This is a genomic window from Olegusella massiliensis (genome assembly GCF_900078545.1).
In the GTDB taxonomy this organism is placed as follows: Bacteria; Actinomycetota; Coriobacteriia; order Coriobacteriales; family Atopobiaceae; genus Olegusella; species Olegusella massiliensis.
Window position 1 is genome coordinate 230,685 of the sequence record NZ_FLLS01000002.1, and the last position, 461,373, is coordinate 692,057.

418 protein-coding genes, 2 tRNA genes, 5 pseudogenes and 1 riboswitch (2 of these 426 running past the window's edge) are annotated in these 461,373 nt (G+C 49.4%); of the genes and pseudogenes, 123 read left to right on the forward strand and 302 right to left on the reverse strand.

Features of this window, described 5'->3' with window-relative positions; all coding sequences use genetic code 11:
• From BN4314_RS01250 to BN4314_RS01265, 4 genes are all read right to left on the reverse strand, one after another.
• Positions 1–849 carry the 5' portion of a PfkB family carbohydrate kinase gene (locus tag BN4314_RS01250; RefSeq protein WP_232309697.1) on the reverse strand. 15 nt of this gene lie to the left of the window's left edge, so the window shows 849 of its 864 coding nt (coding positions 1–849); its start codon is at positions 847–849; its stop codon lies off the left edge, out of view.
• A gap of 133 nt (positions 850–982) precedes the next feature.
• Positions 983–1,822 carry a TIM barrel protein gene (locus BN4314_RS01255; protein ID WP_068539345.1) on the reverse strand — a complete coding sequence of 280 codons (840 nt, stop codon included), beginning with the start codon at positions 1,820–1,822 and terminating at the stop codon, positions 983–985.
• A 31-nt stretch (positions 1,823–1,853) separates the two neighbouring features.
• Positions 1,854–2,951, reverse strand: coding sequence for an aldose epimerase family protein (locus BN4314_RS01260; RefSeq protein WP_068539347.1), 1,098 nt, complete (start codon positions 2,949–2,951; stop codon positions 1,854–1,856).
• 64 nt (positions 2,952–3,015) lie between these two features.
• The gene (locus BN4314_RS01265; protein ID WP_068539349.1) at positions 3,016–3,978 is read right to left on the reverse strand and encodes a dihydrodipicolinate synthase family protein; all 963 of its coding nucleotides are present in this window, start codon (positions 3,976–3,978) and stop codon (positions 3,016–3,018) included.
• 372 nt (positions 3,979–4,350) lie between these two features.
• Here BN4314_RS01265 and BN4314_RS01270 point away from each other — a divergent pair, with 372 nt between their 5' ends.
• The 3 genes from BN4314_RS01270 to BN4314_RS01280 are packed head-to-tail and all read left to right on the forward strand — an operon-like array spanning position 4,351 to position 7,444.
• A complete protein-coding gene (locus BN4314_RS01270) occupies positions 4,351–5,409 on the forward strand; it encodes an SIS domain-containing protein (protein WP_148424828.1) in 1,059 nt (352 codons plus the stop codon).
• Positions 5,406–6,341: an ROK family protein gene (locus BN4314_RS01275; RefSeq protein WP_068539353.1), complete on the forward strand. Its 936-nt coding sequence runs from the start codon at positions 5,406–5,408 to the stop codon at positions 6,339–6,341. The genes BN4314_RS01270 and BN4314_RS01275 overlap by 4 nt, the downstream gene beginning before the upstream one ends.
• An 11-nt stretch (positions 6,342–6,352) precedes the next feature.
• A complete protein-coding gene (locus tag BN4314_RS01280; RefSeq protein WP_068539355.1) occupies positions 6,353–7,444 on the forward strand; it encodes an SIS domain-containing protein in 1,092 nt (363 codons plus the stop codon).
• A 13-nt stretch (positions 7,445–7,457) separates the two neighbouring features.
• Here BN4314_RS01280 and BN4314_RS01285 read toward each other — a convergent pair whose 3' ends face one another.
• From BN4314_RS01285 to BN4314_RS01310, 6 genes are all read right to left on the reverse strand, one after another.
• The gene (locus BN4314_RS01285) at positions 7,458–8,795 is read right to left on the reverse strand and encodes an ROK family protein (protein ID WP_068539357.1); all 1,338 of its coding nucleotides are present in this window, start codon (positions 8,793–8,795) and stop codon (positions 7,458–7,460) included.
• 8 nt (positions 8,796–8,803) lie between these two features.
• Positions 8,804–9,913 (reverse strand): SIS domain-containing protein, encoded by a 1,110-nt coding sequence (locus BN4314_RS01290; protein WP_068539359.1) that lies wholly within the window; start codon positions 9,911–9,913, stop codon positions 8,804–8,806.
• 73 nt (positions 9,914–9,986) lie between these two features.
• Complete coding sequence (locus BN4314_RS01295) at positions 9,987–11,519, reverse strand: amidohydrolase (protein WP_198145538.1); 1,533 nt, start codon at positions 11,517–11,519, stop codon at positions 9,987–9,989.
• A gap of 31 nt (positions 11,520–11,550) precedes the next feature.
• Positions 11,551–12,480: a ribokinase gene (locus BN4314_RS01300; RefSeq protein ID WP_068539364.1), complete on the reverse strand. Its 930-nt coding sequence runs from the start codon at positions 12,478–12,480 to the stop codon at positions 11,551–11,553.
• Between the two features lie 2 nt (positions 12,481–12,482).
• Positions 12,483–13,379 (reverse strand): 6-phosphogluconolactonase, encoded by an 897-nt coding sequence (locus BN4314_RS01305; RefSeq protein ID WP_068539366.1) that lies wholly within the window; start codon positions 13,377–13,379, stop codon positions 12,483–12,485.
• A 114-nt stretch (positions 13,380–13,493) separates the two neighbouring features.
• Positions 13,494–14,924, reverse strand: coding sequence for an amino acid permease (locus BN4314_RS01310; protein WP_068539368.1), 1,431 nt, complete (start codon positions 14,922–14,924; stop codon positions 13,494–13,496).
• A gap of 308 nt (positions 14,925–15,232) precedes the next feature.
• Here BN4314_RS01310 and BN4314_RS01315 point away from each other — a divergent pair, with 308 nt between their 5' ends.
• Positions 15,233–16,090 (forward strand): alpha/beta hydrolase, encoded by an 858-nt coding sequence (locus BN4314_RS01315; RefSeq protein ID WP_148424829.1) that lies wholly within the window; start codon positions 15,233–15,235, stop codon positions 16,088–16,090.
• A gap of 74 nt (positions 16,091–16,164) precedes the next feature.
• On the opposite strand, the gene BN4314_RS01320 is transcribed toward BN4314_RS01315, so the two are convergent.
• The 7 genes from BN4314_RS01320 to BN4314_RS01350 form a co-directional block, all read right to left on the reverse strand.
• A complete protein-coding gene (locus BN4314_RS01320) occupies positions 16,165–17,007 on the reverse strand; it encodes a sugar phosphate isomerase/epimerase family protein (protein ID WP_232309698.1) in 843 nt (280 codons plus the stop codon).
• A 68-nt stretch (positions 17,008–17,075) separates the two neighbouring features.
• Positions 17,076–18,071, reverse strand: coding sequence for an SIS domain-containing protein (locus BN4314_RS01325; protein WP_068539372.1), 996 nt, complete (start codon positions 18,069–18,071; stop codon positions 17,076–17,078).
• Positions 18,072–18,128: 57 nt separating this feature from the next.
• Complete coding sequence (locus tag BN4314_RS01330; protein ID WP_068539374.1) at positions 18,129–18,902, reverse strand: SDR family NAD(P)-dependent oxidoreductase; 774 nt, start codon at positions 18,900–18,902, stop codon at positions 18,129–18,131.
• A 167-nt stretch (positions 18,903–19,069) separates the two neighbouring features.
• Entirely contained in the window at positions 19,070–20,497 is a 1,428-nt protein-coding gene (locus BN4314_RS01335; protein ID WP_068539376.1) for an MATE family efflux transporter, read from the reverse strand.
• 315 nt (positions 20,498–20,812) lie between these two features.
• Positions 20,813–22,537 carry a phospho-sugar mutase gene (locus BN4314_RS01340; RefSeq protein WP_068539378.1) on the reverse strand — a complete coding sequence of 575 codons (1,725 nt, stop codon included), beginning with the start codon at positions 22,535–22,537 and terminating at the stop codon, positions 20,813–20,815.
• Positions 22,538–22,744: 207 nt separating this feature from the next.
• Positions 22,745–24,940, reverse strand: a complete 2,196-nt coding sequence (locus tag BN4314_RS01345; protein WP_068539380.1) for a class I SAM-dependent methyltransferase — start codon at positions 24,938–24,940, stop codon at positions 22,745–22,747.
• Positions 24,941–24,979: 39 nt separating this feature from the next.
• Positions 24,980–26,497 carry a S10 family peptidase gene (locus BN4314_RS01350; protein ID WP_021734907.1) on the reverse strand — a complete coding sequence of 506 codons (1,518 nt, stop codon included), beginning with the start codon at positions 26,495–26,497 and terminating at the stop codon, positions 24,980–24,982.
• Positions 26,498–26,736: 239 nt separating this feature from the next.
• Between BN4314_RS01350 and BN4314_RS01355 the strand changes: the two genes are divergently transcribed.
• On the forward strand, positions 26,737–29,088 hold the full coding sequence (locus tag BN4314_RS01355) for a KUP/HAK/KT family potassium transporter (protein WP_082911112.1): 2,352 nt from the start codon (positions 26,737–26,739) through the stop codon (positions 29,086–29,088).
• Positions 29,089–29,289: 201 nt separating this feature from the next.
• Here BN4314_RS01355 and BN4314_RS01360 read toward each other — a convergent pair whose 3' ends face one another.
• Both BN4314_RS01360 and BN4314_RS01365 read right to left on the reverse strand, forming a co-directional pair.
• On the reverse strand, positions 29,290–30,900 hold the full coding sequence (locus BN4314_RS01360; protein ID WP_232309699.1) for a citrate synthase: 1,611 nt from the start codon (positions 30,898–30,900) through the stop codon (positions 29,290–29,292).
• A gap of 14 nt (positions 30,901–30,914) precedes the next feature.
• On the reverse strand, positions 30,915–31,211 hold the full coding sequence (locus tag BN4314_RS01365) for an ACT domain-containing protein (RefSeq protein WP_021734971.1): 297 nt from the start codon (positions 31,209–31,211) through the stop codon (positions 30,915–30,917).
• Between the two features lie 193 nt (positions 31,212–31,404).
• Between BN4314_RS01365 and BN4314_RS01370 the strand changes: the two genes are divergently transcribed.
• The gene (locus tag BN4314_RS01370) at positions 31,405–32,595 is read left to right on the forward strand and encodes an iron-containing alcohol dehydrogenase (protein WP_021735099.1); all 1,191 of its coding nucleotides are present in this window, start codon (positions 31,405–31,407) and stop codon (positions 32,593–32,595) included.
• Positions 32,596–32,760: 165 nt separating this feature from the next.
• Here the strand turns inward: BN4314_RS01370 and BN4314_RS01375 are convergent, their stop codons facing one another.
• Together BN4314_RS01375 and BN4314_RS01380 are read right to left on the reverse strand one after the other, a co-directional pair.
• On the reverse strand, positions 32,761–33,261 hold the full coding sequence (locus tag BN4314_RS01375) for a CarD family transcriptional regulator (protein ID WP_021735042.1): 501 nt from the start codon (positions 33,259–33,261) through the stop codon (positions 32,761–32,763).
• A 120-nt stretch (positions 33,262–33,381) separates the two neighbouring features.
• Entirely contained in the window at positions 33,382–35,298 is a 1,917-nt protein-coding gene (locus BN4314_RS01380; protein WP_035097822.1) for a subtype A tannase, read from the reverse strand.
• Positions 35,299–35,438: 140 nt separating this feature from the next.
• On the opposite strand from BN4314_RS01380, the gene BN4314_RS01385 reads away from it, so the two are divergent.
• Positions 35,439–35,846: an acylphosphatase gene (locus BN4314_RS01385; RefSeq protein ID WP_021734878.1), complete on the forward strand. Its 408-nt coding sequence runs from the start codon at positions 35,439–35,441 to the stop codon at positions 35,844–35,846.
• Positions 35,847–35,882: 36 nt separating this feature from the next.
• Here the strand turns inward: BN4314_RS01385 and BN4314_RS08345 are convergent, their stop codons facing one another.
• The gene (locus BN4314_RS08345) at positions 35,883–36,656 is read right to left on the reverse strand and encodes a peptidylprolyl isomerase (protein WP_021734973.1); all 774 of its coding nucleotides are present in this window, start codon (positions 36,654–36,656) and stop codon (positions 35,883–35,885) included.
• Positions 36,657–36,827: 171 nt separating this feature from the next.
• Between BN4314_RS08345 and BN4314_RS01395 the strand changes: the two genes are divergently transcribed.
• Positions 36,828–37,742: an alpha/beta hydrolase gene (locus BN4314_RS01395; protein WP_021735081.1), complete on the forward strand. Its 915-nt coding sequence runs from the start codon at positions 36,828–36,830 to the stop codon at positions 37,740–37,742.
• A gap of 519 nt (positions 37,743–38,261) precedes the next feature.
• Here the strand turns inward: BN4314_RS01395 and BN4314_RS01400 are convergent.
• Both BN4314_RS01400 and BN4314_RS01405 read right to left on the reverse strand, forming a co-directional pair.
• A complete protein-coding gene (locus BN4314_RS01400; RefSeq protein ID WP_068539382.1) occupies positions 38,262–38,474 on the reverse strand; it encodes a hypothetical protein in 213 nt (70 codons plus the stop codon).
• Between the two features lie 209 nt (positions 38,475–38,683).
• Complete coding sequence (locus tag BN4314_RS01405) at positions 38,684–39,115, reverse strand: HD domain-containing protein (protein WP_068539384.1); 432 nt, start codon at positions 39,113–39,115, stop codon at positions 38,684–38,686.
• A 770-nt stretch (positions 39,116–39,885) separates the two neighbouring features.
• Between BN4314_RS01405 and BN4314_RS01410 the strand changes: the two genes are divergently transcribed.
• The gene (locus BN4314_RS01410; protein ID WP_068539386.1) at positions 39,886–40,065 is read left to right on the forward strand and encodes a hypothetical protein; all 180 of its coding nucleotides are present in this window, start codon (positions 39,886–39,888) and stop codon (positions 40,063–40,065) included.
• Here BN4314_RS01410 and BN4314_RS01415 read toward each other — a convergent pair.
• The 6 genes from BN4314_RS01415 to BN4314_RS01445 form a co-directional block, all read right to left on the reverse strand.
• Entirely contained in the window at positions 40,062–40,271 is a 210-nt protein-coding gene (locus BN4314_RS01415; protein ID WP_068539388.1) for a hypothetical protein, read from the reverse strand. The two genes, BN4314_RS01410 and BN4314_RS01415, sit on opposite strands and share 4 nt — an antisense overlap.
• A gap of 106 nt (positions 40,272–40,377) precedes the next feature.
• The gene (locus BN4314_RS01420) at positions 40,378–40,635 is read right to left on the reverse strand and encodes a thioredoxin domain-containing protein (RefSeq protein ID WP_148424831.1); all 258 of its coding nucleotides are present in this window, start codon (positions 40,633–40,635) and stop codon (positions 40,378–40,380) included.
• Between the two features lie 64 nt (positions 40,636–40,699).
• A complete protein-coding gene (locus BN4314_RS01425) occupies positions 40,700–40,987 on the reverse strand; it encodes a hypothetical protein (protein WP_148424832.1) in 288 nt (95 codons plus the stop codon).
• Between the two features lie 502 nt (positions 40,988–41,489).
• Positions 41,490–41,699, reverse strand: coding sequence for a hypothetical protein (locus BN4314_RS01435; protein WP_068539396.1), 210 nt, complete (start codon positions 41,697–41,699; stop codon positions 41,490–41,492).
• A gap of 23 nt (positions 41,700–41,722) precedes the next feature.
• Entirely contained in the window at positions 41,723–42,703 is a 981-nt protein-coding gene (locus BN4314_RS01440) for a minor capsid protein (RefSeq protein ID WP_068539398.1), read from the reverse strand.
• A gap of 213 nt (positions 42,704–42,916) precedes the next feature.
• Positions 42,917–43,243, reverse strand: a complete 327-nt coding sequence (locus BN4314_RS01445; RefSeq protein WP_068539400.1) for a hypothetical protein — start codon at positions 43,241–43,243, stop codon at positions 42,917–42,919.
• A 704-nt stretch (positions 43,244–43,947) separates the two neighbouring features.
• Between BN4314_RS01445 and BN4314_RS01450 the strand changes: the two genes are divergently transcribed.
• Positions 43,948–44,445 carry a site-specific integrase gene (locus BN4314_RS01450; protein ID WP_068539402.1) on the forward strand — a complete coding sequence of 166 codons (498 nt, stop codon included), beginning with the start codon at positions 43,948–43,950 and terminating at the stop codon, positions 44,443–44,445.
• A 339-nt stretch (positions 44,446–44,784) separates the two neighbouring features.
• Positions 44,785–45,924: a site-specific integrase gene (locus tag BN4314_RS01455; protein WP_068539404.1), complete on the forward strand. Its 1,140-nt coding sequence runs from the start codon at positions 44,785–44,787 to the stop codon at positions 45,922–45,924.
• 307 nt (positions 45,925–46,231) lie between these two features.
• Here the strand turns inward: BN4314_RS01455 and BN4314_RS01460 are convergent, their stop codons facing one another.
• The 23 genes from BN4314_RS01460 to BN4314_RS01570 form a co-directional block, all read right to left on the reverse strand.
• Positions 46,232–47,113, reverse strand: coding sequence for a peptidoglycan recognition protein family protein (locus BN4314_RS01460; protein WP_068539406.1), 882 nt, complete (start codon positions 47,111–47,113; stop codon positions 46,232–46,234).
• 2 nt (positions 47,114–47,115) lie between these two features.
• Positions 47,116–47,238 carry a hypothetical protein gene (locus BN4314_RS08315; protein WP_267899989.1) on the reverse strand — a complete coding sequence of 41 codons (123 nt, stop codon included), beginning with the start codon at positions 47,236–47,238 and terminating at the stop codon, positions 47,116–47,118.
• Positions 47,238–47,516 (reverse strand): phage holin, encoded by a 279-nt coding sequence (locus BN4314_RS01465; RefSeq protein ID WP_068539407.1) that lies wholly within the window; start codon positions 47,514–47,516, stop codon positions 47,238–47,240. Before BN4314_RS01465 ends, BN4314_RS08315 begins: the two co-directional genes overlap by 1 nt.
• The gene (locus BN4314_RS01470) at positions 47,510–47,872 is read right to left on the reverse strand and encodes a hypothetical protein (RefSeq protein WP_068539409.1); all 363 of its coding nucleotides are present in this window, start codon (positions 47,870–47,872) and stop codon (positions 47,510–47,512) included. The genes BN4314_RS01465 and BN4314_RS01470 overlap by 7 nt, the downstream gene beginning before the upstream one ends.
• Positions 47,873–47,978: 106 nt before the next feature.
• Positions 47,979–48,362 (reverse strand): hypothetical protein, encoded by a 384-nt coding sequence (locus BN4314_RS01475; protein WP_068539411.1) that lies wholly within the window; start codon positions 48,360–48,362, stop codon positions 47,979–47,981.
• A 43-nt stretch (positions 48,363–48,405) separates the two neighbouring features.
• Positions 48,406–49,014 carry a hypothetical protein gene (locus tag BN4314_RS01480; protein WP_187369521.1) on the reverse strand — a complete coding sequence of 203 codons (609 nt, stop codon included), beginning with the start codon at positions 49,012–49,014 and terminating at the stop codon, positions 48,406–48,408.
• Entirely contained in the window at positions 49,014–49,427 is a 414-nt protein-coding gene (locus BN4314_RS01485; protein WP_068539415.1) for a hypothetical protein, read from the reverse strand. The genes BN4314_RS01480 and BN4314_RS01485 overlap by 1 nt, the downstream gene beginning before the upstream one ends.
• Before the next feature lie 2 nt (positions 49,428–49,429).
• Entirely contained in the window at positions 49,430–50,434 is a 1,005-nt protein-coding gene (locus BN4314_RS01490; protein WP_068539417.1) for a Gp37-like protein, read from the reverse strand.
• Positions 50,425–51,288 (reverse strand): hypothetical protein, encoded by an 864-nt coding sequence (locus tag BN4314_RS01495; RefSeq protein WP_068539419.1) that lies wholly within the window; start codon positions 51,286–51,288, stop codon positions 50,425–50,427. Before BN4314_RS01495 ends, BN4314_RS01490 begins: the two co-directional genes overlap by 10 nt.
• Positions 51,285–53,642 (reverse strand): phage tail protein, encoded by a 2,358-nt coding sequence (locus BN4314_RS01500; protein WP_068539421.1) that lies wholly within the window; start codon positions 53,640–53,642, stop codon positions 51,285–51,287. Before BN4314_RS01500 ends, BN4314_RS01495 begins: the two co-directional genes overlap by 4 nt.
• Before the next feature lie 253 nt (positions 53,643–53,895).
• Positions 53,896–54,243 (reverse strand): hypothetical protein, encoded by a 348-nt coding sequence (locus BN4314_RS01510; protein WP_068539425.1) that lies wholly within the window; start codon positions 54,241–54,243, stop codon positions 53,896–53,898.
• 10 nt (positions 54,244–54,253) lie between these two features.
• Complete coding sequence (locus tag BN4314_RS01515) at positions 54,254–54,823, reverse strand: hypothetical protein (protein ID WP_068539427.1); 570 nt, start codon at positions 54,821–54,823, stop codon at positions 54,254–54,256.
• A gap of 9 nt (positions 54,824–54,832) precedes the next feature.
• A complete protein-coding gene (locus BN4314_RS01520; RefSeq protein WP_068539429.1) occupies positions 54,833–55,195 on the reverse strand; it encodes a hypothetical protein in 363 nt (120 codons plus the stop codon).
• Positions 55,188–55,538, reverse strand: coding sequence for a hypothetical protein (locus BN4314_RS01525; RefSeq protein WP_068539431.1), 351 nt, complete (start codon positions 55,536–55,538; stop codon positions 55,188–55,190). The genes BN4314_RS01520 and BN4314_RS01525 overlap by 8 nt, the downstream gene beginning before the upstream one ends.
• Positions 55,535–55,978: a hypothetical protein gene (locus BN4314_RS01530; protein WP_068539432.1), complete on the reverse strand. Its 444-nt coding sequence runs from the start codon at positions 55,976–55,978 to the stop codon at positions 55,535–55,537. Before BN4314_RS01530 ends, BN4314_RS01525 begins: the two co-directional genes overlap by 4 nt.
• Before the next feature lie 8 nt (positions 55,979–55,986).
• Positions 55,987–56,862, reverse strand: coding sequence for a P22 phage major capsid protein family protein (locus BN4314_RS01535; protein WP_068539434.1), 876 nt, complete (start codon positions 56,860–56,862; stop codon positions 55,987–55,989).
• Positions 56,863–56,870: 8 nt separating this feature from the next.
• The gene (locus BN4314_RS01540) at positions 56,871–57,443 is read right to left on the reverse strand and encodes a phage scaffolding protein (protein ID WP_068539435.1); all 573 of its coding nucleotides are present in this window, start codon (positions 57,441–57,443) and stop codon (positions 56,871–56,873) included.
• A 102-nt stretch (positions 57,444–57,545) separates the two neighbouring features.
• The gene (locus BN4314_RS01545; protein WP_068539437.1) at positions 57,546–57,965 is read right to left on the reverse strand and encodes an HK97 gp10 family phage protein; all 420 of its coding nucleotides are present in this window, start codon (positions 57,963–57,965) and stop codon (positions 57,546–57,548) included.
• A gap of 82 nt (positions 57,966–58,047) precedes the next feature.
• Positions 58,048–58,278: a hypothetical protein gene (locus BN4314_RS01550; protein ID WP_068539439.1), complete on the reverse strand. Its 231-nt coding sequence runs from the start codon at positions 58,276–58,278 to the stop codon at positions 58,048–58,050.
• A gap of 2 nt (positions 58,279–58,280) precedes the next feature.
• Positions 58,281–60,188 (reverse strand): phage minor head protein, encoded by a 1,908-nt coding sequence (locus BN4314_RS01555; protein ID WP_068539441.1) that lies wholly within the window; start codon positions 60,186–60,188, stop codon positions 58,281–58,283.
• A gap of 3 nt (positions 60,189–60,191) precedes the next feature.
• Positions 60,192–61,565 (reverse strand): phage portal protein, encoded by a 1,374-nt coding sequence (locus BN4314_RS01560; protein ID WP_068539442.1) that lies wholly within the window; start codon positions 61,563–61,565, stop codon positions 60,192–60,194.
• 11 nt (positions 61,566–61,576) lie between these two features.
• Positions 61,577–62,830, reverse strand: coding sequence for a PBSX family phage terminase large subunit (locus tag BN4314_RS01565; RefSeq protein WP_187369522.1), 1,254 nt, complete (start codon positions 62,828–62,830; stop codon positions 61,577–61,579).
• Positions 62,820–63,281: a hypothetical protein gene (locus BN4314_RS01570; protein WP_068539446.1), complete on the reverse strand. Its 462-nt coding sequence runs from the start codon at positions 63,279–63,281 to the stop codon at positions 62,820–62,822. The genes BN4314_RS01565 and BN4314_RS01570 overlap by 11 nt, the downstream gene beginning before the upstream one ends.
• A 448-nt stretch (positions 63,282–63,729) precedes the next feature.
• Here BN4314_RS01570 and BN4314_RS01575 point away from each other — a divergent pair, with 448 nt between their 5' ends.
• Both BN4314_RS01575 and BN4314_RS01580 read left to right on the forward strand, forming a co-directional pair.
• A complete protein-coding gene (locus BN4314_RS01575) occupies positions 63,730–63,924 on the forward strand; it encodes a hypothetical protein (protein ID WP_068539448.1) in 195 nt (64 codons plus the stop codon).
• Between the two features lie 149 nt (positions 63,925–64,073).
• A complete protein-coding gene (locus tag BN4314_RS01580) occupies positions 64,074–64,253 on the forward strand; it encodes a hypothetical protein (protein ID WP_068539449.1) in 180 nt (59 codons plus the stop codon).
• 104 nt (positions 64,254–64,357) lie between these two features.
• Here BN4314_RS01580 and BN4314_RS01585 read toward each other — a convergent pair whose 3' ends face one another.
• The 17 genes from BN4314_RS01585 to BN4314_RS01655 all read right to left on the reverse strand — a co-directional run bounded on the left by BN4314_RS01585 (position 64,358) and on the right by BN4314_RS01655 (position 71,657).
• Positions 64,358–65,122, reverse strand: coding sequence for an ATP-binding protein (locus tag BN4314_RS01585; RefSeq protein ID WP_068539451.1), 765 nt, complete (start codon positions 65,120–65,122; stop codon positions 64,358–64,360).
• Complete coding sequence (locus BN4314_RS01590) at positions 65,119–65,811, reverse strand: DUF6291 domain-containing protein (RefSeq protein ID WP_068539452.1); 693 nt, start codon at positions 65,809–65,811, stop codon at positions 65,119–65,121. Before BN4314_RS01590 ends, BN4314_RS01585 begins: the two co-directional genes overlap by 4 nt.
• Positions 65,812–65,821: 10 nt before the next feature.
• The gene (locus tag BN4314_RS01595; RefSeq protein WP_068539454.1) at positions 65,822–66,022 is read right to left on the reverse strand and encodes a hypothetical protein; all 201 of its coding nucleotides are present in this window, start codon (positions 66,020–66,022) and stop codon (positions 65,822–65,824) included.
• 14 nt (positions 66,023–66,036) lie between these two features.
• A complete protein-coding gene (locus tag BN4314_RS01600; RefSeq protein WP_068539456.1) occupies positions 66,037–66,489 on the reverse strand; it encodes a hypothetical protein in 453 nt (150 codons plus the stop codon).
• 17 nt (positions 66,490–66,506) lie between these two features.
• A complete protein-coding gene (locus BN4314_RS01605; protein ID WP_068539458.1) occupies positions 66,507–66,941 on the reverse strand; it encodes a hypothetical protein in 435 nt (144 codons plus the stop codon).
• 62 nt (positions 66,942–67,003) lie between these two features.
• Positions 67,004–67,420 (reverse strand): hypothetical protein, encoded by a 417-nt coding sequence (locus tag BN4314_RS01610; RefSeq protein ID WP_068539460.1) that lies wholly within the window; start codon positions 67,418–67,420, stop codon positions 67,004–67,006.
• Between the two features lie 8 nt (positions 67,421–67,428).
• On the reverse strand, positions 67,429–67,926 hold the full coding sequence (locus tag BN4314_RS01615; RefSeq protein ID WP_068539461.1) for a single-stranded DNA-binding protein: 498 nt from the start codon (positions 67,924–67,926) through the stop codon (positions 67,429–67,431).
• A complete protein-coding gene (bet, locus tag BN4314_RS01620; RefSeq protein ID WP_068539463.1) occupies positions 67,923–68,768 on the reverse strand; it encodes a phage recombination protein Bet in 846 nt (281 codons plus the stop codon). Before bet ends, BN4314_RS01615 begins: the two co-directional genes overlap by 4 nt.
• Positions 68,769–68,770: 2 nt before the next feature.
• The gene (locus BN4314_RS01625; protein WP_068539465.1) at positions 68,771–69,775 is read right to left on the reverse strand and encodes a DUF1351 domain-containing protein; all 1,005 of its coding nucleotides are present in this window, start codon (positions 69,773–69,775) and stop codon (positions 68,771–68,773) included.
• Positions 69,768–69,896 carry a hypothetical protein gene (locus tag BN4314_RS08320; protein ID WP_267899990.1) on the reverse strand — a complete coding sequence of 43 codons (129 nt, stop codon included), beginning with the start codon at positions 69,894–69,896 and terminating at the stop codon, positions 69,768–69,770. Before BN4314_RS08320 ends, BN4314_RS01625 begins: the two co-directional genes overlap by 8 nt.
• Positions 69,893–70,273, reverse strand: coding sequence for a RusA family crossover junction endodeoxyribonuclease (locus BN4314_RS01630; protein ID WP_068539466.1), 381 nt, complete (start codon positions 70,271–70,273; stop codon positions 69,893–69,895). Before BN4314_RS01630 ends, BN4314_RS08320 begins: the two co-directional genes overlap by 4 nt.
• Complete coding sequence (locus BN4314_RS01635) at positions 70,270–70,473, reverse strand: hypothetical protein (protein ID WP_068539468.1); 204 nt, start codon at positions 70,471–70,473, stop codon at positions 70,270–70,272. Before BN4314_RS01635 ends, BN4314_RS01630 begins: the two co-directional genes overlap by 4 nt.
• Positions 70,470–70,769: a hypothetical protein gene (locus BN4314_RS01640; protein WP_068539470.1), complete on the reverse strand. Its 300-nt coding sequence runs from the start codon at positions 70,767–70,769 to the stop codon at positions 70,470–70,472. Before BN4314_RS01640 ends, BN4314_RS01635 begins: the two co-directional genes overlap by 4 nt.
• Before the next feature lie 2 nt (positions 70,770–70,771).
• Complete coding sequence (locus BN4314_RS08045; RefSeq protein WP_157089938.1) at positions 70,772–70,912, reverse strand: hypothetical protein; 141 nt, start codon at positions 70,910–70,912, stop codon at positions 70,772–70,774.
• 2 nt (positions 70,913–70,914) lie between these two features.
• Positions 70,915–71,118: a helix-turn-helix domain-containing protein gene (locus tag BN4314_RS01645; protein ID WP_068539472.1), complete on the reverse strand. Its 204-nt coding sequence runs from the start codon at positions 71,116–71,118 to the stop codon at positions 70,915–70,917.
• Positions 71,119–71,222: 104 nt separating this feature from the next.
• Positions 71,223–71,435 carry a hypothetical protein gene (locus BN4314_RS01650; RefSeq protein ID WP_068539474.1) on the reverse strand — a complete coding sequence of 71 codons (213 nt, stop codon included), beginning with the start codon at positions 71,433–71,435 and terminating at the stop codon, positions 71,223–71,225.
• A gap of 27 nt (positions 71,436–71,462) precedes the next feature.
• Entirely contained in the window at positions 71,463–71,657 is a 195-nt protein-coding gene (locus BN4314_RS01655) for a helix-turn-helix domain-containing protein (protein ID WP_068539476.1), read from the reverse strand.
• Positions 71,658–71,805: 148 nt separating this feature from the next.
• Here BN4314_RS01655 and BN4314_RS01660 point away from each other — a divergent pair, with 148 nt between their 5' ends.
• A complete protein-coding gene (locus BN4314_RS01660) occupies positions 71,806–71,973 on the forward strand; it encodes a YjzC family protein (protein ID WP_068539477.1) in 168 nt (55 codons plus the stop codon).
• Between the two features lie 299 nt (positions 71,974–72,272).
• On the opposite strand, the gene BN4314_RS08365 is transcribed toward BN4314_RS01660, so the two are convergent.
• Positions 72,273–72,473, reverse strand: a complete 201-nt coding sequence (locus BN4314_RS08365; protein ID WP_408634881.1) for a helix-turn-helix domain-containing protein — start codon at positions 72,471–72,473, stop codon at positions 72,273–72,275.
• Positions 72,474–72,608: 135 nt separating this feature from the next.
• Between BN4314_RS08365 and BN4314_RS01670 the strand changes: the two genes are divergently transcribed.
• A complete protein-coding gene (locus BN4314_RS01670; protein ID WP_082911118.1) occupies positions 72,609–73,244 on the forward strand; it encodes a LexA family protein in 636 nt (211 codons plus the stop codon).
• Between the two features lie 14 nt (positions 73,245–73,258).
• Positions 73,259–73,966: a hypothetical protein gene (locus tag BN4314_RS01675; protein WP_187369523.1), complete on the forward strand. Its 708-nt coding sequence runs from the start codon at positions 73,259–73,261 to the stop codon at positions 73,964–73,966.
• An 85-nt stretch (positions 73,967–74,051) separates the two neighbouring features.
• Here BN4314_RS01675 and BN4314_RS01680 read toward each other — a convergent pair.
• From BN4314_RS01680 to BN4314_RS01745, 14 genes are all read right to left on the reverse strand, one after another.
• Positions 74,052–74,127, reverse strand: a tRNA-Phe gene (locus tag BN4314_RS01680).
• Positions 74,128–74,220: 93 nt separating this feature from the next.
• The gene (locus tag BN4314_RS01685; protein ID WP_068539485.1) at positions 74,221–74,811 is read right to left on the reverse strand and encodes an FHA domain-containing protein; all 591 of its coding nucleotides are present in this window, start codon (positions 74,809–74,811) and stop codon (positions 74,221–74,223) included.
• Positions 74,804–75,187: a DUF192 domain-containing protein gene (locus tag BN4314_RS01690; RefSeq protein WP_068539487.1), complete on the reverse strand. Its 384-nt coding sequence runs from the start codon at positions 75,185–75,187 to the stop codon at positions 74,804–74,806. The genes BN4314_RS01685 and BN4314_RS01690 overlap by 8 nt, the downstream gene beginning before the upstream one ends.
• Entirely contained in the window at positions 75,188–75,628 is a 441-nt protein-coding gene (locus tag BN4314_RS01695; protein WP_068540755.1) for a hypothetical protein, read from the reverse strand.
• 92 nt (positions 75,629–75,720) lie between these two features.
• A complete protein-coding gene (locus tag BN4314_RS01700) occupies positions 75,721–77,826 on the reverse strand; it encodes a hypothetical protein (protein WP_232309700.1) in 2,106 nt (701 codons plus the stop codon).
• A 16-nt stretch (positions 77,827–77,842) separates the two neighbouring features.
• Positions 77,843–78,436, reverse strand: coding sequence for a TadE family protein (locus tag BN4314_RS01705; RefSeq protein ID WP_408634864.1), 594 nt, complete (start codon positions 78,434–78,436; stop codon positions 77,843–77,845).
• On the reverse strand, positions 78,330–78,575 hold the full coding sequence (locus tag BN4314_RS01710; RefSeq protein WP_021734922.1) for a hypothetical protein: 246 nt from the start codon (positions 78,573–78,575) through the stop codon (positions 78,330–78,332). The genes BN4314_RS01705 and BN4314_RS01710 overlap by 107 nt, the downstream gene beginning before the upstream one ends.
• Positions 78,553–79,089: a hypothetical protein gene (locus BN4314_RS01715; RefSeq protein ID WP_068539491.1), complete on the reverse strand. Its 537-nt coding sequence runs from the start codon at positions 79,087–79,089 to the stop codon at positions 78,553–78,555. Before BN4314_RS01715 ends, BN4314_RS01710 begins: the two co-directional genes overlap by 23 nt.
• A 28-nt stretch (positions 79,090–79,117) precedes the next feature.
• Entirely contained in the window at positions 79,118–79,321 is a 204-nt protein-coding gene (locus BN4314_RS01720; protein ID WP_021735001.1) for a Flp family type IVb pilin, read from the reverse strand.
• A 48-nt stretch (positions 79,322–79,369) separates the two neighbouring features.
• Complete coding sequence (locus BN4314_RS01725; RefSeq protein ID WP_021734953.1) at positions 79,370–80,014, reverse strand: type II secretion system F family protein; 645 nt, start codon at positions 80,012–80,014, stop codon at positions 79,370–79,372.
• Between the two features lies 1 nt (position 80,015).
• On the reverse strand, positions 80,016–80,969 hold the full coding sequence (locus BN4314_RS01730) for a type II secretion system F family protein (protein WP_068539492.1): 954 nt from the start codon (positions 80,967–80,969) through the stop codon (positions 80,016–80,018).
• Complete coding sequence (locus tag BN4314_RS01735; protein ID WP_068539494.1) at positions 80,948–82,291, reverse strand: CpaF family protein; 1,344 nt, start codon at positions 82,289–82,291, stop codon at positions 80,948–80,950. The genes BN4314_RS01730 and BN4314_RS01735 overlap by 22 nt, the downstream gene beginning before the upstream one ends.
• A complete protein-coding gene (locus BN4314_RS01740; protein WP_068539496.1) occupies positions 82,288–83,679 on the reverse strand; it encodes a nucleotide-binding protein in 1,392 nt (463 codons plus the stop codon). The genes BN4314_RS01735 and BN4314_RS01740 overlap by 4 nt, the downstream gene beginning before the upstream one ends.
• Positions 83,672–84,454 carry an SAF domain-containing protein gene (locus BN4314_RS01745; RefSeq protein WP_068539497.1) on the reverse strand — a complete coding sequence of 261 codons (783 nt, stop codon included), beginning with the start codon at positions 84,452–84,454 and terminating at the stop codon, positions 83,672–83,674. Before BN4314_RS01745 ends, BN4314_RS01740 begins: the two co-directional genes overlap by 8 nt.
• A gap of 201 nt (positions 84,455–84,655) precedes the next feature.
• Between BN4314_RS01745 and BN4314_RS08050 the strand changes: the two genes are divergently transcribed.
• Entirely contained in the window at positions 84,656–85,249 is a 594-nt protein-coding gene (locus tag BN4314_RS08050) for a hypothetical protein (protein WP_148424836.1), read from the forward strand.
• A 258-nt stretch (positions 85,250–85,507) separates the two neighbouring features.
• Here the strand turns inward: BN4314_RS08050 and rsgA are convergent, their stop codons facing one another.
• The 3 genes from rsgA to BN4314_RS01765 form a co-directional block, all read right to left on the reverse strand.
• Positions 85,508–86,725, reverse strand: a complete 1,218-nt coding sequence (gene rsgA, locus BN4314_RS01755; protein WP_232309702.1) for a ribosome small subunit-dependent GTPase A — start codon at positions 86,723–86,725, stop codon at positions 85,508–85,510.
• A 1-nt stretch (position 86,726) separates the two neighbouring features.
• Entirely contained in the window at positions 86,727–89,408 is a 2,682-nt protein-coding gene (locus BN4314_RS01760; RefSeq protein ID WP_068539500.1) for a cation-translocating P-type ATPase, read from the reverse strand.
• A 142-nt stretch (positions 89,409–89,550) separates the two neighbouring features.
• Entirely contained in the window at positions 89,551–90,033 is a 483-nt protein-coding gene (locus BN4314_RS01765) for a YhcH/YjgK/YiaL family protein (RefSeq protein WP_021735066.1), read from the reverse strand.
• Between the two features lie 238 nt (positions 90,034–90,271).
• On the opposite strand from BN4314_RS01765, the gene BN4314_RS01770 reads away from it, so the two are divergent.
• Together BN4314_RS01770 and pyk are read left to right on the forward strand one after the other, a co-directional pair.
• The gene (locus BN4314_RS01770) at positions 90,272–91,276 is read left to right on the forward strand and encodes a 2-hydroxyacid dehydrogenase (RefSeq protein WP_068539502.1); all 1,005 of its coding nucleotides are present in this window, start codon (positions 90,272–90,274) and stop codon (positions 91,274–91,276) included.
• Between the two features lie 162 nt (positions 91,277–91,438).
• A complete protein-coding gene (pyk, locus tag BN4314_RS01775; protein WP_068539504.1) occupies positions 91,439–92,878 on the forward strand; it encodes a pyruvate kinase in 1,440 nt (479 codons plus the stop codon).
• Between the two features lie 409 nt (positions 92,879–93,287).
• Here pyk and BN4314_RS01780 read toward each other — a convergent pair whose 3' ends face one another.
• On the reverse strand, positions 93,288–94,664 hold the full coding sequence (locus BN4314_RS01780; protein ID WP_068539506.1) for an alpha-amylase family glycosyl hydrolase: 1,377 nt from the start codon (positions 94,662–94,664) through the stop codon (positions 93,288–93,290).
• Positions 94,665–94,704: 40 nt separating this feature from the next.
• Positions 94,705–95,460, reverse strand: a complete 756-nt coding sequence (locus BN4314_RS01785; protein ID WP_068539508.1) for a GntR family transcriptional regulator — start codon at positions 95,458–95,460, stop codon at positions 94,705–94,707.
• Between the two features lie 206 nt (positions 95,461–95,666).
• On the opposite strand from BN4314_RS01785, the gene BN4314_RS01790 reads away from it, so the two are divergent.
• Positions 95,667–97,088 (forward strand): amidophosphoribosyltransferase, encoded by a 1,422-nt coding sequence (locus BN4314_RS01790; RefSeq protein ID WP_068539509.1) that lies wholly within the window; start codon positions 95,667–95,669, stop codon positions 97,086–97,088.
• Between the two features lie 123 nt (positions 97,089–97,211).
• Here BN4314_RS01790 and BN4314_RS01795 read toward each other — a convergent pair whose 3' ends face one another.
• From BN4314_RS01795 to BN4314_RS01825, 7 genes are all read right to left on the reverse strand, one after another.
• The gene (locus BN4314_RS01795; protein WP_068539511.1) at positions 97,212–97,889 is read right to left on the reverse strand and encodes a hypothetical protein; all 678 of its coding nucleotides are present in this window, start codon (positions 97,887–97,889) and stop codon (positions 97,212–97,214) included.
• 59 nt (positions 97,890–97,948) lie between these two features.
• Positions 97,949–100,408, reverse strand: coding sequence for a phenylalanine--tRNA ligase subunit beta (gene pheT / locus BN4314_RS01800; protein ID WP_068539512.1), 2,460 nt, complete (start codon positions 100,406–100,408; stop codon positions 97,949–97,951).
• A 31-nt stretch (positions 100,409–100,439) separates the two neighbouring features.
• Positions 100,440–101,507, reverse strand: coding sequence for a phenylalanine--tRNA ligase subunit alpha (gene pheS / locus BN4314_RS01805; RefSeq protein WP_021735043.1), 1,068 nt, complete (start codon positions 101,505–101,507; stop codon positions 100,440–100,442).
• A gap of 333 nt (positions 101,508–101,840) precedes the next feature.
• Positions 101,841–102,659 (reverse strand): HAD hydrolase family protein, encoded by an 819-nt coding sequence (locus BN4314_RS01810; RefSeq protein WP_068539514.1) that lies wholly within the window; start codon positions 102,657–102,659, stop codon positions 101,841–101,843.
• 42 nt (positions 102,660–102,701) lie between these two features.
• Entirely contained in the window at positions 102,702–104,024 is a 1,323-nt protein-coding gene (gene brnQ / locus BN4314_RS01815; RefSeq protein WP_068539516.1) for a branched-chain amino acid transport system II carrier protein, read from the reverse strand.
• A 174-nt stretch (positions 104,025–104,198) separates the two neighbouring features.
• Positions 104,199–104,654 (reverse strand): PTS sugar transporter subunit IIA, encoded by a 456-nt coding sequence (locus BN4314_RS01820; protein WP_021734810.1) that lies wholly within the window; start codon positions 104,652–104,654, stop codon positions 104,199–104,201.
• Between the two features lie 139 nt (positions 104,655–104,793).
• A complete protein-coding gene (locus tag BN4314_RS01825) occupies positions 104,794–105,735 on the reverse strand; it encodes an ROK family protein (RefSeq protein ID WP_068539518.1) in 942 nt (313 codons plus the stop codon).
• Between the two features lie 263 nt (positions 105,736–105,998).
• Here BN4314_RS01825 and BN4314_RS01830 point away from each other — a divergent pair, with 263 nt between their 5' ends.
• From BN4314_RS01830 to BN4314_RS01845, 4 genes are all read left to right on the forward strand, one after another.
• Positions 105,999–107,762 (forward strand): carboxypeptidase M32, encoded by a 1,764-nt coding sequence (locus tag BN4314_RS01830; protein ID WP_232309703.1) that lies wholly within the window; start codon positions 105,999–106,001, stop codon positions 107,760–107,762.
• An 8-nt stretch (positions 107,763–107,770) separates the two neighbouring features.
• Entirely contained in the window at positions 107,771–108,238 is a 468-nt protein-coding gene (gene dtd, locus BN4314_RS01835) for a D-aminoacyl-tRNA deacylase (protein WP_068539520.1), read from the forward strand.
• Between the two features lie 47 nt (positions 108,239–108,285).
• Complete coding sequence (gene mscL / locus BN4314_RS01840; protein WP_068539521.1) at positions 108,286–108,705, forward strand: large conductance mechanosensitive channel protein MscL; 420 nt, start codon at positions 108,286–108,288, stop codon at positions 108,703–108,705.
• A 98-nt stretch (positions 108,706–108,803) separates the two neighbouring features.
• A complete protein-coding gene (locus BN4314_RS01845) occupies positions 108,804–109,616 on the forward strand; it encodes a spermidine synthase (protein WP_148424837.1) in 813 nt (270 codons plus the stop codon).
• A 15-nt stretch (positions 109,617–109,631) separates the two neighbouring features.
• Here BN4314_RS01845 and hisS read toward each other — a convergent pair whose 3' ends face one another.
• The 4 genes from hisS to BN4314_RS01865 form a co-directional block, all read right to left on the reverse strand.
• A complete protein-coding gene (gene hisS / locus BN4314_RS01850) occupies positions 109,632–110,945 on the reverse strand; it encodes a histidine--tRNA ligase (RefSeq protein WP_068539525.1) in 1,314 nt (437 codons plus the stop codon).
• A gap of 152 nt (positions 110,946–111,097) precedes the next feature.
• Positions 111,098–111,718, reverse strand: coding sequence for a DUF47 domain-containing protein (locus tag BN4314_RS01855; RefSeq protein ID WP_021735060.1), 621 nt, complete (start codon positions 111,716–111,718; stop codon positions 111,098–111,100).
• Positions 111,719–111,769: 51 nt separating this feature from the next.
• The gene (locus BN4314_RS01860; protein WP_068539527.1) at positions 111,770–112,822 is read right to left on the reverse strand and encodes an inorganic phosphate transporter; all 1,053 of its coding nucleotides are present in this window, start codon (positions 112,820–112,822) and stop codon (positions 111,770–111,772) included.
• A 128-nt stretch (positions 112,823–112,950) separates the two neighbouring features.
• Complete coding sequence (locus tag BN4314_RS01865; RefSeq protein ID WP_068539529.1) at positions 112,951–113,985, reverse strand: branched-chain amino acid aminotransferase; 1,035 nt, start codon at positions 113,983–113,985, stop codon at positions 112,951–112,953.
• Positions 113,986–114,181: 196 nt separating this feature from the next.
• On the opposite strand from BN4314_RS01865, the gene BN4314_RS01870 reads away from it, so the two are divergent.
• Positions 114,182–114,682, forward strand: coding sequence for an HD domain-containing protein (locus BN4314_RS01870; protein WP_232309704.1), 501 nt, complete (start codon positions 114,182–114,184; stop codon positions 114,680–114,682).
• Between the two features lie 5 nt (positions 114,683–114,687).
• Here the strand turns inward: BN4314_RS01870 and BN4314_RS01875 are convergent, their stop codons facing one another.
• A complete protein-coding gene (locus BN4314_RS01875) occupies positions 114,688–115,488 on the reverse strand; it encodes a radical SAM protein (protein WP_232309705.1) in 801 nt (266 codons plus the stop codon).
• Between the two features lie 104 nt (positions 115,489–115,592).
• Between BN4314_RS01875 and BN4314_RS01880 the strand changes: the two genes are divergently transcribed.
• Positions 115,593–115,668: transfer RNA gene (locus BN4314_RS01880), tRNA-Thr, on the forward strand.
• A gap of 213 nt (positions 115,669–115,881) precedes the next feature.
• Here BN4314_RS01880 and BN4314_RS01885 read toward each other — a convergent pair.
• From BN4314_RS01885 to BN4314_RS01900, 4 genes are all read right to left on the reverse strand, one after another.
• The gene (locus BN4314_RS01885; protein ID WP_068539530.1) at positions 115,882–116,088 is read right to left on the reverse strand and encodes a hypothetical protein; all 207 of its coding nucleotides are present in this window, start codon (positions 116,086–116,088) and stop codon (positions 115,882–115,884) included.
• Positions 116,075–117,409: a Y-family DNA polymerase gene (locus tag BN4314_RS01890; RefSeq protein WP_068539531.1), complete on the reverse strand. Its 1,335-nt coding sequence runs from the start codon at positions 117,407–117,409 to the stop codon at positions 116,075–116,077. Before BN4314_RS01890 ends, BN4314_RS01885 begins: the two co-directional genes overlap by 14 nt.
• A 15-nt stretch (positions 117,410–117,424) precedes the next feature.
• Entirely contained in the window at positions 117,425–118,039 is a 615-nt protein-coding gene (locus BN4314_RS01895; RefSeq protein WP_068539532.1) for a DJ-1 family glyoxalase III, read from the reverse strand.
• A gap of 64 nt (positions 118,040–118,103) precedes the next feature.
• A complete protein-coding gene (locus BN4314_RS01900) occupies positions 118,104–118,724 on the reverse strand; it encodes a hypothetical protein (protein WP_068539533.1) in 621 nt (206 codons plus the stop codon).
• 215 nt (positions 118,725–118,939) lie between these two features.
• On the opposite strand from BN4314_RS01900, the gene BN4314_RS01905 reads away from it, so the two are divergent.
• Positions 118,940–120,481 (forward strand): L-lactate permease, encoded by a 1,542-nt coding sequence (locus tag BN4314_RS01905; RefSeq protein WP_068539534.1) that lies wholly within the window; start codon positions 118,940–118,942, stop codon positions 120,479–120,481.
• An 87-nt stretch (positions 120,482–120,568) separates the two neighbouring features.
• On the opposite strand, the gene BN4314_RS01910 is transcribed toward BN4314_RS01905, so the two are convergent.
• The 11 genes from BN4314_RS01910 to BN4314_RS01960 form a co-directional block, all read right to left on the reverse strand.
• On the reverse strand, positions 120,569–123,700 hold the full coding sequence (locus BN4314_RS01910; RefSeq protein ID WP_068539535.1) for an RICIN domain-containing protein: 3,132 nt from the start codon (positions 123,698–123,700) through the stop codon (positions 120,569–120,571).
• A 5-nt stretch (positions 123,701–123,705) separates the two neighbouring features.
• Positions 123,706–124,095 carry a hypothetical protein gene (locus BN4314_RS01915; RefSeq protein ID WP_148424838.1) on the reverse strand — a complete coding sequence of 130 codons (390 nt, stop codon included), beginning with the start codon at positions 124,093–124,095 and terminating at the stop codon, positions 123,706–123,708.
• 43 nt (positions 124,096–124,138) lie between these two features.
• Positions 124,139–125,056: a hypothetical protein gene (locus tag BN4314_RS01920; RefSeq protein WP_068539537.1), complete on the reverse strand. Its 918-nt coding sequence runs from the start codon at positions 125,054–125,056 to the stop codon at positions 124,139–124,141.
• Positions 125,057–125,152: 96 nt separating this feature from the next.
• Positions 125,153–125,689 (reverse strand): hypothetical protein, encoded by a 537-nt coding sequence (locus tag BN4314_RS01925; protein WP_068539538.1) that lies wholly within the window; start codon positions 125,687–125,689, stop codon positions 125,153–125,155.
• Positions 125,686–126,450, reverse strand: a complete 765-nt coding sequence (locus tag BN4314_RS01930; protein WP_187369524.1) for a class B sortase — start codon at positions 126,448–126,450, stop codon at positions 125,686–125,688. The genes BN4314_RS01925 and BN4314_RS01930 overlap by 4 nt, the downstream gene beginning before the upstream one ends.
• A 238-nt stretch (positions 126,451–126,688) precedes the next feature.
• Positions 126,689–127,009: a VOC family protein gene (locus tag BN4314_RS01935; protein WP_068539540.1), complete on the reverse strand. Its 321-nt coding sequence runs from the start codon at positions 127,007–127,009 to the stop codon at positions 126,689–126,691.
• 30 nt (positions 127,010–127,039) lie between these two features.
• On the reverse strand, positions 127,040–127,555 hold the full coding sequence (locus BN4314_RS01940) for a C40 family peptidase (protein ID WP_068539541.1): 516 nt from the start codon (positions 127,553–127,555) through the stop codon (positions 127,040–127,042).
• Between the two features lie 123 nt (positions 127,556–127,678).
• Entirely contained in the window at positions 127,679–129,472 is a 1,794-nt protein-coding gene (locus tag BN4314_RS01945) for a DUF6020 family protein (RefSeq protein WP_068539542.1), read from the reverse strand.
• Between the two features lie 421 nt (positions 129,473–129,893).
• The gene (locus tag BN4314_RS01950; RefSeq protein WP_068539540.1) at positions 129,894–130,214 is read right to left on the reverse strand and encodes a VOC family protein; all 321 of its coding nucleotides are present in this window, start codon (positions 130,212–130,214) and stop codon (positions 129,894–129,896) included.
• Positions 130,215–130,244: 30 nt separating this feature from the next.
• The gene (locus tag BN4314_RS01955; RefSeq protein ID WP_068539543.1) at positions 130,245–132,860 is read right to left on the reverse strand and encodes an RICIN domain-containing protein; all 2,616 of its coding nucleotides are present in this window, start codon (positions 132,858–132,860) and stop codon (positions 130,245–130,247) included.
• A gap of 34 nt (positions 132,861–132,894) precedes the next feature.
• Positions 132,895–135,483 carry an RICIN domain-containing protein gene (locus BN4314_RS01960; RefSeq protein ID WP_068539544.1) on the reverse strand — a complete coding sequence of 863 codons (2,589 nt, stop codon included), beginning with the start codon at positions 135,481–135,483 and terminating at the stop codon, positions 132,895–132,897.
• Positions 135,484–135,657: 174 nt separating this feature from the next.
• Between BN4314_RS01960 and BN4314_RS01965 the strand changes: the two genes are divergently transcribed.
• Positions 135,658–138,954 (forward strand): RICIN domain-containing protein, encoded by a 3,297-nt coding sequence (locus tag BN4314_RS01965; RefSeq protein WP_068539545.1) that lies wholly within the window; start codon positions 135,658–135,660, stop codon positions 138,952–138,954.
• An 86-nt stretch (positions 138,955–139,040) separates the two neighbouring features.
• On the opposite strand, the gene BN4314_RS01970 is transcribed toward BN4314_RS01965, so the two are convergent.
• Positions 139,041–140,021, reverse strand: coding sequence for a glycosyltransferase (locus BN4314_RS01970; protein WP_068539546.1), 981 nt, complete (start codon positions 140,019–140,021; stop codon positions 139,041–139,043).
• A 145-nt stretch (positions 140,022–140,166) separates the two neighbouring features.
• Between BN4314_RS01970 and BN4314_RS01975 the strand changes: the two genes are divergently transcribed.
• From BN4314_RS01975 to BN4314_RS01985, 3 genes are read left to right on the forward strand one after another with little or no spacing between them, the layout of a single operon-like run.
• Positions 140,167–140,847 carry a glycosyltransferase family 2 protein gene (locus BN4314_RS01975; protein ID WP_068539547.1) on the forward strand — a complete coding sequence of 227 codons (681 nt, stop codon included), beginning with the start codon at positions 140,167–140,169 and terminating at the stop codon, positions 140,845–140,847.
• 13 nt (positions 140,848–140,860) lie between these two features.
• Entirely contained in the window at positions 140,861–141,205 is a 345-nt protein-coding gene (locus tag BN4314_RS01980) for a DUF2304 domain-containing protein (RefSeq protein ID WP_068539548.1), read from the forward strand.
• Positions 141,205–142,248, forward strand: a complete 1,044-nt coding sequence (locus BN4314_RS01985) for a glycosyltransferase family 2 protein (RefSeq protein ID WP_068539549.1) — start codon at positions 141,205–141,207, stop codon at positions 142,246–142,248. The genes BN4314_RS01980 and BN4314_RS01985 overlap by 1 nt, the downstream gene beginning before the upstream one ends.
• Before the next feature lie 16 nt (positions 142,249–142,264).
• Here BN4314_RS01985 and BN4314_RS01990 read toward each other — a convergent pair whose 3' ends face one another.
• Positions 142,265–144,208: a glycosyltransferase gene (locus tag BN4314_RS01990; protein ID WP_068539550.1), complete on the reverse strand. Its 1,944-nt coding sequence runs from the start codon at positions 144,206–144,208 to the stop codon at positions 142,265–142,267.
• A gap of 51 nt (positions 144,209–144,259) precedes the next feature.
• On the opposite strand from BN4314_RS01990, the gene BN4314_RS01995 reads away from it, so the two are divergent.
• On the forward strand, positions 144,260–146,764 hold the full coding sequence (locus BN4314_RS01995; protein ID WP_187369525.1) for a YfhO family protein: 2,505 nt from the start codon (positions 144,260–144,262) through the stop codon (positions 146,762–146,764).
• 34 nt (positions 146,765–146,798) lie between these two features.
• Here BN4314_RS01995 and BN4314_RS02000 read toward each other — a convergent pair whose 3' ends face one another.
• Genes BN4314_RS02000 through BN4314_RS02025 form a run of 6 tightly spaced genes read right to left on the reverse strand, consistent with a single transcriptional unit; the run spans position 146,799 to position 152,668 of the window.
• A complete protein-coding gene (locus tag BN4314_RS02000) occupies positions 146,799–148,580 on the reverse strand; it encodes a DUF6020 family protein (RefSeq protein WP_148424839.1) in 1,782 nt (593 codons plus the stop codon).
• A gap of 42 nt (positions 148,581–148,622) precedes the next feature.
• The gene (locus BN4314_RS02005; RefSeq protein WP_068539553.1) at positions 148,623–149,591 is read right to left on the reverse strand and encodes a glycosyltransferase family 2 protein; all 969 of its coding nucleotides are present in this window, start codon (positions 149,589–149,591) and stop codon (positions 148,623–148,625) included.
• 42 nt (positions 149,592–149,633) lie between these two features.
• A complete protein-coding gene (gene rffA, locus BN4314_RS02010) occupies positions 149,634–150,770 on the reverse strand; it encodes a dTDP-4-amino-4,6-dideoxygalactose transaminase (protein ID WP_068539554.1) in 1,137 nt (378 codons plus the stop codon).
• The gene (locus BN4314_RS02015; RefSeq protein WP_068539555.1) at positions 150,770–151,126 is read right to left on the reverse strand and encodes a DMT family transporter; all 357 of its coding nucleotides are present in this window, start codon (positions 151,124–151,126) and stop codon (positions 150,770–150,772) included. Before BN4314_RS02015 ends, rffA begins: the two co-directional genes overlap by 1 nt.
• 2 nt (positions 151,127–151,128) lie before the next feature.
• Positions 151,129–151,509, reverse strand: a complete 381-nt coding sequence (locus tag BN4314_RS02020; protein WP_068539556.1) for a transporter — start codon at positions 151,507–151,509, stop codon at positions 151,129–151,131.
• Between the two features lie 4 nt (positions 151,510–151,513).
• Complete coding sequence (locus BN4314_RS02025) at positions 151,514–152,668, reverse strand: ATP-grasp domain-containing protein (RefSeq protein WP_068539557.1); 1,155 nt, start codon at positions 152,666–152,668, stop codon at positions 151,514–151,516.
• A 255-nt stretch (positions 152,669–152,923) separates the two neighbouring features.
• Between BN4314_RS02025 and BN4314_RS02030 the strand changes: the two genes are divergently transcribed.
• From BN4314_RS02030 to BN4314_RS02040, 3 genes are read left to right on the forward strand one after another with little or no spacing between them, the layout of a single operon-like run.
• Positions 152,924–153,862 carry a glycosyltransferase domain-containing protein gene (locus BN4314_RS02030; RefSeq protein ID WP_068539558.1) on the forward strand — a complete coding sequence of 313 codons (939 nt, stop codon included), beginning with the start codon at positions 152,924–152,926 and terminating at the stop codon, positions 153,860–153,862.
• A gap of 29 nt (positions 153,863–153,891) precedes the next feature.
• Entirely contained in the window at positions 153,892–154,986 is a 1,095-nt protein-coding gene (locus tag BN4314_RS02035; RefSeq protein ID WP_068539559.1) for a glycosyltransferase, read from the forward strand.
• 49 nt (positions 154,987–155,035) lie between these two features.
• Entirely contained in the window at positions 155,036–156,565 is a 1,530-nt protein-coding gene (locus tag BN4314_RS02040) for a lipopolysaccharide biosynthesis protein (RefSeq protein ID WP_068539560.1), read from the forward strand.
• Positions 156,566–156,569: 4 nt separating this feature from the next.
• Here BN4314_RS02040 and BN4314_RS02045 read toward each other — a convergent pair whose 3' ends face one another.
• Positions 156,570–157,487 carry an ATP-grasp fold amidoligase family protein gene (locus BN4314_RS02045; protein WP_068539561.1) on the reverse strand — a complete coding sequence of 306 codons (918 nt, stop codon included), beginning with the start codon at positions 157,485–157,487 and terminating at the stop codon, positions 156,570–156,572.
• A 40-nt stretch (positions 157,488–157,527) separates the two neighbouring features.
• Positions 157,528–158,607, reverse strand: coding sequence for an NAD-dependent epimerase/dehydratase family protein (locus tag BN4314_RS02050; protein WP_068539562.1), 1,080 nt, complete (start codon positions 158,605–158,607; stop codon positions 157,528–157,530).
• Positions 158,608–158,740: 133 nt separating this feature from the next.
• On the opposite strand from BN4314_RS02050, the gene BN4314_RS02055 reads away from it, so the two are divergent.
• Positions 158,741–159,895, forward strand: coding sequence for a CapA family protein (locus BN4314_RS02055; RefSeq protein WP_068539563.1), 1,155 nt, complete (start codon positions 158,741–158,743; stop codon positions 159,893–159,895).
• Complete coding sequence (locus tag BN4314_RS02060; RefSeq protein ID WP_082911124.1) at positions 159,880–161,103, forward strand: Coenzyme F420 hydrogenase/dehydrogenase, beta subunit C-terminal domain; 1,224 nt, start codon at positions 159,880–159,882, stop codon at positions 161,101–161,103. Before BN4314_RS02055 ends, BN4314_RS02060 begins: the two co-directional genes overlap by 16 nt.
• Here the strand turns inward: BN4314_RS02060 and BN4314_RS02065 are convergent, their stop codons facing one another.
• The 4 genes from BN4314_RS02065 to tagD all read right to left on the reverse strand — a co-directional run bounded on the left by BN4314_RS02065 (position 161,104) and on the right by tagD (position 168,597).
• Positions 161,104–163,164 carry a DUF6541 family protein gene (locus tag BN4314_RS02065; protein ID WP_068539565.1) on the reverse strand — a complete coding sequence of 687 codons (2,061 nt, stop codon included), beginning with the start codon at positions 163,162–163,164 and terminating at the stop codon, positions 161,104–161,106. It lies immediately after the preceding gene.
• 82 nt (positions 163,165–163,246) lie between these two features.
• Positions 163,247–165,892 carry an RICIN domain-containing protein gene (locus BN4314_RS02070; RefSeq protein ID WP_068539566.1) on the reverse strand — a complete coding sequence of 882 codons (2,646 nt, stop codon included), beginning with the start codon at positions 165,890–165,892 and terminating at the stop codon, positions 163,247–163,249.
• 118 nt (positions 165,893–166,010) lie between these two features.
• Positions 166,011–168,161 carry a CDP-glycerol glycerophosphotransferase family protein gene (locus BN4314_RS02075; protein WP_187369526.1) on the reverse strand — a complete coding sequence of 717 codons (2,151 nt, stop codon included), beginning with the start codon at positions 168,159–168,161 and terminating at the stop codon, positions 166,011–166,013.
• A 7-nt stretch (positions 168,162–168,168) separates the two neighbouring features.
• Positions 168,169–168,597, reverse strand: a complete 429-nt coding sequence (tagD, locus tag BN4314_RS02080) for a glycerol-3-phosphate cytidylyltransferase (RefSeq protein WP_068539568.1) — start codon at positions 168,595–168,597, stop codon at positions 168,169–168,171.
• Between the two features lie 124 nt (positions 168,598–168,721).
• On the opposite strand from tagD, the gene BN4314_RS02085 reads away from it, so the two are divergent.
• The 3 genes from BN4314_RS02085 to BN4314_RS02095 are packed head-to-tail and all read left to right on the forward strand — an operon-like array spanning position 168,722 to position 173,413.
• Positions 168,722–170,038, forward strand: coding sequence for a CDP-glycerol glycerophosphotransferase family protein (locus tag BN4314_RS02085; protein ID WP_068539569.1), 1,317 nt, complete (start codon positions 168,722–168,724; stop codon positions 170,036–170,038).
• Positions 170,039–170,046: 8 nt separating this feature from the next.
• Positions 170,047–171,207 carry a CDP-glycerol glycerophosphotransferase family protein gene (locus tag BN4314_RS02090; protein WP_068539570.1) on the forward strand — a complete coding sequence of 387 codons (1,161 nt, stop codon included), beginning with the start codon at positions 170,047–170,049 and terminating at the stop codon, positions 171,205–171,207.
• Positions 171,208–171,262: 55 nt separating this feature from the next.
• Positions 171,263–173,413 (forward strand): glycosyltransferase, encoded by a 2,151-nt coding sequence (locus tag BN4314_RS02095; RefSeq protein ID WP_068539571.1) that lies wholly within the window; start codon positions 171,263–171,265, stop codon positions 173,411–173,413.
• A gap of 6 nt (positions 173,414–173,419) precedes the next feature.
• Here the strand turns inward: BN4314_RS02095 and BN4314_RS02100 are convergent, their stop codons facing one another.
• Positions 173,420–175,681: a glycosyltransferase gene (locus BN4314_RS02100; protein ID WP_068539572.1), complete on the reverse strand. Its 2,262-nt coding sequence runs from the start codon at positions 175,679–175,681 to the stop codon at positions 173,420–173,422.
• A 294-nt stretch (positions 175,682–175,975) separates the two neighbouring features.
• Between BN4314_RS02100 and BN4314_RS02105 the strand changes: the two genes are divergently transcribed.
• Positions 175,976–180,076, forward strand: coding sequence for a glycosyltransferase (locus BN4314_RS02105; RefSeq protein WP_068539573.1), 4,101 nt, complete (start codon positions 175,976–175,978; stop codon positions 180,074–180,076).
• Between the two features lie 185 nt (positions 180,077–180,261).
• On the opposite strand, the gene BN4314_RS02110 is transcribed toward BN4314_RS02105, so the two are convergent.
• The gene (locus tag BN4314_RS02110; protein ID WP_068539574.1) at positions 180,262–182,946 is read right to left on the reverse strand and encodes a YfhO family protein; all 2,685 of its coding nucleotides are present in this window, start codon (positions 182,944–182,946) and stop codon (positions 180,262–180,264) included.
• A 711-nt stretch (positions 182,947–183,657) separates the two neighbouring features.
• Between BN4314_RS02110 and BN4314_RS02115 the strand changes: the two genes are divergently transcribed.
• The gene (locus tag BN4314_RS02115) at positions 183,658–185,586 is read left to right on the forward strand and encodes a DUF6020 family protein (RefSeq protein ID WP_068539575.1); all 1,929 of its coding nucleotides are present in this window, start codon (positions 183,658–183,660) and stop codon (positions 185,584–185,586) included.
• Positions 185,587–185,624: 38 nt separating this feature from the next.
• Here the strand turns inward: BN4314_RS02115 and BN4314_RS02120 are convergent, their stop codons facing one another.
• Positions 185,625–186,641 (reverse strand): glycosyltransferase, encoded by a 1,017-nt coding sequence (locus BN4314_RS02120; protein ID WP_068539576.1) that lies wholly within the window; start codon positions 186,639–186,641, stop codon positions 185,625–185,627.
• 590 nt (positions 186,642–187,231) lie between these two features.
• A complete protein-coding gene (locus BN4314_RS02125; protein WP_068539577.1) occupies positions 187,232–189,085 on the reverse strand; it encodes a DUF6020 family protein in 1,854 nt (617 codons plus the stop codon).
• Positions 189,086–189,239: 154 nt separating this feature from the next.
• Here BN4314_RS02125 and BN4314_RS02130 point away from each other — a divergent pair, with 154 nt between their 5' ends.
• From BN4314_RS02130 to BN4314_RS02140, 3 genes are all read left to right on the forward strand, one after another.
• Complete coding sequence (locus tag BN4314_RS02130; protein ID WP_068539578.1) at positions 189,240–190,460, forward strand: nucleotide sugar dehydrogenase; 1,221 nt, start codon at positions 189,240–189,242, stop codon at positions 190,458–190,460.
• A 71-nt stretch (positions 190,461–190,531) separates the two neighbouring features.
• On the forward strand, positions 190,532–193,657 hold the full coding sequence (locus BN4314_RS02135) for a glycosyltransferase family 2 protein (RefSeq protein WP_068539579.1): 3,126 nt from the start codon (positions 190,532–190,534) through the stop codon (positions 193,655–193,657).
• Positions 193,658–193,763: 106 nt separating this feature from the next.
• Complete coding sequence (locus BN4314_RS02140; RefSeq protein WP_068539580.1) at positions 193,764–195,590, forward strand: hypothetical protein; 1,827 nt, start codon at positions 193,764–193,766, stop codon at positions 195,588–195,590.
• A 444-nt stretch (positions 195,591–196,034) separates the two neighbouring features.
• Here BN4314_RS02140 and BN4314_RS02145 read toward each other — a convergent pair whose 3' ends face one another.
• The 16 genes from BN4314_RS02145 to BN4314_RS02220 all read right to left on the reverse strand — a co-directional run bounded on the left by BN4314_RS02145 (position 196,035) and on the right by BN4314_RS02220 (position 218,940).
• Positions 196,035–196,412 carry a hypothetical protein gene (locus tag BN4314_RS02145; RefSeq protein WP_068539581.1) on the reverse strand — a complete coding sequence of 126 codons (378 nt, stop codon included), beginning with the start codon at positions 196,410–196,412 and terminating at the stop codon, positions 196,035–196,037.
• Between the two features lie 203 nt (positions 196,413–196,615).
• Entirely contained in the window at positions 196,616–197,578 is a 963-nt protein-coding gene (locus BN4314_RS02150) for a glycosyltransferase family 2 protein (RefSeq protein ID WP_068539582.1), read from the reverse strand.
• 250 nt (positions 197,579–197,828) lie between these two features.
• Positions 197,829–198,674, reverse strand: coding sequence for a DegV family protein (locus BN4314_RS02155; RefSeq protein ID WP_068539583.1), 846 nt, complete (start codon positions 198,672–198,674; stop codon positions 197,829–197,831).
• A gap of 182 nt (positions 198,675–198,856) precedes the next feature.
• Positions 198,857–199,711: an ABC transporter ATP-binding protein gene (locus BN4314_RS02160; RefSeq protein ID WP_198145540.1), complete on the reverse strand. Its 855-nt coding sequence runs from the start codon at positions 199,709–199,711 to the stop codon at positions 198,857–198,859.
• The gene (locus tag BN4314_RS02165) at positions 199,701–200,519 is read right to left on the reverse strand and encodes an ABC transporter permease (protein WP_198145542.1); all 819 of its coding nucleotides are present in this window, start codon (positions 200,517–200,519) and stop codon (positions 199,701–199,703) included. Before BN4314_RS02165 ends, BN4314_RS02160 begins: the two co-directional genes overlap by 11 nt.
• A gap of 120 nt (positions 200,520–200,639) precedes the next feature.
• The gene (locus BN4314_RS02170; RefSeq protein ID WP_068539584.1) at positions 200,640–201,797 is read right to left on the reverse strand and encodes an acyltransferase family protein; all 1,158 of its coding nucleotides are present in this window, start codon (positions 201,795–201,797) and stop codon (positions 200,640–200,642) included.
• A gap of 89 nt (positions 201,798–201,886) precedes the next feature.
• Positions 201,887–202,294 (reverse strand): hypothetical protein, encoded by a 408-nt coding sequence (locus BN4314_RS02175; protein WP_068539585.1) that lies wholly within the window; start codon positions 202,292–202,294, stop codon positions 201,887–201,889.
• A 78-nt stretch (positions 202,295–202,372) separates the two neighbouring features.
• Positions 202,373–203,461 (reverse strand): Holliday junction branch migration DNA helicase RuvB, encoded by a 1,089-nt coding sequence (gene ruvB, locus BN4314_RS02180; RefSeq protein WP_068539586.1) that lies wholly within the window; start codon positions 203,459–203,461, stop codon positions 202,373–202,375.
• Positions 203,462–203,464: 3 nt separating this feature from the next.
• Positions 203,465–204,097, reverse strand: a complete 633-nt coding sequence (gene ruvA / locus BN4314_RS02185; RefSeq protein ID WP_068539587.1) for a Holliday junction branch migration protein RuvA — start codon at positions 204,095–204,097, stop codon at positions 203,465–203,467.
• Positions 204,094–204,768, reverse strand: coding sequence for a crossover junction endodeoxyribonuclease RuvC (gene ruvC, locus BN4314_RS02190; protein WP_068539588.1), 675 nt, complete (start codon positions 204,766–204,768; stop codon positions 204,094–204,096). Before ruvC ends, ruvA begins: the two co-directional genes overlap by 4 nt.
• Before the next feature lie 198 nt (positions 204,769–204,966).
• Positions 204,967–207,039 (reverse strand): NAD(+) synthetase, encoded by a 2,073-nt coding sequence (locus BN4314_RS02195; protein WP_068539589.1) that lies wholly within the window; start codon positions 207,037–207,039, stop codon positions 204,967–204,969.
• Between the two features lie 19 nt (positions 207,040–207,058).
• The gene (locus tag BN4314_RS02200) at positions 207,059–207,451 is read right to left on the reverse strand and encodes a desulfoferrodoxin family protein (protein WP_068539590.1); all 393 of its coding nucleotides are present in this window, start codon (positions 207,449–207,451) and stop codon (positions 207,059–207,061) included.
• Positions 207,452–207,649: 198 nt separating this feature from the next.
• Positions 207,650–211,543: a DNA polymerase III subunit alpha gene (gene dnaE / locus BN4314_RS02205; RefSeq protein WP_068539591.1), complete on the reverse strand. Its 3,894-nt coding sequence runs from the start codon at positions 211,541–211,543 to the stop codon at positions 207,650–207,652.
• A 167-nt stretch (positions 211,544–211,710) separates the two neighbouring features.
• A complete protein-coding gene (locus BN4314_RS02210) occupies positions 211,711–215,319 on the reverse strand; it encodes a UvrD-helicase domain-containing protein (RefSeq protein ID WP_082911128.1) in 3,609 nt (1,202 codons plus the stop codon).
• Positions 215,319–218,528 carry a PD-(D/E)XK nuclease family protein gene (locus BN4314_RS02215; protein ID WP_187369527.1) on the reverse strand — a complete coding sequence of 1,070 codons (3,210 nt, stop codon included), beginning with the start codon at positions 218,526–218,528 and terminating at the stop codon, positions 215,319–215,321. Before BN4314_RS02215 ends, BN4314_RS02210 begins: the two co-directional genes overlap by 1 nt.
• A gap of 106 nt (positions 218,529–218,634) precedes the next feature.
• Positions 218,635–218,940, reverse strand: a complete 306-nt coding sequence (locus BN4314_RS02220) for a YerC/YecD family TrpR-related protein (protein WP_021735840.1) — start codon at positions 218,938–218,940, stop codon at positions 218,635–218,637.
• Between the two features lie 173 nt (positions 218,941–219,113).
• Between BN4314_RS02220 and BN4314_RS02225 the strand changes: the two genes are divergently transcribed.
• Positions 219,114–219,473, forward strand: coding sequence for a phage holin family protein (locus BN4314_RS02225; RefSeq protein WP_021735923.1), 360 nt, complete (start codon positions 219,114–219,116; stop codon positions 219,471–219,473).
• Positions 219,474–219,585: 112 nt separating this feature from the next.
• On the opposite strand, the gene BN4314_RS02230 is transcribed toward BN4314_RS02225, so the two are convergent.
• The 13 genes from BN4314_RS02230 to BN4314_RS02290 all read right to left on the reverse strand — a co-directional run bounded on the left by BN4314_RS02230 (position 219,586) and on the right by BN4314_RS02290 (position 231,265).
• Complete coding sequence (locus BN4314_RS02230; protein ID WP_021735871.1) at positions 219,586–219,858, reverse strand: hypothetical protein; 273 nt, start codon at positions 219,856–219,858, stop codon at positions 219,586–219,588.
• Between the two features lie 330 nt (positions 219,859–220,188).
• Positions 220,189–220,656, reverse strand: coding sequence for a hypothetical protein (locus BN4314_RS02235; RefSeq protein WP_035098659.1), 468 nt, complete (start codon positions 220,654–220,656; stop codon positions 220,189–220,191).
• A 230-nt stretch (positions 220,657–220,886) separates the two neighbouring features.
• The gene (locus BN4314_RS02240; protein WP_187369528.1) at positions 220,887–222,335 is read right to left on the reverse strand and encodes a sensor histidine kinase; all 1,449 of its coding nucleotides are present in this window, start codon (positions 222,333–222,335) and stop codon (positions 220,887–220,889) included.
• 8 nt (positions 222,336–222,343) lie between these two features.
• Positions 222,344–223,039, reverse strand: coding sequence for a response regulator transcription factor (locus BN4314_RS02245; protein ID WP_021735859.1), 696 nt, complete (start codon positions 223,037–223,039; stop codon positions 222,344–222,346).
• Between the two features lie 87 nt (positions 223,040–223,126).
• A complete protein-coding gene (locus BN4314_RS02250; RefSeq protein WP_068539594.1) occupies positions 223,127–223,846 on the reverse strand; it encodes a phosphate signaling complex PhoU family protein in 720 nt (239 codons plus the stop codon).
• Positions 223,846–224,628, reverse strand: coding sequence for a phosphate ABC transporter ATP-binding protein PstB (pstB, locus tag BN4314_RS02255; protein WP_021735876.1), 783 nt, complete (start codon positions 224,626–224,628; stop codon positions 223,846–223,848). Before pstB ends, BN4314_RS02250 begins: the two co-directional genes overlap by 1 nt.
• The gene (locus BN4314_RS02260; protein ID WP_035098660.1) at positions 224,628–225,419 is read right to left on the reverse strand and encodes a phosphate ABC transporter ATP-binding protein; all 792 of its coding nucleotides are present in this window, start codon (positions 225,417–225,419) and stop codon (positions 224,628–224,630) included. The genes pstB and BN4314_RS02260 overlap by 1 nt, the downstream gene beginning before the upstream one ends.
• Positions 225,416–226,369 (reverse strand): phosphate ABC transporter permease PstA, encoded by a 954-nt coding sequence (pstA, locus tag BN4314_RS02265; RefSeq protein ID WP_021735844.1) that lies wholly within the window; start codon positions 226,367–226,369, stop codon positions 225,416–225,418. The genes BN4314_RS02260 and pstA overlap by 4 nt, the downstream gene beginning before the upstream one ends.
• Positions 226,362–227,360 (reverse strand): phosphate ABC transporter permease subunit PstC, encoded by a 999-nt coding sequence (pstC, locus tag BN4314_RS02270; protein ID WP_021735914.1) that lies wholly within the window; start codon positions 227,358–227,360, stop codon positions 226,362–226,364. Before pstC ends, pstA begins: the two co-directional genes overlap by 8 nt.
• Positions 227,344–228,297, reverse strand: a complete 954-nt coding sequence (locus BN4314_RS02275) for a phosphate ABC transporter substrate-binding protein (RefSeq protein WP_021735851.1) — start codon at positions 228,295–228,297, stop codon at positions 227,344–227,346. The genes pstC and BN4314_RS02275 overlap by 17 nt, the downstream gene beginning before the upstream one ends.
• 336 nt (positions 228,298–228,633) lie before the next feature.
• Positions 228,634–228,834: a type II toxin-antitoxin system RelB/DinJ family antitoxin gene (locus tag BN4314_RS02280; RefSeq protein ID WP_021735825.1), complete on the reverse strand. Its 201-nt coding sequence runs from the start codon at positions 228,832–228,834 to the stop codon at positions 228,634–228,636.
• 319 nt (positions 228,835–229,153) lie between these two features.
• The gene (locus BN4314_RS02285) at positions 229,154–230,233 is read right to left on the reverse strand and encodes a 6-phosphofructokinase (RefSeq protein ID WP_021735918.1); all 1,080 of its coding nucleotides are present in this window, start codon (positions 230,231–230,233) and stop codon (positions 229,154–229,156) included.
• Positions 230,234–230,347: 114 nt separating this feature from the next.
• Positions 230,348–231,265, reverse strand: coding sequence for an undecaprenyl-diphosphate phosphatase (locus BN4314_RS02290; RefSeq protein WP_021735946.1), 918 nt, complete (start codon positions 231,263–231,265; stop codon positions 230,348–230,350).
• 285 nt (positions 231,266–231,550) lie between these two features.
• On the opposite strand from BN4314_RS02290, the gene BN4314_RS02295 reads away from it, so the two are divergent.
• Entirely contained in the window at positions 231,551–232,003 is a 453-nt protein-coding gene (locus tag BN4314_RS02295; protein WP_021735828.1) for a universal stress protein, read from the forward strand.
• Positions 232,004–232,075: 72 nt separating this feature from the next.
• On the opposite strand, the gene BN4314_RS02300 is transcribed toward BN4314_RS02295, so the two are convergent.
• Positions 232,076–233,017, reverse strand: a complete 942-nt coding sequence (locus BN4314_RS02300; RefSeq protein WP_187369529.1) for a DMT family transporter — start codon at positions 233,015–233,017, stop codon at positions 232,076–232,078.
• Positions 233,018–233,098: 81 nt separating this feature from the next.
• Here BN4314_RS02300 and BN4314_RS02305 point away from each other — a divergent pair, with 81 nt between their 5' ends.
• From BN4314_RS02305 to BN4314_RS02315, 3 genes are all read left to right on the forward strand, one after another.
• Positions 233,099–236,065 (forward strand): insulinase family protein, encoded by a 2,967-nt coding sequence (locus BN4314_RS02305; RefSeq protein WP_082911130.1) that lies wholly within the window; start codon positions 233,099–233,101, stop codon positions 236,063–236,065.
• Positions 236,066–236,342: 277 nt separating this feature from the next.
• On the forward strand, positions 236,343–237,035 hold the full coding sequence (locus BN4314_RS02310; protein ID WP_021735873.1) for an iron-sulfur cluster assembly scaffold protein: 693 nt from the start codon (positions 236,343–236,345) through the stop codon (positions 237,033–237,035).
• Positions 237,036–237,063: 28 nt separating this feature from the next.
• Complete coding sequence (locus BN4314_RS02315) at positions 237,064–238,065, forward strand: GGGtGRT protein (protein WP_021735949.1); 1,002 nt, start codon at positions 237,064–237,066, stop codon at positions 238,063–238,065.
• A 169-nt stretch (positions 238,066–238,234) separates the two neighbouring features.
• Here BN4314_RS02315 and BN4314_RS02320 read toward each other — a convergent pair whose 3' ends face one another.
• Both BN4314_RS02320 and BN4314_RS02325 read right to left on the reverse strand, forming a co-directional pair.
• Complete coding sequence (locus BN4314_RS02320) at positions 238,235–238,453, reverse strand: NADH-ubiquinone oxidoreductase-F iron-sulfur binding region domain-containing protein (RefSeq protein ID WP_068539596.1); 219 nt, start codon at positions 238,451–238,453, stop codon at positions 238,235–238,237.
• Positions 238,454–238,476: 23 nt separating this feature from the next.
• Positions 238,477–240,006 (reverse strand): DUF262 domain-containing protein, encoded by a 1,530-nt coding sequence (locus tag BN4314_RS02325; protein WP_068539597.1) that lies wholly within the window; start codon positions 240,004–240,006, stop codon positions 238,477–238,479.
• Between the two features lie 527 nt (positions 240,007–240,533).
• Between BN4314_RS02325 and nrdD the strand changes: the two genes are divergently transcribed.
• Complete coding sequence (gene nrdD / locus BN4314_RS02330) at positions 240,534–242,762, forward strand: anaerobic ribonucleoside-triphosphate reductase (RefSeq protein WP_021735951.1); 2,229 nt, start codon at positions 240,534–240,536, stop codon at positions 242,760–242,762.
• A gap of 165 nt (positions 242,763–242,927) precedes the next feature.
• Here the strand turns inward: nrdD and BN4314_RS02335 are convergent, their stop codons facing one another.
• The 3 genes from BN4314_RS02335 to BN4314_RS02345 all read right to left on the reverse strand — a co-directional run bounded on the left by BN4314_RS02335 (position 242,928) and on the right by BN4314_RS02345 (position 245,994).
• Entirely contained in the window at positions 242,928–244,304 is a 1,377-nt protein-coding gene (locus BN4314_RS02335) for a sensor histidine kinase (RefSeq protein WP_068539598.1), read from the reverse strand.
• Entirely contained in the window at positions 244,301–245,020 is a 720-nt protein-coding gene (locus BN4314_RS02340; RefSeq protein ID WP_068539599.1) for a response regulator transcription factor, read from the reverse strand. The genes BN4314_RS02335 and BN4314_RS02340 overlap by 4 nt, the downstream gene beginning before the upstream one ends.
• Before the next feature lie 122 nt (positions 245,021–245,142).
• The gene (locus tag BN4314_RS02345; RefSeq protein WP_082911131.1) at positions 245,143–245,994 is read right to left on the reverse strand and encodes a C39 family peptidase; all 852 of its coding nucleotides are present in this window, start codon (positions 245,992–245,994) and stop codon (positions 245,143–245,145) included.
• A gap of 282 nt (positions 245,995–246,276) precedes the next feature.
• Between BN4314_RS02345 and nrdG the strand changes: the two genes are divergently transcribed.
• Complete coding sequence (nrdG, locus tag BN4314_RS02350; RefSeq protein ID WP_068539600.1) at positions 246,277–246,873, forward strand: anaerobic ribonucleoside-triphosphate reductase activating protein; 597 nt, start codon at positions 246,277–246,279, stop codon at positions 246,871–246,873.
• Positions 246,874–246,993: 120 nt separating this feature from the next.
• On the opposite strand, the gene BN4314_RS02355 is transcribed toward nrdG, so the two are convergent.
• The 12 genes from BN4314_RS02355 to murI form a co-directional block, all read right to left on the reverse strand.
• Positions 246,994–248,139 carry a DUF4179 domain-containing protein gene (locus tag BN4314_RS02355; RefSeq protein WP_068539601.1) on the reverse strand — a complete coding sequence of 382 codons (1,146 nt, stop codon included), beginning with the start codon at positions 248,137–248,139 and terminating at the stop codon, positions 246,994–246,996.
• Positions 248,136–248,666, reverse strand: a complete 531-nt coding sequence (locus BN4314_RS02360; protein ID WP_198145543.1) for a sigma-70 family RNA polymerase sigma factor — start codon at positions 248,664–248,666, stop codon at positions 248,136–248,138. Before BN4314_RS02360 ends, BN4314_RS02355 begins: the two co-directional genes overlap by 4 nt.
• A 173-nt stretch (positions 248,667–248,839) precedes the next feature.
• Positions 248,840–249,862 carry a sensor histidine kinase gene (locus BN4314_RS02365; RefSeq protein WP_068539602.1) on the reverse strand — a complete coding sequence of 341 codons (1,023 nt, stop codon included), beginning with the start codon at positions 249,860–249,862 and terminating at the stop codon, positions 248,840–248,842.
• On the reverse strand, positions 249,855–250,538 hold the full coding sequence (locus tag BN4314_RS02370) for a response regulator transcription factor (RefSeq protein WP_068539603.1): 684 nt from the start codon (positions 250,536–250,538) through the stop codon (positions 249,855–249,857). The genes BN4314_RS02365 and BN4314_RS02370 overlap by 8 nt, the downstream gene beginning before the upstream one ends.
• 17 nt (positions 250,539–250,555) lie before the next feature.
• On the reverse strand, positions 250,556–252,607 hold the full coding sequence (locus BN4314_RS02375; RefSeq protein ID WP_068539604.1) for an FtsX-like permease family protein: 2,052 nt from the start codon (positions 252,605–252,607) through the stop codon (positions 250,556–250,558).
• Positions 252,597–253,367 carry an ABC transporter ATP-binding protein gene (locus tag BN4314_RS02380; protein ID WP_035437801.1) on the reverse strand — a complete coding sequence of 257 codons (771 nt, stop codon included), beginning with the start codon at positions 253,365–253,367 and terminating at the stop codon, positions 252,597–252,599. The genes BN4314_RS02375 and BN4314_RS02380 overlap by 11 nt, the downstream gene beginning before the upstream one ends.
• Before the next feature lie 361 nt (positions 253,368–253,728).
• A complete protein-coding gene (locus BN4314_RS02385) occupies positions 253,729–254,610 on the reverse strand; it encodes a DegV family protein (RefSeq protein WP_068539605.1) in 882 nt (293 codons plus the stop codon).
• Positions 254,611–254,745: 135 nt separating this feature from the next.
• Entirely contained in the window at positions 254,746–255,675 is a 930-nt protein-coding gene (gene nudC / locus BN4314_RS02390) for an NAD(+) diphosphatase (RefSeq protein WP_021735821.1), read from the reverse strand.
• Between the two features lie 9 nt (positions 255,676–255,684).
• The gene (locus BN4314_RS02395; protein ID WP_021735868.1) at positions 255,685–256,404 is read right to left on the reverse strand and encodes a DUF554 domain-containing protein; all 720 of its coding nucleotides are present in this window, start codon (positions 256,402–256,404) and stop codon (positions 255,685–255,687) included.
• Entirely contained in the window at positions 256,401–257,444 is a 1,044-nt protein-coding gene (locus BN4314_RS02400) for a L,D-transpeptidase (RefSeq protein ID WP_021735925.1), read from the reverse strand. The genes BN4314_RS02395 and BN4314_RS02400 overlap by 4 nt, the downstream gene beginning before the upstream one ends.
• Positions 257,445–257,482: 38 nt before the next feature.
• Positions 257,483–260,776, reverse strand: a complete 3,294-nt coding sequence (locus BN4314_RS02405) for a DEAD/DEAH box helicase (protein ID WP_068539606.1) — start codon at positions 260,774–260,776, stop codon at positions 257,483–257,485.
• Positions 260,777–260,963: 187 nt separating this feature from the next.
• Complete coding sequence (gene murI, locus BN4314_RS02410) at positions 260,964–261,734, reverse strand: glutamate racemase (RefSeq protein ID WP_068539607.1); 771 nt, start codon at positions 261,732–261,734, stop codon at positions 260,964–260,966.
• 164 nt (positions 261,735–261,898) lie between these two features.
• On the opposite strand from murI, the gene BN4314_RS02415 reads away from it, so the two are divergent.
• Both BN4314_RS02415 and pth2 read left to right on the forward strand, forming a co-directional pair.
• Complete coding sequence (locus tag BN4314_RS02415; RefSeq protein ID WP_021735922.1) at positions 261,899–262,327, forward strand: FKBP-type peptidyl-prolyl cis-trans isomerase; 429 nt, start codon at positions 261,899–261,901, stop codon at positions 262,325–262,327.
• On the forward strand, positions 262,327–262,788 hold the full coding sequence (gene pth2, locus BN4314_RS02420) for an aminoacyl-tRNA hydrolase (protein WP_068539608.1): 462 nt from the start codon (positions 262,327–262,329) through the stop codon (positions 262,786–262,788). Before BN4314_RS02415 ends, pth2 begins: the two co-directional genes overlap by 1 nt.
• Positions 262,789–262,898: 110 nt before the next feature.
• Here the strand turns inward: pth2 and BN4314_RS02425 are convergent, their stop codons facing one another.
• From BN4314_RS02425 to BN4314_RS02465, 9 genes are all read right to left on the reverse strand, one after another.
• Positions 262,899–264,413, reverse strand: a complete 1,515-nt coding sequence (locus BN4314_RS02425; protein ID WP_068539609.1) for a PSP1 domain-containing protein — start codon at positions 264,411–264,413, stop codon at positions 262,899–262,901.
• Complete coding sequence (locus BN4314_RS02430; RefSeq protein WP_068539610.1) at positions 264,392–265,567, reverse strand: DNA polymerase III subunit; 1,176 nt, start codon at positions 265,565–265,567, stop codon at positions 264,392–264,394. The genes BN4314_RS02425 and BN4314_RS02430 overlap by 22 nt, the downstream gene beginning before the upstream one ends.
• Entirely contained in the window at positions 265,560–266,201 is a 642-nt protein-coding gene (gene tmk / locus BN4314_RS02435; protein WP_068539611.1) for a dTMP kinase, read from the reverse strand. The genes BN4314_RS02430 and tmk overlap by 8 nt, the downstream gene beginning before the upstream one ends.
• 11 nt (positions 266,202–266,212) lie before the next feature.
• Positions 266,213–268,786, reverse strand: a complete 2,574-nt coding sequence (locus BN4314_RS02440; protein WP_068539612.1) for a DNA topoisomerase I — start codon at positions 268,784–268,786, stop codon at positions 266,213–266,215.
• A 42-nt stretch (positions 268,787–268,828) separates the two neighbouring features.
• Entirely contained in the window at positions 268,829–269,683 is an 855-nt protein-coding gene (tatC, locus tag BN4314_RS02445; RefSeq protein WP_068539613.1) for a twin-arginine translocase subunit TatC, read from the reverse strand.
• A 15-nt stretch (positions 269,684–269,698) separates the two neighbouring features.
• Complete coding sequence (locus BN4314_RS02450) at positions 269,699–270,241, reverse strand: Sec-independent protein translocase subunit TatA/TatB (protein WP_068539614.1); 543 nt, start codon at positions 270,239–270,241, stop codon at positions 269,699–269,701.
• 39 nt (positions 270,242–270,280) lie between these two features.
• A complete protein-coding gene (locus tag BN4314_RS02455; protein WP_068539615.1) occupies positions 270,281–270,598 on the reverse strand; it encodes an STAS domain-containing protein in 318 nt (105 codons plus the stop codon).
• Between the two features lie 51 nt (positions 270,599–270,649).
• The gene (locus BN4314_RS02460; protein ID WP_068539616.1) at positions 270,650–271,510 is read right to left on the reverse strand and encodes a tetratricopeptide repeat protein; all 861 of its coding nucleotides are present in this window, start codon (positions 271,508–271,510) and stop codon (positions 270,650–270,652) included.
• Positions 271,511–271,708: 198 nt separating this feature from the next.
• A complete protein-coding gene (locus BN4314_RS02465) occupies positions 271,709–272,992 on the reverse strand; it encodes a PLP-dependent aminotransferase family protein (protein ID WP_068539617.1) in 1,284 nt (427 codons plus the stop codon).
• 138 nt (positions 272,993–273,130) lie between these two features.
• Here BN4314_RS02465 and BN4314_RS02470 point away from each other — a divergent pair, with 138 nt between their 5' ends.
• Positions 273,131–273,412: a hypothetical protein gene (locus tag BN4314_RS02470; protein WP_021735829.1), complete on the forward strand. Its 282-nt coding sequence runs from the start codon at positions 273,131–273,133 to the stop codon at positions 273,410–273,412.
• Between the two features lie 9 nt (positions 273,413–273,421).
• Here BN4314_RS02470 and nhaA read toward each other — a convergent pair whose 3' ends face one another.
• Positions 273,422–274,837, reverse strand: coding sequence for a Na+/H+ antiporter NhaA (nhaA, locus tag BN4314_RS02475; protein WP_082911133.1), 1,416 nt, complete (start codon positions 274,835–274,837; stop codon positions 273,422–273,424).
• A gap of 152 nt (positions 274,838–274,989) precedes the next feature.
• On the opposite strand from nhaA, the gene BN4314_RS02480 reads away from it, so the two are divergent.
• From BN4314_RS02480 to BN4314_RS02505, 6 genes are all read left to right on the forward strand, one after another.
• Positions 274,990–275,847 carry a hypothetical protein gene (locus tag BN4314_RS02480; RefSeq protein ID WP_068539618.1) on the forward strand — a complete coding sequence of 286 codons (858 nt, stop codon included), beginning with the start codon at positions 274,990–274,992 and terminating at the stop codon, positions 275,845–275,847.
• A 202-nt stretch (positions 275,848–276,049) separates the two neighbouring features.
• Positions 276,050–277,486, forward strand: a complete 1,437-nt coding sequence (locus BN4314_RS02485; RefSeq protein ID WP_068539619.1) for a hypothetical protein — start codon at positions 276,050–276,052, stop codon at positions 277,484–277,486.
• Positions 277,487–277,643: 157 nt separating this feature from the next.
• Entirely contained in the window at positions 277,644–278,891 is a 1,248-nt protein-coding gene (locus tag BN4314_RS02490; RefSeq protein WP_068539620.1) for an SPFH domain-containing protein, read from the forward strand.
• Between the two features lie 214 nt (positions 278,892–279,105).
• Positions 279,106–279,239: riboswitch (FMN riboswitch) on the forward strand.
• A gap of 4 nt (positions 279,240–279,243) precedes the next feature.
• Complete coding sequence (locus BN4314_RS02495; RefSeq protein ID WP_068539621.1) at positions 279,244–279,837, forward strand: ECF transporter S component; 594 nt, start codon at positions 279,244–279,246, stop codon at positions 279,835–279,837.
• Positions 279,838–279,846: 9 nt separating this feature from the next.
• Positions 279,847–281,685 carry an ABC transporter ATP-binding protein gene (locus tag BN4314_RS02500; protein WP_068539622.1) on the forward strand — a complete coding sequence of 613 codons (1,839 nt, stop codon included), beginning with the start codon at positions 279,847–279,849 and terminating at the stop codon, positions 281,683–281,685.
• Positions 281,669–282,463, forward strand: a complete 795-nt coding sequence (locus tag BN4314_RS02505) for an energy-coupling factor transporter transmembrane component T family protein (RefSeq protein ID WP_068539623.1) — start codon at positions 281,669–281,671, stop codon at positions 282,461–282,463. Before BN4314_RS02500 ends, BN4314_RS02505 begins: the two co-directional genes overlap by 17 nt.
• Positions 282,464–282,729: 266 nt before the next feature.
• On the opposite strand, the gene BN4314_RS02510 is transcribed toward BN4314_RS02505, so the two are convergent.
• From BN4314_RS02510 to BN4314_RS02520, 3 genes are all read right to left on the reverse strand, one after another.
• Positions 282,730–287,460, reverse strand: a complete 4,731-nt coding sequence (locus tag BN4314_RS02510; protein ID WP_068539624.1) for a 2-hydroxyacyl-CoA dehydratase — start codon at positions 287,458–287,460, stop codon at positions 282,730–282,732.
• Positions 287,461–287,469: 9 nt separating this feature from the next.
• Entirely contained in the window at positions 287,470–288,192 is a 723-nt protein-coding gene (locus tag BN4314_RS02515) for a TetR/AcrR family transcriptional regulator (protein WP_021735864.1), read from the reverse strand.
• Positions 288,193–288,398: 206 nt separating this feature from the next.
• Positions 288,399–289,661, reverse strand: a complete 1,263-nt coding sequence (locus BN4314_RS02520) for a CapA family protein (protein ID WP_068539625.1) — start codon at positions 289,659–289,661, stop codon at positions 288,399–288,401.
• Between the two features lie 237 nt (positions 289,662–289,898).
• Here BN4314_RS02520 and BN4314_RS02525 point away from each other — a divergent pair, with 237 nt between their 5' ends.
• Complete coding sequence (locus BN4314_RS02525; RefSeq protein ID WP_068539626.1) at positions 289,899–291,263, forward strand: PFL family protein; 1,365 nt, start codon at positions 289,899–289,901, stop codon at positions 291,261–291,263.
• A 53-nt stretch (positions 291,264–291,316) separates the two neighbouring features.
• Complete coding sequence (locus tag BN4314_RS02530; protein ID WP_068539627.1) at positions 291,317–292,378, forward strand: serine hydrolase; 1,062 nt, start codon at positions 291,317–291,319, stop codon at positions 292,376–292,378.
• 88 nt (positions 292,379–292,466) lie between these two features.
• On the opposite strand, the gene murB is transcribed toward BN4314_RS02530, so the two are convergent.
• The 5 genes from murB to BN4314_RS02555 are packed head-to-tail and all read right to left on the reverse strand — an operon-like array spanning position 292,467 to position 296,082.
• Positions 292,467–293,390, reverse strand: a complete 924-nt coding sequence (murB, locus tag BN4314_RS02535) for a UDP-N-acetylmuramate dehydrogenase (protein ID WP_021735904.1) — start codon at positions 293,388–293,390, stop codon at positions 292,467–292,469.
• Between the two features lie 58 nt (positions 293,391–293,448).
• Entirely contained in the window at positions 293,449–293,778 is a 330-nt protein-coding gene (locus BN4314_RS02540) for an AzlD domain-containing protein (RefSeq protein WP_021735927.1), read from the reverse strand.
• Entirely contained in the window at positions 293,775–294,425 is a 651-nt protein-coding gene (locus tag BN4314_RS02545) for an AzlC family ABC transporter permease (protein WP_222859677.1), read from the reverse strand. The genes BN4314_RS02540 and BN4314_RS02545 overlap by 4 nt, the downstream gene beginning before the upstream one ends.
• A 58-nt stretch (positions 294,426–294,483) precedes the next feature.
• Positions 294,484–295,176: a class I SAM-dependent methyltransferase gene (locus BN4314_RS02550; RefSeq protein ID WP_068539628.1), complete on the reverse strand. Its 693-nt coding sequence runs from the start codon at positions 295,174–295,176 to the stop codon at positions 294,484–294,486.
• A gap of 24 nt (positions 295,177–295,200) precedes the next feature.
• Positions 295,201–296,082 carry a DegV family protein gene (locus tag BN4314_RS02555; protein WP_068539629.1) on the reverse strand — a complete coding sequence of 294 codons (882 nt, stop codon included), beginning with the start codon at positions 296,080–296,082 and terminating at the stop codon, positions 295,201–295,203.
• A gap of 172 nt (positions 296,083–296,254) precedes the next feature.
• Here BN4314_RS02555 and BN4314_RS02560 point away from each other — a divergent pair, with 172 nt between their 5' ends.
• The 8 genes from BN4314_RS02560 (at position 296,255) to BN4314_RS02595 (ending at position 305,863) form a co-directional block, all read left to right on the forward strand.
• Positions 296,255–297,964, forward strand: coding sequence for an OPT/YSL family transporter (locus tag BN4314_RS02560; RefSeq protein WP_082911136.1), 1,710 nt, complete (start codon positions 296,255–296,257; stop codon positions 297,962–297,964).
• A 164-nt stretch (positions 297,965–298,128) separates the two neighbouring features.
• Entirely contained in the window at positions 298,129–299,328 is a 1,200-nt protein-coding gene (locus BN4314_RS02565; RefSeq protein ID WP_068539630.1) for a DUF975 family protein, read from the forward strand.
• A gap of 115 nt (positions 299,329–299,443) precedes the next feature.
• Positions 299,444–300,211, forward strand: coding sequence for a response regulator transcription factor (locus tag BN4314_RS02570; protein ID WP_068539631.1), 768 nt, complete (start codon positions 299,444–299,446; stop codon positions 300,209–300,211).
• A 3-nt stretch (positions 300,212–300,214) separates the two neighbouring features.
• A complete protein-coding gene (locus BN4314_RS02575; protein ID WP_082911137.1) occupies positions 300,215–301,249 on the forward strand; it encodes a sensor histidine kinase in 1,035 nt (344 codons plus the stop codon).
• Between the two features lie 194 nt (positions 301,250–301,443).
• Positions 301,444–302,955, forward strand: coding sequence for an amino acid adenylation domain-containing protein (locus tag BN4314_RS02580; RefSeq protein WP_068539632.1), 1,512 nt, complete (start codon positions 301,444–301,446; stop codon positions 302,953–302,955).
• Between the two features lie 66 nt (positions 302,956–303,021).
• Entirely contained in the window at positions 303,022–303,261 is a 240-nt protein-coding gene (locus BN4314_RS02585; protein WP_021735888.1) for an acyl carrier protein, read from the forward strand.
• An 8-nt stretch (positions 303,262–303,269) separates the two neighbouring features.
• The gene (locus BN4314_RS02590) at positions 303,270–304,865 is read left to right on the forward strand and encodes an MBOAT family O-acyltransferase (RefSeq protein ID WP_068539633.1); all 1,596 of its coding nucleotides are present in this window, start codon (positions 303,270–303,272) and stop codon (positions 304,863–304,865) included.
• A gap of 8 nt (positions 304,866–304,873) precedes the next feature.
• Positions 304,874–305,863 carry an SGNH/GDSL hydrolase family protein gene (locus tag BN4314_RS02595; RefSeq protein WP_068539634.1) on the forward strand — a complete coding sequence of 330 codons (990 nt, stop codon included), beginning with the start codon at positions 304,874–304,876 and terminating at the stop codon, positions 305,861–305,863.
• 306 nt (positions 305,864–306,169) lie between these two features.
• Here BN4314_RS02595 and yaaA read toward each other — a convergent pair whose 3' ends face one another.
• The 4 genes from yaaA to BN4314_RS08370 form a co-directional block, all read right to left on the reverse strand.
• Complete coding sequence (yaaA, locus tag BN4314_RS02600; protein WP_068539635.1) at positions 306,170–306,928, reverse strand: peroxide stress protein YaaA; 759 nt, start codon at positions 306,926–306,928, stop codon at positions 306,170–306,172.
• 15 nt (positions 306,929–306,943) lie between these two features.
• Complete coding sequence (gene bcp / locus BN4314_RS02605) at positions 306,944–307,402, reverse strand: thioredoxin-dependent thiol peroxidase (RefSeq protein WP_068539636.1); 459 nt, start codon at positions 307,400–307,402, stop codon at positions 306,944–306,946.
• Between the two features lie 117 nt (positions 307,403–307,519).
• Complete coding sequence (locus BN4314_RS02610) at positions 307,520–308,458, reverse strand: 3-hydroxyacyl-CoA dehydrogenase (protein WP_068539637.1); 939 nt, start codon at positions 308,456–308,458, stop codon at positions 307,520–307,522.
• A 341-nt stretch (positions 308,459–308,799) separates the two neighbouring features.
• Positions 308,800–309,063 (reverse strand): alpha/beta hydrolase-fold protein, encoded by a 264-nt coding sequence (locus BN4314_RS08370; RefSeq protein ID WP_408634882.1) that lies wholly within the window; start codon positions 309,061–309,063, stop codon positions 308,800–308,802.
• Positions 309,064–309,739: 676 nt separating this feature from the next.
• On the opposite strand from BN4314_RS08370, the gene BN4314_RS02625 reads away from it, so the two are divergent.
• The 7 genes from BN4314_RS02625 to pflB all read left to right on the forward strand — a co-directional run bounded on the left by BN4314_RS02625 (position 309,740) and on the right by pflB (position 316,733).
• Entirely contained in the window at positions 309,740–310,189 is a 450-nt protein-coding gene (locus BN4314_RS02625) for a LytTR family DNA-binding domain-containing protein (protein ID WP_068539640.1), read from the forward strand.
• A gap of 34 nt (positions 310,190–310,223) precedes the next feature.
• Positions 310,224–310,715 carry a hypothetical protein gene (locus BN4314_RS02630; protein WP_021735861.1) on the forward strand — a complete coding sequence of 164 codons (492 nt, stop codon included), beginning with the start codon at positions 310,224–310,226 and terminating at the stop codon, positions 310,713–310,715.
• A gap of 217 nt (positions 310,716–310,932) precedes the next feature.
• Positions 310,933–312,009, forward strand: coding sequence for a YdcF family protein (locus tag BN4314_RS02635; protein ID WP_021735892.1), 1,077 nt, complete (start codon positions 310,933–310,935; stop codon positions 312,007–312,009).
• Between the two features lie 56 nt (positions 312,010–312,065).
• Positions 312,066–312,671 (forward strand): methylated-DNA--[protein]-cysteine S-methyltransferase, encoded by a 606-nt coding sequence (locus tag BN4314_RS02640; RefSeq protein ID WP_021735831.1) that lies wholly within the window; start codon positions 312,066–312,068, stop codon positions 312,669–312,671.
• Positions 312,668–313,447, forward strand: coding sequence for a Crp/Fnr family transcriptional regulator (locus BN4314_RS02645; RefSeq protein ID WP_021735839.1), 780 nt, complete (start codon positions 312,668–312,670; stop codon positions 313,445–313,447). Before BN4314_RS02640 ends, BN4314_RS02645 begins: the two co-directional genes overlap by 4 nt.
• Positions 313,448–313,697: 250 nt before the next feature.
• A complete protein-coding gene (pflA, locus tag BN4314_RS02650) occupies positions 313,698–314,450 on the forward strand; it encodes a pyruvate formate-lyase-activating protein (protein WP_021735906.1) in 753 nt (250 codons plus the stop codon).
• A gap of 12 nt (positions 314,451–314,462) precedes the next feature.
• Positions 314,463–316,733, forward strand: a complete 2,271-nt coding sequence (pflB, locus tag BN4314_RS02655; protein ID WP_068539641.1) for a formate C-acetyltransferase — start codon at positions 314,463–314,465, stop codon at positions 316,731–316,733.
• Between the two features lie 294 nt (positions 316,734–317,027).
• On the opposite strand, the gene BN4314_RS02660 is transcribed toward pflB, so the two are convergent.
• The 3 genes from BN4314_RS02660 to BN4314_RS02670 all read right to left on the reverse strand — a co-directional run bounded on the left by BN4314_RS02660 (position 317,028) and on the right by BN4314_RS02670 (position 320,297).
• Positions 317,028–317,642 carry a response regulator transcription factor gene (locus tag BN4314_RS02660; protein WP_187369531.1) on the reverse strand — a complete coding sequence of 205 codons (615 nt, stop codon included), beginning with the start codon at positions 317,640–317,642 and terminating at the stop codon, positions 317,028–317,030.
• A gap of 1 nt (position 317,643) precedes the next feature.
• Complete coding sequence (locus BN4314_RS02665; RefSeq protein WP_148424846.1) at positions 317,644–318,531, reverse strand: hypothetical protein; 888 nt, start codon at positions 318,529–318,531, stop codon at positions 317,644–317,646.
• A gap of 125 nt (positions 318,532–318,656) precedes the next feature.
• Positions 318,657–320,297 (reverse strand): histidine kinase N-terminal 7TM domain-containing protein, encoded by a 1,641-nt coding sequence (locus BN4314_RS02670; protein WP_068539644.1) that lies wholly within the window; start codon positions 320,295–320,297, stop codon positions 318,657–318,659.
• Between the two features lie 122 nt (positions 320,298–320,419).
• Here BN4314_RS02670 and BN4314_RS02675 point away from each other — a divergent pair, with 122 nt between their 5' ends.
• The 3 genes from BN4314_RS02675 to BN4314_RS08450 all read left to right on the forward strand — a co-directional run bounded on the left by BN4314_RS02675 (position 320,420) and on the right by BN4314_RS08450 (position 322,382).
• The gene (locus BN4314_RS02675) at positions 320,420–321,166 is read left to right on the forward strand and encodes a DUF4428 domain-containing protein (RefSeq protein ID WP_082911140.1); all 747 of its coding nucleotides are present in this window, start codon (positions 320,420–320,422) and stop codon (positions 321,164–321,166) included.
• Positions 321,167–321,247: 81 nt separating this feature from the next.
• On the forward strand, positions 321,248–321,418 hold the full coding sequence (locus tag BN4314_RS08145) for a hypothetical protein (protein WP_187369533.1): 171 nt from the start codon (positions 321,248–321,250) through the stop codon (positions 321,416–321,418).
• A gap of 76 nt (positions 321,419–321,494) precedes the next feature.
• The gene (locus tag BN4314_RS08450; protein WP_068539646.1) at positions 321,495–322,382 is read left to right on the forward strand and encodes an EamA family transporter; all 888 of its coding nucleotides are present in this window, start codon (positions 321,495–321,497) and stop codon (positions 322,380–322,382) included.
• 50 nt (positions 322,383–322,432) lie between these two features.
• Here the strand turns inward: BN4314_RS08450 and BN4314_RS02685 are convergent, their stop codons facing one another.
• The 3 genes from BN4314_RS02685 to BN4314_RS02695 all read right to left on the reverse strand — a co-directional run bounded on the left by BN4314_RS02685 (position 322,433) and on the right by BN4314_RS02695 (position 326,176).
• Positions 322,433–323,164: a MerR family transcriptional regulator gene (locus BN4314_RS02685; protein ID WP_068539647.1), complete on the reverse strand. Its 732-nt coding sequence runs from the start codon at positions 323,162–323,164 to the stop codon at positions 322,433–322,435.
• 175 nt (positions 323,165–323,339) lie between these two features.
• A complete protein-coding gene (locus BN4314_RS02690; protein ID WP_068539648.1) occupies positions 323,340–325,073 on the reverse strand; it encodes an FAD-dependent oxidoreductase in 1,734 nt (577 codons plus the stop codon).
• Positions 325,074–325,123: 50 nt separating this feature from the next.
• Positions 325,124–326,176: a helix-turn-helix domain-containing protein gene (locus tag BN4314_RS02695; protein ID WP_068539649.1), complete on the reverse strand. Its 1,053-nt coding sequence runs from the start codon at positions 326,174–326,176 to the stop codon at positions 325,124–325,126.
• A 408-nt stretch (positions 326,177–326,584) separates the two neighbouring features.
• On the opposite strand from BN4314_RS02695, the gene BN4314_RS02700 reads away from it, so the two are divergent.
• Complete coding sequence (locus BN4314_RS02700) at positions 326,585–327,214, forward strand: class I SAM-dependent methyltransferase (protein ID WP_068539650.1); 630 nt, start codon at positions 326,585–326,587, stop codon at positions 327,212–327,214.
• A 71-nt stretch (positions 327,215–327,285) separates the two neighbouring features.
• On the opposite strand, the gene BN4314_RS02705 is transcribed toward BN4314_RS02700, so the two are convergent.
• From BN4314_RS02705 to BN4314_RS02735, 7 genes are all read right to left on the reverse strand, one after another.
• Positions 327,286–329,397: a heavy metal translocating P-type ATPase gene (locus tag BN4314_RS02705; RefSeq protein WP_068539651.1), complete on the reverse strand. Its 2,112-nt coding sequence runs from the start codon at positions 329,395–329,397 to the stop codon at positions 327,286–327,288.
• Between the two features lie 2 nt (positions 329,398–329,399).
• The gene (locus tag BN4314_RS02710) at positions 329,400–329,714 is read right to left on the reverse strand and encodes a hypothetical protein (RefSeq protein ID WP_021734366.1); all 315 of its coding nucleotides are present in this window, start codon (positions 329,712–329,714) and stop codon (positions 329,400–329,402) included.
• Positions 329,715–330,106: 392 nt separating this feature from the next.
• Complete coding sequence (locus BN4314_RS02715; protein ID WP_187369534.1) at positions 330,107–330,631, reverse strand: VanZ family protein; 525 nt, start codon at positions 330,629–330,631, stop codon at positions 330,107–330,109.
• The gene (locus BN4314_RS02720; RefSeq protein ID WP_068539653.1) at positions 330,631–330,858 is read right to left on the reverse strand and encodes a helix-turn-helix domain-containing protein; all 228 of its coding nucleotides are present in this window, start codon (positions 330,856–330,858) and stop codon (positions 330,631–330,633) included. The genes BN4314_RS02715 and BN4314_RS02720 overlap by 1 nt, the downstream gene beginning before the upstream one ends.
• A gap of 9 nt (positions 330,859–330,867) precedes the next feature.
• Entirely contained in the window at positions 330,868–331,374 is a 507-nt protein-coding gene (locus BN4314_RS02725; RefSeq protein WP_068539654.1) for a hypothetical protein, read from the reverse strand.
• Between the two features lie 260 nt (positions 331,375–331,634).
• Positions 331,635–332,684 (reverse strand): hypothetical protein, encoded by a 1,050-nt coding sequence (locus BN4314_RS02730; protein WP_148424847.1) that lies wholly within the window; start codon positions 332,682–332,684, stop codon positions 331,635–331,637.
• Between the two features lie 238 nt (positions 332,685–332,922).
• The gene (locus tag BN4314_RS02735) at positions 332,923–338,079 is read right to left on the reverse strand and encodes a SpaA isopeptide-forming pilin-related protein (RefSeq protein ID WP_068539655.1); all 5,157 of its coding nucleotides are present in this window, start codon (positions 338,077–338,079) and stop codon (positions 332,923–332,925) included.
• Between the two features lie 299 nt (positions 338,080–338,378).
• Between BN4314_RS02735 and BN4314_RS02740 the strand changes: the two genes are divergently transcribed.
• The 3 genes from BN4314_RS02740 to BN4314_RS02755 all read left to right on the forward strand — a co-directional run bounded on the left by BN4314_RS02740 (position 338,379) and on the right by BN4314_RS02755 (position 340,764).
• Positions 338,379–339,281: a diacylglycerol/lipid kinase family protein gene (locus tag BN4314_RS02740; protein ID WP_068539656.1), complete on the forward strand. Its 903-nt coding sequence runs from the start codon at positions 338,379–338,381 to the stop codon at positions 339,279–339,281.
• A gap of 239 nt (positions 339,282–339,520) precedes the next feature.
• Positions 339,521–340,009 carry an NADPH-dependent FMN reductase family protein gene (locus BN4314_RS07975; protein WP_187369535.1) on the forward strand — a complete coding sequence of 163 codons (489 nt, stop codon included), beginning with the start codon at positions 339,521–339,523 and terminating at the stop codon, positions 340,007–340,009.
• The gene (locus tag BN4314_RS02755; RefSeq protein WP_068539659.1) at positions 340,006–340,764 is read left to right on the forward strand and encodes an NADPH-dependent FMN reductase family protein; all 759 of its coding nucleotides are present in this window, start codon (positions 340,006–340,008) and stop codon (positions 340,762–340,764) included. Before BN4314_RS07975 ends, BN4314_RS02755 begins: the two co-directional genes overlap by 4 nt.
• A gap of 115 nt (positions 340,765–340,879) precedes the next feature.
• Here the strand turns inward: BN4314_RS02755 and BN4314_RS02760 are convergent, their stop codons facing one another.
• From BN4314_RS02760 to BN4314_RS08385, 3 genes are read right to left on the reverse strand one after another with little or no spacing between them, the layout of a single operon-like run.
• Positions 340,880–341,851 carry a TlpA family protein disulfide reductase gene (locus BN4314_RS02760; protein WP_068539660.1) on the reverse strand — a complete coding sequence of 324 codons (972 nt, stop codon included), beginning with the start codon at positions 341,849–341,851 and terminating at the stop codon, positions 340,880–340,882.
• 24 nt (positions 341,852–341,875) lie between these two features.
• A complete protein-coding gene (locus BN4314_RS02765) occupies positions 341,876–342,766 on the reverse strand; it encodes a 4Fe-4S binding protein (protein WP_232309706.1) in 891 nt (296 codons plus the stop codon).
• A gap of 25 nt (positions 342,767–342,791) precedes the next feature.
• Positions 342,792–342,968, reverse strand: a complete 177-nt coding sequence (locus tag BN4314_RS08385) for a CD1871A family CXXC motif-containing protein (RefSeq protein WP_021734626.1) — start codon at positions 342,966–342,968, stop codon at positions 342,792–342,794.
• 61 nt (positions 342,969–343,029) lie between these two features.
• Between BN4314_RS08385 and BN4314_RS02775 the strand changes: the two genes are divergently transcribed.
• Entirely contained in the window at positions 343,030–343,701 is a 672-nt protein-coding gene (locus BN4314_RS02775) for a response regulator transcription factor (RefSeq protein ID WP_068539662.1), read from the forward strand.
• On the forward strand, positions 343,702–344,832 hold the full coding sequence (locus tag BN4314_RS02780) for a sensor histidine kinase (protein ID WP_068539663.1): 1,131 nt from the start codon (positions 343,702–343,704) through the stop codon (positions 344,830–344,832).
• Between the two features lie 309 nt (positions 344,833–345,141).
• Here the strand turns inward: BN4314_RS02780 and BN4314_RS02785 are convergent, their stop codons facing one another.
• Entirely contained in the window at positions 345,142–350,700 is a 5,559-nt protein-coding gene (locus tag BN4314_RS02785) for a Cna B-type domain-containing protein (protein ID WP_068539664.1), read from the reverse strand.
• A gap of 243 nt (positions 350,701–350,943) precedes the next feature.
• Here BN4314_RS02785 and BN4314_RS02790 point away from each other — a divergent pair, with 243 nt between their 5' ends.
• The 9 genes from BN4314_RS02790 (at position 350,944) to BN4314_RS08355 (ending at position 362,238) form a co-directional block, all read left to right on the forward strand.
• A complete protein-coding gene (locus BN4314_RS02790) occupies positions 350,944–351,156 on the forward strand; it encodes a YlcI/YnfO family protein (RefSeq protein ID WP_021734653.1) in 213 nt (70 codons plus the stop codon).
• Between the two features lie 704 nt (positions 351,157–351,860).
• On the forward strand, positions 351,861–352,562 hold the full coding sequence (locus tag BN4314_RS02795; protein WP_068539665.1) for a hypothetical protein: 702 nt from the start codon (positions 351,861–351,863) through the stop codon (positions 352,560–352,562).
• A gap of 610 nt (positions 352,563–353,172) precedes the next feature.
• Positions 353,173–357,318 carry a Cna B-type domain-containing protein gene (locus tag BN4314_RS02805; protein ID WP_068539666.1) on the forward strand — a complete coding sequence of 1,382 codons (4,146 nt, stop codon included), beginning with the start codon at positions 353,173–353,175 and terminating at the stop codon, positions 357,316–357,318.
• Between the two features lie 79 nt (positions 357,319–357,397).
• Entirely contained in the window at positions 357,398–357,730 is a 333-nt protein-coding gene (locus BN4314_RS08055; protein WP_187369536.1) for an ImmA/IrrE family metallo-endopeptidase, read from the forward strand.
• A 3-nt stretch (positions 357,731–357,733) separates the two neighbouring features.
• Positions 357,734–358,054, forward strand: coding sequence for a hypothetical protein (locus BN4314_RS07985; protein WP_082911147.1), 321 nt, complete (start codon positions 357,734–357,736; stop codon positions 358,052–358,054).
• Positions 358,055–358,312: 258 nt separating this feature from the next.
• Positions 358,313–360,163, forward strand: a complete 1,851-nt coding sequence (locus tag BN4314_RS02815) for a bacterial Ig-like domain-containing protein (protein WP_068539668.1) — start codon at positions 358,313–358,315, stop codon at positions 360,161–360,163.
• A gap of 247 nt (positions 360,164–360,410) precedes the next feature.
• On the forward strand, positions 360,411–360,518 hold the full coding sequence (locus BN4314_RS08210) for an Nmad4 family putative nucleotide modification protein (protein ID WP_222859678.1): 108 nt from the start codon (positions 360,411–360,413) through the stop codon (positions 360,516–360,518).
• Positions 360,499–360,930, forward strand: a complete 432-nt coding sequence (locus BN4314_RS08455; RefSeq protein WP_325062668.1) for a terminase large subunit domain-containing protein — start codon at positions 360,499–360,501, stop codon at positions 360,928–360,930. The genes BN4314_RS08210 and BN4314_RS08455 overlap by 20 nt, the downstream gene beginning before the upstream one ends.
• Positions 360,931–360,933: 3 nt before the next feature.
• The gene (locus BN4314_RS08355) at positions 360,934–362,238 is read left to right on the forward strand and encodes a terminase TerL endonuclease subunit (protein ID WP_325062664.1); all 1,305 of its coding nucleotides are present in this window, start codon (positions 360,934–360,936) and stop codon (positions 362,236–362,238) included.
• A 392-nt stretch (positions 362,239–362,630) separates the two neighbouring features.
• Here the strand turns inward: BN4314_RS08355 and BN4314_RS08390 are convergent.
• Both BN4314_RS08390 and BN4314_RS08460 read right to left on the reverse strand, forming a co-directional pair.
• Positions 362,631–362,861 (reverse strand): annotated as a pseudogene (locus BN4314_RS08390) (transposase); the annotation flags it as partial.
• A gap of 227 nt (positions 362,862–363,088) precedes the next feature.
• Positions 363,089–363,334, reverse strand: a pseudogene (locus tag BN4314_RS08460) (AAA family ATPase); the annotation flags it as partial.
• On the opposite strand from BN4314_RS08460, the gene BN4314_RS08235 reads away from it, so the two are divergent.
• Positions 363,320–363,685, forward strand: coding sequence for a hypothetical protein (locus BN4314_RS08235; protein ID WP_068539670.1), 366 nt, complete (start codon positions 363,320–363,322; stop codon positions 363,683–363,685). The pseudogene BN4314_RS08460 and the gene BN4314_RS08235 overlap by 15 nt on opposite strands.
• Positions 363,686–364,128: 443 nt before the next feature.
• Here the strand turns inward: BN4314_RS08235 and BN4314_RS02835 are convergent, their stop codons facing one another.
• Positions 364,129–364,713 (reverse strand): DUF4230 domain-containing protein, encoded by a 585-nt coding sequence (locus tag BN4314_RS02835; protein WP_068539671.1) that lies wholly within the window; start codon positions 364,711–364,713, stop codon positions 364,129–364,131.
• Positions 364,706–365,434 carry a DUF4230 domain-containing protein gene (locus BN4314_RS02840; RefSeq protein WP_068539672.1) on the reverse strand — a complete coding sequence of 243 codons (729 nt, stop codon included), beginning with the start codon at positions 365,432–365,434 and terminating at the stop codon, positions 364,706–364,708. Before BN4314_RS02840 ends, BN4314_RS02835 begins: the two co-directional genes overlap by 8 nt.
• Positions 365,435–365,741: 307 nt before the next feature.
• On the opposite strand from BN4314_RS02840, the gene BN4314_RS02845 reads away from it, so the two are divergent.
• From BN4314_RS02845 to BN4314_RS02855, 3 genes are all read left to right on the forward strand, one after another.
• Positions 365,742–366,176, forward strand: coding sequence for a hypothetical protein (locus BN4314_RS02845; RefSeq protein WP_068539673.1), 435 nt, complete (start codon positions 365,742–365,744; stop codon positions 366,174–366,176).
• A gap of 322 nt (positions 366,177–366,498) precedes the next feature.
• Entirely contained in the window at positions 366,499–367,779 is a 1,281-nt protein-coding gene (locus tag BN4314_RS02850) for a hypothetical protein (RefSeq protein ID WP_148424851.1), read from the forward strand.
• Positions 367,780–367,781: 2 nt separating this feature from the next.
• Entirely contained in the window at positions 367,782–369,233 is a 1,452-nt protein-coding gene (locus tag BN4314_RS02855) for a hypothetical protein (RefSeq protein ID WP_068539674.1), read from the forward strand.
• A gap of 11 nt (positions 369,234–369,244) precedes the next feature.
• On the opposite strand, the gene BN4314_RS08240 is transcribed toward BN4314_RS02855, so the two are convergent.
• Genes BN4314_RS08240 through BN4314_RS02865 form a run of 3 tightly spaced genes read right to left on the reverse strand, consistent with a single transcriptional unit; the run spans position 369,245 to position 369,911 of the window.
• Positions 369,245–369,460, reverse strand: coding sequence for an N-terminal phage integrase SAM-like domain-containing protein (locus BN4314_RS08240; protein ID WP_267899995.1), 216 nt, complete (start codon positions 369,458–369,460; stop codon positions 369,245–369,247).
• Positions 369,461–369,475: 15 nt separating this feature from the next.
• On the reverse strand, positions 369,476–369,709 hold the full coding sequence (locus BN4314_RS08245; RefSeq protein WP_068539675.1) for an Arm DNA-binding domain-containing protein: 234 nt from the start codon (positions 369,707–369,709) through the stop codon (positions 369,476–369,478).
• Entirely contained in the window at positions 369,696–369,911 is a 216-nt protein-coding gene (locus BN4314_RS02865; protein WP_068539676.1) for a hypothetical protein, read from the reverse strand. The genes BN4314_RS08245 and BN4314_RS02865 overlap by 14 nt, the downstream gene beginning before the upstream one ends.
• 139 nt (positions 369,912–370,050) lie before the next feature.
• Here BN4314_RS02865 and BN4314_RS02870 point away from each other — a divergent pair, with 139 nt between their 5' ends.
• Positions 370,051–370,464: a helix-turn-helix domain-containing protein gene (locus BN4314_RS02870; protein ID WP_068539677.1), complete on the forward strand. Its 414-nt coding sequence runs from the start codon at positions 370,051–370,053 to the stop codon at positions 370,462–370,464.
• Between the two features lie 229 nt (positions 370,465–370,693).
• Here the strand turns inward: BN4314_RS02870 and BN4314_RS02875 are convergent, their stop codons facing one another.
• The 3 genes from BN4314_RS02875 to BN4314_RS02885 form a co-directional block, all read right to left on the reverse strand.
• Positions 370,694–371,236, reverse strand: coding sequence for a hypothetical protein (locus BN4314_RS02875; protein WP_068539678.1), 543 nt, complete (start codon positions 371,234–371,236; stop codon positions 370,694–370,696).
• Positions 371,237–372,112: 876 nt separating this feature from the next.
• Positions 372,113–374,617, reverse strand: coding sequence for a S8 family peptidase (locus BN4314_RS02880; protein ID WP_068539680.1), 2,505 nt, complete (start codon positions 374,615–374,617; stop codon positions 372,113–372,115).
• Between the two features lie 5 nt (positions 374,618–374,622).
• A complete protein-coding gene (locus tag BN4314_RS02885; protein ID WP_068539682.1) occupies positions 374,623–375,588 on the reverse strand; it encodes an AAA family ATPase in 966 nt (321 codons plus the stop codon).
• A 376-nt stretch (positions 375,589–375,964) separates the two neighbouring features.
• On the opposite strand from BN4314_RS02885, the pseudogene BN4314_RS08400 reads away from it, so the two are divergent.
• The 5 genes and pseudogenes from BN4314_RS08400 to BN4314_RS02905 form a co-directional block, all read left to right on the forward strand.
• Positions 375,965–376,099 (forward strand): annotated as a pseudogene (locus tag BN4314_RS08400) (hypothetical protein); the annotation flags it as partial.
• The gene (locus BN4314_RS08155) at positions 376,048–376,461 is read left to right on the forward strand and encodes an RNA polymerase sigma factor (protein ID WP_408634885.1); all 414 of its coding nucleotides are present in this window, start codon (positions 376,048–376,050) and stop codon (positions 376,459–376,461) included. The pseudogene BN4314_RS08400 and the gene BN4314_RS08155, both read left to right, overlap by 52 nt.
• Entirely contained in the window at positions 376,454–377,254 is an 801-nt protein-coding gene (locus tag BN4314_RS02895; protein WP_082911149.1) for a hypothetical protein, read from the forward strand. The genes BN4314_RS08155 and BN4314_RS02895 overlap by 8 nt, the downstream gene beginning before the upstream one ends.
• A 14-nt stretch (positions 377,255–377,268) precedes the next feature.
• Complete coding sequence (locus BN4314_RS02900; RefSeq protein WP_068539686.1) at positions 377,269–378,144, forward strand: ABC transporter ATP-binding protein; 876 nt, start codon at positions 377,269–377,271, stop codon at positions 378,142–378,144.
• 9 nt (positions 378,145–378,153) lie between these two features.
• Entirely contained in the window at positions 378,154–379,377 is a 1,224-nt protein-coding gene (locus BN4314_RS02905) for an ABC transporter permease family protein (protein ID WP_068539688.1), read from the forward strand.
• 230 nt (positions 379,378–379,607) lie between these two features.
• On the opposite strand, the gene BN4314_RS02910 is transcribed toward BN4314_RS02905, so the two are convergent.
• On the reverse strand, positions 379,608–380,318 hold the full coding sequence (locus BN4314_RS02910) for an ABC-2 transporter permease (protein WP_068539690.1): 711 nt from the start codon (positions 380,316–380,318) through the stop codon (positions 379,608–379,610).
• Positions 380,319–380,589: 271 nt separating this feature from the next.
• Positions 380,590–380,862, reverse strand: coding sequence for a hypothetical protein (locus tag BN4314_RS08160; RefSeq protein WP_068539694.1), 273 nt, complete (start codon positions 380,860–380,862; stop codon positions 380,590–380,592).
• Between the two features lie 193 nt (positions 380,863–381,055).
• Between BN4314_RS08160 and BN4314_RS02925 the strand changes: the two genes are divergently transcribed.
• Positions 381,056–381,256 (forward strand): helix-turn-helix transcriptional regulator, encoded by a 201-nt coding sequence (locus BN4314_RS02925; protein WP_231294252.1) that lies wholly within the window; start codon positions 381,056–381,058, stop codon positions 381,254–381,256.
• A gap of 14 nt (positions 381,257–381,270) precedes the next feature.
• Positions 381,271–381,792, forward strand: a complete 522-nt coding sequence (locus BN4314_RS02930; RefSeq protein ID WP_068539699.1) for a hypothetical protein — start codon at positions 381,271–381,273, stop codon at positions 381,790–381,792.
• Between the two features lie 1,057 nt (positions 381,793–382,849).
• Here BN4314_RS02930 and BN4314_RS02935 read toward each other — a convergent pair.
• From BN4314_RS02935 to BN4314_RS02950, 4 genes are all read right to left on the reverse strand, one after another.
• Entirely contained in the window at positions 382,850–383,815 is a 966-nt protein-coding gene (locus BN4314_RS02935) for a CPBP family intramembrane glutamic endopeptidase (protein WP_068539701.1), read from the reverse strand.
• Positions 383,808–384,920: a helix-turn-helix domain-containing protein gene (locus BN4314_RS02940; RefSeq protein WP_068539703.1), complete on the reverse strand. Its 1,113-nt coding sequence runs from the start codon at positions 384,918–384,920 to the stop codon at positions 383,808–383,810. Before BN4314_RS02940 ends, BN4314_RS02935 begins: the two co-directional genes overlap by 8 nt.
• Positions 384,921–385,968: 1,048 nt before the next feature.
• On the reverse strand, positions 385,969–386,745 hold the full coding sequence (locus tag BN4314_RS02945; protein ID WP_068539705.1) for an alpha/beta fold hydrolase: 777 nt from the start codon (positions 386,743–386,745) through the stop codon (positions 385,969–385,971).
• 370 nt (positions 386,746–387,115) lie between these two features.
• A complete protein-coding gene (locus tag BN4314_RS02950) occupies positions 387,116–388,603 on the reverse strand; it encodes an ATP-binding cassette domain-containing protein (RefSeq protein ID WP_068540782.1) in 1,488 nt (495 codons plus the stop codon).
• 425 nt (positions 388,604–389,028) lie between these two features.
• On the opposite strand from BN4314_RS02950, the gene BN4314_RS08165 reads away from it, so the two are divergent.
• A complete protein-coding gene (locus tag BN4314_RS08165) occupies positions 389,029–389,586 on the forward strand; it encodes a prealbumin-like fold domain-containing protein (protein ID WP_068539707.1) in 558 nt (185 codons plus the stop codon).
• 465 nt (positions 389,587–390,051) lie between these two features.
• On the opposite strand, the gene BN4314_RS08065 is transcribed toward BN4314_RS08165, so the two are convergent.
• On the reverse strand, positions 390,052–390,219 hold the full coding sequence (locus BN4314_RS08065) for a hypothetical protein (protein ID WP_157089939.1): 168 nt from the start codon (positions 390,217–390,219) through the stop codon (positions 390,052–390,054).
• An 84-nt stretch (positions 390,220–390,303) separates the two neighbouring features.
• Positions 390,304–390,630, reverse strand: a complete 327-nt coding sequence (locus BN4314_RS08405; RefSeq protein ID WP_068539709.1) for a CPBP family intramembrane glutamic endopeptidase — start codon at positions 390,628–390,630, stop codon at positions 390,304–390,306.
• A 742-nt stretch (positions 390,631–391,372) separates the two neighbouring features.
• Between BN4314_RS08405 and BN4314_RS02965 the strand changes: the two genes are divergently transcribed.
• The 5 genes from BN4314_RS02965 to BN4314_RS02985 all read left to right on the forward strand — a co-directional run bounded on the left by BN4314_RS02965 (position 391,373) and on the right by BN4314_RS02985 (position 395,052).
• Positions 391,373–391,747 (forward strand): GntR family transcriptional regulator, encoded by a 375-nt coding sequence (locus BN4314_RS02965; protein WP_068539711.1) that lies wholly within the window; start codon positions 391,373–391,375, stop codon positions 391,745–391,747.
• A 2-nt stretch (positions 391,748–391,749) separates the two neighbouring features.
• On the forward strand, positions 391,750–392,604 hold the full coding sequence (locus BN4314_RS02970) for an ABC transporter ATP-binding protein (RefSeq protein WP_068539713.1): 855 nt from the start codon (positions 391,750–391,752) through the stop codon (positions 392,602–392,604).
• Positions 392,601–393,230, forward strand: coding sequence for an ABC-2 transporter permease (locus tag BN4314_RS02975; protein ID WP_068539715.1), 630 nt, complete (start codon positions 392,601–392,603; stop codon positions 393,228–393,230). The genes BN4314_RS02970 and BN4314_RS02975 overlap by 4 nt, the downstream gene beginning before the upstream one ends.
• Positions 393,231–393,436: 206 nt before the next feature.
• Complete coding sequence (locus BN4314_RS02980; RefSeq protein ID WP_068539716.1) at positions 393,437–393,913, forward strand: hypothetical protein; 477 nt, start codon at positions 393,437–393,439, stop codon at positions 393,911–393,913.
• Complete coding sequence (locus tag BN4314_RS02985) at positions 393,910–395,052, forward strand: DEAD/DEAH box helicase (protein WP_068539718.1); 1,143 nt, start codon at positions 393,910–393,912, stop codon at positions 395,050–395,052. The genes BN4314_RS02980 and BN4314_RS02985 overlap by 4 nt, the downstream gene beginning before the upstream one ends.
• Positions 395,053–395,091: 39 nt before the next feature.
• Here BN4314_RS02985 and BN4314_RS02990 read toward each other — a convergent pair whose 3' ends face one another.
• The 4 genes from BN4314_RS02990 to BN4314_RS08070 form a co-directional block, all read right to left on the reverse strand.
• Positions 395,092–395,442, reverse strand: a complete 351-nt coding sequence (locus BN4314_RS02990) for a YraN family protein (RefSeq protein ID WP_068539720.1) — start codon at positions 395,440–395,442, stop codon at positions 395,092–395,094.
• A gap of 365 nt (positions 395,443–395,807) precedes the next feature.
• Positions 395,808–396,176 (reverse strand): plasmid mobilization protein, encoded by a 369-nt coding sequence (locus BN4314_RS02995; protein ID WP_068539722.1) that lies wholly within the window; start codon positions 396,174–396,176, stop codon positions 395,808–395,810.
• Positions 396,176–396,406 (reverse strand): tyrosine-type recombinase/integrase, encoded by a 231-nt coding sequence (locus tag BN4314_RS03000; protein WP_068539724.1) that lies wholly within the window; start codon positions 396,404–396,406, stop codon positions 396,176–396,178. The genes BN4314_RS02995 and BN4314_RS03000 overlap by 1 nt, the downstream gene beginning before the upstream one ends.
• A 786-nt stretch (positions 396,407–397,192) precedes the next feature.
• Complete coding sequence (locus BN4314_RS08070; RefSeq protein ID WP_157966984.1) at positions 397,193–397,360, reverse strand: hypothetical protein; 168 nt, start codon at positions 397,358–397,360, stop codon at positions 397,193–397,195.
• Between the two features lie 837 nt (positions 397,361–398,197).
• On the opposite strand from BN4314_RS08070, the gene BN4314_RS03010 reads away from it, so the two are divergent.
• Positions 398,198–399,484 carry an MFS transporter gene (locus BN4314_RS03010; RefSeq protein WP_066305042.1) on the forward strand — a complete coding sequence of 429 codons (1,287 nt, stop codon included), beginning with the start codon at positions 398,198–398,200 and terminating at the stop codon, positions 399,482–399,484.
• A gap of 37 nt (positions 399,485–399,521) precedes the next feature.
• Here the strand turns inward: BN4314_RS03010 and BN4314_RS08075 are convergent, their stop codons facing one another.
• Positions 399,522–399,698, reverse strand: a complete 177-nt coding sequence (locus tag BN4314_RS08075; RefSeq protein ID WP_156422837.1) for a hypothetical protein — start codon at positions 399,696–399,698, stop codon at positions 399,522–399,524.
• A 47-nt stretch (positions 399,699–399,745) separates the two neighbouring features.
• On the opposite strand from BN4314_RS08075, the gene abc-f reads away from it, so the two are divergent.
• Positions 399,746–401,215, forward strand: a complete 1,470-nt coding sequence (abc-f, locus tag BN4314_RS03015) for a ribosomal protection-like ABC-F family protein (RefSeq protein ID WP_005987409.1) — start codon at positions 399,746–399,748, stop codon at positions 401,213–401,215.
• Positions 401,216–401,625: 410 nt separating this feature from the next.
• Here the strand turns inward: abc-f and tet(W) are convergent, their stop codons facing one another.
• The 5 genes from tet(W) to BN4314_RS03040 all read right to left on the reverse strand — a co-directional run bounded on the left by tet(W) (position 401,626) and on the right by BN4314_RS03040 (position 407,621).
• Complete coding sequence (gene tet(W) / locus BN4314_RS03020) at positions 401,626–403,545, reverse strand: tetracycline resistance ribosomal protection protein Tet(W) (RefSeq protein ID WP_068539726.1); 1,920 nt, start codon at positions 403,543–403,545, stop codon at positions 401,626–401,628.
• A gap of 371 nt (positions 403,546–403,916) precedes the next feature.
• Positions 403,917–405,260, reverse strand: a complete 1,344-nt coding sequence (locus tag BN4314_RS03025; protein ID WP_068539728.1) for a plasmid recombination protein — start codon at positions 405,258–405,260, stop codon at positions 403,917–403,919.
• A 672-nt stretch (positions 405,261–405,932) separates the two neighbouring features.
• Positions 405,933–406,874 carry a helicase RepA family protein gene (locus BN4314_RS03030; RefSeq protein ID WP_232309709.1) on the reverse strand — a complete coding sequence of 314 codons (942 nt, stop codon included), beginning with the start codon at positions 406,872–406,874 and terminating at the stop codon, positions 405,933–405,935.
• Positions 406,875–406,881: 7 nt separating this feature from the next.
• A complete protein-coding gene (locus BN4314_RS03035; protein ID WP_052792090.1) occupies positions 406,882–407,202 on the reverse strand; it encodes a plasmid mobilization protein in 321 nt (106 codons plus the stop codon).
• A gap of 2 nt (positions 407,203–407,204) precedes the next feature.
• Entirely contained in the window at positions 407,205–407,621 is a 417-nt protein-coding gene (locus tag BN4314_RS03040) for a site-specific integrase (RefSeq protein WP_227791403.1), read from the reverse strand.
• Here BN4314_RS03040 and BN4314_RS03045 point away from each other — a divergent pair.
• A complete protein-coding gene (locus BN4314_RS03045; RefSeq protein ID WP_068539730.1) occupies positions 407,614–407,907 on the forward strand; it encodes an XRE family transcriptional regulator in 294 nt (97 codons plus the stop codon). The two genes, BN4314_RS03040 and BN4314_RS03045, sit on opposite strands and share 8 nt — an antisense overlap.
• A gap of 617 nt (positions 407,908–408,524) precedes the next feature.
• Here the strand turns inward: BN4314_RS03045 and guaA are convergent.
• On the reverse strand, positions 408,525–410,117 hold the full coding sequence (gene guaA / locus BN4314_RS03050; protein ID WP_068539732.1) for a glutamine-hydrolyzing GMP synthase: 1,593 nt from the start codon (positions 410,115–410,117) through the stop codon (positions 408,525–408,527).
• 222 nt (positions 410,118–410,339) lie between these two features.
• Here guaA and BN4314_RS03055 point away from each other — a divergent pair, with 222 nt between their 5' ends.
• On the forward strand, positions 410,340–411,437 hold the full coding sequence (locus BN4314_RS03055) for an LCP family protein (RefSeq protein ID WP_068539733.1): 1,098 nt from the start codon (positions 410,340–410,342) through the stop codon (positions 411,435–411,437).
• Between the two features lie 106 nt (positions 411,438–411,543).
• On the opposite strand, the gene ychF is transcribed toward BN4314_RS03055, so the two are convergent.
• The 10 genes from ychF to BN4314_RS03105 all read right to left on the reverse strand — a co-directional run bounded on the left by ychF (position 411,544) and on the right by BN4314_RS03105 (position 423,811).
• Complete coding sequence (gene ychF, locus BN4314_RS03060) at positions 411,544–412,608, reverse strand: redox-regulated ATPase YchF (RefSeq protein WP_068539735.1); 1,065 nt, start codon at positions 412,606–412,608, stop codon at positions 411,544–411,546.
• Positions 412,609–412,690: 82 nt separating this feature from the next.
• A complete protein-coding gene (locus tag BN4314_RS03065; RefSeq protein WP_068539737.1) occupies positions 412,691–413,965 on the reverse strand; it encodes a 4Fe-4S binding protein in 1,275 nt (424 codons plus the stop codon).
• Between the two features lie 237 nt (positions 413,966–414,202).
• Complete coding sequence (locus tag BN4314_RS03070; RefSeq protein ID WP_187369538.1) at positions 414,203–415,534, reverse strand: pyrimidine-nucleoside phosphorylase; 1,332 nt, start codon at positions 415,532–415,534, stop codon at positions 414,203–414,205.
• A complete protein-coding gene (locus BN4314_RS03075) occupies positions 415,531–415,974 on the reverse strand; it encodes a cytidine deaminase (RefSeq protein ID WP_068539742.1) in 444 nt (147 codons plus the stop codon). Before BN4314_RS03075 ends, BN4314_RS03070 begins: the two co-directional genes overlap by 4 nt.
• A gap of 207 nt (positions 415,975–416,181) precedes the next feature.
• Positions 416,182–416,904, reverse strand: a complete 723-nt coding sequence (gene deoD / locus BN4314_RS03080) for a purine-nucleoside phosphorylase (RefSeq protein ID WP_068539745.1) — start codon at positions 416,902–416,904, stop codon at positions 416,182–416,184.
• Positions 416,897–418,099, reverse strand: a complete 1,203-nt coding sequence (locus BN4314_RS03085) for a phosphopentomutase (RefSeq protein WP_068539747.1) — start codon at positions 418,097–418,099, stop codon at positions 416,897–416,899. The genes deoD and BN4314_RS03085 overlap by 8 nt, the downstream gene beginning before the upstream one ends.
• Positions 418,100–418,482: 383 nt before the next feature.
• Positions 418,483–419,121, reverse strand: coding sequence for a deoxyribose-phosphate aldolase (gene deoC, locus BN4314_RS03090; RefSeq protein WP_021734765.1), 639 nt, complete (start codon positions 419,119–419,121; stop codon positions 418,483–418,485).
• 442 nt (positions 419,122–419,563) lie between these two features.
• Positions 419,564–421,204, reverse strand: a complete 1,641-nt coding sequence (gene groL, locus BN4314_RS03095) for a chaperonin GroEL (RefSeq protein ID WP_068539748.1) — start codon at positions 421,202–421,204, stop codon at positions 419,564–419,566.
• Between the two features lie 77 nt (positions 421,205–421,281).
• A complete protein-coding gene (locus BN4314_RS03100) occupies positions 421,282–421,572 on the reverse strand; it encodes a co-chaperone GroES (protein WP_021734481.1) in 291 nt (96 codons plus the stop codon).
• A gap of 295 nt (positions 421,573–421,867) precedes the next feature.
• Entirely contained in the window at positions 421,868–423,811 is a 1,944-nt protein-coding gene (locus BN4314_RS03105) for an NAD(+) synthase (RefSeq protein WP_068539750.1), read from the reverse strand.
• Positions 423,812–424,073: 262 nt separating this feature from the next.
• Here BN4314_RS03105 and BN4314_RS08080 point away from each other — a divergent pair, with 262 nt between their 5' ends.
• Positions 424,074–425,270: a hypothetical protein gene (locus BN4314_RS08080; RefSeq protein ID WP_068539752.1), complete on the forward strand. Its 1,197-nt coding sequence runs from the start codon at positions 424,074–424,076 to the stop codon at positions 425,268–425,270.
• A 188-nt stretch (positions 425,271–425,458) separates the two neighbouring features.
• On the forward strand, positions 425,459–427,090 hold the full coding sequence (locus BN4314_RS03115) for an amidohydrolase (protein ID WP_068539754.1): 1,632 nt from the start codon (positions 425,459–425,461) through the stop codon (positions 427,088–427,090).
• Positions 427,091–427,383: 293 nt separating this feature from the next.
• Here the strand turns inward: BN4314_RS03115 and BN4314_RS03120 are convergent, their stop codons facing one another.
• The 4 genes from BN4314_RS03120 to BN4314_RS03135 form a co-directional block, all read right to left on the reverse strand.
• A complete protein-coding gene (locus BN4314_RS03120; RefSeq protein ID WP_269746740.1) occupies positions 427,384–428,175 on the reverse strand; it encodes an amino acid ABC transporter ATP-binding protein in 792 nt (263 codons plus the stop codon).
• 12 nt (positions 428,176–428,187) lie between these two features.
• Entirely contained in the window at positions 428,188–429,378 is a 1,191-nt protein-coding gene (locus BN4314_RS03125) for an amino acid ABC transporter permease (RefSeq protein ID WP_068539755.1), read from the reverse strand.
• Between the two features lie 53 nt (positions 429,379–429,431).
• Complete coding sequence (locus BN4314_RS03130; RefSeq protein ID WP_232309710.1) at positions 429,432–430,382, reverse strand: substrate-binding domain-containing protein; 951 nt, start codon at positions 430,380–430,382, stop codon at positions 429,432–429,434.
• A gap of 206 nt (positions 430,383–430,588) precedes the next feature.
• On the reverse strand, positions 430,589–431,656 hold the full coding sequence (locus BN4314_RS03135) for a glycosyltransferase family 2 protein (protein ID WP_068539757.1): 1,068 nt from the start codon (positions 431,654–431,656) through the stop codon (positions 430,589–430,591).
• A 24-nt stretch (positions 431,657–431,680) separates the two neighbouring features.
• Here BN4314_RS03135 and BN4314_RS08085 point away from each other — a divergent pair, with 24 nt between their 5' ends.
• On the forward strand, positions 431,681–431,857 hold the full coding sequence (locus tag BN4314_RS08085; protein ID WP_157089940.1) for a hypothetical protein: 177 nt from the start codon (positions 431,681–431,683) through the stop codon (positions 431,855–431,857).
• Here the strand turns inward: BN4314_RS08085 and BN4314_RS03140 are convergent.
• The 33 genes and pseudogenes from BN4314_RS03140 to rplC all read right to left on the reverse strand — a co-directional run bounded on the left by BN4314_RS03140 (position 431,850) and on the right by rplC (position 455,065).
• Positions 431,850–432,614 (reverse strand): hypothetical protein, encoded by a 765-nt coding sequence (locus tag BN4314_RS03140; protein ID WP_068539760.1) that lies wholly within the window; start codon positions 432,612–432,614, stop codon positions 431,850–431,852. The genes BN4314_RS08085 and BN4314_RS03140 overlap by 8 nt on opposite strands.
• A gap of 76 nt (positions 432,615–432,690) precedes the next feature.
• Positions 432,691–433,524, reverse strand: coding sequence for a tRNA pseudouridine(38-40) synthase TruA (gene truA, locus BN4314_RS03145; protein WP_068539762.1), 834 nt, complete (start codon positions 433,522–433,524; stop codon positions 432,691–432,693).
• A gap of 98 nt (positions 433,525–433,622) precedes the next feature.
• Positions 433,623–434,087, reverse strand: a complete 465-nt coding sequence (rplQ, locus tag BN4314_RS03150; protein WP_068539764.1) for a 50S ribosomal protein L17 — start codon at positions 434,085–434,087, stop codon at positions 433,623–433,625.
• Positions 434,088–434,119: 32 nt separating this feature from the next.
• Positions 434,120–435,061 (reverse strand): DNA-directed RNA polymerase subunit alpha, encoded by a 942-nt coding sequence (locus tag BN4314_RS03155; RefSeq protein ID WP_021734675.1) that lies wholly within the window; start codon positions 435,059–435,061, stop codon positions 434,120–434,122.
• Between the two features lie 23 nt (positions 435,062–435,084).
• Positions 435,085–435,690: a 30S ribosomal protein S4 gene (gene rpsD / locus BN4314_RS03160; RefSeq protein WP_021734780.1), complete on the reverse strand. Its 606-nt coding sequence runs from the start codon at positions 435,688–435,690 to the stop codon at positions 435,085–435,087.
• Between the two features lie 18 nt (positions 435,691–435,708).
• Entirely contained in the window at positions 435,709–436,110 is a 402-nt protein-coding gene (rpsK, locus tag BN4314_RS03165) for a 30S ribosomal protein S11 (RefSeq protein WP_021626865.1), read from the reverse strand.
• A 3-nt stretch (positions 436,111–436,113) separates the two neighbouring features.
• A complete protein-coding gene (gene rpsM, locus BN4314_RS03170; protein WP_021734627.1) occupies positions 436,114–436,485 on the reverse strand; it encodes a 30S ribosomal protein S13 in 372 nt (123 codons plus the stop codon).
• A 12-nt stretch (positions 436,486–436,497) separates the two neighbouring features.
• Positions 436,498–436,611, reverse strand: a complete 114-nt coding sequence (rpmJ, locus tag BN4314_RS03175) for a 50S ribosomal protein L36 (protein ID WP_021626867.1) — start codon at positions 436,609–436,611, stop codon at positions 436,498–436,500.
• Positions 436,612–436,742: 131 nt separating this feature from the next.
• Positions 436,743–436,961, reverse strand: coding sequence for a translation initiation factor IF-1 (infA, locus tag BN4314_RS03180; RefSeq protein WP_021734522.1), 219 nt, complete (start codon positions 436,959–436,961; stop codon positions 436,743–436,745).
• 566 nt (positions 436,962–437,527) lie between these two features.
• Positions 437,528–438,307, reverse strand: a pseudogene (gene map, locus BN4314_RS03185) (type I methionyl aminopeptidase); the annotation flags it as partial.
• Entirely contained in the window at positions 438,304–438,930 is a 627-nt protein-coding gene (locus BN4314_RS03190) for an adenylate kinase (RefSeq protein WP_068539766.1), read from the reverse strand. The pseudogene map and the gene BN4314_RS03190, both read right to left, overlap by 4 nt.
• 257 nt (positions 438,931–439,187) lie before the next feature.
• On the reverse strand, positions 439,188–440,471 hold the full coding sequence (gene secY, locus BN4314_RS03195; protein ID WP_068539768.1) for a preprotein translocase subunit SecY: 1,284 nt from the start codon (positions 440,469–440,471) through the stop codon (positions 439,188–439,190).
• The gene (gene rplO, locus BN4314_RS03200; RefSeq protein WP_021734646.1) at positions 440,465–440,914 is read right to left on the reverse strand and encodes a 50S ribosomal protein L15; all 450 of its coding nucleotides are present in this window, start codon (positions 440,912–440,914) and stop codon (positions 440,465–440,467) included. Before rplO ends, secY begins: the two co-directional genes overlap by 7 nt.
• A 10-nt stretch (positions 440,915–440,924) precedes the next feature.
• Positions 440,925–441,113 (reverse strand): 50S ribosomal protein L30, encoded by a 189-nt coding sequence (rpmD, locus tag BN4314_RS03205; RefSeq protein WP_021734718.1) that lies wholly within the window; start codon positions 441,111–441,113, stop codon positions 440,925–440,927.
• Positions 441,114–441,116: 3 nt separating this feature from the next.
• Complete coding sequence (rpsE, locus tag BN4314_RS03210) at positions 441,117–441,638, reverse strand: 30S ribosomal protein S5 (protein WP_068539769.1); 522 nt, start codon at positions 441,636–441,638, stop codon at positions 441,117–441,119.
• Positions 441,639–441,648: 10 nt separating this feature from the next.
• A complete protein-coding gene (rplR, locus tag BN4314_RS03215; RefSeq protein ID WP_021734472.1) occupies positions 441,649–442,017 on the reverse strand; it encodes a 50S ribosomal protein L18 in 369 nt (122 codons plus the stop codon).
• A gap of 61 nt (positions 442,018–442,078) precedes the next feature.
• Positions 442,079–442,633, reverse strand: coding sequence for a 50S ribosomal protein L6 (gene rplF / locus BN4314_RS03220; RefSeq protein ID WP_021734754.1), 555 nt, complete (start codon positions 442,631–442,633; stop codon positions 442,079–442,081).
• 26 nt (positions 442,634–442,659) lie between these two features.
• On the reverse strand, positions 442,660–443,058 hold the full coding sequence (gene rpsH / locus BN4314_RS03225; RefSeq protein WP_021734584.1) for a 30S ribosomal protein S8: 399 nt from the start codon (positions 443,056–443,058) through the stop codon (positions 442,660–442,662).
• Between the two features lie 88 nt (positions 443,059–443,146).
• Positions 443,147–443,332 carry a type Z 30S ribosomal protein S14 gene (locus BN4314_RS03230; RefSeq protein ID WP_021734502.1) on the reverse strand — a complete coding sequence of 62 codons (186 nt, stop codon included), beginning with the start codon at positions 443,330–443,332 and terminating at the stop codon, positions 443,147–443,149.
• A 67-nt stretch (positions 443,333–443,399) separates the two neighbouring features.
• A complete protein-coding gene (gene rplE / locus BN4314_RS03235) occupies positions 443,400–443,987 on the reverse strand; it encodes a 50S ribosomal protein L5 (protein ID WP_021734755.1) in 588 nt (195 codons plus the stop codon).
• Between the two features lie 330 nt (positions 443,988–444,317).
• Positions 444,318–449,039, reverse strand: a complete 4,722-nt coding sequence (locus BN4314_RS03240; protein ID WP_068539771.1) for an InlB B-repeat-containing protein — start codon at positions 449,037–449,039, stop codon at positions 444,318–444,320.
• 378 nt (positions 449,040–449,417) lie between these two features.
• Positions 449,418–449,735, reverse strand: a complete 318-nt coding sequence (gene rplX / locus BN4314_RS03245; protein WP_068539773.1) for a 50S ribosomal protein L24 — start codon at positions 449,733–449,735, stop codon at positions 449,418–449,420.
• Between the two features lie 15 nt (positions 449,736–449,750).
• Positions 449,751–450,119 (reverse strand): 50S ribosomal protein L14, encoded by a 369-nt coding sequence (rplN, locus tag BN4314_RS03250; protein ID WP_021734479.1) that lies wholly within the window; start codon positions 450,117–450,119, stop codon positions 449,751–449,753.
• Positions 450,120–450,181: 62 nt separating this feature from the next.
• Entirely contained in the window at positions 450,182–450,448 is a 267-nt protein-coding gene (gene rpsQ, locus BN4314_RS03255) for a 30S ribosomal protein S17 (protein ID WP_021626886.1), read from the reverse strand.
• 13 nt (positions 450,449–450,461) lie between these two features.
• Complete coding sequence (rpmC, locus tag BN4314_RS03260) at positions 450,462–450,674, reverse strand: 50S ribosomal protein L29 (RefSeq protein ID WP_021734744.1); 213 nt, start codon at positions 450,672–450,674, stop codon at positions 450,462–450,464.
• A 5-nt stretch (positions 450,675–450,679) separates the two neighbouring features.
• Complete coding sequence (rplP, locus tag BN4314_RS03265; RefSeq protein WP_021734659.1) at positions 450,680–451,105, reverse strand: 50S ribosomal protein L16; 426 nt, start codon at positions 451,103–451,105, stop codon at positions 450,680–450,682.
• Positions 451,105–451,815: a 30S ribosomal protein S3 gene (gene rpsC, locus BN4314_RS03270; protein ID WP_021626889.1), complete on the reverse strand. Its 711-nt coding sequence runs from the start codon at positions 451,813–451,815 to the stop codon at positions 451,105–451,107. Before rpsC ends, rplP begins: the two co-directional genes overlap by 1 nt.
• A gap of 3 nt (positions 451,816–451,818) precedes the next feature.
• Complete coding sequence (gene rplV, locus BN4314_RS03275) at positions 451,819–452,184, reverse strand: 50S ribosomal protein L22 (protein WP_021626890.1); 366 nt, start codon at positions 452,182–452,184, stop codon at positions 451,819–451,821.
• 17 nt (positions 452,185–452,201) lie between these two features.
• Positions 452,202–452,462, reverse strand: a complete 261-nt coding sequence (gene rpsS / locus BN4314_RS03280; RefSeq protein WP_021626891.1) for a 30S ribosomal protein S19 — start codon at positions 452,460–452,462, stop codon at positions 452,202–452,204.
• Between the two features lie 21 nt (positions 452,463–452,483).
• Entirely contained in the window at positions 452,484–453,320 is an 837-nt protein-coding gene (gene rplB / locus BN4314_RS03285; protein WP_021734696.1) for a 50S ribosomal protein L2, read from the reverse strand.
• Positions 453,321–453,505: 185 nt separating this feature from the next.
• Positions 453,506–453,811, reverse strand: a complete 306-nt coding sequence (rplW, locus tag BN4314_RS03290) for a 50S ribosomal protein L23 (protein ID WP_021626893.1) — start codon at positions 453,809–453,811, stop codon at positions 453,506–453,508.
• Entirely contained in the window at positions 453,811–454,434 is a 624-nt protein-coding gene (gene rplD / locus BN4314_RS03295; protein WP_021734729.1) for a 50S ribosomal protein L4, read from the reverse strand. Before rplD ends, rplW begins: the two co-directional genes overlap by 1 nt.
• Positions 454,435–454,444: 10 nt before the next feature.
• A complete protein-coding gene (rplC, locus tag BN4314_RS03300) occupies positions 454,445–455,065 on the reverse strand; it encodes a 50S ribosomal protein L3 (RefSeq protein ID WP_021734656.1) in 621 nt (206 codons plus the stop codon).
• A gap of 477 nt (positions 455,066–455,542) precedes the next feature.
• Here rplC and msrA point away from each other — a divergent pair, with 477 nt between their 5' ends.
• The gene (gene msrA, locus BN4314_RS08465; RefSeq protein WP_068539774.1) at positions 455,543–456,544 is read left to right on the forward strand and encodes a peptide-methionine (S)-S-oxide reductase MsrA; all 1,002 of its coding nucleotides are present in this window, start codon (positions 455,543–455,545) and stop codon (positions 456,542–456,544) included.
• Positions 456,545–456,854: 310 nt separating this feature from the next.
• Positions 456,855–457,175, forward strand: a complete 321-nt coding sequence (locus BN4314_RS03310; protein ID WP_068539776.1) for a YbjQ family protein — start codon at positions 456,855–456,857, stop codon at positions 457,173–457,175.
• Positions 457,176–457,250: 75 nt separating this feature from the next.
• Here the strand turns inward: BN4314_RS03310 and glpK are convergent, their stop codons facing one another.
• The 5 genes and pseudogenes from glpK to BN4314_RS08260 all read right to left on the reverse strand — a co-directional run.
• Entirely contained in the window at positions 457,251–458,750 is a 1,500-nt protein-coding gene (gene glpK / locus BN4314_RS03315; RefSeq protein WP_068539778.1) for a glycerol kinase GlpK, read from the reverse strand.
• Between the two features lie 78 nt (positions 458,751–458,828).
• A complete protein-coding gene (locus BN4314_RS03320) occupies positions 458,829–459,173 on the reverse strand; it encodes a DUF1667 domain-containing protein (protein ID WP_068539780.1) in 345 nt (114 codons plus the stop codon).
• Positions 459,174–459,175: 2 nt separating this feature from the next.
• Positions 459,176–460,531, reverse strand: a complete 1,356-nt coding sequence (locus BN4314_RS03325; protein ID WP_068539783.1) for an NAD(P)/FAD-dependent oxidoreductase — start codon at positions 460,529–460,531, stop codon at positions 459,176–459,178.
• Between the two features lie 5 nt (positions 460,532–460,536).
• The gene (locus BN4314_RS08255) at positions 460,537–460,938 is read right to left on the reverse strand and encodes a (2Fe-2S)-binding protein (RefSeq protein ID WP_267899996.1); all 402 of its coding nucleotides are present in this window, start codon (positions 460,936–460,938) and stop codon (positions 460,537–460,539) included.
• Positions 460,927–461,373 (reverse strand): annotated as a pseudogene (locus tag BN4314_RS08260) (NAD(P)/FAD-dependent oxidoreductase) (its annotated part continues 609 nt past the right edge of the window); the annotation flags it as partial. The pseudogene BN4314_RS08260 and the gene BN4314_RS08255, both read right to left, overlap by 12 nt.

Consider the following 461,373-nt stretch of genomic DNA (forward strand, 5'->3'; position numbering starts at 1 on the left):
TATCCAAGCCTCCACCTCTGCAAGCTTTGGATAACCCTCCCCTTCACGAGTTGTCATCGTACCTGGACGAGTAACTTTGTAGGCTGCATATTTGCTTGCCCACTCGCTTGCCTCTTTGAGACTCTTGCCATTTGCTAATCCGGCAGCTGTTGCGGCTAAATAGCCATCGCCTGCACCAATGGTGTAGACCGCTTCTACCTTTGTTCCCTTAACGAAGAAATACTCATCGCCATCAAGAATTGCCGAGCCTTCTGGCCCGCAAGTCATAATTACTCCCTGGCAACCCTGAGTCTCTGCAATCTTACGAAGCAACTCTTCATGAGCAATCTCTGCATCCTCTGAAAGGTTGCAGAGCACCTTTGCTTCGATATCGTTCACAACTAGGTAGTCGATATAAGATAGGTCACCCATTGACTCAGAAGGGAGTGGCGAGGCATTGCAGAAAGTCGTCATGCCAAACTCTTCTTTAGCAATACGAGCTCCAAGCAAAGACTTTTTAAAGGGCATGCCGAAGCCAGTGATAAAAATTTTTGCAGACTTCATCGCACAAATCGCGTCGCGAATCTCATCCTCGGTTAAAGCTTTGCAAGCAGAGTCACCATCGACAATGGTATTGAGGTTGTCATCGTCAACCATTATCAAGCCGGTACCCGTCGATACGCTATGGTCACGATACATGAAGGTAGTATCAACTCCTGCAGCGCTCATCCATGCATCGCCCATGTCACCCCAGGGATCATAGCCAACTTTACCGATATATCCAGTTGGCACTCCTAGGCGTCCCAATGCAACCGAAACAGTAGCACCCTTACCGCCGTCTTCCTCAACGTGCCAATCCCATGCTTCCATAGTCTCTCCCCTACGGGGCAAGCGATGAATTCTGCACACCTGTCCTACTCCGTGAGAATTCATTACAATAACTTTTACGCTGTGCTCTTTAGACATACCATTTCCTCCAAAGTAGAAATCGAATTACCCTAAACTATTCAGCTTCCAACAGTCCTCTAATAACCTCAATTCCTCGTTCAGCAGAGAAATCGGGCTCGTTCCCATACCTACTGAAGAGTTCGAGTGCAAGATATCCGTCATAGTTAACCTGTTTTAGATAAGAGACAATGCGAGGCCAATCCATAGCTCCATCGCCAGGGATAAGGTGATCTTCGCAGTCCGGCTCAGCATCGATGAAATGCATTTCTTTTACAGCTCCGGGCATTTTCTCCCAGTACTCACTCATCGGCTCACCACAGGTAAGTGGACAGGCAAGGTCCAAAACTACCTTGAGAGCCTCATTGTCCACCTGGTCTAAATAGTACTTAACGTCGTCAGACGTGCAGCAAAGACGACCTTCAAAAGGAGTCACTGGCTCAAGAATAACAGTCTCCTCAAGGCTAGCCGCATGGTCCGCCAAGACCTTTAGATCCTCAACTACCTGGCTCTTCAAAGCTTCACGGTCCATTCCGAACCCAGGCATATTAATTGCAAACATAACCATCGGAGCTTCTATAGCTTTTGCCGCATCAATCGTTGACAGGAAGTACTTCATCGAAATCTCGTTGAGCTCTTTTTCCCTATATACGAAGCTATGAGGTGATCCGGTATTTTCCGGAACATAGCTCACGATGGGCATCTGATACTTCTGAACCATATCAAGAATGGCTTTTGAGCCTCCGTTTACTCCACCGAGGATATCTGGCGCATAAGCATGCGGCCTAAATCCACCAATGTCTATCCCGTCATAGCCACAACGTGCTGCTGCTGCAAAGCAACGCTCCAGCGGCCAACTTGAAAAACCTGTTGAAAAAAGTGACACTTTCATGCTCATATAGCATCAATCTCCCTGACAAGTTCAAGAATTAGTTGTTGAGAATCTTCGCTATCTTTTCCTCTACCTTTTGAAGCTCTGTTCCTTCAACTTTCCCGAAGCGCCAGCAAATCAAATCGCTCTCGCCACTTTCTAGCGTGTTGAAGTGACCATGAGACCTCTGGTATGCAGAACTTCTATTTGTTCCAGTAGAAGGTAGAGCGATACCTACACCGTCTTCGTCACCAGTTCTGCAGAACCAACGCAGGGCATAGGGAGCATAGGTCATATCCCAGCTCACATAGAAGCCATCGCCATCAGGCCTTTCCATAAGTGCGTGAGCCCAACCGTCAGAGTCGGCTTCGTATTTATAGTTGATGCACATCTCAGGGTCGAAAACCTGATTTTCAGAATCAAGTACGTCCGCGATCGTTGGGTCAGCAACCAGCTTTTTCCCGTATTCAAAAATCTTCTGGGCACGAGGAGATCCGTCTCCTTCGTCTGGCGCAGAGACCTGTATGTGCTCGCTATCAGTAGGACATGAATAGACAAAGCGGGAACCATCGCACCCAAGCCAATTCATATGGCAAAGCCATAGATATTCAAGAGGGCTATGACGGCGATTCTCGATGCGAGCTGACATTTCTACCATCGTAGATGATTCATACAGCTTAAGCTCGGGGTTATAAGCCCAGTGTAATTCCTGACTATTGCGGAACACATAGCTGCCGCCTACAGACAAATATTTGCCAGCTTCATCAGTTCCAATGCCAATATATACATCATCAAATACCGCAAACGGCAAGACATCATGCATGGGATAATCTGCTTCGCCGGCTTCTGGACCATTGATATTATTTAGGCCGCAGTGGTAAAGGAAGCCTCCGTAGTTATCCCCAAACTTTGTAGTAGCGAGCGGCTCTTCAAACATGGACTTTTGTGAGACGTCTTTGCCATCAAAGCAAAGTTGCCAAATCTGCATTCCCATATAGGGCAATACAACCATGCTTGAACGTGAATTCGAAATCTTCAGTCCATCAACTCCTGATTTGAAGCGAATTGCGGAGACAGAAAGTTCTCCATCTCGAAGCACTTCAAAGGGAAGATCGCCAAACATTTTTGGATTTATATTGACTTTCGTAAAAGACATTATCCCTCCCAGATAATCTATACAAAGCAGCCGTCCCAAGAGTTGAGACGGCTGCTTTAGTTTTCTATCGGAAGTCAGCTTTTCCTGCCATTTGGGCATCAATCTCAGTTGGTTGAATCGCATCGCCAAGGCTCTTGTAGCCAAATTCAACCATCAGCTCATCCATCTCTTGCTTCACTTCAAATGGGACCCAATCTTGCTTGGCGCCCATACGGGAAACGGTAGGTTTCCCAAAGCCATACTGCATAGCCCAATTCCAACCTGCATTAAATGGCGTCTTTTTAACGACGTTGCGAATCCGGAGCACCTTTTGCTGTGCCTCAATGCAGCCCTTCCAATCACCTGCGCGACCCTTCTCAACAATTTCAATCATTTCACGTGGGAAAGGTACTGCCATAAAGGAAACGCAGCCAACAGCACCCAGCAAAACCATGATACCGTCGAACCCGTCGCAGCCACCTAGGAAGTCAAAGCTTTCCGGGTCAATGCGCAAAACACACTGCTGGAAATTCACAACATTGGTTGAAGCATCTTTGAATCCGCGCAGATTCTTATGCTCATTAGCCAATTTTGCAAGTGTGTCAGGGGCAAACAAAACAGCTTGCTCAACACAGTTATAGATGTAAACGGGACGCTTTGCATAGTCAATCAGCTCTGCAGACCAATCATAAAGAGCCTCTTGAGAGAATTTAAAGAAAGGAGGAGCGGTAATGCAATAGCAGTCAGCCAGGCCTGTCTCTTCATATGCATCAATGAGGCGCTTGTTGGCACGTACGTCGTTCTCAAAGGAGCAGGCCATAATTTTTGCTTTGCCCTGTGCAGCCTCATGGACGGCTTTTAGGACCTCAATTTTTTCGTCAAAGCTCAGTTCGTGAGACTCGCCCGCATAGCCATTAACAAAGAAGGCCTTGATTCCGCATTCAACCTGCCATGCAATCATATCGTGCAAATAAGGAAAATCTATTTCTCCCTCAGTTGTGAATGGTGTACAAATTTCCGTTAATACACCCTCTATAAAATGACCCATTACTACCTCCCTGTTGCCCGTTAACTCACTTGGTAAGAGTTTTACATACAACTTATTCCTTACTCTATACCAATAAGCACTACGATAACATTGCATGCAACCCTAAATTTATTTTTCACGGCGGAAGGTAGTTAGTACAAGGTAGATGGTAATGAACAGGAATTCTCTAAGTTTTGTATACAATTCCTTTCAAGAGAATCATGAACTGTATTTAGAGTCTCCTCCATAATTGAGCAGCCTTTGAGGAAGCAAAATATAGTCATTCCTATAAAAAATTGATAACTTAATCGAATAATCAAACAGATATGTTGCTATAAATATTAGACTTCTAAGTATTACTTAAAGCTGTTTGGCCTATTTTGGGGGATATATATGGAGGACATGAATCCAATTCTTCGCAATATCTACGAGCAACCCGATGAGCTCACAAAGGTTCTAGATAATGTGAGTGGTCCACAACTAGATACGGCTCTTAAGATTTCAAAGCTTATTCAAGTTTCGCATGAAGTCATACTTACTTCCATGGGAAGCGCCTTATATTCCCTCATGCCAATGTACGAAGCTCTAATCGCAAAGGGCATACGTAATGTTCGTCTCGTAGAAACTGCAGAACTGCTTCATCACCCAGAGCGAGCACCAAAAGATGCATTCTACTTACTCATGAGCAGGTCTGGAGAAAGTCGCGAGGTTGCAGACTTTTCGGTTTGGCTCCATGACAATGGATATCTTTCAGCGTGTATAACAATGACTCCCGATTCGACCATGGCAAAGAACTGCGCCATTTCCCTACGGGATATAGCCAGCTACGACCAAATCGTCTGCATAAAGGCTTATAGCTCTATGGCCCTATGCGGTCTTGTACTTGTTGAGCTGCTTGAAAATGCTAGCTTTGATAAAAAGAAGGCAGAGACCCTCCATGCCGCCTTTGCCTGGATGCAAGCTCATAAAGAGGAAATTCTCAGCCAATTCGAATCCATTGATTTCTTGGCACGCGCAGATAGTTTTTACCTCATCTCTCGCGATGAGGGTATTAACATGATGAGGAGTGCGTCGCTTTGGATTGAAGAAACTGCAAAGATACCTGCAAATGTTATGTCGATAGACAACCTTTACCATGGACCCATGGAGCTCATCAGAGCACAAAAAATAACAAAATCAAAAACTGTACCCATACTTCTAGATATATTTCCTGATAGTCGCTCCGAGATGATTTGGAATTATATTCAGGAGGCAACCTCAGATTCGATATATGTTGGAACAAATTCAAATGCTAAATCTGGCTTCTCTTTCATTTTGCCTGATCTTAAGCTCGATGGACCATGGATGATGCTCGTTGAGGCAATGTATTTCCAGATTCTTAGTTACCAATTAGCGCTAGTTAATGGCATCGAACCCGGCATGTTCTTTGAAGATGGGTGGATTGTACTGTGAGCACGCTACAAAAACATACACAAAAATTAGTAGCAGGCATTGATATCGGTGGGACGAGAACTAAATGCGGATTGATTAATTCTTCTGATGGCTCTCTTCTCGATATGAAGGTTTTTCCTACTGAGCATGTTTCTGAACAGCGCTTTTTTGACGATATCGCCACTGTACTCTCCTCATTCAATAGAAGTACGAGAGACGTCCGGGCAGCGGGCGTTTCAATCGGATCGTACGTCTTTTCAGATGGAAGCATCGATGGACTTTCCTCAATGGTTCCATTCCTGACTCATGGCTATCCTCTAAAAACTAAATTTGAGGAAGCTCTTGGTATGCCAGTTCAAATAGATAACGATGCGAGACTCATTGGACTAGCTGAAGCTCTCTATGGGGAGGGCAAGGGCTTTTCACGCGTGCTCACAATTACTATCGGAACTGGAATCGGCATTGGTCTTTGTGAAGACGGAAAGCCCTATGGAAAAGAGTCTCACATCCATCTAGCTGGTCATATTCGCGTTAGAGAAGGTGGGGAGTATCCCTGGCTAGACAGTACTCCATGTTATTGCAATATGACTGGCTGCCTGGAGTCTACTTGCTCTGGAACTGCTCTACTTGCTCACATACATCATGAGATTAGTGAGGAACTCACAGTAGAGGATATGTTCACTCTCGCGAGGCAAGGAAATAATCGGGCTCTCTCGCTTGTTAATTGGTATCTTAAGCTTCTAGCAAGAGCGCTGAATCAATATGTTTATCTCTATTGTCCTGATGTAATCGTACTCGGAGGTGGAGTTGCTCAAGGTTTAAGGCCTTATCTTGACTCGCTTCGCTCACAACTCGTTGCTTCCGTTTACGAGGGCCAAAAAACAGAACTGCGTATAACAAAATTAAAGGAAAGTTCCGGGGTTATTGGCGCCGCTTCCCTTGTAAAAATTTAAGGAGAGAGACTATGGCAAAACCAACAATGTTCGATTACGTAAAGGAAACTCCCGAAATTCTACGTTCGCTCATCAATGGAAAACCTGACATGCCTCTCGCTCAACAGTTTGCGGAGAAAAAATATTCTCACATTCGAATTGTTGCCTGTGGATCGTCCCGAAACGCAGCTGAGATAGCTCGTCCTTTCCTTCGCCATGTCCTCAGAGTTGAAGTAAGCGTAACTGAGCCATACAGTTTTTGCGCCTATGAGCACGAACTTCCTGAGAATGAATTTTGCTTCGTAGTCTCGCAAAGCGGATATTCAACCAATGCGCTTGCAGCTCTTGATCTCATTCGCTCTTCGAATAAAAAAGCCATTGGTGTAACCGGCGATATTCATTCTGATTTTTCAGCTGCTTCCGACGTCCTCATTGACTATGGAGTTGGAGAAGAACAGGTTGGTTATGTAACAAAAGGCGTCACATCCTTGGCAGTCTTCCTTATGTTATTCGCGCTTGACGCAGCTGTTTTAAAGAATGGAATTTCTCAAAAAGAAGTCTCGGAATACGAACAGCTTATTGAGCAAACCATCCATAGTTTTGAACAGGTTATCGATAGCACTGCTAATGTAATTTCTAAACGTTATAAAGAGCTCTCGAGCATGGACCGTGTTTTTCTTATCGGAGCTGGGGCAAATTACGGCATAGCGCGCGAGGGAGCTTTGAAGTTTGGCGAATGTCTTCAATTCCCTGCTATAGCCTATGAACTCGATGAGTATTTACATGGTCCAAATCTGCAACTTGATCCAAACTACACGATTTTTGTCAATGTAGTTGGAGAAATCGATCACAAGCGTGCAGAGCAAATCATTCAGGCAACTCGTCTTGTCACCGATAAAGTTTTTGTACTTTCCGATAAAGATCTTGACGGTATGACCGACATTCTGATTGATAGCAAGCTGGACTCACTCTGCGGACCAGTTGCACTCTTGCCGTTTTACCAAATCAGCGCTTGGAAACTAACTGAAGATAAACATCTCTGGCACAAGCATCCGCTGGTTGCACAGTTTGATCATGCATTAAGCGGCAAGAGTGAGAACTACGTCGATAAAGAGGTCCTATAGGACTCGCGACCTTTTAGTGTTGCTCATCCCACAAAATAAAATTGTTTCGCTGAGCTCGTGAGATAAAAAAGTTGTCCCAAAAGCAATCAGCCATCAGGCCTTTTGCTAATGGGTCAGCTTGAGTAAGCTCATCATGCAAAACGATACAGGCAGGGTCAAGCAAGGTGCTTGCAGTAGCAAGCAGTTTTCCAAGATTGGCGTAGTAATTCTTAGGCGAGCTCTTAGCAAGGCTATCAAGACAATCGCCTTGCGGGTCTAAACCTGAGTCTATGGAAATCTGCCCAATATATCCCGCACCCGTAGGAAGCAATTGCTCACTGCTGGCACTACGCAGGGATATTTGCGTTTTCCCTTTTAAGCGAGAAACATGGAGCTTAATTTTTTCTTGAGTATTTATGCATTTCTCAGCTTCGTGTAGTTGAATCCCTCGACGCGCGCATGCTGCAGCGCCTAAAAATGCGCTTTCATATCCCAAAGGAGTTGAAACAACATCTGGATGCGCCAAATAGACAGGTATCTTTTGCATCTCGGATTCAAGAGGAGCTCTATAGTAGTCGTAAAGCAGAGCAACGCCACCGCCGAGCACAATACGCTGAGGGCCGAGAATAATAGCAGCTTGCGCCAATGCCTTTCCAAGGTATATTCCCTCGCGGCGAAATGTCTCATGAGCAGCACAGTCTCCTGCGTCAGCCCTTTGAGAAATTTCTAGCGCTCCAAAGTCTCCAGAAGGAACTATTCCCCCGAGCTCCTCATAAGTCCTAACCATTCCTTTTGTTGAGCAATACGCCTCTAGGCGCCCGTATGCATTACCTGAGATATCTGGTCTCGCTACTGAGCTTATAGCGGAAAGACCAATTTCCCCGGAAAGTAGGTGGGAGCCATAGTACAAATTATTTTTTATAAATGTGCCGCCCCCTATGCCAGAACTGATTGTGACGTAGAAGAAATCTTTCAAATTTTTTCCTGCACCAAACATTGACTCAGCAAGTGCACAGGCATTGCAGTCATTATCACCAAAAAAAGGAATATTTAGCGCTTGGGACAGCTCCGCACAAACATCTAAATTCCTTACGACAGGATTATCAGAATCAATCCAAAGACCCGAGGTAGGATTAGTAAAACCCGGGATTGTAATTCCGCCTGCAATGATGTCGTGAACAATTTCTGGATGCCTCTGTAGGTCATCTCTAACTGATAACACAAGCTGGGGAACTATATCTTGTTGCTTAGTACTTTTCCATTCATGCCTAGTAGAAAAGAGTTTCGCTCCATCTTGAGTGCAGACACCCGTAATATATTTTGAACCGCCAACATCAATTGCAACAATAAGAGATGATGCATCAGTATGCATAGACTCCCCTAGTCCTCATATGCAGGATTCAATAAATCATCGAGTTCTGAAACCTTCGGTATTGTCACATCTATTCCGACTTGTTGAGCTATAAGCGCTGATAACACCTGAAGTGGAATCAGATATTCAAGCGCGCAAATATCTTCGATATCACAAGAAGCTATCGGCAAGGACAGCAAATCCGTTTGCTGCTGGACAGAATGTATAACCACGATATGATCGCAATATTTTTGAATTCCTCGAGCGAGAATATCCATCCTATCTCGCTCTTCTCCAGGCTCTGCAGAAAGCAAGAAGACTACGTCATTTTTATGCACAGCCCTGAGCGGACCATGAAGGGTTTCTTCTAACTCAATTGCACAGGTTGGGCGCTCATGAGTTTCAATAAATTTAAGAGTTCCTTCCAGGCAGGTACCTAAATTCGCCCCATACCCCACAAGATAATATGCAGGAGCACTCATAACAATTTCCTGATTCTGTGCGAACCAAGCAATAGTATTATCAATCGATTTTTGGATAGAATCGGGCATATTGCAAAGAGCGTTTATTGATAGCTCATAATCGTTTTCTTTTAAATTCCCGAGGGCATATCCAGCCTCAACAAGACAGGTCATTACCAAAAATAAAGCCATGGTTTGGTGCTTTGTTGCGGCGACCGAGCGCTCGCCTAATCCCAGCTTGCTGAGAACAACATCACATTCGCGAGCCAAGACTCCTTTTGGATTTAGTGTCGTGCAAACAACAGGAATATGCTCACTTCGAGCACGACGCGCTGCATCAACTTGACCTTTTGAGTGACCCGTTTCTGCAGGGCAAATGAGCAGTATCTGCGAAGAATTTAAATCTCCCGTCGGATCAAAATTTTCGTGGTGGGCAAATACTGCCGCGGGAACAACGTCAACTGCCGCACGTAAGCATCGTTCGGTAAGAAACCTTAGAGTTTCCCCTGCGTAATATGGTGATCCATTCCCCACAAAGAGAACTCGCTTGAATTTGTGCTGCATACATAATTCTACAAATGGGGCTGTCCAATCTTTATGCGAACTCCAAAGCTCACGCAGAAGGAAAGGTTGTTCCTCTATCTCTTCAAGCATCGCGCTTTGTTTTTCAGCACTCATAGGGTTCCTTTCAAAAACCCCGCCTGTAAAACTCCAGACGGGGCATCTCTACACAATAAAGGCGAGCTTGTGCCTATAACGTTGAGTAAACTATGCGACCGTCAACCATAGTCAGACAGCACGAACAACTCCGAGCATCTTCTGGCTTAAGATCCAAAATATTCTTATCAAAGACCGCTATATCTGCTAGCTTTCCTTCTTCAAGCGTACCCGTAGAATCTTCTTGCTCCAGGTCATATGAGCTCCCCGCAGTCCATGCGTGCAACAACTCTGCAGAACTAATCATATTGTTTGGATTGAAGGGCTCTCCACCCTCTGGGAAGAAGCCTCCACACGCACTGTAGACTCCAACTCCTAGATCATCTTTAGTCATAGGAAGGTCAGTTCCACAGGAAACCGTTATGCCAGCGTCTAGCATGGCTCGACGATTCCAATAATGAGTGCCTCTTTCAGCCCCTATCTTTGTTGATATCATCTCAAGCTTGCTTTTTCTATCTGCAATAGACTGAATAAGCGGATACACCTCTGCCACAATTCCAAGCTTTGCCATGCGCTCATAATCTTTTGGATCTGCGCACTCGAGGTCGGTCATAGCTTGGCGGAGAACAAGGTGGCCATTCTCATCACGAGAGCATTTTTCAAAGATATCTATTGCATGAGAAACTGCACCATCTCCCTGGGTATGTAGGGAGAAACGAAGACCAGCCGCATCGGCTTTCAGTACCTCGTCTTCATGATGCTTCCAATCAATATCAAGAGCGCAGCAAGTATCACTATCGAGATAAGGTTCTTTCATTTCTCCTTCGGTCTGACTAATTGAGCCATCCGTCATTTGGTTGAACCCAGAAAAAGAAATAAAGGGATCCTTCTCAAACTTATTTTTTAGAGCTACTCCATAGGAGATATTTGCATCTTCTCCTACTGGCTGGCTCATCAGATTGACCCGAAGACTGAGCTCACCTGCATCCTCAAGCTTCTTTACCTCATCGATAAACCAGTAGTCGTCATATCCCATTTCTTTTGTAGAGGTGACGCCATATGAGTTCATCATCTTCTGGTAATCCCGATAAAGCGGGAGTGAAAGCTCAGTGTCCTCAATAACAGCTTTGAGAAGTAGATAGGCTTTTTCAGACCAGCATGCTGCAGGCGTAAATCCGAAGATTTTTTCTGCAGCCGTATTCATTACCATGGCTTCTGCGCCTTCAGAAACGAGCACTGCTGGAACATCGCCAAAAGCGTCATCCATCTTTTTTTCTTGAGAGACAGCAAGCGACATAGGCAAATCATGGCCAATAAAAAGATTGGGGCGAGGCTGTGCTTTAACGAGTTCAATAGCCTCATCTAGGCTTGTAACCTGAGAAAGGTCTGCGCCAGCATGCTGTAAAAGCCACCCATTAAAAAAGCAATGTACGTCCACGAGACCTGGTGTTATCAGCTTATCGCCCAGCTCGAGAACCTTGGTGGATGGTCCACAATGCTGAGATCCATTCCCTTCTCCTACCGCAATAATTTGGTTTCCCTCAACTGCAACAAAACCAGCAAAACAAGCATTCGATACAGAATCAAAAATTGCGGAAGATTTTAAGATATATGAAGCATTTGACAAGGAAATCATCTCCTTAAATAACTGCTACGAATTAGTGTTCTTCAATAAATTGTTCAACTTCTTCAAGGAATCGATAAGCAGGAATTGTTCCGTCAATGGTGACGCAAAGAGCCGAATAATAGCTTGCCCACTTGAGCGATTCTTCAAGACTCTTTCCCCAGTGCAAGCATGCTACAGTCGCTGCCATGAAACCGTCACCAGCGCCTGCTGTATTTACGACCTTATCAACATGAATAGCGGGCACTTCATAAAACGCGTTATCGCTATCAATCGCACAAGATCCCTTGTCGCCAAGGGTGAGCACGACATTTGCAGCACCCATCTTTTCCTTTATTTTCACTACCAAATCGTGAGGATTAGAGTCACGGGACAGTCCAGTAAGCTGTTCGCCCTCAACTTCATTCACGAAAAGATAATCAACATAAGGCAATGCCTCAAGTGCTTCATCTGGTAAGGGAGATGGATTCAAAGCTGTAATCATGCCTTTGTCATGAGCATAGCGCAAACCAGAAAGTGCAACCTTATAAGGAACCTCAAAACCAGCTATAAAAAACCGTGCCCCTTGAAGATTATCAATAGCGTCAGTAACTTCTTTAACGGTAAGGTAAGCGCTCGAGCTATCACCATCAATGATTGAATTTCTGCCATCGGGGCTTACGAGTATTAGCCCCGTTCCGGTAGCAATATTGGGATCCTTATAAAGGTAAGTCGTATCTGCCCCAGCTTCGTGCATCCACTTTTCGCCTAGATCACCCCAGGGGTCACAACCTACTTTTCCGATATAAGCAGTAGGTACACCGAGACGTCCCAGTGCAACCGTTACATTCGACCCTTTCCCTCCGTCTTCGGCTACATGCCAGCCTTTTACAGAAAGAGTTTCTCCCCATTTTGGCATACGATCACAGTATGCATATTGGCCAACGCCATGGCTATTCAGTACTATTACATCATTTTTTTGCATCTTTACCATCCTTTTTGCTCATGAGACATAGGGTGATCAATGGTGTATTCATCAGTAAAGAGCGTGATGTCAGGCACATACTGAGGAAGTATTGTTACCGGATATTCTGTTGTTGGTTCACTAAAGAGAAGAATACGGCAAGCGGTCTTCTTCCAGTCACCCGTGGCAACCATATAAATAGCGCGTTTTGCTGAGCAGATAACGTGGAACCCAATGGTAACGCCTTTGGGAGGAACGCGATCCAGGCATGTTCCAAATGAACGCTCCGCCATAGCAACCATCGTGTCTGAATTGATGTCAACTATTCTGGTTTTAGAGTTTGCATATTCATCAACGCTGATGTGCTGCCAATAATTCCTTGGCTCCTCATCAAATGCCACCAAACCCGTAGCACCAATACCAGCCCAAACTGTGTCTATTCCCCCAAGCTTGTCGCACATTTCATCGGGATAATCTAAATCATTGATACGCGGCCAAATCCTGTGATCCTCCGCAGGACGCAAGTCCTCGTCAATACGATTGTAAAAGCACGCAAGCATGGTCCCTTCTAGGCTCTCATAGGTATCAGCAACTGGATAGGGACGGCATTCCCAGTCAAGAAATTCATCCATATGGAAAACCCAGAGATTCTTACAATCAATACGCTCTTCATTGACGCGGCTAACAAACGTGTCATATTCATCGCAAGGACCCGCTGGAAGCACCCATTTTGTTGGAAGACCCTGAGCATTATGCTCTTTAACCTCGTCAGCCATCAGGTTGCCGATTTCCTGCATCATCTCTTTGCGATTTTTGCGTATAGCTAGCTTTGTTTTTAGATCATCGCGTTTAAGAAGATCTTGCCAGGGGATTTCACACCAAGAAAAAATTTCATCTTTCGTAAGCCTATTTGTAAGCATAAATTATCACTCTCCGCATAACAAAAGCCACCCGATTTTGCAAATTGAGCAGGTCAATCGGGTGGCCATAAATTAACGCCTTCTTGTTCGGTCTACTACAAAACCCAACTATTACTAGCCGTTATTTTCTGCGATTGCAGCGTTACGACGCTCCTCAGCTTGCTCGATAATGTCAGCATTGACCTTCCTCCAGTGCAGGAAGAACGGAACTGCGGAGACAACAATCAGGATACCAGCACTGATTGGGTTGAAGCTGAACAGGGGAACCTCACCAGAGATAATACCACCGAGCTCACCAAACATGAGGATGAGCGAAGGAACAATAGCAAGGATTGCCATGACGGGTCCACCAGGAGCCTTGAACGTTGGGTGATAGTTCGGCTTTTTGCGAAGGGGGAACCAAGCGCAGAAGAGCAGAGCATTACGAAGCAAGCAAATGAAGGTGAAGATTGCAACAAGATCCTGAATAGCAGTTGCCCAAACAAGCACTAGCGCAAAGCCGGACTGCCAAAGCATGGAGATAACAGGGGAATCATACTTAGGATCAATCTTTCCCCAGGAGCGCCACCAATAACCTTCCTGAGCTGCCTTCATCTCGCCACGAGCCTGGAACATGATAAGCGAGGAAAGGGAGCCAGTAACAACTACGACAGCAAGGATAGCAGCAACTGTACCAGCCTGCGTACCGATACCAGGAATCATAGAGAATGCTTCTGCGACTGGTGCATCAGAAGCAGCCAGAGTATTGATGTCTACAAGACCAACAGCAGAAACTGAAAGTAGGACATAAAGCAGGGTTACAACAAAGACCGTCCCAATAAGGGCGATAGGCATATTTTTCTTAGGATCTTTAACCTCGCCGCCCATAGTTACGCAGGTCTGCATACCATCATAGGACCAAGTGGTTGCGGCAATGCCAGCAATAAGGGCAGCAAAAATGCCACCATGGCTTGCAGCGGAGCTAGAAACTGCAGCCGCCTCAAAGTTGCCACCATTGATGAAGAAGAGACCAGCTACAACAAGAAGCAGGAAGGGGACAACCTTAAATGCAGTAATGAAGTTCTGCCAGATAGCGCCCTGATGCTTGTGGCACATGTGAAGCCAAGTGAAGAAAATGATGAGAACGCATGCAATAATGGAGACAGTCGTCGAAGACCAGCCAGTGAAGAAGGCAAGGTAGTTAGCAACGGTCAAAGCCATAATTGCAATACCGACGGGGTCAGAACCCCACCAGCAAGACCAAATAAAAAACATTGCCATGAACGGCCAGCCAGCCTCACGGAAGTATACAAACTGTCCGCCGTCCTCTGAATATGCCGTTGAGTACTCTGCGTAGATTAGATTCTGAGGAATCATAATCAAACCACCGAGAAGGAACGCAAGAATGGTAAACAAAGGCGTTCCAGCTGCGCCAGCAACGGCACCCACCGATGTAAAGATTCCTGAACCAATCGTGGTGCCAACGCCCAATGCGATAGCGGTACTCAAGCCTAGGTGACGGACCATTCCCTCTCCACCTGTGGCTTTGCCTGAAGTTTCAGACATACCTTCTCCTTTCTGCTTCGTCTTGTAGACAACTTGCTTCCAAAACAAATGTCCATAACGCCTGAATCGGAACAAATCCGTTTCACATATGAAGAGGATTACACAATTGGTTATAATTTTCTAGTAACTTATCTAATTGTCGGCAAGCGGTTGAAATACGGCGTCAAAAGTATTTCTTGAATTTTTGATTAGTTTTCATACGTAACGCGGTAGAATAGTTTTTACCTACCTATATTTTTAGTATCAGTCATTATATTTACCCTTAAAGGCTGATCAATTCGCTTAAAAACGTCGTAATATTCTCTTTATTGGTACAAGAGTTAAATTTACACATCTATTCTTATCGATATTGCTACGGTAAACTTATTTTCGTGAAAGGCTTAACAATGGGTTGTCTCAGTGGAAGCTTTTATTCTCATTCTCTTCTCATTACGACAGAGGTCAATGTCATCGTTCCCGACAAATCTGAGGACTTTTGGACAGAAATAGATGATGAGGTCAGGGTCTTATATCTCTTGCATGGGCTGGGATCCAATGCCGATGAATGGATGCGATTCTCTCAGATAGAAGCTTTCAGTAAGATATACAACTTGGCAGTTATCATGCCTAACGGCAATAGAAGTTTTTATCACAATCTCACAACAGGACCTCGCTATTTTGACTGGATAACGCACGAGCTTCCTAGTCTTATTGAGCAATGGTTTAATTTTCCTCGTGATAGAGAGCACACGTTCATTGCTGGAGAAAGTATGGGGGGCTATGGAGCCTTACAAGCCGCTTTCGCTCGTCCAGACTACTTCTTTGCCTGCGCTGCCCTATCACCTGTTACAAGCCCTTCAGAGCTCTGCAAGTCCCAGCCAAACTTATGGTGGGGCAAGGAGGAACAAACCACCATCTTTGGTCAGGAAGGCGCATCTCAAAAAGATGATGTCCTATTTGCTGCTCAAAAGTCAGTCGCTGAACACGGCGCTAAGAAGATGCCAAAGATTCTTCAAATGGTTGGTTCAAATGACCCACTCATACCTCAAGCGGCCCAACTTGATACGAAATTAAAAGAAATGGGACTTGAAACAAGCTTTGATTCCTGGGAGGGTCGGCACGATTTTATTTTTTGGAATGTGGCAATTGAAAAAGCCATCCGCTCTTTTTGCGGTCTGGCTTCTTAAAACCTGCTTTATAAACAGAAAAAGGAGCCACCACTTTAAAAGCAGTGGCTCCTTTCATCCAAGTTCGACGTCGCTTAATCCTTCAAGCCAAGCTCATTGCGCAAATACTCGCAGGTTTTAGCATGTGCTGTATGCGGATCTTCCCAGTAGATTGAGTCATTTACTTCAAGGTCAATACCGTTTTCAAAGTCATGCTCCTCAAGTGTGGTAATAAATCCGGCAAGTTTTTCTTTACCATATTCTCCGCTACCGACAATTTCATGATGGCTATCCGAATAATGAATCCATTCAATCTTATCGTTGAAGGTATCAAAATACTGCTCGAGTGTCTCGCTCTGTACCTCCATGGCAGTCAGGTCAACACAGACCCTTAAATTAGGTGAGCCGACCTCGTTGAGCATGCGTTCCACGTCAGCTATGGTCGTAACAAGATTTGACTCATAGGGCTGCAGCTGCTCAAGTGGAACAATGATATCTTCCTTTTCTGCTATATCCATAACTGTGCGAAGCCGCTCAACACAACGTTTAAATGACTCCTCGCGGGGGATATTGCGCAAGCCACAGCCGCTATTTACAAAAACGCGGGGACAGTTAAGCACATGTGCATCTTCGAAAGCCCACTTAAAATATTCGATAGTTCTTTGGGTGATTGACTCATAGGGATCTGAGAAATTATAGGGATACCCCAGTGTCTCTGGTGTATAGATAGTCACCTTTTGATCTCGAGCCTCAAGCTCTGCACAAATCTTCTTGAGATGCTTTTCTGCCTCGCTGCTTGTCTGATAATCAAGACGACAGTAGAGAGGCTCAGCACCCCACAGGTCAATACCATGAATACCGAGTTCATACATTGAATCCAGGAAATACTCAAGCGTGTAATGGACGTATGAGGTGCCCATTACCGATACATCTTTCATGCCGATAGTAGACAAGCGAAACACTTCCCTTCTCCAAGTAAAAAGTGAGCCTTAACAAGCAAGCATTATTAATATTGCAGCTGACGATAGTAACGACGGATCTCCATTGGGTGACAATTCAAGCGCTCAATATGAATATCAATTCGGTTGGTAACCTGATGAGTAACCAAATGGCTCAAATAACCACGATATTTCTCTGAGATTCCCTCGAGCTCATAGTCTTTTGAATCAACGAAGGTGTAACGAGAGCAAACCTTTGGAAGGAACTTTGCAACGCGCTCAGAAAGGGGGCGCTCCGCATCCTCGCCCAAAAATACCGTCACATTTGTGTCACGGTCAACTATCTCAAACATGCCATGGAAGAACTCAGCGGCATGAATGGACTTCGTGCGAATCCAGTGCTGCTCTTCCCAGTAGCACATTGCATATGAATACGTTGAACCATACTGCTCACCTGCACCAACAAAATAATGTAGCTTGTCATCGTGATGCTCTTCGGCAAAACGCTGTGCAAATTCATCAGATGCCTTTGCAACAGAAACAAGATCTTCGGCGAGATGTGCGTCAAGCTGAGAATAATACTCATTATACTGAGGGAACTGTCCAACATTCTTCATGAGGCGATCGGCGACCATAAAGAACTTGAGCTGCTCATTCTCGGGGTAGGTAATACAATAGCTAACCTGCTTTGCCAATGTTGAATCAGCAACATCAATAAAACCAATACTTGTTGCTCCAATTTTGTTGAGCTTATCCATAACGGTAACCATCTCAGCTGTGTTACCAGAAACGGAAGAAATAACAATCAGGCTCTTATCAGTGATGCGCTTGTTGCCCAGCGTGTTATAGCGTGCAGCATTCTCGACAAGGATTGGCAGATCACTTAGCTCTTTAATGTGAGATTCTGTTTGAAGTGCAGAAGCATAGGTTCCACCAATACCCATATAGCAGATAAGGTCATAGCCTTTTTCGCAGACCTCGTCTACAACTTTTTCGACTTCACCGCGGATTGCAAGAGCTCCTTTAACACTTTCGAGCTCATGTTGTTCATCGTACTTAAGCATTCAAACCTCCAAATTGGAACAATATTTATATCTACCTATATGGTCGATATTTACTGCTTACTGCTTTCCTAGATATTTTCCGCCGTCTGCGTGAATGTCAGCACCATTGATAATGAATGCATCGTCAGAGGCTAGGAAAGCGAAGATGCCTGCAAGCTCAGAAGGCTCCTCAGCACGACCGAGAGGCCCATAGTCAACCAAGTCAGACTCATTCTTATAGTCCATGTTGCCGAAATCATCAGCAGTTGAATCCATCATTGGGGTCTTTACCCATCCAGGAGAGACGCAATTGACGCGAATCTTATTGCCATTCTCATTGGCGAGACATTGAGTCAAATGAATGACTGCAGCCTTGCTCATTGCATAGGGTGCCTCATATGCAAAGCATGCTGTTCCATCAACGGATGCGGTGTTAAGAATAACACCCTCTCCCTGCTCTTTCATGATAGGAAGAACGTGATGGATCATGGCATAAGTTCCGAGAAGATTTACTTCAATTACTTTGCGAGCTTCAGCAACAGATTGATTCTCAACTGCACCAATAGTTCCACCGATACCTGCAATATTGCACAGAACGTCGATTTTTCCGAACTTATTCTTAATATCTGCAATTGCTGCAGCAACTGCTTCATCATCGGTAACGTTGACAGTATGGATGTAGTAACTTCCCTCGGGAAGTTGCAAATCTGCTGCGGACTTTTTGATAGCCTCCTCATTGAGGTCAAGCATCGCCACAGTAGCACCCTCATCTACAAAACGCTTTGTCGTTGCTTTGCCGATTCCGCTCGCGGCACCCGTCACGATTACGAACTTGCCTTTGATTCCGTTCATGCTCTCCTCCTAGACTCTAGACTTAAGTACAACTCGTCTAAAAACTTTAATGGTATAGTTTACATACTTACTTATTTATTATATATAAAGCTTTAAATACGGAAATACAACTAGTAAAAAGCCGTAAGTATCATTTTTTCAGGGTGACAGGTATTTTGACTTAATTCTTAGTGCGCAGCTGCCAGTGAAGCACGGTCAAGCCATTTTCCGCGCAGAAGACGGAATAAAAGAATTGCGCCTCGGATGTTAAGTTCTATGCACATAGCCGTCCACATACCTACAAGGCCCATAAGAGGCACCATTACGATAGCAAGAGTAATCCTTACGATCCACATCGACCCAAGGTTTACGAGACTTGGAGCCAAGGTATCACCTGCTCCTCGCAATGCTCCTGAGGCAACCATTGAAACGCCGTAAAGGGGTTCTGCAAAAGCTTCTATTCTCAGAACACGGGTTGCTAGCAGCTGAACTGTGACATCAACTGTAAGCGCTTGCATAATTATCGGTGCAAAAAACCAAAGCAATACACCGGCCAATCCCATAAAGATTGCTCCCAGAAACGTTGAATAATTAGCAAAGCGCTGCGATAGTTCTTTCTTGCCTGATCCAAATGCTTGTCCAACAAGAATGGTTGCCGCCTGAGCAATACCAAATCCAGGCATGTAACAAGCACTTTCCGCAATAACAGCCAACGAGTTGGCTGCAACATTTACGGTACCCAGAGGAGCAATTACGATAGTCTGCGCAATGTATGCGCCATTCATCACAATTCTCTCGAGAAAGAGTGGAGCACTGATCTTTCCTGCAATTTTGACAACAGCAGGATTAAGAGTCCAATTAACACCCTTCTTTAATGAAAGACGGCCGTTCCCAAACAAAGCCACCCACGACATAATCGTTGCAGTAATAAACGTGGCAACCCCTGTACCTATGGCTGCCCCCGGAGCTCCCCAACCCAAACCGGGAAGTACAATCTCATATGTAAAAATCTGGAGATACAAACCTTTTGTAATAAAGATGGCATTAAACAGGACATCCAAAAAGCAAGCAAGAATATTGAGAACACTGGGTGTTACCATGTCGCCAGTACATTGCAAAAAGAGCGCAGATAGTCGTTGGACCATAAAGGCTGGAATAAAAGCTATAATCCAAAAAAAATAAGTACTTGAGTCTGCAAGCATGGGTCCTGTACCACCGAGAAGAGCAGGAAGCGGACCTGAAAAGGCTATACCAATTGCTGTCATAACCAAGGAAAACAGCCCACAGCAAATAAGGGACTGGCCCACAATATTTCGCGCTTCCTCATCCTGATTTGCACCCAAATACTGCGCTATCTGAATTGAAAATCCGTTTGCAGCGCAAGCACAGCAACCAAAGAACAGCCAAGAGGTTGACTGAACAAGCCCAACGGAAGCGGTAACCTGTGCTCCCAAGCTTCCAACCATTGCTGCATCAATATATTGCATAACGGTCGTGCTGACTTCAGAGAGTATTGCTGGGAGGCTCATGGCCAATACGAGAGATACCATCTCGGCAAAGCTAGGATTTGCTTCATCATTCAATAATTTTGTCAGCCGAGTTCCCGCATCAGCCATATACAAGCCCCCCCTCAATAAACCTAGGAAGAATTGGTAATTTCTGATTCTATCCCACCAAATTTACAATATGTATTTTTCTCATAGTATTGCCTCTTTTGACATTTTTTGTCACATAACAGCCGACTCAACATAGACAGACAAAATTATAAATAGCCAGATAACTATCCTAAGTTCTACTTAGTCCTAAAAGCCTACAACAAAAGAGGCGTTGAGCTACGCCAACACCTCTTAACTAGACATACAGGCATTCTATAAAGCCCACAATCAGTGGTGTGGGCTTTATAAATTCGATTGCATTGACAAAGCGCCGTGCTACGAGAGGATCTTCTCGCACGCAGCGCGAAGTTTTGCCTCAACCTCTTCGGCCTCGGCGCGTGTTGCACCCTTAGCAAAGAGGTATGCCTTGACTTTGGGCTCGGTGCCAGAAGGACGGAAGATAACCTTGTTTTCGTCTTCCAAGCGATACTCGATAACGTTTGCCTTGGGCAAGGTCTGCTTGGGCTCCTTCTGAAGGCCGCTCACAATAGCCATTTGAGCACCCGTAGCAAAGTCAGTAATACCGATAACCTTGTAGCCAGCAATCTCGGTCAGAGGCTTCTCGCGCAAACCAGCCATAATCTCTGCCATGCGCGCAGCACCTGCAGCACCTGGGAAGGAGGCATTGACTGTGCCATTGAGATAGTAACCGTACTTCTGATATAGGGCATCCATGGCCTCATAAAGATCCATGCCCTTAGCTGCGTAATAGGCACTCATCTCTACGGCAAGCATCGTGGCCACGATTGCATCCTTGTCACGAGCATGCGTACCTACGAGGTAACCATAGCTCTCCTCATAGCCCATGAGGTAGCGGTCTTCTTCACCCGCATCTTTAAGCAGGTCAATTTGGCCACCAATATACTTAAAGCCCGTCAGCACGCGACGCAACTCAAAGCCATAATCACGGGCCACAGCATCAGCCATGACAGAAGAAACGATGGTAGAAACAGCGACCTTACGGGTAACATCCTCGCCATTTTCCTTGACCATGGTTGCCAGCCAGTCCATCAGCAATACGCCCATCTCATTGCCAGAAAGCAGCACATAGCCACCATCGTGAGGGATGGCGCAGCCCATACGGTCGGCATCAGGATCGGTCGCCACCATGAAGTTCGGCTTGACCTTATCGCACAAATCTAGGCCCAACTGCAGCGCCTCGCGAAACTCGGGGTTGGGATACTGGCAAGTTGGGAAGTGTCCGTCAGGCTCTGCTTGCTCAGGAACAACGGCAACGTCCTCAACACCAATCTCCTTGAGGATGCGTGTGACGCACTCCATACCGGTACCATTAAGCGGTGTATAGACTACCTTGAAACCCTCGGGAGCCTTAAAACCAGGAACAGAGACCTTTTTGACAGCCTCGATAAAATTGTCGAGCACTTCCTCAGGCGTCCACTCAACCAAACCTTGAGCCAAGGCTTCGTCAAAGTCCATCATCTTGACTGCGCCAAACATGGGCGTGCGCGCGATAGAAGCGGAAATCTCATCGGCGGCTTCATTGGCAATCTGGCAGCCGCTGTCATCATAGACTTTGTAACCGTTGTACTGGGCGGGATTGTGAGAAGCAGTCAGCACGATACCAGCAGAAGTATGCAGGTAGCGCACGGCAAATGACAGCGTCGGTACAGGCTCGATACGAGGATAAACATACACATGAATGCCATTTGCAGCCAAAACTCCTGCTGCGACCTTTTGAAAATCTTCACCCTTAAGACGAGAGTCACGAGCAAGTGCCAGCGATGGGTTTTCGTAGTGAGCATTCAAATAATCTGCAACGCCTTGCGTAGCTTGAGCTACAACATGCACATTCATACGATTGGTACCAACGCCAATCGTGCCGCGCAAACCTGCCGTGCCAAACTCCAGGTCACGATAAAACGCATCGTTGAGTTTTTCCTCATTTCCAGGGGCCATCAGGTTTTCGAGCTCAGATTTGAGATCAGTTTCTGTGATATTCTCAGCCCAAAGCTGTACTTTGTCCTGAATCTCTTTGTCCATAGTGAGCCTTTCTGTCGAGCCGCGACACTTGTTCACGGCCTTCTTGCATACTTAATTTAGTTTACCCCGACAGCGTGCATGAAAACCAAGCAAGACGGCAGAAGGTGGTATTTACCGAGGCTAAAGAACAAGCTGGTCACCCGAGACGGACAAACGGCTCACATCCATTATCTTTTCTCAAGCAGAGCATGTGTATGAGCAAACGTCTTAGACCGCACTCGGCTGGCAGCGCCGCACGATATAACAATGATGAATATGCTTATTGCGCAAAAAGTCCTCGGGAATTGTTTGGTCAGTAATATCGCTCAGCTCTACTCCTGCTTTGGCAAGTTTTTCACGCTCTGGCACAAAGTCTCGTAAATTGCAGCAAAATACACAGCTACCCGCCCGCGTCAGCAGACGTGAAACATCAATCAAAAGTTCCACATGGTCTCGCTGAATATCAAACGAAGAGCTTTTCATACGTGAGGAATTGGAGAAAGTCGGAGGACCGAGATAAATCAAATCCCAGCGATTGCGTGTATGGCGTTGCTCATGTACCCAGCTCAAAACATCTGCTTGTACATATTCATGCTCGGGTCCACCAAAACCGTTGCGCCCCATATTGCGCTCGGCCCACTCCAGATAGGGACGGGAAAGGTCAACCGTTGTCGTATATTTGGCACCGCCGTCCGCGGCATAACAGCTCGCACTACCCGTATAGGCAAAAAGATTCAAAAAACGCTTCGAGCCCGCAGTTGCCTTGGCCATCTCACGAATACGCGCGCGAATATCACGGGTGTCTAGGAAAAGTCCGACGTCCAGCCCACCCGAAAAATTGAGTTCAAAAGTCAGTCCACCCTCATCTACGAGGTGTGCACCAGCAGCAAGAGCAAGCTTTCCCTTCTTTGCTGTGCTATCACGTATGACCTGACGATTTGCATATTGTGAGCCACCACGAGCACGCAAGCGCTGACGCACAAAGATATCTCCTGCAGCCACACCTAAAACAGGTGCGGTGATAGCAAGAGCATCCGAAAGTCGGGTGTGCGCTAAAGCAGGGTCAATTTCCTTGGGTGCAGCGTACTCAGACAATACCGCCCAAGGACCCCCTCCCGTTCCACCATATTTAGCTTCATCAATGAGCGCAGAAGGTTCGAAACGCTCAATTGCGACAGCATAATCCGGTAGGTCAGCATCATATACGCGATAGGCGCTTACATCCTCGCGACGTGCCCAACGGCGACGTAGCCGCCAAGTTTTTTCCAAGCGGCGGGCAAATTGCTCACTTGCGGGTAGTTCCACCATCACAGTCGAACCATTCTTGAGCGCAAGCGACATACCTTGACGCGTGTCTTCTTTTAGCTCGTAAGCAGCAAGCACTCCTCCATCTGCGCCAAGATAGATGCGTTCCTCCCGTGTGGGCTCTAAGCCCAAAGCAACACCAAGGCTTTTGTCACGCCCAAGTACGGAAAGAGTTGAACCCAATGGCAAAGCTGCTACAGCAGAACGTGCCTGTGCCAGCTCTCGCGAGGTTTCAGCAAAGTCTGCAGCTCTGCTTAGATCACAGCAAAGCAAAACATCAGCAACTCCAAGCTGCGCAGCATCAAGCCCGTCTATACCAACATCAATAAAGCTTGCTGTTGTAGTGACCTTGGCAGCCACCTCCGCGCGTTCGTCAGCCTCATCAAGCAAAGCAAACCACGCGGCTTCATCATGTTTCAGCCACGACTCAAAGCCCCAATGATGCCGTAACAAATTGGGTGCTCTGTCATCGCACTCTGCTTGTGCCTCTGCAAGCAGAACCGCTGCCCCTGCTCCTAGTACCAACAAAGTTGGTGTTTGGTGCCTACAGAGACGATACCAACCACCCGTTGCCAAAAGTGCTGCTGCATAGTCGGGACGCAAAGATTCACGCAGACTAGATTTTCTCTGCCCATCGCGATGAAAAAGTGGCTCTCCCGCTAGCTCAATACCTATCACTGCTCGCTCACGCGAAAGACGAACGATAACCGTCAAATCTGCTTGACTGGGATCTGTGGCCAATCGCACACCACACATCTCTGCCATACGGTCAGCAATAGCATCCTTGGTACGCAAGGCTGTAAAACGAGTATTGCGGAGCTCAGAATTAGTGCCATGCGCATCAACCGAGATACTTGCGGTACGCACTAATTCGTCCTCCCACGCAATTTGTGATACACCCTCGTAAAGCTCATCAGCAGTACGTGCATCTACACGCGCCAAAATTGCAACCACGCGGGAGGCAAGGCGCGACCATAAGCAGACACGATAAGCATCTGCCAGCTTGCCTTCAAAACCAACCTGCCCATGTAGGGGGCGCACACGAGGTGTGCCCAAAGCCCGCAGTTCATCAGCAAGAAGGCCCTCAAATCCTGCAGGGCAGCTGGCAAAAAACTCCATTATTTCCTCCGACGTGATTGCATAAGTCAGCACGCGTCTTTAATGCTTACGGTAAAAGGCTGCAAGGTCGGCATCCATTGCCTCAAGAGTGGGAACATCAACGTAGGCCATATGGCCACAGCCATAGCGATGGAATTCTACGCGCTGCTTGATTTCATCAGAGAGGAACTGTGCAGAGATGTCATGGACAACATTCCAATACGTAGTTGCTGCATCATAGCGACCACCAAGCACACACATCTTGATAGTGGGATCGCGGCGCAAAGCACAGGCAATATCGATGGCAACATTAGGCGCACCAACTTTTTCGCCGGTTCCCGCAGCCTCGTGCTCCCAGTCCCACTTCGTGCCAACACGCTCGTAGTTGTTGTCAAGATAGCGAGCGGGACTACGATAGCCCAAGCTATCACGTAAGAAGGCGCGGAAGGCATTGTTCCAGACCGCATTAACTGCATCGTCAGCAGCATCCTCACCGGCAATCCAGTCAGAAATTTGCTGATAGCTTGGTGCATCAGACACAAAACGCATATCTAAGCGGCCACAAACTTTGCCCTCATCCGCCAAGATATGACTACGGAAATCCTCCAGCGATACACGTAGATGGCGAGAGACGATGTAGTCTGCAGACAGACCAATAAGCTCGGACATCTGCTCGGCCACCTTGCGCTCTCGCTCCTTGCCTAGGCGGTCACCAATAAGCAAAGCGGAGGCATAGACCTCATCAGAAAAGCTCATTGCCTTGTCAAACCAGCTATCTACATCAATATCTTTGCCTGCACGGCCAAAGAACTGTGCTGTTGCAGCAAACGTTGGCAGCATACCCAAGTAATACAAATCTTCGCCAGGTAGGGTCTGTACCCAGTCCCAAATCGCAGACAGCATGGTCACACCAGTCAACTTGACGCCACGCTCGCCCAAAAGACGCATCAGTACCGCATTACGGACAGTACCATAGGACTCACCCAACAAATACAGTGGGCTCGCCCAGCGACCCTCGCGCTCGAGCCACTCAGTAAGAGCACGACAAAATGCATCAGCATCTCCATCAATGCCAAAGAGGGACTTGGGTTCTGCATCTGCAGCAACGGGCGAAAAACCCGTGCCTGGTGCATCAAAAAAGACAAGGTCGGAGTATTTCAGCAAGGTATGAGGATTGTCAGTTACGAGAGCTGATGAAGCGAGGTGGTCGGTACCTGAAGTCTCTACACGCAAAGGACCAAAACCGCCAAAGTTAATAGGCACCGATGCGCAACCAGGGCCACCGTTAAAAAGGAAGGTTACCGGACGTGTGGGGTCAGCTTTACCCTCAGCATCAACTGCAACATATGCAAGATGAAACATCTGAGCCGTCAGGCGGCCTGTATCATCACGCACATCGACATGACCTGCCGTAGCAATATAATCAATGGCCTTTTCCTCACCCTTCCAGGTAAGGCGCTGGGACGCAGCCTCAGGTACAGGCATAGACCCCGAACCCTGTGCTATCCAAAAGTCACTCTTTTTTGTAGGGGTTACGGTAGGTGTCGCCACCAGCTTTCCCTCAGTTTCTTCTGCCATGTGAGCCTCCTTAAAATTGCGCCGAAGCGCATCTCTTGTCGACAAACACTATAGAGCAGACAAGCAAAACTTGACCCGCCATCTGCATTTCTTCTCTGCATCTATAGGTCTCAACTTGCCCCATCCCTACAAAAAGATAAAATTATAGGTTCAGTGCGCGTTAACACTCGCATCACACATAGTATAAATACAGCATGTTGTTTGATGTCTGCGCAGATAGATACGTTGTTTGGAGCGTCATGAGCATAGCTAATATGCCAAGCGGGAAGCCTTCAAAGACTCCTTTGGGATCCGTCAAAGACTTTTCCCGCAAGAAAAGTGATTTACACAGAGCAGCCCGCGGAAATGCGAGTATTCCGTTTTCTATGGGTATGGTATTGGTAACCTTAGGCGTGGTCTACGGCGACATCGGCACCAGCCCCATGTATACCATGAAGGCAATTATGGAGGGCAACGGCGGACTCAAAACCATGAGTAGCGACGTGGTTTTAGGCGCTTTATCCCTACTCATTTGGACCATTACCTTAATTACAACGGTGAAATATGTTCTTATTGCCATGAAGGCAGATAACCACAATGAAGGCGGTATTTTTGCTCTCTACAGCCTCGTGAGACACTGTAGCAAGTGGCTACTCTTCCCTGCTATGGTGGGTGGAGCAGCGCTCTTGGCAGACGGCATCCTCACTCCTGCCGTCACGGTAACGACAGCTATCGAGGGCTTACGAACTATTGATGTGGTCTACAACATCATTGGTGATAATCAACATATTGTTATTGGCATCACTATTACCATTCTCTGCGCACTTTTTATGATTCAACGCGCAGGCACCTCTACCATCGGTAAAGCCTTTGGGCCCGTCATGACTTTGTGGTTTGGCTTTTTAGCAGCCATTGGTTTGATGAATATCATTACTACAGGAAATTGGGGAGTGCTGCGCGCACTCAATCCTATGCGTGGTGTTATCTTCCTTTTTTCGGATATCAATGCAGCAGGTCTCATGGTACTGGGCAATGTCTTCCTCTGCACCACTGGCGCCGAGGCATTGTATTCGGATATGGGCCACGTTGGTAAGTCAAACATCTATGCAAGTTGGCCTTTTGTAAAGCTCTGCTTGATTTTTAACTATCTTGGTCAGGGTGCCTTTATTTTGGCAAATAGGGGTAATACTGGTTTGTATGGCATTGAGCAACTCAATCCCTTCTTCGAGATGGTGCCCGAAAACCTCCGCATATTTGCCGTCATTCTTTCAACCTTAGCCGCCATTATCGCCTCTCAGGCACTCATTACTGGCTCTTTCTCCATCGTTAGCGAGGCTATCCACCTTGATCTGATGCCCCACCTTAAAATCATTTATCCTTCCAATACCAAAGGTCAGCTCTACATTCCTTTGGTCAACGCCATCATTTGGGTTGGCTGCATCTTTGTTGTGCTGCTCTTTAGGACATCCAGTCATATGGAAGCCGCATACGGTCTGGCGATTACGGCAACTATGCTCATGACCACCGTTTTGCTTTTTGTCTATCTCCATACCATCCGTCACAAGCCATTAATTGCCTATGTATTCCTTGCTTTCTTTATTGCACTTGAAGCTATGTTCTTTGTCTCTAGCCTGACAAAATTCCTACACGGCGGCTACTTCACGGTACTCATGGCGGCAACGATTTTCTTTGTCATGTATGTTTGGCGCCGCGGCACTGCTATCGAACGTACGCAGACGGTCTATTTGCCCGTCAACAAGTACATCGACCAGCTCCGTGACCTTAGTCACGACGAAAGCTATTTTCTTACAGCAGATAATCTGGTGTTCCTTACAAACGATTCCAGTCCCGATAAACTCGACCGCGATATTCTCTACTCAATTTTGAACAAGCAACCCAAACGTGCTCGCGCGTACTACTTCCTTAACGTGAAGGTTACTGACGAGCCTCGCACGCTCTCATACTCGGTCAACAATTTTGGCACCGATTTTGTCTTTAAGGTACAGCTCCGTCTGGGCTTTCGCGTTAATCAGCGTGTGAACCAGTATCTTTATCAGATTGTCTCTGATCTTGTAGGGTCTGGTCAGCTGGCTCCACAACCGCACCGCTACTCCATCTACCGTAATGCCAGCAGTATTGGTGACTTCCGTTTTTGCATGCTGCGCAAGGAAATTTCGCCTGAATCTGAAATCTCGGGTGGCAATGCTGGCATCTTGACGGCAAAGTACGCTATCCGCCGTTTCTGCGGCTCCCCCGCCCGTTGGTATGGCCTAGAAAACTCTTCCAATATCATCGAATACGTGCCACTGTTTGCCAAAACAAAGCACACACACAAGCTTACCCGCGAGCCTTACAAGCGCACCATTAAGCGTGGCAATACCGGAGCTTCTGCGCCAGTTGTCACTGTCCCTGAAGTCAAAGCTGAGGACGAAGAAAGCGATGTCTTTAGTGACGAGCTGCGCAAAGCTCGCGAGGAAGCAACACAAGCCGCAGCCACTACCCTTATCGGTGGCGATACCGCAAGCTTCCAGCCACTGGTAATTGACGAAGATGCCGAAGATGATGATCTGCTTGCCGATGGCGAACTGGGCCGCGAAGAAGACATCGACTAAACACGTACAGATATATGCGTACATCGCGTACGCGCCGTCTTGGCGCCTGCATAGCTAAGGTTAAGCAATCCTTTCATATGCAGGCGTTCAAAACGCTACCAAGTGGCTTGAGAAGCCTCAAATAAAAATTGCTGCGCGACTGCTTATTGAGCCTGATGTGGAGGGACAGCAGCGAGAACTTGAGTAAGACCGATAAGAAGGTTAACGCTCAGCAAGGGGCACATAGGCTTGATTAGTCATATAGGAGTTATAAGCAGGACGAATAATGCGAGCAGCACCATACATTTCTTCCATGCGATGTGATGCCCATCCAGCCAGACGTGCCAACGCAAAAATAGGCGTATAGAGCTCCTCGGGTACACCAAGCATCGAATAGACAAAACCTGAATACAAATCAATGTTGGCACAAATCGCCTTATCTGTACCACGAACCTCTTTCATGAGTTCAGGCCCCATACGTTCAATGGATTTGATGAGGCCCAGTCGCCCATCATCACCCTTTTTGTGAGCAAGTTTTTCAGCATAGGTACGCACCACTTCAGCACGAGGATCGGTCTTGGAATAAACCGCATGCCCCAAGCCATAAATCAAGCCGCTACCATCAAAGGCTTCCCCTTTGAGAATGCGTGTAAGATAACATGCCAGCTCGTCCTCGTCATCCCAATCATTCACGTTTTGGGCAATGTTATCAATCATGTGCGAAACCTGCGCGTTTGCACCGCCATGCTTAGGACCTTTAAGCGAACCAAGCGCACTGGCATAGGCAGAATAGGCATCTGTTGCCGACGATGACAACACGCGGCACGTAAAGGTCGAGTTGTTACCACCACCATGTTCAGCGTGTAGCATAAGCATAACGTCAAGCATGCGTGCCTCATCAACGCTAAAGCCCTCATCGCCACGAAGGATATCAAGGACCGTTTCGGCCATGGAGTAATCTTCACGTGCGGGAGGCACCAGTAGCTGGCGGTTTTCCTCAGATGCACGATACGCCTCGGCGGCAACCGCTGCCATACGCGGCCAGCGACCAAGCAGAGATACTGCCACATCAATCTCATGTTCAGGCGAGGTATCATCAGGTATGGGGTCAAAGGCATAGAGCATGAGCGTTGCACGCTGCAATACATTCATGATGGAATGGCTGTAAGTCGCCCGCGGAAAGCCGCGCAAAAAACTATCCGGTAGCTGACGCCTCATACCAATACGAGCTTTGAAATCATCCAGTTCCTCGGCGGAGGGCAGAGAACCCGAAAGTAGCAGGTAAGCAACCTCTTCATAGCCAAAACGATCTTCATTAGTTGCACCATGTACTAAATCAGCAATATCATAGCCACGCAGGGTCAGACGCCCTTCATCAGGCACTACCCAGCCGTCAACTTTGTTGTATCCATGCACATTAGAAATCGTGGTGAGACCCACTAAAACGCCTGAGCCATCAGAATTGCGCAAGCCACGTTTGACATCATAGCGCTGATAAAGCTTTGCCGGCACCTTGTTGACTTTATCCATGCCGTGATACAGCTGATCGGCAACACCTGTAGTACCCATCACTTCCGATGGCATGGGATACGGATCGCGCATATGATCAAACGCTGAGGTTCCTGTCTCCGTCAGACGATGACGCACTGACTCACCCAACGGTGTATCAAGACCACCATCCGCCTCAATGCGCTTCACACGCTTGAGGCGACGAGAAATCTCGCGCATATCTTTGTCAGCACGCTCATCAGCAGGCATACCATGGTCGCTCTGCTTGCCATGATTTTTATTGATAGCTGTGTTGTTCTTTTTTTCGACTTCATTTGCGGCCATGCTGGTCCCCTCGCCTACAGCCGATACATATAACGAAAGACATCCTCACGCTGCAGCATTATCTGCACACCGAGCTGCTCTTGGAGCTCGGCTAGACGAGACTGAAGATCGGCAAAGTCACTTTCTCCTGCGCTTAAATCCACCAACATAGTCATGGTAAAAATGCCCTGAAGAATGGTCTGGGAAATATCTAAGATATTGGCATCTGCTTGCGCTAAAACTGTAGAAACCGCCGCAACGATGCCAGGACGGTCTGAACCCAAAACGCTCACCACCGCACGGTTTGTCTGCTCGCCCATCTGTGAAGCCATAGCTCATCCTCCTCAAATATGCTGCAATATCGCATGCTCTGTGTACATCATGTTCAAGCTATCCTATTTTAGCGGCTCCCATGTTCTGCTCATATATGGCTACCTATACTGTTTCTAAAGCGAAACTCTTTTTGCTTTTATGTGGCACAAGCTGCACGTTTATAACCTGCATTGCAACAGGAGAGGAGCCGATATGAACGATTTTGAGTGGATGTCGCCCACAAAGTTTGTTTTTGGCCACAATGCTGAGAAAAAAGTTGGTGGTTGGGCAGATGGCGAAGGATACAAAAAGGCTCTTGTACTGTATGGCAAAGGTCATGTCCTACGTTCTGGCCTGCTCGATACCGTAATAACCTCACTTGATGAGGCAGGTATTGCTCATGTTGAGCTGGGCGGTGTACGCCCTAACCCTGAAGTAAATCTCGTGCGCCAAGCTGTTGAGCTTGCACGTAATGAGCAGGTCGACTTTATACTCGCCGTAGGTGGAGGCTCCGTGATTGACACGGCCAAAGCTTGCGCCATAACTGTCCCTAATGATTGGGATGTATGGGAGTTCTTTGCTCATGGCAATCCATTGCCCAAAGTTAAAGCATTAGCGGTAGCAAGTGTGCTCACCATTCCTGCTGCAGGTTCTGAAGCTTCAAACTCCTGCGTCATTTCTAACGATGAGCTGGGGCTCAAAAAAGGAATCAACGGTGACAATATTCGCTGCAAGGCAGCCTTTATGAACCCTGAGCTCACGCTTAGCCTACCTGCGTATCAAACTTTTGCAGGCGTCACCGATATGATGATTCATATCATCGAGCGTGCGTTTTCTGCATCTGGTGACGTACCAGTAACTGATGGTATCGCTTTTTCTCTACTGCGTACCATCCGTTCGGCAGCTCTTGTGGTACTACGCGATCCTAACAACTACGACGCACGCGCTAGTTTAATGTGGGCATCAACTCTGGCCCATAACGGCCTATGCGGTAATGGCCGCGTTGAAGATTGGTCATCTCATGGCCTGGAACATGTCTTATCCGCGCTAAAGACCGAAGTTACCCATGGGGCCGGCCTTGCCGTTATTGTTCCTGCTTGGCTACGTCATTGTTACCGGCAAAACCCCGCACGCGTAGCGCGTTTAGGTGCAGAGGTCTTTGGTGTTGCTCAGACGGGCTCCCTCCAAACCGATGCTCTAGCCGCAATTGATGCTCTACAGGATTTTTTCTGCACGATTGGCATGCCCCGCTATCTTGATGAGTTTGGCTTTGTTCCTGCAGATGTAGATCAGCTAGTAGAAGGTCTACGCACTCATAAAGGCGATCACGTGGGTTCGTTCAAACGAATGAATATGGATGATGTGCGTGCCATTTATAGTTCAGCTTTTGCAACTCAAGATTAGCGGGCCGTCGCGACAGTCAATCACACATTTAACTAACAAAATAGCCGCAGGTCTTCAAGACTGCGGCTATTTTTTATAAAAAGCTGTTTAGAGTAAAGACGTTAGCGCAGGGCATCAGCCTTTTTAACTCGCGTCATCTACAAAGTAAGGCAGACTGTTTAACTGTTAGTTGTCTTCTGGATTTTCTCCTTCAGAAGCCACAAAAAGCATCGTGACATCCTCTGGTGTCTTGTCCAAAGCAACTGCAAGCTCAGTCAGTGAGCGTTTGCGGGCCTTTTTTAGAATGCGCTCATAAGCTACAGGCGGTTTTTTGCCAGCTGCCTTGAGATTTTCAATACGCTGACGAAAGGTCTTAACAATACGCACGGAATCGCGGCAGTCCCCATAGCGAATCTCATCGGTAAAGTACTGTTCTTCAAGGGCATTACTGCGCTCTTTATGGGACTCAGGAGCCATCGTAGGATAATCATCAATAATCTCGACAGCCTCATCGTGGCTCAAGATAGGCCGCAAAGCATCTTCGCGCGCAATTGGAAAACTAATACGCATAGGATTTCGCTGACCAACAGGGGTCAGCATATAAGAGCTCATTGGCTCATCAACAATCCCCTTGATCTGGCAGACACCTTGACCGGGATGAACGATGAACTCTCCAACCTCAAACATGTATAAACCCCCACCTCAACTACTAATATTGCTATCAATACTAGCACGCCAAGGCAGAAAAATAATATTTTTTGCGTTTAACCCTTACAAAAAGCATCAATTTACGCTATTTTATTGCATTTACTCTTTTTCATAGATTTGAGTTACCCAAGAAACAAACTTTTCTTCAGCATTACCCTCGCATTCAGCAAGCTCAAATCCTGCCCCCCATACCGGCATAAAAGCAACCTCTTTAATGCCCTTATAGGCCTTAAGTGCCAGTGTCAAGTTGACTTCATCAGCAAAGGAAGTCATATTCGAGAAGAGACCTGCGTTGATACGCCAATAAGGTGCTGCCTTGACATTGTCATCTCTCTTGGAATTATCCGCAATGAAGTGCAGAGGGCTCATCATCTGAACGCGACTTGCCACATCCAGCTCAAAGGTATCGGTTTTGCTAAGGTCTTCTTTCCAATCAAAAGCATACTTAACATCCCAGTCTTTGAGTTTGCTATAGCTATCCTGATGGGCAGCAATTTGTTCAGCCATAATTTGGTCAAAGTGCAGCGAAGTTTCTTCACCTACACCAAAGAGCTGATTGATGATCGAGGAGCGGTCGCAAGCATCAAAGGCACCTACCGTATGCTGTGCAGGCCGACAAGCTTCAACGAAATCCCAGAGATTGGTTACATTTGCCCGTTGTGCTGTAGCACTATAAACCAACCAACGTGTTTTAGCAGTAAGGGATCCAACGTAGCTCTCGATAGAATCATAGACCGTCGACTGTACCGTTCTTACGCCACTGGAAGTGTTGGCGTTTGTATTGCTAGAGCTCGCATCGCTCGCTGCATCACTTGCAGCTGCAACACTTGCATAGTTATTCTTTGCCAAAGTTGGATCACCCGGAAAAAGCGGAGTATTTTGATCTGTCGGCGTATAGGTATAGGGAAATGCTGTGGACGAGAAGAACTTGCTTGCGGCAGCTTCTACCAAACCTAACAGGTAGTCGTAGTAAGTACCCGAGATGAGCGAACCGTCTTCAGCTGCATCCAAACTGAGCGGTTTACCTTCTTCATCAAGCAGACCTAGCTTATTGACATACTTACCATACGCGGTGGCAAGATCTGTCGAGAGCGCTTGACCAAAGCTTCCCTCTGCACGAGCGCCTTCATGTGAGAACTGACCCATCATCCATTCGTAAGATGCGTCGGCAGCATCAAGCGCTGTGATAGGACACCATGCACCAACACCTTGGATGGCATCAGAAAGAGCCTTACCCTCTTTTCCATCATGCATTGCGGCACCAATTTGTGTGAGATAAGGCTCAAACTCAGAAGAATCACCCGAGCTGCCAAGGCAAGCGGCAATGCCACCACCACCGCCAAAACCGAAGGCAAAGATTCGATTTGTGTTGCCTGGCAAAAGATCTTTGTTGTAGCGCAAATAACGTATTGCTGCTTTGAGATCGACTACAGGCCATGGGGAGCCACCTGCAATAAGCTCAGAAGTATTGCTTTGTGCTATTGCTGAACGGCCCCGGAAACCAGCATAAACATAAATAAGACCTGCCGATAGATAGCGCGTAAGACCGGTATAAGAAAAGCCTGTCGGGCATGCTTGAGCCTCAAAACGTGCAGAGTTGAGTGGCATCATAATGGGAGCGGTAGCTGCGGTAAAAGAGGCAATCTTTGCATCAGGCAGCAGTGTGCATTCGTAGCTCCCATTAAGGCGTTTCTTGCCTTCAAAATATGGACCGGGGACAAAAATCGCAAGAGACTCATAAGCTTCAGTTGCAGGATGCAAACAATAAGGCACGCCAAGCTGGTAATAGCAGTCAAATGTCGTGTCGTAGCTCCATGCACCCATATCAAGCTCAAGCGCTGCAAACTCTTTGAGATCAATTTCAGCGGCAACAGAACCTTGAGAAGTCTTTGGATTGTTTTGCTTGTCTTCATCCTTATTGATAAACCAAGAAAAATTGGGCTGGGCGCAGGCGCTAAGACCTGCCATAGTTGCAGCCGATGCCACTCCAAGGAATGTCCTCCTGCTTACACCCATTGTTGCCTCCCCAAAGCCAAAACTTATCGAATTGCGCATTTGATACCTTATAGTTTGCACAATTTTGCGTCCTAATTCGTCTATTGTAGACGGAGAATGAGTTTTCACGAGAGACCTACATGGCGTGTAAGGGGCTTCCTATGCTGAAGTGGTTCAAACGCGCAAATGGAATGCAACAAAATGAAGTCCAAGAGACTGCTGATGTAGATACTGCACGCTCAGATATACACAAACAAGCAGACCTTGGAGACGCTGACACAGCAACGCTACGACGTGTACATTTTGTTTTTCGTGGACAAGTACAAGGAGTTGGCTTTCGTTGGAACGCACGTAACTGTGCTAACGATTTGGGGCTATGTGGTTGGATACGCAACGAATGGGACGGCTCGGTCACGATGGAACTACAGGGCAACTCCGAACGCATTGCGCGCTTCCTTACCCTCTTTAACCAACAGTATCGCCATTTTCAAATCGATTATGTTATCGACGAAAAGGAAGATATCCCTCTTCGTCAGGATGAAAGCGAGTTTAAAGTAATTTTTAGCTAGAGATGACTAGATAACCAGACGCGATGCTATGCAGTCCTAATCATCAATCTCAAGCTTTTCGATAACTGGCTGATCATCTTTGGCAATAGAACCGTTGCTATCTGTAGGTTTTGCTTGTTTGCAAATCTCGTCGACAACATCCATGCCATCAGTAACATGGCCAAAGGCAGCATACTGCCCATCAAGAGACTCCTGATAGCTTTGCATAATAAAGAATTGCGATGAGGCAGAATCGTTGTCTTGGGCGCGCGCCATCGCGATAGTACCGCGCGTTAACAGGAGCTTGTTGTCAATCCCATTAGCACTAAACTCTCCTTTGATTGTGCGGTCAGCACCGCCAGTTCCGTCGCCCTTGGGGTCACCGCCTTGCATCATAAAATCCTCGATAATGCGATGGAAGGTAAGGCCGTTGTAGAAGCCATCCTTTGCCAAACGACAGAAGTTGCTAACGGTAATAGGTGCAGAATCTGCATCTAAAACAAGCTGGATTGTTCCGTAATCCTTGATGATAAGCGTGGCATGATGGGTTCCACGACCAAATTCATCATCAGGAGCAACCGCGGTAATAGTGCTTGCATTTTTGTCTTGAGCAGTACCTGCAAGAGGATCGGTTTTTATTTGGGTTGAGGTAGTGGAGCCTTGCTCAGTGTGGGCAGAGCCGCTGGATGTGACGGTTGAATCTTGAGAGGAACAGGCAGTTAATGCAGTCAAGGAAGCAAGGCTGCCTGCGGCAATACTTGCCAAAAATGTCCTTCTTGAAAGAGTGAGCAGCTCTAGGGAACTGCGTGGGGTAGTTTTATTATTCAGCATACAAAAAGCTCCTCTTATTTGAGTTAGGCCACATCAAAACTAGTTTAGCTACAGCCTACATCTAACAAATACATTCAAATCTTCTTGACTGCATTATAAGGGCATCGGAAGCATAGAGTTCCTATACTGTCGAGTGATAAGAGAATTTGAAGCTATTGGAGCTGATGTCGCATGGAATCGACACTCACTCGTTTGTGGAAGCATATAGAAGACGCTGACCAAAAGCGCATTGAAACACAGAAGCGTGTACCAGATGTCGAAACAAGCAGGCCTATTGCCTATCTCAATGACGGTAATCCCTTGCATGTATTAAGTATTTCTCGCCCTAAGAGCAACGCGGGGCAGATAACGCTGCCTGTGATTGTTGACATTCATGGTGGCGGTCATATGTATGGCGACCTGCTGGTTAATCGCAATTACTGCGAGTACCTCGCATCACAGGGTTTTGCGGTAGTCAATATATGCTATCGCTTGCTGCCTGAAGTTGATTTGGCAGGCATGATCCAAGATTTGTGGGCGGCCTTTGGGTGGCTGGCACAACATGCCTCAGAGGAGTTGTTGGATTTGCAGCACTGCTTTATTACAGGAGATTCTGCTGGGGCCCATTTGAGCATGTTGGCATTATGCATTGGGAGCAAAACAGAGTTACAGCAGATATATGGTACGACTGGGCTGCCACTCAACTTTAAGGCGCTCGCGGTAAGCTGCCCTGTGACAAATCTGGCGCCCTATTATGCACCAGGTCTATTTGGCACCCGTGCTGATGTAGAAATGCGTCAGATGTTTTTAGGCAAGCAGGGCGAGAATGCTCCTTGGGCCCCTTACATGAGCATAAGCGAGGTATTGCCAGGCGCCACGCTACCACCCGTGCTAGTAATAGGTTCAGCAGGCGACAGTCTGAAATTTCAAACACAAGCTTTGCTTGAACTGCTGAAAAACAATGGCTGCCAGTACAAGACGCTTATCTGGGATAACAAATCTGACAAGGTATTAGGACACGTCTTTAACATCGGCTTCTGGGATCAAAAAGAAAGCCTTGAGACCAATGATGCTATGCTTGACTTCTTTCTCACGAACGCTGACTAGGCCGTCTAGGACATATTTTCCTACAGACAAACTCTCGGCGTCTCCTACCCCTCCTACAGATGGCTCGAGTGTCGACGTCTCAAACGGCAGATGGTTCATCCGCCGACATCTCAAACTAAAGATGGTTTATCCGTCGGTCTTTCCATCCACAAAACCGCAGGTCACAATTTGAGGAAACTCGAACGATGAACCGTCTGTGCTTATGGGGGCCGAAAGACGAACCATCTATTTGCTTGTGATGCAATATAGGCTTGTGCCAAGTCGGCTTTCCGTCGTACGTGTCAGGAAATATCATATACCCTTGAAAGTTATATGCGCCCACACGATTGCAAAAGCAAATGGCAAGAGGTGGTATCGCGTGCCATAGCGATTACCGTACTTACTTATGCTGCTCGATGAACCACGTCCACCCAATAAGCTCCACCCTACTCTCTGTTCGGTTGCTAATAAAAAGCCGCCCAAAGGACGGCTCAGAGTTTCTCGAACTGCAAGGCACTAATTTCATAGCCTGCCCCATGTTTACACATTGATACCTATCCCCGTAGGCCATTCAAACTCTGGAGAGTCAAAATCAATCATCGGAAATAGCCCAGACACCATTTCTTTGTAATACTCAATCGCTTCTACAGGAGTTTCTTCAGTTGGCATAAAATCAGGACTAAACTGAAAATCATCGTCCGATATCCACTTTTCCCATTTTTTGTATTCCGCTTCGCCTTCTGGTGTAAACATGGCTATCCCTTCTTAAATTTGTTTTTCTTTAGACATTCGTTGAGCGCTCGACCATGTGCATTTGGCTTTCCGCGAGTCATACTTGCAAAAATCTTAGCAAAAAACTCTTTGCTACTCACCTTGCCGTATTGCGATGGACTTGTGCTGCGATCAGCATATTTACTCCTTGCATTCTTGTTTTTACAGTTCAACACAAGCAATAGGAGTACCTAAAAACTTGACAGCAAGAAATCTAACGCAGTCTCATATTTGTCAACCCGCTCTAGGTCCTTATGCGAAATCTCGGAAAGCCGTTCAAGTTTCATATTGTGTTTTAAGTCAGTGATCTTAATCATGGTTGCGAGTTTGTTAGTGGCAACTTGTTCGACATATTCAAAATATGGCACGCCTTTCTGATGAGTAAGAACCTTAACAGCATCTACCACATCTGTACAAAGGCCTGCGGCATAAAGGTCATCAGACGTGATATCAGTATCTTCAAGTGCGTCATGCAACCATGCAACTGCCTTAGCGTTATCACCACTCACATGAGCGGCCACATAAGCAGGGTGCTCAATATAGGGCTTTCCTGCTTTATCTACCTGTCCAGCGTGCGCTCTAGTTGCTATTTGCTGCGCAATTTTCTCTTGCTGCAATGCCATCTAAAGCCTCCTGCTCGGTTATTTCATCAACCCAACGCTCGCCTACCCACATATCAGCTAGATCTGTATCCTCAAGCCACTTTTTTGTAGCGAGTCGTATCTAAAGAGGCTGCCTGAAATCTCATGAATATATATAGGAGCGTCATACTCTTTATAATATCTCACAAAGCAGCCTCCTCAATTCCTGTTGGCAAGGCGACCTTATGAGAGTTCTCTACCATCTTTGCAGTCAGTTCTTGCTTTCATCTCACTCTTCTTCACATTACCGAACAAGCTCAAATTTTATACCCCATTTGTGTCCCACAAATTTTTTTGTGGGACATCGATAGCACACACAAACTCAATGATGGAAATTGCAAGCGGCTATATAGTTTCAGGCAAGCAAAGAGAGGAAATAGGACTATAGCAATTTGACAATCGCTGACAAAGAGTTAGGTAGAGAGGTATAAAAGCTTTTGTCACTTTTCTGTCACTCCGTGTCACTTGGAGAAGAAAAAAGGTCAGAGCCAAAGCCCTGACCTTGTATTATGTCCACTATACGATGAATACCCTATATAATGTAATTATAGAGTATTCCCCATATATATAACCAACAAAAGGCAATAAGGCCTTTCAAGAAGCAGAAAGGAGAACGTCATGAGCGTAAGTTTCAGAATCTGGCGGATTAGAATTACGTCCACCGTCAAGCTTAGATTCCTCTAAACGGTGACACCAAACTAGCCCCTTCGGGGCTGGAGAGGTCTCATGACTTTCTTAGACAGGAGTATATCATGGCAACAGAAGCACAGCTTAGAGCTACAGACAACTATCGGAAAAAGAGCGTGAAGACTTTTACAGTTAAGTTCTTCCCAGCAGATCATAATTTGTATGAGTACTTACAGACCCAGCCAAAGAAAGCTGAGTATTTGCGCAATCTTATCCGCGAGGATATGGAGCGCAAGAAAGATTAGACAGCCACACGTGTCCCACAAAAGTATTTGTGGGACACAAAAGCTGTTTTCTGCCACTTAGCAAATTTACGCTCAATGATTTTGTCTACATCAGCATTGGTGTACTTAAGGTCGCTCTTAGGCTCTTGTTTAGACTCCTGCTTGATCTGCTCACCTTCTGGCGTACTATCAAGCTTCTGCTCATCCTGCTTGGTTTGCTCGTCCATTGTGTATCCCTTCTAATCCAGCTGTTTAAGGTCAGCCGCTAACCTCTCCGTAGCTTTTAAAGACATCAACGCTTGGTCTAAGAAAAAAGCCGCTCTCCCGAACGGCTTAGTCTTCAAACATGTCAAGAATCGCTTGTATTGCTTCCTCGCTGGGAAGCCCCCTGCAACGAAATATTTCTTGTTCTCCATCATCAACGGTAATCGTCGGAAGGTAATCAACGCTTCTGCTCTGTGCTGCGCAAGGATGCCAATCAACATCAATGAGGTCATAAGGTATAGCCTCGTCATCCAGAAGCGGCACGAGTGTTTGTAGCGTACCCTTGCACGGGCTGCACCAACTAGCGTGCCAGATAGTGACTTTCATACGCCTTCTTTCGGCATGAAAAAAGCCACCCCGAAGAGTGGCTTATTAACTTATAGTTTGACAATTAAAAAGTCCCAATAATCTTCTCATAACCCCTTGTTAATGAGCTAATCTTTTGGTGTTTCTCGTATCCAGCAGTTTCAAGATAGAGCTTAGCAAACTCGCCTAAAGGCGCACCAAAAAAAGTAGGTTTCTTATAGCTAGTCAGCTTTGCTATTGGATTCTTTAATTCTGGAGAGAATTCTTTTTGTCCTAATGAAAATACAACAGCGGTCAAAGCATCACTCGGGTCACCTGAGCTAAGCAGCGCTAAAAGCTCCTGAAGGCTTTTTCTTTTTGTTGTGTTACCCATCGCTTTCACCACCAGACAATCTTTTAATCTCTTCAGAAAGAAACTTCTGTAAATCTAAAATAAGTTTATCATTGCCTTTTCTTTTAGCAGGATTAATCTCGACTTCGTAAGCATAAATTTCACTCTGTAGCTATCTTCAATAACACTTACTTGTCTTTGGCATAGCTGTGTGACGGGGTAGGCCAATGTTCAGTAGAGAGTTTATAAGCACGTTCGGACATGCCCATAAAGGGTTTCGATGGGTCAAGCACGGGGCCTCGGTCATCTGCGCCCCATTCGACATATCCAAAATCTAGTAATTGTTTCTGAGCCTTATCTACATCTCTGTCACTTTGAACCATCTCACCCCCCTATTCTCACCACGCAGCCACCTATAAGCCATTATTTCTACTTCATCAGACTCTGTTGTAAGATTTTTAGCCTACTGTAATAATTCTACCCATCTTGATATGAAAAAAGCCACTCTTCGGAGTGGCTTAAGCATAGTTACTTAATTACTAGCCTACGCTGTAAGACGTTTCCAGTTCTCATAGTCCTCTGGCAACAAGTACTTATCCATCGGAGCTTTACCAATCATCAATTTTATATCTTCAACTGGCTTACGACCAGAAGCAGCCGAAGCATATAGCCTTACAAAGCGCATCTTTACACTGTCATAGTCAAGCCGCCCTGGGATGCGATACTTGTCCAATATATCCGAAATTGTCTCCATGTCGCACCTCCTGAAAGTCGCACTTACTTGACATAGTAATTATACCCATATCGTTGTGCATTTCTTATAAGCCACTCATGTTGTTTGCTCTTAAACGCCTTCTCGACATCTGTCGTATCAGTGTTATACAGCGGGATTCCAAGTGGCTTACAGTTCTTCTCCCAATACTCAAAGGACATATCGTCCCATGTTTTATCGGAGAAAATCTTGTAATCATTAAGAAAGTCGTTAGAGAGCTTTTTATTAGCTTTACTTGTTCTCTCAAGAACAAAACATCTCTTTTCGCCTTGAGTCTCAGTAGCTGAGTTTGATTTAATCCCATAATCAACTAATACCGTAACATCTTCAACACTCAAGGTTCCCCCAACACGAGTTGTATGTGTGTGAGTCAATTCAAGATCACTCAAAGATGCATCTATATTTTTCTCGCGCATCAGGCGAACAAGCTCTTCTTTTTCTGGAAGTTCAACGCCTCCTACATCTCCGATGCCCTCCCATATTGCCTTGCCATTAAAATTAAATGCTGCTACTTCAGGCTTCCCGAAGCGCCGGGTATACCTACCAATCGACACTTTGTGTTCACCAGAAGATACTTTATGCCCAGAAATATTTCTTTTGGTCGTTTCCGCTCTATGTCTGTCAATCTGTTGCTTTTGCCATGCATCCCAATCAGAAACAGCAGGTGCAATCTGGCAGCGGCAGCGAGGATGCAAGGGTGGGAAGTTCTGCCCTACTACGGCATCATCAAAGCGATAAATCTCATCATAGCTATGCTTGCCAACATCTCCACAGACCTCACAGGTGCGCTCATCCCCTACAGGGTTGATGTAGTACGAATCGAAGCCCTCGCGCTTAAGCCCTGCTGCCTGTGCAGCACGTGCAACATAGGTACCTTCTGTTTGCACAAGGCGCATGATGTTTGCTTCTGAAACATCAACAAAGCGCTTGTGTAGCTCTGAGGTCATCTGCTCATAGCTCACGCCACGTGCTAAAGCCTTGGCCATATCCTGCTGTACATAAGTTGCAAGCTTATCGGTATTGCCCCAGATGGTCTCTGAATAGCTCTTACCATCAGCCCAGTGAGTACCAACGAACTGCCTTATCGCGTCTTAATTGCCAAACATCTGCTGAGCGAGCTTCTTCTTTGCAACGTCCACATCGTCAGCATCTGCGTCAAACTTGCCAGCATGAGCAATCTTTGGAGCAGCAGGCCTATGTCACTTAGACATCTCCTTAGCAAATGTGCGCATTTCATCTTCACTTTCTCCCTGGATAAAATGAGCAGGGATGCCTGTTTCAGATGCAATCTTATTAAGAAGAGCGGTTCTCTCAGCTTGAACGCGAGCAGCGGCAAGCTCACTTTCTACTTTCCCTGCGCGCTCAAAAAGTTCAGTAAACTTCGTTTGATTCTCGTCAAAAGCCTTGGCCTTCTCAGCATTTTCCTTTGCTCGGTTTTCCCACTTGCGAGCAAGAGCTTTCCAATCAGTCCTAGCTTTTTGCGCTTCATTTTCTGAGTTTTCAAGTTCAAGCTCTTCGCCAGCCATATTTGACTCCGTTTCTCCCTGTGCAGGGACTTGATGCCGATCCTCCCGTGCGGGATTTATCAGCATGAAAAAGCCCCCACCATGCGGCGAGGGCAAAATTCCAAGATTGAGCAGTTTTACGACTTACCTAGGTCGAGGAATGAAAATAATCAATTGAAATGGGGTATATTATGCATAGCGGATGCGCTGTCACGCCATTGCGAGACGGCCTCCGCTTTATTTGTGCGGCGGTTCGGGAAGAACTCTCGTTAGCTTTCCATTATGATCAAGTAGATACGCTTCGTTCTGACCATGCCTCCATATGCCAGTTCTGCCATACCACGTTTATGTTCTATTAGAATGCGGTATATTTAAAGTAGCGACGCAGCGACCCGGGCGAGAAGTCGGGGCACCGGGCGTCGCTAATGCTTTCTGTGGATTACTTCGAACGCATCAACTGTACCGCTCTTTACGAAGCCCTCACCAATTCTCATGTATTCCGATTCGTGTTGAGGTGACAGGCTTACATCAACAAGAATAGATTTCGGAGAGCCTGGGTATTCAACAAATTGTCCTGGTGCAGACTTCATTCTTTTTTACCTTTGTACTTTGCTTTTTCGGTAGCCGTCAGGGTGTCCCATCACAATGGCGACTGACTTACAAGCTTTGAAGAGCATGATGGGTTTATAGCACTGATTGATAATGACTTCTTTCGGACGATTGCCGTGCTTGGCTTGTCTCTGGGGCTTCGTAAGGATGAAATCTTTGGTCTTGATCGGGATAATATCGACTTTGAGTGCCGCCTAGTCCATGTACAGCGCACCTACGTCCGAGAGCACGATGGACACAAGCTCATGCCACCAAAAACAAAGATGAGTGACCGCTATATCCCTTTGCGCAAGAAAAGCACTGAATGGCTGCATGAGCTCTATATCAAGCGTGGGAAGCCTGCGAGAGTAGTCTGTGTCAATTACAAAGGAGATCGCGCAAACCCACGAACAGCAACGGACAGATGGTTGCCATACCTATGCAAACATGACTTGCCCTATGTTACGATGCTCAACTTACGCCACAGCTTTGCCACATCTTGCCTTATGACTGGTATGGAAATACGTAAGGTCTCACACTATCTTGGGCACACGACAATTAACACGACGGCTGCAAGATACATGCGCTACAAAGCTGAGGATGTGGTTGATGACTTTGATAAGTTCGTAGACTAGTCCTATGTGTTTGTGACCCATAATTTGACCCGACAAAATAAAACAGCTGGTAGACAGTTTGAAACAGTTTATGTAATTAAACACAAAAGAAGTGCCCCTGCTCCTGCAAATGTGCAGGTAAACAGGGGCACTTCAACAAAAATTCATGGTGGCGGGGAAGGGAATCGAACCCCTGACACGGGGATTTTCAGAGCGGTCAAGAATCATACCTTTTTACGAACATATGTTAGTTTCTGGAAGTAAATAGCCTAATATCTATTAGAACATGTGTACTATTACGAACGCCTGTGAACTATTGGAAATGGGTTTTTGTCACTAAGTGACAAGGGAGTGACACAGATGAAGATTGATAGTGAGTCTTTATTCCGCCAACATGGGAAGTGGTATGCGGCACTGCGCTGGAAAGACGACGAGAGCGGCAAATGGAAGCGTAAAACAAAGGCATGCAGAGGCAAGACCAAAGCCCTTGCAAGGATTGAGCTACAGGATTGGCGGCGTGAGGTTGAGGCGACGCAGGTCGCATCAAGCACTCAAACGCTGGGGCAGCTCGTCGAGGAATGGCTAGAGATTGAGCGTGCTGCTGGCAATATAGAGCGCTCCACAATTAGTGGATATGAGACGATCGCGCGAAGGATTGCGTGTTATGCCCTCGCTGATATACCTATGGTTGATATTAGACGCGCCGCCGCTCAAGCTTGGGTTATAGAGCTAACCGAGGCGGGATTTTCGCCATCTACGATAAAAAAGACTATAGGCGTTGCGTCTCGTGCAATTGAGCTTGCTATCGCTAATGGTGAACTGTTGGCCAACCCGTTCCGTGGACTAAGGCGGCCAAAGCTTACCACTCCCCGACCCAACTCATTAGATGCTAGTGGGCGTGCGAGGATACAGGATTGGATTACCACAGGAGAGTTAACTAGGCTGCGAATGGCGGCGACTTTGGCGCTACATGGAGGATTACGCCTTGGCGAATGCTGCGGCCTTAAATGGGACGATATAGAGCCTGACAAACGCGTGCTGTGGGTGCGTCGTGCTATCGGATATGAGGGCGGAATAGCGTATGAAAAACCACCAAAGACAGGGCATCAACGTGATGTCCCTCTAGATGATTGCTTGCTCGATTTGCTCAAGCGCTGGAAGGCAAAACAGTGCGAAGAAGTAGCACCTCTGCATGTAAAGCCGAGCGAGTATGTGCTTGGTGCGCCTGATGGCTACGCGCTGCCTAACCACATCTCACGCGGGTGGGCTGTGGTATCGCGTGAACTGAACTTAATTGGCACAGAGGGCAAGCGCGTGAACTTCCACGGGCTGCGACACACCTTCGCGACGGTGGCGGTAGCGTCTGGGGTGGATATCAAGACCGTATCGAGCATTCTTGGACATGCGAATGCGGCAATGACGCTCAATGTGTATGCGAGCGCTGACCCTGATGCGAAGCGGGCGGCAGCTGGCGTGATAGGTGATGCGCTGAGGATGTAATCTCGCTAGTTTTAGCGTTCCCAGTTGTTAGGGGCGTGTACTCCTAGCGGGCGTTTTTAAGGCCGTGGGCGGGGAATTCTAAGCCTTGGTGCCTACTCCCCATCGGGAACCCCGCTTATCCACGGTTTGCACGTGCGCACATCTATTTTAACAAGATTTGTTTCCCACGTATGGCAAACAAACGTATTTGTGTGACACAAAAGCCGTTTTCTGAAACACAAAAAAAGACCCCTCCCGCGCAATGCGAGAGGGGTATTGCGTTATTTGTCAGAGCTTGTCAGGGTTTGTCAGAGCTTGTCAGAGCTTGTCAGAGCTTGTCAGAGCTATTCAACCTGCGCTGCAAAGCACGAGCGCTTTGTGGGCCAAAGTAGCCATCAGCATCAACACCCAGCCATCTTTGCACGGCACGAGATGTACCTTTGCCCCAGATGCCATCTGCAAAGACTCCTGTCTTACGCTGCAATGCTTTAACGCAAAGCGAACCCTTTGCGCTATATGACCACTCCCAGCCCACCGTAGCGGAAGGGACATACCGCTTGTTTGGCGCGTACTGTGATGAGATAACGCCGTCTGCGGGTGTACCGAGATAGCGCTGCAAGGCCTTGATAGTAGCAGGGCCGAAGTAACCATCCACATCGAGCTTTGCAGCCTTGGCTTTGGGCGCTGGTTTGGTCTGAGGCTTAGCTGCGGGCTTTCCACCTGTAATGACCTTATGTAAAGCCTGCCACTTAGCACCAGTAGGATCTTCGCCATTTGGCGCATAGGGATAAGGGCACGCCTTGCGCGATGCATCGTAGTGGCGCACGACGCGCGATGCAGGAACCCCGAACTTGCCCATGAGCTGCTGTACCAGTGCTGTGAGGTAGCCAATTTCAGTCTGTGTGTAAGGCCCGCCGTTATTGCAGACCTCAACACCGATTGAATTTTGATTGGTGATTCCGTAGCGCCCTCGACCGTCTCCCACGTGCCACGTGGCAAACTTGGACGGGTCGGCGTACTCCCAGATACCCCCATCGTCAATAAAATAGTGGGCAGAGGCCGCACGATATCCTCTTGAGAAGTAGATGCAATTAGCCTTTGCCGAGCCTGCTTTGCTCGTGCCGCTGCCCGTGTAATGCACAACGATGTAGCGCACAGAAGTTGTGCGCGGGACGATATTGAGCGTCCCGTGATGCTTATGAATGAACATATCTAAACTCCCCAAATAGCGATGAGCACTGCGACAACCACGAGAGCAAAAACTGCGCTGCCGATAATGAGCAAGCAGCCCAGACCCGCGGCCATATCGCGCTCATCTTGGTGATACGGCCCCACTATTCCTCATCGCCTATGTGCTTAGGCTTAGGCAAGTCATAAGTCATCGCAAGAGCAGAATCTGAAAAGCCCTCTGTAGTGGGGTCATTGACCACGCCCAGAATCGCAAGCACTGCAAAAAGCGCGTTGACAATAGCAATGAGCTGGCTGTTTATCCCCTCAATTTCAAATTTGTAGCCAAAAGGTGCTGCCACGACCTGCGCGAGCAAAAGCACCGCGGGAATAAGCGTGAGCCAAAAATTTCGATTTGCAATACGAACTTTTAGATTTACTAACATGATTTACCTTCCTTTTTATCTTGAACTTTTGCCGTGTGCCAGCGCGGCAGAAGGTCGAGCTTGTCTTCCGCCGCGCTAAGTCGTCGCGCGTGGTCATCGAGCCTTTGCTCTATGCGCGCAATTTCGCGCGAATGGTCTGAGAGCTGTTTACTCATCTCGCGCACGGTATCGCGCGTCTCACGTGCCATGTCAGCGATTGTGCTTAGCTGGTCCTTGACGAGCTGCTGCTCAGCGCTGCGAGCGTGCTCACGCTCCTTGCCTGCCACGGTGTCGCGGCGAAAAGTGAGCATTACCGTAAGCACTGACAGCATGATGCCGCCTAGGGCAATCAATTGCTCATAGGTAAAGCTGTCCATAAGTCACCTCCCCTTGCTGTGCGCAAGATAAGCCACGTGTCACGCGGGCATAAAAAAGCAGCCCTTTCGAGCTGCTTTGTTGATACGTTTTAGTTCTTGTGGTGGTCTACTTTCGCCACCCAACAACACGCGTAATAGCGACGGAGTCATCTGTTGAGACATCAATATTGGCCGCGCTGCCCGTGACCCACCCTCCAGAGTCTTTGAAGGTACTAATACGATTGCCCCTAAGTACCACCGCCTTCGCTCTTGTATAAAGCTTTTTGTTTGAACCTACGATCACCGTAGACAGCGGTACGGTCTTACCGTCGGGGTTGTGCACCCTTGTACTGCTACTCAAGCCGCCAACTGTACAAAAATCAATAAGGATGTCGCTGTAATTGGCCAGGCTGTCATTTAGCGGAGTTGCATCTCTGTAAGACGCGTTAGGATTGTCAAAAAGCACGACAGGGTCTAAGTGATTGGGTGGAAAGATACGGGTGGCACTCATGCGGCACCACCCCCACGCAAGGGTAAAGACAAATTAGTCATATTTAGCCCCTCCCGTCTTCTAAGTAAATTTCTAAGCTCCCGTTTGTGCCTGATAAGACAAAGGCAATTGCACGTGACGTGATTTGCGCTGCTTGGAACTCAGCCATAGTGGCAAATACGAATGTCGGTATAGAACCCAATGGCAACAGCCATGCAGCACTGGGTGCAAGATTGTCAACATCAACCTGAATGATAGGCACATCCACCTGCTGTGATGTAGCGTTAATCTCTGGCGCTAGAGGGATATTGGGTGCAGTTGCTTCATCCTTGCTTGCCGCTGGCCCTCCCTTAATCTCTACCAATTCGGCACTTTCGATGCCGAGCGAGATATCACGCCTATAGCGCACACAAATATAATCTATGCGATACATTGCCTGTCCGCCACTCTCTATCGTGACGCTATTTGCGCCCGCAAGCTTTACATGGCGGCCGCTGAGCAGCAGCTCGGCAGGTGAAATAGTACAGGTATTAGCATCTGACATGCTAATTTTTGGCAGCGATGCACCAAGGACATATGAGCCAGCCCCCATAGCGGCTCTCAAAAGCCCAGCCACATCATCAGAAGAGACATGAGGCTGTCCTGCTCGCCCCGTTACAAGCTCAATAGACATCATGCACCACCCTCTACAGATGTGTCAGGATGCGTCTTTTTATAAGCGTCAAATTCTACTTGTAGGGCAGCATGCTTGTCACTCCACCACTTTGCGGCATCTCGGCGCTCCTCGTACTTGGCCGTCATTTCAGCAAGTGCTGCATTGGCTGCATCAAGGTCAGCCTTAGTTATGATTTGCACCTTGCCAGTCCGCTCAAATGCGGTGTACAACTCGTCACACGCTTTTACGATCTCGGTATAAACCGCCGCGTGACTCGGGCAAAGGAGCAGCTTACGCTCAACTCCTGATGCATCAATGCGGCGGCGTATCACGTAGCTGTCAGCTTCGTCTGTCTCAGGTAGCGCATAAGTGGCGCTCCTGCATGATTGCACATCGCAAGCGTAGCGGCTGTAGCCTTCTTGTATCGCCATTCTTACCCCCTTACGGTTGATGTGTATGAATAGGTCATTTGGCCTTGCTTAAAAGATGCTACTTTCTTTGTCACAACTGCTTGGGCGCTGACCTTAGAGCGTGGGTCAGTGCCTCCGATAATGTCTCCAAGGTCAAAGGGCTGTGCCGTTGTTGAATCGCTCTTAATGCTTACTTGCTGTGATTTCTTCCAGAGGTCATTGAGATGCTTGGTGCCGTTCTTGATAAGCTCTTGCCCCTCAGATGAGGACTGGCTGTACGTCTCAGCAATTTCATCAATGCCTCTAATAGTCTGTGTTTGGCTTATCTTGCCTTGAGCGTTTGCGTAGAGATGCACCACTTCACGAGCTGCGCCTTCACCCTTGCCAAGACAGATAAGGTGATTAGTGGTCTTTTGCGTGCTAATACCAACCATGGCCACGCCTACCATTTGACTTTCGTTATCGGTGTAGGCTTTGCGCTCCATAACATCAATTACTACTCGTTTAAGCTTGTCAGACCATAAAAAGCGAGCCTTGCAATTTGTCGCAAGTAATAACTGCCACATAGCAGCCCATGCACCCATATAGCGCCCCGTACCTTGCTGTTCGTCTGATTGTGAGCCTGTAAAGGTATGCGTGACGTTAATCCCGACTCGCGCGGGGTTGACGCTAAAAAGCTCTTCCATTCTGGCGCGTGTGATTAGCTGTGCGACACAATCAGTCACATCACCTTTGAGTGTGAGGTATGCCTGCCCCTTATCAGGTGAGATGACGCGCCTATTGAGGACTCCTGTCCACGTATGACCTATGATAGTAAATGCTTCTGCACCGACGTCTGATTTGTAGCCCGTGACAATGCCGCCGAGATCACTCCCCTCAGCGTAAATCATTGCTCCGACCTCGGGGACGTTATCACCTGCTACATCTATCGAAAAGTCGTTCTCGTTATTTCCCCATGCGAAATCGCCATCATAGGGTTCAATGAGCCCTATGTCGCGAAGATTTGCATCAGTAAACGTCAGTTCCATGGCAGACTCCCGCGCTCCTCAATGGTCTCAATGTCAACACCAAAGCTTTGTGGCCAAGAGACAAAAAGACTGCATGGAGGCAAGCTTTCAAAGACGTAAGAGCCACTGCCTTCAATGCCGCGCATACGGTTGTTGTAGAGGTTAGTCTTTCTGCCAGAGGCATCAATCTTGTAGACCGAACCGCCCACCGTCTTCCTGCCTAGTGGGTCAATTATCACTCGCTCACCAAAATCAACCTCAGCGTTTACGCCGTAGACATTGTTTAGCGCCCCGTCTGGTGAACTAATGCGTACATAAGGATTCGAGCAAGCACCGAAAAATGTAATACGAGCAACGCTTTTCACGCTCAGCTCTAGTGATTCCATCGCAGAAGACCTAGCAGAGCCCGCAAAATCAAACTCAAAATCAAATGGCATATCGAGGCCAGATAAAGCACCGTCGTTCTCACCTGTTGAATTAGGCACAAACGAATGCTTGATTATGCGTCTCCACGTGGGGTCTATGGTGTGAAAGGTGAAAGTCACTGACGCGATATCCGTGTCGATGCGCTTGCTTTCTGCGACGCTTGCAGTGCAAAGTAGCTCCCAGCCATCAACTATAAGCTTTCCCTGCACGCCAGCATCAGCGTCTGCCTCTAACCAGCGAGACATCTCATTGAGTGTTTTAAGGTCAAGCAGTACGGCGGCAAGCTTATACGTTCTTGCTTTGCGCGTAATGGCTCCCGTGCTGTCATCTGCTTTCCATGACCACCCAAGGAGCTCGTTTGACCATGCAACAGCCGTTTTGCCTGTTAAGTCAAACTTTGTTCCTCTAAAATCTTCACCGCTTGCAGTTATGTAGATTACTTTTCTCATGCAAGCACTCTCCTTGCTTCGCGGACGGTCATGTAAGGTGCATTAGCTTCAATAATTGCCCCTAGCCGCGTTTCAAAAAGGCGTATGAGCGTCTCTTCAAGACGTGCGGTAGCAGCGCTATATGCGCTATCCTGTGCGCCCTGAGCGTCTAGAGCTGCATCCATGGCCACGCTCATAGGTGACGGCGTGAGCGCTCCTTGGATGTGTCCTGCCATATCGGAGACATACGGCATTACATCGCTTGTAAAGCCAGCTGCAAGACCTGTATGAAGAGATTGCATGACCGCTTTACCATTAGGGATGAGCAGCTTGCGGTCATATTCAATGGGGCCTTTATGAGATGCAATCCAGCTGCCAATGCCGCCAACAAAATTCTTCACACCCTCAAATGAGGACTTAAGGCCATTCAAGAAGCCATCAATGATAGATTTGCCCGCGCTTGTAAGCAGGCTGCCCACATTGCCTAAGGCTCCTAAAATCCTGCTAGGAATACCACGGACGAACGAAATCGCGCTATTAAAGCCGTTCTGGATACCGCTTAAGAATCGCATCCCCGCGTTCATGGCGTGAGTAGCGAGGCTGCCGACAAAGCCAGACACAACGTTTATGGCACCCATGAGAAAGCCAGATATAGTACCAGGAATACGACCAATAAAACTCCCGATGTTTTGCAAGAAGCCCGAGCCAGCGTTTATCGCATTAGCAATAAACTGAGCAGCAAACCCCAATACAAATGCAATAGCAGCGCTAAGCGCTGCGTTTATGTTCGCAGGAATCTGGCTTAAGAATGCAAAGAAGCCAGCAATGCCAGCAGGAATCTCAACAGTAAAGAAGTTGATAATGTTATTGTAAAACTGCTGGACAGCTTCAACAGCACTGTTAAAAGCGTTAGGGATATCGACTGTAAAGAATGTGACCACGCTTGTAACAAAATTGGCCACGTCAGTTATAAGCTGCAATATCCAAGCGATGAGCTGGCCACCAACGTCAAGCACAAAACCCATCACAACGGCGTTAATAGCCATACCAATGCTTATTATCCCGCCAAGGACTGGCATTAAAGCAACGATAGCCGACTGTATTGCCTCAAGAGCTGGGGTTACATAAGGCGCAATTTTATTTATTGCTCCTTCAATATGAGGCATGATATAGGCTATTTCCTGTTCAGCAGCGCTAACTATTTGGCCTATTGTGCCTGTAACGGCATCTACTATTGGCTGAAACGCTGGTACAAGCGTGTTCTGGACGTAATCAACTACTTGATTAAATGCATTCATGATTTGAGACGTGTCAACGTCTGGTAAGGGGATACCAAGCCCTCTAATAGCACCTGCGGCAATATTCCAAGCTGTAACAAGTGCTTCTGACAGCGCCGGGGCAAGTATCTCGCCTGCCTTGGCAAACACAGCGGGCAATGCCCGCACCATACCCTCACCAATTTGTGCAATACGAGGTATGACATTTTCAGCCACCGCACCTAGCGCGTCCATAAGATTCTGCGTGAGCTGGCTTAAATCTGCATCTTCGTTGCCAAGGCCAGCAAGCAAGTTTTCCCATGCTGCTTTGGCCATGTTGACAGAGCCTTCGATGGTGCCTGCTGCTTCTTTTGCAGTGGTTCCTGCTATGCCTTGCGCTTCTTGTACTTGTTGAATAGCTGTCACGCAATCAGCGAAGCTGTCAATTGATAGGTTAGACGCTTCGCCATTGGCAGCGCCCCATGCATTGGCATCGTCGATAAGGCGTTGCATCTCTGCTTTTGTACCGCCGTAGCCAAGCTTGAGGTTGTCGAGCATCGTGTAGTTCTGCTTGGAAATGCCCTGGATGGCGTTCTGCACGTCTTCCGCGTTGCTGCCAAACGTATTGACGTTGTCGCTCATGGCACGCATGGCTATATCTGTCAGCTCGGCCGCTTTTTGCGTATCCCCGCCAAGCGAATTAATTAACGCAGCAGAGAAGTTTGTAGCCTGCTGCATGTATTGATTTGCAGACATACCAGCAGTTGCATAGGCCTTAGCAGCATTTTCCATGACAGTCTTTTGAGCTGCTTCGTTGCGCTCCCAAGTGCCGCGCACCTCATCGGCGGCCTTACCCGTCGCTGCTGCGTACTGCTCTAGCGTCTGGCCAGCGTTGCCATAGAGTTTGGCCACGCCACCTTGTAGCTGCTCAAAATCAGAGTATGACTTAAGGGCCAAACTACCAATTGCGCCCACGCCAGCAACAATGCCCGTCATAGCACCAGCTGCAAGCTTGGCCGCATTGCCAACCATGCCCATCACTTTGTCGCCAATGCCAACAACCTTATCGGACGCTTCATCTTTTGCGCCTATTTTTATCAGGAGATCTAGTAAGGTCATCTCTCAACCTCCAATCCCTTTTCTTTCAAGTGAGAAAGCACGCTCTCATAGGTAGCGTCGTCCGTCTGAGCCGTCGTGCCCTGGCACTCTTCCCAAAACTCTTCCCAAGGCTTTGACATTGCCTTGCCGTTGCCTATGGCTCTTATCGTCTCCGCGACATAGACATTAAGCGCATAGGCACGAGTATCTCTTCGGCTGCGTGATTTGCAGTAAGCCAAAAACGGGGCCACGCGATGCGGCCCCGAATACTCCCCTATGCTAAGTCCGAGGGTTCCGTCGCGGGCGAAGCTAAAAAACTTGCAAGCTGGTCATCTGAAAGCAACTCGACCGCATCCACAATGACACGCGCGGCGCTGCGAGCTGCAAGATATTCGTCAACCGTCTGCCCTTCGGTGGCAGCCAAAATAGCATTGAGGTCGTTTTTGTGCGACTGCGCAATAAGCCCTACAACCTTAGCAACAACAGCAGGGCTGGTCTCCCCCGCCTGCATGCCCTGAAAAGCTTTGAGCAGCGCTTCATCACCAGCAATGTTAGATAGCGGCCCTGCTACATCTGCCAAAACGTCAAAAGCGCGTTCTGCGGGAATGTCTGATAGCTTCATCCATATCTCCTTATGCGCCTGCGACCTGAGAGGCAAGATAAATCTCAAACGGAACAGTATCTTGAGCCGTCATTGATGTGTGAGCGGTGTACTCAAACGAGAACTCACCTTTGCCTTTGTCTTTGGATTTGATGGAAAGGCCACCAGTAGAAAGCGCATTGAGCAGGTGAATTGCGATAAAGCCTGATGCGCCGTAATCGCCAACCCACCAGATGTCTTTGAAATCCTCCGTCTTTAGATCCTTGCGAGGAACAATCTTGGTGCTGTCTGCCGAATCAACATCGGCGGCACCAGCAATGGATTTCAAGGATGTAGTAGTAGCTGTAAGAGCGGTACCTTTCATGGTGACTTCCCATGAATCAATGCGCTTTAGCTCCATCATGTTGGCGGGGCAATTGTCAATGTCATCGCCATAATCGGTAAAGCTTGGCGTTGCTGAAAACTCAGAGCCACCAGAGGTAGCAAACATGATGTCTGCTTCGTCTACTTTTCCTGTCTTGGTATCAAACTTGTTCAGCACAAGGCCAGCGTTAATAGCAAGCTGCTTGAACGTATCAGCAGGAATACGTGTGTACTTCATTGTTATCTCCTAATCTGTTAAATATTCAATGTCAACATTGATATAGCGACGCTCTGCTTTGTCATCTGCAACGGGCTGCGAAAATGGAGTGCCGCGCCGTAATAGCACCGCTCCACCATCACAGATGACCATCTGCCCACCGTACCCAAGAGCCCTATAAAGGCGCGTGCAAAGTGCGTCGACCTCTGCCGCGTGTCCCTTGATGTGCCATACATCAACCTCAATAGAGTTGACATCACCAAACGAGCTCGTAGGGATACGGTGAGTCGCGTAAGGTACCTTTGCCGTGGTGGGAGCGTCTCCTTCGACATAGCACGGAAGTCGTAGCGCGTCTTTGAGCCATGCATGAATCGCTTGCGTTTGACTAGGCATCTATGACCTCCTCGCACTCATAGCGGGCAAACTGAAAGCTGGCACAGGCTGGCGTGTGGCGGTCTTTTGCTTCGCTCACCACGAGCAGTAGCCGCCCATCTGAGGTTTTTACGCGCTCATGAAAGGCAAGCTTTACTGCGGGGTCACAGGTGAGCGTACATTTAGCCTGAGAATCAGGGCGCGTAGCTATTTCTAGCTTGTTTGTGGCGCCAGTAGCGCTTACTGCGGCCATAAACTCACCAGATGGCTTCCAAGACGAAATACAGCCTCCTGAGCCGTCATCTTCTTCAATGAGGGTAAGACGGGTGCACTTTTGTGCCATCTTTGCTAAAAGCCCCGTCATAGCTTCCTCCACCTGTTCAGTTGGCTACGAAAGGCGGTTTGCCACGTCACTGCGCCGCCTGTTATAGGGTCTTTAGCAAGCGAGTATGAGTAGCCGTCAAAGCTCTCAGATTGCATAGCGCCAGCAGTTTGGCTATTTTTCTCCTGCCACTGTTCAATCTCGGCAAAAAGGTCACGCAGCTCTTTAGGCACCGCGCAGGGTGTAATTGTGCCTGCAAAGACACCCTCATCAAGCAGGTCATCTACGCCCACCTCATGTAGGCCATCATTTAAGGCAGAGCCACGCACAAGATAGAACTGGCGTGGCTCAAGCTTTGGCAGGACAGTAGCGCCGCCTGGCACAGATGCAAGCTTGCTACCCTTAATTTGATACAAGCCTGCATAAGGCGTTGTTTCAAAATAGTTGTTGATGCTTCCTAGCACCTGTGCAGCTACGCTCATAACATCTCCTAAGCAGTGGTGCGCTTAATGGCCGCAATGAGATTGCCGTCAAGCACCTTGGTGCCGAAGAGCATGTCCAAAGAAATAGTGTCAGTCTTGGTCTTCATGTCGTAGCCATAGACAACACGAATGCCAAAGCCCTCATAGTTGAAGACGGTTGCGTTAGCGGCTCCCTGAGGAATTGCCAAAGGAGCGGTAACCAGAGCAACAGCATTCTTGTGGAACACCAGGCCGTCGCACTCGTTGGCCTTCACGTCGCAGTTCTGGTCACAGTAGCAATCCATACCAAACTTGCGACCAAGCGAAGCTTCACGCAGAGCGGTACCATCGTCGCCCACCTTGTCGGCATTGATGAACAACTCGGTGTTAAGCAGGTCTGCCTCAATGTCGGTACCAAAGACAAAGTAGCGGTCAGCAAGAGGTGCTTTAGCCTTTGTGATGGCAGCGCGAGCCTCAACAATGTTTGTCTGCGTGACTGCGGCAGATGCGGCGGTAATGGTCTTCTTTGCACCTGCAACCATGTCTTTCACAAGCTGGGCATCCATTGCATCAACAAACGCCTGCATGGCAGGAGTCAAAATCTCCGCAGAGAAATCCTCAATGTTCATGGTCAGCTCTTTGGACGTAACGTTGATAGAAACGTCCTTATGGCCATTCATAACAACGGGGACTTTGGTCTCAGTTACATCTTGGACTGCAATGGAGCCTGCAAAGTCTTTAGCGACAAAGGTGGCGGGCTTGCGGGCGTTGATGGTGTCGCCACGACCAGCCACAAACTCGGGCTCGAAGCTGCGATGTACGAGGTTAGGAAGTACTGCATTGCTGCGCAAAACATCAAGTGCTTCGCCTGCGATAACCTCGGTGGTAAGAATAGTGTTAGCCATGATTTCTCCTATTTGTTGTTGTGCTTGTATTTCAAATACTCGCCAGCACTCATCTTTGAAATATCGGGCTCAGAATCATTGCCGTTATTAGGCGGCGTTGCGGGGTCTGCGCCTTGAGTGCCAGTTGCAGGGATGAAAGCAGCCCAATCAGATTTGATGGCCTCAGCAAGCTTGTCCTCGTCCTTAAACTTGCCGTCTTCCATCTCCATAGAGGAGAGATCTGTCGCTCGCAATACTGCATCAAGCTGTTTTGCACCTACGCCTGTAGCTTCAAGCAACTTGCGGTAAGCTGCGGCCTTCTCACGATCGCTTTGCGCCTTCTCAACGTTTGCCTTGAAGTCCTCAAAAGCTTTGTGCTCATCCTCATACTTTGCTTTGTACTCGTCTGTGCCTGCTGCCTTGAGCTGTTCCTTTAGCTCATCGACTTCCTTTTGCAGCGCCTCGGCATTGCCAGAGCTTGCGCGAGCGTCATCAACCTGCTTCTTTAGGCTTGAGACGGTCTCGGCGTGAGCGTCGATGATTTCATCTGTCTTGTCATCATCGATACCCATAGCCTTTAGCATCTTGCGTGTTAGTGCCATGCTCTCTCCTTGCTGTTCCAGTTCCTCGGAACATCCAGGGGGCGTTTCTTTGCCCCTGTCTTATGTGCAAGGTGAGTATCTATTAGCTGTCACAAGGTGTTTCTATTCACCAAGGGCATCGCGCATGATTTGAGCGTATTCAGATGCATGGTCAGCTGCTGCGTCACGCAAGAAGTGAGCTTTACCACCGTTTGGGTGTGAAAGTTTTTCGTTAAACTCAACGTATGGTGCGTACTCAACGTTCGTGCCAATGTAGGCGTCTTTGTCATCTGTGGTATGCGTAATTGAGTTTCTAAGCCTGCCTGTATCCACTGGCACATCAGCCTTAGCATATCCTTCGGCAACAAGCCCTATAGTTTCTAGACCTTTGGCAATAGCTGATTTAATCGCATTAGCTATCTGCTCGCGATTGTCCTCACGTATCTCTATCAATCCGTCTACATCAGCACTAGTAAGGCCTCTGGTGTTGTTGGCAATCATGCCTAAATCAACGCCATGCTGATTGATTTCTCCTCTAGCCATGAAAAACACCCCCACGCATAAGGATGGAGGTGTTGTCACAAAATTAAGGCAAGCGAGCAATGATGGTGAAGCCGTTCATGGGCTAGTCATAGAAAACATTAGATGAGTAATCAGGACACACCTCACGTAGTTTATCACTGAGGTAATCATGCTTAGTGGATATACTTTTTTTCATTAACTCAAGAGCCGTCTTTGGAGAAATACCACAGCCCTCCGAACACCACTCGCAATCAGGGAACATTCCACGAAACGCACCTTCAATTTTCAAGTCTTCTCTATCTTCTGGAATCCTTATTAAACGCTCGCGCTCCATGATTACACCCCCTTAATGATTTGCTTAAATACATCATACGATTTAGGTAGATATCTTTTCAAGGTTTCAAGTGCCTCAGGATTTGCCATTGTGGTTTCGTAGAAGTGTGCGAACGTTTCTGTTGAAAGATTAGATTCACCAGAACGTTCCCAGTAATCTTTCTTGTGTATAGGTAGACCATATTCCACACGCTGTCCTCTTGTGTCCACTATGGTAAATGAACCACAACAAGATCCATTTGTTGCACCATTGATAATGTCTGATATGCCGCCCATAGCAGCAGGATTACTAATATACGTCTCAGCAATATCATAAGTCAGATGTATCTTTGCTTGTTGTACGTTCGCATAGCCATTCTCTCGTTTTATTCTATTGAGAGTGTTTCTAACTTCTTTCTTAACCGTTGTGCCTAGCTCCATGGTCTGCGATTGAAGAGCCGTACCGCCTGTCATATTAAAATCAACAAGGTGCCCAAATTCATGGAAGAATGTCTGATACGGTGCCTTGTCTTTCCTTATGCTAAATCCAGCAGCAGTACACTCCATATTGATATGTAATTTACCTGTTGCAGACTCAAAATATGCCAATTGACTGTCGGCTTCTTTAGCAATATCCAATTTGCTGGCATACTTCTTAAATAACCTTACAGCATCTTTGTTATCACATTTTTCAACAAGCCTATATACTGCCTTTGTATCTTTTCTTGATAAGCCACCGCTTACCAGTGGCTTGTACTCATTAGGAATGCCTACGGAGCGTAAGCTTGTTATTACCCTGCTAAATATGCTCGTTTGCTCACTCTTCGGCAACGTCTTGAATGCTCTTAAGTCCTTGAAGCCTTGGTTGCGTATCTCTTCACGCATGGCCTTCATGAGCTTTGATTTGCTCGTGCCAGACTTCTCTATACTCTTCTGCACGCTGGGAAGCTCTAAGAACTTCTCTAGGCTCCTGCCGCTTGCTGCTTCGGGTTGTCGCTCCTTAACGCCTGCTTTCCACTCCTCATAGGAAAGAGAGCCTACGCGCTTCTGCTCGCGGCCTGCCATAACGTTATGACCAGGAATATAGGCAACGAGCGTACAACGGCAGTTATACGTCTCGCCAGCAGGCGCATCAGGGTCACCGGGAAACCTACAGCCATTGTCAAACTTCTCATCAGGTTTGATGTGCGTGCCGTCTAGCTTCCTGTGAGAATCGCGCGTGCGACCATCAAGAGCTGCCATCCACTGCTTCTCGCACTCGATACCCATATCATTAGCGGATACGTATGAGTCAACACGAGCTCTGTTTTCTGCTCCTGTAATGGCTGTGCGGGCTATGCGGATGGAAGAGCGTGTGTTCATATCAGCAACGCCGCGCAAGCGTGCAGCCATATCTGGTATTGACTCGCCTGCCAGAAATGACTGCATAAGAGCGCTTCTTACATGAGACGCATTCCAACTCATATCTTTAGGGATATTGACGCGAGGAGCAGGGAGCAGCTGCTTGTCCTCGTCTAGGAGGTTAGCTACTGTTCCCTCGTCATACAGTGCAAATGTAGGGATTACCTTGCCTTGTTGTGCCTGATAGCTGCCATAGTTGTAATTTTCGGCATAGACACCAGGCAAAGCGCCGCGTATGTGCTCTGTGGCTCTTTGGTCTGCTTCTACAAGGTCACGCGCTAGCAGGTCTACAAGCCCTTGCGCCCGCCCAAGGTCGGCGCACCTTGCACTTTTCCAAGCCTTAAATTCTTTTTCAGTGCGCTTGCCAGACCTAACGTCTTGCTGCCACAGCTTTAGCTCGCGCTCATAAGCTACAAGCTTGCTCTCTAGGCGCTTGGCCATGTCCTTATGAGCGGCCTTAAACTCCTTGGCCATGAGACGCGCGAGGCGGCTTATCTCCTTATCTGCCGCATCATGTACGACATCAGACATGCGCTATTCCTTTGGCTCTAGCGTGGTCATGCGCGCGACATCGTCAGCATCTACCGTCTCAAGAATGGCTGAGGCTTCATCTGCTGTGAGATTAGGCAGCTTGGAAAGAATTGTTTTGCGGTCAAGCCACTGTGCTTCCGTGGCTATCATTTGAACCTGCTCCAGCTGGTTAGAAACACGCTGGCGCTTAAAGATAGGCGTGTCTTCGATGTCAATAAGTGACAAAAGACGCTGCAAAGCACCCGTAATTTGGAATTCAAAATCGCTGGCGTTCTCGTCTACTGGCTGATATGCCGCTTCAATCTCGGTAGCAGTTTTGCTTGCAGCAGAAAGCGCGGTTACATCCAGACCGCCAAAATCTCGGTAAATGCGTCGCTCTATGCCTTCAAGATAGGCTTGGCGTGCTTGATAGGGTACTTCTTGCTGGTATGGCGTGACTTTGCCGCCTTGGTCAGTATCGGCAGGAGCGATATGCAATACCTTTAGACGGTCACGGAAACGCGCTAAGTCGGCGTCAGACATGCCGCCGCAGTTCTCAACAATCCAGTAAATTTGTGACACGTCAGTAAGGTCATTTGCAAAACCAGATTGGATGAGATCGTAAGAATCAATTGCCTGCTGCATGCCAATGAGTGTTGATTGGTGAAGCCTACTGCCCCACATGGGGACAATGGGCAATTTCCCGCCCCAGTTATCTTCGCCTACCACCTCGGACGTGCCATCAGGATAGCGCGATACCGTCAGCAAATATGCTGTCTGCTTTTTGGTTTGTACAAGCTTTTTGCCCCTGCTGCCTGCTTTTTTTGCGTAGACATACTCGCTGTACCCATCAGGAGTGTAGAACGTGATTGCCATAGGGCGACTACTGTCAATTTGCCAAAAGCGGATGCCACCCATAAGCGCACCTGTGAGCTCGTCCCAAAGCGGCACGAACTCAGTTATCTCAAATGTGTAGAGCTTAGATCCTGACCAATAGCCAAACGCCACGCCATGAATAAGCGCGGCATACGCCCAGCAGCGCAAATCGTTATCAAACGATTGTCCTAGCTTATCTTTTGTGCCATCTCCTGCAAAGCTCACGCCAGCGCCAAGGCTATAGCTTAGGCGTTGCACATTGAGACGGTTGAAGAAGTTGCTTGCAATCTTTGAGTTAGATGCGGTGTAATCTGCAACGGGTGCGCCTGTAAGCGTAAATATTGTCTTTACGTACTCGTTGATGGTCGTATTGCGCTGCTTGTCGTATTTATCAGCCTTGAGAGCTGTTGTGTACAGCTCGCTTCCTTTATGAGCGCTAATTGCTGATAGCAAAAACTTTTCTGTTCCACCACGCGCCTTTGCTGCTAAAAAGTCCTGCCATGTGGTTATCTGGTCTGCCATATGTGTCCCCATCACCCAAATATGCTGTGATATGTCTGAGCACCTGCATCAAGCGCTCTTGCTATGCGCATTGTCGCAACCATGTAACGCAGCGCATCACATGCATGGTCATCGACCTTAAGCGGGCGTTCGACTCCTGTTGGCGTTTCATCCCAGACATAGCCGCCCAGCTCTTGCACAAGGTTTGTACAAGCACCCTTATCAATGCGCACAAGCCCCGCCTGCAAACATGCAGCGGTCTCGCGAATGCCGTCCATCACGTCATTGCGGGCATGGCGGATGCGAAAGCGCCCACGACGGCGCAACTCAGCCATGAACGAGGTCGCGCTAGGGTCAACGATGATTTCTACCTCGGGGGTCGGGACGTCTGCCACAAGGGCTAACATCGCGTCAGCATAATCAGGGTCAGTCATCTGGTGGCCTTGTGTGCGCCCCGAGTAGTAAAACTCTTTGATTGCGTGCCACGCTGTGCCGTCATATGCCCAAAGCAGCGCTGCAAAGGCGTTTTGTGTACCGTAATCAACAGAGACCGCCCAGCGCTTAATTTCATCTACATCAAGGCTTACATCGTCTTCTAGCGCACTCTCATATGCTGGATACACCAAGCCCTCTGCTTTAACCCACTCACCTTTGATATAGCGGTTGTAAAACACGCCCGAATACATACGCTCGTAGCGTTCAATAGTCTGCTGAGAAAGACTAGGGTTGTCGGTCATCAGAAAATGCAAGTGCAGCGCATTGCGATTATGTGCCTCGTCTATCCATTCCCGTTTAAACCAATGCGCAGGGCTATCAGGGTTGCAGTTAAACCACAATTTCGCGCCCTCAACAGAACAACGCGCAAGCGCTTGGTTAACAAAGCTTTGTGGCATGAGTGCCACCTCATCCATGAGAACACCAGCAAGCGTGCGTCCCTGGATGAGCATGTAACTTGCTTCATCTTTGCCACCGAAGACCTCAAACCAGTTCACGGTGTTGCCACGTCTAACCTCTAACACCTTGTCTTGGCCATGCCAGCGCAAGACGTAACCTTTGCGTGTGGGATAGGTCATAACGGTGTAAGGCACGATGATATTTTTCTTAGCGCTATCTATTGTCTTGCCACAAATGCCGAAGCGTTGACCTGCGAACTCTCTCATTGCCCAATCAACAAAAGCAACAGTCATAAGCGATGTTTTGCCGCTGCGCACCGCACCATCGCACACCAGCGCATCGTAGCGTGTGTAGGGAAACGCAAGAATTGATTCCTGCTTGTCACTGAGCACGGCGATCTAGCTCCTTTGCTCGCTCAATTAAGCTTGCGCTGAGCGCGTCATCGTTAATCTGCTCTGCTTGAGCGGGAATTTCAGGCGGATTGTCGCGATAGCCGGCACGGTTTTTGAGATAGAAGATTTGCGCCGACACAGAAGGCGGCAATTTGCGGCGCTTGATTTGCTTGCTACCATCGGGGTTTGTGGTCTCAATTTCCTCGTAAACATCGCCTGTAGCGCTGCGAAAAAGATAGTTTTCAATGACTTGCACAGATAGCGCTCGGCCCTGAGTGACCGCATCGGCGATAGCTGCGTATTTATCCATCCACACACCTAGCGTCTGGCGCGAGATGCTCATGTTGTGGGCTAATTCTTGATAAGTGCATCCATGAGCTGACCAGTTAATGATTCGCTCAAGGTTTGCAGGCTCTAGCCATAGCTGATATTTTGCGCGACGTTTCTTCATGCCTTGATTGTCGGCGCTTGGTCACACCACAAAAACAGCTTTTTACCTGCTCTTTTAAGATGTCAGGTTTGTAAGATTAGGCGAAAATAAAACCTAAAAATTTAGGCTAACTACTTGCAATTATATACCGCTAGTCTTATAATATTCTCATCAAGTCAAGGGGAGGTGATTGCAGTGAATGACTTGAAAGGGTTCCTAATCGCTCTAGTTGCAACCACGCTAGGGAACATCATCTCGGTAGCGATTCAGGAACGCATTAAACCCCGCCAGAAGGCCGGCAAGCATTCCAAGCGGGGCTAGTGCTAAGGGGAGCCAAAAGGCTCCCCGACCACTACTATTTTAGTCTGATTGGGGGCAACATGGAAGATTTGAAACTCTTCTTCATCTATCTGATGGCTTCTCTTATTTCTGGTCTGATTCTGGGGGCTATCAGGGATAGGAGGCGCTAATGACAGTATCAGAAGCACAAAAACGCGCATCGAGCAATTATCGAAAGCGTAACGTAAAACAAGTAGTCGTATCATTTTATCCTGCTGATAAAGACCTCTACGAATATCTACAGACCAAAAAGAGTAAACAGCGATATATCCGCGATCTCATCAGGCAGGATATGAACGAATACGACAAGGAGCAGCCCTGTTAGGGATTGCTCCTTTTCTTTCTGCTCATCCTTTGTCTAAGCATTGTGTCGCGCTTTGTCTCCAACGCGCGGCACTCTTTCTCGTCAAGATAACAGCCTTTGCAAAGTTCTAGCCGTTTTGCAGACGCACTCTCTACCCACACGGGGCGGACATGGCATCTACAGCACAGCGTATTTCTTCGATTCCAGCGCCCTTGGCGTTCTCGCATGCGCTGAATCGCTTTTGGCGTATGCCTTGGAAGGAAACCTTTGTGAAGCTCTACAGCGGTCATATCAGGGTGGCCAAGAAGTACTGCGATTTCTCTCTTCGTCCACTTTTCCCACGTATGTGAACGTTTTGTGTGATTTCGTACTTGGGGCAAATGCCCCAAGTTTTGCGGCTTTTTTACTCCCTGACTCACCCTTTTCCTCCCTTAAAAACTCATTGCTAGCTGCCCTAGCGATTGGCTACAAGCCTTCTGTCGGCTCCTGTCATGTGGATGACCTCACACGAGCCCACAAGGCGCGAAACTATCGCATCAGCGCCTTCTGTGTCTCCCCTACTACTGAGAGCTTTTGCCATGTCGCTCGGACTCTCCTGTGAGGTAACGATGGTAGGAAGCCCATAGGCAGAGCGGGCATTGATGACCTCAAACAGCTGTGTGATGGCAAGCTCGGTCGGAAGCGCTCGACCCAAATCATCGAGTACAAGAAGCGGAATCAGCGCATAATGCCCCGCAACTGCGCTTTCACGCCCTTCGCCGATTGCTGCTCTCAGCTCACGGAGCATGCCTGGGGCTGTCGCAAATGCGGCTTTTCCTGCACCAGATGAGATCCAAGAGGCAAGCACAGAGCAGGCTTTGAATGTCTTGCCAACGCCTGCATTCCCCCAGAGCCAAAGCCCGCGCCCAGCTTGCAAAGCATCGAGATAGCGGCTCACAAGCGGGACGTTGCAGTAGGCGCTTGGCACGCCAAGACGAGCCATACGCACATCAAACGGCACTTCTACAGGCATCAACTGGGCTGCTTCGGCATCGGTGATTTCCTGCATGCTTACGCTTTTGCCCTGGTGAGTGGCGAGATACGCGTCAATGCCTGCCTCATCGACGGGGAAAAACCTGCTTCCTATCAAAACGCTGCTGCCATCTGGTGAGAGATTCCATTGGAGTTTTTGAGCGCTTGAGCTGGCAATTCTCGCAAGTGCCGCTGCGATTGTGCTCATGGTGCCACCTCCCCCGAATAGGCTGCGTATTTGTCGCCTAGACTGGATGCTGTGTCACGCGCCTTCACCTGTGGTTCTCCTCGGTTTCTAGCGCGAGAATTCCAGCCTGAGCAGGCAATTTTCCAGTCAGAAAGCGCCTGCCCATTGGCCTTTTTCCAGCCCTGGCTGGCGTAGTAGGAAACGAAGGTTTCGGGGTCAACGTGGGTGAAGTTGTGCTCTGCGACGTAGGCAGCAACCTCTTCGACGGTTGGCTTGTGATTTTTTGAACAGGATTTTTCTTTCTTGGGTATTCCGTTAGGAATACCTTCTTTCTTATTACTATTACCCTTACTCTTAGTTCCCTCAATTTTCGGGGTTCTGTTCATTGCAGAATCGCTATTCTGTTCATTCGATTTCTGCGGTTCTGTTCCCTCAATTTTCGGGGTTCTGTTCATTTGGTTTTTACGGTTCTGTTCATTTGTCGTATCTGCCTTGGTCTTTCTTACCTCAGCACTCTTCAAACCTGCGACACGCTTATTACGGCTCTCGTCCAAAGAAGGACGGATAGCGGTAATTACCGCCAGAGCCGCCCCTTCTGCTTCAGGCTCAATTCCATAGGCTAGATACTCAAGAATCGCGGTGTAGTACTTCTCACGGTCTTCCCGTGTCATCGCTTGCCCCGCGTCAATGTATGAATCAAAGATATTCATGAGTCCCCGCCTAAAGATTTTCCAAGGGCTTTGCTCCGCCATAAGGAATTCGGTCTTTGCATGTAATAAATGTCGGCAACCATGGGTGTTTACCTGTGGGCTCTTCGCCCGTGAATCCATAGTGCAGAAGAGCAAGTAAGAACTCGCTCCCCTGCTTCTTGGTCATCATGGCAGCCGCTTCATACATATCATCTTGGATTATGACTGGCATAACGATGTCCTCTTTTACTCAGCTGTTGGCGCGTTTTCATGGGCTTTGTGCTCAAGAAATGCTTGAATTTCATGCCATATATCGAAAAATTCTTCGCGGGTAAGCCCGTAATCGTCGCAATAAACATCGAGATAGCAGTCCGCATGTCCTAAAACCTTGTTGATAAGTTGCGCTACCGCATCAAGATTTGGCACCCCATCAAGTACAACAACATCAGATGTAATAGACACTACTTGAGTGCCTGGTAGCTCATAAATGGTGCAGTTTTGCGCTTCCATCGTTTGATTTACTTGCTCTTCAAAGGGCAACTCTTCTTGAATCGGTTCAATGCTTAGCTCAACTGGTGTGCTCAGTAGCTGCAAGCGTGATAGCTCTCCTGCGTCTTTTGCAGACGGTACCGCTTCAAACGCAAGCTTTCCTATGCCTGCGCTGCACTCAAATTTTTTGTAGTTTGCCTTTATTTTCATGGTGGTAATCCCTTTTCTTAATCCTCGTGAGTGTTTTCAAATGAGATATCCACCTCGGTTTTATAGCTGTATCTCAGACTCCCTAGCATGCACTTGAGCAGGGCGTCACACATCGCGTCTTGTGTTCCTTCTTCTGCAAGCTTGCACTTGAGAACTTTCTTAACCTGCTCTTGCATTTCGTCTGCCGCTTCTTCAAGAGCTTTTGTAGCCGCATCTCTGACGGCTTTGTTAACAAGATATTCGAGCAGCGTTTTGTCGTGTCTGTAAGTAGATGCTCGACCGCTCGAATCTACCCTTGTGCTAAGCACCATGCTAATAAGTTGCTGTGCAAGCTCTTCTTTGCCTAGTAGGCTCTGCGAGACGCTCGCAATAACGGTTTTCTTCACTACTCCTTCTAGGTATTCGGGGTCGATACCAAGGTCAATACCAACAATCGGCTTTTTATCGTTCATTTTTATCTCCTGTGTTCTCGTCAAAAAGTTACTGTTGCTTCGGCTCTGTGCGTATAAGTCCGCTAGTCATTGCAGCTCACCACCCTTGCGCCACAGTTAGGGCAGTAAGCCCAGTCAATAGGGCTATTGATGTGATATTCATCTGCAAAAAATGTCTCTCCGCAAGATGAGCAGATAAAGTTGTCGTTTCTAAATTCGAGAGGAGACTCCCTGTTGTACCTAATCTGCTTGTTCTCGCACACAGGGTCTATGAGGTCTGCTAGGCGATTGTGCAGCTCCTCGTAATCGCACGGGTGCATCGAATCGGGTGGGAAGCATCCGAACAAAGCGTTGTGGATTTGGCTGTAATCAGCTTCATCAGAGCGGTTCGCTTCAATGACTAGTCCGTCCCTTTCCCACTCATCAAGTGCGGCATAAACATCGTCTGGAAGTGCTCTCAGTTTTCTTGCTACCTCTGTGCGTTCGTTTGAGTTGGTCATTTCAGCTCCTAGAAGGGTATATCCTCGTCATAAACGTCTGGTGCTGGTGCCTGCTGTGGCGCGTTATAAGCAGGTGCAGGGGCATAATTGGGTGTTTGTTGCTGCTGATGTGCTTGCGTCTGCTGTGCTGGGGCTGGCTTGCTCTGCGCGTATGGTTGGGCGGATGCAGGTTGGCTTTTTCGTGGCGGCAAGACAATGTTTTGGCACACAACTTCAAGCTTTGAGCGCTTATTTCCGTCTTTATCAGTCCAAGACGAATAGCGCAGCTCGCCTTCGATGGTCACTTTCATGCCTTTGGCAAGAATGCTCGATAGTGACTGTGCTCGCGCTCCAAAGATGGTGCAGTCGATAAAGTTTGGCACGTCTTCCCACTCACCATTTGCGCCTTTGACGCTGCGATTACTCGCAATGCCAAACTTGAGCACTGACGCGCCGCCATTTGTCGCCATTAGCTCAGCGTCACGGGTAAGATTGCCTGTGAGCACCACGGTGTTGATATCGCTCATGCCTTGCTCCATCCGCTTTTAGCTTGAGAGTCAGCTGCTGGTGCTACTGGTGCTCCCATGACAAAGTTGCCTACAGCCTGTAGATAGGCGTCGCTATCGGTTGGCTTGCCGCAGGCGTCGATAATCGCGTGAGCGGCTTCATTCGGCGTGATGCCGTGTGCCTGTGCGTAGTGTTCGGATGCGTCGCGCATAAACTCTCGGGTCTCTGCTGTAAGACTGCTTTGCTTTGGCTGTGGTGGCTCATAGTTTGTTGGAACAGACTCTACGGTTGCCGTCACAGGCTGGGGGCACATCTCGTCGTTGATGTACATGCCTGAGAACTCGTTTGGGTAGGCAAGACGCCATGCGGTAGCCTTGGCCACCTTGTTAATCATCACACCAGGCATCTTCGCCCAGTTGCTTTTACCAGTGGAAAAGTCGTTTAGCGACACTTCGGCGTAAGCGGGGACTTTACCATCGGTGAAGTGAACTTTTGCCCAGCCGCCGACGAGCTTTTCGCCTAGCTCGGAATAGACTGCGCTGCCTGCTCGGTGTTCGATGCCACGCTGCTCTGAAAAGATGACCACGCCATCTTCTATGCCGCCGTAGTTGTCTGCCTTATTTGCGCGGCGATTGAAGACTTGAAAGCCTGTGATAATCTGTGCGGGGCTGTTGCCGTACTTGATGAGATAGGCGTCTTTCGCACCAATTGGGTCGAGATTGTGCTTGGCGCAGTGTGCGAGGAAAAGAGCTACCTCTTTTGGTGTTGCGTCTTTGCAGACAAGGTTAATAACGTCTTGTGCTGAAAACTTTACAAGCTTTCCTGCATCGTCGGTAAATGAGACTAAATCAGTTGTTGCCATGATTAAATCCTCCTAAACATTGCGTTGATTCCTGCCGCGTTAATCCAATCGCGGAGTGCTTGTAGCTGTAGCTCGGTGACCGTGGCGCGAAACTCGACTGTGAATGCCACAGGTGCTTGAGGAATTTCTTGTGCGGTCTCTATGCGGCGCTGACGAGCTTCTTCTGCTGCTTTAATGGCTTCTGCATGCCTGAGCTCTTCTTCCTGCTGGCGCTTAGCTTCTGCTTCTGCTTGTGCTTCTAGTGCTGCCTGCTCGGCTTCCATTTGTGCGGCTTCGCGCTTGGCAATCTCTTCTTGCATGAGTTCTTGGCGCTCACGCTCTGCTTGCTCATGAGCACGCGCTGCCTCTGATGCTTCAAATTCGGCGTTTTCGGCGGCAATGGCTCCTGCCATGTCGAGCGAGAGCAGGAACTTCGCGCGGATGCGTGATTTGCGGTCGGCTGGGTAAGGCATGCCATCTAAGGTGGTCAGGCTGCCATTCACTGCTTGTATTGCATTTTGCAAGTCAGCTATAGCGGCTGCGGTGCTGGTAGAACGCAAATACCATTTGCCTGATTTTGCGTAGTGCTCCTCGATGAGGTCAAAGCTCACCATGGTCGCAAGCTCGCCTGCAAAGTCGGCATAGGCATCTTGCAGTTCTGAGCGCTTACGCTGCTGCCTGCCTTCGTCCCATGTCGTAAGTTCTTGCTTGAAAGCGCTCTCGCGCTCTGTGAGCGGCTCAAGTGTGCTTTTTGCACCATCCTTAAAAGTCTTTACAGCCTCCTCGATGGCGCGGGTCATACTCTTGCGCTCGGTTTCGATTGCATTGATACGAGCGTTGAGAGCGGTGCGGGTGCGCTTCGCCTGCTTGTAGGCGTCTTCTGATGTGATGGGGAATGGCTCAAAGTCGCCACTTGCTACCATGGCAGCGACTTTGCCAGTAGCTGCTGAGAGCCACACATCGGCATCACCTAGCACACGCGGCGTTTCGATGACTTGGGCTTCTACTTCTAAGGTGTCTTTACTCATATTCGTCTTCTTCCTCGTACTCGTCTTCATCGTCGTAATCGTCTTCGTAGTGGCTGTTCCACCATGCTTCTGCGTCTGCAAGTTCGCAGGCGTAGCAAATGCTTTCTACGTCTTGGGTCATGCGTCCTCACCTGCTTCAAGCTCGATTAAGCGGACTTCAATGCGGGGGTTATCTTTATCTGTTGCGAAGATGTGGGAAATGCCTACGACGTGTTTCTGGTCGTCATCTACAAGCACGCCTGCGGTTACGAGTCCGTCTAGGATGAACTTCGCGCCAAAGGCGATGTTGTCGAGATCGCGACGGTGGTTTTTTTCGTACCACGTGATTGAGACGCGGCAGGGGGCGGCCAAAGGCTTGAGCTTCTGAGCTTTTGCACACCACGCAACAAGGGCGGTTTCTGAGCGCTTGGCTTTGCTGCCTTTTGCCCAGTGGGCACGGTTGAGCGCCGTGTACTCATTAAGCCCCATGAGTCGCCCTGGAATAACGAGTAGGCTCACTTGGCCACCCCCTGCGATTTGAGGTAATCAATCCATGCCGCGAAAGCGTCGGCATCTTTGAAGAAAGTGCCGATGTGGCATGTAGTGGTGTGGGGCTTGCCTTTATCACCTACACCACGCTGCTCTACGCGGTCGTAGTACTCCCAGCCATCACAAATAAGCGCGTGATACCCACGGCGGCAAACGACTTCGCCTTTCATGCTGCCTTCCCTTCGTCTGTCGCTACGAAAAGCCCCTCGATGTCCCAGGGCGTAATGCCAAACTCGCGGAATTCTTGGGCTATTGCCCAGCCCGCGCCCGTCTGCCACCCATTGAGGTAATCGCGGACGTATCCTGTCTTAAAAAGCTTGCTCATCACGCGCCTCGACTCGCAAAACTCAGCCATGACGCGGCGAGCAACACGCTTGAAGTCTTCGCAGGCGAATTGCTTATGTTCGCCTACAAAGCGTTCAGAGCAGAGCTGCTCAAGCGCCTGTTCAAATGTTTCGTTGCTCATGTCTACATCGCCCCAATCAGGTGCAGAATCGTCTGTATGTGCCAGGGCATGAACGCGTGGTTAAAGCCCAAGGCAATGCCTGTGTAGATAAAGGCGGTGAGGTCGTAGAGCAACTCGAGTGCGATTGCGGCGCTGATAATCACGGCTACTGCTCGCAAAGCAAACCGTACTTCTTCAGTAACTCGCGGCTTGAGATACGCCAACGCTCGTCCCCGACCTTGGCAGCAATAAGCTGCCCGTTTGCGCACATGGCGCGGACTGCTCGTGTGCTGCATCCGATAATTCCTGCTGCTACATCTACGGAGATGAGCGGCGGCAACTCTTGAATTTCCTGTACGGCGTACTTCATGCGCTCCTCCTGCGGCTGTGAATCTGTGTTGTACAATGGTGTTGTCCATTTCTAAGTCCTTTGGACGCGCCCGTTACGAGTGCTGGCTCGTGGCGGGCATTTGCTTATGCGAGCCTGATTGCTCCTGCGGGGATACTGTCGTCGAAGAAATCGGGCAACCAGACGATGCAAAGGCGCTTTGCGGCAATCCAGAATTCGGGGTTCCCCTCGTTCTGGACTTTGAGTTCGTGACTGAACTCGCGGGCTTCGTCGAGAGAGCTGAACCACTTTCCATGCCAACTCTCGTAATCTGTCGTCCAATCAACACGCCAATCCATGATTTGCTCCTTTCTTATGTGTCTCTTTTAGTCTTCAAAAAGGTCTTTTGGCTTACAGCCGATCGCCCCAGCAACAATCTCTGCGGTGCCGATACTCATGGCGCGGATGCCTTTATCGGTTGACCATTTCCAAATGGATGTGCGACCGTAGCCAGTCTTTTCTGCAAGTTCCTTTTTGGTCACACCCGTCTCTTTAAGACGCTCATTTAGCATTGAGTGCATACAATCCACCACCTTTTGTGTAGGAACACATGTTTTTATGCAATATGTTGTGTTATGCTCACTTAGAGCGAACATCTACTATCTTTCGTCTGATTAGATGTGCTCTTTTATTGGCGACTCGGAAAACCACTGAATGGGGGTGATTTATATGGCAAAGACACTTCATAAGCCTGGCGAGGATAATCAGCGTCCAGGGCGCTATATCGAAGTGGGGCCACGCGGTGGCCAAGTCAAAGATCCGCGCGTTATCAGTATCGATAAGGGAGATAGGCTTCCGCCTACCTCCGAAGAAGGCCATCGCTGGGTAAAGCACTAAGCCTTCTTCCGTCGTTGTCCCGGACGCTAAACGGGGCATTGGTTGCTCACCTCAACCCGTTTCCTCCAGAGACACCAACATCTCCCGAAGCAATCAATTTGCACCCAGGCTTCTGCCCAGTGTTTACCGCTCTCCCAGTAGGTCGTAATGTAGTGGTGCATCTCTCCTCCCTTCTCCTTGTTCAGTCCGTTGCATCATCGCCCTCTCAGGCGATTGGTTCGGCGGGGGTTTGTACCCGCGGCAGTGTGTGCTGCCATCGACCACCTACGTATCCGCATAGGCTCGGGTGCTGGTAGTGCTTAGTGCTGGATACGGCCATCTGACAGCATTAGATACTCTGGAGAACACCCATAAAGGTGTGATAGTTTGATAATGTTCTCTGCAGAGGGTGACTGCTTTTCAAGCTCCCAATTACTAATTTGATTCGCGCTAACACCAACTAGCTGGGCAACCTCTTTAGTAGTCAATGATTTGCGGGCACGCTCAGCTCTCATATTCATCCTCACTTAGACTCACCTCCAAATACATCCTAAAGGTTGTATCGACAAATAGAAAGATACAACTCTAAAGTTGTTGTGTCAACCTTAATCGCGTGGAAAAATACAACTATAAAGTTGTTCATAAAAGGAGGGGTGATGTACAAAATCGCTGAGGCACGCAAAAGAAAGGGCCTGAGTCAACTTGACTTGGCAAATGCGATAGGCACCACTCAGCAACAAGTCGCCAAGTGGGAAAGCGGGAAAATAGACCCGCGTGTTAGTTCTTTAGAAAAAATTGCGTCTGCTCTTAACGTTACCCTGTCCTACCTTCTCGGATTGGGCGATGACCCTAACTTTATTAATGCCAACCCCGTTCCCACCGTCCGCGTACCTATCCTCGGGCGTATCGCCGCCGGCACGCCACGTGAAGCGTTTTCTTGCTCTGACGAGTGGCACGACACTCCTACAACACTTGTAGAGCACAGAAAAGGCTGCTTTTGGCTCGTAGTAGCTGGCAACTCCATGAACCGCTTGTTTCCAGAAGGCTCGCTTGTGCTCATTGACCCTGCCGCTGAGGTGCGCGATGGAGACGTTGCAGCGGTATTTGTAAATGGCGATGATGCCACCATTAAACGGGTGGAGTACGACAGTGGCGTAGTAACGCTATATCCAGAGAGCTACGACACCGAATATCGCCCTCGTGTGATAGACCAAAGCGACCCTGATGCACCATCATTCCATGCAATAGGACGCGTGGTGAGCTTTACCGCACCTGATGATTGGAGAGCGTAAGAATGAAATTCGGCATGCGGATTTTAGAAGGTATAAAGCACTTACAAGCCGAACAGCGTATAAAGAATGAAGCGGCTCGTAGAAGCGCTGAATTCATGCATAAATCAGAAGAGTCTTATCGTGCGATGAAAAAATATAAAGATAGGCCTCTTAGAAAATCAAAACTTGCAACAGGTATACCGAATTTACCATTTAGCGATGGTGAATACGCTGCAGACGATAGGTATCTCTACGACTATACAAATAAGAAAGCCTATCTATCAGAAACAGATTATTTCGTAACAACAGAAGCATTAAATGCTGTACGCAAAGATATATTCAAGCTTGAAGCAATGATTAGTCCTTCCAAACTTGGAATAAATTCCTTACCAACCTTTAAAGTAAAATTAGGCAAAGTCCCGATTTATAATGCAGGGGAAAAGCCAACTGGACATAGAGGTGTTTATCTCACTGTTACACCATTAACACCGACAGGCAAACCGCCACGATATCCAGCTGTTATCCACTTCTATAACACGCCTATGTCTGGCGAAATGTTCCACGGCGAAATTTCTTACCTTGCTAATGGAAACATGGGCAAAGCAGATATTACATATTGTCTCGATGGCGCTACATATAAAGTTGCATGGAGAAGCAAAAACGGGAAAATTCAGCCATCGAATATAAAAGCAATTGACCCAACCATGACAATGAACCCTGACGTAGTGTTATGGAGAGCGTGATGGGAATGTTTTGTCACTTTTTTGTCACTCCGTGTCACTTTGGGAAGAAAAAAGGTCAGAACCGAAGCTCTGACCTTATGTTTTCTGGTGGCGGGGAAGGGAATCGAACCCCTGACACGGGGATTTTCAGTCCCCTGCTCTACCAACTGAGCTACCCAGCCAAAACGCCTGCGCTTGCAAGCTTGTATATCTTAACAAAGGACATGCCGCTGTCAACTCTTTATTCTGATGAAACCCCAATTTTTTGAAAATAATCAGCATGCTTTTGGTTTATTGGAATAAATTTTTTGGGCAAGTAGATAATTTCCGCAAAGCGAAATCGTCTCTCCAAAAGGAATAAGCACAGTATCTTCCAAAGCTTTTCCCTGGTAAATTATGGGATTTGTAGCTCCTAAGTCTCTTACTATCATGCCTTTTTCATCAGGAAGCAACTCAGCATGTGATCGCGACACTGCCTGAGAATGCAAGACCACATCATTGTGTGGTGATCTTCCAATCCTCAGTCCTTGTTTGGGCAAGGGAATGTGAGTTTCTATCTCGGGAGTTTTTATCCAAAGACAAACTGCGCTGGTATTTTCCTCACTTGCAACAAGAGATTGACAAGTCTCTTCTTTTAGACGCTCCTCTAAAGGCAGCTGGTCGGTCATATCAGGTCCTTCTTGTTCAGAAAACTTGTACATGCATTCAAAACAGGTATCCATATCCGCAAACAAGATTTGTCTACAACGAGGACAAATTTTAGTGCTGTCAGACATTGTGGAATTGACATCGTCTTGTATGGAAAGAGGTGGGGCGGATGGGATTTTTTCTAGCTCACCTCTTCCAAAAACTCGTAGGTCAGCCATATACGGTCTCCCCTTCTCGTTTTTCTTCTTGCATTAACCAAACCCTCTGACCTTGTCGAAGCCATGTCCGCCTACTTGCAGGACGCTCTAACACAGCCCAACTACCAAATTTGCTGCGAATATCCCCCGGTTTTACGTTTTGGCAAACACGTAATACATGCCCATCGCGGTCTATAAAGGCAAGGTCAAGAGGATACTTCATGCCAAAGGTGTGAACCGAGCTACAACGCATGAGTGCGGCAGCAGGACTGTGCTTGCCTGAGCGTAATAAACCTAAAGCTTTATCACGGAAAGTCTCAAGCATTCTGACTGGTAAGCCCTCCATTTCTATTGCATCTGGATGAGGAGAGCTCAATACCTTTAGCTGAGCCATCATTTACATCACTACTCCTCCTCGATATCTATCAATCACCAATGTGCGGGTATGTTCCAAGCTAATAGGCGCACGGTAGACAACGCCAGCAATGACAAACGAGCTGGGCCAAGGCTTGTACCTAAGCGTGCAAACAAAACGAGTAAGTAAAGGAGAAACCGGAAAACCAATCCCAGCACCAATTTTTGAGTCGCCTCCATACACAGGCTCTGCATGTACTTCAACCGAACAGCTGTGCATATCCAGAGCAGCTTTTATGGTCTGCTCAACTTCATTTACTGCTGCAGCCTTTGCCTCACCTTTTGGTGAAACTCCTTGAGAAACCACGGCATCTGCTGCTATACGATCAAATGCAGAGCAAGCACTCACAAATCGCATCAGATTAAATACTGTCAGCGCAACAACAATTACTACAGGCACTAAAACAGCAAGCTCTACCGTCATTTGTCCAGAACTGCTACGAAATTTCTGCGATTTGCCAGAGATACGCCATAGCGGTAACAGGCTCCTAAAACCAAAGCGCCCCAAAACCATTGTTAGCCACCTCCAAGATATTTGGAGACATCTATTGTTAAGGGAATCTTGACACCGGTACCAGGTATTTCAATCTCAGCAAAAGTAAAGATGGGACCACCCAGCTGGCTAGCCACCTCTCTTGCGAGCACTTGCGCAGCAGCGTCTCCACTATGGGGAAGTTTTTGCACAATTTCACGTACGATACTTAACTGCTCTCGTCCATCTCCTGCTTTGTCAAGTACTTCTTGGCTATGCACCAGTACAGGCTTTCGAGCTCTCATATCGGCAGGCTCAAAACCAGCAGATTTCACTGTGTTTGAAATCATCTTTTTTATAGACTGGGCTACTTGTTCACCCATGAGCCAGCCTGCATCATCCAAAAATCCATCTACATAAGATTGCGCAGTCTCAAAAGCAGATCCGTAGTCCACCAGTAATTTTCCCCAAAGCGCCAAGGCAGACTGGGCAATACCCGCAACTCCAAAACCAGCCTGAGACTCAATACCTGCAAGTACCTGAGATAAAACAGTACTTCCTTCACTGCTGTTCTCTGGTGCCAAAGTTGCTGCTGAAATTGCAGCACCTGCGGGTAATTTTGCTCCAGGAGAGAACGCACCTGTTAGCTCTGCTGGTGTCACGCTGCCCGCATCGCGCATAACCACCGCAACACAACCCCAAGCGCCTGCTGGCACAAAATCAGGTCTTTCAACTGCGAGAATATCCATAGCCTTCTGAAAAAGGTCATCGCTTTCTTCTGATATTCCTTCAAGTTCTTTTTCTGCAGCTATCTCGTCGTTTCTAGCTCCAAGATAATCACGCGATGCATCCACGACAATACGCCAGTAGTGCTCATATCCGTTATTAATATTTGTTGATGCACTGGCAGCACTTGCCTGTGCCTGCACATTCATGCCACATATGGGACAGCAACGTAGTGCGCCTGAATCAATATCGCCCAAAGAGGCGGTACCGGAATATGCACCTGTTGCCCCAGGACAAGCAAGAGAACTATGTAGCGTATGACCCTCTTCCTCATCTGTGCAGGGCCAAATTGAATCGGTATACAAGCTAGTTGCCTGCACCATTGCCACTGTATGAGGAAGCTCGGGAAGCTGCATTTCAACGTAGTCGGGCTTATCTATACATTTTGCTTTTTCCATCTCGCGGGCAGCAAAACGATAAAACTGCTTCCGCGCAGCGCTACGAGTCAGCTCCTCTACCGAAGACCCATGAGGATGCTCCGAGGTAGTTCGCGTGCGATAGTAATTGAGGGAGCGAATCCTCGCGTAATCAAAACGCCACTCTTTAAAACTTGCATAATTTGGATTAAATGCACCAGACAACCCCGCAAGCGTCTGAGCTCGGCTTCTCATGCAATGTGGGTTATCTACACAGTCCGCTCGCCACGCTTTTTCCTTTGCAGCATCGGCTCGCTCCATTGCATCTTTTTTACGTTCAGAAGCATCTTGGAGTTTCTTAGCGTTGTCCTCTAATTCTTTTCCCAAAAGACCATTATCAAGAAAGGAATAATCCGTCTCTGAAGTGAGGGGAAATGGAATTGCGCTACCCACATACTTTAGCTGCTGCGTGCTGTTTGCCGAGGTACATGATGCCGCATTTGCCATCACAAGAGCTGGCAAAGCCTTTTCAAGTTTCTGTAAACCTGTCGCAGCGCTTCTTGCAAAATTTCGTCTTAGGTCAAGGATAGAACGACCGACATTGATAGTCTCAATAGCAGCTGCATGCGTGATGGGAAGAGCGGACAGTATGAGACCCGTCCCCATAGTTGCCAAACCTGCTAGCCCCATGGAAAGCACAATGGCATCACTTACCTGAGCTACTGTCGTAAAGGCAGACACTGCATTTGCACCAGCAAGGGCGGTGGCATCTGCCACTTCTTGAACTTCTGACGCACGTGAGGTTGACCAAGCAACTGAAGCAGCACCGAATACTAACACCAAACTTACAAGTAAGGCGACCGCCATTGCCACAGTAGTGTAACCACCCTCATCAGAAATAAAGATCGACAGCGGTGAACAGTTCGTGGGAGATGGAGCACGCACTAGAGCGTTTTGCTTGGGATTCTTATTGCTGCTGATATCACCTGAATGCATGCCTATACTCATTGGCACTTTCTTGTCTTTATTTCCAAACACTAACCCAATCCGCATACGCACCTCCTAACCATTCTGGTCGCATCCGTTCGGTCATATCCACCTGCAGTACCAAGCCCGTACCATCGCGCTCATAAAACGCTGAGGCAAAACTTCCAAATAAGGGAAGGGGACGAGCATGACCCGTTATAGAAACACGAACACATCCCCCTTCCCCATCGCTTGTTTTAACTTGCCAATCTCCCTGTCCACCCACATGAAAGAAAGATACTTCTGGCACTGCAGCCAATCTTCTTAGGCTAAAGTCCTTGCAAGCAGAAAGGTCCGAGTCATTCCGGGCAGTCAAGACAGCGCGAGCTGTTTCTGCAGCGGCACCTCGCATCAGCATCTGCGTATAGAGCAAGCAAGCAGGTTGCACAAGCAGGGCAATCAATACCATGACACTCGGTATCAACACAGCTGCTTCTATGGTGGATTGACCCAAACTCGCCCTATAGCTGCATGTATGCAAGCTATTAGAAAAGGACAAGGTCATTGACCTCATTAAGGGTATTTCCTGCACCAAAGAGATGCGATGCTGCCGCCGTCGCCAGCTTGAGCAAATGCCCATCCCTGCCCGCATGCCACACTGCAGCAAGACCCACCACCAAGGACAAAAAAGCAAACAGTACCAAGGCATACTCAAGAGTCGATTGACCTTGGCACATACGAGCTGCTTTGTGCTGTTCGAGATTCCCACTACTCCTCCTTCCCTGACACATCTGTCATCTCCTCCTTCCAGGCATCATGATCCATCCGCGTTATCTTCAATTTGCTGTGCTCTCCCTCAGCGGATACTATGCAAACGTCAACCCAACGGTCTCCTTGCACCACACAACCCCAAACGCGACCAAACAAATCAAGATAGTCAGCCGTCACAAGCACACAGTCATTTCTTTTTTTATATGCCTGCATCAACAACTGAGCCTCCTGTGCCATAGAAAACTCAGAGCTTTGCTGCATACAAGCAGAGCTGTGTGTTCGTGGAGCAGTTGCAAGTGATACCAGCAGCTGATCAAGTTCTTCTTCCAAACCTGCTGTATCAGTACGAAAGCTTGGTGCGGCCTGCTGAGAGGACTCGCCAGACTTGGTTTCTCGACGCTTGTTTACATCCATAGGGTGTCGAGCGCTCTGTGCTTGTGGTTCACTGTCCTGCTTGTCCCCTATTTTTGGAGCAGGAAATGCAAGCAAATCCACGATGAGAAAAAAGGTTATCGCTGCAAGTGCAAGAACCACATGCCTCGCTCTGCTTGTTTGTCTTTTTCTACAAACCATTAATACCATCGGCAATGGCTGACCATAGCTCCTGTACCTTGCCACGGAAGGCAATAATGGCAAGAATTGCAATAACTACCAGCACGCCAACCAAAATCGCGTACTCAGTAGTACCCTGACCTTTCTCATTTGCTAAAGTTTTTGTAACCCAACAACGTAAAGCGTTTATCTGTGCATAAATCCAGTCGTCCATAAGCGGTCCTTTCATCCGTATTCTCACATCCTTCATGGATGTAAATAGCTATCCCAGAGCTATAGCCGATCCAAGCAAAGGTCCCAATATTGCCAATAACATGGCAGGCACAATGAGTGTTCCTAAAGGGATCAGCATTTTTACCGGCACTTTTTCAATTTGTTCTTCTACTTGAGAACGTTGCTCATCACGAATTGCCTGTGATTGCTGCTCAAGCACCGCTGCAAGTGGGGAACCAAAAGCAAGCGCTTGAGAAACTGCATCTGAAAAGCGTTTTAAAGCAGCAAGCTCCAACTCAGTCGCCAATTCACTCAACGCTTCATCACGAGTTGCGATACCCATACGCCATGAATCCATCGCATGACGAAAGGCAATTGAAAGCTCCGTTGTACTCCGATTGCAATACAGTTCAAGAGAAGCATCAAACGAAAGTCCTGCAGAAAGCCCCAAAGTCAAAATATCCAGCATTTCAGGCAGGCTCCGCAAACCTTCTGAGCGCCGCGCTGCCAAACGCGATTGGCGGCGCACTTCCATAATGAATGGCAAACGCCTTTCCACACTCTGGCTCAGCCGATTAAAAAAACGATGAGACGACAGTTCCCTTGCATCCTTTTGGGGTAAGCCCAATACCCATACTCCCGCAAAATTGCTTATGCCCGTTGCACCAATAAGCGCAAGTATTGTTATATCCATATCAAATCACCCCTTTCATCAAGCGCCGTACAATAAAGAGCGCCAATCCGTCCATAAGCAATGCAACAATCACGCTTCCTGCTCCTGCTGGGGTGCTAAGTCCTACTTGAAAATCTGGAGAGAGTAAAGAGAGCAAGGCCACCATAGTGAGTGGAAGGAGACAAACAATCCTCACTGAAAGTCGAACTTGTGCTGTTTTAACTGCCAAAAGACGTTCAAGTTCACCTTGCTTTTCTGCAAGCTCTGCAGAGGTTTGCAAAAGACTGCGCAAGGGACTGCCTGTGCGTTGGGATACGAGCAAAGCAGTAATCACGAGACCCATACGAGGAACTACGAGCTCGTCTTCTAGCAGGCAAAGTGCTTCTTGTACTGAATCACCACAGCGCAGACGCATGGCAACGCGCGAAAAAGCTTCGGCTGTGGGGCCTTGTCCATGAGAACCCACGTAATCAATTGCCTGCGAAAGCGTCTCGCCAGATGATAAGGCCAACGCGAGAGCTCGCAAGGCATCAGGCATTTCTTTAGCAAGTTGTATCTCACGCTTGCGTCTGCAGGCAGCATTCCAAATTGGTAGCGCTGCTGCTAGAGCAAATACCGGGACACTCATACCAACAAGTGAGCGAGAAAAGAGCAGACATGTAAAAGCTGCAGCGCAATCTGCCAACAACAGTGCAGTGCAGGCTTGCTCTCTACTAAGTAAGGGCTTTAGCTGTGAGAGCCGGCATGCAAGCACATCAGAAACCGCTCGCCATGCTTGTAACTTTAGGAGTACAGGTACAAGTCCTGCTTGAGAACACATGTCACAGACATGAACAAAGAGGCGCCAAACAACTCGCAAGCGAATGCTTGCAGGAGCAAGGAGCTGCGCATTGCCACGATCTATGAGTACAAAGCTAGCAGCCCAGGTAAGAATGCCGCAGCTTGCGCAAAGAGCTAAGCCAGCATATGCCGCCATCGTGTTACCTCCTCTATGTCAATCACACCCTCTTCCATACCTTGTGCAATAAAGTCTGGCTCTCGCTTGAGAGTCCATGTATCAGATGCCACGTCATAGGAAACGCACTCATCCAACTGAACGCCTCCCGTAGAGCCGCGGCCAACTTCAGACATCGCCGTAATGCGGCGCTGACCTGAGGGCAAACGCCTGCCCATCACAATAAAATCGAGGGCACTGGTGATTTGTTCTTCAATGATGTCAGCAGGCAAATCCATGCCAAACCGTGCCATCAATACTAAGCGCAGTACTGCTTCCTCAGCTGTACCTGCGTGTAGCGTGGTGAGTGAACCGTCATGGCCAGTATTCATTGCCTGCAACATATCAATTGCTTCACCGCCACGGACCTCACCAACAACAATCCGATCTGGTCGCATACGCAAGGAGTTCTTGACTAAATCTCGAATGGTAATTGCACCAGAGCCTTCAATGGATGCATCACGTGCCTCCAGGCGCACTACATCTGGATGTGCCTCAAATCTCAGCTCGGCAGAGTCCTCAATAGTCACAATTCGCTCACCAATACCAATTTCACAAGAAAGCGCATTGAGTAGCGTGGTCTTGCCCGAGCCGGTACCCCCTGCCACAGCGATATCTTGTCGCAGACGTACCGCCCAACTCAGCAACTCGGCATACCATTTGGGCAATGAGCCAAGACGCACCAACTCTGCCAAAGAAGTGATGCGATTAGAAAACTTTCTAATGGTCATAGAGGGACCATCAATTGCAATAGGGGCAGCCACGGCATTAACACGATCACCATTGGCAAGTCGGGCATTAACTATGGGGCTCGCTCGATCGAGACGGCGACCTAAAGGCGCCAATATTCGATCAATTACCACCATGACCTGCTCTGCCGAATCAAAGGCCAGCTCAGATGGATAGATTTGCCCTTCTTTTTCAAAGAAAAGCGCTTTGGGGCCGTTAACCATTACTTCGGTGACGCGCTCATCATCAAGCAGACTTTGCAGGGGACCCAACCCGCAAATTTCATCAAGAACCTGCGTAATGAGTAACTCGTGTTCCTCAGCAGAAAGTCCCAGATAAAACTGACCATGTAGAAGGCTTTGACAACATACGCGCAACTCGGATCGAGCCAAAACCATGTCAGTGCCACCCACAAGCTGAGACATAGTCTCAAGCCCTAAACGATTAACCATATCCCGTTTGAGTTGCCAACGCAGTTTGCCGAGGCGTTCTCGTCGTGCCTTGTCCTCTGCCGTTTCGCCTTGCTGACAACAGGTAAGTTTTTCTTGTTCCAAAACTCTCTCAAGGACACTCATGAACACGCCTTCTTTCGAAAGAGTCTGAAAGGTCGGCGAGAAGCTTGTGGATCAAAAACAGCCTCCTGAGCTGCAGGGGTATCGGGGATTTTGCCCACCTCACTCAGTATTTGGGCAAGCAGGTGAGCAGAAGAGCGCACAAAATCAGAGTCGAGCTTTACTAGCTCCTGGGCTTTTCCTGCAGCAAGTAGCTCTGATACTTCAGGGCCGCCCTCAAGTACTCGAACAGCTCGTGCAGTTTCTAGTCCTACCTCAGCTCGGCCTGCCATTAGATCGAACTTTGTCCGGCGATCACCCCGATTGGCCACACGTACAATACGTGTGCGGGCAACGCCCAGCCGCACAGCCAATGCCGAAGTTCGTGCCAGCGAGCCAAAGCCGCCTGAATATTCATCGTGTACTAACAACAAGCGGTCACAGAGTTGGAATGCTTGAGCCACTGCATCCGTACAGGTAGATGATGTATCTACAAGTACCACGTCATAGGTAGAGGCGGCTGTTAGCAGCAATTTTTCAACCAGAGGAGAAATGCTCTCAGCCGATTCAGGGCGCGCACAAGGGCCCCAAAGGCGAATATTTTCTGTGACTTGAATGCTTGCCTCATCAAGCAAATCTCTATTACTCTTGGCGCCAATTTCAACTTCAGATTCACCACGAACATGACGACCCACACCAAACATACCTAACTTCAAGGTCTCCATAGCGGCCGCACGTGGCAAACCAAAAAAGGAAAAAAGGTTGCCACAGGCAAGATCAAGATCAAAAAGTGCAACTTTCATACCCCAAGAAGCGGCAATAAGCGCGCTCATTGCTGCAAGTGCAGTCTTTCCCACGCCCCCACGTCCAGAGCCAAATACAAAAATTGGCGCTACTTCAGCTGGATTCTCTAAGCGTTTTGCCTCCAAAGACCCCGTCTGCGATGCAACGACACAGGACTGATCTTCCTCATGTGAGTTTGTATATTTTGCGGTTGTCGTCACACCGCATGACGGCATTTGAGTGGGAAAAATATCCCTGGATTCTGGCGGTATTTCTTCCTTTGATTGCTCCGCATATATGAGCTTCTCTAGATCAATAACTTTGTCTATCTTTGCTTGCTTGGCATGCAAAAGCAAAGTCTGCGATGGATTCTTTGTCACTAAAACTACGCGCTGAGCATAGCCATCGTGTACCAATGCAGCTGCCAAATTAAGATCCGAAATCCCCTCATCACAGCCACCTACAATTGCTGAGTACTTATGCGCTTGTTCCTCACCAAACAAAGACCTCAGCCGACATGCACTAGGAACAAAGACAAGCTTTGCGTCAGCATCAACAGATTGAGCTGCAAGCTTGAGTGCATCGCGAGCTTTGAGAGCACAGTACGCAAACCAGATATTTTCACTCATGGGTATCATCCTTTTGATTGGGAGAAGCGACACTTTCGTTGCCAGGAGCTTCCGTTGCTGACGTCGAATTCCCCGCATCCTCAGCTTTTCTTTCAGGTTTTTCTTGCTCGCTCAGCTCAGGAGCTGCTGACACACTCGCCTTGCCAGCAACATCAGCAGCCGGAATAACCAAACGCAGATCCCCTGCTGCACTTGCAGCAAGAACTGCCGATACCCCCTCGGGTGGCACTGCCAGCGTCACTTGTGCTCCACTCAAACTGGCATTTGCACTCGGCTGCGAGAGCACTTGCATACCTTTTGCGATGAGCGATGTCCCGTCTTTTGACACCTGATATGCCTCAAGGCTTGCACCTTGGCTCAGATTACGAGAGATGCCAAGTTTGTCCGTAATGGGAAGTGTCAGCGCTACATGACCCGCAGGCACATCTGCCATCACTTCATTTGTACGGAAGTTTAACTTTGTGAGAGGTGCACCTTTAGAAGCAGGGACGCTAATTTCCTTACCTAAGGTCTCATCCAAGCTTTGCAACGCGCCATCGGGTGCCAAATCTGCCAACCAATCGCGCGTCGTAACGTTTGCCTGTGTCACGATATCGCCTGGCTCGAGATCTTCGCTTGTAACGACAAGCGTGACAACTTCCCCTCCATAACGAGCAATGGCATCCGAGCGAACACGTTCTGCTTCGCCACGCACATGATCCGCATAAAGAGCGCAAAGCATCATGCTCAAAACAGAACAGGCTAAAGCAAAAATAAGGCGAAAACGCTTTGACATTCTCATCCTTCCCAGTCCGCGCAAGTGCATCTGTTTTCCGTGCGTATCTATTTTTGACTGAGAAAGTAGCTGTTTAAGCTGGGTATTTCTATTTAGCTTGTCCAAAACTGCATAGCAGTTGACATTAAACTGATAAAGTTTTCTTCATCAGCAGCTTGATCATTCAAAAAATGTATTTTTGAAAATAGCAGCCAAACCACCTTGGACCAACTTCAACCCACGGCAATACTTTTGCAAAAGATGTTTCGTTTCTTCAAGCTGCGGCTTTACGAAAAAACAAAACATCGCTGTACCATTGCCCCTTCACGAATCCTCCAAAAGGCAGCAATCGACAAGTCCATGGCAAGTTGTAATCTCAAAGTACGCCGGCTACACAGAGCATCCGGTGGCTTTGGTGCAAGCAATGCAAAATTTAATGTTCGAATAAATATCAACTCGAATTGGCAATACATATTAAAGAAGCCATATCTCGTGGTAGATGCTTTATTTCATGTGCACAATACCCATACTCGAAAAAAGCGTCGAGACAGTGTCATCGAGTTCAACGGACTCTGCTGGCATGGAGGGCGCCCACAAATGAACGAAGACAATCTTCGTCGGCATGCTCTCGAGAATGCTGGATACGATGTGAGATTCATTACGGGTCGAGATTTTTACGATTTTCGTGCATGGAACATGATTGGGGAATCAATTTGTTGCGCAACTGGCATCGTTCTTCGTCCTGCTTCGCAAAAAATGATGCATAAGCGCCAACAAGTCCATCGGGATTTTTGTAACGACGGCTGCTTAAGGTAAGGGTCACATTGCCTCAGGCCCGCATTACTAAAACTTTTAGCCCCGTGGAAGCGTTTTTGGTAGGAACGCGAACAAAAATGTCTCCTCGGGGCTAAAAGTTTGAACTATCTGGGGGCGGAGGGGCTGTGTGGAATGACAGGCGTGTGGAGCGGAGGAGCATGCAGAATGGAGGGCTGTGTGGAGTAGAGGGCTATATGGGATAGAAGGCTCTGTGGGATGAACGTGTTTACAGACAAGGAGGCGTACGAAATAAAGAAATTATAGGGTGACATCGGGATCTAGGGTAGAAAGGCTGATACGCATTTCAGCGGCGAGGGCGAGATAGGCCGACAAAGCCTCCTCGCTAAATTCCCCATCGGATAAAGCCTCTTGTACAGCACAGCCAGGCTCATGGGTATGCGTACAATCCCTAAAACGACAACCCATAGCTGCCTGCGCGATTGCGGGAAAGACCAGCGCAAGACCACGTTCATGCCCCACCAAAGGCAAGGACCTCAAGCCTGGTTCGTCTACAATAACACCTCCATTAGGAAGCAAAACCATACGTCGCGCGACCGTCGTGTGGCGTCCCGCATCATCCCGCGACCGCACAGCACCCGTCTCAAGAGACTCACGCCCCAGCAAAGTATTAAGCAACGATGACTTACCGGCTCCAGATTCACCGAGCACAATAGCCACCGTACCAGCAGGCACCAATGCCCTCACTGCATCAACGCCTCGACCAGCCTTTGAAGACGTCAAAGCCAAAGGAGCATCAGCGCCTAACACTGCTTTTACCGTCTTCTCTGCCGCACTTAACTCATCTGCCTTTACACGATCAACTTTGGTGAGAATTACAGCAACCCGAGCCCCACAATCACGCGCCACAACAGCAGGGCGAGCAACACGATCAGCAGTAATCGCTCGCTCCCCCATCGCAAGAGCAATCAGCACAATGTCCACGTTAGCGGCAAGAGTTTGCTTTTCTCCGCGAGATTTACCACGCCAGCGAGCAATATCGCTTTCACGAGGCAATACCGCCTCAATCACACCCATTTCGTGCTGCGCAGGCACACGCAAAACTACCCAATCGCCCACAGCAACGCGCGTTGAAGCAGAAAGCTCTGCTCCTACATGACCTGCAAGTTTTACCGTAGCAGGTTTGCGGCTCCCTGCCTTGGAAAGTCCCACGGCAAACTCGGCACGTATCAAACCGTCTTTCCAAGCAATCGCGGGAAACCCGCGATCCAAACGTACGACACAGCCTAAATACAACTCACGCGCATCAGCTTCATCCGTTTCGCTCATAGCGGCTATAGCAGCTGCAAAAGCCTCTTGCTGCGCTACGCTCGCATGTAATGCCTCAAAATCTGGTACGTCAGCGAGAGAGGAAAGCGCTGGCAGGGCCTCCTCAACCCCACCAGCGCTCATTTCTTTTGCACGACGCTGCAAGGCGCCGACACGAGACTGAGACTTTTTTGAAAGTCGATACGTCACATTACTCCTCGCTCTTGCCAAGCTTACGCATGACAAGCTTGTAAATCTCCACGATAGGAATGATAAGCAGAGCCAAGCCCAAAGACATGAGATAGTGTGCCACATCGAGCTCAGCAAAGCCGAAGACCGCAGAAAGCGGAGTCTCGATGACCACCCACGTCAACAGCAGAGCAACAGCAAAAGCACCCCATGCCCAAGTATTTTGCGTAGGCAAACCAAAGACAGAATTGCGACGACTGCGCATGTTGAAGGAGTGGAACATCTCGACCATCGAAAGCGTTAAAAACGCCATGGTCATACCCATAACGCCATTTTTATCGCTAGCTACGGCATCAGCCAGAGGCACACCAGCGGCCTGAATACCAATGAAATATGCTGCCATGGTTAAGCAAGAAATTGCCACACCCTGGAAGATCGTATCGGCACCCATTCCATTAGCAAAGATACCATCTTGGCTTTTGCGGGGGCGACGACGCATAATATCTGGCTCAGCTGCCTCCATGCACATGGCAAGTGCAGGCAAGGAGTCAGTAATGAGGTTAATCCACAGCAGATGTGTTGGCTCAAGGATGGTAAAGCCAATCAGCGATGCAATAAAGACAACGATGACCTCAGCGAGATTAGAAGAAAGCAAAAATTGAATCGCCTTGCGGATGTTGTCATAGATACGGCGGCCTTCTTCAACAGCACCAATGATGGTGGCAAAGTTGTCATCAGCAAGTACCATATCGGCTACACCCTTAGTAACGTCAGTACCCGTGATACCCATACCAACGCCGATATCAGAACGCTTGATAGAGGGAGCATCGTTAACACCGTCGCCAGTCATGGCAACAACCATGCCCTTTTTCTTCCAGGTATCAACGATACGAGTTTTGTGTTCGGGCTGAACACGCGCGTAGACACCAATATCCTCGATGCGCTTATCAAATTCCTCGTCAGACAGACGATCGAGTTCTACGCCTGTAATAGCCTCATCGCGCCCCCTTACGATGCCGAGTTCTTTGGCAATAGCAACTGCAGTATCGATGTGGTCACCAGTAATCATCACCACGCGCATACCAGCGCCATGGGCTTCTTCAATTGCAGCTTTGACCTCAGGACGAACCGGATCAATCATGCCGCAAAGGCCAATAAAGGTCATATCGTGCTCAAGATCCGCTGCAACATAGCTCGCAGGCGCAGTCTTGCCATAATTGACACGCGCCGCCGCCATAACACGCAACGCGTCGTTGGCCATGAGCTTGTTCTGCTCCATGATGGTGGCACGCCACTCATCGGTCATCGGCACAACGCCATCTTTGGTCTGCATCTTTGTGCAGCGTGCAAGCACAACGTCGGGGCCACCCTTGGTGTGCTGGATATAATCACCATCAGGCGAAAGATTGACTACAGACATCATCTTACGGCCAGAGTCAAAGGGCGCCTCGCCCACACGGGGATTTGCATAGTCAAGGTCATCGGACAAAAATCCCAATTTGGCAGCATCTGCAACGAGGGCCGCTTCGGTGGGCTCACCAATAGCCTTTTCTGCAGCAGCATCCCATTTTGCATCCGAGGACAGCACCATGCAGCGCACAAGGCGATCAATATTTTCAGAGTAATGACGCACAACCGTCATCTTGTTTTGGGTCAGAGTGCCTGTCTTATCGGAGCAAATTACCTGCGTGCAGCCCAAGGTTTCAACAGCATTCATCTTGCGAACGATGGCATGACGACGGCTCATCTTGGTCACGCCAATGGAAAGAGCAATGGTCACAACAGCGACGAGACCCTCAGGAATAGCGGCGACTGCCAATGACACAGCAACCATAAAGGTATTCAAAACCTCAGGTACATTTGAGAAGAAGGCAAGGCCACCATGCTGGATAACACCCACCAAAAAGACCACGGCACAAATACCCACAACAAGCTTGGTAAGAATACCCGAAAGCTCGTTAAGCTTGACCTGTAGGGGCGTGAGCTCATCTTTTGCCTGTGCAATAGCATCAGCAATTTTGCCCATTTCAGTCTGCATGCCAGTCGCGACAACTACAGCACGACCACGACCATATACCACGGTCGATCCCATGTAGCACATGTTTTTACGATCGCCCAGAGGTACATCGTCGTTACCCGCAGGTAAACCGAGTACTTCAGCAATCTTGTTGGCTGGTACCGACTCACCCGTAAGAGCTGACTCTTCAATCTTGAGAGAAGCGCTCTCCAAAATACGACAGTCGGCAGGCACTGCATCGCCCGCCTCAAGCACCACAATATCGCCTGGGACCAAGTCGGCTGAGGCAACAACGATTTGCTTACCATCACGAATTACCTTGGACTGAGCAGCACTCATCTCCTGCAAAGCTGCAAGGGCATTTTCGGCCTGGTATTCCTGCACCACACCCAATATAGAATTAAGGATGACAACAAACATGATGATAAAGACATCAGCAAAGTCCGCTTCTCCCTGAGCCATGCTCGTAGCCGCGGAAATAAGAGCAGCAATAATAAGCATGATGACCATGGGGTCAGCCATCATTGAGAAGAAACGCTTCCACAGCGGATCCTTCTCTGCTTCCTTTAGCTTGTTTTGACCAACTTTTTCAAGACGGGCTGCAGCTTCAGTTGCGGCAAGGCCCAACTCTTCGGACGAAGCCTGCTTTTGCAGTACCTCGCGCGAACTCTCTAGATACTCTTTCACGTGTCCCTCCTGGCTATCTTGGCTGCACAAAGCAGCCCCCTCTCCTCGCTTGGCGCAAGGTGCCCGATAATAATTCCCCAGGAGGGGCAAGGGCTCACCTACAATTACGCCGAAGCGCTTATAACAACCTTAGTATTTTATTCTACTCATCCCAAAACTTATCGCCCAAGACCTTAAAGCAAATCTTTTTAACCGCTGCAGGTGTAGCGCCTGGTACGGTCAATGTTGGCATATGAGGTTCGCCTGCAACAAAGAGCGCAAAACGCCCATGAGCAAGCGTGCCATCAATCACATCGGCACCCTCCGCCGCATCTGCCAGCTGAAAATCGTCCTGTTCGTTAAACTCGGCTATTTGAATTACCGGACCAGGCGTGACTTTAAAGCACTCCTCGCCTTCCAAATCGACTTGCAAATCCATATAGCGACGGTGCCATTCATAGTGTGCATCCTGTGCATAACGCGTCGTTGCGCTCATCACGTTGGCAAATACACGTTTCCCATCAATTTCATTAGTTCCTAGGGGCAGTTCGCGCATATCATGCGAGTCAAGCCAGTCAATCAGCACGTCAAGACCCTTGTACAAACCGCGATAACGATTAAGTTTGCTTAGTCCATCGTAAATCATGACTCTCCTCATCTCCGCATGCCGCCTACGCTACAAACAATTATAGGAAGATAGAAAGCTGTTGATTTTAATAGTTAACCAGAGATAGAAAGTGACACTAATTTGTCGTGCAATTCCTAGGATAGACCTCCCTTGGGTTGTTCATACGCTAGAATTAAAGCAAGTCCGAGCAGGTTGTGCCAAAGTCCAGGACCGACCTGGATATGCGCGCACGTCTTTTAAGAAAGGACGCTACACCATGAGGATTCTTTTTTACGGTACTGCTAGCTACGACCAAGAGTCATTCGAGAAGGAAATTGCTGATTTCCCCGATGTCAAGATTGACTACACCGAGACCAACTTGACACCCATGACCGCAGCTCTTGCCCGCGGTTATGATGCTGTTTGCGCTTTTGTCAACGCTGACATCTCAGCTATGACCCTTGAGATTCTCAAGGGCTTTGGTATTGGTTTGGTACTCATGCGTTGTGCAGGCTTTGACGCCGTCAACGTTCCTATGGCAACCGAGCTTGGCATCAAGGTTACTCGCGTTCCTGCTTACTCCCCCGAGGCCATTGCTGAGCACGCTATGGCACTAGGCCAGGCAGCCAACCGTCGTATCCACAAGGGTTATATCCGTGTCCGCGAAAACAACTTTGCCCTTAATGGTCTGGTTGGCGAGACTCTGTATGGCAAAACCGCAGGTATTGTCGGCACTGGTCGCATTGGTGCTGCTCTTTGCCGCATCTGCAAGGGCTATGGCATGACCGTTTTGGGTTCAGATCTCTATCCCAACCAAGCACTTGTTGACGAAGAGCACGTTGTTGATGAGTATGTCGACTACGATGAGCTATATCGTCGTTCTGACTTCATCAGTCTCCACGCCTTCCTTAACAAGGATAGCTACCATCTCATCGACGATGAGGCCATCGATAAGATGAAGCCTGGCGTCATCTTTGTGAATACTGGTCGTGGTGCATTGGTAGATACCCAGGCGCTCATCCGCGGCATCATCTCTGGCAAGATTGGCGCTGCTGGTCTGGACGTTTACGAAGAAGAAAACGCCAACGTCTATCAGAACCGCTCTGGCGAGATTGTCGATTCTGTTACTGCACGTCTTTGCTCTTTCCCCAACGTTGTTATGACCTCTCACCAGGCATTCTTCACTCACGAGGCGCTCTCTCAGATTGCTCGCGTCACCCTGGAGAATGCTCAGCACTACGCTCGCGAAGAGGAGTTCATCCCCCGCAGCGTTGTCTGCTAAATAATGTATATGTGTAAGCCCTGTGCGGACGCGTGAAACATGTATTCCTTTTGCGCGTCCGCGCTCTTAGGCGGATATCATATGCCGTCGTCTTTGTGAATGAAGACAAGCGATGCTCACGTATTAAATCAGCATTGCAGTAGGTTTTATGATAGGAGTTCGATGAATAAGCGTACTAAAATTGTTTGCACCATGGGTCCTGCTACTGAAAGCGACAATGTTCTTCGTCAGCTCATTGTCAACGGCATGAACGTTGCTCGCTTTAACTTCAGCCATGGTAGCCATGAATATCACCGTAAGAATATTGAGCGTGTTCGCAATATCTCCCGCGAGCTGGGTCTGCCTGTTGCCATCATGCTTGACACCAAAGGACCCGAGGTTCGTACAGGAGAACTCGAGGGCCATCAGAAGGTCATGCTCCAAACAGGCGGAAAAGTTATCATCACTACCGACACCAGTGTTCCTGGCAATGCCGAGCGCTTTTCCCTTGACTATGAAGAACTTCCCAACGAGGTTACCAAGGGTTCTATCATTTTGGTCGATGATGGCTTAATCGGCCTTGAGGTTGACCACGTTGAAGGCAATGAAATCTTCTGCGACATCGTTAATGGCGGTGAGCTAGGCGAAAAGAAGGGCGTCAACGTTCCTAATGTCGAGATTGGTTTGCCTTCGGTCACCGCGCAGGACCGTGCCGACATTATGTTTGGTTGCGAGTTAGGTATTGACGCAATCGCTGCATCCTTTATTCGTAATGCCGAAGCAGTACGCGAGATTCGCAAGATTTGTGCCGATGCAGGTAACTTTGGTGTTCTCATTCTTCCCAAAATTGAGAGCTCCGTAGGTGTTAAGAACTTTGACGAAATTTTGGCAGTATCTGACGGCATTATGGTTGCCCGTGGCGACTTAGGTGTTGAGGTGCCTTCCGAGCAGGTTCCCCACATCCAAAAGCAGATCATCCATAAGTGCAATGCTGCCTACAAGCCTGTTATCACGGCCACTCAAATGCTTGACTCAATGATTCGTAACCCTCGCCCAACTCGCGCTGAGGTTACCGACGTTGCAAATGCAATTTACGACGGTACTGACTGCGTCATGCTCTCTGGTGAGACTGCAGCTGGTAAGTATCCGGTTCAGGCCGTCAAGACGATGGCAAATATTTGCGTTGAGACTGAGCGCTACTTACCTGAACGTCCCGACTTTAAGGAGCGCGAAGGTGTCCGTAATGTCAACTCTGCCATCGGCCACTCCTGTGTCCAAATTGCCGATCAGGTAGATGCCAAGTGCATCATCTGCCCAACTCACTCTGGTCGTACTGCTCTCCTCATTTCTACGTTCCGTCCCCACCTGCCCATCTACGCTATGTCTCCCATTGCACAGACAGCACGCCGTTGCTGCTTTATGTGGGGTGTAGAATCCTTCCGTACAACCGAGCAAGGGTCTTTATCTGCAACTCTGTACAATGCGTTGCAGGTTGCAAAGGCTCACGGCGCAGTTAATTCCGGCGATATTGTTGTTATTACCGCAGGCGATCCTCAGACTTCGCCTCGCCAAGGTGACTATACCACCTCAACCAACATGGCGATGGTGGCCCAGGTACAATAAGCCAACATCCCCACGAAAAGGGATGCAGGGCATTTTGACTTATAAGGGATAGACTTTACGGAAATAAAGTCTATCCCTTTGTCTTGAGTCCTCTCATTCCCGTAGATGGTTCGTTTCCGTAGAGTCCGCTCATTTCCAAAGATGGTCCAGGATTTCCACCGCAACCCCTTCCCTTTCCAAAGATGGTTCGTTTCTCGACTTAGAGAAAAATCTGACCTGCGGTTTTATAGTCGTTGCATCCGAAGCTTGAACCATCTTTTGGCAAGCAGCTCGAAGTTTGAACCATCTTCTTGCATGCTTTTTTGCTTAAAGAAAGCACTCTCGGCTACCCCTATCACAAGGCAGGAGTAATCGAGAGTGCTCAAAATGTTCTAAAAAACTACTACCCAAAAAAGCTGTCAAGCAAAAACTAGCGCTCGCAAAGCCAATAGTGACACGAGAAGGCCTCAACTTCACTACCGCCACCAAAATCGTGTTCCTCACCTGTAATGAGATCGGTCGCAAGCCCACAGCCCGCATCAAAATGCAAAGTTACGGGCGCATCAGAAGCGTTAATCGCCACAATGACTCTCTTGCCCTCTGCTACACGCTGGAAAACTAACTGCTGAGGCTGACAAAGCAGCTCGTGATAGTCACCCATAGTCAAAGCTACACTGCCCTCAAACTTGGTACGAGCCGCAATAAGAGAAGCAATCCAGTCAGTAAGTTCATTCCACTCAGGATGCGCATAAGCAGGGCGCAGCTCATGGTCTCCAGGCAACTGATCTGCATCATCACCCCACTCACTTGCATAATAGAGGTTGGGTACACCACACATGCCATAGAGCAGTCCATAAATTGGGCGCAGCTGGCGTTTGTCGGTAAGCTTGGCAGCGATACGAGGTACGTCGTGGTTGTCCACAAAGGTCAGTAAATGCTTACCTGTATACAAATCCCAAGGCTTGTCACCGCTCTGGCGCTCAAGAGTATAAGCAATCTCATGCATATTGGCAGAGTTAAAGCTCGACCACAGGCCCTTATAGGCCTCATAGTTATAAACAGAGTCGCAAGCACGATCATTCATCCAGCAGTTGTAGTCACCAAACATGACCTCACCAATTAGCAGGAATTTCTTGCCGCGCTTTTCGCTCAGTTCATCAGAAACTTGACGCAAATATCCCAAGAAACCCGCATCGAGACAATAGGCTACATCAAGACGTATGCCATCTATATCAAACTCACTTTCCCAACCGCGCATCACATTGGCAATATATTCGTTGAGCTCAAAATTGATATGGTTGAGTTTTACTAGGTAATTGACGCCGTTCCAGTCCTCGTAAGAAAACCCATCGTCATAGATGTTATTGCCCTGCCAATTGATGCAAAACCAATCGGCATAAGGACTATTCTGCTTGTTTTTAAGGACATCTTGGAACGCCCAAAAACCACGGCCAACATGATTGAACACGCCATCAAAAATAACCGAAATCCCTGCCTCATGAAAAGCAGCAACAATCTTTTTGAGATCAGCGTTTGTACCTAAACGCGCATCGACTTTGGTGTAATCGCGCGTATCATAGCCGTGCGCATCGCTCTCAAAGAGCGGATTGAGCATTACAGAATCACAGCCCAAACGCTGAATGTGCTCAATCCAACCATCATCAATAATATTGAGCAGCCGATGACCATCGGTGGCATGTGTACCCACCTCTACCTGACCTTCGGAGCTGCCGTCATTGCGCCAAGGAGCACCGCAAAGACCTAGCGGGTAAATCTGGTACATAGCAGATGTCTCGTACCAATTCATTGTTCTCTCCACTTCTTATCACAAGCGAGGATTGCGAAATTTACTCGCCTACTACACCGCGCACACGTCGTGTTTCGTTAGAAATGACACAACGATTAGCAGGCAACCATACACTTCCCCATTCGAAGGGTGTTTCATCTTCTAAAAAGACCAGCTGATCTAGATCAAGCACAGGCGCATGCTCATCACAATCCAGCCATCCGCCACGCGTCTTGCCAGCCGTACGGGCGCTGTAAACCATCTCGGACCTACCAACACTTTTGCCGCTTAGACGTTCTACCACGGCAAATAGTGGTTCCTTACCCAAATCGACTTTGTCGAGACCGGGACACGCAGAAAGTGACAGGTGGCTCTCAATCAACATCACTGCGCGTTTGCGTACATAGCGCACGCGTACTAGATAGAGATATTCCTCACCTGCTTCCAACTGTAAGTGCTCCGCACATGCTGCGTTTGGCTTCTCAACGCGCCGCAACACAACCTTCGTCTCGTAATCAATGCCCTGAGCACTCATTGACTCGCCAAAAGAAAGGAGACGATTAGAAGAAGGACACGCCATAATAGGCTGGGTCACAAAAGTACCTCGACCCTGCTGTTGCACCAGTAGCCCCTCATCTACCAGCTGCCGAATACCTTTTTGGACAGTCCCACGAGAAAGTTGCAGCATACTCATAAGCTCATGCTCAGAAGGAATGGGCTTATTAACGCCCCACTCCTTAGAATAAATGCGTTCGCGTATGTAGTCGGAAACTTGCACATACAAGAGCTTGCCGTCCGACCGGTCAAACTTCGGCATGCCGTTCTCGCCTCACTCAACTCTAGTTATTGCAACGCTTTACATCATATCGTGAGCAGCCCTCGCTTACTTCCACAGCTTGCTATGTTTTTATTAACTTTTGCTGTAAGAGCGTATGTAACTGAAAATTACCCATGCAACGCTCCTATAATTGACACACGTGTCATGTGCACACACGTATTCATAAGGTTAACGAAAGGACCTCTATGGGTGGCTTTTTTGGAGCGGTTTCGCACAAGGACGTTGCGCTCGACGTTTATTTTGGTGTCGATTACCACTCCCACCTTGGTACCAGGCGCGCCGGCATGGTACTGCATGACCCTAGCACGGGTTTTCAACGCAAGATGCACTCTATCGAGAACAGTCCCTTCCGCACAAAGTTCGAACGCGACTTGCAATCTCTGCAAGGTCCCTCAGGGATTGGTTGTATCTCGGACAACGACCCCCAACCGCTCATTGTTCGTTCAAGGCTAGGGACGTATGCCCTCACCACCGTAGGCTGCATCAACAATACAGATGAGCTGGTAGATGCCTATATTACACAAGGTGCTCAGCTTGCTGTCCAGAGCCCTGGTCGCGTCAATAGCACCGAACTTATTGCGGCTCTCATCAATCAAAAAGAGGATTTTGTTGAAGGTATTAAGTATGCCCAGAGCAAGATTGATGGCTCGCTTACCTTGCTAATCATGACCGAGGATGGCGCTATTATTGCCGCACGCGATAATATGGGCCGCTTACCTGTACTCATTGGCACCAACGAAGAAGGTTATGCTGTATCCTTTGAGTCTTTTGCTTACGAAAAACTGGGTTATACCAACGAGCATGAGCTGGGACCCGGTGAGATTGTCCGCGTGACTGCCGAAGGCTGGGAGACTCTCGCAGAGCCTGGAGATGAGATGCGCATTTGCGCCTTCCTCTGGGTTTACTATGGTTATCCCAACTCAAATTACGAAGGTGTCAATGTTGAGACCATGCGCTATCGCAACGGTCATATCATGGCTAAGCGCGAGAAGGAAAGCGATGGCATCCCCGATGTTGACTTTGTTGCAGGTGTGCCCGACTCAGGCCTGCCTCATGGCATCGGCTATGCAAATGAGAGCGGCAAACCTCTCGCTCGCCCCTTTGTCAAATACACGCCTACCTGGCCTCGCTCTTTTATGCCAGCAAACCAAAACGTACGCAACCGCGTAGCAAAGATGAAGCAAATTCCTGTCCAGGAGCTTATTGAGGGCAAAAAGCTTTTGCTGGTTGACGACTCCATCGTACGCGGCACCCAATTGCGTGAGACCGTTGATTTTCTCTACAACACTGGCGCCGCCGAAGTACATATGCGTTCTGCTTGCCCGCCCATTATGTATGGCTGCAAGTATCTGTCCTTCTCTCGCTCCAACACTGACCAAGAGCTTATTGCGCGTCGCACTATTCGCAAACTCGAAGGTGATGAGGCCGACCAGCACATCGCTGAGTATGCTGACCCCACCACAAAGCGTGGTAAATGTCTACTGCGCACCATCTGTGAGGAACTGGGCTTTGATTCGCTTGGTTTTCAGACTCTTGATGGCATGCTCGAAGCTATCGGCATCGATCGCAAGCTTGTCTGCACCTACTGCTGGGATGGTCGCGAATAACACCACAGCTGCGCGGATTTGCAATCGGCACCCTCTGCTGACCTGTAGTCCGCGCATAACTTTACGCTAGATACAGAAAGCTACATTCTACTTCATGCTGGATGCCAAATACCACGTAAACAGCTATAAAAGGCCTTCGGCATAGGCAAGCAGACCCGCAGAAATTGTCGCATTAACCTCGTCGAATACGCGCGCAAAAAAAGCAGCGTCAAGTAGGGAGTAGCGTGGAGTACTGCCGATATGATGTGCCTGCGTTATCTCCACCCTCTCACGAGCCACCTCAACCGCCGCACGCACATCAACTTCAGCCACCTCGTATTGGGGAAACGCTCTGCATTGCTCAATAAGCTCAGGCGTCACACGAGGCGTCATAGAGATGGAAAGAGTCCTGCCAAAGTGCTCAAAGTCACTCTGCTTTCGGATACGCAGTGGATCACCGTATTCAAGGCCCTGCTTGACGATGAGCTCGTTGACATGGTGGTTATACAGATGATCTGCCACCAAATGCGCCCAAGCACCAAGCACTACATCGGATATACGGCCCTCCCCGTCTCGGTTAGACTCGGCATAACTCTGCCAAAACTCCTGATAATCGGGTTCGGGCATATGATACGGATCAGCAAAATGAGTCGTACGATAATCAATAATTTTGCTCACACGGGGCACCATGTAGCCCACGTACACATCAGGAAGGAAGTTACCAAAAAGAAAGCAATTCACATCGCAAATTCCCAGCTCAGAGGGTATATGTTCCTCAAGTAGCTGTTCGACTTGCGCAGTATGAATATTCCAGCTTGGCATCTTCCTCCCCTCTTGAACTTTACGCGCGAGATAGCCTTTATGTGCGAGGCAGCTCGTACTTAAGAACGAACTTCGCCACCCGTAGATTTTGTTACCTTGGTCACAAGCTTACTATGTGCTTTTTCTACCTCATCTGAGGTCAACGTATGGTCATCAGCACGATAGGTCAGCGAGAACGCCATCGACTTTTTGCCTGCACCAACACGCACAGTATCGCGATAGACATCAAAGAGCTGAACTTCACGCAAAAGTTTGCCACCAGCTGAACGCAGACGTTGCATAACCTGCTCACAGGTCACAGACTCGTCAACTACCAAGGCAAGATCCACTGCAACACCAGGTAGGGTGGGCACATCTTGGTAAGGAAGTTCACGCTTGGCAAGGCGCAAGAGCGCTGCCAGTGAAAGTTCAAAAGCAACCACCGGCTCATCAATACCAAAGCGACGCAAAGCCAGCGGGTGGATATTTCCAACCCAACCCAGTAGCTCGCCACCAGCAAGAATCTCAGCAGCACGGCCAGGCTGTAGCCAACAGTACTTCTCGGGCTCTGCCACCTTATAGCGGACCTTGGTCAGACGGAGCGCCGAGGTCAACTGTTCAATGACTCCCTTGGCATCAAAGAAGTCAAGTTGAGCATATTTCGTATCCCACTCATCAAGGTTCCAACGACCGCAAAGTACGCCCGCCACCATCGATGGCTCATCGGGTGAGCTCTTCTTGGGATGACCATAAAAAACGCGACCAATTTCATATAGATGAACGTTGGGCGTGCCATGATCGAGGTTATACGCTACCGAACGCAACAGTCCTGGAATAATGCTGCGGCGCATCTCGGCCTGATCGGCCACCAGCGGATTCATGATACGTACGGGAATGCCGCGACCTTCCTCAGACATGCCCAGCTTTGCCAAATCATCCATCTCGGCAAAGCAATACGTACTCGTCTCGGATAGGCCACAACTACGCAAAGTAGCACCAATGCGACGAATACGCTGTTGATCAACGGACAGACCACCAGCATGATTGCGTGCTGCAGGCAAAGTTGGCTCAATGTCACCCTCACCCCACAGGCGGCACACCTCTTCGATAAGATCGACTTCACGGGTCAAGTCAGGACGATTGGTGGGAACGGTTACCTTGAAAGAAGCAGGGTCGCTGGTATCCACCTTGCAGCCAAGTCTCATCAGGCGAGTAATCATAAATTTATCATCCACAGGAGCGCCGCAAAGCAGGCGCACACGAGCAGGACGTAGCTCAACTACAGGCGCTACTGTAGGCACAGGATACGCATCGACTATGCCAGCGCAAACCTCAGCACCACAGCACTGCTCAAATAAGGCCGCTGCGATATCAGACACCTCAGCACAGCGAGCGGCATCCACCTGACGCTCATAACGAATAGAAGCCTCACTCATCAAATCAAGCCTGCGGCTGGTGCGTGATATATGACCATGGTCAAAGCAGGCAGACTCCAGTAGAACATCGGTTGTATTCTCATCAATTTCGGAGTTCTCACCACCCATGACACCAGCAAGACAAATAGGCGTCGTACCATCATCGGTAATAAGAGGCATATCGCTATCGAGCACACGATCTTGACCATCAAGAGTCACCAGCTGCTCACCATCGCCAGCAGCACGTACAACAATGTGCCGTTTACCATCACGTTCTGAGAGTTTGTTCAAATCAAAGGCATGCAAGGGCTGGCCCGTCAAAAACATCACGTAGTTAGTTACATCTACTACATTGTTGATGGGACGAGCGCCTGCAGCAGTCACGCGACGAGCAAGCCACTCAGGACTAGGGCCTATTTTGACATGACGAAGCACGCGTGCGGTATAACGCGAGCAAAGTGTGGGATCATCAATCTGCACATCAACTAAATCAGATGTCTGCTCCTCTGTCTCATGAGCGATGCGAGGCAGCTCGATGTGTGTATCTTCATCAAGAATTGCCGAAGTCTCTTGCGCAACGCCTGTCATCGACAAACAGTCTGGGCGATTAGGTGTCATCTCACAGTCGATAACGGTATCGGACAGGCCATACCAATCAGCAAAATCGAGACCAACCGGCGTATCCTCGGGCAAAATCCAAATGCCCGAGTGATCAGAGCCAAATCCCAACTCACGCTGAGAACAATTCATACCATGAGAGTCTATACCACGAAGTTTGCTCTTCTTAATTTTGAAGCCACCAGGCAACTCGGCACCAACCATAGCAACAACAATATGGTCGCCCTCTTCAAAATTCTGTGCACCGCAGACAATCTGCAACGGCTCGGGATTACCTTCTTTATCAACGTTTTTCTTGCCAACGGACACCTGACAGAGCCACATATGGTCTGAGTCGGGATGGGGCTGCTTTGAAATCACTTGACCTGTGACCACATCATGCAGGTCAGCACCCATTTTTTCGACAGCTTCGACTTCAGTACCAGTACGAACAAACTCAGCTACCAAATCTTTGGGATCGGCAGGCACATCGATCATCGACTTGAGCCACTCATATGAAACGCGCATTAGTATTGTCCCTTCTTGGTCGCGCGGGGTATTAGAACTGCTTGAGGAAGCGCTCGTCGCCAGTCATCAACATGCGTAGGTCAGGCAGGTCATAACGCAGGGCAGCAACGCGCTCAACACCGATACCAAAGGCAAAGCCGGTGTATTTTTCGGGATCAATGTCTACATAACGCAAAACGTTGGGATCGACCATGCCGCAGCCCAAAATCTCAAGCCAACCAGTATTTTTGCAAAAACGGCAGCCTTTACCATGGCATACGCCACAAGAGACATCAACCTCACAACTCGGCTCGGTAAAAGGGAAGAAGTGCGGACGGTAGCGTGTCGCACGATCTTTACCAAAGATTTCACGACAGAAGTAATCAAGGGTTCCTTTAAGGTCGCCAAAAGTAATACCTTCGTCAACCACCAAACCTTCCACCTGCGTAAACTGAGGTAAGTGATTGGCGTCTGCGGTATCGGGACGAAATACGGTACCTGGACAAATCATATAGATAGGCGGTTTGCGCTGCTCCATAACGTGTACTTGTACGCCCGAGGTCTGAGTACGCAGCAGCAAATCCGAGCTTGAAAGTCCCAAGTCACCCTTACCCTCAGGAGCGTTATCAACCACATAGAAGGTATCGTTTGCCGAGCGACTGGGGTGATCAACAGGAGCATTAAGCGCGGTAAAGTTGTGATAAACATCCTCGATATAAGGACCATCCTCAACGGTATAGCCCAATCCACAAAAAACGTCTTCAATCTCCTCACGAATTTGTGAGATGAGATGCTGGGTGCCAATACGAGAAGAGCGACCAGGTAGAGTCACATCCACTGCCTCAGCAGAAATTTGCTTGTCAAGAGCAGCCTGATCGAGTTCACCCCTACGTGCAGCAATCATAGCTTCGATATTAGAGCGAACCGTATTTGCCAGTTTGCCCATTGCGGGGCGCTCCTCAGGAGCGACTTTTCCCATCATACGCATGATGGCCGTGAGGCGACCCTTTTTGCCGGTTGCCGCAACGCGGACCTGCTCGAGTTCCTCGACCGTCTGAGCCTTATCAAGACCCTCCCTCACCTGTGCTTTAATGGCAGCAAGTTCGTCGGTCATTGCCATGTACTTTCCTCCTTCACGCAATAAAAAACCGTCCTTGACGCGCAACAGCGCAATCCAAGGACGGATGTCTCCGCGGTACCACCTCAGTTGAGCGGCGGATGTCTGCCCACCGTCTCCTCTTTTGTTCTGTGTCGTAGAACTTACGGCTCACTTAATGATATGCGCAATGAAACGCATATGTTCGGATTGCAGCTGTTAGAGTGAACTCTGTTTGTCAACCTCAGAGGCACCTCTCAACCGCTGAGTGCCCTCTCTGTCTGAAGCCATACGACAAGCAAACCTCTCCGTCATCGCCTGCGGGCAAGTCTAGCACACCTTGCTGCCAAAACCTCCCTAGTCTTGCGCTTCCCACCGTCCCGCCACGATAGCCTCTATTGTGGCAGCCACCGCGTCGTCTTCGCAGCGTCCAATATGGTAGCGTGCTGCTGCCAAAGCCTCAGGGGCCGCCCCTTGCACTGCTACAGAATACGGCACATGCTCAAGCATAGTTACATCGTTACCACCATCACCAAAGACTGCCACTGCATCAAGGCTGCAACCAATAGCTTGGCAAAGTAAATCGATACCCGTTGCCTTTGACCAACCACGCGGTGTAACGTTAATCCACGCAGGCTGTGGTACATCAAAACTCAAATCGTCAAATTGTTCATTGAGCAAGGCTGAAAAGCTGCGCGTATTATCAAGATCGCCCACTTGAAAAGCATTGCATTTGACCGTAGGTGTACTTGGCAGCTCATGCAATATACGGCAACTTTCAACATACTTAGGAAAACACTGCTCCATGTCCTTTATGCTTCCCGCCACCAGCTGCGGTACCCCACCATCAAAACATACCAAGCCAGCATGTGGGAGTTGTTCCAAAAACTCAGCCATACGACCAATTTGCTTATTGCTGATCTGCTCTTCGTGCAGCAGTTCGCCGTCCAAAAACACTTGCATGCCATTGGTGGCCAGCATCGTATCAGCAAGGCGTTGCTTGTTGCGCAGCATAGGAATTGCCCATTCGCGTGCGCGACCCGTAGCCACACCTACGCGAATACCTGCATCGAGCGCTGCCTCAAGAGCGGCAGTCGTACGCTCACTGACCTGATGATGGCCTGCAGGCAAAATTGTCCCGTCAATGTCGGCCAAAATGAGTTTGAACTCACTCACGCATGCTCTCCTTTTGCTGGCTCTCTTTGCAACTTATGGCAGCTACCGTTGTTGCAGAAACTCCGCCGCAAATCCCGCAACATAGCCTAGTAGCGTCGGCAGCACCCAAGCCATACCCATAGCCGCCAAAGGAAGTAAATCAAAGGGCAGCCACGTCTTAGGCATAAATCCATCACGGAAGGCAATGATTACGCTCACAACCGTACATACTGCCACAGCCACTTTCCAGGCCATGGAATGCTCAGCTGATGTGGGCAAAAGTCCCATCAACACCAGTACAATTGCCACAGGATATAGTGCCGAAAGCACGGGCACCGAATAGCCCAAAATTGTTGCCAAGCCAAAGTTTGCAAAGACGGCTGACACCGCCGCTATAAGCAGGGCCCACTGCTTATAGCTCATCTTCCCATAGGTCTGGAAAAAGTATGCACCAATCGAGCAAATAAGGCCGATACATACATTCAAGCAAGCCAGAGCAAAAATTGCAGCAACAATAGCCGTACCCGCAACACCAAAATGCAGATTTGCAGCCTCGCTAATCACATCTGCACCGTTAGAGGTGCCACCCAACACGGGACCCACCATCATGCCAACTATGCCAAAACCAAGGTAGATAACACCCATCAACGCACCTGCAACCACACCAGAACGCATGACCTGCTTGGCAACAAACTTTGGCTCATTTAGACCCAATTCACGAATGTTCATCGAGATAACAAGGCCAAAAGCAAGACCTGCCAGCATATCCATAGTCTGGTAGCCTGTCTTAAATCCAGCCAGTACAGGAGCCACATCATAAGGTGCAGTCGCAGCCGTTGGAGTCGATGCAGGTGGGTCAATCAGGGTAATGCCCACCACAACCACAATCAATGCAATGAGTGCGGGACCAGAAATTTTACCCATGAGTTCGGTCAAGCGGTTGGGATGCATGGCCAAAAGGTATGCCACCAAGAAAAAAACCAGCGCAAACCCTAACTGTGCCCAAAATAAAGCAGTGGAGTCTAGCTTTGGCATCAGCGGATCAAACATTGCAAATGAGGTTGATGCGGTACGTGGAATTGCCAGACAAGGTCCAATAGCAAGGTAAACCAAAGCCATAAAAATCTCGGCAAACTTGGGATGAATACGTCCTCCCAAATCACGCGCAGTTCCTGCCAGAGCAACAGCGGCAATCGTCAAAACTGGTAGGCCTACTGCAGAAACAAGAAAGCCTAAGAGGGCAAACGGAGTATCAGTGCCCGCCTGTACACCCAGACGAGGAGCAAGAATCAAATTACCCGCCCCAAAGAACATGGAAAAAAGCGTAACGCCGACGATGAGGCCATCACGCAAACCGAGTCTGTCGCTTCCTTGTTTTGCTTCCATATCTATCCCCCAAACAAAAAAATAGCGTTGAAACACCCTACCATCACCTGTGCAAAATGGGAATCTCAAAACCAACTATTCTTTCGCTTGTTAACTTTTCGCAATTTTTAATACAAAAAAGCCCCTGACAATCAAATAAGTGTCAGGGACTTGAGCTATGTAAGCTTATGTAGCTTAGTCATGCAAACGCTTGTTGATAGCTGCGGCGATGGTCTCTGCATCCGTAGCGTTTTCCATCTCGGTACGGAAGTTGGCGTGGGTCAGCACGCGAGCAATCTTGGAAAGCAGTTCCAGATGGACGCTTGCGCCTTCCTCGGCAGGAACAAGCAAAGCAATAGCGTAGACAACAGGAGCCTCGTCCATGGTCTTCCAGGCAGTATCACCTGAAAGCTTAAGGACAATAACAGCGGTCTCCTTAACCTCAGGAGCCATTGCGTGTGGAATGGCATAACCATCGGTCATGCCAGTAGAACCCATATCTTCGCGGGAACGTAGAGCCTTAAAGATTGCATCAGCATCTGTACCAATTCCCAGCTCAACAGCGTGGTCTGCAATCGCATGCAGGGCTTCATTCACATCCCTTGCAGGACAGTCAAGAAAAACGTGAGAGGCTTGGACGAGGTCAACCATGGATTTCTCCTTACTCGCGACCATACAGGACGAAGCGTCACCCGACACTTCGCTTATATCTGTCTTAGGATACCACGTACGAGCAAAAAGCTAACGCACATGAGGGCATTACTACGTGCTTATCGCAAGTTTTCACCTGCTAGGCACGTGTTTGCAAGGCACAATAAGCAGCTCCGTACATTCCCGCCTCATTGCCCAATGTCGCAGCGCTAATACGCATCGCCGCACAGGCAGGGAAGCACCGTTCACGGAATGCAGCGGTAATTTTGGGGCCAATAACGTTCCAAGCGCCTGCCACACCACCACCTATCAACACTAACTCAGGGTCCACAATAGCCGCAATCTGAGACAAGGCACGACCTAAGTAGGCACACATCGTATCAATTGCCTGCGCAGCGCAAACATCCCCTGCTGCAAAAGCGGTAAAAATCGAGATGGTATCAGTAGCATGCTCAATAGAAACAGGTGTTTGACCTGTAGCTTTGCAGGCTTTGAGATAGAGCTTAACCAGGCCTTTCGCCGAGGCATATTGCTCAAGGCAGCCCTTGTTACCACAGCCGCAACTCTCGATCTCATGGGGCTCCATATTGATGTGACCAATTTCTCCACCCGCACCAAAGGCGCCCGCAACCAGCTTGCCATCAATGATGACACCGCCACCCACGCCCGTGCCCAAGGTAACCATAACGCAACTCTTGATGCCTTTAGCGCCACCCTGCCACATCTCACCGAGAGCTGCCGCGTTAGCATCGTTAGCAAAGGCAAGTGCTGCTCCCGCAAAATGAGCTTTGAGCGCTGCCTCTAAGCCCTCAACATCAAGCGTGATATTGGGAAGCACGCCCACATGTCCTTGCGCATCAACAGGACCAGGTACATCGAGGCCTAGCGCCACAATGTCAGCAGGCGTCAGCTGGGAGGCTGCCAGCAACTTATCAAGGCCCGCCGTCACAATATGGAAGGCCTCCTCGTTCACCAATTCAGTCGTCTTGATTTTGGCGATATCAAGAAGCTGTCCTTCCTCATCAAAAAGGCCTGCCTTGATAGAGGTGCCGCCCACATCGATACCAAGTACATAAGCCATAGCTTGCTCCTTTTGTCTGTCAACGGATGGCTTTAAGTATCCCTCAAAGCAAGCCTTGCTGCAGGTCATTTTTTTGCTTGAGTTGTATTGGCACCTTGCCAAAGACAAACCGCAGAGAGCTTGTAGCCATTAGGCGAAAGGAATATGCAGGCGGTCTATACACAGGCAAGCATGCGCTACACTGTGCCTCGTATATCGTTTCTGGGTCCCGGGAAACGTTACTTCCATACGGCCCCAAACGCCACGACGCAACAGGGGGAACTATGAGCAATAAGCTTCCATCCTTTATGAAACAATCTCACGACGAGCAAAAAAATGCTCAGCACACGGATGAAGAAAAGCTTCAGCAGACTGCAGAGGTGCCGTCTGCTTCTCAGCAAAGCCTTGATTTAGACGAGCCAGATAGCATGGCTTGTGCTGCGGAAGAAAAACCACATCGTGAAGTACCTGCAGGAAGCATCCCCACACTTCCTGGGATACCTGGTATCCCTCCCCTCGCAGCAGATGCCGCAGTGCCCAATCCCCGCGCTGACCTTGAGGCTTTAGACAAGCTCGAGCGCCATCTTTACGCACATCGCTATGCTACAACGGGCATGAGCTGCTATGGCATGTCAATTGATCCTGAGGATGCAACTGCGGACCGTGGCGAGGCGCTCGCAATTCTTCAGGAAGAAGCTCAGGAGTTGCTTTGCTCACCTGCAACAGGCGCTTTGCTGGACCGTCTCTCAACTGCAACAGCACTCGAACTTGAAAACGATACTCAACGCGCACAAGTACGTATTCTCAAGCGAGATCGTGCGCAATTAGTTGATGTGCCTGCCGATGAGCAGGCAGCCTTCACACGACTTGTGACCGAGTCTGACGATGTATGGCACAAGGCCAAGGCAGCCAATGACTGGGGCTCGTTTGCTCCTTATCTTGACCGTATCACCGAGTCAATGCGCAGACTTGCAAACTACAAAAAACCTGGCGTTAATGCTTACGATGTTTGGCTTGACGAATTTGAGCAGGGTAGCAGCACTGCTTTTTATGACCGCCTCTTTGATCAGGTCAAAGAGATTGTCGTCCCCATGCTAGCAGAGGTATCAGCAGCTCGCCGCAAACCCAGTCATCGTCTCGTAGAAGGACATTTTGACGAACGTCGTCAGTGGGAAGTTGCCACTGACCTTGCGCGTATTGAGGGGCTTTCTTTTCAATCGCTTTTCTTGACCAAGACCGAGCATCCTTTCTCTGATGCATTGACCACCAACTACGCAATCATTGCTGCACATGTTTACGAAGATGATGTCTTTTCCAACGTGTTTACCATGCTGCACGAGGGAGGTCATGCCCTCTACGAGCAGGGCGTCAATCCCGAGTACAACTACACCTCACTCAAGGGTGGCACCTCCAGCGGCATGCACGAAGCTCAATCGCGCTTCTTCGAAAACTATGTTGGACGTTCTGAGGCTTTTTCGGGACCACTACTTGAGATTTTACGTCGCCATTTCCCCGGCCACTTCAATCGTGTGAGTGCACGTCAGCTCTATTTGGCGGCAAATGTCGTCATGCCTCAGCCCATCCGCGTTGAAGCAGATGAGCTTACCTATCCTCTGCACATATTGGTGCGCTACGAACTCGAGCAGTTGCTTATGTCAGGTGAGGCAAAGGCTGCCGATATTCCCGACCTTTGGGCTCAAAAATACCGCGAGTACCTTGGTGTTCGTGTGCCCGATGCAACTCATGGTGCGCTACAAGATACCCACTGGGCTGATGGTCTGATTGGCTACTTCCCCACTTATGCATTGGGCGGTGCCTATGGTGCTCAATTCCGTGCTGCTATGATTTCTGAAGGCATGGACTGGGAAGGCGTGATCGCCTCGGGCAATTTGGCTCCTATTCGTGAATGGTTGCGCAGCCGCATATGGCACTATGGCAGATCTCGTGACCCCAAAGACATTATCTTGGCTGCAACAGGTGAGCCATTTGTCACGCGTCACTATACCGACTATCTCACGCAAAAATTCTCCTCGATCTACGGTCTTTAGGTGAGTATATGCGAGCATTGCTACAACGGGTAAGCCAGGCAGAGTGCAGGGTGGACGGCACGCCTACTGGCAGCTGCGGCGTAGGCTATCTCATTTTATTGGGAGTGGGTCCCGCCGATGATGAGGCGACAGCAAAACTACTCTGGGAAAAGATTCGTAAGCTACGCGTCTTTGACGATGCTGCAGGCAAGATGAACTTATCACTTGAAGATGTTGGTGGCAGCGTATTGGTGGTAAGTCAGTTCACCCTTTATGCCAACTGTCGCCGTGGTAATCGCCCTTCTTTTGCCGAAGCAGCACCTCCTCCTTTGGCAGACGAGCTCTACCAATATTTTTGTCAGCTTGCAGAAGGTGATTTGGGTACTGAGCGCGTGGGCAGAGGTATTTTTGCTGCGGATATGAAGGTAACACTCACCAATGATGGGCCTGTCACTATTTGGCTAGAAACTGAGACACTCACAAAACCTCGACGGTAGCTATCATAAAGAGCCGCTAAAAACCTTGGAGAGGAAGGTTTTTCTCTATGAAAAAGTTTGTAAAGGAATTCAAAGAGTTCATCTCCCGCGGCAATGTGATGGATCTTGCCGTTGGCGTTATTATCGGTGGTGCTTTTACTGCCATTGTCACCTCGCTGACTGATAACATCATCAATCCGCTCATCTCTATGATTGGTGGCAATGCCGACGTTAAAGGCCTGACCTTTACGTTTAATGGTGCAACAATCGATTTTGGTGCATTTATTTCCTCTATCATCAACTTCTTGATTATTGCTTTTGTGGTCTTCTGTCTTGTCAAGAGCCTCAACAAAATGCAAGCTTTGGCAGATAAGCACTCAGGCAAGATCAAGGAAGAAGCAGCTCCTGCGCCTATTTGCCCCTATTGTCTAGAAGAGATTAAGCAAGGCGCAACGAGGTGTCCGCACTGCGGCGCTGACCTGCACTAATCCTCATAGCGAAAGGCGCTTGAGTGTCTTTCTTTACGTTTATACAAGCGCGTTTTTCAAGTCTGCGCTCACATTTACTCACTCTTTTAGAAAAGAAAATGTTGAGAGGTAGGCTCGAATTTTCTGGTATGACCCTCGGTGGCACCACTCAAATACGTACCATAGATTTTTCTTGCGGCAGACAGATGCGACTGCTATTAGTTGAAGACATGCAGCAGTCCGCACTGTGGATGGATGATCCCTCTGGCGATCCCCCGTTTCCCTATCTACAGCGCTTTGACCTTGCTTTTTATGAAACTAGAGCACCAGAAAAGAGCAATGCGCCAAGACAGAACAATGCCGCGAAACACCTATTGCTTATCGGAGGGGGAGGTTTTGCTTGGCCACACCATATACTTGCAAATTACCCCAGCGCAAGCCTCGATGTAGTAGAGCTGGACGAGCAAATAGTTATCCTTGCACGCAAATGGTTTTATGTAGATGAGCTCGAGAGAAAGTTTGGTCTCTCAGGCGAAAATCGTTTCCATATCTATACCGTCGAGGGGCGCTCCTACCTTGAAAGCCTACCGCCGGACAAGCGCTATGACGTAATACTTAATGACTGCTTTATCGCTCACAAGCCAGCTGGGTCACTCATGGATGCAGCTGCTGCTGAGCTTATACATGCACACCTACATACCGGCGGGATGTATATCAGCAATATCGTCTCTGCCCTTATGGGACCTCAAGCAACCATTCTCAACACTGTCATATCTGTGCTCTGCACTTACTTTGCCTTTGTTGATGTGATTCCCTGTTCGCTCGAAGAGCCTACAGAGCCAAGCAATATTGTGGTCATCGCTAGCGACCAACAAAGAAGTTTCCCCGGTACATGGATGAGTTGCACCGGGGAAACTACAAATGAGCATTGAAGAAACTAGTTCGGCCTACATCAACTTGCCCACGTACTCAACCAAATTATCGAGCTCAACTTGGGTCTGCTCATGAGTAGTCATATCGCGCACGCTTGCTTTGCCCTCTGCGAGCTCATCGGGACCCAATACAACACAAACCTTGGCATGAAAGCGATCTGCTTGTTTGAACTGACTCTTGAGTGAGCGTCCCTGATAATCCGCCTCACAACGCAGCCCTACTCCTCTTAGCGCAAGCGTTACCTTAAAGGCTTCATCGCGCAACTCGGGCTGGGTGTTTGCCACATATACACAGCTAGGATCAGCACCTGCTAAGTCTGCGCCTGCATTTTCAAGCGCCAACATAATGCGTTCAAAGCCGACAGCCCAACCAATGCCAGGGCAGGGCTTGCCGCCCTCGAGCTCAGCCAAACCATCATAGCGACCGCCGCCGCCAATAGCACCAATCGCAGCATCGCCTACATACTCAACCTCAAAGACCGTACGCGTGTAATAATCGAGACCACGAACGAGTGTTGGATCTTCAACATACACCACACCAGCCTCATCGAGGTACTTCTTAACTTGGACATAGTGTTCAGCACAGTCATCGCACAGGTGATCGCTTACTAACGGCGCATCTTTCATAAGCTCGCGACAACGGTCGTTTTTGCAATCAAAACTACGCAGCGGATTAATCTCAGCACGTTCCAGGCAATCCTCGCACATCTCATCTTTATGATTCAAGATGAAGTCACGTACCTTATTGCGATAGGCAGGACGGCATGCGGCATCACCCATGGAGTTAATAGTTAGCTTGAGGCACGAAGCGTCCAGTCCTAGACGCTTATAAAATTCCATCAGCATAATGATGACTTCGGCATCCGCTGCAGGGTCAGATGCACCCATCCACTCAATGCCTATCTGGTGGAATTGACGCAGGCGACCTTTTTGAGGACGCTCACCGCGAAACATAGGCTCGGCATACCACACCTTTGCGGGCGCTCCACCTTGAGGAACAAAATTATGTTCAACAGCCGCGCGCACTACACCTGCTGTACCCTCGGGACGCATAGCCATACGTTGTTTTGCCTTGAGCTTGCTCTCATCACCTTGCGCCAATAGTCCTTCAAGTAGCGCTCCCGAAAACACGCGGAACATCTCTTTGCGTACGACATCGGTTGACTCACCAATACCATGGGTAAAGGTTGCCACCTGCTCGAGTGCAGGTGTCTCGATTGCATCAAAGCCATATGCGTCAAAAAGCTCGCGCGCACAATCTTGCATGTGCTGCCAGCTACGCATATAAGCACCAAAAAGATCTTCTGTACCTTGGATACGTTGCGCCATGTTGCCCTCCACAATTTGTCATACGCGAGCAAGTATACCCAAGATAGGGTATGTGGGAGTTACTCAACTAAAGTTGTTACCTCGCTGCGCTTATCCAGCCTCTGTTTGGCCATGTCTCTTTACGCGCTGCTTGCCTGCGTGCTGCTGAGGCGCTAGGCGCTCTTCAAAACGACAGAACGCACAACAATGCACACGTGATCACAGCTATTAAGGACGTACTCCATGCGATCAAAGAGGCGCAGCCAAGAAGTGGCAACTTTGCCGCCCTCTTCCTCCTGAAAGAGACGACGAATAGCGTTGTGATATACACGGTCGCCTTCATCTTCAATGTGGCTGACAGCAATTGCTTTTTCCATCACCACAGCGTCGTTTTTGTAGTTGGGCAGATGATCGAACATTTCTTTCATCTCGCGTACAGCAGCAAGAGTGAGCTCACCCATCTGGGGGCCTTCCATGCGCATCTCAGTGGCACCAAAGAGATCAAGGCGCAGCACAACACCATTCATCTCATCCATAACATCATCCAAAGACATCGCAAGCTCAGAGATATCCTCACGATCAATGGGCGTGATGAACGAAGCATAGAGGTTATGCATGATCTTTTTGACTTTGTCATCACATTTATTCTCAAGCACTTTTAACTTAGGAATCTTGGCAAAGCTAGCAGGGTAGTTCTCTAAAATCTCGACGTAAATCTCGGCGGCTTCAACCAGCGTGACGGCGAAGTCCTTCAGCATCGTGTAAAAGATGTCTTCTTTTTTGAGCTTGGACATAACCTACTCCTTATTTGCAGTGAACGAAGCGAGCGTCTAAATTCCGTAAGATTAAAACCAAATCAAAAAAAGACGAGCGAGCAAATAGCCAATGAGACCGCAACCTGGGAAAGTAAAAATCCAGGTGTAGACCATTTCTTTAGCAACGCCCCAGTTGACAGAATGCACAGACTTTGCAGCACCTGCGCCAAGAATAGCAGCTGTTTTAGCATGCGTCGTAGAAACGGGCAGACCCGTCAAAGTTGCGACAAGCAATGCGATTGATGCTGAAAGCGATGCAGAAAAGCCTTGGTATTTTTCCATTTGCACCATCTCGGTACCGACCTTCTTGATGATGCGTCTACCACCAACACCTGTACCGATAGCCATAAATGCGGCGCAAAGCACCTGGATCCAAAGAGGGAATCCGGCCATATCAGCTGCGCCCTTGCCCATGGAAAGTGCCACAGCAAGCATGGCGGTAGACATAAATTTTTGACCGTCCTGAGCACCGTGCATCAAAGCTACAAAAGCGGCACCTATCACCTGCAGCCGAGCAAACGTCTTGTCTGCAATTCGCCTATCCGCATCTTTACAAACAACACGAATAATCTTGGTAAAGAGCCATCCAGCACCGTAGCCCAAAAACGAGGAGAGAAGGAGGCCCCAAATGACCTTCATCCATTCGAGACCATTAACGCCACCAAGACCGCCAGAAACAGCAATGGCGCCTCCGGTGAGACCCGCAATCAGAGCATGGCTTTCACTGGTAGGAATACCAAATATCCACGCTCCTGCACCCCAGGCGACAATACCTACGGTAGCTGCAGCAAGGGCAATCAAGGCAGCATGCGTATCCCCACCAAAATCAACCATGCCACTGACCGTATCAGCAACAGCTGTAGAGATGAAGCACATCGCAACAAGGCCAATGAAATTGCAAATCACACTCATGAGGATTGCAGCGTTAATTCCAATTGACCGCGTACCCACTGCTTCTGCAATAGCATTCGCAGCATCAGTCGCACCATTGACAAAAATCGTGCCCATTACGAGGACAATGACGATTGCCAAAAATGGGTTCGTGCCGAGCATTCCTAGGAATTGCCCAAAGTCGACGTTCATACTTTCCCCTCGACGGGTCTGATGTCAGAGTCACATTCTACCTATAAACAAAAAAAGTGCAGCATTTATTTTATACTGCACGAATACTCTCTTTAATTATTCATCTCTAACAAGCTCTGAGCTGGGGTTTAGCAAATCTTATAAATCCAGCCTTCAGGTGGCTCAAGGTCACCTTGCTGAATATCTACCAAAGTTTGACGCAATTGTGCCATCACAGGCCCCACGGTTTCAAATCCATTTTTAAAAATGATCTTCTTATCCGCTGAATCGACCTCGCTCACCGGTGAAATGACCGCTGCGGTGCCGCACATACCACACTCAACAAACTGGTCGATTTCATCAAAACGCACAGGCCGCTGTTCAACCTTCATACCCAGCATATTTTCGGCAACATAGACCAGCGAACGACGGGTAATTGAGGGCAAAATCGAGTCAGTAAAGCTCTGGGGCACCACCAACGTACCATCATGAGCAACAAAGATAATATTGGCGCCACCCGATTCCTCCACATAACTGCGAGTTTCGGGATCAAGAAACATGTTGTCCGCATAGCCCTTACTATGTGCTTCGACACTGGGATAGAGACTCATTGCATAGTTCAGGCCAGCCTTGATATTGCCCGTACCATGAGGAGCCGCACGGTCATACGAGGAAACCTGCAATTTAACAGGCTTAACACCACCTTTGTAGTAAGGACCCACAGGCGTCACAAGAATGCGGAACTGATACTGATCGGCGGGCTTAACACCAATAACGTCCCCTGTTGCAAACATAAAAGGACGCACATACAGAGTGGCACCCGACCCATAGGGCGGCACCCAAGCTGCATTTGCCTTTACCACCTGTTTGACCGCAGCTACAAAACGTTCAACAGGAAACTCTGGCATACAAATCCTACGTGCAGAGTCAGCCATACGCGAAGCATTGAGGTCAGGACGAAAACACACGATGTCACCATTGCTTTGGGTATATGCCTTGAGACCCTCAAAAACCTCCTGACAGTAGTGAAGAAGACCTGCACACTCCGATAGCTGCACCGTATGGTCGGGAGTAAGACTACCCTCATCCCACGCGCCATCAGCATAATTGCTGACATAGCTATAGTCAGTGTGTTGGTAAGCAAAACCCAAGCTACCCCAGTCGATGTTCTTCTTCTCTATCATAAGGCTCCCTTCTGCAGTATTTGCTGCTTTGCAGATGTGCAGCAGTGTACTCCCCCACTCCTAAGCTCGCTCTAAACGAAACAGTCTTGAAAATCTTTGAAGAAATGCAAGGGAAAGCAGGCATATGGCACAATAACTCCCGCAGCACAAAAATAAAGTGAGCAAAAAGTGATCTCACGCAGCATAAGGAAGCGCCATGGCAAAGCAAAACGTACAGGAAACTATGAATTTCTCTGTAAGAGAAGAAGCTCTATATGCTGAATTTTTGCTGCTCGCCCAGCCCATACTTACTTCCGCGCGAGTACCTCAGATGGCTCAGTTTATCCAGCACGGCACAACAAATACCCTAGAACACGTGGAGGCTGTGGCATGGCAAGCCTTTAAACTGGCGCGCCGCTGGCATATTTCTTGCAACGAACTTGCATTAGTACGTGGTGCCATTTTGCACGACTACTACCTCTACGATTGGCATGAACCTGGACATTCCAAACTACACGGATTTCGTCATCCAGGGCTTGCTCTTACCAATGCGCTGGAAGATTTTGAGCTAAGCGATATCGAAAAAGATTTGATTGCCCATCATATGTGGCCACTTACGCCTTGCCCGCCGCACCACCGCGAAGCATGGTTGGTATGTCTTGCTGACAAAATGGTTTCAACTCACGAGACCATCGCAGGACGCATACGACAATCATAAGCTTACTAATAGCCAACTATGCAGGGAATTCCCAAGGCTTCTACCTGTGACTTTATCCTGTCAAGCACTTCAGGCCCTATATGGACGATACCTTCCACAGGCATATCACGGGATATAGCATAAATAGTAACCGCCTGAGGTTTGATATAACGAAGAGCATCAAGCCAAGGCTCTACATATTTGGGAGTTGTATTGTCCAGATCTTGTCCTTGATAGCTTCCCTTCATAAAGGCTGTCTGTACAATTACCTGCCCATGGAAAGCTGCCAGTGCTTCAATGACGCGCTGTACGTCATAACTGGCCGCAGGGCGATTGACTAGCCTAATGTAGGACATATCTACTGTGTCAAGCTTCTGAATATTATCGTCTAGCTGCAATAAGGCATCGTGAATACGCGGAACATGTGCCAAGGTGCCATTACTCAATACGGCAAGACGTGCCTTTGGAGCAAGTTGATTGCGAAGACTCACCGCAGCATCAACCACCTGGGGAAACTCTGGATTTGCTGTTGGCTCACCGTTTCCTGCTAGTGTAATGACATCAGGCAGTAAATCTTCGACCGCCATCTCACGAAGCTTTTTTTCCAAAGCATCTGCCAACTCTGTCGCCTTGGGATAAGCAGCGCGTGTTTTGCGTTCGGCGTTCAGGCCATTTTCGCAGTATATACAGTCGAAATTGCAAATCTTGCCATCCCCTGGCATGAGATTAAGACCGAGGGAAATACCAAGCCTGCGGCTGTACACAGGACCAAATACCAGCGGTGGATTAAGATAGGTTGCCAAAATGTCCTCCAATGCAATCTGCACAAGACTAGCTCATATCCGCAAAATTAGCATGTATTAGCTCTTGCACCAAAACACTTTGCTCCGTATAGTAGGTAGCTGCTTGACGAATGCGTCAATACGAATGCGCCGGCATAGCTCAGTTGGTAGAGCACCGCTCTCGTAAAGCGGGGGTCATCAGTTCAAGTCTGATTGCCGGCTCCAGAATTTTCTAATCAGCAATCTCCGCTGATTTTTTATTTGCACTCAACATTTCCTTACATGCCCAACATGTCCTTACGCATCCAACATTTCAAAAGATGGTTCGTTTCTCGAGCTAAAGGAAAATCTGACCTGCGGTTTTACGATCACCTGCCTCGACACTTGAACCATCTATGGTTTGCATCCCTAAAACAGCTCATCTCGTAGCCCAGCACTTTATGATGAAAAATCATCGTTGGATGTTGGAGTGTGATTGTTCTCATAGAAAAAGTCTTCGGGTTCAAGCTCCACAGCACGTAAGGCCGCACTAAAGCCATCAAGCGGATCAAAAGGCATAAAAATTTTGGCTCGTCGCTCCACAGACATACGCAAGCGACCACAAGGAGGATTAGGACGGAAAGACTGACTCTTATAATCCGGCACGATGACCCCCTATCTGCATATTACGTTCGCGAGCATTAGCCTCGGGAAGCAAATCCATCGCCTTGAGCATGGCATTTTTACCATATTTTTGTTTGATGGAATTTATAGTCTTTTGCCTACAACGTTCACGCTCCTCGACAGCCCTATTAGTAAACAGAGAAAGCTGTTGTCCTGTGCTCTGCGCAGGCTCAACACCACCGAGCTCAACCCCGATACGTTTGATACGACGCTTAGCAATTGCAATCTGAGGCCAAACTTCTACTAAAGCATCGACGATGTTTCTACGTGAATCGGTAGGCGTAACAAAAGTTTTTCCCGCATGGGCCCCATACCCAATAACTGCGCCACGAGAAGTAACATGTCTCACTGCACGTCGCTCCTCATCGTTCAACTCAAAACCCACCCATACCAAAAAAGAGTGGGCAACTTCTTGGCATTCAACCAAGTCGAGTGTAAGGCGTTCGGTCATCTCCTTGGCAAGAATCAAACCTGTGCGGCCATCAACACCCTCGGCAAGTACCTGTCCATTAGACAGAGAATGCCCCTGGGGACGGTATGCTTTTATCTGAGGCATCCCCACAGTCTCAATCCCCCACGCATGATCAACCAAAATCTCAGCATCAATGCCAAACTCCTGATAAAGCGCCTCATGTTGATTTGGATCTTGGGATGCAAGGGCCAGCTCTCCCATACAGGTGATACCCATTTTTGCTAAGCGATGCGAAATACCAGACCCGATTCGCCAAAAATCAGTCAATGGGCGGTGATTCCAAAGTTCTATCTTGTAACTTTGCTCATCAAGCTCACCAAAAAAATCGGCACGATGCTTTGCCATGATATCAAGAGCAATTTTCGCCAGATAAAGATTAGTTCCCAAACCACAAGACGCAGGAATTCCCGTTTGCCTCACCACGCTTTTTCGTATGCGTTCACCAAGCTCACGTGGTGTGCACTGATACAAGCTCAGGTAGCCTGTAATATCAATAAATACCTCGTCAATGGAGTAGACATGAATGTCTTCCTTAGCCACCCACTGTAGGTAAATACCGTAAATCTGAGCAGACACATCGATATAACGCTGCATGCGAGGAGCTGCCGTGATGTAGGTCATACCTGCGGGAATCTCAAATATGCGGCAGCGATTACGCACACCCAAAGCCTTCATCGCAGGTGACACAGCAAGGCAGATTGTCTTATCTGTACGCGTGAGATCTGCCACAACAAGCTTGGTGGTCATAGGATCTAAGCCCCGATCTACACACTCAACCGAGGCATAAAACGACTTCAAATCAATTACGAGATAGTGGCGTTGCGCTGCCATGAGCTGATATAAGTTCTAATGCAATACAACAATTCCAGACTTCACACGCTCAGCAGCTTCCTTGCCGCAAAGACGACGCACCAACACCAAGCCCAAATCTACGGCCGTTCCCATACCCTGAGAAGTGATGATGTTATCGTCCTCAACAACAGGCTCATCAGCACATACTTGGGCAGCATGCTCGCTCAGTACATCCTGAAAACCAGGATTTGCAGTAGCACGCTTACCCTCAAGCAAGCCAAGCTCAGCCAAAATAGAAGGAGCAGCACAAATAGCGGCTAGCTGCTTACCAGCACTACCCTCTCCACGCCCTGCTTCGGCAAAACGGAGAAGTGCTGCGCGTAAAGGCTTGCAAGCCTTGAGCTTAAGTGTCCCTGGCATACCGCCAGGCAGGAAAAGCAAGTCATACTCATCAAAGTCAAAATCAGCATCAGTAATACTACGGTCGCAACGCACGTAAACATCGTGGCTCGATTGGACAAGCAAATCAGGACCAATCGCCACTAAATCACAAGGAACGCCCGCACGAAAAAGAATGTCCGCAGGAGCTAGGGCCTCAACTTCCTCAAGACCTTCAGCAAAAAAGATGGCAATGCGACGGTTGCAGCTTTTCTTAAACTTTGACTCCATGGCTCTCTCCTTTTTTTAAGCCCAACATCCCCCAAAAGTCAGCTCGTAAAATGAGCTGTATGCCCTACGTATCCAAGTCATAACTATGTTTGCCAGACTCCTTTATGGCTCCAAGCTCACTAAAATCAGGTACACGCCCAAGATATTCTTTTGCACGCGCAACAGCATTGTTTACTTCGTCATTTGAGCCTCGGCTTAGTTTATCAACGGTCTTTTTTGCCTTTTCAATCTCTGCATCAAGCTGGACATAAGCCTCAGTGAGGCGAAACACATCACCAGATTTAGCCTGCTGAGCAACAGGGCCAATGCCCTTCTCGGAAATATCAGAGAGTGCATCTACAAGCGTACGAACATTTTTGACATCTTCACCGATAAGAGGTAGCTGAGAGGCAATCTGCCAAAGAGGCCCGTCCACTGTTGAACGCGCCTGAGCCGCTTGTTTTTCAATTTTCGCAGCGCTTGTAGCTACACCCTCAAAATCCCCTGTTGTCATCTGCCTGCTCAGGGTCTTCATGCTAGTCAAGATATCTGCTGACTGAGATTTGACTGCATGACCTTCGCGATACAGCTCAAATCCTCCTGCACCGCAAGCCAAAATCAAAACAAGCAACACCATAAGAAGGCCTCGATGAGCCTTACCTGCACTGTTGCGCTGCGACCACATATGCGTAGTTCCAAAACCCATATATAACTCCTCACAAGCTTCCTTGTGCGGCTAAAGTATGCGTAACTGCCACTAAAGCACTCCGGGATGACTTAGCTATAAGTCTATCTCTTAGACAGGACATGACTTCCTCAATACAAATTTCCAACTCTCTTCATGAGTCTGCCTATAATCAAAGTACCTGTTAACTGTGTGTCTCGCATTTTTATAGACACACAAAAAACGAATGGAGCCTTATGGATCTCCTCATCCCCTTCTTACTTGGACTGGCCCCTATCCTTTGGCTTGTAATCGCACTCGTAGGTATCAAAATGCCTGCTCACCTTGCGGCAGCGGGTGCACTTTTGGTGGCTGCAATACTTTCGGTTGTGTGGTGGCACATGCCGCTCATCAATATGACAACTGCTGCCCTTGAAGGTATCGCGATGGCAATCTGGCCGATTGTCATTGTCATTATTGCTGCAGTTTTTACCTACAACGTTACTGTTCATACAGGTGCTATTGAGACCATTAAGGTCATGCTCACTTCGGTCAGCTCTCATCAGCGCGTACTAGCTGTACTTATCGCTTGGTGCTTTGGCGGCTTCCTTGAGGGTATGGCTGGCTTTGGCACTGCCGTTGCCATTCCTAGCTCAATGATGATTGCCTTGGGCTTTGATCCTCTCAAAGCCGTGCTGGTATGCCTTGTTGCAAACGGTACGCCAACAATGTTTGGCTCCATCGGTATCCCCACCACAACCCTTGCGGCCATTACAGGACTTGACGGCACTGCCCTTGCTCTTACTCAGGCCCTACAGGTGGCTCCTTTTGTCATTGCAACACCCTTCATCATAGTCATGATTATCGGAGACGGACCTCGTGCGCTGCGCGGACTCCTTCCCGTTACCCTCACTGCAGGTCTTTCTATGGCTATTCCCGAAATTGCAACAGCAGCTGTTATCGGTGGAGACTTGCCCATGGTTGTGGCTTCGGTTATCTCGCTCATTGCAACGTTTTTTGTCGCCCGTGCAACCAACGACAAGATTGATGTACTCTACCCGCCCCTTAAACCCAAAGAACATATCAACGTGTGGTGGGATCAAGCATTGCGTGCTTGGTGTCCTTTTATTCTTGTGTTTATCGTCCTTGTTTTTACCAGCAAGCTTGTTCCCGTAATCAACGGTCCTCTTTCTGCAATCAAGACCACCGTTAATATCTACCAAGGCGATCCCACAGCCACGCTAAGCTTCTCGTGGATTAATACGCCTGGTGTGCTCATTCTCATTTGTGGCATTCTTGGCGCCTTTGCCCAAGGCTGCGAGCCACATGAAATTTGGGGAGTACTCATTGCAACGTGCAAGCAGATGAGCAAAACCATCTTGACTATGCTTTCAGTCCTCGCCTGCGCAAAAATTATGGGTTACTCAGGCATGATTGCCAGCATCGCTGCATTCTTTGTAGGAACACTTGGTGGCTTCTATCCCCTCGTTGCACCTTTGCTCGGCGCTATGGGGACCTTTGTAACTGGCTCTGGAACTTCCAGCGAAGTACTTTTTGGCAATGTGCAAGTACAAGCGGCACATTCCATCAACGCCAATCCTATTTGGCTTGCTGCCTCTAACTCTGTTGGTGTGTCCGCAGGTAAGATGCTTAGTCCGCAAAACATTGCCATTGGGTGTGCTACGCCTGAACTTGCTGGTCGTGACGGAGAAGTACTCAGTCGCGTAGCGCCCTATGCCTTTGGCTATGCTGCACTGATGTCGATTCTCACCTTTGTGGGCGTGATGCTTGGCTGGTAAAGCAGTTCTTACAATTGCATGGCACATATAAGCCCGACACGAGAATCCAATCTCGTGTCGGGACTTTTTCTCACCAGAAAAACAGCGCTAAGGTAACACCACGTGAGGAGTTTCTCCAGCAGGACATATATCGCTTATACCATCGCCGTCTGCATCTACAACCTCAAGTTCTGTCAGAGGTCGCTTTCCTGCTGCTGTAGCGTGATATTGCACAAAACCCTTCCAACTATCAACCGTATAAACTTCCCCCATAAGACGTAGCGTGTCTTGTGCAGAACCATGTACTGCCCCATCAGCTTGAGCTTCAAAACTAAGGCCTTTACCTGTAGCGATATCACTTTTTACTGCAATATGCTCTTTTGCTCCTCCCACAGAAAGCATATCTTTTGGCGTATCGGCACTCAGCAAAACATTGTGAGCACTACCCAGCCAGCCAGCCACTTTGATGGGCAGCTCGTTATATGTCATCACTTTACCCAAACGCTGATTGGTATAGCTTAAAGCTGTGGGAATAGAGACCTTCCATACTGCAGGAACCCATTTAGCATGTACCGTTTGATCATGCCCAAGGGTCTGCCCAAATTCAAATACCTCATCAAAACTATCCGAACGATACCAGCCGCCAAATTGCCAACCACTTGCTTGAGGAGCAGGAGGCTCTTGAGTTTTATCCTCAAATCCCAGCGTCTGGACCCCAACCTGCTTGCCATGCCCATTCATATCAAAATTCAACTGCGCTGTCTTGCGCACCCAAACTGCATGTAGGTACAAATCGCTGTCTGGCATGTACACATCGCTACCTGCCTTGAGCAGAGCGGTTTTATTCAGACTGCCATTCTTTCCAAAAGCCTGTTCAAATTCCGCTTCAGAGAAGGCTTCATCTTTGGTTTTCGATTCTTCCCAAAGCTGTGCAAAAGGACTGGCAGAACTTTCCATGCGATACCAACCCCTGAAGCTATAACCTCTTCTCTGCGCCATAGGAAGCACTACCACATCATCTTTATGGAGATCAGCTCGCTCAAAATTTCCTGCTTCATTAGGATCGCCAAAATTTTCAATCACCCCTTGATGTGGCAGATAAGTCAGCTTATGCACACCAGGCGTACGACTAGACTCATAGAGACTATTAGTAGAAAACGACGTCCAGCCCGTCTGCGCACCTAAATATGACTCACTAAACGCAAAGGCTCCATCCTGCCAAATACTCACCGCACGATTGGCAAAGAAAGGATTGGCACCTTCAGGATTAATCGTATCCGTATCAGCTCCTACCTTTGCTTTATCGGGAAATCCTTGGGTGGGATAGCAGTGGATGGTGCCATTATCTAAAACCTGAATATTCATCGCATTGCCATGCGAAACCGCTTGCCCTACAGCTCTTGACCAGTCGCGATCTACCAGTTCAATCGCTTTGAGTTTGCTTGTAATCCCCTCAGCAAGTACACGAGTGCTGAAGACCCATTTAGACTCTGAAAACTCCCCTGCATTGGTATCACCTACCGCAAGTCTTGGGTAGTTGAGAGACTCTAAGGTAAGGTACGAGTTGGTAATAGGGATTGTTTCTCCGAGCACTCCGTTATCATTCCAATCTGCTGTAGGCAAGTAGTTCTGCAGCTGCTTTTTTTGGAAATACGCATCACAAGTAGCACGTATCTGCTCGTCCGTCACTTCGTGAATCACAATTGACACATCTATATCGCCGAGATTTATCGCTAAAAAACCACCACGCAACAAGTCGGCCACATCAATTAAGGGTTGACCATTGTTAAAGTTTCCAGCCTTACCGCGGGATGCATATTCATCGAGACGAGCTGCGCCTGAAATTGTCAGGGTTGCCCCTACGGGAATAAGTTTGCCATCTTTACGCGTGTAAGTACCCACAATGGGAAAATCAAAAGCCGCAGTCATGCGCTGGCCCTCACGCATATCCGCAGCCTCCAGCAGCAGACCTGACTGGCAAACATACTGATTTGCCATGTGATGAGGAACATAATTGTGGATGGTGTCATTTAAGGCATTGACCATCACTTCTTCAGTACGAGAATGTTTGTCTTGACGATAGCTTGTATAGTGAGGAGCGCCTGTTACCGACAGCAGCTGTGGACGCAAAGCACCAGGGCCTACGAGTCCATCATTTGCCAAAGCATCGGCAAGTTCAAAACTATGTGTTAGCTCTAAAGCAGTACTATCTGCCGCTCCCAAAGATCCATCGGCATAAAGATGCGCCCTATGTACCTCTCCCGAGTCAAGGTCAACGGTTCTCAGTTCAAAGCTATTACCATCTATCTGCAGTTTTGAGTCTTTTGAGATAACTTTGTCGGAGCGTTTGGGTGCAAGCATAAACTCTTTTGGAGCAGCACCTGTTGCACCAACGCGTCCTTCACCAAGCGCAAATACACGTAGTCGATACGTAAAACCAGAGCCAAGACCCGAAACTTTACAATGCGTATCACGAACCGTAGTCAGTGCAAACCAATTCGAATTATCAGCAAAAGTATCTTCCCCAGAGCTTTGCGCCCATACCTGATATTCCTTGGCATAAGGCACCGTGTCCCAACTAAGAGTTGCGATTCCCTCAGTTGTAATATCTGTCTTGACTTGATTGCTTGGAAGCTGAGAAGGCACGCGATAAAGATGCCATTTCTGAGCCACAGAGCTATTTGGCTTATAAAGCTGGATGTTCGAACCATTTGCGGCTTTACCACCCTTGAGGTCAAGCACTTTTTCTCCATCATCGGAAGTCAGCGTGCTCAAGTTCTTTGCATCGGTAGTGATAGCCCACTGAATAGGTGTGGAGGCTAGCTGAACATTTGAATCCTTTACCTTTGCAGTACCCAAAGCCTTTCCACTCAGCAAACCAACAATTTTGTAACTTTTAGTCTTTGCATCATAGTTAATCTTCCAGCATTGATTTTCACTGGATAGGGGCCACTTGCGGTCGGTGCGATGGTAAAGCTGTACATTAGTACCCACCGTCGTGTGTCCTCCAGCAGCATCCAGAACAAAAGCATCATCAGCGGCACTCGCAATGACATACACGCCATCTTGGATGCGCTGAGCAGCTTTAAGCTCGGGAGCCCAAGCAGCAAAACCCGCAAGCAACACAAAGGTGAGCATAAGCACTAGCAAAGCGCGACCAAGTCTGTACGCAAAAGCTCGTTCGTGCCTATAGAAATCTTGTACATATACACGTACGGAAGTACCTGATTCACAGGTCATTTTACTCACCTCTCTCGATTCCTCTGTGTTGTAGTTTTGCCTGCAAGTAAAGCAGCCCCACCAGCAAGGGCAAAGCCCGCAGCCGCAAGGACATATCCCATAAGATCAATGCCTGTTTTGCCATAGCTCGTCGTTTCTTCTGCAGGCTGAGAGGGCGGGTCATCCTCTACCGAAAGTGATAGATCAATTGCTCCCTTGTTAGCGCTACCCGATTCTTTAGAACCACTCCATTGGTCGCTTTGCGAGTCGTATATCTGGTCACCTATCAGCTGTCCGCTTTCTGCAGATAGAACCCCAGCACCTTGGGCAAAACATATCTCAGGACTTATAGAAAACATCAAAGCAAGGGTCAAAACCACAGCAGTAAACAGGCTTATCGCAGGAGGGCTTGGCACACTCCCTGCTTTTCTTCTTGCAATCATGCGTATCAGCCCCTACCTACTGCGTCACAATATCCTTGAATTCACTGGCGACCTTTGCAGACTGGCCAGCTTCAGCATCCTTGTTTTCGTTCCAAGCCTCACGCGCAGAGACGATACGGTAGCTGCTCTCGGGAGCCTCATCACCTTTCAGAATCGCAGCATACTCACCTGCTGCCAGAGTTTGCTCACCTACCCCATTGGGAGACTTCATCGAAGTGGTCTCTTTGATTTCAGAACCACCATCGCGAGGACCCTGCAAAATTTTGCCTGTCTCTGCCCAGACTTTTACTGCCTTACCCGCAGGTAAAGCACCCTGAACATTAATGATGTAGTCATCAGAGGTATCAACTGTACCAACACGCATACCGCTGTACTTGATGGCAGTAGGTATCGTTAAGAGATATGTACCGTTCGCATGTTCAACGCCTCCACCGTCAGGCTTATCATCGCCATCTACACTGGCACCGTCTACCCAAGCAGCATCTTTGGTGGAATACAGCAAATCAACTTTGCCGTCATTAGCACGACCTTTGTCCTTAGCAGCACTCCAGGTTTTGGTCTGAGAGTCATAAACCTGATACCCTTCAAGGGCAAAGTCTGAATCGGGTCTTATCTCACTCCCTGGTCCACTCGTACCTGGAGTCTGTCCGCCCTCATGAGGCGCTTTAGTTGCGTCATCTACCAGAGCAGAGCGATACCGCACCGTTGCAGTCCAGTCACCTGCTACATAGATATGACCATTCATCTGAATGTTATCTGTAAAGTCACAGCCATAAGTCACCGGAGCAGTCGCAGCTTTATGCACGGGCGACTCAGCATTTGCTTGCTCAGCCATTGCCACAGCTGGTGTCGAAGATAAAGCACAAGCAATACCTGCACTTATGACGGCAGTTACGCGAGCAGAGTGAAGCAAATGAGCAATATTTATTTGCATGTGGGATATCCTTTCTCAACATTTATGTCTTTGGGAACAGCGCAACAGGCTACGGTGAGCGAGCTCGCGAACAATATCGACAACTTTTTGGCATAACTAGCCCACCTTCACACGAAAGTCCATGGTCATGCCATTTGCCTGTTGTTGTGTCTTGATATGAAATGCCGAAAAAACCACCTGGCCACGGTGTTCCCCTGTAGGAACTTCACGTTCAAGATCTATCTCATCAAGATGAGTTCCTGGAGCTAGGCTCTGAGGGTTTTTATCTATATGCTTGGCATTCCATACAATTTCATTGTCAGAGAATTTGCCATCATCATCGCAATCCACGTAGACCATAGGAACCATATCAACAGGATTACCCTGGGGATTTGCAAGCAACAACCCCACTCGACTTGCACCAGATTCCCAAAACACATCGGGCACACTCTGAAAGCTGGTGTATTCCTCAATCACAGCATGCGCGTCCACATTTGACTTGCGCAGGCCCGTCCTATCACCCACATAATCCACTGCATTAACAAGGTAGTTTTGCCCTGTAAGGACAAAGGCAACTCCTACTGCTACAAGACCAATACCGCATACTCCAAGCGCAAGCTGCCAGAGAGATACTCTCTTTTTGATATGTTTCACCTAGCGTCTCCTTCGATGCAATAAATGACTGCTCTTTCGTTTGACCAGCTTGTATAACTGCAGGTAACAAGGCGTACTACATGATTTGGAGAGGACGCATTATCAAGCGTGATGTCAGCTTTTAAAAGCTCTTTTTGATACCACGCAACAAAATCTTGCTCATCTGAAAATTTAAGCTTGGGGCCCTCTGCGGCAGCGTTAACTACCCTCAGAAAAGCTGGTCGTAAACACAGTTTTCTTGTAGGGGTCTGTAGCAAAATCTGGCTATGTACTTTTGCCCATGAGGCATCAAGATACTTACTCAAGGGAGCAAACATTGCACCGTCTGGTGAATGATGTCCATATATCACTGCATTCGGCGCTAATACATTGCCCTTGCAAGCTGCATCAAGATAGGCACATCCATAAATATTTTTTCTACCTTCTAAATCATGCGTAAGATAAAAAAGTGGTTTATCCACATCAGCGGCAACAATAGGTAATGAGACTGGTGTATCAGGCACGCTGAGCCAGGCAATAACCTCTGGATGCTCGCGGTGCAGACTCTCCCAGTCCACTACAGGAAATATTGGCTCATCGGGCACATTGACCGACTGCTCTGCACTTATTTGCGACCCCGCTACGAGATAGCGCTGAGCATCATTTGCTGCAAAACGCATAAGTACAAAAGAGACAACTATGCCTACAGAAAGCCCCAGAGAGCAGATTCCTGTCGAAAGCAAAACAGTCTTATACCACAGTCGTCTTGTAGAGCGCCGCAACATAATCACCCCCATCAGCTCTGATAAAAGGCACTGTAGAGGGGACAGCTTGGATTTAACTTGTTGGTTTACTGACCGACAGCCGCAGGCAGTCTCGCAACGGCAGCTTGGATGAGCTGGTAAAGTAAAAGTCGCAACAACGCTTTAAAAAAGCAAAAGTGAAAAAGTCATAAAGAAAGGGTTGTGGATATCCACAGTCCTTTCACAAGAATGCAACCCTATAGTACTGACGCTTTGTTTACTGCCAGTTTTGCGTGTACTCAATGAGCGTATCTCTTAGGGTCACTAAACTCTCATTACTCATAAATACACGAGAGGACAGCACCCCAGAAGCAGTCCCATCCGCTGCGGGAGGCGTATCTACCAATACAAAGTCAATCATCGATTGCCCACCATTGGTACGAATCATTGCAATATCAGCATGTACGCCTCTGCGTACATCAGGCGTTGCTTCTACAGCAATGGCATTGCCCTCAAGGGATCCTTGAGCGGGATCGGGCAAGCTATCAGCAGAAATACGTGGGAGTTGATTGGTGTTATTTGCTTCGTGCTTTGCCATGCGGGACTCCTTCTCAAATACCTTATCCAACTAGTTGAACAAACGAATAATGCCACGAGGAGAATGTTTATAACGCCATATATTGCTAGTGATGACACCTTCACCAGGGGCAGCCTCAATCATGCGATCGTTACCCAAGTAAATAGCAATATGACCTTTCCAAGAGATAAGATCGCCACGCTTGCGACTACTCAACGATACGTGCTTTAGGTCTCCCCTCGTCCAAAAGGCGTTAGCGTATGCCGCATGGTATCCACCATTCAGACCTTTGTAATAGTGGTTATAGGGATTCATCGAACCAAAGTTCATGCCACATGCATAAGCGCACTGCAAGACTAGGCCTGCGCAGTCAACACCCACACCAGGCGCGCAGGCATAATCCCAAATATAGGTTGTTCCTAAATAATCCTTCGCACGCTTAATAAAGGTTTCGATGCAATCACTGCGTGAAGCGGTTCGCGAAATTCTTGAGGGGCTTGCATAGTTGAAAGGCCAGCTTTTATTACGCCAAGCACCCCACACGGTGTTTGGACTGAGCTGAACCATCCATGAGGGGTTTTGATAGCCAAGTTTTCCGTGGGAAGCAGTAATCGTCTTTCCCCACGTCTTACTGCTAACCCTACTTGCTTTTCATCTTGAAGCAAAACATTGAAACAGCAGCTTTATTCATCAAACGCTTTTCTTCTCATGAATTAAAAACTCTGGCCTCAGAATAAGAACAAAACTTATGGGAAGAGTGCAAAATGCAGCATAACTATAGCGGAACTCCGCATAAACAGGTGTAGCAACCAGCAGCGAAAGTAGTATCATTACATTTGGAATTGTCAGCATAACGCCAACTTTATCCCTGCGAATAATTGCAATATACAAACCAACAAAGAGCAGCCAATTGAAAAAACCTATACATAAGAATATCTGTAGCGTGGGTTGCTCTGAAAACTGAGTAAGATACCAATCGAGAGCAGCACAGGTATTTTTAGAATAAACCGTACGCTCTATTCCAAGATCATTGTTCTCAACCTTGTCAAACCATCGCCAGTAAGAGTACCCTGCATTCCAATATCCTCTTGTTTGATCAATCCATCCGCGCAAATACGTTAGTGGGTGTTTTATACCAAGAGAAAAATATAATTGGATATAATCTGTAGCATTTGACTGGATATAACTCTGGTTTCCCTTATCTCTTATAAGCTGCTTTATGGGGTCTGAAAGGATAGGACTATATCTTTTTGGGATTTGATTAATATCGACAACCTGTGATAGAAGTGTTTTTTGTTTATTTGTAAGATCGTTATGATCAACTATGTCTCTAGCAATTTGCTGTGTTGGAATAGAAAGAGATTCTAATAAGTCTGGTTGCGTGACACCGATTATCTTCAAAACTGGATGCTTGAGGATAAAGCTACAAACAAGCACAGCTGCCATAATAAAAATAATTCTTTTCTTTTGAAACCTCCACAGAGATAGAAAGCATAACGTAGTAAGAATAAACACAACGTAACCGTTACTTCTAAGAAGACAGATGCCAAAAGCCGATACTATTAGACCGCAGTAATTAAAAGTTCGTAGCTTCATCTGCGTTATACAACGATAGAAAAAAACTATATACAAAAGCGCCGATGCACCAAAAAAAATATCTTTCCACATCGTCATGCTGTACATAATGTGATATGGCATCAACGCAAAGAATAACTGTAAGAGAATTATTATCCGTTTCGGGATACGAAGTTCAGCAACTGTATAGATTGCAAAAGAAAATGAGGCGGCTATGAAAAGAATCGAAAATGCAGAATAAAATGCCACTGCTGCATTTATCTCGTGAAAAAGCTGAAATCCGATAGAGATAAGTATCTTTATGATTAGGGTATGGTAAAAAGGATGGTGATTAGTATAAACACCTGTAATAAGCTGATTCATCTGGTCTATGCTGTCCACGCTGAGATTGCCAGGATATTTGCATAAAAAAAGAATCGAAAGATTTAAGCAGGAAATAAATAAAAAAGTAATGAAGAAAGTCCTTAGTGGATTTACAGTTTCTACTGCTTTCCAGGTAATTCGTTGTATATTATTCGTTAACCAAAAAAGAATATTTTTAAAAGCAAAAAATGACCCCAAGAAAACAACAGCGAAAACAAGAGGGCTTGCATAACTCCTAAATAGCCAAAGTTCGTAGTTGGCCAATGTGATCATACTTGCAAAAAGGAACGAGAGCACCCCTGTTAAGCGTCTATCAAATCGTGGAGAGCAGCAAAAATCTTCCTGTAGTAATAATTCTTTGGCATTCCATCCCAAGCTTAGAAATCCCATAATAACTGTCACAAGATATGGAACGTAATAACTATCAGCCTGCAGAAGTTGCGAAAAGCCAACTGCCATAAGGACAGACTGGTAGACAATTAAAGTTTTCACTTTTTTCTTTGCTACCTTTAAAGCTTTTGTTATAGCTCCAGTCTGATGGTTCAATTTATTATCCTTCTTTATTCGTATATAGACTAACATGTAGTAAGCGCTGAGAAAAATGTCAATCTTAAGCCTCGGTGTAATACAGTAGGCATAACGATACTTCAATCTAAATAATATAGGTAGGCAAGATTAAAAAGTGTATTTTTAAGCATTCTTTTTGAGGGACAGCTAGAACATAAGAGATACAGACGCTGAACTTTGATACTACGAGTTAGCTTTTCTAGCCGACCCCATAACAGACTTAAGCTTTTCTTGATAAATAGAGTCTCTGTCAGCAAATCAAATCCACCCGCATAGCGGGTGGATTTCTTGTCTCGCGCATAAACCGCGCGAGACCGGGTTGATGGCCCACATAAAGAAAGGACTGTGGATATCCACAGTCCTTTCACAAGAATGCAAGCCTACAGTACTGACGCTTTGTTTACTGCCAGTTTTGCGTGTACTCAATGAGCGTATCTCTTAGGGTCACTAAACTCTCATTACTCATAAATACACGAGAGGACAGCACCCCAGAAGCAGTCCCATCCGCTGCGGGAGGCGTATCTACCAATACAAAGTCAATCATCGATTGCCCACCATTGGTACGAATCATTGCAATATCAGCATGTACGCCTCTGCGTACATCAGGCGTTGCTTCTACAGCAATGGCATTGCCCTCAAGGGATCCTTGAGCGGGATCGGGCAAGCTATCAGCAGAAATACGTGGGAGTTGATTGGTGTTATTTGCTTCGTGCTTTGCCATGCGGGACTCCTTCTCAAATACCTTATCCAACTAGTTGAACAAACGAATAATGCCACGAGGAGAATGTTTATAACGCCATATATTGCTAGTGATGACACCTTCACCAGGGGCAGCCTCAATCATGCGATCGTTACCCAAGTAAATAGCAATATGACCTTTCCAAGAGATAAGATCGCCACGCTTGCGACTACTCAACGATACGTGCTTTAGGTCTCCCCTCGTCCAAAAGGCGTTAGCGTATGCCGCATGGTATCCACCATTCAGACCTTTGTAATAGTGGTTATAGGGATTCATCGAACCAAAGTTCATGCCACATGCATAAGCGCACTGCAAGACTAGGCCTGCGCAGTCAACACCCACACCGGGTGCGCAAGCATAGTTCCAAATATAGGTTGTTCCTAAATAATCCTTCGCACGCTTAATAAAGGTTTCGATGCAGTCATTGCGCGAAGCAGTTCGCGAAATTCTTGAGGGGCTTGCATAGTTGAAAGGCCAGCTTTTATTACGCCAAGCACCCCACACGGTGTTTGGACTGAGCTGAACCATCCATGAGGGGTTTTGGTAGCCAAGTTTATTGGGTACCGAAGTCTTCTGAAAACGCCAGCCCTGAGCAGCACTATCATTTGAATTATAGGCATCAACATTCGTACCACTAGCTGTTTTTCCACCAGCCACATCTAGAACTGTTCCCAGCGCAGAGACAATCCGTAGACCGTACTCACCCATTTTAAAACGCCACTTCTGAGCAGCAGAGTTATTGCTGGTATATTGCTGCACGTTTGCACCAGAAGTAGAAGAACCACCCTTAATATCGAGCACTTTGAGACTATTGCAATTGACCAGGCTATACCAACCATTACCAACTGACTTGAGCCACCACATTTGGCACGCTTGATTGTTATCCGCAGCCATAACAACATTTGCAGCATTAGCACTGGAAGCACCATTTACCGCAAGTCGTAGCGTCGAAGAGACCGTAGAAGCTATTTCGTAAAAACCCTCATGAGGAGCAAAGCTCGTCTTGGTAAGCATCCAACCTTGTGCAGCAGTTAAATTACGACGGTATATTTGAATATTCGAACAATTGGCAACTTTACCACCACTTAGATCAAGTACCTTATCATCAATAGCAGAGCGGAATTCAAAGCCATACCCTAGCGTTGCACCAACAATCCATTCGCGTAGTGCACCAGTTTGATAACCCTGCTGGGCATTGTTTTGTTGCACCACAACATACTCGCCAGAATTAACATTCTGCAAAGTTACGTTACCATTAGCAAGCGTGCGAATATACCACTTTTGAGCTGCTGTTTTATTAGAACGATACAACTGAACATTGGCACCTATATTCCAAGAACCGCTTGCCACGTCGAGTACATAGCCAGAATTTTTTGCCGTAGAAATAATATAGGAGCCTTCAGCTATCCTTGGATGATATGTATCAATGCTAAAGATATTTGCATTCGGCGTACGTTGACTCACAAGCTTACCGTTCACGAAGGCGAGTGCCAAGTCATCACGTATGGCAGAAACTAACTTCCATCCTCCCTCAGCAGCCACCAGAGCCCACTGCTGAGAAAAATTACCACTAGCTTGCTGCTGACACACAGCACCACCAGGTAAAATATCATCTTGATTTAACTGCACTGCTTTGGCCGAGCCAGCATTAAGCAGTTGATAGTAGCCTGTTTTTGCATCGCGCTTCAGATAAAATGCCTGAGCAACAGTGTTATTACTCTGGTACGCCTGCAATTGTCTACCGTTGTCTTTGCTTGCACCAGGCACATCTATATTCTTATTATTCGACTTTAAAGTATAAAAATCTTCATCAATTTTTTCGTTTGCACTAGGCGCAGATCCCGCCAAGCAAGTAAAGCTAAAGCGCTGAGCTGAGGTTCCATTTGAGTCGTACAATTGCAAGTTTGTTTTTGGTGCCGTCTTGCCACCACTCAAATCTGCAACAAAGTCAGCATCCAAAGCAGAGCGAAGTAAAAAGGTGTTGTCTTCATTTTGGATAATTGCCCACAGCTGTGCCAAACTCCCGTCATAACTCTTCTGATAAATATTTACTGTATTTGCTGCTTTATTACCATCAACTGTCAAGGCTTTATTGCTACCAATATTTGTCAGCGTGCGCCACTGCTGCCCGTCGCGTTCTACCGTTGCTACACGCCAAGACTGCGCTGCTGTGTGATTGTAATCCCAAAGTCTGACGTTAGCCTTATCCGTTTTTGACCCACCTTCGACATCCAAGACGCCGCGGATACGCGAAGAAGAAATTACGTAGTCACCGTCAGCTAAACCCCGCGAAGGCTCATCGGCTCTAGTTTCAACTTCCTTAGCAGGAATGTCCACGTCCGCATCTGTCGTAGGCGCATTCATGTTCTGAACAGATTCCACGGGGACAACCGCAGTCTCTTTTTCATCGGGAAGAGTTGTGTCAACCTGTTTTTCAGTTACTGTTTCTTCATTATTACCAGCGAGCGACTGAGAGCTAACAGCAGCTGACTGCTCAAGTGAGCTTGACTGTTCTGAAACAAGCGCATCATCCGCAAGCGCCAGTTGCGGCGCAAGTATACCCAACGAAAGACTTAAAATTGTGCCTGTGACCGCAAGAATTAAATGATTTATATGCTTAAGTTGCATGTCTCATCCTCCAAACAAAGACATAAGCATAAATTTACACACGTGCTGATTGAGATGTCGGCCTAAGTACAACATCCCACCACTGATCTTTCCATCCACCCATTGAACGGTAATATGCCAAGGGACGGGTACAAATCTCATAACCAGTCTGATCGCCAGGTTTACCACCTGTAATACCACCCCACTCATTTTGATGAGCAGCAACTTCGGTGGTATTCGAAACAATTCCTGCTGTGTGATTCAAATCCGAAAGCAGAATATCTCCTACTTGAAGATTTCGCACATCACTAATGTAGAGTACTTGCCAGCCGCGACTCTTTAGATTAGAACGCATGTCTCCTGTCCAAGACGCACTACCTGTTTTGAAGCCAGCAGCTCTCAAGCTAGCAATCACCAAAGATGAGCAATCATAATCACCACGCTCACCCCAACGATAAACTTGGTCATAGCCATGTTTATTATTATTGGCAATAGCAACCATTCGCTGGGAGAACTTGTCAATAGAGGCTCCTATGCCCTTTGCGCTCGACTTACGTAAAAGCCAGCCTTGGGCTATTGTGCCATTATTTTGATACTGTTGGACATTGGTCCCTGATGACAGCTGGCCCGCTGTAATGTCCAGCACCTTACCCGAACCATTCACAAAGGTAAAACCAGCATCACCAAAAACAATCTGCCATTTTTGTCCCAGCTCATTATTTGTTGTGTATTGAGCAACGTTAGCTCCATTAGACTGAGATGAGTCCTTAACGCCGAGAGCTTTGTTTGAGCTTGCAGATACGATGCGATACTGATTGCCACCTAAAGAGCTAACACGCCATGTCTGTGCTGCACTACTATTGGCTTTATATATTTGAACATTTGCACCATCATTTCCCGAGCCACTCCTCACGTCTAAAGCTAAATCACCATTACCCGCTGTACGAATTTCGTACCAACCCTCACCATCAAAAACTTGGGTGTCTTCAAACGTCCAGAGCTGTGCATCAGATCCATTCTGCTGTTTCAAATCTATATTTGCTGAATTTTTAGCAACACCACCCGCAATATTGAGAACAGTACCCAAAGAACTTTGGAGACGAAACCCACCATGCGAGCCCAAATGGCCCAAACTAAAAGCAATCGACCAGTAGCTTGCTTTATCCGCTGTGGTCTGTATTACGTTGTTACCTTCATGTGAAAGATATAAACCAGAGCCAATATTTCTGAGCAGCCAACCAGCTGAACTTTGCTTGAGCTGCCACCGTTGCCCATATCCCCCATTCCAAGAATAAGATTGGACATTGGCACCAACTCTCGTGCTCCCACCGCATACATCAAGCACCTGAGAAGTATGATTTACGCTACTGACGCGATAAAAACCTTGGGTGATACTGGGACTCCACTTAGATAAATCCCAAAGCTGGGCAGGAGAGTTAGCGGCAACATCTGCGGTCTGTAGTACACAATCTATATCTGCAAGAGCGTGACGGGTCTTTGCATTAATAAAGTAATAGCTACCAGCACCATCAGATACTAACTCCCACAGCTGATAAAGATTATTTTTTTGATTTGTCTGCTGTGTTAACACAGTACCTGCAACAATGTCTGATGCAGAAGTACTAAGCGAAAGCCCCGATTTATCATTACGAATACGCCAGTACTTACCTTCACGAGAAAGATAAAAGCCCTGAGCCATCGTATTGTTCTTGCGATACAGTTGAACTTTTGCACCAGCCTTGTCAGACGCGCCAGTTACATCAACTGTAAGAGCACTTGAGCGAGCAGTAAATGTATATGACCCCGCTTCAGGCTGTACGTCGGCGTTTTCTACAGGATATAAAGACTCTGTTGGGTCACTCACACCAGCAAAACCTGCAAAAACATCTATCAAATTCCAAATTTGTGCATCTGTCCCATTAGATTTATAAATCTGAAGATTAGTACCGTTTGTACTATGAGAACATCTGACATCAAGTACAAAGTTACCCGCTAAAGCAGAACGTAAACGTGCTTGGCCTTTTTGTTTATTCACCCAGTCAACATACCAGCGCTGTGCTGCAGTGCCGTTTTGTACATACTGCTGGACATTGGTACCGTTCGCTGTCTTTGCGCCAGCGACATCTAACACCAAACCACTCTTCTTATTTTTAATAATATATCCGTCTTTGTCTGTATGAAAACTCCATTCCTGAGCGCCTGTACCATTTGCTTCATAAAGCTGCACATTAGCACCGTTTTTCTTGGAGCCACCCTTTACATCAACAGAGCCACGTCCAGGCACAGCAGATTCAATGACAAACGAGTGACCCTGTATGGCCATCTCATCAGGCGACCTAGTATCTACAGATCTCTCAGATACAGACTCTTGTATCTGATTTTCGTTTGCCGTAGTCGCAACTTCCTGATTGGGTGGAATCACTTCAGTAACATCATTAGATTGGAGTGAGACCAGATCTGAAGTACCGTGAGAGCCTGCGTCACCCTGCAAGCCTGCAGAAATTGCTGCCTGTGATAAAGAGGGCGATGCTGCATCATTGCTTGCATCCTCAGCAAAAGCAAGCGTTGGCGCACTGAGAGCAAGCATAGAGCCCAGTGCAAGCGTCGACAAAATCTGCTTTATCTGTAGACTATGGGTGCACATCAATTCTCCTCTGCCAGTTTTGCTAGATCATGATTACTCCGTATGATATATCCTAGCTTGTATTTATCCGCAAAACTCATGTATTAGTTACATGAGCCCGTTTTGACAAGTTATTAATACGTGCTTTGTCTAGCAAATATTTTTCTCTATCTTTACGGGAAAGGAATGCAGTCCATGGTTAATAATTCCAAGTCAAATATCAAAAACTATCTATTCCGTAAGCGTCATACCATTGCAGCTATGGCTATCGCACTTCCCCTGTTAGCTACTCCAGGCATTGCATTTGCTGTGGATGAGACACCAAGCGGCGAAGTTATTCCTACGGCAATCACCGAAGCTTCAGTGACCTCCACCTCCGATCAGACCCCCAGTCTGATGGTTGCTGCTCCCACTTCTGAAATAAACAACATCGATGCTGCCGATGTAACTCCCTCTACACAAGCTCAGACAACCGAGATCAAGCAGGACGAGGCTGCCGGTACAACCAATGGAGAGCCTGCCGTCTCGACCTCCCCAAATACCACTGCGACCTCTATAAAACCAATCACTTCTACAAATACTGTGCCAGAACATGCACCACAAAATCGAGAGGTTCATGCAATACTCTCCGATGGACTTTATGAAATAGCCACTTTTAGTAATTCTCATAAGGTTATCGATGTAACTGGTGGTTCTCGAAACAACGGCACTGCCATACAAACATATCGCTCTAATGGCTCTGGTGCTCAGATTTGGCGTGTTAAACATCTTGGTGATGGCATTTACACCTTACAAAACCTGAGGTCAGACAAATATCTTGATGTTCCATCTGCCAAAGCAGTAAAGGGCGCAAAAATACAGCAATACTCAGGAAACTCAACGCGCGCGCAACAATGGGAAATCGTCCCCGATGAAAAACGAGCAGGCTACTTTACCCTGCGTACACATCTCGAAAACAGCCTTGCCCTCGATACAGAAATGAACAATATCACACTTAAGCTTGCAGAAGGTAAAGATTCACAAGCGTTTACCTTTGAGAAGATTACCGCTGCCATAAGCAATGGTATCTATGAGATATACAACGTCAATTCTCACAAGCCCATTGAGATACCTGGTGGTAACCAAAAAGAAGACACACCCATTTCAATTTATATGCCCAACGATTCAGCAAGTCAGCGCTGGCGCATCACACTTGCCGGGAAAGATTGCTACACCATTCAAAATGTAAAAACAGGCAAATATCTTTCTGCAAACACCACCAGAGGGAAACTGAATTCTGTTATTTCACAGCGTGCTGCTAGCTATGCAAATAATCAAATGTGGAAACTCAATCCCCTTGAAGATAGTGGCATGTTTACGGTGACATCAATACTTGATAGCACCAAGGCTCTTGATGTCACTGGTGCAAAAACCGCAAATGGAACTAAGTTGCAACTTTATAAAAGTAATAACACACTTGCACAGTATTTTTCACTTTCAAAAATTGAACAATGCCTTGCTGATGGAGTCTATGAGCTCAACAATCTCAACTCTCATCTTGCAATTGGAGTAAAGTCAGGAAGCATTGCACATGGAAGCAATATTCAACAGGTAAGCGCTCAGCCAGATTCGTCTCACTATTTTTATACCCACTACAACCATGAGGACGGATACTACACCTTCACTAATGTTAAAAGCGGTAAACGTCTTGAAGTCCAAAACGGATCTAACGCAAAAGGCGGCAATATCCAGCAAGGTGAAGTAAGCAATGCGTTTGCCCAGCGCTGGTCTATTCGAACAGATAATAATACCCCTGGCCTGTATGGAATCTATTCTTCTATAGGCGGGCTTGCACTTGATGTACGTGGAGGGTCAATTACCAACGACGCAAATATACAAGTGTGGACCTCAAATAACTCGAGTGCACAACGCTGGACATTTAAGCATATTAATCAGTGGCTCAACGATGGTGCCTATACGATTGTTGCCGCAAATAACAACAATAACGTTTTGGCTGTGACAGATGGGGACCGTAACGATTCGTCAGCCATAACTACACAGTCCAGAAAGACTGGTAATACCTACCAAAAATGGTATCTAAACTGGGAAGGCAATCTTATCAAGATCGTTAATATATCCACTGGTAAAGCACTTGATATTCGTGGCGGCAAAACGACCAATGGTACTATTATCCAACAATATCAAAGCAACAACAGCAAGGCTCAGCGCTGGTTGCCTATTATGACGGACTCTGGCATTATGCTGCAATCTGCTCTTGATGCGCGAGTAGTTATAGATATCTCTGGCGGAAGTAAATCTTCTGGAGCAAAAATACAGACGTATTTCAGCAATAACTCCTTGGCGCAGAGATTCTTATTTGTAAGTTCTCACTTGTTTGATAGTGAGGTAATTTACACTATTTATGGTGCTGCTGAAAACCCTTCTGACAAACCCAATCAAGTCATAGATATTCAAGGCGGTTCCACTAAGAGTGGCGCACGTGTACAAATGTATGCTGCCAATGACTCCCCTGCTCAAAGGTTTAAGCTTATCCCAGTTGGTGAGGATAATTATCGCCTGCAAAATATAAAATCTGGGCTTTTCATCACTGCAAATCCCTCTGGGATACTCACGCAGACAGCTACAGATAACTCCAGCACAATATGGCTACCTCGTTGGGATTTTGATACCAACTCCATCGTCTTGATGTCATCTAGCCAGCTACAAGTAATGACAGCAGCCAACGGTCAACTAACCCTCACGCCCTTAGCGGCAAATAATCCAGCCCAAGGGTTCCTCTTTACCAATACCTCTCAACAAAAGCGTCTCCATGGTATAGATATTTCAGACTGGAATGCAGACATAAACATAGCACGTATACCAGCAGACTTTGTCATTGTGAAGGCAACACAGGGTACCACCTATAAAAACCCCTATTTTCGCAAGCATGCAGCAGAAACACTTGCTGCAGGTAAACTACTTGGTCTATATCATTTCGTAGACACAACAAAAGGTGCGATTAACGAAGCTCGACATTTTGTGAATATTATTAGAGGTAAAGCAGGAGAGACCAACTACATCGGTAAAGCAGCGCTGTTTCTTGATTGGGAAAACAACGATATTTCGCATCAAAACAATATCAACAAAGGACCAAATTATGCAAAGGCATTCCTTGATGAAGTAAAGCGCTTAACTGGAGGCGTAAAACCTCTTATTTATATGAGCAAAAGTGTAACTGGCAATAGCTATAACTGGCAGAGCGTTGCTGACGCTGGTTATGGTCTTTGGATGGCTCAGTACCTCTATAAATATTATGATAACGGCGTAAAAGGTCACGTAGATAACCCCACTCTCATTTACAACGATGCTGAAGATGGTCAACGCGAGTGGAGCAAACCTACCCTCTATCAATACACTTCAAAAGGACAACTACCTAACTATGATAAGTATCTCGATATGAATGTGTTCTATGGTAGTGTTTCAGACTGGAATGATTTAGCGGCATGGCATTAATAACGCTACACGCCAATATTCTGTGAGATAAAAAGAACCTCCCCGTGGAGGTTCTTTTTTTCTAGTACATCCTTCTCATTTAAAAACTAGCTCAATGGATAGCTACGTTCACGCTCATACTCTGCAGTTACCTGTAGTTCCCACGCACGACGATTGCTCTTAACAACCGTGTCTAAAATCAGACCGCAACAAAACAATAAAGCTCCTAAGCCACAAAATGCCACAGCGAGAATCGCAGTAGGGAATCGCTGAACAAGATGTGTTGCCTGGAATTCCCAAATAACAGGAACGCCTAAAAACAAACCGATGATAATAACAAGAGCTGCCAAGATTGAAAAGAACGGTAAGGGCTTATAGTCTTTAAAAAGACCAGCTATCATACCTATTACCTTGGCGCCATCTGAAAAAGTATTGAGTTTTGAGAAAGAGCCTTCTGGGCGATCTCGATAGGTAATCGGCACCTGAACAATTCGCCAACGTTTATCCACTGCATGGATGGAAAGCTCGGTTTCAATCTCAAAACCTGGTGAGATTACTGGCAAAGTTTTTGCAAAGGCACGAGAAAATGCACGATATCCCGTCATGATATCAGCATAGCGAAAACCATACAGACGATTAATTGCCCAGCGCACCATATTGTTGCCCAAACCATGAAAAGCGCGCTTGTTTTCTGTGCCATACGTACCATTACTTAGGCGGTCACCAACCACGTGATCTGCGCTTCCATCAAGAATGGGAGCGATTACCTCTCGCACTTGCTCAATTGGATAGGTGTCATCGCCGTCAACCATAACGTAACAGTCTGCATCAATATCACGAAGCATTTGCCGCACAACATTACCCTTGCCTTGTCTTGCTTCAAAGCGAACTACCGCCCCATGCTCACGCGCAATTTCCGCTGTGTGGTCTGTCGAGTTGTTGTCGTAAACATAGATAGTTGCTTCGGGCAGATATTTATGAAAATCATCTACCACTTTAGCAATCGTTAGCTCCTCGTTATAACAAGGAATTAAAGCTGCAATTACTGGATTGACAGGTATATGAGTATGCGCCCATGGCTCAGACATAAATCTCCTTCTGTTGTTGCAATTATAGAAACCTTAACATGCAATAGATATTGATGGGAATGATATTAGCATGTATCATTCATTCGCAAACTAAGATACGGTATTCTTCTATTAGTAATGAGCTGCAAATAATAGGGCGTAGCCAATGAAGATACTTGCAATAATTCCAGCATATAATGAAGAGGAATGCCTCGAGGATACCGTTAAGGAATTCGTGGCAGCTTGCCCTGAGATTGACTATTTGGTAGTCAACGATGGATCGAAAGATCACACCCCTAACATTTGTGATGAACTTAAGCTCAATCATATTGATTTGCCCATCAACACAGGCCTTGCTTCGGGATTTAGAGCAGGCATGAAATATGCTCTACGCCATCATTATGATGCTGTTGTACAGTTTGATTCTGATGGACAGCATATCCCTAGCTATATACCCATTATGGCTCAAAAACTTGAAGCTACAAATTGTGACATTGTTTTAGGCTCTCGTTATCTTGCCGGAGAAAAAGCGGTTGGGCTTCGAAATATTGGATCACGGATTATCTCTCAGATGATTCAAATGGCAACTCACAGCACTATTACAGATCCCACCTGCGGGCTACGCTTATATGGTAAGAGCATGATTCCTCTCTTTGCAAATGGGTTTGATCTTGAACCCGAACCAGATACCTTAGCTTTGCTCCTTCGAAATGGCGCAACTATTTCCGAAGTCCCCATTTCCATTCGCCAGCGTCAAGGAGGAGTCAGCTATCTTAATCCTTTTCGCGCATTAAGATATATGCTTAGGACTTGGGCATCACTTGTTTTGTTTTTATGGTTCAGGTAGGAGTCAAGAAAAAATGCCAGCATTCCAACAGTTTCTTCTTTTGACAGGCGCGATTTTTATTTTAAGCATCGTTATTCATTCCGTACACAAAAAAAAGATTCTGATAGATGATTCACTCTTTTGGATAGCCCTTGCTCTTTTTCTTGTAATTTTGGGTGTCTTCCCACAAATTGTGTACTTCTTTGCAGGGCTTTTTGGCTTTCAATCTCCAGCAAATCTCGTTTTTGCAGCTGTCACTGCTTTATTGTTGACAAAGGAATTTCGAACTTCAGCAAAAGTGTCCATATTGAAAGATCGCGTAAATCAACTAGCCCAAGAAATTGCCTTACAAAATTCGGATGACAAGGACAAGTATTAATGAACTCCAAACGCGTTAGTATTATTGTCCCTTGCTACAAAGTAGAAAAGTATCTTCCTAGGTGCTTAGATTCTCTTGTACATCAGACACTTGATGGTGTTGAGGTTGTTTGCATTAACGATGGATCTCCCGACCATTGCATCGATATACTGCGTGACTACAAGAATCACTATCCAGAGCACATTGTTATCATCGACAAACAAAACGAGGGTGTATGGCGTGGACGGTGGGACGGCATTCAAAAGGCCCGCGGAGAATATATTGGCTTCCTTGACAGTGATGACTATGCTGAACCTGATTTCGCTGAAAAACTTTATAACGCAGCCAAATCAGTTGATGCTGACCTTGCAGTCTGTGGGTTTAGCCGTATAGATATAGAGACTGGCAAAAAAATCACTCATGAAATGTGTAAAGTTCGTCCCTCTTTCACAATCACTGATGATCCTGGCAGATTAATTGAAATGAATGGAGCACCCTGGAACAAGCTTTGGCGCGCATCGATACTACGCTCTATACATGATCTCCAAGCTCCTCCAAAAGTACTTGACGACATGCTTTTTCAGATGCTAGCTTTTCTAAAAATGCATGGGACAGTCGTATTTACTCCTCATAGCCTTGTTAATTACATAATCCGTTTAGACTCCATTATCAATACAATCTCTTTGGAAAAACTGCAAACAGGCTACGATGCATTTGTGGAGGTGCGAGGACTTTATGAGGCAAATAACGCCAGTGAAAAACTGCTATATGCGTTTGACGCAGTGGCATTCGAACATTTAGGTATCTCAATGATGTTCCGTTTATCATGTGATAAGAACATCAATCTCTCCGATCAAATTAAAATCTGCACCAACTTCTTGAATCAGCATTTTCCCACGTGGAATCACAATCCATACATTAGCTTAGCTTATGCTCACAAACATGGCGGGGCATTTAAGCGTCTATGGATAGCCCAAAAAATTTATAAAACCCATTTACTTGGACCATTTCTTGCACTCTATCGCTTTGCCATCGATAAACTACATTTTGATGTGAAGTGGTAGCGAGCATCTCGTTCAATTACATAAGCCCTAATAAGAAGAGCAAGCGGACTGCCAGCTCTTCGCTGGGCTTTTGGCGCAAACGTTTTGCAAAGAAGGCTTTGCTGAGTCGTTTGCCGTCAAGCATACCATCAATGAGTGCGAGGTCATTCGAACTAAGCCTGCATGTATAGCGTTCTCTAAAATGTCTGAGCTGATTTTTAATGTCGTCTAGTTGCCCTTTAGCAAAAAAAGTTCTTACACGAAACATCAGCAAAGATAAACCACTGCTACCTGTAGGGCTAACGCTGGAGCTTAAACGACGATAGTCAAGCGAAGCAAAATTATCAAAACTAATTTCGCCTAAACCAGCAGCTACTAGTGCCATCCACCAGTCATGCGTATATACTCCCTCACTACCATTTGCCAACAATTCTTGGACGAGAGTTCGATTCATGAGAGAGGTATTGCCCGAGCACACGCTTTCTACCAACAAAGTTGGAAGTGCTACTCCAATTCGATTGAGCTGAGAGCGCTCAATGAAGTTCATCTCCTCATCGCAAAAATTGTACTCACTACAATACAGCTGAGGAATGGACTGGTTCCGACCTGCAATCACCCGCAGTGCACGACTAATTCTATCTGCATGCCATATATCATCTTGATCACAGAAGGCAACGAAGTCATAGCTATCCCCGGGCATGGCAAGCGCATCAAGAAACGAACCTACCACACCTTTATTCTCCCCTGCCTTATAGCTCAAAAGTCCTTTTGTGGCATATTCTTTCAACAGCTTAAGCGTGTTATCTTTCGATCCATCATCACGCACAAAAAGATCTACCTTTTTATCCTGAGCAAGTACAGAATCAATTTGTTCAGACAGATATTTTTCTCCGTTATAGCTAGACATCACCACGGCTACACGAGCGCTGCTTACCAAAGGATCATCAAAACTGAGCACATCTACAGGATGCGAATCACGAGTCGACTTGGCTATATCGGCCTTGCGCCCCGCCTCATATAGTGCGAGTTCCCAATCCATGCCTATACGCATCGCAGGTGTTGCATTGAGCACATCATGAGCATGACACCAGCTGAGACGTTTGAGAGGTGGCAATGTCAAAAGCTTTGACATTCCCTCACACAGCTTTTTGTCCTCGGCACTCAAGACCTCACGATAACATTGCAAAAAAGCTGCCGCCTGCTGCATGCGCGCATCAAGGCCATCAAGCTGCTGGGCACGGGGCAGCAGCTTATGCATGTAGCTTCCTAGCTTTTGAGCAATACTTGCCGCAGAAGCAGAACTCGCACCAACTGAATTATCTCCGTGTTGGCGATACAACATTGTTGCTTCTGGCACATATCCAATGTGACCGAGAGCTGCAGCGGTCAGCATAAACCACCAGTCATGCATGATAACCAGAGTACGATTTTGAGGGAGACACATTACGTTATGGTAGAGCGCACGATTAGCAAGCATGACACAACCAGGGGAGACATTTTGCGCAAGTAAATTTGCGAGTGACACACGCTCAGGATTAAGTCCAGAAAAAACTTGAAACGATGGTGCTATAACTTCAAGTGACTCATCCACAACAGCTAAATCAGAAAAGACAAGCAAGGGAACTTCTTTACCATACTGCTCCTCAAGACAACGCATTTCAGCCATCTCACGCTCAAGCTTATCGATGAGCCATACATCATCTTGATCACAAAATGCAAGGTAGGGAGCAGTCGCCCTTTCCACAAGGTCAAAAAAATTATCGCGTGCATTACCATGCGCATGAGTATTACCCACATCACAGATTCTACTATCCTGTGCTGCATAGCGAGCCACTATAGCGGTCGTTGCGTCTTGGGACAAATCATCAGATAGCAGTAACTCCCAATTGCGGTAACTCTGCGCCAAGAGTGATTCAAGCTGACGCCCTATAAAACGCTCGCCATTGAAGCTTGCCAAAAGAATCTGGATTGAAGCAGCCATGTTTCACCTTAGTCATGCATAAACAACAAAATGCCATCCTATTACATTACTATGAAGACGACGCTTGTATCTCAAGAGCTTGGAGCCCGCATGCATCTCAAAAATTACCTCTACCTGACTTGGATAGCTCTTGCTTCCTTCGTACTTTTCCTTTTCTGTTGTCGCCATTCTAGGCGACTACTAACTAAAGAAAAACAGCGAAGTAGTTTCGAGATGCTTGTTCTCCTTTCAATATTAGTTTTAGGCACAGCAACCATTCTTGGAAATCAAATCCTTGGTACAGCTAACCTTACTCTTGGCTTCAGAAGCAGCGCAAACGATACATTTGATCAATATATTCCTTACTATCTTGACATTATTCATAATGCACAAGCTGGAGCTTTGCCTTTTTGGTCTCATCATTTTGGCATGGGATCAAGCTTCCTTGCCAATCAAGAATGGTTGATGGATCCGTTTAATCTTGTTTTAATCCCTCTTTGCCTTAGCTTTGGTGAAGAATTTCTTGCTCAAGCAATCGCCATTACCTTCGCCTGTCGTGTGCTCTGTGCTGGTTTTTTCTTCTCACATTTTTTGACTCGTTTTTGTTTAACTCCTCTTGCACGTATTTTTGGTGCTTCTAGCTATGCTTTTGCCGGCTACATCTTTACTGTGGGCAAGCATTATTTCTTTGGGACCGCTTGGGTACTACTGCCGCTTATAGTGCTCGGTCTCGAAGATCTCATGAGGCGCAAATCAGCTGGATCATTCGCACTTGTGAGCGTTACTACTGCAATTTTTATTTGTTTTAGTGTCTACTTTGCGTTTATGACACTTATTTTCTCACCCATTTATGTTGCATTACGCCTTCTGGCCATAACTGAGGAAGGCAAGAAAGGGCATTATTGCCAGCGTTTCTTACTGTGTTCAGCATCGGTGCTCACTGGCGTCTTATTGAGCGGAGTCATGCTTTTTCCAACTGCCTATTATATTATCGCCGAGACAAGCCGCGTAGGTGGAACAACGGCTTCATCAAAGGGCACGGCCTTTAGTATGCTATCGAGCTTTATTTCACCTCATGGTATTGGTTTCATATTTAGCAGACTTATGGGTAGCGCACTTATAAGCGTGGGTACAAATTATCAATTTATGCCCAATAATAACGAACTAGAATTTTTTCAAGGTGGCTTAGGCTGCGGTGTATATATCTTATTAGGTCAATATCTCTATTGGATATACGGCCAGACAAGCATGAGACATCGCATTGCTACTACGCTTGGTTTGCTTTTTATTGCATTCTACTCATTTAACTTCTTTTTTCCCTCACTCATTACAATATTTCGCTACCCCACCTACCGAGCCTCTCTCACAATAGATGCGATGCTTATTTGCGCAATGGCAATAGGACTTGAGAAAGGTTTTATTGAACGTCAGCCCGCACCTGTTCCACTCGGCCTCTCTATACTTTTCTCTGCCTTTATACTCACGTGGTCCTTATATAACACTATCAATTCCCGCTTGCAGTGCATGCTTTTTATTACGGTTCTGGCACTTTCAATACTATTAATCATCCTTTTCTTTAAAAAACAAACCTGGATTGGAGTACTTACCATAGGCCTCTGTGTGCTATTTATTTCGAGTTCTCTCGTAGATTCCTTCTCAGAAATTAATCGCAATCCACGCATAGTGCAAAGCGATAAATTCCCGCCAGCTGCTAACCAAGCACTCAATAAGGACACAATAACTGCTCTATCAAAGTTACGGTCCCGTGACGATAGCTTCTATCGAGTGGAGCGCGATTTTCATAATCTGACAAAATGGAATGATGCCCTAAGTTTTAACTATGCAGGCATTTCTAGTTATAACAGTGCCGAGGATGGAGAACTGGGAGATTTCTTTAATCAGCTCTGGCCGGCAGCAATATCTCACCATACGAATAATTTTAGTTGTTATATCTTCCCTATAGACTCCACCAGCTCACGCATGATGGCTGTTACTGGCGTTCGCTATCTCATCTGCCAAACTCCACTGCCACCATACACAAGCTGGGCAAAGCAGATTGAAGAAGTTAATGGTTTGCATATCTATGAAATAAGTTTTGAGGGCAATACGGTAAGTCCACTCTATCTTAGGAGTTCCGCACTCAGCCAGTCGGACGCAAAGAAATTGAGTATTACACAGCGACAAGAAGCCCTCGATACCAGCATCATTGTAGAAGATGATCAGCTAGGCTTAGTTGATATCACTTCGAATCAACAAAAAATTGAAGCAGATGTACAGCTCAAATGTGCTAGTGATAATTCTATCAGTGGCATTATCGATACCAATAGGGGCGGAGTTGCTTGCCTTTCTATACCTCATACAAAAGGTTGGAATCTCACCCTTGATGGCAAGCCGTTAGAAATTTTCTCAGCAAATTATGGTTTTATTGGCTTTAATTGCCCAGCAGGCAGACATGTTCTCTACGCCTCCTATACCCCCGCCGGTCTCATTCCTGGAGTACTAACAAGCATTGCAGGAGCCATCTGCTCGGTCGCTTTCGTTGTTTACCTACATAAGCAAAGAGTTCGTTGTCGATGAAGACGCTCAAAATGATTACAGAACGCGCGACGCACTATGAAGTTTTTCTCGTTAGGCCAGGAAGACATACCCAGACTGGAGCAGAAAATATCAGCGGAGACATATAACGAAAGAGAACAACCGGACCAAGCATAAGGGTAATAAGTAAACCCAGACAAAGAGCGAGAGGGACAGCCATCTGTTTCTTTTGTTCGCATATTGCATGAGCGAGTACCAATAGCAATGCCCATACATAAAGTCCCGATTTACAAATCTGAGCTAAGAGTGGCGTATGAACATAGGGCATCTTCCATCGCTGCTCATCTTTTGGGAATACCTTATCTCCAAATAATTTATCAAGCATCTGCTTATATAGAGGAAACTTACTTTGTCGTTCAATGGTTATATAGTCAGAACCCGGAAGTGAAAAATTAGCATAGTCAATATAAGCATGAGCCATTTTGGCATCGTAATACTTTATATCTGGATACCATAAGCCATAAGTTAGCTCAAGGTGAGCTAGGATATAACTGCGTGGATACTTCAATCCTAAATTTGCCCAATACCCTATAAAACTCTGCGGATTCGCGCCAATCAACTCTGTGTTAAGGTGTGCTTTATATTGATCTGAAATCCTATTGTCGCGAAAATAATTATGGGACGTGAGAAAACTCTCGGGCATATACGTATAAAGCTGCTGAAGCTCCTTCTCGGAAAGAGAATCTTTCTCATAGTTCCATACGCGCGCAAGTTGTGTAGCTGGCACGCTCATCATTTCCGTAATAGTAGTATCTTTTTTTGCTCCCATTGAGCTCAATATCGGGCCGTGGAACAGCAAATAAGCTACACATGCCAGTGAAACAATAGAAAACAGCTTTAAACGCCACACTTTTGGCGATACAAAGGCAAGCATAACTAAAACAAACACTAAAGCATAAAACCCGTTGTTACGACACAGGCAGAGAAAAAGAATCCAACATACCGTTCGAGCAGGATATTGCCAGGATTGCCAAAATTTCTCTGGCTCGTTGGTTGCTATAAAGAACAGCATGATGCACATTGCAAAGGCTGCCATAAAGGGTGCATCTTGTAAAACAGAAATAGAAATGATGGCCAGACCCAAATTTAAGCAAAAGAATCCTGTACTCAATCCCAATACCCTATAGCCCATACGGGTATTTAAAAAATTAAGAATGCGCCACACTACATAGAGAACAAAAGCGAGCTGCAACAGAGTGAGTGTAGCAAATCCCAATTCATACGTGCCAGTGATACTCCAGCTTGTATGAACAAAAAGATAAAAGAGCGCCTGGTAGGGAATAGACCATTTTGACTGTAATATACCGTGACTTATTGCTCGATACCATTCAGGAGAATCGGCCTCATAGATGCCTGGCCAGAGCGCAAGCCATGTAGCAAACCACACAATACATATCAGAATAAATGCCAGGTAAACATACTTTTTACGAGCGGGGCAATCTGTGCCTCCCCATTCGCTCATTAATTCCAATATGCATAGTATTAAAGGAAAGAAACTAAATGCATAAAGAAGGATATTTTCTAACACTAGTCTTAGACAAACAGATTTATCCTGCCAGATAAACTGAGTCCCTAAAGACATGAACAGAGAAAACACGACGCTTAAAACTACCGAAGAAAAAAGATATCTCCCCGTATGTTTTGTGATAAAAATACGTTTCCACAAAAAGAAGAATGCAAAACAGAGAATAGGCAGTACCAATGAACCTTGGATGCTTTTCTGAGCGGTATAAGATGCAAGATAGCGAAGGACTCCGCAAGAGGATATCAGGGCAGAGAAAAGAATGAGAGCTGTCATCTTATGAAGTTCCACTCTATTCACTCTATAACTCTGCATTTACTAACCAACTTCTGAATGTCGAGGTTTAATCTTTTTCTCTGCAGGAAGGTTGACCGTATCATGAACTACATATTGTGGTGTTGAATTAACCGAAAGCACGATATTGCCCACGTACTCGCCAATCATCCCCAAAGAAAAAAGTATCATGCCAAAGAAGAATAGTAGTAAACAGATGATAGAGGCCCACCCCGCTGGCATATGAGGATCAGTCATTTTTTGAATGATAACGACAATTCCTGCAACAAAACCCACCACAACAAAAAACATGCCCATCCAAAAAACCATGCGGAGCGGGAGCTTCGTGTAATTAAAGTATGAAAGCCATAAGTTAATTAACTTCCTAAGGGTATAGCCAGAGCTTCCATATTCGCGCTGGTGATGTTTAACCGTCACATTACCAATTCGAGTGGTCATACGAGTGAAGAGTGCATCTACAAAGGGATTGTAATTATGAAACTTAATCATCTGGCTTTTTATTTGGGATGTACACATCCAAAAACTTGACGTCTTCATATCTGCGGGTTGATCAAGCAGAATATTTCCCGTAACCTTATTGAGCCAACTCGAAAAACGCTTAATTGGACTTAACGAGGGTCTCTCTTCAAAGACACCATATACCACATCGTACTCACCACTTTCCATTGCATCAAGCAGTAAGGGAATTTGAGATGGGTGTGTCTGCAAATCATCATCCATGCAAAGCACCAAATCTCCCTCAGCATAATTAAGCGCACACATTAAAGCACTGTGCTGACCAAAGTTACGCATGAGACAGATTCCGTGAACATTAGGATGTGCAAGTGAAAGCTCGCAAATCTTGTTATATGTCTTATCGGGGGGATTGTCATTGACTAATATGAACTCACAGTCATACGTATGAGTTTTTTCAAACTCAGTCTGTGTCAATTGAACAACATCAGCAAGACTTTTCTCCGAATGAAAACAAGGCACTATAACTGAAACGAGCACACTATCCCCCTGAACCAGTATTCGTAATCTTGGAAACACTCACTAGCGATTATGGTAAAAAGACGAGACTGCAGTAACAATTGCCCGTCTATCTTCATCAGCTAAATTGAAATACATGGGTAGACGCACCAAACGCTCACTTTCACGTGTCGTAAACTCATCTTTTCCATGAAAACGACCAAACATCCTGCCTGCCGGGGCTGAATGTAAAGGAATATAGTGAAAAGTTGCTTGAATATTTCGCTCCTTAAGGTAGGAAATTAATGCAGTTCTTTCGCTAAGGTCAGCGCATTTAATATAAAACATATGTGCATTATGAACACACTCATTTGGAATATGAGGGAGTTCGATATCTCCCTTTTTGGCAATTGGCTGCAACTTTTCCCAGTAATAATTCCAAGTATTAAGTCGATTATCATTAATTCTATCTGCAAACTGAAGCTGACCCCAGAGATACGCAGCATTGATATCACTAGGAAGATAACTCGATCCTCGGTCTACCCACGTATACTTATCAACTTGGCCGCGGAAGAAACGCTGTCGATTGGTCCCTTTTTCACGAATAATTTCTGCACGGTCATTAAAAGCAGAATCATTAATAACTAGAGCACCACCTTCACCCATAGAGTAATTTTTAGTTTCATGAAAAGAGTAACAACCAAAAGTACCGATGGTGCCCAATGCACGACCTTTATAACTACTCATGACCGCTTGCGCCGCATCTTCTACAACCAAAAGATTATATTTGCTTGCAATGTCCATAATGCTATCCATTTCGCAAGCAACGCCAGCATAATGTACTGGCACGATAACTCGCGTGCGATTGGTAATGGCGGCTTCGATTTTTGTCTCGTCGAGATTCATGGTGTCAGGACGGACATCAACAAACACTAAAGTTGCACCAACCATCTGAAAGGCGGTAGCTGTAGAAGAAAAAGTAAAACTTGGAAGTATTACTTCATCACCAGGTTGAAGATTGCACAGAATAGCAGCCATTTCAAGCGCGGTAGTACCCGAAGTGGTCAGCAGTGTTTTTTGAGCTTTAAAACGCTTTTCAAGCCACGCATGACAACGCTTAGTGAACGGACCATCACCACTAATTTTATGATTATCCTCCACAGCTTCACGCACAAAAGCCATCTCACTACCAATAAAAGGCGGTACATTAAAATTAATCATTACGCTACTCCCAGTGAATAAATGGCAATGCCGCACATGATAAGAAACAATGCTACGTACTTCCGCAGATTCATTTTCTCATGAAAGATTGTAACGCCAAAAATAGTTACATAGATATAGCTGGTAGCCTCCAATATAGGACCCATTGAAAGAGGGATACCTCTATATGCAAGAATCGACATGATAGTTGACCCCACAAAAATAGTGTATCCCCCAATTACAAGCGGATTTAGATATTCTTTTATCGTTGAGCTGTACTGCTTCATTGCAGATTTCTTGAGTAACACCTGTGCCACTGCTGCAATAAACACCCCAAAAAGCAATGCAAAGACATAGCGTAGGTCAGCCTTCTCCATAGCTATACCTTCCCCTCACCTGCAGTATCTTCGTCATAGGTATCTGCTGCTGCATAGAGAATGACACCTATAAGCACGACAAGTCCGCCAATGAGCTTCAGAATACTCATATTCTCGTGAAAAATAAGGGCTCCCCAGATAAGACCCCATACTACAGTAACCGCCCTATTTGCATATGCAGTAATAAGAGGAAGATGTTTGATAATCTGTTGCCAACCAAGAGCATAGATGCCCAAAATGCCAATAATGCCGATATAACACAACATAAAAGAAGAACTGGGAAAGGCAAGACCTGAGGCAACCTTACTCAGCACCGTGCTAAGAGAGTAAAACATCAATAGCAGTTGCAGCGAAAGATAAACCTTTATCTTAGATTTGGTCATCAGCTTAATGCCTTTCAGCAGGTAAATAGGGAATTAAATCCTCCAAATGAGAGGACTTTAAAATATAAAACCCATGTCGAGAGGCACTATCAACAATATCGATGGACATATCTCCGATGGGGCTAACAAAGTCAATTAACTCAGGATATGTTGTCTGAATAGTATTCAAGACATCAATATCGTTCGAATCAAAAATAAAGCGAATCATGGCATATGCTGCCGCATGCGAAGGAACTAAACGAGGCTTCTCTCCTAAAGCACAATCAATTACAGCTCCCACAAAATCAATACCTGTAGAAAGCGGGACTAAGTCACTCCCTATACAGTCCCCACCCATACGACTACCAATCTCAACAATCTTAATTTCACCAGAGGGCAGCAACATGAGTTCTGAGTGAGAGGCGCCGTAGCGTACTCCCAGACTTTCAAGCGCATGGGGCACGATCTGCTTAATTTTCCTATAAATCTCTTCAGAAACTGGTGCAGGCTCAAGATGACCTGTCTCTATAAAATGAGGTGCTCCAGACGTAAACTTCTTTGTCAAGGCAAGGAAATGATGCACGCCTTCCCAAGAAACATACTCAACGCTAAACTCCTCACCCGCCATGTACTCTTCGATTAAAGCTTCTTTTGCAAAGGAAGAATCTATGGCAAGCTTTACCGCAGCTTGAAGAGCAGTCGTGTCAGCAAAATCCAATTTAGTAATACTACGACTTCCAGAGCGATCTACAGGCTTAACTATAAGTGGATATGCCATTCCAAAATCTGATATCCGTTCGTCAGCGCGGATGAGCCGACTCTTAGGAGAAGGGTCTCCATGCTGTTCGAATGTTTGCCGCATGAGATGCTTGTTTGTAGATTTTTCTACTGTTGCAACAGAATTTGCCACCAATCCCAAACGCTCAGCAACTTGCGAAACGGTAATATTTCCCAAGTCAGAACCAATGGTGCAAATTCCATCTACACCAACCTTACGACAAATATCGCAAATTTCGTCAATTTCAGTAATTGAAATCGGATAGTAAAAATCAGCTGTTTTCTCACCGATTGAGCCATCACGCCAAGCAAACACATGAGTTTCTAAACCGCGCTCTTTTGCTTTAAGGATAAGGGGATTTTGGAAATCTGAAGCTCCAATAATAGCAATCCTTTTCGGCATACGAATACACGGATCCTTCCAACAAAATCTGCGAACACAGCACAGCATCTTCCATGTCCATCATATGGAGTGACACTCATAGCAAAATCATCTATACACTACCCGGGAAGAATCTCCATAATTGTCATTATGGCAAAAAAGTATAGCCCATATCTCCTTCCAAGCTGTTTACCTTATCAGAGTGGAACTATGACATCATTAGGCTGCAACAAATGTAAACTAAACTGCAATACCACTTTTGCAATGGAGGATTATATGTATCGAAGCGAAGTTATACGTATGGTTGAAACTCTCAATCTACGCGCTATCGAGCTTCGTAATTCCGATATCTACGCTGCAGGTATTCGTGCCAAAAAAATTAATCAACTAATACATCCTTTAAATCCGAGTCATATTCACGATGGCTTTCAATCTTGGCTACGCTCGCGACGTTTTGCCCATGCACCTCGTCATGAAGAACAATCAAATCTAGACCCCATCGCATGGGAAAAAAGTTTATGCCCAGGCAGTGGAACAAAAAAAGTTGTTGTCTATTCTTGTATCACTGGTGGATACGACATCCCTCTAGAGCCTTTAATGGAAGTTCCTCAGCTTGACTATGTCATGTTTCTTTCCGCTACAGACACACTTGATTCAACAAAGTGGGATATTCGTCCCATTCCCACTGCAATTCAAAAATTGGGCAATAATACTCTTATAAATCGTTATATCAAACTTCATCCTCACGAACTTTTTGAGAATGACTATGACGTTGCAATATATATCGACGGTAATGTTCAAGCAATTTCAGATTTAAGTTATTATGCGGATATCATTCATCCCCAAGCAGGCATTGCCTTACACTACCATCGCACTCGCAGTTCTATTGCTGACGAAGTGATTGCTTGTAGTGCACTGGGCAAAGGAAGTCTCCCAAAGATGCAAGCTCAAGTTAATGCATATAGAGAACGAGGTTTCCCCACAGATTATGGACTACTCGAATGCAATATCATCGCAGTTGACCTGCATAGTGACCTCAGCAAAAAACTTATAAGTGAATGGTGGAAAGAATACTGTTATTTTGATAGCGGTCGTGATCAGCTCGCTCTGCCTTATGTGTTGTGGAAAAACAACATCCCTATCGAACGTGTTGCCACGATGGGGTATAACGCTTATCGCGATTCGAAGGTTTTTATCAAAAACCACGATGTTTAGAACGGGATTATCTGGTGAAGAAAGTACTAATGGTCTCTTGTGAAGGCCTAGGTAATGGCGGAGTACAAGCAGTGATGATGGGTATTGTGCGAGAGCTCAAGCCATACTGCCACTTTGACATGCTACTTTTTACATCAGAGCGCCGTTATTATGACGATGAATTTGAGTCAATTGGCAATATATTTCGCATCCCCCACTATGAAGGATCAAATCCTCTTTGCCTTTATTCCGACTATTACCTACGAGGGCGTCAGCTATACAAGAAAGCCAAAGTGATTTTAAAAGAGCAAGGACCTTATGACGTTATTCATTGCAATAATAACTTTGAAGGAGCTTTATGTCTCAAAGCTGCTGCTGAAGTCGGTGTGCCTGTACGTGTAATCCAGGCACATGTTGAACTCTCTCTTAGAGACGAGAATATTCTTCGTAGAAGCATCGATCTCAAAAGGCAAGCGCTTATTCGCCAGTATGCAACCGCATTATTAGGTTGCTCAAAGGCTGTTTGTGATAGTTTATATGGCTCAGATGCACCTTTCTGTGTCATTCCAAATGCCTATGATGATCAACGTTTCAACAAGAAAATATATCCACCTCATGACGGTTATCTAAACCTCATTCAAATTGGTAGATTTATTGAAAATAAAAATCAATTATTCAGTGTGTCTGTTCTCAAGCATATTCATGAATACATTCCAGATGCTCGGCTTAACCTTGTAGGTTTTGGTGATGAGTCCGAATTAACTCGCTTGCGTCAGACAATTGATGAAGCAGGGCTTAAAGATTTTATTCAGCTACACCCGAGCGATGCAAATACCCCTGAATTACTTAGCAATAGCTCATCTTTACTTTTACCTTCTCAACATGAGGGTTTTGGTATTGTACTTGTGGAAGCTCAGGCAATGGGCGTCAAATGTTATGTCTCTGACACGGTACCCCAAGATGCCAACGTAGGTGGTTGTGTCTATCTATCTTTGCAAGACGGCGCTGCGGCATGGGCAAAACGCATAGTAGATGACTATAGGCATGGTCTATGTAAACATAGTAACTATGACTGCACACAATTTAAGTCATCTACGATTATGAAGAAAATCAAAGATATCTATTTTTCTCATATAAGCTGCTAAGTATATGGGTGCATGTTTTTTTAGCTAGATTACACGAAGAAGGACTTATATGGCAGACTCGTCTAGGCAAAGGGAAATCGGGGCACTTGTTTCCTATGCAGATACCTTTGTCGCAATGGTGGTTGGTCTTTTATATGTTCCTTTACTCCTGCGCACCATCGGTCAAGCTGAATATGGTCTCTATCAGCTCATTGGTTCAATTATTGCCTACCTCAATATCATCAGTTCAATGCTTGCAGCTGGTGTAACTCGCTACTACTGCAAATTTTTTGCTCTTGGCGATACGGAAGGTATGGCAAAAACACTCGGTATATCCAAGAAAATCTATAGCGTCGCAAATGTTGTCGTTGTGATTGCAGCTACTATTCTTATTTTTATGGTTCGTACTATCTATGCAGCATCTTTGTCTGCATGGGAACTTAATGAAAGCAGCGTCATTATTGGTCTGCTTGCTTTTAATCTGATGTTGACCATGAACAACACTCTCAGCATTGCAGTCATCACAGCTCACGAACATTTTGTTTTTCTTAAACTGTCAAACCTTACTTTAACTGCGCTTCAACCAATTACCGTATTGATAGTAGTTCAGGCAATGCCTTATGCAGTAGCAGTGAGTGCCGCACAGGTTGCTCTTAATGCCCTACTAAGATTTGTACAGCGAAGTTATGCTATCAAGAAGCTTGGTATGGATACCTCTATTCGTGAATATGATCGAGATCTTGAGCGTGAACTTATGCGCTTTTCAGGTAACATCGTACTCAGCACTATTGCAGACCAGATTTTTTGGAAAACCGATCAACTTATTTTGGGTTACCTTTATGGCACCTCAATTGTGGCTATTTATTCCGTTGGTATGACTATTAATACGATTTATTTATCGCTTGGTATGGCTGTATCTTCGGTTTTTATGCCACAAGTAAGCGAACTTTGGCATAAGGATAAAAACATTCATGCCATATCAGACCTTTTTATTCGCGTAGCACGTATTGCTCTTTATCCTCTACTTCTTGTTCTGCTTGGTTTTATAGTCTTTGGCAAAGAATTCATTTCGCTTTGGGCAGGTCCTAATTATGTTGAAGCTTATTTGATTGCAATTGTTGTCATGGTGCCTTTTACTGTTGATCTCATGCAAAATATTGGATTGACCATTCTTCAGGTAATTAATAAATATGGATTTAGAAGCATAATTTACCTTACTGCGGCAACGCTTAATATCATCCTCACTCTTGTTCTTGCTCAAAGCTTTGGTGGCATAGGAGCGGCCATTTCCAGCAGTATCGCCATCATCATTAGTAGTGGAATTATCCTCAACTGGTATTACCAAACAAAAATTCATTTAAATATGGGGGCTTTCTGGTCAAGTATTATTCATGAAACTGCACCTCTTATTATCTATGCAAGTATCATGTTTTTCGCTTGGTCACAATATAAAGCAACCATCCAAGACATTGGGTGGATCCCACTTATCCTTGGCATTTTACTATTCAGTTTTGGCTTTTTAGTCGTGGCCTACTTTTTCTCATTTAATAGCTCTGAGAAAAATCTTATCGCCCATCTCATCCACTTCAGTAAAAAATAATCATTTAACCAATCTCAAGCAGCTTCGCATACTCATCAGCGTACTCAGCGGGATAAAACTGGTTGTAGCCTGCACCGTGATAGAGCGTAATTTCACTAAAGTAGAACTGTTGGCCCATGTCATAAAAATCGACACGGACATACTTAAAATTCTTTGCAATCTCCGTACCAATGCGAAGCATTTCATCAAGACATTGTGGGCGCGGCTCAACGATGGGTTTGGTAATTTTTTTGTACTTTGCTTTGGAAGTGAACTGAAACGGCAGCAGCTGCCAATCAGGTGTAAAGAAAGCGCGGTAGTTATCACCCTCGCGGTCGATAACTTTATATACAAAGGCACATTTCCCATTGAAGAAATGCAGTTTAATATCGGCGGGCACCCGCCCCTCAGAATCCATAAGAAGCTTTTCGATAAGCAAGCAAGGCTGAATATTTTTGTATTGCCATTCACGCGTTTCATAGTAATGGTTGAGCGTCATCCACGCATGACAACGACCCCTCAAGCGTTTGTAATCTACTTTATTGCGATCTCGAACAATTTTCCAAGTGCCCGCACCGCTATTGCATTTAATGATCGTGGGATAGTCTGGAAAAACTTCTTTGGTGACTTCCTTCCAAGAATTGAGCTTTCTTACCAGTGGGACTAGATGCTCTTCACCAAAATGCTCAGCAATATAACTTCTCACACGATATTTATCCGCCACCATCGTACAAAAATCGCGGTGATCATGGAGCTTGAGCCAGCACATCTTTTCATTGAGTGTCTGCGGATCATCAAGATTAGGGACATACCCCAGTACCTGCGCAAAAATCTTCTCCTCAAGCTTGCGCTCGCCCATAAGCTGCAGGGGAAGCTTAAATTTCAAAGTAAAGTACAACCAACGAACGGGATAGGCCTCTTTTAGCTTATCGACAAAGTTCATATGCTTCCCTCTTTCGAATTTTTATTCAAGTTCGCAGGACCTAGTTGAGATAAAAATCGCGATACCACTCGGCAAAAGCTCGCAGACCCTCACGCAGAGTTGTCTCAGGTCTATAGCCAAACTCGCGCTCCAGCGCTTCGGTATCTGCATATGTCACGGGTACGTCTCCGGGCTGCATGGCGACGAGCTCTTTATGTGCCTCAAAATCAAAATCCTGAGGCAACACGTCTGCACGCACCAATTCTTCTTGCAGGGTGCTCACAAAATCAAGCAAACTCTCGGGACGACCACCACCAATGTTGTATATGGCATAGGGAGGCACGGGCAGTCCGTCTATACCTGTTTTGCGCTCAGGAGCGCGGACAAAAACCCGTACAATACCCTCGATAATATCGTCGATATAGGTAAAGTCACGGCTGCAATTCCCATAGTTAAAAATTTTTATAGTTTCACCCTGTAAAAGCTTATTTGTAAAACCAAAATATGCCATATCAGGACGCCCCGCCGGACCATAAACCGTAAAGAAGCGCAGTCCCGTCGAGGGAATGTCATAGAGCTTGGAATAGGCATGTGCCATCAATTCGTCAGATTTTTTGGTAGCTGCATAGAGCGAAACAGGATTATCGACATGGTCATCGGTGCTAAAGGGGACCTTGCTATTACCTCCGTACACCGATGAGGACGAAGCGTAAACCAGGTGTTCCACACCACGCGCTCCCCCATCATAACTATGTCGACAGGCCTCAAGGATGTTATAAAAACCAATAAGATTTGACTCAATATAGGAGTCGGGATTTGTAATGCTATAACGCACACCTGCCTGCGCCGCAAGATTCATCACGATGTTGGGCTGATAGCGCCCAAAAAGGGAATCAACTAAAGCTTTATCAGCAATCGAGCCTCGAATAAAGTCCCAAGAAACCTGAGGATTTGCTTTTGCATACTCACCAATCTTTGCGAGGCGCCAATCCTTAAGCGAAACATCGTAGTAGTCGTTCATATTGTCAATACCAACAACATTACAGCCCAATCCCAGCAAACGTTCTGAAAGATTCGATCCGATAAAACCTGCAGCGCCCGTTACCAGTACTGTCTTGCCTTGCAAGTTCATATCACTCATCTTTACTCCATTACTCTTAGCACCTGCTCAGTTACGTGCGTTAAACCCCATATAATCAATACCGTATACTAGCATTCACGCCCATCGAAAGGCTGTCGCTACGGCAACCTCACCACAAACGAAGGGATCTGAAATGAAACTTTTGATAGGTGGAGATTTCGCCCCTACCAAACAAAATTTTGATCTTTTTGAGCAAGGCGATGCTGAGACACTCTATAGCTCTGAGCTTTTGGATTATCTCAAAGCATTTGACTATCGTGTTTTTGACTTTGAGAGCGTATTTGAGGGCAAGGGTACTCTTATTGAAAAACATGGACCCCTTATTACCACACCGGTATCCTGTCTTCCCGGCATTAACGCTATCAATCCCAATCTCTTTGTATTGGCAAATAACCACAGTAATAACTTGGGCGCAGAAGGCATCCAGCACAGTTTTGACATTTTTGAGCAAAACAATATTGCCCACGTTGGAGCAGGTGTAAATCTAGCCCAAGCCCGCGAACCCTATATTCTCGAATATGAAGGATTAAAAATTGGTTTTTATGCCTGTGCCGAGCATGAATTTAATGCTGCGAGCGACCAAAAAGCAGGCGTCAATCCCTATGACCCCCTAGAGAGCTTCGATGATATTCGCCAGGCAAAGACCCTCTGTGACTATCTCATCGTTTTTTATCACGGTGGCATGATTGAATTCCGCTATCCCCTACCTACTCAACGTCGGGTATTCAAAAAATTTGTCGATGCTGGTGCTGATCTTGTAGTGGGACAGCATACCCACTGCATCGGCTGTGCTGAAAGCTACCAAGGAAAAACGCTTTTATATGGACAGGGTGATTTTCTCTTTGCGCGTCCTACCCTCAATGAATATCGCTACTCAGGACTCCTACTCGAAGTAACTATTGATAAAGATGGCCTGAGAGTTGATTACAATCTGCGTATCAAGCCGCAAAACACCATTCGCTTGGCTAGCGATACAGAAAAAACTGAAATTCTTGGGGCATTTCAGCAGCGCGGACAAGAAATCCAAGACCCGGCGCGTTATGCAGAGATTTATCGCACGCGTCTTGAGGCGCGCAAGGGCTTCTACCTTGATAGACTTCTTGGTAAATTTGGGCGTTCCCTTATCTATGCTGGCCTTAACAAGCTTACAAGTGGGCGCTATCGCACATGGAAGATGCGCCGACGCTTTGACAAAACCGACTGGCTTATTTTAGATAACTGGGTAAGCTGTGAGACACATCGGGAGCTCTTCCGTGACATGATTCAAAGTGAATGGCGAGATCGATAATGAAAGAAGTCATACCCCCTTCTAAATGTACCGGGTGCGGGGCATGTTCCATTGCCTGTCCTGTTTGCACTATCACGATGGATAGCGCTATCACGATGCAAAACACTCCTGATGGGTTTTTGTATTCGGTTATAGATCAGGAAGCCTGCATTGACTGCAAACGCTGCCGTAAGGTTTGTCCCGTCCTCAATCCGCCTGAAAAAATGCTCCCAAAGACCGTTTTTGCAGCACAGTCTCCAAGTACTACTGTGCTCCAGCATTCTGCCTCAGGTGGTGCCTTTTTTGAGCTCGCAACAGCATTTTTAGCTGAGGGGGGCAGCGTCTATGGCGCCGCCATGAAGATTGAAAATTCGCAGGCGGATATTTTCCATCTTGCTATTACCGAACAAGAAGATTTGACTCAATTGCAGGGATCAAAATATGCACAGGGACGGTCATATCCCAGCTTTAAGGAAATTCGTGCAAAGTTGATTCAGGGTGAGCAGGTGCTCTTCTCTGGCTTGCCTTGTCAGGTTGCAGGGCTTTATGGCTATCTCGAAAAAAAATATGACACACTTACCACGGTAGATATTTTTTGCCACGGAAATACGTCACTACAGCACCTTAATTGCTATCTCTCGCATCTCAAAGAAATCTATCATGACGATATCGATGAATATATCTTCCGTGATAAAGAACGCGGCACTGGCTACAAACCAAAGGTCACACTCAAATCCGGAAAAACCATCCGCCAGACGACATTCCAGGAAGCCTACTGGTATCTCTTCCAAAATTCCAAATTCTATCGTGAATCGTGCTACAGCTGTTCTTATGCCAATCCCAAGCGTATCTCGGATATCTCTATTGGTGATTTTTGGGGCATCGAACAAGTTCGCCCCGAACTTTTATCCAGCCAGGGCGGCAGACTCAACGATCACTATGGCATCTCAGCAGTGCTTGCAAACACCGAAAAAGGTAAAGCACTCATACAAGCAACACGTCTTGTTTTAGAAGACTCTGCTATTGACGAGGTCGCATCTCACGGTGCTGCCATTCGTGAGCCCCAATCAGCTCCAGAGGACCGTGCCCAGGTACTGGAAATGTTTCGTGAGAAAGACTTTGCCCAAGCTAAAGCCTATGCAAAGCGTCAACTTGGCGTGTACTATTATCTTGACCTACTTTCTGACACGCAGCTCGTTAAACTCGCAAAAAAGATTCTCCGAACTTAGTTAATCTGTTAGTGCATCAATTTTGTACAATCTCATATCACCTTCGTCGAGAACTACTTTAAACCCCGGTGTTTCATTAGTAAGCGATACAAAACCTTGCCAATCTCTACTATGAAACTTATCAAAGAGACTTGATTTAGCATACTTGGCATCAAAATTTTTATCTAAAAGCAGAAGGTACTGTGCACCTGTTGTTTTTACTGCGTTTTGCACTTCACGATTACTCGCATACTCATTAATCTTGTTTGAAATAAGTTCACTCTCAGGAGTATTTCCTCCTCCAAATTGACGATAATAGGTATTGATATCACTCAAGGGATAAGCGAAGGCACTACCATCACCAGGTACATTCAGTACAAGATTATCCCCGGTAATACTTTTAACCTTAACAAGAAAATCACGCTCATCTTGATCCAAAATTGAGTAGGAAATAGCATTAAATGTATATGCTCGGTTTCTTGTATATCCAAATGCAGTCGAAAGAGTGACATCCTCATACGGGATTGTGATATTGGGATAAAAAATCATTACAAACGAAACCACTAAAAATATACAAGGTATTAGGAAGCATTTAAAATGGCCTTGCACATCATGAACAGCGAGCTGCCCAAACAAATACTGAGCTACTCGCACCATTGACTCCATACCAAGTGCTGCAAGAGGCATCGCCAAAATACAAGCAATAGACGCAAGACGATTCCAGTCGGTATACCAAAATCCCGTCATATACTGCTTGAAGGAACCATCAAGAGAAGCTGAAATAATAAAGAGCGTGCAAAAAAGAAAGAAGCTTCCACTTATCCAAAGATACTTTCTACGGTAAAAACTATACAGGACTCCAAGCCATACAAACAAAGCAAGTACAGGCTGGGCAGGCACATCTTTGAAGCCCAAAAATAAAGCTTCTATGGCCGTAGCGCGAACGGGAGCATAGGCATAATGTATATACTGGGCTACAGAATTAACTAAGGGAATTTCGTAGCAAACTTGCCATGCTACCATGACGAAAAATAGGAATACCCCAACTGCTACAAATGCACCAAGCCAAGAATTGTGTCTCATATTATTTGTGCATCCACGCCATATTACCCATATGAGATAAGGAATAAGGGCAACTCCTAAAGTAAAAGCCATGCTTGGATGCGCAAAAACAAGAGCGAGCAATCCAATGACAAATATAGTAATCTTTCCAAACTCATATTTTTTTTGAAGGGCATCCTCAAACACCATAATGCATACTGCAAGAAATGCTGGAAGCAAAACCATGCCAAAGAAAAACGCATTCTTCGCCTGAGGGATAAGGATGTGCCACGGAAACACTCCAAAGGCAAGTGGAAGAAGAGCTCCTAAGCGCAAGGCAAGTGTCTTTTCCTTAAGTGTAGTACGCAAAAATAAATATATTCCTGCAGTAAAACAAGGTACAAGCAAAATGGTATTTATGACATTGGCACCAAAAGCTGCATTTTGTTTTGTGAAACCCGTAATCATTGCCGCGAGCACATGCCATGCCGCTGGATAATAAGGCTTTCCCATAATGGATGCATGGGATACATCCTCAAATAAAGAGGAACTAAAAATTGACCACTCCCCTGACTTCACATAACGCCATACCAGATTTAGGTGCACGGAATTGTCTGTCTTCCAAGTAAAAGATGCCGGCCCATCCAAAGGTCGTATGTAGTAAAACACGCACACAACAAGCGCAATTACAAGGTAGGGAGCAAAGATTTTGAGCTCTTCTATAAAGCCGATCGACACAGAGCGACTTGCGGCATGATGAGAAACGCTTATCGATTTCTGTTGTGTATGTCGCAGGTATACACCACCTATATAAATAAGTAGAGAAACGATAATGGAGGGAAGAGCAACGCTTGCCCATGAGGCAAATACACCGAGCCTGACAAAAATGATGCCCAGCAAGGTATATATCGTTGTTGTAATAAGGGGTGCAAATGCAAAACAAAAGAAGGGGTCATAATTACATGCCCTTGCAAAAAGGTAACCTGGTAAGCAAACAAATATAAAGCATACCGGCAACGCAAGTAAAAACTGAAGCCACATATGCACGCCCCCTATCACTTAATCCGATAAAAGAGGATGGCGCTTGAAAACGCCATCCTCTAAAAAGGCTATCGAATCATATCTAGTAGGACAGAGCTGTAGTCCCACGAGAAATATTATCGAATATCCACTTGGCATTTCCAATTTCAAGACGGCAGCAAGCACCAGATTGACGAGCGCCAAGCCTATTTACATAAGGGTACAGTGTATGCGTTTTCGCATAATAAAGCCGTGAATGGAAAATCAGTCCATTGGGGAAATAGGTCCAGTAGTACTCACCGGTCTCATACACAATGCCATTTGGTCCGATATCTCCGTAATAATCCTTTCTGCCTGTACTTCTAAACAGGCCTTTGGGCGTAGGAGATCCAGGCTTGCCAACAGCACATAGGAAACTCTTATGAGGCGCCCACGTACCATTCTCAAGGTGGTATACATTGACGTAAAAACGGCTCTGATCAAGAGCAATAAGGTATTTGGTACCACTCGATAGATTATTAATTCTACGATAGCTAGCGTAAGTAGTATATTGCCACCTGCTCCTCTTGCCCCGCTCATTGACATATACATAGTTGCCGTTACTCAAATCCCAGTGGCTTGTATCTTGGAACGTCCACTTCTGGGCTGCTGTATTGTTGCTTTCCCATTGATGAATATTAGCCCCATCCCTCTTGGAGGCGCCCGCAATATCCATCATTAAACCGGATCCAAGATTCCTAAAGCTAATCCAGCCACCGTCAGCAATTTCAGCTTTCCACATTTGGGCAGGAGTAGCGTTGCTTTTGTATTGGTTAACGTTGGCGCCATTAGCTCCAGAGCCGTGATATACATCGACCATCTTGTCAGAGTTGACATTCTTGAGAGTAATGCAGCCATTACCTACATTGGTAATTTGGAATTTTTGACTATCATAGTTTTTGAATCTACCAGCAGTGATATTACCACCGTTGCGATTGTCAGTACGACCAGCACCCAATACGGTACCAAGCTGAGAAACAACCTTATAGGTGCCATTGGCAATGAGCTGAGCGGCATCAAAGATAAAGTTTTGAGATGCGGATCCATTCGCAGCAGCCAAAGAGAGTGTGCTGCCATCGCCTGTCATGTTCAAAGCCTTGTTGGTATCAGCGGCATGGTAAAGCGAAAGCTGAGTACCATTCCAACCAATAACCCATTGATTGTTTCCATCAGCCACAGTAGAACTGCTGCCATTTTGAATAATACGACCACTTACAGGATCGTACGTTACCCAGCCGCCCGAAGAGGCGGTACGAATGCGATAGAGACCCTCATTTGCTTCAATGAGTTTCACCTCAAAACGCTGGGCACGGGTGCCATTAGAATTATACATTCTTACCATTGCGCCAGATTTATTTGACCCACTCTGGACATCAAGAACTTTATGAGGATTCAAGAGATTGCTAATCGTATAAATACCCTCATCAAGAAGAGATACTTTATCTAAACTAAAGTTTTGTGCAGCAGAATTATTTGCCACAAAGCCTTGAAGGTTGGTGCCACTACGTGCAAGACCGCCACTAATATCCAACACAAGACCCGTAGCCTTATTGACAAGGCAGCAACTACCATCAGTATTACCGCGTAGTGCCCACTTTTGATTGTCTTGCCCTCTCTTGGTATCTTGGTACACGTTAGATCCGGCAACCACACTGTTCTTCATAGTGAGAACCTTGCCACTACCCAACAAATTAAGATAATAGTAGCCCTCACCTGCCGTCTGGAGATATATCTTTTGAGCCTGATCACCAGATACCCGACGCGCGAGCTGAGCATTTGCTCCATTTGATTTGGAAGAGCCTTTAATGCCAACCAAACAGCTAGAATTAGCTGTAGCCTTGATAAGATATGCACCGTTCTTCTTATCAACATCGCTCGGAGCTACTTCAGGATGTGCTTTATAGAAATAAAAGCGCTGCGCCAGCGTATCATTTGATTTATAGAGCCAAATATTTGACTCATTTTCAACCTTACCACCATAGACATCAAGTACTTGCCCCTCATTAAGCTTAGAGACGATAGAATAAGCGCCATTGGCAAGTCTCTTTAAGAACCAGAGTTGAGCATCAGAATCTACCTGCTCTTGGCAAATCTCAATATTGTTTTTTTCTTGTGTGTTAACCTGTAACATCAACTTAGTACCATGTTTGGCAATGGAGTAATATCCGTCACCCTTGTAGGTCAAATCCCATTGCTGAGCTTCAGAATTATTATTCTCGTAAATCTGAACATTTGCATGGTCATGCTCTTTGTTATGCCAAACATCAATAACCTTGGAAAGGCCCTTGTAATTTCCTGAACCAATAACATAGGTGCCATTGGCAAGTGGTTGAGATTGAGGAGTCTCACGGCGCGCGGTTGCCATGTGACGTGGAGCCGTAATCTCTTCTTCGTTGGGCTCCGTTGGAGTAACTACACTAGCTTCAGGATTCTTTTGTTCCTCTACAGAAACTTCCTCTTCCTTCTTATCCTCCGAAGAGTTTTGGGCTTGGTCTTCTCCGCCCATAGGAGAATCTGCATTGAGATCTGCAGGTCCATTTGTATCAGGAGCTGCAGCCGTCATTGCTCCTTCGTTTGGAGCGCTTGCAACAATAGGCGATACCTCAGAACTGCCTTCACCATCTGCCGCAAAAGCAACAACAGGTGCAGTGGCACCCAAAGCAAAGGCAAGGCCGCAGACTACGATGGAATTCTTTAGACTTGTATGCATAGATAGTATCCTCTCGGCACAAGCGAAAACAATCACGTATCTAGAACAATATGCTCAGTAATACTATTACGAAGCATAGTTGGAACTTACTTTTTTCTAGCATTTTAACATAAGGAAATCAGTAGCCACGTGCCTTGATAAATTGATAGGTACGTGCACGATTTTCTTTATCGCGATAGGCATACCACTGTGCAGCTTTTTGCAAATCGACATCAAGGGCCACACAGTCATTTTCAAGCACGGAAGTAATTATTTCGACTGTTTCATCTACCGTTGTACCTACAGGACCGGGCAGATCACAAGCAAAATCAATATAACTTCCCACATATTCTAGAAACTCTGTCTGATCAAATTGATAAAACACAACGGGCTTATTTTGATACAGTACATCCCAACACACACTAGAGTAGTCGGTCACCAACAAAGAACACTCCATGATTAGTTCATTGAGCGGGCGTTCCCCCAAAGGTATCAATTGGACACGCGGATTATCCGTATGGAATGCCTCAATAAATTCATTAATCTTGGGATGGATAAAAAGTTGGAGCGTCGCATCATACATCTCAAGAAGCCCCGTCAACTTTTTATTGGTCAGCAACGCCTGATATGCCTTGTAATAGTCACTCTGAACAAAGACATTCATACTCTGTTCTTCAAGCCAGGGACGCCAAGTGGGCATGACAAGAATAGAGGGACGCGCTTTATTGGCGCGATTTTCCAAAGTATCCCAACGCGAAAGTCCTAAAACAGCAACTTGATGATCAGCATAACCAAAATGATCAACAATAATCTTTTTTTCTGCCTGTGATGAAGTCAAAAAATACGTGATAGAGCTGGCACTATCTGCACCAAATCCTTGGTCAACACGCTTCAAGGCGATAACGCCATGCTGCAAAAAGAGCATGTCATGTTTACGAATACACGATTGGACGATATTGGGCTTGGGGCGCCACTGATAAAGATGAGCACTAGAGTCTGAGCCCACATATAGCTTTGCAATTAGGGCGTAAAAAAGATGCTTAAAACTCATAAAGCTAATAATATGTCGACCATATTGCTTTACCTTGTCATAAGCGGGAGCATTTTTGTCGATGACATAATAAATATCCTTTTTTTCTTCTGCAGAAAGTTCTTCCATACAGTAACGAAAAAAATGATAACCATTATCCTCAGCAAGCTCACAAAACTTCTCATACACCAACCAAATGTGCCGATCTTTGTAAAAAGAACCAAACATCTGCGCACATATACGCGCTGCTATCCCATAAAGACGTGTTAGTAACGAATCATATGGTGAAGCAGGACGCACCGCAAAGGCAAGTCGATAAGCTAACAATGTGGGATAAGGGAAGAGCAACAAACCGTTATCAAGCGAAATTGAATCCCCCCATATCGCAAGTCTTTTTATGAGCGCTCTAGAACACTTCACAAATGTTTTGACCGTTTTGCCATCTTGCTCAAGGTTAATAAGCAGGTCCCAGTAAATCTCACGAAACTCAAAGGCATTCGTATCAAAGCATGTACTGAGATAAATCCAGTCCCCTTGTTCGTAAACAGTTGTATCAAGTACAAAAGAGACAGGCTCGGACACACTGCGATAGATAAGTTCAAGAGCTTTCGCTCGGTAATTACCTTTACGTAACTTGACTTTAAGAGTTACATAACCGTTACGTTTACACCGAGCGACGTCAGCAATTCCTGAGACAAAACGAGAAAGCAACTCATCAGACCAACACACCACAACGGAAAGCAATGAAGTGTTGTTGGCAACATACGCTGCAATTGTCGGGAAATTACCAGCAGTTTTTTGATGAAAAACCAGAGTATGGGGAGGTATACAATTTGCCGGCAAGGCAACAGGATCAAAATGCACAATTATTTTGTCATCTTGAATGGGATGAGATGACTGAAGCTTAAAGCTCTGATAACACACAGGAGCATCAGCTGCAGGTGAAAAAAGAGTAAACAACGCGCGTGGCACATGGTTCTCGCAAAGATGGATACCTATCTCTGCCAGGTCAACTACAAGCTGCTGATTAAGCAGCTCTTCTTGGGTAACCAATCGTGCCCACAGTATTTTTTTCTTCTGAGTAAGTACAATCCAAGAAGATGCGGAAAGTATCGCTCCTTTTGGGAGTTTAATTGTGAGAATTTTTCCCTTTTGCTCAATTGCGACAAAAATAGGTTGAGCCGTAATTCCTTCTAGGCTTTGTTCAATAAAGCGATAACCGCCTGTCGTATCCACGCCACCCATTGCTTCTTCACTCATGCTCATCTTATTTCTGAAGTCGTCCTTTTACATCAGTAGTAGAAATTCCCGGCGTACGATCAAGATATACAACATCGCAGCATTTTTTGAGATACTCAAAGCGATTAGAACCCGCCCAATCACCACCCATAACAACGGTGTCAATGTGATAGTCCTTCACATCACTCAGTTTTTGTTCCCAGTTTTTCTCAGGAATAACAAGGTCAACATAGCGGATAGCTTCAAGCATTTCTTTGCGGGTCTCGTAATCATAAAACGATGTCTTGCCCTTGCTCTGGTTGAATTCATCAGTAGAAAGGGCAACTACAAGATAATCCCCAAGTGCCGCAGCGCGACGCAAAAGACGAATGTGTCCATAGTGAAGGAGATCAAAAGTTCCATAAGTCAATACACGCTTGAGTCCGGTATATTCCCCGTTTCCTTCAAAATACGGCATGAGAGCAACTCTCCTTGTCATAGACAATCAAATCAATGCAAATATTCTACCACCCATTTCCACCTGCTTTATTTGTTCGCCTATACTTATAAGTACTATGGATATTTCTCCTAAAGGGACTGACGTGAATACACCACATATAAAGCTAAATCAGCTCATACGCACAGTAGGCAAAGCAATTCTACGTTACTTCCCCAGTACTCGTCAGTGGTCTCGTGCACGATGGTGGGCACATGAACGCCGGAGGTATGAGCGCCTTACAGCACATATCGCAACAGATTCCAAGGTGGTTGTCTTTAGCTGTTTTATGGGTCGATCTTTTGCCGACTCCCCTCGTGCTATATATGAGGCAATGTGTGCCAACAGCTACTTTGATGATTATGAGCTGTGGTGGATTTTCCGTGAGGACAAACTCGAACAATTTCAAAATGATCCGCGCCTTTCTCGTGCTCATTTTGTCGAACGTAGTACTGAGGACTACCTCCGTATTCTAGCCCGTGCTCAATACTGGATTTTTAATGCACGTTGTCCTGAGTATGTACTGCCCAAACCCGACCAAGTTTATGTACAGTGCTGGCATGGCACACCCCTAAAAAGATTAGGTTTTGATGTACAAGTAAATACAACTAATGCACTCAATACCACACTTGAACTTGCTAATCGTTTCAAAATTGATTCAGCAAAGTGGAGTTATCTTATCTCACCATCGCCCTTTACCTCTAAGCATCTCAGCGATGCTTTTGGGCTTGAACCAGAACGTCGTTCCTCTACGGTGCTTGAAGTGGGCTACCCCCGCAATGATCGCATTGCGCGTGCGTGTAAGACCCCCGATAGTCTTACGCACGCCAAAGCAGCCATTATGGATGAACTTAACATCCCTCAAAACAAGAAACTCTTACTCTATGCACCTACATGGCGAGATAACGATTACAAAGCAGGTATCGGGTATGTCCAGGATACCCTCATTGATTTTAATCTTTTGCAGCGGCAGCTCAGTGACGAGTGGTGCATCCTTTTCCGCCCACATTATTACATTGCAAATGAGTTTGATTTTGCCAAATATGACAGCTTTGTATATAACGCTGCCGCTGTTGCTGATATCAATGACCTATATATTGTGGCAGACGCACTAATGACTGATTATTCTTCGGTTTTTTTTGACTACGCTGTTACTCAACGTCCTCTCATTTTCTACTGGCCAGACTTTGAGTTTTATGATGATCACGTGCGTGGTTTTTACTTTGATCCCCACACGATTCCTGGTCCTAAATGCAGTACGGGAGAAGAGGTTATCCAGGCAATACAACAACTTGATACATGGCAGGAAAACTATGGGGAGGCATATCAGAAGTTCCGCAAATACTTTTTACCTAAAGATGATGGATATGCATCTCAACGAGCAATCGCCCATATCTTTAACATGCCTATAGAATCAAAGTAGGTCGATTTATGCTATTCGTACTCGGTATAGGTCTTCGTCTACTTTCTGTGTTTTTTAGTCTCTTTCCACTCAAGCGACGTGTAGCTTTTTTATCGCGACAAGGTAAAGTCCCTTCTGTTGATTTTTGCATGCTTGCAAGCTGTCTACAAAAAAATGATCCTGAGCTATCTATTGTTATTCGCACAAGCAAACCCGAACAGCATGGCTTGGGGCAACTGATACGTCACATGACTTCCCAGCTTTGGTATGCAAGAACATCTAAGGTGGTTGTCCTTGATGGCTATAACCCCACCGTTTGTATACCTCATAAACGAAAAGGCGTATTTGTTATACAGTTATGGCATGCCGTAGGCGCTATCAAAAAGTTTGGCTTTCAGAGCATTGACACAGCTGCGGGTCGTTCCTCCTCATACGCAAGACTTGCTCACATGCATCAAAACTATGATCTCATTATCTCCGCTGGTCCCGGAGGCAATGCTGCATATGAAGAGGCATTTTTCTATCCTAAAGATTATGTAGTAGCTCTTGGTCTCCCCCGCATTGACCGTCTTCTTACAGGGCCAAGTCAAGCTGAACTTAAAACCAAATTTGTCGCTGATTATCCCTGGCTCAATAACGGCAATATGAATGTTTTATACGCCCCCACCCTGCGCCCCTCGCACACCAAAGATGACTGGCAAGAGACTGCTATCAATAGTCTCTCTACTGCATTGGTTGAACTTCCCATTAATCTCATTGTGTCAAAGCATCCCCTGACCACACTCAACAATCCTGACAGACTTCCTGCCAACGTATTTGTATTGCCTGGTCACAGCACTGAGGAATTACTTCGTTTAGCAGACGTAGTAATAACCGATTACTCAGCTATCGCTCTGGAAGCTGGCCTTATAGGAAGTACGGTACTTTTCTTTATGCCAGATTATGAGGAGTATTCTTACTCTCCCGGTCTCAATATTGATCCTCTGCACAACCCACAACTGTTTGGCGCAATTCATGCCGAAGACATCGCCACAGCTCTGCATAACCGTGAGTATTTGGCGCGCGTTCAAAAAAATTACTCCGCTTTTACTCAATCCTACTTCGAAGGGATAACACCAGGTTCAACTGAACGTATTGCCCAGCTTATTTATGAACATATCGACGAGACATACAAGTCCAAAACAAGATAGCATTATTCGTGATGATAAAGTTTTAAGCAAAGCTCACACGGTGAAAGAAGCACAGATGACTGCAGTATCGGTAATTGTACCCACATACAATGAGGAAGAATATCTCAGGCAGGCTCTGGACTCACTCGCTCAACAAACACTCAAAAGCATCGAGATTATCTGTGTAAACGATGGGTCTACTGATAATTCTCTCGCTATCCTACAGGAATATGTCAACCGCTATCCACAATTCAGGCTTATTGACAAAGAGAATGGTGGCTATGGTTGTGCGGTTAATACAGGAATCGCTGCTTCTACTGGCGAATATATTGGTATTCTCGAGCCAGACGACTTTATCGATGCGCATATGTTTGAAGATCTGTATCGCTATGCACAGATTGATCTGCTACCCAGTCAAGACATCTTGCCATGTGCCCAGTCATATCTTGAACAACATCCTGAACAAACAAAGGCCGATATTGTACGCTCTTCGTTTTACCACTATTGGGATGCCAATGAGTATGAACCTGCAACGGTAACCACTCCTCCAAGCTATAGAGGATTGCCTTATCGCGTCACGCTTGGCACAGTGCCCGAGCTAGCTTTAACTGTGCGGGATCATCCTGCAGTCTGGGCATGCATTTATCGTCGTGAATATCTCACCCAAAACAATATTCACTTTATCGAGGCGCGTGGCGCGGGATGGGTAGATAACCCTTGGCTTTTTGACACGGCGCTGAGTGCCAAAACTTTGGTATGGGTACCCAAAGCGTACTACCATTACCGCCGCACTAATGAGAACTCTTCGATGTTTACTACTGACTACACTATCCCTTTGTCACGCATGGAAGATATGCTCGCCATCTTTGACCGTTATCCCCAGGCAGACGCACAGATTTATCGTCACTTTACTCGACGAGTACTACGCCTTACCGTTAGCATTTTTAATGGTATGCAGCTTCAAAAACCTGACCCTCAACTCTTTGAACGAGTAAGAAAAATTTTCAGTCGACTGAAGCCCAAAGCGGTGCTCGAAAATCCTGAAATAGAAGAAACACGCAAAATTTTTTATCGCGAAGTAATGGGGCTCTACGACAAAAAACTAAAAAAGCTTGAGCGCGTTAAAAGCCCTGAGCTTACTCTACTGGTAAATGCGCATAATAACTATGCGTTTATCTCAGGTATTTTACGTCTACTCAATACCCAAAACAGCTCTGCACCCATCGATATCATTGCATGGGATGAAGGGGGAAGCTGGGATTATTCTGCTATATTTTCCCAGCATGTTGCCAGCTTTGACAAGCGTATCAGCTATCTCAATGGTAATGCTCACGAAGTCTTTGCTTATATACGTACTGACAAAGTATATGTAGTAGCGAGCAATGCCACCCTGCAAAAGAATAGTGCAGAACAGTTAATTGCCGTTACCCGTCAAAGCTCAGCAGATATTTTGCTTGTGGATTCACTCAATACACTTGAATGCCCTATTGGGATGAGCACGATTGAGACAATCTACCCTCAACTCTTTGAACTCATGCCTACAAACTTTGGAAACTTTTGCATCAAAACAACCTTACTTTCACAGGTCTTTGACCATCTGGAAAAATACCCCTTTGACTATGACCCCTCAGAGCTCATGTTGCGTACACTACTAACAGCTCATACTCTCGAATGTAGCTCACTAAAATGTATACGCACTCTTAAGCGCGATCGTGCGATGGGCGCGGTGCGTATCGCTCGTGAGCAAATCAAAGCTGAAAATCTTCGCATGGATGCTCTTGTCCGCATGAAGACTCTTCTCATAGAACAGGGTGCATATGAGGCAGCAGAAAAATCTTTTGAACATTTTGCTGCTGGTGTCATCATCGAAGATCTCCGAGATGATGACTTTGTCTCATTCAAGTTTAAAGCGCGCTACATTAAAGACGGCTATATCGCAGCTCTTCTTCCTCATCTTGAAGACCAACATGAGTTTATAGCGCGCAGTCCCGAGGAGCTACTCTACCTCCTAAAACACAATGAGCCACTCTACCATAAGCAGATGGGCCTAGAGCGCTATGTCACCATACGTAATCAGCGCAACGATTATCGAGAACGTTATTACGCAGAGCGTATGCAAAACACAAAAATTTGGCAAGGGATCAAACAAAAGGGGTTGCAGGGCTTTAGTAGATTCATACTCAAAACGCCGCTTGGTCCAATACTGCGCAACTTACTCAAGCACTAATCAAGCCTACTGATTGCTACTATTTTTTCTTGGCTTAAGCGCTTCACGTATCTTCTTTGCAGGCTTCACAAGGGCTGACCCTATGCGATACGATTTGGAGGAAAGTAGGCGCCTGTTTTTCTCAAGGGCGTCTCTCAGTGCTGACTCAGCTTTCCTGTGCGCTTGCATCTCTTTCTTAAGAGCCGCAGCGGCAGAGGATGCGGCATGCTTGTGCGTACGTGCCATCGCCTCCGCAGCACGTTTTGCCACGAGCGCTCTCTCTCTTGATGCTTCAGCATCTTCCATACGTGTGCGGAAGGTGTCTGGCTCACGTACCAACACCTCAAAATTCCTCTGATCAATCGAGTTTAACGCCCAAAATGCATATTTTTCTGCAAAAGAAAGCTTGTGATAATCACTGCGCGCATTACGCAGCAATTGTGTTGCTATCATATTTGCGGTTCGCATCTGCTGAGTTACTTCAGACGGATAACGCCACAATTCCGTAAGAACTTCTTGATAGGCAAGAAAATAACCATGTGCATGTTTGAATTGTTTGGCAGACGTCATGAGAGAATCACTGCGAACACGCCGACGATAGAATGCCTGTGGTATATATCCAACTCGCTTAGCATGCCAGAGTGCCTGAAAGGTAAATATATTATCTTCATGTGCAGCTGATTGGTTAAAGCGTAGATGAGACGCATCAAAATAGGATTTATTAAAAAAGTGTAAGGCAACATTTACGCGATATTCCTCAGCCGCATGGAAGGCGCATAGGAGTTCCTTTCCCCCCCATATGCCAGGGTATTCATGGTAGCGATGATAATAGCTTGAAAATTTATAAAACTCTTGCTCTGTTTGCTTACACGGCACTTCTGTATCATCAATGAATGCTGCGCCATCAAAAATAACTTCATCTAGCTGATCTTTTTCCGCTCTCACCCAAAGGGTCTGAAGCGCATTTGGCTCAATCCAGTCATCAGCATCCAGAAAATAGAGATAATCGCCCCATTGGTGATCCCAATTCAACGCCGCATTTCTTGAACTGGCACAGGAATGACCCGGTTTATGCTGCGACATCACCGTTATACGTGTATCACGTTGGGCATAGTTCAATACCACATCGAGAGTGGTATCTGTAGACCCATCATCAACAATAATTATTTCTATCTCTTGTAAAGTTTGACGAAGTATACTATCAAGGCATTGTCCAATCCATGGAGCCACGTTATAGGCAGGAATAACAATAGACACCTTTGGCGGAAGAATGGTCGAAGCACGATCCTTGAGGATATAGGGTTCCGTAGAACCTTGTTTTAGATTTTTTATCCTAGAGTAATACCTATACGCTGAATCACATCCACAAACACAATCATAATCTCCGCAGCTCTCATAGCTTTCTCGTTTAAAAGCTAATACCTTCGTTTGTATCAGTTCAGAGTGTGCAATATGACTGCAAAGCACAAAGCGCTCCTGAGCATCGGACATTCCATGTAAACATTGCGCGAGTGTTCTAACAGCAAAATTTGCAAACGAAAATTCTAGTTCTTCATAACGCTCTCGATTGCACAGTTCAGCATACAATTGTGTTACCGCAGTAAGAACATCTGTTGGTGAGTGTTTGATATGTCGAAGATTCCCTTTCTTCGTACGATGATGTACTAACTTTTCATTGAGGCTCACGAATTGACTTGCCTCACATAAAGCAAGTGCAATAAAAACAATTTCCGTAGTCTTATTAAATGGTGAAAAGCTTAATTTTTTCTCTTTCAGAAAGCTCAAGCTAAACAGCTTATTCCAAATATCAGCTGAAGAGATTGTCATAATATGCTGAGGAGCATCCTTGTAGGAGAAGACTGTTTTATTACTATAAAACTGAGGCCGCATTTGAGTTGTTGGAACTATTGCATTGGTATGGGAGTCAAACGTTTCTGCATCAAAAAGCACTACATCTGCCTGACAGGTATTTAGCTGATGTTGTAGGCGTTCTATAAAGATGCTTTCAACATAATCGCCTGCATCACAAAAAAAGATGTATTCTCCTGTTGCACATTGAATTGCGGAATTATATATCTCCTCTTGGACGCTATCAGACCCATTAATAATTGCTATACGTTCATCTCGTTGAGCATATTCAGCAAGAATGACCTGTGATGCATCATTGCTACCCCAATCAATGCAGATAAGTTGAAAGTCATCAGATGTCTGGGTAAGAAAGCTGTCAAGGCACTGATTCAAAAAAGGCGCATCATTTAACACTGATAGGACAACGGAAATGAAAGCCATTATTTATCTCCTTGGAAATATCAGCACCTAATAGACTAATCAAATCAGTATTATCACATTAAAAATTATGCAGTTCTTCACCATATGGTGGATTAACTAAGAAAGTTGAAAAAGTATTAATGGATTCAAATGCGCATGCAGATACGCATCTCCACAAGTAAAATTTGAATACCAGCACAAACGCCCTGCAATAGAATGCTCCACAACGAAACATAGAAGAAGGTTTGCTTTCTACATTTGCTATAAGAGATAATAAGGAAGCATAAAAATAAATAGAGAAGAGAGATATTCAGTATGCCAAAAGTATCCGTAATTATTCCAATATTTAATGCAGAGGAATATCTTGACGAGTGCTTGAAAAGTGTTCTATCTCAGACCCTAAGTGATATTGAGGTAATTTGTGTAGACGATGGCAGTAGTGACTCAAGTCTTACTATCCTAAACAAATATGCAAAAAATGATTCTCGCATTAAAATAATAGAACAAAAAAACGCTGGTGCAGGCGCTGCAAGAAACAGGGGAATGGAAATTGCTACTGGAGAGTACCTCAGTTTTTTGGATAGTGATGACGTCTTTGAACTGACCATGTTAGAAAAACTAGTTGCTATTTCTGATTTTGAGCAACTTGATGTTGCCATATGTAGGTGTAACAAATTCATTCACGAGACAAAAGAAACTATTGATACTCCATGGACTATTAAATCTGAGTTGATACCAGCTAATAATTACTTCCAAGCAACCGATATAAAGAAGGACTTTTTTGAAGCTTTTATTTGGTGGCCTTGGGACAAGCTATTCAGAGCTCAATTTATTAAAGATTCCTCGTTATATTTCCAGGAACAGCGCACAACAAATGACTTATTTTTTGTGGTAGGAGCCACCCTACTAGCTAATAAAATTGACTATATCAACGATATCTTGATTCATCAAAGGGTACACGAAGGCTCTCTAGCTGTTACACGAGAAAAAAGTTGGCACTGCTTTTTTGATGCTCTCATTAAGGTGAGAGATTTTCTCCAAGAAAAAAAACTTTATGATCGCTTTGAACAGGATTTCATTAACTATTGTGTCACGTTTACAAACTGGTATAAAAATAGCATTGACATCTCAACGTACCAGAAAATAGTTCCAGCGCTATCAAGAGCTTTTAAAGAATTAGGTGTAGCAGACAAACCGAGAAAATTTTTTTATGAGACAGATAGCTGGTCTGAAGTACAAAAAGTGCTAAATTGGAAAACCATCGCAATAAGCGTTATTATGCCCTCACTCAACGTGAGGCCTTATATTCGTGAATGTGTACAAAGCGTCTGCAATCAAACGCTTCGCAATATTGAAATCATTTGCGTAGATGCAGGTTCAACTGATGGCACACTAGAAATACTAAGAGAGTTCGAAAAAAATGATCCTCGCGTAACTGTCATAGTTTCAGATAAAAAAAGCTATGGCCACCAAATGAATTTGGGGCTTAAGCATGCTCAAGGCGAATATATAGGAATCGTTGAAACAGATGATTTTGCTTCCCCAACCATGTATGCCAATCTCTTTGCAGTTGCTGAGAAGAGGGATGCGGACGTTGTCAAAGCAAATTGGCATCGTTTTCAAACCAAGCCTATCCAGCATGATATTCTGTTTGAACGTTATGCTGGTATACCTTATAACAAGGTTCTTACCGTAGGCGAGAAGAAAAAGCTTTTAGATGGTGCATCAGGAATCTGGAGTGGCATTTATAGGAAAAGTTTTCTTGCAAGAAATGAAATTGATTTTCTAGAAACTCCTGGTGCTTCCTATCAAGATACAGCTTTTTTGTTAAAAGTTATTATGGCAGCTCAATCTATAATCCTACTAAAAAAGGGATGGCTGCATTACCGCATTGATAATGACAATAGCAGCGTACATTCTTCAGGCAAAGTATTTTGTGTCTGCGATGAAATGAAATCCGTCCATGCCTATATAAATGCACGACCTGCCCTTAAGAAAACTTATCAAGCCGATATCTGGTCACGCACGGCTACTGTATACGATTGGAATGATAAGCGCCTTGCTGACAGCCTGAGAATTGATTTCTTAAAAGAAGTCCAAGCTGAATTTACCCAAGGACTAGAGTCAGGGTCTTTTAAATTAGACTATCTTACTGGTAGATATCGCGGATTTATCGAGCAAGTTCTGGAGAGTCCAGAATCCTATGTTGCGCACCACAAGACAATATCTCAGAAATTTGAGTTATCAAACCCTAAGAATTCACCACTATTCACTATAGTGCTGGAAGTTCGCAATGGAGAAAAAACCCTTCGAACATGCTTAGATAGCTTACACGCTCAAACTTTTTCTAGTTTTGAAGTTCTATGCTTTGACCAAAACTCACTGGGTAACACTGGTACAATTTTGGCCAAATATGCACATGAGGATTCTCGATTCCAGGTTATCAGCGATGGTGGAGAATCGTTGCGCAATACCGCAATAAACAAATCGCAGGGTGCCTTTATCCTGTTTATCAATAACTACACATTTCTACAACCATCATGCCTTGAGCTTTTAGGAGAAATTATTGAAACACAATCTCCTGACATCCTACTCAATAAACAAACATGTTATAACTTAGATTCAAAAAAGCTGGCACAAGAGTCATTCGGATACAACGAAGCAATTTACAGCAGCATTTACCCGTTCAATTCAACTACAGCACCAAAGCAATTACTACAAGTTACCTCACCAAGTGTGTTAGGCAAAGTTTATAGAACAGACTTTTTAAAGTCTCTTTTCTATCAATTCGAGACTAATACATCATTTAGAAACGATGCTCTTCTGTGCTCAATCGCTCTGTTGCAAGCATCAAAGATTTCTGCCTGTGATACTGCAGTAATAGTCCAGGCAAGTACTTCAAAAGAACGCAAAGAAAATCATATAAATCCCTATGCATCTGAACTTGCCAAACCATGGATAGATCTTCTTGGAGCAAATGGTGTATTTGCATCTAATAAATACAATAACCCACTTGTTCTCTCGAGCGCCCGCGCGTTAGCTGCACATACTATTCGTAGCGACTTTGATTTATTGACCAGTAACGATGCGCGAAGTATCGCAGTACATGCACTTAGTTCTGGTGCTGTACGCAGCACAGGTGTTTTTGATTTGGCTTATGAATCATATGAAGAGGAAGCAGATTACAACTTCTTCCAAGGAGTACGAGCTGGATTTGAAAAAATATCCTCATCTGAGGAACGGTCAGAAATAATAGTAATTCCTCGAAAAAGCATGACTCAACCATCAATTAGCGTTGTGGTTCCCATATATAACTCCGAAAAATACCTTTCAGAATGTCTTGATTCTCTTGTAAATCAAAGTAAAAACGACATTGAAATCATTTGTGTAGACGATGGAAGCATCGACTCCTCCTCCGAATTAATCAAAAATTTTGCTGAAAACGATCCGCGAATAATACTTCTACATCAAGAAAATCAAGGTCAGAGCGTCGCTCGAAATACAGGTGTAGGCTATTCAGTAGGAAGATATATTTACTTCATTGATAGCGACGATGTGCTTGATATATATGCGCTTGAAAAACTGTATACAAAAATGGAGCTTGAAAAACTTGATGTCCTCTTTTTTGAGGGCATAAGCTTCGCACATTCTACCGATGACATTGAAACATACCAACACTTTGAAGGAAACTATCAAAGGCATTATCTACACTCAGATGTCCTTAATGGACCTACATTACTAAAAGAATTATGGAATGACGGGGACTATTGGGTTTCTCCCTGTATGCAAATGACACGTAGAGAGCATTTTATTAATAATAATCTTTGGTTTCTTCCTGGAATCATTTATGAGGATAACTTTTATACGTTCAAGTCTCTCTTACATGCAAGACGGGCAAATTGTATTCATGACTCACTCTACAAGCGCCGAGTCCGCTCAGGATCGACAATGTCAGGTAAACTTAAGTTCTTCAATTGCTACAGTTATTTTAAAATATTTCTTGCTATGAGTGACGAAATTTCAGCTCACTCTCCAGAGGATGAAGGATGGGCTGTTGCATGTGAATTGCGCGAATACATGTTGCAGCATGCTAGGGCACAATTTTCAAAGCTCTCTAGTATTGAACAAAACGAACGATGGTTCATGCCTGAACTTGAGCTCTATCTTTTTGAAAAAAATATCACAAGCTATTGTGAGCTCAAAGAAATTATCAAGGCTCAGAATGATGAGATAAATACTTTAAACAGATTGGCTGCCTCAAATCTCAGGGCTGCAAATAGATTACAGGATAGGCTCTCCCAGATAAAGAGCAATAAAATTATTAAGTTAGGTTTGAGGTTGAGGCGTTTTTTGAGAAGGGCAAGAAGGGCACTACGCAATCCAAAACTTATCCTAAGAAAGCTGGGGCTATCCTAGCTTTTCCCAACCACAATTTACTCAATAACTGGACGTTTTACCACATTTCTTCAGTATGGCGAGATAGCAAGGTCTTCTACAAATCTACTAGAAAAGGATTGTTGCATAGTATTACCAGAAACATACGAAACACAATGCTATACAAGCTGATTAAACGCTAAAATATGCATAAAGTAATCAGCCCTTTAGGGCAATAAGCTGTCTGAAGTGACAGAAGGATACTTGTCACTCATATCAACGCTTCTATAGCTATTTTTAAAATAACCTTTAGCATGCTTGCTCTTAGTCTTATCCTTTATTTTTCTTTGATACTTAAAGAAAGACAAGATAATCAGTAAGGCTAAGCTGATGCCACTAATAACTGCTCCAGCTGCTAAACCAGGGGTATGGTAAACCATTTTAATATCATGGTGTCCTGATGTAAGCGGGACACATATGAACGTCTTTCCAAATGTTTCTAACTTCGTTTTTACCCCATCAATATAGCAATTCCAGCCGACATCAACAGGAATCGAGAAAAAGAGCGTCTTTGGCTCAGTATATTCTGTGGAAACATAGACCTCATTGCCATCCACTTTAGTGCTTTCGGGAATATTATTTTTTAAGGTGAAGAACGCTTGATTATAGACACTCTCATCAATTCTATACGCATAAATTGTATGACTTTTAGTTTCATCTTTTTTATGATGTTTAATCAGAACATGAATCACATCGCCAGTTTTATATTCCCCCAAAGAAACTGCATTAATAAAGAAACGATTGCATACCGGCTGCAATAGAGTTCCATTCACATAGATTTCGCAATCGCCTTGCCGTAAATTTCTATGGACATCTCTTCCATCAACATACAAATAATAAGCTCCAGCATCCGCAGCAATATCATACGACTCATCCTCGCCTTGACCAGTTTGTGTAATTCTGGCTTTCTGGTACACCCGTGTTTTCTGTCCTAGCATGACTGAAACAATGAGGTTTTGATTTTTAAATGGGTCTTCTGTATAGGTAATATCCAGATCTGTACCGTCAATTGCGTATGCAAGGGGTAATACACGATTGTTTTCGTATACCGACCAACCACTAGGGATCTCGCTATTATTCTTTAGCTTAAGCTTTTTATAGCCATATAGGTCTCTCCAGTAAGCAACATATTTCACATCAAGAAGAGTTTCCATCAACGGAAGTGAGTCATTCCAGTATGTATCGGTCGGATTAACCTGCAAGAGCGGGTAATCAGAATAGCCAACATTTGCCATAAATTGGTCCGAAGTTGCATCATAAGTCGAACTATAGTGTTCTAAGCTGTTATATCCAAAAATAAACGATTCCCCTGTTGCAACGTTGGAAATATTCGTACCGTCTAAATATGAATAAGCTTTTTCAATGCGGTAAAACGAGCTATCTAGTCCTTTAATTTCATCCATCAAATTATTTGTTGATACATAATAATCCCTATATTTACCAACTGTTTCTGGGAAGCTTCCTGCTGGAAAGCCACCAAGTCCAAAATATGTGCCACAAGTCAATTCAAGACATAACAATGGAAAAAGGAATGTGTTACAGATATATCTATTTGCAAATATAAATAGAAGGATATATACACTTAGAAGGCCAAGATATATTTTGGCGATATAAACACTATGAAAAAGTCCTTCACTTGCAAGTAAATATGTAAATACAAAGATTACTACCGCTGAGGCAGTAAACCCAGTAGCTCGCGCTCGGCGCGGTGTATGAGAAAGAGTTTCAGCCACGTTTGCAGCTATAACCAAGAGAATAGCGCCACTCACGAAAGCAAATCTAAAATAATATGAGTAGCTTCTAACGAAAGCAGTCCAGACAAGCTCGCCTTCCTTTGTGTGATAGCTGACAAAAAGGAGAAGCAAAAGAAAAAAATTTGCAAACTTATTTTTTATTGTAATCTTGGAAAAGAATGAATAGATTACCAAAACTAGAACGACGCCACCAATATAAAGAATGGAAGCGCCCTGTTGGTTGAATGGAGCATCGAGAGCGAATCCAGCAAACACTTTAAGAATTCGCATGTTTCGCTCTGTTGTAAAAAAGTTCAGATATAAACCTGAAGCCTTGCCTCCCAGCAAGGACAAGCATGATGGGAGGAGAATAATCGCACTAATTCCACAACCTATTAGCATATATATTGTAAATCTACCAAAGCTCCTAAAATTATCTTTCGCACTATTATCAGATAGAATGAGTTCATATAACGAGTAAATGCCTGCAGCAATACAGACCATATAACCGGTATACCAATTCGAGAGAATTGCACATGCAACGAATACAGATAACAACCAATTCTTTCGATTATTGAGACAGTAATAGGTTCCCAAAAAGACCAATGGGATAAAAACCACCCCATCAAGCCACATTATATTCCGACAATTAGCAGCGTTATATTTCATTAATGCATAGCTAATAGACAGCAATATAGTAAATATATTTTCTATCGAAGGATAACGCTTCTTAATATATATAGCTGCAGTTATGCTGCAAGCCATAGTCTTTAGAAGATATACAAACGATAAAGCCTGAGGAATCTGCTCTTTTTGAATAAAAAATAAAAAAACACTTGAGATGCTCGATAAATAATAGGAAAAAATACCAATCATTCTTCCGCCGAAAGATTTCCCGAAAGAATATGAAATGGATGCATTTCCATGAAGCACATCCCATAAATAAGAAAAATAATCTTTGTATTGGAGTCTAGAATCCCAAGAAAGCAGGAGTCTATCTCCAAATGGATATAAATCACTTAATTTGAAGGCAATCCCCAAAAGAACCGCGGAGACTATCGCACTGATTAGGCATAACTCTCTCAAGTTAAAGTCAGATAATTTTTTAATCTTGATCATAACTAGTCTCCGCTGCCAGCAGTGCGCATGTGACAAGGCTTGCCATATTATATATCTAGCCCCCGATTAACTGCGGTTGATTTTCATAGTTAACCGAACAGCCAGCTTCAGTCGAGCGTTTCTCATGATAAACGCAACACTGTAAAGGTCGTCTCTGGAAGGTGTGTTGATGTTTTGCCTGCTTGAGATGAACGCCTTTGGTGTTTCGATGAGCCTGAGAACAGAGTTATCCATCCCCTCGGAGCCACTTCTCAAAGTGAGCCGAACGGGTGGGAAGAACGCTTATTACGGATATCTTTTCTACTTAGATATAGGTTTACTTCCTCTCTTGAGATGTGCTTCATTGATAAGGTGAACAGTGAGATCAAGTTCATCTATCGGAATCTCCGTAACTCCTAGGTAGTCAAGAAGATGTTTTGCAAGATCTTTGTGTGACGCTTTAAGCATTCGGATAGGACTTAAAGATCCTAAAGACGGTCTGGGTTCTGCGTTCACATGACTCATAATAAGGAGCAATCCTCAGCGGTAAGACTACCAAAGCTCATGCTTTTTATAAGTTGAATGGAATCCTCCTTAAGACTTAGTAATAAATCTAGTTGTCATCTAAACCACTGGGGATACCATTATGTTTAGTCATATATACCAAGTTATACTGACTTCTATAAGTTTTTATCTTGCACTGGAGTCTAGACTCGGAGAAGGAGCATTTTGGTGATTAGTCTCTCAAATCACGAGGCGAGAGCCTATCATGCAAGACATACTATTGCTACTGTGGAAAATAAGAACGAGCACAAAAAATGGGAACTCGTTCTCTTTTGCATGTCCGCAGTTTCTTCCTATTTCCTCGCGCGATATCTACAGTTTGGCTATGAACTAATTGTATGGGCCTGTCTTACCACAGTAGAGTTCTTTTGTGCCCGTAAGCTGTATCTACAGCACCGCATGCCTCAAAGGGGTACTTGTATAGCGATAGTTCTTTTTGCCTTGCTTTTTAATGTCTCTATAGTGCTTGGATATCACATCCACACAGGTGATCAATACTATGGCTTAATAAACGAGAACTATATTGTTCCGTATTCCTGGGCTGATTTAGTTTCTTTTTTTCTTATCCTTCCTGGCCTCATTGTGCTTATGTTGTCCCCCGCGACAGCAATAGACACTCCGAAATCGCCGGACCACTGCTTAGTTAATTTTCTTGGCAAGATTTCTTGGCATAAAGTTTTTGTGATCACATTGGTTATCTTTGCTGCCTGGATACCTTATCTTGTTACCTATTGGCCTGGGATTGTCCTTGGGGACTCTGTATCAAGCATTCGACAGGCACTCGGGCTTATAGGATACCGAAACCATCATCCGGTTGCTTATACCCTTTTTCTACAGTTTTGGATAAATATCGCCGCGCTAATGGGCAGAAGTCATGCGGCTGGCATTGGACTCTCATCTATTACACAGATGCTTATCATGTCCGGTGTTTTTGCTTATATGATTGAATGGATGGTGATTCGTTTCCGTCTTTCGAAGACTTGGTATGCCATCTTAACTGCGCCTTATGCACTGACAACCTATGTAGCAACGTATGGAGTTGCCCTATGGAAAGACCCCCTTTTTTCTGTTGCACTTGTTGTCCAAACTATCTGTATTGCTGACTTCATTTGGTCAAAGGGTAACTTTATACGTGTGCATAAGTCGTGGTGCCCTGCATATATTCTAAGCGGCACCGTACTTGTACTTTTTAGAAATAACGGGATATTTGTCTTTGTTGCAAGCGTAATCACCATTATGGTAATGGGCATCCATTGGCTCAGAAAATCTTCTATAGCGTGGCGCACTGCCTTATCTCCAGTTATTCCTGCATTAATGATCACTGCTGTCTATCTTATATTTACCGGTCCTATCTACTCATATCTCAAAGTCACTCCAACCGAAAAAGTCGAAAGCGTTGGTATCCCCCTTAATCAAATGGCTCGCGTTGCTGCACTTGATGGTGATATGAGCAAATCCGATAGAACATATTTGAATACACTCCTTCCAATTGATGAATACAAAAATTTATATCGCCCATGCTGCACCGACATGCTTAAATGGAATGAGCACTTTAATGGAGAGCCTCTTAATACGGACCTCTGGAGACATTGGTCTTCCATGCTTATAAGAAACCCACGGGTCTATTTTGAAGCATGGGAACTTCAGACATTTGGCTTTTGGGCAGTCAATGTGCAGGATAAACCTGGGATTTGGAATGGGAATATTTCATGGGGTGCGATATACAATACTGGTGAATATACTGTCCCTAAGGAGTGCCACGTTCACTTTGGATCCTACAATACAAATACGACGTTGACCCATTTATTCCCTACGGATGAGTGGTCTATCCCAATAAGTTGGATTTTATGGGTCATGCTATATCTCTGTATCCTTTTTTGTAGCAAACATAAATTTGGGTGGTTGGCAATAATAATTCCTTCGCTTGCCCTCTTAGGCACTCTTGTCATTGCCTCACCAAGATGTTATTGGCCTCGATATGGAGCGGCGGTCCAATTTCTTATTCCTGTCTACCTGCTGCTTTATTACGCGATAGCCTCAAACGAAAAAGGATTATGCAGCTATAGCAAAAACGATTCTGACTTGTTGCATTCTTAAAAGTAAGAGTGCGCTCAAATTGCTACTTCTCTACACAATTAGTGAAGTATGCGTCGTTTAATACGACGAGTTTTGTTATAAAGCCAGCTGTAAATTATTACAACGACAGGCGCATACATCAGATAAGCACGACGATATTTTGCTTTTATGCGAGACGAACGGACAATACATATTCCATTAACTCTTGAAACCATTCCACCAATTGCTTTTTTAATTTCAGGATCAGCAACATCAAAATTTTCATTAAGTAACTGTATATATGTACAGCAGCGACTGTAGTGACCTTCAAGAATACGTGGAGCGGTAATTTTTAGTCTCTGGATAATATCATCCATATCAAACCAGCGGTTATAAATAATTGCCGGATCCTTTACAACAGAAGAAGACCCTGCATTAAACTCACGATAGTAGTAAAGACATTCATCGACATAAACAATACTTGCGGCCTGTGCAAGCGTTTCAATAAACCAAGGGTTATCTGCCCAGCCTGCACCAGGTATTTCATGCATGCGAATATTTTTTTCTTCAAGAAAACTCCTACGATATACCGCAGACCAGATGCTGGGATGATGAAAAAGAAATTTTGCATTCTCCGCAAGAGTAAAACGCGTAAGAGGTTTAATTGTGCTGTGATAGTAAGCAGCAGGTTGCATATGTTCATGGGAGGTATTAGCATCAATAACACGCCAATATGCCGCTTTTACCACATCGGGAAAATTAGTCTTGCGAGCAGCAGTTATAAGCTTTTCAAACATATGTATATCTATATAATCATCTGGCTCTATGATAGAGATATACTCCCCTTTTGCATATGAAAGTCCCACATTAACTGCCTTGCCATAACCTCCATTTTGCTTATGAATTACTTCAAAGCGCGGATCTTTTCTAACAAACGAATCGATAATTTGAGAAGAAGAATCTGTCGACCCATCGTCTATACATATGATTTGAATATCATTAAAGCTTTGCTGTGCCACACTTGCGAGACACTGTTCAAGAAAGCGCTCTACATTGTATATAGGCAAAATAACGCTAAGCGTTGGTGTATCTACCACAGTTGACATCCTTAAAGGAGCTGGCTAGATTTTATGGAATGGCATCTAGTGCATGGAGTATAAAGTGTCTGGAAAGTGCTTAACCACCCGCCTTTGATTTTGCACCAAATATACAGCATGAGAAACATAGAAGAGAGAACTTAGGACAAGAGATAAGCTATACCGGAAAGCGCCATTAACTGGTGAAAGACAACACATGATAAAGACGCCTATTGGCAATGCAAATGGAGCTAGTTTAGCCACTTTAATTCTTCTTGCGGCTGCAACAAAAGCCAGCGCTATTAACCAACTATATGTCCTAGGTGAATAAAATAGCCTCAAAAAAGGGGGAGCACTCTCCATACATATGCCCATTGGATAAATCCCAGCCAAAGGGGCTTTGTACTACTAGAGTGGACGATAACTATATCATCCTGAGCATTACCAACTTTCTCATTAGGACTTTCGGTCGGAAATATAGAGTGTTTTATGCAGACAAGCAGCGCGTGTTGAATGGAGAAAAGATTTAAATGTATAGAAATTATCTTCAAAAATAATCCCAAGAATGAACCAAAGACTATTCTATTCCAGTGATTACCATTAACTCTGCCTCAATCATTATTCCTGAAACAACGACACACAGAAAAGGCAGCAATCGTAGGAGTTGCGGCCATAAGTGGTAATGCATAGCGCAGTAGGCCATTTATAGGACTAACTACACAAAGCGCCACATTAAGTGCTGCACCCAAGAAAAGCCAAACGGAGTGCCCACGCCCCGTATACAACATAAAACCAGTAAAAAATAAAAGAAGCCAAGTATAGCCTGCTGGATTAACAAAAAGCGAGAGAATGGGATAAACCTTCCAAATATCAGTATAGGTCCTTATGATATCTTGCCCTACCCGTGAAAACTCATAATGGAAGTCAAACTCACCCGTTGCAAGAGGTGCTCCCTTAATATAAAAAGGGTAAGATGAGAGTACTTCATGTGCTTCAAAGGGATAAAAATAGCCATAGGTATTAGCTAAAGTTGCATCAATATAAATCCTCGGATGACGGAACCCCATCGCAAACCAAACTTTAAAGTACTCTATTAAATCCTTTTTAGAACTTTCCGCCTTAAACCTATCCTTGATATAATCCGCATTATCAGGATGATATCTACGTCCTAGTTGAGAGGCTGGAAGCACTTGATTGATAGTTTCAAACTCCTCTTTGCTCACTTCGTCTGAACGAAGTTTCATGAAACGCGCAGTCTGCTGAAATGGGACTGAAAGAACTTCTCTAACAGATCCTGGTACAACACCAAAGACACTCATAAGAGGTCCGGTAACAAGTTTAAAAATTACAAGCATGATGATTGCAGAACTACAGAGATACAAACGTAGGTGCAAAGTCTTTTTTCCAGCTAGCAAAATAAGAACAATTAGTTGTGGGATACAAAAATAAATCCCATTATTGCGAGAAAAGCTTACAATCAGGCCTAAAAGAAGAAGTATTAAAGTATAAAAAAGAGGCGATTTCCTAAATGTATTCTCAAAGCTAGCGTTTTTATTCTCCACATAGAGTTGAATACTTAGCGTAAAGAAGAGAGCCCATGAGGCACAAAATGGTCCATCTTTCATGACGGCTTGGGCATATCCACCCCAGACGGGTAATACTGAAAAAAAGATCAAAGTTGCAATACCAGCACGTGATGACCATCTCTGGATGATTCGACAGACTATTGAATAGCAGAGTGCTTCCACAATCGTAAAAAACAGAACACAGGTAAAAATTCCAACATTATTGCTAATATGATTACCCAGTGAAACTAATACTCCGATTAACAAGGTCATGAGATACGGATGATGGTTAGACAGTGGGCTAATTCCAAAAGCTTGGTTTATTTCGTTATAACCATCGTATGGCACCGACCCTGGGAAAAAAGCGATCAAGAACGGTGACCATGCAAGAATTAAAACAAAAAAGAAGAAAACTAAAGAGTGGTTTGAAGGATGCCTGTTCTTATCAGTACCATGCTTAATTTCAACAAAACTATGTTCTAGCCGATTAAAGAGAAAACAAATAGAAGCATCAAATATATAGAAATATCCCAGCGCCATAAATGCTGAAATAAAAAGTTGTTTTGAATTTTGGAGTATAAATGAGCTATTACCCATATGTGAAAAGCTTATACCTATAAGTGTGCATAGAGAAAAAAGTAACGCCAGCACATGAGTACTAGGCTTGCTGTAGTGCTGAACGATATAAAATAACTTTCGATGTGAAATGATTACTACTATCGATAACATTGCTATAGGTAGTGCAATTCCATTAACTGAATTCACAATAATACGAGTAAAAGAGACCTGCTTAGTGGTAATGCCTGTAGCTGCAAGAGCAATAATAGATGTAGCTGCTAAAAATAGGCTTAAAATATCTGAGCTTAGAGGCTTACGCATATAGCTTAAATCTTGAATCACTACCCCACTCCTTAACAACCTAACACTATCTAAGCAGTCATCTGCTCATTGGACTCACTAATATATCTATCTTATGAATACCGTTATTGAAGATTCATGCCTACAATAGAGTAGGCATGAATTACTATATTTTCAAATATCTGGAGGCAGGAGCATGAACATTGCAGTTGGTGGCACTGGATATGTTGGACTTTCTTTAGCAGTACTTCTTGCTCAACATAACAGAGTAACGGCAGTTGATGTTGTTCCTGAAAAAGTTGACCAGCTCAATATGTGGCGGAGTCCTATTGCAGATACTGAGATTGAACGTTTTTTAAAAGAAGCTTCTGAAGGTAAACGCCAACTCAATCTTACTGCCACTACTGATGGTGCTAAAGCATACGCTGAAGCTGATCTAGTCGTTATCGCAACACCCACCAACTATGACACACACAAAAACTTCTTTGATACCCACTTTGTCGAACAGGTCATCGAACTTGTTCTTAAGGTAAACCCCACAGCCACGATGGTGATAAAGTCCACCGTGCCCGTAGGCTATACCGAGTCTATATGTGTGCAATATCCTCAGGGTCACTTTCTCTTTAGCCCTGAATTTTTACGCGAAGGTCATGCCCTCTACGATAATTTACACCCTAGCCGTATCATTGTCGGCATGCCTTCAGAGAAGATGCGCTCAGAAGCAGAGCGTTTCGCTACCCTCCTAGCAGAAGGTGCCGAAGATAAGGACGTTCCTACTCTTGTCATGCATGCTACCGAAGCTGAGGCAGTTAAACTTTTTGCAAATACCTATCTTGCGCTTCGCGTAGCTTACTTCAACGAGCTCGATACTTACTGCGAGGTACGAGAGCTTGATACTGCCTCAGTTGTGCGCGGCGTCTGCCTTGAGCCTCGTGTTGGTGACTTTTATAACAATCCCAGCTTTGGCTATGGGGGCTACTGTCTACCCAAGGATACCAAGCAGCTCTTGGCGAATTATCAAGATGTTCCTCAGGATCTCATAGGTGCCATTGTCCAATCAAACCGTACCCGCAAGGACTTTGTTGCTGACGAGATTATTGATCGTTGTCGTCTGCTTAAAGAGCAAGGTATCAAACACCCTCTCGTAGGTATTTATCGCCTTACTATGAAATCTGGCTCAGACAATTTCCGTGCCTCTAGCATCCAGGGCATCATGAAGCGTGTTAAGGCAAAGGGCTTCCAGTGTCTTGTCTATGAGCCCTCACTCAATGCTCCAGACTTCTTTGAAAGCGAAGTCACCCATGATCTCGTCTCTTTCAAAAAGCATGCTGATATTATTGTTGCCAATCGTTGGAATGATGATCTTAGTGATGTCTCATGCAAGATATACACGAGGGATCTTTTCCGTCGTGACTAAGATATCGTTGTAATGTAACCCTATCAATACATAGTTGAACGGAAGTTTCATGTCTCTTGAACGGAAGTTTCATGTCACCCAAAATCTCAATTATTGTTCCTATTAGCCATTGCTCTCAACATCTTGACCAAACCCTTTCCAGCGTATGCAAGCAATCGCTCAAGGACATTGAGATTATTTGTGTCAATGGAATTGAAGATGGGCAGACAGAGCTTTGGATCAACAACATCATAGGCCATGATTCTCGCGTTAAACGTATTGATCTTATACACAAAGAAGAGTTCGAGCTTTACAACGCGGGGCTTGAGGCTGCAACAGGTGAATACCTCCATTTTTTGTTACCTAATGACCGCATCCTTGATTTTGCATATGAAGCTCTCTACAACAAAACTCAGCGATACAACCTTGATTACCTACATTTCACCACTGCGCCTTATGACCGCAAAACAAAACAAGTACTAGATATTCCACAGTTTAATCTACAAAATTTAGGAGCAGGTGACTTTAACCGCATACTCAACCTTGATGCCACAAGTCCTTTATATACGCTGGATAGTTCGGCTTGGACTGGTCTATATCGCAGATCATTTCTACAAAAATATGCCATCAATTTTGGTACACATCCCGTACAATTTGAGCTGTTCTTTTTCTGGAGTATCATTACGCATGAACTTCGAGCCGCAATTTCTCGCGATTGCCTGATACTCCATGACTTTAGCGAGCCAAAACTACCTGAAGGGAAAAAAGCTTTTGACCTCTTTAAAAAACATCTTGAGGCACTCGATATCCTGCGCGCCAGCCTGTCAGAACGCGATGTCCCAGAAGACCTTGTCACTATTGCATTAAGTCAGTCCATTCGCCCTTGTATTGATGCAAGCTGGCATGCCGCTCTTAACGAGGTCGATGCTCCAGAGGTTAGTCACAAGATTGAGGCTTGTATTAGAACTCTGCCTGGGCCATTGTGGAACGATGCATTCAAGTGGCTCAAAACAGCACAAAATGCCGTAGCAGCTAATCACCTACCTAGGCCAAAAGCTTACGAAACACTCCCCTTTTTCCATGAGAAGTCTACGCACCCTGCAGTATCTATCGTAATCCCTACCTATAACCAAGAAGAATATCTCAACCAAGCCCTGTATAGCTTAACAACTCAAACACTTGAAGACTTAGAGTTTATTTGCATCAATGATGGTTCAACTGACCATTCCTTAGCGATTTACCACGAATATGCTACCATTGATAAGCGCTTTCATCTCATTGATAAGCCAAATACTGGCTATGGCAACTCCATGAATCGTGGTATCGACATTGCTCGTGGTAAGTATCTCGGCATTCTCGAACCAGCTGACTATGTGTTACCAGAAATGTATGAAAGGCTTTATTCCATTGCAAATCGGAAATCCCTCGACTTCATCAAAGGTGATTTTTACAAATTCGGCACAGATGCCAACGGTATTGAAGATTTGCGTCTTAACTGTCTTAGTCGTGACAACTCCTATTATGGTCAAATCATAAATCCCAGTTCAAATATAAAAACATTTACTTTTATTATGAATACCTGGTCAGGTATTTACTCAATGAACTTCCTCAACAAGTGGCATATTCGCCACAACGAGACACCTGGTGCCTCTTTCCAGGACAATGGTTTTTGGTTCCAAACCTTTGCACGCGCTACACGCGCCCAGTTTATCAAGACGCCTTTTTATATGAACCGTCGTGACAACGCTGCATCCTTAGTAGCAAGTTCAGACAAGATGTACGCAATGACCAAAGAATACGAATATATTCATGACTGGTTATGCTCTGAGCCTGGTCTACTTGAGCGTTATGAGTCCATCTATTGGCGCAAAAAACTTGATAATGCATTCTTTACCTATCACCGCATGCCCCTTGCAGCAAAGGCAGAGTATGCCGAGCATATGCGTAGTGAGTTCACTGAGCCTCTTGCTCAAGGCAAAATTAACCGTGAATTAAGCGATGAGGTCCATTGGAAGTTGTTAGCAGAAATTATTGCAGATCCTAAGGCATTTGCCGAAAAAATACGTGTTTCGGTCATTATGCCTGTCTATAATGCTGAGCGCTATATTCGCGAGACTCTTGATTGTTTGGTATATCAACAGGACTATACGGTGGAATTCATTTGTGTTGATGACGGATCAACTGATTCAACAAGTGAAATCCTTGATGAATATGCTAAAAAATTTGATCATATAAAAGTAATCAGGCAGCAAAATGCAGGAGCGGGTACTGCACGTAATGTCGGTATGGAACATGCACAGGGTGAATACCTTATGTTCCTTGACTGTGATGACATCTATGAACCTACCCTTCTACGCACTGCCTATGAAAAGGCATATCTTCAGAACAGCGATATTGTGGTATTCCGCAGCGATGACTACTTCGAAGATGCGGGAACATATCGTAAGGCTCTAGGCAGTATATGCACCAACCTCTTACCTGCAATGCGACCTTTTGCAGGAGAAGATATCTATTTTGATATCTTCCGTGCCTTTATCGGTTGGCCTTGGGATAAGCTATTCCGTGCTGATTTCGTACGCAAATATGACCTAAAATTCCAAGAACAGCGCACAACCAACGATATGCTCTTTGTGTTCTCCGCTATCGTACGCGCTAAGCGTATTTCCACAATTGATACAGTCCTCGCTCACCACCGCCGTGCAAGTGGTTCACTCTCAGTGACACGTGAGAAAAGTTGGCGTTGCTTCTATGATGCACTTGTTGCATTAAGAAGCCGGCTTCATCAGTGGGGTCTTTGGGAACGCTATGAGCGTGACTTCATCAATTATGCGTTAAATTTCGCACTCTGGAATCTCAATACTCTTCGTGGAGAAACTTATGAAATGCTTTTTGACCAACTCAAACATGAGTGGTTTGAGGATTTAGGTATTGTTGGAAAACCTGCTTCGTACTTCTATCACCAAGACGACTATGAGAGCTATATCTTTATCTGTGACAATGAAGCGAGTTTATATATCTCTCGTCGTATTAGTTTGCTCGTTGAAAAGAATCGTAAGCAGGCTGATCGCCTAACTGATATACGAAGCGATTACCGGAATCTTAATAAGCAATTTAAAGCTAATACCTCACAACTTGAAAAAATTCGCTCTACTTCCGCCTTCAAAGTGGGAACAAAACTACTCGCTCTTGGTTATAGCCTACAATTAATCAAAAAGTAGCTAATAGCATAAATTTAAGGCTTTAGAGAGCGTGCATTATGCCCAATCGCCTTATGGAGATTGTAGGAGAATTGAGAATACGTAGAGTGAAAAGGAGTAAAAAAATATGAGTTCGAGTTCAAATAAATGGTCAATATGTCTTGGCTTCAGCTCCACTCAAATTCTATTTTTATTAATCATATTTAGTCTACTGGCTAGCATACCCCTTTTTACCTTTGGCTCCTCTTTACCTGCAGGGCATGATCTCAGGTTTCACCTTGTAAGAATTCTTGGAATTGCGCAAGGTTTATCAGCTGGACAAATACCTGTACGAATACAAGGGGTTCAAATTGCAGGATATGGCTACCCTATTTCTATATACTACGGAGATATTCTCCTCTATCCTTTTGCACTTCTTCACATCGCGGGTATATCTCTAAAAAATTGTTATCAATTGTTGGTAATTTGTATCAATATTACATGCACATATATTAGCTTTTATTCATTCTCAAAAGTGTTTTCTTCAAAAAGAATTGGCTTAATTGCTGCCATTATTTGGACCTTTTCTCCATATCGTCTAGAATGCGTTTATTTAAGAGCGGCTCTCGGTGAATCAATTTCTTTAAGCCTTTATCCTGCTCTTTTTTATGGAATATATTCTCTCTTTTTCTTTCAAGAAAAAGAGGCAAGTAAGTTTGGATGGGCGTGGTGTGGTGTCACATTTTCGCTCATTATTTCCACTCATATACTTAGTACCTTTATTTGTTTAATCGTTATAGTTCCTATAGTGCTCATATTACTGATCAATCATCACAAAAAAGAAGTGTTATATGGATTATTTAAGGCTGCAGGCATTTGTATTGGACTTTCTTTATGGTTTGTTATTCCTTTTTTAGATTATTTCTGTCAAAGAGGTAGCGAGGTAATTTCTCAAGCGGAAAATACCTTAGCTAAAGCAACCAGACATCCCATTCATCTTAGGCAATTTTTCTATTTTTTTAGCACAATAGGGGGATGGAGCGAAGCTATAGGAAACAAGCTCGATGTAATAAATGAGATGCCTTTTACCATGGGAATTACATTAACAAGTATGCTGATACTTTGGCCTATTAGTTTCTTCTTAGAAAGAATCAAATATCCACAAAAAGTAGAAAAAAACACCTCCAATTCTTTTGCCTGGATATTCTTCTTTGCTACAATGGCACTTCTCTTTATAGCAAGCACCCTTTATCCATGGGGGGCATCCAATTCATTTGCAAGATTGATTAACACTACACTCTCATCTGTACAATTCCCTTGGAGATTTTTGGGACCCGCAAGTTTTTTTGCTCTCATTCTAGTTGCATTCGTTTTTAAAAAACTTCAAAAAGCAAATAATATTCATCTTAAATTTAGTTTTCTACTACTTATCTTATTAAGTTTCTCAGAGGGAATATTTGGTCTCGGAACATATCAAGCGTTTGCTCAAAGAAATTCGTTCTTTACAATTCCTGACTTTTCTGCACGCTCACTTTGTTCGAGTACTTATTATGGCATTTTTGACGATAAATATATCCCAGTCGGTTCTTCTGGAAAAGACTTTGGAAAAAATGTAATAATGGAACCTGTTATTCTTTCTGGCTCAGGAAGAATAATTAACTGGGAAAAAAATGATACCCAACTCAAATTGCACATTTCAAAAAATAAGAATATGACAGAAATAAGATTGCCTATGTTTTGGTATCCATACTACAGCGCAAAAGATGTACTCACCGGCAAAAAACTTACTTTACGAAATGGTCAAGACAATGCAATGATTCTGCTTGTCCCGAATAATGGTTCTGGCAATTATATTATTAATTTTACTGAGCCTATTCATTGGCGTATTTCTGAAGTCATCTCAATCATTTGCCTATGTATTATCATTTGGAAGTATCTAAATAAAGCAGATAAGCAATTGATTGAAATAGCCTAAACATTCCTACAAGCATGATATTCAATATGTAAACACTTTCTACCCAACATTAAATCGGGCTACTGCATCATAACCGCCTACAAGATTACAATGGAAAAGGAAAAAGGAGTCGTTGGGCTGGATGATCCCAATACAGGTTAGAAGGAGCTTAGGCCTAGCTGCCTAGATGCAGAAAATGTCCACAGCCCCTCAAAGACCAGCACCTGTTATTAACTAGCGTTCGCGATGGTTATTGCACTGATTTCCTCTCTTATATGTTTCATCTACCAGCGTCTACAATCTCATTAACGAGGGATTCAGCCATAATTCTAAAGACTCAGAAAGGTTAGGTCGCGTGCCGAATGTAGGATCTCAATTCATAGAAAAACGCCCAAGATAACAACCTCAGGCGTTCGGTGAATAGCAAAAATATTAAACATGGTTCTACATGTAATTGAGTTTGAATCAACCGAACTTTACTGTAAGCAGTCCATTCTTATTTGTTGATTTCTTAACAGCAGATTGTTTACGGTAAACATATAGAATAACAATTGCAATAACCGCTAATAACGAGACCAGCTCGGATACCCTCCAGATAAGTGGCTCAACAAAATTGATAACTATTCGAGACTTTCCCTGTCCTTGCAACCTTACAGAAAGTAATCCATTTTCACCTCTAAAACAGTGAGCAGTTATACCGTCTGAACTCGTGGAAACTACTTGGTAGCCAGTATAGTAGAGCTGAGGTAAAGTTAGCGTTCCGCTATCGTCAACAACTAAATCTACTGTACTTTCGGTCCCCTTTTTATCAAAACTAAGAATCTGAATGTTTTTGTTTGCCATGGATTGCTGCGATTACACGTGTCTTTACAGCCTCGACTATCTCTGGGGTAAACGACTCAGAGAACACTGCTTTGAGGATGGCTGTAGCCTCTTTTCTATGAACCAGAAAGTATATGCACAGAAAGGCTGAGTGACAGATGGACCATACGTAAGGAGCTGAGTCTAATGATTTCAACAAACTACAGATAACGTTTGTGTGATAGTTAGCACTCTTCTTTGACGATGTACACCGGACGATCCTTAGCCTCGATATAGATTTTTGATACATAGAGACTGAGAATTCCCATGCAGAAAAGCTGAAGTCCAGACAACAATGTAATGATACACACAAGAGACGGCCAACCTGCAACAGGATCGCCATACAGCGCTGCCCTGAAGATTACAAACAGTAAAGATAAAATGGAAAGAAAAAACACCGTCAGCCCCACAAACGAGATGGCCACAAGCGGGGCATTAGAAAACGCAATGATGCCGTTGAGGGCATACTTAGAGAGCGACAGGATATTCCAGTGTGTCTCACCTGCGATGCGTTCGATGTTTTGGTAGCCAATCCACTCGGTATCATAGCCAACCCACATGAAGATGCCCTTCGAGAAGCGCTCACGCTCGCCCAACGACGTTATCGACTCGACCACGTCTTTTGTCATGAGCCTGAAGTCACGCGCACCATCGCGCATCTCGACGTCCGAAACCTTGTTCATTATGTCGTAGAAGCGATGAGCAAACCAGCTTCTAATAGGCGGTTCACCCGCGCGCGTCTCTCGGTAGGTCGCGACAATCTGACAGTTTGTCTGTACCATCCTGTCAAACATCTGAGGCAGTAGCTCAGGAGGATCCTGCAGGTCAACATCCATGACGGCGATATGCGAATCGCCCAAAGTGAGCGCCTTCTTAAGGCCAGCTAGCAGACCAGCCTCCTTACCAAAGTTACGGGAGAATGAAACAAAATGAAGTGTCGGGCACTCCTCATTGAACTTTCGGAGAATCCCAAGGGTTCCATCTTTTGATCCGTCATCAATAAAGACAACGTCAATTGGCCGCGACAGATAACCAAGCAGGTCCTTCTCGACCTTCTCAATTGCAGCGCGGAAAGGTCTTAGTGTGGCCTCCTCGTTATAACAGGGAACCACAACGCATAGGCTGTTTTCACCCCTAAATCCAGTCATATTGCTCCTTTCTATACCCATCTCTTCCTAAAAGGCCACCTTGTTCTTTCGTAAAGGCCAACAACTTGCCGAACACATCGTTTAGGACAGTCACAGTAAACCACATACGACACTTGCCAATACATGGCCTAGGATTTCCAGCGCAGACCCTTCCTGGCAGTAGCAATCATCGTAACTATGGAGTAGCTCGAGAAAAGTGACACTCTTTAATTCCCGTCCCGGTAGAATGCCTGATACTTTATAACTCTTGTTATTTATTCTCAAAGAAACCTACGGCTATAGCGCCCGGACCAGCATGCGTACCGATAGTGCTTCCCATAGAGTGATATATGAGATTATCCACTTTGCCTTCCCATAAATGAGAATTGTCCTCGATATATTTCTTGAGCATGCTGCTCTCAAGTCCTGTATAACCAACCGCAACAGGCATATCAAAATCAATGCCACCGCATTTTGCAATCATTTTGGTAAGGAGGTTGTTTGCAGCTTTTGAGCCACGAGCCTTCCCTATGAGACGGACTACGCCATTTTCAGCTGTAATTACTGGTTTGATAGAAAGTAAATTGCCCAAAACTGCAGCTGCCGCCGGAAGACGACCGCCACGACGCACATACTCAAGCGTATCCAGAAGTGCAAGCACCCGAACCCGCTTCACGCGTACCCGCAGATCTTCAACGAGTTGCTCAAACTCAACTCCCTGGTCAACACCACGCAGGGCATATTCAACAAGCACACGCGTACCAAGCGATGCACTCAGACTGTCAATAACACGAATATCACTGCCGTAGGGTTGAGCAGCGCTTTCAGCACTTGCATACGTACCCGATAGACGAGATGAAATAGTAATTGCAATTACCTTCTCACCTCTTTGCGTAGCGCCTAAAAACTCCTGATCAAAAGCATAAGGAGTCACCTGGCCAGTGGTTGGCATGATGTCTGTTTCAAGCAGCATCTCATAAAAACGTTGATTACTCAGGTCAACATTATCAAGATATGTGTCATTGCCAAAGGCAACTGAGAGAGGTAGGACGGTCAGCTGCTCATGATGAAGATCTGAAACGTCGGCCGCAGAATCGCAAATAATACGTATTGTCATTGAACTCTCCTCAGTTTGTTTATGCATCCTGCGCACCACATAACGCCTACAGAGCTGAAACTAGAGTGCGGTCTACACCAATAGAACGTACACTATCTGCTACAACTATCCCTTGAGGATGTTTGCCAAGACACACCAGTAGCAGTTTACCAACAATTCTGGAAAGCCAAACGAAAGCGTAGCTAGTGCTCGTCGTAGTACTGGCAAGCGCCCTCGATGTCACCTTCAAAAACCGAGGATCCATGCTGCAACACAATGCCGCGTGTGCAGAACTGCAACGCCTGCTCAGGAGAGTGGGTTACAAAAAGAACCGTCAGATTATCCTTTGCCATGATATCTTTAACACGCTCCTCGCACTTCTTGCGGAAGCGCTTGTCTCCCACCGAGAGCGCCTCGTCAATTACGAGAATATCGGGGTTAATTGAGGAAGCAAAAGCAAAGCCTAAGCGCGCCTTCATACCACTGGAGTAAGTACGAATAGGCTGTTCCATATAATCGCCGAGCTCAGAGAACTCATGCATCTGCGGGATAAGTGCTTCTGTCTCATCGCGGGTAATACCCCACAGTTGACAACGCATTTCTAGGTTCTCGCGACCCGTAAGATTACCATCAAAACCAGCTGATAACTCAAGTAAGGCGGAGATGCGACCATGAACCTCAATAGTGCCACGGGTGGGATAGCACACCCCCGTAATCATCTTAAGCGCAGTGGATTTACCTGCACCATTTAAACCAAGCAGAGCAAGAGAATCCCCGCGATTGATAGTAAACGAAAGGTTGTCAGTAGCATTGATGACCTTATGCTCAATCTTATTGCTAAAAGTACCCAACAAACGCTGTTTATCATTTTTGTACAGATAGTACGTCTTGTATACGTTGCTAAAGCGAACGGCAATAGGATTATTCTTATCACTATCCCGGATAACTTTTGCTTCGCCCTCACCTGCCCAACTTACCCGCTCATTTTCTGTAGTAGCAGCTCGCATAGCACGCGCTCTGACAGAAAGTTTTGCCGGATTCTTTTTTTTAGAGGACATCGGGGACCTCCTTGTGCAGACGAGCATAGCTATGCATTGCAAGTATGGTAACCACTACACAAACAACGAGATAGCAAATAAATTCATGATGACTATGCCATATCCATTTATGGAAAATAAAACAATCCCTCATGGCCATGCAACCCCACGCAACTGGATTGAAGTACATGATGATACGACCAATGTGCGGAAGTGCTTTGAGGTCAAAAAGAATCCCAGACAACCAGAAGAACGGTGTGCCTAAAGTACCAATCAACTTAGAAAAGTCACGTGAGATAGCCGAAAGTGGCGAAAGCCAGATAGACCACATAGTCCAAAAATACATCATGAGTGCAAATATCAGCGGAAGCTGAATAAGATGAATAGTCAATTTAATGTTGAGAATGAGGCACAGCACGATGGTAAAAAGCATTGTACCTACAAGAACAATCATTTTTGAAAGCGTAAAGAACGTGGAAATGACTGAGAGCGGAAAGCGGATGCGGTTGACCAAAAACGCATAGCGGTGATACACATCACTTCCTCCCCCACCAATCATATCGCCCATAAAAAACCAAGGAAAGATACCTACCGCCATCCATAAAAGAAAAGGCATGTGATTAATAGGTGCTGCTGTGCGCATACCTACTGCAAACGTAAAGTAATACACGCCAATATAGACAGCAGGCTTTACAAATAGCCAAACCCAGCCAAGAGCAGCACCGCGGTAAGTCTTGACCAAATCAATCTTTGCAAGCTCCCAGGTCTGTTTGCGCCAAGCCCAGTTGTCATGGCACATCTGCAAAAATGTCTTTATGAGAACGAGCACGCCCGCCTCCTCTTCAAGACGACAATATCAGCGGTCTATCATATAACAGTCATGCACAGCAAATACTTCATTAGTACCCATCTGCATTGTATTGCCAGACCAAATACAGCACTGAAGACGCTACTTAGCTGACTTGTGACCTGCAAAGAGCATGTTGACACGACGCACAACAACTTGACCTACGCAGGCATCAAACAAAATGATAGCCAAATAAAAGAGCAAACTAAACAAACTGCCTACCAGAATGAACGATACAAGGCCAAAACCTAATGCCCACATGAGTATTGTATCGGCAGTAGCATGCCAGCCAACCGAAAAGAAGGCTTGTAATACATAAAAGCCCAAAGTTCCTGCACTCAAAAAAGCAAGAATACGAGCAAGGCGTGGATGCTGAGCGGCACTATCGACTGGTTGTGCGAGCGCACAGAGCAATGCCGATACCGCCATGACAAAGGCAAAGGATGAGGTAGAGCGATAAGACAGTGAATTTACAGAGTCTATACCGCCTAGACTCCCTGCAATAAATTCAGCAACTACCATCCCAGTCAATGCAAGCACAAAGACAGGACGGCCATAGCGAAAAGTGCCAGGGCGTACATGTTGGGCAATCCACCCACCCACCAAAAAACTCATTCCATAGCTCACCGCACTCATTAGCTTGCGCCAATCAAGCACCCCCAGATCACCTGTACCCTGAGAAAAAAAGGCAATGTAGAGGTTCAGCGCATAAACCGCAATAAGCAAACTAATCAGCAGTTGGTTTTGTTTATGGAGGCGCCACCAAAACCAAGCAATAAAAGGACACAACACCACCAATGCCAGATACACCCAAATAAATTGGATACCAAAACTAATCCAATACCAATCGTTAAGCTCTGCATTGGTAATTTCGGGTACAAAATGATGTGCAAGCAGTGCGACAAGCCCATACAGGACAACCGTAGTTAAAATGATGGCAACTCTTCGAGCGGTAATGCGCGCTTGCAGATGCCAATACCCTGGCAATACCGAGGTCTCCGCAGCTCGCGGAAGCAAAAAGAAACCCGAGATCATTATAAAGATGTGATTGCCCCAGGCCCCCAATTGATTGATGCTGCCCATAAGCACAAGTGCCTGTATGGACGCGCGACCATTGGGCGCAAGGGCGGTACCCGCCAAAAAGCCATCCCAATTCACCATGGACTCAAACCAAGGTAAAAAACTATGAAAGATGGCAATACAGAGAATAGCTATCACACGGAGAGCCTCAATAGACAAAAGGCGTGTATTGGCACGCATTGTTAGTGTACGCGCTGCTTCTCCCAAAAAATGAGTGGACAGCTGAGTTCTATTCTGCTGGGAATGGACTCTTATGGAAGCTCGACTGCTCACTGATCAAGCTCCGCTACCAAAGTCGTAAACTCCTTGGGCACCACGTTGATGTCAGCACCAAAGCTCTCAGCAACAGCGCAAGCCTGCGCACGGCGAAATTCAGCCGTATCTCTATCCCCAGTACGCTCATAAATATCAGCTACCCGCATCAGTGCAAAGCTAACATACTCAGCCAAAGACTCGCCCAAACCAGAAAGTACCATCATGGTCACAAGAGAATCAGGGCTGAGATTCATGGCGACCGCAGGATCCATATCCAAAAGACTTGCAACGTCCTGCTCGACTGAGGCTGCAGCATCGAGGGCACTATGCGGCTCTTTGAGAGACTGGGCCGTCCTCAACGCCTTTGAGATGGACTCAACAAACTGCGAAATAAGTTCCAGCAGATAATCTCTCTGCAACATGAATACTCCTCGCAACAACTCATCAGTAGCTTATCGAAAACAGTTTGGACTCAACGAGCGTAGCTAAACAGCACTATTCTAGCCTTGCGAAGGCAAGGCCGCTCCGAGGTGCTCAAAGGCAACAACCGTAGCCTGACGTCCCTGAGGTGTACGGATGATTAAGCCTCTCTGCAACAGATAAGGTTCGTAGACATCCTCAAGTGTGGAAGGATCTTCGCCCACTGCCGACGCAATAGTGGTAAGTCCCACGGGACGCCCTCGGAATGTCTTTGTAAGAGCCTCAAGAATCTTGGTATCCATCCAATCAAGACCCAGTTCGTCTATCTCAAAGAAGGATAGAGCCTCCGCGGCGACTTTCCAGTCTATATCTCCTCCAGCGCGTACCTGAGCATAGTCACGTACGCGTTTAAGTAGGCGATTCGCGAGACGGGGCGTCCCACGGCTGCGACTTGCAATCTCACGAGCGCCTTGCTCGTCAATCTCAACTCCCAAGATATGTGCCGAACGCGAGACAATCGAAGCGAGTTCATCAACGTTGTAATAATCGAGGCGATAACTAATACCAAAGCGGTCACGCAAAGGCCCTGTCAAAAGGCCAGTACGCGTAGTAGCACCAATGAGCGTAAATTTGGGCAGGTCAAGGCGAATCGAACGAGCAGCAGGCCCTTTGCCAATCACAATATCGAGGCAAAAGTCCTCCATCGCAGGATAGAGCACTTCTTCTACCTGACGGTTTAAACGATGAATCTCATCAACAAAGAGCACATCTCCAGGTTCGAGATTAGTAAGAATCGCCGCAAGATCACCGGTACGCGCAATAGCAGGACCAGAGGTGGTACGAAGTTTTGCACCCATCTCATTTGCGACAACACCAGCAAGAGTTGTCTTACCCAAGCCTGGAGGGCCCGAAAAAATCACGTGATCAAGCGGTTCGTTGCGATCACGCGCTGCTTGGATAAGGACGCGAAGGTTGGTACGCACACGCTCCTGACCAAGATAATCTTCTAGAGTCTGAGGACGCAGGCTATGTTCCACATCAAGATCTTCAGCGGTAAGCTCAGTACTCACGCTTCGTGAAGAACTCATGCTTTCCATACCAAAAGGAGCGGCGTTGCCGTGGGCATCGTCCGCAAAGAGATCATCAGCATCTGCTTCCCATACTGCCATGGTCTACACTCCCCTCCCCAAACGCTTGAGGGCATATTCAAGCGCTGCTTCTACCGAAGAGGTGGCACTGTCGCAGCCATCAAGGGCGAGTTCGGCCTCCTGAGGCGTAAAGCCCATGGAAAGCAACGCTTCACTTGCTTCGGTTTTGACATCGCGTATGGCCGAAGGAGACGATAGTTGATTATTTGTTGTTGCAGATTCAAGACCTACCAAGCTACGAAGCTCCGCATCTTTGGCAAAAACATCCTGCAACTCTACAAGTAATCTTTGAGCCTTCTTTTTGCCTACGCCAGGCACCGTAGCTGCACGATTGGCATCCTGAGTTGCAACAACCGTTGCAAGGGTCGCAGGAGTAAAGGTTGAAAGCACTGAAAGAGCGAGTTTGGGGCCCACACCCGAAATCGCCACCAAGCGATCAAAAAGCGAACGCTCCTGGCGATTGGCAAAACCATAGAGCTCCATCGCATCCTCACGTACCACCATGCGTGTCAACAGCGTAACGCCAGCTTCGCCTACCGCAGGAAGTGTGGCGGCAGTATGCGCCGAAATGCCCAGCTCATAGCCGACACCCGCCACATCAAGAATTGCATGCGTTGGCAAAACCTCTATGAGGGTACCCGTGAGCTGAACAATCATGAGCGAGCCTTCCTCGATGTGTGTACGCTATCTCGAGTGGAAATACGACTTGTTCTGCTGCTGGGCAGCTGCCCTGCCTGAGCACGAGAAGCGGTTGCCGCCGCAGTAACCTCACGCGCCTCTGCTGCTGCCTGATCTCGACTGGCAATTTCTGCTTCGCGAAGAGCATCAGCTGCTGCCATGCGACGTGTTGCACGCTGGGTACGTACCAACAGGGCATGACAAACTGCCGCAGCAAGCGCATCTGCTGCATGGTCGGGATGCGGATCATGATCTAGTGCCAAAATATTGCGCACCATAAAAATAACCTGATACTTGTCAGCACTTCCTGTGCCTACCACAGCTTGCTTTATCTGCATGGGAGTGTACTCGCCAACTTCAAGTCCTGCTCGAGAACAAGCAACGATTGCTGCTCCTCGGGCTTGAGCTGTAGCAATAGCAGAACGCTCGTTTTCACCAAAGAAAATCTTCTCAATGGCAAGCTGACTGGGGTGATACTGATTAATCACATCGCTTATCTCGTTAAATATGCTACCCAGACGATGATCAATGGACTCTGTAGGACGCGTCGTCACACATCCATAGGCTCTCGCGCGACAAGTATTGCCACGAGCCTCAATCACACCCCAACCAGTATGGGCAAGACCTGGGTCAATGCCAAGTACAATCATGTTTTGTACCGCCTCTTTGCTCGCCTGCCCACACAAATAAGAACACTCGTTCTATCATATCCCAAATGAGGACATACGCAAGACCGAGTCATTCTCACCGAGCTAGCAAGTACGCCTTGCCCCTTAGGTGCATCTGAACATGCGTGCAGCCAAACCAAACTGAGCAATAACGCAACTTAAAGGTTGGCTGGTGGACCTTTAGTTTTCGGAAAAGGGGCTAAAACCGTTTCCTGCAAAGCCGCCAAAACCCATATGGCCCTCAGCATCGGCAACAATATGTCCATCGGCGTTGTCGGGATTTACCAAGCCAAAGCCTTTCATGTAATCCATGAGATTGGCCATATTCTGCCGACTATTTTCAGGCTTTTTTGAAATATCGAGCGATCCAAAACTGAAATCAGCGTTTTGCTCTGCTTGTTTTTCTGGGTCAAATACCGAAATCTGTGCACCATTCAGCAAATCTGAGAGTGCATCTACAAAGGGATTGTTTGCCTCGACATCCTGCAGACCCGCCTCAAACGAAGCAAGCAACTCCTGTGCCAAAACAGAGAGCTCTTTGCTACCCGGCAATAGCTTTTTACGATCTGTCCTATCGTACCAAGCCAGGTCAAAGGGTCTTCGAGCATCTGTAAGACTACGTGTACTCGCGCGCAACACCACTCCTGCATTGCTTCTTGCCAAAGCATGCGCATGAAAAGCAGCCACTGCCGCTTCGATGAGCGCAGACATCCCTTGTGAGCGCTGAATATCAGACGGGGTACGTTCCCACTCGATATACATGCTTAAGATTAAATCAAGCTGCCGCACTTGATCCTCAAAATCAATGGGTACATCGTTGAATATATCGCTCTCAAGCAGTTCAGGTAGATCACAACGAGCAAGCGATACATCTGAGAAGACCGGTGAGCTTGCATTGCGTGTGCGCGCCATCTCTAGCACGTCTGTGCGATAAAGATCACCCAAAGGAAGGATATCTGCCGCAGCGCTCAAACCATCTGCCTCAAGGGCAAGCCACGTTTTATCACAAGAAGACAACAGGAGAGCATGAAGCTGACGCGCAAGCTGACGAGCTTCTGCGGCAATCACATCGCGCTCGGCAGCAAGGGCACCAAGACGCTCGTCAACTCCTGCAGAATCCTGCAGCGAAACCGCGCTTGCTTGGACAAGACGAGGATTACGCTCATGCAGATTGATATGCAAATTTGCGGCGAGTTGGCGCATAGCCAGTACTCTTTGTGCGGCCGAACGCGGACGAGCGAGCGATTCTCCCCTGCCACCACTACGCAAGGCAGGCGTGCCTTCCAACGGTGTCGCCAACAGAGCATGCACGTGCATGGGACCCAACGCATCGCTCGCAAGGGTAGCCAAAACGGCAGAGCTCAGCGTGCCATCAAGAGTAAGCACCACATCTTGCATACCTTGAGCTACGACAAAATCTTTCAAAGTAAGCGAAAGCGCCTGCCAACAAAAAGCGCTTCGGTCATAGGGAACAGGCTTGGGAACATCTTGCTTGGGACCTTCAGACTGTGGACCAATCTCAGCTACTAACAGCGCTTCTTCAAATGAAGGAGCTATTGCCACCGCTTGGCCATCAGGAGCTAATACAAAACTACCACCCGTACAAACGGCATCATCTGAGCCACCAAGCGAACCTAATGCGATAAGCCAAGATTTCGTATCTCGCACATCTTGGGTATAGCGATTGTCAGGCAATCCTGCTGCCAACACCGAATTGCTATCATTCGCCGCATATGTCTGAGAGGAAAAATAGATAATAGCGTTGATGTCATAATCCAAGCTTGCCAACTCATCGAGCTTGTCAGGAGTCATTACCAGTGCAAATTTGATACCTTCCATATCAAAGGTAGGAATACTGGTTTCACCACTCAAAAGCTCTACGCCATTGGCCATAGCTGCCATGACATCACCGCCCATAGAGCGTGTCAAATTTGTCAGGCGCAGAGGCATGACCTCGCCATTTGCAATTAAGAAGATCTCTTCTACAGACTCATAAGCCGAAAGCGATGCCAAAGGCAAGAGGCAGGGGCAGGCTAGCTTATCGACAAGACTTGACAACATATCTGACAAATCGATAAGCAGACCCTCTTGGTCTACGTAGGGTACAGGACACATACCCACAAGCGTAGACAAGGGGAAGATGAGCAGTTCTACACCCTGTCGGGCGGCCTGTTCGCTATATGCAATAATGCGCTCGCCCGTGCGAGAGAAATCTCCCGCACGGGCGCTAAGTTGCGCGATACCAATCTTCACGCGTAACACCTAACTGAGCTTAGAGCTCAACTTCAGCTTTCCACAGACCATGAAGGTTGCAATAAGCATAAACGGTAGCACCCTTAGCGCAGCACTTGCCAAACTGAGCCTCAGGCTTGTCACCAGGCTTGAGATAGCGCACAAAGAGTTTATCCTCAGCAGCAAGGGCAATCCACTCGATGTAATGCTCCTCAAGGGAAGGATGCTCAACAGCACCAACCTTTACAAGGATATGCTTGCCATCTTCGGCCTCAACAACCACAGGAACGTGCTTCTCAGCAGCAGCGTCAACAGAACCAGCTACAAGGCTCTCCATGGGCTCGCCACAGCAAGAAGGATCACAGCCGCCCTTCTTGAGCAAAGCAACCATAGTGCCACAGGTATTGCAGCGATAGAAAGTAGGCTCGGCCATAACTTTTCCTCTCTCCTTACGACGCCTCATCGCGTCGTATATCCATTGTGGCACATCCCCAATAAATAACACAGACATTCGCAAATTAACGCAAGTCCAACGGGTTACACACGTCCAACAACATGCGACGCTTTGATATGCACCGCACAAGAGGGGCGTGCAGGTTTACTTCGATACGGTACGTAGTGCACGGCGCTCCTAGGCAAAAACAATGCTTCCTTCGGGATCAACGAGATCCTTGAGCTCTGCCATCAGCATCATGCTGCGCGCATCCACCGTTGTAGGCAACTCCATGCGCAACGTATTGCCTGAACTTTCCTGGACAAGCAACTCCACGCGATCAAGGCCCGCATAGCGCGACAGAATGTCATGCAATCTCTGCATACGGTCGTAACTCAGAACACTCGGTGTCATGTGCAGCTCAATGACCTTGGGGCGGTTTGATGACGTGGTGAGCTCTAGTCCCTCAATAGAACTGCAGATAATTTGATCACCACGATCTGAGCGCTCAAGCTTACCCGAGATTTTGACAAAGATATCGTTTGCGGAGCTACCCATCTCAGCATCAACTTCACCTGCAAGGATGGCAGCCGATTTCTTATACAGCTTGGGGAAGACGACCAACGTAATTTCGCCTTCCATATCTTCTAAGGTCACAATCGCCATGGGATCACCGTTTTTGGTGGTCTTCTTTTGCACAGAGGTCACCATACCGGCAAGGCGAATTTGCTTATCCTCTGCCACTTTGTGACGCTCAATCATGCCACCTGTCATGGGATCAGGTACTTCTTCGGTCTCATTGAGCTCGCCGATGGTGTAGTCGCGTACTTTGGAGAGTGCATACTCATACGGACGCAGGGGATGATCCGAAACATAAAGCCCTAGCACTTCATGCTCGTTATGAAGCTTGTCGCTACGTTCCCACTCCACCCCATCGGGTTGGGGTGCTTCATCGACAAAACCAGAGTCTTCTACATCGCCAAACATATCAAAAAGACTGCTCTGACCTGCAGCTCGATCCTTTTGACGACGCGCGGCAACATCAAGGATATTTTCTGGATTGTTTTTGTCGACCATAATCATCAACTGACGACGCGGATATCCCGTAGAGTCAAAGGCACCGCTTTTGATAAGCGCTTCAACAACACGACGATTTGCCGAGGAACCATCAACACGGTCAACAAAATCGTTGAGATGCTTGAAAGGTCCACCCTTCTCACGCTCGGCCATGATAAGCTCAGCTACACCTTCGCCAACGCCGCGGATACCGGCAAAGCCAAAGCGAACACCTGCAGGAGTTGCCGTAAAGTCACGACCTGATTCATTGATATCAGGCGGCAAAATCTGAATACCCTCGTGGCGACAGGCGGTAACGTAGTGGACAATCTTGTCTGTCTTGCCCATGTAGCTGGTGAGCACCGATGCCATAAATTCACGCGGGAAATATGCTTTGAGCCAAGCTGTCTGCATAACAAGAATGGCATAGCCTGCAGAGTGAGATTTATTGAACGCATAGGAAGCAAATTCAAGAACGTCGTCCCAAATACGCTGAGCGGTCGCACGCTCGTAACCATTTTCGACGGCGCCGTTCATCCAATGGTCGTAGGTAGTCTCATCTTTACCATTATCCCAATGGAATTCGGTACTGGTGAGCAACTTAATTTTCTTTTTTGCCACAGGTTTGCGGATGCGGGAGTCAGACTCACCAGCGGAAAAGCCCGACATCTTGACCGAAATCTGCATGACCTGTTCTTGATACACGATTGTGCCGTAAGTCTCGTCCAAAATTTCCGAAAGACGATCGTCATAAAAGACGATGGGCTCGCGTCCATTCATGCGGTTGATATAGCTGGTAACCATACCAGCACCTAAGGGACCCGGACGATACAGGGCAATCAATGCAACAATTTGCTTGTATTCTTTGGGCTGCATATTTTTAATGGTGGCTGTCATACCTGCAGACTCTACTTGGAACACTCCCGCTGTGGCACCCGAGCCTAGCAACTCATAGATCTTGGGGTCGGTAAAAGGAATCTTGTCCACATCAATATCCACGCAGGTAGCACCAGGCTTAATGCATCCACGCACAAGTTCGGGCATACGTTCGATATCAGAGGCATGAGGGTAGCTCGCGCGAATATTCGCGAGGGTTTTTGAAATAACGGTCAAGGTACGCAGACCCAAAAAGTCCATCTTGAGCAGACCCATATCGGCAACCGAGTGACCCTCGTACTGGGTAATCTCAACGCCACCTTTGGTATCAAGTTTGGTCGGCACATGATCGTTAACGGGTGTCGGTGCAATCAAAACAGCACACGCATGCACCCCTTCACCTCGGGTGAGACCCTCAATAGAAAGCGCTGCATCAATAATGCGATGCGCGTCGGCATCCTTCTCGTACGCCTCGGAAAAGTCGGGTGAAAACTGATCTGGTTTATTTTCATTTTTTTCAAGCGCATTTTGCAAGGCAAGCTTAGGGTCGTTGGAAAGCATCTTGGACAGGCGCTGACCCTGCCACACAGGAAATCCCAGCACACGCGCAGCATCGTTGATTGCTTGCTTGGCCTTGATGGTTGAGTAGGTAATAACGTGGCAGACACGCTCGGATCCATAAAGTTCTCGGACGTGCTGAATGACTTCTAGGCGCCGCTCATCGTCGAAGTCCATATCAATATCGGGCATTTCGGAGCGCTGAGGTGACAAAAATCTCTCGAACATCAGGCCATTTTCTAGGGGATCAAAAGCGGTGATGTTCATTGCATATGCAACAATAGCGCCAGCTGCACTGCCTCGACCAGGGCCTACACCAATACCATTGGTTTTGGCCCACATGACATATTCCTGCACAATAAGAAAGTAGTCAGCAAAACCCTTATCACAAATGATTTTGTACTCGTACTCAAAACGCTCTTGAATATTGATGCCATTAATCTCACGGGTACGCCAGTCGGGTCCATAGTGTTGCTCAAGACCTTTTTCGCATTCGGCGTGGAAACGTTCCTCAGAAGTCTCCCCCTCTGCCAAACCAGGAAACTTAGGCAAGTACATACTTGACCAGTCAAGTTCAAACTGACACTTTTCCGCAATCTCAAGCGTCGTATCACAGGCTTCAGGAATCCACGAGAAGAGAGCGCGCATCTCTTCTTCGCTCTTCATGTAAAACTCGCTACCTTCCATATGTAGACGACCAGAATCATCGATATGACTAGCGGTACCGATGCAGCTCATAATGTCTTGAGTCGGCGCATCCTCGCGGGTAAGGTAATGGAAGTCGTTGGTAGCAACCACCTTGATGCCGAGCTTTTGTGCCAGCGCAACGAGACGCTCATCAAGCGTACGGTCGGTCCATCCACCACGGAAATTGAGACCGTGGTCTTGAATCTCAATATAGAAGTCATCGCCAAAAATGCGTTGATATTCGCGAGCCCATCGCTCTGCTTCATCAATATTTCCATCGATAATATTTTGGGGAATGATGCCTTGTACGCAGGCAGACTGGCAGATGATGCCTTCGTGATATTTTTTGAGCATACCCAAGGTAGTACGAGGCTTGTAATACATCATCTCATTGGCAGCTTGGGACATCATCTTCATCAGATTGACGTAGCCCGTCTCGTTTTTTGCAAGTAAAATAAGGTGATAGCGCTTTTGATTGGGTTTGTGCTCAATTTGGTCGTCCGTGATGAAGTAAGCCTCGCAACCAAAGATAGGCTTGACCACAGGCGTAGGACGATTTGCTTCAACAGCGCTCAGGTCGCCACCTGTGGACTCCCAGATAGCAACATCGCTTTCCCATTGCGCATGCACACGATCGTGAGGTGCCGCATCCCCTGCATCGGGCTCAGGTTCGTCAAGCTTCCAAGATTTTTTGAAACACTCAACATCGTGTTTCCATTGCTTCATGTCCGCCGCAGCATCGTTGTACCTGCGGCATTCGAGGTCAAGGTTGGGCACGCCAAACATATACCCGTGATCGGTCAGAGACACGGCAGGCATCCCAAGGTCAACGGCACGCTTAACCATATCAGGTATGCGCGTGGCTCCATCAAGTACCGAAAAGTCAGAGTGGCTATGTAAGTGTACAAAGGCCATACGTGTACTCTCCCTTGTGCGCGGAATGGACAAGGCGCACTAAAAAACTCCGCGCGCCTACGCATGCCACAAGACACCTGTCCTATCCGCATCTCTTGCTGTCTTTGTTTTCTGCTATCAATTCTAACGTAGCAAACGGACATCACTGAGAGCTAACAATCTCTTCTCTATGCATGAAAATCGTAGCGTACAACATATGGTTGGTCTGTCTTGTCATCTCCCAAAAGCTCACCCGCATCAAGCTCAACACAGACAAAAGCGCAGGTCACCGCTGTAAAGCCTTGATTTATGAGCACGCTAGCATAGAGGCGCGCTTGGGTTTTGTGATGTTCATAAATTTCAGCAGGTGTAAGGTTTTTATCGCCTGTTTTATAGTCAACAAGCAGTGCTTCTGTGGAGCCAGGGTTGGTACAAAGCAGGTCAATGGCACCTTCAATATAGTCACCAAAACGCTCAGTACCCTTGGGTGCTGGCGCAAAAAAGGGCAACTCCGCGTGGAGAATTTTGTACTGCAATGCCTCAGCGCGAATATCTGAGTGGGTCCAGCGCTGTAAGGCTGTCTGTAGACGCAATTCAGCACGACTCGACAGATGCCAATAGATAGACATGTGCTCTAGTTGCTCATCCGAAGGGACACATCCTGTCTCAATCATAGTCTGAGCAAGCTCATGAAAAGCAGAGCCTAAATTGGTCGCACGATCGGCATCGGCGTATTCGCCTGCCTCATCTTCCTCACTGAGCTGCGGCACCCGAGGCTTTGTTGGAGCATTATCGTTATGCTGTAATGCTTCATCCTCGAGTACAGCCTTCATCGACGAAAAACTAAAAACTCCTTGACGGGGGCGCCACGTACTCAGCTGCGCTGCAATTTCAGTCTCGCGTTGATACAGTACAAAATCACTATCTGGCATGCCATTGTCCTGCATGCTCGTCTCAGCAGCACCCGTCCCAAGCACCAGCAAATCCGTAGGAACAGGAGCGATAAGTTCTGCGTCAAAGCCCGCCATACTGCCCGCAGATGACAGCTCGAGTACAACAGGATCGCCCTTGGGAACCTTCTGTTGGCAGACCTCCACTACGCGAAGCAAAGCATCAGCACTTCCCCCATAGTTAAGGCTCTGCTCGCCTATTGCAGGCATATCAGAACCAACAAGTGCCCGCATAGTCCCAGCAGCAAGCGTCGAACTTATACCTGCTTTGCTAGAAGCACAACTTATTCCTAGGACAACTGCTTCTTGTGCACGAGTCAACGCAACGTAGAGCAGGCGTGCTTTTTCTTCTTTGCTCCGCTCGTCTTCAAGCTGTTTAAGTGCTAAATAAGTCTCTACAATCGTTGCGCTCTCTGAGCCTTTCCAACTGCTGCTGTTATCCACCTGCACCTTTGCGACTAAACTTGAGCAATCTTTGGGACAAATCACGCAGGCTTGTACGTTTTGAGAAGAAGTATTTGATGACCTATCAGTGGCATTCAAACTACCTGCAAGAATGTTCGTATCGCTACGAGGGTTTGACCAACATTCGGCTACTGCCACAACGGGAAACTCAAGGCCCTTAGAGGCATGAATGGTCATTACTTGAATGGTACCTGCCTCCCCTCCTGCAAAAGATGCGGGAGGAATTTTTGCAAGATTGAGCCAGCGATTAAATTCCGCTGCAGCTCGGGCAGGCCCCAGCCCCAGCTCCTCGGTAAGATCGCGAATATAGCGCACAGCGGCTAAAACATTTGCAGCGCGTGCCATGCCTTGAGCCCCTTGGTGGGAAAGACGAGCAAGCCAACCAGAATCGCGCACCACCTGTAGACAAACATCGGCAACTGACTTGTGTGCCAAATCCGCAAGCGCTTGACTAAGCACCGCATGAGCCACCTTGAGACGCTCAGAAGTTTGCACGCTTCCAAAAAACTTCATATCCTCAAGACCACGGTCAATCTGTCGCTTTGTAGGAGCATCTAGTTTTTCTTGAGGGCGTGTGCCCAACATGCAGAAATCATCTGCATCCAGGGCAAAGACTTCACTGGAGAGCAGCGGAAATAGGCCTGACTGAGTATCTCCAGGATTTGCCAAGGTATAGAGCAGAGCGCACATAACCTGGACCTCGGAAGTCGAGTTAAAGCTAGAGCCTCCAGTCACCACACACTCAAGTCCACGGGCCCGCAGGGCATCGATGTAGTTTGCCGCATGAGAGCTTGTTCCCAAAAGCAGAGCCATATCCCCTGCACTTGTACCTGCCGCAGCGTACTGTGCTAGTCGATCTGCAATCTGAGCAGCAAGAGTTGCTGCCTGAAATTGTGTTGTTCGTCCTGATTGACCAGGGCCTGCAACTGCTTCGATAGCTACACGCGGAAGAGATTGCGCCGCATACGTATCTTCTCGCTCGGGATTAGCATCAAGATGCATATAGCCACCCAGGATGCCACCTGCAAGCGTGCCATCTATCGTGGGCACACCCCCGCAAATACGCTCTACAAGATTAAGAATATCTGCATGGCTGCGGTAGTTTGTCTGCAGTCGCACATGCGAATCTGTTGGGAGCGCAGCCCCATGTTTGAAAAACACCTCAACATCTGCTCCGCGGAAACGATAAATCGACTGCTGAGCATCACCTACCGTACAGAGGTGCTCAGCATCCTTGCCAGCAAGCATACCAATAAGTTCTAATTGAGTCTCATCGGTATCCTGAAACTCATCAACCATGACGAGGCGAAAACGCTGTGCATAGTCAGCCGCCACTTCGGGGTGCTTGCGTACTGCCTGTAAAGCCATATGGATAAGATCGTCATTGTCCAGTAGCGACTGCTCATGCTTGAGACCTGTATAGCGCTCATCTACTTGACGCGCTAGTTGCAAAATTGCACTGCCAAATCTGCCAGCCTGAACAAAGGCAAGCTCTGCGCGCGCAAGTGCCAAAGCAGACACAACATCTGGCTGAATATCAGCAATAGTTTTGCTTGAGCGTGGTACCGAAACGCTCGTTAGCACCGCTTCGATTTCGTCGCGTGTTGAACGCGTAGGGCCCTCAAGTACCAGTCCATGCAGAAGCTCAAGCGATGTCTGAACAGTCTGCGCCGCCTTTGGTGTGAGCTTACGAGACCCCAACTCTTCAAAAGCTGTGAGCAGACGTGCCACCGAGCAATATATTGTTTTGGCACCCTCTTCACCCACAAGCACAAGGTCATCAAAACCATGGAGGCAACGACGAGCAGCGGCAATCATGCTGGTAACAAGATCAAGAACCCCGCTTGCACGACCTCCGTCAAATATGCGCCCATAGCCATAAAAAGAAAAAAGTTCAGAAAACTCGCCTCGGCGATAGGCACCTCCCACAACCTCTTCGAGTGCGCTGCCTTTGAGTTCATCAGCCTGGTTTTCCGTGCATTGGCTAAAGTTTGGATCAATTCCCAAATCCAGCGCATGCTGATGCAAAATACGCGAACACATGCCATGAATGGTCGAAATCCAAGCACCATCAACGGCAAGCGCTGCTTCACGCATATGTGGATCGTAAGCTCCAGCGGCTCGTAGAGTTTTGCGCACACGCTCACGAATCTCTCGCGCAGCAGCCTCGGTAAAGGTAATGACAAGCACCTGATCGAGACTGTCTAAATATGCTTTGCCGCACGCACCAGAACCAGGACTGAGTGCCCAAGCAATGCGCTGGGTCAGGGTAAACGTCTTGCCTGAGCCTGCTCCTGCCTCAACAAAAAGCGGACGCTCAAGCGTTTGAGCAATGGTGAGTTGGTCCTTATTGAGTCCTGCAAGAAACTCCAATTCAGCCACTATGAGCGCCTCTTTTCACAATTCAGCACAGGACACCACTGGCATGAAATTTCATCAAGTGGGTTTGCCTCAATTATTCCTGCGCGAAGTTCTGCAATACGTGGTGCAATAGCTTCTTCACAAGCATCAAGCAGCCCATCAAGACCCGTATCTCCGTCCCAGTTGCTACCTGCCGCTTTTGCCTGCTCACGACGACCAAAGTCGTCAGTAGGATCCACACACACAGCAGCTGCGCGAGCCTTTGAAAGGTCTTGCCCATAGATGCGTTCTGCTTGATTGGCATCCACTGCCCCTGCCAAAGCATGGTCATCACGGGTACAGAGATACACTGCCCCAACCACATGCAACTCAGGATGAGCACGACGTACTACCTGCGCATATATCAGCGATTGCACACGCCTCAGCTCTTTGAGCGTATCGCCTAGATCGTGGGGTTTGTTGGCAAAGGCATCATATTCTTTGGTAAAACCATTTACCCCTTTGTGTTTATAGTCAATAACCACTGCCAAGCCATGCGCATCGACATCCACGCGATCAATCGTACCTACCAAACGTGCCCCAGCATACTCAATAAGCTCATCACCACGCCCAAAGCTCCACTCAAATTGCTTGGGCTCATAACCCAAAAACAAAGTTGATTCATAGTCAAGCAAGGAGTGAAGATCCTCACTGAGGCGGTCAAGTTGTGCGCGTTCACGCGGTCCATGTGGAATCAATGCCTGTTGCTCAACCGTATTGCCACCGCGCAACAGGTATTGGTGGCGATAATGCTCAGCACACACTTCGCCAAGCAATTCATGGGCACGCTGCAAGCCTCCTGTTGTATGGACGCTGACTCCTTCCTCAGAAAGCCGTCCATGTGTCAACTCAAGTACGCGATGGGCAAAAGTTCCCATTTCCGCAGGTCCAAAACCTGCATCCGCATCAGATAGACGCAACCTTCGAAGGCTAAACCACTTATAAGGACACTCAAGATAGGTTTCTATCTGCGATGCCGATAATAATGGCAGCTCATGAGAGCTCAACATCCGTCCCTCATTTGGCACAATCACAAAGGGCGTGAGTGTGGGCGAAATCTTACCCGCAGGGGTTGGAGTATCAATTGTTCTCTGATGGGGGTTTTCGCCCGACCAAGCAAGGTTTTGCTGTATCTCGGTTTCAAAACGTTCTCCTACAAACTTATTACCAAAGACTTTCTTTGCAGACTCAAGGAACTTCTCTGGCTTATCGGACCCTTCAACCCCATAACAGCTAAGCAGTTCTACCAACATTACGGCAGAATAGGCATCCTTCCCATCTGCTGTTTTTAAGCACCGCTCAAGCAGCAACTGCTTGCGTGGCAGTGCTAACAATGCAGCAAATTGTGCACGCGCGTAAGCAATAGGGTCTGGTGCTTCTTCTATATGTAGGCGTTCTGCAAGTGAGGCTGCAAGGGAGGGATCGCGCGGAATACTTGTTTCGACAGAAGTAAGACCGCAAAGTACCAAGGCATCAGTAGAAGATGCTGGAAGACAAGCAGCCGCAGTCGGAGACAAAATATGCACGAGACAAGGGGAACTTTGGTCTTGCACATCGGCGGTCTGCTCTGTTATAGCCTCCTCATTCCAACGCAAAATGACTTGATTCGACAAGAGTAGTTGTTGAAGGAGACTTCCATATTCATCCAGAGAAATTGCTGCGGGCTTAGCTTGCGCTGTTACTACACCCAGCTCTTCTAGGCACATTGCAGCTGACATCAATGCAGCTACAACGGCCTTTTGCTCGGAGATGCTTTTTTTAAAAGCGCGTTTAGGACCTGTTGTCGCTTTGCGAGTGACCTCGATACCTTCCAGCAGGTGCGCTGCAGCAACTTTAGTACGACCTCTGAGCAATTCACGAGTAGCAAGTGCTGTTGCACGCGAGCTTTTCTTTTCTGACTGCAAATCTACCAAAACCTGAGCTGGCGTTAGTAATCGATTGTTACGCCAACTGCGATCTAGACGACGAGCTGATTCTGCAGGTACCTGCGAAAGCCCTGACATCAAAAAATCAGATAGTCCACGCGGCGGCCACCAATCCATATTTCCCAACGTAACTTGGGTGCCCTCCGCTGTTTTTTCAGGCGCAGGCCAGTTTTGTGCTAGAGCGTTTAAGTGCAAAATGCTTGCAAAGTATGCGAGGAAAGCCTGACCTGCTGGCATATCTGCAAATGCGATTTTTTGCTCAGTGCGCAGGGTAAAACCACGTGCCAGTAGCTTTTGTGAAAGCTCCCGACTTGCGCGGCTGACATCCGAAGTACATACAACGATATCCTTGCAACCTGTCTGCGCAAGCTTTTTGATATGACGGGCCAGAGCCTCTGACTCAGCCAGAGGTCCTGCACAAAGCAACAATTCCACTGCACCTGTCGGCTGCAACCGCTCTGTTTCTGCAACAAATAGAGAGCGCAAAAGGACATCAAGCTCAACAGGACGCTCTTTTCCAAGAGGATGAATACTCTCTGGAGTATCTACCGTAATGAGGCGTAAAGGCGTATTGCCTGCCTGTGCTTCTTGTTGCAGCTGTGCTATCAATTGGCGTGATACATCACAAGCAGGACTTTTACTTTCGTACATGATGCAATTCACAGATGATAACTCTGCCAGATCGCAGAGCAGCTTCCGCAGAGCACGCGTCATGCTCATCATTCCTGTTACAACAAACACAGGCATGGCCACCTCATGCTGCGCCAGCAAGGTAGGAAGCGCTACCATAGCCTCAGTTTCTTCAATGAGCTTGGCCTTATGAATAAGCTCGCGATACTCCTCCACCAGCCCAACGAAGTCCTTTTCTGCTTGGGTGAGCTGGAATGTTGTCTTGTCTGGTTGGAGCCATGCGATATTTGCTGCTGCAAAGTCGGCAAGTAAATTCACCATACCTGCCAAGGGTTCACCCTCGCTATGATGCTGGAGCACACGACGCGCAAAAAACCTGCGTTTCATAGAATCAATAAGGTGACGTCCATCACCCCAAACTTCCCAGCGCTCCTCTACCCAAGCTGTGGCTGTTGTACAGTCAACACCCAAGCAAATGCCCTGCTTAGAAAGGCTTTTTTGTGCCTGGAGTGCCTGGTTAAAGCTAGGACACAACAGTACTACTCTGCCCGTATGCTCAAGTCCCTGACGCAAGATATCAAGAGTTGCGCTACTAACCAGCTGCCGCTCTTCCGTCGAAACGATGCATAGCGCCATGTTGCCTCCAAAACCAATACTGCACATATCATCCTGGCTGCATGAGCCAAACTGGATGTGAAAAATTTGCTCATATGTATGGTAGCGTGCCTGCAGGACAACAAAACTACTGCTTTGCTTCGTCAAGCCGTTCAAGTACTAAACGATATCCACCTGCCATGCCATTAAGACATTTTGATACCCGGCTCACGGTGGTAGAACTTGCGCCAGTTGTCTGCGATACTTCGATGTATGACGAGCCTGCGCGTAGCATACGCGCCACCTCAAGTCTACGTGCAAACTCTTCTATCTCACGTGGACTCAAAAGATCCGAAAGAAATGCTCGCACTTCCTGGGGCGAACTCAGCTGACAAAATGCAGAATAAAGCTGATTTTGCCACAACTGGATATCTTGCTCACGACGTCCGACCATCGGTATCGCCTCCGAAGAGTAGTGATTGGCTTTAGTATCCTAAAGTATCGCATTGTCGGTATGTTTGGTGTGTAAAATGGGGAATACTATTCTCATAACCGTTTGGGGTAACAGCAATAACTACCCCTATGTGCTATGCCTGCAGGCGTAGCACGAGTTTGAAAGGTAGCATCATGAGTTTTATTGGAACTTGGCTTGTCACAACCGTCGCAACAATGGCTGCGGTTTATTTGGTACCCGGCATCAAACCTGTAGGCGGCAACTGGGGCGCAGCTATGATGACAGCATTGGCGCTAGCATTGGTCAATGCCCTCGTTAAGCCTACGATGCAGTTCTTATCTTTCCCTATTACATTTTTAACGCTGGGACTTTTTAGCTTAGTCATCAATGCATTGATGCTAGAGTTGGCGGCTTATCTCGCTCGTGAGGTCTTTGGTACAGGAATTGCTATTTCCGGCTTTGGATCAGCTTTTATAGGCGCCATTATCATTTCAATTGTGTCATCTATCTTGGGTGCCGTCGTCGCAGGATAACGTATTACCTTTACAGGATAACGTGTTGCCTCTCCCCGCCTAGATACGATCAGGGAGAGGCAATGAGTGCCTAACTATCTCGAGACTTGCAGTGCTTACAGATACGGGACTTTTACGCCAAACAAAAATAGATGGCAAGGGCTAAAGACAGTATCATTATCACCGCCCAAATCACAAGAGCCCACTTGCGTCCCATATGACTTTCAACATATATCTGAGCCGCAGCAAAAAGCGCATCTATGATCGAACCTACAATGCACAGCGTTGTATATGGCGTGTGCAGAGGAATGCTGAGAGTAGTCCAGATAAGGCCCACAGCTATCCATATCCAAAAGAGCCTTTTGCCTATCTGAGACCAATCTTTTGTGACTTGTGCCTTATCCATAACGTCACCGACGTACCTTTTAAATAGGTTTTCTCTTTTAATCGGATATTTTATCAATGTGGAAGCATTTTTGGTCGGAACGCGAATAAATTTGGCTCGACTGGGCTAAAAGTTTTAACTATTCAGTGATTGACTCTTTCTTAAGTATCTTTTCAGTAATCCGCTGTTCCTCGAGAAAATAATCGAGAGAAGTTTTACATATCCCCCACGCCGCAGCCGCGACGACGAGTCAAACTATGCAAGCAATGCGGGCTTGCCGAATCCTTCAGATAGAAAAAGAGATTAAGCAGAGAATAGCGCAAAAATACCTATATCTACCAGCGCAAATATCTACTCTTCGTCCTCTCCCCTATCATAGTCATCATACATCACTGCCTCTTCGTATTCGCGTTCGCGCACAAAATGCATGCTGAGCAGCATGGCAAGAGCCGATGACAATACGGGCCATATCAAGGCGGCAAGATACAGAGGGTCAAAATTATTAATAATGCTTGGGCCCCAACATGCTGCCATCGCAACTGCAACAATCGCAGTACAAAATCCCACTAAACGATGTCCATAATCAGAGGTATACCACACCAATGTCTGAGCTGCGATTCCTGTGCCCAAGCCAAAAGGTACGCTATACAACGTGCTAAAAGGAATCAAGAAAAAGATGTACCACCACGCATAGGGCATGCCACCTTTTGGGAGCACATAGCCAAGAATAACCAAGCCAATCAAGACGGCGTATGCCACCCAAACTGGTTTCAGTCGCCACAGTCGCGCGCCGAGACCCTCGTATGCGTCTCCTGCCATGTGCCTTCTCCTGCTCCTTGTCGAAGTCTCCTCTATCCTAACTCAGATTTGCATAAGAAATGTGCTCACTCTGCCCAACAAATGCAGCAGTATCAAAAATCTGTCGAAGACCTACTTCATCAAGCAAAACTTCCCGTTGACCACCCTACTGAGCAAGCAATACCCCAGAGCAAGCTCGCAACTTCGCCGTGGCCATCAGTACCATGTCACTCCAGTGAGATTGTGGCACTTTAGCTTATGGCAGGAAAACTTATCGTTATCGTAGTGCCAAAGCCTACGGTAGACTCCAGAGAAATTTTGCCGTGATGGACTGCAGAAGCATGCTTTACAATCGCAAGACCTAAACCAGTACCGCCTGTTTCACGGGCACGACTCGTATCTACGCGATAGAATCGAGCAAAAATCTTTTGCGTATCCTCAGCAGGAATGCCAATACCCGTATCTGCAACCGTGATAAACGGGACGGCCTGAGCGTCGCTATTCTGATTTTCGCTTACATCAGGCTGTGCAACACCACAAGAAACTGATACAGATCCTTCCGGGCGGTTATAGCGAATCGCATTTGCTATGAGGTTATTTATCAACTCATCTAATAAGCGAGGGTACCCTTGGATAATAACGCTGGAACCCTTAAGGGAAAGGCTCACACCCTTGCTCTCGGCAGAGGCTTCTAGACGCACCAACACATCAGCAGCAATGGAATACAAATCGCAAGGTTCAGCGGTTCCGAGCAGTGACAAATCCCCTGAACGTTCGCTTTCATCAAGTCTTGACAGGGTGAGAATATCGTTTACCAGCACAAGCAAGCGATCTGCATCTCCACGAATACGATGAGCAAAACCTGGGATATCCTCAGGAGGCACCAAGCCACTTTCAACGAGCTCTGCTGCACCAGAAATCGATGCGATAGGAGTCTTGAGCTCATGTGTGACATTTGAACTGTACTGCTGCCGAATCTCTGCTGCTTCGCGTAGCTCTTGGAGCTGCTGATGAATTTCATCTTGCTGATCGCTCAGCCTTTGAGTCAAAGGCTCGAGCTCTCGATAGGGAGATCCGGCTTTCAAATCCCCCAAATCCATAGCAAGGATAGGCCTCGTAAGCCAACGTGAAAAAAGGCGAGCTGCGACAATACAAGCAACAGCAAGAACTGCAAACACTACCCCCAAAGGAACAACATCTTGAGTCAAAAATCGAGAGACATTCGCTTCGTCTTCGGCAAGACGCACAACACGCCCATCACGCATGCGTTTAGCATGATAAAGACTGACATAACCTGCGGTGTCACTTGCTCGCTCAGAACTTGCAAAACCCTGCTTTAAAGCCTGAACAACTTCTGGCCTATTAGCATGATTGGGTAAATCTGCCACATCAAATTCGTTGTCATAAAGCACGGTGCCATCAGCCGCAATGAGCGTGATGCGTGCGCCGCCCAAATCTAATCCCGAAAGCAGACGGGTTTCTTCATCAATAAACTCGGTGTTGTTTTCAGACAACGGCAATTTTTTAAGCAAATTATCTTGCTCTTCGAGAGCAGAGACTACCAATCCACACCCACGCTCAAGATCTGCGTGGCCATCATTGATGGATGACTCATAGAACACAAAGGCACTTACGGTGGCAGCCAAAACTACCGCCATCAGCGAAGTCGCAAGAAGTACCCCATATATTCTATGAAACAAACTCTTCACTAATCCAGCTTTCTTGCGGTATCACAAAGGCGGTATCCCACCCCACGCATAGTCTCGATAAGACCTGATTGCGCCCCCAGTTTTGCGCGAATCTGCTGTACGTGCACGTCTACCGTACGACTTCCCCCGTCAAAATCCCAGCCCCACACACGTCTCAACAGTTCTTCGCGCGAAAAAACAACTCCTGGATCATGCGCAAGAAAGCAGAGCAAATCAAACTCTCGCATCGTTAAATCAAGGTGCTTACCTGCAATTTGTACATCTCTTTTAGAAGGAAAAACCACCAAAGGCCCGACTTCAATTTTTTCGTCTAACTGCTCATGGGAACTACTACGGACACGCCGCAATAACGCCCGTACACGGCTTACCATCTCAAGCATCCCAAATGGCTTAGTGAGATAGTCGTCAGCGCCCATATCAAGCGCTCTGACTGTATCTAATTCTGTATCTTTTGCCGTCAGCATCATTACAGCTACATGAGACATACCTGCAGTTTGCCGAATACGATGCAAAATACTTAGTCCATCAGACCCAGGGAGCATTATGTCAAGCAAAACCACATCGGGAACGCGCTGAGCACAGGCGCGGCGAAACGAAATATCATCGAGAAAGCCTTCGGCTTCGATGCCAGATTGTTTCAGAGCATAAATAGTGAGTTCGCGGATGTTTTTGTCATCTTCAACGTAATAGACCATTATCCATAACCATTCATCCGTAAAACCCTTACCACCTATATGCTCTTAGCATCCTGCCATCTGCATACTATGACAACGTGCATCTATCTACCCGCGCAGCGTAGAATCAGCATCTTTGCCCTCATCTTCAAAAAGAATATCAGTTACTTGTCCTAAACCTCTGCGATGCCTGCCAGTTGCTCTAAATATTGCCCAAGAGGCAATGCGTTTTGCGTGGTCTCCGATACGCTCGAAGTATTTGGCAATCATCAACAGCTCGGGTAGATAGCTTGCTGATGAGGTTTTCGAACGAATGAGTTCAACGATATCGTGCTCGCACTGGGCATACAGTTCGTTGATCTGTTGATCTGAGGCGATGACTGACTCTGCAACAGCAACATCCGATGTTTGAAAGGCATCAACCGCTGATACCACCATATGCGAGGTAAGCTCTGCCATATTCTCTATAGGCTCGGCAATGCAAGCTGCAATATTACTGGGCATCTCGTGCACTAAAAATGCAATATCTCGACTCATTGAATCGACGCGTGAAATGTCGGATACTACGCGAAAACTTGCCGTGACAAAACGCAAATCATCACCAATAAGCGGCTGCTGGAGAAGCAGTACATCCAAACAGCTACTCTCGATGTCACTTCTCAGTTTTTCTCCTTTTTTCGCAGCAGCCAAAATCATTTCGCTCGCCTCGCTATCACCACAAAAGGCCTCATCAGTGAGCCTGATGTTTTTCGCCGTCAGCTTCGTATACCTAGAGAGGAGCTGCAAAATTTGATCGAGTTGCTCAGTAAGAACAGTACGAGTAATCATTAGCTAAACCTTCCTGAAAGATACTCTTGTGTACGGCGCTGCTGCGGGTTGGCAAAAATTTCGCGTGTGGTAGACATTTCTATAAGCTCACCTAGATAGAAAAAAGCCGTATTGTCAGCAACGCGGGTTGCTTGCTGCATATTGTGGGTCACTACAACGACAGTATGGTCCCCAGCCATTTTGAGCATAAGTTCCTCAATTACTGCAGTAGAAAGGGGATCAAGAGCAGACGTTGGCTCATCCATCAAAATAATGTCTGGATTGGTTGCCAGTGCTCGAGCGATGCACAAGCGCTGTTGCTGTCCACCAGACAAACCAAGGCCATTTTGATTGAGCTTATCTTTTACTTCATCCCAAAGAGCAGCTTCAGAAAGTGCTTTTTCACAGATTTCATCACCTTCCGAGCGGCTAATATGGCGAGCGCGGGCAGGGCCATATAAGACATTTTCACGAATAGAAAAAGGGAAAGGATTGGGCTTTTGAAAAACCATGCCTACCTGGGTACGCAGATACAGTGCGTCCATCGCAAAGATGTCCTGCTCCCCCATTTTCATGCTTCCCTCAATTTTGATGCCCTCAACAAAATCACTCATACGATTGAAACAGCGTAGAAGCGTTGATTTGCCACAGCCGGAAGGTCCAATAAATGCCATGATTTTGTGTTTAGGGATATCAAGGTTGATATGCTTGAGCGCTTGAAAAGCCCCCTGGTCATACCACAAATTAAAATCCCTCATCTGTATTGCACTAGACGCTGAGGAATCTGTATGTATCGCAGACATTAGCCAAACCTTCCTGTCAGATAATCCACAAGCCGCTGATCGGAAGGATCCGAGAAAATCTGTTTTGTCGTTCCGGTTTCGACCATATCGCCCAAATAAAAAAAGGCAGTACGGTCAGAAATACGCGTTGCTTGTTCCATATTGTGTGTAACAATTGCGGCGCAAATTCCCGAGTCGGCAATTTGACGAATAGATTCCTCTACAACAAACGTACTGATGGGATCGAGAGCAGAACACGGCTCATCAAACAAAATCACATCTGGTTTCATGGCAAGCGTGCGTGCAATACAAAGACGCTGCTGCTGGCCACCCGAAAGGGCATAAGCGGAGCGTCCTAACTTGTCTTTTACCTCATCCCAAAGCGCTGCTTGACGAAGACTTTTTTCTACAAGCTCATCTGCGTCACTATGGTTGGCTATCAAGCCATGACGGCGCGGGGCAAACAAGATATTGTCTCTAATTGATTTGTGAAAAGGCGTAGGCTGCTGAAAAACCATGCCAATAGAGCGACGAAGCTGGAATACATCCTCACTTGGCGTATTAATATTGCGCCCGTGATAGAAAATTTCTCCGTCAATTTTGCAACAAGGAATTTCTCGGTTCATCAGGTTGAGTGCACGTAAAAAAGTCGATTTTCCACAGCCAGATGGGCCAATAAGTGCAGTAACTTCCTGAGCAGAAAACTTGAGCGAGGTCGCATGCAAAGCCTCATGGGTCAAGTCATAGGTGACCGTAACATCACGAGTTTCTAAGAGCGCTTGAGATTGTTTTTCATTCATGGATGTCTTCATTCACCAGTGGTTTTTCGTACAAGCAAACGACCAATGAGGCGTGCTGCAATATTAAAGAAGAGAATACAAATAAGAAGAACTGCTGCTGTACCCCACGCAATTTGATCGTTACCTGGTGTAGGCTCCATGCGCAATTTGTAAATATGCACAGCAAGAGTTTCTGCTTGCCTAAATACATTCCAAGGATTGCGAAGAGAGGCCAGATTGACACTGCGGAAGTTAAGCATGGCAGGTGCCGCTCCAGAAGTAAAAATCAACGCCGCAGCCTCACCAAAAACTCGACCAGCGCTAATTACCACACCTGTCACAATCGCTGGCATTGCCGTTGGAAGCAGCACATGACAGGTAGTCTCCCAACGCGTCAGCCCCATAGCAAGGCTAGCATCACGTTGTACCGTAGGCACAGCTTCGAGAGCTTGCTGGATGACGCGAACCAAAATAGGAATGTTAAACATCGTAAGAGCAAGCGCGCCAGAAAGTATCGATACGCCCCAGCCACAATACGCAACAAAGAAAATCGAGCCAAACATGCCAACCACAATTGAGGGAAAGCTTGAAAGCGCCTCGATTGCTGTTTTTACAACAAAAGTCAGCCTGTTGTTCGGAGCATATTCGACTAAAAAGATTGCTGCACCCAAAGAGATGGGAAGCGAAATAATAAGCGTCCAAAGCAACATATAAAAAGAGTCAAAAAGCTCAAAGGAGATACCCGGATTTACCCGATCGAGTGGTGAGTTGGTAAGAAAACCAGGGCGAAGCACCACAGGGATACCCTGTACAACAATGTAGATGACAATACCGGCAAGCAACGCCAATACAAACGCAACAATTGCGGTAAGTATGACTGTCGCGAGACGATCCTGACGAACTACACGTCGAACATGTGTTGAGCTTGTAGCTGATGGCATATTTATCTGTTTTTCTGGATTGGGAAGAGAGCTGTTATCCATGCCTGACCTTGCCCTTCTTCTCAATTAAATGAATAAGCAAAATGAAGAATAGTGACATGGCTAAAAGCAGCATGCCAAGTGACCACAATGCGTGGTAAGGCACCGAGCCTGTCGTGGCATTTGCAAAACCTGACGTTAACGCTGTGGTAAGGGTTGCTGCTGGACTAAAGAGCGATGTTGGCATCGCACGCTCAACACCACCGATGACAAATTGCACAGCAAGAGTCTCGCCGAATGCACGGGTCATTCCCATAATGACTGCTGTCATAATTCCAGGAGTTGCGCTGCGCAACACAACATGACGTACTGTCTGCCAACGTGTGCACCCAAGTGCATACGAACCCTCACGATAGGAAAGCGGCACAGCTGCCAGGGCATCAATAGTCAAGGTAGTAACGGTAGGTAATATCATGACTGCCAAAACGATTGCACCAGACAAAATACCGGCGCCTGTACCTGCTAGTTTCCCAAATAACATGCGCATGCTTGAATTGACTACAGCAAGGCCCAACAAGCCATACACAACCGAGGGGATGCCTACGAGTAGCTCTACCAAGGGCTGAAATACCTTACGACCAAAGCTCGGCTGGATTTCAACGACAAAAATTGCCGAGCCAATAGCAATTGGCAGGGTAAAGAGCGTCGACAGCAACGTAACCGAAAAAGAACCCACAATAAGAGAGGCAGCACCAAAGTACCCCCTATCGATTATCCAGTGGGCGCTTGTGAGGAAGGTGCCAAAGTCAACTCCATCATGCAAGAAAGTCATAAGTCCTTGACTAAATACCATGATGATGAGAGCGAACATGACAAGGGTTACAAGAGCAACGCAAAAACTCGTTAGGCCAAGACCTATCCACTCAAGCTTACGTTTTGCGAGACGGTGGCCAGCTACAGCAGTAGGGCAGGCGCCCCTTTCTTGGGAAGAGGCGCTGCCTATATCTACTATGTTGGCGCAGTCTTTTTGTATGACTTTAGGCTGCACTGACATTGCCCTTTGCATCCTTCTTTACTTGCATAGAGGTAATAGGAATAAAGCCTTCAGACTCTACGAGGCTACTCTGAACCTCATCTGAAAGAAGGTAGTCAACAAAGGCCTGGGTCGTTGCATCAACATCAGTTGAACAATAGAGGTGTTCATAAGCCCAAATACCAAAGTCTCCTGAGCAGACATTCTCATTTGTAGGCTTGTTGCCATCAACAGCTAAAGCCTTGAATTTGCTGTCATCAAAATATGAGAAGGCAAGGTAGGAAATAGAACCCTCGGTTTGTGAGACTTTTTCAACGACGGTACCAGAGGAATCTTCTTCAGCTGCGGGTACAAAATCAGTGGGAACTGCTTGCCCCTGGAGGACTGCCGACTCAAAAGTTGCACGTGTACCAGAGCCTGCTTTGCGGTTGATTACCTGAATCGTGCCAGCACTGCCACCAACTTCAGACCAATTGGTAATTTTTCCCGTAAAAATGCCGCGTAGCTGCTCGACACTGATGTTATCAATATCGACCTTGGCGTTTACTACAGGGCCAATGCCTACCACGCACAGTTGATTATCCTTGAGCTTCTTTGCGTCTTCTGGCTCAAGCTTCTCTTCTGCAAAAACATCAGAGCGGCCAAGCTGCGCCTTACCATCCTTAACATCAGAAAGGCCCTGACCTGATCCGCCACCACCAATGGTAATGGTGACTTCTTCATTTTCCATCATAAAGTTATTTGCTGCCGCTTCAATGAGACCCTGAAAAGAAGTAGCACCCGTGCAGTTGACTGTCCCAGACAAATTAGAGGAAGCATTTGCTCCAGAACCAGCAGCAGAACCTGCTGGGGAGTTTGTTCCACATGCAGTGAGGCCAAGACCACTGGCCGCAGCAATTGCTGCAATACTGCCGAAAACTCCAAAGACCTGACGCCGAGACATATCTTGTTGTAACATGTTTCCTCCAAAGGAATCGAAAGGACACGACACATAAATACAAAAGTTCATGTCGTGCTACCGCACATCCTATGGGGAAATCCACGAACAAATGAGCTCAAAGACAGCTGTTTACGTACAGCTGAAGAAGGCTTACAGGGAGCTTATATTGCTTGCTTTACTCGCAGGATATTTGCAGGGCTTCTTATAAAGGCGCTAATGAGGCAAAACTAACGCAATTCACTCCACATGTGATGGATGCAGTAGCTTGTTTGGATACTACGCATACGTGAAGTCAAAGGGCAGGGCAGCAGTTTAGAAAGGGTGATTACAACTCTAAGTAGGCACCAACGCACACTAGCTCGCATTGCCCATTCCCCCATCTCGAGACTCCGCTGCCAAGATTTCAAACGGGAAAGTCCCAGCACGATTAAAAGCCGATATAAACATACGAATAGCGTTAGAGGGTGTAGTGCCGATACTCTCTGTGACCTCGAAAAAGCGATCCTTCTCGTCAGGCATAACCTTGGCGACGATAGGTGTCATCTTCTCTTTCACGAGGGCCTCTTTGCTACGTTTATGGTATGACTTGGTATGTTTTTGTTTTACCCACGACACAGAATAGCAGATAGTTGGATTGACGCAAGTAAATTATTTTGCTTTGGCAAACTTTGTCGATGAGAGGCATGTTAGCGAGCGTGATTGGTAGTACCTAGCAGGACAAAAACCCCGCCGGCACAAGGCCAACGGGGCTGAAGTGTTATTTAATATAATCCCGCGCACAGCATGCTTGCAGCAAAAAGTACTTGTCAACGCAATGTACCTACAGTGCCAACATGTCTGCTAACGCAACGTATTTGCCAAAGCAGTACAGTAACTACTCATCACCGAAGGAAACGCCCAGTTCACGCGCCTCGCGCACCAGATCGCTCTCGGGGTCAACATACTTGAGCTTGCCAGCAATATCGGCCAGTGGCACTTTTTTCATCTTGCCTGCCACCTGTGCAACCAGAAAACCATACTCACCTTTAACCAATGCATGTCCCGCGACCGCACCGCACTGGGAAGCAAAAATACGATCCTGCGCATCAGGCGTACCGCCACGCTGAGTATGGCCCGGAATAGCTACACGCGTCTCGCGGCCCGTACGCAACTCAATCTCGCGCGCAAGCGCATAGGCAACAGAAGGATCAGTCCTCTGGGCAAGAACCTCCTTGTATTCTTTTTTGTTGAGCATCTTTTCACCCTTGGTGATAGCACCTTCGGCCACCACAACAATGGCAAAACGCCCGCCCATTTTTTCGCGCTTCTCAATGGCCGCAACAACGTTATCCAGATCATAGGGAATCTCAGGAATCAAAATAACGTCAGCTCCGCCTGCAACACCTGCGTACAGGGGAATCCAGCCAACCTTATGGCCCATAATCTCGATAACAAAGACACGTCCATGTGAGCTTGCCGTGGTCTTGATATCATCAATTGCTTTGGTTGCAATATCGATAGCCGAGGGAAAACCAAAGGTCATATCAGTGCCCCAGGTGTCGTTATCAATCGTCTTTGGCAGACCGATAACATGCAGGCCTTCCTCATTCAGCAGGTTTGCTGTCTTGAGCGAGCCATTACCACCCAGTACGCACAGGTAATCAAGCCGCAGTTTTTTGTAAGTCTGCTTCATGGCCTCAACCTTGTTAAGACCATTTTCATCAGGTTCACGAATCAGCTTAAACGGTGTACGACTTGTGCCCAAAATGGTGCCACCCGTCGTCAGCAGACCGCTCACATCATGCCACGTGAGTTTGCGATACTGGCCATACATCAACCCACGATAGCCATCGAGAAAGCCATAAAACTCGACTGGATTTTTGCATCCGTTGCTAACCGTACGCACAATAGCGCGCATCGTAGCATTCAACGCTTGGCAATCACCACCGCTAGTAAGTATACCGACTCGAAGCATATGGTCCTCTTCCCTCTCGCAGCGCTGTTACGGTCTTTTTTGCTGGTACCGACTTATAAACTCAGAATAGCCGTAGCTCTATTGTACGCCACCGATAAGCCAGACAAGCAAAACTTAGTGCACAAGTAAGAAGTACGTTACTACAGCCGCACCCAGTATAATTCGATACCAACCAAAGGGCTTGAAATTGTGCTTTTTGACAAAGGACATCAAGAAACGAATCGCAAGCAAAGACACCACAAAAGCAACGACACAGCCAACTAACAACAGCGTTAACTCATGTAAAACAAAGCTATTGCCTTTGAGGAAAAACTTCACCAAGCGCAAGGCGCTGGCACCCACCATTACGGGCACTGCTAAAAAGAAGGTAAACTCCGCTGCAACCGTGCGCGAGCAACCCAAAAGCAGGCCGCCAATGATGGTCGAGCCCGAGCGTGAGGTACCTGGCACAATCGAAAGAATCTGGAAAATGCCAATGCCTATCGCCGTCAACCAAGGCATATGACGCACATCCGTCACACGCGCATCGGCATCAGCAAGCTCACTAGGATTGTCTGTCACAGGTACCGCCATATGACGAGCAGAACTTCCCCGAGCAACCAACTGCTGGGCACGGCTATCGCGGCGAGACTCAATCACAATAAAAGCAACACCATAGACAATAAGTGCAGCGGCAATCACAAAAGGACTGCCTAGATGAGCTTCCATCCAGTCGTCCAACGGGATACCAATTGCAGCTGCAGGAATACAAGCAACGATAATCTGTGCCCAAAGCCGCCACGTATCACGGCGTTCATCGGGGCTTTTCTTACCCGAAAAGGGATTGAGTGCATGGAAGAAAAGTACGCAAACCGCCAGGATTGCCCCCAGCTGAATGACTACCAAAAACATATCCCAAAAATCTTTAGATACATTGAGCTTGACGAATTGGTCGAGCAACAGCATATGACCCGTTGATGAAATGGGTAACCACTCAGTAATGCCTTCTACTAAACCAAAAAGTACCGCTTTGAGCAGTTCAATCATATCCATGGGTACACCCCCGCTAGTTTTAACTGCCAATACGTCTTGCTACTACAGACGGCCCGCCATGACGAACACAACCACAGATACCACGCACGCACAGACCGCAGACACTTTGCTTGCCTATCTTTGCGTACCAATGTAGGACAACACGCCCACCATCCGCCTGCCCCTCACAAACTGCTACGGAAAAACACCGACCGCCTACCGTCTAGAGCATCCACAAGCAAACTTATCATCTGACAGCTGGGTAAACTCTAGTTAGTAGATACTCTACGGAAAGCAGGGATTACGATGACAAAGACTTACTCTGACCTCGGTTATGACAAGATTTTTGTAGCACTTGATGGGAGTGATCTGCAATATAAGGTGCTCGATCGTGCAATCACAACGGCAGCAAACGACAACGCAGAACTCTACATCGGTCATGTCATTGACTCAACCGCATTAGAAACTACAGGGGTTTATCCATCGGGCCTCATTTCCGCCCTTGAAGAGGATTTCCGCAATTCTATCGCCGAGCAAATCGCCAAGGCACAAGCAGAGCCCAACATCAAAAAAGTCGCGCTTATTGTCAAAGCGGGGCGTATCCGCGAAACACTTAAAGATGAAATGCTTGATGAAATCAACCCTGATTTAGTGGTATGCGGCGCGCGCGGACTGTCGCCAATCAAATATGCTCTGCTTGGCTCGATTTCGACCTTTTTGATTAGAACCGCAAAGGTTGACACTCTTGTGGTGAAGTAGCACCTAAGCTTAACGTGCCTCAAGCCCTGCAAGCCGCGCGACCTCGTGTGCTCCTTGCAGGGCTATATACAGCTATACAGTCAGAAATACGGTAATGATAATTAAAGCAAAGCCCAGCAGCTCTGCTCCAGAAAAAGTTGCACCAAGAAAAACAACTGATGTAATGGTTGCCACCACAGGCTCGGAAGTTGCAAGCAACGAGCCTCGCACCGAGCCGACTTCTTTGACGCCTTGCAGGTAGAGGCCATAAGCACCAAAAGTACCTATGACCACGGAAAACACAACGGCCAACCAGCCAAGCCAGTCAAGTGTAGGCATATTTTCCCAGGGACGCACATAAGCCGAAAGCAGCACTCCTGCCATCAAAAAAGACAAACCATTGACCACAAAATTACCCCAGCGATGCATCATGTGTGCGGGCAAAATAGCCAAAATAGCAGCGGCAACAGCACAAATTAGACCCCAAATAAGACCTTCAGGCTGCAGATTCATCTGAGTTGGCACACCTGCGGTTGCCACCAAATACGTACCCATAAGTGCAAGAAATAGACCCAGCGCTTCACGTTTGCGCGGCTTGCGGGGTGTAACCACACACACATACACCAGCACCATGGGCATCTCTAGCGACTGCAACACCGTCGCTGTACCCGAATCAGTCCAATCAATTGCCTCGAGATAAGCTACCTGAGAAAAAATAATGCCGCCCAGCGCCACAAGCAAAATTGCCCAGAGATCACGCGGACTATGCAGGGCATCTATCAGGCGACGACGATTACGCAACAGCGCTACAGCCAAAAAAAGCCAGCACGCAGTCAGCTCACGTACACAAGCCAACCACAGGGGGTCAACGTTATAGGCATCCATTAAAAACTTGGATACAGTACCGTTTGCGCCCCACAGTGCGCCTCCAAGCAGCGTAATAAAAATACCGCGCAACAATGCGCGTCCTGTAGGATCAGGAGTCGGCGCTTCAATCTTTCCTGAAGGCGTCGATTGACGTTGAGGTTCAAGCATGGGCATCTCATCTCTGGGTATTATAAATAAGTGCACAAAACCTAAAGCACAATAGCACCAATACACTGCTTGGAGGACCTCATGCAAAAGGATAAGAAGGATTTCACTATTCCCGACCCCAAACTAGCGGTTGGCAGCAAACATTCGGGCTTTAGTGTCACCGCAATTCATCCTATCTCCGAACTCTCAGCTACTGGCTATGAGCTGCGCCATGACGCGAGCGGCGCCCGTGCGCTCTGGCTTGCCTGCAACGATGTCAACAAGTCATTTGCCATCAGTTTCAAAACGCCACCCGCTAATGACACGGGTGTTTTTCATATCCTTGAGCATTCAGTGTTGTGTGGTTCGGATCGTTTTCCTGTCAAGGAGCCGTTCGTCAATTTAATCAAGACGAGCATGCAGACCTTCCTAAACGCAATGACTTTTCCCGACAAAACCATGTATCCTGTTGCGTCCACTAACGAGCGCGATCTCGAAAATCTTATGGATGTTTATCTGGATGCCGTGCTACATCCTGCCATCTACCAGCGTCCACGCATTTTTGAGCAGGAAGGCTGGCACTACGAACTTGCCGGCGAAGGTGACGATGCTCAGCTTATGTATAACGGCGTTGTCTTTAACGAGATGAAAGGCGCCTTCTCAGATCCCGATGAAATTGTATTTGATCAGGTCAGTCGTGCACTCTTCCCCGATACTCCCTACCGTTTTGTCTCTGGCGGAGATCCACACTCTATCCCTCAGCTCAGCTACGAGCAGTTTATCGACACCCATGCGCGTCACTACAATCTCGCTAACAGCTACACCATTTTGTATGGTGATCTTGATATTGAGCGCGAACTTGCCTTCATCAACAAGCGTTTTGAGCAAGCTGTTGACCGCGGTGTTGGCAAGCCCAACGCACTGCCAATGCAAGCCCCCATCCAAGCAGGACTTTCTCAAGTCAAGATGGCAACAGCCCCTGAGAATGCCTCTGTCGCACTGGCATACGTGTTTGCCACTGCTGATGAGCGCACACGTGTGCTAGCAGCAGATGTATTACTTGACACCTTGGCGGGCTCCAATGAGGCTCCACTTAAGCGCGCTGTACTCGAAGCGGGTCTGGGTCAAGACTTTAATGCCACACTCATTGATGCCGAACTACAACCGCAGGTTATCTTCCAACTCAAGGGGGCAAAGCCAGGTGTGGCCAAGCAGTTCCGTGAGCTTGTTGAACATACCTGTGCGCGTCTCGTTGCTGATGGCATCGAGCGCGAACGCCTTGAGGCCTCGCTTGCTCAGGCAGAATTTAATCTACGCGAAGGCGATTGGGGCGTCTACGCTGACGGTGTTGCCCTGTCAATGCAAGTAATGTCGAGCTGGCTTTACAACGACGACAACCCTGTGGCATATCTTTATTACGAAGACGCGCTCGCACATCTCAAGGATGCAGTCAAAACAGGCGGCTTTGAACAGCTACTTGATGAAATGGTTGTTCATTCCCAGCATTCCTGCGCTGTAGAGTTGATACCCACCGACGAAGGTGCGGCAGATGCAGAGGCGGCAGAGCTGGCCAAGTTGCGCGCACAGATGTCTGATGATCAGTTAGCGGCCATTGCTGACGAGGTAGCAGTTCTTCGTGCTGAACAGGAAGCGCCGGATGCTCCCGAAGATATTGCACTTTTGCCACGCCTACACGTTTCGGATATCAAAGACGCACCCGAAGAAACGCCAGCTACGCTGGATGAAACAGCGCCTTTGCCCTGCTATGCCTATGATTTAGATACTCACGGCATCGATTACGTCTGGCACTACTTTGATTTACGGCGTTTTAGCTTTGATGAGCTGCCCTACGTGAGTATGCTCACGGATTTGCTTGGTAAACTCGACACCACAGAGCATGACGCTTCGGCGCTGGACATGCTTATCGAGCGCGAATTAGGCTTTTTGAGCTTTAGCGTCGAAGCCTATGGCCGAGATGAAGATTCAAGCTTTGTGCACCCGCTGCTGGTTGTGCGCGCTTCTGCCTTGGCAGACAAAACGGCGGCTCTTGCAACGCTTCCTGCTGAGGTCTGGGGCAAGACCCTCTACACCGATACGGATCGTATCTACAACTTGCTCGTGCAGCACCGTATTGCGATGGAGCAAAACTTCATTGGCGCCGGTCACCGTGCTGCAATGGCAGCACTTGCAACTCACTACTCGGCAGCTGCAAAAGCAACTGCACAAATGGGTGGTGTGGAGTACTACCTTTTCCTCAAAGATTTGCTTGCCCACTGGGACGAACGCAAAGACGCCCTCATAGACATTCTTATCGATATCGCGCAGCGTATATTTACTGCAGATGAGATGAGCGTCAGCTTTGCTGGTAGCACCGATAGCTATAAACGTTTTTGGGATTTGGGCGGCACGCTCGGTCTTAGAAAAGCTGGCAAGCAAACCGCTACGCATCAGCTAGAAATCGCACTTCCAGACCCAGACAAACCAATGCGCCAGGGCTATATCATTCCTTCCGACGTGTGTTATGTGGGTGAAGCGCAGCCGCGCTCTATGGCAGATAGCTGCAGCTTGGGCGCTTGGATGGTAGCTTCGCGGGCACTTTCGTTTGACTATCTATGGAACGAAGTCCGCGTCAAGGGAGGAGCCTATGGCACTGGGTTCCAACGTAACAGCGCAGGCGTGAGCCAGTTCTGGTCTTACCGTGACCCTGATATTGATGGCACCATTGTGCGCTACGAGGGCGCGAGTTCCTGGCTTGCTCAATGGAGCGGTGGTGAAGACGAGCTGGAAGGTTACATCGTCTCCAGTGTCGCCACCCATGACACGCCGCTCAAGCCTCGCCAGATTGCACGTCGTCAAGATTCGCAGAGATTCGCTGGCAAGCCGCACGGTTGGCGCTGTGATGTGCGCAAGCAAATGTTGGCCACCACAGCCGAAGATTTGCGTGCGATGGCAGCATCCTTACGTGAGTTGCATAATCGCCGCAGCATTGTAGTCTTTGGTGGCAAAGACAAACTCAAGGAGTCACAACTGAATCTAACCCTCACCCAGCTGATGGATGAAGCAAACTAGCCGCTGTCCTGCTTTACCGCATGGCATTGTTGCTTTGCTGCGTTTTGTGTTTGTCCTGCCGTGTTAGCGAGCTTTGGCATCGTATTTTGTACCTTTATCGAGCCTCTGTGGGTATTTCAGCAAATGCTGCCCCCACAGAGGCTCTCTCTGTCATAAAATTAACCTGTATGAGCCACCTGTAAGGGGGCATTTGGCTCAGGTCTCGACGGTTTTTAGCGAGACACAGACGGGATGTCGGGTTTTGCTCGGCATCGTCGGCGTTGGAGAGGAGTGCTATATGCAGTATTCAGCGGACGTGGAGAGGATGTGCCCTGTTGCCAAGGGTGCATACCATGGTCCTGCCCCAATTCCTGAGGAGGGAAAGTGGGTTCAGGCCAAGAAAATTGAGGATATCTCTGGCTATACGCACGGTGTTGGTTGGTGTGCACCCCAGCAGGGTGCTTGCAAGCTCTCGCTTAATGTCAAGGCGGGCGTTATTGAAGAATGTCTACTCGAGACCGTCGGCTGCTCAGGCATGACCCATTCTGCTGCTATGGCTGCCGAAATTCTTCCCAAGAAGACTATTCTTGAGGCTCTCAACACCGACCTTGTCTGCGACGCTATCAACGTTGCTATGCGCGAGCTTTTCTTGCAGATTGTCTATGGTCGTACTCAGACTGCTTTCTCCGAGGATGGTCTGCCTATCGGCGCTGGCATCGACGATCTTGGCAAAGGCCTGCGCTCCATGGTGGGTACCACTTATGGCACCGCAGCCAAGGGTCCCCGTTATCTTGAGCTGACCCAGGGTTATATCACCCACATCGCCCTCAACGAGAAGGACGAGATCATCGGCTTTGAGTTCGTCAACCTCGGCAAGTTCATGGATGACGTCAAGGCTGGCACCGATGCAAACGAGGCGCTCGAAAAGGCAAAGGGCCGCTATGGTCAGTGGGACGCGCCCGCCAAGGTCATCGACCCCCGTGCCGAGTAACTTGGGGAAAGAAAAGGAGGCACGTCTTATGGCAGTCACATTTGAAGGTTACGAGCGCCGCATCGCAAAGATTACCAAGGTGCTCGATAGTTATGGTATTTCCAGTCTCGAAGAGGCTGAAAAAATTTGTCTGGACAAGGGCATCGATGCTCGCAAAATTATCTTTGATGTTCAGTCAATCGCATTTGAAAACGCCGCATGGGCATACGTTGCAGGCTGCGCAATCGCAATCAAGAAGGGTTGCACAACCGCATCTGATGCAGCTGCCGCTATTGGTGAAGGCCTGCAGGCATTCTGCGTTCCTGGCTCTGTAGCAGAAGATCGTAAGGTTGGTTTGGGCCACGGCAACCTCGGAGCTATGCTTTTGGGCGAGGATACCGAGTGCTTTGCATTCCTCGCAGGTCATGAGTCTTTTGCTGCTGCTGAGGGCGCCATCGGCATCGCAAACAACGCCAACAAGGCCCGCAAGAAGCCGCTGCGCGTTATCCTCAACGGCCTTGGCAAGGACGCCGCACAGATTATCGCTCGCATTAACGGCTTTACCTATGTTCAGACCCAGTTTGATTACTTCACCGGTGAGCTGACCGTGGTCGAGACCACCAAGTACTCCGATGGTCCTCGCGCTGCTGTTAATTGCTACGGTGCTGACGACGTCCGTGAGGGTGTCGCTATCATGTGGCATGAAAACGTTGATATTTCGATTACCGGCAATTCCACCAATCCTACTCGCTTCCAGCACCCCGTCGCAGGCACCTATTTTAAGGAGCGCGTCCTTGCTGGCAAGAAGTACTTCTCTGTTGCATCTGGTGGCGGCACGGGTCGTACCCTGCATCCCGACAACATGGGTGCAGGTCCTGCTTCCTATGGCATGACCGACACCATGGGTCGCATGCACTCATCGGCACAATTTGCTGGCTCGAGCTCCGTACCCGCCCACGTTGACATGATGGGCCTTATCGGCATGGGCAACAATCCCATGGTTGGCGCTACCGTCGCGTGCGCTGTCGCCGTTGAGCAGGCTATGGCGTAAGCTTTGGCTCTGCGCCTAGCAACACACAGGACAGCTACGTTTACGTCCTCATACCCTCGCAGGCAAATGCCTGCGAGGGCATTTTGTACTCGCATCATCTTGGGTGCGCTTACTTTTTCGTACATCAACCATTCTCATGCGTGATTTTCACGCCTAGATAATCGTAACTTTAACCGTGGGTGTATTTTGTAGCAGCGTGGAGCATGTTGATCTCACGTAGTTCAAGTTTTCCTTCGATATAGGGTTTATACATCGCTTCAACCGAGCCAACACCCATCGAACAGCCACTACAATTTTCGCAAGAGCTATCGTCACAAAATGACAAGCCTCGCGCCACGATGGCCCTGCGCTCCTCGGGAGTCGTATCCTTAATCAGCACACTTTTCATGACAATCCCCCTTAAAACCGCAGTTAAAGACTTCGCCGATAGATTGCGCGTGTCGCCTCACTTAGCTGAGGATATACCCAGCGCACAGGCGCCTTATCCCCCGCCTGCAAAGCCAAACCGATTGCTGTTGTCGCATCCCAATCATCCGCCTTACGCAACGCAAGCGCACGGCAAAACTCATCATCAGCAGGAAAGCGCAGAGAGCTACTCTCTTCATTAAGTAGGTAGCTGGCATAAGCCACGACAAAGTCGCCACCAACCGCGCGCACACCTTCAAGACGAGCAATCAACTGCGAAAAGAATTTTTTCATACCTTCTGACGAACAATTACAGACAAGGCGCCTCATCAAATACGACTCCGTGATACGCAAAGACTTCTCAAACACTGCGGCGTCAATATCCTGCTGATCGTAGGCGTCGTGGAAAAACAGCAGCAAAGGGTTAACTTCCGCTTGATCAAGCTTGCGCAAATCCGTTAATGCAGCATCAATTTCAGGTCGCGGATCGCAGTCTTCCATTACCTGTCCTTGGGTGATGTGCACATAAGAGCGCACGGTGCGACGCAGTTGATTAATCAGAGTGATAATGGCATTGCCGCTGCTATATCCCCCGTCACGTACATAGCGTTTGAACGCGGCATAGATATCTGAGCGCTCAAATGTTTGAGGGGCACAGCTAGCAGTTAGCCAATCGTGCAAGAAGTTCTCAAAAAGTTTTGCGTCATTATCCGTATCGAGTGACTGCTCAATCGGTTGCCAAAAACTGCGATAAAGCGATTCTTGACTCTCAATCGGAGCTGACATCAAAATAAAGTTGCGCACAAGATCGGCCGATGACAAATCTTTACCCGTAGAGTTCATCGACTCAAACACCAGCTGCGGATTGTCCTGACCTTCGGTGAGTGCAATAGATGCTACCTGTAGCTGCTGAATTCCCAGCCAGATACTATTGATATCCACATGTTCTAGCTGACGCTCAAAATAAGCAAGATTTTCCAACAGATGATGGGAACCCTGAGCACTTATCGCCTTATGAGCTTCAGGAGCACTGTCACTCTCAAGAGCGTCAATTAAAGCTTGGAACAACTCACGGTCGCCTTTGGAAAGCGTCAACTTGTAGTGATCGTGACCATCACGATGTTTGTTGGTGAGATAGCCATCATCCAAGATTTCTTGAGCAGAAAAGCTTAAGGAAGCAGAGCGCTCGGGATGGCGATGCGCATAACGTGCCAGAGCCACAAACACCAGCATCAAGGTGGTGACTCGCTGCTGGCCATCAATGAGCAGCCGCGACTCGACACCCGAGGTGGAAACTGCCCCATCCTGCACCCATACAATTGAACCCGTAAAGTGGCTTGGCGACATCAGAGTGCGTCCACCATATTCACTACGAAGCCGCACGTCTTTTGCCGTGCGTCCTACGGTCACTATATCGTCCCAAAGCTGTGCACACTCGCGTAGCCCCCACGTATACGGCCGCTGATATACCGGCACAACAAAACGCAGATTAACAGGGGTAACGAGCCCGACAATAGTCGCGGTATCCGCATGCATACTTTGCTTCCTTACCTATACGAACAGCATGCTACCAAAACATATTTCAGCAGCACATTCAGTCTAGCAGTCAACATAGCCATGAAACGCGTCTATTCCTCACGCATCTTTCCTGGAGGCGACTTACAAAATAAATATTTTTGGCCTATCTACAAACACAACAAGAGGCCATTCTCTCAGTCACTTCTGATCTACAGAGACACTATTGGTTGTGGTAGGCCTGTATGCGGTCACAATATATCGGTGAGTGGGCATGCAAAAACTTTTTTTCTTACAATGCTCATGCAATATTTATATGAATCGCAGCACGAGAAAAGTTTTCGTCACGCGTCTAGCTGGGGTTCCAGAGCTTTTCAACCGCTTTTCTTCAAACTATCAACATTTGATTTCAGTATTTTGGGAATTATCCACATTATATAGTGTAGATTGTCAATCAGATACCCAATAGATTGTGTATACTAGAATCTCAGATTATTTACTCAGGCAAAAAGCGTGAATATAGCGCGCCGTTCAGCAAGGAGTGAAGCATGAAAATTATCAAGCGCAATGGTAGTGAAGTTGCCTTTGACCTCTCAAAAATTACCAATGCCATCCTTGCTGCAAACAAAGAAGTACCTGCCGATGAGCGTCTCAGCGACCGTGAGGTTCAGTTTGCTTCTCTCAACGTTGAGGAAGAATGCAAACAGCTTGCTCACACCGTCTCCGTCGAGGAGATTCAGGACTTTGTTGAGGATCAGCTGATGAAGCTTGATCGTTTCTCTGTCGCCCGTAAGTACATCATTTATCGCTATGTACAAAATCTCAAGCGTCAAAAGAACACTACCGATGACCGTATTTTGACTTTGATTGATTCCAACAATGAGGAAGCCAAGCAGGAAAACTCCAACAAGAATCCTAGTGTTGTCTCTGTTCAGCGTGACTACATGGCAGGCGAGGTTTCTCGCGACCTCACCGATCGCAAACTGTTGCCCGAAGACGTTGTCAAAGCCCACCAAGAAGGCATCATTCACTTCCACGACTCTGACTATTACGCGCAGCGCATGCACAACTGCGACCTCGTCAATCTTGACGATATGCTGCAAAACGGTACGGTGATTTCGGGCACTATGATTGAAAAGCCACATTCCTTCTCGACGGCTTGCAACATTGCAACCCAGATTATTGCCCAGGTTGCTAGTTGCCAATATGGCGGCCAGTCAATCTCGCTAGAGCACCTTGCTCCCTTTGTTGATATCTCCCGCAAAAAGATCCGTCGCTCAGTCTATGCCGAGATGGAATCTGTCGGGTTTGATGCGTCAGATGAGCAAATCGAAATTATGGTCGAAAAGCGTCTCCACGATGAGATTGCCCGCGGCGTTCAGACCATCCAATACCAGGTAGTCACCCTGATGACCACCAATGGTCAGGCCCCCTTCATCACTGTCTTTATGTATTTAGGTGAAGCGCGCGATGAGCAGACCAAAAAAGACCTTGCGCTCATCATCGAAGAGACACTGCGTCAGCGCTATCAAGGCGTCCGCAACGAAGCAGGTGTCTGGATTACGCCTGCCTTCCCTAAGCTTATCTATGTACTTGAAGAGGACAACGTTCGTGAGGGTACACCCTACTTCTATCTCACCAAACTGGCAGCCAAATGCACCGCAAAGCGTATGGTGCCCGACTACATCTCCGAAAAGAAGATGAAGGAATATAAGCTCTCCACTGGTGAGACCGAAGGCAACGGCGATTGCTATACCTGCATGGGTTGCCGTTCCTTCTTGACACCTGACCGCAGCGCTAACGGTGGCTATGACAACATCTCACGTGCAAAGAACTACGTCCCGGGAAAGCCCAAGTACTATGGACGTTTCAACCAAGGTGTTGTGACCATCAACCTTCCTGATGTCGCTCTTTCCTCTGGTGGCGACATGGACAAGTTCTGGAAGATTTTTGATGAGCGCCTAGACCTCTGCCACAAGGGTCTGCGTTGCCGTCATGATCGCCTCGTGGGCACACTTTCTGATGCAGCTCCTATTCTTTGGCAGTATGGCGCACTCGCCCGTCTTAACAAGGGTGAGGCCATCGACAAGCTGCTTTATAGTGGCTACTCCACCATCTCGCTGGGTTACGCAGGACTTTATGAGTGCGTAAAGTTCATGACTGGTCGCAGCCACACCGATCCTGAGGCAAAACCCTTTGCTCTACAGGTTATGCAACATATGAACGATCGCTGTACTGAGTGGAAGGCTGCCGAGGATATTGACTACAGTCTTTACGGTACGCCTATCGAGTCCACCACCTATAAGTTTGCTAAGTGCCTACAGCGCCGTTGGGGCATCATCCCTGGCATTACGGACAAGGGCTATATCACCAACAGCTATCACGTCCATGTAGGCGAAAAGATTGATGCTTTTACCAAGCTCCAGTTTGAAAGCGAATTCCAGCGTCTATCCCCTGGTGGTGCTATCAGCTACGTTGAGGTTCCCAATATGCAGGACAACCTTGAGGCTGTTATTGCCGTTATGCAGTTCATCTATGACAACATTATGTATGCCGAGCTTAATACCAAAAGCGATTATTGCCAGGTTTGTGGCTATGACGGAGAAATTCAGATTGTCACCGATGATGATGGCAAGCTCGTGTGGGAATGCCCCAACTGCCACAACCACAATCAGGACAAGATGAACGTGGCACGTCGTACCTGCGGCTATATTGGCACCCAGTTCTGGAACCAAGGCCGTACACAGGAGATTAAGGATCGCGTGTTGCACCTCTAAAGCATGACGCACTGTCTGTCTGCTACTACGTTCGGTTATCCACCTGCACGACTCGAAGCCAGGAAAGCTTTGCTTGCCTGGCTTTTTTCATCATCTTAGATGGAAGCGGCTTGCCGCTTCCATCTCATCAAACAGGCCAAGAGCCCATACCCGCGCTACTAAAAGCTACTCCGTACGAGATTCACTGCCGGTGGAACTAGCAGACGCCGCAGGAGAAGCAACAAGCGCATGAGAGCTGTCGCTAGTTGTGGCTGCACTGGGAAAGTGAAGTGTCACTGAAAACAGATCTGCATCTATTGCAAGTTTCAAACTTCCACCTTGGAGTTCCATCAGGCTCTGAGCAATCGACAGACCCAAGCCCGAGCCTTCAGTCGTACGTGAAGCGTCTCCCCGCACAAAGCGCTCCAGCAGTTCTTCCGCACTGATATTCAGCTGCGTTGCAGAGATGTTCTTGCAGCTAATTTCTACTCCCCCCTCAGCTGAAGGTTGAGCGCTGAAATAGGCCCTCGTTCCTGCCATGGCATACTTGGACACGTTGCTAAGGATGTTGTCAAAGATGCGGCCCATCTGCCTGCCATCGGCATTAATCATCAGTGGCTCATCAGAAGTAGTGCATATCAGCTGAATGTTCTGCTTGTTCAGGCGCTCTGTCCACTCACCACCCGCCTGTGCTACCAGCACAGAAGCATCGAGCGGCGCCAGTGCAACTGAGATATTGCCTGTTTGTGCCTTTGAAGCCTCGATCAAATCCTCAATGAGCTTCCTTAGGCGCACAGACTGGCGAGCGAGCACATCAGAGCATTCCTCAAGCTTGTCTTCATCGCGACCCTCTGGAGCAATAGCAAGCTCAGCAGAAAGCAGATCAGCATAGTTGATTACCGAAGTCAGCGGTGTCTTGAGATCATGGCTCACATTGGCAATAAGCTCAGTACGGAGACGCTCGGCGCGCACCTTATCCTGCTCGGCATCAAGGCTCAAGCGCAAAGCGTTAGCCCGCTCATCTGCAGCCACAGAGCTCACGTGCGCCAATCTGTTGATATCGCTTGCAAGCTCGCGAAGACCACCACGCATCAAACTTTCATCCACCTGCGCTGTAAAATCGCCAGCAGCCAGACACTTAATTGTTTTGCCTATATCATCAAGACGGGCTTGGCGCTCACCCAGCATCACAAAGCTTAAAGAACACAGCGCTAACACCAGCAACGCAACAAAAAGACCCGAGGATACGCAAAACAGTACTACGGCTATGACTGCTACATATCCCAGAGCCCAGCGCCAAAGGTATGACCAAGCGCTTTTAATGTCGTCAGCCATCTCCCAATGCTTTGCCACAAAGAGCATAAAGAGCACGAGTGCACAATCAAGGGTGCAAATAACGTAATAGCTCTCAGGAAAAGTGGTCATACCGTGTGTCGCATAGACAAAAAAGGCATGAACCAGAGGAACCAACAAAAAGCTGCTGATAACTGCCAAAATGCACATGAGCCAAACCCAAAGAGCGCCAGCGTGCTCATTGGGGATTTGCTGGTTGTTGCGCTTCATCGTGCGCCTCCCATCTTGTAGCCGCGGCCCCAAACCACCATGAGATAGCGAGGCTCGGCAGGGTTAATCTCTATTTTTTCTCGCAGATGACGCACGTGAACAGCAACGGTATTTTCACAGCCATACGAAGGTGCGCCCCAGACTGCCTCGTAGATTGCAGCTGGGCTGTAGACACGTCCAGGATGCTTCATGAGAAAATGGCAGATGTCATATTCTTTGGGCGTAAGCGCAACCGCTTCGCCATCTACGCTAACTTTTTTTGCAGCATCATTGAGTTCGATACCGCCAAGCACAAGTGTGCTGGCAGCCTCCTCTTCCTGAGGATTGGCGGCACCGAGCCGCTTGTATCGGCGCAGTGCACTACGTACGCGCGCCAATAACTCTGCAGGTACAAAAGGCTTGGTGACATAATCATCCGCACCCAAATCAAGACCGAGCACCTTATCTGCGTCCTCACTTTTTGCGGTGAGCATAATCACCGGAACATTGCTGAGCTTGCGGATTTGTACCAATGCCGCCGGACCATCCATCACGGGCATCATCACATCAAGCAAAACCAAATCGATGGGACGGCTGTCTTCAATCCCCTGCTCTACCGTTGCGACAGCTTGCTTGCCGTCATAGGCACAAAGCAGCTCATAGTCGGAATTTTGCAGATAAATCTTGAGTGCACCAACAATATCATGATCATCATCTACCAGAAGAATGCGATACATCTGAACTCTTTCTCACATAGACCTTTATATTTCAATGCAACGTTGCAGCAGAACAGGTGAAATACGAACAAGATTATTCTCTCATGAGGATATATGAGGTAACAGGCGAAAAGTTCTGCTTGTTAGACTTGACTTTTGCGCAGGACCCAGAGATTTTGAATCTGACCTTCAAGCTCGTCATAGGTCCAAATTTTATTGGAGCGTTCTTTGCTATTGGGATCACGCACAACGATACCATCTTCCTTAAGACCAGCGAGAACAATAAAATGACCAGTCTTGGTAAAATCACCCTGCCCCATGATGCAAATAATGGGGTTGCCTGCTTCAAGATTTGCCTTAACACGTGCCTCTTGCAGGGGAATCTCGGTCACATCTAAACCTAATTTTCGAGCGCCCTGAGACATCAACGCCCATGCACTACCCTCTCCATCGACTGCATAACCCTGAGCTGTTGCAAACTCGCCCATCGCAAGAGGCGACATCGATGTGTCCCCCGTAAGATAGATATATGCCATTGATAAACAGCTAGGACCACAACCAGAAAGCGCAAAAAACTGACCAGCATAGTTGGTATAGCCCCAGCGCTCATCCCACTGCAAGAAGAGCGGAACCATGGAACTGTGAGCGTATTCCGAAAGATCAATAGTTGGATGATCATTGTGGTGTTTATCGTAGTCCAAAACAAATTGGCGTGCTTCGGGATTGCGTTCAAAAAGACTGACAAGCTCGGCAGGAGTAGTCTTGGAAGGGCGCTGCCAGGGCAGCAGGCCCTGTTGAAAACAGATAGCCCCAAGGAACGTAAGAGTAAGGAAAAAAAGAATGATAACGCGCTTGAACCAGCCACGATGACGATGTCGGCGGTGCGCACGGCGCTGATACGACCGAAGTGTTGAGGCACTGCGGCTATAGCGAGTTACGCCACCTCTATAGACTACATCATTTTGAGATACCGACCCTTCGCAGATAGCTTCCATATGCCCTCCTTTCTTGGCTTACGGCATTTCACGACAGGGTTGTATTGCTTGAGCACATTATCTTCTGACCACCCTTTAAGGAACCAGAAGCAAAATTCGAAAGATTTCCTTAACTTCAGGCATTCAAATTGGTCTGACAAATCAAAGGACTACATTGCAAAGACATTGAGCCCTATGCCCAGGCAACGTCAAAAGAATTATTACAAAACACATCATCTAGTAGGTATAAATCAGTTTTGGGTCTATACTTTGTGGCTGGTGACGACTGAGGCAGGAGAGCATATGAATTACGCTACTATCAAATACTGCGATATTGCCAACGGTATTGGCGTAAGAACAACGCTGTTTGTATCTGGCTGCCGTCGCGCCTGTCCGTTTTGCTTTAATCCTGAGGCTTGGTCTTTTGAATATGGCAATCCATTTGATGAGGCAGTGCAGCAGCAGATTATCGATAGCCTCAAGCCAGACTATATCCAAGGCCTCACCCTCTTGGGGGGCGAGCCCTTCGAACCAGCCAATCAACGTGGTTTGGTAGGTTTTCTTGAGCGCGTGCGCCGCGAATGTCCACGCAAGACTATCTGGTCATATTCAGGCTTTACGTGGGAAGAAATTATGGGTGAAGACACGCCGCACCCTCCCTATGACAAGCTGGGGATCTCGCCGGTAACCGAGGTGACTGAGCGTTTTGTTTCTTGCTTGGATGTGCTAGTAGACGGACCATTTGTCCAAGCAAAAAAAGATATTACCCTCCGTTTTCGCGGCTCTTCTAATCAAAGACTCATTGATGTACCCGCAACTCTTGCTGCACGAAAAACTGACCCCGCTCATCCTCTTATCCTCTGGAAAGATGAACCTCTCTTTTCCACACACACGATGTAGCCTGGTGGAATTTATATAAAGCAAGAAGTGCGCTGGCAAACCGTCGGCGCACTTCTTTGTTACAAACAGTTGTGTTACGAACAACGGGCGATTATGCGTAACGTTGTGGTTTTGCTTGACCTATGCAAAGGGAATGACCGTATTGCCTACTTTGACACAAGCAACATCATTCACGTCAATGATTTGAGGAAGCCAGAGAGAAGTCTTGACCCGCTGCTTATCAGCGTTGCGATCAATCACACCACCACCATTGCTCTTAAATTTAATAACCTGTCCATCAACCATCGTCAATTCAATAGGCATCTCGAGATAGCTGGTCTGTTGAGCGCTCATCTTGTCGGGAGCTTTGCCACTAGGTACATTGCTAAAATCATCCATACGGTCATCGGTGGTGAACTCAAGACTCAACGCCACAGGAGACAAGCTACCAGAGCAAAGCTCAGCGGTATGACCGTTGTAGGTAAACTTACTTGCCTTTTTGAGATTGTGACCCGTATTCTCATAATCCATCTTGAAGTGCAAATCCCACGTACCTTTTTGCACCGTAGTCCTGTCCGCGCCTTCACCCGTGCGAGTAAGGTCTTTAAGGTGAACATCCATCGTGGCTCCAGTAAGCTTGCCGTCCGTTGCCATCTGTACGACATACTGGATGGAGTTATCGCTGGGATCTGCATCGTAGAAATAGGAAGAACCGTATTGTCCGTACACTACAGGTTCAAGCGTTACCAAACCCGTACTGAGATCCGTGTTGTCCTCCTCAAAGCCTAAAGGCAGCTGACCGTAGTTGTTAGGCTTGATGTCAAAGGCACTACCGTCATCTTTACTCAGTGAAAACACAATAGCGTAACAGCTGTCATCGCCAATAATGGAGTCAGCGGTAACGGTCATGCCATTGTTGCTCACTGAGGCACCGATAGGCCGACCAATCTTGTTGACAATCTCGGTCTTTACCTCTTTTCCAAAGAGTTGAGCTGCGGCAAGGGAGGGATTAATACGGACGATGCCTGTAGCAACAGCAACGCCAGTGCCTGCGATAAGAAGTGCAGCTACGGAAGCAGCAGCGACCGCAAGGCGTGGCAAGGCATGGGACTTTTTCTTAAAGGGAATCACGTTACTTTTCACTTTCTGCGCAAAATTCTGCTGGAAATCCAGCGACGTGCGCTGTTCAATCTGCTCTGCTTGAGCGACAAGACGCTCTGCCATCTGAGTCTTTGCAGTCTCAGAGAATTTCAACTCGTCCATAGATGTGCGGAACTGGGTACTCATCGTGCATCCCCCTCTAAAAGCTTGCGTAGGCGGCGGCGCCCACGGCTAAGACGAGCCGTAACTGCGGCTTCACCGCTTTCGGTCATCTCTGCAATCTGACGTGCAGAAAGGTTCTCGTAGTAGTACAGGTAAATTGCCATGCGCCACGCTGGTGGCAGTTGTTGAAGCTGGGCTAACACATTGCTGGAAGCGGGGCTTTGCTCGATATATTCGGGGGCTGCGATATCCCATCCTATGGATTCACGCTTGGCCTCGAGAGAATCAACGCGCGAATACCGAGCACTTTTGAGCTGATCTTTGCAGGCATTAATGGTGACCCTGATAACCCACGCACGTTCGTGTTCAGAATCCATAAATGCCTGGTCACGTCGATAACGCAACAGCAGCTTGAGCAAGACGTCCTGACAAATATCCTCCGCATCTGCTATCTGACCCAAATAACTTGCAGCAAGGCGAAGTATAAGGTCAGCATATAAATCCACCAAGCGGCGAGCCTCAATGCTAGACATTTCATACTCTTCGGGCATCTCATCCCTCCTTTCGCATCTTGTCGTTGTAGGCTGCGCATCCTCACTGCATATACGAACGTACAGCGAAAAGCTGACACCAATCTCATAAAAACAGCACCATTTAGTTCTGCTGCGCACCTGAGAAAATGAGTGAGTTGCTATATTTTCGAGTTGCTATATGTTCCTTATGACTAATCATTAATAAATAAGCTTGCGGTGAATCCCTCTTCCCACTTTGAATCTACTTCAAGCTGGATATGAATATCATCTGCAAGCTGTTTTGCTAAATAGAGCCCCATACCGGTGGATTTCTTTCGTAGCTCACCGGAATCGCCAGAAAATCCCCGTTCAAAGAGGTACGGGAGATCGCATTCTTTTACGCCCTGGCCATTATCGGAAATCCGCAGCAACACTCCGTTTTCGCGTCCTCTGGCTTCTCTTGTTGCAAGAAAAGAAAGAACAGGCAACGCTCCGGCATACTTGATTGAGTTGCTCACCAGTTGGCGGAGGATAAATTCCAGAGCTCTCGGATCCGTGAACACGCGAACGTCCAAAGTCACGGGATCATAACTCAGCTGAAACCCTTTTTCTCTCAACGATGACCCATAGTCCGCAAGGACTTCCTCAACACAGCCCAACAGAGAGATGTCTTGGAACAAGTAGTCCTTCTTCTTGCTCTTTATGCGGTGGTAAAAAAGAATTTGGGAAACATAGCGCTGTGTTTCATTGCAGATATAGTCCAGTTTGAAAAAGAGTTCCGGCGGAATAGTTCCATCGTCATTATCAAGAATCATCGTGAGCAGCGAAAGGGGTAATTTTATCTCGTGCGCCCATGTTTCTACGTAGTCCTCATAGTCTTGTTGCTCTCTCATGCTCTGCTGAATCAATTCGTTCTTCTGCTGAAAGCTATTGAAAAGCTTCTTTAGAACCTCTTCTTTTTCTGCACCATACAAGTCGTAGAGGCTATCGAGGTTCTCTGCTGAGCTTGGGTCGTCCAAATAGCGCAGCAGGACTTTTTCTTTTTGCTTTTCTTTTCTCATCAGAAGGAGACAAATGGCGATAAAAAAGACAAGGGTCGCCAAGACAATCAAGCCCATCAAAGCAGTCAAGGCTTCAATATCTGCCATCCAAAGAAGAAAGATGCAGAATCCATCGACCGCTAAAATCGTCAGTAGCCACGGAAGATAGGGCTTGATGTGCTTGAGTTCACGCATCTTGGTCATCCTTCACCAAGGTATACCCTCTGCCTTGAATATACTGGATATGCTGAGGAATTCCCAAGTCTTTTAACCTCTTTTTCAGACGCGTAATATTCACGTGGAGCGCATTTTCATCGATATACTCCGTCGTTCCCCACAGTGATTGCGATAGCTCCTTTTTGCTTAGATAAGGCGTCTCTGCCAAAAGAAAGCTTTCTAGAAGCTTTCCTTGGTTTCCTGGCAAAACCACAGACTGGTCGTTGAAATACAGCGTATACGTATGGCGATCGAGGAGGAACTGCTCGCCTTCAAGCAGGTTTTTTCTTCCCTCATAGCGCTTCAATACATTAGAAATCCTTGCAAGCAGTCTTTCTTTTCGGAAGGGCTTGGTAAGGTACTCGTCTGCACCCAAATCAAGAGCTTGCAGCTCGTCTTGCAACTGATCTCTGGAGGTAAGCACAAGAACAGGGATGGTGCTCTTTTTCTTGAGAGTCCGACAAATCTGGAAGCCATTTTCCCCAGGAAGATTTATATCAAGCAGAACTAAGTCCGGCGAAAGGCATAGCAACTGATCGGACACACCGTGAAAGTCTTGGATACATTCGACCACATAGTCTGCTGCCTGTAGCATGGTCTCAAGTTCCCTGCGAATCATAGGCTCATCTTCGACAATTGCAATGCGTTTCGCCATAGACTTCAGTCCCTCGCCTATTCCTCCCGAGCTGGCTTCATCAGTGTCCAGAGGTATTGACTACTGCTCTGCTTTACTACCCTGATATAGATTGCTTCTACAATAGCAATGAGCACAAGGATGATGGCAACAATGATAAGGAGTTTTCCGCTCTGCTCGCGATATGAATATGGAAGTATCCCTTGGAAGAGCGTTTTGGTTCCAAATGCAGCATTTAAGAGTGCCACAAAAATCGGAATCCCAAAGTAGCCATTAATCTGGGCATTTGCCGCACGACACAAGGTCTTGTAATCTGCACCCAAATGAATTAGTGACTGATACCTCCGGTGTGCCTTTTGTTGCTCCATCAAAAACTGAATGCCGATGATGGTGTTTCCAATAATCAAGAAGATTGTTGCCAAATAGAGCGTGAGATATGCCGATGAGACGATGTAGAAAATCTGCCTACCAGCATTTTGAATATAGCTTTCATAGGAAAGGCCAGTTCCTGCCAACTGAGTGTTGATGTCAGAAATCGCCATCATCAACCCTTTTTCCTCCACGAGCTTGGACTGCAGGACGCCTCCGAGATAGCTACTGTACTCCCCTGCCGTCAGCTGATCAAAAAGCTCATCTGGCACTATCCAAGCAAAGGCAATATTGATGATGCGATCTGTCACAAAATTTGTCTGCTGGACAGCGGGATCAATCGAATAGTTCACACCCGCAATCGACACCGTCGCGCCGCCTTTTAATAGTTTGCTGAAACTCTGTACGACTTTTGTATTGTCAAATAAAACGGTTCCCAGGTACAAACCAAGCTGGTGGTCCCCCAGCTCGAGCGGCTTTTTCCCCGCGGCTTTGAGCAGCTCATTATAGCCACTTTCAGATATCAGATTGTCATCACCACTCACAGAGGACATCAGGGTGACAAACTGCTGGTCATCCATCTGAGACACCAAGGCATTGAGCGCTGAAGGGTCAATGGGGGACCTGTCACCGCTGCTCTGATAGGCGCTTCCCAGCTTGATCTCCATCAGAGCCTGGAAGGACCCGTCCAACCCCTTTGAGGCAAGGGTCTGACGAATGTCCTGCACGCCCATTGTCTCATTGGGCCAGAAGGTGTAGTCCAGTACGTGGTCGTCCTCTTGAATGTACTGAGATGCTACTGCACTGCCATATCCTGCCAGGCAAAAGGCAGAAAACAGGAGAAGCGAGCAAATCGCCAGCAAGGTGGAGCGAGAAACGATTCCTTCCTGTATTTGGCGGAAATTGAAATCGTGTAGTTTCTTCTTTTTTGAGTGCTTCATCACCCATTCAATGCCAAAACGCAGTGCATAGAACAGAAGAATGGTGCCAAGCGTGCCACTAAAAAGAACAAGGAACATGAATATGAGATTTTCCCACATATGCTCAGAAAGACCCAAATAATAAGCAAGACCAAGACACCCCACTGAGGATATGAAAGCAATAAAGCATGCTTTCTGATTGATTTGTTTTTTTGCTCCGACAGGCTCAAAGAAAAGTAGCTCACCGATTTCTTTGCTTACCGCGCGCTTGCTGAGAACCAGTATTGCCAGCAATTTCACCAGGGAAAAGCCTATAACGGTAAAAAGAATCGCAGAGAAGGACAGGGTAAAACGATGTCCCACGATTCCGATGCCAATGAGCTTTACCGTTACGAGACTGATAGCTTCAGACAGAATCACCGCAATCGGAAGTCCAATGGCAAGCGCAATCAAACTGTCCCTGACATCCTCCATCAAAATCATGCGAAACAACGTTTTGCGTTTCATCCCCAGAGTCAGATACACGCCAAACTCATGACTCCTTCTTTCCATCTGTATACTGGACGCAAAATAAACCAGCATCAGCAAAATGAAAAGGGTAAAGACATAAAACAGGGGCACCATGGCCAAGAGGCGATTGACCGCATCGCTTTCCATTTTTGTCAAAAAGCTAATGACGTCCTGATGCGAGAGGGACAAGATGATATAAAAAGAGATAACCGACAAGACCATTGAACTAAAGTAGAGCGCGTTGTTCTTTCGATTCCTCTGGCTATTTCGAGCAACTAGCTTAGAAAACATACGGTTCACCTCCCAGTCCCGCCATAACCTTTAGAATCCTCTGATAAAAATCTTCCTGAGACTCTCTGGGCTTGTCTCGCCTAAGCTCGTGATAGAGCTTGCCGTCCTGGATAAAGAGGATACGGCTGCAAAAACTGGCAGAGGCGCTGTCATGAGTCACCATGAGGATGGTGGTCTGAAAATCGCTATTCATCTGGGTAAGTTTTTCCATGAGGGTGCGCGCGTTCTTTGAATCAAGTGCGCCGGTTGGCTCATCGGCAAAGACGATTTCTGGATCCAAAATCAAGGCACGCGCCGCCGCCACTCTCTGCTTTTGCCCGCCAGACATCTGTGAGGGGAACTTATCCATCACTGAGCTGATATCCAGGTACTCTGCCAGCGTCTGCAGGCGCTTCATACTCTCCTGCTCGGGGATTTCATGAAGGGAGAGCGGAAGCAGAATATTTTCTTGTGCCGTGAGATTATCCAGAAGCTCAAAATTCTGGAAGAGATAGCCTGTCTTGTTTCCTCGGTAATCAGAAAGTGCATCTGCATTGAATGTAGCGATATTCGTACCGTTGAGGGTAATGGTGCCTGCGCTCGGTTTTACGATGGTCGCTAGGCAATTAAGAAGCGTGGACTTTCCCGATCCACTACTGCCCATGATGCCCAAAAACTCTCCTGGCATAATCTCGAAGGAGACTCCATCGAGGGCCTTGGTCACCGAGGAGCCCTTTCCATAATACTTTTTTAGACTTTCAACCTGTAAAATAGCGTTCATGATATTTGCACCTCCTGGCTTCATTGTAAAAAGCTATAGGTGCAAATAGAACTTACAGCTGATGTAATGTTCACGCCTCAAGAAGGCATTCAGCGACCTTCTTGTCCCGCGCAAAAGCACACAGAACCAGGCTGGCGGCCCATAAAAACAGGCTGCCACAGAGGGTTCAAACTGCAAAGTTTCAAACTACAAATGGTTCAAACTTCGGACTGCCCGTCCACAAAAACCACCGCAGTCCCAAACATCTGGTCAGATTTTCAAAAAACTCGAAAAACGAACCATCTGTGCTCATAGGTGCCGAAAAATGAACCATCTATGGGAACTTCGCTTTTTAGCATACAGGCGACCCGCAGCGAGAAAGTTAGCGAGGCTCACCCCAGTAGAAGAGGGCTACGGTACCAGGTCCTGTGTGCACGCCAATAGTGCTGCCGATATTGCTGTACTGAACCTTGCCATTCATCTTGAGGAACACTTCCTCAATCACGTCGCCCACCATATGTGCATCCTCAAGACACTCACTGTTGGAAATAAAAACTTTATCGCTGTAGTTGAGGCCACCTAAAGCACGCTCTTTCATGATTTCAACAACGCGATTAGCTGCACGTTTTTTGGTACGAACCTTTTCGACCACAGCCAGTGAACCATCGTGTGCCACATTCATCACAGGGCAAATCTTGAGCATGCCACCCACAAGACCTGCTGCCTTAGAGATACGCCCACCACGGATAAAGAAGGTCAAATCGGTGGAGAAGAACCAATGATTGAGCTCGAGTTTGTGCTTTTCGGCCCACGCCACCAACTCATCGGCACTCATGCCCTCATCACGCAAGTCGGCTAGTTTGTCAACAAGCAGACCATAACCCGCAGAGGCCGCAAGGCTATCCACAATATAAATCTTGCGCTCGGGATATTGTTCAGCAAGCAAATCTCGCGCAGTCACCGCAGAGTTGTAGGTACCTGAAATTCCCGAGCTCAAAGTGAGGTGCACAACATCTTTTCCAGCCTCAAGCGTTGGCTTAAACAAATCAACGTAGCCACCCACACTTACCTGCGATGTATGCGCTTCGGAACCCGCCAAGATCTTGGCATACAGCTCGGCAGGGGGCAGACTCTCACCAAAGTCATCCTTGCCATCTACCCCATCTATATGGAAATTAAAATATGCATACGAAATAGTGCGCCTATCAAGATACTCGCGTGGAAGGTCGACGGTAGAGCAGCAGCTCAGCACATATGAAGCCATATTTGCACCACTTTCCTGATGGGGACGTTCTTATCCTACTACCGATTGCTCATAAACATAAAAAAATTCAGAGGGTGAAGCTAACGTAACTTATTCCAAGAGTATGACCAAACTTGTTGAGCCGCCAACAAGCGCTTATGGGGCATAAGGATTGAATCCCTGCGCAAATGCAGAAATCATCAGATTGGTAAGGCTTGAAGTATCGCGGCGCGGCATGGGAATTTCGTCTCGATGCAGCCATACGGCACTGCGTAACTCACCATGATCCACCGTCACATCATCTCTTGTGGCCTCACACCAGTAGCCCACCAAGATAGAAGATGAGAAAGGCCAAGGTTGTCCACGCCAATAACGCAGTTTGCTCACCTCAAGCCCAACCTCTTCCTTAGTCTCACGTAGCACTGTTTGCTCAAAACTTTCACCCACCTCGGTATAACCTGCAACCAATGCATAATTGTCGTAGCGATAGTGTGCGCGAGCATATTTTGTCAGCAATAAACGCTCATGACTTTGGTCAAGAATCCCCACAATAACGCCTGGATTGATGCGCGGATAAATCACATTTCCGCAGGCAGGACATACTATCTCGCGGCTTTTTGGGGCAAGCTCGGTAGGATAGCCACACGCTCCGCAAAAACGATTGTTCCGATACCAAGTTGCCAGTTGATGACCCGTAATTGCGGCAAAGGCCAACCAGCGCGGAGAAGCAAAGCGTAATTCACGAATACTTTCCCAAGAAAAGCGCGGGGAAGAAAAGCCTTCAGCAGCACCGGCTTCAGACATGAGCACCTCTGCTGCATCCGCAGCACGGGCAAGAAAAAAGTCCTGCTCATCAACTGAAAAGAGGTAGACCAAATCTAATTCGGCGGCACTACAAGAAAAATCAGAAAAGCGTGGTAGTTCCAGATTGCCTCCCAAACGAACGCCTGAGTTATCTTGGGATTTCTCGCCCGTCAGATAACAGAAAATCTCGATAGCGCGGCAACACAAAACAATGCTTTGTGCCTGAGGCTCTTTGGGTACATAACGATTGGAAAAGGCATGCTTGCCAATATCTTGAATCATGAGCTACCTCTAAACCAAGGGCAGTAAGTTCACTAAGGGAACAAGCACGATGGGCAAAAAACATGCCGGCAAAAAATCTGCCACCTTAAGCTGGGTGATACCCAGCAGATTAGTGCCAACTGCCAACAATAAGAGTGACCCCGTAACCGACATCTCGGCAATGACCGCCTGTGTGAGCAAGGGTGCAATCAAACTAGCTGTGAGGGAGAGGAGGCCTTCATACACAAATAAGGAAAGCGCCACAAAGGGCACGCCAACACCCATTGATGCTGCCATGGGAATGCAAACTACAAGGTCAATGATGCCCTTTGCAATAAGGGTACTGTGATCCAGCGATAAACCCGACGCAAGAGATCCCACAATTGCCATCGCACCTGTACAGCAAAATAAGGTCGCATTGACAAAACCTACAGAAAAGCTTCCAAGCTGGCCGTCTGTGGGCAGCACTTTGTCCAGCCGCGCCTGCACACAATCGCCCAGGCGATGTACCGCAGCGTCAATCCCTAACATCCACCCGATTACGCCACCCAATGCCACAGCCAGCGTCACTACAACGATAGTGCCGCCCTTAGCTGCCATGCCTTGCACTGCAACCAAAACTACACACAAGCCCTGACCCTTGAGCAAGAAGTCTCCCAAATCATTGGATACGTGACTCTTAAATGCCAGACCAATCAAAGCTCCTACCAGCGCTTCTATGCCATTAAGCAGCGCTCCTAGCACAATCATGCTGCGTCTCCCTCTTTGGTATAGTGCTTCAGCGCTTTTTCTGCCTCATCGGAACGGATTGCGGTACCCGTACGAAACGTCTCTTTCCAAGGATTTGCTTCGCTGGGGTCAGTAGGATCAAAACCACGGAAGGTAGCACTTGAAGGATTATCATCGTTTTCGTCAAGCGCAATCGTGCCAGGCTTGCCCATCGGGCCAGGATGATCTGCATCATCATAAAAAACTACGGGAGTTCCGAGCGGGCAGTTGTCATAAATCCATTTGGCATCGCAAACTTGCAAACGCACACAACCCAGGGAAGCTGCGCTGCCCTGCTTATTAAATTCTTGATATTCCAAGTCATTTTCATGTTCAGACAGATAAGGAACGCTGTGGAACAAAATGTCACCGTCAATACGGGTTGCATACTGACCGAATACATCCTGAAACAACGCTGCCCAGCGATAACGCTCGGGCGTATGAAAATAGCCCAGTGGCGTATAGGTACCCGTTGCACACACCATTGCCATGTAGGGCTGTGTGTAGTTATTATCAGCATCTAACGTCAGTACCGTGAGCGTATTGGCAGCGCGATTGATAGCAATCATATACGGCGCAGTTTTACCCTCAGCATCCTTTTGCGCACGATACGAAAAGCTCTCCGCATTGGAAAAATCTTCCCAAGAGGCGCAGTTATGCGCAATATGTTGCATGAGCTTTTTGCCAAGCTTTGCATAATCAAGAGGGTCGGTCAGCTGACTTGGAGCCTTACCCGTACAGTTAAGCGAGGCGCGTTTACGCACCGTCTCAATACGCTTTTCGGCAGCACTGAGTTGTTTGTCCTGAGATGCAGATGAAGCAGAGCCTACGCCCAGACGTGACGTACTCCCCTGCCTACATTCTCTTACGCAAGCAAAAGCCACGGACACCACAACTGCCAATACAGTGCAGATCACACCGCCCACAATGCGACGATGCTGCTGGCGGCGTCGTGCCGCCTCACGGTGCTGTCGGCGCAATTCGCACCGTTCGGCGTAGCTCTGTTGGCTATTTCTTGGCATACTGCCCTTCTTTATACTTGCGCGCTAACCAACCTACCCTAACCCAACAAATCAATGAGGTCTTCGCGGGCAAGCGATGCAAGACCCATGCCGCCACCCGTACCCACTATCGCATCTGCAAGGTCGGCCTTTTTGGCTTGCAAAGCAACAATACGCTCCTCAATGGTACCTTTGCATATGACCTTATAGACGGTCACATCACTGCGTTGGCCAATGCGATGAGCACGGTCAGTTGCTTGATCTTCAGCAGCAACATTCCACCAAGGATCAGCATGAATTACTACCTGGGCGCCCACCAAGTTAAGGCCTGTTCCGCCCGCACGTAAAGAAATCAAAAAAACCGGCGTATCATCACGGTTAAACTCCCCCACAAGACGTATGCGTTCATCTTTGGGAGTTGACCCCGTTAGTTCAAAAAAGCTCACCTGCTCTTTGTCAAGTTTATCTGCAATCAGACTCAAAAAGCTTGTGAACTGAGAAAACACCAATAACTTGGCCCCTGCATCAATAGAGGTGGATATCAAATCCCAAATCATATCTATCTTGCAGCTGTCGCCTCTATAATCGTCATACACCAGTCGAGGATCACAGCAGAGTTGGCGAAGACGCATGAGTTCAGTCAAAACCTGCATCTTTTTCTTGTTCCAGCCCGCATCGCTTTGCTTTTCTAACGAAAGACGAAGCGCTTGTTCATGTGCATGGTAGAGCTTGCTTTGTTCGTCTTCCATACGAGCAAAAATGGGCGTCTCAAGTTTATCAGGCAGATCAAGCAAAACCTCGCGTTTAAGACGTCGCAAGATGAAAGGCCCAACTGCTGCCTTGAGTCGAGCAGCAGTCTCTGCATCTCCTGCCACAATTGGCTGCTCATAGCGCTCACGAAAACGCTCATAACTGCCCAAGAGTCCAGGCATTAGAAAATCAAAAATGCTCCAAAGCTCAGACAGGCGGTTTTCAACAGGGGTGCCCGTCAACGCAAAACGATGGCGAGCTTTGAGCGTCTTGACCGCTCGCGCTGCCAGGGTTTGATGGTTTTTGACATACTGAGCCTCATCCAAAATCACGCATTGAAACGTCTCGTCTACGTAGTCTTCGATATCACGTCTCAGCAGGTCATAGCTGGTAATAAGGACCTCATGACCCATCTCATGACGCTGCATAAACCTCTGCTGAGCTGTGCCTGCCACTACAGCAATATCCATATCTGGTGCAAATTTTTCAAATTCTTCTTGCCAGTTATAAACCAACGAAGCAGGACAAACTACAAGACTTCTCCCCCGTCCACGGCGTGCAAGCAACAACGAAATCATCTGCACTGTTTTGCCTAGGCCCATCTCATCAGCAAGGATGCCGCCAAATCCCATATCAGAAAGGGCAGAGAGCCACTGAAATCCCCTCAGTTGATAGGGGCGCAGCGTCTGCGCCAAAGCCGCAGGCGCAACATAGGTCGCCGGATTGATATTTTCAAAATCCTCTATCCACTGCTCAAAGGATTGGTCTTTGTCCTCCTCATGCAAAATACTATTAAGGAGAAACGCCTTGTACGAAGGCAACTCCACATTACCTGTGCCCAACTGTCCAGCGGATATTCCTAGTTCATCCACCAGTGCGGCAGCTTCAGATAAATCCAAGTGAGAAATGTCCAAAAGACTCCCGTCGCACAGGCGATGGTAACTTTTGCGTTTGCGATAGCTAGCAAGCAGAGCATACAGTTCAGAGAGAGGCAGATCGTCAGCCGAAACAGAGAGACGAATCAACCCCGAATCCACCGTTGCACCCCAATGAATAACGGGGCGCGCAAAAGAGATGAGTTGATCAAAAGCAGGAGTTGTATGTAGCTCTCCTGCAACACGCATGCGCCCAAGGCCCGAAAACACCAAACGCGCCAAAGCCTCTGTATCTCGTGAGGACAAAGTCCACGCAGCATCGTGAACAACGGCGGCAACATTAGGCACAAAATAGCGCGAGGCCAACTGACGTGCCGAAGCCTCTGCAACAAGATCGCGACGCAAATCGCGATCACTATCGGGACGAGCAGGATACAACGGTACTTTTTGGTCACCATAACACGCAATAATAGCAAGCGTTACTAAACCATTGACGTGGTCAAGAAGAAATATCAACTCACAAGCGACCGGTTTAAGTGCCTCAAGCGCAGCAGGAGCTGTGGTACCGAGGTTTTTTTGAAGCTGCGGCAAGACGGTCGCCGCAAAGCGAGGAGCATCTTCAGCGGAAAGACTAAGCCTAGATTCGGAGCTGCAATACACCGTCTGGATAAAATCCTTGAGCTCAAAGATACGCGGAGAACAAATGAGGAGCTTGTCATTTTGTAAGGCATAGGCATGCTGTTCGGAAACAAAAAAGCCTAGTCCGCTATCAGAGCGTACCAGCTCATAGGTACCATCACCCGTATCTTTTACTTCTAGCTGCACATCAGGGTCGCCTTCCTCTACAAGGAAGTTACGCAATTCGCCTGCTTGAGCCCTGCTTGTCCCCGCTTCATAATCGCGTTCAATAAGCAGATCGAGTGATCTTCCTTTATGCAAAGCAATAAACTCGTCAAGCTCAGGAGCAGATAAGCGCAGCTCACGTGCGGTACTTGCACCACTTCTCGCACCCACTCCACCGTAATAGCGACCATACACACGCTCTGCCGCATAACTGCGGCGATTTTGAACGGCACGAACTAACCACTGCACTAAGTCCCAGGAATCGGGCTCAAAAGCCGTCTCATCATGAACAGCAGTCAGCTTTTTGCCATAGCTGACAACATTGGCAGCCCGTACATCATCAACAAAGTCACCGAGATTTTTGACTACATACCCTCCGCGCGACCCCGAAATATGAAAACGAACAAACATCTCGCCTGAGGTCAGAGATGTTACCAATGTAGGCTTAAGCTGCAAAGTTGCAGGAGGTTCCACTGGTCCTGCTGATACAACAGGTAAATTGCGCTGATTGCGATCAAGGAAATTTGCCACAGGCGCCGAAGTTGCCACATGCTTAGTTTCGTCATGACCCTCATAGAGATTGGGGCGTTCAATATAATCGAGACCCAAAGCAATTGCATGCTTGCAGGGACCCGAAAACCTATGAGCAGCAGGACAATCACAGCTATAGTCCAGCAGCTGATCTGCTGCTTCATCGACCAAAATTTTGGTCTCATAATAGTCAACATAACCTGAGCTACTTTCCACCAAAGCAGCAATATCAGTTGTTTTATCTCGATATCTGCAAGCACGGGCAGAGAATGTTTTAGGTGAACTCGCAATCATGCTCCCACGCTCAAACACAGCAGGTCTGACTTCTTTTTTAAGTGCTGCTTGTGTAAGCATTGCGCGTCACCCCTTCCTTAAAAAAGCATATGCCAAGTTACCTCTGCCCTCTTTATGCCTGCTCACGGCAGAACAACAGCAAAAGGCTGAACTATTAGTATATCCCCGTGATTTATATGGGATACGCCTAGTTAGGGTGAGTTATGCAAAATCTGCAGCTAAAACGTAGGAAAAGGGCGTAGGGGCACTAGTACAGAGGCGCTTCTTCAAAAAACCAACGATAAAGTTTTGCTTGTTCGGGAGTATCAAGACTGGATTTCAATTGGACATTACCTAGATGGTTTCCCTTATTAAGCAGACCGCGCATTTCAAGCAGATGTCTCGTCTGCCGCGCAGTACCTGCTGCGCCATCAAAGAAACGCACCTCCCCTAGGACATCACGAATTTGTTTTGTCACAAAGGGATAATGTGTACAGCCCAACACCACACCATCAATTTGGCCTGCCCAGCACCCAATCAACGATTCGAGCAGCGCATGCAGATCGGCATCATCAAGATGACCTTTTTCTATCCGCGTTGCCAAACCTGCACAAGGCGCCTCAATAACTTCTGCCGTACTATGGCAGTCTTTTTTAAGCTGCTGATACTTGTCCAAACGCAGAGTCACAGGCGTTGCCATCACCAAAATGCGCCCCTGAGGCAGCACCTCGCAAGCAGGCTTGAGCGCGGGCTCCACACCCACAATAGGCATATCGTATTCATTGCGCAGCGCCTTAGCAGCGGCACTCGTGGCAGTATTGCAGGCAATTACGACCGCTTTTGCCCCATTTTCCACCATCTGGGCAATGATGTGGCGTGTGAGGGTACGCACTTCTTCATCAGTTTTTTCACCATAAGGATTATGTGCGGAGTCGCCAAAGAAGCAAAAATCCTCGCAAGGCAGCTCGCGCACAAGCTTGCGCAGGATGCTAATACCACCCACGCCCGAATCAAGCACTCCAATAAAGTCCTTTGCCACCCAATCACCTCCACATATTCATAACCAACTACCGTCGTCAGTGGCAGCCATTCTGTTTGACAGTTAGAATCCATACCGCACGACAATAGCACCTAAAGCAAATCTGTAGGTCACAACTATACACGCAGACGGGCAAACGGATACAGACCCGAAGGTGGGAGACTATGAGCAACGCAGGTAAAAAGGTCAAGGTTCACTATGTGGGCACATTGGATGACGGTACAAAATTTGATTCTTCACGCGACCGCGGAGAGGCGCTCGCTTTTGTGTGCATGGCAGGTCAGATGATTAAGGGTTTTGACGCTGCCGTCAACGAAATGGAAATTGGCGAAATTCGCAATGTTCATATTCCTGCGGCTGAAGCCTACGGTCCCCGTCGTTTAGAGCTGGTACAGACCTTCCCCATTGCAGGTCTGCCGGGTGCCGAAAACCTCAAGGTTGGTATGCATCTGTCGCTAGGTTCGCAATCTGGTGTCGCCTATCCTGCCGTAGTGAGTGCTATGGATAAAGAAACCATCACCTTTGATATGAATCATGAAATGGCTGGTAAGGACCTCAATTTTGAAATCGAACTGCTTGAGATTGAGGACTAATGGCTACTGAGGAAAGTTTGTCTTCGTACAAATCCAAGCAACTCATTGTCATGCGCCGCGACCTCAAGATGCGCAAAGGCAAAATTGCAGCTCAAGCAGGTCATGCTTGCGTCGAAGCCGTGTTGATGGCACTTGCCCGCGAAAATCGTCTCCAAGATGTATACCTCAACGTAGACGAGACGGAAACGCCTTGTTGGGCAGACCTTGATGATGCAGGTGAGCCATCGGCATTAACTGACTGGTTTCGCTTTGGCGTAGCCAAGGTCTGCGTCTATGTTGATTCAGAAGAAGAGTTACTCGAGATCGCACATCAAGGCCGTGAACAGGGATTTTTGGTATCACTCATTCGCGATGCAGGACTCACAGAGTTCCACGGCGAGGCAACGTATACCTGCCTTGCCTTTGAGCCCCTTCGCGCATCCGACATAGACCCCATCACAGGCACGCTTCCCCTTTATTAAGCGCGGTACCAAAACAAAATAGCACTCTGCGACACGCAACGCACAAAAGACTCCTTGCGCCATGCGCTGCTGCTCTTTGTGAGGCACAGATGCGCGTCGCAAGCTACTACTTAATCGTTTTGGTTGGAGCTTCCGGCATCGCGATGGCGACGACGGTTTACGCGCTTGCGAGGCTGAGGAGTCTGCTGCGTATTAGAATTTCCCTTGTTGTTAGACTTGCGACCGGCACCAAAGCCGCCCTGGGGCTTGCTCGTCTGCCGATCAGCTGCTCCGCCACGATCACCCGGACGGCGCCTGAGACGACGGTTAGTTCCACTGCTCTCAGAAGTCGAATGATACTGCTTGGCATTTATCCTTGTTTGTGGCTGTGCCTCCACACCCTCAGCCTTGTGATGACGACGACGCCTGCGGGGAGCTTCTGTCTGTGACGCAATAACATTTTGCTCGCTATCTTTTTTCTTTGAAGCAAGACGTCCAGCAGTAGGGTGACCCTGAGCAGAACGCCCATTTTGAGTTTCAGCTACTTCCTGAATTCTGTGGCGACGGCGACGCGGCTGAGCTGTTTTTTTCTCCGCTGCGACAGGCTTTGCTTCAAGCTCATTTTTCTTTTCAGCAGAACGCGGGTGAGCTTTCTGTGACACAAAAATGTCACTTTCATCAAAGTCCTGCTCATCTGCGTCAGCGCCATATTGGCGATCCAGTTCGGCTAGAGCCATTTGTACATCGGGAGAACTGAGCTTTTCCAAAATATCGCGCGTTACCGTATCGGGGCGGCAAGGACAATTAAGCTCTTCGCTCTTTTTGACCGCAGCATCTGACGTGGTCATATCAGCGAGCTTGATGTGGATAGTCTTGCCATTTTCAAGACGCATCGCCAGTTCTTCTTTGGGCGTGTTGTACTCGACAATCTTTGCCTTACCCAGCGGTGTATCAATAATGGCATTACGCTTGGGTGCACGCTGCTTAAAGTCACGATATGCTTCAAACTCATAGCGCAAACAGCACATCAAGCGGCCACAGGCACCTGAAATTTTGGCAGAGTTCAGCAGCAGATCCTGCTCTTTTGCCATACGAATCGACACAGGCTCAAACTGATGCCCAAAGCGAGCACAGCATAGCTCTTGGCCACAGTGGCCATAGCCACCTACCAGCGCTGCTTCCTCGCGTACGCCAATTTGGCGCATATCGATACGACAATGCAGTTCATGGGACAGGTCACGTACAAGCTGGCGGAAATCTACGCGCTCATCAGCTGAAAAATAGCAAACTGCCTTGGTTCCGTCAAAGGTGTATTCCACTCCAACGGGCTTCATGTCTAGACCGTCTTCTTTGGCTAGACGACGAAAGATGGGTAGCGCGCGCTCGGCATCCTCGGCGAGCTCGTCTGCTCGAACAAGATCTTCCTCTGTTGCAACACGAATAACCGCCCGCAAGGGTGTATCGCCAATAATTTCGTGCAAATCGGCATCAGAATAATCCTGAGCGTCAGCTGTTGTAAGTCCAATTTCAAGTCCACGTTCAGTCTCGCAGACTACATGGTCGCCCTCGATAGCCTCGCTCTGGCGAGGATCAAAAAGCAAATCACAGCTTGCATAGCGAAACTTTACCGGGATCGCGGTGGGCATATGAGCGCCTCCTTGATGCGCAAAAGCATGGCCTCAATGGCCAGCTGAGGTGTGACATTGTGAGAAAGGTCATCCGCTGCATGATTGAGAGCGTCAAGCGCAGCAAAAACACCTTCAGTGCCACATGCGCTGGCAAGTTGCTCAACCACATCAGCTACATCGCTATTGACGATGTCCTGACCAACCCCCTCCGAACGCAGCAAAACGTCCCGAAAAACAGACGATAGAGCTGCAAGCATTTCCATAATACCTGAACGAGCTTGAGCAGTTTGTTCGCGCTTATCTGCATCGTCAAGCCGATGAATAGCCGAGGTGCTTAAATATTCTTTGCGAATAGCGATACGTTCTTTCTCTGTTTCAGTCAGCGTACTGTTCTCTTTTTTGGAAGACTTTTTGATAAGAGAAATACCTGCTGCCTCAACAAACGTCTGAGCAGCAAGCAAAATATCCCAATCGTCTAGCTGGGCTAATTGCGCCAGCGTGTGTATCGCAAGCGTACGTGCTTCCCAACGCTTGGAAGACGAAAGTAGCTCTGCCGCCTTTGAAGGCGTCTGTGCAATCGAAAGAGCAATACGTGCATCAACAGCATCAGCAGCGGTCTGTGACTGAATAAGTGCACAAGCGTCCTGCTCACTCGCCACATGAAAGAATACCTGCTGGCAGCGCGAGGCAATGGTGGGCAAAAGCTGATCGACCGAGCGCGCAATCAGAATAAAGACCACATCTGATGGTGGCTCTTCGATAGTTTTGAGCAGGGCGTTTGCTGCGACACCACCAAGTTTGCCCGCCTCATGCAAAATATAAACTTTGCGCTGGGCTCGCACGGGGGTCATCGCGGCCTGCGCCGTCAGCTCGCGCGCTTGTGACACCAAATATCCCATCGCACTTTCAGGTTTCATGACTTGTACATCAGGGTGCGTACCATGTGCCACGCGCTGACACTCCTGACACGTACCGTCTCCCCCACAAGGACAGACGACGCACTGCGCCAAGGCCAGCGCCGCTTCCGTTTTACCCGAACCCGCAGGACCCACAAACAAATACGCATGCGATACATACTCATGTGATACGGCAAAAGCAAGAAAATCTCGCACCTGGATATTCCATTGAATTTGTTGTAAAGCCGGAGGTAGTGGGGATGCAAACTCACTCATCTCTTGCCTCCGCCAACGGGGGAAGCAAATCTGCTAAAGCCCTACACACGCGGGCAAAGACCTCTTCTGGGCTGCCGGTGGCATCCACAAGTTTGACACGTTTGGGCTCTTCTTTTGCAAGCCTTACGTACGCAGAACGCACGCGCTGCTGAAACTCTAAACCTGCCGCCTCCATGCGATCAACGCCCGTTGCAGTTGCGCGGGCAAAGGATTGTTCAACGGGCATGTCTAACACCAGCGTCCTGTTGGGCTTGCGCCCAAGACTACCCAGTGTATTAGCCTGACGCACCAATGAATCCAAAAGTCCTCGACCACCCGCTTGATAAGCGTACGTCGAATCAAAAAAGCGATCACAAAGTACTAAGGTATCCGCAGCCAACGCGGGCTCAATTACCTCGTGTACCAACTGCGCACGCGAGGCTTCATAGAGCAACAATTCGCACTCAGAGCACATACCCGCATTTGCTGTATCCAACAACAACGTACGAATCTTTTCGGAAACCTTCGTCCCACCCGGTTCGCGTAGACGGCATACGCTATACCCAGCCTCAAGAAGAGCAGTGTTCAAGCGCGTGGTCTGCGTTGTCTTACCGCAGCCATCGGGACCTTCAAGCGTTATGAACAAGCCGCTCATGCGACCATCTCCTAGCTCTTGCGTGAGGCTGTCTTTTTGCTGCTTGCCTTCTTAGTGCTGGCCTTCTTACTGCTCGTCTTGCGTGTGGAGCTCGCCTTGCGCCCAGCAGAACGCCCACGAGTCGTGGGTTTCTTTTCCTTGCTCGGACAATCCATGTTGACACAAATCTTCCAAGGACCCCGCTGGGTATTGACCACCACCATCGGTGCGCCGCAGTCAGGACACGTCTCACCCGTTGCCTCAAGCTTACCGCGCTGTGGCAAGGGATAGCTCGTACCGCAGATATCATAGTTGCTGCAGCGAATAAAACGTTTGCCCGTACGCTCAGATTTATGCGCCACCAAATCACCCTGGCGACCAGCCTCCGCGCACGCCTTGCACTTTCCCACCACCAGATCGGGCTCAACATTGGTAGGACAAGCAGGATTAACGCACGTTTCAAAGACGCGTTGACGGAAGGGATGCACCTTAACGCGGGGAGCTCCACATTCTGGGCAGATGCCTGCATCACCCTCAAGCGGCTCAATGCGACCCGTTGGCACAGGATAGGTAACATCACAATCAGGCCAGCCCATGCAGCCAATAAAGCTGCCGCGAGTCTTTGCCGAGTGCTTCATCACAAGATCGCGACCACACTTAGGACAAGTACCCACCTTGGCATCAGCGGTCACGGCATCCGAAATACGGTCACCCAAATCATCTTTGTGCTCAATCAGCTCGTCCATCATGCTGGCAAGAAGCGCCCGCGAATGCATAACAACCTGATCTTGTGACTTACTGCCTTCGGCCACCTGAGTCATATCACCTTCGAGCTCAGCGGTCATATCGGGAGTTGTAATGTGTGGAGCATACTGCGACAAAGCGTCAACGACCGCCATGCCGAGCTGGCTTGGCTCTACAGGATCATTTTTGAGATAGCGCACATCATAGAGACGCTGAATAATCGATGCGCGCGTGGATTTGGTACCCAGACCGCGTTTTTCCATCTCCTGAATGAGTTTGCCTTGACTATATCGCGCAGGAGGCTCGGTTTGCTTGTGATCCTTATTCATGCTCGCAAGCGACAACACATCCCCCTCAGCAAGACTGGGTAACTGCTCGTCTTTGCGCAGACCATAAGGATAAATGGCACGAAAGCCTGGTTTTGCCAGCACCGATCCTGACGCGCGGAAAGGCTCTCCTGCAACATCAAGCTTTACCTTGGTATCTTCGATAATCGCAGCCTCAGACAGCGTTGCTAAAAAGCGCCGCGCAATAAGGTTGTAGAGCTTCCACGCGGCTGGCTGGAGCTTATGAGGATCCGCCGCCGCAGTAGGGTAAATAGGCGGATGGTCGGTAGTTTCCTGCTTTCCACGGGTGGCAGTCAGCTTTGATTTGCCAAGCAGTTCTGTGCACGTCGGACGGTAGTTAGGCACAGCCGAAAGAGTCTTTACGACATCACGCAAATCAAGCGAGCGCGGATAAACCGTATTGTCAACGCGAGGGTAGGAAATCAGGCCATCCATGTAGAGTGACTCTGCCAAACGCATAGTACGCGAAGGAGAAAGACCCTCTGATGCCGCCGCTGCCTGCAGTGAGGTTGTATTAAAAGGCGCTGGTGGACGCACGGTACGTGTCTTTTTGCTCACAGTACTAACCGTCGCTTCCTTGGCATCACAGACACGTGCAAAAATCTCAGCTGCAAGCTCCACTTCCCAAAAGCGACCTTCTTTGGTGCCCGGATGAGAAATACGAAAAGCACTCTCAACATCATCTTGCTGGCGATGCGCCATACCCCAAATGACCCAATAATCCTTGGGAACAAACGCCTGACGTTCGCGCTCACGCTCAACTACCAGCGCAAGGGTAGGTGTCTGCACGCGACCAGCCGAGCGCACATTTCCAAAGCCACCAAAGTGTGCCATCGTGAGGTAACGAGTCAACACGGCGCCCCAGATAAGATCAATATATTGGCGGCTCTCACCCGCATCTGCGAGATCGTGGTCAAGCGGTACCAAATTGGCAAAGGCGTGGTCAATCTCAGATTTGGTAAAGGCTGAATAACGTGCACGAGATACAGGAACTTCTGGGGCTACCTGCTGCATCTGCCGTAAGGCATCTGATCCAATAAGCTCACCTTCGCGGTCAAAGTCTGTGCCAATAATTATGGCATCGGACTTCTTCGCAAGATTTTTGAGCGCACGGATGATTTCTTTTTCAGCAGGCTGTTTTTCGATAGGAGCCCAAACTAAATACGGGAGACTGGGGACCTTCCAGCCTTTGATATCGATGCCATCAGCGAGGTAAGGTTTACGCTTGCTCGTGTAGGGTGGACGATCCAAGCCATCGGGCAAATCCGCAGCTAAATGCTCGCCTGAAAGAGTTTCTGCATACCAACCTTCACGCTGATTAAACCTCAATGCCGGCGGAAAATCAGGCGCCATAATATGCCCACGTAGACCAATTGTTACGCAGTCATGCCCATCATGACTAAAACGGTAGATGGGCGTGTTGTAAACCTTATCTGGCTTTGGCTTGCCAATGTCACAGAGCAATCGTGCAATCTGTTGGGCAGCATCATTTTTCTCGGTGACAATTAGTATCAAGCTTCTGAGCCTTTCTTGATAATGTCCTCTACAAAGCTGGACTTAGGACTTTTTCTTTGCAAGAGCTTTTTGTTGCTCAGCTTCCTGCCGGGCGAGTTTGCGAGCTTCGAGCTCGTCTTGATGTTCCTCGTAATCTTCGCGACTCCACTTAAGCGCTGCTTTGCCATCGCGCACCGTAATAACTTGTCGAGCAACTGCAAGAGCAATCTCGTACAAAAGTACCATGGGGAAATACATCAGCAGCATGGTCATAGGTGATGCATCAGGGGTAAAGCAGGCGGTCAATACCAACAGGCCTACATAGACATAGCGCCAGTTTTCGCGGAAAGCTTTGTAGGGAATAACATGCAAAATTGACAGGTAAAAAACGAAGAGCGGCAACTGAAAGGTCACACCGAACGCAACTTCAAGCAGCATCATCAAGTTAAGGTAGTCGGTGGCCTCTGCCACGACATTAGCGTTCATCTCGATTGCTTGCTCAACCAGCCAGCCAAACGCCGCCTGCAAAATCACCGCATAACAAAAAGCCATGCCCAAGAAGAAAAGAAAAACCATAATCATAAAGGTAGGAACTACCCAGCGACGTTCTCTTTCCTTGAGAGCCGGCAACACAAAACCAAAAATCTCCCAAACGATGATAGGCGTGCAGACAATCACGCCAAAAAAGAGTGCCACTTTAAAGCGGATAGTAAAGCCACCCAAGGCGGTAAGTACGGTGAGCTCTGTACCTTTAGGCAGAGCCTGACGGATAGCGTCCATCATCATCTCGATAAGCGTTGGGGTAGCCACATATACGACCACAGTCGTAATAAGTACCGAAACGATAATAATGGTCATTCTCCGGCGAAGCTCGCCAAGGTGATCCAACAAGGGCATACGCGCAGGACCAATAGGCATATCTATACGGGAACGCTACTCTTGCGCGTCCCCTCCCTCCTTCCTGGGGGTGAGGGCATACAGCGCAGCAGCACTCGTATCAGGCTTTACAGGAGCGGCAACAGGCACTGCAGGAGCATCACTGTCCGCATCAAGATCAGCATCCAAGTCAGCATCTTCTACCGAAGTTGTGCCCTCAGAAGAACTCTTCTGAGCTTCGGCGGCTTCTTTTGCAGCAGCTTCAGCAGCGGCACGCTCAGCCTTGAGACGCTCACGGCGCTCGGCAAAGGTCTCCTTGTGAGCAATTGCTGCCATGTCCTCATCAAGGTCCGCATCCTCTGCAGCAGCTGCAGCCATCGCATCACGCTTGGCCTTTGCCTCAGCTGGATCGTTAAGCGCATCAGAAAGCGGGTCGACCACCTCAGCCTGCACAACCTGCGTAAAACCCTCCTGTGCATCACGGAACTGACGCAGCATACGGCCAATCGTCCTGCCCATACCCGGCAATTTATCCGGGCCAAAGAGCAAAAAACCAAAGATCAAGATGATGACCATCTCTGTTGTGCCGATACCAAACACCTTGGCTCCTCTTCTTTAGAACTCAGTAATTAGGACGCCCTAGTCGCTTTCGCGCACGCCAAGCTTATCGGCCACATCAAGCAGCGTGAAAACGCGCGCAACATTGCGTTGTGGATTGGTGACATGAAATGCTATGCCAGCCTCAAACGCCTTATGCGCAAATGCTACCAGTACGCCAATACCTGTCGAATCAATATAGGGTACCTGTGCGAGATCAACCTCAATGGCACATGGCGTACTTGCAAGCTGTATATCTAACTCATCACGCAGCTCAGAAGCATTCGATACGTCTACTTCACCTATAACGCTTATGCGCACGGTATCTTCTAGGCGCATCATCTGGATATCCATTGCCATACGTCTCACCCCTCTCACATGAACTCAGTCCATGTTGTCATCTAATAATATCTACTTCTTGAGATCAGAAAGTAAATTGTCAATGCGAGAACTATTGTTACCAGTCGCACTCGAACTGTCTGTTGTTGTGGGCTGTTGTTTTTCTGCCGCCGTAAGCTGTGCAAGGCGGGTCACAGCCATGCTACGAGCACCAAATTCATCATTGGGGTCAAGCTTTTGTGCCTGCTGATAGGCCGCTTTTGCAGAGTTTGTATCACCTTTTGCCTGATAGGCAATGCCTAGATACATATAGGCATAACCGTACTCAGATCCCGCATCCTGAGGTGCGGCATCAGTGAGCTTTTTGAGTGCGGTAATGCCATTCTCGATATTGCCTTCATACAAATCGCAAAGAGCTCTGTCAACGCGAACGGTCACCGCATCCTGTAAAGCCAAATAGCGATCAAAATAGCCTTTTGCCTGATCAAAAAGGGTGACAACCTTCTTTGCATCATCATCGGTTTTTGCCACGCTTGCTGCTTTGCCGCCCGCTTCCATATAGGTCTTGCCACACTGCAGCAAATCTACCAAGCTATTTTTGTCTTTCTCCAACGCTTTTTCGTGACGGGCAATATCGGTAGAGTACAGCTTCATGATGCCATCAACTGTCGTGGTATCTGCCGCTTCAGTTTGAGAAGCAGAACCCGCCTCAGCGTTTTGCTTCTTTTTTGCCGCCTCGGTTTGGGCTTGCTTGTCAGCCTGATTAGTATGAGAAGCAAAAATCTGAGCGAGCGAAGGCAGTGTCATCGAAAGAGCCATCAACACTGCAAAGGCAATAATAATGATGCTAGTGAGCTTTTTCTTGCCATCCTTCTCTTTAGTCTCAGGAGCTCGGCGATTGGCGCGCAACTTATCTGCGTTTTGTCTTGACATAAACGTTCATGCCTTTCATCCAGCCCTAACGGGCAGAAAAATCATCCAACTGCGTACTGACAATCAATGTAGTGACGAGGCTACGTGCCCGCACATAATGACAACACTTTTGGTGCAGAGTTCATAATATTACAAAAAAGGCTTTACCCATCGTTTTTGTATAGAGCCTACAAGTGCCTAGCAAAAGCCTCTTGACACTTAACGGCTTGTCCGAGCAAGACGCGCAGCGACAAGCTTGACAACCAAAACAAAAACATCGAGAGCACAAGCAAGCTCTTCTAGGCTAGGATAAGTCGGTGCAATACGGATGTTGGTATCGTGAGGATCGATACCACCAGGCCAAGTTGCACCAGCACCAGTCATTTTGACACCAAGTTCAGCCATCAGCGCTACAACTGCGCGTGCCGATCCTTCAGGGCCATCAAAGCTGACAAAGTAACCACCACGAGGATGACTCCAATGAGCAACATGGAGTTCAGAGAGGCCCTCGCTCAGCTTGCGTTCAACTAGCTCAAAACGCGGGCGAACAATGGCCGCATGCTTTTTCATATGAGCACAGACCCCAGCCGCATCACGCAAGAAAAGCACGTGGGCGAGCTGAGTAAGTTTTTCGGGGCCAACCTGCTCGACGGCAAGAGTTCCGCGTACTTCAACCATGTCTTGGGGATCGGCTGTAATCCATGCCAAACCAGAACCAGGGAAGGTAACCTTGGAGGTTGAAGCAAACTCATAAACGAGGTTTGAGGTACCGACTTCTCTCATTGCGTCAAAAATATTAAGCAACTGGTCGGGCTCATCGTAGAGATCGTGAACAATATACGCGTTATCCCAATAGATACGAAAATCTGGTGCTGCAGGTTTGAGCGCAGCAAAACGACGCACAACCTCATCGGAATACGTTATACCGTTGGGATTGGCATACTTGGGGACACACCAGATACCCTTGACCGAACTGTCATGGTTGACCATCTGCTCAACCAAATCCATATCAGGGCCTTGAGCATTCATTGGTATGGGGATATTTTGAATACCGTAGGTTTCGGTCACGCGGAAATGACGGTCGTAGCCGGGGCTGGGACAAAGCCACTTGACCGTGTCCTGCTTGCACCAAGGCGTCTGTCCTGCCACACCACGCGTATAACCATGTACCACAAGGTCATGCATCAAATGCAGACTCGATGAGCCTGAAACCACTACGTTGGCAGGATCTACCCCAAGCAATTCAGCTGCCAGTTCGCGGGTCTTGGGTAGACCATCAGGAAAACCGTAGTTATCGGCAACTCCACCTGCAGCGGTAAAATCACTGCTTGAACTCAACAAATCCAGCATGGGACGGGACAGATTGGTCTGTTCGGGGCTGGGCTTGCCACGTGCCATATCAAGTGAAAGCTTACGAGCTCGTACCTCATCAACACGACTTTCTAAAGAAGCAATTTCTGCATCAAGAGTTGGGGTGTCCATCAAATCAAAAGCGCTCTTCATAGCTGCCTCCATTGTCTGCATCACATGACAGACTCGACAACGTGTCTCCACCTTTTCCTGCACGAAGTATAAACTACCTAGACCTCAGACCCTGTTAGCATGGTATATACACCACAGACTTATCTGTTAGGAGTTTTCATGATACGCCGAACCCAAGCTATGCCCTCAGGTAGCAAACCCGCCGCAGAATACGGAGAGTTGCAACGCCTGGTTGACGAGCTCTATGCACAAGGGCCTTCGCAGGCGGTATCACGTATGGATGCTTTGGTGCGTGCAGAAGTCGATGATCTATCCGAAGATCTCATCGAGATTATCGAGCTGCTGCCTGCAGGTTCATATCATCGCGGGAAGCTCTGCGATCAGCTCAATTCCATCATCACAGCCCATGGTTGGGCCTACGTCTACGGCACGGTAGAGTAGGCCAATTACCTACTTAGATTTTTTGCGTAAGGCGTCACTAACGTTGACATAGAGCAAGCCTAAGGTACTCGAAGCCAGTGCCGCGACTAAAATTGCGCACTTAGCAATATTGACCTCGTGCGGGCTAAAAGCAAGGCTGGCAATCAGGATAGACATTGTAAAGCCAATACCACCCATGAGACCAACAGCGGTTACCTGATGCCAGTCGACATGGTGCGGTAGCTTAAAGATACCTGTCTTGACCAATAAGAAAGTCACGCCAACAATTCCGATGGGCTTACCAAACACGGCACCCAAAAACACACCCTGTGCCACAGGATCAGCAAAGACTTGTCCAAGATCAACTCCCACAATACGTACTTGTGCATTCACAAAGGCAAACAGCGGCAAAATCAAAAAGTTCACTGGCACGGTCCAGTACTGTTCCATACGTTGCAGAGGTGGACGCACATGATGCATAACACGTTCGACATGCCACGCTGCATGCGTGAAATCATGCTGACCCAAAATATGTTCTTGACTATCGTAGTCACGATCAAGCTCAATGGCCTGCGCATCCAACCATCCTCGCAGCGCAGAAAGCTGAACATCAGAATGCGAAGGCAAGAAAAATGCCAAGATAACGCCTGCCAACGTAGCGTGAATACCTGAGTTAAACATGCAAAGCCATAATATGAGACCCACAAACACATAGGGCTTAAGCGAGTACACCTTTGCGTGATTGAGCAAAGCAAGCGTAAAAACTGCTCCTAAAGCTGCCGCTGTCCACATCACATCAATGGTTTGCCCATAAAAGAGTGCCAACACCACAATGGCCAAAATGTCATCTGCAATAGCAAGTGTCTGAAAAAAGACCTTCGCTTCAAAAGAAACCTTATCACCCAGCAGGCTCATGACCCCCAGCGCAAAAGCAATATCTGTTGCAATAGGAGTGGCCCAACCCTGGTGTGCACCATGCAGATTAAAGATGAGATACATAATCGCAGGTACGACAACGCCTCCAACAGCAGCAAGCATGGGAAGCGCAGCTTGGCGAGGGTAACGCAGCTGTCCTACAGTCATTTCATACTTGAGCTCAACGCCTACCAGCATAAAGAAAATGGCCATCAAAAAGTCATTGACAAATTGCTCGGCACTGATTTCAACGGCAGCCCGTCCCACACCTACCATTAGCGGCGCTTCAATTGCATGGCGTACTGCTTCATAAAGAGGAGAATTGGCAACCATAACGGCCAGCACTGCAGCAAAGACCATCACTGCAGCAGCTATCGTTGAGCTTGAGCTCAGCTCAGATAGGGCACTGCGCTGGCCGATGCGACGTATGACCGCATCTTCGTCGTAAATGCGCGCAGCATAGTGACGTGCCTCTTGGGCCTTGGTAAGGCTAATGAGAGACGTATATTTGCTCCTTCTTTTTTCACTCATATCTCTACTCCACGAAAATCTTTGCTGAATAAGAGTAATTCTGCTCTAGTTTCTTTTTTCTTCCTTTTCAAAAATATCCTAAAGCAGCTTTCTGCTAGATGCTAGAGCCTGCATGCTGCCGAAATGCATATGGGCACGAGAAAGGAGTCATCATGAAGCATAAAGGAATGATCAGTCTGCTTTTGGGAACCCTGTTGCTCTGCTTTGTGCTAGTCGGCTGCGGTGGGAAAAACTCCTCTGCGGACGCTGCGAGCGCCTTCATTGGTACATGGGATTTATACGAGATTACCGGCGATGATGGCACCAGCCACGAAGACATCAAAAGCATGAACGAGTTTGGTCTTGAAACCTATCTTGAAATAGAAAAAGATGGAAAAGGCACCTTTAATGTCTTTGGGGAAGAAATTTCCCTTACCTGGAAGGCAAAAAATAGCACACAAATTGAAGTCACCATGGAGTACGACGGAGAAAAGCAAACTGAGCCTCTTACCCTCAAAGATGGCAAAGTGAGTTTTTCCGTAGAAGGTGAAAAGGCCATGGTCTTTGAAAAGGGCAAAAAGCATGACAGGTCAGACAAGCCTGCTTCTGGCTCAGAAAAAGGTGGAGCAGCTGCACCTGACAGCTCGAAGGGCGATGATGATGAGAAAAATGTCAAAGAAATCAATAGCGTAGTAGCTGATGATGACACCGTAAAAATTGAAGCTATCAAGATGTATGACGATACCTTTGGCGATGCCATCATAGAGTTTAAGGTTACCAACAAAAGCGATAAAAACCTGGTGATTTCCTGCTCATATGGTAGTTGGTCAGTCGATGGAAAGATGGTTGATCCATCCATGTATGAAAACATTAAAGCAGGCACCTATACCGATGCAGCCCTTTATTTCACCAAAGATAATCTAGGCGGAGGCACCGAAAAGCTCGTCAATATCGATGGTAAGTTTGAGGTTACCGATGATGACTACAACACCGTTGGTACCTATGAGTTTAAGTACGAACAGAAGGGTTAATTAACGGGCCATTTTGCCCTATAGTTGCGCGGCGCACATCAGACTCGGTTTTTGGATGTGCGCCGCACTTTTTGTTCAGCAAGCCGCCTTTTGTTTTGCTTGACTCGCTGCCAGTTCGCCGACACGTTGCTACTCCAGCTAGCGCGAGCGCTTTGTGAAGGTCATACTAAAGAAGATTTACGAGCACGTAAAAGGAGTTTGCATGCCTAACGAGACTGTCAACTACCATTGCCCTGCATGTGGCGGGTCAATGCGCTACGACGGCGAGCTTGCCAAACTCCGTTGCGATTTTTGCGACTCAACTTTTACCGTGGCACAAATCGAAGCACTTTATGCGCAACAACAACAACGGGCAGACTCTGCTGCAGAAGCTACCAATGAACAAGCTGCAGCGGGCACACTCAGTGATTACGAAGTTGCAGGTAGGGTTGCTGGTGAAGGCAAACGCACGGTAGCCGAATCCCTTGCAGATGCGCGCGAAGTTTCGGCACACGAAGTTGACCCTATCAAGGCCTTTCTTGATCGTGCAAGCTGGAACGAGAGTGAACGAGCAGGGCTGAGAACCTATACCTGCTCATCTTGTGGTGCAGCCCTCACGGTTGATGCAAGCCAAGCTGTGGCAGAGTGCCCGTATTGCGGAAGCAGTGCGGTAGTGCCTGGAGCGCTGACCGCTGGTGCAAAACCCGAGATGGTCATTCCCTTTAGAGTGAAACATGACGATGCTCAGGCAGCTTTAGCAAGCTACTACAAGGGAAAGAAATTCTTACCTAAAGCTTTTGCTTCAAATAACCGCATCGCACATATTCAGGGTGTCTACGTTCCCTTTTGGCTGTATGACTCCCACGCTTCGGGGCGCGCAAGCTTTGAGGCTACCAATACTCACAGCTATATCTCGGGAGATTATCGCGTTACTAAAACTGATGTATACGATGTGAGACGCGCAGGTAGTCTGGCGTTTTCACGAGTACCCGCCGATAGTTCCTCAAAGATGCCAAATGCGCATATGGACGCTATCGAACCTTTTGATTACGGCGAGCTGACAGACTTCTCAACGGCATATCTCACAGGATATTTGGCCGAACGCTATGACATTGAGGCAACTGAGTGTCGGCCCCACGTAGAGCAGCGTATGAAGCACTCCATGCTCGATTCGCTGCAATCAACGGTCACAGGCTATGGCAGTGTATGTCTTAAATCTGGTGAAGCACAGGTGAGTTGGAAAGACTTGCACTACGCTCTGCTTCCCGTGTGGCTGCTCCATACACAATGGCAAGGGGATGACTACCTTTTTGCCATGAACGGCCAAACAGGGCGCTTTATCGGAAATCTACCAGTAGATAAGTTCAAAGTTGCCCTCTGGTTTGTTGGCATATTCTTGCTCGCGGCGGCAGCTATATGGGCTATCTGTATATTTTTGCTCGATATGGCTGACGACAGCCTGCTATGGCCAGCGGTTATAGGTGTTGGCGCAGCTATTGCAGCGGGAATCTGCTGGATGTTTTATGCCGAAATGAAAACCGCGCATGAGCGAAGTGAAGCTGCTGAGTATATCTCGACTCCTCTAGAGCTCAGCGAGAAGTCGGATCGCTATGTCACCACCCGTGTCACACGTACGCACATTGAACGTTCCAATAATTAGCGTATGACACAAATGGCAGTAAGCTGGGTATGCTAAAGGTGTTCCTCATACCCAAAAAACGATGGAAGGACAAGCACCAAACCGCAAGGTCGGGTACTTGGAATGTAAGGGAATCCGAAGCGCTACGGACGACGACGGATTAGCGAAAGGGGCCACAATGGGTCTAATTAAGGCAGCAGTAGGAGCAGCGGGCGGCGTCTTAGCTGACAGCTGGAAAGAAATGATTTACTGCGATTCTTTGCCCGAGAATGTACTTGCCGTCAAGGGTCAAAAACGCACGAGCGGACGTAGCTCTAATGTTCACGGTGAGGAAAACATCATCACCAATGGCTCACGTATCATCGTTAACGATGGCCAGGCAATGATTATCGTAGACCAGGGAGCTATCGTTGATTTTTGCGGCGATCCTGGCGAGTATACCTACGATCAATCCAGCGAGCCGTCCTTCTTCTCTGGTGACCTTGGTGAAAACATCACAAAGATGTTTGAGCAAATCGGCGGACGCTTTGCCTTTGGCGGCGATACTGGCCATGACCAGCGTGTGTACTATTTCAACACCAAAGAGATTATTGGCAACAAGTATGGAACCGCATCACCTGTCCCCTTCCGTGTGGTTGACAATAATATCGGTCTTGATGTTGATATTTCCGTTCGCTGCAATGGTCTGTATAGCTACAAAATTACCAACCCCCTGCTTTTTTATAAGAATGTCTGCGGCAATGTTGAGCAGCCCTATACGCGCGACCACTTAGATGCACAGCTCAAAAGCGAGCTGCTAACAGCCCTACAGCCTGCCTTTGCAAAGATTTCTGGCATGGGCATCCGCTATAGCGCAGTTCCTGCACACACCCTCGAACTTGCCGAAGCTCTCAACGAGCAATTAAGTAGCAAGTGGCGCGATTTGCGCGGTATTGAAATTGCAGAGTTTGGCGTTAATTCAATTTCTGCTTCACCTGAAGACGAGCAGATGATTAAGGATCTGCAGAAGTCTGCTACGATGCGCGATCCTAGTATGCGTGCCGCTGCCTTGGCGGGTGCTCAGGCCGATGCAATGCGTGCTGCTGCCAGCAATACAGCAGGTGCTATGACCGGCTTTATGGGTATGAATATGGCAGGGATGACTGGTATGGGTGCTCAGCAAACCTACGCTCAGGCTCCTGGTCAAACGCCAGCAAATCAGTACCAGACCGCAGCAGGCGGTGGCTTTGCGGCACCGACACCCGCACCTACAGAGGCACCCGCTGGTAGCTGGACCTGCAGCAACTGTGGTGCTAGCAACACAGGTAAATTCTGTGCTGAATGCGGCACACCCAAACCTGCAGCCTCTGGCAAGTGGACTTGCCCCAAATGCGGCGCTGCCAACACAGGTAAGTTCTGCTCTGAGTGTGGAAGCCCACGCGCGTAGTTAAGCAAAACAGCTGCGGCTTTACCGCTGTGTTCACGCATTGCTGCATATCCGCGCGATATCTCGTACTCGTAGTAACGCTCTGCATCCGCGCAGCGTTCTGTATTTATCCAATGCCCCGACCTGCGATACCTCGCTCGTCGGGGCTTTTTGTGCTCATAAATATGGCTTCGTTCACACGCACAAAAGCTGTACAAAACGGGTATAGTCAATTTGTCAGTTTCAGGGCGGGGTGAGATTCCCCACTGGCGGTGACGGGACCTATGTCCCCCAGTCCGCAAGCTGCATTGCAGCAGACCTGGTGTAAATCCGGGACCAACGGTACAGTCCGGATGGAAGAAACGGAGCCATTATGGCAACTTTTTCCTCGCAGCATTTATCTGCAAATCGTCACGATACACACTCAACAACTACCCAAGGCGGATCGTGGTCAACCAAACGCATCGCTACGTTAGCCATCCTTTGCGCAGTTGCCCTTGTAACCAGCTTCATTGAAATCCACATTTTTCCGCCCGCGCCTTGGCTGAGCTTTGACCCCTCTGGCATAGTAGTACTCGTTGCAGGCTTTGCTTTTGGACCAGGCACTGGCGTTCTTGTTGCGGTGCTATGCTGGCTTGTTCACTTGCTTTTTGCCTTTGACCCCTACGGTGTTCTCATGGCAATTATTTCGTTAGTATCGCTTGTTGCACCAGCATCGGCAATCTATTGGCACAAGCTCAATATGCGTGGCGCAATCACCGGCATGATTGTTGGCAGCATCTGCTCTATCGTTGTGTGCATTTTGGCAAACCTCGTCATCACGCCACTTTACACACCCATTGCTCTAGCTGATGTTATCGCAATGATTCTGCCTATCTTGCTGCCTTTTAATCTGCTCAAAGTAGTTTTGATTTCCGTCATTACAGCTCTTATATACAAGCCTATTTCCCAAACAATCGCGGGTTAGCGAGCTGTCGTGGTCAAAGCTTTTACCAGCAGCAACACCCCTGACAAGCAAAACGCACAAGTAGACACCCTGCTTGCTGCGCACCATGTCAGCCTCATTTATGATGACGCTCACAACAAAAGCACCTACGCTCTAGACGATATTTCAGTCGAGCTGCGAGCGGGTGAGCGCCTGTGCATTTTGGGTGCAAATGGCTCGGGCAAGTCGACTTTGGCATCAGTACTGTGTGGTTTGCTGGCGCCTGACTCAGGTGATGTATGCCTCTTGGGCGAGCAGGTCTGCCAAGACGGAAAGATTGATTTGGAAGCCTATCGCCGAGCACGCCGTGGCATTGGTCTGGTATTCCAAAATCCTGGCGATCAGATTGTAACGAGCGTTGTGGAGGAAGATGTTGCCTTTGGTCCTGAAAATCTTGGTGTACCCAGCAGCAAAATTGCCACTCGTGTAGGGCGAGAACTACATCGTGTTGCTCTTGATGCCTATGCCCATGCAGACCCGCGCCGTCTTTCGGGGGGCCAACAGCAACGCGTTGCCATTGCTGGTGCGCTTGCAATGGAACCACAAGCAATCGTCTTTGACGAACCAGGGGCGCTTTTAGATGTACGCGGGCGTCGCTCAATTTTGCATGTCATGGACCGCTTGCGCGCTGCGGGAGTTGCAGTTGCTCACATCACTCACTACATGGAAGAAGCTCTCAGCGCTGACCGTGTGATCGTACTTGACCACGGCAAAATTGCGCTGGAAGGTAGTCCTGCTGAGATTTTTTCTCAGAAAAACGATCTCTCTACACTAGGCCTTGAATGGCCTTTTGCAGCTCGTCTTGCACGCGCACTACGCGAGCGCGGGCTGCCGATTCCTTGGGTCTCTACAGACAAAGAACTGCTCGCAGAGCTTGGTAAGTTAGAAGCCATATCAGCAGCAGCTCCCGCTAAAAACAGTACAAAAGTCCCCAGCACTGCTGCCGTTCTCGCAACAGAGCGGCTGGGGTTTTCTTATACTCCAGAGCGCAAAGCGTTAGAAAATATCACTCTTTCAATTCCTGCAGGAAGTCGGGTTTCTATCGTAGGTCAAACTGGTTCAGGTAAATCCACACTGCTTCGTTTGCTTTGTGCCCTGGAACTACCTGATGAAGGCAGGGTGCTCATCGATGGACACGATAGTACACATGGAGGCCACAGTCGTCGAGGACGTGCATGGCGCGCAAAGCTCAGGTCACACGTCGGCTATGTTATGCAGCGCCCCGAGCGTCAACTGTTTGCCAATACCGTTGAAGAAGATATAGCTTTTGGCCCTTCAAACCAAGGGCTTTCCGTGCAAGAAGTACAAAAGCGGGTGGAGGAAGCAATCAAGATTTGTGGGCTACAAGACAAGCGCACTGCTTCTCCTTTTGAGCTTTCGGGAGGCCAGCAGCGTCTCTGTGCGATTGCTGGTGTACTTGCTATAAAACCCGAGGTGCTGGTGCTTGATGAACCAACGGCGGGGCTTGACCCACAGGGGCGCCAAGAGTTATACCGCCTGCTTTCACGGCTCAATGCTCAAGGAGTGACCATCGTGCAGGTCACACATTCAATGAATGACGCTGCTACCTCCCAAATTGTCTATGTACTTAATCAATCACAGCTACTTGCCACAGGTAGTCCTCAGGAGATTTTTTGTCGAGCACATCAACAAAAACTAAGGTCTTGTGGACTCGGCTTACCTTTGGCTTTGCAGTGGGCAATCAAATGCGAAGAAGTGGGATATACCCAAGCGGACGAGTTGGGTCAGCCGCTTACCATCGATGAGCTGGCAGATAGCCTCGCTTCAAAGTTTGTTGCAAAGGAGGCGCATAATGGCCGTCAAAATTAGTCTTGGACAATACATCTCGGGCGATTCTTGGCTGCATCATCTCGACCCCCGATCCAAACTTTGCTGTGGGCTTATCTTTGTAATTGCCGCCTTTACGGTATTTACTTTGGAGCAGCTGTTACTTGCACTGATAGCTACCACAACCATTCTCACAAGCAGCAAAATCTCCCCCCGAGCAATATTTCGCTCAATTCGCCCCGCACTTGCTCTGCTTGCCATCTTGGGGCTTTTTAATCTCTTTTTCATCAAAACGGGTACGGTATTATTCACGTTGGGAAGCGTTCACATCACCAGCCAAGGTCTTTGGGCAGCTATTCTCTATCCCACCCGCTTTGCTATTGCGCTGGTTGTTGGCTCGCTGACAACATGTACTACTACCCCCACCGCTATCGCAGATGCCTTTGATTCCTTGTTATCACCCCTGTCGCGCATAGGTCTTCCGGGGCACGAAATTGCGATGGTCCTTGCACTGATGCTGCGCTTTATTCCCACACTTGTTGATGATGTACAAACTATTTCCGAAGCCCAAGAATCTCGCGGAGCTGCACTTTCTTCGGGAAAGCTAGGACTGCGTATACAGGCTCTGACCGCTCTTTTAGTCGCTGTTTTTGCAAGTGCTCTTCGTCATGCCAACAATCTCTCTCGCGCACTGGATGCTCGCTGTTATGAGGGAAACGCGAAGCGCACTCATCTACACCCTCTCAGATTCCAGCATCGTGACCTCATCTGCGCAATTTTGACCTGCTCATTTGTAGTAGCCCTTATCTGCCTTGCCTAAATTGCCCAGCCTTATTTTTTGAAACCCATACCTGCCAAACTTGCCCTGCTTTTGCCGCATCAAATCTGTTGCAACCTCAGGTTGCAACACCAGCACATATAGCTGCAGAAATACTATATATACGCAGGTTGAACGCTTACACAAATAGACGTTGCAACCTGAGGTTGCAACGTCTGGAGATACTACAAAGCAAAACCTAAAAGCAAGTAGTCCTTATTGAGGCTTGAAAAGGCCAAGTAACTCCTGTCACCAACAGCTCTCATCACCTACTTCGCGCCAACCTCAACCTTAGCGCGCTCAATTTCTGCGAGCTGTTCGTCAGTCAGATGTAGTGAGAAATGACTTGTTTCCTGACCCCTATCAATATCGCAGCAACCACCCTCATTCACGATTGAGTCATCTAGCTGACCAGGGCGGCGACGTTCCTCAAAGACGGGCCAATCCTGACGCATGGTCGGATCGTCATCATTTTGCAGCTTAAAGCCACCATTTTCTTTGAAGTTTTCTTTGGCGACTGAGATCATCAGCTTAATACGATTGAGCTGATTGACCTCAGAGGCACCAGGGTCATAATCAACCGCGACGATATTGGATTCTGGATACATCTGACGCAAGCGTTTGATAACTGACTTGCCTACTACATGGTTAGGAAGACAAGCAAATGGCTGCGCACACACAATATTAGAGGTACCGTGCTCAATCAAGTCAATCATCTCAGCAGTCAACAGCCAGCCCTCGCCCATGTTGTTGCATAGCGAGACCACGCGACTGGCTTTTTTGGCCAAAGACATGATGGGCTCGTAGGGCTCAAAACGCTCGGACTTCATCAGCATCTGGTCAATAGACTTACGAATACTTTCAATGAGCTTGATACCCGTGCCATGCAGCGCACGCGTCACGGCAGACGAACCGAGCTCGCGACGACCAGTAATGGGATTTGCAAAGCCATACAGGAAGAAGTCCACCAAACCAGGCACGTTGGCTTCGCACCCTTCCCCCTCAATAACTCTGACCAATTCATTATTAGCCGTTGGATGGAACTTAACTAAAATCTCACCAACCACACCGACACGAGGTTTGCTGCGGTCGTTAACTAGAGGAAGCGTGTCAAAGGCTTCAATCGTATCGCGACACAGACGGAAGAATTCCCTACGGCTACAGTGCACCATCTGCACGCGAGCACGACTATTAAAGCTCTCATAGAGGCGCTCAGCAGCACCACGCTCGGCCTCATAGGGACGCACACGATACAGCAGTTGCATCAGAAGATCGCCATACAGCAAAATACATACCGCACGCATTAAGAACTTGGGCTTGAGCACGTCAAAGCCAGGATTATCCTCATCCAAGCCGCCTGCCATCGCCAAAGAAATAACGGGGATATTCTCATGACCAGAATCCTTGAGCGCCTTGCGAATCAACGCAATATAGTTGGTAGCACGGCATCCGCCGCCCGTCTGGCTGATGAGCAGCGCTGTACGGTCAAGGTCATATTTGCCAGAAAGAACTGCTTCCATCAGCTGGCCTACGGTCAAAATCGAGGGATAGCAAATATCATTGTTGACATACTTCAGGCCAGTTTCAACGGCACCATGATCCACAGAGGGTAGCAACACAAGATTCAAGCCAGCATCATGCAGTAAGGGCTCAAGCAAATCAAAGTGAATGGGGCTCATCTGCGGCGCCAAGATGGTATAACCCTGTTGAGCCATCTTTTTGGTAAAGCGAACCTTCTTAAAGGCAGCAGAGGCAGCCTTACGATAGATGGGACTGCGACGAGAAAGATCCGTCGGGCGTGCATGTTCTAAAGAGCCATCTGCCAAATAGACATTCTGAGGCCGCTCTTCCTGCACCAGGCCTGCAGCTGTCTGACGTTTGAGCTCGGCTTCTTGCTCGCGCAGAGCCGCCATCAATGAACGAATACGGATACGCACCGCACCAAGATTAGATACCTGGTCAATCTTTAGGTTGGTGTAAATCTTGCCCGAGCCTTCCAGAATCTCCTGTACCTCATCGGTGGTAAGAGCGTCCAGGCCACAACCAAAACTCTGCAGCTGTACAAGATCTAGATCATTGCGCGCTGCAACAAAACGAGCAGCACGATAGAGGCGGCTATGATAGGTCCACTGGTCAACAACGCGAATCGGGCGCTCAATTTCCATCTTGTGTGCAACAGAATCCTCGGTAAGCACGGCAAAACCAAAACCGGAAATCAGCTCAGGAATAGCATGGTTGATCTCTGGGTCATTGTGGTATGGACGACCTGCAACAACGATGCCATGGCGACCAGTCTGCTCAATCCAAGCGAGGGTCTCGTCACCCTTGCTGCGCATTTGCGCCTTAAACTCAAGGTCTGCGTCCCAAGCAGCATTAACCGCATCATCAATCTCCGCACGAGTGATATGCGCACCCTTAAAGCGACCCTTACCCTGCTTAGCATCGGCCTCACGCTGAATTGAAATCAACTCATACAGGCGACGTTTAAGTTCACGCTTGTTGTCATAAGGAATAAAAGGTGCCATATATTCGACCGATGGATCTGAGAGCTCATCCACATTGAGTTCGAGACTCTGCGGATAGCTCATAACAATCGGGCAATTATAGTGATTGGTCGAATGCTCATCTTCCTGACGTTCCCAACGAATGCAAGGCATCCAAATGAAATCAGGATCTTTGGCCAACAGATTCATGATATGGCCATGACTCAGTTTGGCGGGATAGCACACCGATTCAGAGGGCATCGACTCAATACCTGCCTCATAGGTGTTTTTGTTGGTTTGGTCGGAGAGCACAACCGAAAAGCCCAAATAGGTAAAGAACTCATGCCAGAAGGGGAAATTCTCATACATATTAAGCGCACGTGGAATACCCACAGTGCCACGAGGAGCCGTCTCAATAGCAAGCGACTCACGCTCAAAGAGCAGCTTGTTTTTGAAAGCAAAGAGGTTTGGTGCAGGTTTTTGCGTTTTTTCCTTTTTGACCTTGCCGGCACCACGCTCGCAGCGATTGCCCGTAATGAATTTGCGACCCTTACCAAAGCTATTAACGGTCAGCAAACAATTGTTGGCACAAAGGCCACAGTGGACATTGGTGTGCTTCACCTTCAAAGCATCAATCTCTTCACGCGGCAAAATACTCGAAACACCAGTCTGACCTGCTCGATCACGGGCAAGCAGAGCAGCGCCAAAGGCGCCCATCACACCTGCAATATCAGGACGAATAACATCGCGACCCGTCAACAACTCAAAAGCACGCAGAGTTGCATCGCTCATAAAGGTGCCGCCTTGAACGACGATATACTTGCCAACCTCGTCGTAGTCACGCAGTTTGATGACCTTAAAAAGGGCATTTTTGATGACCGAATAGGATAGTCCTGCCGCAACGTCACCAATGGTAGCTCCCTCTTTTTGGGCCTGCTTAACACGGGAGTTCATAAAGACGGTGCAGCGCGAACCCAAATCAACAGGAGCAGTACCGGAAACTGCCGCCTTGGCAAAGTCCTGTACACTCATGTTCATCGAGTCGGCAAACGTTGCAATAAAGGATCCGCAGCCCGAAGAACATGCCTCGTTGAGGCTAATGTGCTCAATAACACCATCTTTAATCTGCAAGCATTTCATGTCTTGACCACCAATATCGAGAATAAAATCGACATCGGGGACAAATGCTTTGGCACCACGCAAATGAGCAACTGTTTCGACTTCACCCGAGTCCGCACTAAGGGCTGCTTGCAAAATTCCCTCGCCATAACCTGTCGTGGTTACATGGCCGATAGTACAGCCATGGGGCAATTGGTCGTAAATCATATCCATGATTTTGCGTGCCACACCGACAACATCACCGTTGTTATTGCCATACCATGTCCAAAGCAGCTCGCCACTTTCGCCAACTACTGCGGACTTGATAGTAGTTGAACCCGCGTCGATGCCGATAAAGACACGTCCCTGATAACCCTCGAGACTGCCTTTGGGTACGACCTGCTTGTCATGACGAGCTTTGAATTCTTGATAGTCCTGCTCGAGTGCAAAAAGCGGATCAAGACGCTCGACCTCAGAACCCTGAGTATCACCTAGATTATCAATCGCGTCGATAACCTGCGCAAAGCTGACCTGCTTATGAGACTCGCCTGCCATCGCAGCGCCCGTTGCCACAAAGAGGTGAGCATTTTCGGGCAACACACGGTGTTCTTCATCAAGATGTAAGGTCTCATAAAAACGATGACGTAACTCAGAGAGATACTGCAGAGGGCCACCGAGGAAGGCAACATAGCCACGAATGGGATGTCCGCAGGCAAGACCAGAAACCGTCTGATTTGCTACAGCCTGAAAGACCGATGCCGCAATATCCTCACGAGGAGCACCTTCGTTCAGCAGGGGCTGAACGTCGGACTTGGCAAAAACACCACAACGACTCGCAATGGGATAGATATGTGTTGCGGACTTTGCTAGCTCGTTCAAACCAGGTGCGTCAGTCTCAAGGAGTGAAGCCATCTGGTCAATAAAGGCACCCGTACCACCAGCGCAGGTACCATTCATACGCTGCTCGATACCGTTATCAAAAAATATAATCTTTGCGTCCTCGCCACCAAGCTCAATAGCGCAGTCAGTCTGAGGAATCAAAGCTTCAACCGCACGCTTGGAAGCGATAACTTCCTGGACAAACTCCAAGTCAAGCCACTCGGCCAGCAACATACCGCCCGAGCCCGTAATAGCAACGCGCATGGGCACGTCACCTACGGTCTTGCGTGCGCGAGCAAACAAAGCACGAGCTGTCGCTTTAACATCAGTATGATGGCGCTCGTAGTTGGCATAAACCAAGTGGTTTTGGCTATCTACCACGGCAAGCTTGACTGTTGTTGAGCCAACGTCAATACCGAGGCGCAGGCGAGCGTGCGACAAGTCTGCTTTGCGCGGAACAAGTTCAGCATCGTGCTGCACAAGCTCAAGCGGCTCTTTTGCAGCCGCCTGGGCGCGATTGCTAGAAGTAGTGTTAGTCATGATGCTCTCCTAATACTGACCCATAAAGCTCGCGAGCAGCGAAAGCCCAAACGCTGGCGCATCAAAGTCGATAGTTTTGCCATACAGATCGCCGGGACGCAAAAACATGAGTGAAGTCATCACGCGTGCCATCAATTCAACACTTTCATGGGTGCCGGTTGTAAGCCAACGCACCAACACGCCCGTCTCCGCCGAGATGACATAGGTGAGGTAGTAGTCAAAAAAGGCACCGAAAACACTCAAGTCAAGACCTTCTTGAGCACGCTTTTCAATAGCATGGCGCGCAACAACCTTCATGCGCTTAGCAAATGCAGGATCTCCCCCATCACCAAGCAATGGCGACAGATAGCTCGCACGATCACGAAAATAGCTCAGTAAAGCTATGGCACCCGGACAAGCTTCCTGCGCTGCGAGCGCTACTTCCAGCTCATCCAAGCGTACTGCCGCAATATCTTCCATTAGTGGACGCAAATCCGAGAGAGTCTCGCCCTCAATCTGGGCAACCAAATCAAAAATGTCCCGAAAGTGAGAATAAAACGTACGACGAGTCACTCCAGCACGGTCAGCAACTGCTTTGACCGTAATCTGAGATAAGTCGCCTGTCGAAACAATTTCTGTCGCGAGGGCATCGCGCAGTGCCAAGCGCGTACGTTGCGTGCGCGGGTCGCCCGTAGCCGTGTACAAACGAGTGGCTGCTCCAGCCGCAAGTGGCATAGTCAGCGTCTGTGACATAAAACTCCTTTGACAAGAAGAAGCTATTACTCAGAGTGTGCAAATTACACAGTGTGTGAATTATTACTCAGAGTGTGTCAAAAGTCTCGCAGTTTGTCGACTGCCACAGACTCGCCATATTTTCTTGCACGTGGCACCCTGCACTGTAGTGGGCACGTCTCATCCCCTATATCCCAAAAGCAGAGCGCCGCCGCTAGAGTTTGTCGTTAGAGCTTTCCCGTAAGACTGCAGCTTTTGCGGTCATAGTGAGAGCCCAAAACACCCTCACAGTACTTATGACAGCTTTCAAGAGTGAGAGGCGTTAGGTTCTTGCTTGCCAGCTCATCGGTGTAATCGGAAAGCTTGTACACACTAAAGTCCGTACCTTCAGCACGCTGAGTTACCACAGGATCAAACTCCCAATGAGCTACCCGTGCACCATCTTTGTCTTTTACTAAGCCTACCTTGACCTGACCACCAAGCGAAGTCATCGTGCCTTCTATCTGATTGGACATAAAGTTACCCAAGGAATAAAAAATCAGCATTTTGTGACCCGATGTATTGGTCATCGTATCCACAGGCCCTATGGTATGCGGATGAGAACCAATCACGACATCTACGCCAAGCTCATTAAAGAGCTGGGCATAATGCTGCTGAAACTCATCGGGAGTTGCTTGATATTCAGTACCCCAGTGGGCCCACACTACCACCAGGTCTGCCTTCTTTTTTGCTCGGGCCACATCCGCACGAATCGTATCGTCATCAAAGAGATGTGTGGCATAGGGGTTGGATTCAGGAATGGGAATGCCGTTGGTATCGTAGGTATAATTCAAAAATGCCACACGAAAGCCCTCTTTTTCGTAGACATAAATGTTATCGTAGCTTTCCTTACTATCTGCCATGCCAATGATGGCTGTCTTAGGATGTTGTGTGTGCCAAAACGCGAGCTCTGCGCTTATGCCATCTGCACCCATATCCAACACGTGGTTAGATGCCTTAACGAGTACATCCCAGCCTGCTTTGACCTCGGAATCACCAATTTCTGTAGGTCCATTAAAGGCAGGATAGCCCGAATAGCCAAAGTCCTTGCCACCCAAAATAGTCTCTTGACTCAGCAAAGCCAGGTCAGCGGCCTTAACTTCCTTGGTCACATGCTTCCACAAATGGTCATAGTTATAGCTGCCATCAGACTTTTGGCCACTTTTGATGACGGGACCATGCACAACCACATCGCCTGAAGCCAACAAATTAATAGTAATTTGGTCTTTCTTTTTTTCAACTTGCACATCGAGATCGCCCACGATGGGCATGTGCTCGCCCTCAAAAAGCTTAGCTGCTGTACTCGCACTAAAACTCACAACGCCGCCGACAAGCTTAATTACCACGATGAGCAACAGCAAAACTCCAGCAGCAACGCTAAGCCAATTCCAAATTGGCCTACGGGCATGATGATTATTGTTCGTTGTTCTCCTGTGCGGCTTTGAACTCATCGTCTACCTCCTGCTGCACAACGTCTGTTGTCTCCTATAGTGTCTCATGCTCCACCACTTTCGTCTGCCTTTCACCGCCCAACAATTCTGTAGACGGCGAAAGCTTTGCAGACGCGTCATAATGTGAGAGTTAGCCGCAAAGTCATCCGTTACCAGATGCACGCGACAAGCAGAGAAAGATTTGGTTGTCTGCAAGCAGAACCATCCAGCTACAGACATTTTTTCGAGGAGGCACAGGTGTCGATTACCCCCGAAGAGGTCGCCGAGACCCGAAGCATGGTTGCCGAACAGCACCTTGATCTACGTACTATCACCATGGGCATCTCTCTTTTGGGCTGCGCAGATGAAGACATGAATCGCATGGCAACCAAGATATATGACCGCATCACCCAAACTGCCGAGCATTTAGTACCTGTAGCCGCCCAACTCGAACGCGAGTATGGCATTCCTATTGCCAACAAGCGCGTCTCCGTTACGCCGATTGCACAGGTAGCAGCAGCTTGTGCAGACAACGATTTTTCTCCACTCGCACAGGCAATGGATCGCGCTGCCGAAACTCTGGGCATTGATTTTATGGGTGGCTTTTCTGCTTTGGTACAAAAGGGCATGGGTGTCGCTGACCGTAAACTCATCGATTCAATCCCTGAAGCACTTGCGTCAACCACACGCGTATGTTCTTCAGTCAACGTTGCAAGCTTGCGCGCTGGCATCAACATGGATGCCGTTGCACTCCTGGCACAAAAAATGATTGATGCAGCACGCCTCACCACTGATATCAACTGCTACGGTGCGGCAAAACTGGTTGTTTTTGCCAATATGGTTGAAGACTCTCCTTTTATGGCAGGTGCTGTACATGGTAGTGGTGAAGCAGATGCTGTCGTCAATGTAGGCGTTTCTGGCCCTGGCGTCATGGCAGCAGCACTGGAGCGTCTGCCAAAGGATGCCGATCTGATGGATGTGGCTGAAGAAATCAAACGTAGTGCCTTCAAGATTACTCGCGCGGGAGAGCTGATGAGTCGCGAAGCGGCACGCCGCCTCGGTGTTGCAAAAGGCATTGTCGATTTATCGCTTGCACCTACTCCTGCTGCAGGCGATTCGGTTGCGCGCATCTTGGAGATCATCGGCGTTGGTACCTGTGGAGGCCCTGGCACTACATGCGCGCTTGCCCTGCTTAACGATTGCGTCAAAAAGGGCGGCGTGATGGCAAGCTCCAGCGTAGGCGGCCTGTCAGGCGCTTTTATCCCTGTATCTGAAGATATGGGCATGATTGCTGCTGTCGAAGCGGGAGCCTTGTCGCTCGAAAAGCTTGAAGCCATGACCTGCGTCTGCTCGGTCGGCCTCGATATGATTGCAATTCCCGGAGACACGCCAGTCGAAGCTATTGCCGGCATCATCGCAGATGAGATGGCTATCGGCGTTATCAACAACAAAACCACCGCTGTCCGTCTCATCCCCGCAATTGGTCATAAGGAAGGCGACATATTGGAATACGGTGGCCTCTTTGGTTCTGCACCAGTCATGCCTGTCAATCCGCATGCAGGCTCTGTGCTTGCGCATCGTGGCGGTCGTTTCCCCGCTCCTCTCAACTCGCTTAAAAATTAGGCGCAATGCACAAAGAGCGGGACATATCGGCGGTTCAAAGGCTCCTATATCAGGTGAGACGCCTGCGCTTGGCACTACTTGCTACTGCCCTTGCAGGGATAGGCGTGCTTGTAGTTGCCATCTTGCAAGGAACCCATATCAGAGAAAAAGCAGTACCTATAGCTTCAACTCTTTTAGATTCCACAGGCTCATCTACCTATAGCACTTCTGCCATAACGACAGAAAATGCAGCCAATGCACCTGATACAGAGGCAGGAGACGAAATCGAGCCCTTTGCAACTACTGCAAGCCTTCTGCCTCTTTTCTTTGACGAACACAATCAATCCTATCTACAAAATCCCCATGCGGCTGCACTATTAAGGAGTGAGGCTATGGGAAATCTTGCTGATGAGATTTCCTTACTTGAAAAAGACGGTTACAGCGTAGGGGTTGTTTTGCTGGATATTCAGACAGAACGACAACTAACCTATCACGCTGATGAAGTTTTTTATCCTGCAAGCAGCATCAAAGGTCCCTACATTACCAGTCTTTACCAGCAGCTTATCGAGACAGGACAGGTGAGGGAGTCTGCGCTAGCTACGACCGCAAGCAATGTATTGCGTTACTCAGACAACACAAGTTATGCTCAGCTGCGCCTTCGTTATGGGTCTGAGCCTTTCGAAGCTTGGCTTGCTGCGGCAGGTATTGATGCGGGAGCCTATGACACCCTCGCCGATTATGCCACGCCCTCCTATCCCAATACCACTCCCAGACAACTGCTGGGCATGTGGCAGCAGATTTATCACTATTTGGAGCAGGACAGTGATGCGGCCAATGCCTTGGAATATGCAATGTCACAGCGCGAAGTTTCTGCTCTCGATGATGCGCTCGAAGGTCCCGAGCTCTCTTGGGGTAAAGCTGGTTGGTATCCAGCTGATGCGGGCGACAACTATTGCGCTACCGTCGATGCAGGTATCGTATGGTCCGACCAAGGACCGTATATTGCTGTGGTAATGAGTGATGTGCCTGATAACATGGCCGCCCTTGTGCCCATCTTTACCGCCTTAGACGAAATTCACGCTACCTTTGCAACAACGACAGCGTCAGCTATCGTGCCGACTACAACAAGCGATTAATGGCGCAACAGAGGTGATTTCTCATCTGCGGCTTCCAAGCAAGGAGTGCGAGGGCTCGCACGTCCCCTATTTGAGCGACAAAAGCAGGTTAACCCAGAAAGCGGACTTCAGGCTCCATATGAACGCCAAACTGACGCTCAACTTCATCTTGGACATGCGCAATTACCGCACGCACATCAGCTGCAGTTGCGCCACCTAGATTGACAACAAAGCCAGCATGCTTGGTTGATATGCCTGCACCACCATACTGATAGCCCTTAAGTCCTGCATCGGTAATCAACTTACCCGCAAAATAACCTTCAGGACGCTTGAAAGTCGAGCCAGCGCTAGGCAATTCCAACGGCTGTTTTTCTTCTCGACGCACAGTGAAATCATCCATCTTGGCGCGGATTTTTTTGGGATCTCCACAACGGAGGGCAAAGCTTGCACTTACCACTACCAAATTGTCCGTCTTGACGCGGCTCGTACGATAACCCATGGCAAGTTCATCAATGCTCAGAGTCTGCTGCTCACCTGTTGGCAAAATCACACGAACACAAGATAAGACATCGGAAATACAACCATCATAGGCACCAGCATTCATAAAGCAGGCACCACCCACAGATCCTGGAATACCACAGGCAAACTCAAGGCCTGTCAGACCCAATTCACATGCCATCTCGGATGCCTCACGCAAAGGCACGCCCGCCTCGCAGGTCAGGAGCTCATCGTCAGCAGTAACGCCTGTCAGGCCATCCGCAAGTCCAATGATCACACCGCGATAGCCCTCATCAGCAACAAGCAAATCAGAGCCCTTGCCCAACACAAAATACGGCACTTCTCGCTCACGACAAATATCAAGAATCTCCGCGAGCTCGGCCACATCTTCAGGAATCACATACAGATCAGCGGGACCACCAATCTTGAAAGTTGTATGCTCGCTCATAGGTTCGTTGAGAAGGACATCTTCCTCTCCTACTATCGAGCGAAACTTCCACGCCAGACCCTCAAGGTCATAAGCAGACTCCGACATCGTACTCCCGTCCTCGCGGTATAAGACATCACTAGTTTGACAGATTTGAACTGCTTCGTCACACCACCCAAAACAGTGCCGCATAGGCAAGCATACCCACAACGGCGCTCCAAATGAGTGACCCTGTCTTTTTTGCAACAAAAATAACGGGTAGCGCAGCTACAAAAGGTAGTACTCCCGCTTTGGGATCTCTCATCAACAGCTCAGGCTGAATAAGGTCATTTGCCACCAACGCCGCAAAAGCAGCTACTGGTATTAATGAAAATGCCTCTTCAACGCGCTCGGGTAGAGTACGTCCTTTGAGCAGCAAAATAGGCGCCACACGACAGACAAGTATCTCAAGCAAAACACCCACATAAATAAGAAGGTAACTCGCATAGGGACTCATGATTTCACCGCCCCATACACGGTGCCTGCTATTACGCCGAGCAACGCCCCGAGAAAGACTGCCAGTCCGCCCAGCCCCACCAGCTTGCAAACAGCAACACCCAACACAGCTACTACCAACGCAAGTACGGCTTCGATACGCATTTTCTGGCCCACAAGCAGGCAAATAAAAATGGCAGTCATTGCAAAAGAAGTAATTTCTGTTGGCAAGGCAAGCAGAGGTCCCACCAGCGCACCGATGCAGTTTGCACTTGCCCACGAAAACATACTTTCAAGATTGATTGCCAATGCATCTTGAGGAGTCCAGTCCTCGCCAACGCGTGAAAGTTTGTCGAGATTGATGCCAAAGGTTTCATCAGTTACCGTAGCTGAAAAAACCACCGTGAGCAGCCGGCTTGTTTTGCGAAAAAAAGGTGCAAAGGCTGCTGAATAAAGTACTTGGCGTGTATTGACAAGAGAAATCGAAGCGATGATTGCAAGAGGACTTGCTCCTGCGAGCACCATATTGGGGAACATAAACTGGCCCGCACCTGAATAGACCGTTGCACTTACCACAAAACAAGCCCATGCGGGAACACCTACCTGAGCTGCAAGAATGCCGCTCGGAAGGCCAATGGCTAAGTAGCCCAACATGACAGGCAGTGCCACAGGAATCGTTTTTTTAAGTCTTTTGATCATGCGAAACATTCTAATAGCTTGTGAGACGTTATTGCGATAAAGTGTGCGGCGGCACAATTACATCAAAACGCACTGCTTTACCCAAAAGACTATAACTAGGGCGCGAAGAGGCAAGTGTTGGCGCCTTGAGAGGTCGCTTAACAAGCACTTTGCGCGGGTTAGCTGCAAGCGCAGCATGTAACAGCGCTCTTTCGTCAGTGCACGGCTGCTCGAGATGATGCAAGAGTTGGAATTTCTTCTTGACTGCCGCTGACTTGGTACGCCCTGGAAACATCGGGTCAAGATAGACGACATCTACCTTGTTTGCCAAGCTAGGCAGTACATCAACGCTATTGCTTTCAAAAAGCTGCATACGTCCAACGACCGGTGCTAACTGAGCTACGTTCGCCGCTCGTTGCAAGCCATCACGCAATAATGCCGCAATGACGGCGTCGCTTTCAAAAAGCAAAACCTTGCAACCTGCCGCAGCAAAGAGCAGCGAGTCCTCACCCAGACCCGCTGTCGCATCAACTACTACGGGCTGTGTAACAGCCTTAATACGCGCCGCTCGCACTACTAATTCACGTGCTAGTCTATCTTGGCGCAAGCGCGGTAGCAGAGCCGTAAAATCACAGCTCAGCTCCATCGCGCCATCAGTCAAAACCAGGCCACATGCGCCTTTGATAAGCTCAAGTCCCGCTTGTCTTGCTTCCTGCTGTGCTTGGTCTAAATCTGTATCCATCACATCGCCTGTACACAGCTGTAGTTACACGCGCTTGGCAAAGAACGACACGGCAATAGCGCCAGGACCAGTATGCGTACCAATGGTGGCACCCATGGGCCAAACGGGAGGCTTTCCCGCCGCGCTCTCCCAAAGATGAGAGCTGTCCTTGATGTATTTGTTGGCAAGATGCGCAGAGGTGCCCGCATAGCCCACATTAAGAGGCAGCTCATAGTCAATACCACCTACTGCTTCAATCTTTTGGTTGAGCAGGTTTTTGCCATTTTTGGAACCGCGCGCTTTGCCCAAAATACTTATAACGCCATCACGAAGCTCGACTACAGGCTTGATAGAAAGCAGTGCACCCATCGCAGCAGCACCTCCTGTAAGGCGGCCACCACGGCGCAGATACTCAAGGGTGTCAAGCAACACCACGACGCGCAAATCGCGCTTACGCAACTCGAGTTCCTTGACGATTTGCTCGCAGCTCATGCCCTCGTGCAACATGCGAAGTGCCCACTCTACCAGCGCACGCTGGCCCACACAGGCTGAGCCCGACTCAATGATATGCACACGCGCTGCCCACTCGGGGTCCTTCGTTTCAATTTCGGAAAGTGCGAGCTGAGCGCTTTGATACGTACCTGAAAGACCAGATGCAATGGTAATGACTACCACATCATCGTTTGCCTCACGAGCAGACAGATACGCATCGCGAAAAAGTCCGGGGGCAGGCTGGCTTGTCTTGGGCAACGTATCCGTCTCAACTAACAACTCGTAAAAACGCTGCGGAGTCAGATTAACGCCATCGGAATAGACCTTTGCGTTGGCACCTTCACCAAAGGTGATAGACAGGGGAACAATTTCAAGGCCTTGCTGAGAACCCTGAGCTATATCAGATGCAGAGTCGGTGATGATGCGGATTGACATGGTCTACCTCCACTTTACTGCCGAGCAAAAAGCACTTGTTATTAGGATAATCGAACAGCGAGAATGCCGTCTGATTCTCTGAAATGATAGTATGAACCGGCAATGTTTGCGGTAAAAGTATGAGCCACGTAACTTTTTGGCGTGGGTAAGTAGCCCGCATCAAGGTCGTAGCATGTCAAGAGTAACTGGTGAAAGGTTGGACGTGAGAACTAATATACAAACAAACTCCCCCAAAAAGTCCACATCTAGCGAGTCTTCTGGTGAGCTTACAGCTACTGGTCTCGTAATAGGCATCATTGGCTGCATCATCATCACGGCCTCATCCGTCTATACCGCGCTTAAAATGGGCGCGCTCCCCTGGCCAACGATTTTTACCTCAATTACGGCACTCACTCTGCTGCGCGCTTTTGGTCATCGCAGCCTGAACGAGGCAAATATTACACAGATCATTATGTCTGCAGGATCGATGGTTGCGGGTGGCCTCGCGTTTACTATTCCCGCAGCGTGGATGCTCGGTATGGCTGACCGCGTAAACTGGGTGGTAATGCTACTCGTTGCGCTCGGCGGTACCTTGCTGGGTCTTAGTTGGACAGCACTTTTTCGCCGTCGTTTAGTGGAGCGCTCAGGATTGGAATACCCCATCGGTATCGCTGCAGCGCAGACTCTAGAAGCAAGTACCGCTGGCGGTAGTACAGGCAAAAAACTCTTTGGCTCAATGGCGGTGGCCGGTCTTTGGAGCATAGCACGCGATGTATTAGCTCTTATGCCGCCCATCGTAGCCCAGCTTCCCATTCCTGGCATTGCGTTTGGCATCTATAACTCACCCATGATGCTTTCTGTCGGCTTTCTTGTAGGTGGGAGCGCTGTGGCATTTTGGCTTGGCGGAGCTCTGTTTGCCAACTTTGGTCTCACGGTGGGAGGCACCGCACTTGGACTCTGGGATCTTGCGACGGCAAGCCGTATCGTGCCAAGTTTAGGTATGGGTCTGATGATGGGATCTGGCGCTGGCGTTATCGTCAAAGACATCATTCCTCAGTTTGTTTTTTTCTTGCGTCAATCCAAACACCGTGATGCCATACAAAGCGATGATACCGCTGAGTCGGCTTGGCTCTCTCGTACCGATGCGGGAGCTTTGGGTTTGCTGATAGCTGCTGCGGCACTGCTCATTTGCTTTGGCTTGGGACTAGGTCCTGTAGCAATGCTCGTTATCGTGGCACTCAGTTTTGTGACCACTATCATGAGCGCACAGTCTGTTGGGCAAACAGGCATCGATCCCATGGAAATTTTTGGCCTCATTGTTTTGCTAGCCGTTGCTGCCTTGGGAGAAGCTGACGAAGTTAAGCTTTTCTTTGTCGCAGGTATCGTGGCTGTCGCTTGTGGCCTTGCGGGCGATGTGATGAGCGACTTCAAGACGGGTCAGCTCCTCGGTACCAGCCCTCGTGCCATGTGGAGGGGTCAGGCTATCGGCGCTCTGCTTGGTTGTTTAATTTCGGTGGCGGTTATGGCAGCACTGCTTGCGGCACATGGTGCAGATGCTTTTGGACCTGGCAAGGAATTTGTCTCGGCCCAGGCTTCTGTTGTTGCAACAATGGTTGCTGGTATCCCAAGTCTTTCTGCCTTTATTGCAGGTATCGTTGCAGGAGTAGTGCTTCATTGCTTTGGCCTACCTGCCATGATGCTAGGACTGGGCGTTTACCTGCCTCTTTATCTATCACTCACCGCTCCTATTGGGGCTCTTGTCAAGTTTATCTATGACCGTATACGCCCTCAGAACAAGGGCGGCGAGGACGGCATTGTCATAGCTTCTGGCCTGCTTGGTGGTGAATCTATCGTCGGCGTTGTAATCGCATTGATTGCCGTTGCTACCGGTTTGCTTGCCTAGCGCCTTGTCATGGCATGAAAATACTGCGCTCACAGACAGATAATAAATTGCTTATATTGCAGGAGAGCTTAAGAAAAACTTAGGGAATCGTATACCTCTTGGCTAGGTTTTAGCCTCATTATAGTGTCATCAGCAAACGGCGCAGATGTTCAAGGAGGGACATCATGTGGGAACGTTATGACCTAAAAGAAAAGGCCAAGAGGAGTCTGCGAGCCAACTATTGGAAAACCGTCTTGGTTGCTTTTTTGCTAACAGCAATTGCGGGCGCCAGTGTAGGTGCAAGCGCTGGGACAGCTGCTAATGCGGCATTTCAGGAAGTCACCAAGGGAGCTGGGAGCGCAGCTTACAGCTCGTCTGAGTACTACAGCAGTAGTGACCCAGAATTTATTGACAACTTTGATGAGGACTTTGAATACGGCGTGGGCGAAGACGAGGGTAGTTTTGTCATGAATAACTCAGACACGGCTTTTCCTCACCACGAATACGACGATTCATCCCTGCCTGCCATTGTGCTGCTGCCATTTGTGGCTTTAGGTATCCTGGCGATTGTTGTAGCCATAGCTGCCGCAGCCGCCTTGCAAATTCTTATCTACAATCCCTTGCGTGTCGGCATGAGCCGCTTTTTCCTACGCAATCTTAATCAACCTGCCAATGTTGCTGAGGTTGGTCGTAGCTTTGACCGCAACTTTAGCGAAAACTTCAAAACGCTCTTTTTCATGGATTTGTACATCTTTGCTTGGTCTTTGTTGCTTGTTGTCCCCGGTATCATCAAGTTCTATGAGTACCGCATGATTCCTTATCTTTTGGCAGATGACCCTACCATGACCCGCGAGCGTGCATTTGCTGAGAGTCGTCAGATGATGAATGGTAATAAGTGGCAGACCTTCGTACTAGACTTGTCCTTTATCCCTTGGCATATACTCGCTGGCTTGACCCTAGGCATTCTCGACATCTTTTATGTGGAGCCCTACATCCAAATGACTTATGCCGCTCTTTACGAGACGCTACGCTATGGCACAAATTCGTCTGCTTTACCCTTTAGTGCAGGTGAGCAAAACAGCAGCTGGAACGCTTCTGCCAACCATGGTCCTGTGCCTCCTACCGTCAGCTATCCCATGAGCACTACTTCTGTAGCTGCAGCTCCTATCGAAACTGCTCGCGATGAAGCTTTCACTCCAGAAGTGCCCGCAACAGAACAATCCACGGAAGATACCCGTGATGAGGGTGCTGCCAGTGATACGACCGCTGTTAGTGATGAGAACGCCGCTAACGATGAGGGCGCCGCTAGTGATGCGGACACCAAAAACAATGAGGACGATAGCCCTCATAGCTCAAGCGATACCGATGAAACCGCGCTTCTCTAAGTGAAATTTACCTCGCACTGAGCTTGCATTACGTTCTAGCGTTACCATTTGTCTTGAGACGCGCCGCCCAGGCATTGCGCTTGAGCGGCGCCTGTGCAGTTAAAGGGGAAATCACATGAGCAGCAGTGAACATCGTTGCATCCTGATTGCCGATGATGAAGCAGAGATTCGCGAAGTCTTGCGTCTCTACCTAGAAAATGCTGGTTATCAGGTAGTAGAAGCATCAGACGGACAAGAAGCACTCGATGTTCTTGCAGCTCAACCCATTGACTTGTGTCTCTTGGACATCATGATGCCCAAGGTGAATGGTTATGAGATTCTCCGCCAGCTGCGCGCCACAGCACCCACGCCTGTAATTTTGATTTCGGCAAAGGGCCAGGATGCTGAGCGTGTTATTGGCTTGGATTTAGGTGCCGATGACTATTTAGTCAAACCCTTTAATCCCCTAGAGGCAGTTGCGCGCTCCAATGCATTAATGCGTCGCGTTTACGCTATTGATGCGCAACCCCTTCCCTCCAAACCTGTTGCTACAGAGGCGTCAAGCTCCGCTACAGCTACCGCAGCCCCTCAAGCAGAACGTAATGAAAATCGCCAGCTGAGCGTGCGCGACCTTGTGCTTGACTTAGACGCCTGCGAGCTCACCCGCGCGGGCAACCCCATCGAGCTCACTTCGGTAGAATTTCGCGTAATGGAACTTCTGATGGAACATCCTGGACGCGTTTTTACCAAGCAACAAATTTACGAGAAGGGCTGGGGAGAGACCTACATGGCTGCCGAAAATAACGTCATGGTATGCATTAGCAAGCTTCGCGCCAAGCTCTCCGATGATGCAAATGTCTACATCCGCACTATTCGTGGTCTTGGCTACCGTTTGGAGCGCTAGAGTATGGCACAGCACACCAAGCCAAACGCACCCGCAAATAATGCCGATGAACTTAGATCTTTTAACGGGTATCTCAGCGTGAGATTTGTGCTGGTATGTAGTTTGGTGGTCTTTATCGAATGGATTATCTGGCCCTTCGCTAACAGATTTGTTTTTCGCCATTCTTTTGCACTTCTTGCCACAGCAATAAAAGGCACTACGACAGCCTGGACTCACGGTATCGCTAGCTTACTCTTTGGCATATCGCTGATATTTGCTCCCCTATTTATCGGTTCTTTGCTCTTTGCCCGCATGATTGAGCACCGCGTCAAGCAAGAACAGAAGAGGCGCGATCTTGAGCAAGCAAAGCTCTACGCTCGGCGCAATCTCATGATTACTGATATGGCCCATGACTTGCGCACACCTGTGATGAGTATCGGTGGTCTTGCCCAAGCTCTAGCAGACGGCCTTGTAAGTAATCCTGCCGACCAAGAACGTTATCTGCGCTCTATCCAAGCAAAAGCTGATCGTATGGGACGGTTAACTGACGTACTTTTTGATTTTACCAAGCTCGAAAGCGAAAATTATACCCTCAGCCGAGAGCGCTGCGACCTACCACAAATCGTACTAAGCGAAGCTGCTGCCAGCTATACTGATGCGGAAGAAGCAGGGATGACACTTGAGGTGGAGGTGCCCGAAACGCCCCTTCCTATCTATGCTGATGCGCATCAACTCGGTCGTGTCTTTGCTAACCTTATCACCAATGCCATCAGGCACAATCCCGCTGGTACCACCATCTATGTGGGACTTGTTCACCTTGCGGGAGCCGTCGCTGTCGTTATCGGCGATACAGGTATGCCCATCGCTGGAGATACCGACGCACTTTTTGAACCTTTCTCACGCGGCGACATGGCACGCAATACCAATTCAAGTGGCAGCGGGCTGGGCCTTTCCATTGCAAAAAAGATTGTCGACCTTCACGGATATCAAATACGCCTTGATCAGCCATACGGATGGCTGATCAAGGCATTTGTGGTGACATGCACTATTGAAGACTGAGGTTCGCTCAATACCCTAACCGCAGCTCATTTAAGTTATTTTTCTTATTTCTTAAGAAAGAATAGGCTTAGATGTAAGGTTGTCCTAAGATTTTCCTTCTACCATAAAAGTTATCCTTGTCACACTACTGAACGGATACGCCAGCATTTTAAACGCGACATATTGCGAGCAGCGCGCCCCATGGAAGGAAAAGTATGACTTATACAAACGTTCTTCAATGGCTTGAGGAGTCAGCCCAGCGGTATGCTGACAAGATTTCATATGCAGACGATAAAAAAGCCCTGAGCTACTCTGAACTTCTCACGCAGGTTCAAAGCGTAGGCAGCACGCTCGCTCGCTGTGGCAAAGCACAGCAGGCAATAGCCGTTCTACTCCCTCGTGGGGTCGATCAGGTTGTCGCACTCTTGGGTATCGCCGCTGCTGGTGGCCATTATGCCATCCTAGATGCTGAGTCTCCTCGCGAGCGTCTCGCGAACATCGTGACATCCTTTAAGCCAGCAGCTATTTTGGTCTGCGAACAAACTGCCCAGCTTGGAGAAGAACTGCTTCCTGGCGCTTGTATCGCTATCGATGAGGCTTCCACAGGAGATATCGATACCACCATGCTGGCCGATATTCGTTGCAAGACTCGCCCCGACGATTTACTTTACGTACTCTATACCTCAGGTTCAACCGGTATGCCCAAAGGTGTCATGGTAAGCCATGCCAATGTCATTTCCTATGTCAGCTGGTTTGCAGACTGCTTTGACATTAGCGAGGAAACCATATTTGGCAGCCAGACACCGCTGTACTTCTCCATGTCTGTCTCGGATATGTTTGCCACCATTCGTCAGGGCGCTACGATGTACCTCATCTCCAAACGCCTCTTTAGTTGGCCCGTACCTCTTGTCAACTGGCTTAATGAACGTAAGGTCAACACTATCTATTGGGTGCCCACTGCTCTTGGTATGCTCTCTCGTTGGGATGTACTATCCGTCGCTCCGCTAGAACATATCTGCAAAGTTCTCTTTGCTGGCGAGGTAATGCCTACACCCACACTCAATTACTGGATGGATAAGCTTCCCAAAGCAAAGTTTGCCAATCTCTTTGGCCCTACCGAAACTACCGATATTTGTACCTATTACAAGGTTAACAGACGCTTGTCTAACGAGGAGTCGCTGCCTATAGGTCGTGTCTGCGAGGGTATGAAAGCTCTTGTGATACGCGAGGACGGTCAAGAAGCTGGCATTGATGATGAGGGCGAACTGTATGTAGGTGGACCTTTTGTTGCCCTGGGATATTTGGGAGATGCCAAGCGAACCGCAGAAACCTTTGTTGTCAATCCGCTCGATGCACATGATTCACAACTCTATTATCGCACTGGTGATATCGTGCGACCTGCCCGTGATGGTGATCTGCGCTATGTGAGCCGCAGGGACTTCCAAATTAAACGCAACGGCTATCGCATCGAATTAGGTGAAATTGAGGCTGCTGCAGCTGCATGTGAGGGTGTCGCAAGCTGTGCGGCTATCTGGGAGCCCACGCAAGGTCATATTGTTATCTTTGCTTCAGGTAACAAACTCAACAAAGACGAGCTGCACCAACAGCTGACTCATCGCCTGCCCACCTATATGATGCCTGACAACATCAACTTGTTGGCCACACTACCTCTTAATGCCAATGGCAAAATCGATCGTCATGCTTTGCTTGATGCTTGTTGTGTGTAGCTTTACCTGCTGTTTTTTGCTTCTATATACTGTTCAACGGTAATTTTTTAAAAGAAGGGGAATGTCATGGACGAAATCAAAGAGCAAGTACGCGATATGTTGCAGGAGATTCTTCCTGATGTTGATATCGACAACACTGATGACCTCGTTGGATCGGGTGCCATCGACTCGATGACCTCAATTATGCTTGTTAGCGCTATCGAAGACGAGTTTGAAGTACGCGTATCTCCCCTGGAAATGACACCAGATAACTTTGCTTCCGTTGATTCCATCGCAGCGCTTATTGAGCGCCTCCTTGACGAATAGAGTGTAACGTGTCCCTCACAGCTTGGAAGGGTCTGGCACTCTATCTCGGAGTGTTTCTCCCTTTTGTCTATCTTGCCTATTTTATTGTTCCTAAGCGTTGGCGCTGGATTATCCTGTTGGCCGCCAGCTACGCTTTCTTCTGGAACTCCAGCAAGATCTTGGTGGTCTATCTCATTGCAGCTACCTTGGTCACTTGGATCAGCGGGCTGCTTATTGAACGGGCAAAAAATTCCATTCAAAAGCCTGAGGGACGTAAAGAAACTCGCGACGAACGCAAGCAGCGCCGCGCTATCACACAAAAGCGCATGCGTTTGGTATGCACCATCGGTAGCCTCATTTTGTTGGGTATCCTCGTGGTACTGAAATATGGTGGCTTTATTCAGGGCATCTTTGTTGATCTGTTTAACGCTGATGCCACACTTCCGTTGGCAAGAGTTGCGCTGCCGCTCGGCATCTCGTTTTACACCATGTCTGCTATGGGCTATGTCATTGACGTATACCGAGGTAAATACGCCGCCTGCCACAATCTGGGGACTATCGCGCTGTTTTTGTCCTTCTTCCCTACGCTCACCGAAGGTCCTATTGGGCGCTTTGATGAACTCGCACCACAACTACGTGCCGGAGAGATTGCCCGCGGTGAGCGGTTAGTCTATGGGCTGCAACTTATCGTATGGGGCATGATAAAAAAGATTGTCGTTGCCGATCGTGTTGCGCCGTTGGTAGGTATGATTTTTACCAACCACACCTCCTACAAGGGTGTCATGGTCATTATTGCCGCGGCGCTCTATACTCTGCAGCTCTACGCTGATTTCTCAGGCGTTGTGGATATTGCCCGCGGTAGTTCCGAACTGTGCGGCATCACGTTAGCTCAGAATTTCCGTCAGCCTTTCTTCTCAAAAAGTGTTAATGAATTTTGGCGTCGTTGGCACATGACACTTGGTGGATGGCTGCGCGACTATGTTTTTTATCCCGTATCGCTATCAGGCGCTACGCGGGCGCTTTCAACATGGGCACGCAAGTATCTAAAGGGCAACGCCGTACGCATTGTGCCAACTCTTTTGCCTTTGCTTGCCGTGTGGTCTGCTACAGGTATCTGGCATGGTGCCGCCTGGAAATACCTCGCCTATGGCCTGTACTACTTTGCACTAGTCGTGGTGGGCATGGTACTGGAGCCTTTATTTGCCGCTTTCTTTGAGCGCACGGGCATCAAGCGTGATGGTCTGCTTAATCAGGGTATCACCATGATGCGCACCATAGCTCTAGTCATTATTGGCATGATGCTGTTCCGTGCCGATACGCTCACTGACTTTGTACAGATGTTTAAGTCTCTCTTTGCTGGCCTAGGCACAGAGCCGCTTGTTGACAATCTGTGGCTCAGCTTCCGTGTCTCTGGCGCCGACCTCATCATTGCACTTATTGGCGGCGCAGTAATGCTTGCTGTCGATATTGCTCATGAGTGTGATATCGCTCTACGACCGCTGTTGCTTAGGCATGGTACGGCGCTGCGCTGGGCAGTAGGTATTGCCTTGGTCGCTTTTGTGCTGACCTTTGGAGCCTATGGACCTGGCTATGACGCCATTCCCTCAATTTACGCCAACTTCTAGGATGAACCATGGTTGAAGAAAAGAAGAGCTGCGATACGACTGCAACAAAGCAGCATGGTGCTGGGCAACAGTCTTCCGCCGAGAGAAAACACTCAGATGCGCCATCGCTTTTCCATGGCATTATGCGCTCGTTGGGATTTATGGCCGTACTCTATGCGGTTCTGCTGGTACTCTCTGCCGTGGTGACACCACACAACCCTGTGGTCACCTTAGGTTTGCACTTCCCTAATCAATTTGACTATACACTGCTTGACCGCAACAGTCTTGACCTTATCTTTGTTGGTGACTCAAGTGCACAAAGCAGTTTTGCCCCTGAGCTTATTGAACAACGTATAGGCATCCGCTCATACAATTCTGCTCGTCCGCTACAAAAGCTCGCCGAGTCTGATGAGATTGCCAACGATACCTTTAACTATCACCATACCAAGCTTGTTGTTGCCGAAACCAACAACTTCTTCCACCGTACGGGCGTTCGCATGGTTATGCAAGATGTTGGTCGCAGAATTTGTCCTTTGCTGCGCTATCACAGCAACTGGAAGCTCATTGCCACAGGGCACATGGATGACAATCCCCAAGGCATTGCTCCGCATATGGGTTATAAAAAGAAAGAACAAGTAGTCCCTTACAAGGGCGGCGATTATATGAAGGACAAGGGCAACAAGATTTCCTTGACTCCCATTGCCGAGTACTACCTCAATGACCTAAAGAAAAGCTGTGAAGAGCATGGTGCAAAATTAGTACTAGTAAGCGCTCCAAATGCTCGCGAGTTTACTTTTGCAAGACATGTTGAGCTTGAACGCTGGGCAAAAAAGAACGGTGTCACCTACTACGACATGAACGATCCCTCTTCTAAGGTTGGCATCGACTGGTCGGTCGATTCGCGCGACGGTGGCACACATCTTAATTTTGCGGGTGCTACCAAGGCCAGCAACTGGCTCGCCGATCGTCTTTACACCGACTTTGGCATTGGCCATAAGCCCACGGGAGATCAAAAGTAGCGTCCTCGAAAAATGACAGATAGTTCACGTCATACGAATCTTGCATGGCAAATAAAAGATGGTTCAAGCTTCGAGCCTTTTTTCAATAGATGGTTCGTTTGTCGAACTAGAGAAAAATCTGACCTGCGCTTTTACACTTGCTTACTTCGAAACTCGAACCATCTTTTGTTTGAGGCGCCGAAACTTGAACCATCTACGGCTCAGAGTGTATTTGCGGCAGTTGTGATAAACGCGCGCCTAGGCCAGCTGACACCAAAGCACACCTACAGCAGCGGCAGCCGCATACGCAATGTGGGCGAAGCGGGCTTAGTTGGCTTTTCTTATAAAGAAAAACTCGGTATCAGTAGAAAGCTCCTCAGCAAAGCACCAATCCGGCGAGTCAAATTGCTTGAGTTCCTCAGGCGCTTTAACCTGATGCACGGCAGCATAACGCAGCATTTCGCCACGAGCCATCTTGCAATAAACGCCTTTTTGCACCAGGCCACGCGCAGTTTCAACGACGAAATTGCAACTAACCATCCGGTCTTGTGGCATGAGATAGCGCTCCACTATGCGTGAATACTCTGTGGAAGCAAGGTTAACAACCACATGGTCAGTACCTACGCCACGCATTGCTTCTTGATAGACTGCATCGCCCCAATACTCATAAAGGCTGCGTGTGCCAGCCACCTGCGCTTTTTCCTGCATTTCTAGGCGATAGGGTACCACTGCATCAAAAGGTCGCAGTGCGCCATAAAGTCCCGACAGTATAAGCAGATGATCTTGCAAATAGGCCAGCTGCTCTTCTTCCATAACACCAGCCGCGAGGTAGTTAAAAGCAATGCCATCATATGACAAAATTGCCGATACAAGCCCGCGCTCTAGATTTGCTTGCGCAAGCGCATCATAAGCTGCCTGTGCAATAGAGTCGCTCGTCTTCCATAGGCGCTTTGCTTCCTCATAAGAAAGCGACTGCAACCATTCAAGCACTGTTTGCGCTTGTGCAAGAAAAAGCGGCTTGGTAAGCGGAGCAAGGTCATCAGCCTCACTCCGCATACGTTTTGCTGGGGAAAAAATGATTCTCATCACAGGGACAATCTTTTAGGCGTCAAGCAGATCGAGCGTATCCTGGGGGTTTTCTGCAGCCTTCACTTTGGTCTGCACGCGCGCAATGCGGCCCTTCTCATCAATAAGGTACGTACTCCGCACAATGCCCATATAGGTTCTGCCATAGTTTTTCTTTTCCTGCCACACGCCATAAGCCTCGATGACTTTATGTTCAGGGTCAGATAGCAGGGTAAAGGGCAGGTTAAACTTCTCCTGGAATTTCTTGTGTGATGCCACGGAGTCTTTGGAGACTCCTAGGACAACAGCACCTTTCTCAAGGAACTGAGGATAACGCTCAGCAAAACCACAGGCTTGCTTGGTGCAGCCAGGTGTATTGTCTTTGGGATAAAAATACAAGACAACTTTTTTGCCCTGATAATCACTGAGTTTATGCGTCACACCATCTTGATCGGGCAGCTCGAAGTCCGGTGCAATGGCTCCAATTTCTAACATATTCCTTCTCCTTTTAAAAGCAGGGCGCAACGCCCTTGCGTCACGTCCTGCTTGAATCTATCTGGTCCTACTCATTGCAAAATGACACGACTGGACCACGATGCGCCTGCGAAGCGTCTACTTATAAGAGTAAAAACCCTCGCCAGCATTGATGCCTGTCTTGCCTTCGGCAATCATGGCCTCAATCTTTTTGATAAGGATATTATGAATATCGTTGGGGTCATCAGTGGTAACCTGCATCTTAACGATGTTAAGCACCGTGGTCAAACCAACAACATCAATGATGCGGAACGGGCCATGAGCAGCACCTGTAGCAATCTCCCAGACTCGGTCGATATCCTGAGGACTCGCGACATCCTTTGCCCAGAGCATCTGCGCTGCACTCAAGAGGGGAACGAGCATGGAGTTGAGCACATAACCCGGCTGCTCCTTGTGCAGCTGGATGGGAACCATAGCGATGTCTTGGGAGTACTGTACCAGCTGCTGGTAGACATCATCGCTGGTGCCAGGATGCGGCATAATCTCAGCAGTATTGCCAATCCAAATATTATTGGCAAAGTGGTATCCCAAAAACTTTTCGGGACGCCCCGTCTTTTCGGCAAAAGTGCTGGGCAACAGAGTTGAGGAGTTGGTAACGACGATGGTCTTTTCGGGAAGGTGCTTCTGAAGCTCTTCGTAGAAGGCTATCTTCTGCTGAGGATCCTCAGCCACAGCCTCGATAACGAGGTCTGCATCACTAAAAGCCTCATCCCAGTCGGTGGTTAAGTGAAGATTGGTACGAGCAGCAACAGCAGCAGCCTTAAGCTCATCGATATGCTCATCCGTTGCCTCTTCGAGCTTGCCAAAACCAGGAGCCCACTTGCTCTTGTCGGTCTTTGCAGCTTCTAGACTCGCAACATAAATTCCCTGCAGACGATCAAGTTTGGGTTCGCAACGGGCAATAGAGGCCTCACTACGCAGCCAAATGGTAACGTTAAAACCTCTGAATGCACTTTGGTAAGCAATCTGGCTACCTAAAACACCGCCACCTGCAATGGTGACCTTTTTAATACCCATGTATTGGCTCCTTTCAAAGAGCTGTAAAAGTATAGCGAAGCAAGTCACGAGGATTTTATGAGCCTCAAGCTTCGCCAGCCATATGTCAAGTTATACCCCTTGCTGCGTGTAAATAGACCCCCGTCAAGTGACTGGCAGGATTGCTTGGGTAAATGGGGCGTATTTTTTTGCTCAGCGTCGTGGCGGACAATGATTTCATAGACTTCAGCATTCCCACGAAGGATTTTATTTTTTGTTTTGCTCTCACGGTCGCCAAGAGAAAGATAGACTGCCTTGGGCATAGCGGCTTGAGTGCGCATAGCAAATGGATGAGTAAGCGCATATTCCTTGAAATCAGGAAATTACAGCGAGCCAGAAACGCAAGCTGCTCCCTTGAAAATATCTGTCTGATAAAGTGACCAAAGAGCAAAAAGTCCTGCCAGAGAATAACCTGAAATATATGCTTCGCCGTAGTATTCGCCCAATTCATGCTGAGCAAGGGGCACCACTACGCTAAGCAACCAATCTAGGTATGCGGGCGCGTCACCCGTAAAATGATCTTGATTTCCAAGAACGCGATTTGCTTCCCAAGGGGAAAGATCCTCATTCCAATTGATACCTGAAATTGTGACTAAGTGGAAAGATGGACAGGATGGAAGTTACTAGCTAATTATGAAGACAATGGTCTCACATTCCGCATCCGCATGCGCTAATGCTACCCGTGAGGATCACGGCATACATTCCACTGACATGTTGAGCGGAATTCCAATGGAATTGCCTCAAAAAGCCAGCAACTTTGACCCCTATTCGCTCTAACGCACGATATGCGCCATTAAGCAATATCTGAGCAAGTATGTTTGTGCTGGTAGATGCACTAATTTTTGAGGCAGGTGTTTTCCCGGGTTTTGTCCTGACTTTTTGTATTCGTAAAAGCGCTGGTAGTTGGGATGACACCAAAATAAACGCATTAATAATCAAACAAAAAGACTCATGAATTGGCGCATATCGTACGTTAGAGCGAATAGGGGTATGCAAAAAACGCTTATCTAAAAAACTTAGTATCTGAAGTGCATCGATATTTTGCAGTAAAACCAAGGAATAGGCTCCCTTCGCTAGAACCATACAAACACAACGAGCAATCTACCTTTGATTTAGCGATTTGTAATCTGAATAGATAAATAGACACAACAAATTTCCCCTAAGGGGCAACTCAGCTCTCAACTTGTGCAAGTTAGCATAACCAGAAGTGCATTCCCTCCTCTCTCCCCTATGCTTTCATTACACGGAGATGTAGGAGAAATGATGGTTATACAGCATATACAGCAAGAGGGCCAACGCGACATCAAAGTAGTCGTAACAAGTGCACCAGCTGACCCGCACGCAATAAGGATTATTGATCAGCTTAAAACACTCGATGGAAAACTCATCGCATATGAACCTGGCACTGTAACGCACCGCATACTGCCCTATAACGATGTGCTGTTCATTGAAATTCATGCCCATCGGTGCTGGGTCTATTGCACCAACGGCATGAAGCTCGAAAGTCCCCAACGCCTCTACGAACTAGAAGAGTCGCTCGCACACACAGAATTCATCCGTATCTCAAAGCAGGTTATTGTCAATTTCGATAAGGTCTTACGCATCCGACCTGAATTCAACCACCGTCTTATGCTCGAATTGGAAGACGGTACGCAGATACTCGTCACGCGCAACTATGTATCCGAAATTAAGCGGCGTCTCAGCATGCTATAGGTTTATCGCCCGTACATTTTAAGAAAGGACAACCATGAAGACAGAAAAAGACACGCCTTCTACCAGTATATTTGGCGAAGCATATGAGCATAAACCCGTAACCATATTTGTGCGCGGTATATTTAGTGGCAGCTTGTTTGCAGTTGTATGGTTACTTCTTGCTTGCGCCATTTGCGCAGTAGCAGGTATGTGGAATCAAGGAATAGCCATCTGTTTTTCCCTTATCATAGCAAGCCTTTTGGGAGGATTATTACAGCAGTTTTGGTTTAGCTATGCGCTATTCGTCAAACCAAGCTACCCAATGAGAATTGCTGGCTTTGGTCTAAGTTACTTTGTCGTTCTTGCGTTTTGCGCTTCAATTGGTGCTTGGTTTCCTACAAAAAATCTTGGTGCATGGATTAGTTTTATCGTTGCCTATTTGCTCATACTTGCCATCATTACCGCTGGCTTTACCATTACATTCCGTCGACAAGGTGCCAGTTACAGCGAACGCCTCGCTGCCTACCGCAAACAACAGGGCAAGTAATCACCAATCAAAGCTCCCATAAGAAAACCTAGGTGACTCTTCACCCACCTAGGTTTTCATTGCTTTTTAACTAACCCCAATTGAACTTGATGTGATGGACCAATGCTGTTCAAGGTATTCTTTCTTGGCATTTTTCTATACTAGAGACAAACCATTTGAATGCCCGCTTTGCTTTACCGCAGCCAGCATTTCAAGTGCGCACAAAGAAAGGACCTCTGTGAATCTGCCTTGGAACCTTATTGTTTCTCTCATTGCCACCATCCCACTGACAATCTCAATCTTTCTTTTTGTCAGACAATGGCATCGTGAACGCAGGGCACTAAGGCTAGCCGCGGAATTAGGATTAATTATCCTCAGCTTGATCTTTTTTATTGGTGGCATCAGTACACAGCTGGGAAGTGAGTCGCCTTTTGTTCGTATCGGATTAGTAGTACTTGCCATCATGGCACTCGTACTTATTAGTTTTCCTTTTGTGCTTATTATGTCTGCCATTACAACAAGCATAACTCTTATTCGTCGCGAAGGACTCAAGCCAAGGAATTTACTTTCCTTAGGCGCGGGTTTGCTTGCCCTGTTTTATCCTCTGGCGTGGAAACTCTTTCAGCCTCAAACGAGCAACAGCACCCTTCTCACAATCCTTGGAATTACCTACACCCTATTCTCAACTGCGGTAACCTTTATTTCTATTCTCTTTTTACTCTACGTAGTGGCAAGCTGGCTCAATCTTATTCCTCTACATCGCAAGCACTACGATTACATTGTCGTATTGGGAGCAGGACTCAGCGGAGGTCGAAAAGTAACTCCTTTGCTGGCCAAACGTGTAGAAGCAGGTATTAAAGCGTGGCACAAAAACCCTGGTAGCATACTCATCATGTCAGGCGGGCAAGGCGCAGATGAACTTGTCCCCGAGGCACAGGCGATGTGCGAATATGCAATCGAACAAGATATTCCCAAAACAGCAATTATGGAAGAAAACCGCTCTGTCAATACACTGCAAAACATTCAGTTTTCTTTTGGCATTATCAATGCCAAAAGCATCACCAGCCCCAACGCCAAGCCAAATGTATTAATCGTGTCAGATGACTACCATGTATTTCGCGCACTGCTTCTCGCGCGCAACAATGGCTTTATATGTGATGGACGCGGTTCACGTACACGCCTGTACTTCTACATTAATGCAATGGTGCGCGAGTTTGTCGCATTTCTTGTATCTCGAAAAGCCCAACTCGCAAAACCACTGGTTATTGTTTTGGGTCTTGAGCTTTTTATCTTTATCGCACGATTGGTTTCGTAGTGTGCATACGTGCATGATTTCCCAAGAGGCAGTGCCAATAAAATGGAGGCGTAAGGATGATTGGGCTGGAGGAAAAGATGTTTCCCGTCTACTTTGCCAGCTACTCATCCCCTTTGGGCAAAATTTCCCTCGCCGCCAACGCAGAAGGACTCTGTGGAGCATGGCTTGAAAACCAAGCACATTTCGAAGAAAAGCTCGCAATGCGCCTTGGCATTTCAACGGCAGATTTGCCCCATGAAGACCTCAAAAGAAACGCTGGCATTTTGAGCTCACCGTATATCTCACGTAGCCGCGCATGGCTGGATGCGTACTTTGCAGGAGAAATACCTACTACCTTCCCTCCTTTTTCTCTTCATGGGACAGCTTTTCAGGAAGAAGTGTGGACGCAGTTAACTCAAATTCCTTATGGCAGACGTATCACTTACGGCGCACTTGCACAACAAATAGAAAACCAGCAAAATGACGGGAAGAGAGTTTCTCCTCGAGCCGTTGGCGCAGCAGTTGCACGCAACCCTATTTCAATTATTATTCCGTGCCACCGCGTTATAGGTGCAAATGGGAGCCTTACGGGTTATGCAGGCGGCGTTGAGCGCAAACAAAAACTGCTTGACTTTGAACAAAAAACTATGAAAAATTTGGTACAAAAAGGTATCAAAATATGAATAAAAGCAGGGAAAGCATGGCAGCAAACGACCACGAAAACATCTCCAGCAGTCCACAGGAAACTACTGTTAGCCCCACCGTCGGCACTAGTGTTGGCCCAAAGAATGCGGACCACATTTTTATTGGTTTTATCCCTTTGTTTGCGGGGTTATCTGATGATGCCAAGGAAAGCCTTATCTCAGGAGCAATACATAGTTTGCGTTCCAAGGGATCCATCTTGGTACATGAAGGCGACCCTATTAATTCCATTATTATTGTTCGCTCGGGACGTATCAAAACTTTTCGTACCGACAGTAACGGTCAGGAATATGTATTGGACGTTCTCCATGATGGGCAGGCTATTTGGCACGGCGTCTTCATGGAAGAGCAGACCTATCACTACTCTGTAGGCTGCCTTACTGATGTTGATCTCTATTTCATTCGCCGCTCTCATTTTGAAGCGCAGATCAAAAACAATCCTACGGTAGCCATAGGACTGATACACATGATTGGCGCAGAACTTTTTGAAGCTGAAGAAAAGATTATGATGCTCGGCATACGTGACCCTCAACGCAGGCTTGCGGAATATCTTTTGTATCGCGATGAGCGGTGCGTCGGCCCTGAAATTCGTCTTAAGTTACAAGATATTGCGAGCTCTGTTGGACTACGGCCCGAAACCGTCTCTCGCACCCTTAGTGCCTTTGAGCGCAAGGGTATGTTGCGTAGGGTAGGACAAGGGAGACTTTTGTTGCTCGATCGTTCTGCTTTACACGATGTAGCAGTCGGAAGCAACTAAGCGGAAATAGAAGACAGGCACGCGTGAGGCCATACGAGTGTATGGCGCAGTTCTTGCGTGACCCTCGTGCCACACTATTTTTATCCGACAAACCTGCGCCTTGACAAAACACGTGGTGAATAAGCAAGTCCATATCCGCGGCAATGTCATAAATTTCTTGTAACTTGATTCTAATCATAGAATGTACTCCTCTTCCCCTCTAGATTGAACGTTACACAATGCAAGAAATTGCTGCGAGGAGATGTAACGCATGCTGGGAAGAGTTCACTCAACAGAGTCGTTTGGTTCGGCTGATGGCCCTGGGGTGCGCTATCTTATTTTTCTCCAAGGCTGCTCGATGCGTTGTCGCTACTGTCACAATATTGATACCTGGGCGCTCAACCACGGTGAGCTAAAAAGTGCTGATGATCTACTAGATCAGGCCGAACGCTACCGTAACTACTGGGGAGAAGAAGGTGGCATCACGGTAAGCGGAGGCGAAGCGCTTCTGCAAATCGATTTTTTGCTTGAACTCTTTTCCAAAGCGCATATGCGTGGTATTAACACCTGCCTTGATACATCTCTTGCGACTTTTTCACGAAAGGAGCCTTATTTTGAAAAATTCCAAAACCTCATGCAGGTCACTGACCTCATTCTCGCAGACATCAAGCATATCGACCCTGTTGAGCACAAGGCCCTTACGGGCAAGAGCAACGAAAACATCCTTGATGCCCTGCGCTACCTCTCCTCTATCAACAAACCCGTCTGGATACGACATGTGCTCGTTCCCGGCATCACAGATAACGACAACTACCTCAAGCAAACACGAGCTTTTATCAAGACATTAAAGAATGTCAAGCGTATTGAGGTATTGCCTTATCACTGTCTCGGCACCTTTAAGTGGGACAAACTTGGGATCCCCTATACCTTGGGAGATACCAAGCCGCCTACTGCAGAACGCGTGGCTAACGCAGAGCGCATTCTTCTGGGCACAGATGAATGCGCTATAAAGCATACATGCTAAGGAGGCATAGAAATGCAAGTTCGTGACGAATGGAACGGCTTTACGGGAGGCCACTGGACTGAAGACATCAATGTGCGAGACTTCATCCAGAAAAACTACACCCCTTATGAGGGTGACGAGTCATTTCTCGTAGGCCCCACTGAGGCAACCGACAAGCTCTGGAGCAAGGTACAGGAGCTTCAGGCCCAGGAACGCGCAAATGGCGGCGTCCTTGATTGCGAAACCGAAATTGTCTCTAGTCTCACTGCCTATGGTCCTGGCTATATTGACCCTGATATGAAAGACTTGGAGCGCATTGTCGGCCTTCAGACTGACAAGCCTCTCAAGCGTGCTTTTATGCCTTACGGTGGCATCAAAATGGCCCAGCAGGCAGCCGAAACCTATGGCTATCACATAAACGATAAGTACGACAAGATTTTTAACGAGTATCACAAGACTCATAACCAAGCCGTCTTTGATGCATATACCCCTGAGATGCGCGCCGCACGTCACTCTCATATCGTCACTGGCTTGCCTGATACCTATGGTCGCGGTCGCATTGTTGGCGACTATCGCCGTGTTGCACTCTATGGCATCGACTTCCTCATCGCCAAAAAACAAGAAGACCTTGCCAACTGCGGTGATCGCACCATGACTGACGCTGTCATTCGCCTGCGTGAGGAAATCGCCGAGCAAATTCGTGCCCTTAAGGGTATGAAAGAGATGGCCAAGATCTACGGTTATGACATCTCTGCTCCTGCTGCTAATGCACACGAAGCCTTCCAGTGGCTTTACTTTGGCTACCTTGCTGCTATCAAGACTCAAAACGGTGCAGCCATGTCTGTTGGCCGTATTTCCACCTTCCTTGATATCTATCTTGAACGTGACCTTGCCGCAGGGACACTCAGCGAATCTGAAGCCCAGGAACTTGTGGACCACATGGTGCTCAAATTCCGTATGGTCAAGTTTGCCCGCATCCCCTCTTACAACGAGCTCTTCTCAGGTGACCCCGTATGGGCAACCCTTGAAATGGCAGGCCTTGGTATAGATGGCCGTCACATGGTAACCAAAAACGACTACCGTTTCCTGCATACGCTTGAAAATATGGGACCTGCACCCGAGCCCAACTTGACAGTTCTCTATTCACAAAATCTTCCCCAAAGCTTCCGCAAGTACGCTGCCAAGGTTTCTATCACTACCTCATCGGTTCAGTACGAAAACGATGACCTTATGCGTCCTGTCTGGGGCGATGACTACAGTATCTGCTGCTGCGTGTCTGCCACCGAAACTGGCAAAGAAATGCAGTTCTTTGGCGCTCGTGCAAACCTGGCAAAATGTTTGCTCTACGCCATTAACGGCGGTGTCGATGATAAGTTTAAGGACAAGCAGGGACACAATATGCAGGTTGGCCCTGAGTATGCTCCTATTACGTCTGAATACTTGGACTATGATGAGGTTATGCACAAGTTTGACCTCATGATGGATTGGCTTGCTGACATTTATGTCAACATCTTGAACCTCATCCAATATATGCACGATAAGTACTATTACGAGGCTTCCGAGATGGCACTCATCGATACCGACGTCCGTCGTACGTTTGCCACGGGCATTGCGGGCTTCTCACACGTTGTCGACTCGATTTCGGCAATCAAATATGCCAAGGTCAAGTGCCTTCGCGATGAAAATGGCATTGTCTATGACTTTGAGACTGAAGGTGATTTCCCCCGTTACGGCAACGACGATGACCGCGCAGACGATATCGCGGTATGGCTGCTTAAGATATTCATGACCAAAATCAAAAAGCATCACACCTATCGTGATTCTGAGCCGACTACCTCTATTCTTACCATTACCTCAAACGTGGTCTATGGCAAGGCAACAGCTGGCATGCCTGACGGTCGCAAGCCCTACACGCCCTTTGCCCCTGGTGCCAACCCTGCATACGGTGCCGAGCAGAACGGTCTGCTTGCCTCACTCAATTCTGTAGCAAAGCTCCCTTATGAGTACGCACTTGATGGCATCTCTAACACGCAAACTATTAGTCCCAGCGCACTTGGCAATGATCTTGATCAGCGTAAGGCAAACTTGGTGAGTGTGATGGATGGTTACTTTGCTGCAGGCGCGCATCATCTCAACGTGAACGTCTTTGATACCGACAAGCTCAAGGATGCAATGGAACATCCCGAGAAACCCGAGTACGCCAACTTCACCATTCGCGTCTCTGGCTATGCAGTTAAATTCATCGACCTCACACGTGAGCAGCAACTTGATGTTATTGCTCGCACCTGCCACGGTCAGATGTAGCACCACTCTAATGGAGCAAATCGTTAATTAGAAGTGCTATGGCCCGGGCTACTTGTGTCGCTTATGACGCTTGTGGCCCGGGCTATTTATGGCGCGTTTATAGCCCGGGCTACTAAATTTCAACAGATGGTTCATTTCTCGATAGCTTATTTCGACAGATGGTTCGTTTCTCGAGTTAGAGAAAAATCTGACCTGCGGTTTTATGACTTGCAACTTCGAAACTCGAACCATCTTTGCTTGGCATATGCAAGACGGGCGTGAAAAAATGGATGAGAAACATCGATACTTTGCTTTTTATACTCCGCTGATTACGGCACCAGAATCCACTGCAGCAACAGCTAGCATTGTTCGCGTAGCAAAACCCGTTTTGTTTAACATGCTTTGAATGTTGTTGCCCACGGTACGATCAGATAACCCAAGACGTGATGCGATCTTGGCATTGGTTGCACCTGTTGTCAGTTCGCGAAGGATGCGCACTTCCAACGGCGTAAAGTCGCTTACCAAAGCCTCACCCAATTGGACCTGAGGTACGGAAGCAGGAAAAACTCGCTCGCCTGACATGGTGCGCTGTATAAGCTCAACAAGCGATATGTCACCTGCAGTCTTATACCAAAATCCATCCACACCGGCGCTTTTTGCACGCGCAATAAAGTCCACCTCAGGCTGGGATGTTACTACTAAGACCTTTATGTGAGGCATGCTTCTCTTGAGCTTTGATGCGGCCTCGAGTCCGCTTGCACGACCTGCCGTCACCACGTCCATGAGAACTAAATCCACGGAATGACCTAGGCACCACGCCTCAGCAAGTGCCGCGCTGGCGAGTGTTCCCGACAGCTCACACCCCTTCGATTCCTGCACAATAAGCTCAAAGAGACGAGCAGCAATGGGATCGTCTTCTACTATCAACACCTTATACATTGTCCGCCTCGCCTTCATCTCTTTGTGGCAACAATACCAGCAACTTAAACTGAGGCCATGTCTCAATCTGCATTACTCCTCCTGCAGATTCTATTTTTTTGCGCAGTGCAGCAAGTCCACCGCCTTCAACTATAGGTCCCTTTGGCAGCTCACCGTTGTTAGTAAGCTCACAAGACCAGCCATGGCTCAGACGCTTGCCCTCAATAAAAAGCTCGTCACCACGTGCATGCCGCATGAGGTTTGTCAGTGCCTCCGCTCCCGCTGCCAACAGTAGATTGGCTGCCTCACCCTGTTGTGGCAGCTCTCCCAATGTCTGCAGCTTTATACCTACCGACTGAGCCGTATCACGTAACTGCTGCAAAAGGTCAGTTTCTTCAGGTGCTTCTCGTCCCTTTTCAGACAAGATAAGCTCAGCACTTAGCCGCCAACGGTTCCAAATGCCTTCAAGTGTTGCCGAAGTGGAATCCTCATTGCGCAGTAGTGCATGGGTCTCTGCTAGCAAACGCCCCAACTCATCATGTACCGCGGCTTTGCGATCAAGAAGCTCGCGTTCCACCATCAGGGATTCAGCCTCCTGCGCATAGGCATGAAGCTGCTGTCCACGCTTTGCAAGCAAGACGTTTTTCTTTTTGAGCTCGCGATTAAGCAGGATAAGTTCGGTGACCTTGTGCGCAGTAATTTCTATAGCTTCCTCACCGCGATAGGGAATGTAAGCGTGGTGCAGGTGCCAATACTGTCCTCGCAACTCCACAATAACATCTTCGGTATAAAGATTTGCCAGCTGAGCATCTCCAGACAATTCTCCCGCTCGCAGCATCTCCCAAAAAAGCTTTGCATTATCAAGCGGAGCACCAAAAAACTCATTGCAAAGCTTATCCATACATACATTAACCAGGATGATTAAGCCGTTTTTTTGGGCGAAGACTACACCACTGGGCATCGTATCGATGCCTTCTTTTATCGCAGTTGCGGATATCCTAATTTTTAATGGGGACAAGATCGACACTACAAACACCTCCCCAGTGGCATGGTGAGCACAACGCACCACAAGTGTCCATCAAGTTGGGTTTGTACCTTTGCACCCAGACGCTCTGCTCGCCTGCGCGTGCGCACAATACCGTCCGCAGCAAACGCATCTTCGGCACATTCCAACTGTAGATTTAACACTAAGCAATCCGCTTCTACTGCAAGATTTACCAGCAATGCTGAAAGGGTCGGATAAGCCCATTCAACGAGCTCTTCAAAAAAGTCATAAGCTAGCTCGAGTTTTTGCAAGGAAGCCTCTGCCTCACCTGAGTTCAACACCGTAGCGCGCCTGCCCGCTTCACTCAAATGGTCACATGATTCCCGCAGACACCAAAAAAGCTCACGAGTGCTTGCCTGAGAATGCTGGCCTTCGATAATGATGAGATTGCAACGACGTTTGATGTAACAACCCACCACACACAGCTGCGCAAGGAGTTCGGGACGCCTGTCTACAAGCACCTCTCCTTCGTCAACTAAATGGTGAATCAGGTTAAATTTATCCCCACAATCATGCTTAATACGGCTGAAAAGCTTTGCGCGCACATCAAGCTCTGCTCGTCTGCGTCTGATATCAACGCGGGCCTGAGCTAGTTCTGCGTCTTCCATGAGCTCAGTATTCTGCTCTTCTAATTGGCGTCGAGCTTCATATTCCAGGCTATTATCCTCGACCCAACAAAAACTGCCCTCTGACACAGGAATGCTGTGCACTGATTTACCGATAGAAGCGCTCTGCTCCCAGGTAATGGGCGCATTTTTAGAAGCAGCTAACATCTGACCTTCCTCGTCAAGCAAAGCTGCCTGGATCGAAGATGCTTCAAATAACTCTTGGTAATTGCTGTTAGTACGAATGAGCCCTGCTGACATCAAGCATTCATACTCAAACATCACCAGCAAACAATAAAAACCGGTCATATCTAGATAGTCACGCAGCTGATATAAAATCCCATAAATAATGCCCATGGCAAGCGGAATTAATAGTGCTACCAGCCAATTTCGACTGTAGGGAACATGGCTGCGACGAATGATGATAGCTATGGTAGCGACGGCACATGCAATAATAAAAGCTAGTACGATATAGCGAAGCGGACCATACGTGTAGCCGTGTCTATTCCAAGAGGCAGAATCTGAAAAACAAAACATCAGCTGATGTGCGTCATTAGAAAACACGCCAAACGAGAGTAGTACTCCAACGCCAAGCAGTACTCCATGCTGCCAGGTGGGATGCCAAGCCATAGGCTTGTTGATGGAAACCGCACAGACCACGCTTAAGGCTGGCATTAAACAAATAGGAAAATAGAAGGCATACCACAGGTAGCGAATGATTGTCGTATCTTCTACATAATGCCATTTGACTATACGTAATATCATCCAAAGCAACATCAGTGCAGCTACACCTAAGAGCAGATAACGTGTCCATCGCTGAACGATATTGTTCACGCGAAAAAAGCTCCAACCCAAAAGCACAAAAATCAAATAGACGTCATATACAAGTCCTGGTGAGGGCCCAAAGAACCATAAGTAACTGCCAAAAAATCTCCGTAGAAAAAGCCAGATAATAAATGCAGATAAAAGCAGCGCTGGTGCACTATAAGCCTGCAATTTTCTCAGCGCCGTCTGCATCGCTCCCCCATCCGTCTTTGGTATGTATTGTGCAATGAGATCCCCAGATAAAAAAGAGTAATTCTGCTCTATGCAACAAGTGGTAGCTCGAGCAAGGTGAAAGCAACAAATTACCCTCGTTGATGAAGGGAGAAACTATGGGCCTGTTTGATCGCTTCAAAAAGAGCAACTGCGCAGTCTGTGGCAAAGAGGTCGGTGCTTTGGGCAAGCGCAAGATAGACGATGGCTACATCTGCAAGGAATGTGCCAATAAACTCTCCCCCTTCTATCTGGGTCGCAAGAAGTCTTCCGTGGAAGACATCAAAGCGCAACTAGAATATCGCGAGGCAAATAAAGCCGAAGTTGCAGCATTCCAGGCAAATCGCACGCTTGGCTTGGATGAAAAGGTCATGATTGATAGCGTTAAGGGCAACTTTGTTGTGGTACGCCAAGGCCGCAATTGGAAGGAAACTAACCCAGACGTCATCCCCTTAGCGCAGGTCACAGGTGCACAGGTGGATTTTGACGAAGAGCGTGATGAAGAAACCTACACGGACAAAGACGGCAACACCAAGCGTTATGTACCTCCTCGCTACACGTATTCATATACATCAAAGGTTGTGGTAAGTGTCAATAATCCTTGGTTTGATGGCTTTACCATTGATGTATCAAGTGGAAGCACTTCAATGCCGCACTCCTTGGAATCCGAGCAGGCGCGTACAACAGCGCAGGAAATTTGTGAAGCTCTTACTACCGAGCGCGAGCGTATTTACGAATCCATCGAAGCAGATCGCGCACCAAAGACGGCAATGACCTGTCCTCACTGTGGCGCCACAACAACACCCGATGCCTCAGGCTGCTGCGAATTCTGCGGTGGTGCGATGACGTAGTTTTGGCTGCGAACTGCCAAGATAAAGAAATGCATGAGGGGCATAGTTTAATCGAAAAGCCGTATGTGTAAAAGAAAAGCTATGCCTCTCATCATGTCTGCCCAAGCAAATCTACATGGTATAAAGCCAGGTTCTCTCAAGGTACAACTCTATACACAGGGCAAACCTACCGGCAATCCAATGACTCTTAGCGCAAAGCGCTCTCTAAAGAAGAAGATGCCACAGCCCTTTCGCTCCTCACTTGAAGCGTAATATACAGAAGTGAGGTAGCTAATTAATAAGGAAGGCATTGAGACACTTTTCTTGCGGTATGTGAAAGCGTGATCTTATGTGGTTGATAGCGGCTGTTGGATCGGCGATTTTTGCAGGACTCACTTCAATACTTGCAAAATGTGGGCTAAGTGATACAGATTCTGATATTGCAACCGCACTTCGAACAATCGTCGTTTTAGTATTTGCCTGGCTTATGGCAGCTATCGTGGGGTCTGTAGAAAGCATCGTCACTATTGATGCAAAATCCCTACTATTCCTTGTACTGTCTGGACTGGCAACGGGTGCATCATGGCTTTGCTACTTCAAAGCGCTATCCCTTGGAGACGTGAATAAAGTTGCTCCTATCGATAAATCTTCTACGGTTTTATCCATACTTGGCGCTACATTTTTCTTGGGTGAGAGTGCACATCTTGCTTTAAAACTTATACTCACCACTCTTTTGGCTGCCGGAATTTTTTTAATGATTGAAGAGCACCAATCACCCGCACAACAATCGAGCTCGCTTCAGCCAGCCGCAGGTAATTCTTGGATAATCTATGCATTGCTCTCTGCCATCTTTGCTGCTGCAACGGCAATTCTTGCAAAAGTCGGCATTACACAGGTCGAATCAAATCTTGGTACTGCTATTCGTACCTGTGTGGTCCTCGTTATGGCCTGGGGCATCGTGTGTATGCGCGGCAAACAAAATCAGCTCACCTCACTCAATCACAGAGAGCTGCTCTTTATTATCCTTTCTGGACTGGCAACGGGCGCATCGTGGCTTTGCTATTACTACGCTATCCAAAACGGCATGGTAAGTATCGTTGTCCCCCTAGATAAACTCAGTATCTTGGTGACTATTGCATTTTCTGGAATTGTCTTTCATGAAAAGCTGTCACCAAGAGCTGCTTTGGGTTTGGCTCTTATGTCAGTCGCAACTCTTGCAATGGCACTATGGTTATAGGCAGAGTGCACCTATAGCTGCACAGTCTGGCATGTCATATCCGCAGTAATCTACAGGGCAATAAACGCAGCAATTGCATCGCTGGCGTATTGGGCAGTACCTTCTCCAAACTTATCAATATTCTTCTTGAATTCTGGATTGGCAGAATAACCAGCTCCAATGTAGCCAAAAACCTCACGTGAGCAGTCAAAAACATACGTATTGATATGCTCAAAAAGCTGGTTTGCAAGCTGCAAATTTTCTTCCGACGCAGCAGGAATGTCTGCTGCCAAGTTTGTCGCAAAAGCGCGAAATACCTTATTGAATGCCGCGGCGATTTCTTCTTCCCTACCTTTTTGACGATGTTGTGACTCATCAATAACTTCGTTACCGTAAAGTTTGCGAGCCTCGCTTTCATACTTGGCATTGCCCTTCCAAGAAAAACCCTGGAACTTCTCCTCAACTGACATGGTGGTCTCTCCCTTATATGCACTAATGGTCTTCTTTAATGTATTGACCAGTGTGTTTAGTTGGCTTTGCTCATGTTGAAGAAGCAAAAGCTGGCTCTCAAGCAGCCCTAGACGATCCTCTTTTGCACTTTCTAGTAATCCGCAAATCTCTTTCAATGAAAATTTAAGTTGACGATAAAACAGAATACTCTGCAATGTATCAAGGTCTTCATCGCTGTAATAGCGATACCCATTTTTTGTCCGCTTTGGCACCAACAAACCGATTTGGTCGTAGTGATGTAGTGTGCGAACGGATATGCCCGAAATCCTAGCTGCTTCTTGGATAAGATACATACACCCCTCCTCCGCAAACAGTTATACGACCTCACGTTGCGTAAGGGTCAAGCATGTTTTTAATATTTTTATTTTGGTTTCTATCCTCACGAACACAAAGCGGATTGTACCTAGATGAGAATGCAGCATAGTAGGGCTTAAAACTTAGCTACTGGTTGCGCTATCTTGCCTGCGCCTAGATACCACAAGGATAACTGCTGGCATGCATCTGCTCGTCCAGCACAACGGTGCGATAAAAACCAAAGCCTCCCGAGAAGTTATAGCAATCAATACCCTTTTGCTTGAGGATGCGTGTCGCAAGGTAACTACGCAGGCCGCTCTGACAAATAAGATACGCGGGTTTGTTCGTGTCAATTTCGCCGATACGCTCGCGCAGCTCGTCCACCGGGATATTTACAAAGCCCTCGATATGACTGCGGTCATACTCAGCTGCCGTACGCACATCAAGCAGGGTTACCCTACCATCACGTGGCAACTCGGAAGCCATATCATAATGCCACTGCTTTACCAATCCGTTCTCAAGATTCTCAATCATAAAGCCGGCCATATTGACGGGATCTTTTGCCGAAGAATAGGGTGGCGCATATGCTAGGTCGAGCTCTGCCAATTCAGTAGCTTTCATACCTGCATGAATCGCTGTAGCCAACACATCGATGCGCTTGTCTACGCCCTGCTTGCCAACAATTTGCGCACCGAGGATACGCAGACTGCCCTTTTCGTAGATAAGCTTTAGGGTCATTGCACGCGCACCTGGGTAATATGACGCATGTGACACAGGGCTGAGAACCACCTTGTCGTAGTTGAGACCCGCGCTTTTTGCGGTGGTTTCATTGATACCCGTAGATGCAACGGTGAGGTCAAAGAGCTTAATGATGGATGAGCCCTGTGAGCCTGTAAACCGCGCATCGATGCCGCATATATTGTTTGCAGCAATACGGCCTTGTTTGTTGGCGGGACCTGCGAGAGCAATCGAAGTATCAGCACCAGTCACAAAATGCTTAACCTGCACGGCATCACCAACTGCATAAATATCCGGGATGGAGGTCTGCATGTGATCATTGACCACAATGCTGCCCTTGATACCCAGCTCAAGACCTGCTTCGCGCGCCAATGCCGTATCGGGTGTCACTCCAATAGCTAAAAGCACCATATCCGAATGCAGCGCTTCTGCATCCTTAAGGAGCGTTGACACGCCTGTCTGCGCATCGCGAGCAGGCCCTTCAGATTCTTCAGGCGTGGCAGTCTGTGCATCGCGAGCAAAACCTTCAACCGTGGCATTCAGACGCAGGTCAACGCCCTGCTTGCGCAGTTCGGCATGGCAAAAAGCTGCCATATCTGCATCGAGAGGAAGCAATACCTGTGGGGTGTTCTGCACAAGGGTGACCCGCACGCCCAGCCCCACCAAGTTTTCAGCCATCTCAAGACCGATAAAGCCACCGCCTGCAACAACAGCAGTCTTGGGCTGGTGCTCGACAATCCACTCTTTAATTTTGAAGGTATCTTCCACCGTGCGTAGCGTAAAGACCCCATCAAGCTCAGTACCCACAAAGTTAGGTACCGTTGGACGAGCGCCAGGTGAGAGCAGCAAGCGGTCGTAGCTTTCCTCAAACTCCTCGCCCGACTCAAGATTACGAACAAGCACAATCTTGCGCTCAGGAATGATACGCACTACTTCATGGCGCACACGTACATCCAAACGAAAACGCTTGTTGAGACTTTCAGGAGTCTGTACCGCAAGAGCCTTCTTGTCGGTAATAATGCCTCCTATGTAATACGGAAGACCGCAGTTTGCATAAGAAACGTAAGCAGAGCGCTCAAAGATAATAATCTGGGCCTGCTCATCAAGTCGACGAATACGAGTTGCCGCACTTGCTCCGCCAGCTACGCCACCCACGATGACCACTTTCATGGCTACCTCTCAATCTTGCCTCGGTATGTCGCAATACCACTGGATGCGTATTAGTTTTGACGCCGAATCCAAGCCCTTAGAGCAGAGTATATAACCACAAACAAAACGGCTGCAACAGGCCAAATCCCCCAAGAATGAGCCCAATCCCAGGTGAAGATGGAATATGCTAGGTAAATAGCAGTCACAAGACACCAATACACTCTAGGTAACCAGTCAATACAGCGACCAATACGTTTGTTTTCTATGGTGAAATCTTCTATTTGCAGTAGTTTGAGATAACTCGAGCGGATCATCCCAAATTTAACGAGGAAAAATACTCCTGCTCCCACAAAGGCAAGAAACAAAGGAACGCTAAGATACGAAACGGGGTCATCTTCAAATATTGATCCTATAACAACCACAGGCAGCACGCCTAGAAAGATTAAAATGATGCTGAATGCAAGCGTAAGATGATAAGAGCTTTCAAACGCTTCTTTTTTACGCAGAATGGCAGCTTCCACACCATATTGCAGCTCAAGCTCCTCGCCTTCTAAGTATTCATAGCGTTTTAGCTTGCCACCGTTAACGATGAACAACGCTGTAGCAACTGCAACAGCAAGCAATAAAACTGCGAGACCAATTCCTGTAGCGGTGCCCTCACTCATCCCCATAAAATTTTTTTCGCTAAGCGCTTCCAGCACAAACAATACAATGGGAGACCATGTGCACAGGGCAACTCCAAGGGCCATAGCAGAAGAACTTTGTGCCACAAGGTTGGTATATTCACTCGCTTCCTCGAGTGAAACTTTACGAACATCAGACGATTCTGATGCCGCCAAAACATTAGTGTCAGAACGAGAATTGCTTGTATACGCCTCGCCGCTCTCTTGATTGTCCACAAGAAGCGATAAGTTCTGCTCATCATCAGCAGTATCTTTGAGTAGGTAATCAATACTCACACCAAAAAGCTCGCTCATCTGCACGACCTTGGTAATGTCAGGCATAGCATTTGTAGCTTCCCACTTTGATACAGACTGACGTGATACACCTAATTGCTGCGCAAGTTCTTCTTGGGACCAGCCGAGACGTTTGCGTAAGCTCATAATTTTTTCTGCGAGAATCATAATTAGTGCCTTTCGGATAATGATTTTCCTCTTCGTCGACGCGGTTAAAAGCTTAGGAAACATAGCTCAATTTCGCTACCAACTTTGGTTGGAACCTTGTCAACCACTGGTTGCATAGGCCCTTTAGCTGAAAATATAGCTAAGTATCTTTCTGCAAAGATACAAATTTTGCCTGCCAAACCACTAACCTATGTGCTTATCAACGTAGCCACGTGTTGCCATCGCTCTATCGCAGTCTTAAAACGTTGCAACGAATCGGGAGGGTTTTGGTTACAGATTTGTACGCAAGAGATACTAATCCCATACAACTAAGCAGCAAGTGTGGTTTGAAAAGTAATTCTCAAATAGGATAAAGCAATCAACTAGCATATTATTATAGTTAGTCATACCTAACTATAGGAGTTTAGTATGAATAAAAAGACGTGGGATCGCTTTGCGCCGATTTATAACTTGGCGCTAAGATCTGAAAGACATCTTTTCGAGACAATGTATACGCGCATTGCTCAACTGGTCGAGAACAAAGATGTATTGGAAATCGCCTGTGGTCCAGGACAGCTCGCAAAGCACATTGCACCATCAGCCCATGAGGTTGTAGCAACAGATTATTCTTCAGGCATGATTTATGAAGCACAAAAAGGTACGATACCTGCAAATCTCAGTTTTATGGTTGCAAACGCCGTGGATCTGCCATTTGAAGATAATACGTTTGATGTTGTTGTTATAGCAAATGCACTGCATATAATCCCTGCCCCCGAGAGGGTACTTGCGGAAATAGATCGTGTACTCAAAACTGGCGGCTTACTTGTAGCGCCTAACTTTGTTGCGCGTGAGGGCAAGCAGAAAGCTAAGTTGTGGACACGCATTCTCGAAATTGCTGGCGTTACATTTGAGCAGCAGTGGGCTGCAGCAGACTACATGACATTTCTTGCAGATAATGGCTGGCAGATACAGCATTTTACGACGCTGTATGCTCGGATACCTCTTCTCTATTGCGAATGCATCTCATCAAGCTCTTCTGCGAGTATGCCCCAAAGCTAAGCTTTCAGCCTCAGTCCACTCAAAAATACTTCCTCAATATATATGAGCGATTGATCTGCTGGCAAACCTTGTTAATCAGATAAACGCTTTTGCGACGGCTGAGTCCGCAGCAGCGGAGTCACATTATGAGTCGCAACCGCAAGTGTCGAGGCATTATGTAGAAAGGCAGCAGTAGTAATGGTAATAAACTGCGCCACACCAAGTGCGATGAGCGCAGAGTTGAACATGACAATAAAGTGATACTTACGGTGGATGCGTTGCATAAGTCGCTGCGAGAGTACTCGCAACTCAACAAGAGACTCAAGGGAAGAGCCGTGCACTGAGACATCCGCTACGGCACGCGCAATATCACTTGCATCAGCAAGAGCTACCGATACATTTGCCGCCGCCAGTGCAGGTGAGTCATTAATACCATCACCAACCATTACCACGACATGGCCTTCATCGCGTAGCTGCTGTACAAAATCGCTTTTATCCTCGGGAAGTACCTGAGCATAATAGTGGTCAATACCAAGTTCTGCGGCAACCGTAGCAGCACAGTACTTGGAATCCCCTGTAAGCATCACAACATCCTTGATACCTAAGAGCCGCAACTGGCGAATAACCTCAGTTGCTTCGAGGCGCAAGGGATCAGAAACACAGATGGCACCCAGCAAACGACCAGCCATTGACACATAAATGTGAGAGCTGTCTGGCTCCTCGCAAATAATCCGTTTGAGCAAATCTTCGTTGCGTGGCACTCCTTCATCTTCGAATATAAAATGGGCTGACCCAATCAATGTGTCCTGACCATCTATCGTTGTTGAGATGCCATGCGCTATCACATAACGCACCTCAGCGTGCAGTTCTCGTTCATGATGTAGCCCGCGTAGCTTTGCTTCACGCACAATAGCGCGTGCTACGCTGTGGGGGTAATGTTCCTCAACGCAAGCGGCATAGCGCAGCAGAGTATCTTCATCTACATCTGCGCATGTCAACACCCGCTTGACACGTGGTTCTGCCACGGTAAGCGTGCCTGTCTTATCAAAAACAATTACATCAGCAGCCGCAAGTGCTTCAAGGTATTTGCCACCCTTAACAATCACATTACGGTCAGCTGCCTCTTTCATCGCACTCATCACTGCGATAGGCGTGGAAATTTTTATTGCACAGGAATAGTCCACCATGAGCACAGCCATAGCCCGCAGGATATTGCGCGTGTATACAAAAACACCAAAAAAGGCAGCAAAGCTCCAGGGTACAAGTGCATCAGCAAGTCGTTCTGCACGGCTTTGACTTGCAGCTTTCAACTCTGATGAACTTTCTACCATCGAAACGAGCTGGTCGATACGCGCGCGTCCTGGGGGTGCTGTTACTTGTACCTGCAGGTCACCATCCTCAAGCGCTGTGCCAGCATAAACAGTAATACCCTTATCCTTATGTACAGGACGAGACTCGCCAGTCATGCTTGCCTCGTTAAGCTCACCTTCTCCTGCCACAATAAAGCCGTCAACAGGCAAGACCTGACCGCTACGAATATGCAAAATATGACCCTCGCGCACATCCGCAAGCGAGACTTCAACGTCAATACCATCTATAATTCGCCACACGGTCTCAGCACGGGTGAAAAGTCCATCTGCCAAAGCAATGCGAGCGCGTCTCTGTATATGTTCCTGCAGGATATCAGAGATGCCTAGTAGAAAAATAACAGTAGAAGCATCAGCAAATGCACCGCGCAAAAGCGACACAGTAATTGCTGTTGCATCAAGAACCTCAACAGTCAACTCACCTTTTACCAGTCGCCTCAGACCCTCCCAAATGCGAGGTATAGCGCGAAGAATAATCATCGCGTATCCGATGGGTCGTGGGAGAAATAGCCTACATAGTAAGCGTTGCGCAACAAGATTGCCCGTTTGCAGGGCAAAATCGTTGTCCGCCACTGCCATGGACAGCTCACCCTCGTCTGCCTTTTGAGGCAAATTGAGCGTATTGAGATTATCAACTGTCGCCAATACAGCATCACGAGCAGCAGGACTACCCGTAACCAATATCGAACCGTTGGCCGTATGAACCTCTGCCGAGTAGACCCCATCGAGCGCCATCAATGCATGCGCAACGCCACGCGCTTCTTCATCAGAGAAGAGGTACTGCCCACATCTGAGGCGTAGTCTGCCGGGAATGTCAGAGACAATGCGATAGTGCATATTTATGCTTTAGCTTCGTTCTTGATGGCCTTTGCATCAAGTTGCTGCTCGACCTCAGAACGGATGTCTTTTTCTACCTGTTCAAGGCGCTCTTTGACAGCCGCATTGATCTTTGCCTCACGACGCGCCTCAGCGTTGAGATCGGCAGCGCCATCAATCACACTCTGCGTGACGTCAGAAACTGCATCGGACACACGCATGCAAGCAGCCGCTGCACGCACAGCCCCGTTATGGACCGACTTGCTCTGTGCTGCCACGCCAGCAACGCCTGCGGCAGCAACGCCACCCGCAAAAATCCAAAAGTGCTTCCAGCTCATGGGTGTTCCTTTCTCACCATTGCTCACAAGAAATGTAATTACACTTTACATTTTATTATTTGTGGCGGTCTTACTATTTCTTATCTAGATATGATGTTCACATTGGCCCGGCAGCCGATCAAAAAGTCCGATGTCGAATACCTTGAAAAAAATATCGTCACCGCAAGACAAGCGAAAAATTAAAAGTAAGAAAACCCATTCCAAGTCTTATCGATGGCTCCAATGGCTATCGAACTGGTTAGCAAAAAATAGAACAACATAAGCTAGCATCCAAGCAATAATACGCTGGCCACAAAAACGCTTTTCCTTTGGGTGAATGATTGCCACTGCTTCTACGGAGCATGAGGAGAATAACAGGCCACTCTTCCTGCTCGTGCTGTTGGATGCCAAGCTTACTGATTTACATAGAGCAAAAACGCTACCCCAGCTACTGCCAAAATCATGAGAACCGCTGATACAAGGACTATTATTTTGTCCAACACACTTATCTTGTCCCGTACAGCGCTACTTTTTGTTATGCGCGCCAAGAGGGCATACAACGCAATTCCAAACGCAGCGCCCATCGTATTAGCAATAATATCTGTCACATCCGAGGCTCCAATGCTCAGTACAAACTGCAGAGTCTCAAACACAAGGCTGGTAAGAGCAATGATCAAGATAGTTGTTCCAACAGGGAGCTTGCGAAATGCCATGCGCATATATATGCCAAAGGGGATAAAAATCAAAACATTGTCAATAATCTCACGTACATGACCTGAGGTTTCCTCATCGTAATAAAAAGGAATCAGATTGATCTGACGCGTGGTACTGAGGTCTGCAAGCGAGAACTGCATTTTAAACAGCACTACCCAAGAAAGAAGTACCAGATAAAAAATGAATACAGCAATAATCCCTTTGCTCTGCTTGCTATTGGACATCATTCATTGCCTTCCTCATCATCAGACTCATATTCCAATATGTCGCCTGGCTGACACTGCAACTCTTCGCACAGCGCCCCCAAGGTGCTAAATCGCACCGCGCTAATATGTCCATTTTTTAACTTTGATAGGTTTACATTGGTAATTCCGACTCTTTCGGATAAATCTTTAAGCGATATCTTCCGATCTGCCATAACGCGATCAAGCCTAAGCACAATCTTTCCCATCGGTACCTCCTACAGCGTTTCATCCGACTGAAGCTGCAGTTCACAGGCATAGTCAAACATGAGGAAGAAGGCCACGAAGGTAATTGTCTCAAAAATAGCTGAGAGCAAATTTCCGGCAAGCAAAGCAAGCACTACGGCAACGATTGCCAACGCCAGCAGTTTTTTGCGAACATCCTCAGTAAATGGCGAGTAACTTTGGGCTACCTGCGCAAAGGTGCTCTGGAGCAAAGTAAAAAATGCAATAACCAGGCCTAGTGCCACCATGCCAAAAATGGTGAGTGCAAAAATACCAATACCAGACATCAGAACGTCTTGTGTTTTAACGCTAAATCCCAGCACATTCATCCTGCCTAAAAACGGAGTAGTAAAAATCTCCGCATGAAGTACTGCATACGCAAACATTCCCAGCAAGAAGAGGGCAAGCACAGCGATTGTGAAAAGCTGCAGGATTCTTGCAATGATGGCGAGGGTGTTACACATCCTCTTGAGCTGTGAGATGTTTTCAGACTCTTGCATGATGACTCGCTTTCACTTCTCTTTAGATACAAATTAGATGTTAAACACTCATTTGTTAATGTTTAACGATAATTATCCTAGAGAGTAAGTTATCGTTTGTCAATAACTTTTTTGTTCACCAAGTCAACATGGCAAGCATGACTGTGTCTTAAAGTCAGCAAAATAGCTAGTCAGCAAAATAGCTGTCTATGTTATTCGCATCGATACTGTTTTTAAGTTTTCGGAATTTATTTGATGTCTCAATCAATACGGGAGAAGTACTACTCCCCTATTGCTGTGCAATACGCCAAAGAGCCTGCATCGGCCCAATCACGTTTTCCCGAGCTGATTACCTTTTCGGTCGAGTATTCATATGCAAGCATGTCGACAATTTGGGGTTCAGCATCGCTGGCTGCGAGTTCTTCTTTATAGACAACATACAAAGCGCATTTCTCATTAGCGGATTCGCGGTCATACAGCACATAGGTAATTTGCTTTGCATCCTTGTTGAGTACCAGCTTTGGGACGCCTTTCGCGGTATAAGTAATATCTTTTTCTTCAGCTTTGCCACTCCCAAAGTGATGGGCTATGGCCACCAAACCCTTAGTAATTTGATTGTTCTGCTGCGCCAGATTATCGTCTGTGCCTTGTATGTTTTCGTCTGTACCTTGTATGTCAACACTCGAACCAACGGATGAAAACTCATAATTTTCAAGCTGCTTGCCACTATCAAAATCGATGCTTACCACACGCTGATGGGCATGGTCATAGGTACAACCAACAAATGTCACCACATCATTCTGCCAGTACACGCTATAACTTCCGCTAGAGCTAACGTCTATGGGAATACTGGCAAACTGACGCCCTATAAATAATAAATTATTACGCTCATAAAAGTTCATCGAGCCACCGAGCAAAAAAGTTGATTCTTCAGCGACCAAGGTATGCTTGCCGTTAGGTGATGAAAACTCATAATAAGAAGAACCTGCCCGCTCAAACAGCTCTGCAAACATCCCAACGAGGCTGCCTAGGATCACCATGACCCACGCAAGCACAATGGCAAACTTCGATACTTTGCGTATCGCACGTCTCCAAGCACAAATGAGCCCCCAAATTATCCAAGCAACACAAATCGCTCCCATGAGAAAGTACAGATCCGTTTGTCTGAAATATACGCCAAGCTTGATGAGCAATATCATTCCTGTCTGCCGCTCAACTACCAGCAGCAGAGCGCATATGGCTAGCCAGCAAGCACTAGCGACAAGCAGGGCACGCCTTATGCGGACAGTTTTGATATTTCGTATCTTTTCAGAATCAGTCAGCATACTCATATCTCTTTTTTGCTGTTACCCTAACAGTTCGAAAGTCCAGACCTTACTTATCATGGTTAACAACCGTGCTTTCATTATTGTAATTTTGTTGCAAGCTTGGTCGAGTGCACACTAACGTGCACTATACAACGGACAGGGCCACCCGTAATGGGTGGCCCTGTCGCCTCTTATCCGTTACACACTCACACAACGTGAGTGCCAAGGCGTGCCATTGCGAATGCAAGGCACACGTATCACACTATTCCTGATTGCTCACACGGCGCCGGCGGAAGAGAAGGCCCGCCGCGAGCGCAAGTGCGCCTGAGGCAACGAGGCTCGTCAGGCTCAAAGCAGCATCTCCCGTCTGAGGGGTCGCCGCCTTGGCCGTCGGCTTGGCGCTGTCCTTAACGGTCAGCTCCACTACCTTGCCGTCCTCACGAATCTTGACTTCCACTGGATCGGAGTTAAGTTCATAGCCCTTCGGCGCCGCCGTCTCCACAACCTCGTAGTCGCCATAGGCAAGCCCCTCAAACATGACGGTGCCGTCTTGCCCCGTCACGCCTTCAGCAATAACCTTGCCGTTTTGCTTGACCTGGAATGTCGCGCCAGCAAGGAGCTTGGAGGCGTTGGCCGCGTCCACCTTTGAAACCACGATAGACCCCTTGACCATACGGTCTTTCACGGTAAGCGCAATCGTTGCGCCATGCTCACGAATCTGAACGGGCATGGGCGTGGCATCAAGCACATAGCCCTCGGGAGCCTTGGTCTCGACGAGTGTGTAGTCGCCATAGGGGATGTCGCCGAGCGTGAACGTACCGTCCTCCCCCGTGGTGCCGCTCGCCACAGCCTTTTCTTCCTTCATGAGGGAGAACTCAGCTCCTGCCAGAAGCTTGCTCTCATCGGAGGCGTCAGCCTTCGTTACAGACAGCGAGCCCTTGATACCCTCGTTGCCCACCGTTAGCGCAACAACTTGGCCCTCAGTGGTGATGCTTGCCGCATGGGGCGTCTGGTCGAGCACGTATCCCTCAGGCGCCGCCGTCTCTACAACTTGATAGTTGCCATAGGGAACATCAGCAAACTCGACTTTTCCGTTTGCGTCCGTCACAGCCTCACGTACCACAACGTCGTCCTGCCTGAGCTGGAAGGTCACGCCCGGCAGCAGTTTGTCGCCATCGGCGGCGTCCACCTTGGTCACTTGGATGGTGCCATGAATGCGCGTATTAGTGATGGTTGCCACGAGGTGGCCATCCTTGGTCTCATACGCGTACGACGCCACGTACCCCGTGGGAACCGGTCCCTCTTCCACGGTATAGCGCGCAACCTTGCTCGTCGCAGGATTGTTCACAAGAAGATTGTCAAAGCAGCCCTTCCACGGCGTCGCTGAGTCGGGCGCAAGGCTGAGCGCCACGATGTCCTTGCCGTCGATGTCTTTGGCGGCGGCACCGTCAGCAAGGAGCTTCACGTTGATTGCATCGTGGCTCATGCCCTGCCCATCGGAGCCGTCAGCATTTTTACCCTCGACCCAGAGCTTTCTCACGTCCACCTTGGTGACGCGCGTGAGACCTACGTTAAGTGCACGCGCATTGGACGAATTGATACTCACGCCAGCAACCAAGGCAGATGTCTGGTCGCTTGCAGCCGTCATGGCCATGCTCTCGCCCACGGGCGAGAAGCGCACGAAGCGTTCTGCGGAGGTTGAGGCGGGGTCGGTCGGGTTGTATGCCTTAACGGTATAGGTATCAAGTGCGCCGCCAACGCTTGCCGCCCAGTCCCTGAGTCCCTTGAACTCGTAGTGGCCCTGGGCATCCGTGGTCGCCGTGTCAACGACCTTGCCTCGCGCATCAAGAAGCTCCATGCGCACGTCGGCAATCACGTTGGAGGCCTCCGCGGCATCCATCTTGCCGTCGTAGTCGGCATCCACCCAGGCAGTGCCTGCCAGCAAGCCTGGAAGCGGCGTCATGGCAACGGGCTGACCATAGCGATATCCCTTGCCCGAACCCAAATCACGCAGGTAGATGGGTGTATAGACATCGAGAAGGTTCTTCTCGAAGTCTTCCTTGGGAACATCGCGCAAGGTGAGGTTGAACTTGAACTGCTCGCGCTGCTTGGCCGCAAAGACGCTGTCTGCCGGAGACTCGATGCGCACAAAGTTCACGGCGTCCCAATCCTTCTGCGTCCAAGAGTCGGTATTTGCCTCCTCGGTCCAGGCAAAGCCGCCCCAGTCAAGTGCCTGGCTCGTGGGCGTAGCGTCCTTGGCATAAAAGACCTTGTAGCCCGCTGGCAGCTCGCTCTTGATGCCGCCATTCAAAAAGAGGTCAAACTGGAATGCTCCCTTGGGCTGGATGGCCTTACCCCAGTTCTGCCCCTTCTTGGGCACGGGCCAGTACACCTTGAAGCCGTTGGCATCGTTGGTGGTGGGATTGTTTGCAATCAGGCGATAGTCCACCGTGCTGTTGGCGCCAATGCCCGTCTTGGCAACGCCGTCGTAGGTGATATATTGCGTGTCGGGCTGGGTGGCCATCTTGGCAGCCGACGTCACCACCAGATCCGTGGGTGCTTTAATTATCCACTTGCCCATGGGCGCACCCAGAAGGTCGTCCGTGCTGCCGTTGCCATTGAGGTCCCACTTGTCCTTGGCAAACCCGTCTTTGCTATACACCAAGTCCTCAGTGGTGTCCGTGTCGTACTCATACCACATGAGCTGAGAATATTCGCCCGGTACATCTTTTTCGGGGTCAGACGCAAAGCTCACCTTCACTTCGACGGGGGCAGTATATGCCCAATACGTCCAGATAATAGCGTAGGGCGTGAGCTTGGACTCCTCGCGCCATGCCACCAAGGGGCCCGTTGCACGTGTGTCATAGATGTCTTGTTTGGACGTAAAGCCAGAAAAGTCAAGCTTGTACACCTTGGCGTTAGGATAGGTGGCCTTGAGGGCATCCGAGGCGGGTACCTCGTACACGTTTGGCTGCTTGGGGCTGACACGACCACGCTCATCTACGGCGCCGTCTTTGTTCCAGTCTTCCTTTGAGCCATAGACTGAGCGATACGTCATCTGAAAGCTCAAATCGTCGCCAAGGGGGCTCACGTAGTAGATGGCCTTGTAGGTTTGCTGACCTTGGGCACTGCCGTCCCACCTAGGATCAAAATAGTCGAAGGTCGAGTTGTTGATAGTGTCACCAACAGTGAAGACCATGGGATTGCCACCATGATAGGAAAACACCGGACCATGTCCCTGGATGAAGCTCTTGCCCGTGAAGGCCGTGAAGGTGTCACCGATGGTTACGTGGTCATAGGAACGACCAGGGTACTTTAGGAGCACCTCACCCTTGCCATCGTTGAAGTCCCACTTATTTTGGTTGCGATGGTGCCACGTGGGCTCCTCCTCGCCTGTGTTCTCAATGCGGATACGCGTCTTGAAGAGGGTGGGGTCATCTCCCCACTTGCCTTTCTCGCGCACCTCGTTGGTGAGCACGCGACCACGGAAGTAAAAACTAGCCTGTTCGGTCGTGCCCTCAAATCCAGTCTGGTTATTCTCGTAGCAGGTGAACTTGGTCTTAGCGGGTATGGTGTTGATCTTGTACTCGATATGCTTGATGTAGATATCCTCGGTATGTTTGCCCAACACGTCATCCACGATAAAGCGCTGCTTGGGATTATCCACCGTGCGGGTAAAGGTCTTGCCCGTCTTGCTGTTCCAGAATGTCACCGTAAAGTCGCTCACTTGGGTGGGCTGGGTACCGTCTGGCTTTGCCTTTGAGATGAAGGGCAGGGCCTGATCCGTGACGCCCGCAATCTTGGTGTCGTTGACGTCGTAGTCAATGATGATGGTCTTGGGCTTGCTGTTGCCAGTACCGCGATTGCCCAAGGTAAAGTAGCCAAGCGTGCGATTCTGCGTGTGCTCGTATCCGGGAGCACCCAGATAGACCTCGTCGTCGGCTATGTAGCCCTCCCACAGGGGCCAGTCCTTGTCATTGGCGTTCTGCTTGTACATGGTGGTGTTGACGTACACATCCTCTTTGGGCTTAGCAATCTCATAGCGCCTAGTCTTGAGCTTGGAGGCGTCATAGGGCAGGTAGGCGCTTGTGCCAGAGGGGCTGTAGAACTTGGCGCCCACGTCAATCTGGCTGATCTCGACCACGCTTCCCACTGGAAAGTCAGCCACAGGAAAGCGCCACATGGGGTTGAAGGCCGTCTCATAGCCAGAGATGGGAATGGTAGCTGCGTTCGTGCGCCGCCACACGTAGAGCTTCTTGCCAGCTGGCACGGTGTAGGTAGTGCCCGTGCTGAGCGTAAACTGCTCCCCGGGACCATACACCTTGAGGTTCTTCTCCTTTACGCCGTTGTTGCCATCAGGAGAGTAGCGACCCAGGTACTCGGCCTTCTCGGGCGCGAGCATGGCCAGGTAGTAGTCCTCGAGCATCTGTGCTTCATAGGAAGTGGTGTACTGCGGTCCAAGGCCTGCAATCCAAGCGATGTCATGGCCTGTGCCCTGGGGATCGTCAGCTCCTATCTCCACATTGCCGTTGGCGTTAAGGAGATTGCTGTAATTTTTGGCAAAGCGAATATCTCCCAGCCCAGGCAGATGTGTTACGGACAGGTCGGTACCCACCTTCTGTGTGGTGGGAGCCTCACCCGCCTTGGTGTAGGCCTGCGTGAGCGTAATGGCATCCGTGATATTTGCAAGACCTGGATTGAAGCTAAAGGCAAGGCCCATAGGAAGGTCAAAGGTGACCTCCTGCGTGGTGTCCTGAAAGCGCAAAGTGAGCGTGCCCGCAGAGCTCCTGCCATACACAACGGACGGCTTCTTGGCGGCATCGGTCTGCTGCTGCGGCTTGACAACACCGTTTGCCTGAAGCTCGCCCACCCAGCCGAGCGTCTTGTCAAAGTCAAAGTAGGTATCCCACTGCATGCCATAGGGCAGAGCAATCTCGATGGACTTGTCTGTTGCCGAGGGAAAGACGGCATGAACGCGCAGGTTGAATTTCCTGCCTTTGGGAAGGCCCAGGCTTGCCTTGGGATCAGAGAGAGCACCGTAGGTGGTCTTGCCATCCTTTGAGACGAGGGTACCCTCGATAACGGGTTGAGTCACAGGAGCGCGAAGCGGCGTATCTTTGGGTGCAGACGTCGTCGCTGGTGAGTCGGCAGCAGGCGCAGCTGCGTTGGTTGCGTCATCCTCGGATGCTGCGTTGGAGCGCCCTTTAGAGTTGTCCTGTGTGGCCTTCTCCGTGTCAGCGGACGTGTTGGCATTGCTTTCCTTACCAACGTTGCTGCCCCCCTGAGAGGAAACTTGCTCTTCAACAGGCGATGACGTCGTAGGCTGCTCACGCGCCCAAGAAGAGTCAACGAAAAGGGTAAGTTGCGCAACGAGCAAAATCGCAAGGAACGCGGCTAAAAGCCGTTTGGTGGTGGTCATCTTCTCCCTTTCACCCCATACCGTATGCGAAGCCTCGTGGTGCGGGTGACGACTCCGCATGCACATACCAAAGCCTACGACGGCAGCGCCAAGAACCGCAACGCCAAAGACAATGTTAAGGTACCTACAAATACATAGAAGTATGGTCTTTTTCCTGCTAAAAATCAAATCAAATTGCTAGGAATTTTCTTTTCGTTTGACTTCCCGTCGCCCCGATGCTCAACTGCGTCATAATAAAATCAACCAAAAAAGGAGGTCCGTATGAGTACGGCACTTCTTATAGCAAAAAGGAGGGTCTCATGAGTACGGCACTTCTTATAGCAAATCCCAGTTCGGGAAAGGCTGATGCCAAGGAAGAGGTTTCGGCCGTAAGCAAGTATCTTGAAGAGCACTTCGATAAAGTGACAACCCAGCTGAGCACCAGTGCCGAACATGCCATGAAACTGGCACGCGACGCTCGAACCAGCGGCGTTGACGCCATCTTTTCCCTTGGGGGCGACGGCACCGTGAGCTTGGTGGTCCGCGGTTTGCTTGACGGTGCCGCAGACAGCGATAAGCTTCCTGTCCTCGGCATCCTTCCTGGCGGCACGGGCAATGGATTTGCCCGCACCTTGGGCATTCCCTCCGATGTGACAGCGGCCCTCGAGGCTATGGACTTCACGTCCACGCGACCCATCGACATCGGTACCGTCAACGGAACACCTTTTACCTACACGGTAACCGGCGGATCGCTGCCCGAGGGTATTCGCGACGTTTCCTCTGAGGACAAGAGTCACTTTGGGTTTTTGGCCTATGTGACAAGCGAGCTTCAGCGCATCGGTGGCGACGATAGCTACCGTCTGCGCATCACCGTCGACGGAAAGCGCTCGGTGGAAGACGTCAACTCTTTTGTCGCCTTTTCGGTTAACACCATGATTAACATGGTCACCACCGAAGAAAGCTCCACGGAAAGCGACGGCCTCATCCACCTTGCCGTGCTCAAGGAGGCGACACTCCCCTCGCTTATGTCCCTCCTTCCGAATATCCTGACAAGAACTGCCGAGGAGAGCGACCAGGTGCTCCTGCTGAGCGGAAAGCACATCCGCATCGAGTGCCTTGACGGCAGCTTGTGCTGCGGGCGTGACGGAGATGACGGACCAGAACTGCCCATTGACCTGAGCATCCTGCCTCAGCGCGTCAAAATCTTCGCCTTAAAGGGATAGTGCGGGAAGTATTTAGACCGCATGGGGCTTTTCTAGCGAGCACGCGCTGTCCTTTTGGCGATTCTCACGTCGGCGCCATCCGCCCAATCTGACAGAACCATTACGTCAGGCACACGTTGCCCTGATAAAGAACCGCTATGCTGAGATATCAACATTGCGTCCCCACGCGTCTCGACGCGCCTCTGTCTGCGATGCTGCGAAACGCGCGGAAAACTGATGCGATTAGTTTTGGAGGGCCCTTGGACGTCATCGTGCATGACCTCGACAAGCAATACAGCGCCCTGCTCGCAAACCACTGCGACCACGTCATTGAGGCAGACGGCCGATATGCCGGATGCCAGGGCTGTTTTAACTGCTGGACCAAGCATCCTGCCGAATGCTTCATCAAAGACAAGCTCCGTACGGTCTGCCGCATCATCGGTCAGGCGGATAGAGTCACCGTCATCACGGAAAATTTCTATGGCAGCTACAGTTCCCAGGTCAAGGCGGTGCTCGACCGGAGCATCGGCAGCTCCACGCCCCTGAGCTGCTATCGCGAAGGCCAGATGCACCACTGTCTGCGCTACGGGCCTCACAACCTGTGGAAGGTCATCGTCTATGGGAACACCACTGCATGGGAGCGCGAGACCTTCCAGCTGCTTGCCCAGCGCAACGCTATCAACGACGGTTTCGAGCGCTGCGAAGTCACTTTTCTTGACGATCTCTCACAGCTGCGAGGTGCGCTATGAGGACCCTTATCGTCAGCTGTAGTCCAAAAAAGCGGCTGAGTGCCTCTGCGCTGCTCGCGCACGTCCAGCGCTTGAGCGTACGTGGCACGGTGAGGCACCTCGCGCTCAGAAGGCGCAGCGACTTTCCAGCCGTTCTGGAGCACCTCTGCCAGGCAGACGCTGTCGTCCTCAGCATGCCGCTCTACGTAGACGGCGTGCCCTCTCACGTTCTCGAGTTTCTCAAGGAGGCGGAGATCTTCTGCAAGGCTCACAACCTTCATCCCCGGCTCTACTGCATCGCAAACAACGGATTTATTGAGGGCAAGCAGAGCGAGCCCCTCATGCGGACGCTCGAAAACTTCTGCGCACGATCCGGCCTTATCTGGTGCGGAGGTGTAGGCATCGGAGGTGGCGTCATGCTCAACGTGAATGCCGTGCTCATGTGCCTTCAGCTTGTCCTGCTACCAGTGAGTTTGCTACTAAACCAGCTATTGCCAAATGGCTCCACGACGCTTGATGTCCTGGCGGACACGGCGATTAATCTGCTGGTCCTGCTTGCCCTCAGCTCGACCGTCCTATTTTTCCTCATACGTCAGGGCTGTGCTGTCAACGCGGGCGCAGATGCCGGAATCCACTACACCCGCATCCTCGTCCCGTCGTTCATTTTCATCCCCATAGCCAACGTGTTTTTTGCCATCGTGTCCCTGTTTCAGGGAGGCCTCTTTAGAGGCTGGCTGGCGCCCAAAGAGATAAGCCGGTCCAATCCTGAGGTATGAGTCCCTAGGCGCAAATGAACCGCGAATTGCATCTTTACAGACAACAGTGCGGCTGCGCGGTGGTGTACCGTGCAGCCGCAGATGCTAAGCTCCTTGCGTTGTGTGGTGTCGAACCCTACTTCGCGCTGTTCGCAATCGCCTGATCAATCAGCTTGTCCAGCGCCTCTCGCTGCGAGGCAGACGTGATTGCACCTACGATGGGCTCTCCCACGATGTTGCCTTTGCTATCAACAACGTAGGTGGTCGGGAAGGAAAAGAGCCCCGAGACAAGCTTGCCCGCTTCGCTATCCGTCTTGAACCAGACGTTTTTGTAGGTAATGCCCTTCTTTGACAGGACATCCTTAGCATCCGAGATCTCGCCCTTGTTGCCATCGAGCGTAAAGGAGTTAACGCCTACGACCTGACCGCCCTTTTCGGCAAGCTTCTTGTGAAGCGCCTCTAGCTCTCCAAGCTCTTCCACACACGGCTTGCAGCTGGTAAACCAGAAGTTCATCACAGTCACCTTGCTTTTTGAGAAAAGCTCATCACTGCTCACGTCGTTACCATCAAGATCTTTGCCCTTAAAGCTGGGGAATTTGGTGGACTTGCTTGTATCGCCTGTCATTCCTGCGCTCGATGCGTCAACACTATCGCCTGATTCAGGTGTTTTTACGCAGTCGGGGAACGCCTTCTTGAGCGCCGTAAGCTTATCTTCGATCTTTTTAATCTGCTCGGCCCCTGCCTTGAGCACGTTGAGCTCATCAGTCGAGAACTTATCCTTGGCACTTTCCACCGTAGAAAGCAGGAACTCACCGTAATTTGAGCCGTTCCCTATCATCGAGGAATCCTTGTTTGCCTCAGCAAATACCTTTTCCCACAGCTCCTTATCACTTGAGAAAATGTCGTTTTCCTTTTGCATGAGCCTGTTGTACAGATCGCTTGCTTCCTCGGCGCTCTTTGGCTCCTCTGCTATAAAGGCCTCGATGTCCGCATCGCTTCCTGCTGGCTTTCCCTTATCAGCTCCGGGCGTCGAGCAGGCCGCAAGACATAACACCAGCGCAGACATCACCAGTGCGACTGCAATCTTTGGTAGCTTCATAACACTCATAACTTTCCTCCGTTTTCTTACAACCTAAATCTTTGCTTTTACGTGCTGCTTATCCTCGCGTGGTTGAGAAGACTGTTTGTCCGGCAGGCTTAAGCCGTAGCGAAACTTAACAGCACCAACGGGACAGGCGCTTACGCACTTGCCGCAGCGAATACACTCGGCATGGTCGGGCGAGCGCGTAACATCAACGTCCATCTTGCACACCCTTGCGCACCTACCACACGAGACGCACCTGTGCTGGTCAACGCGCATTCCCAGCAGGGAAACCTTATTCATGAGCGCGTACCAGGCGCCAAGTGGGCAGATCCATTTGCAAAAAGGACGATAAAAGAGCACGCTGAGCACAACCACCGTCGCCAAGATGATGAGCTTCCAAGTAAACAGGCGACCTAACGCAGAGCGTATGCCGACGTTAACGATAGACAGCGGAATTGCGCCCTCAAGCACTCCCTGCGGGCAAACGTACTTGCAAAAGAAGGGGTCACCCATTCCCGTATCGTTTACGACCAGCACAGGAAGCAAAACTACAGCAAGCAGCAGCACAGCGTACTTCACATACCGAAGCGGCTTGAGCTTTTTTGTTGAGAGCTTCTTGCCAGGAATCTTATGCAGCAGTTCCTGCAACCAGCCAAACGGACACAAAAACCCACATACGAAGCGTCCCAGCAGCACGCCGATTAAAATCAGCGTTCCCGTCACGTAATAGGAAAAGTTGAACTTTGAGGAACCCACCACCGCCTGAAACGAGCCTATGGGACACGCGCCCGAGGCCGCCGGACACGAATAGCAGTTGAGGCCAGGTACGCAGACCGTTTTGCCCGCACCCTGATAGATGCCGCCCTTCACGAAATTGGGCAGGTGGATATTGGTGAGCAACGTCGCCGCCGCCTGCACCCACGTGCGAAAACGGCTCAAAAGATGTGAGGCGGAGTTATTTTTCTTATCCAATTCCGACACACTCCAAGCATAATCTGATAGCCTTAGCCAGCACAGCGTCTGCCTCGCCGCGCATAACACCAAAGCACACCATGCTTATCCCGATGACCAGCAAGGCAAGCTGAGCTATGGGTTTTATTGCTTTGAACAATTTGGTTGCCCCTTTCATCTCGCGTAGCATTGGACCATACCGGCCATAAAATCTTTGTTAAGCGTGAAAAGATCTGCATAAGGAGAGTGTCATGCGTATTTTGGTTGTCGAAGACGAGCGGGTGCTCTGCGATGCGATTGCGCGCAGCCTGCGAAATCTTGCCTATAGCGTTGATTGCAGCTACGACGGGAGTCAAGCCTTAGAAATGCTTGCTGTCGAAAGCTTTGACCTTGTCGTGCTCGACCTCAATCTTCCCCATGCCGACGGCATGACCGTGCTCAAGGCCCTTAGGAAGGACGACCGCGAAACCAAGGTGCTCATCTTGTCTGCCCGCTGCGAGGTTGCAAACAAGGTGGCAGGCCTAGACGCGGGGGCCAACGACTATCTAACCAAGCCATTTCATTTAGATGAGCTTGCAGCGCGGATTCGTAGCCTGACACTCAGGCGCTTTACGCAAGACGATGTTGTGCTGACCTGTGGAAATCTTTGCTTCAACACCAAATTGCGTACAGCAACCATCGGCGATGAGATCTTGGTTTTAACCCGCAAGGAAACAGGAATCCTGGAATACCTCATGCTCAACCAGGGGCGCCCCATAAGTCAGGAGGAGCTCATCGAGCATGTGTGGGACAGCAGTGTGAACAGCTTTAGCAATTCGGTGAGGGTACACATCTCGTCGCTTCGGAAAAAGCTGCGCCGCGCCCTGGGGCACGACCCCATCTGCAACCGCATTGGAGAGGGCTATGTAATGGAGGAGGCCTAAGTGAAACGACTCTCGTTGCAGTGGCGCATCACGCTGATGACGGCGCTGCTTTTGTGTCTGACCTGCGTGCTCCTCAATTGCCTGATTGGCTACTTAGGCATGCGCTCCATGGAATCGATTGGCATTGGCCTGGCGGCCCGCGATGACATCAATGGGGACCACCCCACCTCGTTTGACCCAACGAGCGAGGAGATAGACCACGATCTCACAATCGTCGTGAGCGATGCGCAGGAGTCCTTTGGCACAGCCAGCTGGTATATAACAGCAGGCATAACGCTACTCGGAGGTGTGCTGGCGTATTTCGTGAGCGGGTGTGCGCTCAAGCCGCTAAGGTCCTTTGCGGCTCAGGTCGAAAACGTACGGCCCGACAACCTGGCTGACATGAAGATTAGCGAAGACGTGCCGCTGGAGCTTGCGCGTTGCAGCGCATCGTTCAATGACATGATCGACCGCCTTGACGAAGGTTTTGCCGCGCAACGACAGTTCACGGGTAACGCTGCGCATGAGTTGCGGACGCCGCTGGCGCTGATGCAGGCCCAAATCGAGCTGTTTTGCTCCGAGCATCCCGGCGCACAGTCCGATACGGCCAGCCTGCTTGGCTTGTTGCAGGAGCAGACCGAGCGCATGTCTCAGATGACAAGGACGCTGCTGGAGATGAGCGAACTTCACAGCATCCCCTGCAACGACCTCATCGAACTTGCGCCGATGGTTGAGGAGGTTCTTGCCGACCTTGCTCCCCTTGCCGAGCAAAGAGGCATTACCCTTGCCTATGAGGGAGAGGCCCAGGTACTTGGCAGTGATACTTTGCTCTATCGGGTGCTGTTCAACCTGACCGAAAACGCCATACGATACAGCCGTCCCGATTCCGCCGTCAATATTTCTGTCTGCACAGAAAACAACCGCGCACTCGTACGTGTGAAAGACAGTGGCCCCGGGATACCCAGCCAGTACCAAAAGAGCGTCTTTCAGCCCTTCTTCCGTATCGACACATCGCGTAGCAGGGCATATGGTGGAGTTGGCCTCGGCCTTTCTCTGGTCTGGGAAATCATTGCTCTTCACGGTGGCACGATAGAGGTTGAAAAGAGCTCCGAGAGCGGGACCACCATGCTGGTGATGCTCCCGCGCACATAACTGCCGATTGCCACACAACAACTCAACACGTTGATAACTGTGCTGGCTGCGTTTTAATTCCGTTTTGTCAAAATAACGGAAGCATTCTGCTCTTTACTTCCGAAATAAAGCAGAGATTGGCAGCACATCTGCTGAAGGGACCATGTGGCCAAGCATCACGTTTCGGAGAATCGCCGCTCGCTAGCGGGACACGGGCGCCCAAGGGACATAAGCAACGCGGTGGCCGGTTTCCCGACCACCGCGTCTTTGTCTTACCTCGGTGGGTCTTAACGTTGAGCAGACCCTGCTCTGTACTAGCTGAGCTGAGTACTAGTCACACTGGTGCTCTCTGCGAGCAAGAAGAACTGCTCCTGCGATAAGACCGAGTGCTGAGACAACAAGAGAGCCTGCAGCAAAGTTGCTCGCATCTCCTGTCTTGGGAAGTGCGCGCTTGGTACGCTTTACCTTGGGCTTAGCAGGTGCTGGCTTGGTATAGCTATTGGTGATGGTAAAGCCTTCTTGGATGTTGCCCTCAATATCCTCTGTTGTATAGCCTGCAATAGGATCTTCGGTCACGCTGTAGGTAATGGGAACACCATTGGTGTATTCAGGAAGTTCTTTAAACTCATGGTGCCAGCCAGAGGCCTTATCTAGCGTGACGCTATCAATCTCTTGCCCATCAGCAAATAGATGAATCGTGACGCTTTTTGCAGCAGGGCCTACCCACTTCTTTTGAACAGGAATGGTGATGGTACCGACAAGGGTATTGGTAATTGAGGCAGTGTCGTTTTCAACCGCTACAGGCTGGGTTGCTTGATAGTGTTCGACCGCATCTTCAGTAACGGTGTAGCTAATAGCCTTGCCACTTGCGTTTACTGGCACAGAGCCAAAGCTTCCCTTCCAGTTGCCATCCTTATCAGCTGTAAGTGCTAGTGACTTGACCTTGCTGCCATTGGCAAGCAGGTTTACGGTAATAGATGAGGGACGAAGGCCCCGTCCGTTATTGTTGTCTATCCAGCTCTTGGTAACGTTGATGGTGCGCTCAGCGGGTCTATGGGTATTGGTAACCGTAAAGCCTTTGTCCTGAGAGCCGGTGATAGAACAGGTGTAGCCTTCAGGTACTGTGGGCTCTACCACGCTGTAGGAGATAGCTTTACCGTCGCCGTCGTAGGTATCAAGACCTTCAAATGAGAAGGCCCAGGAGTTTTCCTTGGTAAGGGTTGCGCTCTTGCCGGTATCTTTGCCATTAGCACGCAGGTTTACTACCACACTCTCAGGCCTGATGCCGTCTTGGTCGTCCTTATCATCCCAAACCTTAGAGCCTGTGATTTGAATCTTAGGGTTACTAAGGGTGTTAGTAACTGAGTGTCCATCTTTACCATAGGTCACCTTAAAGTCCTGAGATGCCAGGCTCAGCTTACCGTCTTTTTCTCCTTGCTCATGTACGGTATAGACATGGGCCTTACCTGCGTTGTCGTAAAGCACAAGCCCCTTAAAGGTAGCCTGCCAACCTCCTGCAGCGCTAAGTGTTTGGGTCTTACCCGTCGCCACTCCATCACGCAAAAGCTCAAGAGTGACTGAAAGGTTGGATGTACCTGCAGGAGAGATGCCTGCCCAGGTCTTGGTGACGGTCAGATCTTGCAACGGTTCGGTTTTGTGATGGGTGGTCTTGGAGACAAGCTCGACGTCCTTCCCCCTCACGGAGGTCACCTGTGCCGTGTTGTCAAAGCGCTGAGGTTTGTCGGCCTTTTGGGCGAGGCTTGTGGGCACTGTGAAGCTGATTGACTGACCTGGCTCCAGCGACGGGATGGTCCAAGCAAGAGTACGACCCTTGCGCGTGAGACTTCCCGCAATCTTGTCCATTCCCTGGGTAAGTGCGTTGCCATCTTTGTCGGTGCCGCTCACCGTAATGTTGCCCTCATCAATGTCCAGTCCCTCAGGTATAGGGTCGCTGAGCTTCACATTGGAAAGAGAGAGCACTTTATCTTTGTTGGTCACCGTAATGGTGTATACAATGGGTTCTCCCTGCTTATTCTTAATTTTTGCGGGCGCATCTTGAGTACCCGAGGCGGGGTCCGACGACTTGGTGAGCCCAAGGTTCACCGCATGCAGCTTGACCGAGCTCGCTGCATAGAGGTCGCTTTTCAGGGGGTCGTCCCCACCCAACACGTTGACGCATCTCACCCGGTGCTGGTTGACGGCAAGCTTGCCGTCCAGCTTGTCGTTTGCAGCTTCATCCTTTGTGGGAGAGTCCATATTGATATAGGCCACGAGCGCCGAGCTAGGAGCCAGGACAAAGTCATCCCCACCCTTGGTCTTGGAAACGTCAATCGCTATCGCACGTATGGCGTTCTTGGTCGTCTCGGGTAGCGAAGCACCCATCTGCGTGAGGTCGTCTGTCCCCTCGTATTTTGTCCACACCTGCCTGTTGGAGAGGTCTGTGTCTGCCTCGCTGGGGACGGTGGTAGCGTAGTAGAGCACGGGCTGAGCATGGTCCTTTGCCCCCTTCTTTCCAAAAGAGGTACGTCCAGCGATAGCCGAGAGGTCAACGCTTCTAAAGTGGCCCCGCCATACAGAGCTCTGTGCTGGCGAGCCGCCGTGTGCCTCCGCGCCGTTCTCGAGGGTGTCATAAAAGACGATCTGCGTGCCCTTGCTGGCCTTCTCCTGGTAGTAGGCCAGACGATACTGATAGCTAGAGTCTGTATAAACGTCGCCCGTATCCGTGTGGACATCATCGAAAGTCTGTTTTAGCTCAACGTTGCGAACCTGCTGTTCGGTACCCGCCTCGGTCACGCTAATCGGCTTGAAACTCACGGGTCTATTTGTCAGGCCAAAGCCGACAGTATCACCTGTCTTCGCATCGCGAAGCGCGTCTGCCAGCGAGGCAAAGTAATGGTACGTCTCGGGATTGTCCGCCTTGGAAAAGTCAATCTGCGCAGGGTCCCACTCGCCCTTCGAGGTATTCACAAAGGCAACTGTGTTGAGAACATCGGCTCCCCTGTCACGGATGTTCGCGTAGGAGTTGACCAAATCAAATCTGAGGTAAAGCCTAAACGTTGGCGCATCGTAGCCGGTGTACTTCATCTTGCCGTCGTCGTTGCGCACGCTATAGGCGCTCTCCTCAGGCGGAAGACCTTTGAGCGTTACCTTGAGCATGGTAAGGCCGCTGCCCTGGTAGTTGGGAATCGTCTCAACGTCATAGTACGAGGCATCAAAGGGAACGTACAGATGACGTGTGTTGGGATAATGCCAGCGTCCAACCTCAATGGTCGACTTGTCCAGCGTGGTGCCTGCAGGCAAAAGATCCCAAAAGACGCCAGATGAGATCGCGTATTTGCTCATCAGCTCCTCGTCCTCGCTATAGCATGCCCTGAGGTTCATGCCGTCGCCCAAGGTACCCATGTTGTTGAAGGCCATAACGGTGTAGGTGACGCGCTGCTTCGCCTTGTCAGGGATGTCCGTGACGGTACTCGCGCTCTTGGAGACGCCGCTGTTCCTGGAAATCTGATTGAGACGATAGGTTATGTACACATTGTGGTCGTCATCTGTGCTGGCAGTCACCCCGGAAAGCCTCCGCGCAGTTAGGTCGCCAGCCTGCTCGGCGGTCTTGTTCTCCATAAGCTTGTAGTCTGCTGGAGCCGTGTAGTAGGTCTCCTTACCATCCTTGATGTTTTGGTGCACATAGTCCCTAACCCTCTTCGAGGGAAGCAGGACCTCCGTGGTCACCAGAGACAGACTGCTTTCATAGTAGGTGCTCTCATGACTGACGCGCACGTCCACAACGTCATCTGGCAGCGCAACCTGTGCCTTACCCCTAACGTTAACGTCCTGGAAAAACTCAAATTTATTTTGCCCTGCATGCCTGATATAGAGGCTCACGGGCTTTTGGTTGGCATAGTCCTTGGAGGGAGATGACATGCGCTCCCACACGCCAGCCTTGGAATATACCGCGTCATACTCCTGCAGACCTATCGTTACCTTGGTGTAGCGATAGTCGTCGTCAGAAAGGTTGATGGGGTCAATCAGCTTGTCTGCGGTCCCAGGTATGCGGCCCCTGCCGTCACCGGTGGAGAGAATCTTTCCCCGCTCCGAGATAACCATGGTTCTTGGCTCACAGGAGTATGTATGGGCATCCTTGTCCCAAGTGGGCTTCACGGGGCCGCTGTCGGCAACGTGAGTGAAGGAGTCAATGCCCCAGAAGCCCCCTTGCACTTCTGCCTTCTTACCAGCGTCAAGAGCACTTTGGCCACCATAGTTAACTCGTGCGTCCGTATCGTTCAAATTATTGCCATTAGACTTTAGGTAGGTATACTTCCTGTATCCGTAGTTACCCTTGTCAAGAATCAAAATGTTGGCCGCTGTCGTCGCGCTGACCTCAAAGCGATGCGGCTCTGCAGGGTTGTTAGGATTGTCCTTGGAGCTCTGGGTAACCTTGACCGTATTGTGCACGTCGATGCCCTGCTTTTCCATGTCCACGCCATGGGCCTTGGCATCCGTGATGAGCGTGTTGGGATAGCGCATCAAGAGGACGAAGCCCTTCCAGCCGCCGGCGTTGCCGCTGGAAATTGCGTTGTTGTACGTGCCACCAAGATCGAGATACGCTTGGCTGTTCCACCGGGAGTTTGCGAGCGAGGACTGGATACCCTCGTAAACGATGGGGCTCGTCTTTGCGGCCCCGTCAGACCACAGGCGCCCCTCCCAGTCCTTGGCCAGGCCGCTGAGCGTGGTCAGGTTAAGTCCCTGATACATGTGGGCAAGATCGCTAAACGCGACCTTTTGGTCGGCGGTCCAGGCACCAACCAGCTGCCCGCCTTCACCCGCGGCGGACCCCACGTTTTCGAAGGTGTAGGTGAAGGGCTGGCTGCTGGATTCGGTTGTCGTTCCAAAGCGCCTAATCTGGGCAGAATAGACAACGTAAAAGTAATCGTCCGCATCGGCCGGCCTAGGACCCCAGCTTGGCTGCCAAGTCAGATAGGTGTCCTCGGTGGGGCTGGTGGTGGCCTGGCTCAGGCGCTTGATGGTGAGCGCAGGAGGCTTTGCCTCGGTGTGGACTTTGATCGTAAGCGTGACGGTCTGCGTGAAGTCGACATTGCCATCCAGGTCCTTGTCCACGCTCAGGGTGACGTCAAAGGTCTTCTTGTAGTTTCCCTGCGCATCCACGCTCAGGACAGTTGGGATGAAGTGATAGTTGAACAGGAAGTTATCTGCCTTGGATCCTGAGATGACCTTGGCATTTGTGGCGATGACCTTTGAACCGTCGTCACTTTTTGCATAGTTAAAACTGGTCGTGTTGGCAACAGCAGGGGCGGCGGGCACCTGCGTCTGGAACTGGCTTAGGGGACTGAGAGGGTTCTCGTGGATGTCAACGTAGGTGTTTGTATCGCCGTCCCAGGTGGAAAACAGCGAGGAGGGGGCGCTCACCGTGACCGATCCCGCCGGCAGGCTTGTGATGTTTCCCGTGTCCGTGAGATTGAAGGAGATATCTACAGAGGCAACATACGGCCTGTTGTACAGCGGGTGGGAGGCAGTGCCAAACGATAGGGTGGCGGGGTTCTCGTATTCGTAGCCCGTGGTGGTCGAATTGAAGGCATTGCCCCATTTGGCCACAAACTTGTAGTCGGGACCCGCGGGGGCTTGGGCCTTCGCAGAAGCAGAGGGCTTCGTGGCCGCAGGAGCGGAGGCAGCGTCAGCAGAGGCCCCCGTTGACGCAGAGGCTTCCTCAGTGGAGGCGGGAGCTGCAGATGTCTCAGCGGGCTTTTCCTGAGCGGCAGGCTCGGTAGCACCTAGTGCATCGGCCAAAGCCGGTACAACCAGCACTGAAAGTACCGCAAGAGGGATTAAAGCCAGAAGCAGCAGATGAATAAAGTGGCGAGTGGAAGAGTGTCTCATATCTAAACCCCAGTGTTTTGACAATAAGCCATGTAGCATTATGGCACATATCAAGCACACAAACCTAGCAAATAGGTCATTTATCTGCTTTTTTTCTCTAAGTGATAGACAGATATTTGCTCCTGTCACCGCCGCTCATGTGAGGCGAGAGCTTCAGCTGTTCCTACACTTCGCGTGTCGTGTCCTCTTGCCGCGTTATAATGCAAACGCATTTGTATTGCATTTCGAGCAACGGGAGCGCAGATGCCTCACAGCTACAAGGAGCTCATTAAGAGCAACCTCAACGAAACTGAGATCAGAAGCTTTTTGGTAGATGGCAAGCAGGTCTCCGTCACCCTGCGTATCCCCGATGCCCTGCGTGATGCAGCCAAGGAGGAAGCAGCCCTTCGCGGCATGAGTTTTTCGGCCTTCGTGCGCACCTGCATGATTGAAGAGCTCGCGAAGAAGGGAGCTTAGAGGCGTGATTTGAGTCAAGACCCTCACGATCCAGCTCATCGATGCGCAGGGCGAGTTGCCAACAATTACATATCTGCTTAGGAGACGGGCCTCTGGCTCACTTCTCATCATTTACACCATTTTATGGACGTAACTCATATCACTCCAAGCCGGGTGCCAAACGCCACGTTCTACTTCGCTTTTTTAGCCAAAAGCCACGTTCTATTTCATGCGAAAAAAATTGACCTGCGCAAACGTCAGGCCCTTTGAAACGGAATGTGACTTTTGACATTTTTTCTGAAACAGAACGTAGCATTTGGCAAACAAAACCGTGCCGATTGAAACAGAACGTGGCGTTTGGCAAGCAGGGACAGATTGATAGAGATAGACATCCTTCCCTTGGTTCACGACGACCCAGTCGTAGCGTCTTTAAACGGGAAGATTGGCAAGCTGTACGATTCCTACTACGAGTTCAACTCGCACGGTATGGCGTGTTGGTTCAACGAAGAACAGGAAAAGCTTATGAGTTGAACCGTTTTCGCAATTCGAGGCGCAATCGCGACATCTCCGTCGCCTGGGCCTAGGTTTGTTTTGACCACCGCACAATATGGCTCCCGAGGCAACGCGGTGAGATAATGCAATACGGCGTAGGCAATAACGTCTAAAAATATAGAAGCCGGAGGCACAAGTCGAACCGGCAACGGCAAATGCAAGGGAGGCTATATATGGACAGGGAGGAATTGGACGAGCTGATGTCCATCGATCTTGAGACGCGCAGGGATGCGGAGATGATCCTCTTCGCGCTTGAGCAGGCACCCGACGGTTTCAATACCACAACCTACCGCCAGCTGGAAGCACAGCTCGGCTGCGAAAGCGATATGGATATCGACTATCTGTTCGACTTGCACACCGCCATCATGTTGCTCTCCGAGACCCATGGTCTCAAGCTCGACATGAGCCGTCACGACTACAAATTCGAAGGGCTACCCTTCAACCTCGGCTACGACATCTGGCACCGCAAGGACGCCGCCGCAAACGGGATGTTCGACGACGAGGCCTCTTTGAAGAACCGCGACTGGAGCGACGAACACGACGACATGATCGCCGATGCCATCGCGGACATCCTCTTCAAGGCGCTGCCCGCCCATGTCATCCCGCCGAAGCTCGGGTTCAGCTACGAGAACGTGCTCGTGTTGGATGCCGAGATTCTCAACGTGTGCTGCCTGTTCGAGGTCGCGAGGCTCTCGTTCTTCCTAAGCTTCGAGCTCAACACCGGCAGAGGCGGCGAGTGCATTTTCCTCGAGCCGGATCCTGAGCCCTCCACGGAGGGCGTAAGCCTCACCTGTGAGGGGATAGACGACGATTTCACGGCCGTGTGGGATTCCAATGCCATCGAGTGGGACAAGCCCCTGCCACTTGACCGATAGGTGAATTCCAAAGAGCTATGTCTGCTCGCTCCGCAACAACTCCCTCAATTTCACATCGGAGCGCGTGCACTCGCTTAAGAGCTTCGCATCTTCAAGCGCCTGAAAATAGCGCCTAGGCACTTCGCGCTTGGTCTTCACGCCCCGCTTGCATTCGAGAACGGATTAGATGTTCTCAAGCGACGTGATGGCGCCAAAGTTGCTGACGATGTAGTCGCGTGCTAAGTCGCAACACCGTAAGTCATGCCCATTCGGCTTGATTACGGCAGCCGATATTTTTGGTTCCTATTCCTTTGTGCGCCGATTCTCTCCAGACTCTTACATAGCAGTATCTAACGAGGATCTTTGCTAGATTCTGCCAGGGAGCAAATTCGCCTCGCAGTTTCAACTCAGTTTCCTCACGGAGCGAATTTGGCATAAGAATCATCGTAGCCACTCCAAGGTAGGAAATAGCGTCATAGTTCGCTCGCAGCAACGGTGACGCCCAAAGCGTCTCATAGCTCCCATCATCTTTGCCCCCGCCGAATAAGTGCAGGCGCTCATCCCCAGCTCAGCGCCGAGAGATGCGATTTTTGTTACAATGCGCGTATCATCTGCCTGCAAAGGAGCTGCTATGAAGCTTAAACGTCGCATCTCAGTACTCACCATGGTGATGATGGCACTGCTCGTGAGCGCAGTGGCCATCGTACTACCAAACTACGCACGCGCTGCCGGTTCTCAAGATAGAACGGCACTTATCAGTCCCACGCTAAAGGGTGTGGTCTCGCAAAACGGTAAGCAGGTCACTGACACCGTGGACCCCGAAAAGCCCTTTGATGTGAAAGTCACCTTCCGCTTCCCCATTATCAAAGATTCTATGATTGGGTCGCCTGCGGCAGGAGGCATCAACAAAGCATCCGATCAGGTCAACGATGGTGATTATGCAGAGTTCAGCTTGGGCGAGAACTTTAAAGCGACCGAAGCGTCCGGCAACTCCGTTCCTGTCTACCTGCAGGCGCCAGGCAGCCCTGATGACGGCAAGCAGGTTGGCACCATCACACTCAGCCAAGATGGAGACGGCCCTGTCACGGCTCGCATGACCTTCCATGACCCCAACGGGCAGTTTGAGTTCGAAAGCGATGGCAGAAGGGACCTCACGGTCCACTTTACCGGCCATTACCAAGCTTCCGAACAGTCCTCACAAACGCCCGGCAGCAACAAGCGGTTCGTCAAAGTGCTCGATAAGACCTACTCCTTCCCCACCGTAGAAGAGAAGGTCCAGTACAGCCTCACTAAAGCGGGCGCCCTGGACGATGCGTCCACCAAAGAGTCCATCACCTGGATAAGCACTGTGAAAAAGACGTCCAGCGCCGGAGCCACCAACCTTGGCGGAGAGACGTTTACCGACAACCTCTCGAAGGTTGGCGAGTACGTCGCGGGAAGCTTTACCGTGAATAACCAGGCTATTGATGATGCCCTCGTCTATGACGCAGCGACCAAGACCGTGACGTACGTCTTCCCCAATGACTTCCAAGGTTCAACCGCCAAGATTAGCTTCCAAACCAAGGTGCCCAACCCTGCAACCACCGTCTCGGTGACCAACGAGGCCACGCTCAAGATTCCAAATGCCGAAGAAAAGCGGGACAAGACCACAGTTGTCGTGCATCGCCCGGTCGAACTCAAGAAAAACCTGCTGAAGATTGACGTCAACAAGGACACCGGCGAGCGCGAGCTCATCTGGACCATCATTGCCGGTAACCCATATGAGAGCTACGGACCTGCCTGGGTCGGCGACATCCTCAGTGGGTCGCTTGACGGCCAGAAGGCGCCCAAGCGCGTCGACGTCACCTATGAGCACAGTATGACCGGGAAAGACGGTAGCTGGACACAGGTCACCGATGTACAGGCGCCCGCTGACCCGACGTCATTTCCCAAGTTCCCAGCGGGGGAAGACAAGACGTGTCCGGACCTATCTGCCTACAACGCAGAACTCTATAAGCTCGGCGCCGGGTGGCATGAGCCCACCAAGCCACTACAAGCAAACGATGAGTACAAGCCCGTCGAGAACCGTTGGTTCTTCATCAAGAATCTCAGTGGCCTGTACCGCATCACCGTCAAGCAGATATATGACGCAAACACTAAAGTCGGACCACTCAAGAATGATGCCGAGATACACACCTGCGCCGAGGTGGTCTATCCCAAGAACCCGCCCGTCTACAGCGGTCTGGCAACCATCGAAAAGCACGCCATGAAAAGCTATAAATCTACGGTGCTAAACCAGGGGTTGCTGCCGTGGTCGGTGACGGTGGACTTCACCAACGTCTTTCCGTCTGACGAGCGCTTTGCCTATGAATGCTTCTATTACGGAAGCGAAGACGCCTTCGATGCGGAGAAGAACACCCTCCAGGTGCAGGGCTCATTTGACCAGGACCTGCTGAAAAAACTGATTGCAGGCGAGCAGAACGAAACCTTCTTCAACTTCAATCAGGCGTATGTGCCAGGCTCGCTGAGCTACAAGGACGAGAATGCCACAGAAGGCCAGCCGGGCGCACAGCTTGCCGAGACGGTGCTTCCTATTGTGAATGCCAGCGGCACCAAGGTGGGTGAAATCGTCAAAATCAGCGGGTTCTCGCAAATCAAGAAGTACACCTTTACCCTCAACACGCGGGCACAAAACATCGTCGAGCATTTGCAAAAGACGCTAAATGGGTCCTTTGAACTCAGGTATAAGAACACCGCCGTGCTCGCCGTGGGCAGCGGCGCGACCCTCAAGACCCTCTCCGCTGTCGATAGATACGAACTGCCGGGCAATCTCCTCGACAAGTTCGCCATGGAATATGACGCCAAGCTTGACAAGATGGACGATGTCAGCAAGAACGGCTGGAAGAGCTCGTGGCGGGATTTCATCACCGGGATACCTGAGGTGGACACCACCAAGACCTTCAACCACAAGAACCGCACCGTCCTCTTTCGCATCGACGTGAACCCACAGGGGCTCAAGCTGGGCGATTACCTCGCCCAACTTGGGGGCACCAAGCCTGCGGGCGACTTCACCAAGCTCACGATTCAAGACTCCCTGCAAGACGGCCTCACGCTGGTGCCTGTTGAGGATGGCGGGCCCGACTACTACCTCTATCAGGCCGAGCCGGGAACGCCTGGCTTCATCGACTACGGCGGTGTCGTTATTCCGGGCAGCGCGCCATTTGCCTCGTTCATGCCACCAGGAAAGGCTGTTAAGAAGCTGACGCCTGACCAGGCCAAGCTTACGTTCGACAAGGCAAACATGACCTGGACGTTCAAGCAGTACGACGGAACGCCCTACTTCATCGTCATGCGCGCCAAGGTGTCGGAAGACGTCTTTGAGAAGCTCATGAAGACCACACCTCAGGGCAAGGAGGTTACCTTCAAAAACAGCGTAACCCTCACCGCAGGTGACCAAAAGCTCGCCTCGGCAGCAGGCTCTGCCTCGGTCACCTCCACCATGCTTTCCAAGCAAACGCCAAAGGTGGTGGGAGACCGCCTTGCGTGGAGCTTCGATTACAAGCCGTTCGACATTACGCTTCACAATGTGGTGCTTAAGGACACGCTGGACAAGAACATCGGCATTCCTATTGACGAAAAGGGCAATGCCGTCTTGGAGAATTTCACCATAAAGCGTTCCAACCAGCTGGCCGCAAGTGGCGAGTATGAAAACTATACCCCGGTTACCGTGGTGACCGGCACCCCGCAAGACGGCGAGGTTGGGCTTCGCTATGACGTGCGCGAGCACGCCATCACCTTCACGCTGCCCGAGACGCCCGAGGGTGCGCTGCCCTATGCCTACCGATTCGAGTATGAGACCATCCTCAAGCCGGTCGATTTGACCGCCAATGCAATTAACAACCACGTCGAGCTCAGCGCCGATCTGGAGAAGCCCGGAGCCAGCGGTCATGCGGAACTGAAGACACAGGAGTACGCCGCCTTTGCCACCATTCAGAATTATCCCTATGCCGTCATCAAGAAGGTCGATGAGCAGGGCAAACCACTCGCAGGGGCCGTCTTCCAGTACACCGATAACGCCAACCAAACCGTCACCTCGTTGAGCAATGCCGACGGTGTGCTTTACGTAATCAAACTTGCTGAGGGCACCACCACCGTAACTGAAACGACGGCTCCCGATGGGTACCTCAAACTCAAGGACCCGCTGCAGCTTGAGGTGAGCGGCAACGACGTCAAAGTGACGAAGGCGCCCGATAACGCCGAAGGCACAGGGAGCTTCGACAGTCCGCTGCTGGTGAAGAACAAGAAGGTCAAGACGACCACCATCTCCGTCACCAAGCAGTGGCAGAACGACACCCCCGCAGAGCGCCCCTCCTCTATCACCATCACCCTAATCCGCAATGGTCAGCCCACGGATAAGACGTTGGTTTTGGATGCCGAGCACGGATGGACGGGAAGCTTCGAGCAGCTCCCCGTGCTCGATGAGGGCGGAAACCCCGTGGTCTATACGGTGGACGAAATCGCCGTCGAAGGGTACAAATCCACCATCGCCGGCAACCAGAAGACGGGCTTTACCATCACCAATACCAAGCCGGACAAACCTCATGAGCCTGGCAAACCTCCCAAGCCAGGCAAACCTCATGAGCACGGCACGCCTAAGCAGCCCAAGAAGTCTAAGAAGTCGCTCATCCCCCAGACGGGCGATACCACCAGCGGCTATTGCTTGGCAGGATTGACGCTCACCGCCGCGCTAGCTGCGCTCTTCCTGGGGCGTCGCCTCAGCTCAAGCCGCATCGGATAGGCTCAAGGCACCCAGGCGCCACAGAAAAGCAAGACCGGGAGGGCCCCAAGGGTCCTCCTTTTTTAATATGAGCAGGACATTGTCAAGAGACAAAATCGGTCCTGGCTCCTACCCGCCCGACTTCAACCCCGCCAGGACTTTCATTTTCTACAACGACCGGCAGGATCGGGAACACATCCGCTTCACCGTCGCTCATGAGCTCGCGCACTGTCACGGTAAGTGCTTGGGCGACGACACACTGCGCGCGCAGTGCATCCGCGAGGACATCTTCATCGTGTCGTCCAACCTCGGCGGCCTCGACAAGGACAACTACTTCTGGGGTGGCAGCTCCATCCTGGGTCCGTTCGCCAAGACCTGGGGGCCGCATTACTACGCCGGTATGCCCTTTACCGCAGAAGGCGCCGACGAGTAGGCCATGTACACCGCAACGATCGACATTTCGCAGGCCACGTGCTTCCTCTACAAACATAACCCCGCGGTCGACGGCATCGATTGGCGCCCCGAGAAGTACGTCGGCATGTTCCAGGGCGGCTTTGGCAGAAAGGATCCTCCACAACTTGGGGATGAGGTCCTGTTCAACGCAATCTATTACAACCGGGAAGACCTGCTCGAGCGCTACCGCAGCCGCTATGCAGATGTCAGATTCCTCTTCACCCCAGACTATTCCCAGTTCGGTGACGTAAGCGACCTCGAAGAGTACTACCGCCTGCTCAAGGCCCGCATCGTTGACATCTGATTCGCGATGGAACTCGGCGCGGTCGTCATTCCGTTCATCACGGTACCAACTCCCGAGAGCGTCGGATTCGCCCTCGACGGGCTGAAGGACTGCTCGGTCGTGGCGTTCAGCACGGTTCACGTCGACTAGGATAATGGCTCCACTCTTGACCTGCTGAAAAGTATTGACCAATGGCGACTCAACTAGGTGAAAGAAGTTGAATAATACCCGAGAGATGTTAAAATTTTCCTCAAAGTATCCGCCAACTTGGAGGAAATCATGAGGAAAAGTACAAAAAGGGTGATCAGCCTGTTGATCGCCCCGTTGGTGTTTTTAGGGATGATGGTCGCTAATATAGTGCCTCCCCAAAGCGCTAGCGCACAAGGACAGGTAAGAATCGAGATTTTACCGGAGATTTTCATAAACGAGCAGACGGAAGCCTTCTTCGACTCGCCTCAGCAAGCTATCGGGGCAAAACGTACGCTTAACGTTTATGGCGGAGTGCAGCAGCCTAAGGTTCTAGAGACCTGGAAGAATATCGCCTTCCAGGTTTATGACGGCGACGGGAACCTTATTGAGACGACCAAGGGAACCGTCGGGGATCCTGCTCGATGGGGCGGAGCAAAGTATCTAGGCCCGTACCCGCAGGGCAAGACCTACACCGTAAAGGTTGACAACTCGACTGTTCCAGAGGGCTACCATTCCTGGTTCACCGCTAAAAAATCGGGTTACCCAGGTGGCGCGACCGACGTGATGACGGTAGGCTCCGACAACTATTCGGCCACCAACCCGAAGGAAAACGTAAACCCCATAGCTGAAACGCGTTTTCACCTTGACATAGCCAGTGTCGCCTACGCGAAGAACGCGGACGTGGCCAAGAATCTTTTCGTGGTTGAAAACGACAAGGTTACCGGGATAAATACCAAGTACACCGAAGGCAAGGACTACGTCATAAAAACAGTCGCTAAAGACGGAACAGTGCCTCAGCCAACTCAGGCGGAAGTAGCGAATCTTACCGATGAGGGCTACATGCCGGAGGGCTTCTACTTCATGTACAAAGATCAGAAGTCTTCGCTTCAGAACATCCGTGCACGCAAAGGCAACTTTTCGTACCTCAGGTGGTGGGAAGGAAATGATGGGGTCAACACTTTTGAAAAGTTCAAGTCTTCCAGCGTTTTCGTCACCACTTTGAATCAGCGTGTTCCAGAGGTTAAGTTCTACAAGGCCGCTAGCGAGGGCGCTGAGCCAGAGGTACTGGCGTCGATGCAGGTTTATTACGGGCACTCGGCAGCGCAAAACTGCCTAAGCGATGGCACGACCTGCCTGCCAAAGGAGCTTCCTGCCGCACCGACCAAACAGGGGTACGTGTTTAAGCAATGGAACACCAAGGCTGACGGCTCTGGCGATGTCTTCGACGCCAACACGGTGGTTAAGGGAGATTTGGCGGTATACCCGATTTATGTCGTCAATACCCCACCCGTGCTTGAGGTGAAGGACGCAACGATTACCGCCGGCGAACAGCTGGATCTGCGCTCACTGATAACCAAGGCAGCTGATGAGCAGGACGGAGCAAACCTGGCCGATAAAGTCGTCATAGAGCAAGGAGATTTCGACAGCTCTAAAGCGGGGGTCTACGAGGTTAAGTTCACGCTTGCCGACTCTAACGGGGAAACCGTAACCGCGATCGCAAAGATTACGGTTTATGTCGTCAATACCCCACCCGTGCTTGAGGTGAAGGACGCAACGATTACCGCCGGCGAACAGCTGGATCTGCGCTCACTGATAACCAAGGCAGCTGATGAGCAGGACGGAGCAAACCTGGCCGATAAAGTCGTCATAGAGCAAGGAGATTTCGACAGCTCTAAAGCGGGGGTCTACGAGGTTAAGTTCACGCTTGCCGACTCTAACGGGGAAACCGTAACCGCGATCGCAAAGATTACGGTTAAGGAGGCGGCGCAGACAAAGCCAACGGATACGACAAAACCGACTGAGCAGAAAAAGACCACCGTCAAGAAGAGCAAACGCAACTTGCCGGCAACCGGTTCTGCTGGATCCGGGTTATTGGAGGTCGCGCTTGCCTGTGGACTAGCCAGTATCGCTATCTCAAGGCGGGTGAAAAGAAACAGCTAGCCAAGATATATCCGCTTGATATCAACTAAATATGGGGTTGGGCGCTTCGTTCTGCGACGTCCGACCCCATATTTGTCTTAGAAATCTTCGGGTTCTTTTCACAATCGGGGTTTAAAAAATTTAGTCATTAGCCCAATAATTCTTTGAAAATAGTCGCTAACTCGGGCAAATGCGACTGGATAAGCGCGCGAATCTATGGCTGTATGTACCTAACAAAACACCTCATCTGCCAAGGAGCACTGCAGCCATGAACAACACAAAGGTCACCAGCGAAACCCTGCAGATGCGCGTCGATTCCTACGGGACGGTTCTTGCCTACGCCGACTACACGCTAGCTGTGTTGCGACAATGGTGAGGAACGCGCTGAAGTTTATGGGTGTGCTGCCGATCGGCAACAAGCATCCATCGTGTTCGAAGTGGCAGCCGACATGGTGAGAATGTGTCCTCCACTAGCCAAGCGGGTAAAGATCCTTAGAAGTCAAAAACGTATCATCTACTCCCCCACCAATTCCTTCTACCAGGTACTATCTGCCGAGGCCTATTCCAAACACGGATTCAATATTTCCGGAGTGGTATTCGATGAGCTACACACCCAACCCAACCGGGCGCTCTTCGACGTGATGACCAAAGGCAGTGGGGATGCTCGCACCCAGCCGCTGTGCTTCTTGATCACAACAGCTGGAACCAACACTCATTCGATTTGCTACGAGCAACACCAAAAAGCCCAAGATATCCTAGAAGGCAAGAAGGTTAATCCGACGTTCTAACGGGTGATTTACGGCGCAGACCAAGATGATGATTGGACGGATGAAGCCGTGTGGCGTAAAGCCAACCCATCCTTGGACGTGACGGTACCAATCCAGAAAGTTAGGGACGCTTGTAATAGTGCTCGCCAGAATCCGACTGAAGAAAACACCTTCAGACAGTTGCGTTTGAACCAGTGGGTCAAACAGTCTGTGCGGTGGATGCCTATGAATACCTGGAACAAAAACGATGGCCCAGTCCACTTGGATGAGTTAGAAGGCCGTGTTTGTTACGGCGGGCTCGACCTGGCATCCACCACCGATATCACTGCTTTCGTTCTCGTATTCCCACCCTACGGGGACGATGACAAATACGTGGTTGCACCCTGGTTTTGGATACCAGAAGACAACCTGAAACTGAGGGTCGCCCGAGATCACGTCCCCTACAACCTGTGGAACAGTCAAGGATTCCTTGCCAGTGCCGGGTACGAGACGCACTACGGTTATATCGAGAAGTTCATTGAGGATCTTGGCACCCGGTTTAATATCCGAGAGATTGCTTTCGAGCGGTGGGGCGCGGTCCAAATGAGCCAAAACCTTGAGGATGCTGGTTTCACGGTGGCACCGTTTGGGCAAAGCTTCAAAGACATGTTCCCACCATCCAAGGAACTGATGAAGTTGGCGTTGGAAGGCAAGCTCGCCTATGGCGAGCACCCGGTGCTGGCATGGATGGTCGACAGCATTCACGTGCGCACCGACCCAGCTGGCAACATCAAGCTCGACAAGCAAAAATCCACCGAGAAGATCGACGGCGGCGTCGCCACCATCATGGCGTTGGATCGGACAATGCTCATGAAAGACTGGCTTGTTATTGGCCTAAAGCACCCTGGCACCTATCTTTCCGCCTTCATCTTGCAAACCAACAGCGCATGGAACCCTTACTCCTGGATTGATTCTGCCCCAGAGGACGGGGATGAGACGTCGCTGTTCGAAAGTTGGGGCAAAGATCCTGCTACGTTGGATTCAAAAGCCCCCAAGTTATTCAATGCAATAGACAGCATATCGACCCAACTTGTTTTACAGAAAAATCCAATTGTGTCGCTGCTTGTTTCGATTCCGTTTTATGTACTGCTTTTGATTTTGGTTACCACAATATGTTTTGCTCAAAAGCGACAAAGTGGAATTTTCGCATGCATATGTCTGCTGCTTCTCGTATTAAGCGCCTTGCTTGCACCCGGCGTAATCACGAGATATTATTTAGCACTCATCATGGCAATGCCCATACTAGCAGCACTAGTATATAGCGAAGACAAAACCTGCAGCATTCAATAGTGTCTCTATGTTTGCATAATCATTCAGTAACGTCAGAAACGGACATCGCTGAAAGCATGGTTTTTTTCTCACTTACGCCCCTCCCACTTTCCGACGACTACTGATTCTTATTGTCATTTCTCATTACTATTGCCACCACGCCACAAACCAGCGGAAGCATAAGCACAAGAGGATACGCATACCGTGTCTCCGCATAAACGGGTGAGATAAGGCGCGTTATCCACAACATAGCAATCAGAACAATAATTGGAACTAGCTTCACCTTCGGTAGTGCGTCGAACGTTGGTGTAAGCGGAATCTCATCAGTCGCCTAGAATGCCTGCATCATGCCACCGCTATGCCGCCTTTCCGGCCATGCCCGCCGATTCCATCGCCACGAGCACCAGCCTCTCGGCCATCGCCGCCTTGTCCGCCCGGCTGTACCTCTTCGGCATCCCCTCGGGGAAATAGGTTCCGCAGCGCAGCTTCGGAATGCGCAGCGTTATCTTGCCGGCCGGCGTCACCAGCCCACGCTCGCGGTAGCCGTTGCGGCTGTTGGCGCCGCCTTTGCAGGCCATGTCGGCCTGTTCGTCCATGATTGCGTTAAGGGCCGATTCGAGCAGCGCCCTGGTGAGTGCCTGCAGATGTCCTTCTCGAGGATCTCCTTGATGACGGAGCTCACGTACGCGCGCTTGTCCGCCATCTTGGGGTAGTCGAGCGCCTTGGGGAAGCCCCCTTCGAGGATGTATCGGTCAAGCTCGGCCACGGGGTTAGGGTCAAGCTCCTGTCCGAGGAAGCGCTTCATCTCGCGATACTCCTTGAAGCTGAGCGTCTGCACCTCGAACTCGACGTAGCGCCCCGTCAGCTTGGTGGCGAGCTCGCCGGATAGCAGGTAGGATTTCGAGCCGGTGATGAAGATGGAGAATCCGCCCTCGGCGCGGAACTCGTTCACCACCTCCTCGAACCCCTCAACGTTCTGGATCTCATCGATGAAGAGGTACTTCATGCCGTCAATCGTGAGCGCGGGCTCGATCAGCGCCTCGAGTTGGTCCGGCGTCTTCACCGAGCGGAAGCCGTACCGGTCGAGGTCGAGGTAGACGATATGGTCCTCCCGCACCCCCGCGACCCTGAGCTCCTCGGCGATGGTCTACATGAGGCACGACTTACCGCACCGGCGGACCCCGGTGAGGACCTTTATCACGCCGTCGTCGTGGTAGAAGCCACGGATCTTCTCGAGGTAGTCCTCGCGTTCGAACAAACGTATGCTGGCCCCAATCTTTCGACTGGAGTCAGCATAGCAAATATCTCGTTTATCGGGGTATTTTTAGCAAAACTGACGATTTATACCCCCATAACTGCCGAATTTACTATTCCCACTCTTTCACGCTCGGTTGCTGTGACGGCAATCCAGTTACACCTAGTTGGCTCGTCGATTTTGACCGTCATACCGCCGAATCCTACCGCGTGACTTCGCGTAGGTATTTGGGACAAATTCTGGGACAAAACCGCGAACTATTTCGAAACCGCGAGCCTGCAGTTTCGTTTTTGTCCCCGGGACAAAAGCGGGCAGATTTTGAGGTTCAAAACTATTCGAAACGAATGGTCAAACGCCCGATGGTCTTCTTTGGCGCCTGTTTGGCGAAGTGAATCGTAGCCAGCGGCTTTGCCACCTAGCATTCCCGCAGGTCATGAGGGATACGCAGGAGCGATGACTGGAAGAATCGTCGCGGGCGGCTTCGTTTTCGACCTTATGTACAGCCTCAAAGCGCTTTAGAGACACAGCGAAAGAACCGAGCTAGAGGATCTTGTTCGCCACTTTATCTCAAGCTGCCCGCAAATCAGTTAGCAACTGAAAAAAGAGTGGGGCGCTTTCGCAGCCCCTTTCAAGATCGACTCAGCTATAAAACCAATCTATTCGGCATCCCTGAACTGGACCTCGTACTTCACTCCTTGCAGATCCCCGATCTTCGTGACGTATTGGCTCAGAAGGGTTTTCGCCCTTTCACGGGCCCCGTTCATCAGCGTCGAATTGGCCTCGGCGCTTTCCTTCATCGCTTTTTGCGCTTCTTCCAGCGCGATGGACTGGTCGACTGTTGTGATGGGAGTCAGCAGCCCGGTATCGCTGTGGATATCGGAGAAGGTACTCTCATCGGCTTGGGGCTGGCCGAGGACCTGCGCGCTGGGAATCGTGATGGTGACGACGTTGTTCGCATCCGGCCCGTCGATTTGAACCTTGGAGACATCGACGCCCAGCTGGACCGTTCCGTCGTATTCGAACCAAGCTTTCTTGTATCCCACGTTTATCCCGAACAGCATGTTGGTTCCGTCGTTATAGACTTCAGCGACGTTGTGAAACGTGCACTCGACAGTGGCGAGTTCCGCGATTTCGGTATAGCCCGAGAAATCGGGCGTTTCGCTGCTTTTGACGCAACCGGAAAGCACGGAGAGCGACAGCACTGCGGCGAGGGCGAGGCCGGCAAGCCATGGTTTACGCATTGGAATCGACCTCCCCGTTGTACTCGGCGATCGGCTTGAATTCAAGCTGGTATTCATCGCCGAGAAGCGGCAGTGTCAACGCTTTGACGATGTCCTTCAGGCTCGCTTCCGCCTGCTCTTTGATCTCTTCTTTGTCGACGTCGTTCGCGGCGTCTTCGCGGCAAAGCGCGATGACGTCCTTCATGTCCGCAGTTGCGCTCTCAGGGAGGTAGCCGAACTTGCTGTTGTCGAGCTGGGGATCACCGATCTGCGCCTCGGGGAGATACGCGGTGACGACTTTATCCTCCTCGTTGATCTCAAACTGGATGTCGCTCAGTGTGTAGGATGCACGGATGTGAGCCTCGTATTTAACGCGATGGTCCACGCAATCCTGCCAGAGGAACTGGCTGTGCTTCTCGGCGATGCCGTGGTAGGTGTAGTCAATCGTGGAAAGGCTGTCGATGTCGACGGCCGATTTGAGATCCGATGTCGCGAGATACTGCGTCTCGTGGTTGTCTGTTATCCAAGGGAGGGCGAAGCCGAAGAAGCCGATGGCAATCACCGCAACTACGGCAAGCACAACGAGCTTAGCTTTGAGCGAGAGCTTTCCGAAGAAGCCGAAGACGCTCTTGCCTCGCCCTTTTTTCTTCTCGGCCGCCTCTTTTCGAGGTTGCCCTTGACGCTCATCGTGCTTGGAGGCAGATCTATGCCGAACGCCCTCTTCGTGTTTGTCCTGTTCCAAAACAAGCCTCGTTCATGCTGTTGGGTAGTTTAACTGCCGATGGTATTATATCAGCAACTGTTTTAATCGTTTCTATCATGTTCGGCAGGAGACATAAATGAAGCCGTTGCACGTAGTTTTGGCAGCCGTTGTGGTCTTGATAGCTCTTGTTCTGATCGCCAGCAGTATCGGCATCATCCATATCAGGCTTTAGCCCGTAATCGAATCCAAGGCGTCTATTCCTTGGCAATACCGCCGTTATGCTGCGTTTTTCCTCTTTCTGCGCGATAATCTATCCAGTTACACGAGCACAAAAGGAGATCGCGACATGGCGGAAAGCCCGATAGACAAGTACCTGCGCACGGGTTCCCTCGAGCAGTCCAGCTGGCGCAACGTCGTCCTCTTCGGCAAGAACACCGCCTCTTACAAGTTCGCCCTCGCGCAGTCCCTCATGCAGCTTGCGCAGCAGGGGCGCGACTCCGTTACGCTCGACGAGCTCGCCGTCCCGTTCGCTGCGCGCATCTGCGAGCACGCCAAGACGACGCCACGGCAGTCAACCAACCGCTCGAACAAGTTCCTCGACGCGTGCCCGGGCTTCAACGCGGGCACGGTTACGCTCGACGAGCTAACATCGGTCATGGTGCAGAGCGGCTTCCGCTTTTTCTCGTTGCTTATGGCGTTCCATGCCGCCAGGGCTTTCGGCGAGGAGCCGCTTCGGTCGCTTCAGGCTACACGCTTCGCGCCGACAAGTTCGGAATCGTGATCGAGGGCAAATGCGCGAAATGCGGCTGCGCCATCGCCCGGTGCGGCTACTAGGCCCCATCCGAGCTCAGAGGGCAAGCGGACTGGCTTCGCCGACGTGGCGAAGCTCGACGCCTACTTCGGGGACAAATTGTCCCAGACGAGCAATTCCCGCGCCGTCGTCTATGCCGCATGCTCAGCTGACAACTGAATCTAGTGTCCAAAGCGCTGTACACCGACGACGCTTTTCGCGCAGATAATGACCGGTGGTTAAATCGCTGATAGAGACTAAATCCATCGGTGGGATAATGGCCTTGAATTGCAAATAGAGAAAGGCAGGGGCGATGGGCTTCTTCGATAAAGGCTTCGACCCAATAAAAGAGGCACGGAAGGCTGAGGCCGCTGCGGGAAAAGAAATCGCAAGCGCTGCCGAACAGGCATCGAATGCCGCTCAAAGCGCCGCCAATCATACGGGACAGGCCATCGGAGACATTGCAGGCAAGGCAAAGGGCGCCGTTCAGAGCATTGGTGATGCGATCAAGGACGGCCCAGAGCCGAAGAGCTTCAAATACAACACTGGGTTTGTCGATGAGCGAAATGTTGGCGCATCGCCCCAATCTCAAAGGCTAACTCCGGAACATATGGCGAAAATGCTTGGCGATGTGGCTGAAGGAGCCGCAAACGCTGCAAGCGCGGCAACGGCCGGTGCTCAAGGCGCTGTCGCCGCCATCGCAGGTAAAGCGGGAGAAATTGCCGATGGGGTCAAGCAAGGCTTCGAGAATGCAAGGGCGAAAGAACCGGATGAGTACGAGCTCGCCGTCATCGAATACAACCAAACCTACACCAATCTGGAGTCGGGAGGGATCGAGCTCTACCAGTCTAGGCTGAGGAGCATCGACCTGCTGAACCTCGTTACCGACCTGGTGAACTCGATCGCGAACACGCCGAAGTCGTTCATGGAGGATATCGAGGAGGTGTCCCACAAGAAGCGAAGCTTCAAGGAGTCGGAGTCCTTCGCCCGCGAAGAGCTGGACTCGGCACGGAAATCGGCGGCCAGCGCCGGTGCCGGCGTCGCGGCGGGCATGGCCGTTGCCGGCATAGCCCCATCCGCCGCCATGTGGGTTGCCACAACTTTCGGGACCGCCTCCACGGGCGCCGCGATCTCCACGCTGTCGGGCGCTGCCGCGACAAACGCGGCGATGGCCTGGCTCGGCGGAGGCGCATTGGCCGCCGGAGGAGGCGGGATGGCCGCTGGCAGCGCTTTCCTGGTAATGGCCGGCCCCATCGGATGGGGCGTCGCAGGCGCCACGTTGCTGACCTCCATCGCGCTTTTCGTGAAAAAACAGCACAAGATCGCTGGGGAAAAGCACGAGGAGCTCTTGTCGGTAAAGAGAAACACCGAGGCTCTTAGGGAGACGTCTGCAGCGATCGGGGCGCTCAGGACAAAGACCGATGCCCTTCGTGAAGAGCTGTCCAGGTCCTTTATGTCCTCATGCCGCCTGCATGGCGCCGACTACCTTTCCATCTCCGACGACGAGAAACTGGCCTTGGGCTCCTTGGTAAACAACGCGAAGTCCCTGGGCAGCCTCATCGTCGAGAGGGTGGCCACCCGGGACGGTGAATAGCCATGAAAGCAGAAAAGGTACTCAAGAGCTCCCAGGAGCAGGCCGTCGCCGCATGGATCGGCTTGATCAACCAGATGAGAATCGACGACCTCATCGAGAATCTCAACCGCCAAGACCAGAACCTCGATTCCGCAATGGAGTCCATGAACTGGGCGCTCGGGAAGATCGAGGACCTCGTCGTTGCGAACAGAGGCGGCAACAAGGGTGTCCATGGGTTCATCGCCGAGGTGGCCGAATGCGGGTTGGAGAACGCGCAGAGCCTCGTCCATGGCGATAAACCGGCAATGGAATGGGTTAATGACAACGGACCCGCCGACCTTTTGCGCAACGGCGTCGAGATACAGGTCAAGTTCGTGAACGCCGGCGGCAAGTTCTCCCTGGACGCCGTGGCCGCCCATTTGCAGAAGTACCCCAATTTCCTCGACAAAGACGGCATCTACCAGATCCCGAAGGACCATCTCGACGCGGTGCGCTCCCTGTACGAGATGCCAAAGGAGGAAGCGGCCAAGCTGGCGTCCTCGACCGGCGGCCCGTCCTACTCAACCTGGAAGAGCATCCATGAGTTCTTCGACTCAAGCGGGTTCAGCATCGATGACCTTGAGGCCTCCCAATTCGAGTACTCGGAGGTCCAGAAGAACGCTATCACCGACAAGATGGCCGAGGAGAAGAGCAGGCTCGCAGACGAGAGCGAGCGAATAAAGAGAGACATTTACGAGGAACACAAGCCCACGCCCCAAGAGGGCGCGAAGGCCGCAGCGGCTGGCGCCGTTCTGGAAGCGGGAACGGCATTCGCCATTTCAATGAAGCGTCATCTCGAGAACGGAAAGCGCATCGGCGACTTGACCCAGGACGACTGGGAGGAAATCGCAAAAGATTCCGGCATGGGACTCGTCAAAGGCGGGGTTCGCGGTGGAGCTGTTTATTGGCTGAACAACTACACGGCCACGCCCTCATCTGTTGCAAGCGCGCTGGTCACGGCATCATTCGGCGTCGCAGAATGCGCTTACAGGTTCCGCAGCGGCGAGCTTACGGAGATCGAGTTTATAGAAAGCTCAGAAATCGCGTGTCTCGATGCGTCTGTGAGCGCGTTCTCGAGCTTCGTGGGCCAGGCCATCATTCCGCTCCCGGTTCTGGGCGCCCTCGTCGGCAACGCCGTAGGCACGACCGTGTACGAATTGGGAAAGGATTTCTATGACAAACGAGAGGCGGAGCTGCTCGCGCACTATGCCCGGGAATTGAAGGCCCTCGATACTGAACTCGATGGCGAATACGCCGCATGCATCAGCGGCCTTCGTGAGAATATGAGCGCATACATCAGCCTTCTCGAGAAGGCTTTCTCCCCGAATGTCGCAATGGCTTTTCCCGGCTCCGTTGAGTTGGCGGCAAGCCTTAACGTCCCGGACGGCGAAATCCTGCACACGCGCGAAGAAGTCAATGATTTCTTCCTAAATTAGAATCAGTCAGGTTAAAGAAACAACGGTCGAGCGAAACCCAATCGCTCGGCGTGGTTGAAGATGGCGTTGAGCTGGTTGTTGATGATCCTCAGGTAAGTGGGCTTGAAACTGTCGCCGTCGGGCCTCGTGGAGCCCGTGAGGGAGTTCTGCCACCTGACGATGTCGACGGGCCGTATGTCGCACATGCGCATGTCGCCGAAGAACGGGATGAGCTTGCTCTGGATGATGTTCTCCTTGGTGAGCTAGGTGTGCTCGCGGACCCTCGGCCTCACCTCCGCCTCGTAGACCTTGCAGAAGTCGGCGAAGGTCATGTCCATGGCGTCGTCCTTGAGGGCCTTGAAGTTCTTCTCCCACAGAAGCGCCTCGAGCTCGGTCTGGAATCCCTTCTTGGTCTTGTGCCGCTTGGCCCCGCGCGCGTCGCGGTAGTAGAACTGCACGTAGAAGAGGCCCGTCTTCTTGTCCTTATAGGCCGGCATTGTTCACCTCCGGGAAGTAGCGGGCCTCGAACAGGTCGCTGCGGATGCGTCCGCGGATCACCACGCGCCCGAGGGCCTCCTGCTCCTTGTTCATCTGCCGGATCACCTCGTAGACGCTGCCTTTCTTGATCTTCAGACGCTCCGCCACCTCGTCGGCGGTGAGCATGCTCGGCCTCGGCGTCCTTGCAACCGGCTGTTCCATCTTGGACCTCCTGTCTATTCGTACGTATCTGTACGCTTATATTCCCGAGAATAATCGTACGCATATGTACTGTCAATAGAATTGCGTACAAACTCGTACGCTGATAGAATGGTCGCCACGAAATAAAACAGGAGGGCACATGGCGACGGGCGACAACATTCGGCGATACCGCAAGGCGAAGGGCCTGACGCAGGCCCAGCTCGCCGATGCGGTTGGGCTTACCGAAGGCGCGATCAGGCACTACGAGAGCGGCATCCGCGCGGTGAAGCCCGAGTTGCTGGAGGAGATCGCGAAGGAGCTCGAGGTCTCCGTAGGCGCGCTCAAGGACTACGGAGTCGAGACGTCGCGCGACCTCGTGGCCCTGCTGCTGCAGCTGGAGGAAGGCTACGGTCTCGTGCCCAGCGAGGACGGCATGGGCCTGACGGTCGACCCCGGGGCGCCGCATGCCCCCAAGCTCGCGCAGTCGATCAAGACCTGGGCGAAAAAGCGCGCTGAGCTCGAGCGCGGAGAAGTCGGCGGGGCCGCTTACGCTGATTGGAAGGCCTCTTTCTGACATTTCCCCAGGTAAATTAATGCTTCCTTGCGAACAGCCTCCTGTTTTTTGGAGGCTGTTCCATTATTCCCGTATGAAATCGGCACCCCGGAAGAACCGTTAGGGAAATGTACCCGCATATCGTACGGCAAGGCAAGTGCTGGCGCCTTCCTTCGCGAGCTCGGCAAGCAAGCCGTGCTCCACACTAGCGATAATGACAAAATGGGATGGGAAGAGAGCTCAAATGAGGTCATAGACCCCTCAGCGAGAGGAGCATTTTCTCCTGTCTCTCGTCGAGCTTCGTTATTGCACCGGTTCTCGAAATCTTGATGAAGTCTCTAAACTCGCTGATGTTTATAGGGGGTTCTATCACGGAAATGTCGCCAATTGGCGCATAGTAGACACTCCTCCAATGAAGTCCATCGTTCCTAGCAACGTTATCCACGATGATTTCGCCGCAAACCTTACCCCGCGCGAAGACGCATCCTCCGATTGACTGGTAGAGCTTCTCAGCTTTGTCCAGAGCCTCGATGAGGGTCTTGTTGGCATTGGGGTTGATATGCGCTTCCATTTCCTTGTGCTGCTTCTTCAGCGAGCGAATGGTATCTATCGACGTCTTGGAATGCATGAAAAACACTTGCTCTCCGATATGAGCATCCTTGGGTGCCGTCCATTCCACGTAGGACTCTTCGAGAACTTCCTCGACATCGAAGTGACCGCGTGCCTTGATGAAGTAAAGAACCTCATCTAGCGATTTGGGAAATGATATGTTTGTGATGAAAGCTGCTTCCATTCTGCGGCGATCCTTTCAGGCGATATAGAGAGCAATGGAAAGTGCGGAGCTGCAGGTGCCTGGCGGTTTGATTCTATCAGACGAGTGCATTGAAGTGCATAAACCCGCTCGATCATAAAGACGCTCCTGACAGCAGCGAGCGCGCCGCCCATTACAGTCTGCGATAAGCCACCGATGAGCTTCTGTGGCGAGCATTCGGCGCATTGCCTACGATACGGGCAAGCCCCGAGGGGCCGCCGATCGGGCGCCTCCGGATGACCGTCTGTCCCTGCCCCGCAGAGGGCCGGGGGGTGTTGCCACCTGAGGAGCTCGCCGCTCCGAACGACTGATAGGAGACTGCTGGGCGCGGGCACCACGGCCAGGTAATGTGGGCGCCGCATGTCGCAAAGCTCGCGCAGTCGATCAAGACCTGGGCGGAAAAGCGCGCTGAGCTCGAGCGCGGAGAAGTCGACGGGGCCGCTTACGCTGATTGGAAGGCCTCTTTCTGACATTTCCCCAGGTAAATTAATGCTTCCTTGCGAACAGCCTCCTGTTTTTTGGAGGCTGTTCCATTATTCCCGTATAAAATCAGCGCCCCGGAAGAACCGTTAGGGGAATAATTGCATGCCCGAATACGGCAAGGTATGCGGCGTCATTCGGCGGCATTCGGGGTTACCGAAACTGCGGAAACGTATCAAGACCGTCCGTAGCTGACTACACGCCCACGCATGCCACGACCTTGGAGCTTATTGGTTTGTCGGCCATTCTCCAATTCGGCGATGAGTACAAAACTTCCACCTCGACCTCATCTCCGCCGTGATTATGAGGTCGATATCACGGTAGGAATTATCTATTTTAGCACCACGACTAGCCTCAGCCTGACAAACCTGATCGCGCTTATCGCTCTCGCGCTGCACCAGTGGCAGCAATAGAAACGGCCGTTGCCGAAGTATTTTCTATCCGCTGAGTGATTTCCGAGTAGAGATCTGCCTCCACGCAAGGTGTCTCGATGCTCACAATCAACGAGTATCGCGCCTCAGAATCAATCTTCCCAAGATACCTGCGAGACCTCCACCATCCAATCACCGGGTATACGGCAATAAACTCGATGTCGCTCAGCTCGATTGCGGATGCATATTTGTAGTCGGAATGAATCGAGCCTACGTTTCGGTTGTTGACGCCGAGAAACCAGCCGCCAGAGCCGCTAGACGCTTTTCCCTCATCCTCATCTCGAACGCTTACGTTGATACGCTTCTCGAACTCTTCCAGGCTCTCGCCCGGCTTGTTCACATCGAAACGAAGTCCGTGAGAAGAGTACCGATACCTGTCCTTCCACCCAATCTGCCCCGGCCCCGGTTCGATGAAATAAGAAAGGGTCACATGGAGCGTTGCGTCGACATCGGCAAGCGAAGCGAGCACATCTTTTGGCCAAGGCAGCGTATGAAGGTGCATCTCCCTCATCGTCTCACGCCCTTCCTTCACCTCATACGGATGTAGGGCCTCTTGAATAATGAGGTTGACACTGTTCTCCTTGCATTCGACTGCACGGCTCAAGTCCGGTATGCCGTAGCCGCAAGCCCTAAGCAGCCTCCTCCGCCCCTTTGTGGACGTATCCTCGGGCGACCCCTCGGGCGAGTACCTGTCTATCATTGCTTGTGACCAGCGGGCGGAATGCACAAGCAGTCCCCTGATTGTCTCGGGCCATAGGTCTGGATAGGCATTCTCCAGCTCGGCCGCAATATAGGCGGCCTCGGCAACTGCCGCACTCGTCGCGTTGATGGTGTCCAGCGGGCGTGACGCTATGTCAGCGCCAGTGGTAAGCAGCGATAAATCCTGACAGTCTGAATAGTCGGTACCCATCCCGACTATGTTTCCACCGGGGCAGACGACCTCGGGCTTCACCGGCGCAATCGAATGTCCCCATTGCAGAGACGTCGTGCTGAATGGGCATAGCTCTCCCGGCACCGCGACGGGCTGATAGCCCGTGGCCAGTATGTCGTCTTCTTCGACCAGGGCGTTTTCACTGTACGCCCCGACCGTCAGAGCATTCCACGATTGTCCCGGGCTGCGGACGGAGCGAATCTCGTTCGCCTCGGGATAGACCGTTCCGTTCAGCATGGACAACGGGATGTTCCCGCCGGAAACAAGCACTAGCTCATGCTCGCTCGAGGGGTCGTCTGCATGAGAGATGGCCTCGTCTAGCGCAGCAGACCAGGATGTGGGCAAGCCATCGGTGACTTCGCACTCATCAGCAGTGACTCCGGAGCAAAAGACCCTATTCCTCTTCGGCTTTGCCACGTAAGTCCTGTCCATCGCCTGCTTGACGATTTCACCATACAGGTCAGGACTGTTCTGCCTGCTCAGGTCAAGAATCTTCATGGACTCAAGGGAGTGAGTCACCTCTACTGGACCCGCAGACAGCAAGCATTCTTTCAAATTTCCATATAAAGCCAGCCCTGCGAGCTTGGTGCCATGGCCGTCTCGATCTCCTGTCCCGAGCGCATCGTCATAAGCCAGGACGGCATCTTCGTCAACGGCCGGGGACAAGAGCGGATGTCCGCCGTTGATGCCCGTGTCGAGTATGCAGACGCTTGCTTCGCCGGGCTCAAAAGACGTTCTGCTCAATAGGTCGTCAATCCACTCGCGCTGCTCGGGCCCCTCAAGATTGGCGAAGAACGATGATGCAAGGGGCGCCTCCTTTATCTCGGCAAGACCATCGTAGCTGTCCAGGAGGCCCGCAAGATCGGACATATTTGCATACGCCAGCGTAACCATGCGCTCGGGGAACAAGATGAAGGCACTCTTGTGCTCGATATGGAGCTTATCAAGCAAAGCGGAATACGCTTCGAACGAGCTGCCGTCCTCATCTTTGCCCGTTCGCAGCCAAACCTCGAGCCACTGCTTCAAATCCGCTGGGCGCTTATCATCACTACCCGTCCAAAGAGAATCGACGATAGCCAGACGGATGTCCTCGATGCTGGACACCAGCTTCTCGTGGCGAGGCTTGCCCTTCTTGGTGACCTGGTGCGGATCGCCATATGCCTCCACTCTATCAAGAAAAAAGCGCTCTTCCCCAGATGGGATAAACACTGTCGCCCGTGTGACGTCACCCACTTGGCGAACATTGAGAAGGCGCACGCCCCGCCGCACATCCTCCAAGCTCCCCGTAGTCAAGTCTCCGTTTTGAGGACCAATAAACTCAAGGTAGATTCCATGCCTGTCAACAACAGCGAACGCTCTTCTATCGTCGTTCGCAGCAAAGGCACCCTCCAACTCCTTGCAGAGCTTCGCTGCATGCGATGAGGGGTCACGATCGATTGACGGCTTGCCCCTGCCGCCCTGAGGGGCAGAATAAGGCTCTTGGTGGCACGTGTTCGTGAGAACGAGGTTCGGTCTCTTCATTCCGCTTAGCCGACCTTATCCTCGCAGTCGTATATGGACAACCTATCCTCGCAGAGCCGTTGGAAAAGCTCGTCGCACAGCGGGGAGTCAGTCAATAAGGATTCTTTTACCGCATCTTCACAAAGGCGCGTGATGTCTGCCTGGCAAAGCTGCGAGAGCTTGGCGGCCGTCTCGTCGGTAAGGGAAAGCGCCGGGTCATAGGCACCCGTACGGTTCGCCACGATGCGCTTAACCTCTCTGGTTGTCGGAAGTTCGTAATGCATAACGTCGTCGAAGCGTCGAAAGAGCGCCTGGTCGAGCATTTTCCTGTTGTTCGTAGCGGCGATGATTATGCTCTCAGAGGTATCCACCTCGATGAACTGCAGAAACGAGTTCAATATGCGGCGCATCTCGCCAACCTCGTTGTCTCTGCTGCGATCGGCCCCGATGGCGTCGAACTCGTCGAACAGGTAGACGGCGCGATTGCTGGCAATGGCTTCGAAAATCTGGCGAAGCCGGGAGCTAGTCTCGCCAAGGTACTTCGTGATGAGCTTATCAGTCTGTACGATGAACAGGGGCATGCCGAGATCGGCGGCGATCACCGAAGCCGTCATAGTCTTGCCCGTGCCCGGGTCCCCCTCGAGCAGGAGCTTGCGACGGCAGCTTAGGCCGAACGAAGCGAGCCTCTTCCTTTGGCGATACTCGTCTAGCATGCGGTCGATCTTCTCGGCGATTTCTGGCGAGACAACCAAATCGTCCAGTCGAACCTCCGGGAATGAGACAAGGAACAGATTGTCCTTATTCGCAAGACTAATGACATTGCCTTTTGCACGAGTGGATGCATCGACCATGGCAGTGATTTCCCTACCCAAAGTGGTGTGGCCAACGCGTGTTTCTGATGCGGCTATGCGCAATGCCGCAGTCTTGAAACGTTCGTTATCTTGGTCGTAATGTGCTTTAATAAGGGCTTTTATCTGGTCGCCGGTTGCCATGGGACACCTCCTCTCGAATCTTAAAAATTCTACCGACCATCATAGCAACGCGGAAGAGACTTCTCTGCCGAATTTGATAATTGACCGCAAACAACTTGTTTTTTTCATTCGGTTATGACGTAACAAGACTTAGCGTGATCCAGCATCCCGTCAGGCTTTGCATGCACGCCTCCAACAAGCACATCCCTGCTTGTCCGTCCAAGAGACGCGACTCCTTGAGAATAGATGAAGCCCGAGGACGCCATGAGCCCCACCAATCGAGCCCGGCTCACAGCACCCATGGGAAAATGCGGGAGAATGCTCGATATTAAAATCGTGAAAGGCCGCACATTTCGGGCTGCTTTCACGTTGTAGTGGGTAGAGGAGGTGATTTGGCTTGCCTAGACGGGAAACCGGCGGCCTGGATACTAACCGGGCACGCGAGATTGCCGAGGAGTGCTACGACGACGTACTGGCGTACTGCAGGCGCCACGCGCCCGCCGGGCACGAGGCGCCCGACCTCGCGCAGGAGACGTTCCTGCGCGAGGTCGGGCCAAAGGGTACCGCGAGCGCGGCAAGCCCATCGCCTATCTCATGCGGATAGCGAGAAGCGTGTGCGTCGACGCCAGCCGCAAGAGGCGGCTGGAGACGGTGAGCCTCGAATTCGAGGTCGCTGCCAGCGAGCGCGACGGGCGCGAGGCTGATCTCGACCTCGCGTTGGAGCGGTTGCCGGGTGAGCTGCGCGAGATTGTGGAACTGCGGTTTTTCCTGGGCCTCGGGTTAAGCGAAGTCGCCCAGGCCCTCGGGATAAGCCGTTTCGCAGCGCGCAGGCGGATAAAAGCGGCGCTGAAGGTGCTCGAAGAGGACTTGAAGGAGGGTGGTCTTGATGGGTAAGGCGGAGCGAGCAAGGCTCAAAATCGAGCTCTCCCAGCACTATTCCGCCCAACGGGAGAAGGCGGGATCGAACACTATCGATTCACTCGCGCGGGCCATGGCCGCCGAGGACGCGCGGATGCGCAAAGTCCGGGGTCACAGGATGGGGTTCGCCCCGTTCGTCGCGTCCCAGGTGCGCTACGTCCCTTCATGGACCTGGATCGCGCAGCTGGGAATCGTCGCGCTCATGCTCGCCGCGGCGAGCAGCGCCGCGGACGCGAGCCTCGCGAAGCTCGTCGTCGGCGTCCTCTCCGCCGCAACCGTGCTCGTCGGCGTGCCCAGCGTGCATGCGAGCAAGCTGCACGGCGTGGCCGAGCTTGAGTACTCGTGCCCCAACAACGCGGCGAGCGTGATGGTGGCGCACCTGATCGTTCTGGGCTGCTCGTCGTCGCTGGTGGTCGCCCTCATGGTTGGCGCAGTCGCGTCCTCTCTGGACGTCGACGCGCTCTCGGTAGCGCTTTGCGCCTGCCCGCCGTTCTTTTGCTCCTGCGCCGGATCGCTAGCGCTGATTAGGAGGGCGGCGCCCTCTTCTGCCGCAGTGCTCTGCTGGGCATGGGCGGCCGCGTGCTGCGCCGTGCTCATGACCCTTGCGAGCATGTGGCCGGACATGTACGGGACGGCCTCTCTCGCCTCGTGGATCGCCGCGGCCGCCATGGCGCTCGCATGGCTCGTGCGCGAGGTCGCGATGCTCGTACACGCGGCCTCTGTGGGGCTGGACGCGTTCTCACCGCATATGGCGAAAACCTACCACTAGATAAGGATTGCAGTATGGAACTCACATTGGATCGGCTGACCAAGCAGTTCGGGGCGAGGATAGCCGTAGACCGCGTGTCGGCCACGCTTTCCCCGGGTGTGACGGGGCTTCTGGGCGCGAACGGCGCGGGCAAGACCACGCTCATGCGCATGGTCTGCGACGTGATGCGCCCCACCAGCGGGCAGGTTCTGCTCGATGGGCGCGATGCCCTGTCGATGGGCGACGAGTATCGGGCGCTGCTCGGCTACCTCCCGCAGGATTTCGGCTACTACCCCGACTTCTCGGCGCTCGAGTTCATGCGCTACATGGCCACGCTCAAGGGCTTCCCCAGCCGAGACGGCCGCGCCCGCAGCGTGCAGCTGCTCGATGAGGTCGGGCTTGCCGACGACGCGCGGCGCAAGGTGAAGACCTTCTCCGGCGGCATGAAGCAGCGCCTCGGAATCGCCCAGGCCATGCTCAACGACCCCGCCATCCTGGTGCTCGACGAGCCCACGGCCGGCCTCGACCCCAAGGAGCGCGTGCGCTTCCGCAACCTCATCGCCAGCTTCGCCCAAAACAAGATCGTGATACTTTCCACCCACATCGTCAGCGACGTGGAGTTCATTGCCAGCCGCATTCTCGTGATGCGCGAGGGCGGCTTCATCATGGACGGCACGCCCGAGCAGGTGATTTCGCAGGCCGCGGGCAAGGTGTGGGAATGCCATGTGGAGGCGCATCTTGCCGAGGAGATGTCGGCGCGCATGTCCGTGGCCAACGTGCACTATGCCGCAGACGGGCACGCGGTGGTGCGCGTGGTGGCGGACGCCTCGCCCATAGAGGGGGCGCGGGCGGTCGAGCCCACGTTGGAAGACCTGTACCTGCTCGCGTTCCGCGACGCGGGCATCCGTTAGGAGAACACAATGGGAGAGCTCATCAAGTTCGAACTTAGAAAGATACTCGGCAACCGTGCGGGTATGGTGGCGTGCCTGGTCGCGCTCGCCCTGCTGACAGGCATGGCCTTTATGAACCTGGCGACCACAACCACGCGCGACCATGCAACAGGCGCCGTCGTGGAGGGACTCGCCGGCCAGCAGGCATACCGCAACAACGAGGAGTCGCATGCCGGCGTGCTCGACGATGCCCGAATCGCGAAAGATGCAGCTGTCCTCGATCGCGCCAACGAGCTCGCAGAGGGGACCCCCGGCTATTACGACCTGTCGAACGACGCGATAATCGCCCAGTACGGTCTCGAGTTCTGGCAGCAGACGAGGGCCGTCGCCTCCGACAACTACTACAACGAGATTGTGGGTACGCTCGATAGCGCAAGCCCGCGCGCGACGAGCCTGCGAGAGGGCTCGCTTGCGAGGATAGACACCACGCTGTCCGACGGCTTCGAGCACTATTTCCCCTACAGCGATGCCGAGGCATCCTATTGGCACGGCATGTTCGACCAGATTCAGTGGCCGGTTGAATTCGGCTACGCCGGCGCATGGAAGAACGCCTTGGATTGGGCGAGCTCCCTTGCTTTCGCGATTGTGGCGCTGTGCATCGCCCTCTCGGGCGTGTACGCGGGAGAGTACCAGAACCGCACCGCCGCTGTGGCGCTGCCGACGAGACGCGGGAAGAGGGCTCTTCCCGCCGCCAAGGCCATCGCGGCGCTAGCGTTCGCCACGGCATACTGGTGTCTTTGCTTGGCGGTCGTCGTGGGGATCAACGTGGCAGTGTGCGGCGCTGGAGGGTGGGATCTGCCGACGCAGGTGGTCTTTGGATTCGACAACCCGTACCCGCTCACAGTCGGGCAGGCCATGCTCGCCGTCTACGGCCTCGGCTATCTCATCGCGATCGGCATGGCGGCGCTCACGCTGCTCCTGTCTTCGAAGATGCGCTCCACGATGCCGGTGGCCATGATTCCGATGGCGGTGGCCTTCCTCGGGATGTTCGCCCTCTTCATCCCTCCGCTCGCGAAGCTTGGGGCCCTCACGCCCATGGCGGGGATGAGCTTCGCATTCAGCCGCATGGTCAGCTTCGCGGCGGGGACGGCGGTAATCGATCTTCCTACTGCGTTGGCGATACTCTACGCAGTCCTCCTAGTGGCTTGCACACCGCTTGCGATGCGCGCTTTCGCAAGGCATCAGGTAGCCTAGAGAAGGGGGAAGGGCGGGTGCCTACGTACCCGCCTGCTGCGCATACGCATCCGAGAACCGGCGAAGCGGCAGCTCTGATGATATGTAGATTGTTTTGCCAGGCGGCAAAGGGCCGTGCCGCAGTAAAGCCCATCCTCTCGTTAAGAATTCGCTATCGCAGAAGGAAGAGAGGCGCCATAGGCGAATCTGGAGCCGCGCGGGGCCTCACGGATGGAAACGAGTCGGTTCGGCTACAGCTTTCGCGCCTCGTAGAGCCTTGCCGCGATTGCGGCAGAAGCCGCGTAGAGGGCGATGGAGGCCGCAGCGCTGGCGACAGCGAGCATAGTCGGCCTGTTGGGGTCCGCAAAGATACCATCGAGGAATTGGGCGACGAACCGCGTTCCGTTCGAGCCAATCGCTGCAGACGCAAGTATCACGACCAATGCGATAAGCATGGGGATAAAGCGCACTGCCTTCGTCATGCCGGGCTGCATTGTGAGCGGCAAGGTAACCGCGAGTGTCACGGTTATGAAGAGCAGGCCCATCGAGGCGGAGAGCGTGTAGGCTCCCGGATCGATTCCTTCGCCGAGCGTGCGCACGCCGTTAACGTCATAGCCCATCGCCATGAAGGCGCTTGCGAGCACCATGGCGGCGAGCGACGCGACTAGCCCCACGACGAGGCCGACAACCACTGCTATGGCGAGACTCGCGTAGCGTCCGTACACCACGTTTGCTCGGGAGATCGGCATCGCGAGGCGGTAGCGTTCCCAGCCGTTGCGCTCATCGAGCGCAAGGACGGTGATTGCGCAGGTCCCGCCCACCGTTACGCTGATGAGCGGCGAAACGATATAGGGGTTTTCCATCACGAACGCGAGCAGGATGCCGAGCGCGAGGCCGACGACTGACTGCTGAGCCAGGTAATTGCGCATGATGATGAGGTCGGAAAGAGTCATCGTCTTCATCGGATTTCTCCCTTCAACACGAGGTTCATGTAGCCGTCTATGTCGGCACGGTCAAGCGCGATTCTGGGGAACCGTTCCCCGAACGCGAACCGATCGGGAACGAGAATCACCGTACTGTACGGCTGCCTGATGAAACGCATCTCGCCAGAAGCGAAGAACGAGCTTTTCGCGACGGAATCGAACTCCGCCGCATGACATTGTGCGACGCCCGCCACGTCGGTAATGACGTCCTTTATGACAGAAAACGCGGTACGGCCCGCTTCGATGCAGACTATGTAGTCAGCAATCTTCTCGAGGTCGCTTGTGATGTGGCCGACATGAGAATGCCGCGCGAGAGGTCAGAGACTTTCTTGTCCTCCGGCAGGTCGAACTCGCCCAGGCACCGCTTGAAGGCCGCCTGGTCCCATCGTCCGTAAGCTGACCGCATGAGCGAGTCGGCAGCAGCTACTGTTATCTCTTTGGGCAGCGCGCAAGTGTCGAACACCACGCCGATGCGCTGCTTGGTCGCCGCTTCGCGCGGGGCTGTGGTTCCGAAGAGCCTCACCTTCCCTCCGTGTGATCGGATGAGGCCAAGAACGGCTTTAAAGCCGAGGCCGGGGAAGCAGGCGCGACTCACCGCCCATGCGGCGATGCGGGGCGTTTCGTGTCATATATATTTGACATTAAGAGAAATGTCGTGGATACTTGTCATGTCGGATATATTTGACATTTACCATTGCTTTGCGGAGGAGAAGAGCGTGATTCAGAAACGAAACGAAAGGATGCGCGCCGCGCGCAAGGAGGCGGGACTGTCGCAGGCCGAGCTTGCCAAGGACGTCGGCGCAACCCGCCAGACCATCTGCAGCATCGAGGCCAGCAACTACAATCCCAGCCTCAATCTCTGCAAGCTCATCTGCAAGAAGCTCGGCAAGACGCTTGACGAGCTGTTCTGGGACTAGCCGAAAGGGGCATCATGAAAGACATCATCACATCTCAGAGCGAGGGGAAGGACGAGCGCATGTCGTCGGTCCTCGCCCCAATCTACCGGGCCGGCTTCTACATCCTGGCCGGCGGGGTGCTGTTCGACGTCTCCTCTCGCTTCAACTACCTAGCCAGGACGGGCGGAGGCTCCCTCGGGGAGTCGGTCGAGGTCGCAGCCCTGGTCGCCGCACTCGCCCTCGTCGCGCTGGCCAAGGAGAGAAGCGGTGCCGTCAGCGACTCTCTCCGCGTTCTGGAGGCCAAGACCTTCGGCGGGACGGGCCTCGTCTGGAAGGGCGCGGGCGTTTCCCTGCTGATAGGGGTCGCGGCGGCACTCGGAAGGCTGTCCAGCGAGGTCGGTCTCGGCGGCTGGGCCTCCGTGATGTGGCTCAATGACGTCGCCATCTTCGTCATCGTGTCCGCGCTGTCGGCGGCAGCGGTGCTGGGATACCTCTACTGCTGCTGGCGCAGCTACCGGTCGAGGGAGGACCGGCTTGCCGGGGAGGACGACGCCTAGGCCGGCCGAGCCGGGCACGCGGCCGGCTCCCGGGCTCCCAGAAGGCCGCCCGGGCCCTGGAGGCGTGGAAGCGCATGCACGCCGGCTCTCCGCCGGGGAGATCTCCGAGGAGGACTACGGGGGCCTGGAAGGCCCGTTTCAGGGGCTGAGGGCGCACAGATAAAGCTGTCGGAGGCGCGCGGGCACCTCTTCTTCTTTCCGCCGAAATCGTCACTTTCCGGCAACTACTGCGATTCCAAAGCGTCCCATAAACGTTCGGAGTAGGGTTCTGGGACGCGTGGAGAGAGTGACTCCAGGGTCTTCGGATGCCGTCAGAACCCGCCGGAAACGCGTTCGAACCCGGTTTTCGGGAGGTTTGTCACTCTTAGCTCCTACCTGCACATACGCGGAATCGGAGCGCCGAGAGGCGGGGTGACTACACGGTGACTACACGCAGGGTCCCAAGATGGCGCCGTGACCGAAAAACGCGATGGAATCATTCCGTTGGTATTGGCACGTTTTCGGGACAAGTCCCGTATCGCGCCAACTAATCTCATCCTGTGTGGGCATTGAACAGGTGTGAAGAGTATTTTCGCAGTTCAAATGGGGTAAGAGAAAAGCCGAAATCGTCTGATTTCGGGGCCGGTCGACAAATTCCACTCATCGAAAGTTCCGGTGGCTTTGTCCTATTCCCACCACTAGATGCTAACCACCGCCACTAGACGGGAGGCTTGCAACTAGATGGAACAAAAGCCCAGGTCACTCCCATTCGATCGTCGATATCCAAACATCCTGAACTCAGCACGCACTCTGACCTGTGCATGAATTTACTCCCGGCAGCTCGAAATCGTTCCACAACAAAACTCAACTGGAACTCATCACTGAGTTCCACTACAGCACGCGAAAGCGCTGGGATGGTAGCAGTTTGCTGGGGAGCAAATCCCTGACCTGCGGGAATGTGGGAAGGTGTGCGCAACTGAGCTCACATCGGCATCGAGACTTCCTCATACATCTTGGCTTTGCCCGGGCGCAAACGGCCTGAACGCGCAAAACAGCGTCTGGGTCAATGCGGCCCGGTTCACGTAAGTCGGTTCGCGGCAGGCCCGTCCTGACTTTCTGCCCCCGTCGTTTTCAGCCAGCAGGCCACGCCCAGGATGAACAGCGGGATGCCTGCGACGTACCCGTAGGTGGATGGCCCTGCCAGGGCCTGCCCGCCCGCGCAGAACATGAGGCCGATGTTGGCCGTGGCGTTGAACGCCCCATGCGCCAGGGCGCATGGCCAGACGCTCCCCGCGCGCGTTCTCAGCAAGCTCAGGAAGGAGCCCATTGCAGTGCAGGTCGCGACCATCACGAGGACCCCCGTCCACGGGAAGCCGGCGTAGCCCATCCCGAAGTGATGGCCCATGGCGATAATCGGGGCATGCCATATCCCCCATGCGAGGCCGGACGCGAGGACGGCGGCTCGCGGGGGCATGAGCTCGCAAAGCGAGGGGAAGAGCAGGCCGCGCCAGCCGGCCTCCTCCCCGAAGGCCGGCAGCATGTTGACGAACGGAGCGACCGTGAGGGAGAAAATGACTGAAACGGCGATGATGGACGTCTCTGTGCCGACAGCCGTTCCACCAGTATCTTGCGCGGCAGCAGACATGGACTGCAAGAACCTTTGCAGCATCGGGTCGAACAGATCGGGAAACGTCGCAAAGAATACGAGGAGGCCCAGCGAGGCAACCGCCGCCGGAACGAGCCACGCGGCCAGGTACGCGCGCAGGTTCCCCTTCACGCGTGGACGAAGGCGCAGGTCGGTCCCGCCCCCGGAACCGCAGCACCGATTGGCTGCGAGTGCCCCGACGAGGGGGAAGAACATGCTGACGGTGATGGGCAGGACCACCGCAGGCGCGCCGAGCTCGCCCACGGAGAAGGAGTCGAGCGCCAATCCCGCTGCGATGACGAGACCCCAGGTGAGCGCGAAGGTGACGAGCAGGAACACGGCGACCCGCCTCTTCGCGACCGCCCTGCGGAAGGAGGCTTCTCGCTTGGCGCTACCCATGTGCGACCTCCTCCAGGCTCGCCACGATACGCTTGAAGCGCGAGTCGCCGGATAGAGAAGCGAACGCCGGATTCGCGGCAACCCCCTCCAGCAGGCTCGCCCTCACCCTCTTCTCGTCGCGCGGCATGTCGGCCCCGACGGCGCTCGCGCGCTCGAACCAATCGCCCAGCTTGTCGAAGAAGGCGTCCCCGTGGAACGCCCCGTCGAACCTCATGGCTCGACACGAGCGCACGTAGTCCTCGAGGCAGCCGATGGCCCCGTCTGCGTCGCCTGCGACGCTGAAGGCGGCTGCGAAGGAGAGGTGCACCGACGCCACGTTTTCGAACACCTTTTCGAAGCCGAACGAGTCGATGATATGGAGCGCGCGCACGTGGGCGCTTTCGAGCCTGTCCGGTTCCGAGGCGTGAAGCATCGCTAGGTCGGCTAGCCGGCTCAGGCTCAAAACGAGCGCCTGGTAGAGCATCGACTGCAGTGCCGTGTCGGCCTCTTCCGTCATCCCGAGCGCGGAGTAGGCACTGGCAAGGATGATGTCTGCGCCCATGTCGGGTGAGACGGAGTCCTTAAGAAGCTCCGCCGCCTCCTTCGCCCCTCCCTTCATCAGCAGCAAGATCGCCTCGACCGACTCGGCCTGCCTTACGCAGCCCAAGCCCTTGGCGCCTCGGCGCACTCGGGCGCACAGGCCGACGGCCTCCTCGATGAGGGGGCCGCGCGCGTCAGGGCCGGCGAGGTCGACGTGGTTCGCGTAGAGCGTCGCTATCTGCAAGAGCAGTGGGTAGCAGGAGAAGTAGTCGCGCGCGAGGGCCCGGCACATGTCGTGCGCCCGGTCAAACGGACCTTCGGCGAAGGCCGCGCGCAGGCGGGCGCATTCCATGCGGATTGCCCGGTCGCTCATCTGCGGCCTGTATCCCACGAGCTCGTCTATGCTGATGCCGAAGTACGTTGCGATGCGCGGCAGCAGCGCTATGTCGGGATAGCTCTGCCCGGTCTCCCACTTGGAGACCGACGCCTTCGTGACCTTGAGGAACGCTGCCAGCTCCTCCTGCGTCAGCCCGCGCTCCCTGCGGTTGCGCGCGATGTTGCTCCCGATGGGGATTTCGTTATCCATGGGCGCCCTTTCTCAAGTCTATCAATCTCTTAAAAGGTTAAGGGGTCGGCTTCGGATGGGCAATCGAGCCTTCGCCTATTTTGATTGATTTAATCAACCGGAGGTTGATTCGTCCTGGACTGAGTCGCACGATTCCTCGGGGATCCACGCGATGCCGCCGACTGGCGGCGCGCGCGTCCGATCGAAACCCGTTCCCCGCGGGTTCCTTCTGCCTTTCCAACTGCCACTGCGCCTGATTCTCCGGCAGCCATGCAGACGCGGGCGCTTCTTGGAGTGAAACGACTGTTTTAGAGAAGCGGACCTTACAGTGGCTTAGCGTGGCCTAGGGTCCCGCGCCGCGTTGCAGGGTCCGGGCAAAGGCCAACCGAGAGGTGAGACGCATGGCAGACGAGATTTTCAAACTGGAGCGGGCCCCTGTGCGGTCGTCTGCAAGGGGCCCTGGCCCCAATAGGAAACCAACCGAATCTAACGCTGCTGTGCGCCGGTATTGCGGCGCCACTTCGACATTGCTCGCAAGGGAGTTTTGCGGCGAGCAAGCGAAGGGGCGACTCGGCAACAACAACAGCTAAACAAACCAAGCCGCACGTTCCTCTAAAGGACTACGTTCCTCTTGATGCTATCGGCCCTGCTTCGGTACGCTTGCATCCGAGCCAGTTCCACTGCAGAGCGGGAATACGAGAATCTCGAGGCGTAAAAGGACGCGCCCTGGAGCGATCCAGGGCGCGTTTTCGTTCATCCAGTTCGTCAAGTCACGACAACGCGTCATGCGTCTCCCGTCGCGAGCTACGGGCAAAAAAATAGGGCAGGACCGCTTTCGCAACCCCGCCCCGCAAAACCCTAAGGTTTTTAGCTGGATACATTATGGACCGCTCAGATCCATCTGTCAAACACCCAGTTCAAGAAGGCCAGGGCGGAACGGAAATAGTCCAATCGGGCATACCAGCCCGAGTGTACCGGCAAGTAATTACGCCAATCGTTTATCGAGCTATCATTTATGCAGATAAACCTTGACTCGTTCGATAACTCTATAGTTCAACTTACTGTCAAGTCAAACGCAGTTTTCCAAAAACGGATTAACCAAATCCATCCACTCTAAAGGCAGGTAAGCAGACAGATATCCGTGGTTGTACCCTTTAGCTTCATGGAGGATGCAATCAGGATGCATTTTTTGAAACAGCCTGGCCGATTCCTTGACGCAGCCCATTTCCCTTTCACCATAGATATATAAAACCTGCGCTTTGCTTTCTGTGATAGCGTCTTTGAGCCTGTACTCTCCCATATATGTTCGATACATCGTCACTAGTGTTTTGATAGGAAGCTTTGGCATATCTTCCATATAGTAGTTTTCTATTTCTGCGGGATAAGCCATGTTGGGATACATTTTCTTCATTAGGCTTAACTGAATCCTGCTAGCCGATCTGCTAAACATAAGCTTCCCGAATAGCTTTACAGTGATTGCACTGATTCGTGCCAGTTTGGGCTGAGGAATGCAGATGCTCCCATCGATTATTGCTTTTTGGGCTATACCGCTATCCAGCGATAATAACTCGATTGCAATTTGACCGCCCAGGGAAACGCCGCCTACAGCAAACAGTTTCCCGTCACAATTGCTTTTTACATAGCCCATGATCTGCTGTGCGGAATCCTCGGTTGAAATATAATCTTTTTGATATTCTTCTCCATGGCCATCAAGCGTTGGCAAGATTACATGGTATGCATCCGAGAGCATACGGGCTTGCCGGAGGTAGTTCCACCAGGAATTACCCCCACCGTGTATCAACAGTATATGGGGGAGATTTTTATCGCCGAATTCATGAAATATCATATTTCAGCACCCTCGCAAATTTGAATTTATCGAACAAACAGAATGGTAATAGATAGCGGTAGATGGAACGCTCTGTAAAAGTCTAGTTCAGAAGCTCTTTCATTCCCGCTTAACCGCCAGTATTCGAGATTGAATGAACTCAACGTACATGCTGGACTGTGTGTATGTTTATTCTCGGCAGCGTGAAACCATCTCAAAGCTAGAGCTCAGCTGGAACTCGGCACTGAATTCCAGTTTGGCATGCAACAGTGGAGAATGGACCCAGATCGTTGAAAAACAAGTGGTTTGAGCTGCAAAGGCGTGCATGCTTTTCATGTAGCTGAGTTCAGGCTGAGTCAATATTACAAGAACAGCTGCAATGTAAGGGTGTCTATCCCACTACGAGCTCATAGCCACCCCCCAAAGGCCTTGTCCGCCAGACCACGTTTGTGGCCGCCTTCACCATGGCTGCGTCGTGGGAAACCAAGAGAAGCGCGCCGGGATAGACGGCCAGCACGCGCTCCAGAGCCTCAATGGATCCTATGTCGAGGTGGTTAGTGGACTCGTCCATGATGACGAGCTGAGGGCGTTCGACAATCCCGAGGGCCAGCATGAGCTTGCGCATCTCCCCCGGACTAACGGCATCTCCCTCGAGCATGCGGTTCGGATCGGAGTTAAGCTGCGCCACAACGGAGAGGACACGACCGCGCTGGCTAGCCGAAAGATCGTGCAATACGCTCAAGGCAGCCCGCTCCAGGGCCCGATTGGGCTCCTGGGGGATGTAGAGAAATCTCGTCGTTTCGGCAAGGCCCTCCACGATTCGCCTGACAAGGGTCGTCTTGCCGGAACCGTTGTCTCCAACGAGCCCGATATGATCGGTGTTTCCGATGTGCAGAGCGGGAACGACCAGGGAGGCGTCACCAAGGGGAATGCTGCAGGACCCCATCCTGAAAAGGAGCTTGCGTCTGCTGGGCTCGGCATCGAGCCACACGTCCGCCTCGTAGCGCTTCTCGACCCGCATCGCCACAAGCCTCGCCTCCGCGTCCTCCAGCCTTCCGACCATACGTGACGAGAGCCTGCCCGCCTGCCCGTCCTTACCGGTCACCACCGCAACACGCACCCTGCGACGCGCGTCCGCATCGTGCTTGTCTATGCCCCTGAGGCTCCTCTTGCCAGCGGCACGCGACGCCTCCTCACGACGACGCCTAACTTCCCGCTCGATGCGGGCCTTCTCCTTGCGGGCCTCGTCGCGCGCGTGGACGGCGCCCGAGCGCTCCAGGACCGCCTGCGAGGATGCCCGCGAGTATCCGCCTGGCCTCATGACGACGGCACCCCTCGAGACGAACAGACACTGCGCGCAGAGGGCGTCGAGCAGCTCCCGGTCGTGCGAGACGAGGAGGCCAATCCCATCGAAGCGCGACAGCGCATCGGATATGGCGCGGCGGGTCGACGCATCGACGTGGTTGGTGGGCTCGTCCATGGCAAGGACGTCCGGAGCAGCCCACAGGGCGCAGGCCACCTGCAGTCGCTTCTGCTGCCCGCCCGAGAGCGTGGCATAGCGCCAGGGCCAGTCGTCCTCGATGGCGAGCTCGCGACGGAGCCTCACGGCTAGGCCGTCATGGGCAAGTGCGAAATCGACCACGTTGTCCGGCGGCTCCTTCGCATCTTGGGTGCAGTAGGCGGAGAAGAGGGATGGCGAGACCGTGCCAGCGTCGGGCCGCAAAAGCCCACAAGCCATCAGCGCCAACGTGGTTTTGCCCCCGCCGTTGTCACCGACGATGCCGGTCCACCCACGGGGAAACGTAGCGGTCACGGCGCGTAGGGCGGGCTCTGCCGTCGACGGATAGGTGTATTCGATGTTGGAGAGGTTGAGCTGCATATTGCCTCCGATCCTGCGGAAGGCCATGGGGGGCAGCTCTGCGCTTTGCCAGTTTGAGTATGTGGCTTTAGAACGATGCTCGAACATGCGATGCTGCACCCGCAGGCATGGCCACCAGCGATGTCGCTTGGCTTTCGGGTGGATATGGCCATCGCTAGTTCTTCATGCACCAGGACCTTTCTCGTGCCGACGCTTGCCAAAGGCACCGGCGGATTGCTTGGAATCATTATAGTCACTCGGGCGACAGCGAACAATCGGGCAGATTGGCCCAATCCGGTCAAGTTGACAACAGAGTTTCGCCATTTGGGCCTTAGGTTGGCTTACCGTGGCTTAGTGCCGCGTACTGCGGTATCGCAGGCGAGGACAAGACCATCTACCACGCCTGGTACGAGGGGTCCGATACGGGCAACTGCCTCTTCGACCACATGTGGGGAATCCATGGCGGGCACAGCAAGACGTATGCGAGCTTCAAGGTCTACCGGGGCCTCGCCGAGGGCGGATACGGCACGCTCGACAAGTCGTCCGGCGATGTCAAGGTGACCAAGGGCAACTCCCAGTACTCGCTGGCTGGCGCCATGTACGGCGTATACAAGGACGGCTCTCTCGTAACCAAGCTCGAGACGGTCGCAAGCGGGCACGGAACCACCGCAGACAAGCTCCCGAACGGTACGTACACCGTAAAGGAAATCTCCGCACCAGCGGGCTACGAGCTTTCTGACGAGGCGTTCACCATCACCGTCAAGGGCGCACTCATTTACGACACCTACACCATTGAAGAGCAGCGATGCGATTCCAACGCAGACAGGGACCTAATCCCAACCTTCGACGTCACTGTCTACAAGGACTCTATAAAGATCGAACTCGGAACGCTCGTGAACTCCGAAGGGCCCAAGATCGGCACTACCGCAACCGGTGCGGATGACGATGATCACGAGGCTGTCGCCGACGAGGATGTAATCGCACGATTCTCGACCCTCAATTGAGTTTTGGGAAGGTTTGTCACTCTTCGCTCTGAACGGGCGCAACGCGAATTTCCCCCTTCCCAAAAACCGGGTGACTACACGATGACTACATGGAAAGCGGTTGCGATACGAGGCGGCTAAAAAGCGCTATGGAAGCACTCCAACGATGTTTGATACACATTCGCAACGAGCAGATTCTTTCTCCTCTAATAGCAACGCTTACCGCGACATGAGCGGAACGAAGAATATAAATGCATGTCAACACCTATAAGAGAAGCTCTGAAATCGTTTGATTTCAGAGCTTCTGAGTTATTTCCACTCATCGAAAGTTCCGGTTGCTTTGTCCTATTCCTACCACTGGATGCTAACCACCGCCACTAGACGGGAGGTTTGCAGCTAGATGGAACAAAAGCCCAGGTCACTCCCATTCGATCGTCGATATCCAAACATCCTGAACTCAGCACGCACTCTGACCTGTGCATGAATTTACTCACGGCAGCTCGAAAGCGTTCCAAAAACGGAACTCGACCGGAACTCCTCACTGAGTTCCACTACAGCACGCGCAAGCGCTGGGATGGTCACAGATTGCCGGGAAGTAAATCCCTGTCCTGCGGGAATGTGAGAAGGTGCGCGCAACTGAGTCCACATCGGCATCGAGGCTTCCTTATACGTCTCTGCTTTGCCCGGGAGTAAACGACCTGAACGGGCAAAACGGCGTCTTGCTCAATGCAGTCCGGTTCACGTAAGTCGACCCGCGGCAGGCCCGTCCTGGCTTTCCACCCCCGTCGTTTTCAGCCAGCAGGCCACGCCCAGGATGAACAGCGGGATGCCTGCGACGTACCCGTAGGTGGATGGCCCTGCCAGGGCCTGCCCGCCCGCGCAGAACATGAGGCCGATGTTGGCCGTGGCGTTGAACGCCCCATGCGCCAGGGCACATGGCCAGACGCTCCCCGCACGCGTTCTCAGCAAGCTCAGGAATGAGCCCATTGCAGTGCAGGTCGCGACCATCACGAGGACCCCCGTCCACGGGAAGCCGGCGTAGCCCATCCCGAAGTGATGGCCCATGGCGATGATCGGGGCATGCCATATCCCCCATGCGAGGCCGGACGCGATTTAGCATCTCGGACAAACCAGTCGCATCCTGTGTAAGAAATGGAGATGACTAGGGAGTAAATGAGCAGGTCAATACGCAAAATGAAAGCCTCTGAAATCGATGATTTCAGAGGCTTCGCGGAAAATTTACTCACCAAACTGACCGGCAGTTTGCACCTTACCTGCTACTAGATGAGACCAGATGCCACTAGATGGGACAGATGATAAACTCCCAGTTCAGAGGCCTATCTATTCCCACTCGGTAGAAGAAAAACACAACACTATGAACTCAACGCGTACTCTAAACTGCGTTTATATTTACTCTCGGCAGCGTGAAATCGTCCCAAAATCGAGCTCACTTGGAACTCAGTGCTGAGTTCCACTTCGGCACGCGATAGCGAGAGGATGGTTGCAGGTTGTTAGGGAGTAAATACTTTGTCCGTAGAAACACTGTCTACCCGCATGCGATTGAGTTCGCAATCGTGGAGATGAAAGATCGCCATAATCAATTTGTACTGCCCATCGGGCGTAGGGCGCGGGTCGGAATCGTCTAGCGATGAGTTGCCGACACATCTCTGCATTCCGATGCCCTACAGAGTAGAGCTATCCGTTGGCATAGGCGGTCGTTTCCATCTCCCCACTCGACAACCAATATACGGTGTATTATACTGTATATGTATATACAGTACTGTACAGTACAGATGAGGTATTGCTTTTGGAAATCAGCATAAGCAACAAAGTGAGCCGACCTCTTTACGAACAAATTGCAACTCAGGTCAAGGCCCAGATCATGAGCGGCGACCTGCAGGCCGGCGAAGCGCTCCCCTCCATCCGCTCGTTGGCCAGGTCCCTGCGGATCAGCGTGCTGACGGTGCAGAAGGCCTACGACCTCCTTCAAGCAGACGGCTTCATCGAGACGACGGCAGGAAAGGGCTGCTACGTCTCCTCCCAGAACCAGGATTTCTACTTGGAGGAGCAGCAGAAGAAGATAGAAGGGCATTTCACAGAGGCGATCGAGGCCGCGCGCGCGAGCGGGATTCCCCTCGACAAGTTGATCGGGTTGCTGTCTTTGCTGTACGAGGAGGACTGACCATGAACGATGCTTTGACGATTTCGGGGCTTGCCAAAACGTTCGAAGATTTCGCGCTGGACGGAGTCTCGTTCAGCGTGCCGCGAGGCTCCATAGTCGGGTTGATCGGCGAAAACGGGGCCGGGAAGAGCACGACCATCAACGCCGTTTTGGGGTTGATCAAGAAAGAGGCGGGAGATGTCTCGGTTCTGGGGAAGAGCGAGCTGGACAACGACGTGAAGGAACGGATAGGCGTCGTGTTCGACGGCACCAATTACCCGGAAATCCTCTCCCCGAGAAAACTGAACCGAGTAATGAAGGGTATTTACAGCTCTTGGAACGAGCAGGCCTACATGGCCCTTTTGAAAAAGCTGTCCCTGCCGCTGGACAAGAGGATCGGCAAATTCTCGAAGGGAATGAAAACGAAGCTGGCAATTGCCGTCGCCCTGTCCCACGATTCGGAGCTTCTCATCTTGGACGAGGCGACGAGCGGGCTCGACCCCATCGTCCGAGACGACATCCTGGACATGCTGCTCGGATTCGTGCAGGACGAGAACCATTCCATATTGGTATCCTCCCACATCACCAGCGATTTGGAGAAGATAGCCGACTACATCGTGTTCATTCACGAAGGACAGGTGGCCTTCTCCAAGCCGAAAGACGAGCTGATGGAGCACTACGGCGTGATCGAATGCGGGACGGCGCAATTCAGAGCGCTGGATGAGGGCGATGTCGTTACGTACCGCGAGATGGACTTCGGGTGGCAGGTCTTGGTTTCGGACAGGGACAAGATTCGGAAGAAGTACCCGAAAGCGATGGTCGTGCCGACGACCATCGATGAAATCATGCTTCTCTACGTAAAGGGGGAAAGACGATGAGGGGGCTTCTGATCAAAGACCTGTACATTGCGAGGAGCAACATCCTCGTGACGATCGTGAGCCTGATCGCACTGGGATTCGGCCTTTCGTTTTTGCTGGAGCCCAGCATGCTTTTGATAGTGGCTCCCCCGTGCGCCACGACGGCGGTCTTCGTCAGCATAACAAGCGATGCGAGCTCGAAATGGAGCAAGAACATAATCACCATGCCGGTATCCAGGGACCAGATTATCGGGGAGAAGTTCATCTTGTATATCGTGCTCTCCCTGTTGGGTACGGTGGCGGCTCTCATTCCCTGCGGCGCGCTCGCTATTCTCGGCTTCGAGATGGAGGCGGGATCTTTGTGTCTGTACGGGTCCATGGGGATAAGCGCTTCTTTATTGGCTGGCGGCCTCAGCCTCCCATGCGCCTACCGCTTCGATCCCGACAAGTCTCAGGTCGTGTTCATGCTATCGTTTATGGCCTCGACGGCCATCATTTTCGCGCTTGTCGTGCTCATCAACCTGTTTATCCCCGTAAAGGAGAACGCTCTTCCAGCTTTTGGCGTCGTCCTTGCCGTATCCGTCGTCTTCTTCCTCGTGTCGAACAGGACCGCGGTGTGGATGTTTCGGCAGAAAGAGATCTTTTAGTTCGAGTCGCTTTGTCCAATGGTACAGCGCTCCTTGTCGGGTAGCGAGCAAAACACGTTAGCTGCGACGGCGTTTTCCGAGAGGGATCATGCTCTATGCGAAAAAGAACGCAGAGCATATAGCCGTATGCAGGTCATGCTGTTTGAGAGCCCGTTTATTCCTAGAAACAGACCCTTCGCTTCGACCTGGAAGGACCATCTGACGAGATGGTCTTCAAGTGGGCATACAACAAGCGACATGGACGCTACCCCGAAGCAGGCGCAATCGACGTCATGGAATACGGCACGCGCGGGAAACGAGCGTTGGAGCTTTCCAGCGCCATCGACCGTGGAAAAGTGGCGGTGCTGCGAGACAACGATAAAGCAGAGCCTGCCAACTGGCTTAAGGATGCGAGTGAGTTTACCAGCCCGGGCAAAAGGGAGATGTTCGTCGGATCGATTGAAGGCGGAGCGACGCTTGAACCTCAGATGGTCAAGGCAAACGAATCATGCATAACCTGCTTGGCTTCCGTGATAGGCTCCGATACTAATGATGCAGACTCCTTGGTTGAGTATATGACAGGACACAAAACCGATTGGGCTCTCAGGCTCCTGCGTGACGTCGATGGCACGGAGACGCTAAGCGCCCCCCGCTACATCGAAAATGCCATTGACTTCATTGCTTCGAATAAGAACAAGGCATGAGCGAGAATTCGGTCGTCATCGCCGTAGCGGGAGCCGGCAAGACGGAGTTTGTCGCGGAGCGGATTGCGAACGAGCCCAACCTTGATAGGACGATGCTCCTCACGTATCTGACCAGAAACCAAGTCGAAGGCTCAGCGCGCGTTGCCGAAAAAATCAGAATGAGCTCGGAATATCCCCGGGTCATGGGATGGTTCAGCTTTTTGCTCAACGAAATTGCGCGTCCCTACTCGAAGCTTTGCTGGCCCGAAATCGATGTCGGTACCTTGTGCACGCAAATCCCGAATAATTTCCAGTATCTGCAAGGCGACCTAAGATATTTCACCACAAGAGGCGATGTGTTCTCAGAGCGTTTAGCACTCGTGGCCGTCAAGGTAATCGACGGGAGCAAGGGAGCGGCGATTCGCCGCCTGGAATCCATCGTCGACGCAATCTATATCGACGAGGCGCAGGACTTACGGGGCAACGACCTCGTGGTACTCGAAAGGCTGATGCGCTCGAAAATCAGGGTTACAGTCGTTTGCGACCCGCGCCAATCCGTCATCAGCACATCACGATCGGACACAAAGTACAAGCAATATCGCAACGAGGGTATCGCTGACTTCTTCTTGGCTATGGAAAAGGCGGGCAATTGCAAGGTTCACTGGAAGAATGAGACGCATAGATTCATCCCACATATTGCCAAATTCTCGGATGCTGTCATTGCCTGCGCTCGTAAGTTTCCTCCTACGGTTTCAAACGTTGCACCCAATGGGTATTCCGGCTTGTATCTTATCGACAAGAAAGACATCGAAAAATACGCTTGGGCACATCATGCCACCGTGTTGAGAATTAACAAAACAGCGGGGAGCTTCGACGGGGTCGAAGTCGCCAATTTCGGTGAATGCAAGGGCATGACCAGGCGTGATATCGTGGTAATTGCGACAGAGCCGATAGAAAAGTTTTTAAATAAGGGAGAGCGATTCAAATCCTCCGAGTCCGCAAGAAAGTTTTATGTCGCCGTTACGCGCGCGCAGCAGTCGGTGGCCATGGCAGTCACAAATCCCATGAAGACCTATCAAAGCATGCTTTCGCCGAGCTCAGCCTGGCAGGAGTCCGGATTCCAGCTAGTGGACCAGACTTCTTCTGATAGGAACGGATAAAGACACCCCGGAAATCGAAGCTTCCGGGGCCGCTGGCGGCTAGAGCTCGCGGAGCGCGTTTTGATGGTGGCGGAGAAGGGCCCTGTCGTCGCCGAGGACCAGCATGCTCACAGCATCGAACCTGACCGCGCAATCGCCGGAGTCGAGGTGCTCGGCAAGGTAGGCTGCCGCCAGTCGCTCGAGGGAGCCGCGGTCGAGAACTTCCTCGGGGAACCCCTCGCCGCTGTTCCGACGGAGTTGGCAGCTTACGAAGACCAGGTCGTCTCCTTCGTTGGCGATGAAGTCGATGATGTCACCGCCGTGCGCCCAGCTCTCTTCGAGGATTTCGAAACCCCTGCGCTCGAGATAGCTCTTGATGCCCTTCATCGCTTTGGTGTTGACGGCTTCCATGGTTGACCTCCTATGGTTTCGGCCCGCCTCTGTGGCGAACCTTGTGGCTCGCATGCCGTCGGGGTTCCCGGAGGCTGCAAGGGGGGAAAGCAAAACCCTCAAGGGCTCGAGTTTTCAAGCGCGGGTCTCCGAAGAGCGCTCGAAAAGTTTTTGCGGCCCTTGTGGCCGCAGGGGTCCTCGACGAGCCTGCGAAAGTCCAAGGAGCAGCCCGGGGAGCGAGCCGGCGCTAAGGAGGTTAGGAAGCACGCTCAAGGCATGGGGCGCGACGGGCTGAAGGGGCAGGGGGTTCGCTCGAAGATCTGGGCAACGGGGCCTCGTGGCTCAATCGCAAAAAGCGAGCCCGTCATCACCATGCAAGCTGGGCGTCAGCGACGCTCCAGCCCAATGATGCCCTCGAACCTCTCCGCCACGACATCGGCGGTTTCCTCACCACGCAGCTCGGCGAGCTCGCGCACGAGTCGGGTGACGGTCTCCATGAGCTCGCCGCCGACCTCGCAGCCGGAGTGGATTCGCCTGAGCTCCCGGAGCACCTCGGCCATGCGGTCTCGCAAGGCCAGGAAGGTCCGCCTGTTCGGCACCACGGTGATGCCGTCCTCTCGCAGGCGGGCCATGATGAAGTCCTGCTTCGTCATCCCCGACTCCGCGACCACCTCGTCGAGCCATCTTGCCTGCGCCGGCGTCATGCGGAACGATACGGTGACGCTTTTCCTCCTTCGATCGTTGGGGCAGGGCATCAGTCCCTTCCTTCCTCGTCGAGCGCGCGTGCAATCTCCCCTTGCCTGTCCGGGAAGAGGTGCGCGTAGCGGAACGTGATGTCGGCGCTCTCGTGACCGAGCCGGTCGGCGATGGCCACGGCGGAGTAGCCCATGTCGATGAGGAGGGACACGTGGCTGTGGCGCAGGTCGTGGATGCGGATGCGCTTCACGCCGGAGGCTTTGCAGCCCCTGGTCATCTCGTGGTGCATGCGGTCGCATCCTGTGTACGAAATGGAGTTAACTAGGGAGTAAATGAGCAGTTCAACAAGCAAAAAAGAAGCCTCCGAAACCAATTGAACTGCCTCCCATTTCTTGGACACGAGAAATGGGAGGCAGTTCACGCGGGAACGGAGACTCGATTACCGTATTTATCCACCGCCGTCGCTGGTGGCTTTGCCGTGAGTCGCATACGAAACGAAACTCAGCGGCACAGTGCGGCACTCAAAAGTGCAGGTCAAAGCCCTATCGGATTATTCCCACTCGGTGGTTATAGTTTTGCCGTCTCGTCACTCCAGTTGCACCCAGTTTTCGGCGGCATCTCGAAGTGAGTGCCGCTGAATGACGCGACGTCGCGTTTCATCGGCTTCGGGGACAAAAGCTGGGACAACTTCAAAAACCATTTTCAAACTCAGAGTATTGAGTTTTTATTTTTGTCCCAAGGGGCACGGAGAGCCGCCTTTGGAGGCTCGATATCGCCGAAAAACGCCCGTTTTGAAACTCAACCGCCTTTGAGCCTGCAAACCACCAGCTTCAACAGTAAGTGAGTCGACGCGGGTGGCTTACGAGCCGTTCACAAAACCGCAGGCCACAGGTCTTTGTCAACGATAAGCAAAGTGAATAGTCTCAGGTGGCTTGCCCATGAGTTGGCGTAAGCCTGTTTAGCAAAAGGCTAATCGGACACGACAGGCCGCCCGCATGGCGACGGCGTTTCCCGTGCGGGCACAAACAGCCCTGCGTGCCCTGTCGCGCGATATCCCAATGCGACGTTCAGAACCCTACCCGCCAAGCAGCCACCTCGCGAAATTCAGCACGAGCACGCCCTCCCGGGTATGGGGCTCATGCCTCGTGCGAGTGATGAGAATCTTCGGGAATGCATCCCCGATGGATAGAATCGGCGCAATCTCCCTCTCGAGCGTCGAATCGGCGCCGATATCGTCGCTCACATACACTTTCCTTCCCGGTTTCGAAACTTGGAAGGCAGTATGCGCAAGGATGCGTCGAGGTGCGATCCCAGTCGTACCATGCCAGCAGAGATGTCGAGGCACATTCGTTCATGCTGCAATGCGGGCATCGGAGATGAAAAACAGCCCGTCGGGTAGTCATGGGCGTGCGGGAGCCCGCATCAGTAACCTGCCTCCTCGGTTGTCCCTTCTTTGCATGGTCGTCTACATAAAGGAGGAACCAGCCATGCAGATCAGCATGCTTGCCCTTCTTGGGTCACGGACCGGGGAGGCGAGGGCCTCCGTCGGGACCGCCCCGAGCAACCGGCATATCCAAGGAATGACAAGGCTCGATCGCTGTGCTGGTCAGGATGCCGAAGCGGGCCGTCCGCCAATCGGAATGCGGGTCAGGATGCTGCAACGTGATTCCAGCTGCAGGATACGGCTCCTTTGCGGTTGCCGCAAAACCTGCTGGCAACATTCTTACTATCCGAATGATGTACGCATCCCTTGGGATCGTTTCGCCTGACCAGGGCCATCTTCAGCGCCTCATCGGCCAGCTCGGCAGGCGCCTCTTCCACGCGTAATAGCCCTGGCGGGTCACCTATGCAACCAAAGATACAAAAGGAATCGAATGGCCAGAGAGGATTGCCCTTTCCGATGGTCGATTCTTGACAGGCAAACTCAAGCCTCGTTAATATTACATGGTTTGCCAGACCGAATTAACAAAGGAGGGGTGTCGTGGTTGGTCTTTTCCGCACGTGGATGAGCGCCTAGAAAGCGGCGCTGTTGTGGCGTCGCGCTGTTTTTCTGCACGCCATTTCACGATTGGACATAACCATGATATTTGAAACCTCTCGGCGCAGGTCTGTTTCGCTGTGCCATTCATGGCAATTTAAGATTTGTTTCGTATGGGGCGGGGAGCTCGTGTCGACATTGACGAGCTTGATTCTCCAAATGGGTCTCATTTGGCATATCGCCCTCACGACAGAATCATCTTCCCTCCTCTCCCTGGCATCGTTAGCAGGCTTTCTGCCGATTGCTTTGTTCGGAGTCCTTGCGGGCGCCGTTGTCGACAGGCTGCCTTTGAAACGTGTTCTCATCGGCGCCGACCTCTTCGTTGCCGCGGTGGGCGCCGCCTTGGCGATTGCCTCGTTGGCCGGCAGCTTACCTGCGTGGTCAATACTCATCGCCCTGTTTCTCCGCGCAGCTGGCACTTCGTTCTACACGCCGGCCTCCCAATCCCTCACGCCCCATCTCGCCCCGCCAGAGCATCTCGTTCGCCTATCGGGAGTGATGCAGGCGATTCAGTCCGCCGGATACATTCTTGGCGCCGCGCTCGCGGCAGTGATTTATCCTGTGGCGGGCATTACCGCCATGATTGCCCTCGACGTGCTGGGGGCGCTTTTCGCTTCTCTAGCTGTCCTCGCCGCTCAGATAGACGCAGGAGGACTCGACGAAGCCGACCGCAGCTCGTCCTTTTCCAATAAAGTTCGAGAACTTTTCTCTGAGATTTCGGACGGCTACAAGCTGATCAGGGGATACAGGGGGCTGTTCGCCCTTCTTTGGTGCGGGTTCGTCTTCGCTTTCGCGTTCTCCCCACTCGCGGCATTGTTCCCAATAATGACCTTGGGACATTTTGGCGGTAGCACGGGGGATGCTGCTTTGGTGGAGGTCCTTTTCTCCGCAGGCATGCTGGCTGGGTCCGGCATTTTGGCGGCCACGGGAGGGTTCCGCAATAAGTCGCTCACCATGGTCGCCGCGATCGCCGGCTTCGGCGTCGTCGCAATCGCATCCGGATTGCTCGGCCCGTCGATGTTCGCCGTTTTCCTACCGGCGAGCTTTCTTATGGGCGCATGCTCCCCGTTGTACGCGGGAACCCAGACTGCCCTTATGCAGGAGCAGATACCTCCTGAGTACCTAGGCCGCGTTTTCGGCCTCTACGGAACCATCATGGCGTGGGCCATGCCCATGGGCCTCGCGGCCCCCTCCGTTTTTGCGGATCTGCTTGGAGCTCCGTTATGGTTCGTCGGCTCTGGAGCGACCATGGTACTGCTTGCGATGGCTATGCTGCTTGCTCCGAGCGTCCGAAACGTGGGGAAAAGAGATACCGGGCGGATTCAATAGCCCAAGTATTCGAAAAAAAGAGGCGGCAGCCATCGGTTCACGCGTCAGCCTTCAAGCCCTTGCGACGACGAGGTATTGCGCCGACATCCCACATCGCGCTCCTTATTCGTCGCCAACTATCATTTTCGGATTTGCCGGCTTGCGCAAGGTCAAAACGCTCGCGCCGGCAATTGGGCAAAGGCGAAAAATCGACGTGAGCAATCTTTTTTGGCATAGCTGCGCTTCCAGTAAAAGGCTAATACACAAAAGGCGGTTCAACCTATGGAACTCATAGTCAAAGCTAAAGACATCTTTTTGGAATATGCCGGCCGCGATATCCTGGATATCGAAGAGTTGGAAATCTACTCCTACGATCGCATCGGCTTGGTGGGAGACAATGGCGCAGGCAAAACCAGCCTGCTTAAAATTCTGAGCGGCAATCTTACCATTGCGGACGCCGACGTCAGGCGCTTCGGCAGCATTGCCCTCATCGGCCAACTCGATGAACTCGACCTTGATGCGGCTCAGGACAGTGGTGAGATGCTCTCCCGTCTCAACGTCGCCGGAGTGGCGCAGGAGACGATGAGCGGCGGGGAGGAAACACGCGCCAAGATTGCCTCTGCACTCTCCCAGCATGCAAGCGCGATCTTCGCCGACGAGCCTACGAGCCACCTCGACCAAGACGGCATCCGCCTTCTCGTCGGACAACTCAAGGCATTTGATGGGGCTCTGCTCATCGTGAGCCATGACCGTCATTTTCTCGACCAGGTGGTAGACAAGATCTGGGAGCTCAAAGACGGCGGTATTTCCGAATTCTGGGGTGACTACTCCGACTATCTGCGACAGAAAGAAGAAGAGCGCAAAGCTCAGGCGACTCGATACGAAGAGGCGATGCGCGAGCGCGATCGCCTCGAAGCCGCCATCGAAAAACAACGGAAAAAAGCACGGCAGGTCGACGCCAAGCGGAAGGCTGCGAAAAAAAGCAACGAGTATGCAGGTCGATTGGGGCATCAGAAAGCAACCGGCACCAAACAGAAGAGGATGTACCAGGCGGCTAAGGACATGGAGAAGCGCCTCGAAGCGCTCGAAGGGATTGAGGCCCCAGATAGCATTCGCGCCGTGCGGTTCCGCCAGAGCAAGGCCCTGGAACTGCATAGTAAATTTCCCATCTCGGCAGACGATTTCAGCTTGAGCTTCGGCAACTGCATGCTCTATGACCACGCGAAATTCGAGATACCGCTCGGTGCCAAAGTGGCCATCACCGGTGGCAACGGTACAGGAAAGACCAGCCTGCTGAAGGCAATCGCTCGACGCGCCGACGGTATCAACATCTCTCCCAAGGCAGAGATCGGTTACTTCGAGCAAACAGGCTACAAGTTCGACGCCCGTCAGTCTGCGATCTCGTTCATGCAGGATGGTTGCGAGTACAGCATGACCGAAATTCGAGGCATCCTCGCCTCTATGGGAATCGGACCGCGCGACCTGACAAAGGACGTTGGCGTTCTCTCGGGAGGCGAAGTCATCAAGCTGCTACTCGCGAAGATGCTGCTGGGCAGATACAACATCTTGCTCATGGACGAGCCTGGAAATTACCTGGACATCAAGAGCGCCGAAGCCCTCGAGCAGATGATGAGCGCCTATGCCGGAACGATAGTGTTCGTCTCCCACGATAAGAGGCTGGTCGAGAACGTCGCAGACATTGTCTACGAAATAAAGGACACCAAGCTAGTCAAAATCTTTCAGCGCGAATAGCCCTAAATGAGCAAGAAATAATCCCCGAACGGAGACAAGGGAGTAAAACGGCAAAGAAAGAGCCTCCGTCCCAACGCAGGGAACGGAGGCTCTTTAATCGCTTTTACTCATCTCCGTCGCTGGTGGCTTTGTCATGACTCTCGTACGAAACGAAACTCAGCGGCATAGTGCGGCACTCAAAATCGCAGGTCAGAACCCTGTCGTCCTACTCCCACTCGACAAATTCAAGTATATGAGGAAGTATTTCTCTTGAATTTACAGGTAAAATATTCGCAAATTTGCTAATATTTTACCTGCTATTTTCGGCTGTCAATTTTCTTAGTATCAAAATAGTATCACAAGAGGCTGGAAAATGCAACAGAATTATGTGGAGCTCTACATAATTCTGTAACCTTCTTTGCTGTGGTGTATCAAGTAATCTTACTGAACATATGGCGCACCTTGTCCAGGCGGCTGTTTGGACGGCGGGGCTGGATGACCGGCTCGCCGACAGCGGCCTGATACCCTTTCAGTTCCGTCAGGCATACGCTCCGCCCGTTGGTGTAAAAGGCCAGATCAGTACGGTATGCCTGTATACAGCGGGCGGGAATCTCGCCAGTAAAGACAACTTCATCCTTTTTTACCTGGACCGTTTCGATGGTGGCACAGTATTTCGGTGCATCATGATAAGCCCTGGAAAGGTATTCCCGGGGCGCATAGAGGGTGAAGGAGAGATAAGGTTCCAGCAGTTGCGTCCCTGATTCCTTCAATGCCTGTTCCAATACAATCGGGGCCAATGAGCGGAAGTCCGCCGGCGTGCTGACCGGACTGTAATAAAGCCCGTATTCAAAGCAAATCTTACAGTCCGTTACGTTCCAGCCGAACAAGCCCTGCTCCAGCCCGTAACGGATACCATCCCTGACAGCGTTTTGAAAACTCTGGTTCAAGTATCCCAGCGAAACCCGGCTCTCGTATTGTACACCGGAGCCAAGCGGGAGTGGTGTAACAGACAGTCCGATGGATGCCCAAAACGGGTTGGGCGGCACCTCGATATGGATGGTGTGGCTGGCTGCTTTGAGCGGCCGCTCCATATAAATGACGGTGGGTTCCTTTACCACTGTTTCAAGCTTGTATTTTTCCGACAGCAAAGCGGAAACGACCTCCAACTGCACCCGGCCCAAAAAAGAAAGAATGATCTCATGGGTGATGGAATCCACCTCGCAGCGCAAAAGCGGGTCAGTATCCGCAAGTTGCGTAAGAGCGTCCAGCAGCCGTTCTCTTTGCGCTGCCGTTTTCGGCGCAATCGACGTCCGCAGCATGGGGAGGGGGTCCTCACGCCACCTTTTACGAGGGAGCCGGGTTGGGTCCCCTAATACATCGTTTAACCTCACGCTGTCGCTGGGAAGGATAACAATTTCACCCGGATAAGCGGTGTCTGTCCGAACAATTTCCCCTTTGGATGGAATACGCATCTCTGTGATTTTCAGCTTTTCTCTCCCGGCCAGAGCCACCGTATCCCGCAGGCGCAGCGTTCCGCTGTATAGCCGCAAATAGATGAGCCGCTGGCCACAATCTGTATACTCCACCTTGAAAACGCTGCCGCATAGGGCGTCGCTCCCCTGTTCCCCAATCGGTTGGAACAGCCCTGTCACCGCATCCATCAACGGTTGAATGCCAAGGCCCTTTTTGGCGCTGCCATGATAGACCGGGAACAGGGAGGCGTCTTGAACCCGCCGCTGTTCCTCCTGCGCAAGTTCTTCCCGGCTGATTGGTTCTCCTGCGATATACTTTTCCAATAATTCATCGTTATTTTCGATGACCGCATCCCATGCTTCTATGTCGGTATTTTCCTCCAGGACTATTTCCGGGGACAGCGACACCGTCTGCTTGATGATAATATCGGCGGAGAGCTTATCCCGAACAGACTGATACACGCCCTGCAAATCAACGCCAGCCTGGTCGATCTTATTGATAAAGATAACGGTGGGAATGTCCATTTTCCGCAGGGCATGGAACAGAATACGGGTCTGGGCCTGCACACCATCTTTAGCGGAGATCACCAAGATGGCCCCATCTAAAACAGCCAAAGAGCGGTACACCTCCGCCAAAAAATCCATGTGGCCGGGCGTATCCACAATGTTGACTTTACATCTGTGCCACTGGAAGGAAGTGACTGCCGCTTGAATGGTAATCCCACGCTGCCGCTCCAAAAGCATGGTGTCCGTCCTCGTTGTCCCTTTTTCGACGCTCCCCGGTTCTGAAATGGCTCCGCTGGCATATAGCAGGCTCTCCGTCAAGGTTGTCTTTCCAGCGTCTACATGGGCAAGAATCCCGATATTGATAATGTTCATGTCTATCCTCCATACAAGGCCCAAATGGGCGCAAAAATCCCCAGCGGCTAATACTTTTACCGCTGGGGATCATGACTTCGGACAAACAGAAGTATGACGGCTTACATGAGCCGCTGTCCGTCACGATATTTACTAAAAAGGCAAAAGTATTCTTAAATTGGGTACAAAAACTAAGCCCCTGCAAGGGGCAATCATTTTTGCGCCCATTATCAAATTTTATTTAAGAATACCTTGCCGCATATTTGGTAGACTCCTCAAATCAAGATAATAGCAGTATATCATAGTACACTCTAAAAAACAAGAAATTATTTTACCCGATTCCCCAAATAAATCAGGAGGGCATTCACTGGAACACCCTCCGTTTTTGGTGATTATCGTGCGCCTAATCTTGCTTTTTGCCTTGCGTCCCGTTTCCGTTCCTTTTCAGCCTGTTCCTGCTGGTAAGCGGCCTCTAATATTCTGTCCGCCTGTTCCGGGCCAATGGCCCGCCTGACCCGCTCATAGTCCCTGACCTTTCCCTTTAGACTGTCCCTCTCGGCGCAGACCTCGTAAATCCTTTCTGATAAGGAACTATTTTTGCTGACCTCCCGGCCATAGTCCGCTTGCAGCCGCTCAAATTTGGATTTGAGGTCGCAGTAGGCCCGGTAGACAGACCGCAGCACCTTGACGATCTTCGCCCATAAGGGCTTGGCCTTTTTCTCCCGGTAGGCCCTGGCCGATTCCAGCGGTCCCGCTTCTGGCAAGACCTGTTCCGGGTCGCTGGAAAATTCCTCCGCCAGCTTCTCCATGCCTTTCAGCATGTGGGCCACATCGTTTAGTTTGGCCTTGGCCTGGGCCGCTTCCTTTTCGGCAGCTGCCGCCTCCCTGTTCCTTCGGTCAACCTCGGCCTGGGCCAGCACAGCCGCCTCCTGAAGCTGTGCAAGCCGCTCCTGTTCACACTTCACCTTGAACTGCGTGACCGTCAGATGTTCCTCGGAACTGCCACGCTCTCCACGCTCCAAGTCCGTGTAGCCAGCGGAGCGCATCTGCTGAAAGAAATCATCCTGCAAGACGCTGTACGACTTTCTCAGCACAGGCTTGCCCTTTGCTGTTCGTAATGGCTCCCCGGTGGCCTCGTCTACTGCGGGCTGGGATGCCCACTTTTTGCTCATGCTGACCTGCATAACGGTTTCTTTGACCTTGCCCACCAGGGATTTGTCCTTGCACCGCTTTGTCCATCGTATCTCCTTCTCCACCACCGGGATATAGACCACATGGAGGTGGTAGTGGTACACGTCCTCTCCCAGCGCCTCGGACATAGCCCGGTTGCGTTCGTCGGCGTGCATGACCGCCGACAAAATATACTGCTCTCCACCTACGATTTTGATTGCGGATTTGTATGCGTCGGTGTATAATTGTTTTGCGAAGTCATAGCCGCCGTGATTGTAGAAGTAGGCGGAGTTCACATCAAAGACCAACTCACCGTATCGAAATGCGTCCGCCTTAATGCCACGGGTGGAGATCACACCATCGGCCTCCATTTGGGAGAACATCTCCTGATACCCTGCGGATGGGACCTTGAAATGGACATTGAGCGACGTCCGCTCTGGTACAATGTCCTGGTTGACATAGGAATCCTTCTCGCGTTCGTTGTGCTGCTGGGTGTTGCCGATTTTAGCAGCGGTCAGCCTCATATTTCTTGCGTTGGTGCGGTCAATGCCGTCGCCTCTCGCCATAGGCAAAAATCCTCCCATTTCAGATGTTTGGTTGTTGAAAATGGACGGGGGTTCGGGGAAGGCACTTCCTGCGGGAAGTGTAATAACCCACTATGACACTTTCGCCCCGTTGGTGCGAAAGTGCCGTGGGCTCTCCGAGGGGGTGCGGGGGCTTTGCCCCCGGCAACTGCGGTTGCCTCCCCCAGCAGGGCCGCCCTTTGAAAAGGGCGCCCTGCACCCCGCCTAAACTTTTCCACTCGCCGTTGGGCAGGTGGAAAGGCACAGCCTTTCCACCACCCGGCAAGTGTCCTCCGTGGGCCAAATATCAAGGGGTTCGGGTTGTATTGCCTTGCGGCAATCTCCACCCACAGGTATGCCCCCTTGACATTTGACCCCGCTCCCCGTGACAGCCGTGACGACCGTGACGATGTTTTGGACACCGCCCCCGCTCTCAAAAAAGCCGTCACAGCCGTCACGGTCGTCACGCTTGGGGAGGATCCAGGGTCAGGCTGATACTTCTCCCGGCGTGGGTGCGGGTGTTCTCATAGCGGATATGATAGTCCGTTGCCAGTTTCCCGGCCCGGACGTTCAGCCGCATCGCCAGGGCATTGGGCTTCATATCCACTTGCAGGGCTGCCGCCAACTCCGTGGCCGTACCGCCCCAGGACGGCCTCTCCGCCGTGATAAAGGCGGCTACGGCCTCCAGCACCGGGTCGGGGGTTCTACCCACAACTCCGTTTCCATCCGCTCCAGTGTCCATGTCAGGTGTTCCTTGTCCTTAATGAGATAGAGCCGCTGGTCTTGCTGGTCACGTCCTACCACATCCAAGGTGGCGGTGCCGTCCGTCCGCTTCTCCTTCTGAAGAAGAAAGGCCCCGTCTGCTGCCCCCGACAGGCCGTTGGTGCCGGAGATCATATCAAACTTGTCGTCGGCCTGCTGCTTCCGAGTGTGATGTACCAGTAGGAGGCAGACGCCGCAAGCGTCAGCAAGGCGTTTCAGCTTTCCTACCACCTCATAATCGTTGGCGTAGCTGTACTTATCCCCGCCAGCCTCCCGAATCTTCTGAAGGGTGTCAATGATAATCAGTTTGGTGTCTGGGTGTTCCTGCACGAATCGCTTTAGCTGTTCCTCCAGCCCGTTGCCGACCTGCTTTGCGCAGATGGAAAAGAGGAGGTCGTTGGTGCCGTCCATGCCGAACATCCGGTAAAGCCGCTCCTGCAAGCGACGGTGATCGTCCTCCAGCGCCAGATAGAGGACAGTCCCCTTGTGAACGGGATAGTCCCACAGGGGGAGGCCCATGCTGACGTGGTAGGCAAGCTGGGCCATCAGAAACGACTTGCCTACCTTGGGCGCTCCCGCAAAGAGGTACGTCCCCGGATAGAGCAGACCGTCAATGACGGGCGGTCTGCTCTGATAGACGTTCTCGTACAACTCGTTCATGGAAATCGTGGGGAGATACGCCGGGTCGTTCATGCGCTGCATTTTCCGCAGCAGTTCCGCATAATTTTTTTCAGGGGGATTGTTTTCTGTCGTTTCCTCTGTTATACTTGCGGTAGGTGTTTGTGAAATGAGCTGTTCCCCGTCTGCGCCAACAGACGGAACCGGGACAGTCCTTTTCGTTTCTCTGGAATCCATCAATCTATCAATCCTCCTTCATGCCGCCCATGATAGCGGCGATCATCTGAATGGTGTCCAGCAGTTCATCGTCCACGCCAGCCCCGTCCTCGGCCCGCCGCAGTTCGTCCAGAACGGCGGCAAGCTGGTCACGCAGGGCTTTGTAGACCTTGGGATTACCCTGTACCACTACGTCCCGGCACAGGAGGCGTCTTGTGATGTAGTCCTGCTTTGTCAGGCCGGAGAGCCGCACAGCGGCCTCGATCTGTTCATCTTCCTCCGGGGACACCCGGAAGGCCACGGTCTTGTTCCTCCAGCGATTTTTGTTGTCTCGGTTTTTCAGTGACATGGTTACGTTCCCATCCTTTCAAAGTCCAGTTTGTCCGCCATCTCCGTCTGCCTTGTAGGAAACAGATGGGCGTAGCGGTAGGTGATATCGATACTCTCATGCCCCACCCGGTCAGCGATTGCCAGGGCGGTGAAGCCCATATCAATCAGCAGGGAAATGTGTGAATGTCGGAGGTCGTGAATTCTGATCCGCTTCACTCCCGCCGCTTTCGCACCTCTGTCCATTTCATGGTGGAGATAGTGCTTGCTGACAGGGAAAATCCGTTCATTTGCCCCGGTGCTGTAAAACATCTTTAAGTAGTCCTCCATCTCTCCACAGAGGAATTTGGGCATCTTAATGACACGGTTGCTCTTTTTCGTCTTAGGAGTGGTAATCACGTCCTTGCCCTTGAGCCGCTGATAGGATTTGCTGATGGACAAGCCCGAGCTGCTCGAGTCCATCGCCGCAGCGCTCGGCGTGTCCGTCAACGCCCTCAAGGATTACGGCGTCGAGACCGCAGGCGACCTCATGTCGCTGCTCGTGCGGCTCGAAGACTCCTTCGGCATAGTTCCCTCAGCCGACGGTTCGGGCCTCTCCCTGAACCCCAAGGCGCCGCACGCGCCCAAAGCCGCGATGGCGATCGAGTTGTGGGCAGAGAAGCGCGCACGGCTCGAGAACGGCGAGATCGACGCCGACGAGTACGAGGACTGGAAAGCCTTGCTGTAACGGCTCCCCGCATTTCGCAATCAACGCAACCGAATCAGGACGCCAGGCTAGGCGGTGAGCTCCGCTCGCTCCTGCGTAAGCTGAGTTTTTACTCCCCATTGCATGCAAAGGCATTTCAAGCGTAAATGGGGAGTAAATGACGCGGTGGCTTACATGGCGGCACACGGCAGTACACTGCGGCATTTCCCCTGATTACTCCCGTTTTCATTGAGGCGGCGAGATTCTTTACTCCCCATTAACCACCTGGGGAAACGCCGTACGGAGACCGTAAAAACGCCCGTTGAGTTCGATTTGAGTTTCACGGGCCCCGAAACGGCCTCGTTTCGTTCTCGGGGACAAAAATCGCGCGTCTACTCATTCGGGATAAATCTTTACTCCCGTTCCTCCGAATACCGCCCCGTGCCTTGTCGTCTTGAAATACGGGGAGTAAATCGCGAAATCGCAGGTGAAAGGGAGTAAAACGGCAAAGAAAAAGCCTCCGTCCCAACGCGGGAACGGAGGCCAGATTACCGTATTTACTCACCGCCGTCGCTGGCGGCTTTGCCATGACTCTCGTACGAAACGAAACTCAGCGGCACAGTGCGGCACTCAAAAGTGCAGGTCAGAACCCTATCAGCCTACTCCCACTCAATCGTCGCGGGTGGCTTGGGCGTGACATCATATACAACACGATTCACGCCAGCAACCTCGCCTACAATACGCCCACTGATACGCCCTAACACCTCATAGGGCAGCTTGGCCCAGTCGGCCGTCATCGCATCGCTTGATTCTACTGCACGTACAATCACAGGACGCGCATAGGTGCGCTCATCTCCCATCACACCAACACTCTTAATATCAGGCAGCACGGCAAAATATTGCCAGCAGCTATGCTCGCTATTCCTCTCGCCTGTCTTTTCAAAAAGATGTGCATTGTACGCATCTAGCTCCTCGCGCACAATAGCGTCGGCATCGCGCAGAATATCCAGCTTTTCGGGTGTTACTTCGCCAATAATGCGAATCGCCAATCCAGGGCCTGGGAAAGGTTGACGATACACCATATCCTCTGGCAGCCCCAAGCTCATGCCCAACTCACGTACTTCATCCTTAAAGAAGTGATCGAGGGGCTCAATCAAATCAAAATGCACACCTTCAGGGAACGGAATCAGATTGTGGTGACTCTTGATAGTACTTGCCTTCCCTCCCGTCTTGCGCGCACCACTCTCGATAATGTCGGGATAAATCGTGCCCTGCGCCAGCATCTCGACATCGCCAATTTTCTTGGCCTCGTCGAAAAAGACTTTCCAGAACTCGGTACCAATCAAGCGACGCTTTTCTTCTGGCTCAGTGACGCCAGCAAGCAGATCCGCATAGCGCTGCTCGGCATGTACATGTACCAGCGGCACATTGAACTGCTTGCGAAAGACCTGCTCGACCATTTCTGGCTCGCCTTTGCGCAGCATGCCATGGTTTACAAAAACGCAGGTCAGCTGATCTCCAATAGCACGATGCACCAGCGCTGCTACCACCGAGGAGTCTACTCCACCAGAAAGCGCCAAAATAACCTTACGCTTGCCTACCGCAGCGCGAATCTGATCAACTTTTTGCTCAACAATATTGTTCATTGTCCAATCTGCAGCTAAGCCACACACACTAAAGAGAAAATTCTCAAGCATCTGGCGTCCATACTCGGTGTGCCGCACCTCGGGATGAAACTGCATAGCGTAGAGCTTGCGCTCAGGACATTCCATCATCGCCACAGGACAGACATCTGTGTGGGCCGTCACCTCAAAGCCCTCTGGCGCACGAACCACGCGATCACGGTGACTCATCCACACGGTCTGACCATCCACCGGCGTATCTGCAAGAATCGCCGAGCGACCATCCCGCAACAACAGCGCCGGGCCATACTCGCCTGTATCCGCATGTCCAACTTCACCGCCCAGCTTGACTGCCATGACCTGCTCGCCGTAGCAAAAGCCCAGTACAGGAACCCCAAGCTCAAAAATTGCTCCGTCCATATCTGGTGCGTCTTCAGCATAAACAGAAGCAGGACCACCGGACAAAATAATTGCTGAAGGCTTCATATCAGCAAGCTCAGAAGCGGGAATATCGCAGGGAACAATTTCCGAATACACCTGCAAATCACGCACCCGACGCGCAATGAGCTGACCATACTGAGCGCCAAAGTCCAGCACCGCAACCCACTGTTGAGGCTTGTTGTTTGCCATACTTCCTCCATTTCGACACGTCATCCACGGACGCAATTATTTCCATCTGCACATAATAGGGCTATTGAGAGTGTTTACCATGGAGCAAGAACGTAATATATATGTTCATCGTGAGGGGATATGCGTCTGCTGATACCATTACGTGGTTAGGCTTTGCGCGCTTTGTCTGCATTAAAGGTTTTTTACGCGCAGACGCTCGGACCAGCGAAATGGGGGGCTGTTTTGTCTCGCAAACACAAGCAGCTTGATGATTCAGGCACGGGGCAGGAGTATTCACGATCTGATGCCACCGCCAAGTATATGAAAAAACGGCACAAAAGGACACGTCATCACGTTTTTGCTGTTGTTGCAGTGACGCTTGTCGTTTCGCTTTTTGCCTTTGTTGGCGTTGCGTGGGCTTATATCAATGGTATTAACTCCCGTCTTGCTCGCGGCGTGAGTCAAGATACCTTAAAAGCTCTTACCGAGGTACAAGATGGTGAGCCTTTCTATATTCTTCTTTTGGGTATCGACAAAGACCAGGACCGCGCAAATGGTACTGAGTACGGTCCCTCTGATAGCAGCTATCGCTCTGACTCCATTATGCTCGCGCGCGTTGACCCCAAAGAAATTAAAGTGACCTTGGTGTCGATTCACCGCGATATTCTTGTTGATTTAGATGAATATGGTCAACAAAAGATTAATGCTGCCTTTACCTTTGGTGGTGCTCCCTACTCCATTAAGACCATAGAGAAGCTTGCAGGCGTCAAGATTTCACACTACGCCGAAGTTGACATGGATGGCCTGGCAAAGGTTGTAGACACTGTTGGAGGCATCGACGTTGATTTGCCCGTCGATGTCAAAGATTCCGAGTACACCGGTATTGACCTTAAAAAAGGGCATCAGCACATCAACGGTAAAGAAGCAACGCTTTTGTGTCGCGCACGTCATGCCTATGACGAATATGGCGATGGTGACCGTTATCGCGCCGCCAACCAGCGCATGGTCATTGGAGCTGTAGTTAAAAAAGTCTTGCGCAGCGACCCAGGCACCATGACTGCTGCGATTTCAAGCATGGCCGATATGGTTACTACCGATATGAATGTCAACTCTATCCTGGGTCTAGCTACCTCAATGTCCAGTCTTGATGTAGACAAAAATGTGATGGGTGGTATGACCCCCACCACCTCTGATGATTCAACAGGCACCTGGTATGAGATTTTGGATGTTGAAGCATGGAAACACATGATGGAACGTGTTGACCAGGGACTGAGCCCTTACGACGGCAATAGCTACGACGATACCGCAGGCATTGCCGCAAAGATGGGCAAAGGCGACTAGCCTCCAGACGCAAGCAAGACACCATCAAGAAAAGTGCGGTACCTTGCGGTACTGCACTTTTTGTATACATACATGCCAGATAAGGTCTGTGTTGAGAGCTCAGCGCCTAGACGTTAAACATGAATTCCATTACGTCACCATCTTGGACGACGTAATCTTTGCCTTCCATGCGCATACGGCCTGCCTCGCGAGCGCCGGCTTCACCGCCCAAGGCAACATAATCGTCAAAGCTAATCGTGCGCGCTTTGATAAAACCGCGCTCAAAGTCGGAATGGATAACGCCAGCAGCCTCAGGAGCCGTAGCACCAATGCGTACGGTCCATGCTTTCACTTCCTTCTCACCAGCAGTGAAATAGCTCTGCAGTCCCAACAGGCGATATGCTGCCTGAGCCAACGTCTCCAGTCCGCTGTGCTGCAGACCCAATGACTCCAGGTATTCAGCAGCTTCTGCCTCATCAAGCTCGGCAAGCTCTGCTTCTACCTCAGCACAGATGGGAATAGGAGTCTGCCCATTGATAGGGGCAGGCGTCTCAGCAACCTTGTCCTCATCGACGTTTGCCACATAAAGCATGGGCTTCATTGAAAGCAAAAACAGGTCGTGCGCTGCGGCACGCTCCTCATCGCTCATATCAAGGTCGGCCGCACGCTTGCCCTCACCAAGCCACTCTTGCAGACGCTTTGCAATAGCAAGGTTGCAAGCCTTATCTTTATCGCGCTTTGCTTCTTTCTCAAGCTTGGGAATAGCGCGCTCAAGCGTCCCCAGGTCGGCCAAGATAAGCTCTGTCTGAATAGTTTCTGCATCAGAGGCAGGGTCAACACGGCCGTCTACATGTACGACATCGGGATCAGAGAAATACCGTACGACCTCGCAAATAGCATCGGTATTGCGAATGTTGGAAAGAAACTGGTTGCCCAATCCCTCACCTGCGTTTGCACCTTTGACCAACCCTGCAATATCAACAAACTCAACGGTTGCTGGCACAATACGTGCTGGGTGCACGATATCTGCTAGTTTTTGTAACCGCTCGTCGGGTACATCGACAATGCCGACGTTCGGGTCGATAGTTGCAAAGGGATAATTTGCTGCAAGGCCACCCTTCTTGGTCAAAGCGGTAAAAAGAGTTGACTTACCGACGTTGGGCAATCCCACGATGCCGATAGATAGGGCCATGCTCGTACTCCTTGTCTTTTTGCCCGCCTGTGCGGACACGCTCCTTGTATGGTCTTTGTCAGACCCATGCGATTAATCTAAGCTATTCTGGCTTGCTCAACTCGTCTGCAAACGTCTCAAGCGCAGAAAGTCCCGTCTTTAACATCTTTTTACTCTTCTTTTTGACAGCTTGAATCTGTGCCCGCTGTTTTGCCACTTGTTCGGCAGCAGGATCTGGCACAATCATCTTACGCGAGTTAATGCGTTTCATCTCTAGGGCATGCTCTGGACACGCCTGTGCGCACGCACCGCAGTTAACACAATAGGTAGGCTCTACTGAGAAATGCCCCGTTGCATCCAAACTGCATGCACGAACAGGACAAAGCTTGACGCAGTCACCACAAACCGTACAACGCGATGCGTCGCAGGCGGGAACTTCCCAAACCATTCTGTCAGCAAGTTTGGGATGAGATTGTAGCGTTGACAACACCAATTTGCGCTTTTGAGTAAGCTGACGGCGACGTAGCTCTTCATTTTTCATACCCGTGACCTGCTCAAGTGTGCGCTGTAGGGTATTAATCTGATTGCTATGCGCCTTGATACGGTTGGCCACCGCCTGTACCCCCGAAACCGCAGGATTACCAGCGGTAACGAGCGTGGTACCCGCCTGAGCCATGCTGCTCATAAACTGACGACGTTTGAATGCACGGCTTTGCTCATGGGTCATATTGGTTTCATCAACCTCAAGCCCCACACTAAAAATTGAATGCCCTTCGCCTTCTGCAATCGCTTCGGAATAATACTCTTCGCCCGTAACCGTACGACAGCGATCGCAAATACCTAGCGGTAGATAGACGCTGATATTGGAGTACTCTGCAAGTAAAGAAAACCACAATTCCGAAGGCATAACCCCCACGCAGGGAAGCAAAACTTCATTGTCTTTGGGCAGGCGCCCCAAGGCACGGGTACAGGTTATATAGCAATCATCATAGGTACTTGCCACTCGAGCAATTTCATCGTATAAATTGCGCGCCATCTGACGGCGAGCAATAAATGCTTCAGTGGGACATGCAGCAATACAAAGCCCGCACTTGCGGCAGTTATCCTCAATAATGACCTTCTTGCCGTCATAGGTAATGGCTGCAACAGGACACACGCGAGCGCAGCGATCACACACATCCTGACCATCAGAAGTCGAACGCAGGCAAGAGGGCAAGCTTATACGCGGTTTGTCCTTGTAGTCAGCGGGGTTGTAATGAGGAATCGCATCAGGATCGCCCATCAGCTGATTGGCAACATTGCCCAAAGGATTGCGAACCGCCAAAAAATTATCTTGCAAATCGATGATTTCATCGATCATGTCGCGCTCTTTAGCCATGCCACTCCCCCTCTCGCATAGCGTATGCCAAAGAGTTATTGTAGCAGCGTAGCGGAAGTAAGAGCGGCCAGGAGCGCTTAGCCTTTGGTTAGCCCAATAAGGATGCCACCCAATGCAACCAAAACCACCCCTGCAACCACTAACTTGAGAGCGCACGTTGGACATCGCTCGTGCAGCAAAATCAGGACCAAGAGATGCGCTCATAAACAAGCACCATCGCATCTCCATTTGAAAAGTCTAGGCGTCCAGACGCTCAACACCATCGCGGGTCACGCGTGCATGGAAGAGAGGGATTGCTTTGGGACGATCAGGGCGAATATCCAAAGCAGAGCGGAAGATGCGCTCGCCTTCATCACAAAGCTGTTCTGTTGCTGCATACAGCGTTGCCAACACATCACCTTGAACGATTGCGTCCCCGCTCTTCTTGCCCAAAACAATACCTGCGGAGTAGTCGATAGGATCTTCCTTCTTGGCACGACCTGCACCCAACGCAACAGACGCAATGCCACAACGCTCGGTATCCATGGCAAAGAGATAGCCTGCCTCCTGAGCAAGAACCTCACGCTTGGCGCGGGGCTCAATGAGCTGCTCAAAGGGATTGTCAAGCAGTGCTGCATCGCCACCCTGAGCTGCGACCATATCCTTGAGCTTTGCCAAGCCACAGCCATTGGCAATCTGTTGACGTGCCAATGCGCGACAATCATCCATCTCACCCTTACCCGCAAGGTAGAGCATGTTGCCTGCCAGCTCGATGCAGATATCGCTAAGGTCTTTGGGACCCTTGCCCTGCAGCGTTGCGGCAGCTTCGGCAACTTCAAGAGCATTACCGATGCAATTACCCAAAGGCCGGCCCATATCGGTAATCATGGCAACAGTGGTACGACCCACATGCTCACCAATCTCGACCATAGCCTGTGCCAGCGCAATGGCATCATCAACAGTCTTCATAAAGGCACCGCTACCGCATTTAACGTCGAGCAAAATCTTGTCAGAACCAGCAGCGATCTTTTTGCTCATAATGCTTGAAGCAATAAGCGGCAAGCTATCAACCGTTGCGGTAACGTCGCGCAGGGCATAGAGTTTCTTGTCCGCAGGCACCAAATTGCCTGTCTGCCCAATGATGGCCACACCCACTTTGCTCACGATCTCAACGAAGCGGTCACGCTCAACCGAGGTCGAAAGACCAGGAATAGACTCCAACTTGTCTAGGGTGCCACCCGTATGGCCCAAGCCTCGACCACTCATTTTGGCAGTCTTAACACCAAGGGATGCCACAAGAGGCGCAATGACCAGCGAAGTCTTGTCACCAACGCCACCGGTAGAATGCTTATCCACCTTAATACCGGGGATAACAGAGAGGTCAACGACATCTCCTGAAGCCACCATTTCCATGGTCAACGTTGCAGTCTCACGAGCTGTCATGCCGCAAAAATAAATAGCCATACACAACGCAGATGCCTGATAGTCAGGGATATCGCCCGACACATACCCCTGAACAAAAAACTTAATCTGCTCGTCAGTGAGCTCTCCACCATTGCGCTTGGTCTCAATAATGTCGTACATTCTCATTGGACATTCTCCTCCATCTGCGCTGCTACCTTGAGATCTTGAGGTCCAAAACCCAGCGGCAATAATTCTTTTAATAGATATGTTTTGATGTCACTCTCAGAGCGAGCAAGTACAATCTCAAAAGTCTCGGGGTCACAAAACTCACGCATGACCTGACGACACACACCACAGGGCGCACACCAATCGCTAATGGGCATGCCCGCTGCTCCACCCACAATAGCTATGGCTGAAAACGCAGTGCAACCCTCGCTGAGCGCTTTGAAAAAGGCAGTGCGCTCTGCACAGTTAGTAGGGGTATAGGATGCATTTTCAATATTGCAGCCATGCCATACACTGCCATCAGCACCCAGCAGTGCCGCCCCTACCGCAAAATGTGAATACGGCATATAGGCCCTTTCACGCGCAACAATGGCTTCTTTCACTAAAGCCTGCTTGTCCATCTGATGCCTCCCAAACAAATACCCGCCCCGCCTGAGTGGCCGAGACGGGTAAGGATTTCTAAGCAAGTCCAACAGCTGATTCCAGGCAACGAAGAGAACCAAAACGATGAGGGTCAATACATAGGGCAACATTGCCATAAGCTGGCTGCGCATCGCAGGTCAGATGTCTAAACACAGCTAACCGATTAGCCCAGCTGTTGTAAGCCGTTAGTTCTCAGGAATAGCTAAAGCGAGGGCGACTTCCATCATCTGTGTAAAGCTGGTCTGCCTCTCCTTGGCAGACAGTGCCTCGCCAGACAAAGGCAGGTCAGAGACCGTAAGCAAGCAGAGTGCGCGCTTCTTTGCATAGGCAGCATTCAGATAGAGAGCTACTGCTTCCATCTCAACAGCCAAAACGCCCATGGATGCCCAACGCTCGTTAACCGTGGGGTCTGCATTGTAGAAGACATCAGTGGATAGTATGTTACCAACGCGCGTAGGAACGCCCAGCTCCTCAGCCTTGTTAACAGCACGACGGAGCAAATCGTAGTCAGCAAGAGGAGCATAGGTGCCTGGCATATTGAACTGTGCTGCATAGTTAGAATCGGTGCAGGCACCCATGCCAATCACCAAGTCACGAAGCTGCACGCCCTCAGCAAGACCACCTGCACTACCAATGCGAATAATCTGATCAACCTCGTAGAAATTAAAAAGCTCATAGGTATAAATGCCTACGGAAGGCATACCCATGCCACCACCCATAACTGAGACAGGCTGGCCCTGGTAGGTGCCCGTAAAGCCCAACATATTACGGACGGTATTAAAGCAGGTCACATTCTCCAGATAGTGTTCTGCCACATACTGCGCGCGTAGGGGATCGCCTGGCATAAGAACGGTCTTTGCAATCTGGCCCTCAAGGGCAGCATTGTGCGGAGTCGGTACGTTAGGCATTATCAGCAACCTCCAAGATATCGTTCAAACGAGACATGCCATTTTCAAGAACAGGGACGCCAAGGTAGTCAAGAACCGTGGCAGAAACATCAGCAAACGTAGTACTGGTACCTAAGTTGGCACCAGGACGCACCTGAGGGCCGGCAATAACCCAAGGTACATATTCGCGAGAATGATCAGTCGAAGGTGTTACAGGATCGCAGCCGTGATCGGCAGCCACCATAAAGAGATCACCTTTGCGAAGTTTCCCCAAAATGGTCGGTATGTGCTCATCAAAATAAGCCAACGCCTTGGCATACCCATCAACATCATTACGATGCCCATAAATCATGTCGGTATCGACAAGATTAACAAAACAAAGACCCTCAAAGTCGCGATCAAGCAGCTCGATAGTGCGGTCGATACCCTCAGGGTTGCCCGTAGTGGGGATGGACTCTTTGATACCACGTTGAGCAAAAATGTCATAAATCTTGCCAACGGAGATAACGTCAACGCCCGCCTTGGTCAGAGCATCGAGCATAGTCTCGCCCGTAGGCTCCAGCGAGAAGTCGTGGCGACGCGAGGTTCTGGTGTAGGAGCCTTCCTCACCAATAAAAGGACGAGCAATAACACGAGCAACCGCATGCTTGCCCGTCAAAATCTTGCGCGCAATGCGACAATACTCATAGAGCTGCTCACAGGAAACAACGTCTTCGTGTGCAGCAATCTGGAAGACGCTATCAGCAGAGGTGTAGACAATCAGTGAGCCGGTCTCAACCATCTCACGACCATAGTCACGAATAACATCGGTGCCAGAATAGGGCTTGTTGCAAAGCACTTTGCGCCCAGTCTGGCGCTCAAACTCCTCAATAATCTCTGCGGGAAAACCATCGGGATAGGTGGGGAAGGGATTAGGTGAAATAACACCTGCAAGCTCCCAGTGACCAACCGTAGTGTCCTTGCCCTGGGAAGCCTCACGCAGGCGACCAAATGCGCCGGTAGGTGCCTCGACAGGCTTTAGATCTGCGTCATAGGCTGAATCAAGTGCGCCGTCGATGTTGAATAGACCGAGTTTTTGAAGATTGGGCATAGCGAAGTAGGGGCTGGTTGCGCAGGCGCAAAGAGTATTGCTGCCCTCGTCACCGTACTCTGGAGCATCAGGCTCTTCGCCAATGCCAAAGCTATCCAGCACAACAATAAAGACCCTCTTCTTCATCTAGTCACCGTACCCTCAACTTGCCGCCTTTTACAAACGTAATGGCATAGATATAAGTGAATCCATGATAGCGCGCGGGATAGAATCAGCTTCCAACGTTTTTTACACGCAGAGATGGCACACGACAGCTTGTTCTGCTTGAGCCAAGACGAAGAAGCGCAGCTGGTCTGGGTAGGAGGTCCTCTGCCACCTTTAAAAGAATTCCAAGATGCTTTGTTTACCAGCATTATCTGGGGATAGATCCAGGGATTTTCGGCAAAAATGCACCCAAGCAGGACTTATAGCTGCTGCCTATCACGCTCGCGCACGAGGCGCAACACGCGTAACACTCGACAGTAAAAGCTTACGAGCCCACTTGGGTGCAGAATCAGACTAGCGAGAACTTAGCTTACGATTGCGATGCTTGCGCTTGTACCCAGACGATCAGCGCCAGCTTCGACCATGGCCAAAGCCTCTTTTTGATTGTGGATACCGCCAGCGGCCTTGATCTTACAGGCATTGCCTACGGTCTCGCGCATCAGGCGCACATCCTCGATGGTAGCGCCACCAGTGCTAAAGCCAGTGCTTGTCTTGACAAAGGCAGCACCAGCCTTAACGCAGTCCTGGCAAGCACGAACAATTTGATCGTGGTTAAGCAGGCAGCACTCAAGAATAACCTTGACAGGATGACCTTCGGCGGCCTTGACCACCTCAGCAATATCATTGATAACGTACTCGTCATCGCCATCAATGAGTTTGCCCACGTTGATAACCATGTCGATCTCGGTAGTACCATCCAGCACTGCTTGGCGCGCTTCAGCGGCCTTGCCTGCGGTAGTGGCAGCACCCAGAGGAAAGCCAATGCAGGTGGTAACACCTACGCCAGAATCACCCAGGCGCTCAACCGCAAACTTGGTCCAGCAACCGTTGATAGAAACGGTGGCAAACTTATACTCCATAGCCTCATCGCAAAGCTTGGCAAGATCTGCCTGCGTTGCGTTGGCCTTTAGATTGGTGTGATCAATGCGCTCGTGAAGTTCCATGTTTTCTCCTTCTTCTCTAGGCGTATCCATGAGGCGAGATTGTAGCGCCGACTCACAATGCAGCACCCCTATCCCCGCCACACCTACACGCAAGTTAGCAGCAATCCCGTACAAACGGTATTATTTCACGCTCTAACGGTAGCTTACCTCACTTCACTTGGATGTTGTGCTTATCCGACAAAGCTGTTATCTAAAAAATTAACCTGTCCTCTGGTTAAGCAAAACATCGCAAGGCATGCAGGCAAAGCAAAGCGGAGCCGGTTGCGACACACAAGACGCCATATAACACGTCCTTTCGACAATAAAAACTGCGCCCCGAATCTAAAAGACGCAGGCCATACGTCAAAGATTCGAAGGCGCAGCTCAGGTGAAGGGACTCACTCATTGCTCGGTACTACGAACAATTATGAACCGCTTAGGCGATTGCATCTCGCCTAGTGGCTTAGTACATGCCGCCACCCTGGCCGCCAGCTGCCGCGGCGCGAGAAATGGCTTCCTCAATAGAGGTGTCCTTGGGTTCATCAGAGACGGTAGCCTCAGTGATGAGAATCAGGGACGCAACAGAAGCTGCGTTTTGCAGCGTGGTGCGAGTAACCTTAACAGGGTCAAGGACGCCCATCTCAACCATGTTGCCATAGGTGCCGTTTGCAGAGTCAAGACCCTCGCCATCGGGCAGTGACTTGATCTTCTCGACCACAACAGAACCCTCAAAGCCAGCATTGGAAGCAATGGTGCGTACGGGAGCCGCAAGCGCCTTGCGAATGATGTCTACACCGATCTGCTCGTCAGCATCTACGGTCTCAACGCTATCCAGAACCTTGGTTGCCTGCAGGAAAGCAACGCCGCCACCTGCGACAATACCCTCCTCAACAGCGGCACGAGTGGCCTGAAGCGCGTCCTCAATGCGGTGCTTGACCTCTTTGAGCTCAACTTCGGTAGCAGCGCCAACCTTGATAACGGCAACACCACCGGAAAGCTTGGCCAGACGCTCCTGAAGCTTCTCGCGGTCAAAATCAGAAGTGGTGTTCTCAATTTCGTTTTTAATCTGAGCAACACGCTCGTCAATGGCTTCCTTGGAGCCAGAACCACCAACGATAGTGGTGTTGTCCTTGGTAATCTTGACGGACTTAGCGCGGCCGAGCATCTCAGCAGTCACATCAGAAAGGGTGACGCCGAGCTCCTTCATAGCGACCTGGCCGCCCGTAAGCACAGCAATGTCCTCAATCATGCGCTTACGACGATCACCGTAGCCAGGAGCCTTGACAGCTGCAACCTGGAGAGCACCACGAATCTTGTTGAGAATCAACGATGCCAGAGCTTCACCGTCAACGTCCTCAGCAATAAGCAGCAAAGGACTACCAGACTTGGCAACTGCCTCAAGAATAGGCATAACGTCCTGAACGTTAGAAATCTTCTGGTCGGTCAGCAGAATGTAGGGATTTTGCAGCTCAGCGGTCATGGTGTCCTGCTCAGTTGCAAAGTACGGAGAGATGTAGCCCTTGTCAAACTGCATACCCTCAACAGTGTCAATATCAATGCCAAAGGTCTGAGACTCGTCAACTGTGATAACACCATCCTTGCCGACAACGTCCATTGCGTCGGCAATCTTGGCACCAATCTGGGGGTCGCCAGCAGAAATGGTACCAACGGAAGCAATCTGCTTTTTGGTGGAGACGTCCTGCGCAGAACCCTTCATCTCCTCAACAGCGGCTGCAACTGCCTTGTCAATACCACGACGAATAGCGATGGGATTTGCACCAGCTGCCACATTGCGAAGGCCCTCATTAACGATAACCTGTGCAAGCAAAGTTGCGGTGGTAGTACCGTCACCAACCGTGTCATTAGTCTTGGTAGCAACTTCTTTTACCAGCTGAGCACCCATGTTCTCAACGGGGTCCTTAAGCTCAATCTCCTTGGCAACAGAAACGCCGTCGTTGGTAATGGTGGGGGCACCGTAGCTACGCTGAAGTGCAACATAGCGACCCTTAGGGCCAAGGGTTGTAGTAACTGCATCGGCAAGAGTGTTAACACCCTTGGCGAGCTTGGCACGCGCATCGGTGCCGAAGGTAATATCCTTTGCCATTGTTTTCCTCCTTGTAGGAATACTCAATCAAAAAGTTTTGCGCTGCTTGTCAGCAAAGCGGCTAGTAAACGAGCTACTTACTCGCTAATAATGGCGTAGATATCATCTGCACGGAGCAGCAGGAAGTCCTCGCCATCAATTTTGACGTCGTTACCACCAAACTTGCCGTAGTACACCTCGTCGCCCTTCTGGACATCTACGGGGATACGATTGCCATTCTGGTCGCGCTTACCCTCGCCTACAGCAATAACCTGACCGCGCTGAGGCTTTTCCTGTGCGCCAGAGCTGATGTAGAGACCAGAGGAAGTCTTCTCCTCCTTGGGAGCGGGCTTAACGAGAATGCGATCACCCAGCGGCTTCAATGTCATGATTAAAACCTCCTTCTGCGCCATGCGGCGCTTGTTTGCAAGCGGTGCGGGCCAAGCCCGTCCTTCTTAACTGCCAACGCTAGGAATAATACCCAGATATGCAAAATATAACAACGGAATTGGAAAAAAATCTGCTATTGCCACACTTAGGTTTATTAAGTGTGCTTCTATGGTAAGTTCGGTGGAGCTTAGGCAGCAAGCTCTCTTGCTCTGCTTGGTTCCAGCATGGTGCAATTTTGCCAAGCAAAGCGCCTGAGAGGGGGATAAACCTCTACGAGCATAGGGCTATAGCGGGCTAATCATCAAGATGCTCGAGTTCGGCGAGCCAGAGGCTTGCCTGGGCATCGGAGGGCATACGCAAATCGCCACGAGGACTTACTGCCACCGAGCCTACCTTTGGCCCATCAGGCAAACAGCTTCTCTTGAACTGCTGCGCAAAGAAGCGCCGATAAAACGTCTTCAACCACATCTTTATGGTCGCCGCATCATAACTGTCGCCGAGCGCATAGCATGCCAAACGGAACACTTTGCGCGGAGCAAAGCCACGCCTCAACACTTGATACAAGAAGAAATCGTGCAGTTCATAGGGCCCCACCAAATCCTCAGTGCGCTGAGAAATTGTGCCATCAACTGAGGCAGGTAGAAGCTCTGGCGACACTGGTGTATCGAGCACGTCAAGCAAGACGCGCGACAGCGCAGCTGAGCTCGTGGTATCCGCTACATGGTTAACTAAGTATCTCACCAGCGTCTTTGGCACACCACCGTTAACACCATACATGCTCATGTGGTCACCATTGTAAGTGGCCCAGCCCAGCGCCAGCTCGGATAGGTCGCCCGTCCCAATGACCAAGCCGCCGTCTTTGTTGGCAATATCCATCAAAATCTGTGTACGTTCACGCGCTTGGGCATTTTCGTAAGTCACGTCGTGTACCGTTTCATCCTGCCCAATATCGGCAAAATGCTGACGCACAGCTGCAGCGATGGACACTTCACGCAGCTCACAGCCCAAAGCATCTGCTAACTCCTGCGCATTGGAATGCGTGCGGTCGGTCGTGCCAAAACCAGGCATAGTTACCGCGATGATTCCCGCACAGTCAAGCCCCACCAGATCAAACGCGCGCGCCGTCACCAACAAGGCAAGCGTCGAATCCAGACCACCCGATACGCCTACCACCGCATGTGTCGAGCGCGTATGAGTCAGGCGGCGAGCCAAGCCATGTGCCTGAATCGACAGTACGTCTTCGCAACGCTGAGCGCGCGTTGCGGGATTGTCTGGCACAAAAGGATGGGGGTCTACAAAGCGCGTAAGCTTAGTTGCAGCCTTTTCCAAGGTAAAGGCGACATGCACATAGCCCCCCTCAAGCTCAGAAGCATAACTTGGCTGGAAGGTAGACTGACGACGGCGCTCAGCTGCAAGCAGAGAAATATCCACCTCGCTTGCCGCACAGCCATCACCAAAAGGCAGACTTTCAGCAAGCAAAACGCCATTTTCGGCAATCATGTCATGGCCAGAATAAACCACATCCTGGGTTGACTCACCTTCCCCAGCACTTGCATAAATATAGGCAGCTAGCAAACGTGCAGATTGGCTTGTGACAAGTCCGCGACGATAATCAGCCTTACCAACAATGGCATTACTCGCTGAAAGATTTACTATCACTGTTGCCCCAGCAAGAGCATGGTTGGTCGATGGGGGATTTGCCACCCAGAGGTCCTCACAAATCTCCACGGCAATTTTGAGCTCGGGCATCGATTCGCAAGTAAAAATTTGCTTGGCACCAAAAGCTATGCCAAACTCTCCTGCAAAAGGCAGGTCCACAATCATCCCGTCTTCACAACCAGCAGAAAAATAACGGCCTTCGTAAAATTCGTTGTAGTTAGGAATATTTTGCTTTGGCACGATGCCCAAAATCTCACCATGGCTCACGGCAACTGCACAGTTATAAAGTTTTGCATTGCTGCGCAGGGGCGCACCAAAAAAGATAATGGCATCGTAGTCAGCTGTGGCTTCGGCAATTTTGCTAAGCGCACGCTCAGCTGCATCAAGCAGAGCGTCCTGCCAGAAGAGATCCGCGCACGTATAGCCCGTTACACAGAGCTCTGGCAAAACGATAATTTTTGCTCCATTGTGCTCATAGGCGTCACGAATCTCCGAGAGAATCGCTTTGGTGTTATAGGCAACATCGGCAACGCGAATCTCAGGCGTACGGGCTGCAACCTTGACAAAACCGTCCTGCATGGAGTCCTCCTTGGGCAACAATAGCGAGCCTGTATCTATGATACCGCCTTGCCTGTCATCACAAATACCCAAGCGCCGACAAAGTTCGGTTGAAGTTGATATTCAACCTGCCGTGGATATGTCATGGCAAAACCCCATTATTAAGATTTGTTGGATGACTTTTTATGTTTTTCTAGTAGAATTATAGCTAAGTCCGTTTACAGGGAACATCTGTCCTAGATATTCCCCAGCCCGTAAACAGCTAATAAAAGGAGAAGTGCATATGAACGTAAAGTCCGGAACTCTTGCAAAGGCAGCCGTTGCTGCCGCTCTGTCCTGCGCACTTGCTTCGCCCTTTGTTGCGGTAAATGCATATGCAGCAGAGGACGCACCTACCAACAATAATGACGCAATTGTTGCTACCGCCGTAGCAGCATCTGCTGAGGAAGCTCCCGAGGCCACTGCCGCCCCCGAGGCTGAGGCCGAAGCTCCTGAGACCTTCGCTGCAGCCACTCCTGAGGCCACTGCCACCCCCGAGGCTGAGGCCACTCCTGCCACCGAAGCTCCTGAGACCATCGCTGCAGCCACTCCTGAGGTCATTGTCGCCCCCGAGGAAAAGGAAACGCTTGATGGCGATTTGCTGATTAACGGTGATACCACCTCATCAAAACCGTACACGGTAAAGCAGGGCAGCACTTTTTCTGCCACAGGCAAACTTATTGTAGACAAGATTGTTGGCCAGATGGACAAGATTGAGAAGAAGTACGGCGTCGGTGACACTAGTACCATTCAGCTTTCCGACGTCAACTCAACCTTTGAGATTACCTTGGAGCTAGGCGAGGATTTGAGCTTTACTCAAACTGACCTTGATGCTATCGAGCTGATTCATTTTGGTAAGTTCGAAATTGATGGTACTCCCATTTTTGAGGGCAATAAACTCACTATCAAGGTAAAACTCAATGCCGATACCATCAAAACCTACGCGGATTTGAAGACTGCGGTTAAGGCCTGCGCTTCTGAGATGACCGCGAAAGTTTCTGGCATTAAGGTATCCGAAACTGCAGAGCCGGGTAAAAAGTCTGTCATTAAGGGCACGGTCAAAGGCCAGATGAGCGCCATTGCCACTTTGCATGGCCATACTATCCTTTTTCCTTTTACTTGGACCACTGTCCAAAATGAGAGTGGAAAAGATTCTGAAGCCACCGATCCCGAGGCTATCCAGGCAACCGTTTTGGTTCAAAAGGCTGATCCCAAGCCCAATCCTGAGCCCAATCCCAAGCCCAATCCCAAGCCCGAGCCCAAGCCTGAGGCTAAGCCCCAGCCCAAGCACATTGCCCAAACCAAGGTCGTAAAGAAGCGCTCTGCTCTCCCTCAGACCTCTGATGTAGCTGCTACTGCTCTTCCTGCAGCAGCACTCGCTCTCGCTGGTGGTCTGCTTGCCGCAGCTGCAACTGTTTTGCGCAAGCGCAACGAGAACTAATTCTTAAGTTTCATGAGTTAGTGGCCCCCAACGGCCTCTGGCAAATGCCAGAGGCCGTCTTTTTTATGCCATCCACCTCTACGGCAACGCGTAATCACCCTATCGCTTGCCGCTATGGCTAAAGTGTCGTTTGGAATTTAGTATCCCACTCAAACCGATAGACATCAGGTTAGTTAAAAGAAGGTCACATGGCAGTCGAACTAGTTATTCGTTCAAAAAACGTCTTTACAGGTAAAACCAACAAAACACAAGCACTTGCTTTGGGCATCACGCAGGGAAGCATCGCAGCAGTGCTTCCCTATGAGCGGGCTGATGAGCTCTGTGATTTTCAGACTCAGCTCATTGATTACGGTGAAAAATTTATCTGTCCAGGCTTTCATGATGCGCATCAACACGTATTGCATTCTGCGCTTTTTCCCTCCACGCTTGCTGATCAATATGTTGGAACAAGCGAAACGGACGAGGTGGCACATCTTGTTAGTTTTGCAACAACTCTGCCTGATACGCAGGATTGGGTACTTACGCATGGTTGGCGTCAATCCTTTTGGACAGACCCCACTGCTGCACCGACGCGCCATTCCCTTGATGCGGCCTTTCCCGATCGTCCTGTCGCGCTTTACTCAGGGGATGCTCACACGCTCTGGCTCAATTCGTATGGCATGACGGAGCTCGGTATAAGCGATGCTACTCAGCCACCTGCGGGTGGAAGTTTTGATCGTGATGCTCAGGGACATCTCACGGGAGTTCTCCGTGAAGCAGCTGGAATGGCCTATGTCGCTCGCCTTGTTGAACTACTGCCTGATGAGGCGCTCATGCAGGTATACCGCAGCTATTTTCAGCGCCTATCCAGCATGGGTATCACCTCAGTTTGTGATATGGCGCTTTCACTTATCCCTGGTGCAGACTCCATTCGCCCTGACATCTACCAGCGTCTCCTCAATGCGGATGAACTCACACTTCGCGCGCATCTCTTCCCCACTCTCACTGAAAACGAATCAAACCTTGAGGACATGCAGGGCGAACTCACAGGCACCATGCTCCAAGCCCCCGGCTTCAAGCAATTCTTTGACGGGGTCAGCTCTGCGCACACCGCCTGGTGCAGCGAGCCCTATACCAATGCATATTTTTCAGGAGATGTCGGACGACCTACCGTTGCACCCGAGCGCATGCGTTCGCTCGTACTTTCAGCGGCTAGCCACGGCCATGCTGTGCGCATTCATACCATTGGCGACCAAGCCGTTCATGAAGCTCTCAATATTTTTGAGGAAGCAACTCGTCTTTATGGTCAACCAAAACAAGGCGCCCACACGCTTGAACATATTGAAGATATCCAACCCGCAGATCTTGACCGCTTTGCAAAGATACACGTTGTTGCCTCTGTGCAACCACCGCATGTGGTCATCGACCTGTCTCAGCCCGACCGTGACTTAGGATCTGAGCGCGCCGCCCGCATGTGGCCTTTTGAGGCGTTTCTACAGGCAGGTGCTACTCTTGCATTTGGTACAGATTCACCTGTGGTACCCCCTACCAGTCAGGACGTGCTGTATTGCGCCATCACGCGTCAGATGCCCACAACTCACCTACCCCAAGGTGGTTGGCATCCCGAACACTGCATCAGTCACGCAGATGCTTTGCGCGCGTATACCTATGGCAGCGCAGCGGCAGTGGGCCGTGCGCATGAGTTAGGGTTGTTAGCACCCCGTATGCTTGCTGACTTAGCGGTATGGGACACAAACTTTCTCACCTGTGAGCCTGAAGAAATTCAGCAAGCACACTGCCTTGCCACCTATCTCGGAGGCAAGCAGATCTTTTCTGCTTAACAACACGACAAATGCGTAGATGTCTGGCTGATTGCAGGCGATCTTCTCGCCCCGCTCACCGGAATAGTTAAAAGTATTAGCCCCGAGGAGGCATTTGAGGCGATTTTTTCACCTAACCGCTGAGATAGTTAAAAGTTTTAGCCCCGAGGAGGCGTTTTTGGTCGGAATCCTACCAAAAACGCCTCCACTGCGCGCCTCACCCCAGAACTGTCAAAGCAAGGCGCAAAAATAAGACCACCTGAGATACGGTATCCACCCAAAACCAAAAGTGTGCCGTCCGGCTCGCGCCCATCTTATTCAGCGTTCGTATCTTCCAAATAGCGAGACAAGAACGCACGCGTACGCTCGTATTGGGGATGGGTAAACATGTCTTTGGGATGGCCTTCCTCGGCAATAATGCCCTCATCCATAAAGACAACTTTGTCAGAGACATTTTTGGCAAAGTCCATCTCATGGGTCACAACCACCATGGTCATGCCCTGTTCGGCAAGACGACGCATAATTTCGAGAACCTCACCAACAATCTCAGGGTCAAGCGCACTTGTTGGCTCATCAAAAAGCATAAGGATAGGCTCCATGCAGAGCGCTCGCGCAATCGCGACACGCTGCTTTTGTCCACCCGAAAGCGTGTTTACCGCAGCGCCTGCAAAATCCTTGAGTCCAACCTCATCCAAACGTTGCAACGCCGTCTTTTCTGCCTCTGCTTTTGTCACCTTTTTAAGCAGAACCGGCGCCAACGTGCAATTTCCCAACACGTTCATATTGTTGAACAGATTAAAGCTCTGAAATACCATACCGATGTTTTGACGCAGGCGATTGACATCTACATGCTCAGCCGCAAGATCGCTGCCATGAAACCACACATGACCTGAATCGGGCGTCTCAAGCAAATTAATGCAACGCAGCAAAGTTGATTTGCCCGAACCAGATGCGCCGATAATGGTAACAACTTCGCCTCTGTTAACAGTTAGATTGATATCTTTGAGCACCTCATGATTGCCAAAACACTTGCGCAGACCCTCAATGCGCACCAGGAGCTCTTCAGCAGTATCCGGCTCACGAATGGTTTGAGTATTGATAGTCATCGCTACTCCTTACTACTTGTCCGCAGCGACCGCGGCGTGAATGGAGTCGGAGGTTTGCTCCAACCGAGGTGCATCCAAATACCTGGAAAGCCTATTGAGCAAATACGTTGCCACTGCCGTCAAAATCAGATAGAACACTGCGGCAACCAGGTAAACCTCGATATTCTTGTAATAAATACCAGCCATAGCACGAGACTCATACATCAGCTCGACCACACCAATAACAGATAGTACTGACGAGTCCTTGATATTAATAACGAGCTCGTTAGAAAGACCTGGGATAGCAAACTTAATACCCTGAGGAAACACCACACGCAGCAAAGTCTGCCACTGAGAAAGACCGAGCGAACGTGCTGCCTCGGTCTGGCCTGCATCGACTGACTCGATACCGCCGCGCAACACCTCCATCATGTAGGCAGTGGAGTTGAGAGACACCGTTACTAGGCCAGCGATAAACGTTGACCACACCAAGCGAATCTGTCCCGAACTCATACCCGTACCTAGCAACACGGCAAATCCTGCATTATAAATAATTAGCGCCTGTACCATCATGGGCGTACCGCGTACAACAGTTGAGTAAAGTTTGGCAAACCCAGATCCTACGGCCTTAAAGAAACGCACTAAATCATTGTCCGAGCGATCAATCTTGAGCAAACGCAGTGTGGCCATTAACAGTGCCAAGAAAAACGCAATGACTGTGCCAAAAACAGCCAACTCAACCGTGGTAAGAATGCCCGTACGGAAAAGCGCACGCCCCTCATAGAGCATGTACAGCGCTGCTTCCAAACCGCTGTGTGGAATCTTGTCAGCCCCAATAGCGGTTGCTGCCGAAGATACCACGCCCATAACTGCACGGTCTACAAAGAGCACAGCTGCAATAAGAGACACCGCATAGGAAGCATAACGCTCCACGCTCACCAAAGGCTTACGTGCAAAAGGCGATCGCTCGGCATAGTTGTGCCACATTGCAAGCTTGAACAGCAACGCTGCCGCAGCAAAAATCATCCATGCTAACAGCAGATAGTACATAAGCAGTTCAAGCGCATATACGGGCGCCAAAAAACTCATTCGTGAGCGAGGTTGCATTGAAAACCACAGACCGATTAGCGCAATGACGCTTGTAGCCAACACCACATAACGATGGTCGGTCTGCACAAACTGGCACAGCCGCTTTATACGGCCCTGCGTGTGTGAGTCATCCATCTGGATGTATCCTTCCGAAGAATGTATAGAAGCAAGCGAGGGATGCTATAGCGCTACTGAGGCATACGCTCGTTGCAGGCAGTCCACATTTCGTCGCGCTCCTTGGTAGGAACGTCGGCAATAGCAGCATTAATCTTCTTTAGGACATCATCTTGGCCCTTGGCAATAGCAGCGTTGTCGTTATTGGACTTATAGTCTCCAGTAAAGCCATCCTCAAGCTTGCAGACAACAAAATCTGTATATGTCTCAAGGAGTTTGGAGGCGCTCGCACCCGAATAGGTAATGGCCTCAACCTGATCGTTTTGTAGCTGCGCTACGACATCGGGGGCATACTCGAGACCATCTACGTGATTCACATTGGGAATTTGGTCAATTGCCTCATCGTAGAAGGTGCTCTTCTGTCCCACTATCGTGGCGCCTGATAAATCCTTAAGACTGGTGGCGCCAGCAAACTGTGAGTTCTTCTTGGTGATAACAGCAACTGTGTCCTCAAGATACGGATCAGAAAAGTCAACGGATTCGGCGCGCTCAGGCGTCGCAGTCATACCAGCACAAATGATGTCAATCTGACCCTTTTTGCACGCCTCGACCAAACCATCAAAGCTCATAGCAACAACAACAGGCTCTAACTCCATGGCCTCAGCAATAATCTTTGCAAATTGCACGTCATACCCATCGGCATAAGCTCCCGAAACATTTTCAATAGGCAGCGTGTAATCACTAGGAGTATCCGTTTGCCAGTTATACGGAGCATAGTTGGCTTCCATACCCACACGCATTTTGCCCTCAGAGCCAAACGTATGCTTTGGGGAAGCAGAGCTGCTGGCAGCCGAACCACTCGTACCTTCGGGAGCAGGTCCACAAGCCGTTAAAAATGCCATTCCGCCCAGGGTAATGGTCGCGAGTCCAGAGGCCTTGAGGAAACTACGGCGATTCATATGGTGCTTGTTTGGAGCAGAATCGCTGGTAGATGATGTGTCGATAAAGCAATTGGTGTACTTCATGGCTATTCCTCTTTTCTCTGGCTTTCGCCGGACCCCTTTCGCACGTACGACCGGATGGGCCCCATGCCCATCCCCCTTGCAACTTAATGCGTGAAAGTCCTACGTGGTGAGGTTATTATACATTTTTATGTGTAGAGAAGCGAAAAATAAATAAAAGGAAACGCCCATGCAACACTTAGCGCACCTAAACGCCATAGTATTTAGCACTATTTTTTCTTACGCAAAGACATTTTTGCATTGTGATGCATAAGATGTGCCCCAAAGCTTCCGCCCGCCATAAGCAGCGCAATATTGCGTGTACGAAGAGCCGCAAGCATCAGAAAATCCCAACGTCCCTCAGGTCGTGCCATACGCGCAGCTAGTTGTATAGCGTCGTCTGAAACCATCTGACGTACCAGCTTGCGCTTTTCAGCCGCCGGCATTTTGCAGGAGGAGTCACAAAGGCGCCTCATAAGGCCAAGAAAACCTTTGATGTAGAGTCGCTGGATAACCTCAATACTTGCAGGATCGCCATCAAGTCCCCAGTGATGGTAGAGTTCAAGCAGCTCCTTATGCTCATCTTGAAGCTGCTGATAGAGACTATCTCCCCACTGTCCACGATGGACAGTATTGCCCTCAATACAATGGTGATAGCGAGGCTGTGCCTCTGTGGCGACACGTTCAATATCGCGCACATAATCCAGCACAAAACACTGACCGTCAAAGCTTTGCTTGCGAAAATGAATATTGAGCTGCTTTACGCGATTGAGTTTGAAAAGCTTGCCCCAAAGATCATCCAACTGGCCTTCTTTAAATAAACGCCAGGCAGCAGTCCTAAAATCTGCTTGCGTATCAAAACTCTCCTCCGTGCACCTACATTGTTTGGAGATACACTCGCTTTGCCCAAAATAGCTATCAATGTAGTAGGAAGACAGCACAAGATCGGAATTGCTCTGCTCCATCACGTGGAGTAATTCTTCCAATGCAGAAGGCTCAAGCCAGTCATTGCCCCGTACAAACAGGAGATACGTACCTCTTAGCTGATCAAGCGCGCAATTGAGCGCCAACTGAGAATCATCATCACTTTGATGCAAAATTGTGATTCGGATATCTCTATCTGCCATACGTTCGAGTATGTCGCTTGTACGGTCATCCGAATTCAGATCAACGGCAAGTAATTCAAAGTTCTCACAGGTCTGACGCTGAAGACTTTCAACAGCACGACAGATGCTGCCATCCACATTGTGGGCGGGCATCACAATCGAAACTAAGGGCTTGTCAAAAAGCCTGCTCATCTATCTGGAAGCTCCTTTTGAGCAATGACTCAAAATACAAACGACACCACGAACAACAACATCTATATCGTCTTCTACTATTCTCCTCTTGATTATCGCGCCTCAAAGAATTTATATCAGCAAATCTTGCCACTGCTCACGGATATTCCAGCAATGTGGATAATGCTTGCACAAGTTTTGCTTAGCTCAGGCATTACTTAGCTGCTACCTGCGTACCCAAGGCCTCATTGAGCTTATTAGCATCAATAGATTTAGCTTGCGTGCCATCTTTGAGTTTGGCATCGGCAACAGGAGCCTCACTGCGTGCCAGCTTGTTAAGGCCAATAGAAAGTGCACGCTCGGCAAGATCAGTCATCTCACCAAAAGTCATATCAGATTTAAGAGACTCCAAAATCTTTGTGGATGCACCAATAAGCGACTGCATGCCAGCATCTTTGACCTGGGCAATCTGCTCCCAAATATCATCTGTGCCTACGATTGCGTGAGTTACGTGCACATTCATCGCGCGTGACAAAGGGGCAATGCATTCCGAGGCGCCCAAAGCATCAAAGCGAGCAGAAAGCGTTGTGTCACCTTTATCAGTTGTAAGCTTTGTATCCGCAGGAATACTCACTAAACTACCCGTACCCTTGCTCACGTTAATCGATAGAAGCTGAATAGCATGTAGCTTGGGCTTTGCTGCATGGGGATTATCAACCGAAAAAATCACCACATTGGTAAAGTTGTCGCTGGAAGTTTTATAGCCTTTGGGTGCTGTAATTTCACCTTGCGACTTGATAGATGCTTTGAGGGTTCTATCGCCTAGGTTGACATCGCGATGCGCCATAACCCAACTCCAGCGCAGTGAGATGACAAGACCAATCAACACAAATGCGGCCGCAGCACAAGCTAAAACCAAGCCAGCCCTATCGCTACGAGGTACGTCTGTGCGCTCAAAGCGTTCGCGTTTGTGCAGCATAAAAATCTCCTCGCCTTCAACACATACAATTTCTCTTGACTGAGTATAGCCGACCTTGCCGGATGTCTAGAGGTTCTTAATCCCAAGGTTTTAGCGCAGCTTGGGGATACCTTACTGCAGCAAAGCAGAGCCCTTCTGCAGGTGCTGTAGGACCCGCTGCGGTGCGGTTGCGCGCTTGCAGGGCTTCCGCAAGCCAGTCGGGCTCACGATGTCCGCGCCCCACTTCCACCAAAGATCCTGTAATGATGCGCACCATATTGTGCAAAAAAGCATTACCTGCCACATCTACAACAACGAGCTGCTCACCCGCCTCCTCGAGCTGTGATACCTCAAGCTTTGTCACGCAACGTGAGGTAGAGCGCCCTGCTTCATCAAGAAGAGCAACGGAGCTTGCCTTACAAAAACTGCGAAAATCATGCTCGCCCAGAAGCGCTGTGGCTGCATTATTCATCTGCTCCACATTAAGTGTGCGTGCACTACGCAGCCACCATGCATGTCCCCATGACAATACGGGGCGCGCATTGCCTACGGAGATTCGATAGCGATAGTGACGCTCTATGGCATCAAATCGAGCTGAGAAACCCGCTGGAGCCTGATAGAGTCCTGCAATAGAAATATCATCTGGGGTTAGCGCGACAAGAGATGCTTTAAGGCGCCTTCCTTGCCGTTGAAGCTCGTTAGCATCAGCCAAAAAACTCACATACTGTGCCTGTGCGTGCACACCTGCATCCGTACGGCCCGCACATTCGAGCTCAACAGGACGCCGTAAAGCAGTTTCTAGAGCGCGCCGCAGCTCACCTGCAACGCTACGCTGTCCTGGTTGCTCAGCAAAGCCAGCAAAATCTGTTCCTCTATAGCCTAGGCACACAACAATGGTTCCTGCTGCCTCAGTTCCCGCTGCCTCAGTCATAGCCCACCTTTTACTCTTGCAAAAGTCTGGTATCTCCAGATGGCAAAAAGGGCCTGGCACAAGTCCAGACCCCTTTGAACATACATAAAACGAGAGCTTTACTCAGCCGCCTCAGCGGTCTCCTCAGCCTCAGGAGCCTCTTCCTTAGCAGGAGCGGGCTCAACGACCTTGGTAACCTTAGCGGTAGCCTTGGGGGCAACGGGCTCGGTAACGAGCTCGATGATGACAACCTCAGCGCCATCGCCCTTGCGGGGGCCAAGCTTCATGATGCGGGTATAGCCACCATTGCGACCATCCCACTGGCCCTGAGCTGCGCGGTCAAAGACCTCGGCAACAACGTTCTTGTCGCCCAGCTTGGCAATAGCCATGCGGCGAGCGGCAATGTCGCCACGCTTTGCCCAAGTAATGATCTTGTCAACCTCAGGACGGATCGCCTTGGCGCGCTGATCCAGAGTCTTAATACGATCGTTAGAAAGCAGGGCGCAAACAAGGCTCTTCTTCATTGCCTTGGTGTGGCTCGCATCGGTGCCGAGCTTCATACCCTTCTTTTTATTGTGTCTCATGGTCTTGCTACTCCTCTAAAAGGTGCGGACGACTAGGCCTTAAGTCCCAGGCCCATATCCTCGAGCTTGTCTTTGACTTCCTCGATGGATTTGACGCCGAAGTTGCGAATGTTGAGCAGGTCGTTCTCAGAGAACTCGACAAGCTGGCGCACAGAGTGAATACCAGCACGCTTGAGGCAGTTGTAAGAACGCACAGATAGCTGCAGGCTCTCAATTGCCCTATCGAGGTCGGTGTTGTCCTCTTCCTCTTCGCCCGTCGCAAAGATGGAGGTGTCTTCAACAGGCTCCTCCTCATCAGTTAGCGTCATGAACGCAGCCATGTGCTGATTGATGATGTTGGCAGCCTCGACAACGGCATCGCGCGGGGAGATCGAGCCATCGGTCTCCACCTCAAGCACGAGGCGGTCATAGTCGGTATGCTGACCAACGCGGCACGGGGTAACAACTTTGGCACAACGACGAACAGGCGAATACAGAGAGTCAATCGCGATAACCCCAATAGGATTGCCGTGATCGTTGTCATCGCCCGACACATAGCCACGACCACAAGCGATGCGCATAGACATCGTAAGGTGCTGGCCTTCGCCGAGGTGGCAAATAACCTGGCTCTTATTGACCAAATCAAACTCAGCAGGAATCTGGAAATCCCCGCCCGTGACGGTCATGGGGCCATCAACGTTGATGGTGGCAATAGCCTCATCACCCGTACCATTTGCACGGAACACAAGGCCCTTAACGTTAAGAACGATATCGGTGACATCCTCGTAGACGCCAGGCACGGTGGTGAACTCATGCTGAACACCATCGATTTTGATTGCCTCAACGGCTGCGCCCTCAAGAGAGGAAAGCAGAACTCGACGTAGCGAGTTGCCCAGCGTATCGCCATAGCCACGCTCCAGCGGCTCTGCGCTGATACGTGCGATGTGCTCGCTAATCTCTTCCACCGAAACTTCTGGCCGAATGAACTCGGACATGTAAATCCTCCTGACTTACCGGTTTAACGGGAGTACAGGTTGACGATCTGCTGCGGGTCGATTGTCTCGTCATTGACGAGGTCAATCTGATCGCGAGTCGGGACCTGAAGAACGGTGCCAGACAGCTTCTCGATGTCAACTTCCAGCCAGGCAGGAACAGTCATGTGCTCAGAAGCAATGACTGCCTCCTTGATGGGGAGAAGATCCTTGTACTCAGGAGCAACTGCAACAACATCGCCAGTCTGAACCTGATAAGAAGGAATATCGACACGCTTGCCGTTCACGATGATGTGACCGTGACGGACAGTCTGACGAGCCTCACGACGCGTGCGAGCAAAGCCGAGACGGAAGACAACGTTGTCCAGACGGCTCTCGAGGAGTGCCATCAGGTTGTCACCGGTAATGCCCTCAACACGGATTGCGCGCTTGTAATAAATACGGAACTGCTTCTCAAGAACACCGTAGATAAACTTTGCCTTCTGCTTCTCGCGGAGCTGCTGGCCGTACTCAGACGGCTGGCGGCGAGACTGCTTGGGCTCGCGGTGAGACTTTTTGTTATAACCCATCACCGCGGGATCGATGTCGAGCGCGCGGCACCTCTTGAGGACAGGAGTCCTATCAACTGCCATTTTGTCTGTCCTTCCTGATTAGTTGCGGCGACGCTTGCGAGGACGGCAACCGTTGTGGGGGATGGGAGTCTTGTCCTGGATACCAGAAACCTCAAGACCTGCGGCCTGGAGGCTACGAACGGCGGTCTCGCGACCCGAACCAGGGCCCTTCACAAAAACGGTAACCTTACGCAGGCCGTGCTCCATAGCTGCCTTGGCGCAAGCCTCTGCTGCAACCTGTGCTGCAAAGGGCGTGGACTTACGAGAGCCCTTAAAGCCAACGGTGCCACCAGACTGCCAAGCAATTACGTTGCCCTGTGCGTCGGTAATCGAAATGATCGTGTTGTTAAAGGTAGACCTAATGTGTGCCTGGCCTACTGCAATGTTCTTGCGGTCCGCACGACGCACGCGCGTGTTGCGAACGTTTTTCTTCTGCGGCATGCGTTATCCCCTCTTCTTTCCACCGACCTGACGACGCGGACCCTTACGGGTGCGTGCGTTAGTGTGGGTGCGCTGGCCGTTTACAGGAAGGCCCTTGCGGTGACGCAGGCCCTTGTAGCAGCCAATCTCCATCAGACGGGCGATATTCGTACGACGCTCGCGGCGAAGGTCACCCTCCGTCGTAAAGTTTGCATCGATGTAATCGCGGATCTTGGTCACCTCGTCTTCTGTAAGGTCCTTAACGCGGGTCTCCGTGGAGATCTCGCAGGCCTCGCAGATTTTGGTGGCGCTTGTCTGGCCGATGCCATAAAGGTAGGTGAGGCCAACCTCAACGCGCTTGTCACGCGGCAGGTCGACGCCGTTAATACGTGCCAACTTGTTGCCCCCTTAACCTTGACGCTGCTTGTGACGAGGGTTTTCGCAGATTACAAAAACCTTGCCATGGCGGCGTACAATTTTGCACTTGTCGCACATCTTCTTGACCGAAGGACGTACCTTCATTTTGTCTTTCCTTCCGGTAGTGCCGGTCCGAACTATGTCATCGCCCAGCCGCTGGCGTGAATTCCCGGCTGTGTCCTTGCATGGCTTGGCCTTGGCTGTGGCGAGTCAAGACGTCCGCCCGGACACATTGTCTACTTGTAACGGTAGGTAATGCGTCCTTTTGTAAGATCGTAGGGAGAAATCTCGACGACAACACGGTCGCCGGGCAGGATACGGATGTAGTTCATCCTAATCTTGCCTGAAATGGTGCACAGAATGGTCTTGCCGTTCTCGAGCTCGACGTTAAACATTGCATTCGGCAAAGGCTCAACGACCTTGCCTTCTAGCTCGATTGCGTTTTGCTTGCTCACCTGTCCTGCTCTCTCCTCGCCAAATCTCACCACTGTCAGAGCAAAATCGCACAATGACAGCAATAGTCAATAATAATCGCCTCTGCAACTAAAGTCGAGTTATCCCCCTCTGTTCTGCAAAGTCTTACTTGAATTTCACAAACTATTCGCAAGCTCTTCGCTTTAGGGTCGTTTTTCGTTGAAGGTTGCAGGTTCGCGGATAGCGCTGGGTAGCTCATGAGCACACGAGATAGTCACACACTCGTAAAGCTCGCGCACAAAAAACCCAGCTCACAAGACATTGAGCTGGGTTTGAGAAAAAATAACATCTAACTACAGAGGCAGAACGGCAGTGCTATCGGGAGAAATGCTATCCGAAGCATCATCTGGCTCAGCCAGAGGTTTCTGCGGCAGTGCTATCGGGAGAAATGCTATCCGAAGCATCATCTGGCTCAGCCAGAGGTTTCTGCGGCAGTGCTATCGGGAGAAATGCCATCCGAAGCATCATCTGGCTCAGCCAGAGGTTTCTGCGACACTTCTTGCTCGGGCCTTTCGGTATCGCGGGGTGCTTCTCCTTCGGACTCGATCCCGCCATGCATGGCACACCAGGGTCCCAACTCATCAGCCGTTAAGATGAGAGGTCCATCCGCCGTAATCGCAACGGTGTTTTCATAGTGCGCCGCCGCCAAGCCATCAGCGGTCTGCACGGTCCAACCATTGGACCAAATGCGCGTATCGTAGCTACCAAGCGTAATCATAGGCTCAATCGCAATAACCATACCTACCTGGAGCTTTACGCCACGACCAGGACGACCGTAGTTAGGGACATTGGGATCCTCGTGCATTTTACGGCCTACACCATGGCCAACATATTCACGCACGACGCCGTAGCCATGAGCCTCCGCGAGGCGTTGCACAGCATAGCCAATATCGCCCAGACGGTTGCCCGGCACTGCTTGTTCAATACCTGCCACGAGGCAGTCTCGCGTAATTTCGCATAAACCCTGTATTTCAGGCGCAACTTCGCCCACCAAAAAGGTCCATGCGTTATCCCCTACCCAACCATCCTTGGTAGCGCCCGTATCGATTGAAAGAATATCGCCCGCTTGTAAGACCGTATTCTCGCTTGGAATACCATGGACAATTTGAGCATTAGGAGATGCACAGATACTTCCCGGAAAGCCCCCATAGCCCTTGAAGGTAGGTTTTGCTCCCTGCGCCCGAATATAGTCTTCAACAGCACGGTCAATCGCTGCGGTTGTTACACCTGGAATGGCCATAGTGCCTGCTACGCGCAGAGCTGCTTTGGAGATAGCTCCTGCCACACGCATCTGCTGAATTTCATCAGGTCCTTTGATATGAATCATAGACCAAGCTGCGCTTTCGTATCGACATACACCTCGTCCACAGGGCGATCTCCGTCAACCTTGAGAAGCTTGTTCTGCTTTTCGTAATACTCAACGAGCGGAGCTGTCTTGGACTGATAGGTATCTAGGCGCTTCTGAATAGTCTCAGGCTTATCATCATCGCGCTGATACATTTCGCCACCGCAACGAGGACATACCTTCGTCTCGGGGCCCGCAGTATAACCACAGCTACGGCAGGTACGACGAGAAGAAAGACGCTTAACAATAACATCAAAAGCCACGTCTACAAGCAGAGCTCCGTCAAGCTCAACACCCATCTTTGCAAGCTCAGCGTCCAGCACCTCTGCCTGTGCAGTGTTGCGCGGGAAGCCGTCGAGAATCCAGCCTTTTTGCGCATCAGGTTCAGCAAGGCGCTCCTTGACCAAATCAATAACAAGGCTGTCAGGCACCAGCTGACCTGCGTCCATATAAGACTTTGCCTGAAGCCCAAGCTCAGACTCCGCTTTTACCGCATTGCGAAGAAGGTCTCCTGTTGAGATGTGGGCTACACCAAAATCGGCAACGAGCTTCTGTGCCTGTGTGCCTTTTCCCGCTCCTGGTGCACCAAGCAAAACGATGTTCATACGTGCCTCTTTCTTTGAAGTCAGGCAAAGACAAATACTCCTCTATTATCTACGAAACCTAGAAGAGTGTGCTAGAGGGCGTACAGCATATTTGTTAACTGCAGGACAAGTGAGCCATTTGTTCAGACGCATGCTCAATCCAACATTTTCCTAGCTGCTGGCATTTTCTCCCCACACATACAAAAAAGGCGCCTCCCGCAAAAGAGAGGCGCCTGTGCTGGCATTATATACGCATATACGCTGCGTAAACGACTGAACTACTTGAAGAACCCGTCGTAGTTGTGCATCTTGAGCTGGGATTCCAAAGATGCAATTGTATCCATTGCAACGCCAACCATAATCAGAATCGACGTACCACCAAAACTCTGAATGAGACTATTGTTGGTAAAGGAGAACACAATCGAAGGCACTACAGCCAGTGCGGCCATAAAGATGGCGCCAGGCAGCGTAATGTGATCGAGGGTCGATTTGATATAGTCAGCCGTAGCTTTGCCCGGACGCACGCCAGGAATAAAGCCACCAGCTTTGCGCAGCTGATCTGCTGTTTCATCGGGATTAAACACCATTGCAGTATAGAAATACGCAAAGAACACGATGAAGACAATTGACAAAATCCAGTTAATCCAGCCAGTAGAAACTGAATTTGCAAAAGCCTGGACCCAGCCCACGCCAGGGAAGAATACCGCAACCTGAGCAGGCAAATACAAAATTGCCGAAGCAAAGATGATAGGTACGACGCCTGCAGTGTTAACTTTAATGGGCAGGTAGGTAGACTGACCACCCATCATCTTGCGACCAACAACACGTTTGGCATACTGCACGGGAATACGGCGCTGACCACGCTCGATATACACGATAACGGGAATAATTGCCGCAACCACCGCCACCGTCAAAATGGTCACCAAGATATTGCCCTCAGCAACAACAGACTGAATGATGGCGGCAGGGAGCCCTGCCATGATGTTGGCAAAGATGATGAGAGACATGCCATTACCGATGCCACGCTGAGTAATAACCTCGCCCAACCACATAATGATGAGCGCGCCAATAACCAGCGTGAAGACAACAATAATGTCTTCAAGAAGCGACGGAATGCCCATCTGGGAGAAGTTCATTCCATATGTAGGGCTCTTGAAGAGGAAGAGATAGGCAATAGCAGAAATAAGGGAAAGAACAACAGTGAGGTAGCGCGTGTACTGCGTAATCTTGCGCTGACCAGACTCACCTTCACGCGCCAGTGCTCCCAGCGAAGGGATAACTGCCTGCATCATCTGCAGAATAATCTGCGCGGTGATGTAGGGCATGATGCCCAAGCTGAAGACAGAAACGCGCGACAGTGCACCACCTGAGAAGAGGTTGAGCACTGTAAGCGCGCCGCTACCTGCGGCTGCATTTTTATACGCTGCGAGCATAGCGGAGAAAGGAACTCCAGGAACAGGCAGATACGCCCCAAAGCGGTAGAGGGCAAGGATTGCGACGGTAATCGCAATCCTGCCCCTAAGCTCAGGGATACGAAGCGCGTTTTGGATCGCCTTTAGCACGCTGCTTCGACCTTTCCTCCGGCGGCCTCGATCTTTGCCTTGGCAGAAGCGGAGACCTTGTCAACCTTGACAGTGAGGCTCTTGGTGAGCTCGCCATCGCCGAGGACCTTTACAGGCACATAGTCGTGCTTGATAACGCCTTTTGCCATGAGGCTCTCGGCATCAACGGTTTCGCCGGACTCATAGAGAGCCTCAAGACGAGCAACGTTGACGGGGGCGTACTCAACACGGTTGTGGTTGGTAAAACCAGGGAGCTTGGGCAGGCGCATTGCAAGCGGCTGCTGACCGCCCTCAAAGCCAGCGCCTTTGCCGCCGCCAGCGCGGGAAAGCTGACCCTTGGAGCCACGACCAGCAGTGGTGCCATGACCAGAGCTATTGCCGCGGCCGATGCGCTTACGCGCCTTCTTCGCGCCCTCTGCAGGGCGGAGATCTGTGAGCTGCATTGGGTAACTCCTAGTTCTCTGTAACGTCGACGAGGTGCTTGACCTTGAAGATCATGCCTCGAACAGACGGATTGTCGGGCAGAACCGCGACGTCGTTAATCTTGCGCAGGCCCATGGCCTTGCAGGTAGCCGTCTGATCCTTCTTGACGGAGGCGACGGCGCTGCGTACGAGCTTGACAGTAATGGTCTTTTCAGCCATCGCTTATGCCTCCTTCCCGGCAAATATCTCCTTGACGGAGAGACCGCGACGCTCTGCGGTAGCCTCGGGGCTCTCGAGCTCCTTGAGGCCCTCTGCGGCGGCCTTGATGATGTTCAGTGCGTTGTCAGTGCCTAAAGACTTGGCGATGACATTTTTGATACCCACGGCATCAAAAAGAGGACGGACGGGGCCGCCAGCGATAACGCCGGTACCAGGAACTGCGGGCTTAAGCAAAACATTGCCAGCACCGTAGTGACCTTCGACAGTATGAGGAATAGAGCCCTCATCAGTCAGAGGCACGTGGAACATGTTTTTCTTGGCGTCTTCAACGCCCTTGCTAATAGCCAGAGGCACCTCGGTGGACTTACCCTGTCCGAGGCCTACATTGCCCTTACCATCACCGACAACTACCAGGGCGACGAGAGACATACGCCTACCACCCTTGACGACCTTGGAGACGCGGTGGATGTAGACGACGCGCTCCTGAAGGTCGGAGTCCTGCTGGCGCTTACGATCACGTGGCATTACATTCCTCCTAGAACTTCAGGCCCGCTGCGCGGGCGCCATCTGCGAGAGCCTTGACACGGCCATGATAGATACGGCCGCCGCGGTCAAACTTAACTGCGGTCACGCCTGCGGCGAGCGCACGCTCACCGATAAGCTTGCCAACAAGCTCAGCTGCCTCCTTGTTGGAGCCAATCTTGCCCGTGGCACGGAACTCTGCGGACAGCGTCGAAGCAGAGCAGATGGTCTTTGCATCTGCATCATCAACAACCTGAGCGTAAATATGAGCATTAGTACGGTGGACGGTGAGACGAGGAGCCTCTGCCGTACCGAAAATCTTGGAGCGGACACGGCGCTCACGGCGCTTCAGTCCGGCTCGCTTGGCCTGCTGCTTGTTCATTCCTTCTCCTTTTCCGCGCCACTACCTAACGGGGTAGTGGTCTTGTTATGCAAAGCAAAGCTTACTTAGCAGCCTTGCCGAGCTTCCTGCGGATATGCTCACCTTCGTAGTGAATACCCTTACCCTTGTACGGCTCGGGAGGACGCTTGGCGCGAATCTCAGCGGCAACCTGACCGACCTGCTCCTTGGAAATGCCCTTCACCAGAATGTGGGTGTTGTCGGGGCACTCAAAGCTGATGTTGTCAGGTGCAGGATAAAGCACGGGGTGAGAGTAGCCGAGCGAAAGGTCAAGCGCGCTACCCTTAAGAGCAACACGATAACCAACACCGGTGAGCTCAAGCTTCTTTACAAAGCCCTCGGACACACCAAGCACCATATTTTGCAGAAGCGTACGAGACAGGCCCTGCTGAGCATTGGAGTCTTGAGTCTCATCATTGCGAGTAACCTCAAGGTGTAACGGCATCTCGTCGCTTGCCTCAACTTGTGCAATAGAGACGAGATGAGAGAAATCGCGCTCGAGCTTGCCCTTGGGGCCCTCGACGCTAACGTGGGTACCATCAACTGTCACAGTGACTCCAGCAGGAATCATGACAGGTTGTTTACCAATACGAGACATTGTCTCCTCCTATCGATTCCTAGGGTCTACCAGACGTAGGCGATGACCTCGCCGCCGAGACCCAACTTGCGGGCGTCGCGGTCGCACATCATGCCCTTGGACGTGGAGATGACGGCAATGCCGAGGCCACCCAAAACGCGGGGCAGATCGGCAGCCTTGCTATAAATGCGCAAGCCAAGCTTGGAAACGCGGCGGATACCGCGAATCGTGCGAGTGCGCTTGGGGCCATACTTGAGCACGATATGCAGCGTCTTTTGAGGCTTGGTGTCCTCGATGCTGTATGACTCGATGTAGCCCTCCTCGCACATAACACGGGCGATCTCAGCGAGCACCTTGCTAGAAGGCATGGACACCTCGTCCTTACCTGCATTGCTCGCGTTGCGGATACGTGTCAACATATCTGCGATGGGATCGGTAACCTTCATTGATCCTTCTCCTTTGTTCGTGATGAATCTGCACGTGTGGTTCATCTAACCCCATGGGAAAGATGCCTCCACGACAGTGCCCTGTGTCCTACCAGCTTGCCTTGCGGACGCCAGGAAGCTCGCCTTTGAGCGCCAGCTCGCGGAAGCACACACGGCACAGGCCGAACTTGCGATACACGGAGTGGGGTCGCCCACAACGCTGGCAACGGTCCTGCTTGCGCGTCGAGAACTTCGGCGTGCGGTTCGCCTTGACGATCATCGATGTCTTAGCCACAAATCCTCCTCTACGAAATTCCACCGTTATCCCTCACTTTGGGGATAGCGGCATCGATGCCTAGTTATTACTCAGCCTTAAACGGGAAGTGGAAAGCAGAAAGAAGTGCCTTGGCTTCCTCGTTGTTGGGTGCAGTGGTGACAATGGTGATATCCATGCCACGGGTGTGGTCGATCTTATCGAAGTCAATCTCGGGGAAGATGACCTGCTCAGTGACACCCATGGAGTAGTTACCATGTCCATCAAAAGACTTGGGGGACAGGCCACGGAAGTCACGGATACGAGGGATAGCAATTGCGATGAGACGGTCGAGGAACTCCCACATACGGTCGCCACGCAACGTCACCTTGGCGCCAATGGGCTGACCTGCACGCAAATGGAAGGTAGCAATGGACTTGCGAGCATGGGTAACGAGGGGCTGCTGGCCCGTGATTGCACGAAGGTCAGAAACAGCACCGTCAATTGCCTTGGAATCGGTAGCCGCCTCGCCAACACCCATGTTGACGACAATCTTTTCAATCTTGGGAATCTGCATGACGCTCTTGTAGTTGAACTGCTTGTTAAGCTCGTCACGCACGGTATCAAGATAGTGCTGCTTGAGACGCGGGGTCTCAGAGGCGTTTGCAACAGCTACGCCTTTTGTCTGCTTTGCCATGTAGTGCTCCTTCAAAATCGAACATGGAGGTTTACGTGCGGGGGCCGCCTCGCACCACCTGGGCTGGCACCCAGGAGCCTATGCGTCACTATATCGGGTCGAGACACAATCCTCCCCTAGAGCATAGTCACGCAAATAGTAAGGATAGCCTCTTGGGCAAGAGATTTCCAGTAGAAGTTTTTCCTGCGTGGAGTACACACATTGTTTGCGCATCGATCTCATACTTCTACGTCATTTTTGCCTGAGGGTATCTATCTTGCGCATAAGAAAAGCAGCTGGCGGGAACTGCTTCCCTACCAGCTGCTTGGGGCGCATTTATATGCTTGTTGTCTAATCCTTATTGCCGTTACGCTTGCGCAGAATAAGTGCCGCACCAACCACTACTATGCCGGCTACCGCAATGCCGCCCACAGGCAAAAGCAAATCACCAGTCTGAGGTGAAAGCTTGCGAATGACCTTCTTCGTCACTTTCTTGGTAACCTTCTTGCCAGTATTTGATTTGCCAGGTGTATTGGGCGTATGGGGCTTTTCTGGCTGAGTGGGATCTGCCTTTACCTCCACCGTAAAGCGGATGCTCGTGTCATTGGCAGGCGCCGTTGCGTCCTTGCCGTCTGCCCACTGCTTGCCATCCCAATGGAATTTAAAGGCTTTGGTAGTGCCACTTTCAGAAGTAACCGTTGCCTGCATATCGCCTGCGACAGTGCCTACTACCGTAAGACGAGTGCCATCCTTAACGTCACCATTGACCTTTACGCCAGGAATAATGACCTTCATCCAGCCGTCAGCATCCCCTGCCTGCTGAACCGCTTTCTGCAAGTCAGCATATGTCTTGATGTTGGTGGTATCGAGTTTCATCGTAACCGTAACGGTCTTACCGTCAGGGCTCACCTTGGTTTGAGTAATAGAGAAGTACGGACCAAAGTCCTTAGCAGTGGCCTTAACTACGCTAGGTAGAGTCAAACCATCTGGAATAGTGAACGTAGCCGTAAAGGTGCAGTTAGGCACATCAACGGTAAGTTTAGTGTAATCCGTTACCTGCGGATAAAGCTTCTCGATAGAGCTCATCTGCTCTTGAATGCTCTGCTTGTTGAGCCAGCCAGCATAATCAAGCGTGGCATTGGGCTTGGTGGGATATACCGCCTCATACTCGGTCTCTTCACCAATACGAATATCGCCAGAAAGATCCTGGGTAATGGTGGTAGGAGTCTCAAGCGTCGCCTGAATCGTCTTATCGTCTGTCGCAATACTATCTTTGCCTTCTGCCCATTGCTCAGCTTTCCAGGTAAAGAGGAATCGACGATTCTTGCCGGAGTTCTGCGATGTAGCAAGGGCATCAAAGCTACCTTCAACCGTACCAGTAACGGTCAGTTGTTTGCCCTCTCCCGTGTTAGATTTAACCTCAACGCGAGGAATACTGATCTTCATCCAGCCATTTGCATCGCCCGCAGAGTCAACAGCATGTTCCAGCTGGTCATACGTTGTGATGTTATCGGCCAAGTCCATCTTGGCAACGACGGTGTTGCCTTCGACCTTTACGTCAACAATCTTGAAGCCACCGAAGTTCTCAAGTTTTACATCATCTTTGGTAAGTGCAGGGAGCTTCATCTCATGAGGAACCGTAAACTTCGCTACGAAACCAAACTTGTGAATATCTACATCAATCTTGTTGTGGGCAACATTGGGATAGAGCTGTTCTATGCCCGCCATTTGATCTTTGATTGTCTTGACATTCAACGCGCCCGTCACGTCAACTTTCTTACCAGGAAGTACGCCATAGGTGGAGGTATTGGTGGTGTTGTTGTTAACGAGAATATCGCCAGGGAGCGTGGATGTGGCAGGAAGTGTTGCCGCAACGGTATAGCTAATAGTGTCGTTAGTTGCAGGCTTTGCATCGTTGACAGTCGTGCCCTGACCGGCCTCGTCATTGCCTTTTGCGTTCTGCTTTGCTTTCCAACTAAATACAAACTTCTTGGTTGAACTGTTATGAGTAGCATAAGAAGAGAAGTTACCTGTGAGCTTGCCGTCCATGTGGAAGAGCTTGCCGTCTTGTGTAACTTTATTGCTATCCAGCGTGAAGCCATCAATCATGATTTGAATTTTGGCAGGAGTGACCTGAGGATCACCAGCACGGCGCATCTGCTTGAGAGTGCCCGTCTGTGTATCATTTTTGCCTACTGAGGCAACTGCATCCTGCAGCTCTTTGTAGGTACGAATACCGCTCTTCAAATTAAACTTCACGGTAATAGTATTTCCGGTCTGCGTAACATCGCCCAGAGTAAAGCAGTCGCCCAAACCTGTTGCTACAACCTTGGGGTTGTCGGTGACCTTTACACCATCGGGCACGGTAAAGGTTGCCGTGAAGCTGGATTTCAGCTGGTCGAGCGTAATCTTGTCAGGCTCATTTGCTGCATCAGCAAAGAGCGCTTCTGTATTCTTCATCTGCTCTTGAATGGGCTGCGCATCAATCTGCCCCGTAATAGAGAAGGTCTCTTTGTCGGGACGGATGTATTGCAGCTTTGAACTCGTCTCCTCACTGATAGACCACAGGTCACCATTGAGAGCCAAGTCCTGCTTAATCTCCTTGATTTCAGGATCGGTTTTCCACCTAAGGTAGTAGGTAACATCTTTCGTGAGCGTGGGGTTGTGACCAGAAACCACAAAACCAAAAATCGTAAAATCATCAAATCGATAATTGGTGCCCTTGCCCGATGCACTTTCATTCCAATTGTTATTATCGGCAAGTACCTCATGGGCTTTCGTAGCTTTGGTGTCAGGCTTTAGCTGGTTGTAATCAAATGATCCAAGAATGTCATGCAAGGTCTGACCATACTCAGCACCCTGCTTTACGACGGCAACATCTCCGCCCTTGGCATCCTGCTTTATTTCAAAAACGTCAGGATTCTTCTTAAAGACCGAATCATCAGAGAACGTTCCGCCATTGGCAGAAAAAGATACGGTGTACTTCTGAGCATTCCACTTTGCATACAGATCAATCTGTGTCACGCCTTCTTTGAAGCTCAGCTCACTACCCTCGGCAACGTCCTTGCCGCCATTTTCGGCAGTTGACCAGCTTATGAAGTCCTTGCCATCGCGTGCAAACTTATTATTAGCCTTGACTACTTCATCATATGAGAGTGCCTGTGCGCTTGTTGCAGAGTTATCCAGCGTTTGGATATAGCTCTCACCATCACCGTTATGATAAATGACCGCCTTTGCATCCCACTTTGCATAGACCTCAAGGTCGGTCGAAACCTTGTCACTATAGTTAAATGCGTGCTCGGTACCAGCAGAATCCTTATAGAACCAACCAAGGAATTTGACACCGTTCTTATCGCTTGGGGTCCCAGGATGCGTATTGCCCACTACTGCATCGGGCTCGTATCCACGGATGGTAGAAATTTGCTTATCAGCAGCGGTGTTATCAGCAAACGTTGCATCTGCATTATTAAGCTTAAAAGTTATTTTAGCTGCAGGTACCCAAACATGCTTCTGTCCGTCACGAGAGGCCGTAGCCACCGGATAGGTATATGTCGCGCCGTTTATATTGAGAGGATTAAGCGAACTGACGCTAGAGTCTGACAGCGTAAAAAGCGTGAGCCTTTCATTGCCATTTTTAGCACCATTAGTAGGAATCGTTTTTCCCGCATAATAGTTGGGCGCATACTTAACTAAGTGAGAGCCACCCACCACTACATAGCCATCTGCGCCAGCATCGTTAAGACCATTATCGGCATCTGTCTCAGCTGGCGTATTCACAACGGAATTGCCCTTAAAAATAAATTGGCCCTTTTGCACACCAAATTGAGAACCTGAATGAAGCGAGCTTTCAAGCGTTGCATTATCAAATATGGCAGTGCCCTCGTTGATATTAAAACCACCATTTTTATTGTTTGAAGCTACAAACTTGGCACCGTTATCAAAAATAATTTTTGTTCCATACCCTAGGGTAAGGCCCTTACTACGCCAATGCGTGCTGTAATTTTTTACTTCAAGCACCGAACCATTGGTTATATGGTAGTCGCCCAACTCCCAAGCATTAGCCATGTAGATGCCCGTTTGGTAGTTAACACCCGTTCCATCTGTGGACAAGGTGGAGTTGTCGAGCTCGATGGGACCCTTGAAATAAAAGGGCATGCGATACGTTTTAATTACTGAGTTCTTGGCTTTGAAGCCTGACCACTCATATAGCTCCCAGTGATTTCCCTCATAGCGCTGATCGATAGTAGTGTTTTCAATAATGCTATTTGAGCTAGAGCTCCGGAAGCAGCAATTGCTTAAACTCATTTTTACAGAGCCTTGCGAGCTACCTTGAATATTTCCCCGAAACTCAACTGCACAGGTATCGTTTGTCGAGGAAAATACATACGAGCCATCAGTGATAACTGCATTTTTGTCAATCTTTATAGCAATGCCAAATTCCTTCATCGTCAAGGTGGCGCCATGAGAAGTCCTGAGTTTTGAGCCGCCGTTGAGATGAAGGCCAGTTATGCCGCTGTTCGCATTCATTGTGGTGTCAGCTATGACATCAATGGTGACGCCATCGGCAACTTTAATAGTCTTGGTAAGGGTAAAGCTGCCAGCAATATGTACTACGCCTTTCCCACTGGTGAGCGCTGCTTGGGCTTTCTCAATAGTTTTAAAGGGGTGATCACTCGTGCCATCACCAGTATCATCATTGCCGCTATCGCCATTTGCATATGTCTCGCTCAGAGAGGCAGGAATGCGGGCGGGCGCGTGGGCGCCAGCCTTGTCGGCAGGCTTGGCAGGCTCAGCAATCGTGGGGTCAGCGCTTTGCTTGTCTGAGGGGGCCTCATTTTGATCGGCTGCGCTGTCCTTGGATTTTGCCTCGGCTGTAGCCGTAGCATCCTGAGTAGACTCTGCGGTTGCCGCGTTGTCTGCAGGCTGGGAGACGGTAGCTACTTCTTCCTCACCCTCAGGTACGCGCGCTAATGCTGGCGCAGGTACCAAAGACGTGCAAAGTAGCAAGCTCATAAAAAGCGTCGTCACCCGACACAATAAAGAGGTTTGGCTGGTGTGTACGTTTCTAGACATGTTTTGCGCCTCTCTTTGTACCAATATCTCGATACCTTTTGCCTAAGCTCTTCCTGTAAGCTCAAGGTGTACAGTCAGGAGCATTTTGCCACCCAACACGCTTATTTACAAGCAAATTTCACCAATAAACGTGCTAGTCCTGCAATTATAGCGTGAAATGCTCTCAGTTGCAGTGAATTAACATTTGTGAGATGCCAGATGTTGTCAGGGGCGGTACTTCTTTTATGGGTACGCGAGTCTCACTCACACCCGCTCATTTACCAAACGGCAGCAACCTTCACGTTGCAAAAAAGCCCGACCCTCTAAAGGGCCGGGCTAAAACATACGAAACTCTCGCACTGTACGCACAACAGCGCGCAGTGTCAACGCAAGAAAACCTTAGAGCTCAGCTCCGGATTTCTTGGCGTAACGAACCTTCTTGCCATCCTCGGTAAAGCGATAGCCCACGCGAGTTGGCTTGTCAGTACTAGGGTCAATCAAAGCAACGTTGCTTACATCGATAGGCATGGGCTTCTCGATGATGCCGCCTTGCTGATTGAGCTGGTTGGGCTTAGTGTGACGCTTCACAACAGCAACGCCCTCAACGACAACCTTGCCCTCTGCAGGCATGGCGCGCAGGACTTCGCCGCGAGTACCCTTGTCCTTGCCGGACAGGACCTCAACCATATCACCCTTGCGGATGTTCATCTTAGGCATGTCTTGTCCGCCTCCTTACAGCGTCTCGGGTGCGAGCGAGACGATCTTCATGTAGTGCTTCTCGCGCAGCTCACGAGCAACAGGCCCAAAGATACGCGTGCCCTTGGGCTCGCCTTCCTTATCGACAACAACGCAAGCGTTCTGGTCGAAACGGATGTAGCTGCCATCTTTACGACGGGTCTCTTTGACCGTACGCACGACTACGCAGCGTACAACGTCGCCCTTCTTGATTGCACCATTGGGCGTCGCCTCCTGGACGGCGCACATGATGACGTCACCAATGCCTGCATAGCGGCGCTTGGAGCCGCCCAGGACCTTGATGCACTTAACACGCCTAGCGCCACTGTTGTCAGCGACGGTAAGCATGGACTCCATCTGAATCATTGCATTCCTCCGTACTTGCCTCTCTGCAAGCAGTGCCTGCAGAGTTGACACGTGACCTTACGTTACTTGGCGCGCTCCACGATCTCCACTACGCGCCAGCGCTTGGTCCTGGACAGCGGACGGGTCTCCATGACGCGGACGGTGTCGCCAATGCCACACTCGTTCTTCTCATCATGGCAATGGAGCTTCTTGCTGATGGTCATCATCTTGCCGTACTTGGGATGATGCTTACGGTAGGTAATCTGAACTGCGATGGTCTTGTCACCAGAGATCGAGACAACCTCACCGGTGCGAAGCTTTCGCGCGTTCCTGATTTCGGTATCTGCCATATCTTTCTCCGGTCTAGTTCTTGGCAGCGGTGTCCGCTGCAATCTGACGTGCACGCATCTCGGTTTGAACGCGAGCAATATCGCGCTTGACAAGCGTTACGCGAGCCGTATTGTCCAGCTGGCTGGTAGCCATCTGGAAACGGAGATTGAAAAGCTCCGTGCGACCCTCGTCCAGCTTCTGAGCCAGCTCAGCGTCAGAGAGCGCCTGAATATCCTTGTACTTCATAATGGCTACTCCTCCTCGCCAAAGTCGGCGCGGGACACGATCTTGGTCTTGATCGGCAGCTTGTGCTGTGCAAGACGCAGAGCCTCGCGAGCAATCTCCTCGCTCACGCCACCAATCTCGAACATGACACGGCCGGGTTTAACAACAGCTACCCAGTCCTCGGGGTTACCTTTACCCTTACCCATACGAGTCTCAGCGGGCTTCTTGGTAATGGGCTTATCGGGGAAGATGGTAATCCAGACCTTACCGCCACGCTTCATGTAACGGGTCATAGCGACACGAGCGGCCTCAATCTGGCGGTTGGTAATCCAATCGCGCTCAAGAGCCTGGAGACCAAAATCGCCAAAGTAAATCTTGGTATTGCCTTTTGCCTGGCCCTTCATAGAACCACGCTGAACCTTGCGGTGACGAATGCGCTTAGGTGCCAGCATTAGCGACCCCTCCTCTCATTACGACCGCGGCGAGGACGGCTAGAGCCCTCGAGCTCAGGGGTCGGGATGGGCTGACCAGCCAGACGCTCACCCTTGTAAATCCAGACCTTAATGCCGCAGGCACCCATGGTGGTGCGGGCGGTTGCCTGACCAAAACCAATGGTTGCACGAAGGGTGTGCAGAGGCACGCGACCCTCGCGGTACCACTCGCGACGACCCATCTCGGCGCCGTTTAGACGGCCAGAGCACTGAATACGAATACCCTGTGCACCAGATTTGCGAGCGGACTGAACAGCCTTGCGCATTGCACGACGGAAGGCGATACGGCCCTCAAGCTGGTCGGCAATGGACTGAGCGACAAGCTGAGCGTCAAGCTCGGGGCGACGAACCTCGATAACATCAACGTTAACGTTACCCTTGCCAACCTTGGCAATTCCCTCAAGCTGGGTACGCAGAGTGTCAATCTCAGCGCCCTTCTTGCCAATAACGATGCCAGGACGGCCAGTAAAGATGGTGACCTTTACCTTTTCGCCAGCACGCTCAATCTCGACGCGGGAGAGAGCTGCACGTGCAAGTTTCTTCTCGAGGAACTTGCGGATAGCGAGGTCGTTGCCAAGCTTGCTGGCGTAGTCCTTGTCGGCGTACCAGCGGGAGTGCCACTGCTCGGTAATGCCGAGGCGGAAGCCGGTCGGCTGAACCTTCTGACCCATTTCCTACGCCTCCTTCCGAGGTGCGACGGTGACAGTGATATGGCTCGTGCGTTTGTTGATACGAGAAGCGCTGCCCTTTGCACGGGGACGAATACGCTTAAGCGTGGGACCCTCGTCAACGTAGGCATACTTTACGTAGAGATTATTGGCACGCAGGCCATTGTTGTTCTCAGCATTGGCAATCGCAGAGCGCAGAGTCTTTGCGACAGGTTCGGCGGCAGCACGAGAGGTGAAGGCGAGCTGCTCGAGCGCGCGATCAACCTGCTTGCCACGAATCTGATCGACAACCATGCGGACCTTGCGGGGTGCCATGCGGACGTACTTTGCGGTCGCGGAAATCTCGACCACATTGGTATCAGTATTTGCCATGTGTCTCCCCTGCCCTTCTATTTGGCCTTGTGACCACGGAAGGTGCGGGTCGGGCTAAACTCGCCCAGCTTGTGACCAACCATGGACTCGGTGACGTAGACGGGCACGTGCTTGCGACCATCGTGAACAGCGATCGTGTGACCAACCATCTCGGGGAAGATGGTGCTGGAACGCGACCAAGTCTTGATGACGTCTTTCTTGCCGGACTCGTTCATTGCCGCCACGCGAGCGAGGAGGCGAGTCTCTACGAACGGGCCCTTCTTGAGGCTTCTGCTCATTTTGAAAACTCCTACTCTGCGCTACTTGGAACGACGACGACGAATGATGAGGCGGTTACTTGCCTTCTTCGGATCGCGCGTCTTTGCGCCCTTGGAGGGCTTACCCCAAGGCGAGACGGAAGGACGACCAGAGGTGTGGTTTTTGCCCTCGCCGCCGCCATGCGGGTGGTCAACGGGGTTCATGACCGTACCACGGACTGTCGGACGGATGCCTACCCAGCGAGAGCGGCCAGCCTTACCGACAACGATGTTGCTATGCTCTGCGTTGCCAACAGTGCCGATGGTGGCACGGCAGGTAAGCAGAACACGACGCAGCTCAGAAGAGGGCATACGCAGGACGGCATAGCCGTTGTCCTTGCCCATGAGCTGGACGGAAGTACCTGCAGAGCGAGCGATTGCTGCGCCCTTACCAGGCTGGAACTCCACGGCGTGCACGAAGGTGCCGACGGGGATCTCGGACAGCGGCATAGCGTTGCCCGGCTTGATGTCGATATCCTTGGTACCAGAGACAACCTTGTCGCCTACCGAGAGACCCTCGGGTGCGAGGATATAGGTCTTGGCACCATCGACATAGTGAAGCAGTGCAATACGAGCAGAGCGGTTGGGGTCGTACTCAATGGTAGCGACCTTAGCCGGTACGTTGTCCTTGCAGCGCTTAAAATCAATGCGACGATACTTGCGCTTGTTGCCGCCACCCTGATGACGGGTGGTAATGCGGCCATTGTTGTTACGGCCTGCCTTTTTGGGCAGGGGCTCCAAGAGCGACTTTTCGGGGGTGTCGGTGGTGATCTCGGCAAAGTCCGAAATCGTCTGCCAACGCCTACCGGCGCTCGTGGGCTTGAGGTGCCTTACAGCCATTCCCAATTCCCTTCTTCTCCGTTGGCCATCCACCTCGGGATGGAGCCTGAGAGCGGCTCCGGTGAATGACACCGGACATTCTTACTGCAAACTTGTGTCTACAGCCTTACCACGGTGCCGCGCGTATCTATCTCTGGCGGCACAATAACCCACACGCAAAAGTGCGCTGCGTGTGGGTATGGGTACTACTCCTCAGCAGCAGCCTGCTGATTTGCGAAGACCTCAATCTGCTCGCCGGCAGCGAGGGTGACGATGGCCTTCTTCCAGGTACGGGTAGAACCAACCTGGTAGCGAACACGCTTGTTCTTGGACTTGACCCAAGCAGTGTTGACCTTGGTGACATGAACACCGAAGAGCTGCTCAACTGCCTCCGCGATCTCCTCCTTGGGAGCGGTACGAGCCACCTCGAAGGTGTACTTGCCCTGCTCCATCTTGTCGAACGAACGCTCGGTTACGACCGGACGAATGATGACATCATAGGCGGACTTCATTATGCAAGCACCTCCCCAAAGTACTTAGCGGAGTCCTCGCTCATGACGAGGGCTACGTTATCAATGAGGTTGCGCACATTTGCCTCAGAGTTGGCAACAATGGAGACGCCAGGGAGGTTGCGGAACGCGAGGTAAGTATCGACATCGTCGTCATCAACAACGATGGTGACGCGCTTGCCCTCGAGGTTTAAAGCCTTGAGCATAGCAGCAGCATTTTTGGTCTTGGGCTCAAGAGCGAGCTTGTCGACCACGATGAGCTCACCGTCAGCCAGCTTGCCAGAAAGCACAGAACGCATAGCAAGCTTAACCTCCTTGGAGTTAACGCGCAGCTCGTGGAGGTGGGGCGTAGGCCCAAAGATAATGCCACCATGACGGAACTGACCAGCACGAATGCTACCCTGACGTGCGCGGCCTGTACCCTTCTGACGGAAAGGCTTGACGCCGCCGCCAGAAACCTCGTGGCGATTCTTAGTGGAATGAGTGCCCTGACGCAGGCATGCCTCGTAGGCGACGACCGCGCGGTGCACCACCGGGATGTTCGGCTCAATGCCGAAGACGTCAGAAGAGAGCTCGGCCTCGCCAGCCGCTGCACCTTCGACGTTGATCATCTGAATATTGGACATGTGGTACTCCTTAGGCCATGCGGACCTGGACGATGGCGTTCTTGCCGCCGGGAACAGCACCCTTGATGAGCATCAAGTTCTGCTCGGCATCAATGCGGACAAGCTTAAGGTTCTTGACCGTAACGCGCTCGTCACCCATGTGACCAGCCATGTGCAGACCCTTGCGAACACGAGCGGGGTATGCGCACTGACCAATGGAACCCGGACGACGCTGGTTGCGCGAACCGTGAGTCATGGGGCCACGTGAAAAGTTCCAGCGCTTAATGGTGCCCTGGAAGCCCTTGCCCTTGGAAGTGCCGATGACATCGACAGCCTTGACCTCGGTAAAGTCTGCAACGGTGACTTTGTCACCTGTGGTGTGCTCTTCACCCTTCTCAACGCGAACCTCGCGCAGGTAGCGCATAGGCTCGACGCCAGCTGCGGTGAAGTGACCAGCAAGCGGCTTGTTGACGTGCTTTGCGCTGATGTCGCCGAAGCCAATCTGAACGGCGTCATAGCCGTCATTTGCCTTCGTTTTAACCTGCGACACCACGCAGGGCCCGGCCTGGACGACGGTAACGGGAACAACGTTGTCGTTGTCATCCCAAACCTGTGTCATACCGAGCTTGCGGCCAATAATGGTGTTGACCATGCTCTTTCCTTACCCTCGGTGGTCATGGGACCTCGGAGATGAACTCCTGGGACCGCCACATCGCAGGCCCTTCCTGCGCTGCCGTATCCTCCCCAGCGGACCACATCCTGTGTGGAACTGCTTCACTAGATAATCTGCCTTCAGCTGCACTTATTCGGTCAGCACACCAAACGAGTCACATTTGAGACAGCAATCCCCTAGATTCACAGCCTTGTTAGTGTACACTGTGCCGGGCGTCTCCACAATCTTTTTGGAATTATTTTCAGTTGCTCCACAGAACTGTTCTCATTACAAAAGAGCCTGCCTGCGAGCGTAAGCGACATAAAAATTCATTGAAGCATCCAAAACACTAAGTTCTACTGCATATTTACTACAGCTAACTGCACTAGGTATAACGGCATGACTTTGACTACAGATATAATCATGAAGTACCTGTAGTTGCTTGAAATAACTTCATACATAGAAACGGATATACCTATGAGCATAGAGGAAAAAGATCTCGCTACCATCTATTTTGCGGGGGGCTGCTTTTGGGGCGTTGAAGAGTACTTCTCAAGAATCTATGGCGTTATAGATTGTGTGAGTGGGTATGCTAACAGCAGCATCGAACATCCTAGCTATGAACAAGTGTGCTCTGGAGTAACTCATGCTGCAGAAACCGTACGTGTACGCTTTGATCCTGGCGTTGTAAGCCTTGAGACGCTCGTTCAGCAATTTTTTACCATTATTGACCCGACAAGCATCAATCAACAAGGCAGTGACCGCGGTGAACAATATCGTAGTGGCATCTATTATGTCGATGACACCGATGTCAGCACCATTACACGCGCAGTGGATGAAATTTCACATGCCTATCCTCAAGGCATTGTTACCGAGGTCAAGCCTTTAGCCAACTTTTATGAAGCAGAACAGTATCACCAGGACTATCTGCAAAAAAATCCTGGTGGCTACTGCCATATAGACTTCTCGAGTCTCGCATCGCTTCCGCAACAGGCTACACAGACATCGATTGACGCCTCTGCCTACCACAAGCCAAGCGATGCAGAAATTCGTAGCACACTTACTCCTGAGCAGTACTACATAACACAGCAAGAGGGTACTGAAGCTCCCTTTAGCGGTGATTACGATGACAACTTTGAAGCGGGTATCTACGTCGACGTTGTGACGGGTGAACCGCTTTTTTCGAGTACTGCAAAATATAACTCTGGCTGTGGTTGGCCAGCTTTTTGGCAACCCATCGATCCTGCTGTTATTGAAGAAAACGTTGACCTGAGCTATGGCATCGCTCGTACAGAAGTGCGCAGCCGCGTAGGCGCAAGCCATCTAGGACACAAATTTACTGACGGTCCTACAGGACATGGCGGAATACGTTATTGCATTGATAGTGCTGCTTTACGCTTTATTCCCTATGAGCGTATGGATGAGGAAGGCTACGGAGACTTGAAGCGCTATTGCGCTCGCGGCGGTAACAATCGCTAACTACAAGGAGGGGCAATCATGATTATGAGGATGCCCCATCATGTCACAAAGATGGTTCGTTTGTCGAACTAGGGGAAAATCTGACCTGCGGTTTTTATGCTTGCCGACTTCGAAACTCGAACCATTTGATCCCGCTTTCAAAATAGAATCTGCGTTCCCTCTTTGCGTCTTCACTATGTTTTATCTGAATGCTCATCTTCGCTGCGAAAGCTCAGTCCATAAATACAATTTATTAAGCTAAGCGTAAGAACTGCGAAAACTAATTCCATAAAATACAATTTAGTAAGCTAAGCGTCAGAAGGGAGTTGCCATGATTATCACCACAACGCCCAGCATTGAAGGGCATCCTATCAAGGAGTACAAAGGCCTTGTTTTTGGGGAGGTCGTTGCAGGCATCAATTTTGCACGCGATTTTACTGCAGGCATCCGCAATCTTATTGGTGGCCGCGTTACGGGTTATGAAGAAGAACTCATTGAAGCACGTGAAACCGCTCTTGCCGAACTGAATGAGCGCGCCCTTGCAATAGGCGCCAATGCTGTTGTTGGCGTGCGCTATGACTATGAAGCTCTCGGCGAGGGTGGCAGTATGCTCATGGTAACCGTCTCGGGCACAGCAGTGGTAACCGAATAGCTTTGTATGCTTGCCACAGCGCTTTGATGTGGCAAGCATACAAAGCAGCGAGGCCGAGTGGATAACTCAAGGCCTCTATGCAGGCTGAATCCATCCGCGGCTGCGCTCAACTGCACGATGCCAGCCATCGACTAGCCGTTGCGCGTGTGCTGCGTCCATCGCCGGATCAAAACGATGGCCCAAGCTCCATCGTTGCTTGATGTCCTCAAGACCATCCCACACGCCTGTGGCAAGCCCCGCCAAACAAGCAGCGCCCAGTGCCGTTGTCTCAAGGATGCGTGGGCGCAGGGCCTGCTTGCCCAAAATATCAGACTGGAATTGCATGAGAAATGCATCACGAGTAGCCCCTCCATCAACACGGAGCGCGGTCAGCGGCGAGCCTGTATCAGCCTCCATCGCATGCACTAAGTCAGCAACCTGATACGCAATCGCCTCATCAGCTGCACGAATGATATGGTCGGCGGTTGTACCACGCGTAATGCCGACTATTGTGCCGCGCGCATACATATCCCACCATGGCGCCCCAAGACCAGTAAAGGCTGGCACCAAATATACGCCGCCCGTATCAGGCACGTTTGCAGCACGTTTGCTTGTATCGGAGCTGTTGCGAATAAGGCCAAGGCCATCGCGCAGCCATTGAATCAACGACCCGCCCACAAATACCGATCCTTCAAGCGCATAGCTTGTCTTGCCATCAATCTGGCAGGCAATAGTAGAAAGCAGCCCATTTTCGCTGGTTACGACCTTGTCGCCCGTATTCATCAACAAAAAACAGCCGGTACCATAGGTACACTTTGCATCACCTACATCAAAGCAAGCTTGACCAAAGAGCGCCGCCTGCTGGTCGCCAGCCATGCCTGCAACGGGAATACGCTGCCCCATAAAATCGGTGTAACCGTAAATTTCACTGTTGGAACGCACCTCGGGCAGTAGCGCGCGTGGAATATCAAGAGCGCGCAAAATTGTATCGTCCCAGTCAAGGCGATGGATGTCATAAAGCATCGTACGGCTTGCATTGCTCACATCGCTTACGTGTACCGCGCCGCCCGTAAGTTTCCACACCAGCCAAGAATCAATAGTGCCAAAGGCAAGCTCACCGCGTTCGGCGCGCGCCTGAGCACCAGCAACATGATCTAAAATCCAACGGATTTTAGTTGCAGAAAAATAGGCGTCAGGAAGCAGACCCGTTGTGGCACGAATATGCTCTTTCAGGCCTGGCTGGCGCACTAATTCATCAACAATCCCCGCCGTGCGACGACACTGCCAGACAATCGCGTCATAGATGGGTTCTCCAGTCGCGCGATCCCAAATAACGGTTGTCTCACGCTGATTGGTAATACCAACTGCAGCAATACAAGAGGGATCGATGCCCGACACTGCAACGGCTTCGTTCATCGTGCCAATCTGACTTGCCCAGATTTCACGAGGGTCGTGCTCAACCCAACCCTCTTCAGGAAAAAATTGCGTGAACTCACGCTGTGCCACACCAACCACCTGGTGGTTTTGGTCAAAAACAATACTCCTACTGGAGGTTGTTCCTTGATCAAGAGCAATAACATAACGTGATGCGGACATGGCAAACTCCCCTTTTGCTAAGGTTAATGGCACGTGCCTGCAACTTGCAGACAAACACCAAGCAGATAATGCAAGCTCCTACAACGACCGCGTAGCAACAACGTCAACCCCCGTGTCACAAACATTAGCAAGCACAACCTCGCCCATGCGAACCGGTGAAGTCACGCGTAGATTGCGCAGAGCAGCAACAATATCTGCCATGCGCTCTTTGGGAACTTCAGCAGCAGTTTTGACGGGCAAGGTAGGATGAGCAGCGCCGGCAATCGCTACGGTTGTAGTCACAATGCGTACGGGATGCTGCAACTCCTGAGGACCATAAACTGCTCCACGCTTGCAACCATTGCCCGTAACGGCATAGCCATTTTGCTCGTCTACCTGAAGATGACAACCCTGGGGACAACAGGTACAAATGACTTCTGTCATAACTACTCCCCCATTTCTTGGGCTGAAAGTCGCAGCGTAGCGCCCGCATACGCAGCGAGATCAGCAGCGCGAAGTTTAACGTGTTCCATCTCACCAGGAGCCATACGCTGACGACGGAAGGTTTTAATTTCACTATCGCCTGCAGACAGACATATTTGACTGCGACCCATCGGTTTGCGTACGCGAAAAGATACGCTTGTCGTCTGTCCTTCCCTCATACGGATACGCTGCGGCAAAACATATGCGATGCCTTCACCTGGCGTCAGCTCGACCACAGACAGGTTCTCGGTACTATCCGCCCGACTCTGTACGTAAGCTGCAGCTGCAGCACCAGCAAGCTCTGATTCTTGACTGACAAAGTCAACAAGATCATGCACCTGTACGACGTTTCCGCAGGCAAAAATACCTGGTATCTGGGTTTGCATGTCCTCAAAGACGACAGCGCCACGTGTGCGGGAATCAAGTGGAATATTCGCCTGGCGCGTAAGCTCATTTTCAGGAAGCAGACCGACGGACAGCAAAACTGTATCTACATCGAAGGTCTGCTCGGTACCTGCTATGGGTTTGTTGTCGGGACCAACCTTCGCGACCACCACTTGTTCAACACGGTTGTGGCCACGAATATCCACGATGGTATGTGCAAGCAGCAGTGGAATACCAAAATCGTCCAAGCACTGCACAATATTGCGGGACAGACCACCTGAATAAGGCATCAGCTCGACGACCGCTGCGACCTCTGCGCCTTCGAGCGTCATGCGGCGCGCCATAATAAGACCAATATCTCCTGACCCCAAAATGATGGCGCGCTTACCAACCAAATAGCCTTCCATATTGATATACCGCTGGGCAGCTCCTGCGGTATATACACCTGCAGGACGCGTACCAGGGATAGCGATGGCGCCACGAGTACGCTCACGACAACCCATCGCCAGGACAATTGTCTGAGTAGTAAGGACGCGGTAGCCCTCAGCCTGAGAGATCAGATGAACGTGATGGAGAGGCTTTTCTTTTGTGTCCGTAGCGGTCGTAGGCGCAGGCTCAACTGAAAGCGTAGGAGCTGGCTCAACTGAAAGAACCATGGTGTCAAGCGCAACTTCAACACCTGTTGTGGCCACCATATCTTCGTACCGCTCAGCATATTCAGGACCAGTCAGCTGGTCACCAAAACGATGGAGCCCAAAGCCGTTATGAATACATTGATTGAGAATACCGCCCAACTCGCGATCGCGCTCGACAATAAGCACGCGGCGCAGTCCTGCTTGCCAGGCAGCATGTGCAGCCGCAAGACCAGCAGGCCCGCCGCCCACAACGATGAGTTCATAGGGAGTGTGGTGCTGTGTACTTGATGGTGTCTGCATAGCTCTCACTCCCCTCCCTTTGCCAAGGAGTCCAAAACATACGAGCCGTCCTCATCCTGTAGGACCTCCAAGGGACTCATGCCCAGCTCGCGGCAGATGAGTTCCAGGATGCGTGGCCCACAGAAGCCTCCCTGACAACGACCCATGCCCGTACCAGCACGCCGTTTGACACCGTCAATCGTGGTGGCTGGGATTTCTTCGTGAAGCGCATGAATAATTTCTGCCTCGGTTACCGTTTCACAGCGGCAAATAATACGACCATACGCAGAGTCTTGAGCAACGAGTCGCGCGCGCTCGTCAGAGCTCTGTTGAGCAAAACGAATGTGAGCACGGCCATCCTGATAGTCTTGCTTTCTTGCTCCGCGAATATCGCGATGAACAAGCCAGTCACTTGCAACTTCGGCCACCGCAGGCGCACAGCTGAGACCAGGACTTTTCATGCCTGCAAGGTCAAACCAACCAGGAACATCAGGAGCTTCCCCAATGATGAAGTCGCCAGAATCAACATTGGCACGAATGCCTGCAAAGTTGCGAATATTATCTCGAAGATTGACCTTTGGAATGGAAAGCAAGGCCTGCTGCGCAACAAAGTCCTGACCTGATGCCGTACAAGCGGTGTTGTCTGCTTGGTCATCAGGCAGAACCTCAGCATCGGGGCCAACAATTACATTGCCGTGTACGGTAGGTGCTACCAGCACACCTTTGCCGCGCTCATTAGGACATTGGAACACAACATGGCGCACGATGCCTGCTGAGCTATGATCAAGCAAGTAGTACTGGCCACGCGTTGGCGTAATGTGAAAGCGAGGAGCAGCAATAAGGTCGTGGACCTGACCAGCTGC

Bases quoted from the DNA above. Each gene is read 5' to 3' on its own strand.
- BN4314_RS01255 (WP_068539345.1), bottom strand. From the start codon at position 1,822: ATGAGCATGAAAGTGTCACTTTTTTCAACAGGTTTTTCAAGTTGGCCG.
- BN4314_RS01260 (WP_068539347.1), bottom strand. From the start codon at position 2,951: ATGTCTTTTACGAAAGTCAATATAAATCCAAAAATGTTTGGCGATCTT.
- BN4314_RS01265 (WP_068539349.1), bottom strand. From the start codon at position 3,978: ATGGGTCATTTTATAGAGGGTGTATTAACGGAAATTTGTACACCATTC.
- BN4314_RS01270 (WP_148424828.1), top strand. From the start codon at position 4,351: ATGGAGGACATGAATCCAATTCTTCGCAATATCTACGAGCAACCCGAT.
- BN4314_RS01280 (WP_068539355.1), top strand. From the start codon at position 6,353: ATGGCAAAACCAACAATGTTCGATTACGTAAAGGAAACTCCCGAAATT.
- BN4314_RS01285 (WP_068539357.1), bottom strand. From the start codon at position 8,795: ATGCATACTGATGCATCATCTCTTATTGTTGCAATTGATGTTGGCGGT.
- BN4314_RS01290 (WP_068539359.1), bottom strand. From the start codon at position 9,913: ATGAGTGCTGAAAAACAAAGCGCGATGCTTGAAGAGATAGAGGAACAA.
- BN4314_RS01300 (WP_068539364.1), bottom strand. From the start codon at position 12,480: ATGCAAAAAAATGATGTAATAGTACTGAATAGCCATGGCGTTGGCCAA.
- BN4314_RS01305 (WP_068539366.1), bottom strand. From the start codon at position 13,379: ATGCTTACAAATAGGCTTACGAAAGATGAAATTTTTTCTTGGTGTGAA.
- BN4314_RS01310 (WP_068539368.1), bottom strand. From the start codon at position 14,924: ATGTCTGAAACTTCAGGCAAAGCCACAGGTGGAGAGGGAATGGTCCGT.
- BN4314_RS01320 (WP_232309698.1), bottom strand. From the start codon at position 17,007: ATGAAAGATGTATCGGTAATGGGCACCTCATACGTCCATTACACGCTT.
- BN4314_RS01325 (WP_068539372.1), bottom strand. From the start codon at position 18,071: ATGCTTAAGTACGATGAACAACATGAGCTCGAAAGTGTTAAAGGAGCT.
- BN4314_RS01330 (WP_068539374.1), bottom strand. From the start codon at position 18,902: ATGAACGGAATCAAAGGCAAGTTCGTAATCGTGACGGGTGCCGCGAGC.
- BN4314_RS01335 (WP_068539376.1), bottom strand. From the start codon at position 20,497: ATGGCTGATGCGGGAACTCGGCTGACAAAATTATTGAATGATGAAGCA.
- BN4314_RS01340 (WP_068539378.1), bottom strand. From the start codon at position 22,537: ATGGACAAAGAGATTCAGGACAAAGTACAGCTTTGGGCTGAGAATATC.
- BN4314_RS01345 (WP_068539380.1), bottom strand. From the start codon at position 24,940: ATGGAGTTTTTTGCCAGCTGCCCTGCAGGATTTGAGGGCCTTCTTGCT.
- BN4314_RS01350 (WP_021734907.1), bottom strand. From the start codon at position 26,497: ATGGCAGAAGAAACTGAGGGAAAGCTGGTGGCGACACCTACCGTAACC.
- BN4314_RS01355 (WP_082911112.1), top strand. From the start codon at position 26,737: ATGAGCATAGCTAATATGCCAAGCGGGAAGCCTTCAAAGACTCCTTTG.
- BN4314_RS01360 (WP_232309699.1), bottom strand. From the start codon at position 30,900: ATGGCCGCAAATGAAGTCGAAAAAAAGAACAACACAGCTATCAATAAA.
- BN4314_RS01365 (WP_021734971.1), bottom strand. From the start codon at position 31,211: ATGGCTTCACAGATGGGCGAGCAGACAAACCGTGCGGTGGTGAGCGTT.
- BN4314_RS01370 (WP_021735099.1), top strand. From the start codon at position 31,405: ATGAACGATTTTGAGTGGATGTCGCCCACAAAGTTTGTTTTTGGCCAC.
- BN4314_RS01375 (WP_021735042.1), bottom strand. From the start codon at position 33,261: ATGTTTGAGGTTGGAGAGTTCATCGTTCATCCCGGTCAAGGTGTCTGC.
- BN4314_RS01380 (WP_035097822.1), bottom strand. From the start codon at position 35,298: ATGGGTGTAAGCAGGAGGACATTCCTTGGAGTGGCATCGGCTGCAACT.
- BN4314_RS01385 (WP_021734878.1), top strand. From the start codon at position 35,439: ATGCTGAAGTGGTTCAAACGCGCAAATGGAATGCAACAAAATGAAGTC.
- BN4314_RS08345 (WP_021734973.1), bottom strand. From the start codon at position 36,656: ATGCTGAATAATAAAACTACCCCACGCAGTTCCCTAGAGCTGCTCACT.
- BN4314_RS01395 (WP_021735081.1), top strand. From the start codon at position 36,828: ATGGAATCGACACTCACTCGTTTGTGGAAGCATATAGAAGACGCTGAC.
- BN4314_RS01400 (WP_068539382.1), bottom strand. From the start codon at position 38,474: ATGTTTACACCAGAAGGCGAAGCGGAATACAAAAAATGGGAAAAGTGG.
- BN4314_RS01405 (WP_068539384.1), bottom strand. From the start codon at position 39,115: ATGGCATTGCAGCAAGAGAAAATTGCGCAGCAAATAGCAACTAGAGCG.
- BN4314_RS01410 (WP_068539386.1), top strand. From the start codon at position 39,886: ATGGCAACAGAAGCACAGCTTAGAGCTACAGACAACTATCGGAAAAAG.
- BN4314_RS01415 (WP_068539388.1), bottom strand. From the start codon at position 40,271: ATGGACGAGCAAACCAAGCAGGATGAGCAGAAGCTTGATAGTACGCCA.
- BN4314_RS01420 (WP_148424831.1), bottom strand. From the start codon at position 40,635: ATGAAAGTCACTATCTGGCACGCTAGTTGGTGCAGCCCGTGCAAGGGT.
- BN4314_RS01425 (WP_148424832.1), bottom strand. From the start codon at position 40,987: ATGGGTAACACAACAAAAAGAAAAAGCCTTCAGGAGCTTTTAGCGCTG.
- BN4314_RS01435 (WP_068539396.1), bottom strand. From the start codon at position 41,699: ATGGAGACAATTTCGGATATATTGGACAAGTATCGCATCCCAGGGCGG.
- BN4314_RS01440 (WP_068539398.1), bottom strand. From the start codon at position 42,703: ATGGCCAAGGCTTTAGCACGTGGCGTGAGCTATGAGCAGATGACCTCA.
- BN4314_RS01445 (WP_068539400.1), bottom strand. From the start codon at position 43,243: ATGGCTGGCGAAGAGCTTGAACTTGAAAACTCAGAAAATGAAGCGCAA.
- BN4314_RS01455 (WP_068539404.1), top strand. From the start codon at position 44,785: ATGAAGATTGATAGTGAGTCTTTATTCCGCCAACATGGGAAGTGGTAT.
- BN4314_RS01460 (WP_068539406.1), bottom strand. From the start codon at position 47,113: ATGTTCATTCATAAGCATCACGGGACGCTCAATATCGTCCCGCGCACA.
- BN4314_RS01465 (WP_068539407.1), bottom strand. From the start codon at position 47,516: ATGTTAGTAAATCTAAAAGTTCGTATTGCAAATCGAAATTTTTGGCTC.
- BN4314_RS01470 (WP_068539409.1), bottom strand. From the start codon at position 47,872: ATGGACAGCTTTACCTATGAGCAATTGATTGCCCTAGGCGGCATCATG.
- BN4314_RS01475 (WP_068539411.1), bottom strand. From the start codon at position 48,362: ATGAGTGCCACCCGTATCTTTCCACCCAATCACTTAGACCCTGTCGTG.
- BN4314_RS01480 (WP_187369521.1), bottom strand. From the start codon at position 49,014: ATGTCTATTGAGCTTGTAACGGGGCGAGCAGGACAGCCTCATGTCTCT.
- BN4314_RS01485 (WP_068539415.1), bottom strand. From the start codon at position 49,427: ATGGCGATACAAGAAGGCTACAGCCGCTACGCTTGCGATGTGCAATCA.
- BN4314_RS01490 (WP_068539417.1), bottom strand. From the start codon at position 50,434: ATGGAACTGACGTTTACTGATGCAAATCTTCGCGACATAGGGCTCATT.
- BN4314_RS01495 (WP_068539419.1), bottom strand. From the start codon at position 51,288: ATGAGAAAAGTAATCTACATAACTGCAAGCGGTGAAGATTTTAGAGGA.
- BN4314_RS01500 (WP_068539421.1), bottom strand. From the start codon at position 53,642: ATGACCTTACTAGATCTCCTGATAAAAATAGGCGCAAAAGATGAAGCG.
- BN4314_RS01510 (WP_068539425.1), bottom strand. From the start codon at position 54,243: ATGAAGCTATCAGACATTCCCGCAGAACGCGCTTTTGACGTTTTGGCA.
- BN4314_RS01515 (WP_068539427.1), bottom strand. From the start codon at position 54,823: ATGAAGTACACACGTATTCCTGCTGATACGTTCAAGCAGCTTGCTATT.
- BN4314_RS01520 (WP_068539429.1), bottom strand. From the start codon at position 55,195: ATGCCTAGTCAAACGCAAGCGATTCATGCATGGCTCAAAGACGCGCTA.
- BN4314_RS01525 (WP_068539431.1), bottom strand. From the start codon at position 55,538: ATGACGGGGCTTTTAGCAAAGATGGCACAAAAGTGCACCCGTCTTACC.
- BN4314_RS01530 (WP_068539432.1), bottom strand. From the start codon at position 55,978: ATGAGCGTAGCTGCACAGGTGCTAGGAAGCATCAACAACTATTTTGAA.
- BN4314_RS01535 (WP_068539434.1), bottom strand. From the start codon at position 56,862: ATGGCTAACACTATTCTTACCACCGAGGTTATCGCAGGCGAAGCACTT.
- BN4314_RS01540 (WP_068539435.1), bottom strand. From the start codon at position 57,443: ATGGCACTAACACGCAAGATGCTAAAGGCTATGGGTATCGATGATGAC.
- BN4314_RS01545 (WP_068539437.1), bottom strand. From the start codon at position 57,965: ATGGCTAGAGGAGAAATCAATCAGCATGGCGTTGATTTAGGCATGATT.
- BN4314_RS01550 (WP_068539439.1), bottom strand. From the start codon at position 58,278: ATGGAGCGCGAGCGTTTAATAAGGATTCCAGAAGATAGAGAAGACTTG.
- BN4314_RS01555 (WP_068539441.1), bottom strand. From the start codon at position 60,188: ATGTCTGATGTCGTACATGATGCGGCAGATAAGGAGATAAGCCGCCTC.
- BN4314_RS01560 (WP_068539442.1), bottom strand. From the start codon at position 61,565: ATGGCAGACCAGATAACCACATGGCAGGACTTTTTAGCAGCAAAGGCG.
- BN4314_RS01570 (WP_068539446.1), bottom strand. From the start codon at position 63,281: ATGAAGAAACGTCGCGCAAAATATCAGCTATGGCTAGAGCCTGCAAAC.
- BN4314_RS01575 (WP_068539448.1), top strand. From the start codon at position 63,730: ATGACAGTATCAGAAGCACAAAAACGCGCATCGAGCAATTATCGAAAG.
- BN4314_RS01580 (WP_068539449.1), top strand. From the start codon at position 64,074: ATGGCATCTACAGCACAGCGTATTTCTTCGATTCCAGCGCCCTTGGCG.
- BN4314_RS01585 (WP_068539451.1), bottom strand. From the start codon at position 65,122: ATGAGCACAATCGCAGCGGCACTTGCGAGAATTGCCAGCTCAAGCGCT.
- BN4314_RS01590 (WP_068539452.1), bottom strand. From the start codon at position 65,811: ATGAATATCTTTGATTCATACATTGACGCGGGGCAAGCGATGACACGG.
- BN4314_RS01595 (WP_068539454.1), bottom strand. From the start codon at position 66,022: ATGCCAGTCATAATCCAAGATGATATGTATGAAGCGGCTGCCATGATG.
- BN4314_RS01600 (WP_068539456.1), bottom strand. From the start codon at position 66,489: ATGAAAATAAAGGCAAACTACAAAAAATTTGAGTGCAGCGCAGGCATA.
- BN4314_RS01605 (WP_068539458.1), bottom strand. From the start codon at position 66,941: ATGAACGATAAAAAGCCGATTGTTGGTATTGACCTTGGTATCGACCCC.
- BN4314_RS01610 (WP_068539460.1), bottom strand. From the start codon at position 67,420: ATGACCAACTCAAACGAACGCACAGAGGTAGCAAGAAAACTGAGAGCA.
- BN4314_RS01615 (WP_068539461.1), bottom strand. From the start codon at position 67,926: ATGAGCGATATCAACACCGTGGTGCTCACAGGCAATCTTACCCGTGAC.
- bet (WP_068539463.1), bottom strand. From the start codon at position 68,768: ATGGCAACAACTGATTTAGTCTCATTTACCGACGATGCAGGAAAGCTT.
- BN4314_RS01625 (WP_068539465.1), bottom strand. From the start codon at position 69,775: ATGAGTAAAGACACCTTAGAAGTAGAAGCCCAAGTCATCGAAACGCCG.
- BN4314_RS08320 (WP_267899990.1), bottom strand. From the start codon at position 69,896: ATGACCCAAGACGTAGAAAGCATTTGCTACGCCTGCGAACTTGCAGAC.
- BN4314_RS01635 (WP_068539468.1), bottom strand. From the start codon at position 70,473: ATGAAAGGCGAAGTCGTTTGCCGCCGTGGGTATCACGCGCTTATTTGT.
- BN4314_RS01640 (WP_068539470.1), bottom strand. From the start codon at position 70,769: ATGAGCAACGAAACATTTGAACAGGCGCTTGAGCAGCTCTGCTCTGAA.
- BN4314_RS01645 (WP_068539472.1), bottom strand. From the start codon at position 71,118: ATGAAGTACGCCGTACAGGAAATTCAAGAGTTGCCGCCGCTCATCTCC.
- BN4314_RS01650 (WP_068539474.1), bottom strand. From the start codon at position 71,435: ATGGATTGGCGTGTTGATTGGACGACAGATTACGAGAGTTGGCATGGA.
- BN4314_RS01655 (WP_068539476.1), bottom strand. From the start codon at position 71,657: ATGCACTCAATGCTAAATGAGCGTCTTAAAGAGACGGGTGTGACCAAA.
- BN4314_RS01660 (WP_068539477.1), top strand. From the start codon at position 71,806: ATGGCAAAGACACTTCATAAGCCTGGCGAGGATAATCAGCGTCCAGGG.
- BN4314_RS08365 (WP_408634881.1), bottom strand. From the start codon at position 72,473: ATGAATATGAGAGCTGAGCGTGCCCGCAAATCATTGACTACTAAAGAG.
- BN4314_RS01670 (WP_082911118.1), top strand. From the start codon at position 72,609: ATGTACAAAATCGCTGAGGCACGCAAAAGAAAGGGCCTGAGTCAACTT.
- BN4314_RS01675 (WP_187369523.1), top strand. From the start codon at position 73,259: ATGCGGATTTTAGAAGGTATAAAGCACTTACAAGCCGAACAGCGTATA.
- BN4314_RS01685 (WP_068539485.1), bottom strand. From the start codon at position 74,811: ATGGCTGACCTACGAGTTTTTGGAAGAGGTGAGCTAGAAAAAATCCCA.
- BN4314_RS01690 (WP_068539487.1), bottom strand. From the start codon at position 75,187: ATGATGGCTCAGCTAAAGGTATTGAGCTCTCCTCATCCAGATGCAATA.
- BN4314_RS01695 (WP_068540755.1), bottom strand. From the start codon at position 75,628: ATGACGGTAGAGCTTGCTGTTTTAGTGCCTGTAGTAATTGTTGTTGCG.
- BN4314_RS01700 (WP_232309700.1), bottom strand. From the start codon at position 77,826: ATGAGTATAGGCATGCATTCAGGTGATATCAGCAGCAATAAGAATCCC.
- BN4314_RS01705 (WP_408634864.1), bottom strand. From the start codon at position 78,436: ATGCGGGCAGGGATGGGCATTTGCTCAAGCTGGCGACGGCGGCAGCAT.
- BN4314_RS01710 (WP_021734922.1), bottom strand. From the start codon at position 78,575: ATGTGTCAGGGAAGGAGGAGTAGTGGGAATCTCGAACAGCACAAAGCA.
- BN4314_RS01720 (WP_021735001.1), bottom strand. From the start codon at position 79,321: ATGGACGACTGGATTTATGCACAGATAAACGCTTTACGTTGTTGGGTT.
- BN4314_RS01725 (WP_021734953.1), bottom strand. From the start codon at position 80,014: ATGGATATAACAATACTTGCGCTTATTGGTGCAACGGGCATAAGCAAT.
- BN4314_RS01730 (WP_068539492.1), bottom strand. From the start codon at position 80,969: ATGGCGGCATATGCTGGCTTAGCTCTTTGCGCAAGCTGCGGCATTCTT.
- BN4314_RS01735 (WP_068539494.1), bottom strand. From the start codon at position 82,291: ATGAGTGTCCTTGAGAGAGTTTTGGAACAAGAAAAACTTACCTGTTGT.
- BN4314_RS01740 (WP_068539496.1), bottom strand. From the start codon at position 83,679: ATGAGTGAAAATATCTGGTTTGCGTACTGTGCTCTCAAAGCTCGCGAT.
- BN4314_RS01745 (WP_068539497.1), bottom strand. From the start codon at position 84,454: ATGTCAAAGCGTTTTCGCCTTATTTTTGCTTTAGCCTGTTCTGTTTTG.
- BN4314_RS01765 (WP_021735066.1), bottom strand. From the start codon at position 90,033: ATGATTTACGATGGACTAAGCAAACTTAATCGTTATCGCGGTTTGTAC.
- BN4314_RS01770 (WP_068539502.1), top strand. From the start codon at position 90,272: ATGAGGATTCTTTTTTACGGTACTGCTAGCTACGACCAAGAGTCATTC.
- pyk (WP_068539504.1), top strand. From the start codon at position 91,439: ATGAATAAGCGTACTAAAATTGTTTGCACCATGGGTCCTGCTACTGAA.
- BN4314_RS01780 (WP_068539506.1), bottom strand. From the start codon at position 94,664: ATGAATTGGTACGAGACATCTGCTATGTACCAGATTTACCCGCTAGGT.
- BN4314_RS01785 (WP_068539508.1), bottom strand. From the start codon at position 95,460: ATGCCGAAGTTTGACCGGTCGGACGGCAAGCTCTTGTATGTGCAAGTT.
- BN4314_RS01790 (WP_068539509.1), top strand. From the start codon at position 95,667: ATGGGTGGCTTTTTTGGAGCGGTTTCGCACAAGGACGTTGCGCTCGAC.
- BN4314_RS01795 (WP_068539511.1), bottom strand. From the start codon at position 97,889: ATGCCAAGCTGGAATATTCATACTGCGCAAGTCGAACAGCTACTTGAG.
- pheT (WP_068539512.1), bottom strand. From the start codon at position 100,408: ATGCGCGTTTCATATGAGTGGCTCAAGTCGATGATCGATGTGCCTGCC.
- pheS (WP_021735043.1), bottom strand. From the start codon at position 101,507: ATGGCAATGACCGACGAACTTGCTGCCATTAAAGCACAGGTGAGGGAG.
- brnQ (WP_068539516.1), bottom strand. From the start codon at position 104,024: ATGGAAGCAAAACAAGGAAGCGACAGACTCGGTTTGCGTGATGGCCTC.
- BN4314_RS01820 (WP_021734810.1), bottom strand. From the start codon at position 104,654: ATGGTTGACCTCGTCCAAGCCTCTCACGTTTTTCTTGACTGTCCTGCA.
- BN4314_RS01825 (WP_068539518.1), bottom strand. From the start codon at position 105,735: ATGGCTTATGTACTTGGTATCGATGTGGGCGGCACCTCTATCAAGGCA.
- BN4314_RS01830 (WP_232309703.1), top strand. From the start codon at position 105,999: ATGAGCAATAAGCTTCCATCCTTTATGAAACAATCTCACGACGAGCAA.
- dtd (WP_068539520.1), top strand. From the start codon at position 107,771: ATGCGAGCATTGCTACAACGGGTAAGCCAGGCAGAGTGCAGGGTGGAC.
- mscL (WP_068539521.1), top strand. From the start codon at position 108,286: ATGAAAAAGTTTGTAAAGGAATTCAAAGAGTTCATCTCCCGCGGCAAT.
- BN4314_RS01845 (WP_148424837.1), top strand. From the start codon at position 108,804: ATGTTGAGAGGTAGGCTCGAATTTTCTGGTATGACCCTCGGTGGCACC.
- hisS (WP_068539525.1), bottom strand. From the start codon at position 110,945: ATGGCGCAACGTATCCAAGGTACAGAAGATCTTTTTGGTGCTTATATG.
- BN4314_RS01855 (WP_021735060.1), bottom strand. From the start codon at position 111,718: ATGTCCAAGCTCAAAAAAGAAGACATCTTTTACACGATGCTGAAGGAC.
- BN4314_RS01860 (WP_068539527.1), bottom strand. From the start codon at position 112,822: ATGAACGTCGACTTTGGGCAATTCCTAGGAATGCTCGGCACGAACCCA.
- BN4314_RS01865 (WP_068539529.1), bottom strand. From the start codon at position 113,985: ATGATAGAGAAGAAGAACATCGACTGGGGTAGCTTGGGTTTTGCTTAC.
- BN4314_RS01870 (WP_232309704.1), top strand. From the start codon at position 114,182: ATGGCAAAGCAAAACGTACAGGAAACTATGAATTTCTCTGTAAGAGAA.
- BN4314_RS01890 (WP_068539531.1), bottom strand. From the start codon at position 117,409: ATGGCAGCGCAACGCCACTATCTCGTAATTGATTTGAAGTCGTTTTAT.
- BN4314_RS01895 (WP_068539532.1), bottom strand. From the start codon at position 118,039: ATGGAGTCAAAGTTTAAGAAAAGCTGCAACCGTCGCATTGCCATCTTT.
- BN4314_RS01900 (WP_068539533.1), bottom strand. From the start codon at position 118,724: ATGGGTTTTGGAACTACGCATATGTGGTCGCAGCGCAACAGTGCAGGT.
- BN4314_RS01905 (WP_068539534.1), top strand. From the start codon at position 118,940: ATGGATCTCCTCATCCCCTTCTTACTTGGACTGGCCCCTATCCTTTGG.
- BN4314_RS01910 (WP_068539535.1), bottom strand. From the start codon at position 123,700: ATGACCTGTGAATCAGGTACTTCCGTACGTGTATATGTACAAGATTTC.
- BN4314_RS01920 (WP_068539537.1), bottom strand. From the start codon at position 125,056: ATGCAAATAAATATTGCTCATTTGCTTCACTCTGCTCGCGTAACTGCC.
- BN4314_RS01935 (WP_068539540.1), bottom strand. From the start codon at position 127,009: ATGGCAAAGCACGAAGCAAATAACACCAATCAACTCCCACGTATTTCT.
- BN4314_RS01940 (WP_068539541.1), bottom strand. From the start codon at position 127,555: ATGGTTCAGCTCAGTCCAAACACCGTGTGGGGTGCTTGGCGTAATAAA.
- BN4314_RS01950 (WP_068539540.1), bottom strand. From the start codon at position 130,214: ATGGCAAAGCACGAAGCAAATAACACCAATCAACTCCCACGTATTTCT.
- BN4314_RS01955 (WP_068539543.1), bottom strand. From the start codon at position 132,860: ATGCAACTTAAGCATATAAATCATTTAATTCTTGCGGTCACAGGCACA.
- BN4314_RS01960 (WP_068539544.1), bottom strand. From the start codon at position 135,483: ATGTGCACCCATAGTCTACAGATAAAGCAGATTTTGTCGACGCTTGCA.
- BN4314_RS01965 (WP_068539545.1), top strand. From the start codon at position 135,658: ATGGTTAATAATTCCAAGTCAAATATCAAAAACTATCTATTCCGTAAG.
- BN4314_RS01970 (WP_068539546.1), bottom strand. From the start codon at position 140,021: ATGTCTGAGCCATGGGCGCATACTCATATACCTGTCAATCCAGTAATT.
- BN4314_RS01975 (WP_068539547.1), top strand. From the start codon at position 140,167: ATGAAGATACTTGCAATAATTCCAGCATATAATGAAGAGGAATGCCTC.
- BN4314_RS01980 (WP_068539548.1), top strand. From the start codon at position 140,861: ATGCCAGCATTCCAACAGTTTCTTCTTTTGACAGGCGCGATTTTTATT.
- BN4314_RS01985 (WP_068539549.1), top strand. From the start codon at position 141,205: ATGAACTCCAAACGCGTTAGTATTATTGTCCCTTGCTACAAAGTAGAA.
- BN4314_RS01990 (WP_068539550.1), bottom strand. From the start codon at position 144,208: ATGGCTGCTTCAATCCAGATTCTTTTGGCAAGCTTCAATGGCGAGCGT.
- BN4314_RS01995 (WP_187369525.1), top strand. From the start codon at position 144,260: ATGAAGACGACGCTTGTATCTCAAGAGCTTGGAGCCCGCATGCATCTC.
- BN4314_RS02000 (WP_148424839.1), bottom strand. From the start codon at position 148,580: ATGACAGCTCTCATTCTTTTCTCTGCCCTGATATCCTCTTGCGGAGTC.
- rffA (WP_068539554.1), bottom strand. From the start codon at position 150,770: ATGATTAATTTTAATGTACCGCCTTTTATTGGTAGTGAGATGGCTTTT.
- BN4314_RS02015 (WP_068539555.1), bottom strand. From the start codon at position 151,126: ATGGAGAAGGCTGACCTACGCTATGTCTTTGCATTGCTTTTTGGGGTG.
- BN4314_RS02020 (WP_068539556.1), bottom strand. From the start codon at position 151,509: ATGACCAAATCTAAGATAAAGGTTTATCTTTCGCTGCAACTGCTATTG.
- BN4314_RS02025 (WP_068539557.1), bottom strand. From the start codon at position 152,668: ATGCCGAAAAGGATTGCTATTATTGGAGCTTCAGATTTCCAAAATCCC.
- BN4314_RS02030 (WP_068539558.1), top strand. From the start codon at position 152,924: ATGTATCGAAGCGAAGTTATACGTATGGTTGAAACTCTCAATCTACGC.
- BN4314_RS02035 (WP_068539559.1), top strand. From the start codon at position 153,892: ATGGTCTCTTGTGAAGGCCTAGGTAATGGCGGAGTACAAGCAGTGATG.
- BN4314_RS02040 (WP_068539560.1), top strand. From the start codon at position 155,036: ATGGCAGACTCGTCTAGGCAAAGGGAAATCGGGGCACTTGTTTCCTAT.
- BN4314_RS02045 (WP_068539561.1), bottom strand. From the start codon at position 157,487: ATGAACTTTGTCGATAAGCTAAAAGAGGCCTATCCCGTTCGTTGGTTG.
- BN4314_RS02050 (WP_068539562.1), bottom strand. From the start codon at position 158,607: ATGAGTGATATGAACTTGCAAGGCAAGACAGTACTGGTAACGGGCGCT.
- BN4314_RS02055 (WP_068539563.1), top strand. From the start codon at position 158,741: ATGAAACTTTTGATAGGTGGAGATTTCGCCCCTACCAAACAAAATTTT.
- BN4314_RS02060 (WP_082911124.1), top strand. From the start codon at position 159,880: ATGGCGAGATCGATAATGAAAGAAGTCATACCCCCTTCTAAATGTACC.
- BN4314_RS02065 (WP_068539565.1), bottom strand. From the start codon at position 163,164: ATGTGGCTTCAGTTTTTACTTGCGTTGCCGGTATGCTTTATATTTGTT.
- BN4314_RS02070 (WP_068539566.1), bottom strand. From the start codon at position 165,892: ATGCATACAAGTCTAAAGAATTCCATCGTAGTCTGCGGCCTTGCCTTT.
- BN4314_RS02075 (WP_187369526.1), bottom strand. From the start codon at position 168,161: ATGAGTGAAGAAGCAATGGGTGGCGTGGATACGACAGGCGGTTATCGC.
- tagD (WP_068539568.1), bottom strand. From the start codon at position 168,597: ATGCCGTATTTTGAAGGAAACGGGGAATATACCGGACTCAAGCGTGTA.
- BN4314_RS02090 (WP_068539570.1), top strand. From the start codon at position 170,047: ATGCTATTCGTACTCGGTATAGGTCTTCGTCTACTTTCTGTGTTTTTT.
- BN4314_RS02095 (WP_068539571.1), top strand. From the start codon at position 171,263: ATGACTGCAGTATCGGTAATTGTACCCACATACAATGAGGAAGAATAT.
- BN4314_RS02100 (WP_068539572.1), bottom strand. From the start codon at position 175,681: ATGGCTTTCATTTCCGTTGTCCTATCAGTGTTAAATGATGCGCCTTTT.
- BN4314_RS02105 (WP_068539573.1), top strand. From the start codon at position 175,976: ATGCCAAAAGTATCCGTAATTATTCCAATATTTAATGCAGAGGAATAT.
- BN4314_RS02110 (WP_068539574.1), bottom strand. From the start codon at position 182,946: ATGATCAAGATTAAAAAATTATCTGACTTTAACTTGAGAGAGTTATGC.
- BN4314_RS02130 (WP_068539578.1), top strand. From the start codon at position 189,240: ATGAACATTGCAGTTGGTGGCACTGGATATGTTGGACTTTCTTTAGCA.
- BN4314_RS02135 (WP_068539579.1), top strand. From the start codon at position 190,532: ATGTCACCCAAAATCTCAATTATTGTTCCTATTAGCCATTGCTCTCAA.
- BN4314_RS02140 (WP_068539580.1), top strand. From the start codon at position 193,764: ATGAGTTCGAGTTCAAATAAATGGTCAATATGTCTTGGCTTCAGCTCC.
- BN4314_RS02145 (WP_068539581.1), bottom strand. From the start codon at position 196,412: ATGGCAAACAAAAACATTCAGATTCTTAGTTTTGATAAAAAGGGGACC.
- BN4314_RS02150 (WP_068539582.1), bottom strand. From the start codon at position 197,578: ATGACTGGATTTAGGGGTGAAAACAGCCTATGCGTTGTGGTTCCCTGT.
- BN4314_RS02155 (WP_068539583.1), bottom strand. From the start codon at position 198,674: ATGACAATACGTATTATTTGCGATTCTGCGGCCGACGTTTCAGATCTT.
- BN4314_RS02160 (WP_198145540.1), bottom strand. From the start codon at position 199,711: ATGTCCTCTAAAAAAAAGAATCCGGCAAAACTTTCTGTCAGAGCGCGT.
- BN4314_RS02170 (WP_068539584.1), bottom strand. From the start codon at position 201,797: ATGCGTGCCAATACACGCCTTTTGTCTATTGAGGCTCTCCGTGTGATA.
- BN4314_RS02175 (WP_068539585.1), bottom strand. From the start codon at position 202,294: ATGTTGCAGAGAGATTATCTGCTGGAACTTATTTCGCAGTTTGTTGAG.
- ruvB (WP_068539586.1), bottom strand. From the start codon at position 203,461: ATGGCAGTATGGGAAGCAGATGCTGATGATCTCTTTGCGGACGATGCC.
- ruvA (WP_068539587.1), bottom strand. From the start codon at position 204,097: ATGATTGTTCAGCTCACGGGTACCCTCATAGAGGTTTTGCCAACGCAT.
- ruvC (WP_068539588.1), bottom strand. From the start codon at position 204,768: ATGATTGTACTTGGCATTGACCCAGGTCTTGCCCATACTGGTTGGGGT.
- BN4314_RS02200 (WP_068539590.1), bottom strand. From the start codon at position 207,451: ATGGCCGAGCCTACTTTCTATCGCTGCAATACCTGTGGCACTATGGTT.
- dnaE (WP_068539591.1), bottom strand. From the start codon at position 211,543: ATGGCCTTTGTACACTTACATAGCCACTCTGACTTTTCGGTACTTGAT.
- BN4314_RS02215 (WP_187369527.1), bottom strand. From the start codon at position 218,528: ATGGCGCTATGCATCGTTTCGACGGAAGAGCGGCAGCTGGTTAGTAGC.
- BN4314_RS02220 (WP_021735840.1), bottom strand. From the start codon at position 218,940: ATGGTCGGACGTCGTGAGCAAGATATCCAGTTGTGGCAAAATCAGCTT.
- BN4314_RS02225 (WP_021735923.1), top strand. From the start codon at position 219,114: ATGAGTTTTATTGGAACTTGGCTTGTCACAACCGTCGCAACAATGGCT.
- BN4314_RS02230 (WP_021735871.1), bottom strand. From the start codon at position 219,858: ATGGATAAGGCACAAGTCACAAAAGATTGGTCTCAGATAGGCAAAAGG.
- BN4314_RS02235 (WP_035098659.1), bottom strand. From the start codon at position 220,656: ATGGCAGGAGACGCATACGAGGGTCTCGGCGCGCGACTGTGGCGACTG.
- BN4314_RS02245 (WP_021735859.1), bottom strand. From the start codon at position 223,039: ATGGTCTATTACGTTGAAGATGACAAAAACATCCGCGAACTCACTATT.
- BN4314_RS02250 (WP_068539594.1), bottom strand. From the start codon at position 223,846: ATGATTACTCGTACTGTTCTTACTGAGCAACTCGATCAAATTTTGCAG.
- pstB (WP_021735876.1), bottom strand. From the start codon at position 224,628: ATGTCTGCGATACATACAGATTCCTCAGCGTCTAGTGCAATACAGATG.
- BN4314_RS02260 (WP_035098660.1), bottom strand. From the start codon at position 225,419: ATGAAGACATCCATGAATGAAAAACAATCTCAAGCGCTCTTAGAAACT.
- pstA (WP_021735844.1), bottom strand. From the start codon at position 226,369: ATGGATAACAGCTCTCTTCCCAATCCAGAAAAACAGATAAATATGCCA.
- pstC (WP_021735914.1), bottom strand. From the start codon at position 227,360: ATGTCAGTGCAGCCTAAAGTCATACAAAAAGACTGCGCCAACATAGTA.
- BN4314_RS02275 (WP_021735851.1), bottom strand. From the start codon at position 228,297: ATGTTACAACAAGATATGTCTCGGCGTCAGGTCTTTGGAGTTTTCGGC.
- BN4314_RS02285 (WP_021735918.1), bottom strand. From the start codon at position 230,233: ATGCTTCGAGTCGGTATACTTACTAGCGGTGGTGATTGCCAAGCGTTG.
- BN4314_RS02290 (WP_021735946.1), bottom strand. From the start codon at position 231,265: ATGGATATGATTGAACTGCTCAAAGCGGTACTTTTTGGTTTAGTAGAA.
- BN4314_RS02295 (WP_021735828.1), top strand. From the start codon at position 231,551: ATGACAAAGACTTACTCTGACCTCGGTTATGACAAGATTTTTGTAGCA.
- BN4314_RS02300 (WP_187369529.1), bottom strand. From the start codon at position 233,017: ATGCTTGAACCTCAACGTCAATCGACGCCTTCAGGAAAGATTGAAGCG.
- BN4314_RS02305 (WP_082911130.1), top strand. From the start codon at position 233,099: ATGCAAAAGGATAAGAAGGATTTCACTATTCCCGACCCCAAACTAGCG.
- BN4314_RS02310 (WP_021735873.1), top strand. From the start codon at position 236,343: ATGCAGTATTCAGCGGACGTGGAGAGGATGTGCCCTGTTGCCAAGGGT.
- BN4314_RS02315 (WP_021735949.1), top strand. From the start codon at position 237,064: ATGGCAGTCACATTTGAAGGTTACGAGCGCCGCATCGCAAAGATTACC.
- BN4314_RS02320 (WP_068539596.1), bottom strand. From the start codon at position 238,453: ATGAAAAGTGTGCTGATTAAGGATACGACTCCCGAGGAGCGCAGGGCC.
- BN4314_RS02325 (WP_068539597.1), bottom strand. From the start codon at position 240,006: ATGCATGCGGATACCGCGACTATTGTCGGGCTCGTTACCCCTGTTAAT.
- nrdD (WP_021735951.1), top strand. From the start codon at position 240,534: ATGAAAATTATCAAGCGCAATGGTAGTGAAGTTGCCTTTGACCTCTCA.
- BN4314_RS02335 (WP_068539598.1), bottom strand. From the start codon at position 244,304: ATGAAGCGCAACAACCAGCAAATCCCCAATGAGCACGCTGGCGCTCTT.
- BN4314_RS02340 (WP_068539599.1), bottom strand. From the start codon at position 245,020: ATGTATCGCATTCTTCTGGTAGATGATGATCATGATATTGTTGGTGCA.
- BN4314_RS02345 (WP_082911131.1), bottom strand. From the start codon at position 245,994: ATGGAAGCTATCTGCGAAGGGTCGGTATCTCAAAATGATGTAGTCTAT.
- nrdG (WP_068539600.1), top strand. From the start codon at position 246,277: ATGAATTACGCTACTATCAAATACTGCGATATTGCCAACGGTATTGGC.
- BN4314_RS02355 (WP_068539601.1), bottom strand. From the start codon at position 248,139: ATGAGTACCCAGTTCCGCACATCTATGGACGAGTTGAAATTCTCTGAG.
- BN4314_RS02360 (WP_198145543.1), bottom strand. From the start codon at position 248,666: ATGCCCGAAGAGTATGAAATGTCTAGCATTGAGGCTCGCCGCTTGGTG.
- BN4314_RS02365 (WP_068539602.1), bottom strand. From the start codon at position 249,862: ATGCGTGAACTCAAGCACATCAAGCCCTATCTTCCGTGGCTACTGACG.
- BN4314_RS02370 (WP_068539603.1), bottom strand. From the start codon at position 250,538: ATGGCGAAACGCATTGCAATTGTCGAAGATGAGCCTATGATTCGCAGG.
- BN4314_RS02375 (WP_068539604.1), bottom strand. From the start codon at position 252,607: ATGTTTTCTAAGCTAGTTGCTCGAAATAGCCAGAGGAATCGAAAGAAC.
- BN4314_RS02380 (WP_035437801.1), bottom strand. From the start codon at position 253,367: ATGAACGCTATTTTACAGGTTGAAAGTCTAAAAAAGTATTATGGAAAG.
- BN4314_RS02385 (WP_068539605.1), bottom strand. From the start codon at position 254,610: ATGGCTTCATATGTGCTGAGCTGCTGCTCTACCGTCGACCTTCCACGC.
- nudC (WP_021735821.1), bottom strand. From the start codon at position 255,675: ATGATTCAAGATATTGGCAAGCATGCCTTTTCCAATCGTTATGTACCC.
- BN4314_RS02395 (WP_021735868.1), bottom strand. From the start codon at position 256,404: ATGATTGTGCTAGGAGCGCTGCTTAATGGCATAGAAGCGCTGGTAGGA.
- BN4314_RS02400 (WP_021735925.1), bottom strand. From the start codon at position 257,444: ATGCCAAGAAATAGCCAACAGAGCTACGCCGAACGGTGCGAATTGCGC.
- BN4314_RS02405 (WP_068539606.1), bottom strand. From the start codon at position 260,776: ATGCTTACACAAGCAGCACTTAAAAAAGAAGTCAGACCTGCTGTGTTT.
- BN4314_RS02415 (WP_021735922.1), top strand. From the start codon at position 261,899: ATGAGCAACGCAGGTAAAAAGGTCAAGGTTCACTATGTGGGCACATTG.
- pth2 (WP_068539608.1), top strand. From the start codon at position 262,327: ATGGCTACTGAGGAAAGTTTGTCTTCGTACAAATCCAAGCAACTCATT.
- BN4314_RS02425 (WP_068539609.1), bottom strand. From the start codon at position 264,413: ATGCCCACCGCGATCCCGGTAAAGTTTCGCTATGCAAGCTGTGATTTG.
- BN4314_RS02430 (WP_068539610.1), bottom strand. From the start codon at position 265,567: ATGAGTGAGTTTGCATCCCCACTACCTCCGGCTTTACAACAAATTCAA.
- tmk (WP_068539611.1), bottom strand. From the start codon at position 266,201: ATGAGCGGCTTGTTCATAACGCTTGAAGGTCCCGATGGCTGCGGTAAG.
- tatC (WP_068539613.1), bottom strand. From the start codon at position 269,683: ATGCCTATTGGTCCTGCGCGTATGCCCTTGTTGGATCACCTTGGCGAG.
- BN4314_RS02455 (WP_068539615.1), bottom strand. From the start codon at position 270,598: ATGGCAATGGATATCCAGATGATGCGCCTAGAAGATACCGTGCGCATA.
- BN4314_RS02460 (WP_068539616.1), bottom strand. From the start codon at position 271,510: ATGTCAAGACAAAACGCAGATAAGTTGCGCGCCAATCGCCGAGCTCCT.
- BN4314_RS02465 (WP_068539617.1), bottom strand. From the start codon at position 272,992: ATGAAGAGCGCTTTTGATTTGATGGACACCCCAACTCTTGATGCAGAA.
- BN4314_RS02470 (WP_021735829.1), top strand. From the start codon at position 273,131: ATGATACGCCGAACCCAAGCTATGCCCTCAGGTAGCAAACCCGCCGCA.
- nhaA (WP_082911133.1), bottom strand. From the start codon at position 274,837: ATGAGTGAAAAAAGAAGGAGCAAATATACGTCTCTCATTAGCCTTACC.
- BN4314_RS02480 (WP_068539618.1), top strand. From the start codon at position 274,990: ATGAAGCATAAAGGAATGATCAGTCTGCTTTTGGGAACCCTGTTGCTC.
- BN4314_RS02485 (WP_068539619.1), top strand. From the start codon at position 276,050: ATGCCTAACGAGACTGTCAACTACCATTGCCCTGCATGTGGCGGGTCA.
- BN4314_RS02490 (WP_068539620.1), top strand. From the start codon at position 277,644: ATGGGTCTAATTAAGGCAGCAGTAGGAGCAGCGGGCGGCGTCTTAGCT.
- BN4314_RS02495 (WP_068539621.1), top strand. From the start codon at position 279,244: ATGGCAACTTTTTCCTCGCAGCATTTATCTGCAAATCGTCACGATACA.
- BN4314_RS02505 (WP_068539623.1), top strand. From the start codon at position 281,669: ATGGCCGTCAAAATTAGTCTTGGACAATACATCTCGGGCGATTCTTGG.
- BN4314_RS02510 (WP_068539624.1), bottom strand. From the start codon at position 287,460: ATGACTAACACTACTTCTAGCAATCGCGCCCAGGCGGCTGCAAAAGAG.
- BN4314_RS02515 (WP_021735864.1), bottom strand. From the start codon at position 288,192: ATGTCACAGACGCTGACTATGCCACTTGCGGCTGGAGCAGCCACTCGT.
- BN4314_RS02520 (WP_068539625.1), bottom strand. From the start codon at position 289,661: ATGAGTTCAAAGCCGCACAGGAGAACAACGAACAATAATCATCATGCC.
- murB (WP_021735904.1), bottom strand. From the start codon at position 293,390: ATGTCGGAGTCTGCTTATGACCTTGAGGGTCTGGCGTGGAAGTTTCGC.
- BN4314_RS02540 (WP_021735927.1), bottom strand. From the start codon at position 293,778: ATGAGTCCCTATGCGAGTTACCTTCTTATTTATGTGGGTGTTTTGCTT.
- BN4314_RS02550 (WP_068539628.1), bottom strand. From the start codon at position 295,176: ATGGATACAGATTTAGACCAAGCACAGCAGGAAGCAAGACAAGCGGGA.
- BN4314_RS02555 (WP_068539629.1), bottom strand. From the start codon at position 296,082: ATGTCAATCCGCATCATCACCGACTCTGCATCTGATATAGCTCAGGGT.
- BN4314_RS02560 (WP_082911136.1), top strand. From the start codon at position 296,255: ATGTCAAGAGTAACTGGTGAAAGGTTGGACGTGAGAACTAATATACAA.
- BN4314_RS02565 (WP_068539630.1), top strand. From the start codon at position 298,129: ATGTGGGAACGTTATGACCTAAAAGAAAAGGCCAAGAGGAGTCTGCGA.
- BN4314_RS02570 (WP_068539631.1), top strand. From the start codon at position 299,444: ATGAGCAGCAGTGAACATCGTTGCATCCTGATTGCCGATGATGAAGCA.
- BN4314_RS02575 (WP_082911137.1), top strand. From the start codon at position 300,215: ATGGCACAGCACACCAAGCCAAACGCACCCGCAAATAATGCCGATGAA.
- BN4314_RS02580 (WP_068539632.1), top strand. From the start codon at position 301,444: ATGACTTATACAAACGTTCTTCAATGGCTTGAGGAGTCAGCCCAGCGG.
- BN4314_RS02585 (WP_021735888.1), top strand. From the start codon at position 303,022: ATGGACGAAATCAAAGAGCAAGTACGCGATATGTTGCAGGAGATTCTT.
- BN4314_RS02595 (WP_068539634.1), top strand. From the start codon at position 304,874: ATGGTTGAAGAAAAGAAGAGCTGCGATACGACTGCAACAAAGCAGCAT.
- yaaA (WP_068539635.1), bottom strand. From the start codon at position 306,928: ATGAGAATCATTTTTTCCCCAGCAAAACGTATGCGGAGTGAGGCTGAT.
- bcp (WP_068539636.1), bottom strand. From the start codon at position 307,402: ATGTTAGAAATTGGAGCCATTGCACCGGACTTCGAGCTGCCCGATCAA.
- BN4314_RS02610 (WP_068539637.1), bottom strand. From the start codon at position 308,458: ATGGGTATTAAAAAGGTCACCATTGCAGGTGGCGGTGTTTTAGGTAGC.
- BN4314_RS02625 (WP_068539640.1), top strand. From the start codon at position 309,740: ATGGTTATACAGCATATACAGCAAGAGGGCCAACGCGACATCAAAGTA.
- BN4314_RS02630 (WP_021735861.1), top strand. From the start codon at position 310,224: ATGAAGACAGAAAAAGACACGCCTTCTACCAGTATATTTGGCGAAGCA.
- BN4314_RS02640 (WP_021735831.1), top strand. From the start codon at position 312,066: ATGATTGGGCTGGAGGAAAAGATGTTTCCCGTCTACTTTGCCAGCTAC.
- BN4314_RS02645 (WP_021735839.1), top strand. From the start codon at position 312,668: ATGAATAAAAGCAGGGAAAGCATGGCAGCAAACGACCACGAAAACATC.
- pflA (WP_021735906.1), top strand. From the start codon at position 313,698: ATGCTGGGAAGAGTTCACTCAACAGAGTCGTTTGGTTCGGCTGATGGC.
- pflB (WP_068539641.1), top strand. From the start codon at position 314,463: ATGCAAGTTCGTGACGAATGGAACGGCTTTACGGGAGGCCACTGGACT.
- BN4314_RS02665 (WP_148424846.1), bottom strand. From the start codon at position 318,531: ATGGATAAGCTTTGCAATGAGTTTTTTGGTGCTCCGCTTGATAATGCA.
- BN4314_RS02670 (WP_068539644.1), bottom strand. From the start codon at position 320,297: ATGCAGACGGCGCTGAGAAAATTGCAGGCTTATAGTGCACCAGCGCTG.
- BN4314_RS02675 (WP_082911140.1), top strand. From the start codon at position 320,420: ATGAAGGGAGAAACTATGGGCCTGTTTGATCGCTTCAAAAAGAGCAAC.
- BN4314_RS08145 (WP_187369533.1), top strand. From the start codon at position 321,248: ATGCCTCTCATCATGTCTGCCCAAGCAAATCTACATGGTATAAAGCCA.
- BN4314_RS08450 (WP_068539646.1), top strand. From the start codon at position 321,495: ATGTGGTTGATAGCGGCTGTTGGATCGGCGATTTTTGCAGGACTCACT.
- BN4314_RS02685 (WP_068539647.1), bottom strand. From the start codon at position 323,164: ATGTATCTTATCCAAGAAGCAGCTAGGATTTCGGGCATATCCGTTCGC.
- BN4314_RS02690 (WP_068539648.1), bottom strand. From the start codon at position 325,073: ATGAAAGTGGTCATCGTGGGTGGCGTAGCTGGCGGAGCAAGTGCGGCA.
- BN4314_RS02695 (WP_068539649.1), bottom strand. From the start codon at position 326,176: ATGATTCTCGCAGAAAAAATTATGAGCTTACGCAAACGTCTCGGCTGG.
- BN4314_RS02700 (WP_068539650.1), top strand. From the start codon at position 326,585: ATGAATAAAAAGACGTGGGATCGCTTTGCGCCGATTTATAACTTGGCG.
- BN4314_RS02705 (WP_068539651.1), bottom strand. From the start codon at position 329,397: ATGCACTATCGCATTGTCTCTGACATTCCCGGCAGACTACGCCTCAGA.
- BN4314_RS02710 (WP_021734366.1), bottom strand. From the start codon at position 329,714: ATGAGCTGGAAGCACTTTTGGATTTTTGCGGGTGGCGTTGCTGCCGCA.
- BN4314_RS02715 (WP_187369534.1), bottom strand. From the start codon at position 330,631: ATGTCCAATAGCAAGCAGAGCAAAGGGATTATTGCTGTATTCATTTTT.
- BN4314_RS02720 (WP_068539653.1), bottom strand. From the start codon at position 330,858: ATGGGAAAGATTGTGCTTAGGCTTGATCGCGTTATGGCAGATCGGAAG.
- BN4314_RS02725 (WP_068539654.1), bottom strand. From the start codon at position 331,374: ATGCAAGAGTCTGAAAACATCTCACAGCTCAAGAGGATGTGTAACACC.
- BN4314_RS02730 (WP_148424847.1), bottom strand. From the start codon at position 332,684: ATGAGTATGCTGACTGATTCTGAAAAGATACGAAATATCAAAACTGTC.
- BN4314_RS02735 (WP_068539655.1), bottom strand. From the start codon at position 338,079: ATGACCACCACCAAACGGCTTTTAGCCGCGTTCCTTGCGATTTTGCTC.
- BN4314_RS02740 (WP_068539656.1), top strand. From the start codon at position 338,379: ATGAGTACGGCACTTCTTATAGCAAATCCCAGTTCGGGAAAGGCTGAT.
- BN4314_RS02755 (WP_068539659.1), top strand. From the start codon at position 340,006: ATGAGGACCCTTATCGTCAGCTGTAGTCCAAAAAAGCGGCTGAGTGCC.
- BN4314_RS02760 (WP_068539660.1), bottom strand. From the start codon at position 341,851: ATGAGTGTTATGAAGCTACCAAAGATTGCAGTCGCACTGGTGATGTCT.
- BN4314_RS08385 (WP_021734626.1), bottom strand. From the start codon at position 342,968: ATGCTACGCGAGATGAAAGGGGCAACCAAATTGTTCAAAGCAATAAAA.
- BN4314_RS02775 (WP_068539662.1), top strand. From the start codon at position 343,030: ATGCGTATTTTGGTTGTCGAAGACGAGCGGGTGCTCTGCGATGCGATT.
- BN4314_RS02785 (WP_068539664.1), bottom strand. From the start codon at position 350,700: ATGAGACACTCTTCCACTCGCCACTTTATTCATCTGCTGCTTCTGGCT.
- BN4314_RS02790 (WP_021734653.1), top strand. From the start codon at position 350,944: ATGCCTCACAGCTACAAGGAGCTCATTAAGAGCAACCTCAACGAAACT.
- BN4314_RS02795 (WP_068539665.1), top strand. From the start codon at position 351,861: ATGGACAGGGAGGAATTGGACGAGCTGATGTCCATCGATCTTGAGACG.
- BN4314_RS02805 (WP_068539666.1), top strand. From the start codon at position 353,173: ATGAAGCTTAAACGTCGCATCTCAGTACTCACCATGGTGATGATGGCA.
- BN4314_RS07985 (WP_082911147.1), top strand. From the start codon at position 357,734: ATGTACACCGCAACGATCGACATTTCGCAGGCCACGTGCTTCCTCTAC.
- BN4314_RS02815 (WP_068539668.1), top strand. From the start codon at position 358,313: ATGAGGAAAAGTACAAAAAGGGTGATCAGCCTGTTGATCGCCCCGTTG.
- BN4314_RS08210 (WP_222859678.1), top strand. From the start codon at position 360,411: ATGAACAACACAAAGGTCACCAGCGAAACCCTGCAGATGCGCGTCGAT.
- BN4314_RS08235 (WP_068539670.1), top strand. From the start codon at position 363,320: ATGGTCCTCCCGCACCCCCGCGACCCTGAGCTCCTCGGCGATGGTCTA.
- BN4314_RS02835 (WP_068539671.1), bottom strand. From the start codon at position 364,713: ATGCGTAAACCATGGCTTGCCGGCCTCGCCCTCGCCGCAGTGCTGTCG.
- BN4314_RS02845 (WP_068539673.1), top strand. From the start codon at position 365,742: ATGGCGGAAAGCCCGATAGACAAGTACCTGCGCACGGGTTCCCTCGAG.
- BN4314_RS02850 (WP_148424851.1), top strand. From the start codon at position 366,499: ATGGGCTTCTTCGATAAAGGCTTCGACCCAATAAAAGAGGCACGGAAG.
- BN4314_RS02855 (WP_068539674.1), top strand. From the start codon at position 367,782: ATGAAAGCAGAAAAGGTACTCAAGAGCTCCCAGGAGCAGGCCGTCGCC.
- BN4314_RS08245 (WP_068539675.1), bottom strand. From the start codon at position 369,709: ATGCCGGCCTATAAGGACAAGAAGACGGGCCTCTTCTACGTGCAGTTC.
- BN4314_RS02865 (WP_068539676.1), bottom strand. From the start codon at position 369,911: ATGGAACAGCCGGTTGCAAGGACGCCGAGGCCGAGCATGCTCACCGCC.
- BN4314_RS02870 (WP_068539677.1), top strand. From the start codon at position 370,051: ATGGCGACGGGCGACAACATTCGGCGATACCGCAAGGCGAAGGGCCTG.
- BN4314_RS02875 (WP_068539678.1), bottom strand. From the start codon at position 371,236: ATGGAAGCAGCTTTCATCACAAACATATCATTTCCCAAATCGCTAGAT.
- BN4314_RS02880 (WP_068539680.1), bottom strand. From the start codon at position 374,617: ATGAAGAGACCGAACCTCGTTCTCACGAACACGTGCCACCAAGAGCCT.
- BN4314_RS02885 (WP_068539682.1), bottom strand. From the start codon at position 375,588: ATGGCAACCGGCGACCAGATAAAAGCCCTTATTAAAGCACATTACGAC.
- BN4314_RS02895 (WP_082911149.1), top strand. From the start codon at position 376,454: ATGGGTAAGGCGGAGCGAGCAAGGCTCAAAATCGAGCTCTCCCAGCAC.
- BN4314_RS02900 (WP_068539686.1), top strand. From the start codon at position 377,269: ATGGAACTCACATTGGATCGGCTGACCAAGCAGTTCGGGGCGAGGATA.
- BN4314_RS02905 (WP_068539688.1), top strand. From the start codon at position 378,154: ATGGGAGAGCTCATCAAGTTCGAACTTAGAAAGATACTCGGCAACCGT.
- BN4314_RS02910 (WP_068539690.1), bottom strand. From the start codon at position 380,318: ATGAAGACGATGACTCTTTCCGACCTCATCATCATGCGCAATTACCTG.
- BN4314_RS02930 (WP_068539699.1), top strand. From the start codon at position 381,271: ATGAAAGACATCATCACATCTCAGAGCGAGGGGAAGGACGAGCGCATG.
- BN4314_RS02935 (WP_068539701.1), bottom strand. From the start codon at position 383,815: ATGGGTAGCGCCAAGCGAGAAGCCTCCTTCCGCAGGGCGGTCGCGAAG.
- BN4314_RS02940 (WP_068539703.1), bottom strand. From the start codon at position 384,920: ATGGATAACGAAATCCCCATCGGGAGCAACATCGCGCGCAACCGCAGG.
- BN4314_RS02945 (WP_068539705.1), bottom strand. From the start codon at position 386,745: ATGATATTTCATGAATTCGGCGATAAAAATCTCCCCCATATACTGTTG.
- BN4314_RS02950 (WP_068540782.1), bottom strand. From the start codon at position 388,603: ATGCAGCTCAACCTCTCCAACATCGAATACACCTATCCGTCGACGGCA.
- BN4314_RS08165 (WP_068539707.1), top strand. From the start codon at position 389,029: ATGTGGGGAATCCATGGCGGGCACAGCAAGACGTATGCGAGCTTCAAG.
- BN4314_RS08065 (WP_157089939.1), bottom strand. From the start codon at position 390,219: ATGCCGATGTGGACTCAGTTGCGCGCACCTTCTCACATTCCCGCAGGA.
- BN4314_RS08405 (WP_068539709.1), bottom strand. From the start codon at position 390,630: ATGGGCCATCACTTCGGGATGGGCTACGCCGGCTTCCCGTGGACGGGG.
- BN4314_RS02970 (WP_068539713.1), top strand. From the start codon at position 391,750: ATGAACGATGCTTTGACGATTTCGGGGCTTGCCAAAACGTTCGAAGAT.
- BN4314_RS02975 (WP_068539715.1), top strand. From the start codon at position 392,601: ATGAGGGGGCTTCTGATCAAAGACCTGTACATTGCGAGGAGCAACATC.
- BN4314_RS02980 (WP_068539716.1), top strand. From the start codon at position 393,437: ATGGTCTTCAAGTGGGCATACAACAAGCGACATGGACGCTACCCCGAA.
- BN4314_RS02985 (WP_068539718.1), top strand. From the start codon at position 393,910: ATGAGCGAGAATTCGGTCGTCATCGCCGTAGCGGGAGCCGGCAAGACG.
- BN4314_RS02990 (WP_068539720.1), bottom strand. From the start codon at position 395,442: ATGGAAGCCGTCAACACCAAAGCGATGAAGGGCATCAAGAGCTATCTC.
- BN4314_RS02995 (WP_068539722.1), bottom strand. From the start codon at position 396,176: ATGCCCTGCCCCAACGATCGAAGGAGGAAAAGCGTCACCGTATCGTTC.
- BN4314_RS03000 (WP_068539724.1), bottom strand. From the start codon at position 396,406: ATGCACCACGAGATGACCAGGGGCTGCAAAGCCTCCGGCGTGAAGCGC.
- BN4314_RS03010 (WP_066305042.1), top strand. From the start codon at position 398,198: ATGATATTTGAAACCTCTCGGCGCAGGTCTGTTTCGCTGTGCCATTCA.
- BN4314_RS08075 (WP_156422837.1), bottom strand. From the start codon at position 399,698: ATGCCAAAAAAGATTGCTCACGTCGATTTTTCGCCTTTGCCCAATTGC.
- abc-f (WP_005987409.1), top strand. From the start codon at position 399,746: ATGGAACTCATAGTCAAAGCTAAAGACATCTTTTTGGAATATGCCGGC.
- BN4314_RS03025 (WP_068539728.1), bottom strand. From the start codon at position 405,260: ATGGCGAGAGGCGACGGCATTGACCGCACCAACGCAAGAAATATGAGG.
- BN4314_RS03030 (WP_232309709.1), bottom strand. From the start codon at position 406,874: ATGGATTCCAGAGAAACGAAAAGGACTGTCCCGGTTCCGTCTGTTGGC.
- BN4314_RS03035 (WP_052792090.1), bottom strand. From the start codon at position 407,202: ATGTCACTGAAAAACCGAGACAACAAAAATCGCTGGAGGAACAAGACC.
- BN4314_RS03045 (WP_068539730.1), top strand. From the start codon at position 407,614: ATGGACAAGCCCGAGCTGCTCGAGTCCATCGCCGCAGCGCTCGGCGTG.
- guaA (WP_068539732.1), bottom strand. From the start codon at position 410,117: ATGGCAAACAACAAGCCTCAACAGTGGGTTGCGGTGCTGGACTTTGGC.
- ychF (WP_068539735.1), bottom strand. From the start codon at position 412,608: ATGGCCCTATCTATCGGCATCGTGGGATTGCCCAACGTCGGTAAGTCA.
- BN4314_RS03065 (WP_068539737.1), bottom strand. From the start codon at position 413,965: ATGGCTAAAGAGCGCGACATGATCGATGAAATCATCGATTTGCAAGAT.
- BN4314_RS03070 (WP_187369538.1), bottom strand. From the start codon at position 415,534: ATGAGAATGTACGACATTATTGAGACCAAGCGCAATGGTGGAGAGCTC.
- BN4314_RS03075 (WP_068539742.1), bottom strand. From the start codon at position 415,974: ATGGACAAGCAGGCTTTAGTGAAAGAAGCCATTGTTGCGCGTGAAAGG.
- deoD (WP_068539745.1), bottom strand. From the start codon at position 416,904: ATGCCTAACGTACCGACTCCGCACAATGCTGCCCTTGAGGGCCAGATT.
- BN4314_RS03085 (WP_068539747.1), bottom strand. From the start codon at position 418,099: ATGAAGAAGAGGGTCTTTATTGTTGTGCTGGATAGCTTTGGCATTGGC.
- deoC (WP_021734765.1), bottom strand. From the start codon at position 419,121: ATGGAACTTCACGAGCGCATTGATCACACCAATCTAAAGGCCAACGCA.
- groL (WP_068539748.1), bottom strand. From the start codon at position 421,204: ATGGCAAAGGATATTACCTTCGGCACCGATGCGCGTGCCAAGCTCGCC.
- BN4314_RS03100 (WP_021734481.1), bottom strand. From the start codon at position 421,572: ATGACATTGAAGCCGCTGGGTGATCGCATTCTCGTTAAGCCCGCTCCC.
- BN4314_RS03105 (WP_068539750.1), bottom strand. From the start codon at position 423,811: ATGCAGGACGGTTTTGTCAAGGTTGCAGCCCGTACGCCTGAGATTCGC.
- BN4314_RS08080 (WP_068539752.1), top strand. From the start codon at position 424,074: ATGAACGTAAAGTCCGGAACTCTTGCAAAGGCAGCCGTTGCTGCCGCT.
- BN4314_RS03115 (WP_068539754.1), top strand. From the start codon at position 425,459: ATGGCAGTCGAACTAGTTATTCGTTCAAAAAACGTCTTTACAGGTAAA.
- BN4314_RS03120 (WP_269746740.1), bottom strand. From the start codon at position 428,175: ATGACTATCAATACTCAAACCATTCGTGAGCCGGATACTGCTGAAGAG.
- BN4314_RS03125 (WP_068539755.1), bottom strand. From the start codon at position 429,378: ATGGATGACTCACACACGCAGGGCCGTATAAAGCGGCTGTGCCAGTTT.
- BN4314_RS03130 (WP_232309710.1), bottom strand. From the start codon at position 430,382: ATGAAGTACACCAATTGCTTTATCGACACATCATCTACCAGCGATTCT.
- BN4314_RS03135 (WP_068539757.1), bottom strand. From the start codon at position 431,656: ATGAGCAGGCTTTTTGACAAGCCCTTAGTTTCGATTGTGATGCCCGCC.
- BN4314_RS08085 (WP_157089940.1), top strand. From the start codon at position 431,681: ATGACTCAAAATACAAACGACACCACGAACAACAACATCTATATCGTC.
- BN4314_RS03140 (WP_068539760.1), bottom strand. From the start codon at position 432,614: ATGCTGCACAAACGCGAACGCTTTGAGCGCACAGACGTACCTCGTAGC.
- truA (WP_068539762.1), bottom strand. From the start codon at position 433,524: ATGACTGAGGCAGCGGGAACTGAGGCAGCAGGAACCATTGTTGTGTGC.
- rplQ (WP_068539764.1), bottom strand. From the start codon at position 434,087: ATGAGACACAATAAAAAGAAGGGTATGAAGCTCGGCACCGATGCGAGC.
- BN4314_RS03155 (WP_021734675.1), bottom strand. From the start codon at position 435,061: ATGTCCGAGTTCATTCGGCCAGAAGTTTCGGTGGAAGAGATTAGCGAG.
- rpsD (WP_021734780.1), bottom strand. From the start codon at position 435,690: ATGGCAGTTGATAGGACTCCTGTCCTCAAGAGGTGCCGCGCGCTCGAC.
- rpsK (WP_021626865.1), bottom strand. From the start codon at position 436,110: ATGCCGCAGAAGAAAAACGTTCGCAACACGCGCGTGCGTCGTGCGGAC.
- rpmJ (WP_021626867.1), bottom strand. From the start codon at position 436,611: ATGAAGGTACGTCCTTCGGTCAAGAAGATGTGCGACAAGTGCAAAATT.
- BN4314_RS03190 (WP_068539766.1), bottom strand. From the start codon at position 438,930: ATGAACATCGTTTTGCTTGGTGCACCAGGAGCGGGAAAAGGCACACAG.
- rplO (WP_021734646.1), bottom strand. From the start codon at position 440,914: ATGCAGCTCACAGATCTCCGCCCTGCAGAGGGCGCGAAGAAGGCGCGT.
- rpmD (WP_021734718.1), bottom strand. From the start codon at position 441,113: ATGGCTGAAAAGACCATTACTGTCAAGCTCGTACGCAGCGCCGTCGCC.
- rpsE (WP_068539769.1), bottom strand. From the start codon at position 441,638: ATGCCACGTGATCGTAAGCGCCAGCAGGACTCCGACCTTCAGGAGCGC.
- rplR (WP_021734472.1), bottom strand. From the start codon at position 442,017: ATGAACAAGCAGCAGGCCAAGCGAGCCGGACTGAAGCGCCGTGAGCGC.
- rplF (WP_021734754.1), bottom strand. From the start codon at position 442,633: ATGTCTCGTATTGGTAAACAACCTGTCATGATTCCTGCTGGAGTCACT.
- rpsH (WP_021734584.1), bottom strand. From the start codon at position 443,058: ATGAAGGTTACCGATCCCATCGCAGATATGTTGACACGTATCCGCAAC.
- rplE (WP_021734755.1), bottom strand. From the start codon at position 443,987: ATGGCAAAGCAGACAAAAGGCGTAGCTGTTGCAAACGCCTCTGAGACC.
- BN4314_RS03240 (WP_068539771.1), bottom strand. From the start codon at position 449,039: ATGTCTAGAAACGTACACACCAGCCAAACCTCTTTATTGTGTCGGGTG.
- rplX (WP_068539773.1), bottom strand. From the start codon at position 449,735: ATGCCTAAGATGAACATCCGCAAGGGTGATATGGTTGAGGTCCTGTCC.
- rplN (WP_021734479.1), bottom strand. From the start codon at position 450,119: ATGATTCAGATGGAGTCCATGCTTACCGTCGCTGACAACAGTGGCGCT.
- rpsQ (WP_021626886.1), bottom strand. From the start codon at position 450,448: ATGGCAGATACCGAAATCAGGAACGCGCGAAAGCTTCGCACCGGTGAG.
- rpmC (WP_021734744.1), bottom strand. From the start codon at position 450,674: ATGAAGTACAAGGATATTCAGGCGCTCTCTGACGCTGAGCTGGCTCAG.
- rplP (WP_021734659.1), bottom strand. From the start codon at position 451,105: ATGCTGGCACCTAAGCGCATTCGTCACCGCAAGGTTCAGCGTGGTTCT.
- rpsC (WP_021626889.1), bottom strand. From the start codon at position 451,815: ATGGGTCAGAAGGTTCAGCCGACCGGCTTCCGCCTCGGCATTACCGAG.
- rplV (WP_021626890.1), bottom strand. From the start codon at position 452,184: ATGGCAAATACTGATACCAATGTGGTCGAGATTTCCGCGACCGCAAAG.
- rpsS (WP_021626891.1), bottom strand. From the start codon at position 452,462: ATGAGCAGAAGCCTCAAGAAGGGCCCGTTCGTAGAGACTCGCCTCCTC.
- rplB (WP_021734696.1), bottom strand. From the start codon at position 453,320: ATGGCTGTAAGGCACCTCAAGCCCACGAGCGCCGGTAGGCGTTGGCAG.
- rplW (WP_021626893.1), bottom strand. From the start codon at position 453,811: ATGAAGTCCGCCTATGATGTCATCATTCGTCCGGTCGTAACCGAGCGT.
- rplD (WP_021734729.1), bottom strand. From the start codon at position 454,434: ATGTCCAATATTCAGATGATCAACGTCGAAGGTGCAGCGGCTGGCGAG.
- rplC (WP_021734656.1), bottom strand. From the start codon at position 455,065: ATGGTCAACACCATTATTGGCCGCAAGCTCGGTATGACACAGGTTTGG.
- msrA (WP_068539774.1), top strand. From the start codon at position 455,543: ATGAGCATAGAGGAAAAAGATCTCGCTACCATCTATTTTGCGGGGGGC.
- BN4314_RS03310 (WP_068539776.1), top strand. From the start codon at position 456,855: ATGATTATCACCACAACGCCCAGCATTGAAGGGCATCCTATCAAGGAG.
- glpK (WP_068539778.1), bottom strand. From the start codon at position 458,750: ATGTCCGCATCACGTTATGTTATTGCTCTTGATCAAGGAACAACCTCC.
- BN4314_RS03320 (WP_068539780.1), bottom strand. From the start codon at position 459,173: ATGACAGAAGTCATTTGTACCTGTTGTCCCCAGGGTTGTCATCTTCAG.
- BN4314_RS03325 (WP_068539783.1), bottom strand. From the start codon at position 460,531: ATGCAGACACCATCAAGTACACAGCACCACACTCCCTATGAACTCATC.